Annotated in this window: 450 protein-coding genes, 1 tRNA gene, 2 pseudogenes, 1 riboswitch and 2 other annotated features (2 of these 456 cut by a window edge); of the genes and pseudogenes, 130 read left to right on the forward strand and 323 right to left on the reverse strand. The window is 51.3% G+C overall.

The genetic code is table 11. The features are described from left to right. The 5 genes from NSU14_RS16145 to NSU14_RS16165 form a co-directional block, all read right to left on the reverse strand. On the reverse strand, positions 1-599 hold the 5' portion of the coding sequence (locus NSU14_RS16145) for a DUF4179 domain-containing protein (RefSeq protein ID WP_340946202.1). 535 nt of this gene lie to the left of the window's left edge; 599 of the gene's 1,134 nt are visible here — the first part of the coding sequence; its start codon is at positions 597-599; the stop codon falls past the left edge of the window. Next, positions 589-1,125 carry a sigma-70 family RNA polymerase sigma factor gene (locus NSU14_RS16150; protein ID WP_340946204.1) on the reverse strand — a complete coding sequence of 179 codons (537 nt, stop codon included), beginning with the start codon at positions 1,123-1,125 and terminating at the stop codon, positions 589-591. Before NSU14_RS16150 ends, NSU14_RS16145 begins: the two co-directional genes overlap by 11 nt. Positions 1,126-1,297: 172 nt before the next feature. Beyond that, a complete protein-coding gene (locus NSU14_RS16155; RefSeq protein WP_039303534.1) occupies positions 1,298-2,530 on the reverse strand; it encodes an aminopeptidase in 1,233 nt (410 codons plus the stop codon). Positions 2,531-2,633: 103 nt separating this feature from the next. Beyond that, a complete protein-coding gene (locus NSU14_RS16160; RefSeq protein WP_340946206.1) occupies positions 2,634-3,182 on the reverse strand; it encodes a hypothetical protein in 549 nt (182 codons plus the stop codon). A 21-nt stretch (positions 3,183-3,203) separates the two neighbouring features. Next, positions 3,204-3,614, reverse strand: a complete 411-nt coding sequence (locus NSU14_RS16165) for a hypothetical protein (RefSeq protein ID WP_340946208.1) — start codon at positions 3,612-3,614, stop codon at positions 3,204-3,206. Positions 3,615-3,830: 216 nt separating this feature from the next. On the opposite strand from NSU14_RS16165, the gene NSU14_RS16170 reads away from it, so the two are divergent. Beyond that, positions 3,831-4,961: a VanZ family protein gene (locus NSU14_RS16170; RefSeq protein WP_076244780.1), complete on the forward strand. Its 1,131-nt coding sequence runs from the start codon at positions 3,831-3,833 to the stop codon at positions 4,959-4,961. Between the two features lie 30 nt (positions 4,962-4,991). Next, on the forward strand, positions 4,992-6,542 hold the full coding sequence (locus NSU14_RS16175; protein WP_340946211.1) for an amidase family protein: 1,551 nt from the start codon (positions 4,992-4,994) through the stop codon (positions 6,540-6,542). Between the two features lie 78 nt (positions 6,543-6,620). Here the strand turns inward: NSU14_RS16175 and NSU14_RS16180 are convergent, their stop codons facing one another. Further along, positions 6,621-7,388: an exodeoxyribonuclease III gene (locus NSU14_RS16180; RefSeq protein ID WP_336100829.1), complete on the reverse strand. Its 768-nt coding sequence runs from the start codon at positions 7,386-7,388 to the stop codon at positions 6,621-6,623. Positions 7,389-7,747: 359 nt separating this feature from the next. Between NSU14_RS16180 and NSU14_RS16185 the strand changes: the two genes are divergently transcribed. Next, positions 7,748-8,035: a hypothetical protein gene (locus NSU14_RS16185; RefSeq protein WP_039303550.1), complete on the forward strand. Its 288-nt coding sequence runs from the start codon at positions 7,748-7,750 to the stop codon at positions 8,033-8,035. Positions 8,036-8,130: 95 nt separating this feature from the next. Here the strand turns inward: NSU14_RS16185 and NSU14_RS16190 are convergent, their stop codons facing one another. Further along, positions 8,131-9,240, reverse strand: coding sequence for a citrate synthase/methylcitrate synthase (locus NSU14_RS16190; RefSeq protein WP_336100830.1), 1,110 nt, complete (start codon positions 9,238-9,240; stop codon positions 8,131-8,133). A 114-nt stretch (positions 9,241-9,354) separates the two neighbouring features. Beyond that, positions 9,355-10,206: a helix-turn-helix transcriptional regulator gene (locus tag NSU14_RS16195; RefSeq protein WP_336100831.1), complete on the reverse strand. Its 852-nt coding sequence runs from the start codon at positions 10,204-10,206 to the stop codon at positions 9,355-9,357. Between the two features lie 171 nt (positions 10,207-10,377). On the opposite strand from NSU14_RS16195, the gene fabF reads away from it, so the two are divergent. Next, positions 10,378-11,616, forward strand: a complete 1,239-nt coding sequence (fabF, locus tag NSU14_RS16200) for a beta-ketoacyl-ACP synthase II (RefSeq protein WP_340946214.1) — start codon at positions 10,378-10,380, stop codon at positions 11,614-11,616. Positions 11,617-12,022: 406 nt separating this feature from the next. On the opposite strand, the gene NSU14_RS16205 is transcribed toward fabF, so the two are convergent. Further along, on the reverse strand, positions 12,023-12,898 hold the full coding sequence (locus NSU14_RS16205) for a LysR family transcriptional regulator (protein ID WP_336103415.1): 876 nt from the start codon (positions 12,896-12,898) through the stop codon (positions 12,023-12,025). A gap of 166 nt (positions 12,899-13,064) precedes the next feature. On the opposite strand from NSU14_RS16205, the gene NSU14_RS16210 reads away from it, so the two are divergent. Continuing rightward, positions 13,065-14,228: an MFS transporter gene (locus NSU14_RS16210; RefSeq protein ID WP_336103416.1), complete on the forward strand. Its 1,164-nt coding sequence runs from the start codon at positions 13,065-13,067 to the stop codon at positions 14,226-14,228. An 83-nt stretch (positions 14,229-14,311) separates the two neighbouring features. Here NSU14_RS16210 and NSU14_RS16215 read toward each other — a convergent pair whose 3' ends face one another. The 3 genes from NSU14_RS16215 to NSU14_RS16225 all read right to left on the reverse strand — a co-directional run bounded on the left by NSU14_RS16215 (position 14,312) and on the right by NSU14_RS16225 (position 17,755). After that, the gene (locus NSU14_RS16215; protein ID WP_081969977.1) at positions 14,312-15,745 is read right to left on the reverse strand and encodes a glycoside hydrolase family 43 protein; all 1,434 of its coding nucleotides are present in this window, start codon (positions 15,743-15,745) and stop codon (positions 14,312-14,314) included. Between the two features lie 256 nt (positions 15,746-16,001). Next, a complete protein-coding gene (locus NSU14_RS16220) occupies positions 16,002-17,072 on the reverse strand; it encodes an ABC transporter ATP-binding protein (protein ID WP_042213143.1) in 1,071 nt (356 codons plus the stop codon). Positions 17,073-17,212: 140 nt separating this feature from the next. Next, positions 17,213-17,755 (reverse strand): HXXEE domain-containing protein, encoded by a 543-nt coding sequence (locus tag NSU14_RS16225; protein ID WP_042136773.1) that lies wholly within the window; start codon positions 17,753-17,755, stop codon positions 17,213-17,215. Between the two features lie 270 nt (positions 17,756-18,025). Here NSU14_RS16225 and fabV point away from each other — a divergent pair, with 270 nt between their 5' ends. Continuing rightward, positions 18,026-19,216, forward strand: a complete 1,191-nt coding sequence (gene fabV / locus NSU14_RS16230) for an enoyl-ACP reductase FabV (protein WP_336103417.1) — start codon at positions 18,026-18,028, stop codon at positions 19,214-19,216. A 95-nt stretch (positions 19,217-19,311) separates the two neighbouring features. Here fabV and NSU14_RS16235 read toward each other — a convergent pair whose 3' ends face one another. The 5 genes from NSU14_RS16235 to NSU14_RS16255 are packed head-to-tail and all read right to left on the reverse strand — an operon-like array spanning position 19,312 to position 24,268. Next, positions 19,312-20,280, reverse strand: coding sequence for a phosphotransferase family protein (locus NSU14_RS16235; RefSeq protein ID WP_336103418.1), 969 nt, complete (start codon positions 20,278-20,280; stop codon positions 19,312-19,314). A gap of 3 nt (positions 20,281-20,283) precedes the next feature. Beyond that, positions 20,284-21,252: a sugar phosphate isomerase/epimerase family protein gene (locus tag NSU14_RS16240; protein ID WP_042136766.1), complete on the reverse strand. Its 969-nt coding sequence runs from the start codon at positions 21,250-21,252 to the stop codon at positions 20,284-20,286. 39 nt (positions 21,253-21,291) lie between these two features. Next, positions 21,292-22,362 carry a Gfo/Idh/MocA family protein gene (locus NSU14_RS16245; RefSeq protein ID WP_042136765.1) on the reverse strand — a complete coding sequence of 357 codons (1,071 nt, stop codon included), beginning with the start codon at positions 22,360-22,362 and terminating at the stop codon, positions 21,292-21,294. 48 nt (positions 22,363-22,410) lie between these two features. Continuing rightward, positions 22,411-23,508, reverse strand: a complete 1,098-nt coding sequence (locus tag NSU14_RS16250) for a Gfo/Idh/MocA family protein (RefSeq protein ID WP_340946219.1) — start codon at positions 23,506-23,508, stop codon at positions 22,411-22,413. Continuing rightward, a complete protein-coding gene (locus NSU14_RS16255) occupies positions 23,501-24,268 on the reverse strand; it encodes a sugar phosphate isomerase/epimerase family protein (RefSeq protein WP_042136762.1) in 768 nt (255 codons plus the stop codon). Before NSU14_RS16255 ends, NSU14_RS16250 begins: the two co-directional genes overlap by 8 nt. A gap of 312 nt (positions 24,269-24,580) precedes the next feature. On the opposite strand from NSU14_RS16255, the gene NSU14_RS16260 reads away from it, so the two are divergent. Further along, positions 24,581-25,399 (forward strand): helix-turn-helix domain-containing protein, encoded by an 819-nt coding sequence (locus NSU14_RS16260; protein ID WP_039303582.1) that lies wholly within the window; start codon positions 24,581-24,583, stop codon positions 25,397-25,399. 2 nt (positions 25,400-25,401) lie between these two features. Here NSU14_RS16260 and NSU14_RS16265 read toward each other — a convergent pair whose 3' ends face one another. Continuing rightward, a complete protein-coding gene (locus tag NSU14_RS16265; protein WP_042136761.1) occupies positions 25,402-25,614 on the reverse strand; it encodes a hypothetical protein in 213 nt (70 codons plus the stop codon). A gap of 260 nt (positions 25,615-25,874) precedes the next feature. Here NSU14_RS16265 and NSU14_RS16270 point away from each other — a divergent pair, with 260 nt between their 5' ends. Next, the gene (locus NSU14_RS16270; protein WP_340946222.1) at positions 25,875-26,555 is read left to right on the forward strand and encodes a TIGR00266 family protein; all 681 of its coding nucleotides are present in this window, start codon (positions 25,875-25,877) and stop codon (positions 26,553-26,555) included. 105 nt (positions 26,556-26,660) lie between these two features. On the opposite strand, the gene NSU14_RS16275 is transcribed toward NSU14_RS16270, so the two are convergent. Together NSU14_RS16275 and fur are read right to left on the reverse strand one after the other, a co-directional pair. Continuing rightward, entirely contained in the window at positions 26,661-27,251 is a 591-nt protein-coding gene (locus NSU14_RS16275) for a TetR/AcrR family transcriptional regulator (protein ID WP_042136757.1), read from the reverse strand. Between the two features lie 138 nt (positions 27,252-27,389). Further along, positions 27,390-27,863: a ferric iron uptake transcriptional regulator gene (gene fur, locus NSU14_RS16280; RefSeq protein ID WP_042136755.1), complete on the reverse strand. Its 474-nt coding sequence runs from the start codon at positions 27,861-27,863 to the stop codon at positions 27,390-27,392. A 253-nt stretch (positions 27,864-28,116) separates the two neighbouring features. On the opposite strand from fur, the gene NSU14_RS16285 reads away from it, so the two are divergent. Both NSU14_RS16285 and NSU14_RS16290 read left to right on the forward strand, forming a co-directional pair. Beyond that, on the forward strand, positions 28,117-28,692 hold the full coding sequence (locus NSU14_RS16285) for a hypothetical protein (RefSeq protein WP_076244748.1): 576 nt from the start codon (positions 28,117-28,119) through the stop codon (positions 28,690-28,692). A 132-nt stretch (positions 28,693-28,824) separates the two neighbouring features. Beyond that, the gene (locus tag NSU14_RS16290; protein ID WP_042136751.1) at positions 28,825-29,499 is read left to right on the forward strand and encodes an S-layer homology domain-containing protein; all 675 of its coding nucleotides are present in this window, start codon (positions 28,825-28,827) and stop codon (positions 29,497-29,499) included. Between the two features lie 115 nt (positions 29,500-29,614). Here the strand turns inward: NSU14_RS16290 and NSU14_RS16295 are convergent, their stop codons facing one another. The 4 genes from NSU14_RS16295 to NSU14_RS16310 all read right to left on the reverse strand — a co-directional run bounded on the left by NSU14_RS16295 (position 29,615) and on the right by NSU14_RS16310 (position 33,776). Continuing rightward, complete coding sequence (locus tag NSU14_RS16295) at positions 29,615-30,364, reverse strand: amino acid ABC transporter ATP-binding protein (RefSeq protein ID WP_042136749.1); 750 nt, start codon at positions 30,362-30,364, stop codon at positions 29,615-29,617. Between the two features lie 12 nt (positions 30,365-30,376). Next, positions 30,377-31,045, reverse strand: a complete 669-nt coding sequence (locus NSU14_RS16300) for an amino acid ABC transporter permease (RefSeq protein WP_340946227.1) — start codon at positions 31,043-31,045, stop codon at positions 30,377-30,379. A 93-nt stretch (positions 31,046-31,138) separates the two neighbouring features. Beyond that, positions 31,139-31,993, reverse strand: coding sequence for an amino acid ABC transporter substrate-binding protein (locus NSU14_RS16305; RefSeq protein ID WP_340946229.1), 855 nt, complete (start codon positions 31,991-31,993; stop codon positions 31,139-31,141). A gap of 262 nt (positions 31,994-32,255) precedes the next feature. After that, positions 32,256-33,776, reverse strand: a complete 1,521-nt coding sequence (locus tag NSU14_RS16310; protein ID WP_340946230.1) for a DHA2 family efflux MFS transporter permease subunit — start codon at positions 33,774-33,776, stop codon at positions 32,256-32,258. A 407-nt stretch (positions 33,777-34,183) separates the two neighbouring features. Here NSU14_RS16310 and NSU14_RS16315 point away from each other — a divergent pair, with 407 nt between their 5' ends. From NSU14_RS16315 to NSU14_RS16355, 9 genes are all read left to right on the forward strand, one after another. Next, a complete protein-coding gene (locus NSU14_RS16315) occupies positions 34,184-34,876 on the forward strand; it encodes a TetR/AcrR family transcriptional regulator (protein WP_340946233.1) in 693 nt (230 codons plus the stop codon). Positions 34,877-34,944: 68 nt separating this feature from the next. Continuing rightward, a riboswitch (TPP riboswitch) is annotated at positions 34,945-35,047 on the forward strand. 112 nt (positions 35,048-35,159) lie between these two features. Further along, the gene (locus NSU14_RS16320; protein WP_340946234.1) at positions 35,160-35,942 is read left to right on the forward strand and encodes an ABC transporter ATP-binding protein; all 783 of its coding nucleotides are present in this window, start codon (positions 35,160-35,162) and stop codon (positions 35,940-35,942) included. Beyond that, positions 35,923-36,699, forward strand: coding sequence for an ABC transporter permease (locus NSU14_RS16325; protein WP_340946236.1), 777 nt, complete (start codon positions 35,923-35,925; stop codon positions 36,697-36,699). Before NSU14_RS16320 ends, NSU14_RS16325 begins: the two co-directional genes overlap by 20 nt. After that, positions 36,696-37,793, forward strand: a complete 1,098-nt coding sequence (locus NSU14_RS16330; protein ID WP_340946238.1) for an ABC transporter substrate-binding protein — start codon at positions 36,696-36,698, stop codon at positions 37,791-37,793. The genes NSU14_RS16325 and NSU14_RS16330 overlap by 4 nt, the downstream gene beginning before the upstream one ends. A 76-nt stretch (positions 37,794-37,869) precedes the next feature. Then, complete coding sequence (gene thiM / locus NSU14_RS16335) at positions 37,870-38,667, forward strand: hydroxyethylthiazole kinase (RefSeq protein ID WP_340946239.1); 798 nt, start codon at positions 37,870-37,872, stop codon at positions 38,665-38,667. A gap of 27 nt (positions 38,668-38,694) precedes the next feature. Further along, positions 38,695-39,522, forward strand: a complete 828-nt coding sequence (thiD, locus tag NSU14_RS16340; RefSeq protein ID WP_340946244.1) for a bifunctional hydroxymethylpyrimidine kinase/phosphomethylpyrimidine kinase — start codon at positions 38,695-38,697, stop codon at positions 39,520-39,522. Further along, complete coding sequence (thiE, locus tag NSU14_RS16345) at positions 39,519-40,190, forward strand: thiamine phosphate synthase (RefSeq protein ID WP_340946246.1); 672 nt, start codon at positions 39,519-39,521, stop codon at positions 40,188-40,190. Before thiD (NSU14_RS16340) ends, thiE begins: the two co-directional genes overlap by 4 nt. Positions 40,191-40,397: 207 nt before the next feature. Continuing rightward, entirely contained in the window at positions 40,398-40,868 is a 471-nt protein-coding gene (locus NSU14_RS16350) for a MarR family winged helix-turn-helix transcriptional regulator (RefSeq protein WP_047013909.1), read from the forward strand. Between the two features lie 27 nt (positions 40,869-40,895). After that, entirely contained in the window at positions 40,896-42,707 is a 1,812-nt protein-coding gene (locus NSU14_RS16355; RefSeq protein WP_340946248.1) for an ABC transporter ATP-binding protein, read from the forward strand. Positions 42,708-42,797: 90 nt separating this feature from the next. Here NSU14_RS16355 and NSU14_RS16360 read toward each other — a convergent pair whose 3' ends face one another. The 21 genes from NSU14_RS16360 to NSU14_RS16460 form a co-directional block, all read right to left on the reverse strand. Continuing rightward, positions 42,798-43,742 (reverse strand): hypothetical protein, encoded by a 945-nt coding sequence (locus NSU14_RS16360; RefSeq protein WP_340946250.1) that lies wholly within the window; start codon positions 43,740-43,742, stop codon positions 42,798-42,800. A 56-nt stretch (positions 43,743-43,798) separates the two neighbouring features. Next, on the reverse strand, positions 43,799-44,500 hold the full coding sequence (locus NSU14_RS16365) for a pseudouridine synthase (protein WP_340946252.1): 702 nt from the start codon (positions 44,498-44,500) through the stop codon (positions 43,799-43,801). An 85-nt stretch (positions 44,501-44,585) separates the two neighbouring features. Next, a complete protein-coding gene (locus tag NSU14_RS16370; RefSeq protein ID WP_340948955.1) occupies positions 44,586-44,783 on the reverse strand; it encodes a DUF3934 family protein in 198 nt (65 codons plus the stop codon). A 146-nt stretch (positions 44,784-44,929) separates the two neighbouring features. After that, entirely contained in the window at positions 44,930-46,015 is a 1,086-nt protein-coding gene (asd, locus tag NSU14_RS16375) for an aspartate-semialdehyde dehydrogenase (protein ID WP_340946254.1), read from the reverse strand. A 122-nt stretch (positions 46,016-46,137) separates the two neighbouring features. Next, positions 46,138-47,364, reverse strand: a complete 1,227-nt coding sequence (locus tag NSU14_RS16380) for a VWA domain-containing protein (protein ID WP_340946256.1) — start codon at positions 47,362-47,364, stop codon at positions 46,138-46,140. Then, positions 47,365-49,713 (reverse strand): DUF5682 family protein, encoded by a 2,349-nt coding sequence (locus NSU14_RS16385; protein WP_076244715.1) that lies wholly within the window; start codon positions 49,711-49,713, stop codon positions 47,365-47,367. After that, on the reverse strand, positions 49,710-50,813 hold the full coding sequence (locus NSU14_RS16390; RefSeq protein WP_042136712.1) for an AAA family ATPase: 1,104 nt from the start codon (positions 50,811-50,813) through the stop codon (positions 49,710-49,712). The genes NSU14_RS16385 and NSU14_RS16390 overlap by 4 nt, the downstream gene beginning before the upstream one ends. A 60-nt stretch (positions 50,814-50,873) precedes the next feature. Further along, positions 50,874-52,721, reverse strand: coding sequence for a HEAT repeat domain-containing protein (locus NSU14_RS16395; protein WP_042136710.1), 1,848 nt, complete (start codon positions 52,719-52,721; stop codon positions 50,874-50,876). Between the two features lie 74 nt (positions 52,722-52,795). Beyond that, positions 52,796-54,241: an SWIM zinc finger family protein gene (locus tag NSU14_RS16400; protein ID WP_076244709.1), complete on the reverse strand. Its 1,446-nt coding sequence runs from the start codon at positions 54,239-54,241 to the stop codon at positions 52,796-52,798. A gap of 565 nt (positions 54,242-54,806) precedes the next feature. Next, complete coding sequence (locus NSU14_RS16405; RefSeq protein WP_042136705.1) at positions 54,807-55,409, reverse strand: response regulator transcription factor; 603 nt, start codon at positions 55,407-55,409, stop codon at positions 54,807-54,809. Next, complete coding sequence (locus NSU14_RS16410) at positions 55,409-56,545, reverse strand: sensor histidine kinase (protein WP_042136703.1); 1,137 nt, start codon at positions 56,543-56,545, stop codon at positions 55,409-55,411. Before NSU14_RS16410 ends, NSU14_RS16405 begins: the two co-directional genes overlap by 1 nt. Positions 56,546-56,695: 150 nt before the next feature. Continuing rightward, positions 56,696-57,763: a fatty acid desaturase gene (locus NSU14_RS16415; RefSeq protein WP_340946262.1), complete on the reverse strand. Its 1,068-nt coding sequence runs from the start codon at positions 57,761-57,763 to the stop codon at positions 56,696-56,698. Between the two features lie 121 nt (positions 57,764-57,884). Continuing rightward, positions 57,885-59,090: an MFS transporter gene (locus NSU14_RS16420; RefSeq protein WP_179093534.1), complete on the reverse strand. Its 1,206-nt coding sequence runs from the start codon at positions 59,088-59,090 to the stop codon at positions 57,885-57,887. 902 nt (positions 59,091-59,992) lie between these two features. After that, positions 59,993-60,925 carry an IS3 family transposase gene (locus NSU14_RS16425; protein WP_340942717.1) on the reverse strand — a complete coding sequence of 311 codons (933 nt, stop codon included), beginning with the start codon at positions 60,923-60,925 and terminating at the stop codon, positions 59,993-59,995. A 5-nt stretch (positions 60,926-60,930) separates the two neighbouring features. Further along, on the reverse strand, positions 60,931-61,245 hold the full coding sequence (locus tag NSU14_RS16430; protein WP_052421685.1) for a helix-turn-helix domain-containing protein: 315 nt from the start codon (positions 61,243-61,245) through the stop codon (positions 60,931-60,933). A 447-nt stretch (positions 61,246-61,692) separates the two neighbouring features. Next, positions 61,693-63,288 carry a response regulator transcription factor gene (locus NSU14_RS16435; protein WP_340946265.1) on the reverse strand — a complete coding sequence of 532 codons (1,596 nt, stop codon included), beginning with the start codon at positions 63,286-63,288 and terminating at the stop codon, positions 61,693-61,695. A 21-nt stretch (positions 63,289-63,309) separates the two neighbouring features. Beyond that, the gene (locus tag NSU14_RS16440) at positions 63,310-64,677 is read right to left on the reverse strand and encodes an ABC transporter substrate-binding protein (RefSeq protein ID WP_340946267.1); all 1,368 of its coding nucleotides are present in this window, start codon (positions 64,675-64,677) and stop codon (positions 63,310-63,312) included. A gap of 14 nt (positions 64,678-64,691) precedes the next feature. Further along, complete coding sequence (locus NSU14_RS16445; protein WP_039298143.1) at positions 64,692-66,419, reverse strand: cache domain-containing sensor histidine kinase; 1,728 nt, start codon at positions 66,417-66,419, stop codon at positions 64,692-64,694. 84 nt (positions 66,420-66,503) lie between these two features. Then, positions 66,504-67,367 (reverse strand): carbohydrate ABC transporter permease, encoded by an 864-nt coding sequence (locus NSU14_RS16450; RefSeq protein ID WP_039298142.1) that lies wholly within the window; start codon positions 67,365-67,367, stop codon positions 66,504-66,506. Then, the gene (locus tag NSU14_RS16455; protein ID WP_039298140.1) at positions 67,364-68,317 is read right to left on the reverse strand and encodes a carbohydrate ABC transporter permease; all 954 of its coding nucleotides are present in this window, start codon (positions 68,315-68,317) and stop codon (positions 67,364-67,366) included. Before NSU14_RS16455 ends, NSU14_RS16450 begins: the two co-directional genes overlap by 4 nt. 121 nt (positions 68,318-68,438) lie before the next feature. Continuing rightward, entirely contained in the window at positions 68,439-69,800 is a 1,362-nt protein-coding gene (locus NSU14_RS16460; protein ID WP_042136697.1) for an ABC transporter substrate-binding protein, read from the reverse strand. Positions 69,801-70,129: 329 nt separating this feature from the next. Here NSU14_RS16460 and NSU14_RS16465 point away from each other — a divergent pair, with 329 nt between their 5' ends. The 3 genes from NSU14_RS16465 (at position 70,130) to NSU14_RS16475 (ending at position 71,657) form a co-directional block, all read left to right on the forward strand. Continuing rightward, positions 70,130-70,342, forward strand: coding sequence for a hypothetical protein (locus tag NSU14_RS16465; RefSeq protein ID WP_039298136.1), 213 nt, complete (start codon positions 70,130-70,132; stop codon positions 70,340-70,342). 3 nt (positions 70,343-70,345) lie between these two features. Further along, positions 70,346-70,651 carry an HNH endonuclease gene (locus NSU14_RS16470; protein ID WP_340946270.1) on the forward strand — a complete coding sequence of 102 codons (306 nt, stop codon included), beginning with the start codon at positions 70,346-70,348 and terminating at the stop codon, positions 70,649-70,651. Between the two features lie 103 nt (positions 70,652-70,754). Then, on the forward strand, positions 70,755-71,657 hold the full coding sequence (locus NSU14_RS16475) for a manganese catalase family protein (RefSeq protein ID WP_042136694.1): 903 nt from the start codon (positions 70,755-70,757) through the stop codon (positions 71,655-71,657). Positions 71,658-71,808: 151 nt separating this feature from the next. Here NSU14_RS16475 and NSU14_RS16480 read toward each other — a convergent pair whose 3' ends face one another. The 3 genes from NSU14_RS16480 to NSU14_RS16490 form a co-directional block, all read right to left on the reverse strand. Next, positions 71,809-71,967, reverse strand: coding sequence for a hypothetical protein (locus NSU14_RS16480; RefSeq protein WP_179093555.1), 159 nt, complete (start codon positions 71,965-71,967; stop codon positions 71,809-71,811). Positions 71,968-72,259: 292 nt separating this feature from the next. Next, positions 72,260-72,622: a hypothetical protein gene (locus tag NSU14_RS16485; protein ID WP_340946272.1), complete on the reverse strand. Its 363-nt coding sequence runs from the start codon at positions 72,620-72,622 to the stop codon at positions 72,260-72,262. 315 nt (positions 72,623-72,937) lie between these two features. After that, the gene (locus NSU14_RS16490) at positions 72,938-73,939 is read right to left on the reverse strand and encodes an aldo/keto reductase (RefSeq protein ID WP_340946273.1); all 1,002 of its coding nucleotides are present in this window, start codon (positions 73,937-73,939) and stop codon (positions 72,938-72,940) included. Between the two features lie 240 nt (positions 73,940-74,179). On the opposite strand from NSU14_RS16490, the gene NSU14_RS16495 reads away from it, so the two are divergent. Continuing rightward, positions 74,180-74,854, forward strand: coding sequence for a tetratricopeptide repeat protein (locus tag NSU14_RS16495; RefSeq protein ID WP_340946275.1), 675 nt, complete (start codon positions 74,180-74,182; stop codon positions 74,852-74,854). A gap of 86 nt (positions 74,855-74,940) precedes the next feature. Here the strand turns inward: NSU14_RS16495 and NSU14_RS16500 are convergent, their stop codons facing one another. The 9 genes from NSU14_RS16500 to rpiA form a co-directional block, all read right to left on the reverse strand. Continuing rightward, positions 74,941-76,074, reverse strand: coding sequence for a DUF4179 domain-containing protein (locus NSU14_RS16500; protein WP_340946276.1), 1,134 nt, complete (start codon positions 76,072-76,074; stop codon positions 74,941-74,943). Next, on the reverse strand, positions 76,071-76,199 hold the full coding sequence (locus NSU14_RS36005) for a sigma factor-like helix-turn-helix DNA-binding protein (RefSeq protein ID WP_144026122.1): 129 nt from the start codon (positions 76,197-76,199) through the stop codon (positions 76,071-76,073). Before NSU14_RS36005 ends, NSU14_RS16500 begins: the two co-directional genes overlap by 4 nt. Further along, entirely contained in the window at positions 76,196-76,324 is a 129-nt protein-coding gene (locus NSU14_RS16505; RefSeq protein ID WP_339303317.1) for a hypothetical protein, read from the reverse strand. Before NSU14_RS16505 ends, NSU14_RS36005 begins: the two co-directional genes overlap by 4 nt. Positions 76,325-76,360: 36 nt before the next feature. Beyond that, positions 76,361-76,534, reverse strand: a complete 174-nt coding sequence (locus NSU14_RS16510) for a sigma factor (protein WP_340946279.1) — start codon at positions 76,532-76,534, stop codon at positions 76,361-76,363. 266 nt (positions 76,535-76,800) lie between these two features. Next, complete coding sequence (locus tag NSU14_RS16515; RefSeq protein WP_340946280.1) at positions 76,801-79,959, reverse strand: MMPL family transporter; 3,159 nt, start codon at positions 79,957-79,959, stop codon at positions 76,801-76,803. Then, on the reverse strand, positions 79,956-80,408 hold the full coding sequence (locus NSU14_RS16520) for a MarR family winged helix-turn-helix transcriptional regulator (RefSeq protein ID WP_340946282.1): 453 nt from the start codon (positions 80,406-80,408) through the stop codon (positions 79,956-79,958). Before NSU14_RS16520 ends, NSU14_RS16515 begins: the two co-directional genes overlap by 4 nt. Before the next feature lie 211 nt (positions 80,409-80,619). Beyond that, a complete protein-coding gene (locus NSU14_RS16525) occupies positions 80,620-81,060 on the reverse strand; it encodes a GNAT family N-acetyltransferase (protein ID WP_039298121.1) in 441 nt (146 codons plus the stop codon). A gap of 136 nt (positions 81,061-81,196) precedes the next feature. Beyond that, on the reverse strand, positions 81,197-81,715 hold the full coding sequence (locus NSU14_RS16530; RefSeq protein WP_081969973.1) for a VanZ family protein: 519 nt from the start codon (positions 81,713-81,715) through the stop codon (positions 81,197-81,199). Then, positions 81,672-82,352: a ribose-5-phosphate isomerase RpiA gene (rpiA, locus tag NSU14_RS16535; RefSeq protein ID WP_179093556.1), complete on the reverse strand. Its 681-nt coding sequence runs from the start codon at positions 82,350-82,352 to the stop codon at positions 81,672-81,674. The genes NSU14_RS16530 and rpiA overlap by 44 nt, the downstream gene beginning before the upstream one ends. Before the next feature lie 72 nt (positions 82,353-82,424). Between rpiA and NSU14_RS16540 the strand changes: the two genes are divergently transcribed. Next, positions 82,425-82,622, forward strand: coding sequence for a hypothetical protein (locus tag NSU14_RS16540; RefSeq protein ID WP_042136681.1), 198 nt, complete (start codon positions 82,425-82,427; stop codon positions 82,620-82,622). 61 nt (positions 82,623-82,683) lie between these two features. On the opposite strand, the gene NSU14_RS16545 is transcribed toward NSU14_RS16540, so the two are convergent. Continuing rightward, positions 82,684-83,238, reverse strand: a complete 555-nt coding sequence (locus tag NSU14_RS16545) for a macro domain-containing protein (RefSeq protein WP_042136679.1) — start codon at positions 83,236-83,238, stop codon at positions 82,684-82,686. Beyond that, positions 83,222-83,695, reverse strand: coding sequence for a hypothetical protein (locus NSU14_RS16550; RefSeq protein ID WP_340946287.1), 474 nt, complete (start codon positions 83,693-83,695; stop codon positions 83,222-83,224). Before NSU14_RS16550 ends, NSU14_RS16545 begins: the two co-directional genes overlap by 17 nt. A 208-nt stretch (positions 83,696-83,903) precedes the next feature. On the opposite strand from NSU14_RS16550, the gene fsa reads away from it, so the two are divergent. The 3 genes from fsa (at position 83,904) to NSU14_RS16565 (ending at position 86,361) form a co-directional block, all read left to right on the forward strand. After that, positions 83,904-84,551, forward strand: coding sequence for a fructose-6-phosphate aldolase (gene fsa, locus NSU14_RS16555; protein WP_039298111.1), 648 nt, complete (start codon positions 83,904-83,906; stop codon positions 84,549-84,551). Between the two features lie 148 nt (positions 84,552-84,699). Then, positions 84,700-85,137: a MarR family winged helix-turn-helix transcriptional regulator gene (locus tag NSU14_RS16560; protein ID WP_042136675.1), complete on the forward strand. Its 438-nt coding sequence runs from the start codon at positions 84,700-84,702 to the stop codon at positions 85,135-85,137. Positions 85,138-85,149: 12 nt separating this feature from the next. Further along, a complete protein-coding gene (locus tag NSU14_RS16565) occupies positions 85,150-86,361 on the forward strand; it encodes an MFS transporter (RefSeq protein WP_042136673.1) in 1,212 nt (403 codons plus the stop codon). 227 nt (positions 86,362-86,588) lie between these two features. On the opposite strand, the gene helD (NSU14_RS16570) is transcribed toward NSU14_RS16565, so the two are convergent. Both helD (NSU14_RS16570) and NSU14_RS16575 read right to left on the reverse strand, forming a co-directional pair. Beyond that, a complete protein-coding gene (helD, locus tag NSU14_RS16570; protein WP_042136671.1) occupies positions 86,589-88,946 on the reverse strand; it encodes an RNA polymerase recycling motor HelD in 2,358 nt (785 codons plus the stop codon). A gap of 237 nt (positions 88,947-89,183) precedes the next feature. Next, complete coding sequence (locus NSU14_RS16575; protein ID WP_042136669.1) at positions 89,184-90,239, reverse strand: FUSC family protein; 1,056 nt, start codon at positions 90,237-90,239, stop codon at positions 89,184-89,186. Positions 90,240-90,467: 228 nt separating this feature from the next. On the opposite strand from NSU14_RS16575, the gene NSU14_RS16580 reads away from it, so the two are divergent. After that, positions 90,468-90,968 carry a hypothetical protein gene (locus NSU14_RS16580; RefSeq protein WP_340946290.1) on the forward strand — a complete coding sequence of 167 codons (501 nt, stop codon included), beginning with the start codon at positions 90,468-90,470 and terminating at the stop codon, positions 90,966-90,968. A gap of 32 nt (positions 90,969-91,000) precedes the next feature. Here the strand turns inward: NSU14_RS16580 and NSU14_RS16585 are convergent, their stop codons facing one another. Next, the gene (locus tag NSU14_RS16585; RefSeq protein WP_042136664.1) at positions 91,001-91,681 is read right to left on the reverse strand and encodes a phosphatase PAP2 family protein; all 681 of its coding nucleotides are present in this window, start codon (positions 91,679-91,681) and stop codon (positions 91,001-91,003) included. Positions 91,682-91,792: 111 nt separating this feature from the next. Here NSU14_RS16585 and hfq point away from each other — a divergent pair, with 111 nt between their 5' ends. After that, complete coding sequence (gene hfq, locus NSU14_RS16590) at positions 91,793-92,014, forward strand: RNA chaperone Hfq (RefSeq protein WP_039298097.1); 222 nt, start codon at positions 91,793-91,795, stop codon at positions 92,012-92,014. A 157-nt stretch (positions 92,015-92,171) separates the two neighbouring features. Here the strand turns inward: hfq and NSU14_RS16595 are convergent, their stop codons facing one another. Next, positions 92,172-93,278 (reverse strand): lactonase family protein, encoded by a 1,107-nt coding sequence (locus NSU14_RS16595; protein WP_042136662.1) that lies wholly within the window; start codon positions 93,276-93,278, stop codon positions 92,172-92,174. 199 nt (positions 93,279-93,477) lie between these two features. Here NSU14_RS16595 and NSU14_RS16600 point away from each other — a divergent pair, with 199 nt between their 5' ends. Both NSU14_RS16600 and NSU14_RS16605 read left to right on the forward strand, forming a co-directional pair. Further along, positions 93,478-93,813, forward strand: coding sequence for a LytTR family transcriptional regulator DNA-binding domain-containing protein (locus tag NSU14_RS16600; RefSeq protein ID WP_039298093.1), 336 nt, complete (start codon positions 93,478-93,480; stop codon positions 93,811-93,813). Between the two features lie 253 nt (positions 93,814-94,066). Next, complete coding sequence (locus NSU14_RS16605) at positions 94,067-95,311, forward strand: peptidylprolyl isomerase (RefSeq protein WP_340946293.1); 1,245 nt, start codon at positions 94,067-94,069, stop codon at positions 95,309-95,311. Between the two features lie 97 nt (positions 95,312-95,408). Here the strand turns inward: NSU14_RS16605 and NSU14_RS16610 are convergent, their stop codons facing one another. Then, the gene (locus tag NSU14_RS16610; protein WP_039298089.1) at positions 95,409-95,603 is read right to left on the reverse strand and encodes a hypothetical protein; all 195 of its coding nucleotides are present in this window, start codon (positions 95,601-95,603) and stop codon (positions 95,409-95,411) included. 79 nt (positions 95,604-95,682) lie between these two features. Then, positions 95,683-96,282, reverse strand: a complete 600-nt coding sequence (locus NSU14_RS16615; protein WP_336102824.1) for a nitroreductase family protein — start codon at positions 96,280-96,282, stop codon at positions 95,683-95,685. 313 nt (positions 96,283-96,595) lie between these two features. Between NSU14_RS16615 and NSU14_RS16620 the strand changes: the two genes are divergently transcribed. Both NSU14_RS16620 and NSU14_RS16625 read left to right on the forward strand, forming a co-directional pair. Then, complete coding sequence (locus tag NSU14_RS16620) at positions 96,596-97,972, forward strand: metallophosphoesterase (protein ID WP_340946297.1); 1,377 nt, start codon at positions 96,596-96,598, stop codon at positions 97,970-97,972. A 29-nt stretch (positions 97,973-98,001) separates the two neighbouring features. Then, positions 98,002-98,217, forward strand: coding sequence for a DNA-binding protein (locus tag NSU14_RS16625; protein WP_076245482.1), 216 nt, complete (start codon positions 98,002-98,004; stop codon positions 98,215-98,217). 338 nt (positions 98,218-98,555) lie between these two features. Here NSU14_RS16625 and NSU14_RS16630 read toward each other — a convergent pair whose 3' ends face one another. The 4 genes from NSU14_RS16630 to NSU14_RS16645 all read right to left on the reverse strand — a co-directional run bounded on the left by NSU14_RS16630 (position 98,556) and on the right by NSU14_RS16645 (position 101,877). Next, complete coding sequence (locus NSU14_RS16630; protein WP_042136654.1) at positions 98,556-98,930, reverse strand: hypothetical protein; 375 nt, start codon at positions 98,928-98,930, stop codon at positions 98,556-98,558. A 103-nt stretch (positions 98,931-99,033) separates the two neighbouring features. Continuing rightward, positions 99,034-99,963 (reverse strand): phosphotransferase, encoded by a 930-nt coding sequence (locus NSU14_RS16635; protein WP_340948956.1) that lies wholly within the window; start codon positions 99,961-99,963, stop codon positions 99,034-99,036. Positions 99,964-100,241: 278 nt separating this feature from the next. After that, complete coding sequence (locus NSU14_RS16640; RefSeq protein WP_042136652.1) at positions 100,242-101,456, reverse strand: chromate transporter; 1,215 nt, start codon at positions 101,454-101,456, stop codon at positions 100,242-100,244. 76 nt (positions 101,457-101,532) lie between these two features. After that, positions 101,533-101,877 (reverse strand): winged helix-turn-helix transcriptional regulator, encoded by a 345-nt coding sequence (locus tag NSU14_RS16645; RefSeq protein ID WP_042136651.1) that lies wholly within the window; start codon positions 101,875-101,877, stop codon positions 101,533-101,535. A gap of 136 nt (positions 101,878-102,013) precedes the next feature. Here NSU14_RS16645 and NSU14_RS16650 point away from each other — a divergent pair, with 136 nt between their 5' ends. After that, positions 102,014-102,367: a DoxX family protein gene (locus tag NSU14_RS16650; protein WP_042136649.1), complete on the forward strand. Its 354-nt coding sequence runs from the start codon at positions 102,014-102,016 to the stop codon at positions 102,365-102,367. A 29-nt stretch (positions 102,368-102,396) separates the two neighbouring features. Here NSU14_RS16650 and NSU14_RS16655 read toward each other — a convergent pair whose 3' ends face one another. The 10 genes from NSU14_RS16655 to NSU14_RS16700 all read right to left on the reverse strand — a co-directional run bounded on the left by NSU14_RS16655 (position 102,397) and on the right by NSU14_RS16700 (position 113,899). Continuing rightward, positions 102,397-102,723 (reverse strand): hypothetical protein, encoded by a 327-nt coding sequence (locus NSU14_RS16655; RefSeq protein ID WP_340946304.1) that lies wholly within the window; start codon positions 102,721-102,723, stop codon positions 102,397-102,399. 75 nt (positions 102,724-102,798) lie between these two features. Then, complete coding sequence (locus NSU14_RS16660) at positions 102,799-104,307, reverse strand: copper amine oxidase N-terminal domain-containing protein (protein ID WP_083705610.1); 1,509 nt, start codon at positions 104,305-104,307, stop codon at positions 102,799-102,801. Between the two features lie 93 nt (positions 104,308-104,400). Beyond that, entirely contained in the window at positions 104,401-105,069 is a 669-nt protein-coding gene (locus NSU14_RS16665) for a TraX family protein (RefSeq protein ID WP_340946306.1), read from the reverse strand. A 150-nt stretch (positions 105,070-105,219) separates the two neighbouring features. After that, on the reverse strand, positions 105,220-106,383 hold the full coding sequence (gene mmsB, locus NSU14_RS16670) for a multiple monosaccharide ABC transporter permease (protein WP_042136644.1): 1,164 nt from the start codon (positions 106,381-106,383) through the stop codon (positions 105,220-105,222). 6 nt (positions 106,384-106,389) lie between these two features. Beyond that, positions 106,390-107,919: a multiple monosaccharide ABC transporter ATP-binding protein gene (mmsA, locus tag NSU14_RS16675; protein WP_340946310.1), complete on the reverse strand. Its 1,530-nt coding sequence runs from the start codon at positions 107,917-107,919 to the stop codon at positions 106,390-106,392. 154 nt (positions 107,920-108,073) lie between these two features. Then, complete coding sequence (gene chvE / locus NSU14_RS16680; protein ID WP_340946312.1) at positions 108,074-109,162, reverse strand: multiple monosaccharide ABC transporter substrate-binding protein; 1,089 nt, start codon at positions 109,160-109,162, stop codon at positions 108,074-108,076. A 201-nt stretch (positions 109,163-109,363) separates the two neighbouring features. After that, a complete protein-coding gene (locus NSU14_RS16685; RefSeq protein ID WP_042136638.1) occupies positions 109,364-109,696 on the reverse strand; it encodes a hypothetical protein in 333 nt (110 codons plus the stop codon). A gap of 36 nt (positions 109,697-109,732) precedes the next feature. Further along, positions 109,733-110,968 (reverse strand): response regulator transcription factor, encoded by a 1,236-nt coding sequence (locus NSU14_RS16690; RefSeq protein WP_340946314.1) that lies wholly within the window; start codon positions 110,966-110,968, stop codon positions 109,733-109,735. A 21-nt stretch (positions 110,969-110,989) separates the two neighbouring features. Next, complete coding sequence (locus NSU14_RS16695) at positions 110,990-112,855, reverse strand: cache domain-containing sensor histidine kinase (protein ID WP_340946316.1); 1,866 nt, start codon at positions 112,853-112,855, stop codon at positions 110,990-110,992. Between the two features lie 30 nt (positions 112,856-112,885). Further along, on the reverse strand, positions 112,886-113,899 hold the full coding sequence (locus NSU14_RS16700) for a substrate-binding domain-containing protein (protein WP_042136634.1): 1,014 nt from the start codon (positions 113,897-113,899) through the stop codon (positions 112,886-112,888). Between the two features lie 268 nt (positions 113,900-114,167). Between NSU14_RS16700 and NSU14_RS16705 the strand changes: the two genes are divergently transcribed. The 4 genes from NSU14_RS16705 (at position 114,168) to NSU14_RS16720 (ending at position 117,367) form a co-directional block, all read left to right on the forward strand. Then, the gene (locus NSU14_RS16705; protein ID WP_042136633.1) at positions 114,168-114,356 is read left to right on the forward strand and encodes a hypothetical protein; all 189 of its coding nucleotides are present in this window, start codon (positions 114,168-114,170) and stop codon (positions 114,354-114,356) included. Positions 114,357-114,481: 125 nt separating this feature from the next. Continuing rightward, entirely contained in the window at positions 114,482-115,402 is a 921-nt protein-coding gene (locus NSU14_RS16710) for a helix-turn-helix transcriptional regulator (protein ID WP_076245471.1), read from the forward strand. Continuing rightward, positions 115,392-116,384 carry a hypothetical protein gene (locus NSU14_RS16715; protein WP_340946319.1) on the forward strand — a complete coding sequence of 331 codons (993 nt, stop codon included), beginning with the start codon at positions 115,392-115,394 and terminating at the stop codon, positions 116,382-116,384. Before NSU14_RS16710 ends, NSU14_RS16715 begins: the two co-directional genes overlap by 11 nt. Further along, positions 116,381-117,367, forward strand: a complete 987-nt coding sequence (locus NSU14_RS16720) for a hypothetical protein (protein ID WP_340946321.1) — start codon at positions 116,381-116,383, stop codon at positions 117,365-117,367. Before NSU14_RS16715 ends, NSU14_RS16720 begins: the two co-directional genes overlap by 4 nt. Before the next feature lie 15 nt (positions 117,368-117,382). Here the strand turns inward: NSU14_RS16720 and NSU14_RS16725 are convergent, their stop codons facing one another. The 4 genes from NSU14_RS16725 to NSU14_RS16740 all read right to left on the reverse strand — a co-directional run bounded on the left by NSU14_RS16725 (position 117,383) and on the right by NSU14_RS16740 (position 122,435). Beyond that, entirely contained in the window at positions 117,383-119,194 is a 1,812-nt protein-coding gene (locus NSU14_RS16725; protein ID WP_340946323.1) for an LTA synthase family protein, read from the reverse strand. A 423-nt stretch (positions 119,195-119,617) separates the two neighbouring features. Next, the gene (locus NSU14_RS16730) at positions 119,618-120,607 is read right to left on the reverse strand and encodes an aldose 1-epimerase (protein WP_340946325.1); all 990 of its coding nucleotides are present in this window, start codon (positions 120,605-120,607) and stop codon (positions 119,618-119,620) included. 86 nt (positions 120,608-120,693) lie between these two features. Then, positions 120,694-121,419, reverse strand: coding sequence for an MgtC/SapB family protein (locus tag NSU14_RS16735; RefSeq protein WP_042136622.1), 726 nt, complete (start codon positions 121,417-121,419; stop codon positions 120,694-120,696). Positions 121,420-121,643: 224 nt separating this feature from the next. Then, the gene (locus NSU14_RS16740; protein WP_042136621.1) at positions 121,644-122,435 is read right to left on the reverse strand and encodes an SDR family oxidoreductase; all 792 of its coding nucleotides are present in this window, start codon (positions 122,433-122,435) and stop codon (positions 121,644-121,646) included. A 194-nt stretch (positions 122,436-122,629) separates the two neighbouring features. Here NSU14_RS16740 and NSU14_RS16745 point away from each other — a divergent pair, with 194 nt between their 5' ends. Beyond that, positions 122,630-123,115, forward strand: a complete 486-nt coding sequence (locus tag NSU14_RS16745) for a DinB family protein (RefSeq protein WP_340946328.1) — start codon at positions 122,630-122,632, stop codon at positions 123,113-123,115. A 109-nt stretch (positions 123,116-123,224) separates the two neighbouring features. Here NSU14_RS16745 and NSU14_RS16750 read toward each other — a convergent pair whose 3' ends face one another. The 3 genes from NSU14_RS16750 to NSU14_RS16760 all read right to left on the reverse strand — a co-directional run bounded on the left by NSU14_RS16750 (position 123,225) and on the right by NSU14_RS16760 (position 126,073). Beyond that, on the reverse strand, positions 123,225-124,019 hold the full coding sequence (locus tag NSU14_RS16750; protein ID WP_042136620.1) for an ABC transporter ATP-binding protein: 795 nt from the start codon (positions 124,017-124,019) through the stop codon (positions 123,225-123,227). Next, positions 124,006-124,932, reverse strand: a complete 927-nt coding sequence (locus NSU14_RS16755; protein WP_042136618.1) for an ABC transporter permease — start codon at positions 124,930-124,932, stop codon at positions 124,006-124,008. The genes NSU14_RS16750 and NSU14_RS16755 overlap by 14 nt, the downstream gene beginning before the upstream one ends. A 67-nt stretch (positions 124,933-124,999) precedes the next feature. Further along, positions 125,000-126,073, reverse strand: coding sequence for an ABC transporter substrate-binding protein (locus NSU14_RS16760; protein WP_042136616.1), 1,074 nt, complete (start codon positions 126,071-126,073; stop codon positions 125,000-125,002). Positions 126,074-126,399: 326 nt separating this feature from the next. Between NSU14_RS16760 and NSU14_RS16765 the strand changes: the two genes are divergently transcribed. Continuing rightward, positions 126,400-127,329, forward strand: a complete 930-nt coding sequence (locus tag NSU14_RS16765; RefSeq protein ID WP_340946333.1) for a C40 family peptidase — start codon at positions 126,400-126,402, stop codon at positions 127,327-127,329. 99 nt (positions 127,330-127,428) lie between these two features. Here NSU14_RS16765 and NSU14_RS16770 read toward each other — a convergent pair whose 3' ends face one another. Both NSU14_RS16770 and NSU14_RS16775 read right to left on the reverse strand, forming a co-directional pair. Further along, complete coding sequence (locus NSU14_RS16770; RefSeq protein ID WP_445670092.1) at positions 127,429-130,137, reverse strand: calcium-translocating P-type ATPase, SERCA-type; 2,709 nt, start codon at positions 130,135-130,137, stop codon at positions 127,429-127,431. Between the two features lie 137 nt (positions 130,138-130,274). Next, positions 130,275-130,688, reverse strand: a complete 414-nt coding sequence (locus NSU14_RS16775) for a DUF2500 domain-containing protein (protein WP_231575361.1) — start codon at positions 130,686-130,688, stop codon at positions 130,275-130,277. 185 nt (positions 130,689-130,873) lie between these two features. Here NSU14_RS16775 and NSU14_RS16780 point away from each other — a divergent pair, with 185 nt between their 5' ends. Both NSU14_RS16780 and NSU14_RS16785 read left to right on the forward strand, forming a co-directional pair. Continuing rightward, complete coding sequence (locus NSU14_RS16780) at positions 130,874-131,230, forward strand: hypothetical protein (RefSeq protein ID WP_340946338.1); 357 nt, start codon at positions 130,874-130,876, stop codon at positions 131,228-131,230. Between the two features lie 92 nt (positions 131,231-131,322). Beyond that, on the forward strand, positions 131,323-132,195 hold the full coding sequence (locus tag NSU14_RS16785) for a YitT family protein (protein ID WP_042136610.1): 873 nt from the start codon (positions 131,323-131,325) through the stop codon (positions 132,193-132,195). Positions 132,196-132,306: 111 nt separating this feature from the next. On the opposite strand, the gene NSU14_RS16790 is transcribed toward NSU14_RS16785, so the two are convergent. The 4 genes from NSU14_RS16790 to NSU14_RS16805 all read right to left on the reverse strand — a co-directional run bounded on the left by NSU14_RS16790 (position 132,307) and on the right by NSU14_RS16805 (position 137,426). Continuing rightward, positions 132,307-132,594 (reverse strand): stage VI sporulation protein F, encoded by a 288-nt coding sequence (locus tag NSU14_RS16790; RefSeq protein WP_039298036.1) that lies wholly within the window; start codon positions 132,592-132,594, stop codon positions 132,307-132,309. A 66-nt stretch (positions 132,595-132,660) separates the two neighbouring features. Continuing rightward, complete coding sequence (gene recG / locus NSU14_RS16795; RefSeq protein ID WP_039298034.1) at positions 132,661-134,712, reverse strand: ATP-dependent DNA helicase RecG; 2,052 nt, start codon at positions 134,710-134,712, stop codon at positions 132,661-132,663. Positions 134,713-134,726: 14 nt separating this feature from the next. Beyond that, positions 134,727-135,587 carry a DegV family protein gene (locus NSU14_RS16800; protein WP_340946342.1) on the reverse strand — a complete coding sequence of 287 codons (861 nt, stop codon included), beginning with the start codon at positions 135,585-135,587 and terminating at the stop codon, positions 134,727-134,729. A gap of 60 nt (positions 135,588-135,647) precedes the next feature. Beyond that, a complete protein-coding gene (locus NSU14_RS16805) occupies positions 135,648-137,426 on the reverse strand; it encodes a DAK2 domain-containing protein (protein ID WP_340946344.1) in 1,779 nt (592 codons plus the stop codon). A gap of 191 nt (positions 137,427-137,617) precedes the next feature. On the opposite strand from NSU14_RS16805, the gene rpmB reads away from it, so the two are divergent. Continuing rightward, positions 137,618-137,806: a 50S ribosomal protein L28 gene (rpmB, locus tag NSU14_RS16810; RefSeq protein ID WP_019911441.1), complete on the forward strand. Its 189-nt coding sequence runs from the start codon at positions 137,618-137,620 to the stop codon at positions 137,804-137,806. 198 nt (positions 137,807-138,004) lie between these two features. On the opposite strand, the gene spoVM is transcribed toward rpmB, so the two are convergent. The 16 genes from spoVM to NSU14_RS16890 form a co-directional block, all read right to left on the reverse strand. Next, positions 138,005-138,085, reverse strand: coding sequence for a stage V sporulation protein SpoVM (gene spoVM, locus NSU14_RS16815; protein ID WP_020431362.1), 81 nt, complete (start codon positions 138,083-138,085; stop codon positions 138,005-138,007). A gap of 171 nt (positions 138,086-138,256) precedes the next feature. Beyond that, the gene (gene rpe / locus NSU14_RS16820) at positions 138,257-138,925 is read right to left on the reverse strand and encodes a ribulose-phosphate 3-epimerase (protein WP_039298023.1); all 669 of its coding nucleotides are present in this window, start codon (positions 138,923-138,925) and stop codon (positions 138,257-138,259) included. A 4-nt stretch (positions 138,926-138,929) separates the two neighbouring features. Continuing rightward, entirely contained in the window at positions 138,930-139,835 is a 906-nt protein-coding gene (gene rsgA, locus NSU14_RS16825) for a ribosome small subunit-dependent GTPase A (RefSeq protein ID WP_340946346.1), read from the reverse strand. Between the two features lie 117 nt (positions 139,836-139,952). After that, complete coding sequence (gene pknB, locus NSU14_RS16830; RefSeq protein ID WP_042136600.1) at positions 139,953-142,163, reverse strand: Stk1 family PASTA domain-containing Ser/Thr kinase; 2,211 nt, start codon at positions 142,161-142,163, stop codon at positions 139,953-139,955. Beyond that, positions 142,160-142,936 carry a Stp1/IreP family PP2C-type Ser/Thr phosphatase gene (locus NSU14_RS16835; RefSeq protein WP_340946350.1) on the reverse strand — a complete coding sequence of 259 codons (777 nt, stop codon included), beginning with the start codon at positions 142,934-142,936 and terminating at the stop codon, positions 142,160-142,162. Before NSU14_RS16835 ends, pknB begins: the two co-directional genes overlap by 4 nt. Before the next feature lie 6 nt (positions 142,937-142,942). Next, complete coding sequence (rlmN, locus tag NSU14_RS16840; protein WP_042136599.1) at positions 142,943-143,983, reverse strand: 23S rRNA (adenine(2503)-C(2))-methyltransferase RlmN; 1,041 nt, start codon at positions 143,981-143,983, stop codon at positions 142,943-142,945. A gap of 151 nt (positions 143,984-144,134) precedes the next feature. Continuing rightward, a complete protein-coding gene (gene rsmB, locus NSU14_RS16845; RefSeq protein WP_076245450.1) occupies positions 144,135-145,511 on the reverse strand; it encodes a 16S rRNA (cytosine(967)-C(5))-methyltransferase RsmB in 1,377 nt (458 codons plus the stop codon). A gap of 104 nt (positions 145,512-145,615) precedes the next feature. Beyond that, positions 145,616-146,557 carry a methionyl-tRNA formyltransferase gene (fmt, locus tag NSU14_RS16850; protein ID WP_340946353.1) on the reverse strand — a complete coding sequence of 314 codons (942 nt, stop codon included), beginning with the start codon at positions 146,555-146,557 and terminating at the stop codon, positions 145,616-145,618. Between the two features lie 5 nt (positions 146,558-146,562). Next, complete coding sequence (def, locus tag NSU14_RS16855; protein ID WP_340946355.1) at positions 146,563-147,048, reverse strand: peptide deformylase; 486 nt, start codon at positions 147,046-147,048, stop codon at positions 146,563-146,565. A 104-nt stretch (positions 147,049-147,152) separates the two neighbouring features. Beyond that, a complete protein-coding gene (gene priA / locus NSU14_RS16860) occupies positions 147,153-149,684 on the reverse strand; it encodes a primosomal protein N' (RefSeq protein ID WP_042136592.1) in 2,532 nt (843 codons plus the stop codon). After that, complete coding sequence (gene coaBC / locus NSU14_RS16865; RefSeq protein ID WP_336102793.1) at positions 149,684-150,916, reverse strand: bifunctional phosphopantothenoylcysteine decarboxylase/phosphopantothenate--cysteine ligase CoaBC; 1,233 nt, start codon at positions 150,914-150,916, stop codon at positions 149,684-149,686. Before coaBC ends, priA begins: the two co-directional genes overlap by 1 nt. A 312-nt stretch (positions 150,917-151,228) precedes the next feature. Then, complete coding sequence (rpoZ, locus tag NSU14_RS16870; RefSeq protein WP_042136588.1) at positions 151,229-151,432, reverse strand: DNA-directed RNA polymerase subunit omega; 204 nt, start codon at positions 151,430-151,432, stop codon at positions 151,229-151,231. A gap of 54 nt (positions 151,433-151,486) precedes the next feature. Beyond that, positions 151,487-152,056, reverse strand: a complete 570-nt coding sequence (gene gmk, locus NSU14_RS16875) for a guanylate kinase (RefSeq protein WP_039298007.1) — start codon at positions 152,054-152,056, stop codon at positions 151,487-151,489. An 18-nt stretch (positions 152,057-152,074) separates the two neighbouring features. Further along, positions 152,075-152,335 (reverse strand): extracellular matrix/biofilm regulator RemA, encoded by a 261-nt coding sequence (gene remA, locus NSU14_RS16880; RefSeq protein WP_006209218.1) that lies wholly within the window; start codon positions 152,333-152,335, stop codon positions 152,075-152,077. Between the two features lie 51 nt (positions 152,336-152,386). Further along, positions 152,387-153,283, reverse strand: coding sequence for a YicC/YloC family endoribonuclease (locus NSU14_RS16885; protein ID WP_336102790.1), 897 nt, complete (start codon positions 153,281-153,283; stop codon positions 152,387-152,389). 38 nt (positions 153,284-153,321) lie between these two features. Beyond that, positions 153,322-155,196 carry a bifunctional homocysteine S-methyltransferase/methylenetetrahydrofolate reductase gene (locus NSU14_RS16890; protein ID WP_340946361.1) on the reverse strand — a complete coding sequence of 625 codons (1,875 nt, stop codon included), beginning with the start codon at positions 155,194-155,196 and terminating at the stop codon, positions 153,322-153,324. Positions 155,197-155,352: 156 nt separating this feature from the next. Here NSU14_RS16890 and NSU14_RS16895 point away from each other — a divergent pair, with 156 nt between their 5' ends. Beyond that, positions 155,353-155,610, forward strand: a complete 258-nt coding sequence (locus NSU14_RS16895) for a hypothetical protein (protein ID WP_042136582.1) — start codon at positions 155,353-155,355, stop codon at positions 155,608-155,610. Here NSU14_RS16895 and NSU14_RS16900 read toward each other — a convergent pair. The 5 genes from NSU14_RS16900 to NSU14_RS16920 all read right to left on the reverse strand — a co-directional run bounded on the left by NSU14_RS16900 (position 155,583) and on the right by NSU14_RS16920 (position 164,007). Beyond that, positions 155,583-156,683: a GerAB/ArcD/ProY family transporter gene (locus NSU14_RS16900; protein WP_042136580.1), complete on the reverse strand. Its 1,101-nt coding sequence runs from the start codon at positions 156,681-156,683 to the stop codon at positions 155,583-155,585. The two genes, NSU14_RS16895 and NSU14_RS16900, sit on opposite strands and share 28 nt — an antisense overlap. An 18-nt stretch (positions 156,684-156,701) precedes the next feature. Beyond that, entirely contained in the window at positions 156,702-157,916 is a 1,215-nt protein-coding gene (locus tag NSU14_RS16905; protein WP_336102832.1) for a Ger(x)C family spore germination protein, read from the reverse strand. Further along, positions 157,900-159,720 (reverse strand): spore germination protein, encoded by a 1,821-nt coding sequence (locus NSU14_RS16910; RefSeq protein ID WP_336102787.1) that lies wholly within the window; start codon positions 159,718-159,720, stop codon positions 157,900-157,902. Before NSU14_RS16910 ends, NSU14_RS16905 begins: the two co-directional genes overlap by 17 nt. A 527-nt stretch (positions 159,721-160,247) precedes the next feature. Further along, positions 160,248-161,084, reverse strand: a complete 837-nt coding sequence (gene dapF, locus NSU14_RS16915; protein ID WP_042136578.1) for a diaminopimelate epimerase — start codon at positions 161,082-161,084, stop codon at positions 160,248-160,250. 112 nt (positions 161,085-161,196) lie between these two features. Next, entirely contained in the window at positions 161,197-164,007 is a 2,811-nt protein-coding gene (locus NSU14_RS16920) for a calcium-translocating P-type ATPase, SERCA-type (RefSeq protein WP_340946365.1), read from the reverse strand. Between the two features lie 190 nt (positions 164,008-164,197). On the opposite strand from NSU14_RS16920, the gene NSU14_RS16925 reads away from it, so the two are divergent. Further along, positions 164,198-166,084: an Rqc2 family fibronectin-binding protein gene (locus tag NSU14_RS16925; protein WP_042136574.1), complete on the forward strand. Its 1,887-nt coding sequence runs from the start codon at positions 164,198-164,200 to the stop codon at positions 166,082-166,084. A 154-nt stretch (positions 166,085-166,238) separates the two neighbouring features. On the opposite strand, the gene NSU14_RS16930 is transcribed toward NSU14_RS16925, so the two are convergent. The 14 genes from NSU14_RS16930 to NSU14_RS16995 all read right to left on the reverse strand — a co-directional run bounded on the left by NSU14_RS16930 (position 166,239) and on the right by NSU14_RS16995 (position 182,112). Further along, positions 166,239-167,099 carry a PHP domain-containing protein gene (locus tag NSU14_RS16930; RefSeq protein ID WP_445670093.1) on the reverse strand — a complete coding sequence of 287 codons (861 nt, stop codon included), beginning with the start codon at positions 167,097-167,099 and terminating at the stop codon, positions 166,239-166,241. Positions 167,100-167,192: 93 nt separating this feature from the next. Further along, positions 167,193-168,092: a selenium metabolism-associated LysR family transcriptional regulator gene (locus tag NSU14_RS16935; protein ID WP_340946367.1), complete on the reverse strand. Its 900-nt coding sequence runs from the start codon at positions 168,090-168,092 to the stop codon at positions 167,193-167,195. Positions 168,093-168,212: 120 nt separating this feature from the next. After that, a complete protein-coding gene (locus NSU14_RS16940) occupies positions 168,213-168,650 on the reverse strand; it encodes a hypothetical protein (RefSeq protein WP_076245426.1) in 438 nt (145 codons plus the stop codon). A 117-nt stretch (positions 168,651-168,767) separates the two neighbouring features. Then, a complete protein-coding gene (locus NSU14_RS16945; RefSeq protein ID WP_340946369.1) occupies positions 168,768-169,736 on the reverse strand; it encodes a GGDEF domain-containing protein in 969 nt (322 codons plus the stop codon). Continuing rightward, positions 169,717-170,625 (reverse strand): EAL domain-containing protein, encoded by a 909-nt coding sequence (locus NSU14_RS16950; protein WP_340946371.1) that lies wholly within the window; start codon positions 170,623-170,625, stop codon positions 169,717-169,719. The genes NSU14_RS16945 and NSU14_RS16950 overlap by 20 nt, the downstream gene beginning before the upstream one ends. Before the next feature lie 608 nt (positions 170,626-171,233). Then, complete coding sequence (gene eutC, locus NSU14_RS16955) at positions 171,234-171,944, reverse strand: ethanolamine ammonia-lyase subunit EutC (RefSeq protein ID WP_340946373.1); 711 nt, start codon at positions 171,942-171,944, stop codon at positions 171,234-171,236. 20 nt (positions 171,945-171,964) lie between these two features. Continuing rightward, the gene (locus tag NSU14_RS16960) at positions 171,965-173,320 is read right to left on the reverse strand and encodes an ethanolamine ammonia-lyase subunit EutB (protein WP_042136564.1); all 1,356 of its coding nucleotides are present in this window, start codon (positions 173,318-173,320) and stop codon (positions 171,965-171,967) included. A gap of 21 nt (positions 173,321-173,341) precedes the next feature. Then, positions 173,342-174,862 carry an ethanolamine ammonia-lyase reactivating factor EutA gene (locus NSU14_RS16965; protein ID WP_340946377.1) on the reverse strand — a complete coding sequence of 507 codons (1,521 nt, stop codon included), beginning with the start codon at positions 174,860-174,862 and terminating at the stop codon, positions 173,342-173,344. A gap of 739 nt (positions 174,863-175,601) precedes the next feature. Next, on the reverse strand, positions 175,602-175,865 hold the full coding sequence (locus NSU14_RS16970; protein WP_020432997.1) for a YlbG family protein: 264 nt from the start codon (positions 175,863-175,865) through the stop codon (positions 175,602-175,604). Positions 175,866-175,907: 42 nt separating this feature from the next. Continuing rightward, positions 175,908-176,345, reverse strand: coding sequence for a YlbF family regulator (locus NSU14_RS16975; RefSeq protein ID WP_042136559.1), 438 nt, complete (start codon positions 176,343-176,345; stop codon positions 175,908-175,910). Positions 176,346-176,391: 46 nt separating this feature from the next. Further along, the gene (locus NSU14_RS16980) at positions 176,392-178,545 is read right to left on the reverse strand and encodes a helicase-associated domain-containing protein (RefSeq protein WP_340946380.1); all 2,154 of its coding nucleotides are present in this window, start codon (positions 178,543-178,545) and stop codon (positions 176,392-176,394) included. Further along, complete coding sequence (locus NSU14_RS16985) at positions 178,542-180,254, reverse strand: DNA repair helicase XPB (RefSeq protein WP_340946383.1); 1,713 nt, start codon at positions 180,252-180,254, stop codon at positions 178,542-178,544. The genes NSU14_RS16980 and NSU14_RS16985 overlap by 4 nt, the downstream gene beginning before the upstream one ends. A 173-nt stretch (positions 180,255-180,427) precedes the next feature. Beyond that, complete coding sequence (locus tag NSU14_RS16990; RefSeq protein WP_042136553.1) at positions 180,428-180,859, reverse strand: CBS domain-containing protein; 432 nt, start codon at positions 180,857-180,859, stop codon at positions 180,428-180,430. 80 nt (positions 180,860-180,939) lie between these two features. Next, the gene (locus NSU14_RS16995; RefSeq protein WP_340946384.1) at positions 180,940-182,112 is read right to left on the reverse strand and encodes an amidohydrolase; all 1,173 of its coding nucleotides are present in this window, start codon (positions 182,110-182,112) and stop codon (positions 180,940-180,942) included. A 239-nt stretch (positions 182,113-182,351) separates the two neighbouring features. Between NSU14_RS16995 and NSU14_RS17000 the strand changes: the two genes are divergently transcribed. Both NSU14_RS17000 and ftsW read left to right on the forward strand, forming a co-directional pair. Continuing rightward, on the forward strand, positions 182,352-182,699 hold the full coding sequence (locus tag NSU14_RS17000; protein ID WP_042136549.1) for a YugN family protein: 348 nt from the start codon (positions 182,352-182,354) through the stop codon (positions 182,697-182,699). Further along, positions 182,696-183,964: a putative lipid II flippase FtsW gene (gene ftsW, locus NSU14_RS17005; protein WP_081969965.1), complete on the forward strand. Its 1,269-nt coding sequence runs from the start codon at positions 182,696-182,698 to the stop codon at positions 183,962-183,964. Before NSU14_RS17000 ends, ftsW begins: the two co-directional genes overlap by 4 nt. Positions 183,965-184,069: 105 nt before the next feature. Here ftsW and NSU14_RS17010 read toward each other — a convergent pair whose 3' ends face one another. Next, positions 184,070-184,435, reverse strand: coding sequence for an Asp23/Gls24 family envelope stress response protein (locus tag NSU14_RS17010; protein ID WP_019911482.1), 366 nt, complete (start codon positions 184,433-184,435; stop codon positions 184,070-184,072). Positions 184,436-184,589: 154 nt separating this feature from the next. Here NSU14_RS17010 and cax point away from each other — a divergent pair, with 154 nt between their 5' ends. Then, the gene (cax, locus tag NSU14_RS17015; RefSeq protein ID WP_042136546.1) at positions 184,590-185,660 is read left to right on the forward strand and encodes a calcium/proton exchanger; all 1,071 of its coding nucleotides are present in this window, start codon (positions 184,590-184,592) and stop codon (positions 185,658-185,660) included. A 72-nt stretch (positions 185,661-185,732) separates the two neighbouring features. Here cax and NSU14_RS17020 read toward each other — a convergent pair whose 3' ends face one another. From NSU14_RS17020 to NSU14_RS17040, 5 genes are all read right to left on the reverse strand, one after another. Next, entirely contained in the window at positions 185,733-186,035 is a 303-nt protein-coding gene (locus tag NSU14_RS17020) for a YlaN family protein (RefSeq protein WP_039297956.1), read from the reverse strand. Between the two features lie 178 nt (positions 186,036-186,213). Further along, the gene (locus NSU14_RS17025; protein ID WP_042136544.1) at positions 186,214-186,459 is read right to left on the reverse strand and encodes an HPr family phosphocarrier protein; all 246 of its coding nucleotides are present in this window, start codon (positions 186,457-186,459) and stop codon (positions 186,214-186,216) included. Positions 186,460-186,597: 138 nt separating this feature from the next. Beyond that, positions 186,598-187,713, reverse strand: coding sequence for an aminopeptidase (locus tag NSU14_RS17030; RefSeq protein WP_042136541.1), 1,116 nt, complete (start codon positions 187,711-187,713; stop codon positions 186,598-186,600). 95 nt (positions 187,714-187,808) lie between these two features. Further along, positions 187,809-188,675, reverse strand: a complete 867-nt coding sequence (locus NSU14_RS17035; protein ID WP_076245403.1) for a hypothetical protein — start codon at positions 188,673-188,675, stop codon at positions 187,809-187,811. Positions 188,676-188,848: 173 nt separating this feature from the next. Beyond that, positions 188,849-190,849, reverse strand: a complete 2,001-nt coding sequence (locus tag NSU14_RS17040) for a sensor domain-containing diguanylate cyclase (protein ID WP_076245401.1) — start codon at positions 190,847-190,849, stop codon at positions 188,849-188,851. A 391-nt stretch (positions 190,850-191,240) separates the two neighbouring features. Between NSU14_RS17040 and rpsD the strand changes: the two genes are divergently transcribed. Then, positions 191,241-191,840 (forward strand): 30S ribosomal protein S4, encoded by a 600-nt coding sequence (rpsD, locus tag NSU14_RS17045; RefSeq protein WP_039297946.1) that lies wholly within the window; start codon positions 191,241-191,243, stop codon positions 191,838-191,840. A gap of 244 nt (positions 191,841-192,084) precedes the next feature. Further along, positions 192,085-195,003 carry a transglycosylase domain-containing protein gene (locus NSU14_RS17050; RefSeq protein ID WP_340946390.1) on the forward strand — a complete coding sequence of 973 codons (2,919 nt, stop codon included), beginning with the start codon at positions 192,085-192,087 and terminating at the stop codon, positions 195,001-195,003. A gap of 97 nt (positions 195,004-195,100) precedes the next feature. Here NSU14_RS17050 and acsA read toward each other — a convergent pair whose 3' ends face one another. After that, positions 195,101-196,825 carry an acetate--CoA ligase gene (gene acsA, locus NSU14_RS17055; protein WP_076245398.1) on the reverse strand — a complete coding sequence of 575 codons (1,725 nt, stop codon included), beginning with the start codon at positions 196,823-196,825 and terminating at the stop codon, positions 195,101-195,103. Positions 196,826-196,985: 160 nt separating this feature from the next. Here acsA and NSU14_RS17060 point away from each other — a divergent pair, with 160 nt between their 5' ends. After that, entirely contained in the window at positions 196,986-197,618 is a 633-nt protein-coding gene (locus tag NSU14_RS17060) for a GNAT family N-acetyltransferase (protein ID WP_042136533.1), read from the forward strand. 25 nt (positions 197,619-197,643) lie between these two features. On the opposite strand, the gene NSU14_RS17065 is transcribed toward NSU14_RS17060, so the two are convergent. The 3 genes from NSU14_RS17065 to NSU14_RS17075 all read right to left on the reverse strand — a co-directional run bounded on the left by NSU14_RS17065 (position 197,644) and on the right by NSU14_RS17075 (position 200,257). Further along, on the reverse strand, positions 197,644-198,339 hold the full coding sequence (locus NSU14_RS17065) for a 5'-methylthioadenosine/adenosylhomocysteine nucleosidase (protein ID WP_042136531.1): 696 nt from the start codon (positions 198,337-198,339) through the stop codon (positions 197,644-197,646). 94 nt (positions 198,340-198,433) lie between these two features. Then, on the reverse strand, positions 198,434-199,444 hold the full coding sequence (gene ccpA / locus NSU14_RS17070; RefSeq protein ID WP_036695017.1) for a catabolite control protein A: 1,011 nt from the start codon (positions 199,442-199,444) through the stop codon (positions 198,434-198,436). A gap of 375 nt (positions 199,445-199,819) precedes the next feature. Further along, positions 199,820-200,257, reverse strand: a complete 438-nt coding sequence (locus NSU14_RS17075) for a hypothetical protein (protein ID WP_156118625.1) — start codon at positions 200,255-200,257, stop codon at positions 199,820-199,822. A gap of 301 nt (positions 200,258-200,558) precedes the next feature. Between NSU14_RS17075 and NSU14_RS17080 the strand changes: the two genes are divergently transcribed. Further along, entirely contained in the window at positions 200,559-201,083 is a 525-nt protein-coding gene (locus tag NSU14_RS17080) for a type 1 glutamine amidotransferase domain-containing protein (RefSeq protein ID WP_039297933.1), read from the forward strand. A gap of 103 nt (positions 201,084-201,186) precedes the next feature. On the opposite strand, the gene NSU14_RS17085 is transcribed toward NSU14_RS17080, so the two are convergent. The 4 genes from NSU14_RS17085 to NSU14_RS17100 form a co-directional block, all read right to left on the reverse strand. Next, complete coding sequence (locus NSU14_RS17085; RefSeq protein WP_340946394.1) at positions 201,187-202,596, reverse strand: hypothetical protein; 1,410 nt, start codon at positions 202,594-202,596, stop codon at positions 201,187-201,189. 1 nt (position 202,597) lies between these two features. Further along, the gene (locus NSU14_RS17090) at positions 202,598-203,122 is read right to left on the reverse strand and encodes a sigma-70 family RNA polymerase sigma factor (RefSeq protein WP_081969963.1); all 525 of its coding nucleotides are present in this window, start codon (positions 203,120-203,122) and stop codon (positions 202,598-202,600) included. 221 nt (positions 203,123-203,343) lie between these two features. Further along, positions 203,344-205,110, reverse strand: a complete 1,767-nt coding sequence (ptsP, locus tag NSU14_RS17095) for a phosphoenolpyruvate--protein phosphotransferase (protein ID WP_039297929.1) — start codon at positions 205,108-205,110, stop codon at positions 203,344-203,346. Further along, a complete protein-coding gene (locus NSU14_RS17100; protein ID WP_042136521.1) occupies positions 205,107-206,993 on the reverse strand; it encodes a glucose PTS transporter subunit IIA in 1,887 nt (628 codons plus the stop codon). The genes ptsP and NSU14_RS17100 overlap by 4 nt, the downstream gene beginning before the upstream one ends. A 147-nt stretch (positions 206,994-207,140) precedes the next feature. Between NSU14_RS17100 and NSU14_RS17105 the strand changes: the two genes are divergently transcribed. Continuing rightward, positions 207,141-207,590 (forward strand): hypothetical protein, encoded by a 450-nt coding sequence (locus NSU14_RS17105; RefSeq protein ID WP_340946400.1) that lies wholly within the window; start codon positions 207,141-207,143, stop codon positions 207,588-207,590. Positions 207,591-207,920: 330 nt separating this feature from the next. Here NSU14_RS17105 and NSU14_RS17110 read toward each other — a convergent pair whose 3' ends face one another. From NSU14_RS17110 to aroA, 4 genes are all read right to left on the reverse strand, one after another. Further along, on the reverse strand, positions 207,921-208,589 hold the full coding sequence (locus NSU14_RS17110; protein WP_042136519.1) for a hypothetical protein: 669 nt from the start codon (positions 208,587-208,589) through the stop codon (positions 207,921-207,923). A gap of 234 nt (positions 208,590-208,823) precedes the next feature. Further along, entirely contained in the window at positions 208,824-209,258 is a 435-nt protein-coding gene (locus NSU14_RS17115; RefSeq protein WP_042136517.1) for a CoA-binding protein, read from the reverse strand. A 167-nt stretch (positions 209,259-209,425) separates the two neighbouring features. Then, positions 209,426-209,977, reverse strand: coding sequence for a GNAT family N-acetyltransferase (locus NSU14_RS17120; RefSeq protein WP_340946404.1), 552 nt, complete (start codon positions 209,975-209,977; stop codon positions 209,426-209,428). Beyond that, complete coding sequence (aroA, locus tag NSU14_RS17125; RefSeq protein ID WP_076245392.1) at positions 209,965-211,257, reverse strand: 3-phosphoshikimate 1-carboxyvinyltransferase; 1,293 nt, start codon at positions 211,255-211,257, stop codon at positions 209,965-209,967. The genes NSU14_RS17120 and aroA overlap by 13 nt, the downstream gene beginning before the upstream one ends. 117 nt (positions 211,258-211,374) lie before the next feature. Between aroA and NSU14_RS17130 the strand changes: the two genes are divergently transcribed. Beyond that, positions 211,375-211,683: a rhodanese-like domain-containing protein gene (locus NSU14_RS17130; protein WP_042136512.1), complete on the forward strand. Its 309-nt coding sequence runs from the start codon at positions 211,375-211,377 to the stop codon at positions 211,681-211,683. A gap of 26 nt (positions 211,684-211,709) precedes the next feature. Here the strand turns inward: NSU14_RS17130 and NSU14_RS17135 are convergent, their stop codons facing one another. The 4 genes from NSU14_RS17135 to NSU14_RS17150 form a co-directional block, all read right to left on the reverse strand. Further along, positions 211,710-212,258, reverse strand: coding sequence for a shikimate kinase (locus NSU14_RS17135; protein ID WP_042136510.1), 549 nt, complete (start codon positions 212,256-212,258; stop codon positions 211,710-211,712). A 147-nt stretch (positions 212,259-212,405) separates the two neighbouring features. Next, positions 212,406-213,818 carry an NADP-dependent phosphogluconate dehydrogenase gene (gndA, locus tag NSU14_RS17140; protein WP_039297916.1) on the reverse strand — a complete coding sequence of 471 codons (1,413 nt, stop codon included), beginning with the start codon at positions 213,816-213,818 and terminating at the stop codon, positions 212,406-212,408. 267 nt (positions 213,819-214,085) lie between these two features. Continuing rightward, positions 214,086-214,682 (reverse strand): hypothetical protein, encoded by a 597-nt coding sequence (locus NSU14_RS17145; RefSeq protein ID WP_076245389.1) that lies wholly within the window; start codon positions 214,680-214,682, stop codon positions 214,086-214,088. A 321-nt stretch (positions 214,683-215,003) separates the two neighbouring features. Beyond that, positions 215,004-216,293 carry an MFS transporter gene (locus NSU14_RS17150; RefSeq protein ID WP_042136506.1) on the reverse strand — a complete coding sequence of 430 codons (1,290 nt, stop codon included), beginning with the start codon at positions 216,291-216,293 and terminating at the stop codon, positions 215,004-215,006. A gap of 189 nt (positions 216,294-216,482) precedes the next feature. Here NSU14_RS17150 and NSU14_RS17155 point away from each other — a divergent pair, with 189 nt between their 5' ends. Continuing rightward, positions 216,483-217,958, forward strand: coding sequence for an aminotransferase class I/II-fold pyridoxal phosphate-dependent enzyme (locus NSU14_RS17155; protein WP_039297911.1), 1,476 nt, complete (start codon positions 216,483-216,485; stop codon positions 217,956-217,958). A gap of 117 nt (positions 217,959-218,075) precedes the next feature. Here the strand turns inward: NSU14_RS17155 and NSU14_RS17160 are convergent, their stop codons facing one another. From NSU14_RS17160 to NSU14_RS17185, 6 genes are all read right to left on the reverse strand, one after another. After that, positions 218,076-218,399, reverse strand: a complete 324-nt coding sequence (locus NSU14_RS17160; RefSeq protein WP_019911532.1) for a DUF1292 domain-containing protein — start codon at positions 218,397-218,399, stop codon at positions 218,076-218,078. 84 nt (positions 218,400-218,483) lie between these two features. Then, positions 218,484-219,038, reverse strand: a complete 555-nt coding sequence (locus NSU14_RS17165) for a hypothetical protein (protein ID WP_042136504.1) — start codon at positions 219,036-219,038, stop codon at positions 218,484-218,486. Positions 219,039-219,284: 246 nt separating this feature from the next. Next, positions 219,285-219,521 (reverse strand): DUF3892 domain-containing protein, encoded by a 237-nt coding sequence (locus tag NSU14_RS17170; RefSeq protein WP_039297904.1) that lies wholly within the window; start codon positions 219,519-219,521, stop codon positions 219,285-219,287. Positions 219,522-219,613: 92 nt separating this feature from the next. Next, entirely contained in the window at positions 219,614-220,057 is a 444-nt protein-coding gene (locus NSU14_RS17175; RefSeq protein ID WP_340946410.1) for a GNAT family N-acetyltransferase, read from the reverse strand. A 122-nt stretch (positions 220,058-220,179) separates the two neighbouring features. Beyond that, on the reverse strand, positions 220,180-220,395 hold the full coding sequence (locus NSU14_RS17180; protein WP_144026120.1) for a hypothetical protein: 216 nt from the start codon (positions 220,393-220,395) through the stop codon (positions 220,180-220,182). 67 nt (positions 220,396-220,462) lie between these two features. Further along, entirely contained in the window at positions 220,463-221,500 is a 1,038-nt protein-coding gene (locus tag NSU14_RS17185) for a site-2 protease family protein (RefSeq protein WP_340946412.1), read from the reverse strand. Positions 221,501-221,622: 122 nt separating this feature from the next. Beyond that, positions 221,623-221,892: a binding site (T-box leader), on the forward strand. 116 nt (positions 221,893-222,008) lie between these two features. On the opposite strand from NSU14_RS17185, the gene metG reads away from it, so the two are divergent. After that, positions 222,009-223,670: a methionine--tRNA ligase gene (metG, locus tag NSU14_RS17190; RefSeq protein ID WP_340946415.1), complete on the forward strand. Its 1,662-nt coding sequence runs from the start codon at positions 222,009-222,011 to the stop codon at positions 223,668-223,670. Positions 223,671-224,197: 527 nt separating this feature from the next. On the opposite strand, the gene NSU14_RS17195 is transcribed toward metG, so the two are convergent. From NSU14_RS17195 to NSU14_RS17215, 5 genes are all read right to left on the reverse strand, one after another. Further along, complete coding sequence (locus tag NSU14_RS17195; RefSeq protein ID WP_076245382.1) at positions 224,198-225,148, reverse strand: aldo/keto reductase; 951 nt, start codon at positions 225,146-225,148, stop codon at positions 224,198-224,200. A gap of 174 nt (positions 225,149-225,322) precedes the next feature. Next, a complete protein-coding gene (locus tag NSU14_RS17200) occupies positions 225,323-226,138 on the reverse strand; it encodes a helix-turn-helix transcriptional regulator (RefSeq protein ID WP_042136499.1) in 816 nt (271 codons plus the stop codon). 259 nt (positions 226,139-226,397) lie between these two features. Next, on the reverse strand, positions 226,398-227,168 hold the full coding sequence (locus NSU14_RS17205) for a creatininase family protein (protein ID WP_042136498.1): 771 nt from the start codon (positions 227,166-227,168) through the stop codon (positions 226,398-226,400). Between the two features lie 26 nt (positions 227,169-227,194). Further along, positions 227,195-227,677, reverse strand: a complete 483-nt coding sequence (locus NSU14_RS17210) for an NUDIX hydrolase (RefSeq protein WP_042136497.1) — start codon at positions 227,675-227,677, stop codon at positions 227,195-227,197. Positions 227,678-227,703: 26 nt separating this feature from the next. Beyond that, positions 227,704-228,180: an NUDIX hydrolase gene (locus tag NSU14_RS17215; RefSeq protein WP_042136496.1), complete on the reverse strand. Its 477-nt coding sequence runs from the start codon at positions 228,178-228,180 to the stop codon at positions 227,704-227,706. Between the two features lie 363 nt (positions 228,181-228,543). Here NSU14_RS17215 and NSU14_RS17220 point away from each other — a divergent pair. Together NSU14_RS17220 and NSU14_RS17225 are read left to right on the forward strand one after the other, a co-directional pair. After that, a tRNA-Val gene (locus tag NSU14_RS17220) sits at positions 228,544-228,615 on the forward strand. 1,209 nt (positions 228,616-229,824) lie between these two features. Continuing rightward, on the forward strand, positions 229,825-229,980 hold the full coding sequence (locus NSU14_RS17225) for a DUF2642 domain-containing protein (protein ID WP_340948958.1): 156 nt from the start codon (positions 229,825-229,827) through the stop codon (positions 229,978-229,980). Between the two features lie 39 nt (positions 229,981-230,019). Here the strand turns inward: NSU14_RS17225 and NSU14_RS17230 are convergent, their stop codons facing one another. After that, positions 230,020-230,142 carry a hypothetical protein gene (locus tag NSU14_RS17230; protein WP_256703930.1) on the reverse strand — a complete coding sequence of 41 codons (123 nt, stop codon included), beginning with the start codon at positions 230,140-230,142 and terminating at the stop codon, positions 230,020-230,022. Positions 230,143-230,230: 88 nt separating this feature from the next. Here NSU14_RS17230 and NSU14_RS17235 point away from each other — a divergent pair, with 88 nt between their 5' ends. Both NSU14_RS17235 and NSU14_RS17240 read left to right on the forward strand, forming a co-directional pair. Further along, complete coding sequence (locus NSU14_RS17235) at positions 230,231-230,395, forward strand: hypothetical protein (protein ID WP_179093550.1); 165 nt, start codon at positions 230,231-230,233, stop codon at positions 230,393-230,395. Between the two features lie 41 nt (positions 230,396-230,436). Next, a complete protein-coding gene (locus tag NSU14_RS17240) occupies positions 230,437-230,631 on the forward strand; it encodes a DUF6199 family natural product biosynthesis protein (protein ID WP_076245371.1) in 195 nt (64 codons plus the stop codon). A gap of 548 nt (positions 230,632-231,179) precedes the next feature. Here the strand turns inward: NSU14_RS17240 and NSU14_RS17245 are convergent. Continuing rightward, positions 231,180-232,151, reverse strand: a complete 972-nt coding sequence (locus NSU14_RS17245; protein ID WP_042136312.1) for a helix-turn-helix transcriptional regulator — start codon at positions 232,149-232,151, stop codon at positions 231,180-231,182. A gap of 194 nt (positions 232,152-232,345) precedes the next feature. Between NSU14_RS17245 and NSU14_RS17250 the strand changes: the two genes are divergently transcribed. After that, positions 232,346-232,771: a hypothetical protein gene (locus NSU14_RS17250; protein ID WP_340946420.1), complete on the forward strand. Its 426-nt coding sequence runs from the start codon at positions 232,346-232,348 to the stop codon at positions 232,769-232,771. Between the two features lie 73 nt (positions 232,772-232,844). Here the strand turns inward: NSU14_RS17250 and NSU14_RS17255 are convergent, their stop codons facing one another. Next, positions 232,845-233,327 (reverse strand): cupin domain-containing protein, encoded by a 483-nt coding sequence (locus tag NSU14_RS17255; RefSeq protein WP_340946422.1) that lies wholly within the window; start codon positions 233,325-233,327, stop codon positions 232,845-232,847. A 448-nt stretch (positions 233,328-233,775) separates the two neighbouring features. On the opposite strand from NSU14_RS17255, the gene NSU14_RS17260 reads away from it, so the two are divergent. Next, entirely contained in the window at positions 233,776-234,369 is a 594-nt protein-coding gene (locus NSU14_RS17260; RefSeq protein WP_336102252.1) for a YdeI/OmpD-associated family protein, read from the forward strand. 36 nt (positions 234,370-234,405) lie between these two features. On the opposite strand, the gene NSU14_RS36010 is transcribed toward NSU14_RS17260, so the two are convergent. The 6 genes from NSU14_RS36010 to NSU14_RS17285 all read right to left on the reverse strand — a co-directional run bounded on the left by NSU14_RS36010 (position 234,406) and on the right by NSU14_RS17285 (position 237,338). Beyond that, a complete protein-coding gene (locus NSU14_RS36010) occupies positions 234,406-234,816 on the reverse strand; it encodes a LytTR family transcriptional regulator DNA-binding domain-containing protein (RefSeq protein WP_042136304.1) in 411 nt (136 codons plus the stop codon). Positions 234,817-234,818: 2 nt separating this feature from the next. Further along, positions 234,819-234,953: a cyclic lactone autoinducer peptide gene (locus NSU14_RS17265; RefSeq protein ID WP_081969953.1), complete on the reverse strand. Its 135-nt coding sequence runs from the start codon at positions 234,951-234,953 to the stop codon at positions 234,819-234,821. After that, the gene (locus tag NSU14_RS17270; protein ID WP_042136302.1) at positions 234,950-235,483 is read right to left on the reverse strand and encodes an accessory gene regulator ArgB-like protein; all 534 of its coding nucleotides are present in this window, start codon (positions 235,481-235,483) and stop codon (positions 234,950-234,952) included. Before NSU14_RS17270 ends, NSU14_RS17265 begins: the two co-directional genes overlap by 4 nt. Next, positions 235,476-236,102, reverse strand: a complete 627-nt coding sequence (locus tag NSU14_RS17275; protein WP_081969952.1) for a hypothetical protein — start codon at positions 236,100-236,102, stop codon at positions 235,476-235,478. Before NSU14_RS17275 ends, NSU14_RS17270 begins: the two co-directional genes overlap by 8 nt. A 277-nt stretch (positions 236,103-236,379) precedes the next feature. Next, on the reverse strand, positions 236,380-236,586 hold the full coding sequence (locus NSU14_RS17280; RefSeq protein WP_340946426.1) for a hypothetical protein: 207 nt from the start codon (positions 236,584-236,586) through the stop codon (positions 236,380-236,382). A gap of 260 nt (positions 236,587-236,846) precedes the next feature. After that, a complete protein-coding gene (locus NSU14_RS17285; RefSeq protein ID WP_336102251.1) occupies positions 236,847-237,338 on the reverse strand; it encodes a hypothetical protein in 492 nt (163 codons plus the stop codon). 131 nt (positions 237,339-237,469) lie between these two features. Between NSU14_RS17285 and NSU14_RS17290 the strand changes: the two genes are divergently transcribed. Together NSU14_RS17290 and NSU14_RS17295 are read left to right on the forward strand one after the other, a co-directional pair. Next, positions 237,470-237,646 carry a hypothetical protein gene (locus tag NSU14_RS17290; protein ID WP_171716491.1) on the forward strand — a complete coding sequence of 59 codons (177 nt, stop codon included), beginning with the start codon at positions 237,470-237,472 and terminating at the stop codon, positions 237,644-237,646. A 39-nt stretch (positions 237,647-237,685) separates the two neighbouring features. Further along, entirely contained in the window at positions 237,686-238,291 is a 606-nt protein-coding gene (locus NSU14_RS17295) for a thermonuclease family protein (RefSeq protein ID WP_340946428.1), read from the forward strand. 36 nt (positions 238,292-238,327) lie between these two features. Here NSU14_RS17295 and NSU14_RS17300 read toward each other — a convergent pair whose 3' ends face one another. The 13 genes from NSU14_RS17300 to NSU14_RS17360 all read right to left on the reverse strand — a co-directional run bounded on the left by NSU14_RS17300 (position 238,328) and on the right by NSU14_RS17360 (position 251,397). Next, positions 238,328-238,999 carry a stalk domain-containing protein gene (locus NSU14_RS17300; RefSeq protein WP_336102249.1) on the reverse strand — a complete coding sequence of 224 codons (672 nt, stop codon included), beginning with the start codon at positions 238,997-238,999 and terminating at the stop codon, positions 238,328-238,330. A gap of 166 nt (positions 239,000-239,165) precedes the next feature. Next, a complete protein-coding gene (locus tag NSU14_RS17305; protein WP_336102248.1) occupies positions 239,166-239,381 on the reverse strand; it encodes a hypothetical protein in 216 nt (71 codons plus the stop codon). A 132-nt stretch (positions 239,382-239,513) separates the two neighbouring features. Beyond that, positions 239,514-239,921 carry a hypothetical protein gene (locus tag NSU14_RS17310; RefSeq protein ID WP_076245352.1) on the reverse strand — a complete coding sequence of 136 codons (408 nt, stop codon included), beginning with the start codon at positions 239,919-239,921 and terminating at the stop codon, positions 239,514-239,516. 97 nt (positions 239,922-240,018) lie between these two features. Continuing rightward, a complete protein-coding gene (locus NSU14_RS17315) occupies positions 240,019-240,285 on the reverse strand; it encodes a hypothetical protein (protein WP_340946430.1) in 267 nt (88 codons plus the stop codon). A gap of 214 nt (positions 240,286-240,499) precedes the next feature. Then, positions 240,500-240,907, reverse strand: coding sequence for a hypothetical protein (locus NSU14_RS17320; RefSeq protein WP_340946432.1), 408 nt, complete (start codon positions 240,905-240,907; stop codon positions 240,500-240,502). A 215-nt stretch (positions 240,908-241,122) separates the two neighbouring features. Continuing rightward, positions 241,123-241,575 carry a VOC family protein gene (locus NSU14_RS17325; RefSeq protein ID WP_340948959.1) on the reverse strand — a complete coding sequence of 151 codons (453 nt, stop codon included), beginning with the start codon at positions 241,573-241,575 and terminating at the stop codon, positions 241,123-241,125. 378 nt (positions 241,576-241,953) lie between these two features. After that, positions 241,954-242,862 carry a glycoside hydrolase family 43 protein gene (locus NSU14_RS17330; protein WP_340946433.1) on the reverse strand — a complete coding sequence of 303 codons (909 nt, stop codon included), beginning with the start codon at positions 242,860-242,862 and terminating at the stop codon, positions 241,954-241,956. A 134-nt stretch (positions 242,863-242,996) separates the two neighbouring features. Further along, a complete protein-coding gene (locus NSU14_RS17335; protein WP_340946435.1) occupies positions 242,997-244,646 on the reverse strand; it encodes an MGH1-like glycoside hydrolase domain-containing protein in 1,650 nt (549 codons plus the stop codon). 79 nt (positions 244,647-244,725) lie between these two features. Further along, entirely contained in the window at positions 244,726-246,042 is a 1,317-nt protein-coding gene (locus tag NSU14_RS17340) for an ABC transporter substrate-binding protein (protein WP_336102243.1), read from the reverse strand. A gap of 130 nt (positions 246,043-246,172) precedes the next feature. Beyond that, a complete protein-coding gene (locus NSU14_RS17345; protein WP_076245337.1) occupies positions 246,173-247,012 on the reverse strand; it encodes a carbohydrate ABC transporter permease in 840 nt (279 codons plus the stop codon). A 3-nt stretch (positions 247,013-247,015) separates the two neighbouring features. Further along, the gene (locus NSU14_RS17350; protein ID WP_340946438.1) at positions 247,016-247,930 is read right to left on the reverse strand and encodes a carbohydrate ABC transporter permease; all 915 of its coding nucleotides are present in this window, start codon (positions 247,928-247,930) and stop codon (positions 247,016-247,018) included. A gap of 64 nt (positions 247,931-247,994) precedes the next feature. Continuing rightward, positions 247,995-249,602: a response regulator transcription factor gene (locus tag NSU14_RS17355; RefSeq protein WP_340946440.1), complete on the reverse strand. Its 1,608-nt coding sequence runs from the start codon at positions 249,600-249,602 to the stop codon at positions 247,995-247,997. Next, on the reverse strand, positions 249,577-251,397 hold the full coding sequence (locus NSU14_RS17360; protein WP_445670094.1) for a sensor histidine kinase: 1,821 nt from the start codon (positions 251,395-251,397) through the stop codon (positions 249,577-249,579). Before NSU14_RS17360 ends, NSU14_RS17355 begins: the two co-directional genes overlap by 26 nt. A 312-nt stretch (positions 251,398-251,709) precedes the next feature. On the opposite strand from NSU14_RS17360, the gene NSU14_RS17365 reads away from it, so the two are divergent. After that, positions 251,710-252,765: a LacI family DNA-binding transcriptional regulator gene (locus tag NSU14_RS17365; protein ID WP_042136273.1), complete on the forward strand. Its 1,056-nt coding sequence runs from the start codon at positions 251,710-251,712 to the stop codon at positions 252,763-252,765. A gap of 90 nt (positions 252,766-252,855) precedes the next feature. Beyond that, positions 252,856-255,291, forward strand: coding sequence for a GH36-type glycosyl hydrolase domain-containing protein (locus NSU14_RS17370; protein ID WP_171716501.1), 2,436 nt, complete (start codon positions 252,856-252,858; stop codon positions 255,289-255,291). Positions 255,292-255,401: 110 nt separating this feature from the next. On the opposite strand, the gene NSU14_RS17375 is transcribed toward NSU14_RS17370, so the two are convergent. Continuing rightward, a complete protein-coding gene (locus NSU14_RS17375) occupies positions 255,402-255,908 on the reverse strand; it encodes a hypothetical protein (RefSeq protein ID WP_340946447.1) in 507 nt (168 codons plus the stop codon). A gap of 74 nt (positions 255,909-255,982) precedes the next feature. Next, a complete protein-coding gene (locus NSU14_RS17380) occupies positions 255,983-257,947 on the reverse strand; it encodes a glycoside hydrolase family 127 protein (RefSeq protein WP_340946449.1) in 1,965 nt (654 codons plus the stop codon). 167 nt (positions 257,948-258,114) lie between these two features. On the opposite strand from NSU14_RS17380, the gene NSU14_RS17385 reads away from it, so the two are divergent. Further along, a complete protein-coding gene (locus NSU14_RS17385) occupies positions 258,115-258,987 on the forward strand; it encodes a helix-turn-helix transcriptional regulator (protein WP_340946451.1) in 873 nt (290 codons plus the stop codon). 39 nt (positions 258,988-259,026) lie between these two features. Here NSU14_RS17385 and NSU14_RS17390 read toward each other — a convergent pair whose 3' ends face one another. After that, positions 259,027-259,245, reverse strand: a complete 219-nt coding sequence (locus NSU14_RS17390; protein ID WP_042136267.1) for a hypothetical protein — start codon at positions 259,243-259,245, stop codon at positions 259,027-259,029. Between the two features lie 110 nt (positions 259,246-259,355). On the opposite strand from NSU14_RS17390, the gene NSU14_RS17395 reads away from it, so the two are divergent. The 4 genes from NSU14_RS17395 to NSU14_RS17410 all read left to right on the forward strand — a co-directional run bounded on the left by NSU14_RS17395 (position 259,356) and on the right by NSU14_RS17410 (position 261,982). Further along, positions 259,356-259,874, forward strand: coding sequence for a DUF3231 family protein (locus NSU14_RS17395; RefSeq protein ID WP_336102235.1), 519 nt, complete (start codon positions 259,356-259,358; stop codon positions 259,872-259,874). Between the two features lie 108 nt (positions 259,875-259,982). Beyond that, positions 259,983-260,564 carry a YitT family protein gene (locus NSU14_RS17400; protein ID WP_039297036.1) on the forward strand — a complete coding sequence of 194 codons (582 nt, stop codon included), beginning with the start codon at positions 259,983-259,985 and terminating at the stop codon, positions 260,562-260,564. A gap of 195 nt (positions 260,565-260,759) precedes the next feature. Next, positions 260,760-261,527: a threonine/serine exporter family protein gene (locus NSU14_RS17405; RefSeq protein ID WP_042136262.1), complete on the forward strand. Its 768-nt coding sequence runs from the start codon at positions 260,760-260,762 to the stop codon at positions 261,525-261,527. 26 nt (positions 261,528-261,553) lie between these two features. Further along, positions 261,554-261,982 (forward strand): threonine/serine exporter family protein, encoded by a 429-nt coding sequence (locus NSU14_RS17410; RefSeq protein ID WP_042136260.1) that lies wholly within the window; start codon positions 261,554-261,556, stop codon positions 261,980-261,982. Between the two features lie 516 nt (positions 261,983-262,498). Here the strand turns inward: NSU14_RS17410 and NSU14_RS17415 are convergent. From NSU14_RS17415 to NSU14_RS17505, 19 genes are all read right to left on the reverse strand, one after another. Continuing rightward, positions 262,499-263,011, reverse strand: coding sequence for a GNAT family N-acetyltransferase (locus NSU14_RS17415; RefSeq protein ID WP_076245325.1), 513 nt, complete (start codon positions 263,009-263,011; stop codon positions 262,499-262,501). A 6-nt stretch (positions 263,012-263,017) separates the two neighbouring features. Next, entirely contained in the window at positions 263,018-265,042 is a 2,025-nt protein-coding gene (locus NSU14_RS17420; protein WP_340946455.1) for a Na+/H+ antiporter, read from the reverse strand. 181 nt (positions 265,043-265,223) lie between these two features. Continuing rightward, the gene (locus tag NSU14_RS17425) at positions 265,224-265,859 is read right to left on the reverse strand and encodes an NAD(P)-dependent oxidoreductase (protein ID WP_042136253.1); all 636 of its coding nucleotides are present in this window, start codon (positions 265,857-265,859) and stop codon (positions 265,224-265,226) included. Between the two features lie 29 nt (positions 265,860-265,888). Then, positions 265,889-266,764, reverse strand: coding sequence for a beta-1,6-N-acetylglucosaminyltransferase (locus tag NSU14_RS17430; RefSeq protein ID WP_340946457.1), 876 nt, complete (start codon positions 266,762-266,764; stop codon positions 265,889-265,891). A 75-nt stretch (positions 266,765-266,839) separates the two neighbouring features. After that, positions 266,840-267,706, reverse strand: coding sequence for a VOC family protein (locus NSU14_RS17435; RefSeq protein ID WP_340946459.1), 867 nt, complete (start codon positions 267,704-267,706; stop codon positions 266,840-266,842). Positions 267,707-268,448: 742 nt separating this feature from the next. Then, positions 268,449-269,123, reverse strand: a complete 675-nt coding sequence (locus tag NSU14_RS17440; RefSeq protein WP_340946461.1) for a DUF4085 family protein — start codon at positions 269,121-269,123, stop codon at positions 268,449-268,451. Positions 269,124-269,148: 25 nt separating this feature from the next. Then, positions 269,149-269,577 carry a helix-turn-helix domain-containing protein gene (locus tag NSU14_RS17445; protein ID WP_042136245.1) on the reverse strand — a complete coding sequence of 143 codons (429 nt, stop codon included), beginning with the start codon at positions 269,575-269,577 and terminating at the stop codon, positions 269,149-269,151. 58 nt (positions 269,578-269,635) lie between these two features. Next, positions 269,636-269,815: a hypothetical protein gene (locus NSU14_RS17450; RefSeq protein ID WP_042136244.1), complete on the reverse strand. Its 180-nt coding sequence runs from the start codon at positions 269,813-269,815 to the stop codon at positions 269,636-269,638. Between the two features lie 461 nt (positions 269,816-270,276). Continuing rightward, the gene (locus tag NSU14_RS17455) at positions 270,277-270,561 is read right to left on the reverse strand and encodes a hypothetical protein (RefSeq protein WP_042136242.1); all 285 of its coding nucleotides are present in this window, start codon (positions 270,559-270,561) and stop codon (positions 270,277-270,279) included. Positions 270,562-270,592: 31 nt separating this feature from the next. Next, entirely contained in the window at positions 270,593-271,015 is a 423-nt protein-coding gene (locus NSU14_RS17460) for an Rrf2 family transcriptional regulator (protein ID WP_039297077.1), read from the reverse strand. 63 nt (positions 271,016-271,078) lie between these two features. Further along, on the reverse strand, positions 271,079-271,927 hold the full coding sequence (locus NSU14_RS17465) for a HEAT repeat domain-containing protein (RefSeq protein WP_340946465.1): 849 nt from the start codon (positions 271,925-271,927) through the stop codon (positions 271,079-271,081). Then, the gene (locus NSU14_RS17470) at positions 271,911-272,510 is read right to left on the reverse strand and encodes a DJ-1/PfpI family protein (protein WP_340946467.1); all 600 of its coding nucleotides are present in this window, start codon (positions 272,508-272,510) and stop codon (positions 271,911-271,913) included. Before NSU14_RS17470 ends, NSU14_RS17465 begins: the two co-directional genes overlap by 17 nt. A 36-nt stretch (positions 272,511-272,546) precedes the next feature. Next, on the reverse strand, positions 272,547-272,867 hold the full coding sequence (locus tag NSU14_RS17475; protein ID WP_042136236.1) for a carboxymuconolactone decarboxylase family protein: 321 nt from the start codon (positions 272,865-272,867) through the stop codon (positions 272,547-272,549). Positions 272,868-272,957: 90 nt separating this feature from the next. Beyond that, positions 272,958-273,704 (reverse strand): type I methionyl aminopeptidase, encoded by a 747-nt coding sequence (map, locus tag NSU14_RS17480; RefSeq protein WP_042136234.1) that lies wholly within the window; start codon positions 273,702-273,704, stop codon positions 272,958-272,960. A gap of 5 nt (positions 273,705-273,709) precedes the next feature. Next, the gene (locus NSU14_RS17485) at positions 273,710-274,750 is read right to left on the reverse strand and encodes a hypothetical protein (protein ID WP_340946469.1); all 1,041 of its coding nucleotides are present in this window, start codon (positions 274,748-274,750) and stop codon (positions 273,710-273,712) included. A gap of 189 nt (positions 274,751-274,939) precedes the next feature. Further along, positions 274,940-275,569, reverse strand: coding sequence for an SGNH/GDSL hydrolase family protein (locus tag NSU14_RS17490; protein ID WP_042136230.1), 630 nt, complete (start codon positions 275,567-275,569; stop codon positions 274,940-274,942). A gap of 221 nt (positions 275,570-275,790) precedes the next feature. Further along, entirely contained in the window at positions 275,791-276,552 is a 762-nt protein-coding gene (locus NSU14_RS17495) for an alpha/beta fold hydrolase (protein WP_340946470.1), read from the reverse strand. 245 nt (positions 276,553-276,797) lie between these two features. Next, positions 276,798-277,976: an NAD(P)/FAD-dependent oxidoreductase gene (locus NSU14_RS17500; protein WP_042136228.1), complete on the reverse strand. Its 1,179-nt coding sequence runs from the start codon at positions 277,974-277,976 to the stop codon at positions 276,798-276,800. Between the two features lie 40 nt (positions 277,977-278,016). Continuing rightward, a complete protein-coding gene (locus NSU14_RS17505) occupies positions 278,017-278,454 on the reverse strand; it encodes a DUF1641 domain-containing protein (RefSeq protein ID WP_042136226.1) in 438 nt (145 codons plus the stop codon). Between the two features lie 325 nt (positions 278,455-278,779). Between NSU14_RS17505 and NSU14_RS17510 the strand changes: the two genes are divergently transcribed. Then, positions 278,780-279,397 (forward strand): nitroreductase family protein, encoded by a 618-nt coding sequence (locus NSU14_RS17510; protein ID WP_076245312.1) that lies wholly within the window; start codon positions 278,780-278,782, stop codon positions 279,395-279,397. Positions 279,398-279,515: 118 nt separating this feature from the next. On the opposite strand, the gene NSU14_RS17515 is transcribed toward NSU14_RS17510, so the two are convergent. From NSU14_RS17515 to NSU14_RS17530, 4 genes are all read right to left on the reverse strand, one after another. Next, complete coding sequence (locus NSU14_RS17515; RefSeq protein WP_340946472.1) at positions 279,516-280,139, reverse strand: hypothetical protein; 624 nt, start codon at positions 280,137-280,139, stop codon at positions 279,516-279,518. A 1,173-nt stretch (positions 280,140-281,312) separates the two neighbouring features. Next, positions 281,313-282,290, reverse strand: coding sequence for a hypothetical protein (locus tag NSU14_RS17520; RefSeq protein ID WP_340946474.1), 978 nt, complete (start codon positions 282,288-282,290; stop codon positions 281,313-281,315). Continuing rightward, positions 282,269-282,862 carry a sigma-70 family RNA polymerase sigma factor gene (locus NSU14_RS17525; protein ID WP_340946476.1) on the reverse strand — a complete coding sequence of 198 codons (594 nt, stop codon included), beginning with the start codon at positions 282,860-282,862 and terminating at the stop codon, positions 282,269-282,271. Before NSU14_RS17525 ends, NSU14_RS17520 begins: the two co-directional genes overlap by 22 nt. A 184-nt stretch (positions 282,863-283,046) precedes the next feature. Further along, positions 283,047-283,943, reverse strand: a complete 897-nt coding sequence (locus NSU14_RS17530) for a LysR family transcriptional regulator (protein WP_340946478.1) — start codon at positions 283,941-283,943, stop codon at positions 283,047-283,049. A gap of 363 nt (positions 283,944-284,306) precedes the next feature. Here NSU14_RS17530 and NSU14_RS17535 point away from each other — a divergent pair, with 363 nt between their 5' ends. Continuing rightward, entirely contained in the window at positions 284,307-285,047 is a 741-nt protein-coding gene (locus NSU14_RS17535) for an SDR family NAD(P)-dependent oxidoreductase (RefSeq protein WP_340946480.1), read from the forward strand. A gap of 127 nt (positions 285,048-285,174) precedes the next feature. Here the strand turns inward: NSU14_RS17535 and NSU14_RS17540 are convergent, their stop codons facing one another. Continuing rightward, complete coding sequence (locus tag NSU14_RS17540; protein ID WP_445670095.1) at positions 285,175-288,840, reverse strand: X2-like carbohydrate binding domain-containing protein; 3,666 nt, start codon at positions 288,838-288,840, stop codon at positions 285,175-285,177. 192 nt (positions 288,841-289,032) lie between these two features. Then, positions 289,033-290,289, reverse strand: coding sequence for a purple acid phosphatase family protein (locus NSU14_RS17545; RefSeq protein WP_340946482.1), 1,257 nt, complete (start codon positions 290,287-290,289; stop codon positions 289,033-289,035). 270 nt (positions 290,290-290,559) lie between these two features. On the opposite strand from NSU14_RS17545, the gene NSU14_RS17550 reads away from it, so the two are divergent. From NSU14_RS17550 to NSU14_RS17565, 4 genes are all read left to right on the forward strand, one after another. Then, a complete protein-coding gene (locus tag NSU14_RS17550) occupies positions 290,560-291,273 on the forward strand; it encodes a polyphosphate polymerase domain-containing protein (RefSeq protein WP_076245296.1) in 714 nt (237 codons plus the stop codon). Between the two features lies 1 nt (position 291,274). Beyond that, on the forward strand, positions 291,275-291,427 hold the full coding sequence (locus tag NSU14_RS17555) for a hypothetical protein (RefSeq protein ID WP_179093548.1): 153 nt from the start codon (positions 291,275-291,277) through the stop codon (positions 291,425-291,427). 40 nt (positions 291,428-291,467) lie between these two features. Continuing rightward, positions 291,468-291,767 (forward strand): CotH kinase family protein, encoded by a 300-nt coding sequence (locus NSU14_RS17560; protein WP_339303266.1) that lies wholly within the window; start codon positions 291,468-291,470, stop codon positions 291,765-291,767. Between the two features lie 344 nt (positions 291,768-292,111). After that, positions 292,112-292,402, forward strand: coding sequence for a hypothetical protein (locus NSU14_RS17565; RefSeq protein ID WP_179093545.1), 291 nt, complete (start codon positions 292,112-292,114; stop codon positions 292,400-292,402). Between the two features lie 167 nt (positions 292,403-292,569). Here NSU14_RS17565 and tnpA read toward each other — a convergent pair whose 3' ends face one another. The 11 genes from tnpA to NSU14_RS17620 form a co-directional block, all read right to left on the reverse strand. Next, positions 292,570-293,043: an IS200/IS605 family transposase gene (tnpA, locus tag NSU14_RS17570; RefSeq protein ID WP_054940740.1), complete on the reverse strand. Its 474-nt coding sequence runs from the start codon at positions 293,041-293,043 to the stop codon at positions 292,570-292,572. A gap of 311 nt (positions 293,044-293,354) precedes the next feature. Next, entirely contained in the window at positions 293,355-293,843 is a 489-nt protein-coding gene (locus NSU14_RS17575) for a hypothetical protein (RefSeq protein WP_052421822.1), read from the reverse strand. Positions 293,844-293,946: 103 nt separating this feature from the next. After that, a complete protein-coding gene (locus NSU14_RS17580; protein WP_042136210.1) occupies positions 293,947-294,393 on the reverse strand; it encodes a hypothetical protein in 447 nt (148 codons plus the stop codon). A gap of 43 nt (positions 294,394-294,436) precedes the next feature. Next, positions 294,437-294,943 (reverse strand): hypothetical protein, encoded by a 507-nt coding sequence (locus NSU14_RS17585; RefSeq protein WP_052421821.1) that lies wholly within the window; start codon positions 294,941-294,943, stop codon positions 294,437-294,439. 93 nt (positions 294,944-295,036) lie between these two features. Next, on the reverse strand, positions 295,037-295,369 hold the full coding sequence (locus NSU14_RS17590) for a hypothetical protein (protein ID WP_042136209.1): 333 nt from the start codon (positions 295,367-295,369) through the stop codon (positions 295,037-295,039). Further along, a complete protein-coding gene (locus NSU14_RS17595) occupies positions 295,362-295,772 on the reverse strand; it encodes a DUF4279 domain-containing protein (RefSeq protein ID WP_231575417.1) in 411 nt (136 codons plus the stop codon). Before NSU14_RS17595 ends, NSU14_RS17590 begins: the two co-directional genes overlap by 8 nt. 196 nt (positions 295,773-295,968) lie before the next feature. Then, on the reverse strand, positions 295,969-296,346 hold the full coding sequence (locus tag NSU14_RS17600; RefSeq protein WP_076245278.1) for a hypothetical protein: 378 nt from the start codon (positions 296,344-296,346) through the stop codon (positions 295,969-295,971). A 144-nt stretch (positions 296,347-296,490) separates the two neighbouring features. Continuing rightward, entirely contained in the window at positions 296,491-296,841 is a 351-nt protein-coding gene (locus tag NSU14_RS17605; protein WP_076245275.1) for a hypothetical protein, read from the reverse strand. Positions 296,842-296,845: 4 nt separating this feature from the next. Beyond that, entirely contained in the window at positions 296,846-297,628 is a 783-nt protein-coding gene (locus NSU14_RS17610; protein ID WP_340946493.1) for a hypothetical protein, read from the reverse strand. 16 nt (positions 297,629-297,644) lie between these two features. Beyond that, the gene (locus NSU14_RS17615) at positions 297,645-297,926 is read right to left on the reverse strand and encodes a hypothetical protein (RefSeq protein ID WP_047013721.1); all 282 of its coding nucleotides are present in this window, start codon (positions 297,924-297,926) and stop codon (positions 297,645-297,647) included. Between the two features lie 83 nt (positions 297,927-298,009). Next, a complete protein-coding gene (locus tag NSU14_RS17620) occupies positions 298,010-298,588 on the reverse strand; it encodes a hypothetical protein (protein ID WP_076245269.1) in 579 nt (192 codons plus the stop codon). Between the two features lie 182 nt (positions 298,589-298,770). On the opposite strand from NSU14_RS17620, the gene NSU14_RS17625 reads away from it, so the two are divergent. Beyond that, a complete protein-coding gene (locus NSU14_RS17625) occupies positions 298,771-298,962 on the forward strand; it encodes a hypothetical protein (RefSeq protein ID WP_336103487.1) in 192 nt (63 codons plus the stop codon). A gap of 103 nt (positions 298,963-299,065) precedes the next feature. Beyond that, positions 299,066-299,632 (forward strand): serine hydrolase domain-containing protein, encoded by a 567-nt coding sequence (locus NSU14_RS17630; protein ID WP_336103488.1) that lies wholly within the window; start codon positions 299,066-299,068, stop codon positions 299,630-299,632. A gap of 747 nt (positions 299,633-300,379) precedes the next feature. Here NSU14_RS17630 and NSU14_RS17635 read toward each other — a convergent pair. The 3 genes from NSU14_RS17635 to NSU14_RS17645 are packed head-to-tail and all read right to left on the reverse strand — an operon-like array spanning position 300,380 to position 302,568. Continuing rightward, positions 300,380-301,033, reverse strand: coding sequence for a YcnI family protein (locus NSU14_RS17635; RefSeq protein ID WP_340946496.1), 654 nt, complete (start codon positions 301,031-301,033; stop codon positions 300,380-300,382). A 49-nt stretch (positions 301,034-301,082) separates the two neighbouring features. After that, complete coding sequence (locus tag NSU14_RS17640; RefSeq protein WP_039297122.1) at positions 301,083-301,748, reverse strand: response regulator; 666 nt, start codon at positions 301,746-301,748, stop codon at positions 301,083-301,085. Further along, positions 301,717-302,568, reverse strand: a complete 852-nt coding sequence (locus NSU14_RS17645) for a sensor histidine kinase (RefSeq protein ID WP_340946500.1) — start codon at positions 302,566-302,568, stop codon at positions 301,717-301,719. Before NSU14_RS17645 ends, NSU14_RS17640 begins: the two co-directional genes overlap by 32 nt. Positions 302,569-302,828: 260 nt before the next feature. Here NSU14_RS17645 and NSU14_RS17650 point away from each other — a divergent pair, with 260 nt between their 5' ends. The 4 genes from NSU14_RS17650 to NSU14_RS17665 all read left to right on the forward strand — a co-directional run bounded on the left by NSU14_RS17650 (position 302,829) and on the right by NSU14_RS17665 (position 306,261). Continuing rightward, positions 302,829-303,524 carry a response regulator transcription factor gene (locus NSU14_RS17650; protein ID WP_340946503.1) on the forward strand — a complete coding sequence of 232 codons (696 nt, stop codon included), beginning with the start codon at positions 302,829-302,831 and terminating at the stop codon, positions 303,522-303,524. Next, positions 303,517-304,614 carry a sensor histidine kinase gene (locus NSU14_RS17655; protein WP_042136201.1) on the forward strand — a complete coding sequence of 366 codons (1,098 nt, stop codon included), beginning with the start codon at positions 303,517-303,519 and terminating at the stop codon, positions 304,612-304,614. The genes NSU14_RS17650 and NSU14_RS17655 overlap by 8 nt, the downstream gene beginning before the upstream one ends. A gap of 133 nt (positions 304,615-304,747) precedes the next feature. Continuing rightward, positions 304,748-305,605 carry a D-Ala-D-Ala carboxypeptidase VanY gene (locus NSU14_RS17660; RefSeq protein ID WP_042136200.1) on the forward strand — a complete coding sequence of 286 codons (858 nt, stop codon included), beginning with the start codon at positions 304,748-304,750 and terminating at the stop codon, positions 305,603-305,605. A gap of 47 nt (positions 305,606-305,652) precedes the next feature. Then, complete coding sequence (locus NSU14_RS17665) at positions 305,653-306,261, forward strand: VanZ family protein (protein WP_340946506.1); 609 nt, start codon at positions 305,653-305,655, stop codon at positions 306,259-306,261. Positions 306,262-306,300: 39 nt separating this feature from the next. On the opposite strand, the gene NSU14_RS17670 is transcribed toward NSU14_RS17665, so the two are convergent. From NSU14_RS17670 to NSU14_RS17680, 3 genes are all read right to left on the reverse strand, one after another. Beyond that, positions 306,301-307,323 carry a hypothetical protein gene (locus NSU14_RS17670; protein WP_340946508.1) on the reverse strand — a complete coding sequence of 341 codons (1,023 nt, stop codon included), beginning with the start codon at positions 307,321-307,323 and terminating at the stop codon, positions 306,301-306,303. A 19-nt stretch (positions 307,324-307,342) separates the two neighbouring features. Then, on the reverse strand, positions 307,343-308,266 hold the full coding sequence (gene cysK / locus NSU14_RS17675; protein WP_042136199.1) for a cysteine synthase A: 924 nt from the start codon (positions 308,264-308,266) through the stop codon (positions 307,343-307,345). 965 nt (positions 308,267-309,231) lie between these two features. Next, the gene (locus NSU14_RS17680; protein ID WP_340946510.1) at positions 309,232-313,185 is read right to left on the reverse strand and encodes a galactose-binding domain-containing protein; all 3,954 of its coding nucleotides are present in this window, start codon (positions 313,183-313,185) and stop codon (positions 309,232-309,234) included. Positions 313,186-313,713: 528 nt separating this feature from the next. On the opposite strand from NSU14_RS17680, the gene NSU14_RS17685 reads away from it, so the two are divergent. Continuing rightward, entirely contained in the window at positions 313,714-314,796 is a 1,083-nt protein-coding gene (locus tag NSU14_RS17685) for a nucleotidyltransferase domain-containing protein (RefSeq protein ID WP_076248982.1), read from the forward strand. Positions 314,797-314,842: 46 nt separating this feature from the next. Further along, positions 314,843-315,598, forward strand: coding sequence for a creatininase family protein (locus tag NSU14_RS17690; protein ID WP_340946513.1), 756 nt, complete (start codon positions 314,843-314,845; stop codon positions 315,596-315,598). Between the two features lie 158 nt (positions 315,599-315,756). On the opposite strand, the gene NSU14_RS17695 is transcribed toward NSU14_RS17690, so the two are convergent. The 4 genes from NSU14_RS17695 to NSU14_RS17710 all read right to left on the reverse strand — a co-directional run bounded on the left by NSU14_RS17695 (position 315,757) and on the right by NSU14_RS17710 (position 320,984). Next, on the reverse strand, positions 315,757-317,463 hold the full coding sequence (locus NSU14_RS17695; protein ID WP_340946514.1) for a methyl-accepting chemotaxis protein: 1,707 nt from the start codon (positions 317,461-317,463) through the stop codon (positions 315,757-315,759). Positions 317,464-318,136: 673 nt separating this feature from the next. Next, a complete protein-coding gene (locus tag NSU14_RS17700) occupies positions 318,137-318,835 on the reverse strand; it encodes a Crp/Fnr family transcriptional regulator (RefSeq protein ID WP_340946516.1) in 699 nt (232 codons plus the stop codon). Positions 318,836-318,916: 81 nt separating this feature from the next. Continuing rightward, positions 318,917-319,450 (reverse strand): hypothetical protein, encoded by a 534-nt coding sequence (locus tag NSU14_RS17705; RefSeq protein WP_042136192.1) that lies wholly within the window; start codon positions 319,448-319,450, stop codon positions 318,917-318,919. 1 nt (position 319,451) lies between these two features. After that, positions 319,452-320,984, reverse strand: coding sequence for a DUF4153 domain-containing protein (locus NSU14_RS17710; protein WP_083705663.1), 1,533 nt, complete (start codon positions 320,982-320,984; stop codon positions 319,452-319,454). A gap of 114 nt (positions 320,985-321,098) precedes the next feature. On the opposite strand from NSU14_RS17710, the gene NSU14_RS17715 reads away from it, so the two are divergent. Continuing rightward, the gene (locus tag NSU14_RS17715) at positions 321,099-322,775 is read left to right on the forward strand and encodes an ABC transporter substrate-binding protein (RefSeq protein ID WP_340946520.1); all 1,677 of its coding nucleotides are present in this window, start codon (positions 321,099-321,101) and stop codon (positions 322,773-322,775) included. 115 nt (positions 322,776-322,890) lie between these two features. On the opposite strand, the gene NSU14_RS17720 is transcribed toward NSU14_RS17715, so the two are convergent. The 15 genes from NSU14_RS17720 to NSU14_RS17790 all read right to left on the reverse strand — a co-directional run bounded on the left by NSU14_RS17720 (position 322,891) and on the right by NSU14_RS17790 (position 339,065). Further along, positions 322,891-323,382 (reverse strand): DinB family protein, encoded by a 492-nt coding sequence (locus NSU14_RS17720; RefSeq protein WP_042136186.1) that lies wholly within the window; start codon positions 323,380-323,382, stop codon positions 322,891-322,893. A gap of 63 nt (positions 323,383-323,445) precedes the next feature. Then, positions 323,446-324,522 (reverse strand): DUF1835 domain-containing protein, encoded by a 1,077-nt coding sequence (locus NSU14_RS17725; protein WP_340946522.1) that lies wholly within the window; start codon positions 324,520-324,522, stop codon positions 323,446-323,448. Positions 324,523-324,546: 24 nt separating this feature from the next. After that, on the reverse strand, positions 324,547-325,377 hold the full coding sequence (locus tag NSU14_RS17730; protein WP_076246592.1) for a stalk domain-containing protein: 831 nt from the start codon (positions 325,375-325,377) through the stop codon (positions 324,547-324,549). A gap of 760 nt (positions 325,378-326,137) precedes the next feature. Then, positions 326,138-326,962, reverse strand: coding sequence for a carbohydrate ABC transporter permease (locus tag NSU14_RS17735; RefSeq protein WP_340946524.1), 825 nt, complete (start codon positions 326,960-326,962; stop codon positions 326,138-326,140). After that, complete coding sequence (locus NSU14_RS17740; RefSeq protein WP_042136182.1) at positions 326,955-327,851, reverse strand: carbohydrate ABC transporter permease; 897 nt, start codon at positions 327,849-327,851, stop codon at positions 326,955-326,957. Before NSU14_RS17740 ends, NSU14_RS17735 begins: the two co-directional genes overlap by 8 nt. 210 nt (positions 327,852-328,061) lie before the next feature. Next, a complete protein-coding gene (locus NSU14_RS17745; RefSeq protein ID WP_340946527.1) occupies positions 328,062-329,402 on the reverse strand; it encodes an ABC transporter substrate-binding protein in 1,341 nt (446 codons plus the stop codon). A 187-nt stretch (positions 329,403-329,589) separates the two neighbouring features. Then, positions 329,590-331,371, reverse strand: coding sequence for a sensor histidine kinase (locus NSU14_RS17750; RefSeq protein ID WP_340946529.1), 1,782 nt, complete (start codon positions 331,369-331,371; stop codon positions 329,590-329,592). A 5-nt stretch (positions 331,372-331,376) separates the two neighbouring features. Further along, entirely contained in the window at positions 331,377-333,008 is a 1,632-nt protein-coding gene (locus NSU14_RS17755; RefSeq protein ID WP_340946532.1) for a response regulator transcription factor, read from the reverse strand. A 426-nt stretch (positions 333,009-333,434) separates the two neighbouring features. Next, positions 333,435-334,310, reverse strand: a complete 876-nt coding sequence (locus NSU14_RS17760; protein WP_340946534.1) for an alpha/beta fold hydrolase — start codon at positions 334,308-334,310, stop codon at positions 333,435-333,437. A 54-nt stretch (positions 334,311-334,364) separates the two neighbouring features. Then, the gene (locus NSU14_RS17765) at positions 334,365-334,808 is read right to left on the reverse strand and encodes a GNAT family N-acetyltransferase (RefSeq protein ID WP_076246598.1); all 444 of its coding nucleotides are present in this window, start codon (positions 334,806-334,808) and stop codon (positions 334,365-334,367) included. A 37-nt stretch (positions 334,809-334,845) separates the two neighbouring features. Then, complete coding sequence (locus tag NSU14_RS17770) at positions 334,846-335,415, reverse strand: histidine phosphatase family protein (RefSeq protein WP_076246600.1); 570 nt, start codon at positions 335,413-335,415, stop codon at positions 334,846-334,848. Between the two features lie 68 nt (positions 335,416-335,483). After that, positions 335,484-335,933, reverse strand: a complete 450-nt coding sequence (locus NSU14_RS17775; RefSeq protein WP_340946537.1) for a hypothetical protein — start codon at positions 335,931-335,933, stop codon at positions 335,484-335,486. A 64-nt stretch (positions 335,934-335,997) separates the two neighbouring features. Then, positions 335,998-336,531, reverse strand: coding sequence for an AAA family ATPase (locus tag NSU14_RS17780; RefSeq protein WP_340946539.1), 534 nt, complete (start codon positions 336,529-336,531; stop codon positions 335,998-336,000). Next, positions 336,528-337,460: a hypothetical protein gene (locus tag NSU14_RS17785; RefSeq protein ID WP_144026158.1), complete on the reverse strand. Its 933-nt coding sequence runs from the start codon at positions 337,458-337,460 to the stop codon at positions 336,528-336,530. Before NSU14_RS17785 ends, NSU14_RS17780 begins: the two co-directional genes overlap by 4 nt. Before the next feature lie 198 nt (positions 337,461-337,658). Further along, positions 337,659-339,065 (reverse strand): NAD-dependent malic enzyme, encoded by a 1,407-nt coding sequence (locus NSU14_RS17790; protein ID WP_340946541.1) that lies wholly within the window; start codon positions 339,063-339,065, stop codon positions 337,659-337,661. Between the two features lie 308 nt (positions 339,066-339,373). On the opposite strand from NSU14_RS17790, the pseudogene NSU14_RS17795 reads away from it, so the two are divergent. From NSU14_RS17795 to NSU14_RS17805, 3 genes and pseudogenes are all read left to right on the forward strand, one after another. After that, positions 339,374-339,559 (forward strand): annotated as a pseudogene (locus NSU14_RS17795) (site-specific integrase); the annotation flags it as partial. A gap of 72 nt (positions 339,560-339,631) precedes the next feature. Beyond that, positions 339,632-340,240, forward strand: a complete 609-nt coding sequence (locus tag NSU14_RS17800) for a tyrosine-type recombinase/integrase (RefSeq protein ID WP_340948963.1) — start codon at positions 339,632-339,634, stop codon at positions 340,238-340,240. Between the two features lie 30 nt (positions 340,241-340,270). After that, positions 340,271-342,670 carry a hypothetical protein gene (locus tag NSU14_RS17805; RefSeq protein ID WP_042136159.1) on the forward strand — a complete coding sequence of 800 codons (2,400 nt, stop codon included), beginning with the start codon at positions 340,271-340,273 and terminating at the stop codon, positions 342,668-342,670. On the opposite strand, the gene NSU14_RS17810 is transcribed toward NSU14_RS17805, so the two are convergent. From NSU14_RS17810 to NSU14_RS17820, 3 genes are all read right to left on the reverse strand, one after another. Then, positions 342,667-343,677: an ATP-grasp domain-containing protein gene (locus NSU14_RS17810; protein ID WP_042136161.1), complete on the reverse strand. Its 1,011-nt coding sequence runs from the start codon at positions 343,675-343,677 to the stop codon at positions 342,667-342,669. The two genes, NSU14_RS17805 and NSU14_RS17810, sit on opposite strands and share 4 nt — an antisense overlap. A 285-nt stretch (positions 343,678-343,962) precedes the next feature. After that, a complete protein-coding gene (locus NSU14_RS17815) occupies positions 343,963-344,454 on the reverse strand; it encodes a hypothetical protein (protein ID WP_144026159.1) in 492 nt (163 codons plus the stop codon). 38 nt (positions 344,455-344,492) lie between these two features. Next, entirely contained in the window at positions 344,493-345,089 is a 597-nt protein-coding gene (locus tag NSU14_RS17820; RefSeq protein ID WP_042136155.1) for a TetR/AcrR family transcriptional regulator, read from the reverse strand. Between the two features lie 120 nt (positions 345,090-345,209). On the opposite strand from NSU14_RS17820, the gene NSU14_RS17825 reads away from it, so the two are divergent. Further along, positions 345,210-346,202 (forward strand): acrylyl-CoA reductase family protein, encoded by a 993-nt coding sequence (locus NSU14_RS17825; protein WP_042136153.1) that lies wholly within the window; start codon positions 345,210-345,212, stop codon positions 346,200-346,202. Between the two features lie 397 nt (positions 346,203-346,599). Here NSU14_RS17825 and NSU14_RS17830 read toward each other — a convergent pair. Then, positions 346,600-347,128, reverse strand: a pseudogene (locus NSU14_RS17830) (cupin domain-containing protein); the annotation flags it as partial. A 139-nt stretch (positions 347,129-347,267) separates the two neighbouring features. Then, on the reverse strand, positions 347,268-348,860 hold the full coding sequence (locus NSU14_RS17835) for a sensor domain-containing diguanylate cyclase (RefSeq protein ID WP_076246608.1): 1,593 nt from the start codon (positions 348,858-348,860) through the stop codon (positions 347,268-347,270). Positions 348,861-349,031: 171 nt separating this feature from the next. Between NSU14_RS17835 and NSU14_RS17840 the strand changes: the two genes are divergently transcribed. Next, on the forward strand, positions 349,032-349,889 hold the full coding sequence (locus NSU14_RS17840; protein WP_340946545.1) for an alpha/beta hydrolase: 858 nt from the start codon (positions 349,032-349,034) through the stop codon (positions 349,887-349,889). Positions 349,890-349,998: 109 nt separating this feature from the next. Here the strand turns inward: NSU14_RS17840 and NSU14_RS17845 are convergent, their stop codons facing one another. The 7 genes from NSU14_RS17845 to NSU14_RS17875 all read right to left on the reverse strand — a co-directional run bounded on the left by NSU14_RS17845 (position 349,999) and on the right by NSU14_RS17875 (position 356,381). Then, positions 349,999-350,550 carry a YfiT family bacillithiol transferase gene (locus NSU14_RS17845; protein ID WP_042136146.1) on the reverse strand — a complete coding sequence of 184 codons (552 nt, stop codon included), beginning with the start codon at positions 350,548-350,550 and terminating at the stop codon, positions 349,999-350,001. A gap of 21 nt (positions 350,551-350,571) precedes the next feature. Next, on the reverse strand, positions 350,572-351,276 hold the full coding sequence (locus NSU14_RS17850; RefSeq protein ID WP_052421814.1) for an HAD family hydrolase: 705 nt from the start codon (positions 351,274-351,276) through the stop codon (positions 350,572-350,574). Between the two features lie 20 nt (positions 351,277-351,296). Beyond that, positions 351,297-352,922: a glycoside hydrolase family 9 protein gene (locus NSU14_RS17855; RefSeq protein ID WP_042136144.1), complete on the reverse strand. Its 1,626-nt coding sequence runs from the start codon at positions 352,920-352,922 to the stop codon at positions 351,297-351,299. Continuing rightward, on the reverse strand, positions 352,915-353,772 hold the full coding sequence (locus NSU14_RS17860; protein WP_042136143.1) for a Cof-type HAD-IIB family hydrolase: 858 nt from the start codon (positions 353,770-353,772) through the stop codon (positions 352,915-352,917). Before NSU14_RS17860 ends, NSU14_RS17855 begins: the two co-directional genes overlap by 8 nt. 29 nt (positions 353,773-353,801) lie before the next feature. After that, complete coding sequence (locus tag NSU14_RS17865; protein ID WP_042136141.1) at positions 353,802-354,542, reverse strand: GTP pyrophosphokinase; 741 nt, start codon at positions 354,540-354,542, stop codon at positions 353,802-353,804. Between the two features lie 198 nt (positions 354,543-354,740). Then, positions 354,741-355,775: an HD-GYP domain-containing protein gene (locus NSU14_RS17870; RefSeq protein WP_042136140.1), complete on the reverse strand. Its 1,035-nt coding sequence runs from the start codon at positions 355,773-355,775 to the stop codon at positions 354,741-354,743. Positions 355,776-355,928: 153 nt separating this feature from the next. Next, positions 355,929-356,381 carry a hypothetical protein gene (locus NSU14_RS17875; protein WP_076246619.1) on the reverse strand — a complete coding sequence of 151 codons (453 nt, stop codon included), beginning with the start codon at positions 356,379-356,381 and terminating at the stop codon, positions 355,929-355,931. Positions 356,382-356,517: 136 nt separating this feature from the next. Here NSU14_RS17875 and NSU14_RS17880 point away from each other — a divergent pair, with 136 nt between their 5' ends. Next, the gene (locus NSU14_RS17880; RefSeq protein ID WP_042136136.1) at positions 356,518-356,823 is read left to right on the forward strand and encodes a Dabb family protein; all 306 of its coding nucleotides are present in this window, start codon (positions 356,518-356,520) and stop codon (positions 356,821-356,823) included. A 6-nt stretch (positions 356,824-356,829) separates the two neighbouring features. On the opposite strand, the gene lepB is transcribed toward NSU14_RS17880, so the two are convergent. The 11 genes from lepB to NSU14_RS17935 all read right to left on the reverse strand — a co-directional run bounded on the left by lepB (position 356,830) and on the right by NSU14_RS17935 (position 366,546). Continuing rightward, complete coding sequence (gene lepB, locus NSU14_RS17885; RefSeq protein ID WP_042136135.1) at positions 356,830-357,327, reverse strand: signal peptidase I; 498 nt, start codon at positions 357,325-357,327, stop codon at positions 356,830-356,832. A gap of 25 nt (positions 357,328-357,352) precedes the next feature. After that, positions 357,353-357,754 carry a DUF4265 domain-containing protein gene (locus NSU14_RS17890; RefSeq protein WP_179093582.1) on the reverse strand — a complete coding sequence of 134 codons (402 nt, stop codon included), beginning with the start codon at positions 357,752-357,754 and terminating at the stop codon, positions 357,353-357,355. A 43-nt stretch (positions 357,755-357,797) separates the two neighbouring features. After that, on the reverse strand, positions 357,798-358,382 hold the full coding sequence (locus tag NSU14_RS17895) for a hypothetical protein (protein ID WP_042136131.1): 585 nt from the start codon (positions 358,380-358,382) through the stop codon (positions 357,798-357,800). Between the two features lie 143 nt (positions 358,383-358,525). After that, entirely contained in the window at positions 358,526-359,398 is an 873-nt protein-coding gene (locus tag NSU14_RS17900) for an SDR family oxidoreductase (RefSeq protein WP_042136129.1), read from the reverse strand. A gap of 26 nt (positions 359,399-359,424) precedes the next feature. Continuing rightward, a complete protein-coding gene (pgsA, locus tag NSU14_RS17905) occupies positions 359,425-360,012 on the reverse strand; it encodes a CDP-diacylglycerol--glycerol-3-phosphate 3-phosphatidyltransferase (protein ID WP_076246621.1) in 588 nt (195 codons plus the stop codon). Between the two features lie 30 nt (positions 360,013-360,042). Beyond that, positions 360,043-361,194 carry a GNAT family N-acetyltransferase gene (locus tag NSU14_RS17910; protein ID WP_340946552.1) on the reverse strand — a complete coding sequence of 384 codons (1,152 nt, stop codon included), beginning with the start codon at positions 361,192-361,194 and terminating at the stop codon, positions 360,043-360,045. Beyond that, positions 361,191-362,498 carry a F390 synthetase-related protein gene (locus tag NSU14_RS17915; RefSeq protein WP_445670096.1) on the reverse strand — a complete coding sequence of 436 codons (1,308 nt, stop codon included), beginning with the start codon at positions 362,496-362,498 and terminating at the stop codon, positions 361,191-361,193. Before NSU14_RS17915 ends, NSU14_RS17910 begins: the two co-directional genes overlap by 4 nt. 5 nt (positions 362,499-362,503) lie before the next feature. Next, on the reverse strand, positions 362,504-363,358 hold the full coding sequence (locus tag NSU14_RS17920) for an MBL fold metallo-hydrolase (RefSeq protein ID WP_340946555.1): 855 nt from the start codon (positions 363,356-363,358) through the stop codon (positions 362,504-362,506). Next, positions 363,355-364,347 (reverse strand): NAD-dependent epimerase/dehydratase family protein, encoded by a 993-nt coding sequence (locus NSU14_RS17925; RefSeq protein ID WP_340946557.1) that lies wholly within the window; start codon positions 364,345-364,347, stop codon positions 363,355-363,357. The genes NSU14_RS17920 and NSU14_RS17925 overlap by 4 nt, the downstream gene beginning before the upstream one ends. Beyond that, complete coding sequence (locus NSU14_RS17930) at positions 364,344-365,555, reverse strand: ATP-grasp domain-containing protein (protein WP_340946559.1); 1,212 nt, start codon at positions 365,553-365,555, stop codon at positions 364,344-364,346. Before NSU14_RS17930 ends, NSU14_RS17925 begins: the two co-directional genes overlap by 4 nt. Further along, a complete protein-coding gene (locus tag NSU14_RS17935) occupies positions 365,545-366,546 on the reverse strand; it encodes a beta-ketoacyl-ACP synthase III (protein ID WP_340946561.1) in 1,002 nt (333 codons plus the stop codon). Before NSU14_RS17935 ends, NSU14_RS17930 begins: the two co-directional genes overlap by 11 nt. Positions 366,547-366,847: 301 nt before the next feature. On the opposite strand from NSU14_RS17935, the gene NSU14_RS17940 reads away from it, so the two are divergent. Next, the gene (locus NSU14_RS17940) at positions 366,848-367,636 is read left to right on the forward strand and encodes a hypothetical protein (protein WP_042136114.1); all 789 of its coding nucleotides are present in this window, start codon (positions 366,848-366,850) and stop codon (positions 367,634-367,636) included. Positions 367,637-367,650: 14 nt separating this feature from the next. On the opposite strand, the gene NSU14_RS17945 is transcribed toward NSU14_RS17940, so the two are convergent. From NSU14_RS17945 to NSU14_RS17960, 4 genes are all read right to left on the reverse strand, one after another. After that, entirely contained in the window at positions 367,651-368,442 is a 792-nt protein-coding gene (locus NSU14_RS17945) for a lipid II flippase Amj family protein (protein WP_039297192.1), read from the reverse strand. A 121-nt stretch (positions 368,443-368,563) separates the two neighbouring features. Beyond that, complete coding sequence (locus NSU14_RS17950) at positions 368,564-368,953, reverse strand: ribosomal maturation YjgA family protein (protein ID WP_340946563.1); 390 nt, start codon at positions 368,951-368,953, stop codon at positions 368,564-368,566. Positions 368,954-369,028: 75 nt separating this feature from the next. Then, positions 369,029-369,505 (reverse strand): NUDIX domain-containing protein, encoded by a 477-nt coding sequence (locus NSU14_RS17955; protein ID WP_076246633.1) that lies wholly within the window; start codon positions 369,503-369,505, stop codon positions 369,029-369,031. A gap of 53 nt (positions 369,506-369,558) precedes the next feature. After that, the gene (locus NSU14_RS17960) at positions 369,559-370,017 is read right to left on the reverse strand and encodes a hypothetical protein (protein WP_340946568.1); all 459 of its coding nucleotides are present in this window, start codon (positions 370,015-370,017) and stop codon (positions 369,559-369,561) included. Positions 370,018-370,221: 204 nt separating this feature from the next. On the opposite strand from NSU14_RS17960, the gene NSU14_RS17965 reads away from it, so the two are divergent. Together NSU14_RS17965 and NSU14_RS17970 are read left to right on the forward strand one after the other, a co-directional pair. Then, positions 370,222-370,485 carry an AbrB/MazE/SpoVT family DNA-binding domain-containing protein gene (locus NSU14_RS17965; protein WP_076246637.1) on the forward strand — a complete coding sequence of 88 codons (264 nt, stop codon included), beginning with the start codon at positions 370,222-370,224 and terminating at the stop codon, positions 370,483-370,485. Next, a complete protein-coding gene (locus NSU14_RS17970; RefSeq protein ID WP_076246639.1) occupies positions 370,482-370,877 on the forward strand; it encodes a type II toxin-antitoxin system death-on-curing family toxin in 396 nt (131 codons plus the stop codon). Before NSU14_RS17965 ends, NSU14_RS17970 begins: the two co-directional genes overlap by 4 nt. Positions 370,878-371,020: 143 nt before the next feature. Here the strand turns inward: NSU14_RS17970 and NSU14_RS17975 are convergent, their stop codons facing one another. The 5 genes from NSU14_RS17975 to NSU14_RS17995 form a co-directional block, all read right to left on the reverse strand. After that, positions 371,021-371,605 (reverse strand): putative ABC transporter permease, encoded by a 585-nt coding sequence (locus NSU14_RS17975; protein WP_042136108.1) that lies wholly within the window; start codon positions 371,603-371,605, stop codon positions 371,021-371,023. Positions 371,606-372,194: 589 nt separating this feature from the next. Next, on the reverse strand, positions 372,195-372,383 hold the full coding sequence (locus NSU14_RS17980; protein ID WP_039297241.1) for a hypothetical protein: 189 nt from the start codon (positions 372,381-372,383) through the stop codon (positions 372,195-372,197). A 252-nt stretch (positions 372,384-372,635) separates the two neighbouring features. After that, complete coding sequence (locus tag NSU14_RS17985; RefSeq protein ID WP_179093583.1) at positions 372,636-372,809, reverse strand: hypothetical protein; 174 nt, start codon at positions 372,807-372,809, stop codon at positions 372,636-372,638. A 90-nt stretch (positions 372,810-372,899) separates the two neighbouring features. Continuing rightward, a complete protein-coding gene (locus NSU14_RS17990) occupies positions 372,900-373,442 on the reverse strand; it encodes a hypothetical protein (RefSeq protein WP_340946572.1) in 543 nt (180 codons plus the stop codon). Positions 373,443-373,559: 117 nt separating this feature from the next. Further along, positions 373,560-374,462 carry an ArsR/SmtB family transcription factor gene (locus tag NSU14_RS17995; protein WP_340946574.1) on the reverse strand — a complete coding sequence of 301 codons (903 nt, stop codon included), beginning with the start codon at positions 374,460-374,462 and terminating at the stop codon, positions 373,560-373,562. 162 nt (positions 374,463-374,624) lie between these two features. On the opposite strand from NSU14_RS17995, the gene arfA reads away from it, so the two are divergent. Continuing rightward, positions 374,625-376,133: an arabinosylfuranosidase ArfA gene (gene arfA, locus NSU14_RS18000; RefSeq protein ID WP_336103026.1), complete on the forward strand. Its 1,509-nt coding sequence runs from the start codon at positions 374,625-374,627 to the stop codon at positions 376,131-376,133. A 9-nt stretch (positions 376,134-376,142) separates the two neighbouring features. Here the strand turns inward: arfA and NSU14_RS18005 are convergent, their stop codons facing one another. The 3 genes from NSU14_RS18005 to NSU14_RS18015 form a co-directional block, all read right to left on the reverse strand. Then, the gene (locus NSU14_RS18005) at positions 376,143-376,832 is read right to left on the reverse strand and encodes an LrgB family protein (protein WP_039297246.1); all 690 of its coding nucleotides are present in this window, start codon (positions 376,830-376,832) and stop codon (positions 376,143-376,145) included. Continuing rightward, positions 376,829-377,245, reverse strand: a complete 417-nt coding sequence (locus NSU14_RS18010; RefSeq protein WP_340946577.1) for a CidA/LrgA family protein — start codon at positions 377,243-377,245, stop codon at positions 376,829-376,831. Before NSU14_RS18010 ends, NSU14_RS18005 begins: the two co-directional genes overlap by 4 nt. A gap of 224 nt (positions 377,246-377,469) precedes the next feature. Next, entirely contained in the window at positions 377,470-378,156 is a 687-nt protein-coding gene (locus tag NSU14_RS18015) for an NAD(P)H-dependent oxidoreductase (protein WP_336103024.1), read from the reverse strand. 149 nt (positions 378,157-378,305) lie between these two features. Here NSU14_RS18015 and NSU14_RS18020 point away from each other — a divergent pair, with 149 nt between their 5' ends. Beyond that, positions 378,306-378,707 (forward strand): winged helix-turn-helix transcriptional regulator, encoded by a 402-nt coding sequence (locus tag NSU14_RS18020; protein ID WP_076246647.1) that lies wholly within the window; start codon positions 378,306-378,308, stop codon positions 378,705-378,707. Positions 378,708-378,752: 45 nt separating this feature from the next. Here NSU14_RS18020 and NSU14_RS18025 read toward each other — a convergent pair whose 3' ends face one another. Then, entirely contained in the window at positions 378,753-379,127 is a 375-nt protein-coding gene (locus tag NSU14_RS18025) for a YkvA family protein (protein ID WP_340946580.1), read from the reverse strand. 113 nt (positions 379,128-379,240) lie between these two features. Next, positions 379,241-380,200 (reverse strand): acetylxylan esterase, encoded by a 960-nt coding sequence (locus tag NSU14_RS18030; RefSeq protein WP_076246649.1) that lies wholly within the window; start codon positions 380,198-380,200, stop codon positions 379,241-379,243. 123 nt (positions 380,201-380,323) lie between these two features. Between NSU14_RS18030 and NSU14_RS18035 the strand changes: the two genes are divergently transcribed. Beyond that, positions 380,324-381,136: a sugar phosphate isomerase/epimerase family protein gene (locus NSU14_RS18035; protein WP_256703975.1), complete on the forward strand. Its 813-nt coding sequence runs from the start codon at positions 380,324-380,326 to the stop codon at positions 381,134-381,136. A 277-nt stretch (positions 381,137-381,413) separates the two neighbouring features. Beyond that, a complete protein-coding gene (locus NSU14_RS18040) occupies positions 381,414-382,517 on the forward strand; it encodes a glycosyltransferase family 4 protein (protein ID WP_063779794.1) in 1,104 nt (367 codons plus the stop codon). Between the two features lie 94 nt (positions 382,518-382,611). Here the strand turns inward: NSU14_RS18040 and NSU14_RS18045 are convergent, their stop codons facing one another. The 4 genes from NSU14_RS18045 to NSU14_RS18060 all read right to left on the reverse strand — a co-directional run bounded on the left by NSU14_RS18045 (position 382,612) and on the right by NSU14_RS18060 (position 385,399). After that, positions 382,612-383,844 (reverse strand): exo-alpha-sialidase, encoded by a 1,233-nt coding sequence (locus NSU14_RS18045; protein ID WP_340946583.1) that lies wholly within the window; start codon positions 383,842-383,844, stop codon positions 382,612-382,614. Positions 383,845-383,860: 16 nt separating this feature from the next. After that, complete coding sequence (locus NSU14_RS18050; RefSeq protein ID WP_042136087.1) at positions 383,861-384,232, reverse strand: hypothetical protein; 372 nt, start codon at positions 384,230-384,232, stop codon at positions 383,861-383,863. Between the two features lie 357 nt (positions 384,233-384,589). After that, the gene (locus NSU14_RS18055) at positions 384,590-384,988 is read right to left on the reverse strand and encodes a hypothetical protein (RefSeq protein WP_042136085.1); all 399 of its coding nucleotides are present in this window, start codon (positions 384,986-384,988) and stop codon (positions 384,590-384,592) included. Between the two features lie 6 nt (positions 384,989-384,994). After that, positions 384,995-385,399 carry a hypothetical protein gene (locus tag NSU14_RS18060; RefSeq protein ID WP_042136084.1) on the reverse strand — a complete coding sequence of 135 codons (405 nt, stop codon included), beginning with the start codon at positions 385,397-385,399 and terminating at the stop codon, positions 384,995-384,997. 184 nt (positions 385,400-385,583) lie between these two features. On the opposite strand from NSU14_RS18060, the gene NSU14_RS18065 reads away from it, so the two are divergent. Continuing rightward, positions 385,584-386,345: an SGNH/GDSL hydrolase family protein gene (locus NSU14_RS18065; protein WP_340946586.1), complete on the forward strand. Its 762-nt coding sequence runs from the start codon at positions 385,584-385,586 to the stop codon at positions 386,343-386,345. A gap of 138 nt (positions 386,346-386,483) precedes the next feature. Here the strand turns inward: NSU14_RS18065 and NSU14_RS18070 are convergent, their stop codons facing one another. Next, positions 386,484-387,278 carry an AraC family transcriptional regulator gene (locus tag NSU14_RS18070; protein WP_171719718.1) on the reverse strand — a complete coding sequence of 265 codons (795 nt, stop codon included), beginning with the start codon at positions 387,276-387,278 and terminating at the stop codon, positions 386,484-386,486. 137 nt (positions 387,279-387,415) lie between these two features. On the opposite strand from NSU14_RS18070, the gene NSU14_RS18075 reads away from it, so the two are divergent. Beyond that, a complete protein-coding gene (locus tag NSU14_RS18075) occupies positions 387,416-388,759 on the forward strand; it encodes a glycoside hydrolase family 30 protein (RefSeq protein ID WP_340946589.1) in 1,344 nt (447 codons plus the stop codon). Positions 388,760-388,863: 104 nt separating this feature from the next. On the opposite strand, the gene NSU14_RS18080 is transcribed toward NSU14_RS18075, so the two are convergent. Further along, the gene (locus NSU14_RS18080) at positions 388,864-389,985 is read right to left on the reverse strand and encodes a glycosyltransferase family 2 protein (protein ID WP_340946591.1); all 1,122 of its coding nucleotides are present in this window, start codon (positions 389,983-389,985) and stop codon (positions 388,864-388,866) included. Between the two features lie 174 nt (positions 389,986-390,159). Here NSU14_RS18080 and NSU14_RS18085 point away from each other — a divergent pair, with 174 nt between their 5' ends. The 3 genes from NSU14_RS18085 to thiD (NSU14_RS18095) all read left to right on the forward strand — a co-directional run bounded on the left by NSU14_RS18085 (position 390,160) and on the right by thiD (NSU14_RS18095) (position 393,267). Beyond that, entirely contained in the window at positions 390,160-390,702 is a 543-nt protein-coding gene (locus tag NSU14_RS18085) for an RNA polymerase sigma factor (RefSeq protein ID WP_171719715.1), read from the forward strand. Next, on the forward strand, positions 390,699-392,168 hold the full coding sequence (locus tag NSU14_RS18090) for a DUF4850 domain-containing protein (RefSeq protein WP_340946594.1): 1,470 nt from the start codon (positions 390,699-390,701) through the stop codon (positions 392,166-392,168). Before NSU14_RS18085 ends, NSU14_RS18090 begins: the two co-directional genes overlap by 4 nt. Before the next feature lie 286 nt (positions 392,169-392,454). Next, positions 392,455-393,267 carry a bifunctional hydroxymethylpyrimidine kinase/phosphomethylpyrimidine kinase gene (thiD, locus tag NSU14_RS18095; protein ID WP_336103764.1) on the forward strand — a complete coding sequence of 271 codons (813 nt, stop codon included), beginning with the start codon at positions 392,455-392,457 and terminating at the stop codon, positions 393,265-393,267. Between the two features lie 123 nt (positions 393,268-393,390). Here the strand turns inward: thiD (NSU14_RS18095) and NSU14_RS18100 are convergent, their stop codons facing one another. The 3 genes from NSU14_RS18100 to NSU14_RS18110 all read right to left on the reverse strand — a co-directional run bounded on the left by NSU14_RS18100 (position 393,391) and on the right by NSU14_RS18110 (position 395,735). Further along, positions 393,391-394,296 carry a hypothetical protein gene (locus tag NSU14_RS18100; RefSeq protein ID WP_042136074.1) on the reverse strand — a complete coding sequence of 302 codons (906 nt, stop codon included), beginning with the start codon at positions 394,294-394,296 and terminating at the stop codon, positions 393,391-393,393. A gap of 84 nt (positions 394,297-394,380) precedes the next feature. After that, positions 394,381-394,902 (reverse strand): GNAT family N-acetyltransferase, encoded by a 522-nt coding sequence (locus NSU14_RS18105; protein WP_340946597.1) that lies wholly within the window; start codon positions 394,900-394,902, stop codon positions 394,381-394,383. Then, entirely contained in the window at positions 394,899-395,735 is an 837-nt protein-coding gene (locus tag NSU14_RS18110) for an AraC family transcriptional regulator (protein WP_340946599.1), read from the reverse strand. The genes NSU14_RS18105 and NSU14_RS18110 overlap by 4 nt, the downstream gene beginning before the upstream one ends. A gap of 129 nt (positions 395,736-395,864) precedes the next feature. Between NSU14_RS18110 and NSU14_RS18115 the strand changes: the two genes are divergently transcribed. Together NSU14_RS18115 and NSU14_RS18120 are read left to right on the forward strand one after the other, a co-directional pair. Continuing rightward, positions 395,865-397,316: an alpha-L-fucosidase gene (locus tag NSU14_RS18115; RefSeq protein WP_340946601.1), complete on the forward strand. Its 1,452-nt coding sequence runs from the start codon at positions 395,865-395,867 to the stop codon at positions 397,314-397,316. A gap of 40 nt (positions 397,317-397,356) precedes the next feature. Next, a complete protein-coding gene (locus tag NSU14_RS18120; protein WP_340946603.1) occupies positions 397,357-398,250 on the forward strand; it encodes a phosphotransferase in 894 nt (297 codons plus the stop codon). A gap of 48 nt (positions 398,251-398,298) precedes the next feature. Here NSU14_RS18120 and NSU14_RS18125 read toward each other — a convergent pair whose 3' ends face one another. Continuing rightward, positions 398,299-399,120, reverse strand: a complete 822-nt coding sequence (locus tag NSU14_RS18125; protein ID WP_042136069.1) for an AraC family transcriptional regulator — start codon at positions 399,118-399,120, stop codon at positions 398,299-398,301. A 200-nt stretch (positions 399,121-399,320) separates the two neighbouring features. Here NSU14_RS18125 and NSU14_RS18130 point away from each other — a divergent pair, with 200 nt between their 5' ends. After that, on the forward strand, positions 399,321-402,434 hold the full coding sequence (locus tag NSU14_RS18130) for a glycoside hydrolase family 2 TIM barrel-domain containing protein (protein ID WP_340946606.1): 3,114 nt from the start codon (positions 399,321-399,323) through the stop codon (positions 402,432-402,434). A 670-nt stretch (positions 402,435-403,104) separates the two neighbouring features. Further along, a complete protein-coding gene (locus NSU14_RS18135; protein WP_336101585.1) occupies positions 403,105-404,079 on the forward strand; it encodes a phosphotransferase in 975 nt (324 codons plus the stop codon). 6 nt (positions 404,080-404,085) lie between these two features. Here NSU14_RS18135 and NSU14_RS18140 read toward each other — a convergent pair whose 3' ends face one another. Beyond that, entirely contained in the window at positions 404,086-404,832 is a 747-nt protein-coding gene (locus NSU14_RS18140) for a glycoside hydrolase family 16 protein (protein WP_076246678.1), read from the reverse strand. Positions 404,833-404,980: 148 nt separating this feature from the next. Between NSU14_RS18140 and NSU14_RS18145 the strand changes: the two genes are divergently transcribed. The 8 genes from NSU14_RS18145 to NSU14_RS18180 all read left to right on the forward strand — a co-directional run bounded on the left by NSU14_RS18145 (position 404,981) and on the right by NSU14_RS18180 (position 416,987). Further along, on the forward strand, positions 404,981-405,901 hold the full coding sequence (locus tag NSU14_RS18145) for an ABC transporter permease (RefSeq protein WP_340946608.1): 921 nt from the start codon (positions 404,981-404,983) through the stop codon (positions 405,899-405,901). A gap of 57 nt (positions 405,902-405,958) precedes the next feature. Further along, on the forward strand, positions 405,959-406,843 hold the full coding sequence (locus tag NSU14_RS18150; RefSeq protein WP_042136063.1) for a carbohydrate ABC transporter permease: 885 nt from the start codon (positions 405,959-405,961) through the stop codon (positions 406,841-406,843). Positions 406,844-406,888: 45 nt separating this feature from the next. After that, positions 406,889-408,559, forward strand: coding sequence for an extracellular solute-binding protein (locus NSU14_RS18155; RefSeq protein WP_340946610.1), 1,671 nt, complete (start codon positions 406,889-406,891; stop codon positions 408,557-408,559). Positions 408,560-408,699: 140 nt separating this feature from the next. Next, positions 408,700-410,538, forward strand: coding sequence for a sensor histidine kinase (locus tag NSU14_RS18160; RefSeq protein ID WP_042136062.1), 1,839 nt, complete (start codon positions 408,700-408,702; stop codon positions 410,536-410,538). A 1-nt stretch (position 410,539) separates the two neighbouring features. Continuing rightward, a complete protein-coding gene (locus NSU14_RS18165) occupies positions 410,540-412,135 on the forward strand; it encodes a response regulator (protein ID WP_340946612.1) in 1,596 nt (531 codons plus the stop codon). Positions 412,136-412,681: 546 nt separating this feature from the next. Then, positions 412,682-415,324, forward strand: a complete 2,643-nt coding sequence (locus tag NSU14_RS18170) for a family 16 glycosylhydrolase (protein ID WP_340946614.1) — start codon at positions 412,682-412,684, stop codon at positions 415,322-415,324. A 207-nt stretch (positions 415,325-415,531) separates the two neighbouring features. After that, positions 415,532-416,053 (forward strand): RNA polymerase sigma factor, encoded by a 522-nt coding sequence (locus NSU14_RS18175; RefSeq protein ID WP_042136056.1) that lies wholly within the window; start codon positions 415,532-415,534, stop codon positions 416,051-416,053. A gap of 34 nt (positions 416,054-416,087) precedes the next feature. After that, positions 416,088-416,987, forward strand: coding sequence for a hypothetical protein (locus tag NSU14_RS18180; protein ID WP_340946616.1), 900 nt, complete (start codon positions 416,088-416,090; stop codon positions 416,985-416,987). Between the two features lie 427 nt (positions 416,988-417,414). Here the strand turns inward: NSU14_RS18180 and NSU14_RS18185 are convergent, their stop codons facing one another. From NSU14_RS18185 to NSU14_RS18225, 9 genes are all read right to left on the reverse strand, one after another. Continuing rightward, entirely contained in the window at positions 417,415-417,972 is a 558-nt protein-coding gene (locus NSU14_RS18185; RefSeq protein ID WP_340946618.1) for an AAA family ATPase, read from the reverse strand. A 416-nt stretch (positions 417,973-418,388) separates the two neighbouring features. Further along, positions 418,389-419,114, reverse strand: a complete 726-nt coding sequence (locus NSU14_RS18190; RefSeq protein WP_340946620.1) for a hypothetical protein — start codon at positions 419,112-419,114, stop codon at positions 418,389-418,391. A 62-nt stretch (positions 419,115-419,176) separates the two neighbouring features. Continuing rightward, the gene (helD, locus tag NSU14_RS18195; RefSeq protein WP_340946621.1) at positions 419,177-421,594 is read right to left on the reverse strand and encodes an RNA polymerase recycling motor HelD; all 2,418 of its coding nucleotides are present in this window, start codon (positions 421,592-421,594) and stop codon (positions 419,177-419,179) included. A gap of 298 nt (positions 421,595-421,892) precedes the next feature. Then, complete coding sequence (locus NSU14_RS18200) at positions 421,893-422,486, reverse strand: flavin reductase family protein (protein ID WP_042136046.1); 594 nt, start codon at positions 422,484-422,486, stop codon at positions 421,893-421,895. A 29-nt stretch (positions 422,487-422,515) separates the two neighbouring features. Further along, a complete protein-coding gene (locus NSU14_RS18205; RefSeq protein ID WP_042136044.1) occupies positions 422,516-423,454 on the reverse strand; it encodes a ring-cleaving dioxygenase in 939 nt (312 codons plus the stop codon). Between the two features lie 363 nt (positions 423,455-423,817). Then, positions 423,818-424,291 carry a GNAT family N-acetyltransferase gene (locus NSU14_RS18210; protein WP_340946623.1) on the reverse strand — a complete coding sequence of 158 codons (474 nt, stop codon included), beginning with the start codon at positions 424,289-424,291 and terminating at the stop codon, positions 423,818-423,820. A gap of 18 nt (positions 424,292-424,309) precedes the next feature. Next, positions 424,310-424,795 carry a GNAT family N-acetyltransferase gene (locus NSU14_RS18215; RefSeq protein WP_042136040.1) on the reverse strand — a complete coding sequence of 162 codons (486 nt, stop codon included), beginning with the start codon at positions 424,793-424,795 and terminating at the stop codon, positions 424,310-424,312. Positions 424,796-424,934: 139 nt separating this feature from the next. Next, complete coding sequence (locus NSU14_RS18220; RefSeq protein WP_340946625.1) at positions 424,935-425,699, reverse strand: AraC family transcriptional regulator; 765 nt, start codon at positions 425,697-425,699, stop codon at positions 424,935-424,937. Positions 425,700-425,730: 31 nt separating this feature from the next. Then, complete coding sequence (locus tag NSU14_RS18225; protein ID WP_336101594.1) at positions 425,731-426,996, reverse strand: serine hydrolase domain-containing protein; 1,266 nt, start codon at positions 426,994-426,996, stop codon at positions 425,731-425,733. An 85-nt stretch (positions 426,997-427,081) separates the two neighbouring features. Continuing rightward, positions 427,082-427,340, forward strand: a binding site (T-box leader). A gap of 44 nt (positions 427,341-427,384) precedes the next feature. On the opposite strand from NSU14_RS18225, the gene NSU14_RS18230 reads away from it, so the two are divergent. Both NSU14_RS18230 and NSU14_RS18235 read left to right on the forward strand, forming a co-directional pair. After that, a complete protein-coding gene (locus NSU14_RS18230) occupies positions 427,385-428,383 on the forward strand; it encodes a tryptophan--tRNA ligase (protein ID WP_042136036.1) in 999 nt (332 codons plus the stop codon). A 95-nt stretch (positions 428,384-428,478) separates the two neighbouring features. Then, the gene (locus NSU14_RS18235) at positions 428,479-429,300 is read left to right on the forward strand and encodes a class I SAM-dependent methyltransferase (protein ID WP_340946628.1); all 822 of its coding nucleotides are present in this window, start codon (positions 428,479-428,481) and stop codon (positions 429,298-429,300) included. A gap of 342 nt (positions 429,301-429,642) precedes the next feature. On the opposite strand, the gene NSU14_RS18240 is transcribed toward NSU14_RS18235, so the two are convergent. The 7 genes from NSU14_RS18240 to NSU14_RS18270 all read right to left on the reverse strand — a co-directional run bounded on the left by NSU14_RS18240 (position 429,643) and on the right by NSU14_RS18270 (position 438,200). Beyond that, positions 429,643-431,241 (reverse strand): hypothetical protein, encoded by a 1,599-nt coding sequence (locus NSU14_RS18240; protein ID WP_340946630.1) that lies wholly within the window; start codon positions 431,239-431,241, stop codon positions 429,643-429,645. Further along, complete coding sequence (locus NSU14_RS18245; protein WP_039308926.1) at positions 431,234-431,947, reverse strand: ABC transporter ATP-binding protein; 714 nt, start codon at positions 431,945-431,947, stop codon at positions 431,234-431,236. Before NSU14_RS18245 ends, NSU14_RS18240 begins: the two co-directional genes overlap by 8 nt. 76 nt (positions 431,948-432,023) lie before the next feature. Beyond that, positions 432,024-432,782, reverse strand: a complete 759-nt coding sequence (locus NSU14_RS18250; RefSeq protein WP_336101609.1) for an ABC transporter ATP-binding protein — start codon at positions 432,780-432,782, stop codon at positions 432,024-432,026. A 9-nt stretch (positions 432,783-432,791) separates the two neighbouring features. Beyond that, positions 432,792-435,110, reverse strand: coding sequence for an ABC transporter permease (locus NSU14_RS18255; RefSeq protein WP_340946633.1), 2,319 nt, complete (start codon positions 435,108-435,110; stop codon positions 432,792-432,794). After that, entirely contained in the window at positions 435,095-436,402 is a 1,308-nt protein-coding gene (locus NSU14_RS18260; protein ID WP_042136026.1) for an MFS transporter, read from the reverse strand. The genes NSU14_RS18255 and NSU14_RS18260 overlap by 16 nt, the downstream gene beginning before the upstream one ends. Beyond that, positions 436,386-437,048, reverse strand: coding sequence for a TetR/AcrR family transcriptional regulator (locus NSU14_RS18265; RefSeq protein ID WP_042136024.1), 663 nt, complete (start codon positions 437,046-437,048; stop codon positions 436,386-436,388). The genes NSU14_RS18260 and NSU14_RS18265 overlap by 17 nt, the downstream gene beginning before the upstream one ends. 180 nt (positions 437,049-437,228) lie before the next feature. Continuing rightward, positions 437,229-438,200 carry an aldo/keto reductase gene (locus tag NSU14_RS18270; protein WP_042136022.1) on the reverse strand — a complete coding sequence of 324 codons (972 nt, stop codon included), beginning with the start codon at positions 438,198-438,200 and terminating at the stop codon, positions 437,229-437,231. 141 nt (positions 438,201-438,341) lie between these two features. On the opposite strand from NSU14_RS18270, the gene NSU14_RS18275 reads away from it, so the two are divergent. Continuing rightward, positions 438,342-438,752: a MarR family winged helix-turn-helix transcriptional regulator gene (locus NSU14_RS18275; RefSeq protein WP_340946636.1), complete on the forward strand. Its 411-nt coding sequence runs from the start codon at positions 438,342-438,344 to the stop codon at positions 438,750-438,752. Between the two features lie 112 nt (positions 438,753-438,864). On the opposite strand, the gene NSU14_RS18280 is transcribed toward NSU14_RS18275, so the two are convergent. From NSU14_RS18280 to NSU14_RS18290, 3 genes are all read right to left on the reverse strand, one after another. Next, the gene (locus NSU14_RS18280; protein WP_042136018.1) at positions 438,865-439,728 is read right to left on the reverse strand and encodes an aldo/keto reductase; all 864 of its coding nucleotides are present in this window, start codon (positions 439,726-439,728) and stop codon (positions 438,865-438,867) included. Positions 439,729-439,771: 43 nt separating this feature from the next. After that, positions 439,772-440,116 (reverse strand): ArsR/SmtB family transcription factor, encoded by a 345-nt coding sequence (locus NSU14_RS18285; protein ID WP_042136016.1) that lies wholly within the window; start codon positions 440,114-440,116, stop codon positions 439,772-439,774. A gap of 125 nt (positions 440,117-440,241) precedes the next feature. After that, on the reverse strand, positions 440,242-441,012 hold the full coding sequence (locus tag NSU14_RS18290) for a hypothetical protein (protein WP_042136014.1): 771 nt from the start codon (positions 441,010-441,012) through the stop codon (positions 440,242-440,244). Between the two features lie 205 nt (positions 441,013-441,217). Between NSU14_RS18290 and NSU14_RS18295 the strand changes: the two genes are divergently transcribed. The 5 genes from NSU14_RS18295 (at position 441,218) to NSU14_RS18315 (ending at position 445,775) form a co-directional block, all read left to right on the forward strand. Then, positions 441,218-442,246 (forward strand): ArsR/SmtB family transcription factor, encoded by a 1,029-nt coding sequence (locus NSU14_RS18295; RefSeq protein ID WP_052421809.1) that lies wholly within the window; start codon positions 441,218-441,220, stop codon positions 442,244-442,246. Between the two features lie 137 nt (positions 442,247-442,383). Next, the gene (locus NSU14_RS18300) at positions 442,384-443,370 is read left to right on the forward strand and encodes an ABC transporter ATP-binding protein (RefSeq protein WP_042136012.1); all 987 of its coding nucleotides are present in this window, start codon (positions 442,384-442,386) and stop codon (positions 443,368-443,370) included. Beyond that, on the forward strand, positions 443,367-444,164 hold the full coding sequence (locus NSU14_RS18305) for an ABC transporter permease (RefSeq protein WP_340946644.1): 798 nt from the start codon (positions 443,367-443,369) through the stop codon (positions 444,162-444,164). The genes NSU14_RS18300 and NSU14_RS18305 overlap by 4 nt, the downstream gene beginning before the upstream one ends. 1 nt (position 444,165) lies before the next feature. Then, the gene (locus tag NSU14_RS18310; RefSeq protein ID WP_042136007.1) at positions 444,166-444,960 is read left to right on the forward strand and encodes an ABC transporter permease; all 795 of its coding nucleotides are present in this window, start codon (positions 444,166-444,168) and stop codon (positions 444,958-444,960) included. 113 nt (positions 444,961-445,073) lie between these two features. Continuing rightward, on the forward strand, positions 445,074-445,775 hold the full coding sequence (locus NSU14_RS18315; protein ID WP_076246741.1) for a lysophospholipid acyltransferase family protein: 702 nt from the start codon (positions 445,074-445,076) through the stop codon (positions 445,773-445,775). Positions 445,776-445,832: 57 nt separating this feature from the next. Here the strand turns inward: NSU14_RS18315 and NSU14_RS18320 are convergent, their stop codons facing one another. Further along, entirely contained in the window at positions 445,833-446,288 is a 456-nt protein-coding gene (locus tag NSU14_RS18320) for a MarR family winged helix-turn-helix transcriptional regulator (protein WP_042141050.1), read from the reverse strand. Between the two features lie 114 nt (positions 446,289-446,402). On the opposite strand from NSU14_RS18320, the gene NSU14_RS18325 reads away from it, so the two are divergent. Both NSU14_RS18325 and NSU14_RS18330 read left to right on the forward strand, forming a co-directional pair. Continuing rightward, the gene (locus tag NSU14_RS18325; RefSeq protein WP_340946647.1) at positions 446,403-447,416 is read left to right on the forward strand and encodes a quinone oxidoreductase family protein; all 1,014 of its coding nucleotides are present in this window, start codon (positions 446,403-446,405) and stop codon (positions 447,414-447,416) included. 175 nt (positions 447,417-447,591) lie between these two features. Then, positions 447,592-448,197 (forward strand): histidine phosphatase family protein, encoded by a 606-nt coding sequence (locus tag NSU14_RS18330; RefSeq protein WP_336101603.1) that lies wholly within the window; start codon positions 447,592-447,594, stop codon positions 448,195-448,197. Between the two features lie 65 nt (positions 448,198-448,262). Here the strand turns inward: NSU14_RS18330 and NSU14_RS18335 are convergent, their stop codons facing one another. From NSU14_RS18335 to NSU14_RS18350, 4 genes are all read right to left on the reverse strand, one after another. Next, on the reverse strand, positions 448,263-450,137 hold the full coding sequence (locus NSU14_RS18335) for an LTA synthase family protein (RefSeq protein ID WP_340946649.1): 1,875 nt from the start codon (positions 450,135-450,137) through the stop codon (positions 448,263-448,265). Between the two features lie 239 nt (positions 450,138-450,376). Next, a complete protein-coding gene (locus NSU14_RS18340; RefSeq protein ID WP_042141049.1) occupies positions 450,377-451,381 on the reverse strand; it encodes a phosphotransferase enzyme family protein in 1,005 nt (334 codons plus the stop codon). Positions 451,382-451,623: 242 nt separating this feature from the next. Then, positions 451,624-452,154 (reverse strand): hypothetical protein, encoded by a 531-nt coding sequence (locus NSU14_RS18345; protein WP_076246748.1) that lies wholly within the window; start codon positions 452,152-452,154, stop codon positions 451,624-451,626. 183 nt (positions 452,155-452,337) lie between these two features. Continuing rightward, positions 452,338-453,384 carry an aromatic ring-hydroxylating dioxygenase subunit alpha gene (locus tag NSU14_RS18350; RefSeq protein ID WP_336101605.1) on the reverse strand — a complete coding sequence of 349 codons (1,047 nt, stop codon included), beginning with the start codon at positions 453,382-453,384 and terminating at the stop codon, positions 452,338-452,340. A gap of 456 nt (positions 453,385-453,840) precedes the next feature. Here NSU14_RS18350 and NSU14_RS18355 point away from each other — a divergent pair, with 456 nt between their 5' ends. Together NSU14_RS18355 and NSU14_RS18360 are read left to right on the forward strand one after the other, a co-directional pair. Next, positions 453,841-454,383: an NADPH-dependent FMN reductase gene (locus NSU14_RS18355; RefSeq protein WP_042135999.1), complete on the forward strand. Its 543-nt coding sequence runs from the start codon at positions 453,841-453,843 to the stop codon at positions 454,381-454,383. Positions 454,384-454,941: 558 nt separating this feature from the next. Then, positions 454,942-456,033 (forward strand): IS4 family transposase, encoded by a 1,092-nt coding sequence (locus tag NSU14_RS18360; protein ID WP_340942393.1) that lies wholly within the window; start codon positions 454,942-454,944, stop codon positions 456,031-456,033. Between the two features lie 143 nt (positions 456,034-456,176). Here the strand turns inward: NSU14_RS18360 and NSU14_RS18365 are convergent, their stop codons facing one another. Further along, positions 456,177-457,238 carry a helix-turn-helix transcriptional regulator gene (locus tag NSU14_RS18365; RefSeq protein ID WP_340946654.1) on the reverse strand — a complete coding sequence of 354 codons (1,062 nt, stop codon included), beginning with the start codon at positions 457,236-457,238 and terminating at the stop codon, positions 456,177-456,179. 128 nt (positions 457,239-457,366) lie between these two features. Between NSU14_RS18365 and NSU14_RS18370 the strand changes: the two genes are divergently transcribed. Together NSU14_RS18370 and NSU14_RS18375 are read left to right on the forward strand one after the other, a co-directional pair. Further along, positions 457,367-458,494 carry a saccharopine dehydrogenase family protein gene (locus NSU14_RS18370; protein ID WP_042135997.1) on the forward strand — a complete coding sequence of 376 codons (1,128 nt, stop codon included), beginning with the start codon at positions 457,367-457,369 and terminating at the stop codon, positions 458,492-458,494. 128 nt (positions 458,495-458,622) lie between these two features. Beyond that, positions 458,623-459,117: a MarR family winged helix-turn-helix transcriptional regulator gene (locus NSU14_RS18375; protein WP_076246756.1), complete on the forward strand. Its 495-nt coding sequence runs from the start codon at positions 458,623-458,625 to the stop codon at positions 459,115-459,117. A 59-nt stretch (positions 459,118-459,176) separates the two neighbouring features. Here NSU14_RS18375 and NSU14_RS18380 read toward each other — a convergent pair whose 3' ends face one another. The 4 genes from NSU14_RS18380 to NSU14_RS18395 form a co-directional block, all read right to left on the reverse strand. Further along, positions 459,177-459,998 carry a methyl-accepting chemotaxis protein gene (locus NSU14_RS18380; protein ID WP_042135993.1) on the reverse strand — a complete coding sequence of 274 codons (822 nt, stop codon included), beginning with the start codon at positions 459,996-459,998 and terminating at the stop codon, positions 459,177-459,179. A gap of 92 nt (positions 459,999-460,090) precedes the next feature. Further along, on the reverse strand, positions 460,091-460,855 hold the full coding sequence (locus NSU14_RS18385) for a DUF817 domain-containing protein (protein WP_076246759.1): 765 nt from the start codon (positions 460,853-460,855) through the stop codon (positions 460,091-460,093). 30 nt (positions 460,856-460,885) lie between these two features. Then, positions 460,886-461,101: a helix-turn-helix domain-containing protein gene (locus tag NSU14_RS18390; RefSeq protein ID WP_042135991.1), complete on the reverse strand. Its 216-nt coding sequence runs from the start codon at positions 461,099-461,101 to the stop codon at positions 460,886-460,888. A gap of 10 nt (positions 461,102-461,111) precedes the next feature. Then, positions 461,112-461,373, reverse strand: partial view of a DUF2975 domain-containing protein gene (locus NSU14_RS18395; RefSeq protein WP_039308893.1) — the 3' portion only. 227 nt of this gene lie beyond the right edge of the window; only the last 262 of its 489 coding nucleotides appear in the window; its start codon lies beyond the right edge, outside the window — the gene reads right to left on this strand; the stop codon is at positions 461,112-461,114.

Genomic DNA, 461,373 nt, shown 5'->3' on the forward strand with positions numbered 1-461,373 from the left:
CTTCGGCCGTAATAAATACGGTTATTGAGCAGGCCAGAAGCCGTCGCATTGCCCCCGATTCCGCCACCGTTCTCCAAATATTGTCCTGTCGATATATCCTTCATTCGTGCACTGCTGGTACCATAGACCTCTTGGCCTTCAGCCACTTCTGCTGTGTACAAAAAGATAATGCGGTTCTCATCCGCTGTAACGGCATTCAATGTAATCTTATAATCTCCGCTAGCGGCACTTTGATTAATCATCTGGATATAATCATGCCGTATAGCTGAATCCAGAGTCGCCGCTTCCATATCAAAAGAATAGAGCCGTTTAAACTTTTCCAGCTCTCCCCAATTCACTACTCCAGGAGGTGTGGCAGTATGCGATGCAGAATCGTGGATTACTGGAATGAAAAATAGGATCATTGCGGCAACCGCAGCGGCAGCCAGGCCGATAAAGGAACCTTTGGTGAATCTGCCCTGCCAGCTTCTCCTGCGTCCGCTCTCCATTCCCGCCTGAACTGCCATTCTGACCGCATTGCCTCCGGCGTCCGCTTCAGCTGCCTCGTGTATACGGACTGCATCAGACAACATCGCCTGTTCTTCCCTGCTACTGTTCATTCCATTCACCCCGGTTCTTCATAATCATCCTAAGCTGCTTCAGTCCTTTGTGCTGCCAGGTTTTGACTGTCCCTTCCGGCTTCTTAAGCAGGACGGCGATTTCAGCCAAGGTCATATCATTGTAATATTTGAGCAGCAGCACATGACGGTATTTCAGCTTCACCTGCGAGAGCGCCCACTGCATCTCCATAGTATGAGTGCTGTTATGAATGACCGGCTCCATCATGTTCTCCGCTGCGGTTGGGACCGCCCTCTTCCTTCTCCGCTGTTCGTCAATGCAGACATAGATTAATATCCGTATCAGCCAGGTTTTGAAGGCCTGGGGGGCCTTTAGGGTTCTTCGTTTCATCCAGGCCCGGCAGGTTGTTTCCTGCAGGGCTTCCAGCGCATCGTTGCGGTTGCCCAGATAACTGTATGCAATGTGATACAGCTGATCACTGTGCTCCATAACCGCTTTAACAAAATCCGTCTCTTCATGCGGCACAGCGGCAGTAACCCGCTTCATCTCAGCCCCGGACATCGTCATCTCTCCCTCTCCTCTCCATCACTTTTACATGAATTAGACGGAGAGGTATCACAAACAGTTTTATCCTGCGGCAATTATTATCACAAAAAAAACCGCATTCCCCGCTGACCGGGAAAAAATGCGGCCTTACTTGTGGAACGCAGCTAATTAGCCGCCGCCGGATATCCTCCGGCTACAGCACCCAGTTGCCTTGGCGGAACACCGGCTCAATGGTCCCATCGGCCAGCTCCCCGTCAATATCAAGCTCCGCCGAGCCAATCATGAAATCGACATGCGTAAGGCTGACGTTGGCTCCCCTGGCAATCAGTTCTTCGCTTGTCATGGAAGTCCCGCCTTCAATGTTAACCGGATACGCACTGCCCAGGGCGAAATGACAGGATGCATTCTCATCGATCCCGGTATTATAGAACACTCTGTTCAGCCGGGAGATCGGAGAGTCATGCGGCACCAGTGCCACCTCCCCAAGATAAGAGGCCCCTTCATCCGTGTCCAGCAGCGAGGTCAGATGCTCACGCCCGGATTCGGCATCATAGGCTGTAACCTTGCCGTCCGTAAAGGTAACCGTAATTCCGTCCACCAGCCGTCCGTTCAGATTAAGCGGAAGGGTGCTTTTGACAGTACCATTGACTCCGGTGCGATGCGGCATCGTGTATATCTCTTCCGTAGGCATATTCGCTACAAAATATACACCGCCGGCATTCTCGCCGCCGCCGCCGCGCCACAGATGGCCTTCAGGCAGTTCTACGCGCAGATCCGTGCCCGGTGCACGGTAATGAAGGCTTTTATACCGTTTGGCATTCATCCGCTCCTGGCTCTGCTTCAGGTCACCGATATGACTGCGCCAAGCAGCAACCGGGTCCTCGCTGCCCACACGGTTCATCTGGAATACCGCTTCCCACATTGCCTCAATCCGGCCCTCTTCAGGCAGATCAGCGAATACCTTGTCCGCCCAGGCACGCGTAGGTGCCTTGACCAGCGACCAGCTGATTCGGTTGTTGCGGGTATAGTTCTGATATTTCTTACGGGCTACAGCAGCAGCCTTAACCGCTGTGGAGACTTTGGCGGAATCAATTCCGCGGAACAGCTCAGGGTCCGGTACCTTAATATGTAATATAGCCCCGCCTTCTTCAGCGAACCCCTCCAGCATGTCCGCATGCCACTGCGGATAATATCCGAAGGAATCCTCAGAAGCCTTCTCATAACGGATGCGCGTAACCGCTTCATCATCCCAGTCCACAAGCACATATTTAGCCCCTGCCTCATAAGCTTTGCCTACGATCAGCCGGGTAAGCTCCACGGTCTCAAGCGGTGCATGCACCATCAGCACTTGCCCTGGCTGCACGTTCACGCCAACCTTTACCACAAGCTCTGCATATTTCTCCAGCATCAGATCAAAATCCTTCATGTCTTCTCTTCCTCCGTATCTATTCTGTCTGTGAATGATTCTTGCCTTACTTTGAACAAACCCACTTGTTATTTTAACGCAAAAAAGGGCATGTGGCGATCAGTTAATCCCCCTCAGCCCATTTTCCTGTATAGACGCCGCTCTCATCACTCCGGATCATAAACCGGGCTTCGCTGAACACCGAGTTATGCCGGTAAGCAGACATTGTCAGCTCACTCTCTGTAATTCTCTCCGGTGATTCTCCGGTTAGCGGAGTCCAATAGATCGTCTCACCCGGCGCTATCGTAATCTCCTTACCAGCCTGGTTCACCTTATAGTCTGGCGCATTCCAGCGTATGAAGCTGCCCGTACTTGCACTCAGCCTGATCTCATCCGCATCTTCAGCATTAACAATTAGCGTATAGCCGGGTGCCTTGCTGTCGGTGACACGGTAGCTTCCATAAGAAGCCTCACGATCCGGCTGCGCCAGCTCCGGTGTTCCGTCTGCAGCATGAACCGTTAGACTAAATACCTTCTGCCATGCCTGCAGCTTCTCCAGTCCGGAAGAAATCTCCCTGTAAAAAAAGGAAAGCAATCCTAGAGCGATAATGAGCAGCACTCCCGCAACGAGGCGAAACCGGGCCTTCTTCATTCCGGTCCTTGTCCTGTTCATTTCCATCCCCCTCCAATCATATTAATCTCCCTGCTGCGCCGGAAACGGAAAGTGCATTCCCCCTCCGCCTCCGGTACCGCAGAATCTACTGTTTATCCACCTGAGCAGCGTAATTGTCTTCACATCATACGTATGCGAAATCTTCTCTTCGTCAATCACTTTCAATTTCGTGAGACTCGCTACTTTGGCCGGGTCTGCCTTGGAGAGCAGCCTCCACAGTTCCGGATCTGACAATGTCTGGTAAAGCTTATCATCATCATATTCCTTCCGGTTCTGCGTGACAAGCTTCACTTTGTAGCTGCCGATAACCGACTCCGCCTTGCCTTGTTCAGCAAAATAGGCCAGAATATCCTGCCTCAGCCCGGCCAGCTCCTTTTCCAGCTCCTTCTGCCTGGTCTTCAATTTATAATACTGCTGTACCTTCTTCTCCATCCTGTCTCACGCTCCTCTCCTCATATGTATGCAGGAAAGAACGGATAGAATGATTAATTCCATGGATTAAGCCAGGTTTAATTCTATACTGAAGTCGGTTCAAGCAAGTTATAATAGGGGAAATAGTCTGCAACGTTAAGAACCGGGGTCTCATACATAATGCTTAGCATCCTATCGAGAAATCGTTCAGACAAAAACTAAGACAGCAGGTGAACCATGTTTCAATCCTATCTTTTTCCGATCTCTTATGCATTTATGGCTTTTCCGTTAGCGGCGCTGCTCTTCACTTTGCCGTTCCTGATCGTTCAATACCGCCGGCACGGTTATATCAACAAGATTCGGGCGCTCATCCTCTATTTGCTGCTCCTATACTTGCTGAACGCCTTTTTCCTGGTGCTGCTGCCCATGCCGGACTCACGCCATAACGCTGCGCCTACCGGGCATATGCTCCAGCCTGTGCCGCTGCAGTTCATTCAGGACATCTTGCGCAATACGCATCTCTCGCGTAATGATCCGTCAAGCTATCTTAACGTACTGCGCGAAACGGATTTCCTGCTGGCTGCCTTCAATGTTGTGCTGACCTTACCTTTCGGGCTGTTTCTGGGCTACTATTTCCGGACCCGCTGGGTCGTGTGCATCATGCTTTCTTTCGGGCTATCGCTATTGTTTGAGATAACACAGATTACCGGGATTTACGGTTTCTTCGACCATCCTTACCGGATCTTTGATGTCGATGACCTGATCACCAATACATTCGGCGGAATAGCCGGATTCCGGATTGCCTTATGGATCTCCGGACTGCTGCCGCGGATTGAACAGCTGGACAGCCAGGAGGATTTATCCGCCAAAAAGGTTACCTACACACGCCGAGGCCTCGCTTGCCTGCTGGATGCAGTCCTATGGATGGCAGCGGCACTTCTGCTCAATCTGCTATCTCTGAATATTTCATTCTGGTCAGTCAGTATGGTGTATTTCCTGATCGTTCCTCTCTTAACCGGAGGGCGGACGCTCGGCAAATGGGTGGTGCGTATCCGGCTGGGCAGTGCGGATGGTGGTCCGCTCAAACTCTGGATGGTGTGGATAAGGTATGGACTACTCTATGGATTGCTTGGAGGAATAAACTTCCTGTCCCTTGATTCTGCCTTAATGCTTAATTTCGGCACTGCAGGTTCTACGGTTATACGAATTACAGCCTCGCTTGCCGATCTGATCTTCTTCATTCATCTGCTGATGCGGATGTTTAAGCGTGACCGCCCGCTATTCTACGAAGAGTGGAGCCGGACACACAATGTGATTACCTGGCCGGACCCGCAGCCGGCAGCTGCCGCTGAGACGCTGGCCAACTAAAATACTATGTATAGAGGGAAGAAAACAGCCATGAAAAATAATGATGCAGACCTTAGCAGCAGCCCCCTCAGCAACATTCACTCCCCCGCCCGGGAGTGGCAGGAATGGATAATTGAAGCGGATATAACGGCCATGCAGCAGGAAATGGAGCAGGGGAATTTAACTTCCGAGCGGTTAACAGCGCTGTATTTAGAGCGGATTGACCGGTATGACAGCCTGCTGAACTCTGTACTGGAGATTAATCCGGATGCACTGGAGATTGCCCGGATGCTTGATCAGGAACGCCGGGACAAGGGAGTACGTAGTCCGCTGCACGGGATTCCTGTACTTGTTAAGGATAATATCGCTACTTCGGACAAGCTGCACACCAGTGCGGGAGCGCTGGCATTGGCAGATTACAGGGCTGCTGAAGATGCCGTAGTCATTAATAAGCTGCGGGCTGCAGGTGCAGTGATTCTGGGAAAAGCAAATATGACGGAGTGGGCCAACTTCATGTCGCCCACCATGTGGGCGGGATACAGCTCACGCGGCGGACTGGTACTGAATCCTTACGGGCCCGGTGAGCTGTTCATTGGCGGCTCCAGCTCGGGAAGTGCTGCGGCCGTTGCCGCTAACCTGGCAGCTGCCGCTCTCGGCACGGAAACTTCGGGTTCCATCATTTGTCCGGCTGCCCAGAACTCGCTTGCCGGCATCAAACCTACGTGGGGGCTGGTAAGCAATGCGGGGATTATACCGGGGATCGGCAGTCAGGATACCGCCGGTCCGATGGCCAGAACCGTATCGGATGCTGCACTGCTCCTCAGTGTCATTGCCGGTACCGGAGAGCATCCCCACAGCGCTTCATCCGATGGGACAGCAGGCAGACAGGATTATACTGCCGCTCTGGATATTGAATACGTGAAATCCAAACGGATTGGTATCCCGAGATTCTATTATAAGGATTTGGATGAGGAGGCACTGCTCCTGATGGAATCTGCCATAGCTGTTCTTAAAGAACTTGGAGCTGAAGTCATTGATCCTATTGAGCTTCCTTGCCAGAATGCCGAGTGGAATGCTGTTATACTACAATATGAATTCAAAAAAGGCTTAAACCGTTATTTAAGCGGCCTGCCTGCTTCTATCCCGGTGCATTCCCTGCAGGAGTTAATCGAATTCAACAACCAGCACAGCGCACAGGCGCTGAAATATGGTCAGGGAACGCTTGAATGGCTGGATACTTCCGGAGACGGGATTACGGAGCAGGAATATCTGGAGCAGCTGCAATTCTCCCGGTCCATGGCTGGCAGACAAGGCATCGATTATGCACTGGAGCATTACGGTCTGGATGCCATCATGTTTGCCGGATTTCACGGCACTGACCTGGCAGCCAGAGCCGGCTATCCGCTCATTACAGTACCTGCCGGATATACCACTACCGGGATAACTGCACCGGGAGGCTATATCACCAACGGTCCGCAGGGGGTCACCTTCTCCGCTTCAGCCTTCAGCGAAGCCGTGCTGACCGGCATTGCATACAGCTTCGAACAGGCCACGAAGCACCGGCGTCCGCCGCTTCTTGACACGGCCGGGGAATCCGATTGATATCACAAACAGAGGCGGTACCCCGCAACCCGGGATACCGCCTCTGTTCTTTTATGTTCTTTTGTACAACGAATAAATCTACACTTCCGCCGCATCAGCAAGATGAAGGACTACCGGACAATGATCACTGCCGAGAATATTGCACTCTATCCCTGCATCCAGAAGGCGCGGGGCCAGCCGCGAGGAAGCGAGGAAATAGTCGATCCGCCAGCCTACATTCTTCTCTCTTACCTTCGGCATATAGGACCACCAGCTGTAGGCACCCTCAAGCTCAGGATAGAAATACCGGAAAGTATCAACGAACCCGGCCTCCAGCAGCTCTGTCATCTTTCCGCGTTCTTCATCGGTGAAGCCTGAATTCCCGCGGTTCGATTTGGCATTCTTGAGATCAATATCCTGATGCGCCACATTCAAATCCCCGCAGACTAGAACCGGCTTATGCGCATCGAGCTTCAGCAGATAATTGCGGAACTCATCCTCCCATTCCATCCGGTAATCCAGTCTCGACAGATCCCGTTTGGCATTCGGAGTATATACATTCACCAGATAGAAGTCTGTGAATTCCAGGGTAATAATTCTTCCCTCGTCTTCGGTTTCCTTGTCGAGACCATATCTGACAGACAGCGGTTTAATCCGGGTGAAGACGGCCGTACCTGAATATCCTTTTTTGAGGGCATAATTCCAGTACTGCGAATACTCCTCACCGTGGTCCAGAACAATCTGACCCTCCTGAAGCTTCGTTTCCTGCACACAGAAGATGTCTGCGGCGCTTTCCCGGAAATATTCGTTAAACCCTTTGTTTACACAAGCTCTCAGACCATTTACATTCCAGGACACCAGCTTCATCGTTGTCATTCTCCTTACCATTCACTAGAATTACTTCCAGTGTACCATATTGTCCTCTATTTGAGCGTAGCAGCCATGTCTTTTGCCGGAATGCTCTTCGGGCTTATCCTATACCGATTCTACGGCAGACAGTCCAAAGATAAGGCATATATTAAACCAGCTTCATAGGTCATAGACCTAATCCATAGAGTAATCGAACCGCAAAGAGCCCCCGCCCGCCATGGGTAGAGGCTCTTCTTCTATTTAATTCTAACTCTCATCGCCCTATTAAAATGTGCTAATCTCCCAAGACATACGTTACAGCAATCATAGTTTCGGCGAATATGATATCCTATCAAACGAAAAAGGAGGTCATTACCATGGCAATCTTGTTACCGCAACAATTCTTCAACCTGGCTGCAGGCGTTGGTAAATCTTATTATGAGAATCTGGCTGGAGGCATCAACGCGGCTGTAACTGTAAATAACAACTCCGGTTTCCCTGTGGACCTTGTTCTTTACAGAGTCAATGCTCCAGTCGTCACTTATACTATTCCTGCGCTGAACAGTCTCACAGTTTCTGTAAACCTGCTGCTTGTTGCTGCTCTTCTCAGCACAGCTGCAGGCGCAGTCTTCGGCACCATCGAAGTTGCAACCTCTGATTTCTAAATCTAATGTCAGAGTATCCCCCCTCATACTCTCTCATTAACATTCCCTTGTTCAGCATCTCCGGCTGTTTGACGGCCGGGGATGTTTGTGTGCTGTTATGATACAACCTCTGATTCAGGCATCGGTCCGATATAAGTAGATTGCGGGCGGAAAATCCGGTTATTGGCCGCTTGCTCCAGTATATGGGCCGTCCAGCCGACAATTCTACCAGCCGTAAACGTTGGAGTAAATATCTCCGGTGAGAGCTGCAGCGCCTTCAGAATGGCTGCGGCATAAAACTCGACGTTAGTGAACAGCCGCCGGCCCGGTTTGTATTCCTCCAGCAGTGCAATTGCCGTGGCTTCTACATGCAGGGCAAGGTCAAAGGATGCATCCTTCCCGATCATCTCCAGCGTGGCAATCTGCAGTGCTTCTGCACGGGGGTCCTTGGTCTTATAGATGCGGTGTCCAAAGCCCATCAGCTTCGTCCCGTTATCCAGCGCATTGCGCAGCCAAGGCTCTGCCCGCTCTACCGTTCCGATATCCTCCAGCATTGAGATGACTTCATAAGGTGCACCGCCATGCAGCGGCCCTTTCATCGCTCCGATAGCTCCGCATACCGCTGCGCACATATCGGATTCAGTCGAGAGCACTACCCGCCCGGCAAAAGTCGAAGCATTCATGCCATGCTCCATGCAGAGAATCAGATAAGCGCTGAGCGCCTTGACATGGGCTTCCTCCGGCAGCTTTCCTGTAAGCAAATATAGATAATTCGCAGCATGGCCAAGCTCAGGAAGCGAATCCAGTGGTGCCAGGCCCTGCAGGCTGCGGGCTCTGTACGCGATGATTGCTGGTAGAACAGCCGTCAGACGTACCGCTTGCTTCAGCGTTGGCGGCCAGGTTGTATTCTCTTTATCGCCTAGTGCGGCAACTGCACTCTGCAGCACCAGCATAAGCGGTACCGAAGCCGGGAACAGATCCAGCATCCTGCAAAGATACTCAGGAATGACTCTCTCCTCTGCCATCTGTGCCTTCAGCAGCGCCAGCTCCTCTGCATCCGGCAGATGCCCGTTCCAGAGCAAATAAGCTACTTCCTCGTAACTTTTGCTTACCGCAAGCTCTTTGGCCCAATATCCGCGGTATACCAAATGTCCTTTCTCTCCATCGACCAATCCGATTTCAGTTTCTCCGGCAACTACGCCTTCCAATCCGGTTACTTTAGCCATTGACCTTTGCTCCTTTTACGATCCCGCAGGAATTGATTCATCATATAAGGAGTATAAACGTCAAATTCGATATTGCATATTTATAGTTTTTTATGAATCCATAAAAAATATCTATCAACCCTGCGGTTCAGGCGCCATCAGCTGCTTCAGCTTGGATTCTGTATTGGAATCTCCGGCGGGGGTGTAGATGCTGCAGCGCAGATCCGTGCTGCCCTGCACCTGAAGCGAGGTTAAATGGAACAGCATTTTGCCGGCTTTGGCATGCCGGAACTCCAGTACTACGTCCGGAGCGGAGCTTACCCGGCTCTCCTCCCATAGCTGATTGAACTCCGGATGCTGTTCCTTCATCTCCGCAATGAATTCATCATACCAGCGGTCCTCCAGATATTGTCCGTAATAGGCGCGAAAAATCGACAGGTACCCCCGGACAAACTGCTCCCAGTTCACGGCCAGCCGTCTAAATTCCTTCCGTACAAATAACAGGGAGATCATATTGCGCTGCTCCGGCGGCAGCTTGGCGAAATCAAGAAACACATGTGCGGCCGCCTCATTCCAGCCGACAATGCCGCAGTGCCGGTCCGAGATGATTGTCGGACAGCTCTTCAGCTCCTGCAGGATCTTCTGCAGGGACGGATGAATCACTGAGCTCTCCTCTTGAGGATAAATCATACTTCCCGGCCCGTTATCCAGGGCCAGGGCAAATAAGTAGCTCCGCTCATCCTTGGTCAGCCGCAGTGCTGCGGCAATACAATCCAGAACGGATGGAGATACTTTAATATCACGCCCCTGCTCAAGCCACGTGTACCAGGTATTGCTGACCCCGGCCAGCTGTGCCACCTCTTCGCGTCTTAGCCCCGGCGTCCTTCTGCGCGAGCCTTCCGGCAGTCCTGCCGCTGCCGGAGAGATGGCCGCTCGTCTGGATTTTAGGAAATCGGATAATGCTTGCAGCCTGTTCTGATTGGACATTGTATCTCCCTGCCTTCCGGTTGGTCTGCCTATTAGTGTAGTAGTAATTATACTAGTATAAACTACAACTTGTAATAGGATAAATTAAGTGGAACAATAGGTCTAGAACGCATCCGGTTATACTTACAACACTTAAGTTTATGCTCACATAACTTTTAGGAGGATTATCATATGGAACGCGTAGTGATCACAGGGATGGGAGTAATTTCGCCGCTTGGCAATACCGTAGAACAATTCTGGAGCCGCTTGGCTGCTGGTGAATCGGGAATTTCGCCGATCACTACTTTTGATACAACACATTTCAAGACCAAAATTGCCGGCTCTGTACAAGAGTTCGATCCTGACGCCAGATTCGGCCGCAAGGAAGCGCGGCGCATGGACCGGTTCAGCCAGTTCGCGCTTGCCGCTGCCGAGGAAGCCTGGGCGCATTCGGGCCTGCAACTGGACAAGATTGACCGCGAACGGCTCGGTGTCTATGTAGGCTCCGGAGTAGGCGGCATCCAGACCCTGATGGAGCAGGGTGATCTGCTGCGCTCGCGTGGCCCGGAACGGGTAAGTCCAACCCTGATCCCGATGCTGATCTCCAATATGGCAGCAGCAATGATCAGCATTAAGCTCGGAGCCTTAGGGCCGACCCTCTCGCCGGTCACTGCCTGCTCGATTGGTAATACTGCCATCGGCGAAGCCTTCCGCCTGATCCGTTACGGCGGAGCCGATGTGATCCTCGCCGGGGGTGCCGAAGCGGCGGTGACCGAAATTGCCCTGGCCAGCTTCGGCAATGCAACCGCCCTATCCACCCGCAATGAGGAGCCGCAGAAGGCCAGCCGGCCTTTTGACCAGCACCGGGACGGCTTTGTCATCGGGGAAGGCGGCGCCATTGTCATCCTGGAGTCCCTCTCCCATGCCTTGCAGCGGAATGCTGTCATCTATGGTGAAGTAACCGGCTATGGGGCCAGCTCCGATGCTTATCATATGGTAGCCACTCATCCCGAGGGCATAGGTGCCTATCAGGCGATGAAGCTGGCGCTGAGAGAGGCCGGAATCGCTCCGGCAGAGGTGGATGTAATTAGTGCCCACGCGACCAGTACGATCGTCGGAGACCGTTCGGAGACCATGGCAATCAAGAAGCTGTTCGGTGAGGACGCCTACCGGATTCCGGTCACTGCGAACAAGTCGATGACCGGACATGCTCTTGGTGCAGCCGGCGGCCTGGAAGCTATCGCCCTGCTCAAAAGCATGCAGGAGGGCCTGATTCCGCCGACAATCAATCTGGAGCAGCCTGACGAATTGTGCGACCTGGATTATGTTCCTAACCATGCCCGTCAGGCGGATCTGAAGATCGGGATCTCCAATTCCTTTGGCTTCGGCGGACATAATGCGGTCATTGTGCTGCGCAGGTATGAGGATTAAGTAAGGATGAAGTTGCGGCATTCAATGGCCTGAGAATAGAATGTTACCAATAACAGCGGATCTCCAGGCGGAGACCCGCTGTTTGTCATACAAGTTACCGGTCACACAACGGGACTGGAACACAGGAGACAATTCCTGCCATTGGATTCGTTACCGGCAGAATGGAGACTTTTAGGAAGCACTCTAGACCTAAATGTTGTACGTTCTGCAACTCTGACCGATAAATAGCCGGGCGTTCGGCAGGATTGTTGTAGAAAATACAAGAATAATCCGGCTAAGCCGCTTGAAAACGCTGAAATCCTGCATTCTATACAACAATCTTGAATTTCAGCCGCTAGGATCAGAGAAATGTTGTATTATGGGCATGATTTTATACAAAGTTACCCTATCAGGATCTGCATACAAATCATTTGAAATACGCAATAGTTTTCTCAATAAATGCCTTGGCCGATTGAGTCAGAAACCGGTCTGACCGGTGAATGATCTCAAAGTGACGGTATGGCGGATCGTCTGTAATTCGGATGCAGCGCAGTGTCGGTTCATTCATCGCTTGGATCAGAGGATACGGCAGCAGGGTTCCTCCGACATTGGCTTTTACCAGGCTAATAATGGAAGTGGCCGAACTGATCTCCATAATCGTATTTAAGCTGAAGCCATATTTACGGCAATAGTTATCCACCAGTTCTCGGCCTGTAAATCCTTCGGGGAACATCACCGTTTGGATATCACGCAGCTCCCGGATACCAATCGAGCTTCGCTTCGCCCAATCATGATTCTCGGAAACGACAAGCACATATTCTTCACTGCACAAAGAAATGCGTACAAGCCGGTCATCAGGAGCAGACGAGACGTCGATGCCGATGTCTACTTCATTCTCCAGCACTTGATTCAAGACGAAGACCGAAGAGACAACCTTCAGCTGCACCTTGGGGAACCGGGTATGAAAATCTGCCAGCAAAGGAGTAATCCGGTAGTCCAGATCGGAAGGGAGAACACCGATTACCAGTCGGCCCCGCTGATCATTGCGGAATTCAGCTAATGCATCCCGGGTATTCTGTAAATGACGGATCATCTGTACACAGTGCTCCAGAAACAGGTTTCCTGCCTGTGTCATCACAATCCTCTTGCCGACCCGGTCGAATAAGGGAACGCCGAGTTCATCCTCCAGCGCACGTATTTGTTGACTCAGCGTAGGTTGGGATATGCCAAGTTTCTCAGCTGCCCGTGTGAAATGAAGCGCCTCGCACACCGCAATGAAGTTTTCCATCTGACGAATCTCCATATCAGCCACCTCCAATCATTGGTTTTAGTAATCATTTTAATAGAAACAATAATATTGTTCAATCATTCTAATGATTCTATACTTAACCGTGCATCCCCCAATGCTCTGTCACGGGCTCATGCTCACGGGTGAAAGCCACAATACTACTACCACGAGGAGATTCAGAATGAAACTTTTTTACATCGTCTTGGCGCTTATCCTGGCTTCACTGAATTTACGGCCGCCTATTACATCCATTTCTCCTCTAATGAGCACCATACAAAATGATCTGGGTATAAGCGGGATTACCGCCAGTCTGTTAACCACACTTCCGGTATTATGCATGGGCCTATTTGCTCCGTTCTCCGTTAGATTAAGCAGAAGGTGGGGAAATGAAGGGGCCATTGTTCTGGCTCTAATCCTCATCGGGCTGGGTACGGGATTACGCTGGTTTGTGGACACAACTCCATTGATGATGTTCACTTCTTTTATGTCGGGTGTAGGGATCGCCTTGGCAGGACCGCTGTTGTCCAGCTTCATCAAACAGCATTTCCCTGACCGGGTGGCAGCCATGGTAGGGATCTACTCTACAGCGATGGTGGCAGGGGCGAGCATTAGTGTGGGACTATCGGTTCCGCTTCAGCATCTGCTGGGGGGATCATGGAGGAGCTCACTGGCTGTATGGGCATTCCCCGCAGCCATTGCATTGCCTGTCTGGTTGCGGTTAGCCTGGTCTGCGCACACAGACCGGCAATCCGGTATAACTAAGAGTGTACTTCATGCACCTCTTCCGGTGAAGAACAGGCGTGCCTGGGTGCTGACCCTATTCTTCGGGCTGATGGCAGCGATCTTCTATTCCTTAACCGCCTGGCTCGCGCCAGCCATCCAAAGCCAGGGGTACAGCCAGGAGACGGCCGGAAACATCCAAACCTTATTCACATTGATATCGCTGCCCTCTACGTTGTTCATACCCATGCTTGTACACCGCTACCAAAGACGTGTATTCTGGCTTGTCGGGTGTGCGTTAATGGAGTTGACCGGTGTCCTGATGCTGAACCTATCCGTTAGCCCTTGGCTCGCGGCGGTCCCGCTCGGTATTGGTGCGGGCGGAATGTTCCCTATTGCATTAATGTTGCCCATTGATGAAACAAGCAACGCCCAGGAAGCCAGTAGCTGGTCTGCAATGACCCAATCCGGCGGTTATATTCTCGGAGCGCTTGGGCCGCTGGCCATGGGCTGGTACTACGATGCTACGGGCAGCTTCGTACAAGCATTCTATGGTTTGGCTGGCATCATCGTACTTCAGATTATCGTTCAATTGGCAATAGGGAACAAAAAAAGTTCTCCATAATAAAAAACAGCGGCAGCCAGGGACTATAGTTCGTCCTTTGCTGCCGCTGTTTCATATGATCATAGCCACCGGGGAATGTAACGTTACTTGTTCTCCGGTGAAACCTGGCTTCCCCAGACTGAGATGCCTTCCGCCGACAATGCCGTGAATGTCATTACATTACTTCCAGTGGCTTCATTCCATTCGCGCAGGAACACTCCGCTGTACTCCGTCCCGTCTATAGTCAGCTTCGCACTATGCTCATCACCCAGGCTCCATGTACCTGTTACTGCGCCGCTTATCGTACCGTCTGTATTCAGCTTAAGGAGCTGCGACTCTACAATCTCTGCAGTAATATCTTTGCCGTGATTGATATATTTGTACTCGCCGGCCACATCCCTACCGGAGTACTTGCCGATCTTCTCCCCGCTGTAGCGGTGGGGCGCCACTACCGGCCAGCCCGCTTCGTTCAGGAACATCTGGTGTACCCGCACTTCATGCTGCTCGCCAAGATTCGGGAACCGGGTATGGAAGATCAGATAATACTGCCCGCTCTTCTCATCATAATATGCCGAGTTATGTCCGGGAGAGACATACCCTGCACCGCTGGCTGAAGGTTCCTGATCCGTGTTCAGGAACTCATAACTCCCCATCAGCTTCACTCCGTAAGGTGCATATGCCGGATCATCAAACAGAACACCAGCCGTCCCCCGCGCGTCAATCATAGCTTTGCCTTCAGAATCCTCAAACGGTCCGTCCGGGTTCTTGGAGCGTGCAACACGGATATTATAGCCGCCATTCGCATCGAGCCCGCCGTAAGACAGGAACAAGTAGTAGTAATCCGTCTCCGGACTGTACAGCATATAAGGCCCTTCTATCCGGGCATGATCCGCCCCCAGCAGCTTCTTGCCATACCCTTGGTCTGCCAGCGGAAAGCCCGTAGCCGGGTCCAGCTCCAGAATGAAGATGCCTCCGGAATACGAACCGTATACCATCCACAGCTTGCCGTTCTTATCAAAAAACACATCAGGATCTACTACATTAGGCTTCTCGGTAGCATCATAGACCTCACCGTCATCTCCGGTGCCGGCCATACCAGATTTAAGAATAATTCCTTTATTCTTATAAGGGCCTTCGACCTTGTCAGCGGCTGCGATGCCGAGTGCCGACAGCGGAGAATCTCCCCGGCATGCATCGTAGTACATGTAGAACTTCCCGTCCGCCAGCTGAATGACATCAGGCGCCCACAGGGTGTCCGATTGTGCCCAGCTGAGAGTCTCACTGAGTTCCTCCGTTACATTGGGGATAAGCACGTTGTCATCCGTTACCCCGGAGGAAATCTGAGTCCACGACATCAGATCCTTGGATTTGGCCGAAGCCAAATGCGAGCCAAACACATAAAAAGTATCGTCAGCCTTGATCACGGATGGATCGTGTACCGATACATTCTCAAACTCAGGTGTGCCTGCAGCATTCCCGCCACTGCAGGCAGACAGCAAAGCTAAGGATATCAAAGCGGTTAGCGTTCTTGTTCTCAACTTATAACCCCCTTATGTATACCCTTACATTTTGCTGCGCAATGACAAATTAGTCAATACTTTTATTTATATATATTTGTATTATTTTATATTTATATAAACTTAAAGTCAGGCAGATCGGCCGGGCATGTTCTTTGCGGTAACTTTAAGCTTCGTCCACCTTCGAAGAAACTCATTGCTTCCTGAATCGTCAAAAAAGCGCCAAGCCGCAATCGGCCTGACGCTAATCTTAATAGTATGTGCTATAGCCCGGTTCTTAATACTCGCTGCTGTTCTGCACGAGAACCGGCTCCGGATAGGCATTGCTCAAAACGCGGCGCTGCTTCTTCACGACATCCGGCGGTTCTACCGCAGGTGCCATCGGATGCATCAGCCAGGACTTCACAAGATGAGTATCGGAAACCTTGTACATTGGCGGTTCTTTCTCCATGTCAATCGCCATGGCATATGTGCTCCGCAGTGCGAAGGCATCACCCTTAGGCGGCTTGATCAGATCGGGAGGTGTTCCCGGAATCGCTGTAAGCAGGGAACCCTTGCTCTCAAGGCTAGGCATGGAAGCCAGCAAGCCCCAAGTATACGGATGTCTCGGATCATAGAAGATCTCTTCCGCTGTGCCCATTTCAACGATTTGACCAGCGTACATTACGGCAACACGGTCTGCCATTCTCGCCACAACCCCAAGGTCATGGGTGATGAAAATGATCGCTGTATCAATCTTCTTCTGCAGGTCCTTCATCAGATCCAGGATCTGTGCCTGAATGGTTACGTCAAGCGCGGTTGTCGGCTCATCGGCAATCAGGAGCTTAGGGTTAGCGGCAAGTGCCATAGCGATTACGACACGTTGGCGCATCCCGCCGCTGAACTCATGCGGGTACTGCTGGAAACGGCGTTCAGGTGAAGGAATTCCCACCAGATTAAGCAGCTCGATGCCGCGTTTGTAAGCAGCTTCTTTTGTAATTTTCTCGTGCTTGAACAGTACTTCGGTAATCTGTCTGCCGACTTTCATCATCGGATTCAGCGAGGTCATCGGATCCTGGAAAATCATACCGATCTCTTTACCGCGGATTTTTTGCATTTGCTTCTCATTCTTGCCGATCAGATCTTGTCCATCGAACAGAATCTGTCCACGCTTATATTCGCCCGCAGGCTGAGGAACCAGCTTCATGACTGCTTGCGAGGTTACGCTCTTACCGGAACCGGATTCGCCTACAATCGCCAGAGTCTCCCCTTTATTTACATGAAAGCTGACACCACGGATTGCTTGGACTTCTCCTCCGCGTGTTCTGAATGATATAGCTAGGTCTTTTACCTCTAAAAGGCGCTCCATCCTGTCACCCTCTCTGCTTCTTTTCAAATTATGATAATAATTCTCAGTAGCCAAAAAACACGCAATAATATTATTTTATCTATCATTAGGGGGTCACGTCAAGATTTTTCTGAAAACGTCACCGTAACAAATCATCATTCTCAGCTGCGGTTATGTCTTGTCCTGTTCTTCATCATGCCCCATACAAGCAGTGGTGTCAGGATCAGCATGAGCAGCACCGACCACCCTATGTCAGCTTCGCTGACAACATTCTCATACAGCAGGCGGTAAAAAGCATATATCGAGTACGGCAATGCTACGAGCACAGCAGTCACTACACCCGGGGTATACAGCCTCAGAACAATACTTTGTGCCAAATGTGTGAAGACATGCAGCAGAAACACAGCGAGCACGGCTAAGTAGAGCCAGTAGAACTCTAAAAACACCGCAACGAAGGTTACCCCCACTATCAGAATATACACGAAGAGCACATCCATAGCAAAATTCCTGGTGGTCATGCCCATCATAGGCGCCAGGCGCTTCTGCAATGACGGGGAAAGCGACGATGTTATAGCTGGACCGTGTTTGTTCCCCCATGCCTCAACTGTAAGAATTTCCTCAAAATCATGAAACATGAAGAATACAGGCAGCAGCCAGAGCAAGCTTGTTACGTCCATATGTATTTGCAGCCAGTTCAACATCATAACATCCGTCTCCTTTCGCGGGAAAGTTGTCATCCGGTATGTTCTCTGCTGCCCGTCGTCCCTGCCTTACTTGCGGGAATAACATTCAATGAAGTAAATTAGATCAATATAGCATTCATACAGCCTGATCTGGGAGCTCAGATGTTTCTTCACTTCATTATAAGGATCACCTGAGAGGTTCACCATGAGAAAATACTCACTCCGAATCAGGCAACTCCTCTCGATTCTACAATCCCTGCAACCATCGATGAAAGCGAGGTAAATATTATAATGATCATAAAACCCAGAACGCGCGGTTTCATCTGTACGACTGCCCACCCCGCAGGCTGTGCGCATCAGGTACAGCAGCAAGTGAACTATGTACAAAATCAGGGAAAATTTACAGGCCCCCGCAATGTACTCGTAATCGGGGCTTCAACCGGGTATGGACTTGCAGTCAGGATTGCTGCAGCCTTCGGTGCAGGAGCAGCAACTGTAGGTGTCTATAGACCCAGCACAGCCAGCGAGACGAGGACGGCCTCCGCAGGCTGGTATAATTCCGCAGCTTTTGAGGAAATGGCCTATACAGCCGGCCTGCGCTCCTACAGCGTATGCGGGGACGCTTTCACCGCTGAAACGAAAGAACGGACCATAGAGTTAATCCGCAGGGAGCTCGGACAGGTTGATCTTGTCATTTACAGCGTAGCCTCGGCACGCAGAACAGACCCAGAGACCGGAGAAGTTCATCAGTCAGTATTGAAGCCGATCGGCAGCACTTATACCAATACAACGGTCAATTTCCATACCGGAGAACTAAGCACGGTACAGATTGAACCGGCCACCGAAGCTGAAATCGATGAGACGGTTCATGTGATGGGCGGAGAAGACTGGCAGCTCTGGATTGAAGCGCTCCGGAATTCCGGTGCTCTGGCGGCAGATGCGGTCACTCTCGCCTTCTCCTATATAGGTTCGGAGCTAACACAGGCCGTCTACCGTGACGGCACCATCGGCCGGGCTAAAGATCATCTGGAAGCCACAGCCTTAGAGCTGAATGCCCAATTATCACCAACCGGAGGCCGCGCCTATGTAGCAGTCAGCAAGGGCCTGGTCACCCAGTCCAGCTCGGCGATCCCTGTAGTTCCGCTCTACATCTCCGTTCTCTACAAGGTTATGAAGGAACAGGGACTGCACGAAGGCTGCATCGAACAAGCATACCGGCTGTATACCGGTTTCCTGTACAACCCGGAAGGGACTCCGGTAGACGGACAAGGGCGCATCCGGATTGATGATCATGAGATGAGCCCCGCTGTGCAGACAGAAGTGGACCGCATCTGGCCCAAGCTAAGCACGGAGAATGTCTATCAATATTCCGATCTGGACGGCTACAGACGTGAGTTCTTCCAGCTGTTCGGCTTCGAGACTGGCGGCGTTGATTACGAAGCAGACATCAACCCGGTCGTAACCATCAGGAACAGGTACTGAGTACTAAGTGCAGACTGACATCCATCTGCTCTGATGTACCCAACAACAGCCAGGAGGCCGGATCTCCGAAGAGAACCGGCCTCCTGTTTGTCTAGTCAGATTACAGATGAGAACAGCTTCCAGGACTCCGCGAGGTTCTCGTGGGCCCAGTTTACATGATTCTCATCCTTATACTGGCGCGAATAACACTCAATAACCATAATAAGATCCAGATACAGGTCGTACAGCCGCTTCCGCAGTAGTTCGTCCGGACTGCTGAAAGCTGTCCCGTACCCCTCATAGAACGCTTCCGAGTTCTCGAAATGCCGGAAATAATACTCCAGCAGCACATCACCCCACATGGCCCGCTCCCAGTCAATAATGGATACGATCCTGCCATCCTGCACAAAAATATTACCGTTCCACAAATCCCAGTGTACAAGACGCGGCTGCGTCACTGCATCCAGCGCCGGCAGATAACGCCCCAGCGCCTGCTCAATTTCCGGCAGCGATGCAGGTAACGCGGCATCCAGTCTCACAGCATCCTGAAGCACATTCAGCAGCATCGCCTTGAAGGTCTCCCTCCAGGACATTCCGCCTCCGGCAGGATCTGCACCGAATAATCCAAAAACTGGCCCTTTAATCTCATTGATCAGACGCTGGTACCGCCCGAGTTCATACTCAATGGAAGAACGCTGCTCTGGAGACAGGCTCTCCTTCACATCACTGTACGGCTCACCTTCAATCTTCTCCATGAAGAAATAAGGGCATGGAATCAGCAGCAGGCTCTCATCATAACTGTAGACTTCAGGCACAGGAATCCCGCCTGCAGCACGGACCAGGCGGAGCGCTCCGACTTCAGCACGCATAATATCCTTCTCATAGCTAAGCACTGCTGTCCCCGGCCCAGGAGCAACCTTAAGGATGACCGACCGTCCATCGCTCAGCTCCAGATCATATCCTGTATTAAAAAAACCTCCGGTCAGCTCTCTGCTGCCGACAACCGCTGCATCTGCACCGAAGGCGCTTGCTGCTAATAGACTCAGCTCCCGGTCATTCAGCTTGACCTTGGTGAAGCTCTCCATCTGTTAGACCCACCACATCTCGGAAAGAGGCTCTTCAATAAGTACCTGGCGGAGATTGTCTACAGCCTTGGAGAAGCCTTCCTCAATAGACATCAGGCCGTCTTCGTGTTCAATGCTGACCACATAGTCGTATCCTACAAGGCGGAGCGCACTCATCATGTCCGCCCACACCTTGACATCATGTCCGTAGCCTACGGAACGGAACTGCCAGGCGCGGTCAAGCATATTCGTATAGGACTGCATATCGGTCAGGCCATGCTTGTTGACATTGACCGGATCAATTACCGTATCCTTCGCATGGAAGTGATGAATTGCGCCTTCACGGCCCAGAATATGAATCGCCTGTACCGGATCAATGCCCTGCCACCACATATGGCTCGGGTCCAGGTTCGCGCCAATGGCTTCCCCTGCAGCTTCTCTTAGTCTCAGCAGCGTAGCTGGCGTATGCACCGAGAATCCTCCGTGCAGTTCAAGGCCAATCTTCACATCATGCTCAGTTGCGAAAGCAGCCTGCTCCGTCCAATAAGGGATCACTTTGTTCTCCCACTGCCAGGTCAGAATCTCCTGGTAATCATTCGGCCATGGCGCAACCGGCCAGTTCGGATATTTCGCGCCTTCATGATCGCCGGGACAGCCGGAGAAGGTATTCACAACCTTAACACCCAGCTTCTGTGCCAGCTTAACCGTGTTCACGAAATCCTCATGGTCCTTGGCTGCCAGCTCCTTCTGCGGATGCAGCGGATTGCCGTGGCAGCTAAGTGCACTGATAATCAGACCGCGGGATTCTACTGCATGCTTGAATTCCTTTAGCGCTGCTTCATTCTCAAGCAGCAGCTTCGGATCGCAATGGCTGTTGCCGGGATAACCTCCGGTGCCGATCTCAACTGCCTTCAGCCCTTTGGATGCTACGTAATCCAGCGCTTCCTCCAGCTTGCGGCCGCCGAACAATACCATAAATACTCCAAGTTTCATTGATGTTGCCACCTCTCCCTGATCAGTTCTCGTATCTTGTTATGCACCGTAGATATCGAAATTCTTGATGGTCTCATTCTTCTCTGCCGCTTCAAAGATAGCTTCAATCAGAATAAGCACACGCAGCACTTCAGCGTTCTTGACAATCGGTTCAGCTGTACCTTCGATTACAGCAGCCAGATTATCATAGAAGCTGGAGGATAGCTCAGACGCCGCCGGCAGGTCTCCGGCAATTGTCGAGCCTTCCGATGGCGGAGCCATCGTCTTGGTTAACCCTACACCTGCACGGATCGGTGTCGGTTCTATTTTCTCGGATGCATTATTGCGGGTGACTATTCTTCCTCTCAGAGACCAGTCCTCAATAATAGCCGTTCCCTCAAGCCCCTTCACATACCATCTTGGCAGCGTGATAAAGTTGGTGGTTCCGACTTCAACGATGGCTTTGATCCCATTCTCAAACTGCAGGCTGGCCTCGAAACCGTCATCCACATCATTGCCGAGAATATAGCTCAGGCTGCTGCTTACGCTTGTGACTTTGCTGTCAATCATGAACAGCAGCTGATCCAGCAGATGAACGCCCCAGTCCAGCAGCATCCCTCCGCCCTGCGCCTTCACATGACGCCAGTCGCCGGGAATCCCGTTAGCACCATGCACCCGGGACTCAAGCTGGAAGAGTGATCCAATCGTCTCCTTCTCATACATCTCCTTGATTACGCGGAAATCCTCATCCCAGCGTCTGTTCTGGTGCACCATCAGCACACGTCCGGCCGTATCTGCCGCTGCCTGCATCTCGGTGAATTCGGCCGAAGACATGGCCACCGGCTTCTCACAGACCACATGCTTGCCCGCCTGAAATGCACGAACAGCAATATCCTTGTGCACATCATTCGGTGTTGCGATCAGAATAATGTCCACCTCCGGATCTGCCAGTACTTCCTCATAGCTGGAATAAGCGGTGTAACCTGCTTCGGCAGCCAGCGCGCGCCGCTCTTCCAGCAGATCGAAGGCTCCGCTCACTATCACGCGGTCGCTTTCTTTAATTAATTGCGTGTGATAGCTGCCCATTCCGCCGTAACCAACGATAACTACAGTATGTTTGATTGAACTCATGGATTCCACTCCTGTTTTCTCTAATAGTCGCGTGAACCGGAGATGCTCTTAGTTGTCAGAACTTCCGTCAAAATAAACGGCACGTCCGGTACGTGCTGATTCATACACTGCTTCAAGGATCTGGGTAACAACAAAAGCCTGCTCCGGCAATACAACCGGATCTTTATCTTCTCTTACCGCTTCCAGCCACAGACGCGCTTCACGGTCAGCTTCAGTCTCAGCAGCACCGGAGTAGAAGGCTACTCCGCCTGATCCAAGATCAACTTTGGTTTCGTACAGGCGTCCGGCACGTTCGCCGTTCAGACGCAGGCCATCCTTCATGTCTGCTCCGCCCTCCGTACCGGCGAGCATTGTCTTGGCTTCACCAAATTCTGACACATTCAGCGCCCAGCTGGCTTCAAGCACAATTGTAGCACCGTTCTCCATTGTAATGAAGCCGAATGCGGAATCTTCAACCTTGAACTGTTCCGGATCCCATGGACCGAAGGCATTCGCCGCATTCTTCTTCTGGCCCAGCTTGTGGAAGGTGGAGCCTACAACCATACGCGGTTTGTAGTTATCCATCAGCCAGAGCGTCAGATCCAGTGCATGTGTACCGATATCGATCAGCGGTCCGCCGCCCTGTTTCTCTTCATCCAGGAATACGCCCCAAGTCGGAACGGCACGGCGGCGAAGCGCAATAGCCTTACCGTAATAGATATCGCCGAGTTCTCCGCTCTCGCACAGCCCCTTCAGATAATCACTGTCTGCACGGAAACGGTTCTGATAAGCAATGGATAATTTCTTGCCAGTGCGCTTGGCGGCATCCAGCATTTCCTTCGCCTGGGCAGTGGTCTTCGCCATCGGCTTCTCGCACAGCACGTGATTGCCGGCTTCGAGGGCGGCCACAGTGATCTCGGAGTGGCTGTCGTTTGGTGTGCATACATGCACGATGTCGAATCCGCCGGCAGCCAGCAGCTCACGGAAATCGGTGAATACAGCAGCGCCTTCCGCTCCGTAAGTCTTGGCAGCCTCTTGAGCACGTTCTTCTACGATGTCACAGAATGCCACCATTTCGGCATCCCTCTGACGGGAAAGACTTGGCATATGTTTGCCGTTTGCGATACCACCGCAACCGATAATAGCAATTTTGAGTTTGTTAGACATGAATATTTCCTCCTTGATTACCATATGATTTGATCCAATTCAAACTGTCAGCTACACTGGCAAGCGGTGAACGGCTGCAATAATCCTGTTCAACCACTGCCCATTCCACACCAGCCGCCGCGGCTGCTTCAATAATTGCAGCCAGATTGACTTCGCCTTCACCCAAGACCACAGTCTCCGGAGAACCGTCTTCGCGTTTTTTCAGGTCCTTGAGGTGGATGATCGGCAGCCGTCCTGCGTATTTATTGATGTATTCTACCGGATCATATCCGCCATAATACACCCAGCATGTATCCATTTCCACTTGAAGCTGCTCAGCAGGCACCTCATCGAACAGGTAGTCAAAAGCTGTGCGGCCGCCCACCTTCTCCGTGAATTCGAAATCATGATTATGATAAGAAAGAACCGCCCCGCCTGCCCGGCATTTGTCGCCGATCAGCCGCAGGTTCTTAGCCACTTCAGGCCAATTACGCTGTTCTTCCGTCAGAAAAGGCACGATCAGATTGCGGTTGCCAATCTCCAGATTGAAGCTGATTTCCTGTTCCGTATCGTTCAGCATAACATCGTACGGGCGATGCGCTCCGAGAGCCACGAGTCCTGTTTCCTCAAGCAGTGCCTTCACCTGCCCGGCCGTCCGGCCGAAATAGTGGAAGAATTCCACACCGCTGTAGCCCAGTTCGGCAACCTTGCGTATTGTCCCTTCGAAATCCTGTTCCAGTTCGTCTCTCAGCGTATACAGCTGAAGTCCTACCTTCAACATTATTGCTCTCACTCCTAAGTTTGATCCGAGAGTCCGACTGATCTTGCCGCCACCGCCCTTTGCCCCGCACCTATGCCAGGCATTCCACCTGAACAAACGGGCTGTAAACATAGGATGTAATATAGCTGTCTATCTGTCATCCGCTGCCTCCAGTGTTTGCCTATGTAGCGATCAGAGCCGCAATACAGCCTCCCCCACATCATTTGTATGTTTTTTGCTTAGGTACATGGTAATATGAAAGCGTATATAATAAAATGAATAATATGATTAAAACATGAACAATCTGCTTATCATTTAACAACAGGAGGACTCATGACACCTAACGCAGCCTGCCACATCCTATCCGCCGGATTCTCCTTCCACCGCAAGCCGTTTCATATGTCCCGCAGCGAAGGCGTCCAGTATTATCTGCTGCGCCTCCAGACCGAAGGACGCAGCCGGACGATGGAAGGCGGAGTCATCACTACTGTCGAGAGCGGCAATCTGATGCTCTTCGCACCGACCGATCCCTACTACTTAAGTATCGACAAGGAAGTCTACCCTGTCGGCAAGCCGCGGATTGAGAGCGGCGACTATCATATTTTCTGCAGCGGCCCCTGGATTGAAGAATGGTGGGGACGCAAGCATCGCCCGGCTGTACTCCGGCTGCCGCTCAGCGACCATATTCTTGGCCTGTTCCGCCAGCTTGTACTGGAGCAGCGCCGTCTATCAGATTCTTCACCGGATATCTCCGCGTGTTATCTGCAGATTCTATGTATGGAGATTGACAGGCTGATGTCCGAGCAGCCGGCAATTTCACCCAAGGCCTATCTTGCTTACCGGATGAAGCAGTATGTCGAGGAGCATGCCGCGTACGCCTTCCGTCTGGAGGATGTGGCCGGCCATGTCGATATTTCCGTCTCCCGCGCGGTTCATCTGTTCAAAGAAGCGTTCGGCACTACGATTGTGAAATATGTAAATGACGTCAGGCTGGATATGGCCAGGGAGAAGATCACCTTCAGCCCGATGCCGCTGGAGCATGTATCTGAAACTTGCGGGTTTGCCAACTATACGTACTTCCACCGTGTCTTCCGCAGCCGGTTCGGAATGTCACCCAAGCAGTACCGTATCCATAGCAGGGCGCAGGCGTAAGGTCACGAGACCAGTAGGCATGCAAAAGGAGCGCCATCACTATAGATCCGCTCCTTGTGTTTGACTTTATTCAATTGCTGGCGCTTGCCGGGTGTCGTCCGTACATGCTGGGAGATGGCGCCGTAATCCTGATTCATCCTGCGGTTTCTTTCGGCACACCAGGTGCCGGAGCGTTCTGCCTTCAGCAGAGCTTTTTGTGTGCGTGTACGTGCCATAAGCGGCAACACTCCTTTGTTATAAGCATATTCAGTACATGCGGTACTGTTAGTTTAATTTTAACATAATCACTATACCGCTGCCCGGTATAATTAACTATAATAGTTTATTCCTTTGTGGTCAGTTACACTGCCTTGTCCTCAGCTTGCAGCGGTACAGCTTGTTACAGTATTCTTGATGGACAAGGTACATGTGTCTGGCAGAAGAAAGTCATCAGTTATACTTAGAATGGAATAGGCAGAATCAGGAGGAGATATTAATGAAATACGATGTGCTGTATGACGGCGCTTTTGCCATGCTGAAGGTAGTCCTGGAGTCAGGAGAAAGTGTGAAGGCGGAAATGGGGGCGATGGTCGCCATGTCGCCGAATGTGGAGCTGAGAGGAACGGTAGACGGCGGTATTATGCGCGGACTCGGCCGGATGCTGAGCGGGGAGAAATTCTTCTTCCAGGAGCTGACCGCCACCCGCGGACAGAGTGAAGTGCTGCTCTCACCAGGGGCAATCGGGGATATTCAGGCCATTGAGCTGGACGGCTCGTACAAGCTGATGGTGCAGAAGGATGGTTTCCTGGCTGGAACCCACGGTATTCAAGTGAACACCAAAATGCAGAATCTGACCCGCGGCTTATTCTCCGGCGAAGGCTTCTTCATTGTAGAAATCAGCGGCAGAGGTACGGTCTTCCTCTCTTCCTTCGGAGCCATTCACGCCATTAACCTCGGCCCTGGCGAGGAAATGATCATTGATAACGGCCACCTCGTGGCCTGGCCGGATTATATGGATTATAAGGTGGAAAAGGCAGCCTCCGGCTGGCTGAACAGCTTAACCAGCGGGGAGGCACTGGTCTGCCGGTTCCGCGGCGAAGGCGTCGTTCTGGTACAGACCCGCAATCCCGGAAGCTTCGGGACTTGGATCAAGTCCTTTGTGCCGAACCGGCCGTAGCAGCGGCGGGCTGCCGATTCCGAAATTTAAAAAAGATTGAACCTGTTAATAGAAGAATCACAGGTTCAATCTTTTTTGGAAATTCATCCGCGTTTGACCGGGTACTTAAGCCATCAGCTTGTCGAAATGACTGGAAATGAGCATAATCATATCTTCCGGTGTTACCATTTCGGGATAGATTACACTATGGACGACCAATCCGTCTACTAATGCATGCAGCGTCTTGATTTCCCGGTCCAGATCCAGGTCCTGTCTTAGCAGATTCACGGCATCCAGGTACTCCATCATCTGGCAGAAGCCGCTATACAGCCCGTTATGTACTTCCTGTTTCAGCGCCTGTATGGCGGGGTCCGCTGCTGCCCGTCCGACAAAAGCCAGCCAGACCTCCGCTTCCGCCCTCCTCTCTTCATCAATGGGCATTAATTCATGAATCAGCCTTTCCACGTCCTCACGGGGATTCCCCGAGTATTGAAAGACCTCAACTCTCTGATAACTTCGTTCACTCACCAGTCTCATGGAGAAGGCAAGCAGCTCGGATTGGCTGGCAAAATAATGCCGCAGCGATCCCAGCGACATGCCTGCCTCCTTGGCAACATTCCGCACGGATACAGCTTCCAGACCATCACGCCGGATGATCCGCCAAGCCGCCTCCGCCAGATGATTACGGCGTTCATCATGGTCCACTTTTTTTGGCATAACGTCATTATAGCATGTGCACCAGCGTCATATCCCTGCTCCATAAGTCGCAAATGCGCTGATTCTCCGCTGCAGTCAAACAAAAAGACGCCGGCTGTTAAATCAGCCATGCGTCTTTGAATGTGCCCCAGCTGCGGCTCAGGATACAGCCCGGCATTCTTTATCGCCCTTGCAGCCGTTTCCCTTGCAGGTATTATAGGTGCCTTTGAAATCAAGCCGGTGATCGGTCACACTGAAGCCGTACTCACGGGCCAGCCGCGCTTCAAGGTCCAGCAGCCAGTCATCCTTAATCTCCTCCAGCTTGCCGCATACACTGCAGATCAGGTGGTGGTGCATATGAACATGATCGTCACCGCGCAGGTCATAGCGGGCAACGCCATCGCCGAAATTCATCTTTTCTACAATATGAAGTTCACACAGCAGCTCTAAGGTACGGTATACGGTCGCAAGTCCCAAATGCGGATAACTGCGCTTGACCAGCATATAGACCTCTTCCACACTTAAGTGATCCTTCTCGTTGTCCAGTAATACTCTTACTATAGCTTCGCGCTGAGGCGTAAGCTTATAATTCTGCGCCGCAAACTGCTGGCTGATATTTGCTACTCGGTTCACCCGGGTTCCCACCTTTCCGGAAGTTGAACAATTCCCGACAATAATTAGTAATCTTTACGATATAAGCATAACAAACTTGTCCGTCAAAGAAAAGGCCTGACACCAGTATAACATCACTTTTCCCCAAAAACGTATAAATAGGTTCTGCGGATTATGATTATATTATTGCCGGCTAGTCTTACGCCCAATCCGAAGTGCGCCCTCCCTCCATACCTTATATAGACTAAATCTCTTATAAGTGAGGATGATCCGGATGGTGAAAATAAAACCTAAGCAGACCCAGCGGCTTGTAACAGCCCGTGTACTGCGCAGAGTAGCCACGGCCATGCTGCCGTTCTACCGGAAAATTGCCGGAAACAGCAGTTATGCCGCTGATTGGACAACCGCTGTTGTCTCCGCAGATCTTGATCTGATGGGCAGCCTGCTGGCCAGAATTCCCACCCTTGCCAGGGTAGAGAATTATGGGACGAACGGCATCGGCTATTTCATCTCGTTTCCTTTTCCGCTGCCGGTTGCGTTCTACACGAATGGAACAACGATTCCGCCGGGCACGGTCCAGTTCACCTTCAGTACAGCAGCCCACCGGAGCATCGCACGGGCCGTTATTCCGCTCTACCGGGAGCTCTCTGTAAATAACTGCTTCGCGGAGAGTCTGGCTGCAGCCATCCGGCGCAGAGACCGCGGTGCGGTAACAGCGATGGTACGCAGCCTCGTCACAGCAGATTCGCTGAAATCCGTAACCATTGAAGACAGCGGGATCGCGCTGCTGTTCAGAACCCGGTTCAGTAAATACCCTTACCGCAACCTGCTGTTCCAGGAAATGATGTAAAACGTCTGCAACCTTTTTTATTGTCATTGCGTCATTAGAGTCAAGTTGAAACGGTTACGCCGTGCTGTAACGGACAATCACCGGATCAGCGTGAAATCTAGTGGTACAACCTACAATAGAGGTGGAATTCAGATGAGTATCAAAAAAAACACGATCGCAGCTTTTACAGCCGTAACGCTTCTTACCTTCTCTTTCGGCGGACAAATTTTTGCAGCCGGCAGCAGCTTTAAGGATATTGACAGTGTAACCGGTAAGGACAAAATCAACTCTCTGAAGCAGCAGGGCCTGATCAAAGGGATATCGGATACCCAGTTTCTGCCCGCATCCACTGTAACTACAGCACAAGGCGTTCAGTTTATCACGGGCGGACTCCAGCTTAGCCTGGCCGCAATCAGTTTCAACAAGGCTCCCGTAGCCAGTGCGATCTTCTCCAAAGTAAAAGACAACGCCTGGTACGCAGAAGCCTTCATCAATGCACACTATAATGACGTGGATATTCCCGCTGATATTGATCCATCCAAACCGATTACCAAAGAGCTGTTCACCAGCCTGCTGATTCAGGGCGTTGAGAAGGCAGGCAACCTGCCGATGATCAACATCGTGCCGGTGGACATCGCCGATGCAGATGCGCTTGAGCCATCCTACCAGGGCACTATCCAGCGGTCCCTGAAATACAACATCAATACACTGGATGCTAACGGCAAGTTCAACCCGAAGAGCCAGCTCACCCGCGCCGAAGCGGCAATTATGCTCTACAACGCACTGGACTATTTGAACTCACGCAGTGATGGAGCAACACAGAACTAACTAATGGCTGAGTAATCCTTCGTGCACTCCCCCGCGCATGATGAATTCACAAGCAGAAAAGGCAGTCCGGGATTCCCCTCCCGGACTGCCTTTTTGCATTAATGCCCACATTCGTTTAGTCTTCTCCGCTGAGCCGGTTCAGGAACTGCAGGGCGCGCGGATTCTTCGTCTGCTCCAGCACCTGCTGCGGAGTTCCCTGCTCCAGAATGACCCCGTTATCCATTAAGATGATCCGGTCGGCCACATCGGCCGCGAATTTCATCTCATGGGTAACAATGACCATCGTCATTCCTTCCCGGGCCAGCTGCTTGATGACCTTCAGCACCTCACCGACCAGCTCCGGATCGAGCGCCGAGGTTGGCTCATCGAACAGCAGCACCTCCGGCTCGACCGCCATCGCCCGGGCAATCGCCACACGCTGCTGCTGGCCGCCGGACAGCTGATGCGGATAGGTATCCGCCTTGTCGGCCAGCCCTACCTTGTCCAGCAGGGCAAGCGCCTTCGTTCTGGCTTCCTCCCTGGAACGCTTCTGAACGGTCACCTGGCCCTCCATTACATTACCGAGCGCCGTCATATGCGGGAACAGATTGTAGGACTGGAAGACCATTCCCGTCTGCTGGCGAAGAGACAGCACGGTACGCTGTGGAATTTTGCCGCCGGGAGTGAAATCCAGCTTAATATTATTCAGAGCCAGGCTGCCCTTGTCGGGAGTCTCCAGCAGGTTGAAGCAGCGCAGCAGGGTGGTTTTGCCGGAGCCGGAAGGTCCGATAATGACCATCACCTGGCCATGCTCAACGGTAAGATCAACCCCCTTCAAGACCTGCAGCGGACCGAAGGATTTATGTAAATCACGTATTTCAATCATGGGTATGCCTCCTTAACTGGCCGAATACCGGTCCAGCCGCTTCTCCAGGTATTTCTGCAGCACCGATAATACTGAGCAAAATAACAGATAGAATAAACCCGCTTCGCAATACAACAGCAGCGGTTCATAGGTGGTGGCTGTAATTTGCTGAGCTTTTCTGAACATTTCTACATATGTGATGCTTGCTGCAAGTGATGTATCCTTCACCAGACTAATAAATGAATTGGATAATGGCGGAACCGATACCCGGGCAGCTTGAGGCAGAATCACCCGCCGCAAAGCCTGTCCACGGCTCATACCGACGGAGAAGGCAGCCTCCCATTGCCCTTTATGTATGGAGAGAATAGCTGCCCGGACAATTTCCGAGGAGTATGCCCCGACACTAAGGGTGAAGCCAATCACAGCTGCGATGAACGGATCAAGCACAATACCTACCGTAGGCAGCCCGTAGAAAATAATAAACAGCTGAAGCAGCAGCGGTGTTCCGCGGATGACCCAGACGTAGAAGCCGGCAATCAGCTTCGGAATTCTCCAGGAAGAGAGCCGCACAAGTGCAGTAACTATAGCAAGTGTAAGCCCAAGTGCAAAGGAGACCAGGGTCAGCGGAATGGTAAAAGCCACCCCGGCTTTGAACAGAGGCAGCAGTGAATCGAGAAATATTTGTATTTTGCGGTCATCCATCGTTCTGACATCCTTCTTGGAACGGCAAGGCGGAAGCAACCAGCTCCGCCCTGTGTCCATAAGTTATTTGAGACTGCCGTTACACAGGAAAGCTTATTTCGATACATCAGCACCGAAGTATTTCTCGGAAATCTTCAGATATGTGCCATCATCATGCATGGCAGTCAGCGCTTCATTCACTGCCTGCACAAGCTCATCGTTACCCTTCAGGAAGACCGCTGCACTATACGAGCCTTCTGCAATCTCATCCACCTGCTTGATCTTGATATCAGGCTTCTGCTTCTTCAGATCCAGGAAGGACAAGCCGTCATTAACGGTTGCATCAATTCGGCCGGAGGTCAGCAGATCAATTGCCTGATTGAAGCCTTCTGTGGATACAATCTCTGCACCGTTATCCGTTGCAATCTGTCCGAGGTTACTTGTCAGGGACTGGCCGGCTTTCTTGCCCTTGAGGTCCGCGAATGATTTGATATCTTCATTATCTTCACTGACGATCAGCACAGCCTTGGATACGATATACGGGTCGGAGAAATCATATTTCACTTTGCGCTCGTCCGTAATGGAAACTTCGTTGAAGATCGTATCGAACCGCTTGGCATCCATGCCGGCAAAAATACCGTCCCACTGAGTCTCGATAAACTCGGCTTCCACGCCCAGACGTTTAGTTACTTCTTCAGCAATTTCCACATCGAAACCAGTCAGCTTGCCGTCGGCATCATGATATGTGAACGGGGCATAGGTGCCTTCTGTTCCGATACGCAGCTTGCCGCTGGCTTTGACAGCTTCCAGACTATTCTGCTCAGCAGGTGCTGCACTATCCGTAGCCGCCGCAGTCGGTTCAGCCGCCGCATTGCCGCCTGTTGCTGAATTATTGTTATTGTTGTTGCCGCATGCCGCAACCACGGCCATGGTCAGGAGCAGCATAATTGTCAGACTAAGTTTTTTCATAAGATTAATCCCCTCTCATCTCTCTTTATGTTCCGGACTTGCCGGCAAAATGAATCGTAACACTGAGCTGTTACATCCGTCAATAACTTTTTCCGATAATAAACATCGGATTTATGTTATATAGGTTTTTGATAGTTTAGCTTGCCCCGAAATTGCATTTCTACATCAGTGGAAGACAAACTAAATGATCCACAACGCAAAACAGCGACCCTCCAGTAACGGAGAATCGCCGCCTTACTTCTTATGAAAGTGAATGCACCTATTAACCGTGCATGATTTCAGGCAACGCTTTCTCCCTGGAGCCTCCGCTTTCTGGTTTGCGGCCCCTGCGCAGCAGCAGTCCAAGGACGGCGCCGCCTAAAGCTACAAAAATCATAATGTGGAAGGTGTCGGCAAAGCCTTGGGCCAATACAGTCTGCTTGGCCAGCTGCAGGGCTTCCTTCGAGACTCCGTCCACCGTCTGCCCGGCAGCGGCTGCCGCCTCCTGCATTTCAAGACCACGCGCGGAGGTTCTGGCCGTCAGAATCGTAACCAGTGTTGACACTGCAAGTGAGTTAATGACCTGCTGCATGGAGTTGGTGAGTGAGGTTACCCGGTTGACCAGATTGCCTGGCGCCTTGTTCAGCAGATGCGTATTCATCGGCATCATCATCATCCCCATCCCTGCACCGCACATGATTAGCGGAAGAATGAGATCACGGCTCTGGGTGGTCAGATCGACATGGGAATACTGAAACAATGCGCCAGAGACCAGACTGAGTCCGCAAACCACCAGCCAGCGCACCCCGATCCGGTCGAACAGAATTCCGGCAATTGGCATCATCAGCCCGGAAGCAATGGCCTGCGGCAGCAGGGTCAATCCGGTATCAAATGCGCCGAAGCCGCGGGCCTGCTGCAGAAACTGCGGCAGTAGAAATAAAGCACCATATAAGCCGAACTGGGCGATCCACTGCACGATAATTCCGGTGGTGAAATCCACGGATTTCAGAATCCTCAGCTCCAGTAAAGGGGTCCTGGAACGCAGCTCGGCAATGACAAAGGCAATCAGTGCAACAGCTCCCAGAGATAACCCGATTAGCGTTTTGTCCGCGGTCCAGCTCTGCGCACCCTGACTTACACCGTAAGTGAGTGAAGCAAAAGCCAGTGGTCCGAGCACCATTCCGAATTTATCCATGCCGGGAACGGTGTTCTTCGCCGCATTCGGCAGCTTTCGCAGCCCGATCAGCACACAGATAATACCGATGGGGATATTAATCAGGAAGATCCAGCGCCAGGAGTGGTATTCCACCAGCCAGCCTGACAATACAGGACCAATCGCCGGAGCGAACAGCACGGGAATTCCCATAATCCCCATAACAACGCCGACTTTACTCTTCGGAGCCAGTCTGTACACATAAGCCATCCCGACCGGGAGCACACAGCCCCCTCCAAGACCCTGCAATACCCGGAAAACGACCAGCCATTCTGCACTGCTTGGCGTTGCACACAGAATGGAGCCGATCGTAAACACAATAACAGCTGTCAAAAAGACGTTCTTAGCCCCGAACCGGTCAGACAGCCAGCCTGACAGCGGAATGACCGAAGCCTGCGCCAGCATATACCCGGTTACGACCCACTGCAGCGTATGCAGGTCTGTATTGAAATCCACTACCAGTCTGGACAATGCCACATTCATTGCCGTACTATCCAGCACGACCATAAATACGCCGGCAATAATCGCCAGCAGCGGAACTAGAATGCCGGATAACCGGAAATCGGCATCCTGCTTCAAGGTCTGATCCATACTCCTTCTCCTCCTGAAGTGTCCGCTTCAACTACGTTGACCTGCGGGCAGGTTTGTCTATATAATTAGTGAACGGACAATTGTCCGCGTTCGCATTTCATAGTCTACGGACAATTGTCCGATGTGTCAAGCGGAATACGCCAATTCCCCACACTTGATTCGTTTACCGGCAGAATAGAGATTTCTTAGGACGCACTGTAGGCATAAATGTTGTATATTTTGCAGCTTTGATTCATGGATAGCCGGGTTTCCGGATGGATTGTTGTATGAAATACAAGAATAGTTCTGCTAAACTGCTTGAACAAGCTGAAATAATGCATTTTATACAACAATTTGGGATTTAGGCCGATCGAATGAGGGAAATGTTGTATTATGGGCAGGATTTACTTTATATGAAAGGGGATATCATGAAAAAAACAGAAACGGAAGTTGAACCTGTAACATCAGCAGCTCCGGACAATACAGAGAACACAGAGAACAAAGATAACACAGAGAACACAGACATCGCTGCAAAAGAACCCGCCGATCCTTATATGCAGCGGATTCTCGAGGCGGCCCGCCAGCTGTTCACCGAGAGCGGCCTCGAAGCTGTCAGTATGTACGGCATCGCCAAACGGGCCGGTATAGGGCAGGGATCGCTCTACCGCCGCTTCACTGATAAGGGCGAAATCTGTTCGGCCCTGCTGCTGGACAGCACCGAGCAGTTTCTGTCGGGGATGGAACAGCAGCTTGCTGCCAGCGCTGGTGAAACGGCTGCCCTCGCGCATCTGCAGAGCAGCATTGAGCAGGTCGTTGGTTTCATTGAGCAATATGCGGAGCTCTTGAACATGATCAAATCCGAATTCACCGGCAAGAAGCAGCTTACCCAGTTCGAACATCCTTTTTTCCAGCGGCTCGGAGTGATTATGGGTGAACTTCTGCACCGCGCATCCGCGAATGGAGAGATTATCGGGATCGATCCCCGCTTCGCTGCCACAGCGCTGATCTCTGTACTTAGTCCCGATCTTTACCTGTATGAACAGAAACGGAACGGCTCCTCCAAAGAGGAAATCTCGCGGGGAATTGTTGCGTTGTTCATCACCGGCCTCTCCAAGCGCTGAGCACAGGCTCTTTACAAGCGGGGAAATTATGGTATATTAAGTAGCAATTACGAATTCAATAGCACCTGTTATTTCACTAGGGGAGTCGGCCGACTGAGACGGAGCTTAAGCTCCGGACCCTTGGAACCTGATCTGGATCATACCAGCGGAGGGAAGTGGAGCAGAATGTATCAGCGGTTCCGCGTCTTTGCAAACTGACTGTACCTTCAGGCCCATTCATTTCCTCCGGAAATGGATGGGTCTTTCTTGTTTTCGTAGCGTAAACACTTTTCCCTAAGGAGGCTTGCTTCCCCATCCTATGATCAACATCGCTAACCTGTCCTATTCTTTCGGCGCAGCTTCAAGGGCTCCGGTCTTCTCCGGAATCTCCATGAAGGTCCGCCGCGGCGAGTTCATCTCCGTCGTGGGTGCCAGCGGCTGCGGCAAAAGTACGCTGTTCAAGATTATCGCGGGCCTGCTGGAACCCGGCAGCGGCGAGGTTGCCCTGCATGGGCAACCGCCTAATAACGCCTCGGAGCGGCTCGGCCAGGTCGGCTATATGCCGCAGCGGGATCTCCTGCTGCCCTGGAGAACCGTACTGGACAATTGCCTGCTGCCCTGGGAACTGAAGCGGAACGGCTCCAAAGAGGAAGCCGTTATTCAGATCCGCAGCATGCTGCAGCAGTTCGGTCTTGGTGATACGGGGGCTGCGTATCCGCATGAGCTGTCGGGCGGCATGCGCCAGCGGGTTGCGGTACTCCGCACCATTGCCGCCGGGAATGAGCTGCTCCTGCTGGACGAGCCGTTCGGGGCACTGGACGCCATAACCAAGCGGGAGCTTCACCGCTGGCTGCTGGAATTATGGTCGGGACTGGACAAGACTGTGCTGTTCATTACCCATGACCTTGAAGAAGCGCTTCTGCTTAGTGACCGCATCTATCTGATGACCGGCGGTGCCGGGGGCGGTATGCAGGAATTCATCACCGGTCTTCCCCGCCCCAGACATCATAGTCAGAATTACGAACCGCAGTTTGTTGCCCTGCGGCAGGATTTGGAGCTGAAGCTGTATGACAACCGTCTTCTATAGAAGATTGCTGCGGGAGTACAGCCCGGCTATTCTGCTTGTGCTGCTGATTCTTGCGGTCTGGGAAACGGTGTCCCGGCTGGGGCTGATTCCTCCGTTCATCCTGCCGGCTCCCACTGCCATCTGGATTGCTCTGATGGAAGACAGGCATTTACTCTTCGGCGTTCACCTGCCTGCAACGCTGCTTGAGGTACTAACAGGCTTCGCTCTGTCCGTCTTCTGCGGCAGTCTGCTGGGAACGGGCATGCATCTGTTCAGGCCGCTGGCCAAAGCGCTGTATCCGCTGCTGATTATCAGCCAGACGATTCCGCTGGTTGCCCTCTCTCCCCTGTTTATCATGTGGTTCGGCTATACCTTGTGGAGCAAGGTTGCCGTAGTGTTCCTGACCGCCTTCTTCCCGGTGGTTGTCGGCACCTACGATGGGCTGGGCAAGAATACGGAGCAGTACCGCGAGCTGTTGTTGACGCTTGGCGCGAACCGCTGGCAGATTCTCCGCAAGGCTGCTGTTCCGCTGGCCCTGCCGTCCTTTTTCTCCGGACTGAAGCTGTCGGTGGTGTACTGCGTCATTGGCGCTACCATCGGCGAATGGCTTGGAGGCAGCCGGGGGCTTGGTTATTTCAGCCGGAGAATGGCCGGCAATCTGCAAAGTGCCGAGATGTTTGCCGCTGTTGTGCTGCTGTCCGCCCTTGGGATCACTTTGTTTCTGTGTATTGCTACGCTCGAGAAGTTATTTCTGACGAAAAGAGGACGTTATTCATGACTCCAATCCGCTATAACCGTTATCTCTACCCCCGTAGTGCTCAACCTTATAAGTTGCTGCCTTATGTTTTGCTCCTGTCTGTTCTCTTGGTTCTGCCAGGCTGCGCCGGCAATAACGGGTCGGCTGGCAATAACGTGCCGGCTGGCTCCGGCTCATCATCGGCATCATCCGCTCCGGCGGCAGCCGCAGACGGTACAGCCCATAAGCTGACGATCATGCTCGACTGGTATCCGAACGCCGTTCATTCCTTTTTGTATGCGGCACAGAGTGAGGGGTATTTTGCCGAAGAGGGGCTTGATGTTGAGATACAGATGCCTGCCGACAGCAACGACGCGCTGAAACTGGTAGCTGCCGGACAAGTCGATCTGGCACTCAGCTACCAGCCGCAGGTGCTGATGGCCCGGGGAGAGCAGATTCCGGTCAAATCCGTTGCCGCTCTGGTACGGCATCCCCTGAACCATCTCATGGTTTCCGCAGACAGCGGAATAACCCGGCCCGGGGAGCTCTCAGGCAAGCAAGCCGGTTACTCCTCCATTCCGCTGTATGAAGCCATGCTGCACACTATGATCCAAACCGATGGCGGCGATCCCGCCTCCCTGAAGCTGATTGACGTCGGCTTTGAGCTTATCCCTGCCCTATCCACCGGGCGTGTGGATGGAATTATGGGCGGATTCATCAACCATGAGCAGCTGATATTAGAGCAGGAAGGCCATCCTGTGCGTTCGTTCAATCCTGTTGACTACGGGGTTCCTGATTATTATGAGCTGGTGCTGGTCGCAAGTGACCAGGGTCTGCAGAATTCCTCGGAATATTTCCAGAAGTTCATGAATGCTGCGCGCAAGGGTCAGCAGTTCGTCACTAAGCAGCCGGAGCAGGCGCTGAAGCTTCTGCTGGAGCATCAGGATGCCACCGCACCGCTTGATGAAGCCATCGAGAAGCGCAGCCTGGAAATTCTGCTGCCGCTGATGGATGCCGGTGCACAGCCCTTCGGTTATCAGGTTAGCGTTTCCTGGGAGAATGTGCGCAAATGGCTGAGCGAGGGCGGTCTGCTGGCTGAGGAAGTTGACAGTGCGGATGCTTTTATTAATTTATAGAACATGCTTTCGAAGTTAGTTTTGCGAAATGATCTCAAGGATGCGTATGCTATCAAAACTTTCAGGAGGAATAATCATGTCTTTTCTATCCAAGGTACGGCAGGCAAATCCGCTCGTACATAACATTACCAATATTGTAGTGGCTAATTTCACCGCTAACGGACTGCTGGCGCTGGGGGCTTCCCCGTTCATGGCCGACGCACTGGAAGAGGTGGCGGATGTTGCCGCGATGTCCGGGGCGGTCGTGCTGAACATCGGTACACTGAATGAAGCTATCATCACTTCAATGGTGAAGGCCGGGCAAGCCGCGAACCGGCATGGTGTCCCGCTCGTGCTTGATCCCGTTGGAGCAGGTGCTACACCGTACCGCACTGACGTTACCGCGAAGCTGCTGGGTGAGCTGCAGCTGACCGCTCTGCGCGGCAACGTGGCCGAAGTAGCCAATGTCGCCGGAGAGCGCTGGGCGAGCAAAGGCGTCGATGCCGGAGCAGGTGAAGGCGATGTGATCGCCTTGGCGAACAAGGCTGCGCGGAAGCTGAACTGCGTGGTGATCATCACCGGCAAGGAGGATATCATTAGCGACGGCACGCGCACCTACATCGCCAGCAACGGCCATTCCATCCTGACCCAAGTGACGGGAACCGGCTGTCTGCTCAGTGCCGTAGTAGGCGCATTTCTTGCAGTAAGCGGCGGGAATGCGCTTGAGGCAGCTGCCGAAGCACTCTCGTTCTACGGCGTGGCAGCCGAGATTGCCGCAGAAGCCGCGGAAGGACAAGGACCCGGCAGCTTCCAGATAGAGTTCCTGAATCAATTGTCCCTGGTGAAGCCAGATATCTACAGCAGCCGGTCACGCCTGCAACTGCTTGAACAATAAAACACACCTCTAAAAGGAGAATACCCGATGACCCGTATACGTAAAGCGTTAACGATTGCCGGCTCTGACAGCGGCGGCGGTGCCGGTATCCAGGCTGATCTGAAGACCTTCCAGGAGCTTGGAGTCTACGGAATGTCCGCGCTCACAGCGGTCACGGCACAGAATACCTTAGGTGTTCAAGGCGTATATCCGCTGGAGCCGGAAGCCGTTGCTGCGCAGCTGGATTCTATTGGCAGTGACTTGACACCAGATGCCATTAAGACCGGTATGCTGTTCAGCAGTGAGATTATCGGTGTTGTCGCGGATAAGGTGACATCTTACGGCTGGCAGCAGCGGCTTGTGATCGACCCGGTAATGATTGCCAAGGGCGGGTCCGCTCTGCTGCTGCAGGAAGCCGTGCAGGCACTGATTACCGGACTGCTGCCGTTGGCTCTTGTGGTTACCCCCAATCTTCCCGAAGCAGAGATGCTCACGGGGATGAAGATCAATGGAATGTCAGACAGAGAACAGGCTGCACGACTCCTTCATCAGATGGGTCCGCAGTACATTGTTCTTAAGGGCGGACATGATCCGGCAGGCGATCAGCTGGTGGACCTGCTCTATGACGGCCGGGAATTCCAATATCTGACCAGTCCGCGGATTGAGACCAGGCATACGCATGGGACCGGCTGTACTTTCTCGGCGGCGGTGGCGGCAGGACTTGCGCTCGGCCACTCTATAAATGAAGCGGTGCATACAGCCAAAGCCTTCATTCAGGCAGCCATTGAGGACAGTCTGAACATCGGGGCAGGACAAGGGCCGACCAATCATTTTGCTTACGGGAACCGTATCAGATCAGGGGGGCAGCAGCTATGAAACGGATTGACAGTGAGGATATGCGCAAGCTCCTTAAGGTATATTTCATTATGGGCAGCGTGAACTGCCGCCTCTCTCCAGCCGAGATTTTATCTGCCGCAGCAGACGGGGGAATCACCTTATTCCAGTTCCGTGAAAAGGGTCCCGGTGCTCTGACCGGCGCTGCTCTGCTAGAGCTTGGACAGCAGCTCCGGGCAATCTGCCGGGACAAGCGGATTCCGTTCATCGTCAATGACGACCTGGAGCTGGCGGTCGCACTTGATGCAGACGGGGTCCATGCCGGCCAGGATGATCTGCCGGCCCGGACGATCCGCCAGCGGCTCGGCGAGCACAAGATCATCGGCGTTTCCGCCCATAATCCCGCGGAAGCGCAGCAGGCAATTGCGGACGGAGCCGATTATCTCGGGATCGGTCCGGTCTACCCCACCTCCTCCAAAGACGATGCCGAAGCCGTTCAAGGGACGGCTGTCATTGAAACGCTCCGCCGCAGCGGACTTAATATTCCCCTGGTAGGGATCGGCGGTATAACCCTGGATAACGCCCTGCCGGTGATCCGGGCCGGTGCAGACGGAATCTCCGTAATCTCGGCCATAGCCGGAGCGGAGGATATCCGGGAGACCGCGAGGGCGTTCGGGCGGATTATACAAAGCGGAATGCTTCCGGAATGAGCTTATATAAATGAGTGTATTTCAATTCCAAAAACACCCGCAGCTGCCTTCACACAGGCGCTTCGGGTGTTTATTGTGCATTCCGGCATAACCTGTTTACCGCTATTTCAGCGTAACATTTACTTTTGGAATATTCAGGCGTATAATCAGTTTACATTGTTAACTGTTAACAAAAGAAACTATTATCAGGTCAGAGGAGGTTGCCCCATGACAGATCCGGCGCAAACGATAGAGGTGTATCATTCCTTGCTCGCCGTTGCCCGCCAGCTCCGTAAGCTGGCCCATCAGAGCGCTGCGGATCTCGGATTAACCGTGCATCAGATCGGTATACTGAATTCTCTCCTCAAGCATCCCGGTCAATCGCAGAAGGAAATAACGGAGCGTCTGGTATTTGCCAAGAGCCGCGTAAGCCTGCATATTGATGCATTGGCCGAGAAGGAACTGGTGACCCGGACCGCCTCCGAGGCAGACCGCAGGGAAACGAGGCTGAATCTCACACCGGCAGGTGAAGCGCTGTGCAGGCAATATAACGAAGACGCCTACTCATACCAAATGCTGGGAGCGGCACTGGATCATTTCTCCGGAGAAGAAGTCCAGTCGCTCATTCAAATGCACTCACAGCTGCTTGAACAGCTGACCCGGAATCAGGATAACTTAAATAACACACAAAGCTGGTGATGAATAATGTCCAGAGGTTTCGGTCCAATGGGATTCGGCGGACCCGGGCATGGCAAATTAAAGTTCGATGATGATGAGGCGAAGCCGGATATATCCAAGACGCTGCTGCTCCGCATCGTGAAATATTTCCTGCCTTACTGGAAGCAGACCCTGCTAGTGATGATTGTGCTGTGCATTTCTGCAGTGCTGGGGCTGCTTCCTCCAATCCTGATTCAGCATATTATCGACCGTGCGCTCCCGGATAAAAACCTGAGGCTGCTGGTTCTGCTCGTCCTTGCCTCACTCGGGACAACTATAGTGTCCGGTCTGCTGGGCGTGCTGCAGAATTACCTGAACTCTTTTATCTCGCAAAATATTGTCCATGATATGAAAAATCAGATGTACCGCCATCTGCAGGGCATGCCGCTGCAGTTCTTCTCAGGGGTCAAGCAAGGGGAAGTCATCACCCGGATGACCAGTGATATTGCCGGGATACAGGGCGTGTTCAACAGCACCATCGTTAATTTTGCCAGCAATCTGTTCATTCTGACTACGACAGCGGCAACTCTGTTTATTATGAACTGGAAGCTGGCGCTGCTGGGCATACTGGTCGTCCCCCTGTTCATTATGCCAACCCGCAAAATGGGCAATGTGCGCTGGAAGCTGGCCAAAGAAACCCAGGAGAAGATCTCCGAGCAAAACCAGATCATACAGGAAACGCTCAGTCTCAGCGGATATATGCTCATGAAGCTGTTCACCAAGGAAGACACCGAGCTGGCGAGCTTCAGAACCGTTAATGCCCAGGCGACACGCCTGCAAATCAGAGAATCGATGGCCGGCCGCTGGTTTATGCTGGTCCTCACCACCTTCACCAGTATCGGGCCCATGCTGATTTATCTGTACGGGGGTTATTTATTTATCCAGGGAGAGCTGACGATTGGTGCGATTATCACCTTTGTGGCGCTGCTGGGCAGATTATACGGGCCGGTCATGCAAATGACCAATCTGTATGTGGATGTGAACCGGTCGGTGGCGCTGTTTGAACGGATTTTTGACTATTTCGATATGGACCCGCTGATTGTGGATTCGCCGCTGGCCCTGCCAAGCAGTGCTGACGGCCAGGATATTGTCTTCGAAAAGGTGAATTTCGCCTATCAGCCGGGCAAACCGGCCCTGCTGGAAATTTCCTTCACGGCTGCCGCCGGATCACTGACTGCGCTGGTCGGCCCCAGCGGAGCGGGTAAAACAACCATTACCAACCTCATCCCCAGACTCTATGAACTGGATTCGGGTGTGATCCGCATCGGCGGCAAAGATATCCGTGAGTTCACGCTGCACTCCCTGCGTTCTCAGATCGGGCTGGTTACGCAGGATACGTATCTGTTCAACGGGACCATCCAAGAGAATCTGCTCTATGCAAGCGCCAGTGCCACTGAAGCTGAGATGATTGCCGCCTGTGAAGCCGCTTATATTCATGATTTCATTATGAAGCTGCCTGAAGGCTACAATACGGTAGTCGGTAACCGGGGAATCAAGCTGTCCGGCGGAGAGAAGCAGCGGATCTCGATCGCCCGAGTGCTGCTTAAGAATCCGCCCATTATCATCATGGATGAAGCCACCTCGTCACTGGATACAGTGTCGGAGTTCTATATCCAACAGGCGATGCATCAGCTGCTGCTGGGCAAGACCAGCATCGTTATCGCCCACAGGCTTTCCACCATTATGGCTGCCGATACGATTCTCGTCGTTCAGGACGGCGCTATTGTGGAGTCTGGACAACATGCTTCTCTGCTGGCGGACAACGGGGTCTACAGGGATTTGTATAACAAGCAGTTTCAGGCGACAGAGTCCGCCACTTGATGTTGTACGGAATTGAAAAAAGGGATTCCCGGAGGCCATTTACGGCTGCCTCCGGAATCCCTTTTTATAATTGAACAGACAAGTCCAGGTCTATCTCTCTATACGCAATGGCTCCAGCTTGTCCATCCATCCGCTGAAGTATTCCGGCGTCTCGTTCTTCTTCAAGCGGCCATAATATTCGTCCACAAAACCGCCGTCTCCGGCACGCTGTCCTGCCCACTCATAGAATTCTTCAAACCGCGTCAACGCAAAATTACGCTGCTCCAGAATCAGATAGGCACCGAGCAAGCTGTCCAATGTCAGGTCTGTGGGGTTATTTTTGTACTCCTGCTCACTTAGCCGCAGCTGGTCTTCCGCATATTGCTTGGTGAGGGTCTTATCCGGTACATACCGTGTTCCCTGAAGCTCATACACGCCTACCAGCGCTGGACCAAGCGGCAATTGCCCGGAAAAGGGACTTGCAAGCAAATCCTCATCTCCGTCCTGATCCGTATCCTCATAGTTCACCGATACATTATCGTTAACAGTTACCTGCATGACTCCGTCGATTTCCTCAACGACAATATAGGATGATTCAGGACGGTTATCCATCAGACTGAACAAAAAGGTGGCATGGTTATTCTGCACAAGCGCTTCCGCCCAGAGATCATCTTCCTCACTCCAGATATTGCCGCCTTCAATCTTAATTCCGGCTTGCTTGCTGTCAAAGACAATCTTCCCGTCCTTCACAACCGCAAACTGCGTATACGTAAACTCCCCTTTGTTCCAGTAATACACCTCGTAGATCTGCCCGTTCAGCTGAACGGCATCCATATGTAAGAAGCCTGAATATTTATCCGAAATCTCCGGGGAGACTTCCGGTACTTCCCCCGTAAAATCAGCGGTTGCATCCGCCGGAGAGGCTTGTGGTGCAGTTGACTGTGCTGCTGCTTCTGAAGTCACAGATGCTTCCGGCGGCTCCGCAGATTCATTACTGCCGGTTCCCGAGCAACCGGCTATAACCATTAGCGCTAATAGCAAACTTATTATTCTCATTTGATCCTCCTGATGGTTTGTCAGTATGTCAGCAAACGCTTAAATGCTGTGAATCCCTATTTCTCTGCGTCCAGTCTGGAGTAGAGTTCAGCCAGCTCTTCTGCGGTCAGATGCCTCCACTGCCCCCGCTCAAGGCCGCTGAGCGTAATGTGCATGATCCGGATGCGCTCCAGGCGGAGCACCCGGTATCCCAGCTCCTTGCACATCCGGCGGATCTGCAGATTCAGCCCCTGGGTTAAAACAATCGCGAACTCGTTGTCCGTGATCCTGCGGGTGAGGCAAGGCTTAGTCCGGGTCCCGAGAATATCCACACCGTCTGACATCTCCTGAAGGAATGCTTCAGTCACCGGCTTGTCCACCGTAACGTTATATTCCTTCTCATGCCCATGCTCGGAGCGCATCATCCGGTTAACCACGGCTCCGTCATTGGTCATGAGTATCAGTCCTTCGGACTGTTTGTCCAGCCTGCCGACGGCAAAGATCCGGGAAGGATAACCGACATAATCAATGATATTCCCTTCCACCTGCCGGGCAGCTGTACAGGTAATCCCAACTGGCTTGTTAAGAGCCAGATAGACCCGTTCTTCCCGGTCCGGGCTCAGCGTAACGCCGTCAACGGCCACCGTATCTCCAGGCTCAACACTAGCCCCCGCTGCACAGGCTATACCGTTAATGGTTATCCGTCCCGCCGCAATCAGCCGGTCCGTCTCTCTGCGCGGATATACGCCTGTCTCACTTATATATTTATTAATTCTCACTCCAGTACCCGCTTTCCTGCCCTACATATTAAAGAACACCTGATTCACTTACAAATCAGATGTTGCATATGGGCACATGGCCGCCTTATTTACTGCCTCCGGTTTTGTTGCCTCCGCCGCCGCCCTTGGCTGCGCCTGCTCCCTTAGTTCCCGGTTTGGTACCCGGGCTTCCGGGAGGTCCGCTTTTTGCCGGCTTCACGGGTTTCGCCGTCTTATTCCAGCGGGTCCAGCCCTTGCTCCCTGTCCCTCTGCCTGTGCCGCCGCCTTTACTTTTTGCCACAATATCACTCCGTCGGTATTCAGTTTTCGTCATGCATTCCTCTATCTTACCATTATTCCGGGGGTAATGTCAGGTAAAACCGCAAACAACCTGCGCGGAGAGGCTCCGGCAGGCTGCATTACGAACTGAAATGAAGCTGTTGCTGCTGCTTATTTCGGCTGAATATAACCTTCAGCTTTCAGAAGCTCAGCGATCAGGACAGCACCGCCGGCAGCACCTCTTACAGTGTTGTGGGACAGGCTGACAAATTTGTAGTCATAGAGTGAATCCTCACGGAGTCTGCCGGCCGAAATTCCCATTCCGTTCTCAATATCACGGTCCAGACGGGTCTGCGGACGGTTCTCTTCTTCGAAATAGGTAATGAACTGTTTAGGTGCGCTTGGCAGTCCCAGCTGCTGCGGACGTCCCTGGAAGCTGTTCCAGCGTTCCAGAATCTCTTCCCTGCTAGGCTTCTGCTCAAAGGAGGCGAATACCGCAGCCATATGGCCATCAGCAACCGGCACACGAATACACTGTGTGGTGATTACTGGCTGTTCGCTTTTGACAATCCCCTCTTCGGTTACCTTCCCCCAGATCCGCAAAGGCTCCTGCTCACTCTTCTCTTCTTCACCGCCGATGAATGGAATCACGTTGTCCACCATGTCCGGCCAGTCGGCAAAGGTTTTACCGGCTCCGGAAATCGCCTGATACGTTGTCACAACAACCTTCGAAGGCTTGAAATCATGAAGCGCATGCAGTGTAGGCATGTAGCTTTGAATGGAACAGTTTGGCTTCACAGCGATAAATCCGGTTTCGGTACCCAGACGTTTGCGCTGCTGGGCAATCACCTCAAGATGCTCAGGGTTGATCTCAGGAATCACCATCGGAACATCCGGCGTCCAGCGGTGCGCGGAATTGTTGGAAATAACCGGAGTACCAGTGCGTGCGTAGGCTTCTTCCAGTGCCTTGATTTCTTCTTTCTTCATATCTACAGCGCAGAAGATCAGATCCACATCCGCAGACACTTCCTCTACCTTGGAGGCGTCCTGAACCATGATACTCTTAACGGCCTCCGGCATTGGTGTAGACAGCTTCCATCTGCCTTTGACGGACTCTTCGTACGTCTTACCGGCCGAATTCGCGCTCGCGGCAATAGCCGTTACCTGAAACCAGGGATGATTCTCAAGAAGTGCAATGAAACGCTGGCCGACCATACCGGTACCGCCAACAATACCCGCTCTCAACTTACTTGACATAAGAAATTCATTTCCTTTCAAGCAGCGCCTAGCGATAGGTGCTTTTTAATAACCGATTATAAATGATATATGCATGTTACACAATATGTGATTATAAAGTAAGTGTTTCCTGTTCCTAAAAATTATCGCGCCATCCCCAGACGCTTGGACAATTCACCGAGATCCTGGCCCTTGAGCGCTCCCTCGACCAAAACAGGAAGTAACGCCGGAGTACAGGCAAAGCAAGGGGTTCCGTCACGGGTGAGCTGGGCGGCCAGACGCTCGTCGTAGGAAGGCTTCCCTTCATCCGACAGGGCCAGCAGTGTCATCGTCCGCACACCGGATTCGCGCAGCTCACGCATCCGCCGGACCAGTCCGGCCTGGTTGCCGTTCTCATACAGATCGGAAACAATGATGAACAGCGTCTTCTTCGGCTCCTCAATGAACTGCTCACAATACTTCACGGACTTATGGATATCCGTGCCGCCGCCAAGCTGAATGCCGAAGAGCATGTCTACAGGATCATTGGCACATTGCTCAGTCAAATCTACGACCTCAGTGTCAAAAGCGACCACACGCGTGTTAAGCGCCGGAATGCTGGCGAAGATCGAGCCGATGACCGAAGCCCAGATGACAGAGCTGGCCATCGATCCGCTCTGGTCAATGTCCACGATCACGGTCCATTCCTTGCTGCGGCGTGCCCGGTCGAAATAAAAGAACCGCTCGGGGATAATCATCCGCCGCCCTGCATCGTAATGCTTCAGATTGCGCTCAATGGTCCGCTTCCAGTCCAGCCCGCTCAGGGACGGCAGCGGAGAATGCTGCCGCTTGTTCAGCGCGCCGGTGACGGCACGGCGGATATCCGTCTCCAGCAGCTTGACCAGCTCATCAACCAGTGCCTGGACTAGCATTCTTGCGGTGTCCTTTGTTTTCTCGGGAATTTTGCCTTTGAGTGCCAGAAGCGTACCGACCAGCTGGATATCCGGCTTCACTGCCGCCAGCAGCTCCGGCTCGAACAGCAGCTGCTTCCAGCCTTTGCGCTCCATGGCATCACTCTGGATAATCGAGACAACATCCTCCGGGAAGAAGGTGCGCACGTCCCCAAGCCATTTGGACAGGTTAATAGCGGCATGCGCTGATCCCGCCCCTCTGCCCTTTGAACCCGCTTGAGAGGTCCCGTCAGCTCCGCCAGCACCTGCCTCATTATAGATGGCTGCCAGCGCCGCATCCATAATCCGCTCTTCCTCGGTCAGCGTAGGCCCGCCGCCTGCCCCGTAACCGGATAAGGCTTCCTCCGCTTCCTGGCCCAATATCAGCCTCCAGCGCGACACAGCCCCGTTCCGCCCGTTATCCTTAATATCCTCCGCCATCTATAGGTCACCGAAGTCAAAATCGTTCAGCTCATCCAGCATTTTGGCTTCCTCCTCCTTCAGCTCGCCTGTAAGAATCTCAGCAGCCTGTTCTGTGTTCACACCCCACAGCTCACCCAGAAGCTCGGAGATCATCGTCTTCTCCCGGGGAGAGAAGGTGCTGAATGCCCGGCGCAGAAAGACCAGGGCACGTTTGAATTCCTCATCGTCCAGAGCATTAATATAATCATTCAGCTGCTCCCACAGGCTCATCCGCGACAACAGCCCATAGCGGTTACGCATAGACAGCCCTTCGAACCAGCCCGCCCCCAGATCAGCGGGGATACCCGGAGACAGCCGGCGTGACACCTCTGCGGCCACATCTTCCGCAGAGACCGCAGCCCGCTCCATCAGGATCGCGCAGGCGAAGCCGGACAGCCGGGGGTTACGGTCATCCCGCTGTGACAGCTGCTGCAGCTCCTGCAGCCACAGGGCAGTATCCAGAGTCCCGCTATGTTCCAGCGAGATGCCGTTCAGCTCATTCATGGCGCTGATCATCAGCGCCGCAGCTTCATCGTTACAGCCGCTCGCATCCAGCAGGAACAGGCAGCCGCGCCGGAACAGCTCCTCCAGCAGCGGCACGAGCGGAGCGGTATCCACCTTGCGGATATCGCCGAAGCCGATAATTGTCGCCAGCTCCCGGGCAGCGGCGGCAATAGCAACTACATCGCGGCTGTCCACCGCCAGGCTCTGCAGTACCCGGCTGCTCTCCTCCATCTGCGAGGTCATCGCGCACTGGCAGGCGATGCGGATCAGCGCAGACGCATCAGTAATGGAGCGGCACTCCAGCAGCTTCTCCTTCAGCACATAAGCTGAAGCGACTTCAATGGTCTCGCCCAGGAGCGTCGATTCAACCACCTGAATCTCCACCTCCGGTGACCACTGGATAATCCAGTGCTCTGCCCAGGTTGCCCCGGACTGTCCGCTTGGCATATTCCGCACGAAGGATATGCCCAGCAGCTCCAGCCTGTGAAACAGCACGGAACGGTGCAGATCCAGGTAGGCCGCTTCAGCGCTGGACACCCGGCGGTTCTCACGCAGATCGAGCGCCAGGTCACTGGCTACAGTGGACTTATATTTCTCCAGCTTATACCGTTTCAGCAGCCGGTTCAGGTCATCCTGGATCGGTGTCTGGCTGACACCTTCGGCCAGGCTGCCAATCGCCGTACCGACATCTACCCGGGCCAGCGATTCGGCAACAACCGAGAGGTCGCCATGGCCGAGCAGTGTCTGGGCGGCATCGCGCAGATCACGCAGTGTAGGCGCGCTCCCGCCGTGCAGTGCTGCCAGCGACTCTGCCAGCCGGACCGCTTCAATGACTTCAGCCGTGGAGCGGTGCGTCCCGGATCTGCGTACCTGCCTAGCCACGGAGGACAGGTAGAGATGCGGCAGCTCCTCAGCCCTGCCGGACTCCATCAGCTCCCACATCAGCTCGAAGTAATGCGGAGCCCCGTTGCCTGCACCATAGCCGGACATTGTAGAGAGCTTGTAATACGAATACGGCATCAGTGTCAGCTTCGTGCTGCGTGCAGGCAGTGACGCCAGCTCGCTGTCGGTCATCCCGTCTGCAAGGTCTGCCAGTGCAGCAGCATGGTAAGCGCCGCAGATCACTACTATCTTCTCCGGCTGATGGCCGGCTTCAATCTTCTTCCGGATCTGGCGCCGCATATAAGCTTCGCGCAGCGCGTTATAAGCATATTCGCGGGGCTGCTCTACCAGCTCCCGGGACTCTGACAGCTCACGCATCCGGGCTGAGAACGCCAGTATCGCCGCACGGTACGCTCCGCTGCTGGCGTTATGCTCGTAATTGCGTTCCCAATACATATCATAATCAGATTCACCGGCGAGCCGGGCAATCCGGCTGTACACCGATTCCTGCTCCTGCAGCTCATCATCCGTAGGCTCACCTTGTTCATCCGCCGCAGGCTTAAGCACCGGCCTGCTCCCGGATTCAAGCCGCAGGGCATCCTGCAGACCCAGGGTTACGGATGAGGGAAGATCGATGAATTCCGCTTCTGCCCCATGCTCCTTCGCCCATCGCATCCCCTGGTATTCCGGGGAGTAGACAGCAAACGGCCACAGCACCGTCCGCACAGGCAAATCCTCAGTAAAGGCCAGAATTGCAACCGGAGGTTTCGTGACGGTGTGAGTCAAATGACGGATCTCGTCAGTCGCATCACCGGGTCCTTCGATCAGTACGGCGGTCGGCTGAAGCTCATTCAAGTATTCCAGCAGATGCTTCGCACCGCCCGGAGACAGATGGCGCACCCCGAAAATATTCACAACGGCAGCAACAGCCGCCCCACTCACTCGTTCATCTCCTTGCAGGCTTGATACAATCCGCGCCAGTCCGCTCCTTTTTTCTTCATTACATTATCGAGGTATTCCTTCCAGACCAGCTTATCCTTGTCATCATCCTTGACGATAGCCCCCTGCAGGCCGGCAGCCAGATCCCCGTCGGTCAATTCTCCGCTGCCGAAGCTGGCTGCCAGGGCCATGCTGTTCGTCAGCAGGGAGATGGCTTCCGCCGTGGAGATTACACCGGCCGGTGTCTTCACCTTCTCCTTCTTGTCGAGCGTCATGCCGCTGCGCAGCTCGCGGAAGATCGTCACTACCTTGAGCAGTGCTTCATCCGCCGGAACAGAAGCCTGAAGCTCATACGAAGAAGCAATCTCTGCAACCCGCTTCTTCACGATCGACAGCTCGGTCTCCAGATCAGACGGTGCCGGCAGCACGATGATGTTGAACCGGCGCTTGAGCGCCGCTGACATTTCGTTCACGCCGCGGTCGCGCGTGTTGGCGGTGGCAATAATGGAGAAGCCTTTGCGGGCACTGGTCTCCTTGCCCAGCTCCGGCACGGAGATCGTCTTCTCCGAGAGGATGGAGATCAGCGCATCCTGCACCTCGGAAGCGCAGCGGGAGATCTCCTCAAACCGGGCTAGCCCGCCGTCCTCCATTGCCCGCATAATCGGACTCTTGACCAGCGCCTCCGGCGTTGGCCCGTTCGCCAGGAGCATGGCATAGTTCCATGAATAACGTACATGCTCCTCACTGGTTCCGGCAGTCCCTTGCACAACCAGGCCCGAGTTGCCGTAGATCGCAGCCGCCAGATTCTCGGACAGCCAGGACTTTGCCGTTCCCGGCTCACCGATCAGAAGCAGCGCCCGGTCTGTTACCAGCGTGGCGACCGCCATCTCGATTAGCCGCGTGTTACCGATATATTTCGGGGTAATCACGGTCTTGCCCGCCTTGCCTCCGGCAATGAACGTTAACACCGAACGCGGCGACATCTGCCACCCGGCAGGGATACGGCCTGTATCTTCCCTGCGTAAGGCCTCCAGTTCCTCACGGTATAGAACCTCGGCTGGCAGACGCATGTAATCCTGAAGCTGACTTTGTTCCGTCGACATGAACACCTCTCCTTTATAAGAACTCTTCAATTAGATTTCTCAAGCTACATCCGCCCAGGATTATTGCGCACTCTTCAAGCTGTTCAGCACATACTCCAGCTGCTGCTTGCATTCATATCTATATTTAGGGACAATCGCTTCCAGACGTCCCACATAACTGACCGGGAAGCGCTCAATCAGTTTGAATAAGTAGAGCTCAAATGTGTAAGCTGTATGAACATTTTTATTCTCAAGGGCTGTCATCAGCAGCTCAAGACGCTCCGGCTCCGGCACCCCGGCCCTCTCCAGACCCTTGAAAATATTAGAAAGGAGATCATAAGTCGTGCGTTTAAATGGCTCCTGCAGCTTGCCAAGCAGGTAGTCCCGCACGCCCTTATGACCCGGCCGGGCAAAAGCGCTTGCCAGGTTCACCGCATCATGCTGAATGAACCAGTCCAGCCAGCGGGAATCCCAGGCTGCCGCAATTTCCTCGGCTGACAGCATCTCCCTGCTGTAAGGCTGCCTGATTCCTGCAGCATCCCACTCTACCTCATACGCCCTCCGGCGGATATCCACGACCTGCTCCTCTATCGTATTAATCAGCAGCTGGGCGCGCTGAGCCGCATCTTTGGCATCCTTGCCCACCAGCGCTTTCAATTTGTCCATAAAGGTTCCGCCGAACCGGCTATACAGCTCCTTGGGCGTCATCACCCGCTGGGCGGCGTGGAAGTAATTCGGCAGGAAACGCACACTCCGCTTCTCCAGCGCCTCCAGCTCTGCCAGTGCAGCTCCGCCCGGAGTATTCTCTTTATACCAGGCTGCCTGGTCAATGAGCGGAATCCAGCCGAGCGGGGAAAACCTGGCATATTCCTGAAGGATATAGCTGTAGATTTCATCCAGCTGCGGGCTACGCTCATGGCGAAGAGCGGTCAAGAATGGAAGAAGGCTATTCCATGCGGCCTCTGTGAGCTTCTTGTCTGCATTATTCTGCGGCGCCTTCTGCAGTTCTTCCATGAACAATGCCGCCAGCTTATCAGACACCTCTGCGGAAGCTCTGCCCGCCAGTACACCGGCAACCATCTCACGGTCCTTTTTCGCCGTGAAAGCCTCCACAAGCCGTTCACCGCCCTGCTGCGAACCGCCTGCAGCCAGCGCCGAGAAGGCAGCTTCACGGATGGCCTTCTTCTTATCTGTTGTCCACTCCAAGAGTGCATCCACATACTGCTCATGACCGGCGAGCCATTTCATAGCGGCTACCCGGATGTCTTCACTGCCGCTTCCGGCGATGCGGAACATCTCCTCCAGATACCGGTCTCCTCCCACCTTGCCGATCACCTCAAGCTTGCGGACCTCGCTCCTGCCGCCGGCTGGATCCAAGCTTTCGAACAGGAATCCGGCAATGTCCGGTCCATAGGACGGAAGAATATCGGTCATCGCAAAGTCTGCAAGTTCCGAATAAGGATCGTTCAGCGCCGAGACTGCCGGCGGCAGCAGCCGCAAATCCTGAAAAACACCTTCCTTGAAAGCATCAATTACAATTTCATATCTTCCGCTTCCCGTTGTGCTGAGCGCCTGCTGAACGGCACCAATCTTGCGGTAGGGCTGATTCGTCTTAAGTTCAAAGCTCAAGGCCGGCAAAGGTCCGGGGGTTCCGTCAACTGCTGTTGTCCCCTGGGTATACAGCACCGACTCCAGCAGCAGCGTAAGCTCCTGCAGTTGAACACCGGGAGCGGCCTCTTCAGCACCGTCAGGCTCCAGCAATGAAGCCACGCCCTCGCCCAGCTTCTTAAAGACCGGTGCGCGTTCCCCCAGCTGCTGAAACTGCGGAAGCAGTCGTTTCAGGCGGAAGTCTCCAGCCGCTAACCCGCTTCCGGCAATATACAGTCTTCTAATCTCCTGATGCAGCTCCTGTAATAACGCTGTGCTCATGGACTGTCCTCCTATATGAATGAACTTGAGTTTAATTAGAGTTCAGATGCTCGCCGCTGTCCTTCCTTGAACTTCTAATACAGCAACCGGATGATTTCTTCACCCTTAATGACTGTCAGCGGTTGGGCAGTCAGCCTTCCCTTGTCCAGGTTATGCTCGAACATCACCAGCAGGTAGCAATCCGTATGCGCGGCAGCCGGCACAAACGGCAGCATATGCACGGTTCCCTGCGGCAGGGACGGAATATCCTCCAGCGCCAGCCTGCTGCCGGATTCATCCGTTATGACATATTGGCCGCTCTCCGTAATGCCCAGACTGGCGGCATGCAGCAGCATCACCGGCAGCTTATCGCTGAGCGGATTCTTGATCTGGTTCTTCACCATCTTGACAGCTTCCGCGTAGGAGCGGTGAGCCTGGGCAGTAGCCCGTTCTATATCCGGGCCTTGCACTGTTCTTGGAGACATGGCTTCAAAACGGACCCGGGCATTCATATCTCCCGGATAAGTATATAGCTGAGGGACCACAGCAATCTCAAAGAAGCTGTCTTCCTCACGCATCAGCTTAGCGGCCTTATACGGCCGGTAATTGACCGTCCGGTGGATCTTCCCGCCTTCCGCAGTGAGGTCCACCCAATACCCGAGATCTACATATTCCAGCCGGGCCATATCATTGAAGCTGTAGAAGGCGAGCTGCAGCAGCTCTGCCCCTTCCTTCACCAGTCCGTATTCCTTCAGTTCACTCAGCTGCCAGGCATGCCCCAGCCACTCATCGATGGTCGATTCATGGTCGAGTGCATGCTCCGGGTCCTCGCTCCGGGCCAGCAGATACGCCCGGCCCTTCTTAATAAATGCATGAAGCCGTGACAGCTGCTCCATCGCATATGTATAGTTCTGTTCCTGGTCCTTGCCGCCGAACATGAGAATCGTGAACCGTCGCAGCTCAATCTGTGCTCCTGACAGATAATAGTTGCCAAGCTGCTTCACCTGCTCCTGAATCGTCTTCATGCTCGAACGGTCAATGGTGGACAGTCCGCCGCGGACGAACCCCAGCACCAGCTTCTCAAGCATATCGAGCCCTTCAAGCTGGGCGGTAATTTTTTTCTTAAGCGCGGATTTGTTAACCTTCTTTGGCTTAGGGTCTGCCCCTTCGGCCGCCTGCTTCACCTTATTCTCTTCCCGCTTCTCAGCCTTCTCACGTTTGGAGGCTATGTCCTCAGGGACGGGGGCGGGGCTGAACGTCTGACCTTCGGCCTTGGCATAGAGCAGCCCTAACGCATGCTTACAGGGAAACTGGCGGCTGGGGCAGCTGCAGCGGAATACCGGATTGTCCGGCACGATGAAATCCACAGAACACTCATAGGGAGTCTTGCCGCTCCCTGCACATTTTCCAAACAGCAGCTCTCCGTCCTCCGACTGATGGAGCTCTATGAAGCTTTTTTTGCGGACCAGACCTTGACCGTTCTTGATGGCTGCAGCATTGGGTGCAAGTGAATCAACGTATGATGAAGTAAGTTCAGGCAAATCAGATTCCTCCCGGCTGAAATAGGATGTACGCGGCATAAATAGGAGTGCGGTTATGACACATGCAAGTTATTACCCAACTTCAACGGATAAGATCACATGTTTGCATTTATCTTAGCAAAAATATTCCACCGATCCAATCCAGAAGACTGTCACAGGGTTAAAATAGTTATTATGACCTAGCTTACTTATCCAGTTAATGTAGGCAGGGAATAAGTGTATTTCGTACAGTTAAAAACAGGCTTTCCAGCGGATTTGTTCCGTTAATTGTATTCTGTACAACTAAAAATTACGAAAAGTGATCATTCAACGAAAGGCAGTCTATATAAGTGTATAAAATACAGTTATCCTGCTTAACTCGTACTTTCAGGCGATTTTAGTTGCACTAAATGCAGTTAGAGCCAGGCTGGTTTCTCTGCTTCAAGCAAAGTCCGGGTCTGCTCCACTCCTTACGTCTGCCCGTCTGCCCTACCACTAGAATAAGCCTTGTCTCTGTCTGCAAAAAAAAGAAACGGCCCGCTGTCACAGAAGACAGCTGCCGTTTCAATATTCCAAGCAAGTTATTTTATTTAAACCAGCCTTTTTCCTTAAAGCGCGTGATCGCTTCAATCCGGTTGCCGACATCCAGCTTGTCCAGGATCACAGAGATATAGTTGCGGACCGTTCCGGTCGTAATATACAGCTGGCTGGCGATCTCCTTCGTATTCTTGCCGTCTGCGATCAGCCCCAGCACTTCCTTCTCACGCTGCGTGAGCGGATTAGCTTCGCTGCTGTAAGCCTCATCCATCAGCTCCGGCGCATATATCCGTCTGCCGTCCATCACATTGCGGATCGACAAGGCCAACTCTTCGCTTGGACTGTCTTTGAGCAGATAGGCATCAACTCCGGCTTTGACCGCACGTTCGAAATAACCGGTCCGGGCAAACGTGGTCAGAATCATGATTTTGCAGCCCGATCCCTTCAGTGCTTCCGCCGCTTCGAGACCTGTCATGGCCGGCATTTCAATATCCATGATGCAAATATCCGGCTGATGCTGCTTCACCAGCTTCACGGCCTCTTCCCCGTTGCCTGCCCGGCCCACAACCTTCATATCCTCCTCCAGATCCAGGAGGGCAGCGAGCGCCCCCAGCAGCATGCGCTGATCTTCGGCAATCACTATCGTAATCATTACACGTTTACCTCCATTTCCGGCCGCTGTGCAACATTTGGCACCTTAATGACAATCGTTGTTCCTTCGTCACGCACCACTTCCATACTGCCGTTGACGAATTCAAGCCGTTCCCTCATCCCCTGCAGTCCATGACCTTTATGGTAGTGATTAGTCCCTTCAATTCCCGCGCCGTTATCCTTCACCTTGATGATCAGGTCGGTCCGGGAAGGTTCGATCTGAATCAGGCACAGCGAGGCACCGCTATGTTTGACCACATTGTTCACGGCCTCCTTCATACACATGCTCAGCACATTCTCGGTAATCAGGGAAGTGTTGGTCAGGTTAGGGTCACCCTCCAGCATGTAGCCAATCTCTGCCGCCTGGAGTAATTGCCGGATACGGATCAGCTCATCTTCAAGCCGGATGCCCCGCATCTGGGTAATCATTTCCCGGACTTCCTTGAGGGCGCTGCGGGCCGTCATCCGGACATCATTAATTTCGATCTGGGCCTGCGCCGGATTCTTGGTGATCAGCTTGCCTGCCAGGTCACTCTTAAGGCCAATCAGCGACAGCCGCTGCCCCAGCGTATCATGCAGATCACGGGAGATCCGCTGGCGCTCCTCCATAATGACCAGCTCGGAGATCCGTTTGTTGGCATCCTCCAGCTGTCCCTGCAGCTTATCCTGATTGTTGCGGTTATAGGTCGTGACCGGCAGCAGCACCACGGCAATGATACTGACCAGCACGAACGGCAGCTGCGAGAGGAACACGGGATTACGCGTAATCAGCTCATAGTTGATGGCCACGATCGTTGTCAGCAGATGAATCGAGTATAGGGTGAAGAAAGCGGCCCTTTTCTGGATATTTCCGATGAAAAAAGCCAGGAACAGCGCAAAGTACATATACCCGAAGAGCAGCGTCATCGTTATCGAGACAACAATCTGCACACTGGTCCAGAAATAGACTACCCACCCTTTCGACTTAAACGCCAGCACATAGCAGGCGAAGAAGACGATAATCATCAGAATTCCGTATACCCAGCGGCCTGCCGAGGCCGAGCGAAAGATCGAATAGAACGGAAGAATGTAAAAAACGACCCATACATAAGGGCTCAGTCCCGTGCTTTTATGAAAAATATGATGCCACTTCTGCATGTTAGCCATCCTTTTTGCCAGCAAGATTATACCCCCATTTTAGCATAAACCACCCTGCAACCGGCAATTCCGCGCAATGTTTCGGACAAAAAGAAAGAACAGGCCCGGCAACTGCGCTCCCGGTCCTGCCTTCCTCTTCTGTGGCGGCTACTATTTACTCTGGAATCCCGGTTTGATTACCTTCAGCACCTCTGCTGCCGCAGGCTTCTTCTGCTGCAGCCGCTGCTTCATTTCCTTGAAGCTGACGAACGTTTTGTGCTCCTCATCCCACAGACGGTACTTCAAGGCCTGCAGACTGGTGCTGAGCGTAATGGTTGTCGCTTTTTGCAGCGGCGGGGTGGCATTATGGGCCAATTCCAGGTTATAGTTAGGCACCTTCGGGCTCAAATGATGCACATGATGAAAACCGATATTGCCGGTAATCCACTGCAGCAGCTTCGGCAGCTTATAGTAGGAGCTTCCTTCTACTGCGGCGTTGACATAGCTCCATTCCTCATCATGCGCGAAGTAGGTATCTTCAAACTGATGCTGCACATAGAACAGCCAAATGCCGAGAAAACCGGAGACGAACACAACCGGCAGCTGCACCAGCAGGAATGCCTGCCAACCGACAAGCATAATCATCGTACCGTACAGGGCCACTATCGAGACATTCGTCAAATACGTATTCATGCGTTCCTTGCGTCTGGCACCTTTGGCGTTGAAACGGTACTGGATCACGAAGACGGCAATGGGTCCGAGTACAAACAAAACCAGAGGGTTACGATAGATCCGGTAGTATAGTCGCTGCAGCGGTTTCGCGGCTGCATATTCATCCACGGTCATAATCCAGATGTCGCCGGTGCCTCTTTTGTCGAGGTTGCTGCTTCCGGCATGATGTATCGAATGGCTATGCTTCCACTGGCGGTAAGGGACCAGAGTGAGCACACCGGTTATTGTTCCGAAAATATCGTTCGCTTTGCGGTTCTTGAAGAATGAGCCGTGACAGCAGTCATGACAAATAATAAAGGTGCGGATGACAAAACCTGCAGCCGGAACGGCGAACAGCAGCGTCAGCCAGTAGGAAACGGATAAGCTGAAATAAGCAGCAGTCCATAGGAGCACTAGTGGCCCAAGTGTATTAATGAGCTGGTAGATGCTCGCTTTACGGTCTGTTTTTTCGTAAGGGGCTACGCTTTTCTTCAAGCTGGAGAGCTGGGATGTCTGGTTTGTAGTCATCGGGATCGTTTCCTCCTCGGATGCATCCATTCAAGGATACTTATCTCTCTACATTATAGAGAAGAAAGTGTCACCCCTGTAAGTCATAAACATCAACCCTGGTGTATGACATATGTCATAGTCATCCCTGAAGAGATTGCCGCCCAGACTCCTTCGCCCTGACCATCGGCAGCAGAATCAGCATCGCGATGAGGAACAGTATGCCGCTTCCGGTGAATACCGTGAACAGCGAGAAGGCTTCCTTCAAATAACCTGCCGCAGACATTCCGATCACCATAAAGCCCATGAACATCGGCCCCATAATACCGCCAACCCTGCCCATAAAGCCGGCCTCGGTATTCCGCAGAATCAGTGTGTTGATGCCGATATGGATACACGGGTAAAAGAATCCGGTCAGCGTCTGCAGTGTGATCGTCAATGCTGTATGATGCGACCACCCCACGCCGACCGTTCCAGCCGCACTGACCAGGAGGCCGAAGGCCAGCATTGTCTGTGGTTTCACGGCTTTGCCTTTGCTCATAATAAGCATTCCGCCGAGCAGCATCGATGCCCCGTTCGCCATCATGATCCATTGCAGGAACCCTCTGTCCCTGCCCAGATTCTCAATGATTACGAATACCCCCAGCGGCTGAATCAGCCCTGCGGCAAGCCCCGCAAACGCAAACGCCGCGCCCAGATTCCTCAGCACCCGGCTCGAACGCACATAATCCAGTCCGGATTTCATTTCAGCCATGATCCCGTTCCGTGTCTTTCCGGCCTGCTGCGGCGCGTCTTTGGGCAGCAGGCCCAGTATGAGCGCAGAGCCAATGAACATACCGCCCATTACAGCCAGCGATACCTCAATCCCGTAATGATTATAGATGAAAGCGCCGATTACCGGACCAATTACCATAAAGAAAGCAGACAGCGACTGGAACATGGCCATCACACTCTGCAGCTGATTTTCAGGCACATGCTGTTTGAACAGCTTCATCGCAGAAGGCTGCGAGAACTGTGACAATATAGCTGATACCAGGGTGGCCAGCAGCAGTGCTCTCCACGATCCGGATATGACAACTACCAGCACTACAAAGACGGAACATGCCGATAACGCATCACTGATCATCATCGTCCGTTTGGGCAGCCACCTGTCCGCGAAGGTACCGCCTATAATGGCAAACAGAAAGATCGGAGCATATTCGGCCACCGAAATGAGCGAGACATAGAAGGGATCATTATGCGTAATATCCGTCACATACAGCAGAATCGCAAAGTTCCTCACCCATACTCCGAGCTGCAGCAATACCCTTGACATAATAATCGTTCTTACATATTTGTTCCTTAACACGATTCTATCCCCCATACATTAATATAGACTAAATAGATATATATCTAATCTGTTTATTAATATATAGATATTAAGTTATTTTGTCTAGTTATAAAATAGATTATTATTTCATTGATCTAATTCAAAACTGTGAATGTAGCTCGAATCCTATAACGTCACAGACGGACACTGTTCCATAAAAAAGCTCCGATCAAGTGAAAGATCCTGGAGCTTGTAGAGCTTGTGCGGCTTGTTCAGCTTATAAGATATTAAGAAGACCACCGCACATTACTTCATTTAGATTACTTTTGGGCTGCCTCCAGCAAACAAACTCCCCTTATCCTCCTCATTTTTCCGTGGAGGCACATTGTGTTCGATTTTTCGCATGTATTTGGCCCTAACACCCTCGCGGAGGCACATTGTATTCGGTTTTTCGCATACATTCGGCCTGATTACCCTCTCGGAAGCACATTGTATTCCGTTTTTCGCATACATTTGGCTCGTCTACCTTCGCGGATGCACATTGTATTCGGTTTTTCGCATACATTTGGCCTGATTCCCCTCGTGGTAGCAAATTGTATTCGGTTTTTCGCATATATTTGGCCCGATAACCTTCGCGGAAGCACATTGTATTCGGTTTTTCGCATACATTTGGCCCGATAACCTTCGCGGAAACACATTGTGTTCGGTTTTTCGCATACATTCGGCCTGATTATCCTAGCGGAAGCTCATTGTATTCGATTTTTCGCATACATTTGGTCTGATTACCTTCGCGGAAACACATTGTGTTCGGTTTTTCGCATACATTTGTTCCATCTACCCTCGCGGAAGCACATTGTATTCGGTTTTTCGTATACATTCGGTGCGACCCCCTTATCCCGGAGTCCTCCGTATAAAATCAGTACTTGTTGTAGATATGCTCTTTATTTCGCTTTTTCTCTCGGCCAGAAGAAGCGGGAGCGGTCTTCTAGGGTCAGCACCCACTCTGCAAAGGTAGCTGGCGGCAGGTTACGAAGGCTCGTATGCATTCTGCGATTGTTGTAAAAGTCCATGTACCGGTCCACCGCTTCATAGGCCTCTTCGAACGTTTCGAATGCCTCTTTGCGGAACAAATCCCGATCGATATTACTGTGGAATGATTCAATAAAAGCATTTAAATCCGGCGTTCGAGGCGGAATACGTTCATGGGTCATTTCCCAGCTTTCACACATGTCGCCAAACAGGTGGCTGACGAACTGTGGGCCGTTGTCGGTGCGGATCACAGGGCGAGCGCTGTCAGGGGCGCAGTGATGCTCCATGGCGCGCGCCAGCGTCTGGCAGGCGTGCTTGGCCTCACACGACGATCCCCGGTGGTAGCCGACGATGACACGGGTAAACACATCGATAATGCTCAGGACAAAGAAATGCCGGTCACGTCCCTCCACATACCCGTATTTAATGTCCATCTGCCAGAGCTGGCTCGCTCCTGTAATGACTCGGTTCTCCGGCAGCTTCCGGGGATGCTTAAAGCGCTTCTGACGCTGGGGCTGCAGGATATCCAGCTCCTGACACAGCCGGTAGCTTTTCTTGTGATTGAGCTTCAACCGGTGCTGGTTCCACAAGCACTTGGCCAGGAGTTTGTACCCGTACACGTGCTCTTCTCCAGCGATTAATTCCAGCAGCCATTCCTGGATCTCCTCGTCACTAATCTTTTCCCCAGACTCGTTAAAGGAGTAGCCTGGCTGGGGTCTTCCACGCCCCCCTTGATCGGCCTTTGGGGACAGTGACCTGCGTTTCTTACGGTCGTAGTACGTGGACTCTGCTAGCCCCATGAGACGCAGTACCAAAGCTGCGGTATTCCCCTGCTTAATGAACATGTCGGCTACCTCGATTTTTTCGGATAAGCAGGGGTTGGCTTTTTTAGCAGTTCACGCAGAATCTCAATCTCTAACTCCTTTTCGCCGAGTATCTTGACGGCCTTCTCGTATTTCTGCTCCACTTCCAGGAGGCGCTTCAGTTCCTCCACCTGCTCCTGGGGATACGGATGATCTTGTTCCCCATGGGCCCCTCGGTAATCTCTCACCCACTGATTCACCGTCGCTGGGGTCACCCCATATTTTCGGGCAACCACCGCTGCCTTAATGCCAGACAACACCTCTTGCGCTGCCTTCTCTCTTGTTCCCGTTAAGTGTCCCATTGTGTTCATCCTCCTCCTGTATTCAGTCTACATTTTTATGGGGGAGGACTCCAACTTCATTAGGGGGCTGTGGAGCATTTGACCTGATTACCCTCGCGGAGGCACATTGTATTCGGTTTTTCGCATACATTTGGCTCGTCTACCTTCGCGATAGCACATTGTATTCGATTTTTCGCATACATTGGCACTCCCTTGGATCGCGTCCGGTGAAACCAGAGGGGATACTGCAATTATCTTCAGTTATATACCCATAAAAAAAAGCACCCGAAGGTGCTCAATGTGCTTGTGCTCGTCCTTATGCTTATATTCTTATATTCTTATGCTTATATTCCTATGTTCCTATATTCCTATGTTCTTATGTTCCTATTCCCCTACGTTCCTACGTTCCAATGTTCCAACTTCCTATTTTCCTTATCTACTCTTTACAGTTAGAGCCGCCCCGCTGCATCATGCCTGCTTCACATGCTCCTCACGATACTCCGTCGGCGTCTTGCCCGTAGCCTTCTTGAACACTTGCGTGAAATACCGCGGGTCCTGATAACCGACCATTGGAGCCACCTGATAGACCTTCACCGTACTGTTCTGCAGAATGTACTTGGCGTTCTCCATCCGGCAGTGGGTGACGAATTCCAGGAAGGTATAGCCCGAGATTTGTTTGAACAGGGTGCAGAAATGGCTGATGCTGAGATCGGCCACCTCGGACACTTCCTCGATGCTGAGATCCTTGTGGTAATTGGATTCAATGTACCGTTTGACTTTCTCAATGATGCTGCGCCCGTCTTCGCGGGCTGCCGTACTGTGACTCTGCTGAAGCCATTCGCGGAATTCCGTCTTGAGCGCTTCAATCATATCCGACAGTGTTCCCAAGCCGTGAAGCTTACTTAAGAGACCCTCTACCGACCATTCATTATGCGTGTTCAGATGCTCGAACTGCCGGTACAGCACCACACTCATCTCAATAATCAGGCGTTCCGCCAGCTGCTGCGGCAGGGCCTGGGATTCTATGAAGACAGACATCTCATCAAAGAGGGCAAGCATACGCTCCAGGTTCAGTGTGCGGATACTCTCAATCAGCGAGAGCTCCAGCTCCTTGGGATATTTCACCTCACGGCTGCCGGCTGCCGCAGTCTCCTCTTCGATGAACACGCCCGCCTGCCCGGAATAGAATCGCTGATACAAGGCTTGTGCGGCCAAGGGATACACCGTGCTTAACTGATCTATCCCCCGGGTGGTGCGGCTGATGCCCACAGAGCAGTTCAGCTTAGAGTAACGCTTGATACCGTTGATCAGCTGTTCACCTAGCGCTCTTTTGCCGGTGCTGATGGCGGCAGGGAAGAGCAGAATCCACTCCCCGTTATAGAACGGGAAGATCGACAGCGCCCCGTTCTCCAGCGACCATTCCTCCAGGATATTGCGGACCGCGAACAGCCAGAGATGCTTTTCTTCTGCACTCCACTTGGCCGTGAGGCCGGCATAGTCGTCCAGACGGACAACGGCCATGAAATATTCTTCCTCAAGCTCACTGTTCTCCAGCCACTTCAGATGCTGCAGCGGGCGCGGATTGCCGAGCGTGAACTCGGCCAGCATCCGCTCGCGGGCAAGCAGCGACAAGGTCTGGACGGAGAGCATCAGCTGCTCATTCTCCTTCTGGCGGTCGAGCCGTTCTCTGGCCCGGGTGAGCATCACCGCCAGCTCCTCATGATCAATCGGCTTCAGCAGGTAATCAAACGCGCCAAGCCTTAAGGCTTCCCTGGCATACTCGAACTCACCGTAGCCGCTGATGAAGATGAAGATCAGCTTGGAGCTGCGCGGCAGCACCTCTTTCATCAGCGCAATCCCGTCTATGACCGGCATGCGGATATCACTGATGATGATCTGCGGTGAGGTCTCCTGAATCAGCTGCAGAGCGGCCTCCCCGTTCTTCGCTTCACCAGCAATAGTCAAACCCAGCTCTTCCCAAGGAATCGCAACCTTCAGGCTGCGCAGAATAATCGGCTCATCATCCACGAGCAATACTTTATATTCCTCCTGATGCTCACTCATTTTATTGCACCCCCCCAGGCTTTATTGAACGTCCGAGCTCCGGATCAGATTCCAGTATTGCTTGGACGCGTCTTGCAGCTCCTGCAGAGCCTGACCGGCCTGCATTCCTCCACCGATCATCTCTTCTATCACACTTAAGAATGTCTTCTTCACTTCAGGAGACAACAGATTATCGTAGGGTACGAAGCTCTGGTGGCTCTCTTCCATCAGCTCCATCACCTGGGCGAATACCGGTCCGGTCTTATCCGGATCGAAGGCAATCCGCATTGAAGGTATTCTTAGGCCTTCATACACAATACGCGTCTGGATTTCCTTGGTATAAAAGCCTTTCATCAGCTCCAGCGCAGCTTCCCGTTTCGCACCGGTGAGGCTCGATGACAGCCCGATCCCCATGGTGTAGCCGCCGGCAATCGACGGCTCCGCCCCTTTGACCATTGCCGGAAACGGAATCACACCCACCTGATTCTGGAATTCCGCCGGGGCTGTCTGGCCTGAGAAAAGGTTGATGTCCCAGTTTCCGTTAAGATACATCGCCGCCTTCCCGTCAGTGAACAGACGCACTGCATTCTCGGTTGACGTATCGTTGGATTCGCTGCTAAAAGCGCCCTCGCCGATCCACCGGTTCAGATGCTGGAAGGCCTTCATATAGCCGCTGTTCTGAAATCCGGCTTCACTCTCGCCTGTCACCAGCTCCTGAATCAGCTCCGGCCCGGCATAGCGGTCCATTAAGTAATGGGCGAAGATCCCGGCAGGCCAGCGGTCCTCATTCCCCAGGGCGAACGGGATATAGCCCGCCTGCTTCAGCTTCACAATCGTCTCGTCCAGTTCCGCCACTGTTTCCGGAATTTCCAGGCCAAGCTTATGAAAAATAGTTTTGTTGTAATAGAGCGGCTCTGCATTGCCTTCGATGGGCAGGCCATAAATATGTTTGTTAAAGGTCCACAGATGCAGGTCCTTAAACTGATTGCTTAGTCCGTTCTGGTCCGTGAACTCGGTCAGATCCATCAGCCGGTTCGAGCGGACATAGGGCTCAATCTCCGCCCCGCCGAACAAAACGAACATATCCGGCGGCGTACCCGTCACCATCTCGCTCTTAAGCTTCTGTTCCCGGTGAATGTTCTGGTCTAGTCCTTCGAAGTTCACCTTCACGTTCGGATGGCTCTCCTGGTAGCTCCGCACAACCTCCTCGAAGATGGCCAGCAGCGGCCGGTCATGCTCTTTGTTCCAGAAGTGCCGGAAGGTTAAGGTGATTTTCTCGGGAGAGTTATCTTCAATCGGCTCCCGGTCCTCCTGCATAATGAACCAGACCGCACCGGACATGAGCACGATGTAGAGCAGAATCCACCCCCAGTTGGTCAACCATCTCGCAACGTTCCGCTGGTCCTTCATTCCGTTTCTCCTTCTCATGATGGCTGAATCTTCGGAATGCGGATACAAACCGCTGATCCGAAGCCGGGGGATGAGCAGACCAGAATGCCATAAGGATTGCCGAACCGGATGTTCAGACGTTCATGTACATTCTTCAGCCCCACCCCGCTGTCGCTGTATTTTCTCAGATTGGCACGTTCCTTGTTCCACTGGCTCATCAGCACGGCAAGGTCAAAGCCCGGCCCGTTATCCTTGACGATTATAATGATATCCTTGCCGTTCTCCTGGGCTTTGACCGTAATGGTGCCATGCTCCTCCATCTGCTCAATGGCATGATATAAAGCGTTTTCTACGATTGGCTGGACAATCAGCTTCTGGGTCATCACCATCTTCAGGGAATCGGGCAGGTCCAGCTCATACGAGAATTTCTCTTCGAAACGGAACTTCTGAATATCAAGATAGTGGCGGACATGCTCGAACTCCATTTGCAGCGGAATCAGCTCCTGATTCTGGCTGATGCTGATGCGCAGCAGCCTGCCGAGCGAGATGACCATTTTGCTGATATCCCTGTTGCCGGCCAGCACCGCCATCGAGTTAATGGATTCCAGTGAATTATAGATGAAATGCGGGTTAATCTGCGCCATCAGCGCCTGCATCTCCGCTTCCTTCTTGCGCCCCTGCTCGGTCTGCACCTGCTCGATCAGCTCATTGATCTGCGAGCTCATCCGGTTGAAGCCGTCGATCAGCGAATCGCTCTCATCATTGGCACGGAGCGGCACCGTGATCGGCATGAATATCCCCTGCTTGACCCGCTTCATCCCGTTCACCGCACTGTTAATGCTTCGGACGAGCCTGCGGATGAAATAATGGTCGAACAGAAAAGCAGACAGCAGCGATACCATCCCAAGAATAATTGCGATATTGCGGATGGACACTGATTCCGATGAAATCAGATTCATCGGGGTAATCGCGGCCAGATACCAGTCCGTATTATGTGAAGGCAGGAAAGTGATCAGAGACCGCTCTCCTTGATAATTGTCAATGTAATAGTCCTGCTCCTGGGTATAATTCTCCTGCAAAAAAGGAAAATCCGTCCTTTGTCCAATATACTCTCCGGACTTGTTGAAGACGATATTGCCCTGCTTGTTCACCAGCAGAATATCCCCTTTTTTCAGGGTCGCCGCTTCCCAGAAGATCTGATCGAGCAAATCCGGCTTGACATACACAACCAGATAGCCGATATCCTCCAGTGAATAATAATCTTTAATGACTCTGGCCTGTACCAGCACCGGTTTGCCCGCGCTTGCTGAGCCGTTCTCTCCGGGACCGGACCAGACGGGACGCCCTTCAGCGCTCTCCATCGCTCCGAACCAGACCTGTTTGTGCATATCGGCAAAAGACATCGGCGCATTATATTGATACAGCAGCCGGTCTTTACCGTACAGACTGAAGGATGTGACCATCGGATGATTGATCAGCAGATTGTTAATCTCCTGCTTGCGGTCATAGGTAAGCACAAAGTTCTGCTGCTTGAGCGATTGCTGAATCGCCGGCTGCGTGATCGCAGAATTGGTAATCGATGAAATCTCGCTGAGCGCGAACTTGAGCTTGCGGTCCGTCTCCAGCAATGAAATCCAGTAGAAATTGCTTGATTTCTTCTCCATGGCATTGGAGAAATTGACATACGTAACAATCCCCATAACGATCACGGGAATGAATACGAGAAGAATAATAGCGAACAAGATCTTGCGGCGGAGCTTCATGTATGGTCCCTTCCTCCTGCTGACTCTGTCCATTATTATTCTTCACAGCATTCTATATTTCCTGTTACAGCCAATAACAGTTCATCAGCTCTTGATAGCGCCTGAGGTCAGACCGGCAATAACCCAGCGGCTGAACAGCAGGAATACGACCAGCAGCGGCAAGGTTGCCGTGAAGGTTGCGGACATAATCATTCCATAATCCAGACCGTCACGGGTAGTGAACAGCTGCTGCAGAGCAATCTGTATTGTATAATGCTCCTTGTTCTTCAGCACCACCAGCGGCCAGAAGAAATCATTCCATACGGTCATGAAGTTGAGAATACCCAGTGTAGCCATTGCAGGTGTAATTACCGGCACCGCAATCTTCCAGAAAATTCTGAAGTGCCCGCCTCCGTCGATCCGTCCGGCTTCAATCAGCTCGGTTGGAACCGCAGCGGATATGTACTGGCGCATCCAGAAAATCCCGAAGGCATTAACCATCGCCGGCACAATCAGCGCCTTGAAGCTGTCAATCCAGTGCAGCTTAGCCATAATAACATAGGTCGGCAATACCCCGAGCTGCTGCGGAACAATCAGTGTAGCGATTACGAATACAAACAGCATATTTTTACCCGGGAATTCATATTTGGCGAACGCATAACCGGCCAGTGTACAGAAGAACACGACTGAGATCGTCACCATGGACGATACGAACAGCGAGTTGCCGAGCGCCTGGAAGAAGTCCGATTTTTCCAGCACACGCTTGAAGTTGTCGAAGAACTGGTCTCCAACCGTCAATAGCGGCGGTACATGGAACACGGCTCCCTTGTCATTCGTACCGACGACGAACATCCAATAGAACGGGAAGATAGAGACCAGTGCCCCGAGGATCAGCAGACAATAGAAGCCCAGCTTGCCGAAAAAGCCGAGATCATCCGGTTTTTTTCTGAACATACGAAGTGTGCTCACGCTTTTTTCCCTCCAGTCTCTCTGCTGCCGCTTCTGGAAATCAGCATATTCAGGACAGAGAACAGTATCGTAACGAGGAACAGCAGAACTGCTGTAGCCGCCGCAGTACCGAAGAATCCGTTGCGGAATGCTTCGCTATACAAATAGGTAACCATTGTGATACCTTCCTGCCGGGTAGATCCGGTTCCGGATTGGCCGAGGAAAACATACGGCTCTGTGAAGAGCTGCAGGGCACCAATTGTCGATTGCAGGGTTACGAAAATAATAAACGGCTTAAGCAGCGGCAAGGTGATGGAGAACAGCTGCTGTCTGCGGTTAGCCCCGTCGATCCGGGCAGATTCATACAGATCCATCGGAATACTCTGCAGTCCGGAGAGGAACAGAATCGCGTTATAGCCCGTCCAGCGCCACATCACCATCGTTGAAATGGCGATTTTGACTCCCCACCAGCCGGAGTTGAACGCCATGCTCTCTACACCGATTCCGTTAAGCAGCCAGTTGATCATTCCGTTGTTACCGAACAAGGTGCTGAATACGAGCGTAACGGCAACGATGGAAGTGATATTCGGCATGAAATAGAGAATGCGGAAAGTCTTTTTGAACCGGGTCATGCCCGAGTGGAGCAGCACAGCCAGAAGCAGCGCCAGGAACACCTGCGGCACAGTACCCATCAGGCCCATGATCAGCGTGTTGCTGAATGAGATCCAGAAGGTCGGATCGCTGGTGATCAGATCGTAGTTTTTGAAGCCCACGTATTTCATGGGACCCAGTGCATCCCACTTGAAGAACGATAAATAGAATGTGAAGAAGATCGGATACAGTCCGAATATCGAGAACAGAATAAAGAACGGTGAAATAAATGTATACGCAGTGAAGCGGCTCCGTCTTTGTTCGGTCAAAAAAGGACGTTTGCTCTCGGCATGCGGACTCGCTAATACGGGCTCAGCCATGTCACACCTCCAGTGAATTCGTAAATATAAATCCGGACTCACAGAGGATGAAGCTCTCCGTGAATCCGGACATTTGAGGAATCGTCTTCCTCAATAGACTAAGATTAGCGTCACCAGGAATTTAGCCGCGCTCTGCCAGAGTTTTCGACTGCTTTACAGCATCTTCCCACTCTTTTGCCGGATCAGCTTTCTTCTCAAGTACGTTCTTGAGCGCATTCTTGAAGAAGGTATCCGTCTGGTCATGCAACGGTCCGTAGTATACCGGTTTAACGCGGTTAGCCGCTTTACCGAATTCAACAGCTGTCTGCTGACCGCCGAAGAACTCATCCTTGAAGTCTACGAATGCAGGATCTTCATACAGTGCAGGGATGGAAGGCATCAGACCTTTGGTCTTGAAGGATTCCAGCTGGTTGTCTTTGTTAACAAGCCATTGGATGAAATCATAAGCCTCTTTCGAATGCTTGCCTTCCTTAGGAAGGGTGATGAATGAACCGCCCCAGTTGCCGGCTCCTTCAGGAAGCTGGGCAATTTTCCATTTGCCGGAGGAATCAGGTGCGTTGCTCTTGATGTTACCAGCCATCCATGCCGGGCCCATTACCACTGCGAACGAACCGTCGTTCATGCCTTGGCCCCATTCAGGCGACCAGAGCATAACATTGCTGATCCAGCCTTCTTGAATGCCTTTTACAGTAAAATCATAGGCTTTCTTCACTTGCGGATTGGTGTCGCCGATGAAGGTTCCGTCCGCTTTGCTGAAGTAGATTTCGTCAGCAGACTGGTCACGCAACGCGTTGTACGTAAGATCCGTCAGATCGGAGAAGTATTTACCGGTTTTATCTTTGAAGGCTTTGGCTACAGTAGCGAATTTATCCCAGGTATCGATCGCTGCGCTGAATCCTTCAGGATCGCTTGGCAGGCCGGCTGCTTCAGCCAGATCGGTACGGTAATAGACTACAGTTGGTCCGATATCTGTCGGAAGTCCAAGCTGGAAGCTGCCGTCAATAGAAGATGCCTGTTTCCATTTCCAGTCCAGATAGTTGGCTTGGATGTCTTTGGCACCCAGATCGTTCAGGTTGTAGAATTTGTCCTGTGCGCCCAGGAAGCGTTCCATGAAACCGATTTCAAGCTGGAAAATATCAGGTGCGCCCGAACCGGCCGACAACGCTGTGGTCAGGTTGTTGTGGTGGGCCGTCTGGTCACCGGTGTTCTGTACCTTGATGGTTACATTCGGATGTTCCTTAGTGTATTCAGTAGCCAGCTCTTCATAGTTCACGTTACCCAGTGTCCAGAAGGACAGCTCTACCTTCTCTGCTGGCTCTGTATTAGCCCCTTCAGTTGCCGGTGCATTAGTGCTTGCTGCGTTGCCGCCTGTATTTCCTTCTGCAGCCTTGTTGCCGCCGTTGTTGTTTCCTCCGCATGCCGCGAGCGAACTCATGAGCATGATGGAAACCAGCGTCAGCGCCAGGTTTTTTACTTTTTTCATTCCTCTGTACCCCTCTCAAAGGTTTCTCTTACAAGATTTAGTGTACAGTAGGCAGATGTTTTTTTTGAGGAGGCAAACTCCCGGTTTATGGTGGAAATATTTATGATTCATATAAGACGCACTTAAGTTTGAACTTGAAGCTTCATCGTCACTGCGGTGAACCTTTGGACTTCCGGCCGCTGCCCGCCCCCAGATTTCTTCATCTCATCTGCTGTTCGCGGTGGAGATCCGGTGACTAAAGCTGCCGAAGTGGATTTGAAGCCTGGACCCAGTTATACTAATTGTATTTGCTGTACAGCAGTTATCCCGATATAAAGGAGAATTACCCCATGCCCATCAACCGTCCTTTGCTGACCGACAGCGATCTGCAGGAAGCGATTGACCGCAAGCTGCCCGTCCGTGTATTCCAGGATGACCATCTGGTGAATTCAGGTGCGACGGTGGTCCGTTTCACTGACTCGGATGTTGTTATCCAGTCCCGGGTCAGCGATTTAACCTATTATTCGCGCAGCCGCTGCGAATTCTTCGAAGTCCGGCCGTAGCCCATGAAAGAACAAGCCTTGGGCAAGTGTGAGCTATGCGGCCGTTCCCCTCTCGCAACCACCGTCCATCATCTGACTCCCCGGGAGAAAGGCGGAGCGCTGCTGCCTACCACACTTCTCTGCAAGGCTTGCCACCGGCAGATTCATGCCCTGTATACCAACAGCGATCTGGTTGTTCTTAACCTGACCATGCTGGACAACCTGAGGCGTGATTCACAGATTGCCGCTTATCTCAAATGGATTACCAGGCAGCCGCCAGGTTCCGAGCCCAGGCTCCGCAAATCCAAGCATGTGCGGGGCGGGCGTTAGGCCGCCTCGCATTAGGCATGAATAGATTGCCTGTTATAGAGACACTATAGAGCGGAGAATGGCCGACAGGCTAACCATAATCTATAGTTAGGCAGGTGCATTTATGTTCAAGCGCTTTGACGAAATTGCCATTGAGATTCCCGAAGTAGAGCGTCCAGACCCGAATGCCGCGGCTGCAGTTCAAGAGCTGATGGGCGGTAAATTCGGCGAGATGTCGACGCTGAACAACTATCTGTTCCAGTCCTTCAATTTCCGCGGCAAAAAAAAGCTCAAGCCCTTCTATGACCTCGTTACGAGCATCACTGCCGAAGAGCTGGGGCATGTAGAGCTGGTGTCACATGCGGTCAATAAATGCCTGTTCGGATCGACATCGTACAAGGACCCGGATCAGACTCCGCTTGAACCTTTCAAAGATGCGCGAAACACTTATTTTGCGCTCAGCGGTGCGCAGTCGTCTATGCCTTTTGACTCGATGGGCCGTCCCTGGAGCGGGGAATATGTGTTCAACAGCGGGAACCTGATTCTCGATCTGCTGCACAACTTCTTCCTGGAATGCGGAGCCCGTGCGCACAAAATGAAGGTGTACGAATTAACGGATCATCCGGCAGCACGTGAAGTAGTAGGCTATCTGCTCGTCCGCGGCGGAGTCCATGTCGTGGCTTATGCCAAAGCGCTGGAGATGGCTACGGGAGTTGATGTAAGCAAACTCGTCCCCATCCCTTCCCTCAGCAACAAAGCCTTCAACGAGACACGCAAATACGAATCACGCGGACTGCACACGAAGCTGTACACGAACAGTGAAGGTGATTTCACGGCGATTAAGCAGATCTGGAAGGGACCGCATCCGGAGGATGGCCAGCCGCTTGAAGTCATCGAAGGCTCGCCTAAGGGATTTCCGGTTCCCGATGCACCTGAAGTACCGGAAGAATTCGCACCGGGATTCTCCGAAGAGGAATTTCTGGCTATTGCAGCACGTCTGCAGTCAGCCGCCAATATAAGAGAATAGAAATTGAAGGTTTAACCAACACAAGCAAGAAGAGTTAACAGATAAATATTGCAAAAAAAGCAGGTGCCTTCCTATGATGGAAGGCACCTGCTTCTGCTGGTTCTATAGTTTGCTGCGATATATTCTGCATCTGGTGGTTCCTAGTAAAGATTCATTTCTTCCTATCGCCATAGGCACTGAGCTTCTCATTGAGAACTTCCTGGAAGCTCTGGACTTTGTCTTCTGATCTCTGCGGCTTAGGATTGAGAACGGGCTGAGGTCTAAAAAACTGATGATTAAAAGCCATAAGATTATGTACGCTCATACTCATTGAAGTTCAACCTCCTTCTGTAATCTTCACCTTAGTTTGCGTGAGTGCGAAATATCTTATCCCTTATATAACCTGCTCTTTCAATTCCTAAACAGTTTTATCTCAGAAAAATGGAAATAGCGGACCCAGACTTGAAAAATAAAGTCCGGGTCCGCCGCTGAGGCTTATCTTTGCATTAACATCATTAATGGAGGAGAGCAGCGAACAACCTGTAATGATCTTCACCTCATGAACCAATCTTATTCCATCACGTTACGTTGATACACAAGCCCTGAATGGTAGGATGAAAGCATTATAACGAAAAATCAGTCACGCCTTTCTTAGAGGCATATTTCAGCGTATAGGTTCCTCTGCCCTCAAAGGGCATCGTGGCCATTTTTATCCGGGTATAATCAAGCCTATGCTCTCTTAATACCTTTTTGATCAGAGCCATACCCCGTTGTTCATTTGTAACGACACAAAAGATGTTAAGCGCAAATTGATGCGGGTCTGACACCGTTTTGCCCAACTCATAACCATCCACATAGCCGAGTTCAGCATCAGCCAAGTATTTATTCAGATATTCCGTTACTTTATCCCTCAACCATTCATCGCGCTGGCTCCCTTTAATGCTTTTCAAGGGATATTGTACGACTACCCAGCATTTCTCATTCATTCCAGTTCACTCCCTCGGTCTGATTAGCCCTCAACATGTCCTACGCAGAAAAAGCCAGCACCCGCACCTGCCTGATTATGTATGTGAACTCTCAGAAGTCCCAAACGGCGGATAATTGTATTTCATACAATTAAAAGGTAGCAAAAAACGGAATGTGCCGGATTAGCTGTATTCTGTACAATTAAAAATGGCCGAAAGTCCATATTTAACGAAAGAAGGGGTTTTAGCTGTATGAAATACAGTTAACCCCCCAGTCATTCGATAATCAGTTGATTTTATTGTACGAAATGCAGCTAAAACGCCCCTAATTCCGCATTATTTCTTCACTGCTGCCCAGGACGCTTCATCCAGCAGTTCCAGCTCCTCCGGGTTTAGCCGGAAGGCCATGGCTCCGATATTCTCCCGGGCATGGCGGGCTTTGGATGCTCCCGGGATGGCAACTACGGTGTCGCCATGATAGTGAATCAGCCAGTTAAGGGCAACCTGGCCCGGTGTCACCTCATATTTCTCTGCCAGCTTACCCAGAGAATCAATCAACGGCTTACTGCGGGTCAGACTGGCATCGTCCAGACCCGATTGCATCCGCCGGATCCGGGAGACTGCAGCAATCTGCGACGGATCCTTATGGAAGCGTCCGGTCAGGATGCCCTGCTGCAATGGAGAGTAGGCGATAATGGAAATCCCCAGCTCCTTGGCAGCGGCCAGAGTCCCGTTCTGATCGATATTGCGGTGCAGCAGATTGTATTTGACCTGATTGGAAACAAGCGGAAGCCCGTAGGTTTTCAACAGCCGGTGTGCCTCAACCATCTGCTTGGCCGAATAGTTGCTTACGCCTACATAACGGATTTTGCCTGCCCGCACAAGTCCTGCCATGGCCTTCATCTCGCTGGCAATGGAGGATAAGGAGAACGGCTGGTGTATCTGATACAGATCAATTCCTCTTCCCCCCAGACAGGCGATACGCTGGTCAATCGTTGCGGTAATCGAGCCGGCTGTCCGCAGCAGCGGCCACCACTTGGTAGCGATCAGCGGTGCGGCATGCGGACTGCCCTCCTTCCGGAGCTGATCCAGCACATGAGCCAGCGCCTCTTCCGATTTGCCCCCTCCGTAGATTTCTGCCGTATCAACCCAGTTCATACCGCCTTCCAGGCTGATCTTCACGATCTCCAGAATATCCGTATCGGTAAGATTACTCCAATAGCGGCCTACAATGCCGCTTCCCCGGCTGAACTGCCAGCAGCCGAGTCCAAGCGGCGATACGGATAAATCTGACTGCCCCAGCGGGCGTACATTGACCTTGCTTGCGAGTGTCTCCATATTTCATCCTTCTCTCAGAGAATTAATTGAATACAATATGTAAGAGCTTATATAGCTATGAGACAATATAACTGTACACAAAGCTTAAGTCTTACCCTACGGGCTGTCAATTATCGTGCCATTAACACTGCATAATAAGGCCATGGCCTTAAAAAAGGAGGATATGGTATAATTGCCCTGCCATACTGCTCTAATTCTTGCAGGAAGCTTACATAAACACAACCATAACGGAGGGAATTCATGTTTAAACTTTTTTTCGGTTATCTGCTGCTGTCCCAGCTGGTAGGCAATCCATTTATGGCCCTGATTATCATGCTTGTCGTACTGTATTTCCTGGACCGCCGTTATGTCGGGATTTTTCCCAGCGTTACGAAGCCCCTTCGCCGCAGCCGCCAGATTTCCAAACTGCGCTTGACCATTGCACAGAACCCGAATGATGTAACCGCCAAATTCGACCTTGCCCGGCTGCTGACAGAGCGCAAACGCTACAGCGAGTCCAAGGAACTGCTGATGGCCATCGCCGACCGTTATGAGACCTCCGCTGAATACTGGGTAGAACTGGGGTACGCCAACCTCAAGCTTGGCCAGCTTCCCGAAGGAGAAGCCCAGATGCTCAAGGGACTGGAGATCAACCGCAGGGCGCAATACGGCCAGCCTTACCTTCGACTGGCCGAAACCTTCCGGCATGCAGACCATGACAAGGCGCTCCACTATGTGAGCCAATTCCAGGAGATCCAGTCCTCCTCCAGCGAAGCTTATTATCTGGCAGGCTCCATGTACAAGGCGCTGGGCCGGACGGAGGAGGCCAAGCTTGCTTTTAACGAATCGCTTTCCGTCTACCGGACATTACCCAAATACAAGAAACGACAGGAGCGCGGCTGGGCCCTGCGCAGCTATTTCGCCAAGCTGCGCTGAGCGGCTTATTATTAATGATACAGGGGACCTTTACCGCAAACAACCTCCGGCCGCTGCACGTTACCGTGCCCCGGAGGTTGTTTGGGTTATTTTACAGGAACCGTTATTTCAAGTTCAGGAATATATAGCTTATGCCCGTCTTTCCAGACGTAAGGTTTGATTATGATACTCTCCGGCCTCTTCTCAAAAGGTTCAAAGACACTGCTCTGTGATATCGTATGCCCGTTACCGCTACTGCTGCCATCTACCATAACGGCCTCTTGCCCTTGCCCATTCCACAGCTCGAACCAAAAAATGAAACTCCCCTGTTGCTTGTATTTATCTGGAATGGCTTCCTCTATAGCCTTGATATCCGCTCCGGGGTCTCCCGTAACTTCAGTTAGCAGCCGGGTCGATGTTTGGCTTAGTTCCAGCCGCGTGACCCGCAAATGAATATGGTCATGTACCTTGACCTCTCCGGGAACAATCACAAGATCGCCCAAAGTATTCTTGCTCACCGGAAACTCAAAGCGGAATGGCTGATCAATTCCATTAATAGAGACCAACATGGTGAGATCAAATTGCTCAGGGAGTTGCAGATTAACTCCACTCAGTGCTGTAACGATGACAGAGTCAGGTGCACCCGTCCCTCCCGAAGCCATGGCATTTCCCGTATTCACCGATTTTCCGTTCACCCGAAACTCAATATTATTGATTCCTCCCGCTTCCTCACCCATACGGGTCAAATCTAACCATTTCCCCTTGTCACCACCGTCTGCTTGAGCACGGGTAAGCACCACTGACAAGCGGCTTCCGTCATACATTTGTTCCGACACACTGATCGTCGTCCCGTCCTGAGTAACGCTCTGCTGAATATTTGTGGTTAGACCTGCTTTATTTGCTTTTTGAAGCCCGGCATCCCCTACAAGTCTGAATACACTTTCCATGAAGGGCAGCTGCTTCAGGGTCTCTGCCATTGCCGGAGAGATGAACCCCAGACTAACAATGATCACCAGCCCGGCGGCCGCAGATGCGGCACTAATCATCAGCCGGGACAGACAGCTACGTTTGCTCCTGTGTTTGGAGATGTCCTTGTCTGGAGTCTCCTCCAAGCTTGCCTCATCCCGTTCAACGATCATCCGGTAAGTTTTCTCCATACGTGTGTGCACAACTTCCGGCAGTTCAGGAAGACGCTCTTCCTTGAGGCCTTCCAGCCTGCTCTCCAATGGCTGCTGACTCATTCGTTCACCTTCCTTTCTACGGGTTGCGCGAGAGCTTGATATAAGGTTTTTCTGGACCTGTGCAGTCTGGTTTTGACTGCGCTCTCTGACAGCTCAAGCAGCTCTGCAATCTCCTGTAGCCTCAATCCCTATAATAATGCGGCTTAACAATCGTCCGCGATACCTCTTCCAGCCCGCTGATCGCCTGACGCAGATCTATATCTTCGGCGGATGAAGAAGAGGACTCTATGCTCTCCGGCGGATCGGACATAACTACCACCTTGTCCCGTCTGCGCAGGATCATGTTTCATTCATTAATCAGAATACGAAACAGCCAAGTGTTGAAATAGGCCGCCTCTTTCAATCCGGAGATTGTTCTAAATGCCTTCAGCACAGTCTCCTGCATGGCGTCCGCACAATCCTCGTCATTCCTGACCATGGACTTCGCCATACTGTACATCCGCCTATCCAGACTCTTCACCAGTTGGATGAAGACCTCACTGTCGCCTGCCTGTGCACGCCGGACCAGATCCTCTTGTACGGTATCCAGGGTAGATCTCCTCCCTTCCTTCGGGATGCTGCTGCTTCCCGCTTGTTAGTTTGTATATATCTGTTTAGTTGAAGCACAGGCGCATAAGGTTACCTCAGTACGAACATTATTTTCTTTTCTTATGTAAACAGCAAAGAACAGGCTCCATTAAACTGGAAGCCTGCTCTTTATTGTATCCTATCAGATAATACTGAACCTTAGAGATTCAGGGTTTTCGGCTTTTCCTCTGCAGCTGCCGTACTGAACGGCCACCAGTTGGCCCGCCCGAACAGCCGCACCATTACCGGCACGAAGAACGGAAGGAACAGCAATGCGTACAGGGCCAGACCCGAGAGCACCACGGTGGCAATCTGCATCATCGACAGCACCCCTGAAGGATACATCGAGGCGAATGTACCGCCCAGGATAACAACGGCTGACAGAATTACCGTTCCCATATTCCGCATGGCATGCAGAATGGCTTCACGCACATCCCATGTTTTATTCTCATTGAACCGGGCCATCAGGAAGATACTATAATCTACCCCGAGGGCAATCAGCATGACGAAGCTGAAGAACGGAGTCGTCCAGGTGATCCCGGAATAGTTCAGCAGATGGACGAAGATCGCCTCCGTTACGCCCAGTGCTGTAAAGTAGGTAATCAGCAGGGAGATAATCAGATACAGCGGCATAATGATTGACCGGAGCAGCAGCACCAATATGATGAAAATACCGCCCAGCATCAGAATCACCGTCCGCGTGTAATCCTCATTAGAGATTTTCTGCAAATCGCTGTAGGTGCTGGTCACGCCGCTCATGGCTGTCTCCGCATTCTCCAGCTTCGTACCGGCCACGGCGCGGTCCACCGCCGCCTGGATATCCCCGACACTGTCAATGGCTTCAGCACTGTATGGATTCTCAGCGAATACAACATCCAGTGTCATGACCTTCCGGTCTCCGGACAGATAGGTATCAAATACCTGCTGAATGCCGTCAGCTTCAAGCGCCTCTGCCGGTACGAAGAACCCGCTCAGCTCGTCATCCTTGGCATCCTGAATCTGCTTAAGGTAATCCTGTGCGGAACTCAGGCCGCCTGTGATTTGTCCCAGGCCATCCGCACTTTGTGTAAGACCATCTGTCAGCTGGCCGAGCTGGCCTGTAAGCTCACCGAAACCGTCCGCGAGCTGCTGCTGTCCGCCCTGCAGCTGATCCAGCCCGCTGGTGATGGACGGAAGCTTGCCGACAATCTGCCCCTGTCCGTCTGCCGCCTGATTCAGGCCGGATTGCAGCTGGCCGATACCGGCCACCAGCTGATCCAGCCCCTTCGCCAGCGCGGATTGGCCTGCTGCCGCTTTGGCATAACCGGCATTGGCTTCGCTCAGGCCCGCTGCCGCACCTTTGAGCTGGGCCGATATCTGGCCCAGCCCTCCGGCCAGCCCTGCAGCTCCAGCGCCGCTCTGCGTCACTGTACCTTTGATCGTCTGGTAATTGATATCCTGCAGCAGCTCCGGATGCGCGGACTCAAGTCCTGCGAAGGAGCCTTCCAGACCTGTCAGAGCATCTGCAACACCCTGAAGCTGTGTCTGCAGGCCGGCAAGCCCTCCATCCAGCGCCGTCAGGCCGCTGCCGATCTTCTTGTAGCCTTCGAGCAGCGCGGTATTGGCCGCTGCCAGCTGTTTCGCGCTTGCCGCCGCCTGCGAGAGGCCGGCCTTAATCTCTCCGGCTCCGGCTGATCCGCTGCGGATGCCGTTCTCAATACGCGACAGGCCGTCACCCAGCGCAACGATGCCTTCCTTGAGCTCAGCTGTACCTTCCGTCAGCTTGGCGCTCCCGGATGCGGCCTCTGTAAGTTTCGGCCCATTCTCTTTCAGCTGCTCGCTTGCTTCTGCAAGCCCGCTCTGAATTTTGGTTAAGCCTTCATTGCTCTGATCCAGCCCGTCGGCGAGCGTAGCGACCTGGGTAGGGATCAGGAAGTCATTAATTTGCTCCCCGGTCGGACGGGACATGCTGCGCACTGCCTTGACTCCGTCCACCTTTTCCAGCTCACGGCTGATTTTCTCGGCCAGGCCCATATATTCAGCCGTATCCATCCGGTCATCATTCTTAATGACAATCTTGCCCGGCATCGACTCACCCGGACCGAAGCTCTCCGAGATAATGTTGAAGCCTTTGACCGACGCGTAATCCGAGCCGATTTCATCCATGCTGTTGAAGCTCAGCTTCCCGCTGTATGTAAGCAGGAACGGCACAACGATGACTGCCACAATCAGCAGCGCAGCCCAGGGTCTCTTCAGGGAGAAGGAGCCTGCCGCCCCCCAAATCCGGCTCTCACTGTGCTCCAGCTTGCCGCGTGACGGCCAGAACAGCTTTTGGCCCAGCACCGCCATGAAGAACGGTACAATCGTCACGAGCGCCAGCAGCATCACGGCAATCCCGACAGCCACCGCGACCGCTGAACGGTACAGCATGAATTTGGACAGGCCGATCGCCAGGAATCCGACGAACACCGCCAGCCCTGAATAGAATACGGTACCGCCCGCTTTACGGTAAGTTGAGATAATAGCACTTTGTGTATCCTCGGAATGGGCAAGCTCTTCCTTGAACCGGCTGATCAGCAGGATGCAGTAATCCGTCCCGATCCCGAACATAACTGCGACCATGAATATCTGTGTGAACGTGGACAGGGGGAAATCAAACCGGTCCACCAGAAAAGCCACAACCGACTGTGACACAATATAACTCAGCCCCACGGTAAGCAGCGGCACAAACGGCGCTACGAATGAGCGGAACACAACGAACAGAATGAGCAGAATAAAGACAACTGTAATGTATTCCGACTTCTTCAGCCCGGCTTCCGAGCTGGCAATCGTATCTTCTGTAATCAGCCCTTCACTGGTCATATAATGATCAGCAGTGACGTCACCCAGCAATGCCCCGGCCTTGGCCGGCAGCTCTTTAACCTCTTCCTCTCCGCCCTGCACCGACAAAGCAACCATGATCGTATTGCCGTCTTTGGCAATAAGGGTATCCTTAAGTTCAGGCTGTGTAAAAGGATCGGTAATCGCACTGAGATTCAGGGAATCCTTATTCGCGGCCAGCTTCTCAACGCCTTGCTTAATACTCTCGGTGTCCGCAGCCTGCAGGCCCTCCGGCTTGTTGAACACAAGCGCAACCTGATGTACCGTTTCCCCGCCTTTGGCTTCTGCCACTTCCTTCATGATCTCGGCGGCCTTTGACGAAGTGTATCCTGCCGGGACCGAGATCTGCCCCTTCTCCCGTACCAGATCGGACATAGCCGGGGCGGTCAGGAATAACACTACTGCCACCGCCAGCCATATAGCGATAATTGCCCATCTTGATTTTAAAATGGTTCTCAATTGTTTCTACCTCCTGGTTCCTGCATCAGAAATGCCAGCTTCTCAAACATCGTAATGAACCGCTCGATTTCGTGATCCTCGAAGTGGAACAAGTAGGGGGAGATAACCTCCTGCATCTGCTTCTCGGAAGTGCTGTAGACACTTTTGCCATGCTCCGTCATCGTCAGATACACCTGCCGGCGGTCATTCTCATCACGGGTCCGCTCAATCATTCCCGCCTCGTCCAGCCGGTTGATAATAGCCGTAATTGAGCTCTTGCCCACCGCCACTGCCTCAGCCAAATAGGTGGAGGTACACTTCTCCTGTCCGGCAATCAGCCGGAGAATCAGGAACTGGTCATTCGTCAGCCCTTCGCCAAAAATATCCCTGAGTCTGGCATTAATCTGCCTGGTCACAACCATATAAGCGTCCACGTAACGGTTGATCCATTCCTCTGCATCCTTTTTCATGCGGGTTCCTCCTTTACGAAATAATAGTTCACGTGTAGAACAGTTTCACAATAAAACTATATTGTCCTATTCTTAAAAAGTCAACCGCTGATCATGAATTTTACATTCCAGCGTAAAAACAGCCACCCTGCACCGTAAAGTGCTGAATGGCTGATCTCTTCCCATATAATCTGTCAGTAATTTTCTGTTACGTTGAGGCCAGCCTTCCGGTTTACTCCTCGTCCTCGGTCTCTTCAACCTCGTACACACAGCGGAACATTTCGATTCCGGCTGCGTTCTCGCCCAGGCTGTATACCATAAATCCAAGGCTGCGGTAGAAATCCGCGGCAATCTCATCTTCGGTCTCCGCCACCAGATAACGCGGCTGACGGGTCGTCACCAGCTCCAGAATCATCCCCCGCGCATAGCCCTTGCCCCGGTTCTCCGGCAGCACTGCAATATGGCGGATATCCAGCGATCCGTCCTCAGTCTCTTCAAAGCCGGTGAGGCCGAGCAGCAGCCCTTCCTCCTCCCAGCCGCATAGCTGCAGTGCCGCTTGCTCCCGGTATTCTGCCGAAGTGCGCTCCAGCGCATCCGGATCATCTATAACCGCATAAGCCAGCAGTTCGTTCACCTCAGGGGTTCCGACAAGCGGCTTCAAATCAATCAACATTATTTGACCTCCTAAAAGTTTGTTTAGCACTTCCCACCATAAAGCGGCTTCCTGCAAGCCTGCTTCGAAAGCACATGCTTAAGTGGGGAATGTTCTCCTGTTGCCGGTGAGACCAAAGGTTCAGAGCAGCCTCCGCCTATCCCCGCACCAGCCGCAGCAGTGCATATCCCGCCCATACCCCCAGCAGGTTAAGCAGCAGATCATCAATATCCAGGCTGCCCGCCCGCAGCAGCATTTGCATCAGCTCAAGCACTATTATACATAGAACGGATACTAGCGTTAACCGCAGCAATGAGCGGTAAGCGGTGCTAACCAGAGGCAGCAGGATGCCAAAAGGCACAAACACGGCAACATTACCCAGCAGGTTAACCAGCCGCCCCGAGTAAGACACTCCGTTACTCATATCAAAATACAGACGCATGGTGCGCAGCGGCTCCAGATTGTAGCGCAGCGGCCCCTCTGTCTGAAGCGTCCGTCCAAAGCCGAGAAACATCCAGTAGATCAGCACTGCACTGTATATGAGTAGCAGCAGCCAGGCCAGTATCCGCCGCCCCGGGGGCAGCTTCTGTCTATTTGCCGCCGGTTTTCCTTTCCGGCGGTGTTTACGCGTGTTAGAGATTGCTCTCACCTTCAATGATTTCAATGGTGCCGTCATTCTTGCCGATCACTGCCATATCGGCAATGCCGATGAACAGCCCGTGCTCCACGACTCCCGGAATACGCTGGAGGGCAAGCGCCAGATCAGCAGCCGAGTCAATAGCCTCGAAGCGGCAGTCGGCAATATAGTTGCCGTTATCCGTCTTATACAGCTCACCGCCGCTGCGGCGCAGCTCCGGCTTACAGCCAAGCTTGGCCAGGTCAGCGACAGTCCACTCCCAGGCAAACGGCACGATCTCAACCGGCAAAGGGAATTTGCCAAGTGTGGTCACGGCCTTGCTCTCATCTGCGACCACAATCATACGGGTGCTGCCCATCGCAACAATCTTCTCGCGGAGAAGCGCGCCGCCGCCCCCTTTGATCAGCTGCAGTGCACCATCAAGCTCATCCGCACCGTCAATGGTCAGATCCAGAGAATCCACCTCGCCAAAGGCAACCAGCGGAATTCCCAGCTCACGGGCCTGATCCTCCGAAGCCTGCGAGGTAGCCACTGCCGTGATCTTCAACCCTTCACTAACACGTTCACCCAGCTTGCGGATGGCCCAGTAAGCCGTAGAACCTGTACCCAGTCCTACCTTCATTCCGTCCTGTACGTACTCGACGGCTTTCTCTGCTGCCAGCTGCTTAACATTGATACTCATTTTATTACCCCCATGTTATCCGTTATAATGAACCAAGTACAATAATGCACACCAGGAGGATTCCGGATGAGAACCGAAAATCAGATTCAATCCAAAATCAACGAATTGACGCTTCAGCGCAGATCTCTGGAGTCGCGTCTGGCACCCTTGTCTGCCGAAGATCCGCAGCGGGCAGCGCTGAATGCCCAGCTGACCCGGCTGGAAGATATGATGATGATGCTCGAATGGGTACTGAACGCACCCACGGGTAAATATCACGCCTAACGGGTAGTTAAGGACAATATGTAAGCCCGAACAGATCAGCAGGCAGGCCTACACTGTCAGCTCAGCTATAATCTTTGAGCATGGCCTCATATAGTATGGCATTGTCATGTTCAAAGCAGATAAATTCAATCCGCTGCAGCGGGAGCTCCGCTGATGTCCGTTCACGCACATAAGTCACGACTGAATCCAGCGCCGTCTTGCAGGCCAGCTCTTTGGGGAAGTTATAGATTCCTGTACTGATGTTCGGAAAGGCGACACTCCGTGCCCCGTAAGAGCATGCCAGACTGAGGCTGCTGCTGTAACATTGGGATAAAATAGCCGTCTCGCCTGCAGCGCCCCCTTTCCAAATCGGTCCTACGGTATGAATGACTCCCCGGAACGGGAGAAGACCTGCTGTGGTTACCGCGGCTTGTCCCGGGAGTATCCCGCCTTGCTTCTGCCGGATTACAACGCATTCTTCTGCAATCCGGGGGCCGCCTGCCCGGTGAATCGCACCGTCCACTCCCCCGCCCCCGTAGAGGCCTGAGTTGGATGCGTTCACAATCATCTCACCCTGCCAGGCGGTAATATCGCCTTCACTTACTGAAATCACTACATTGTTAACTGTGATTTGCATGTTCGGCCTCCTGTTTCGCCGCAGTCTCCAGCGCTTTAATCAATTCCTTCTCCCCCCTGCGGACAGCCTTGCCCGGAAAAGATAAATGTTCAAACCGGACTCCCTGCATCGCGGCCTGGCGGAGATTGCTGAGCATATAATTCTGCGCGTCGGACAACACCATCTCGCCCCGTCCGGCAGCAACCCTGCACAGCGCATGCGTGATGAAGGACTCTCTGTCCGCCCCGTCAAACAGCGTGAATTGAAACAAAGGGACTGCTTCCGGCAACTCCTCATTCGGAGAGAAAGTCTGATGATATACAGAATACATCAAATGGCCGGTATAGGCTCTGGATGAATCATTCTCCCGTTCAGCAAGCATTCTGCTGTTCTGAAAGGCAATAATTCCGGCGGCGAACAGCAGAAACAGCACCACACTTCCAATCAAAGTAAATATTCCCTTCACCGCCAATCGCATGAAATGGACAATACCGTTTCTATATTATCATGTAGAGAAGTCTGCCGTGAATGGCCCGGAGGCAAGAAATGTTTATTTAAGCGTTTCATCTATAAAGTTATTTTGAGATATTCAAATTAACAGTTGAAACTTCCCGTGGCATGTCTCATAATGAAGTGGAGCAAACTGATTTGTCAATCCATACGAAATCAAGGGAGGATACCTGGAAATGAAATTTTTCTTGGATACCGGAAATATTGAGGAAATCAAACGTATTACCCGCCTCGGATTAGTGGATGGCGTAACGACGAACCCGTCGCTGATCGCCAAGGAAGGCAGATTGTTTAAAGATGTTATCCAAGAGATCGTGGCGATTGTACCCGGTCCGGTCAGCGCCGAAGTTATCGGTCTCACAGCGGAAGAAATGCTTAAGGAAGCTTACGAAATCGCTGAATGGGCTCCGAACGTCGTAATCAAGCTGCCAATGACTGAAGATGGTCTTGAAGCTTGTTATGAACTGACCAAGAAAGGCATCAAAACTAACGTTACGCTCGTATTCTCCGCTGCTCAAGGCCTCATGGCAGCCAAAGCGGGAGCTACTTATATCAGCCCGTTCGTCGGACGTCTGGACGATATCGGTGTTGACGGCATGAAGCTGATCAAGGATCTGAAGACCATTCTCACTAACTATGGCCTGAAATCCGAAATCATTGCAGCCAGCATCCGCAATATCGCCCACGTAGAGCAAGCAGCTATTGCCGGCGCTCATATTGCTACCATCCCGGGTTCACTCTTGCCTTCCCTCTGGAAGCACCCGCTGACAGACAACGGTATTGAGCGTTTCCTGAAGGATTGGGAGAAAGTGCCGCAAGTTTAAAATCATAAAGGTTTATTAGTTTAAGCCCCCTTCCGCGAAACGCGGAGCGGGGCTTTTTGTTATTTGGCGTCCCGCAAATGCCTTGACCAATTTGCTTGTTGTAATTATAATTGTCATAACAACTAATTTTTCGAAGGAGCATTTTTTTATGCCGCATTCTTCTCCGCAGCAATTTCTCGGTTTCCTGCTGGGCTCCACCCACCGCAGGATTACCACCGGCTTTGCCAGGGCTCTGAAGCCTTATGATATTACTCCCGAGCAATGGTCGGTCCTGCTCATGATCTGTGACCGCAGCGGGATCAGCCAGAAGGAGGTAGCCGCTGCTGCCGCCAAGGACCAGCCGACCACTGCACGGATCGTTGAGCTCCTGCTCAAGAAAGGATTCATCAGCAAGTCCATGAATCCCGGTGACCGCAGGGCTTTTCAGCTCTACGCCACAGAAGAAGGGCAGTCGCTAATCGGAAATACGCTCGGGCTGGAGCAGCAGACCATTAATACTGCTGTGGCCGGGCTGAATCCGCAGCAGCTTGAAGAGCTCCGCAGCATGCTGGAGCTGATCTACCACAACACTAACCATCAAGAATAGGAGCACACACCTTTGAGCAATTCAACAGAACGTCTATGGACCAAGTCCTTCATTACTCTCACCCTATGCAATCTGCTGCTGTTCACCGGCCTGCAGATGACCTTATCCACCCTTCCGGCGTATGCGGAAGGCACACTGCATGCAACTTCCGTGCAGGTCAGCCTCGTAACCAGCCTGTTCGCACTCAGCGCTATCGCTTCCCGTCTATTCTCGGCCAAAGCCATGGAGAAGGGCGGCCGTAATCTGCTGATCTTCCTCGGACTGTCCGTTTCACTCGCGGCCGTAGCCGGCTATTACTTTGCAGGCAGTATCGCTGCCCTGCTGCTGCTCCGGATGTTATTCGGCGTTGGCTTCGGAATGGCCAGTACTGCCTTTCCGACTATGGCATCCGACGTAATTCCTGTCCGCCGGATGGGTGAAGGCATGGGCTATTTCGGGCTGTCCACCAGTCTGGCAATGTCCGCCGGTCCGCTGATCGGGCTCAGCCTGCTGCAGGGACCCGGCTTTGGCTCCCTGCTCCTCGGCGCAGGAGCTGCGCTGGCCATTATCTTCCCGCTGGGCTACCGCCTGGCCAAGACCTTGCCCCCGCAGCACAAAGAGCCCGCAGGAGTACCCGTTGCTGCCTCCGGGGGCGGGGCGTACCGCAGGCTGTTTCTTCCCTGCCTGCTTAACTTCCTGTTATCCATCTCCTATGGCGGACTGATTGGCTTCCTGGCGCTCTTCGGAGCTGAAAAGAGCCTGCCCCACGTAGCCTACTTCTTCCTGTTCAATGCCGTGTCGATTGTGATTATCCGTCCGCTGTCCGGCAAGATTTATGACCGCTTTGGCCCGGCAGCACTGCTTATCCCGGGAAGCCTGTTTATCGCCGGCGGTTTGCTGCTGCTCTCTTTTGCAACAACGACAGCTGCCCTGTTCCCAGCCGCCCTATGTTACGGCTTCGGCTTCGGGTCGATGCAGCCTGCACTCCAGACCTGGATGATCCAATCCGTAGAACCGCGCCAGCGCGGGCTGGCTAACGGCATGTTCTTTAACTCCCTTGATCTCGGAGTCGCCATCGGCACCTTGCTGCTTGGTGCAATTGCCTTATATACAAGCTATACGGTTATGTACAGATATTCTATAATCGCACCTGTCCTGCTGCTCGTAATCTACCTCTTCGTCTATGCATCACAGCGCAGCAGAAGACGCCACTCCCCTGCACAGGAAGTGATCAGCCACACGTAACCCACGCTATAGTTCAAATACCTTCCAATGCCCCCATGACATCAGCAGCAGCGAACCAGCGGCGGTCCAAGTGCCACTCCGGTGAATCCAATGCTGCTGTACAGGGCGGCACTCATCGTTCACAACACCTTTTATTGTGGTTTTTTCTGGAGTCTGATATTCGCCAGCGTCAAAAAAACCGCCCGGCGTTTACACGCGTAGACGGTTCTGCAGACAATCCATTGCTCTCAGTCCTGTAAAGCTCCTGCCGATACAGTCTCGCGCACCGCAGCCGGAAGGAACGGATTAGGCTGACCCAGGCTGTAGATATGAAGCAGATGCATCGCCCGGGTACAGGCGGTATAGAAAAGCTTGCGTTCATGCTCACGGCCATATTTCTCTGCGGAGCCATCGTAGATAATTACGGCATCGAACTCCACGCCTTTAGCCAGATAGGCGGGCAGCACCAGAGTGCCCTTTTGAAAATTAGGCGTTTCCTTGGTAACCAGCCTAACCGGCAGCCTGCTCTGCAGTTCATTATGCACCCGTGCACTTTCTTCCGCTGTTTTGCAGATAACAGCTACATAATGATAGCCCTGTGCATGCAGACTCAGCACATCCTGCTCCACCGAGGCCAGCAGGTCGTCTTCACTGTCCACGACTGTCAGCAAAGGCTCCTCGCCGCGCCGGTTAAACGGTACGATTTTCTCCCCTCCGGGAATCATCGCCCGTGTAAACTCGACAATCTCATAGGTAGAGCGGTAGCTGCGGGTCAATGAGATCACTTCCGTGTTCTCTTCGCCATAGATGCTGACCAGCCCGGCCAAATCCCCCAGCACCTCACCTTGCGCATAGATGGCCTGGTTGAGATCGCCCAGCACAGTCATTTTGGCCCGCGGAAAGAGCCGGCGCATGAATTCCAGCTGGAACGGCGAATAATCCTGCACTTCATCGACGATCACATGACGGATCAGTGTATTGGTGCGGAAGCCCTGACTGAGCTCCTTCAAATACAGAAATGGTGTCGCGTCTTCGTAGGCCAGTTCGTTCCCGGCAATGGTAGCCAGCGTGAAGCTGCAGATGTCATCCCATACATCAGGCAGAACCTGGCTGCTGTTCAGGCTGTCCATTAACTCCCGGTCGGTAAACAGCCGGCTGTACAGCCCCTTCACATCAACGAACCGTCCGCGTTTGGTCCAGCCGCGCAGCGGCTTGAGGCGCTGGCTGACGATATAACGGGCGAGCATGATTTTCTCCGTTTCAAAATCATCAAAGCTATCATTATGCCCTCCGCCCTTGCGGCGCATCATATTATAAGCACGCTGATAGTCGCTGTTGTCCATAAGCTCAATCTGGTCATCGACCCATGATGCACTGCGTTCCTCAATGCTAAATGCTGCTATTCTTTTGAGCAGCCAGCCGGTCATCAGTTCGATCCGGTTAGCCAGCTTGATACCCGGGTCATAGCTATAGAACTGGCGCTCCATCTCTTCCTTGCCGACAACCGCACGCCCCTGGAACATCAGCGGCTTGAACATCATGCCTTCGTGCTCCAGCAGGTTTACATAGCGCCTGATAACATCCAGGAACGATACGGAGGATTTATAGGTGATCCCTGCTCTGCGTATGGAGGCTTCCGGCCCATCCGGCGCGTTCAGCAGGCTCTCCGTCTGATTGAACACATCCTCCAGCTGAAACTCTTGTCCGAGCCGGTGCTCCAGATACATCTGGAAGGTGGTCTGCTGCATATTCTCTTCACCGAGTTCAGGCAGAACGGTGGATACATAGCTGTTAAACAGCGGGTTTGGTGAAAAGAGCAGCATCTGGTCTGCCTGCAATACCTCGCGGTATTTGTAGAGCAGGTAAGCTACCCGCTGCAGCGCCGCTGAGGTCTTGCCGCTTCCGGCCGCACCCTGCACAACCAGCATCCGGCTTCTGTCGTTGCGGATCACCGCATTCTGCTCCTTCTGGATGGTCGCAACAATGCTCTTCATCCGGTCATCGGCGCTGTGGCTCAGCACCTGCTGAAGCAGCTCATCGCCGATCGTTACGCCGGTATCGAACATCACTTCGATCTCTCCATTATCGATTACAAACTGGCGTTTGAGCTCCATGTTCCCCGTAATTAGTCCGCCCGGCGTGTCATAGGACGCCGGACCCGGCGCACCGTCATAATACAGGCTCGATATCGGGGCCCGCCAGTCGTAGATCAGGAAGGTTCCGTTATCCTCCATCAGTGAACCGATGCCCAGATAGATTTTATCTGCCGCAGCATCAGCTGATTCCGAGAAATCAATCCGGCCAAAGTAGGGGGATACGACCAGCTTTTTATATTTTTTGAGTGCTTTACTGGACTGCAGATGATGGCGTTCGCGTTCGTTCAGGATCTGCGCCTGCTGCCGCAGGCTTGTTGAGGTCTCGCCCAGATCGTCAGGACTGCTGAAGTTCACGGTAACTTCTTCCCAGAAGTCCTTACGCATATCCACGACATCCGTACGGTGGAGTCCAAGCTCCTCCGACAGCAGCCGGATGTGGGTAGATAACTGCCTGGTAATTCCGGTTACCCGCTCCTGCTCCTCTTGCCACTCGTGATCATGTTTATCCAATGCATTTCATCCCCTTCAGAAGGTTGACATTCATAATTCTACATGTTATAATTAAATTGAATAACTATGTTTTTTTGAATTAGGCTTTATTTGATATCTTTTTATATTACCAACTCTTTAGCGCTTTTACAAGTTTCCGGCACAATTTATTTCTAAGATAAGAATTGCTTCACGCAATACATAACCCTATGATGTATATATTCATCCGGTCCCTCTGGGACCGGATTTTTTTGTTCTTTATATTTTTCCCGTCATATCGGCAGTGTCCTTCTCGTCCGTGTTCATCCGGTTAATCTGATCAGCCACCCTATCCAGACGATCCAGCTGATAGCCGTAATCATATATTGCCGCTGCCACCACGGACAACCGCAGCTGCCCGGATTTCTCAGGATCATATCCGTGGATGGCCGCCTCCAGAAAACGGTCGTTGTCCTCTGCCAGAAGTTCAGAATCATTCGCACCCGGCTTCAGCTTATCCTCGAATTTCAGCAGGATGTACTCATGATATTTAATCAGCTGCTCCAGATGCCGGTCAAACAGCTCATCGGTACGTTCTGTCCGCTCGGCCTGGAAGTAATGCCGGTCTATAGCCTCCAGCACCTGAAACCCCTTCTGCAGAGAATTGAGCAGATTCTTATACACCACCATTTGTCTGGTCTGACTGTATTTCGCCCTTCTTAGCTGCTTCTGCTCCTCTTCGAACAATGCATACTTGTCAGCCAATGCCTTAATGGAACCTTCCAGAGCGTTCTTCTCATCCCGGAATACACTTTCCTTCATTTCATGCGATACCGCAGTCCTTAGCAGCAGTGACAGGCTGGTGAATACATTCTCAATCTGCTGGATGTACTGCTTGCGCGGCTTCGGCGGAAAGACAGCGATATTAATAATGAATGCCGACAGAATACCGGTCAGCGTCAGCAGAAAACGGGTGAGCGCAAATTGCCACTGCCCGGAAGCCTCCATTACGGAGATCACGGTAACCAGTGTCAGGCCGATCGTATCGGCGCGGTTCATTTTCATGCTGATCATAATCACCAGAATACATACCAGCCCGACCGCAATCGGTTCATTGGACAGCAGCATTCCGCCCAGCAGGGCTATCACAGCTCCCATGGTGCTGGTCTGAATCTGATCGAGGAAATACCTCCATGATCTGTATATGGATGGCTGCATGGCAAAAATAGCCGCTATAGCCGCACCGACAGGGGAGGCGAAATTAAATAGAACGGACAGATAAAGTGCGAGCGTGACTGCCATTCCTGTTTTGAGTATGCGGGCACCAAAAGCCAAATCCATCCCTCCTAAAGAGCTTGATCTATTTCAATATAGATGCTGTGAATAAAAATTTATGTATATCCTGAAGGTATTCGGTAAATCTCTAATAATTGCACACACATTATTACCCATGAAGCACGCTGGCGAATTTTAGTATGGCTTAAGCCGGGTTTAAGGATTCTTTCAGCTTTCGGGGAATAATGGGTACATGTCAGCCAACATACAACTCAGAAGAGGTGAATCATGAACAACCCTATCCAAAGAATTACTGCATTCACTGCAGCCGTAATGCTCACTATGGCACCGGCTGCCGCTTTTGCGGAGAATCCGTCTACCGGCACAGCCACTTCCGCACCGGATTCCATACACGCCGGCAGGGAGCATGGGCATCCTCACGGCGGGAACAAGAACTTCCGGGCCGGAGGCCATTTCATCATCAATGAAACGGCTAAGCTGCTTGAGATGGACCGTTCAGAGCTCATTGACAGCCTGAAGGCAGGCAAGACACTCTCTGCCCTCGCCCAGGAGAAAAAGGGCTGGAGCGAAGATCAGTACATCCAGAAGCTGAGTGAAGCCGCCAGCCTCAAGGTCGACGAGTCGGTCATGGACGGCCGGATTACGAAAGAGGACGCCGACAAGCTGAAGACCGGTCTGCCTGTAATGATCAAGCTGAGCCTTAGCCGTGCGGCTCAGTTTCATCAGGCCAAGCCTTCACAGCAGCCTGCTGCGCCGAAGACACGCTAAAGCACCAGTCAATGATGCGGATGCCCTGCAGATTATTTGCGGGCATCCTTTTTGCGTTGCGGGCCTCCCCCTTTGCGCTCCCTGGAGTTCCGGTAAGCCTCGAAGCAGGCGGCAGACAGCATGAGCCATGCGCCGCTGGCTGCGTAGCCGCCGATCACATCACTGGGATAATGCACGCCCAGATAAATCCGGCTCCAGCCGATCCCGCCGGTCATCAGCACGGTGAACAGAATCAGGATGAACCGCTCACGTCTGTTGTGCATATGCCTCCAGAGAAGATAGGCAATCACTCCGTATAAAGAGAAGGCAGCCATAGAATGTCCGCTCGGAAAGCTGTACCCGGCCTGTTCAATGAGTCTGTGTATACTGGGACGTTCGCGGTGGAACCACAGCTTCAGCAGTGTATTCAGCAATTGCGAGCCTAAGCCTACCCACAGAAACAAAGCCAGCTCCATCCGGTGCTTCAAGGCGAAGAATAATATAGTCATAGTCAGCAGCGAAATCCCGATAGCCAGCCTCGAGGAGCCGACGAGCGATAAGCTTTTGGCCAGCGCAGTGAGCGGCGGCGATTCCACAGATTGCACGATATGTATAACGGCACGGTCAAAGCCTGCAGCTCCGCCCTGCTTCACCAATACAGCGATCAGGATAAATCCCAGCAAAAACCATATAAAACGGCGAAATCCGCCGGACCAGTAATGATAATAAAGCATAACTACCCCCTTGTCTATTTCCGCGCCTGATGACAGATTTCCTGGAAGAGTCTCTCCCGTGTTATAATTGCCTAAGAAGTTAATTCATACTAAAGATGGAGTGCTGCCAAAGTGGAAAGTCTAAAATTACAGGAACGATTGTTGAACCAGTGTATCTCAACAAAAGTGCCCGTGACCATTTTTACAACTAACGGAGTCAAAATGCAGGGACTCGTAACCTCTTATGACGCTTATACTATCACCTTGCAGGGTCAAGGTGACGGCAGACAGAACGTACTCTTCAAATCGGCAGTCTCCACGGTAGTGCCGCTGAAGCCCGTCTCACTCAAATAAGCAGTCCCGCCCGGCGCATCTCTGGGCCTAACACCTACAAATTAACCGTCCCGAATTCAAAAGGAACACCGGAGCAAGCCATTCCGGTGTTCCTTTTGCCATTGTTGCCTGGCAGGACAAGCATTACACTTTGCAGTTAGTAACCGGTCCGAAATAATTATCCGGCAAATACTGCAGGCATTACACAGACCGGCTTGGACAATTCCGCCGTATTTCCTGTGAAGGTTAACCGCCCGCCGGCAGCATCCAGTGAGAAGACCACCAGATTATTGCCGTCCCGGTTGGCTACAATCAGATAGGCTCCGTCCGGCGTGACCGTGAAGTGGCGCGGATGCCCCCCTCTTGTGGATACATGCTCCACCAATGTAAGCTCAGCCGATGCCGGATTTACAGCGTAGACCACAATACTGTCGTGGCCGCGGTTAGAGCCGTACAGATATCTGCCATCCTTGGAAAATGCAATTTCGGCACAGCTGTTATTCTCTGACGGGTAACCTTCCGGAAGTGTCGATACCGTAAATGCCGTCTGCAGAGTCCCTGCATCAGCATCATATAGGAAGGAAGTTACGGTGGAATCCAGCTCATTGATCACATAAGCGGATTTGCCATCCGGATGGAACACGAAATGGCGTGGTCCCGCTCCTTCATGCAGTACAGTATCTCCAAGCGCTTCAAGCTTCTTCGCTTCTTTGTTAATCCGGTAGGTCCGGATCAGATCCAGCCCCAGATCAGATACAAACAGGAAGCGCTCATCCGGACTGAAGATGGCCGAATGCGGATGCGGCCGGTCGTGGCCCGGAAGATCACTATGTCCGGTATGTACTGCAATATCCGTCAGGGCTTCGGGTATCCCGTCTGCATCCAGGGTGAGCAGTCCTACCGTTCCCCCGTGATAGCTGCATACTACAATATGTTCGCTTTCAGCATCTCTATTGATATTACAGGTCGTGGTTTGACCCGTGCCTGCGGCAGGCATCGTCGGAGTCCGCTTCAATTCAGTCAGCTTGCCGGTCTTCGGCTCAATCGCGAAGGTTACAATCTCTCCCTCTTTGCCGCCCTCCCCACTTGGCTTCTCGCCAATCGCATACAGCTTCAGCCCGGAAGGGTCCACATTTACGAACGTCGGGTTCGTTATGCCATCAGCTGTATCCAGCCTCTCAAGTGTACCTCCGGCTTCACCGTCAAAAGCAAACACCTGAACTCCGCTCTCCTCAGCCGTTGCATAAGAGCCGGTAAACAACAGCAGCTTCGTATTCTCATTCATCTGGGTAATCCTCCTCCAACTTGTGGTTATGGATGCATATCAGGCATCTATATAATTTACAGTTTTTCGTGAGGTATGACAAATGCAACGGAAAAAATGACAAAAAACATTTCAAAAATAAGACTTCTCAAAGCAAAAAGAGTATGCTATAATGAAAGCGCTAACATCAATGTTAATTATGTATAAAGGGGGAACACGAATGAGCAGCCTGCTGGAAGCCAGAAATGTATATGAGGACTTCGAGGTGGAGACAGACATTCTGTTCTTTAAGGTCGGGGACCATGACCTTGTCATTTTTCACGGCAGAAACTACAACATTAAAAAGAGAATGACTGCCGAGCAACTGAACCGCTTATTGTCGAGTAACAGCTATTATCATGTGTACGGGGGCTGCTACGTTAACCTGAACAAGATCAGCTCCATCGAAGATGACTGTATCTATTTCGGTGAAATGGGCTTGTATGCGAAATCTGTACGCGTTCCCAGACGCAAACAGGAAAGCATCCGCCATCTGCTGAGAGGGCTTAGCTCCTGAGGCGGATACATATCCGCTGCCTGCTAATCCGTAGAATACAGCACAGAATTATTTTTACGCATTCAATGTCTCTCTCATCTGGCCGGAGCGCGCATGGGGAAACCTATTGCTGCTCCGGCTTTTTCCTGTTTCTTAATGGAATATTAAAAAGTTATTATGCTTTTTTATACTTTCTTAAGGTTTGGAATTCTGTTTTCTGGTAAAGTTGTAGAAAGACAGGCACCACCTATATTGAAGGGAGTCATTAATTATAATGGACAAAAAAGATTTCAACGAAAATGGACAGCTTGAAAACGGCGGAACGCCGCCGGAAGAGAACGACACTTCTGTAGTTACCCCGGAAGATGGAATTGAACGTGCGGAGGCCGTATCTGAACCTCAGGCTGAAGTAATTATTCCGGCAGAACCTGTACAAGCTGCAACAGAAAGCTCCAGCAGCGTGCACTCTCCGAAAATTGAAGAAAGCGTTCCCGTGATGAACAAGGTAGGCGACGGTACTCCTCCTTCGAAGCCGGCAGCACCTGCAGGCGGCAAAGGCTGGATGATCGCCTCCATCTTATTGGCAGCGGCATTAATTGTAGTCCTGATTGTGCAGCCTTTCAAGAAAGACGACAGCAAGATCGCTGTTGCTACCGTTAACGGAACGGATATCACGAAAGCACAGCTTTACGATAAATTGGTTGAAGCAGGCGGCGAATCCACGCTGCAGAACCTGATTACTACCACTCTCGTGGATCAGGAAGCGAAGAAAGCCAACATTACCGTAACCGATGAAGACATTAACCAGGAGATCGCAGATCTGACCACCCAGTTCGGCGGTGAGGAAGCCCTGAATTCTGCTCTGCAGCAGAGCTCCATGACTCTGGATGACCTGAAGAAGCAAATGCCTTTGCAGGTTGAGATCCGCAAGCTGGTTGAACCGAAGGTTACCATTACGGATGAGGACATCTCCAAATACTACGATGAGAACAAAGCTACCTTCAATCAGGAAGAAGAAGTTCGCGCTTCCCACATCCTCGTTGAAACCAAAGAAGAAGCTGATGCCATCGTCAAACAGCTGAAAGACGGAGCAGACTTCGCCACACTCGCTAAAGAGAAATCTGCAGATACCGGTTCCAAAGACAAAGGCGGAGACCTCGACTTCTTCAAACGTGCCGATATGGTTGCTGAATTCTCCGATGCGGCCTTCAACATGAAGGTTGGTGAAACCAGCGGTGCTGTGAAGACCGATTACGGTTACCACATTATCAAGGTTACTGACCGTAAAGAAGCACATGAATACACGCTTGCTGAGAAAAAAGAGGAAATCACCAAGACTCTGAAAGCGCAAAAAGTCTCGGAAATGTCTTCTACCTGGCTGGCTGATTTGACCAAGAATGCCACCATCACCAATACTTTGACCGATACTCCTGATGCATCCGCTACTCCGGCAGCATCTGCCGCACCAGATGCCAGTGCAGACCCTGCTGCTGCTGCAACAGAAGCTCCAGCCAAGTAATCTATTCATTCCTGCATAATACACACATACCTAAAGAGGACAGGCGGATTCCCGCCTGTCCTCTTTGCTTGTCCGGCCTTAGGCCCGGACGCAGCCGTCAATGATTTTTTTTACGGATCTGTTTGTCGTGATTCTCGCCCCACTCCTTGGCCTGTGCGGTTGCAATGGCAATCGCCCGCCCCTCCTCATAACCATCCTCAAGCAGCGCATTGGCAATTTCCACAGCCTTGTTGCGCACAGGTGCAGTGAAGTTCTTCAGAGAATCCGGATAGTCTCCTTTATTCCATGGCATAACAAAAACCTCCTTGATCTGACTATACTCATACTTAGCCGGATCAGGGAGGTTCTAAACCATTTATTGTAATGTTTCCTTATTTAATGACTTTCACACGCTCTTCAATCGGCTGGAATTCTTTCTCTCCCGGAGGGGTTACAATGGTACCGAACGGCAGCTGTGCAATCAGCTTCCACTCTGCCGGAATACCGAATGTTTCTTTGACTTCATCGTCAATCAGCGGATTGTAATGCTGAAGCGAAGCGCCCAGACCCTGTTCTGCGAATGCTGTCCACACTACGAACTGCAGAATTCCTGAGGACTGGTTGGCCCAGATCGGGAAATTCTCTGCATACAGCGCGAAGTTCTCCTGAAGATGCTTCACCACCGCCTGGTCTTCGAAGAAGAGCACGGAGCCGTAACCGGCTTTGAAAGAAGCTAATTTCTGGGCAGTGCCTTCGAATTGTTCAGTCGGAACGATTTTACGCAAGGTTTCTGCAGTGATATCCCACAGTTTATCATGTTGTTCACCCAGCAGGACCACGGCTCTGGAGCTCTGGGAGTTGAAGGAAGTCGGGCTATGTAATACTGCCTCTTCAACGATCTTCTGGATCTGTTCATCAGTGATTGGGGATTCTTTGCTGATTGCATATACGGAACGTCTGCCTTTTACCGCTTCGAAAAAGTTCTTAGACATAAAATAACTACCTCCATTTAATTAAGTAACTTACTTTTATAAATCTTAACACTTTTCCTACCGGAATACAACTCTTATTCACAACTTTTCCCTGTCAGCTTACTTATGCTTATACATCAGCTCTTAGTGTCGCAGTATTCACAGTAATTATGCGCCTTCCACTATTTTCTATAAGCTGATCTTCACGTTTAGAAACATGGCACTAACTTTTCGTATATACAACCTGTCAATAAATACGCTACAATGATTCAGCAAAAGTGCAGAAAGAAGGTCATTTATGAGCTCCCCTCTTAAGGATGGAACTAAACGAACAATGAAATTCACATTATTAATACTGCTAAGTTCTGCCTTGATTCTAAGCGGCTGCAAAGACACAGCTTCGACATCATTAAATGCAGCGGCCGCGGTTACAGAACCCGAGACAGCTATAGATTCCACTGCGCCTGTGTCCTTCTGGGTCGCTACCGATACACATTATCTGGATAAGGCGCTTGAGGATGGCGGCCAAGCCTTCCAGACCTATGTCACAGGCGGAGACGGTAAGATGCTTCCCTACAGTGATGAATTAACTGAGGCTCTTGTCTATGATGTGGAACAGAAGAAACCTGAATTCCTCATTCTCAGCGGCGATCTCACCAACAATGGTGAAGCAAGCAGCCATAAAGAGTTAGCCGCGAAGCTGCACCGGATTGAGGCAATGGGCACCAGCGTATATGTTATTCCCGGCAACCACGATATCAATAACCCTTGGGCCAGATCCTTTGACGGTGACAAGCAGGTGGTTGCAGATCATATTAATGTGGAGGATTTCCTCGCGACCTATGAGGATTTCGGTTACCATGAGGCGCTATCCCGGGATGCTGACAGCCTAAGCTATGTGGTTAAGGCCGCTCCAGGCCTCTGGCTTCTGATGATTGACAGCGCCCAGTATGCACATAATGAAGAATACAATTTCCCGCAAACAGACGGGCGGATCTTACCTTCAACCTTGTCCTGGATGGATGAGAATGTGAAGCTGGCCGCACAGGAGCATGCCTCGATCATTACTGTAATGCATCATAACCTGTTAAGCCACACCTCCATGGCGGTATCCGGCTTCAAGCTTAACAACAGCCAGGAAACCATGAAGACGCTCCGCAAGGATGGCCTCAATCTGGTCTTATCCGGGCATATCCATATGCAGGATATCCGCCGGGACCCTGCCGAGGATTCTATTGATCCGGCCATGCCTGTATACGATATTGCTACAAGCGCAATGGCGGTTAATCCCCATCAGTACGGCGCGATGACGTTTGATCCGGTCTCCCGTGCTTTTACCTATAATACGGCCGCAGTCGACGTGGAGGGCTGGGCTCAAGCGAAGGATATTACCGATCCTCATCTGCTGAACTTCAAATCGTATGCTGAAGATACCTTTGCAGGTGAATCTTATGAGAAGGCAATGACCAGACTGAAGGATAGCACCTTTACAGAAGCTCAGAAGCAGTCAATGGCCGAGGTCATGTCCAAGCTGAACGTGAAATATTTCGCCGGCACCGCCGCTGACTCACTGGACGAGATCCAAGCCATGCCGGGATACAAGCTGTGGGAGAGTATGGAGGGCGGATTCATGTCCGGGTATATCCGCAGTATGGCCGAGCATTCAGAACAGAGCAATGTATCGCTGGAGATGGTTCTGACTACACAGTAAGCGACATTATTTAGAGAGGAGCATGCTTAGTGACAGATACTCATGAATCCCCGCCAGGCAGCAGCCTGCCTGAGATCATCTCCAAGCCGGCGCACCGGGCGCTGGCCGGAGCCGGTATTGTAAACCTGGAGCAGCTAACCACAATTACAGAAGCAGAGCTGCTGAAGCTGCACGGTATGGGTCCTAAGGGCATCCGTATCCTCCGGCAGGCGCTTGCAGACAAAGGGCTTGATTTTGCCAAGTAAGCTGGTGTAGTGTGACGCTCAACGTGATACATCAAACAGCGGCAGCCATGGACGGGATGAAGTCCTGAGCTGCCGCTGTTATGTTGTACTGGCTTAGCTTGAGACATGAGCCAGCTTTAACTGTATTTTGTACAACTAAAGCTTGCCCACATGCCTCAGAAGGAGTTTTAATTGCACTCTGTACACTTATATAATTCTTTTTTTGCCGAAGAAGAATATTTTGCTCAATTTTAATTGTACAGAATACAGTTATTCCTGCACATCCGGGTTTTCGCCGTCTTTTAATTGTACAGAATACAGTTATCTGCCATGCGCTCCGTACCGCCTGCTTGAATTCTTCATTTACTTATAAGCGCTGCCACAGAGAAAACCGCCAGAGAGAAAATCAGGCAGAGCGCTTCAATTTCTTGTGTAATATAATAGATGGCTCCGACAACCCCAAGCCCCGTTGCATTGGAGATAACAAGCCGCTTTACCAGCGATTCCCCGGCAAATCTGATGACTGCAAATTGAAAAATACTAAGCAGGATATGCAGAGGGTATAGAATTAAAAAGAACAGCACAAACACGACGAATCCGCCGGGGCCACTGATATATGTGGTCTCAGACACTAATGAATTATCGATGCCCGTGACCATTATGCCGTATAACACACTTAACACTGGCGAGATGAGGCAGATATTCATTAAAAGTTCCCTTTTAGCTTTGTCCATGTTCTAAACTCCTAACAGAAGTCTCTCATCCACATCGTGGAGAGAGACTTTCTTTCTGAAGTCCGCAGTATTATTTATTTCGCGGTTACATCTTTGATTCCCCTCAAGATTCTATAAACTGCAAAGCACGTCTGGTATGATAATCAGAGATTCCCTTTGCAGTCTGCTGATCCGGATAACCTCTCTGGACCAGCTTTAAGCCAGCCGAGATCAACGAAAGATGATGATGATATTGATAGAACAGCTTCCTGTTTACATCGAGATTATCATTCTTCAGATACCGGTAGAAATCACCAAAACGGAATTCCATAAAACTGTGCTCGTGCTCAATATCGTAGAATCCGGCTCCTTCAATATCAATCAAACAGGGTTCAAGCTGATCCGTAACCAGCACATGGTTAGGACCGAGTTCTCCATGGATATATCCATAACGGCTTCTGCGTTCTACTCTTGATTCAAGTTTGTACAGCATATCGAGCAGCTTACCCTGATTCCTGCGGATAACATCAATATATTCAGAGGCATATGACAACTGAATTATAGCATTTTGCAATTGGATAAGATGACATTGTCCCGAACTTCGCTCTGTTTGATCCGGCTTCCCGTAGATATCGCTTTCCCCCGCATGCATGCCCGTAATCATGTCTCCCAGGCGTTGGAAGATAGTATCCTTAACCCTGGAATCAGAATGATTGAAATAGGCCTCGGCAGCTTGCCCGGTTACATACTCAACAAGCGCATAATCAAAATCATAAGGATTCCTGTCCTTATTCATATCATAGAGGGCAGGCGTCCGGATAGAATGTTCGAGTAAGTATAAGTTGTTTATCTCAAATTGTTCGCTGCCGTAGGATTGTACATTCGTATTCTGACCGGCAATTTCTTGCTGAAAATAATTCATGGTTATATCCCACACATACAGCACGCAAGAAAATCCATTAGTGCAGTCTATCTTATAGACCACCTTTTGCGCGCCTCCATGCATCTTTGTAACCATTGCAACACAATAACTTGTGCCAAAGACCTTCTCCACATACGCCTGTAAGGCAGCAGGATCGAGATGACAATAATTTTCCAAGGAACAACACTCCGCTTCTTCATTTATTGCCGGCTACCCCACTGTATTATATTTTCCGGAAAAAATATAGACTGTTTCTTTCGTTTCTGTTATTATGTTGAATTAGGTCTTGAATAAAATCGGCATACAAAACAGTCTCTGGAATCATTCCAGAGACTGTTTTGTATTTGCTGTATTTTCCCGGATATAGCCCCTGTTCGGTTTGAGTGCTCATGTGCTAATCTCCCCGCTGACTAATATACTCCAAGTAACATTCCGCCCGCTGAACCAGCTACAACGACTACCCAAGGCGGAAGCTTCCAGAAAACCAGCATAATAAATAGAATGGCGGCCAGCGCGAAATCCATCGGCTCCACAATAGCAGAAGTCCACAGGGGATCATACAAGGCAGCAAGTAATAACCCAACAACAGCTGCATTAATTCCGGCCAGGGCTCCCTGAATTTTCAGGTTTTTTCTTAAGCTGTTCCAAAAAGGAAGTGCGCCGACTACGAGAAGAAAGGCCGGCAGGAAGATGGCGGACGTGGCAACGATTGCCCCGGTAACACCTCCGGTCAGGGCCCCAAGGTAACTTGCAAAAGTGAACAACGGACCCGGAACTGCTTGCGTGGCTCCGTACCCCGCCAGGAAATCTGCTTGGCTAACCCAGCCTGAAGGAACTACTTCTCTTTCCAGAAGCGGAAGCACAACATGTCCGCCGCCGAATACCAAAGAACCGGAACGATAAAAGCTGTCAAATATCGCCAACCCTCCGGTCTCTGCAGTTCCTCTTAATAAAGGGAGAGCTACTAAGAGACCAAAAAATAATAGTAAACAGAGAATAGCAAAGGTTCGGCTGATTGAAACGTGAAGGTTTGCTGTGCCTTCCGCAGTTTTTTTGCGATAAAGCCAAACCCCAACTATGCCAGCTGCAGCAATTGTAAGTACCTGGCTGTAGGCTGTCTGCCAGGACAATGTAACAGCTGCTCCAATAACAGCGATGGTTACTCTTTCCCGGTCAGGTGTCAGCTTTTGCCCCATTCCAAGAATAGCATGGGCAACAACCGCCACAGCAACGATCTTCAGTCCATGAATCCAGCCTGCACTGCCTATATCATATCCTTGAAGCAAAAAGGCAAAGGCAACCAGCGCAATGACAGAAGGTAAAGTAAAGCCTAGCCACGCAACAACCCCTCCCAGCAAACCTGCTCTTACAACACCGATACCGATACCAACCTGGCTGCTCGCCGGACCAGGGAGAAACTGGCAAAGAGCTACCAGATCAGCGTAGCTCCGTTCATCCATCCATTTCCGGCGGCGTATATACTCATTGTGAAAGTAACCCAGGTGAGCGATCGGTCCTCCAAACGAAGTAAGACCCAGTTTAGCAGATACAAGCAGTACTTCAAGAAGAGCCCCCGCTCTCCCCTTCTGAATATCTTCCGGTACCCTCTGCTCATCCGTCTGCATTTACATTGCCCCCTTGATTTTGAACTGCACAGCTAAACTTTACTGATTAGAGTATCCAGCATTTCCTTGCGTCCGCTTAACTCCCTGAACGGTCCACACCATACAGCTTCTTCATATGCTCAATATGAGAAACTCCCCAATCATTCAATACCTGCAGCACAGAACTTAATCCTTTCCCATATTCCGAGATTGAATATTCAACCTTTGGCGGGATCTGATTGTACACTTCACGGTGAACGATATCGTTATACTCAAGTTCTCTTAATTGCTGGGTGAGCATCTTCTTGTTAATATCCGGAATGGATTTCTGCAGTTCTCCGAATCGCATGGTGCCTTTGTTCATTAGCTGCAGCAGAATAACAGGCTTCCATTTCCCGATCAGAATGTCCAGTGCCGATTCAAACTTACAATACGATTCCATAGCCTCCAGCTCCTTATCCTGCGTATGGTTACTTATTCTTAACTATGTTTATTAAAAGTGCCTACTTTCGCGTATCGCTTCATTGGGGCTATTATACCAGTAACAGACAGCAAAAACGTATCAGGAGGAGTCATTTATGAATACTGCATTATGGATTGTACAGGGAATTGCAGCAGCAGGTTTTGTATATTCGGGCTGGCTTAAGGCCTTTCGGTACGGGCAGGCGAAAAAATCCTGGGGATGGGTATCGGATGTTCCCAAGGCATTAGTGGTCTTTATAGGGGTAGCCGAACTATTGGGCGCACTTGGATTGATACTTCCTTATGCGCTGAATATTGTACCTGTGTTAACGCCGGCTGCCGCAGCAGCCCTTGCAGTGACTGTCCTGTGCGGCGCCCTTTTTCATATCAGACGCAAGGAATACCGGGAGATCGGCGTGAACATCTTCTTTATCGTGTTGGCTCTAATTGTCGCGGCTGGACGGTTCTGAACGAGAAAGTCAAGATAGTCCTACTCAGCTTACAGATGATCCATCCAGATATTCCAGGACAGAAAAACGCAAACCGCCGCCATTACAAAAAAAACAGCAGAAACCCGGGTGTTTGAACGGAAATTAACGCCATAGGCTGTAAAAAAGATTGCTGCTGCTAATTTAGAGGTAAGCTGATAATAACCATTTTGCGGAAAAGAGGAGCTGCTAAATATAACGGCCGCAAGCAATGTGGTAATAATAAGAATCTTAAACCACAGTGGTTCTGTTAAGAATTGTTTGTAGATTAGAATGATCCGCTGCATGCTAGCCGCCCTTTCATTTATCTGAAATTTTATCCTTTTCTTTAATTTCACTATACCTGAATATAAAAAAAACCGGAACCACCTAATTTCTTAGGTGTTCCGGCTTCATGCTTACCTCTTTAAACCTTACGGACGGTCAATCCAGATATATCCGTCTTCATCCACTTCAACGGTAGCATGTAGACCTTGTGCCAGAACACGCAGCGGCACATAAGCATCTCCGTATTCATCCACGAATACAGGCTGTGGAAGCTTAACGGTAGCGCCGGCAATCTGTGCCTGTGCGGAGCCGATTTTGAATACCAGCAGATCGCCGTAGACATCATCGGTTACATTAATCGCGCGATTAGCCGCATCCCACTCAACAGAAGCATCCAGGTCCTCTGCAATATAGCGCAGCGGAACATAAGTGGTGCCGTTGTCCACGATAGGATAATAATAATCATCATCCGGTGCCATCATCAGGCTCTTGGACGTAATCCCCATATCATCCTTGAGCAGGTTGTAGACCGCAGAACCCTGTTCAAAGCTTCTCAGCGTCTCACCCGGAGTAAGCTGCGCTGAGGAGAAATCAATGCCGCCGGTTGTGCTGATCGGATCAGCAGTTACAGGACCATTCACGTTCCAGGTCTCCGAAACCAGCTTCACATTGATACTCTGCAGCGGCAGATCTTCACTGGCCGGAAGAGCAACCTTAAGATCAATGTTCTGCTTACGGACATGGAAGCCGCTGTCCACGAACAGGTCCACGGTCAGCTTCGTATCTTTGCCGAGAACAGTCTTCAGTTCAGGAGTGCTCTCATAGAGATTCTCGAGCTGCTTGTCGTAGACCAGCAGTAGAGCATCCACTGCCAGCTTGGCAGCATCATGCGCTACAGTAACTACGCCTTCTTTGTCATCCAGCGGAATCTCTCCAAAGCCGAGACTGTTCAGATCTTCACCTGAAGCCTCAAGTAGCGGATACAGATAATCATAGAGGCCGCTGATCAGGGCAGTGAAGCCTTCAGTGTCTTTGGAGATCGATCTCAGGAAGCTCTTCAGCAGCACCGGAAGCTCTTCACCATTAATTTCGGTATGTAGCTTCGTCAAGCTCGTCTGCTGGCCATATACAGTTTCCGATACCGAGGCAACCGTAATTGCTCCAGGATTCGGCAGGTTCTTCACCACGAACTGGGAGATCAGCTTGGAGAGCTCCAGTGTCTTCGTCTGATCCAGACCTTCTATACCGAGTGTGTCTTCATATCCCTGAATCGGGAAGTAGAACGGTTGCTTGGCTCCTTCAGCGGTAAAGACAATATTCGCCTGATCCATGAAGAAGGAGAAAGGAATTTTGGATTGCTTATACCCTAGAATTCCCGATGCCGAGACATTGCCGTTGTCCTGCAGCTTCACATTTCCAAGCGTAAGGGATAATGAATTAATAAGATCGACAATCTCCTGATCCTCCGCACGGATGCCTACTGCAGGAACAGCGCTTAAGCTAAGCGTCGTACTTGATTCTGAGGACTTCACATCGAGATCCCCGAGCAATGCCTTGTTGACATCAAATCCGCCGACGGTTTGGCAGCCTGCCAGGATCAGCAGCAGTGCGAGAAACGGCACTATCCATTTGGTTCTTGCTTTCATTTTCTTCATAGCATGTCTCCTCTAGCTCATAATGTGGTAACGTATCCATCATCTCAAAGGAGGAAGGATTTGTAAATGTAGAGGTCGGATTCTATTCCCCCTTCATAGGGTAAATAAACTCCGCCACTCTATAGATACCCAATCTTGGAAAAAGAGAATCTTTACCAACGCAAGTACCGCTAAATGTGCGGGATAAAATGACCACCAGACCCAGCGCGGCAGCCGTTTCCGCTCCAGTAATATCCAGAAGCCCGGAGTCAGCGCAATGAGGATGGTAGGGACTATACTGGCCATCTGCACCAGCCAGTTATAATAGAACAAATAGAATACGTTCAGTGCAAAATGTGCCAGCACAAGCCAATACGAGCGGGTATAACGGAAAATCAGCACCAGAAGCAGCCCGTACGCATTATAATCCAGCGGCAGAATATCCATGAGCAGCACCGCAAGGATAACTACCGGAATCCCGTACCACAGCTTCGGCAGCTTATCGAGCAGCGTCAGCACGGCAGCAGACAGCAGGAGGGTGAACACCACATTCCATCCGCCGGGGTCCAGCGCCAAATTGTACGGAATCTGGGCAAGCAGGGCGATCACCAGCAGCCGCCGCAGATAGCGGGGTCTCGATGAAGTATGTATATGCCCTTGCACCAGCGCGTAGCAGTAAATCGGAAAAGCAATTCTCCCCACTACCCTCCAGGCAAGCTCGCCCGGGAAAAAAATATAGCCGATGTGGTCGATCAGCATGGTCAGCATGGCAATAATCTGCATCTGTGGCCTCCTGTCACAGTTATGTATTAGTTTACGCCTTAGATGCTATTATCCATGGCCGGGCGGGATGCTGCAAGTGTTGCATGGGATCTTTATGTCAAAAAACCAGAATGCTCCCTGCCTGGGAGCAATTCTGGCGGTAATTCAAGCCTAAGCTGTCTTCGACTTATTATAAATATCAAAACCTACTGCCAGCAGCAGCACCAGACCTTTAATGCCCTGCTGCCAGTCTACGCCGAGGCCGACGAGCGACATCCCGTTATTCATAACCCCCATGACCAGACCGCCGATGATTGCGCCGACCACGGTCCCGATCCCGCCGGAAGCGGATGCTCCGCCGATGAAGCAGGCGGCGATGGCATCCAGCTCGAAGTTGGTGCCGGCTTTGGGTGTAGCCGAGTTGAGCCGTGCAGCGAACACGAGCCCGGACAATGCGGCAAGCACCCCCATGTTAACGAATACCCAGAAGGTGACACGTTTGGTTTTGACCCCGGAGAGGCTTGCCGCCTTCTCGTTGCCGCCCAGTGCATAGATATGCCGGCCCATCGTCATGTGATTCATGACGAATGAATAAATCGCGATCAGCACCAGCAGAATGACGAGGATGTTCGGAATCCCGTTATATTGGGCAATGACATAAGTGAACAGGTTGATTACAATGACCAGTGCCGCCGCCTTGCCAACCGAAATCCACACCGGGGATTGTTCGAAGCCGTATTTAAGTGTGATTTGGCGGCTGCGGTATTCCTGATAGACAACCAGAACGGACAGGATGACTCCGATGACCAGGGTCAGCACATTCAGCGAACTGCCGCCGGCAATATCGGGGAGGAACCCCGAGCTGATCTTCTGAAAAGCCTTGGGAAACGGTGCAATGGATTGTCCATTAAGCACGATCATCGTTAGGCCCCGGAACAGCAGCATCCCTGCCAGGGTGACGATAAACGCGGGGATTTTGATATAAGCGACCCAGAAGCCCTGCCATGCACCGACCAGAGCGCCCATCAATAGCGAGAGAATCACAGCTAGCACAGGATTCATCTTCATATCGACCATCATAATGGCCGAGAGTGCGCCGATGAAGGCGGCCACCGAACCTACTGACAGATCAATGTGCCCGGTTATAATGACGAGTACCATCCCGATGGCGAGCACCAGAATGTAGCTGTTCTGCAGAATCAGATTGGTTACGTTCAGCGGCTTCAGCAGAATGCCGTCCGTCATAATTTGAAAGAAAATAGAAATAAAGATCAACGCAATAATCATGCCGTATTGGCGGATATTCTTTTTGAAAAGTTCAGTAATGGCTCCCATGCGGTGTTACCCCCTGCTTCGTGTCATAAATTTCATCAACAGCTCCTGCGATGCATCCTTCCGCTCCACTTCCCCGCTGATGCGCCCTTCGCACATCGTGTAGATCCGGTCACACATCCCGATAATTTCCGGCAGCTCGGACGAGATAACCAGCACGCCTTTACCTTCTGCCGCCAGACCGTTAATAATCGAGTAGATTTCGTATTTGGCGCCCACATCAATCCCGCGTGTAGGCTCATCCAGGATCAGAATATCCGGCTGGGCATAGATCCATTTGCTGAGCACCACCTTCTGCTGGTTGCCGCCGCTGAGATTGACGGTCCTTTGCAGAATGCTCGGCGTCTTTATGTTCAGCTTCTTCCGGTATTCCTCGGCGACCAGCACTTCCTCATTCTCATTGATCACCCCGCGGCGGGAGAGCTTCTTCAGATTGCTGAGTGAAATGTTACGTTTGATATCGTCAATCAGAATGAGGCCGTATTGCTTGCGGTCTTCAGTGACGTAGGCTAGCCCGCTTTCTATTGCCTGGGTAATATTGTTAAGGTGTACCTCTCTGCCGTGCATAAAGGTCTGTCCGCTGATCCGCTTGCCGTAAGACTTCCCGAACACGCTCATGGCCAGCTCCGTGCGTCCAGCGCCCATCAGCCCGGCAATGCCGACAACCTCGCCGCGCCGGATGTGCAGATTGATCTGATCCAGCATTTTGCGGTCCTTCTGGGTGGGATGATATACTTCCCAGTTACGGATCTCGAAGATGGTTTCCCCCAGCTCCGGCGTCCGCTCCGGATAACGGTTCGTCAGATCGCGCCCGACCATGCCCTTAATAATCACATCTTCAGTGACTGCATCGCGTTTCATATCCAGCGTCTTAATGGTCTGCCCATCCCGCAGAATCGTTACAGAATCCGCTATCTTCTCGATTTCGTTCAATTTGTGGGAAATGATAATCGAGGAAATCCCCCGCTTCTTCAGCTCCAGAATGAGCAGCAGCAGGTTCTCGCTATCATCCTCGTTCAGCGCCGCCGTCGGTTCGTCGAGAATGAGCAGCTTCACTTCCTTGGAGAGCGCCTTGGCGATCTCTACGAGCTGCTGCTTGCCGACGCCGATCGTTGATACTCCGGTAAACAGCGATTCCTTGAGGCCGACGGTTGTAAGCAGCTCCTTGGTCTTCACCGTCGTTTCGTTCCAGTTGATCACCCCGCGCCGCGCTTGCTCATTGCCGAGGAAGATGTTCTCCGAAATCGACAAATACGGAATCAGCGCCAGCTCCTGGTGGATAATGACGATGCCCAGGCCCTCACTGTCCTTAATATCCTTGAACTGGCATACCTGCCCCTGATACAAAATATCCCCTTCGTAGGTGCCATGCGGATACACTCCGCTAAGCACCTTCATCAGCGTGGACTTGCCGGCCCCGTTCTCCCCGCAGAGGGCGTGGATCTCGCCTGCCTTAACCTGCAGATTGACATTCGCGAGCGCTTTGACGCCGGGAAATGTCTTCGTAATGCCTTTCATCTCCAAGATATATTCACTCAAGTGTCTCTCACCCAGCTTTCCTTGTGACTGTGCAGCGGCTGACGGCGGCTGCCCTGAATCCTGGCTGCCGCCGGTTTACCGCTAAATAACTGCCATATAAGCTGAACTTAAGAAGGATCTCTTCCTGCTTCTTAAGTTCACTCTGTGCAGCCGGTTACTCTCCCAGCTGATCTTTGGTATAGTAGCCGCCGTCTAGCAGCACCTTGTCTACGTTGCTTGCATCCACAGACACTGGCTCCAGCAGGTAGGACGGAACGATTTTGACACCATTGTCGTAGGTTGTGGTATCGTTGACTTCGGCTTCCGTACCCTTCAGCACGCTTTCGGTCATCTCCACCGCCTTCTTGGCCAGCTCACGGGTATCCTTGAATACCGTCTGCGTCTGCTCTCCGGCCAGAATGGATTTCACGGAAGCCAGCTCGGCATCCTGTCCGGTAACTACCGGAAGCTTCTTGTCTCCCGACCCGTAGCCCACGCCCTTCAGGGAAGAGAGAATTCCGATGCTGATACCATCGTAAGGAGACAATACAGCGTCGAGATTATCGCTGGCATAGTTGGCGCTCAGCAGGTTATCCATCCGCGCCTGGGCAGCGGCACCGTCCCAGCGCAGCGTAGCGACCTGATCCATCGTAAGCTGCTTGCTGCGGACGACCAGCTTGCCGGAATCGATATACGGCTTCAGGATGGACATCGCCCCATCGAAGAAGAAGTATGCATTGTTGTCATCCGGCGATCCGCCGAACAGCTCGATATTGAACGGGCCTTTGCCGTCTTTCAGGCCCAGCTTCTCTTCAATGTAGGAGCCTTGCAGCACGCCCACCTTGAAATTATCGAAGGTTGCATAGTAGTCTACATATTCACTTTTTTTGATCAGACGGTCATAAGCGATGACTTTGACATCCGCATCATGCGCCTTCTGCAGCACATCCGTCAGGGCCTCTCCGTCAATTGAAGCGATTACAATCGCATTCACGCCTTTGGTGATCATATTCTCAATCTGGGATACCTGGTTCTCCACGACATCCTCGGCATACTGCAGATCGGTGCCGTAGCCCAGCTTTTCGAACTCCTTCACCATGTTGTTGCCGTCATTTACCCAGCGTTCCGAGGATTTCGTAGGCATGGCGATACCGACCTTGCCTTTGGAAGAGTCTCCGCCGCTTGCGGAATTCCCGCTGTTGCCGCATGCGGATAAGATAAGTACGAGTGTTAGTAGCAATGTGATCACTGAATATTTTTTCATTCCTGCACTACCCCCTGGACTATTCTGTTGTCTTCCACGGGTGCTCCCGTGTGACATGTTGAGTATAGCAACGGAGGCCATGGGGCGTATTTACACTCAGACTACTGTTTTTATAAAAATCCAACTTTTGTAATACGAGGGCACAACAAAAAACCGCATGCAGCCCGGAGGTGCACACGGTTAAGGGTTGAAGCAATGGAGTTATACGGGCTGATTCAAATCGCTTAATGCCTGCTTAATCTCTTCCAGCTCCTGCTTCAATTGGGTGAACAGAAGACGGTTACTCTCTGCAGTCTTGAGTTTGAAATTGGTCTTGCTCAAAAAGGCCATATAAACACCCGAAATTCTTCTGGTGATATTCTCCGCTTCCGCAGGTCCTGAGGATAGCCTGAAAAACTGATTCATCTGCTGTCTGGTCAGCTCGGTGAACGCAAATTTCTCCAGACACGACTCCAGAACTGCGATGCTGCCCAGTGCAGCTTGTCTATATTCTCCGGCTGTTCCGGCATTGCTCACAGCATTGACTTCTTCCAAGTTGCGCACCCCTTGCGGTATGTATATATGAATATCCTACTCTTTTCTGGGCCTGCCGTCACTCCCATTCTCAGGCTGCACCCCTTTGCGGAACTGCAGGGGCGACACGCCGGTCTGCCTCTTGAAAGCTGTGCTGAAATAATGCTGTGTCTCATACCCCGACTGCTCAGCCACCTCATGGATGCTCAGCTCTGTTGAATGCAGCAGCTGGGCGGCCCGGCGGATTCGTATTTGCGTCAAATACATGCCGAAGGATTCGCCCAGCTCCTGCTTGAACAGGCGGCTGAGATATACAGGTGACGCCAGAAGCTGGCCGGCCATCCCCTCCAGGGTAAGCCCGTATTCGCTGTAATGCTCCTGTATATACTGCTTCGCCCGGCGGACGAGCGGTGACAGCGGCTGCTCTTTGGCCAGCGCCACCCGGCAGCTCCGGTAGGCTGAAGCCAGCTCAGTAATCTCCCCCTGTACAAGCCGGGTGCCGACTTCAACAGCAATTTTGAGATTGCTTCGCACAGCACCTTCTACCCCGGCAAATACCTGCTCGCCTGCGTCATCCCACAGCAGTGCAACGACCAGTCCGGCGGTGTCCCGGAAGATCACCTTGGTATAAGACTCCAGCAGCTCCGTGATGATATTCTCGATCGCGAACAGGAACAGCTGGCGTTCGTTCTCCTTCAACCCCGGATGCTGGCCCTCCCATCTCCAGCGGATAATGCCGATCCGCTCCGGCCGCTGCGACGGCAGCTGCAGGAATTGCAGCTGCTCCCTGATCTCCGCCTGGCTCAGATTCCCGTCCAGCCATTCCTGGCAGAAGCGCTCGCGCAGCAGCGGGAAATTCTTCTGCAGCTGCCGGGAGGCCTGCTGCAGATGCTGGCTCTGCTGCTTCTCCGATTCCAGCTCATCCCTGACACCCCGGAGCACCTGCATCAGCTGCTTCGGCTCGGCTGGCTTCAGAATGTAGTCATTCACCTGCAAACGGATCGACTCCTGGGCATATGAGAATTCATCATGGCCGGTGATGACGATGATTTTGCAGCCGGGCAGCTGTTCCCTCAGCCGCTTCATTAGCTCCATGCCATGCATAATCGGCATATTAAGATCCACCAGCGCAATATGAATGGAATGCTGCACCGCCAGCTCCAGCGCCTCTTCCCCGTCCTCTGCCTCAGCAACCACAGTCATACCCAGACTGTCCCAGTCCACACATTGCCGGATGCCTTCGCGGATGATCCCCTCATCATCGGCAATCATTACTTTCCATTTGTCCAGCATGTTCGGATATCCTCCTCTTCCTTAATCCTTCGCAGGATAATTGTCACGGACCACCGGATGCCGGACAGTTACGACCGTGCCGCTTCCGGGTTCACTCTCAAGTGTAATTCCATACGGCTTCCCGTAGGTCAGTCTAATCCGTGCCTGCACGTTCAGAATTCCGTAGCCGCTTCCCGCGCTGTCCGGCAGCGGCGCTTCTGTCTCCATATGCCCGCTGTCCTGTGTTCCTACAGCCTCAAGCCGCTGCTTCAGCAGACTCAGCCGCTGCGGAGTGATCCCTGCACCGTCATCACGAACTGTAAGGTATAGCTCATTCTCCCTTTCCACGACTTCTATAGAGAGATGTCCGGGACCGCGGCGTTCCTTAATGCCGTGATAAATCGCATTCTCCACCATCGGCTGCAGCAGCAGCTTAAGCACACACAGCTCCTGAAGCTGCGGCTCCACTTCGATGGAATATGTCAGCTTGCTGCTGTAGCGGACATGCTGGATCTTCAGATAGCTGACGATATGCTCCAGCTCATCGGAGAGCGGGATCATATCGCTCCCTTTGCTTAAGCCCAGCCGGAACAGCTTGGACAGGGACTGCACCACCTCGGCAATATCCTCCGCCCCCTTGCTGCGGGCCATCCAGTGGATCGTATCCAGCGTATTGTAGAGAAAATGCGGCTTGATATGCGCCTGCAGACTGCGCAGCTCCGCTTCCCTCTTTTGCCGCGCCTGCAGTTCTGTCAGAGACAAGAGCCGGCCAATCTGGGCCAGCATGGTATTGAAGCTGCGCCCGAGCAGCCCGATCTCATCAGAACGGTTCCCCCAGTAGCGGATCGTCAGATCGCCCGACTGCGCCTTGCTCATGAAGGAAGCCAGCTGTCCGATCGGACGGGATATGGAATATGCGAGATAGAAGGAAGCCGTCATCCCCAGCATACAGACTACAAACACGAAGGTTACGACATTGAAGGTAATCTCGCGTACCCCAAAGGCTGACTCATCCATCGGAAACACACCCATCGTTGTCCAGCCTGTAAAAGGAGAGGTCCGGTAGATCAGCTGCAAATGGCGGCCGTCCACGATTTCCGAGGTGATACCCGAAGACTCGGTGAACAGGCCTGCCGGAATCTTTTGCATAAATGGGTGCTGCGGCGCGTAGATCATCTCCCCGTTGTCGTCCACCACCGTCAAGTAGCCTGTCTTGCCCAGTGTGACATCTCTGGCTGTCTCGGCAATGACCCGCAGCTTCAGGTCGACCAGCACCACTCCCTGCACAACCTGCGTTTCAGGATCAACAATTGCCCTTACGGCAGAGACCACCTCGCTCTCCTTATAATCCACATGGGACATTACAGCGCGGCCGTAAGGATGCCCGACAATCTTGAAGATCCCCTTGTTCTCCGCTGCCTGCTTGTACCAGGCCTCCTCCGTCAGCCGGGTACCGGAACGGGTATACATCTCATTGCTGATGAAATCGCCTTCACTATTGACCAGCATTATCCCGGCAATCTCGGAGCTGAGTGTAGTGAAGCCCTGCAGAAACTTGCGGATGTTATATTCCGCCGACTCCCCGTTGCCCTCAGTACTGCCTCGCTGCCCGTTACCCGTCACATTCCCCTTCAGAAATTTCTGCACACCGGGGTCAAACGAAATCAGATAGGTAATCTTCTGCAGATTCTCTACATCGCTCTCTATGGCCGTATTCACCTTGCCGATCAGCTGCACCGTGTTCTCGTTGCTCTGTTCCTCCACGATCCGGTCAACCGTCCAGCCAATCAGCAGCCCCAGCCCGATGGAGGGCAGAATGCTGATCAGCAAAAAATGAATAATCAGCTTGTAGCGGATCGGCATATTATTCAGCTTCAGCTTCTCCATGTTCAGGCTGCCCTTGCGCATCACATGCTCCCCCTCTGCCGCAGCAGCAGCCTACTTGGCATAATAGTTATCCACGTTCACCCGTGTGACCACGTCTATCCCTGTATCGACCGTATCCGGCACGGGCACGGGCTTATTGTTCGCATACGCTTCAGGGTCCGCTTCCAGATCACGATGCAGATGAAACAGCTCTGTCAGCGACCAGTAGCCCATATTCCAGGTCCCCTGCGCCATGGTTGCCGCAATCTTGCCTTCCTTCACCAGATCGAGCGTGCCCTTATCGGTATCGAAGCTGATAATCTGCGGTGCAAGGCCGCTGCCTAGAGCAGCATCCACCGCCTCTGCCACACCGATCCCGCCATTGGATTCCGTGGCAAAAATCCCGGCCAGCTGCGGGTACCCGGCCAGCAGCTGCTCGGCAGCTTCCCGCGAGGCCACCTGGTCTCCCCGGCCATCTTTGACGGCTACAAGCGTCATCTCCGGATACTCGTTTCGGATAGTATCCCGGAAGCCATCGGTCCGCTCTTGATGATTATGCTGATCCGGTGTGGTGATGATGGCCACTTCGCCTTTGCTGCCGGTCAGCTCAGCCATCTTATGTGCGGCCTGGGTCCCGGCATTGTAATTATCCGTTCCCAGGAAGGAATAAGCCTTGCTGTCCGGCGCTCCCGAATCAAATAATACCACCGGAATGCCGGCCTCCACCGCCTTGTTGATGGTCGCCGTGAGCAGCTTGGAATTCACCGCCGAAATCGCAATCCCTGCCGGCTTCTTGGCGATGGTCTGCTCCAGCACGGTCATCTGTTCATTGGCATTATGCTGGGTCGAGCCGTGGTATTCCACGGACACATTAAGCTCCTCTGCCGCATCCTCGAAGCCCTTCAGCACGCTTTTCCAGTAGTCGATGCCGATCTGGAACGTGACCATCACATATTTATCTTCAATATTCCCGCGCAGTCCGGCTGTCTCCCACGGGTCCGCCGAATCCCCCTGCTGCTTGTAATTCAGCACATAGATCAGGAAGATACCGATTAGCAGTACATAGACTAGCCAGAGCTTTTTCACATATGTAACCCCTTTCAAAAAAAGAAGTAAAGGACATCGTCCGCTTGCCCTGACCGATGTCCAGTCTAGTCTAAAGGCTTAGCAGGCTTTCCGTCAATTACGATCCGCTTGTTTGATCTGCTTCGGCTGGAGCATCAGTTTGAGCATCGGTTAGGCGGTCCGGAAGCCTTGCTCTTAGAATTATGAATCTGATGCGACATTATATGTCGTACCAGCTGTTTTATACTGGAACAGTAACATTCAAATTGCTGAAATGAGGACAACACAAATGGTAAAAACAAAGCGCGGACGGGTACTCTGGACCCTGCCCTCCCATGGCCGCGGCACCTGCCCGGTCTGCGGAACAACCAGAATTAAGCTGCTCTACACAAAAGTAAAGTCTGATGGGGGAACCCTGAAGGTCTGCAAGCGCTGTGACAAGGCGCCACAAGCCAAAGTAGATGCCGTAGCCAAGTAAACACAACCCGGATGTCCGCCCGGCTTCATGCTTCATGCATGGATGTCCGGGCGGCATCTTTGCCTTGTTGCGGTGGAAGTTCAGCAGACGCTATACTGAAATCTGACAGAAAGGAGCGGAGCCGCATGAGCCATATTCACCGTATTCAGTGGTTTGACCAGCAAATCAGAAATGCCTGTTATCCGAACAGCAATATTCTTGCGGAGCAATTCGAAATCTCCAGGCGCCAGGCGCAGCGGGATATTGAATATATGGCGGAATCTCTGCGGGCTCCGCTCCGGTACGTGGCCAGCCAGCGCGGGTATATGTATGAGGATAACAGCTTTGTCCTGCCTCATCTGTACATCACGGACGAAGAGCAGCAGGTACTGAAATATCTGGCTTACCGGTACAGCCATTATGATTATGAGAACGGCCAGACTATCCGGAGAGTCGGTGGCCTGCTGGAACGGTTCACAGACCAGCACTTGCAGGCGGGGGAATACAGGCTGCCTCTGTTTGAAGTAAATGCCCGGCGTCTGCAGGTTATCGGGCTCCTGGAACAAGCCATTCAGGCCCGTAATGTAATTCACATCCTCTGCCGGAAACAGCCTGACAAACCACAGGAGCTATATCTCTGTCCCCTGAAACTGAGCCGCCGTCTGGATGAAGATTATGTGCTTGCTGCCATAGAGGGGAATTCCCGGACAGAGTTTTTTAACTTGACTGAAATCCTGCAGCTGAAGCTGACGGACAGATATTTCGCAGCGGACGATGAATTCTCAGCCGCTCCGCCGGAACAGAATAGACAGCTGAAGCCGTTCACAGCCAGAATCCGGCTAAGCGGGATGCCTGCAGATTCCTCATGGGGAGGGTATACGATCCGGTCCGCTGATGGAGAAGTCTATGAAATCGAATTTTTTGACACGGAGGCCTTTGTGGGGCAGCTGTTCAGCTCGGAATGGTCCGAAATCCTGTCCCCCAAATGGCTGAAAGAGAAAGTAAGAATCAGATGCCAGAACGTACTGAATCTGCTGAATGAACAGGAGGGCCGGAGTGATCATTAACGGAATACAAATGAAGCGCGAATCCAAATCTTTTACCGATGCCCTCTATGCCGTTCTCACTGCCGCCGGGTTATTCCATGGACCCACATTCATGCTCTCCGGGCTCAGCGGTATGGCCTTCAAATTCTCTGTGCATGAGAAGCTCTTCCCCTTCTCCGTTACTGCTTATGGACAGTGGGGCAAAGAGCATGGACCGGCCATCGATAATCTCGGCATCCTTACCGGACATAGCGGAGGCAGAACAAGACATGATTCGTTCGCCGTATATCAGCAGGCCGCCATTGAAGATGTGAAGCATAGTCTGGACCGCGGACTCGCCTGTGTCTACTGGATACCGGAGTTCGGCGTTATTCACGGCTATGATGAGGACGACCGGGTGTTCTATGTGCAGGATGGATCGTCCATCGAGACCCGTTATGTGCTCTATGATAATTTCGGCCTCAACATTACCCCGTTCTGGTATTGCCAGTATATCGGAGATAAGGTGGATATTCCGCTGCGTGACGCAGTACTGGAATCACTGAGGCTCGCCCTTGAGGATTGGGAGACTCCGTACAAAACACTGCCCGATCAGAGCATTGCATCAGGCAGACTGGCTTACAGCTTCCTGATCCGGGCTCTTCAGCAGGGAGAGTTCGACAGCAGCGGGGCCGTCTATATTCTCGAATCTTACCTGACGGCGCGCTCAGAGATCACGAGTTATCTGCAGGAGGTTGAGTCCGTATTGCCGGGCCTGAATGAGGTACACAGTATTTATGCTGAGCTGGAAGAGATGGTGCGCGGGCAGTTGAAGGTTGCACTTCCGTTGACTAACAGCAACCGGGCGCTGGTACACCAGCAGCTTCCCTCACTCTGTACCACCCTGCAGCAGGCGCTTGAGCTGGAGGAACGCGCGATGCAGCAGCTTAGAATTATCTCCGGGCGGTATCCGGACCGGAAACGTTCAATTATTCCAAGATGGGGGGCGCATACGGCCAGATGATGAACAGAACAGAATTGGATTCAGCACCGGCGGCCGTGCATCCTCCGCAATTGTCTCATTCTTATGTAGATGCCATGTACCAGGTTCTGTCGGCTAACGGCTGGTTCACAATGCCCAAATATATGTTATCCGGAATGACTGCCTCCTGTTTCCGTCTGTCCGTACATAGGCAGCTTCACCGTGACTCACCTACGGCTTATAACTGGATGGCTGAGCACACGGTGGCAGCAGATTTAATCGGCATTGTTTCTGCACAAGCGGCAGGGTTTCATTTCACCCCTACGTTTCCGCTCTATCAGAGACAGGCTATCCTGGCAATCCGCAAATCGCTTGAGCAAGGCACAGGCGTTATCTGCTGGAAAGATAACTTTGTGGTGATAACCCGCTCCGATGATCACAAGCAGGTATTCTTCTATAACGAAATATCTTCAAGAGCAGAACTAGAGCTGCCTTATGAGCAGCTGGGAAGAAATGCGGGCCCTTATTGGCACTGTCAGATCTTCGAAGGACAGATCCAGAAGGACATACGGCAGGTGATCAGAGAATCCTTCATCCAGGCTGTATACAAGGCAGAGGTACATGATCCGATGCTGCCGGAATCGCAGTATGCCTGCGGTCTGCAGGCTTATGATGCCATGCTGGACGCCTTGTCAGGCAGATCATATGATGCTGCCGGTGCATATGAAACCTTGGTGTTCTATGCTGCCTCTAAGAAAGACGCGTCCAGCTACACCAGAGCAGCCTGCGAATATTGGCCTGAGCTCGAGTCCACCGCCAGCCATTATGAGCATCTCTCCGCTGTCTACGGTGAAATCACAGCTCTATTAAGCCCGAACGCGTCACTTGCTCCAACTCTACGGCAACAAAGTCTGCTTCCTCTCGTCCGAGAGGCTAAGCATACCGAGACCGAAGCGATCCAGTCTATCCGCCTGCTGCTGCGCGAGCCGATCGAGAACCGCTTCCATGATGTGGGGCTGCGCTGATTATAGCCAATCCGGTTAGAACATTAAGCCCTCGGCATACTTCTCCCCTTCCAGCAGGTCATACTCGATCAGGCGATAGTCATCCAACAGCTCCTGCTGCCCGGGTGTCAATTCACTCAGGACTCCGCTGCTGCCGGTCCCGACCAGCACATTCTTGCTGAGACCGGGGATTTCTTCCTGCACTTGCTCCAGCAGCTTGTAATAGGCAGGCAGCGGCTGGCCGGATAGTCTAAAGACGGTCGGGCCAAGGAAGGCCGGACTAAGTGTGCCCAGCGGCTCATTACCGATCTCATAGTTAGCCAGAATCAGCAGCTGTGTCTCGTGCTTCAGCCTAGGCTCCTGATCCCAGCCAGCCTCTGTATAGATCCCGGCGGTCAGCGCCGGCAGATGGTCACCCCAGAATACAGCAATGGTCGGACGTTCAATCGTCAGCAGCTCCTGCTGCAGATAAGCCAGTGCCTCATCAGTCAGCTTCGTATCCTGCACATAGGTTTCCATCTCGTCCTTCTGCGCCGGCTGTCCGCCTTCTACGGTAATCGTATTCGGTCCATTCAGACCTTTGGTGAACGGGAAATGATTCTGCATCGTCACCAGATGCAGGAAGGCCGGCCCGGACGCCGACTTAAGCTCGCGGACAGCCTCCTGTACAGCAGCCTTGTCGGAGATATAGCCATCCGGGGTGAGGCGGTTAGCATCCGGCAGATCCTTTTCACTGATGAAGCTGTCAAAACCAAGTACCGGATAGACACGGTTGCGGTTATAGAAGGTCTCATCGAACGGATGCAACGCCAGTGCCTGATAGCCACGTGATTTCAGAATACTGACGATCGACGGCAGTGAGGACATTTTGACAATCCGCTGTTGATAGGGAATGGTTCCGTCTCCAAGGAAATACATCGACAGCCCGGTCAGGGCCTCGAATTCAACATTGGCCGTATTGCCGCCGAATTCCGGTGACAGCAAATAACCAGACGGAGTCTCATCCGCCGCCGCATGAATGAATTTCAGCGGATCTTCGCTTAAGGTATACCCCGGCAGACGCGTAGGATCAAAGAAAGCTTCATCCATCATAAACAGAATATTCGGCTGTTCCTCAGGACTCGCTGCCGCCGTTTCATCCGGCAATGCCGAATACTTGGCTGCCACCGCTTCAACCGCTTCACGGCTGTACCCCTCCGGCTTCTCCAGCAGGCTCTGGCGCAAATTCCCGGCAAAGGCAAATATGAATCCGTTCTGCGTATAGTTCACCTTCTGGTTCCAGAAGATGTTCTGGTAGTTCATAGCCGTAACAATAGACGAATGGCCCGAGACAAGCACAAGAAAACCTGCGCTCAGAGCCACAGAGATCCCGCCCAGGCTTAAGCGCAAAGGCAGGTTGATTCTGTTCCTGGGCAGCTTGCGGATCATGTACGCCAGACCAACAGCCACTAATATTGCGGCTATTACCGCCTGTGGTGAGATCATACCTTTGGTAATCTTGCTCATTTCACCGGCATTTTTGACCAGCATGAGATCCCATGGAAAAAGAGGTTCGCCCCTCGTAACAAGCTTCTGATAATCGGCAATACCCAGCAGCAGACATAGTACACTGACAACCGCTGGCCCCGCATATGTATTAGGCAAGATCACTGAACTTAAGAGCAGGATGAAGAAAATGAACAGGCTTCCTGCACCATACAGCCATGGGTACCTGCCGATCCACTGCAGTGCCCCCGTCAAATTCATACTAAAGGAAGCCGCCTGCAGGAAATAATTCAGCACAAATCCCCCGGCCAGCAGGACTAACAGCAAATAAGAGAAACGTTTGGAAGGCAATAACCGCGACAAATGGATTCACTCCTAACTGGATTAAAGGAGTAGTATACGCCTTTTAGCTTAAAGCCGCCTTAAAATTCAGTATCCAAAAGAAGTACATCTTCGTATTATGCACCTCACAGCCTCTTCTATAATCCCCTGATGCGAGATTATCAGCATGGTATTTCACGCAAAAAAGAGCAGCGAACTTCGCTGCTCTTCATTCTGCTAACTCTACAACTATATAAACTGAAAAAAGAAATAACTATAAGCAAAAGGACCGGAGGGGAAATTTGGAACTGTAGGAGCGGTAGCGTCCGCCTTTGTCACCGGATTTCAACCGCGGGCAGCGGTATATATCAAGAAATCTGGGGACAACAGCGGCCGGAAGTCCAAATCTTCACCGCAGTGACGCCGAAGCTTTATGTTAACCTCTGAAATTCAGTTTATACCCCCCTACTTCACATATAGGCGGCTAGTCTCTTCCCAATACTCTCCCGGCTCCAGACCAAACAATCCGATGTCATCTGCAGGAAGATCTACCTTCGGTGCATTAACGAGGTTGATCTGCGGCTCCGGACAGAAGAACCCTTCAGTAGCTCCATTGTTCCAGATCATCCACTGCTTATAAGAGGTTCCCACATCATACACCAGCGTAACGCCGGCTTTGCTGTCGGTAAGCTCCATGCGGTTGCGGCCGTTCTGGGCTACAGCGGTATAGTGGTTGTCCATTGGCGCATAGAACGGGTACATGCCCTCATCACGCAGTGCCACTTCATCCGCAGTCAGCTCCTGGAATTTGCCGGTCGGCAGCATCCGGTCGCTAAGCTCCCAACGCTCGCCGATAGTCAGCTTCACGCGGTAATCCTGCGGCGTACTGCCTGGTGCGAACGGTGCATTAATGGCAGTATGGAACGCCAGCAGACAAGGCATCAGCTCTGCGCCGTCATTATGGACCAGCAACTGCTGGGACAGGCCGCCTTCTCCCAGAGTATAGCGCAGCTTGACGGTATATTTGAACGGCAGATATTGATAAGAAGGATGGTTCTCATCCACCTTAATCGCTACAGTGACGAAGCTTTCGCTTTTGCCGCTGCCGAATTCTTCAACCTCCCAGGCTGCTGTATGTAGGAATCCGTGCAAATGGTTTCCAGTCTTGGCTTCATTAACAGGAAAACGGTAGGTTTGTCCATTCCACGGGAATTCTCCATCCTCATAACGGTTCGGCGGGAACAGTACAGGGATGCCGTGAATCCCGGGGCTTGCCTTGAAGGCTTCCATCTCCTCTGCGCCTGGCTCATGCAGGAAACGGTAACCGCTCTCAGTATCACGGAAGCAGATCAGGTTGCCTCCGATGCCCGGCAGAATTGCAGCCTCGTAACGTCCGGCCTTGAGCCAGACTGCGGCTTCTCCCTCATATTGTCCTTCAAATGCAGTAATCGACATAATAATTATAATCTCCCTTCCATAAGCTCATAATGACTCTCTCATAGATAGAGTACCACATCTGCCGGATCGGCAACATGTCAATTTTACAGCTGTTCTACTTCGACGCTCATGACATGCTCAATTTTCTTCACATCATAATAGATTTCCGTAGCATAATCACGGTCCGGTGCGGAGATCACCATATCAATCATTTGTCTCCCGTCTTCGAGATCCTTGATCTTCATACGCCGGATCGTCCGGCCGGTTTTACGTGTTTTACGCTGCTCGGCAATGATATGGCGCTGCTCAATTTTCTGGATCACATCGGTTAGAATATAGTTCGGTTCCATGATGATTTTAATCGATATCTCATGTTTGTTCAGCACCTCCGGGCCGATGGCCTTAATTAGCAGGGGCACCGCATTTACCGCGAACATAAGCAGCACCACTGCATAACCCGCTTCTACATAGAATCCCGCGCCAACCGCAATCCCGATACCGGAAGCCGTCCAGATGAGCGCCGCTGATGTCAGTCCCGATATCGCATCTCCGCCTCTGCGCAGAATGACGCCTGCCCCGAGAAAACCGATCCCGCTGACAATCTGCGCCGCCAGCCGCATAGGGTCCATGTTGGGATGCTCCGGCCCGCCGAATTTATCATAAGCATGGATCGAGACCAGTGTCACCAGACAGCTGGCGATACTAATGACCATACTGGTCCGGATTCCCAGCGGTTTCTGTTTTAATTGCCGGTCAATCCCGATGAACAGCCCGAACAGCATGGCCACAAGCAGCTTCACAATCGATTCTGTGTGTAAATCAATGTTCATTGTTGTCCTCCTCTCCATGACAGATAGAATCAGTATACCTGAAAATCACTGCAATCCTTACTGTAATTTTTCGCAAGCTGATTTCAAAAGAATAAACGGACGTCAGCACCTCTGCAGCCGGTCATCAAACGGTTTCTGATGAGCTCCGGCAAAGGGACAACGTCCGCTTCAGTTAAAGGCTGCACTTCACACATTATATGAGTGTTAAAGTACGATTAGAAGAATCAGCCATGCAGCAGCGACTCTGCCCCATCGCAATAAATCTCGGTTCCTGTAATATGATCCGAATCCGCAGAAGCCAGGAACAGCGCCAGCTTGGCTACCTGATCAGGTCGCCCGGGCCCCTTCTCCAGCGGCTGTCCGCCATCCGGGAATTCAACCTCGATCTGCACTTCCTTGAGATCATCCGAAGGGTACGTATTGTCATCAATGTTGGTGGTGATCGCACCAGGACAGATGGCGTTTACGCGGATTTTGTACTGGGCCAGCTCCAGCGCCGCCATTTTCATAAAAGCGACCTGCCCGGCCTTCGTGGTGCTGTATGCCGAGAACCCGATGTTGGAGAATACCCGGTTCCCGTTGATGGAGCTGTTGATCAGGATACTGCCGCCCTGCTCCTTCAAATGGGGGATGGCATATTTAACCGTAGCGAACGTACCGCGCAGATTGATCTGAATGGTCTGGTCCCAGGACTCGATATCCATCGTCTCAATTGGTGTCATCGCACCGTTGATTCCGGCATTCGCGAACACGATGTCCAGCTGTCCCCACTTGGCAACCACCTGCTTCACGGCGTCCTCCACCTGCTGCGGCTCGGCGATGTCGCATTCGAACACAGCGGCTTCTCCGCCTTCCTGCACCACCTGATGTGCGACCTTCTCTGCGTTCTCCACAGTGCGGTCCAGAAGTGCCACCTTGGCTCCGTTTCTGGCGAACTCCAGCACCGACGCCCGGCCGATCCCCGATCCGCCTCCGGTTACGATTGCTACTTTGCCTTCCAGTTTCTTAGTGGTCATAAGTGTAGTCTCCTCCTAAGGTCGTTGTTATTGTTCAAGTCAAGTTCTCTCCTTAAACTTTACCTCTCATACCGCGTAGTGAATCGGCTGCCCTGCTGTTTTGCCAATCCTCATTTGGGGATATAATTTAAGAAGCAATAATGAAATTGACTTTAGACATGCCTTTATTTTCTACACAGAGGAGATTATTACTCATGATGAACCATAATGAAGAGATTCGTGATCAAATCTGCGCTGCAGTCTCCGGACTCTCTTCCGAGACTTTGAACCGGAAGCCAGCCGAAGGCAAATGGTCACCTGTGCAAGTACTGGAGCATCTGTATCTGATGGAAAAAGCGATCACCGCCGGGATCATGCAGGCGCTTGCTGCCACGGAAGAAGCTGTCACAGAGCCGAAGCCCTATCAGCTGACGCTGGACCGCAACCGGTTCATTGATGCCCCGCCCCATCTTGTGCCGTCCGAGGAATTCATCCCGCTTGGCGATGTACGGGCCCGGCTGGACCAGTCCCGTTCTGACCTGAAGACGGTGCTGGCCCAGAGTGAAGAGCGCCTGTGGAACCGCAAGCTGTATCCCCACCCGGTGTTCGGCCCGATGGATGTCGCCCAGTGGGTGGATTTCATCGGCATTCATGAAGAACGTCATCTGGCTCAGCTGAAGGAAGCCCTGGATGGAATTTGACCCCATTCTCTGCACCATTAAAAAGTAAAGACAAAGACACAACAATAAAGGCTTGAGCAGCTGTCCAGCTAACAGACAGCACTCAAGCCTTCTTCAGTTCAATCCCTGCTTATCCCAGCATCATCCGGTCATCCGCCAGCTTATGGCCGCTGATGGCTTCGAATTCACCAAGCAGCCGCTCTACCGTCAGATCCTTCTTGCGGGATTCATCAAAATCGAGAATGATCGATCCCTTGTCCATCATAATCAGCCGGTTGCCTAAACGGATGGCCTGATCCATGTTGTGGGTGACCATCAGTGTAGTCAGCTTCATCTCACGGACAATGGATTCCGTAAGCTTCGTGATCAGCTCAGCGCGCGAAGGGTCCAGCGCTGCTGTATGCTCATCCAGCAGCAGAATCTGCGGCTGGGTGAAGGTCGCCATCAGCAGGCTAAGCGCCTGCCGCTCGCCTCCGGAGAGCAGCCCTACCTTGGCGCGCAGCCGGTTCTCCAGGCCAATGCCCAGCTTGCTGAGCTGCTCCCGGAACAGCGTGCGTCTGGACGCATTCACCCCGAAGGACAGCCCGCGGCTCTGGCCCCGCTTATAAGCCATGGCCAGATTCTCCTCAATGGTCATATGAGGCGCCGTACCGGCCATCGGGTCCTGGAAGACCCGGCCGATCCAGCGTGCGCGCTGGTACTCGGCCAGATTGCTGATCGAGCTGCCTTCAATGCGCGCTTCACCGAGATCCGGCTTCATAACACCGGAGATAATATTCATCAGTGTCGATTTACCGGCCCCGTTGCTGCCGATAATGGTCACGAAATCTCCGGCGCTCAGTTCCAGATCGATGCCCAGCAGGGCAATCTTCTCGTCAGGTGAACCCGGGTTGAACAGCTTGGATACATTATCAAGCTTTAGCATCGGCTGCCCCTCCTTTCTTGCTGCTGCGCGTCAGCTCCGCAAGCTCTTCAGTCCGTCTGCGGGCCATCGTCTTCTGCTTCAGGAACCGCTGAACGGACGGGAAGACGAGGGCGATGATAACGATAATAGCCGTAATCAGCTTGAGATCCGAAGCCTTGAGCCATGGCACCCGCAGAGCCAGCGCCACAACGATCCGGTAGACGATGGAGCCGAGCACTACGGCCAATGTAGCGCGGAAGACGTTGCCCGCACCGAATATCGCTTCCCCGATAATTACCGAAGCCAGCCCGATAACAATCATGCCTATACCCATGGATGAATCGGCAAACGTAGAATATTGGGCGATCAGCGCACCCGAGAGGGCCACCATTCCGTTCGCAAGACTGATGCCGAGAATCGTAGTAGTATCCGTATTGACACCGAAGCTGCGGATCATCCGGGAATTATCTCCTGTAGCACGCAAGGCAAGTCCAAGGTCTGTACGCAGGAACAGATCCATCAGAATTTTGACCAGCAGAACCACAAAAGGCATAACCAGCAAAGGATTAATAGAGCTGAAGAGGGATACCTCACCCATTAAGGAAACATTCGGCCGCACGAGAATCCGCAGATTGATGGAATATAGCGCAATCATCATCAGAATCCCGGATAGCAGGCCGTTGATCTTCCCTTTAGTGTGCAGCAGACCTGTACACATGCCTGCAGCCATCCCTCCGAGCAGGGCACATACTGTTGCCAGCAGGGGAGAATATCCGTGGGTGATCATGACTGCGGCAATCGCGCCGCCGGTGGTGAAGCTCCCGTCTACAGTTAAATCCGGAAAATCAAGAATACGAAAGGTAATATACACCCCGAGTGCCATAAAAGCGTACAGCAGGCCCATTTCCAGGGCGCCGATTAATGAACTATACATAGATGACTTCCTCCCTCAAGCGGCAAAGGGCGCCCGCATGGAAACGCCCCGTTATGATATCTGTATGTTATTGAATAATGTTATTGTCAGGATCTGCAACTTCAGCCTTCATAGCATCCGTTACTTCAATGCCTTGTGCTGCTGCCGCTTTGAGGTTAAGAATGAGGTCCAGCTTCTCTTGCATCGTTATTTTCATGTCGCCTGGACTTGTGCCGTTCTTAAGCACTTCCACTGCCATTTCGCCAACCTGGTAGCCATGGTCATAGTATTTGAAGCCCACAGTGGCAAAAGCACCCTTCTCAACCGTATCACGGTCTGCCGAGAAGAACGGCAGCTTGTTGTCATTAGCTGTCTGAATAATCGTATCCACACCGCTTACGACGGAGTTATCAAGTGTAATGTAAAGGGCATCCACACGTCCTACAAGGGATTCAGCCGCCTGCTTCACTTCCGACGTATTCGTGATAGCCGCCTTCACCAGCTCAATCCCGTGCTTGTCCAATTCTTCCTTGGCGATATCCGCCATAACTACTGCGTTAGGTTCACCTTCATTAATGACAAGGCCCAGCTTCTTCACATCCGGGAACTGCGTTGCGATGAAATTCATCAGTCGTGTAATTGACTCAGGGTTCGTATCCGATGCGCCGGAGACATTGCCGCCGGGATGTTCCAGGTCGCTTACGAGCTTGGCATCCAGCGGGTCAGTGACTGCCGCGAACAGAATCGGCGTATCCTTCACTTTCTGGACAATGGATTGTGCGGACGGAGTGGCGATCGCCAGCACCAGATCATTCTTGTCACCCGCAATCTTCTGTGCAATGGACAGGTTGTTCGCCTGATCCGCCTGGGCATTCTCCAGATCCACCTTCAAGTTCTCACCTTCTACGATTCCGGCATCCTTCAGTGCCGCCAGGAAGCCTTCCCGAGTAGCATCCAGCGACGGATGTTCTACATATTGTGAGATGGCAATCGTGTAGGATTTGGTGTCCGCAGAACCGGTGTCTGCCGGAGCGCTGGTTGCGTTTGCCGGAGCATTTCCTGCATTGGATCCATTATTTACGGCTGCATTATTGTTACCGCAACCTGCTGCTACCAGCATCAAGGACATACTCAGGCCAAGCCAAATGTTCTTTCTCTTCATCAGATAACCCCTCTTCTTTTACGGATTCAGCGCGCGAACCTGGGTTAGCGGTTCAGCATTATCGCTTTCATCTTTGAAAGCATTAAAGCAAAAGCCCGCACCATTTCCGCATCCACTGCCGCAATCTATTAAACATATATTATATGTAGGTTGATTTTCCGTCAATCATTTATCACGGCTCCATATTTTACAAAAAACGCACAATGGGCTGATGTTTCGACAAGAACAAGCCTGTTGCTCTTGACATTGATTGCTAAACCCTTTTCCACATAAAAAAAGCCGCCCTGCACAAACTTTACTTAAAGTTTGAAGATGGAGCGTGCCAAATGCCAATAATCAATTCATCCAAAACTGCGGCCACAGCCGCACTGCTTACTGCCGTCATTCTTGGCTCAACCGCCTGCAGCTATTCCAGTAAGGACACTACCCCGAAGGTGAATTCGGTTACGCCAACCGGAACATTTGCCGGAAGCTACTATGAGAAGAATTCCATCACGGACAAAGAAGGCAAGTATTGGATTCCGCTGAAGCCAGCCGCTGCCTCCATAGGATACCGAATGAAAGACGACACTTCGAGCGGAGGATATACCAAGCTGGGCTACAGCGATGTAATGTACATGCTCCGTCCGGATTCCAGCCAGGTTTTCTCCCTGGGGGAGAAGATCACCCTGCCGGACGTTCCCATCCGCCGCGAAGGTCAGATCTACATCACGCCTAATGCATTGTCCAAGCTGCTGCAGACCGAGGTTGGCTGGAATCCAAGCACCGGAGAGATCAATATTGCTGCCCCCTCTGACAGGGATACTACCGCCAATGCAGGTGCAGGTGATGCAGCCAAACCGCTGCGGATCCAGAGCGTCTCCAATGTGGATACCGGTGAACTGATCGCCTATGCCAAGAAGTATCTCGGCGTACCCTACGATTTCGGTGCCGGACCTTATGAGGAGACCAAACGGTTTGACTGCTCATCCTTCACCCGTCATGTATTCAAGAAATTTGGCGTAGATCTCCCGCGGCTGGCCAAAGATCAGGATAATATCGGCAGACGCATATCAAGGAGCGAGCTGGAGCCCGGGGATTTAATTTTCTTCACGGTACCCGGCCGGTTCGAGAGCGACGCCATTCCCGGTCATGTAGGCATCTACATGGGGGGCGGCAGTTTCATTCATACTTGGGGCGATCCCGGAGTACAGATCAGTGACCTGGACAGCGGGTACTGGAGTAATGTTATTCTGCACATGCAGCGGGTGTTATAATCCCCTAAATACAACAAATGCAAGGAAGGTTACGGGCTTCTGCCGAAGCGCCGGACCTCCTTGCATTTTTTTATGCCACCGCCATTATCCGGCAGTATACTATTCCCAGTTCTTACTGCGCCCGCTTAAGCGGAGAACCAGCTTCACCAGCTCCACAATCACCACTATCGCCACTGCAGCCCCGCAGACAATTCCCCACTGCAGACCGCTAAGATGCTCCACTCCGAACCATTCATTCAGCCCGGGAATGATAATAACCAGCACCAGCAGAAGTCCCGAGATGACCGAAGCCCCCAGCATGTAGCGGTTGCTGAACAAGCCGATCTGGAACAATGACTTGGTATTGGATCTGACATTGAAAGCATGGGTAAGCTGCAGCAGTCCCAGCGTAGCAAAGGCCATCGTGACTGCAACGCCTTCGTCGTAATGGGTATGTGCCCAGTAATACACCAGCAGGGTCAGTGCCGCCTCAAGCAGCCCTTGATAGATGATTCCGATCCCCACGCCTCCGGCAAAAATACTGCTGCTTGATTTACGCGGTTTCTTCGACATCACATCATTATCCGCTTTTTCCAGTCCGAGCGCGAGCGCCGGCAGGGTATCTGTGACCAGATTAATCCACAGGATATGAATCGGTTCAAGAATCCGCCAGCCGATCAGCGTCGCAATGAACAGGGTCACCACTTCCCCCAAATTGGCCGACAGCAGGAACTGGATCGCTTTGCGGATGTTGCTGTATACCTTGCGTCCTTCTTCGACAGCAACGACAATCGTAGTGAAATTATCATCGGCCAGTACCATGTCGGATACGCCTTTGGCCACATCTGTTCCTGTGATGCCCATACCAACGCCGATATCCGCTGATTTGAGCGCAGGCGCATCATTGACTCCGTCTCCGGTCATAGCAACGATTTTGCCCATTTGTCTCCATGCCTTGACGATCCGCACCTTATGCTCAGGCGATACACGGGCGTACACGGAATAATCGGCCACTCTTGTGGCAAAATCCGCCTCGCTGATCTGATCCAGCTCGCGGCCGGTCAGCACTGCCTTGTCATCATCGATGATTCCAAGCCGCTTAGCAATCGCTGCAGCCGTGTCCCGGTGGTCCCCGGTGATCATCACCGGCCGGATGCCCGCCCGTCGGCATACGGCAACCGCATCCCGGACCTCCTCGCGCGGCGGATCGATCATCCCGGTCAGGCCGATGAACACCAGATCCTTCTCCGTCCCCTCCGGCGAAGGATCGGAGGGCTGCTCTGCATGGTCGCGGTAAGCAAACGCCAACACCCGCAGCGCCTCGTCTGCCAGACTTTTGTTGCTGGCTGTGATCCGGCTGATATGTGCCTCCGTCAAGGGCACCACAGTGCCATTCTCTTGGATATGGCTGCATTTGGACACCAGCACATCCGGCGCTCCCTTGGTCAGCACCCGGAACCCGCCGTTATCCAGTTTATGGATCGTCGTCATCAGCTTGCGGTCCGAATCAAAAGGCAGCTCATTCACCCGCGGATAACGCTGCTCCAGCTCCCGTTTGTCAGTCCCGATGCTGAGTGCGAAGTCAACCAGCGCCGTTTCGGTAGGGTCGCCGATAAGGGCTTTACCGCTCCGGGTCCCGCCTGCTGAACCAGGCTTCGCCTCTGCCCGGGCTCCATCCGTAGCTTTCCCTCCAGCACTTTTGCCTTCGTCTATGCTGGAATCATTGCACAGGGTCATCGCCTGCAGAAGCAAATCACCGCCCGGCGTTTCGTTAAGCTTCGAATCGGCCTCGATAGTCTCTCCGCCCACATACAGCTTTTCCACGGTCATCTTGTTAAGTGTTAATGTGCCCGTCTTGTCAGAACAGATAATCTCTGTACTGCCCAGTGTCTCCACCGCAGGCAGCTTGCGGATAATTGCCTTGCGCTTAGCCATCCGCTGCACGCCTAGCGCCAGAATGATGGTTACGATGGCCGGAAGACCCTCCGGAATCGCCGCTACCGCAAGTGAGATGGAGGTCAGCAGCATATCAAGCAGCTCTCTGCCCTCCAGCCAGCCGACCACGAAGATAACGACACAGACACCCAGAATAATGAAGGTGAAATATTTGCCAAGCTCATCCAGCTTTTTCTGCAATGGGGTAACTTCATTCTCCGCCTCCGAGATGTATCCGGCGATCCGGCCCACTTCGGTATGCATCCCCGTAGCCGTTACCACACCCACACCCCGGCCATAGGTTACGCTGCTGCTCATATAAGCCATATTCGTCCGGTCACCGATCACAAGATCATTGCCCGCAAGCACTCCCGACTGCTTATCCGAGGGCAGTGATTCACCCGTCAGCGCCGCCTCCTCGGTCTTCAGTGACGCCGCTTCGAGCAGCCGCAGATCAGCAGGCACCACGTTGCCGGCTTCCAGCAGCACAATATCGCCGGGCACCAGCTCCTCGCTTTTGATCTCTGTGACCTGCCCGCCCCGGCGGACTCTCGCCTGCGGAGAGGACATGCTTTTGAGAGCCTCCAGCGCCTGCTCCGCTTTGTTCTCCTGGATGACACCCAGCACCGCGTTCAGGATCACCACCAGCAAAATAATAACGGTATCCGTCCACTCTCCGAGGATTCCCGAGAGCACGGCAGCCGCCAGCAGGATGAAGATCATTACATTCTTGAACTGCTCAATGAATTTAGCCAGCAGCGATTTAGACTTGGCTTCCTGCAGCATGTTTTTTCCGTAACGTTCCAGTTGCCTTGCCGCTTCTTCTGCAGTCAGTCCGGCTTCCCTGCTCTCCAGCTGCTTCAGCACCTCAGCCGTATCCAGAGTATGGAACAATACACCTTCTTTACTTTTGCTTTTAGCAGAATCTGAGTTCAAGTCATCCGCTCCTTCTATAATTTATTTAGTTCAAACCCTTATATGGAGTTTTACCCAAAAATAGCAGGAGAATTCTAAAAACATATGTAGATTTATCAAAGGTTGTGCCTGCCCGAACGGGCAAATCCTTTGAACCGGGTCCCCTTGGTGGACAGCTCGCCCCTGTCTCCCTCAACGATCAGACCATACGCTTTGGCCTTCACCTCCAGCTCCCTCCGGCTCCCGTTCTGGAATTCAAAGGTTACATAGTAGCTGGTGTGTGTGCCCGCATGCCCTCTGCCGCCCCAGACCTCTGTGCGTTTCGTAACAGCTGTCGCCACCCTCGACTCGAGCGGACTGGCATTATTGGTCATCCAGATCTTCAGGGCTCTGGCAATAGTGTAAGCAACAAAAACTGCGATCAGCAGCAGCACAAGCTGTAATAAATAAGGCCCTTCGGAGAAGAAGCCGCGGGAGGAACTGGCTACAGCCGAATTCAGAAATCCGTTAAAAATGCCCTCTTTATGCAAATTAAACGCTCCTTTGGTAAAAACAATTATAAAATGTTCATTTTACTAGAGAATACGCGGTGTAACGGCTCCGGTTTCGTATTTTCATGACATTTACCCCAAAAAAACAGCTCCGGAAATTTGGTCCTGCCCAGAATCCTATGTTATGCTTTAACTACAATATACAGTAAGGAGGTGTTCTCTTGATGACATATCTAGCGCGCTTACCCATTTCTAAGCTGCTGAAGGCGGCCTTCATACCGGTGCTTCTCCTGACATTTCTGGCTGCTTCTTCCCAGCTGCTGAACGAACAGGAGGCTTCCGAAGTGCAGCATGCCAGACTGGAGCGTTATGAGCATAAAATGGCTCAGCCGGTACGGGTGCACAGCACAACGTTCCATTACATTCCTTCCGCGCGGGTGGCCCATCCTGAGAATCTGCTGGCGCTTCATCCGGAAGCGTCCCTGCCTCTGCTCTGTGTGTCGTTCTTCCCCATCATTTACATCATTCTGAAGCGGCTGCTGCTGTATCCGCTGAAATGCACATCACACTTTATAAGGTAAAGGCTCTCCAATAAATCCTTTGAGCGCACAACGCATTATCTATAGCAAACGAACCTACAAATTCAGGTTTCCTGCTGAAAGGAGGAAATCCATTGAAAATCAGATATAGAGGGGCTGCCCCCCTGCGCCATTCCAAAATCCTGCGCCTGCTCTCTGTTATAGGCGGGGGCTTGCTCGCTGCTGTAGGACTGGAACTGTTCCTGATGCCGCACAAGCTGCTGCCTGGCGGAATCGCCGGATTGTCTGCTCTGCTGTCACATTTAACCGAAATGCGTCTTGGCTTATTTCTGTTCCTGCTCAACCTTCCGTTCATTCTAATGTCGCGCAGGCAGATTAATCTCCGGTTTGCCCTCTATACGATGCTTGGATTAATCTGTCTGACGGCGGGCTCGCTGGCCCTTCACCACTTCCCTGCAGCCACCAGCGAACCGTTGCCTGCTGCAATAGCCGGCGGACTGTGCCTGGGCTTTGGGCTTGGCATCTCTGTCCGCTTCGGAGGCATTACCAGCGGAAGCGAGAAGCAGGGAGTCCGGCTGCTGAACGGCGGTCCGCCCAAATCTGCTGAAATGGGCATTATGCTGTTCAACTGTGCCATTCTGCTCTTCGGCGGTTCATTGTTCGGCTGGGATCAGGCTATGTACAGCATCATTGCTTACCTGCTGGCCTTTGAAGCATTGCGCTTCTCGTTAAGAGACCTATCCCTCTCCCAGGCTGTCTGGATTACGAGCAGCAACTGTGAAGAGATCCGCCGCAGGCTCCAGCAGTCACTTGACCGCGAAGTTAAACTCGTCAGGTCCACCGGTCCTGAGGGACAGCCCGGCACCGTCTTCTGCCTGGCAAGCAGGCTGGAGGAAGAGGAGCTGGCTTCCATCGTCCACGGATGCGACCAGGACAGTAAGATCGTCATCAATGCGGCCCGGAACAGCCGGATTTCCGCGCTCTTCCGTAATCACCCGCCTGGTTGACCGATGGTATTCAGCGGACAGCTTATAGCCCCTGATCAACCAAAAAGCGTTCCCGCATTTAGTTGCGGGAACGCTTTTTGGTTAGATCAGGCAAGGGCAGGCTCCGCTCTTTCAGCGGAACATTCCCCATAAGCGGATCAGGTGAAAGGTGTTGCCCGGATCAATCTTCTGGGCAATCACAAATTTAACAATTTGCTCTTCCTGCGAGGACGTCAGCTTCTCATTCATCACTGCAGAAGCGTTGCGCACCAGCCTGCGCACAACGGCAGTGTCCTGCAGCTCTTGCTTGGAAATTCCGTTGATCATATTCTTGATGCGTTCCTTAACCGCCGGATTCTTCATCTTCAGCTTAATGCGATCCACCAGCGCAGGACTGATTCCGAATTGCTGATAACCCAAGCATAGCACCTCCCGTCATATCCAATCATTCACAGTATATGAGGGCCGGTCTCCGCATGTGCCTAATCAGTCAATTAAATCTCCCTGGAATATTTGCTCCTGCTGCAAATACCCGCGCAGCGGAGCATAATCCGCCGATGTCCAGAACGCGGCATCCCGCAGCAGCTCTGCCGCGTCATCACGCGCCAGTTCCAGCGTCTCGAAATCAGCCGTCATATCCGCCAGCCGGAATTCCGGCAGCCCGCTCTGCTTCGTCCCGAAGAAATCCCCCGGTCCCCGCAGCTCCAGATCACGCCGGGACACCTCGAAGCCGTCATCCGTATCCGTCATCGCCGTCATCCGCTCTCTGCCAATTTCCGATTTGGGATCTGCCATCAGCACGCAGTAGGACGCATGTTCCCCTCTGCCGACCCGTCCGCGCAGCTGATGCAGCTGTGACAGGCCGAAGCGGTCGGCATCCATAATGATCATCAATGTGGCATTCGGTACATCCACACCTACCTCTACGACTGTAGTAGAGACTAACAGCTGCAGCTCATTGCTGTAGAAGGCGCGCATCACTTCATCCTTCTCTGCAGGCGTCATCCGCCCGTGAAGCAGCCCTACCTTATAGTTCGGGAACGCCTGCGACATCTGAACATGCAGATCAATCGCATTCTGCACGTCCAGCTTCTCCGACTCCTCAATAAGCGGGCAGATCAGATAGGCCTGCCGCCCCTGGTCAATCTCACGGCTGATCAGATTCAATACCCGCTCCATCAGATCAGGCTTCACCCAGTAGGTCGTAATCGGTACACGCCCTTTTGGCCGTTCGGACAGCGTAGACACATCCATATCGCCAAAAACAGTGATCGCCAGCGTACGCGGAATCGGGGTGGCCGTCATCGTCAGCACATCCGGGTTGTAGCCCTTGCGCCGCAGGACACTGCGCTGGTTCACCCCGAACCGGTGCTGCTCATCTGTGACAACAAGTCCCAGACTGCGGAAGAAGACATCATCCTGAATTAAGGCATGGGTTCCGACGACCACATCCAGCATTCCCAGCTGCAGAGAAGCCAGCAGATCCTTACGTTTGCGTCCGTTCACACTGCCGGTCAGCAGACCGACTGTAATGCCGAACGGTTCAAACATTCTGGTGAGCGAGCGTATATGCTGTTCGGCCAGAATCTCAGTCGGCACCATCAGTGCCCCCTGAAATCCCGATCTTACAGTCGCATACAGTGCAATAGCTGCCAGTACGGTTTTGCCGGAGCCTACATCCCCTTGCAGCAGCCGGTTCATACAGTACCCTGAGCGCATGTCATGCAGAATCTCCAGCTCCACATGCTTCTGGGCGTCCGTCAGTTCAAACGGCAGACTCCGCACAAACTGGCGGACTGTGGCATTATCCACTGTATGGACCACACCGTCCATTCTGCCGCGGTTCAGTACACGGAAGGCCTGTACCTTGAGCTGGAACAAGAATAGCTCTTCATAGACCATCCTGCGCCTTCCCTGCTGTCCTTCGCGTGTATCCTCCGGCTGGTGGATCGTAGCAATTGCCTTTTTACGCGACATGAAATCATACTTGCGCATAATACTGTGCGGGAGGATTTCCGGAATCAGCTCTCCATACTGCTGCAGGGCCTGGCCTATGACTTTGCGGATCCAGGATTGTGTGATCTTGCCGCCTACAGAGTACACCGGCTGCAAGGTTCCCGTCTTGCCTTCTCCCCGGTCCGGAAATTCATAATTGGTTACAGTAATCTGATTGCGTTTCTGGTCCCATTTCCCGGTTAATACTACTTCGCGGCCTACTGTCAGCTGCTCACGTGCATAATGCTGATTGAACCATGTTGCCGTGAACATCCACGGCTCGGCCACCATCTTGCAGCTCATACGTGATTTGCCCCCGAAGCGCTGCAGCACCGGAATGCCGATTACCTTAGCTACAATGGTTGCTTTATCGCCATGCTTAACTTCACTAAGAGACTTAGGCCGGAAATCCTCATAACGGAACGGGTAGTATTCCAGCAAATCCTTCACTGTAAAGACGCCAAAGGCGTGAAGCTCGCCTTGCTTTTGAGCGCTCACGCCAGTTATTTGTTTCACTTCAATTGATTCCAAAGCCAGCACCATGTTCATCCCCTATACTAGGCGGGCCAGATGAATACGGCTAAGGTCCCGTTGCCGACATGGCTGCCTACGACAGGTCCAATGTTGGTCAGTACCTTCTCTTCCAAGGTGAAATGCCCGGACAATTCCCTCAGGAATTCTTCGCCGGAAGCCGGTTCAGCCGTATGACCCACGGCCACATTGATTTTGTTCACACCCGGCAGATCCGCCTTGAACAGCTCGATCATGCGGGCAACTGCCTTCTTGCGGCCTCTAACCTTCTCTACCGCATAGATGATTCCTTCTGCATCGATCGACAGGATCGGCTTGATATTGAGCAGCGTACCCAGGATGGCGGACGCTTTGCCGATTCTGCCGCCCTTCTGGAGATATTCCAGCGTATCCACCAGGAAGTACAGCTTGCGCGACTTGCGCATACTCTCTACCTGCTCCAGAATTCCCTCCGGCGCCTTACCCTGCCCGGCCAATCTAGCGGCTTCCACTACCATGAACCCGAATCCGTAGGAAGCGGACAGGGAGTCAACCACGGTGACCGACTCCCCTTCCTCTTCCAGCATGGATTTGGCCAGGACAGCAGATTGATAGGTTCCGCTAAGTCCGGAGGAGATATGGAAGGACAGGACCTTGCTGCCCGGATAACGTTCCTGAATGCTGCGGTACACGTTCATATATTCGACCGGCGACGGCTGTGAGGTGGTCGGCAACTGCGGCGAGCGGGGAAGACGCTCATAGAACTGCTCCGGAGTCATATCCAGATTATCCCGGAAAGCCTCTTCGCCGAACATCAGTGTCAGCGGAACAACTTCAATGCCGTACTGATCCGCCAAGGCAGGCGGGATATCGGAAGTGCTGTCGGTAACGATTACGGTACGATTCATGGATTTCCTCCCCATACTATGATTTAGCTGATCCACTCTGCTTGCTTAGGTCTAAGATGTCTATGGCTCCACTGAGAAAAGATAGTAATACAGCGGCTGGCCTCCATCATGAACTTCTACTTCAACCTGCGGGTACGTTTCTTCCAGCCATGTGCTGAGGGAATCTGTAACGTCTGCTTCGGCATCTGCACCTGTCAGCACAGTTACAATCTCGTCACCGTTCACCAGCATGCTAGCCAGCAGTTGCTTGCTTACAGCAAGCAATTCATCGGCGGCAGCAACGATCTTGGAGTTCGAGATTCCGATATACTGCCCGGCTTTGATCTCCAGCTCTTCAATGACTGTATCCCGCACGGCATTGGTAACCTGTCCCGATTTGACCTGTGCAATTGCCTCCAGCATATTGCTCGTGTTGGCATCTACCGCTTCCTCTTCCTGGAAAGCAAAGGCGGCCGAGATTCCCTGGGGAATACTCTTGCTAGGGATAACCGTGATGTCACGTTCGCCCTCCAGCAGCTCCTTGGCCTGCTGCGCAGCCAGTACTATATTGGAGTTATTCGGCAAAATGTAGATATGCTTCGCTGAAATAGAAGATATCGCATTAACGAAATCCTCCGTGCTAGGATTCATCGTCTGGCCGCCGGCCAGGATGGCATCCACGCCAAGGCTGCGGAAGATATCAGAGATTCCATCTCCCGAAGAGACTGCGATGAAGCCGTATGGCGCCAGATCATCCGCAGGAGGAACTGCAGGCGACTGTACGCTGGCCTTCTCTTCCGGAATATCGGCGAATACATCCGGCATTGGAGCAATATCCATTCCGGCTGTCAACAGATCGCGGTGCTGCTCACGCATGTTAAGAATGTGAATCTGTGTGATCTCACCATGCAGCAGCGCCAGGTTAAGCACCTCGCCGGGAGTCTTCGAGTGCACATGCACCTTGATGGTCTCATCATCCGAAATTACGATAATGGAGTCACCGTTAACTGACAACGCTTTCCGAAAAACTTCCTCATCAAAATCTGATTTCACAGATGCGCCAAGCTGGCGGTTGATGAAAAATTCCATATCATATAAAAATTCGATGTCTTCCGTAGAAAGCTGGGATTGGGCGGAAGACTGTACGGAGGACAATACGTTCTCAGGTTTAGTCAGTACTGCTGCAGGAATTGGTGCAGGAACTGAGGCTTGTCCTTGTACAGGTGTCTGTACAGCGGCTGATCCGCTGGTCAGATACTGGTGGAAACCTTCATAGATGTAGACCAGACCCTGACCGCCGGAATCCACAACACCGACCTGCTTGAGCACAGGCAGAAGTTCAGGTGTATTAGCTAGCGCTTCCTTGGCTTTGGCCAATACTTCGGTCATAAGCTCAGTAACATCCGTTGTACGGCGCGCATAATACACTGCATGTCTCGCAGCTTCCTTGGCGACGGTAAGAATCGTGCCTTCAACCGGTTTAACCACTGCTTTGTAGGCTGTATCAACGCCAGTCTGCAGTGCTGCAGCGAACTGCTGCGTGTTCAATTCTTCATATTGGGCTGCATAACGTCCAAGACCTCTGAATAACTGCGACAAAATAACGCCGGAGTTCCCCCGCGCGCCCATCAAGAGTCCTTTGGAGAGTACTCCTGCACATTGGCCTACAGAGGCAGTATTATTTTTCTTCAATTCATTCGCGCCAGCGGTCATCGTCAAATTCATGTTGGTTCCCGTGTCTCCATCCGGAACCGGAAAAACATTTAAAGAATTGACATGCTCCGCATGCTGCTGCAGCTTTTCCGCACCGGCGAGTACCATTGCGGTAAAATCTGTCCCGTTTATAGAACGCTTACTCAATGAGAATTCCCCTTCCTAACTTCATGCCTAATCAATTCTATGATTAACTGGACATAATGCACTAATTTATATTGTACTATAAGAGTCTAAAGAAATAAATGTTTTTGAATCGGTTGACGTAGCAAATTTTGCTGTGATATTATATTTAAGTATTGTTTTACGCAGGTGTAAGTAACAAGGAGGTGTAATCTATGTCCCGCAAATGTACAGTAACAGGCAAGAAACCGGGCAGCGGCAACCACGTGTCTCACGCAAACAACCGCAACCGTCGCTCTTGGGGAGTTAACGTTCAGAAGGTCCGTATCCTAGTGAACGGCAAACCGAAACGCGTGTACGTCAGCACCCGTGCTTTGAAAGCCGGTAAAGTTGAACGCGTTTAGTCTTGGATTATTCTAGGGCCTAGCGATATCTCATATCAAGTAGAAACGGACATGCCGTCCTTAAATAGACGGTATCCGTTTCAGCGAGAAATAGAAGGACACTTTATAGTGCAAAGCATATAAAGTCTTATATTTGAAGCAAAAAGCACCCTTTACATTCGTAAGGTGCTTTTTTTCATGTTTTCTGTTCTGCCTCGCTCAGCTCTTCTGAAAAGTGTTCAAAATCGCTTTAACAAAACCTCCCAAAAATCTTGGCAGCTTGAACGTGTAAAATTTCATGATTAACCCTCCCATCAATTCATGCCATGCAGTAGGAGACTATCCTGTCATGATGTGTATGCCAACGAACTGCAGACCTCCCTTATTGTACAAAAAAAGGCTACATGAGATTTCTGCTCATGTAACCATATTTATGCGGGTATAACTTGGCCTATACCTAAGCACTCGCGATTAAAGGACAGCACCATCCGCCGCCTCGCGGATCGCCCGGATTGCACCTGCGCGGTCACTGCGTCCAAAGACCGCATTGCCCGCTACCAATACATCAGCCCCTGCTTGAGCCACGAGAGGTGCTGTAGCTTCGGCAATTCCTCCGTCCACCTCAATACGCAGCCCCTTGTGATTGATCTCACCGGCCCATTCTCTAAGCTGTGTAATCTTATGCAGCGTACGCGGAATGAAGGCTTGTCCGCCAAACCCCGGATTCACTGTCATGACCAGCACCAGATCAACATCCTCGAGAACCTCACGCACAGCAGCTGCCGGAGTACCCGGATTAATCGCCACACCGGCCATCAGGCCGAGCTCCTTGATCTGATGAACCACCCGGTGCAGGTGTACACAAGCTTCTGCATGGACGGTAATTACAGCCGCCCCTGCGGCGGCAAAATCAGCAATATACCGTTCCGGATTCTCGATCATCAAATGAACATCAAGCGGCAGGGAAGTATGGGCTTTGACCGCTGCCACAATGGCAGGACCCAGGGTAATATTCGGCACAAAATGACCGTCCATCACATCTACATGAATCCAGTCTGCACCGCTGGCTTCGGCTTCCGCGACTTCTGCGCCAAGTGCGGCAAAATCTGCTGACAATATGGAAGGAGCAATAATAACCATGTGTTTAGTACCTCCGCTTTTTATCTTTCATTTCGTTGTAGAACAGCTTGTAATGCTCATAGCGGCTGTCCGCAATCTCTCCAGCCTGCAATGCTTCTATCACCTTGCAGCCCGGTTCGTGAAGATGGCTGCAGCCGCGGAATTTGCAATTCTCCGCATAGGAAGCGAACTCACGGAAGCATTCGGACAATTCATCCACACTCAGCTCCAGGAAGTCCAGCTGGCTGAACCCCGGTGTATCGGCCACGAAACCGCCATTCCCGATATCCATCAATTCAACGTGACGTGTCGTATGACGCCCGCGGCCAAGCCGCATGCTGATTTCACCTGTCTCCAGCTCAAGGCCCGGTACGAGGCGGTTCAGCAGGGTTGACTTCCCTACGCCGGACTGGCCTGAGAATACACTGATGATTCCGCCCAATCGCTTCCGCAGCTCATCGGCGCCTGATCCGTTTAGTGAGCTCGTAACCATTACTTCATAGCCAATTTGTTCATAGAGAGCTTTGACTGCTTCTGTAGCCTGGCCCTCATCATCCGCCAGATCCTGCTTGGTCAGTACAATCAGCGTGTCCAGTCCGGAATGCTCGATATGAACGAGGAATTTGTCCAGCAGGTTGAGGTTCATATCCGGTTCCCGTACAGAGAACAGCAGTACGGCCAGCTTCACGTTCGCTACCTGCGGACGGATCAGTTCAGAATCACGGGGGAGCAGTTCATCCACCATCCCCTCCCCGTTCTCGGTCAGCATATAGATAATCCGGTCACCTACCAGAGGAGCTATTCCTCTTTTCTTAAGTATTCCGCGTCCCCGGCATTGTACAGCCTGTTCCTCCGTTGCGATGAGTCCATCCTTAAGCGGCTTCACATAATAATATCCGCTCAGCGCTTTGATAATGATTCCTTCAGGCATACATATTAAGCCTTCCTCTCCTGATTTTGCGCAAATGACCCAAGATTATATCCCCGGGTCATTTCGCCGCTCCAGCTGTAATGGTATTGCCACCGCCCCGCTGAAGCTTATCTCTTTTTATTTATTCTTGTCCTTGCCTTTGCCCTTGCCATTTCCAGGGGAAGCGGCAATCAGTTTATTATTGTTGTCTTTACCTGGTACGAAGCCCGTCTGATCACCTGCACCTGTCTCTTCGCCCTCTCCGGTGCCCGGCGGCAGAATCTCCGGTTCGATTGTCGGCTCAACAGGAGTCTCGGTCGGTGCAACGGTCGGCTCAGGTGTCTGTGTCTGAACCGGAGGCGGTTCAGGCGTCTGCACATTATTATTCTTGACATCCACGTAAGTTATAGGATAAGTCTCGAGGAAATCCCCGTCCCGGTATACGGATACCATCCCATCCTTGTTGGGAGCAAGCAACATGTTCACGGATAAGGTCTGACTTTTGCCAATTGTGCGTGTGCCCCACTCCTGGTTCTCGCCATTATTACGCGCATCTGCAAAGACAATGCGGATTTTGCTCTTCTGTCCGTCCACTGCTGGTGCAACCGGTACGTTAAAGGTATATTCCAGTGCTTCCGGAGGATAACCTGTACTGAGGTAAATGGTTATTTTCTCCCCGGGAGTAACCTGATCTCCTTCCTCATACGCCCATTGCTTCGTGACTTTGCCCTTCTCATACGTGAAGCTTGGCTCTTCCTTAATTTCATCCAGCACAAGGCCGGCTTTCTCAATCGCTGCCTTCGCTTCCTTCTCCGTCATTCCAAGGAGGCCCGGCATATTGGTGCTCTCTTTCCCTTTACTCACGATCAGCTTAACCGTTATAGTCTCAGGATCATACTCACTATTTGCCTCAGGCTCAGAGCTGATTACTTTGCCCTTCTCAAATTCCTCACTGAAACGTTCGTCCGGAGTGATTCTATCCTGTGCAATTCCCAGTGCAATTAGTTCCTTGACTGCATCATCATAGCTCATATTAGAAACATCCTTAAGCTTAGGCAGAACCTTGGCGGTACTTACCGTCAGAATAATATGCGTCCCTTCCTTGACCATCGTGTCAGTCTTGCTCTGTTTCCAGACGATATTTTCTGCAAAATTCGGGTTGTATGCCTGCACCGGCGGCTCTTCTGCGAACAAGCCCACCTCTTCAAGGGCAGCTTTGGCTTGCTCAAAAGAAATACCGGTAACAACCGGCACTGCCACTTCATCCACGGACAATTTGGAGTTGACATACCAGACGACCCCGCCCATGGCTATCAGCAGTATCAGGGTAAGACTGATCCACAGCGCCGCGCGGCCCGATTTGCGCTTGCCGGGTGGAGGAGGCGGAGCATCCTCCATACTGCGGACACGTTCCTCTCCCCCGCCGCCACGGCTGCCCAGCCCCCGCTGGAGCGGTTTGATTGCAGGAATTACCCGTGTTCTGTCCTCGTCCTCTTCGTCATCGAATAAGACCTTGGACTCGCTCCGCCGTTCTGGCAGCAGACAGGTCTCCAGATCCTGCAGCATTTGCTTGGCGGACTGATACCGTTCTTCCGGATTCTTGCGCATTGATCTCAGGATTACATTCTCCACGCTTTGCGGAATCAGCGGATTCAGCAGGCGCGGCTCCTCAAATTCCTCCTGCAGATGCTTCAGTGCTACACTAATCGGGCTTTCCCCCAGAAAAGGCAGCACCCCGGTAAGCATCTGATAGAGCACGATCCCCAGAGAATAGAGGTCGGACTTCTCTCCTGTGGTCACGCCTTTGGCATGCTCAGGCGAGAAATAATGTACGGAACCGACCACGGAACCCGTCTGGGTTATTGTAGTGGACGTAACCGCCCGGGCAATCCCGAAATCCGTTACTTTAACCCGGCCATTACGGCCGATCAGAATATTATGAGGTTTAATATCGCGGTGAATAATCTGGTTCAAATGCGCATGATCAAGTGCATCACAAATTTGTGATGCAATCCGCACGGACTCGTCAACCTGCAGCGGAGCCCGCTCTTTAATGATTTCGTTAAGATTCTTGCCTTCAATATATTCCATAACAATATAATGGACTTCATCTTCCTGGCCGACATCGTAAATGCTGACTACATTTGGATGAGATAACGATGCAGCTGATTGCGCCTCCCGCCGGAACCGGCGGATGAATTCCTCATCATGCACAAACTGGTTGCGCAATACTTTGATAGCAACATTCCGGTTGAGCAGAATGTCATGGGCTCTGTAGACAAGCGCCATGCCACCTCCACCGATCCGTTCGATGACTTGGTAGCGGCCGCCCAATTCGTGACCGATCATCTATCCCACTCCTTTGTCTCGGGCACTGCGGCCTCTCCTTGGTGTTCTAACATAGCAACGCTGATATTATCGTTGCCGCCGGCAAGCAAAGCCAGCTGAAGTAATCGATCCGCTCTTTCTTCCAGAGAAATCTCATGAATTCCGGCTACCTTGGCCATATGCTCGGGGCTGACGAAATTGCTGAGTCCGTCGCTGCACAGCAGCAGAAGCTCCCCAAGTGCAAGCGTAACAGAAGCCAGATCCGCAGACACCACGGCATCCGTCCCCAGAGCCCGGGTCAGCACATTTCGGCGCGGATGTCTGCCCAGCTCCTCCAGGCTGATCTGGCCGTTCTTGAACAGCTCATTGACCAGCGTATGGTCCTCGGTTAGTTGTATTGCAGCACCGTCCTGAATGAGATATGCCCTGCTGTCTCCGATATGGCCGATGTATCCCGCTGACCCTTTCAGTAGAGCAGCTACGATGGTAGTCCCCATGTTGTGGTATTTCTCATCGCTTTGAGCCTCTTTGTGGACCGTGTGATTGGCTTCCAATATGGCGGCTGACAGTGCCTCCTTCAGCTCTGCCTCCGGAAGATCAGGCTGCAGCTGGTCCAGAATGTTCCTGACCGTCTCCAGCGCAATCCTGCTCGCGGTATCGCCAGCCAAATGCCCCCCCATCCCGTCGGCTATAATGCCGAGGGTATAACCGTGGCGCGTAGCGCCGATCCAGACCGAATCCTCATTGACGGTACGTACCCGGCCAATGTCGCTGGCTTGAACTGTTCTGATCAAATATCCTCACCCCAACTCCATATGTTTGGCACGCAGCTGACCGCATGCGGCCGCAATATCATGGCCTTGCTCACGGCGGATCGTAACGTTCACGCCATGATCGGCCAGTATACGCTGAAATTCAAAGATATCATTGCGGGAAGTCCGTACATACTTGCGCTCAGGCACATGGTTAACCGGAATCAGGTTCACATGGCAGAGCATGGTCTTAAGCACACCCGCTAATTCCTCGGCATGCTCGGGCTGATCGTTCACGCCGCCGATCAAGGCATATTCGAAGCTGATCCGGCGGCCTGTCTTGGCCTGATAGTAGCGCAATGACTCGATTACATCATCAAACGGATAGCGGCGGTTAACCGGCATCAGCTTGGAACGGAGCGTATCATTAGGCGCATGAATCGAGATCGCCAGATTGATCTGCGTATCCTCATCAGCAAACTTGTAAATATTCGGCACAATCCCGCTGGTCGATACTGTAATATGGCGCTGGCCAATATTCAGACCCTTCTCATGGATCATGAGGCGCAGGAATCTCATGGTTGCGTCGTAGTTCTCGAAAGGTTCGCCGGTGCCCATGATAACAATGCTGCTGACGCGTTCGCCGCGGGCATCAAGAATCTGCTGGGAACGCACTACCTGGGCTACAATTTCCCCTGCGGTCAAATCGCGCTTTAGACCTCCAAGCGTAGACGCGCAGAAGGTACAGCCGATCCGGCAGCCAACCTGGGTAGTTACACATACGCTGTTGCCGTAATTGTGCTTCATAATAACTGTCTCAATCGCATGATCATCATGCAGACCGAACAGGAATTTCACAGTACCGTCTTTGGATTCCAGCTTCGTAATTTCAGTCAGAGCCGAAATACTGAATTGTTCCACCAGCTTGCCGCGCAGTGCCTTGGAGAGATTGCTCATGGATTCAAAATCATTGACCCGCTTCACATACAGCCAGTCAAAAATCTGTCCGCCGCGAAAAGCCGGCTCTCCGTTATCCTTGGCCCACTGCTGCAACTCTTCTAAAGAAAAATCATATATTAAAGGTTTCATTGTTATTAGCACCTGTTCTTTCGTAAATTATATGCGTATTATTTCTCATTCTTCCTATTTTAACACAAATTCCAGAGCCGGTAAAAGAAAAGCCCGCCGCGCAAAACCTCTGCGGGGCGGGAAGCTGTAATTCCATGCAGAAATCACTATATTACGAGAGTCGCTTCAGCCGGGCAATATAGAATCCGTCGCTTCCGAAATGATGGGGAAGCAGCTGTATTCCATCGCCTGCGGCAATTGCGGTTCCCTCAAGCCGTTCCCAGACGGCGGTCTTGAAGCTGACCGGAGCGAATCCGGGATTATGCTCCAGGAAATCCCTGACAATCCGGCTGTTCTCCGCCTGCTCGGTAGTGCAGGTGCTGTAGACCAGCACACCGCCAGGCTTCAGGAGCCCGGCGACCGACTGCAGCAGTTCATGCTGCAGCGCAGCTACGCTGTCCACATCTCCGGGCTGCTTCCGCCACTTCAGATCCGGCTTGCGCCGGATCACCCCAAGCCCCGAGCAAGGGGCATCCAGCAGAATCCGGTCGAAGGATTCCGGTTGAAGAGCAGCACCCAGCTGCAGTGCGTCGCCGCTTAAGGTAGCAATGCATTCCAGACCCAGACGGGCCGCCTGATCTGCGATAAGCTTCGCCTTATGCTCATGCAGATCATTGGCCAGTATAGATCCTTCGTCCTTCATCATCTCGCCCATATGCGCGCTTTTGCCTCCGGGAGCGGCGCAGCAGTCCAGCACCTTCATTCCTGCTACAGGGTCTACAACTTCAGCCACCAGCATGGAGCTTTCATCCTGCACTGAGAGATATCCGTCCCTGTACCAGGAAGTCAGAGCCATATTGCCGCCGCCCTTGACAATCAGCCCGAAGGGGCTAACCTTCGATTCAGAGGCCTCAAGACCCGCTTCGAGCATCTCGGCCAGCAGCGCCTCACGGCTGATCATAGTTGTATTGACGCGGACACTGACCGCAGGCGCTTCGTTATTCGCAGCACACATGGCCTCCGCCGTGTCTGTGCCATATTCCGCAGACCAGCGCTGTACCATCCAGAGCGGATGGGAATGAACAATAGAGATCCGCTCTTCCCTGCTGAGCCCCTCCGGCAACACCGGCAGTTCCCCGGCCCGCAGCACGCTGCGAAGCACGCCGTTAACCATGCCGGAGATACCCTGATGGCCGTGTTTCTTGGCTATATTCACAGCCTCATTAACGGCTGCATGCGAAGGAACCCGGTCCAGATACATAATCTGGTACAGGCTCAGACGCAGCAGATTACGCACCCAAGGCTGAAGCTTAGCTACTCCCTTGCTCACAAAACCCTCCAGAACATAATCCAGAGTAATCATCCGTGAGATCGTGCCATACACCAGCTCCGTAGCCAGTCCGGTATCTTCACGGCTGAGAGCGCCTTTCTGCAGGCTGCTGCCGAGCAGCAGATTGCTGTAGGCCCCCTGCTGCTCTACGCGGACAAGAACATCAAGCGCAACCTCGCGTGCAGAAGCTGCCGCCGGCGGTTTGCCGCCCGGCTTCATCTTGCCTGCTCCTCTGGCTTGACCACCCGGAGCTGAGCTCCCGGAAGCCGCTGACCTGTTGCCGCCAGTGGGATTACGCGGTCCGCCGCCTTTGCCGCCCGCGCTCACCCCAGCACCGTGCCGGGCTTAAGACTTGCGCCGCGGCTGAAATCTGCCGCACTCATCGCTTTTTTGCCGGCAGGCTGTACGGTTGTCAGCAGGAGAATCCCGTCGCCGGTCTTCACTTCAACCCCTCGTTCGCTTACAGACAGCACTGTACCCGGAGCAGCATTGCCGCCGGCGGAACTGCCGTTATCCGGCTTCGCCGCCGCCCATACCTTGAAGGTCTCGTCATTCCATAGGGTGAAGGCACCCGAGAATGGTACCAGCCCGCGGATACGGTTATAGGTTGCCAGTGACCCGGCTGTCCAGTCGATCCGTTCATCTTCGCGGCTGAGATTTGGCGCATAAGTTGCTTCGCTGTCATTCTGCACCGTCGCCTCTACACGTCCAGCCGCGAGGCGCGGCATTTCCGCCTTCAGTAAATCACGTCCGGCAATGCTCAGCTTCCCGAACATGGTGCCTGAGGTATCCTCGTCTTCAATCGGCACCTCTACCCGCGAGATCATATCTCCGGTATCCAGTCCTTCCGCCATATACATCAGCGTCACACCCGTTACCTTCTCACCGTTAATGATGCAGCGCTGGATCGGGGCGCCTCCGCGGTATTTCGGCAGCAGTGAGCCATGGACATTCACACATCCGTTCTTCGGCAGCTCCAGCACACTCTTCGGCAGAATCTGCCCGTAAGCCGCTGTAACAATCAGATCCGGCTCATAGGCAGCCAGTTCAGCTACCGCCTCCGGGCGCCGCATCCGTTCCGGCTGAAGAACCGGCAAGCCCAGTTCAAGTGCAGCCTCTTTCACAGGTGAAGGGGCAAGCGTCTTCTTGCGGCCTTGCGGACGGTCCGGCTGGGTAACCACAGCGACTACCTCATAGCCCTCCTCCAGCAGCATCCGCAGGGAGGGTACCGCAAAAGCCGGCGTTCCCATGAACACTATCTTCATTTCATTCACTCCTCAGTTTCACTGCGTTCAGCTGTATACTCATATACCTTCTCGGCGATATCCGTGAACAGCACACCGTTCAGGTGATCGATTTCATGCTGAAATGCCCGTGCAAGCAATCCGCTTCCGGTAATTGTAACTTCGTTGCCTTCACGGTCCAGACCGCGTACGGTTACTGTCTCTGCACGGCGTACATCGCCGTTCAGGCCGGGGATACTCAGGCAGCCTTCAGGTCCGAACTGCTCCCCGTCCATGCTGACAATCTCAGGGTTAATCAGCTTGATCAATCCATGCTCTTCATCGGCATCGATTACGATTAGACGCTTTAGAATTCCAACCTGCGGAGCTGCGAGACCAACACCTTCCGCGTCATACATCGTATCTGCCATATCGTCGAGCAGTTTTTGCACATTGGGGGTTAATGTTGTTACGGTCTTAGCTTTCTTGTGTAATACTTCATCCGGTTCTTTCACGATCAGCCTGATTGCCATTACAAAAACACCATCCTTGTTCTGAACATGTCTATAGTATATAAAATGAAATCATTCTTTCATTTCATAGTAAAACACCTTACCCATTGTAACACGCCGGGAGATTACATCAACATCTGCGGGTCCACATCAATGCTGATCTGCAGTCCTTTGTCACGGACAGAGTCCTCCAGCTCCTCGGCCACCTGACGGGCCAGTCCGATCGCATCAATCGCACCGCGCCATTTGATAATACACTGGAATCTGTAACGGCCTTTGAGCCGAGGCAAGGGTGACGCTACAGGACCCAGCAGATCCAGTGCATCCGAGGAGAGCTTGTCCAGACTGCCATACCAGCGCAGCTGCCTTGCTTTGCCCTGGATATTCAGGGCATAATTCTCCGCCAGCTTCAGCAGCAGCGGAAGCTGCTCATGCGACAGCGTAACCAGAATCAGCCGGCAATAGGGCGGATAATGCAGCTCCTTGCGGTGCTTAAGCTCATCACGCACGAACGATCTGTAATCATGTCCGCTGGCATGGATGATCGAATAATGCTCAGGTGTATAAGACTGCACAACCACTTCGCCGGGCAGCTGATGTCTGCCCGCTCTTCCGGCTACCTGTGTGAGCAGCTGGAACGTCTTCTCCGCCGCCCGGAAATCCGGCAGGTTCAGCGCCGAGTCCGCAGTGATGACACCGACCAGTGTAACATCGGGGAAGTCAAGTCCCTTAGCCACCATCTGCGTTCCCAGCAGTACATCGGCCTTCTTGTCTCTGAACTGATTCAGCAGCTTCTCATGTGAACCCTTCTCCGTGGTTGTATCCACATCCATACGGATGACGCGGATACCGGGAAACAGCTTGCCCAGCTCCTCTTCGACCCGCTGGGTCCCTGTCCCGAAGAAGCGGATATGCTCGCTGCCGCATTCGGGGCACAGCTTAGGTGCAGGCTCGGCATGGCCGCAGTAATGGCAGCGCAGATTGTCGCTGCGGCTATGATAGGTCAGCGAGATATCGCATTCGGGACAACCGGCAACATATCCGCAGCTCCGGCACATGACGAAGGTGGAGAACCCTCTGCGGTTCAAGAGAAGTACCGTCTGCTCTCCGCGTTCCAGCCTGCTCACCAGCGCAGCATGCAGCCTGCGGCTGAACATCGAGCGGTTGCCTTCCTTCAGCTCATCGCGCATATCAACCACTGCCACCTTGGGCAGCTCGTTACCGAGAGCGCGGCTAGGCATCTCCAGCAGAATAGGGGAGAAATGAATATCGCTCTGTGATCTGGCTGCGTGATAGCTCTCCAGCGAAGGCGTAGCCGAGCCCAGAATCACTACTGCCCCGCCCTGTTCAGCCCGGCGGACCGCGACATCACGGGCATGGTATTTCGGATTTTCTTCCTGCTTATAGGAGCCCTCATGCTCTTCATCCATAATAATGAGGCCCAGATTGGCGAAGGGAGCAAACACTGCCGAGCGTGCGCCGACAGCAACCATCGCTTTGCCCTCACGGATCTTGCGCCATTCGTCGTAGCGTTCACCGACAGACAGCCGGCTGTGCATTACTGCCACCCCGCTGCCGAACCGGCCTTTGAACCGTTCAACCATCTGTGGAGTCAGGGCAATTTCCGGCACCAGCACTACAGCCTGACGCCCTTGCTCCACACAGCGCTGAATGCACTGCAGATAAATCTCCGTCTTCCCGCTGCCCGTTACCCCGTGCAATAAAAAGACTTCATGCGTTTGCTGCTCTACAGTTCCCACAATCCGCTTATAGACAACCTCTTGCTCCGCTGTCAGCGGCAAGGGTGTACTCGGCTTGAAATCGCGTCCCTGATAGGGGTCGCGGTATACTTCAATTTCACTAATCTCAATATACCCTTTGTCCTCCAGAGCCTTAACCGTGCCGGCCGTAACCTGAAGAACCGACAGCACATCCTTGAGCGGCATGGGAAGTGTTGCCTCCATATCGATCAGGAAGGACAGCACTTCCTTCTGGCGCGCCGAACGCGCCGGGAAGCCGGACAGGGATTCGCGTGCTGCAGAGAGGCCTATGGCCAAATCAACGGCCTTCAGCTTCTTCTTGCCCATCTTGTCCTTGATCGACTGGCTCTCCGCCAGCACACCGCGCCGCACCATGAACTTTACAGTCTCAGCAGCCTCCGGGAAGGTGCGGGTCAGCAGCTTCATGGATACTTCCCCGTGGCGTCTGACGAAGTCAGTAATCTCCTGCTCTTCGTTGTCAGCCTCCAGGAAAAGCGGAAACAGCTCATCTCCGGGAGTATGGGCTGCTGCCTCTGCATCACCCAGCGAGATCAGCCGCTCGGCTTTGCCCTTCAGGGCAGTCGGAAGCATAGCCTGCAGTGCGGAGATCCGTCTGCAGGCATATCTTTGGCTCATCCAGTCGCCCAGCTCTACCAGCTCCGGCGACAGCGGAGGCAGCAGATCGAGCACTTCCACAATCGGCTTCATTCTTGATACACTGCCGGTCTCTCCCGACTCCAGGGATACAACAAAGCCCTGAACGGTCCGGGGTCCAAACGGAACCGCCACTCTGCTGCCTACTTCAATCCAAAGCTTCAGTGAATCGGGAATCAAATAATCAAACGGCCGGTCGGTGCTGCGCACAGGAACATCGACAATGACCTTAGCAATATCCATTATAACAAGGCTCCGGCAACACGCTCAGCGGCGAGCTGCAGCACCCGGCGCGCTACCTCATCCTTGGAAGCTAAGGGAAGATCCAGTACCAGGCCGTCTGCATCATAGACTGACACAATGTTGGTATCGGTGCCGAATCCGGCACCTTCCACTGCAACATCGTTGGCTACGATCAGGTCAAGATTCTTGCGCACCAGCTTGTCTTTGGCGTAATATTCCGCATTTCCGGTTTCCGCGGCAAACCCGATCAGGAACTGCTTATCCTTCATTTTGCCGAGACTCTCCAGAATATCGGTAGTCTTCACCAGTTCAAGGGTCATGGTGTCACCGCTCTTTTTGATTTTGGACTCCGCGCTGTGTCTCGGGCGGTAATCTGCGACAGCTGCCGCTTTAATGAGGATGTCGCAATCGGCCCAGCGCTCCGTGACCGCTTCATACATATCCTGCGCCGATTCCACGCGGACCAGTCGGATATCGGCATCGCGCGGCGGCGCTTCATCCGTACGCGCGGCGATCAAGGTAACCTCTGCCCCCATGGCGCGTGCTGCCCGTGCCAGCGCGAAGCCCATTTTTCCGGAGGAATCATTGGAAATGTAACGGACAGGATCGATACGTTCTACCGTACCGCCAGCGGTAACAACTACCTTTTTACCAGCGAGCGGCCCGGATTTCTTGTCGTTCTGCAGCGCAAAGAAGTTCTCCACAACCTTCACGATCGCTTCCGGCTCTTCCAGCCGCCCTTTGCCCACGTAACCGCAGGCCAGCAGTCCTTCGCCCGGTTCAATAAAGTGTACCCCCCGGTTGTAGAGTGTATCGATATTGCTCAATACCGCCGGATGCTGATACATATGAACATTCATCGCAGGGGCTACCATTACAGGAGCTGTAGCGGCAAGCAGTGTAGTAGACAGCATATCATCTGCCAGTCCATGCGCCATTTTGGCAATAATATTCGCGGTAGCCGGTGCGATCAGGACCAGATCGGCCGAATCCGCCAGATCAATATGTGAGATGGAGGACGGGTCGCGTTCCTGAAAAGTATCGCTGTATACCACTTGCTTCGACAATGACTGCAGTGTCAACTCCGTAATGAACTGCTTGGCCGACGCTGTCATGATGACATGAACCTCGGCGCCTTGCTGGGTAAGCTTGCTGGTCAGGGCCGCCGCCTTATAGGCAGCAATGCCTCCTGTAATTCCGAGTATAATCGACTTTCCTTGTAAACTCTTCAAACTGATCTCCCCCCTGTACCTCAATCTGTGCCCATTGTATATGCCGCTATGAAAAGAAGAAATGAAAATCTTCATATTTACGTCAAAAGGAAGCTGTATAGATTTCATTTAGTTTTTTGAATAAAGGAACTAAATTCCCTTATAAATAGAGAAAAAAATAACAACCTTCCGGTTGTCAGGAACAGCCCGGTGCGGGCTATTATCTATTTCATTGTGCAGCTTAACTGGCTTAACTCAAGAAGAAACGGCTGCGCCATCCCTAAGCGGGATGGTTTCCGTTTCTGCTGTGAGCCTTGAGCCGGAACCTTGAGACTATTCTTCGTCGCCGCGTGTTACGATAATGCGGTCTTCATAGATCTCTTCAAGCGCAACACCAACAAACTTGTGCGATCTCGGGTTCTTGATATCAGTCTTTCCGCCTTCACGGAGCGCTCTAGCCCGGCGGGCTGAAGCGACAACCAGGGAATACTTACTGTCGACCTTGGTCACCAGTTCGTCAATGGATGGATATAGCATGCAGAACACCTCTTCATCTTTTACTATAAATATGAACCAATCCTGTAGAACCTATCATCTCACCTTACAATGTTCGGCGATAATAATGCTTTCTATTCGCTTGCAGGCCAGATCGATCTCGTCATTCACTACTGCGTAATCATAATGCCGGATCAGGCCGATTTCATCCTCTGCAACAGACATGCGGTGATTAATCACATCAGGATGCTCCGTACCGCGTCCGCGGATACGGTCCTTCAACTCGTCCATCGACGGAGGAAGAAGGAAGACAAAGATACCTTCCGGGAATTTGTCTTTGACTTTGAGAGCTCCCTGAACCTCGATTTCCAGAATAATATCTCTTCCGCTCTCGAGTGTTCTCTCCACAAAGTCACGCGGAGTACCGTAATAATTGCCTACGTACTCCGCATATTCGAGCAGCTGGTCACCTTCAATCATGTCCGCGAACTGCTCTCTGGATTTGAAAAAATAATTGACGCCGTTCTCTTCACCTGCACGCGGTGAACGCGTGGTGGCGGAAACGGAATAGACGAGTTCAGGCATCTTCGGCCGCAGCGCAGTGCATACCGTACCTTTGCCGACGCCGGATGGGCCGGATAGTATGATCAGCAATCCTTTTGACATAGTACACTCCATTTGTTGTTATTCGTCGTTATCGTCATCTTTGCTGGATAGGCGGTGAGCAACGGTCTCCGGCTGAACGGCCGAGAGAATGACGTGGTCGCTGTCTGTAATAATGACGGCCCGCGTCCGTCTTCCGTAGGTGGCGTCGATCAGCATATGCCGGTCTCTGGCCTCCTGAATAATTCGTTTGATCGGTGCAGATTCCGGGCTGACAATGGAAATAATGCGGTTGGCCGACACGATATTCCCAAAGCCGATGTTGATTAATTTGATTGCCATGTTCCGGTTGTTCCCCCCATAAGTTACATCTTTGCTTGTTTCAGGTCCCTGTTATTCTAAATTCGCCGCTTGCTCGCGTATCTTCTCAAGCTCCGCCTTCATGTCAAGCGTGAGATTCACGATGTCCAGATGATTGCACTTGGACCCGATGGTGTTGGTCTCCCTGTTCATCTCCTGAATGAGAAAATCAAGTTTGCGCCCTGCAGGTTCACTGCCAAGCAGCAAAGCCCTGCATTGCCCGAAATGACTGTACAGCCGGGTAAGCTCCTCATCTATACTGCAGCGGTCGGCGAAAATAGCAATGTCCATGCCGAATTTATGCTCATCCCACGGGAAGTTCCCGTCATTCAGTCCGCTGAGCCGCTGCCGCAGCTTCTCGCGGTATTCATGCACAACCATAGGCGCAAGCCCGGTTATCCCGGCATGCAGCTCCTCCAGCCGGTCAAGCCGGCGTGACAGGTCAGCAGCCAGATACCCGCCCTCGCGGGCACGCATCTCCAGCAGGGCCTCCAGACTAAGGCGGAGCCCCTTCTCGAGGAGCTCTGCAACTTCTTCAGAGGGAGACGCAGAAGCAGTCGGAATCTCTTCCTTGAATTCCATAACACCGGGCATAGAAAGTATATCACGGAGAGTCAACTCTCCCTGGAATCCATACTCCCGTCTTAAGGCCTCTGCTGCGTCCAGATAGGACTTCACCAGCGTGCGGTTCAGCGCATGCGCGTCAGCCGCACCCTCGGTGAGTTCCCTATTAATGATAACATCTACCCGTCCCCGTTTGATATGGGCTTGAACCAGCCGCCGCACCATATCCTCATAACCCGTCCAATCCCGGGGCATCCGCAGCACAACTTCGCAGTAACGGTTATTCACCGATTTGACTTCGAAACTAATCTTGTGTCCACCGAATTGCAGGGATGACTGACCGTATCCGGTCATACTAAATGACAACGGAATCACATCCATTACACTATTGTAATTGATTCTTACTAGCGAAACAAGGGGGACAATCTGCGTCCCTGCTTCGCCCAGACATACTCCAGCAGCTGTACACTCATATCATAGAACATAAAGGGTGTAATCAGATAGATGCCGTTAAAATGCGCAGTCGCCGCATCCAGCAGCTCCTTGGCGATAAGAACGCCTTCCGCGCGCCCCGCTTCGCCTTCCAGTCCCTGCATGCGGCTGCGGACCTCGGGGGAGAGCTGAATTCCCGGAACCTCATTATGGAGATATTCAGCGTTCCGGCCGCTGGCCAGCGGCATGATTCCGATAAAGATCGGAATATCCAGATGCTCTGTGGCTTTGGCAATCCGGGCAATTAATTCAGGATCATAGACAGGCTGGGTCATAATGTAATCCGCACCGGATGCGATCTTCTTCTCCAGCCGCTCCACCGCCTTGTCCAAGTGCTTGACGTTGGGATTAAACGCAGCACCGATCACGAACTTCGCCTTCTGTTTGAGCGGCTTGCCCGAGAAGGCTACACCGTCATTCAGCTGCCTGATCATACGTATGATTTCAAAAGAAGTCAGATCATAAATCGAACTGGACCCGGGCAGATCACCGAAACGCGCAGGATCACCGGTTACCGCCAGGACATGGTCAATGCCAAGGGCATCAAAGCCCATTAAATGCGACTGGGTACCAATCAGATTGCGGTCCCGGCAGGCAATATGCACCAGCGGCCGCAAGCCCGTACGTGCCTGAACCAGATGTCCCAGTGCCATATTGCTCATCCGGGTAACAGCGAGCGAGTTGTCTGCCAGTGTCAGCGCATCCGCACCGGCTCTGCGCAGCGCTTCTGCTCCCCGCATGAACTTCGCGATGTCCAAATCACGCGGCGGGTCAAGCTCTACGATTACCGTATGCCGTTCCTTGACCAGATCCACAAGTGTCGGTTCAGCTCCGCCCTGTCCTTCATCCTCGCTCAAATGCTCATGTACAGAAATCCGTTCTGCCATTCTATGTTCATCAAGCTCCGGAAGCGGCGTAACCGTGTACTCCTTGAGTGCAGCGGAAATTTCCGCAATATGCCGGGGAGTGGTGCCGCAGCATCCTCCGATGATCCGGCTGCCCATATCCGCGAAGACCGGAGCCATCTGGCCGAAATATTCCGGTGATGCCCCATAGCGGTACTGGCCGTCCACATAATCTGCTACCCCCGCATTGGGATAGATCGATACCGGAAGCACAAGCCGCCCCTGAAGAGTGCCCAGCGCACGCTTGATGCCGTTCGGTCCGGTGTTGCAGTTGAAGCCGATGACATCTGCCCCGTCCTGTTCCAGAATGCGGAACGCCTCAGGCAGTGTCAGCCCGTCCAGTGTGCGCGCCGAGTCATCTACAGCCAGCTGGCAGATTACAGGAAGCCCGCTGAGCTTGCGGACGGTTCTGAGTGCCAGGTGAAGCTCTTCCACATCATAAAAGGTCTCCAGCATGATACCGTCCGGCTGCTCTTCCAGCAGCGCAGCAATCTGCTGCGAGAAAAACCGCTTAAGCTCAGCCGAGGACAAATTAGCCCGTTTGCCGGCGCGTATAGATCCCACAGCCCCGACTACATAGCCGGTCTCTCCGGCGGCAGTGCGGGCAATTCTTATCCCGGCACGGTTGATCTCGGCAACCTTCGATTCCAGCCCGAATTTGGAGAGCTTATCATAGTTTGCCGAATATGTGTTACTCTCCAGCAGGACAGAACCGGCCTCCATATAGCTCCGGTGCACATCCTCAATCACCTCCGGAGAGGTCAGATTTAATTCCTCATAGGAGATGCCTACAGGGAAACCCTTTTGATATAAAAAGGTTCCCATCGCTCCGTCTCCGACCAATACGTTATTCTCCCATGCAGAACGCAAATCCGGCTTCACCGCAAGAACCTCCCCTTTTTTGTCATTAGTTTCATACTAATGTAACATAAAACGGGATGGATGATAAGCTTTGATCAGCGGAAACAGACGCCCTTTGCATGGCATACCGGCAAATGATTCATACTACTCCTATTCTTTTACAGAGGAGCCTGTCCAATGAAAAAAAACACCCGTAAGTTGCTGCTGCGCAAATATGCTGTCATCCTGCTGCTGTCCGCCCTCTCGCTGCTGTATTTGTATCTGGGGGATTGGCTTTTCGGGTACGGGCTGGATAATATCGGCTACATTTTCGATTACCTGCTCTATACTGCTTCCGAGAAGCTGACCGCAACAGTGCTGATCCTCTGCATGATCGTGCCGGATGCCGTCTACTGGATACGCGGAACTCAGCCCGGACGCGGTGCAGAGAAATGAGCCCGGACTGCCGCCATCACCACCAGCACCGCCGGAACAACCAGCATGAAAAAAGGATACACCAAATATAAAAGACCTCCGCCCTCATCCAGATGCTCTGTAAAGCTGCGGGCATCCAGCATGGAGGTGAACAGAATAATCAGCGCACAAGGATACAGCATCCGGCGGAAAGGCATATGGAACAGCTCCGAAATACCGACCAGTGCAGCGGCAAAGAACACAGCCATTTTGAAAAACACCCCGATAATCAGCACCATCACTACAAATATATCCACACGCTGGATGAAATCCGAGATCGAAATCTTGCTGATCGTCGGCATCAGCGGCAGCGGCGAGCGCTCCACAATATCCTCACCCAGGACTGAAATATTCAAGGCCATAGTGAAGCTGAGCAGAATGGCGGAGAAGAGGATACCGGCGGCGATGACCCATGGTCCTTTTTTGACACTGGACAAATAGGGCATCAGCATGGTGAAGCAAACCATCTCACCGAACGGAAACATGTAATTCTGATGCGCCACCGAGACCAGCACAGGCTGGAGGCCATTCTCGAGCACGGGCAGCAGTCTGTGCAAATTGATAGACCCCGAGAGCACCAGCATAATTGTGCCGAACAAGCCGATCAGCATCACGACAAGCGCAAAAACCACCGAAGTCCTGCTCAGCACCTCCACGCCTTTATGCAGCACATACGCCCCCGAGAGCACCATCAGCGTGCTGAGAATAAACAGCGGAGTGTTGTGCATGGTTGCCATAGCGAGCATAGTGCTGCCATCGCGCAAATCCCGGGCGGCAAGGTTAATGTAGAGAATGATGTACAGTATGGCCACCGGGGTTCCGATATATTTGCCGAGCAATTGCCGCGTATAGGCGGTAAATGGCATGTCGGGGTGCTTGCGGTACAGATAGGCATAACCCGTGAACACGATCAGACCGGCCACACAGCCGACCAGAATCGAGAGCCAGGCATCCCTGCCGGACTCCATGCCCAGATTGACAACCAGTGCCGTTCCCAGCTCAAACAAAACGGTCAAGCAGAAGAACTGGCCCAGTCCGATTTTGATCGTCCCCATATGTAGACCTCCCCGGATTTATTTGTTGATCTGAAAAGAGTTGCTGCGCATATCCGTATGCCGGATGACGGCATCTGCGTCAAATTGGACTTCACAGGCTGCGAAAATATCCTCCCAATGATCCTTGACCTGCTTCCAGCCGCGCGGATGGCTCCGCTGCAGCACCTGGCCGAAGCCGAGATAATCGCTTTTGAACTCCCGGGCTGAAGCAATTGCTGCCTTAATCTGCTTGATCGTTTCCTCGGTCAGCTGTTCAGACAATCCCTCCAGTACCTCCGGTGAAGTAAGGTCCAGGGAATTGGCAGATTCCTTAATCGCAGCCTGTTGTCTGATTTTCACGATAATGACCGGATGCTCCGGATCTGTAACAGCCGCCTTCAAGGTTACCTGGGACTGATAGACATTGAAAGACAGATAGCCGTCTTCTTTGTCCTTGATTACAACGGGAAACTCTTTGATTTTGTTATGCAAAAGAACGGTGCCCAGTGCGGCGTCGCCGTCCAGCCAGCCTTTCATCTTATCGTCCTTGAACGCTGCCAGTCCTGAAATTCTCAGAATGGTCTTGGGTGAAATGCTTTTCAGGTTATCGTTGGTGTCTGCGCCCTCCCTGCTTCCGCTCGTAAACACCCCATTGATAATAGGTCCGCCTCCTGTGAGCTGAACCCCGCGGATCACATCATCCACCTCCATCCGGAAGTTGTAGCCGAACTGCTTCGAGGTTGTCTCCAGCTTCTCCACCAGATCATTCACAGGGATTTTGCTGAACACAGTCATCGTCGACATCAGTTCATGCGCCGGCTGTCCTTTGGCGATAAAGATCAGACTGGTTAGCCTGGTATCACTCTCCCGCTCCAGCACATCCAGGATATCCTTGATTCCGTCGCGGGCGAGCTCCTCGGACACCACCAGCACCCGTACATGCCCCAGGGATAAGAAACGCGCTGTTTGCCGGGAAGCATCGGCCAGTGCCTCGAACATCGTCCGGCCGGTACCTGTGTACATGGCAACCGGGGAAATGCCCCGGGCATTCTCCCCGGATATTTCCTCAGCAACGATGACCTGAAAAGACAGCCGGTATTTCTCGGCCTCGGTCGGCCCCCGGTCGATGGCTACCCCTGAGACAATGGCCCGTCGGTTAAGCTCCACATTGTCCCAGCAGCCGGTAAGCAGGAGCAGCGGCAGAAGAGCCAGCAGCAGTCCAGGGATGACGGTTATCTTATTCATCAGTTTCATGTTGTTCACCTTCGGCCTGCTGCCTGGCAACGGTATTATTCTTGAGAATGAGCGGAGACAGCTGCTCGTCATAGCCCGTTGTTAGCTGCATGTATTCAGGCAGTTCTGCGCGCATCTGCTGCGGTGATTTGCGGGGGCCCATCAGCCAGAGCGGCAGCCTGAGAATCGTATCCTTCTGCCCTTTGACCGAAAGAGGCACGAACGGGGACAGATAGGGAATGCCGAAGGAACGCAGGCTGTTCATATGTGCCACTAGTACAATCAGTGCCAGCGTAATCCCGTAGAAGCCGAACATGCTTGCCATGATCAGAAAAGCAAACCGGATAAGCCTACCGGCAATCGCCATGTTATACGCCGGAATGGCAAAGCTGGCAATCCCGGTCAACGCTACCACGATAACCATGATCGGTGTAATGATCCCCGCTTCCACCACAGCGGTTCCCAGGATAAGCGCACCGACAACGGATACCGTTTGCCCGATGACACGGGGCATCCGCACTCCGGCTTCCCGGAGAATCTCAAAAGCCGTTTCCATCAGCAGCACCTCCACAAAAGCCGGGAAAGGTACATTCTCCCGCTGCGAGAGCAGATTGATCAGCAGTGTTGTCGGTATCATCTCATAATGATAGGTAGTCAGTGCCAGATAAACGGAAGGGCCGAGAATCAGGACCAGAAAGCTGACATAACGGATGACCCGCATCAAAATGGCGATATCAAAACGCTGGGAATAATCCTCAGCAGACTGAAAAAACTGTGTGAACACTGCCGGAAGGATCAGGACAAACGGGGTGCCGTCGACAATAATGACCACTCTGCCTTCCAGCAGATTACCTGCCGCCACATCCGGCCGTTCCGAATTGTATATGGTAGGAAACGGTGTGAACGTCTTATCCTGAATTAATTCTTCAATGAAGCCCGACTCCAGCACTTCATCTAGGGCTATCTTATGCAGACGTTCCCTGACTTCCCGGATCAGATCTTCCCCGGCTATCCCCTTCATATACATCAGAGCCACATGGGTCTGTGTTTCTGTACCTATCTTCATGTATTCCAGACGCAGCTTGGGCGATTTGATCCGGCGGCGGATCAGTGAGATGTTCGTGGCCACTGACTCTACAAAACCATCCTTCGGCCCCCGGACCACAAGCTGTGAGGAAGGCTCGCTGACCGAGCGCTGCTCTCCGCCCCGGGTCTCGCAGATAATAGCTGTCCGGTATCCCTCCAGCAATATAACGGTGTCGCCTGAGAGAACGGCCAACATGATATCCTTCCATCCCTCCTGAAGTACCGCGTCGCCGATTTCCAGGGCGCGGTTTAGAATCAGCTGCGGAAGGGTGGAGCGTCCGGTGCCGGGCTCTGCGGTGAATATGGGGGCAGACTTAGCAGCGGAGTTAGCAGCAGACTCAGCTGTGGCGTTAATTGCAGCTTCCGCCCGAGCGGCGGTGCCGGAAGCTGCTGCACCGCCATGGCTGGTCTCCGGTGCGGCTTGATCGCTGGCTGTTACCATATCGTCCGAATCGTCCGGGAACAGGTCCTCCGTATTGCCCAGCAGCGAGCCAATCACAAATTCGTTAACGGCCACCGTATCGGCCAATCCGCTGAGGTGGATTGCCGCCGCTTCAATCCGGCGTTCTCCCCCGATCTGGATTCTGCGGACTTTGAGATCCGGACTGCCGCCAAGCTCAGACTGCATAATATCCAGATTCCGGGCAACGTTATCGGACAGATCAGGAGTTCCGCCTTCAGCTGGCCGGTTCGCCGGAGCTGCAGCTGTCTGTTTATGTTTATTGGACCATGACTTCATATCCGCCTCATCCCTCCCATGCTCATGCAGAGTTCTATTATTCGCGGATATCCTTGCCATTATTCGGCTGGGTTCCCGGCGGACTGGAGCTCCCGGGTATCAATGGGCTGAATTGAGATTCTTAAGTTCACGCCGCTTAAATTCACGTCACTTGAATCCACGCCACACCGGCAAAATGTTGTACGTATTACAGCTTTGGCTCATAGATAACCGGGCATTCTAGAGGATTGTTGTATGAAATACAGGAATTATCTCGCTAAGTGGCTTAGAGGAGGAAAAATGCTGTATTTCGTACAACAATTCCGGATTTGGAGCTGATTAAAGTAGGAAATGTTGTATTTCGGGCAGGATTTTTAAAAAATGGCGGGCTATGGTGCAATTGGCGGAGTTCATCAGGGAAATCGTGCTCCAGCCGCAGCGAAAAGTTCAAATTCCACCGGGTGAAGGCCCGGCGGATGCAGAAATCCCCCGTAAGCTCGCAGCTCGCGGGGGATTCCATATCTATTGCTATTGGTGTTTAATCCGGCTTAAATATCCACCGAACCGGTATACACCACCTGTGCAGGACCGGTCATATACACATGATTATCTTCCTCATTCCACTCGATGAACAGGTCGCCGCCCTTCAGGCTGATCCAGGCTGAACGGTCCGTTACCCCGTTCAGTACGGAGGAGACCAGAGTGGCACAGGCTCCGGTTCCGCAGGCCAGCGTAGGTCCGGCACCGCGCTCCCAGACACGCATATCCACATGTCCGCGGTCCACAACGGTAGCGAACTCCACATTTACTTTGCGCGGGAAGAGCGGATGTACTTCCAGCTTCGGTCCCCACGTGCCGAGGTCGAAGGATACAGCATCGTCTACATAAATAACCGCATGCGGATTGCCCATGGATACGGCGGTGAATTTGAATTCCGTTCCGTCCGCCTCGATCGGCTGATCCAGCACTGGCTCTGCATCGATCGCTACAGGAATCTGAAGTCCGGACAGAACCGGCTCGCCCATATCCACGGTAACAGTCTCCACCACACCATCTTTTACCTTCAGGGACACCTTCTGTTCACCGGCACCAATCGTTTCAATCACAATCTGCTCCGATTCCACCAGTCCGTGCTCATACACATATTTGGAGACACAGCGGATGGCATTGCCGCATTGCTCGGCTTCCGAGCCGTCAGAGTTCATGATACGCATCATATAATCACCGCGCTCTGAAGGCAGAATGTACACCAGCCCGTCAGCCCCTATGCCGAAGAACCGGTTGCACAGCGTAACTGCCAGCTCCGAAGCATTGCCCGGCAGCTCCTCTTCGCCGAATACAACTATAAAGTCATTGCCTAGTCCGTGCATCTTAGTAAATTCCATTGTATCGTCCACTCCTAAAAGTTTTGTTTGAAATATGCCAGCCGGTTCATCGTAAACCAAGCTTCCCAGTGTAACCAGCATACCTTAAAGGAGTGGAGTGATGCTATTGATTTTATGCCGAAAACTTTGTACTTTTTATCATCTGCCGTCCGCCGCTGCGGCTGCGGTTCTTCTTGCCGCCCCAGACGCTGCCCGCACCCATCAGGAAAGTCGGGACGCCGGCCATCACCAGCACCAGGCACCATTCGCGGAAGCTGAGCGGAACGGTTTTGAATACCGGCTGCAGGAACGGCAGGTACATAACGGCCAGCATCAGGATCACGGATGACAGAACGGCGAGCACCAGCGCTTTGTTCTGGAACGGATTCCGGTGGAATACCGACCGGGAGCTGCGGCAGTCGAAGACATGGATGAGCTGGGCCATAACCAGTGTGGCAAAAGCAACCGACTGCGCCCGCACCAGCTGCTGTGCATTATCCGGAGCAATACGCAGCGTCAGCCAGAATGCGGCCAGGGTGCAGAGGCCGATCAGCAGACCGCGGCTGACGATCTTCCAGCCCAGACGGCGGGCGAAGATATTTTCCTTGGCTCCGCGCGGCTTGTGCTCCATTAAATCCTTCTCCGGCTGGTCTACCCCCAGCGCCATCGCCGGCAGTCCATCCGTGACCAGGTTGACCCAGAGAATCTGGATCGGCACCAGCGGCAGCGGCAGCCCCAGCATCATGGCGAAGAACATCGTCAGAATCTCGCCGACATTCGAAGCCAGGAGATAGCGGATAAACTTGCGGATGTTCTCATAGATGTTCCGGCCTTCTTCAATGGCTGCAACTATCGTCGAGAAATTGTCATCCCCTAAGATAAGTGATGATGCTTCTTTGGTTACATCCGTGCCGGTGATACCCATGGAGATTCCGATATCGGCCGCCTTGATTGCCGGAGCATCGTTCACACCATCCCCGGTCATCGCTACCACATGGCCCTGGCGCTGCAGCGACTTGATAATCCGCAGCTTATGCTCAGGAGATACCCGGGCGTATACATAGACGTTATCGGATACTTTGTCGAGTGCATCATCGTCCATCCGGGTAAGCTGGCTGCCGGTCAGGACAGTTCCCCCACGCTGCAGAATGCCGAGCTGATGGGCAATTGCTTCCGCAGTCGTTCCATGGTCTCCGGTAATCATCACGGTTTTGATTCCGGCCCGGCGGGTAACTTGAATCGCATCGCGCACTTCACGGCGCGGCGGGTCAATCATTCCGGCAAGCCCTACGAAGACAAGCTGGCACTCCGCTTCTTTCTCGCTGCCGGCCACTTCTCCGGTACGCATCTCGCGGTATGCCATCCCCAGTACGCGCAGCGCACCTCCGGCCATTTCCTCATTGGCCTCCAGCACCTTCTGGCGCAAGGTTGGCGTACAAGGAACTACTCCGCCTTCCCACAGCATATAGGAGCAGCAATTCAGCAGCACATCAGGTGCGCCCTTGGTGCAGATCATCCGTCCGCCGGGATGGCTGACGATTACAGACATCAGCTTGCGTTCTGAATCAAACGGAAACTCCGTTTCCCGGGTATAGGTAACAGCAAGCGTTTGTGCAGTTAACCCCATTTTGGCAGACAGGGTTACCAGCGCACCCTCTGTCGGATCTCCCTTAAGCTCCCACACAGACTGGGTGTCCGCAACCTTTTCGGCTTCCGCGCCTTTGCCCTTCTTCTTGCCGCGTGTATCAGCAATAGTCTCAAAAATCTCAGCATTGCTGCATAAAGCGCCCACCTGCAGCATCCGCCGCAGACTCTGGTCATTCTTCAGATCTACAGGCTTGCCTTTATGGAGTACATGTCCCGCAGGCGAATAACCCTCTCCGGTCACTTCCAGACTCCGTCCGCCGTTCCACACCCGCGTTACCGTCATTTTATTCTGAGTGAGGGTCCCCGTCTTATCCGAGCAGATGACCGAGGCACAGCCCAGGGTCTCTACGGACGGCAGCTTCCGTACGATGGCCTTGCGCTTGATCATCCGCTGGACACCCAGGGCAAGAGCAATGGTTACAATCGCCGGAAGACCTTCCGGAATGGCTGCTACAGCCAGACTTACACCTGCCAGGAACATCGCCGGTGCGGGCTGTCCATGCAGAATCCCTGCAAGAACAACGACAATCGTGAGGCCCAGGGAGACATAGATCAGAATCTTGCCAAGCTGCTCCAGACGGTGCTGCAGCGGCGTTTCCTGGGTTTCTGTATTCTGGATCAGGTCAGCAATCTTGCCCATCTCGGTATTCATGCCGGTGCGGATGACGACTGCCCGGCCTGTTCCCCGGGTCACCATCGTGCCCATGAAGCCGATATTCTTCTGGTCGCCAAGGGGAATCTCTTCGGCATGAATCGCCTCCGCATGCTTGGAGACCGGTAAGGATTCCCCCGTCAGTGCCGATTCTTCGGCGTAGAGGGCGCTGCACTGCAGCCAGCGGACATCCGCAGGGATACGGTCACCGCTCTCCAGCAGGACGATATCACCGGGGACCAGCATTTTGGCTGCAATCACTTCCTGCTTCCCGCTGCGCAATACCTTGGCAGACGGGGCAGACAGCTGTTTCAGTGCCCGGAGCGAACGCTCTGCGCGGAACTCCTGTACGAAACCGAGTACCCCGTTAAGCAGAATAATGGCAATAATCGTAATCGCATCGAGATATTCGCCAAGCAGGCCGGATACCAGTGTCGCACCCATCAGCACCAGCACCATGAAATCCTTGAACTGATTGAGCATGAGCATAACAGGCGATACCTTTTTGCCCTCCGACAGCTCATTGTACCCGCTCTCTTTACGTCTCTCTGCAGCAGCCTCAGCACTCAGACCCTCTCCCGGATGAACGCTGAACATCTCCTGCAGCTCCTCTGCACCGAGGCGGTGCCAACTTTTTTGTTCCATGACTTATCTTTCCCCTCCCGGTCGTTTCTTGACTTCCGGCGGCGCACAGCTTTTCCACCTGTTCATGTCCAAGTGTATTCATGGTCGTCCCAAATTATCACCGCATCCGGTTTCTCCTTTTGCGCGAACGAGTGAAAGTATGGCATCATAGAGGGAGTACATTATTTTTAGGCGACAGGAGAACTTTATCATGGCATTAGACGGCATCGTTACCAAAGCGATCGTGCATGAGCTTCAATCCTTCATTGGTGCACGCGTCAGCAAAATATATCAACCCAGCACACATGACCTGATCTTCACCCTTCGCGGTGCGGGCGGCGGCGGTAAGCTGCTGCTGTCAGCGAATCCGACCTATCCCCGGCTGCATCTGACCGAGAGAAGCACTATCAATCCGGCGGAAGCGCCCATGTTCTGCATGCTGATGCGCAAGCATTGTGAAGGCGGCACCATTGAGAGCATCACGCAGGTGGGCATGGAGCGGATCATTCATATCACTATCAGGACCCGGGATGAGCTGGGAGATGTCTCCGCCAAAAAGATCATCATTGAGCTGATGGGACGGCATAGCAACATCATTCTGACCGAGCTGTCCACCGGCACGATTATTGACGGGATTCATCATGTCACCCCGTCGATCAGCAGCTACCGGGTCGTTATGCCGGGAGCAGCCTATACCGAGCCGCCGCAGCAGCATAAGCTGAATCCGCTCGGCATAAGCCAGGCCGCTTTCATCTCGTTGATGGCTTCGGCAGAAGAAGCTGCCCTGTATGCTGCGGAGCATCCGGAGGAGCCTGAGGAGGATATGATCGAGGGCGAGATTGCGGGGCTTCTAGCCTCACTGGAAGAACCGAAAGCCGACGGCTCCGGCGGCCCTTCCCCATCAGACGACCCTGCGGGCTGGCTGGTGCATGCTTTTAACGGCCTGAGTCCGCTCATTGCCGGTGAGATCGTCCACCGCTACAAGGTACTCGGGGGCGATGCTCAGGAGTTCAGCAGCGGGGTAAACCACCCGGACCAGCTGTGGGAAGCCTTCAATTCTGTAATGGAGCCGGTTAGGGAGCTCCGGTTCTCGCCGGTCTCCGGCTTGAATGCCAAAGGCAAACCGATCTTTTCCGCCATACCGCTGAAGCTGATGGGCGGGAATGTGAAGCAGTACAGCTCCATCAGCACATGCCTGGAGGATTATTACGGGGATAAAGCGGAGAAGGATACCGTGAAGCAGCGGGTAAGCGACCTGATCCGTTTCCTCGGCAATGAGCGCGGCAAAAACATCAAGAAGCTTGCCAATCTGCAGAAGGATCTGGACGAGGCCCAGGACGCCGACCAGTTCCGGATCTGGGGCGAGCTGCTGTTCGCTTCCCTGCACACTTTGAACAAAGGGGATAAGACGGCAAAGCTAGTAAACTATTACGATGAGAATCAGGCGGAAATCACTGTTCCGCTAGATCCGCTCTTAAGCCCTACGGACAATGCGCAGCGCTATTTCAAGAAATACAACAAATATAAGAACAGCCTGCGGGTCATCGGCGAACAGCTGCTCAAAACCCATGAGGAGATTGCCTACATGGAGACGCTGCAGCAGCAGCTCGCCCACGCCTCCCTGAATGATATCGAGGAAATCCGTGAGGAGCTGGTAAGCCAGGGCTACCTGCGTGACCGCAGCAAAAAGGGCAAAAAGAAGAAGAAGGCGACCCGCCCTACCCTGCAGGTGTTCACCTCTTCCGAAGGCATCGACATCTATGTAGGCAAAAACAATCTGCAGAACGAATATGTCACCAACCGTCTGGCTTCGGCGAACGATACCTGGCTGCACACCAAAGACATTCCGGGTTCGCATGTGGTTATCCGCAGCGAGGAATTCGGCGATGCCACCTTAGAAGAAGCTGCACAGCTCGCCGCTTACTTCAGCCAGGCGAAGCAGTCGAGCAGCGTTCCGGTAGACAGCACCCTGATCCGGTACGTCCGTAAACCAAGCGGGGCTAAACCGGGCTTCGTCATCTACGATCATCAGCGGACGCTATTCGTCACACCGGATGAAGAGCGTATCAAAGGTCTGGCAAGCGTTCTGCGAAGCTAGTCCAGGGAAACCAAACAACCTCCAGCCACTGGCATCATCGCCAATGGAATGGAGGTTGTTTTTGGTATTGCCGCCCTACAAGTTTCATAGGGCAGGTATTTTCACAGGCTACCGGCCTTTCCTAAGGCGGATCGCTTACCATTCAGGTTCAGGTTCAGCTTCGGGCTGCCTTCAATTGCTCCAGCACAGCTGTGGATACATGGACACTGCCGATATCCCCGTGGAAAATCACGCCTTGCCGCGCCCCATGGAAATCCGAGCCGCCGGTGACCAGCAGGCCGAATTCCTCAGCCAGCGCAAGATAACGCTCATGCTCCGCCGGACCATGATCGGAATGGTAGACCTCGATTCCGCGCAGAGCACCGGTCTCCAGGATCTTCCGCACCAGTTCATCATCCCCGTAAATGCCGGGATGGGCCAGCACCGCTGCACCGCCCGCTTCCTGTATCCAGCGGCAAGCGGTTTCCGGCGTGATGCGCGGAGGCGATACATACGCCGCTGCACCTTCAGCCAGATATTTATCAAACGCATCCCGCATGTCCGCAGCTGCTCCCAGGCGCACCAGCTCATCGGCAATATGCGGCCGGCCAACACTCTCATCCGGCTTCAGCTCACGGCCCATGCCCGATAACACCTGCTCCATGCTGATCTCAATCCCCAGCCCGCGAAGCTTGTCTATTATTGCCTCATTTCGCCCCAGGCGGGTATTCCGCTGCTGTTCCAGCCGGGACAGGAACAGCTCCTGCTCCGTATCGATATAATAGCCGAGCACGTGAATCTCTTTCCCTCCGGCCCGCGTACTGATCTCTACACCGGGAACTACCGTAATTCCCAGCCGCTTACCGGCTTCCAGCGCTTCTGCAATACCGCTTACGGTATCATGGTCGGTAATGGCTACTGCTGCCAGCCCTTTCTCATAAGCCAGACGCACATTCTCAGCCGGAGGCTGCATACCGTCCGAAGCCTGTGTGTGGCTATGCAGATCACATCTTCCCGGCGCGGGCCCCTCTTCGATTCCCTGCATATGTTCACTGTTATTATTCTTCTCATCCATATGAATGCCCCTCCATTCTCCAAGTTATATCTTGTCTGCGGCGTTCTTATTCAGCTATTGCCCGTCCGCATGCTGGCGCAGGAAGGTCAGGAACGTTACAGCCGAAATCGGCAGCAGCGTTGACTTCAGATGAATCGCGTAGAACTGCCGTTTGAACGAGGCATCTGTGAGATTGACAATCTTCAGCAGTCCGAGCGCCACCTCATGCTTAACCGACGATGTTGAAATAATCGTAATTCCAAGCCCGGCCTCCACTGCCGACTTCACAGCGCCTGTACTGCCCAGCTCCATCACAATCCGCATGGCGCCGGGATCAAGCCCCTTCGCCAGCAGCTGCTCTTCCATCACCCGCCGGGTCCCTGAGCCCTGCTCACGGAGCACGAACGGATAGCCGAGCGCATCACTTAGGCTAACTTCAGCCTGGTCAGCCAGCGGATGACCCTGCGGAACGATCAGCTTGAGCTCATCGCCCATGACCGGCTCGATGACCATATCCGGATGGGACACCGGCGCTTCGATCAGCCCGAAGTTCAGCTGGTGTTTGTTAATCTCCTCCATAATCTGCGTGGTGTTCATCACCTTCATCATGATTGAGATGTTCGGGTATTCCCTGCCGAAGGGACCGAGCAGGCGCGGAAGCACATATTCGCCGATCGTCAGGCTTGCGCCCAGCTGCAGCCGGCCCTCCAGCATATGGGTGAAGGCTGACATCGCCTGATCCGTCTCCCGCATCAGCTGCATACTGCGCAGCGCGAATGGCATCAGCGTGCGGCCGGCTTCGGAGAGCATTATTTTTTTAGTCGACCGGTCAAACAGCTTGGCTCCGAAATAATCCTCCAGCGCCTGAATCTGCATCGTCACTGCGGGCTGTGTCATATGCAGCGTCAGTGCCGCCGCCGAGAAGCTGCCCCGTTCGGATACGGTATAAAAAATATGTAGCTGGTGAAAGTTCATGCTTTTCTGACTCCTTTTCAAAATAACCACTCAAAGTGGCGATTTGCTTCGAATGAATGGCAATTCTTCAAAAAAGGGCACGCAGCCATAAGCCGCATGCCTTCGTTGCCATACTCTCTTCTACTTGCGTCTGCGGCGCTTCTTCATCAGCTTCATGCGGCGGGAGTGGCGCAGCCACGAATAGTATTTCTTGAGATCCCGCAGCTGGGGAGTCGCCGAAATCCGGCCGAGAAACGACACCACCACCATGACGTACAGCGGCTCACCGGAGAGCGTGGTTACGCCCTCAAGCTGCCTGAAATCGACCACAATCACCGTATCATCGTCGATCAGATAGGCATTATACTCACTGTGCGAATAGGGTCTAACCCTGTTCTGCTTCAAGCATTGCCAGATCCATGCCGTCACGTCGCCGTTCCCGTTATTCGCCTCAGCGACCCGGTCCGCATAGCGGCTCTTCGCATGCTGGGTAAGCACGATATCGGCAATCCCGTAGTTATTCAGCACGATATGGAAGGGCTCATACGCCCCCCACCATTCCATCCCCTTGCCATGCATTGTCATCACACTCCACGTAAAAGGGTCTTGGCATGCTCTTATTGTTGTCAATCTTACCGCATTGATGTCTGTTGTTCAAGCATTCCGCCCTCCCTGTGAAGTGTACAGGCGTGAGTCTTAGTGTCCGATCTTGTGCAGACTGATATCGCTATCATCGACATAGCTGCTGCCTTTGATCATTTTGCAGCTTTTTTTGAAGCGGGCCGCTTCTTCGGACAGATCCTCAACCGAAGCGAATCTGCGGCTGCGGTTGGTTACAACGGCGATGGAGATCGAGACCAGCGGAATCTCCTCCATCCGTCCTGAACGGCTCTCGGTCAGCACAAACTGCCGGGCCAGATGCCCGGCATGATAGAAATCTTGTACCACCCTATCGAACGCCCTGATGATGCTCCTGCAGCACTCCTCATATTGATAATGGCTGATGAAAATAATGAAGTCATCCCCGCCGATATGTCCCAAAAAACCGTCCAGACGCAGCGCCTCATGCTTCAGAAGCTCCGCCGTAGCCTGAATCATCCGGTCGCCTTCCTTAAACCCGTATGTATCGTTGTAGGCCTTAAAGTGATCCAGATCAATGTAAAGAACACTGAACTGCTCCTGCAGCAGCGATTTAACCATCCACTCTGTAATACTGACATTGCCCGGCAGTCCCGTTAACGGGTTCAGAAAGCTGGCTGCCACCGCCTGAATTTCCGCAAAATTAAGCAGCAGATCCCGCACGCTCACAGCTCCGAACAATGCGTTTCCGTGGGTGACGATCACATAGTCATACAGATTCTCTTCGTTCCTGGCCATAGCCAGCCTGCTCACATCAATGATCGGCGTCTTATAATCCACCACAAGCGGATTTTTATCCATCACCAGCTCCACGGATCTGCCCATATACAGCGTATAACCATACAGCGTACCGATCTGCTGATAAAAACGGATTCTCATGATCAGTGCTACCGTACAGCCATTCTCAGTTACTGCGACGCCTTGGAGCTGTGGATTCTTTTTGAAAATCTGATCTACGTACTCGCATTTGTGATGGATCGTAATTTCCGGAATCTGTTCGGCGATTTCACCAATTTGAAGAAACATGCCTATACCCTCCTCTTACTGGAAACGGCAGTGCCGAAGACGGGAAGCCTCCATCTACAGGCTGGTGAGCCGGTCTTCCAAGCGCATAACCTTGACCAAATTCCACTCCCGCCATCTGCAAAAAAAGCAGCTCCTGCGCCGTCTCAATGCCTTCGGCAATCACCCGGGTAGACGAGCGGTCCGCGTATTCCCTGACCAGCTCCAGCAGCTCCTGCTGTTCCCTGCTGCTGTGAATTCCGCGGATCAGCGACTTGTCCAGCTTAATGAACTCCGGCTTCAGGTAGACCAGCGTCTTGAGACTATTGTAACCGGAGCCGGCATCGTCAACGGCAATGCGGAAGCCCTGTTCACGATAATGGGACAACACTTTCTCGAATCCGATATAATCCTGCACGGCCTGACGTTCTGTCAGCTCAAACACCACACGCTCCGGCGCAAGTCCCAGCTCCTTCAGGAGGGTAAGGGTTTCACCGCTTTTGTGACGGGAATCATTCAGCACCCCCGGATGCACATTAACAAATACCAGCTTATCACCCGCAGCATCAGCCTCCGGCAGCCTCTCCATATAACGGGACAAGGACATTCTCCGGCAGTACTGCTCGAATCTGAACATCTGCTCTGTCCTTCCGGCAAAATCATAGAAATGCTCGGTGCTCGGGAACTGCGGAGAACTGGGCGGACGGTTCAGCACTTCATGTCCGATCGTTGTCCCGCTCCGCAGATGCAGAATCGGCTGAAAGTATGTATCCAGCATCTCCTTATCCATAATATCAAGCAGCATCGATAATCTGCCCAGCTCCCTGGCTTCTTCCCTGAATCTTCCGCTCAGATGCTGAAAGTATTGCGGCAGCGCCGCGAGCTTGCGGGACAGTGTCCCTGATTTATTCATTTTATCACCTGTATGTTTTCTTCGTGAATTTTGTCACCCTCTCTCCAGCATAGTCCGGAAGTATTAAGCAGGTATAAACTATGGGCGGCAGTCACCGGTTTCCGGCAGTAATTTAGGACAATCCCGGACTGGTATAGCGTCAGATTCACACTAGTACAAATCACTTAGGCAAAACGCCTGCTGAGGGTCTGCAGTGATCCGGTTATGGTATATGCCTAGGAGTATCCGGTATGCTTAATTGCACTTTGTACAACTAAATCCTCTGACTTTGAACCCCCTCAACGTTTAGTTGTATTTTGTGCAATTAAAGTGGCTGTTGCAGAAGGTTTCCACCCAATTTGGCAGATTTAGTTGTACAGAATACAGTTATACGGAGCAAACACATCTTTTCGCTGTTTTTAACTGCACAAACTACAACTATCACTGAATACCCAATTGATTCTGGATACACAAATTGTTGCATTAAATGAGCTGTTGTACTAACCGGAACATACTCAAGGTATTTCCGGGTACAGCAAATAACCTCAGGCCCGCATTGGCGGAATGAGGTTAGGTTAGAAACACAAAAGAGCATGTGACTTATAGGATACGTTAGAATTAAAGCTCAGTTACAGCTCCAGGCCCACTCCGCTCATTCTGAGCTCCAGCATCCTGGCGATCAGGCTGCCCAGATGGGCGCCGGCCTCTACCGGAGGAGTACCTCCCTGATGAATGTTGGATAGGACCATCCGCTGGGAATCTGTCATTCCGGAACGCGGCCTGTAGCCAAGATAAGCACTCATGGACCGGGAGGTGATCAGCCCCGGACGTTCCCCGATCAGCAGAACAATCACTTCGGGCTCCAGAATATCGCCAATAGCATTCATACAGCCGACCCTGGCCTTCCGCACAAAAAACGGCGTCCCCGCAGTAAGCCCGTGAACCGCCAGAGAGTCCAGCAGCGCCGGATAGATATCCCGCAGGTTGCTTTCAATGGCATCGGCACTTAGTCCGTCCGACACCACAATCTGCACCTGCGGAGCCTGGATACAGCGCTCCCGCAGAAGCCGGATACTGCTCTCCGGCAGCTGCCGGCCCAGATCCGGCCGTTTGAGGTACAGCTCCTTGTCCGTCACCTCTGAGTTAACCGCAAACAGCTCCAGATCATCCAGCAAGATGCTGCTGACGCTGCCGTATACTGAATCGACTGCAGCCGCATGATCCAGGCGCAGCTGCAGCTGCTCACGGGTCGTCGGCCGTGTTCCTGCCCGGCCTGTGCCGATCCGCGCCGGTGTAGCCTTACGCAATCTTTCCATTCCATCCGGATCGTGGAATACCATGCTTGCTCCTCCTTCATTGTTTAGATAAACCGCGTCGGATCACCGGCAAGTGCAGTCAGTCGGCCATTCTTCAGGATACCCATTTTTTCCGCCCAAGCTGAGAACTCTGCCCCCGGCTGCAGACGCAGCAGCTCACGTACAGTAGCAATATCATGAAAGCTGGTCGACTGGTAATTCAGCATGCAGTCATCCGCCATCGGAACCCCGATGAAGAAGTTTACTCCGGCGGCCGCCAGGAGGACAGCTAAGTTATCCATGTCATTCTGGTCTGCCTTCATGTGGTTCGTATAACAGACATCCACACCCATCGGGAGTCCCTGGATCTTGCCCATGAAATGATCCTCAAGTCCGGCCCGGATTACCTGCTTGCTGTCATAGAGGTACTCAGGTCCGATAAAACCGACGACGGTGTTCACCAGAAACGGCTTGAATGCTTTGGCCAGACCATAGCAGCGGGATTCCAGTGTAAGCTGGTCCACACCGTGATGACTGCCCGCTGACAGCTCAGACCCCTGGCCCGTCTCGAAATACCAGCGGTTCTCCCCGCTGGCCGTGCCGGACTCCCGGATCAGCTGATCCGCCTCCTGCAGCAGCCGCAGATCAATCCCGAAGGATTGGTTGCCGCTCTCTGTACCGGCAAGACTCTGGAAGATCAGATCCGCCGGAGCCCCCTTGGATATGGCTCTCATCTGGGTGGCCACATGGGCAAGCACACTGTTCTGCGTTGGTATGCCCCATCTGTGAATGACCTCTTTGGTTTCGTGGAGGAGGCGGATAATATTGTCTGTTGTATCAATGACAGGATTGATACCGATTACCGCATCCCCGATGCCGTAGCTCAATGCTTCATAGATGGAAGCCTTCATCCCCAGCGGATCATCCGTAGGATGATTGGGCTGGGCCCGGCTCCCGAGCCGCCCGCGTTCTCCCAGCGTAGTATTGCAGCGGGTAATCACTTCACACTTGGCCGCGGCCTGGATCAGATCCAGATTGGACATCAGCTTGGCCGCCGCAGCGGCCATCTCACTATTCAGGCCTCTGCCGATCCGGCGCACCTCAGTCTCAGATGCAGCGAGCAGCTGTTCTCTCAGCTCTCCAACCGTCCAGCTGCGGATCGTTTCGTAGACCGCTTCATCGACTCCCTCTTCGATCACTCTGGACACCTCGTCAGTCTCTGGAGGCAGCAGCGGGTGGCTGCGGATATCCGCAAGGGTCAAATCGGCCAGCACAAGCTTGGCTGCCATCCGTTCGCGGTCGTCCGCTGCAGCGATTCCGGCAAGCTGGTCCCCTGACTTTTCTTCATTTGCCTTGGCAAACAGCTCCTTCAGATCATGAAACCGGTAGCTCTCGCCAAGCAGGGAGACTGTCAGCTTCATCGGTTATCACTTCCTTTCCGCCTAATTTGTTGAATTGAAAACCAGGGTCTTAACGGCAACCGGTATATAATTCCCGTCCGCCGGGATTCCAATGTCAATATAATCGCCATGCGCCACTGTAATCTGGTCCAGACAGACGCAGGCTTGCCGGCCTTGGGATAGCAGATAGATACAATTGCCCAAAGCTTTGGCAATGTCATTCTCACAGATCAGGATGCAAAGCTTCAGCTTATACCTCCGGGAGCACCCGGTCACTGCTTCAGCAATCCGGCGTAACACAGCATAGGAACAGGGGGTGATTTCCGGGATGGCGATTGCAAACTGCATTGCTTCCGGTTCAATTGAACCGTGCCTTATGGCTCCCGCAGCAAAAGCGGCTTGTATAGAGGCTAAAAACGCATCCGGCTGCTCAACGTCCTGGATCTGTACGGGCCAGACCAGCTCTATTACGGGAATATTCCGCAACGGCAGCAGGTTGGGGTCTGCATAAACCGTTGAACCGCTGAGCTGCAGGGTATGAACACCGGCACCAATCACTGTAGCCCGCTGCGCGCCTGGAGCGGCCTGCAGCTTCACCGGGTAGTGTTCGGCCGCCTTTTTAATGGCATGAGCCAGCAGCGGCCCGATATCCCCATACCTTGCAGTCTCCGCGATATTGCGGGGAGCGGCCTGCTCCATTAATGCACCCACACCCCCGGAGATCCAAAGCTCCGTAACTGTAGCCTCTCTTGCAAATGCAGCCGGAAGGTCCGGGTGACCATAGATTAATGGACAGGCTTGCGGATCACTGCCCTTAAGCAGGACCTCCAGCAGCAGTTCACTCCATCTCCGGGTGACCTCCTGCAGCACAGGCCAGTCCGCCTGCTCCCCCTCTTGCAGCCACAGCCCTTCACGGTTCAGCCATTGCCGGGCTGCGGGATATATTTTCGCTACGGTTCCAGCCTTATCCAGCATGATCAGCCGGCCGCCGATATGAAAGTTCAAGGTTCCTTTGCAACTTCCGCTATTGAAATATGCCGCGTTTGCCGTACCGCCTCCGATATCCACATTGACTATTGTCCCCGCCGCTCTTTGCGAATGAGCTTCCGCTCCAGCGCCTTTACCTGCAAGGACAGCCTCCAGATCCCCGCCTGCCTGGGCAACCACGAACTCTCCCGACTCCCCCGCCAGCTGATTGAGGATGGAATCCGCGTTCGGTCTTACCGCCGTTTCTCCAGTAATAATGACAGCCCCTGTATCTACCTCCTCAGGCTTCAGTGCCGCGCTGTGGTACTCTGCCGACAGGATCTGCTGTAGCGCCGGAAGATCGATTTGCGATTCGCCTATTAGCGGTGTTAGATGCATCGGGCTCTCATATATAATATTCCGCTCCGTGATTTGATATTGCGGTAGCATGGACAGACCATATCTCCGTCCGACCGTAAGTCTGCTGAAGACTATTTTAGTCGTACTAGTTCCAATATCAATTCCGACACTGGTGATCTCGCGCTTCGGTTCTATGCCGTTCCCTCCCGCCTGCTGCAGTGCCAAAATAAATGCCAAAGTATAAAAAAGACGCCTTATCAGACTTGCACCGCTCTGCCATGCGTGGCTATTACGTCTGAGACCTCTGTTGAACTCATTGTGTTGTATTTATTGTATTGTATTGTATTTATTGTATAGATCTATTGCAGATAATCCCAGCGGGATCAGCTTGCTTTCCTTGAGGATATAGTAAGTCACCGGCGATTAGCTGTCAATTTAGTTAACATTCCCCCGGGAAAATGTCATCCGTCCCGCTTTTGGCAGATTCCAAGGTAATCATACCCCATTCGGTTCATTGCCCCATCGCTGGAGTATTGTACTCGGTTTTTCACATACATTTGGCTCGTCTTCCCTACCATTGGCACATTGTATTCGGTTTTCGCATACATTTGGCTCTTCTACCCCATCATTGGCAGATTGTATTCGGTTTTTCGCATACATTTGGCTCATCTACCCCATCATTGGCAGATTGTATTCGGTTTTTCGCATACATTTGGCTCATCTACCCTATCATTGGAGCATTGTACTCGGTTTTTCGCTTACATTCGGCTCATCTACCCTATCATTGGAGCATTGTACTCGGTTTTTCGCTTACATTCGGCTCATCTACCCTATCGTTGGCACATTGTATTCGGTTTTTCGCTTACATTCGGCTCGTCTGCCCTACCGCTGGCAAATTGTTTATGTGATCATAAAATATATTAAATACAAAAAAACAGACGCCAGCGGCGCCTGTCCAAAATGGCTATATTTAAATTTACAAACCGTAATAACGGGACTTGTCCGGTCCATTGCTGGTGTATTCAGTCTTGAGTTCATTGCGGTAGGAACGTTCAATCTTACGCACGTAGGAAAGTCTGCGGACATTCTTCATAACTTCCTCGGCGCGTTCCGCGTTCACATACATTACCGCATAGTGCATCTTTCGGGAAACATAGTGCAGTGTTCCGTATTTCTCCAGGTTACGCGCTGCCTTGACGTCGCTAACCCAAACGATATAACCTGTCCGTTCCGCAAACATAAGCTCATCCGCCTTTCTTTCTCTATTCTCTATACGGCCAGCTTATCCGCAAGAGCATTTGCCTCCGCTGCCGCATCCGCCTTTGGGGGACGGGTCATTGCTCGGAACCTTGATGCTGTCCGATACCGAGAAGGCGATTGCTTCAGACATGGAGTGAAGAATATCATCCAGCGTCTTCTCCGCATTCTTGAAGCGGACAACCTCTTCGAACTGTTCCAGCTCCCGCTCTACTAACTCAACCTCATCCTTGGCCGAATGATAGTTCGGGTGAAAATGTCCAAACCGCTGTGTCTCCTCAAACAGCTCCTTCTTGCTCTGCAGCCGTCTGACCATGGCCTGGATTTCGGGGCTCTGATCGACCCGCCCTTTCCAGTATAAGTAATCCGACACTTCGGCGGATTGATTAATCATATCGCCTAATTCATAGGCGTATGTCAGCACTTCGGCCATATCGACCGTATTTAATTCCGCTACGCTCATGAACTTCAACTCTTTTCTGCATTAATGTTCTACCGCAAACGGTAGACTACCTTATCATAACATATCCGGCTGCTCGAGAAGAAGAGGAATTTCTCTGTTTGACAGGATGCAGCAGCTTCATTTCCTGCCAGTCTTCGGCGGCAAGCTGAATCTGCTCTACACTCGCTGAACCTGAACGCAGCAGATTCCCCCGAACTCTCCACGGGCGCCCGCTTATTTGCTCCGGAATGAAGTCTGCAGTTTGGCCCTGCATAGAAATTCTAACCTTGATTCCCCAGCCCAGCGCCTGCTCCATCACCTTCTGCGCCGTAGTCACATGGTATTGCCTCCACTGGTTGAACCACATTTGCGGAACGGCATCTTCACCCGGAAGCAGCTCCTGATCCTGCGCTGTCCCCGCCAGCGGCAGGAGCTTCGGACACGCTGCAGCACCAAGCAGTCCCCGTTCCGCGGCAGTGGAAGGAAGCTCATAACGGAGTGATGCTGCGGGCCGTTCAAAAGGTCCGAACGGGTTGTAAGGCTGCAAGGCCTCCTCCCGGCCGCCGATGATTCTTGGCGGAGCCAGCCCGGCTGCAGCCAGCTCCTTGCGCAGCTGGCCGACAGATTCCGGGCGAACGATGAAGTGGAGCTGGCCAATCCGGGTCAGAATATCCTGCAGCCGGGGATGCGCAGCAATATCTCCGCTCTCCTGTTCACCTGCACAGGACAACAGAATAACCTCAGACAATGATGTCCGCCCGATTCCCTTAACCCACTGCCGAAGCGACAGCTCCACCTGCTCCGGCAGCCCCCCTTGAGCATTCGCGGTAAGCCAAGCAATGGCATTCCCTGGAGGACACCCCAGCTCCGCTGCGGACTCCAGCATTTCCCGGGTCAGCCGGAAGCTCCAGAGGTCCTGATTATGCAGCAGCTCGGCGTATCCTGCCAGGGTCCAGCGGAGGGTATACGGAACTTCAGGCGGGACCAGCACCTCGAAATCCGGCTGGACAACGAACCTGCCGGCCGCAGGTACAGCAGATTCTGCAGGCAAACCCCAGTCCGCGCCAGTCTCCCCTGGCTTCAATGAGCTGCCGGAGAGTATCTCCTCCTGCTCCTGCTCCTGCTCCTGCACCTGCTCATAATCATGCTCATGTTCTGGCCGGCCTTCTGGTACAGCAGTTCCGCCGCAGGCTTCATCTGGCTGCGATTCCTCCGCTTTCACTATACCTGTATCTTCTCCGCTTATCTCCGGTTCTATTGTACCTGCCGAAGCTCCGTCCAGTTGCGGCTTCACTGCCTTCCACCGGAAGCAGGGCTCTCCCTTGGCTGAATAACCCAGGTCACACCAGCCGAAGCCTGCCAGGCAGCGGAGCCAGGCCATGGCGGACGCATGCAGCTCCGGACCGTCCGGCCCAGCAACAGACTGCTCTTTGGCAAGGCCGCTCTGTATCATCCATTCCAGAAGAGGCGGCACGGCAAACCATTCTCCCGGGGGGAATTCCGCCGTGGAGATCAGATGTCTGAAATGCTGTCCGGCAGGCTCCGGTGAGCCGTATCGGCTAATTACAATGCGGTATAGCGTATCGGTCATCTCCTGCTCAGTCAGCGCCAGCCAGCACTGCAGCTTCGTTATGTCTATTAAATATCCGCTGCTGCTGCGGCTGATCAGACCCAGAACAGCCATCAAATCTACGATAACGGTTACCGGAAGCGGGTAAGGCTCAGAACTGGCCTGGTTGAGCTTAAGTCCAGCAAGATGCTCCTCCTGCATCGACAGCTGGCCTGCCAGCAGACCGAGCTGCTTCTTGTGTATAAGTCCCTTGGCCGTCAGCGGCAAGCCCTCCCGCGCTGTAAATAACAGTCCCCGGAACAGCTCGGCAGCCAGACCCGTGCAGGCAGCAAGCTGGGCCTGTACATCTGTTTCTCCAAGACTCTGCGGACGGGCAGGCCAGAAGCTCCGCACGATCCGGGGGAACCTCTGCTGCGGGATCTGGTACAGCTTCTCTCCCCACATTTTCTGGCGCAGCTCCAGCATCCCTGCCATGAGCAGCTCATTCAGCGCCAGCTCCTGCTCAGCACGGCACAGGAATGCCGGCCGCAGCCGTTCAATGGTATCCGCCGCCCAAGGACTGGCTGCGTGTTCCGCACAAATCGCCTGGAGCACTGCCTGCGCTTCCGGCGTCAGCTTCTGAATATCTGCATCAGGCTCCTGCCTCATCATAGAATAGCCTCCTCCGCGGATTCCAGCATTCTGACTGCGTAATCGTAGCCTTGCTCGGTTAAGAACATCCTGCGCCGCAAGGCAAATTCCTGCTCCCTGCTGTCCCCCGAGACCAGCGTATAGAAATACGCCTTGTTGTCGCCCGGCTTAGGCCGCAAAATACGCCCCAGCCGCTGAGCCTCCTCCTGCCGTGAGCCGAAGGCTCCGGATACCTCAATCGCCACCGAGGCATCCGGCAGATTGACGGCAAAATTAGCCACCTTCGAAACGACCAGCAGGGGCAACCGCCCTTCGTTGAAGGCGGCATACAATGCGCTCCGTTCCTTCTGTGTAGTTTTGCCGGTAATAAGCGGTGCGCCCAGAGTCTCCGCCAGCTGCTCCAGCTGGTCCAGGTACTGGCCGATTACCAAGATCGCCGCCCCGGCATGTGCCGCAGCAATCGATGCCGCGGCCGCAGCCTTAGCCTGATTGCCGGCCGCCAGGCGGAACTGTTCTTTCGCCCCGGCATAGATATATTGCTGCCGCAGCCGCTCATCCATCGGGACTATCACTTCTGTACAATCCACTGCCGCAATCCATCCCTGCCTCTCCAGCACCTTCCAGGGCAGATCGTAACATTTGGGCCCGATCAGGGAGAACACATCACCTTCCCTGCCGTCCTCCCGGACCAGCGTTGCTGTAAGACCCAGCCGGCGCGTAGCCTGAATGTCTGCCGTTGCCCTGAAGACAGGAGCCGGAAGCAGATGGACCTCATCATAAATTATGAGTCCCCAGTTCCGCTCATTGAACAGATTCATGTGGACAAACGGCCCTCCCTTGGCTGTACGGTGGGTCAGAATCTGATAGGTGGCGACCGTGACAGGCCGTACCTCCCGCTTCTCACCGGAATATTCCCCGACTTCATCCACGTTCAGGGTCGTCCGCTGCAGCAGCTCACCCCGCCACTGCTCGACCGAGGTCGTGCTGGAGGTAAGAATCAGCGTTTCACACTGAAGATGCTCCAGGACTGCAATCCCTACTACCGTTTTGCCCGCACCGCAAGGCAGAACAACAACACCGCTGCCGCCGATGCCCCCAATCCCCTGGAACTGCCGGATAGCATCCCTCTGATAATCCCGGAGCCCGAAAGCCGCCCCGCTAATTCCGGCCCCCTGCCCCGCTTCCTCTGTCCAGGCAAGCCTCAGCTCCTGCCCGTCCCGGAAACCGGCATAATCGAGTACCGGATAACCAAGTCCTGTTAATTCCTGCTTGAGCAGCCCCCTGTTGCTCTTCGGACAATAGCTCTGCAACGGGCCTGCCCTGTGCCAGCCCAGCTCTTTCAGAATCAGGCTGTCCTCCAGTTCATCCAGCAGCCCGGCCTGATCAGCTGAGAGCGTGATGAGCAGCGGATCAGTTTCATGCGTGCGCAGCTGCAATCTTCCGTACCGGGACATCAGCTGCCTGATTTCACCCTCAAGGCCGGAGGGAATTCCCCAGCGTGACAGCCTGCGCAGCTTAGCAATAACCGCTTCTGCCTCCTGGCCTCCAGCCGCTGCATTCCACAGGGACAACGGCGTTATCCGGTAGGTGTGATAGACCGGAGGGCTTTTGATAAGCTCGGCAAAATCAGCCAGGACCGCCCTGGCTTCCTCATATCCGGGATGGCCGCATTCCAGCAGAATGGTCCGGTCGTTTCTGGTAATGCACGCACCCTTTCCATCAGCATTCATAGTATTCCCTCCTTGTGATCTACAGTGTATAAGCTTTAATACAGCAGGAAATGGATTATCCCCATAAACAGGTAGCACAAAATAACCCCACAACGTGGGGCTTTCTGCATATTAATTTCAATTTTGAAAAAGCCCACCTCCGTTTAACGGACATGAGCTTCCCATAACCCTATTTAATGCAGCTGCCGCTGGGAGATTCCGCTTAACGCCTCTGCTGCCTCATCCGCATAAATCCTTTTCACCGCCAAGTCGCCAAGCGACACAATTCCGATCAGCTTCTTGTCACGGGTCACCGGAATACGGCGGATTTGCCTTGAAGCCATCAGTTCCGCTGCCTCATCAACAGAAGCCGTCTCCGAAATGGAGATAACCTCCCGGCTCATGACGGTTTCAACGGCTGTGGAGCCGGGATGCTTGTCCGCATAGCCTCGTAATACAAGATCACGGTCCGTGATTACACCCAGCAGCGTTGCCCCGTCGGCCGAATCTACTACAGGAATGAAGCCCGTCCCGTAATCTCTCATTTTGACGGCAACCTCATAGATATTATCGAGCAGCGTGACCGAAGCCGGATTGGCGGTCATTACTTCCTTGACTGTCTTCAAGAATGAACCCTCCTGTCTGCCATGTCCCCATGCCATTTGTGAGTAGTTTTTCCTCAAGCGTCAAATATTATACAAATACATTATTGTTCATTCAGACAGGAATCGGCCATGGCTACCAGAAGCTTCGCCCCATAGAGCATGGCATCCTCGTCAAAATCAAATTTGCTGTGATGATGCGGATAGACGGCATCCTTGGCAGGATTGCCAGCGCCCACAAAGATGAAGCAGCCGGGGATTTCCTTAACATAATAGGAGAAGTCCTCCGCAGGCATAATTTTCTCCATCAGCATAACAGTTGCGCCTTCTCCCAGCGCTTCCGGGGCGACACGGTAAAAGCGGTTAAATTCCGCTTCATCATTCACCAGCGGCGGGTAACCCATCAGATAATCGACACTCGCCTCTGCACCATACGCTGCTGCGATGGAAGCTGTCATCTCCTCGATTCTGCGGCGGATCAGATAGCGCGTCTCTTCATCGAACGCACGCACAGTCCCGGTAATCCGGCAGCGCTCGGCAATAATATTCTGGGCAGATCCGCCTTGAATCGTTCCTACGCTGACCACTGCAGGACGCAGCGGATCTACAGTCCGGCTGACAATGCTCTGCAGCTGGGTGACAAGGGCCGCCCCTGCCACAATGCTGTCCACCGTACGGTGCGGCATGCCGCCGTGGCCGCCCTTGCCGATAATATCGATGAAAAATTCATCGGCGGAGGCCATCAGCGGGCCTGGCGCGCTGCCTACGGTTCCTAGCGGAAACGGCGTCCACAGATGCAGTCCATAGACGGCATCTGCACCGTCCAGCACACCTTCTGCGATCATCCCCATTGCACCGCCCGGACAGACCTCTTCCGCCGGCTGGAACAGGAAACGGATCTCGCCGCGGATATCTTCACGGCGTGCACTGTAATAGGCAGCCGCAGCCAGCAGCATAGCCGTATGCCCGTCATGTCCGCAGGCATGCATAACCCCGGGATTCTGCGAAGCATATTCCCGTCCATTTTCTTCAGTTATCGCCAGGGCATCCATATCTGCACGCAGAACAACTGTTCTGCCGGGCAGTGCCCCTGTAAGTATACCTGTCAGTCCGTAGCCGGACCCGCTTCTTCTAACTTCAATCCCAAGTTCGGACAGTCTTGCCCCGACATAGGCGGATGTCTCCTTCTCCTGATAAGACAGCTCCGGATGGCGGTGTAAATGGCGGCGCCATTTCACCATCTCCGGCAGCAGCTCCTCTACCGCTAACCTCTCCATAATTCTCCATTCCCTTCTCCGGCAGCATACTTCGGACAAGCCTGCAGTCTGACTCTTCTATGTAAAGACCGGCCGCAGCATGCCATATATCTTTTATTGTAGCAGAAACACAAAAAAGTGGGTATCAATAGGCCCGCTCTACCTTGCACAACCCCGTGAAACATACTATCATGAGGAGGAACATCGCAAATTTTAATTACAAATGTATCATTATACTTCATACAGGGGAGTTGTGCGCTATGATATTTGAGAACACGGGCCTCGAAGGATTGAAGAGTGACCTTCTTTATCTGGACGAGAGCGCAACCAAAGCCGGGTTTATCCGCTGGCAGTGGGAATACTACCGCGCTACATACGACTGCAAGATAGAAGACCGCCAGAACGGCGGCGAGTACTTCCTGCGGATCAACACCCGCGCTGTGGAAGGGAAGCTGGAAAAGGCGGATGCCATACTGGCCATTGAAGCCGTCTACTTGGGCAAAGCCACTTTCCCCCACGGTCTGGAGTATGAATCTAAGGTGCCTCAGGCGGTACTGGATACCGCAACAGAGCATATTCATCAATTGAAAGAGCTGCTGGAAGCTTGAGTACCGCGAAGGGAAAAACAGCCTCCAAAGCCAGCCTGCCCAAAAGAGGAACGCCCGATTTCCAGTTGCTTATTCTTACCCTGCTGCTCGTCGGCTTCGGTCTGGTCATGGTCTTCAGCGCGAGCTCCAGCTTAACTTTGGCCAGTGAGAAATTCAGCTATGACGCTTTTTATTTCGTGAAACGCCAGTTAGTCTGGGCCGTGCTGGGAAGCTTCGTCATGTTCACTGTGATGAATATCCATTACAGCAAGTTCAAGAAATGGTACGCTCCGATCTTCGTCATCACGCTGGTGCTCCTGCTCTTCGTGGCTACCACCGAGAGAATTAACGGAGCCAAGAGCTGGATGAACATCGGAGGCCTTGGCATCCAGCCTACCGAGCTGGCCAAGATCTCTATCATTCTGTACCTGTCTGCACTCATCACCAAAAAAGGCGAACGTTTGCGGGATCTTCGCACCGGATACATTCCTGTGATGATCATCGTCGGTATTGTGGCCGGACTGATCATGATGCAGCCGGATCTGGGCTCTTGTCTGATTCTCGTGGCTACCAGCGGTCTTGTTATCTATGCCGGCGGCGCGAGCATGAAGCATATTCTTGGCTCAATCGGCTTGCTGGTCCTGGGTGTCGCTCTTGTCATGGGAGCCAAGACAGCCATCGACTCCTTGTCGCCGCCGACCGAGAAGGCAGCGGCCAATCAGGATTACAGACAAGGCCGGATCGAGGCCTTCCTGGACCCCGAGAATAACTCGGAAGGCAGCGGCTATAACATTATGCAGTCACTGATCGCTTTGGGAGAAGGCGGGACACAAGGCTCCGGTTTCGGCCAAAGCATCCAGAAGCTGCACTATCTGCCGTACCCTTATACGGATTTTATTTTTGCCATTATCGGTGAAGAGCTCGGATTTGTAGGAACCTCCATCTTCCTGTTGCTCTATCTGTATTTCATCTGGAGAGGCATTCTGATCGCGCTGCGGTGTACAGACCCCTTCGGCACACTGGTCGGCATAGGTGTGATGGGGCTGATTGCGATTCAGGCCTTTATCAATATCGGCGGTGTGACCAACACTATTCCGCTTACGGGAGTTACGTTACCCTTCATCAGCTACGGGGGCTCTTCCCTGCTGGTCACCATGCTCTGTATGGGGATTATGCTCAGCATCTCCAGGGAAACCAACCGTCCCTCCAAAGAGGAAGTCGTCAAGTCCGTCACTACCGTCAGACAGGTACGTGCGAATAGCCGTGCCAGCACGCGTGCCCGTTAAGAGGCTGCATCCTGACCGGTTGAATAAGGTATAACAAAAGGCAGTCCGGATAAATTCCCCGGACTGCCTTTTGTGTACCCGTCATGCGCTTTATGCAGTTAGCGCTTACGAGATCTCATCGTTCTTGAAGGCCACGCCTTCTACCTTAACATTTACCTCTACGATATGAAGCCCTGTCATGCTCTCCACAGCCTCGCGGACATTCTGCTGCAGCATCCGGCACACTTCATGAATCGGCGTTTCATAGAGAACAATAATGCGCAAATCCACTGCCGCTTCCAGCTGGCCCACTTCAACAGTAACGCCCTTCTGCACATTCTTACCGCTCAGGCGTTTCGCCCAGCCCTCAGACAAACCGCCAGACATGGCTGCAATTCCGGGAGTCTCCAAAGCTGCCAATCCGGCAATTTTCGAGACAACATCATTCGATATCCGTATATTTCCCATTTCTAGTTGAAGTTGTTCTGCCATGCCATATCCCCCCTACACTCATTATCAATTATTGTAATTCGAAAACAGGCTAAAAAGCAAATGACTTTCTCGCATTCCCGTTTACAGTCAGGAACAATTTGGGTATATTGATTATGAATTCAACCTACATACAGAGACTGGAGTGTGCTTTACCTTGAAAAAATGGATCTCGCCGGCGCTGCTGGTCATCACCTTCCTCCTCAGCGCCATCGGACATTATGCGGACTGGGACCATACCCTGCAGTTCGTATTATCCGCTATCTCGGTTATCTTCGTGGCCGGTTTCCTCGGCCGGGCGACAGAAAGCGTAGCCCACTATGCCGGTCAGCGGCTTGGAGGGTTCCTTAACGCCACATTCGGCAACGCTGCCGAACTGATCATTGCCTTCTTCCTGGTCAAAGAAGGACTTTTCGACATGGTCAAAGCCAGTCTCACCGGCTCGATCATCGGTAACCTCCTGCTGGTGCTGGGACTCAGTATTTTTGCCGGCGGTATGAAGTTCAAGGTTCAGAACTTCAATGTCACGCTCGCCGGGCTGAACGGATCGCTGATGATTGTTGCCGTCATCGCCCTGTTCGTGCCCGCCATGTTCTTCAACACCCACTCTATCACAGAGAAGGATACAGATGTACTCAGCCTTGTCGTCGCCGGCCTCCTGATTGCCGCTTACATGGCCTGGCTCGTCTTCTCTATGATTACGCACAAGAAATATCTCGCTGATGTAACGGATGACAGTGCAGAAGAGCTGCCTAATGAGCATGCTCCGGTCTGGTCCAGAAACCGTTCGATCCTCTACCTGGTGGTCGCTACGGTTATGGTCGCTTTCGTCAGCGAATGGCTAGTCGGCACCCTGGAGACCCTGACAGAACGCTTCGGCTTCAGTGAGCTGTTCGTCGGTGCATTCCTGGTGGCAATCATAGGTAATGCCGCCGAGCACAGTGCAGCCATTATGCTGGCCATGAAGAACAAGATCGGCGCTGCGGTAGAGATTGCCGTAGGAAGCAGTCTGCAGATTGCCCTGTTCGTTGCCCCGGTGCTGATCTTTGCCAGCTACTTCATGGGCAACACCATGTCCATCGTATTCACCACCATCGAGATTGTAGCTATTGCTGTATCGGTATTTATCGCCAAGTCGATTATTCAGGACGGCTCAACCAACTGGTACGAAGGTCTGCTGCTGCTCGCGGTATATCTGATTCTCGGTGTATCGTTCTATCTGGTATAACAACTCTGCACAAAAAAAACGCACATGAGCGGCCTCCCGGGTCCCCGTGTGCGTTTTTATGAATGACCGGAATTACATCTCCCGCTCCTCAGCCTTCTTATTGAGTGCTTCGTACAGTACAGCCAAGTTGCGTTCCAGCTTGCTCAGGACCTGCTTGCCTGTGAATTCAGGCACCAGCCCGGCTCTGACCGCAAAATCAACCTCTCTGGAGAAACCATACATCTGGGTATCCAGCACTTCCTCATAGAGAGGGCAGTAACGAGTCGCCAAATTCTCCATCTGCACTTCAATAAGCTTCTCAATTTTATTGGCATCTTCTTGTAGAAGATTGATTGCTTTGATATTAAGCTGTTCCTGCAAATCCGATGAAGTCATGCATTATCCCCCCTATGTCCAAAAGTTACAGCTTCTACTGCTTATTATACTTAATATTAGTCGAAATCAGGACCTAATACAAGAATTCAGTTTACGATTCGTGAAGAACGGACAAATATTACGGGTCACACAGCAAAAACGCCCTGCCGCAAGGCCGGACGTCTTCGGAAATAATGGATTACTCCGCTACAACTGTAAAGTTCAAATTGTGCTTAGCAAATACTTCGCTCATTGCTTTCTTGGCTTCCTCGGCATCTGTGCCATGTACATGAAGCTCGTAGCTTTGGCTCGATACCAGAGTAGTGAACAGACCAAGGATACTCTTAACATCAATGTACTTGTTGTCCGCTTGAAGAACGATAGAAGAATTAAACTGGCTGGCTGTTTGTGCAATATCCACGATTGCCGCATTGTTACTGGACATAGAAATCCCTCCGCAACTTGATAATAAACTTAAGTTCATTTGTAACCAATTCCATGATACATTGAATCCGCTTACTCACGCAAGGTGTTTCTTGAAAACAAGCTTACAGGCTTGCATTTCAGAGCTTTGTATTACATTTTATTTCAGATTCTCGGGATTCAGACCTTCAAGCTCCGGCAGCACAAAAATCCCGTCCTTGCGGATCAGCACATCGTCAAAGTAAATCTCTCCGCCGCCGTACTCCGGACGCTGAATGAGCACGAGATCCCAGTGAATGGACGAACGGTTGCCGTTGTCCGTAACATCATAAGCCTGGCCCGGTGTAAAGTGCAGGCTGCCTGCGATCTTCTCATCGAACAGAATGTCCTTCATCGGATGCAGAATATACGGGTTGAAGCCAATGGCGAATTCACCGATATGGCGCGCGCCGTCATCGGAATCGAGTATCTCGTTCAACCGCACCGTGTCATTACTGGAGGCTTCGATGATTTTGCCGTTCTCAAACGTAAACTTCACATTCTCAAAAGTCACGCCGTTATAGAGCGTCGCAGCATTGTAGCTGATCGTCCCGTTCACAGAGTCACGCACTGGTGCGCTGTAGACTTCACCGTCGGGAATGTTCTTCTGGCCGGAGCATTTCTCTGCGCCGATGCCTTTGATGGAGAAGGTAAGCTCCGTTCCGGGACCGGCAATCCGCACCTTGTCCGTTCTGCGCATAAGCTCAGCCAGCGAATCCTGGGCTTTGTCCATTTTGGCATAATCCAGATTGCAGACCGCAAAGTAAAAGTCTTCAAAAGCCTCGGTTGTTGTATTGGCAAGCTGCGCCATACTGGCATTAGGGTAACGCAATACTACCCATTTGGTATGCTTGACGCGTTGTTCGCTATGTACCGGGTGGGAATAGAGTGAATTGTAGAGCTTCATGTTCTCTTCAGGCACATCAGCCAGATCATTGACATTCTCACCGGCACGGATGCCGATATAGCAGTCCATCTGCTTCATCCGGTTCAGATCGATCTCTGCCCAGGTCTGGATGCCTTCAGGTGTAGCATATTTAAGCATGCTGCGCAGAACGGTACGATCCGTCAGCTGTACAAATGCACGGCCTCCGGCTTTGCCCACTTCTTCCACTACTGCTTTAATTAAATCTCTTTCACTGCCGATCATTTCGACGAGCACATTCTCGCCGGGTTGTACGTTTACGGAATACCCAACCAGGTTCGCCGCAAGCTTCTGAATTCTTGGATCATTCATGTTTCTCTCTCTTCCTTCCTCATGCTGAAAATAAATATACCGTTATATTGTAGCACGCCCGCTAAAGAGCGCAAGCTCTTACGGCATGTGAGCTTTCATTGATAGCCATAGAAATCAACCTGTGTAATGTAGGTTTCCTCAGTAACCACTCCCGCACTGCCGGGGGAGGTTGTCGTCCGGTTACAGGTCAGCCGCGCGGGCAGATTGCGCTTCGCATCTACCTTGAGATAATAAACCGTCCTGATACTGGCTTGCTTCAGTCTCTGCTGCAGTTCAGCCTGCTTCTGCTCCCATAATGCTGCGCGTGCCTCCAGCTCCTTAGCGGGCTCCCCAGCAGCCGTTCCAGCGGCAACCTGGCTAGCCGGCCTTATCGCCTGCATCTCCCGTTCCAGCTCCGCCGACAGCTGGCTGCGCGCTTCCTCCGGCGTCAGTTCAATGCGCAGCACGCGGGTTCCCCTGGCACTCCCCGCCTCCTCGGTTACCGTCTTCTCCAGCCCCTCCAGCTCTTCCAGCTGCCGGAGCGGGTTCAGCGCCTCCAGCGGATTGCTCTCCTGCAGAGCCGGCGCTGCCTGCTGCGTCTTCCATTCACCGTCTTCCTTCACCAGTCTGGTGTAGTAGACCGGAACATCCCCTGAGCCCTGCTCAAGAGGATGCGGAGCTGATCCGGCGGCGGCACCCGGCTGGCTCCCGTCCGGCAGCAGGGAATATAAGCTGACTTTGTTATGGTCCGCCACCTTTCCTCCATAATAGAGTGAGGATTCCGGAACCGCCTTGCCGCCGACCAGCAGCGCTGCCGCCCCTTCGAAGGAAACGCCGTCACTGCCGTCCATCCCGGCCAGCACGAGACTCAGATCCTCGTCAGCCGGCCTGTCATTCATGACGCGGCAGCCGCTTACAGGAATCAAGCAGATCAGCAGGACAAGGGAGAGGATTCCTGCACGGGACAGCAATAATTTCACCATGGCATTCAAGACCTCCGGTCGGATTATCATTCATTCTTCCTAGGGTCTCCCTGATTGCAGGGCTTATACGCAAATTAACCCCAAAAACAACCCCACAAAGTGGAGCTTAGGCTTCGATGATGACTCAAGTACTTTGCGGGGGCCCCAAAAATAAATAAAAGAACCCTTGAGGCTTAGGCCCAAGGATTCTTAGCGGTATTCTCAACGATTTTGTTATCAATCACTACCTGGTTCCGGCCGTTGTTCTTGGCTTCATACAGCGCCATGTCCGCCCGGTAGAACAGCGATTCTACACTCACCCGCTCATCTGTCCAGCTCCACTCTGCAATACCGCAGGACACGGTTACACGCGGCTCCGTCTCCCCCATCACCCGCTTGCGGATGCGCTCGGCCACAAATACTGCCTGCTGCACCCCAAGCTGGGGCAGATACACGGCAAGCTCTTCTCCGCCCCACCTGGCCGCGATATCCCCCTGGCGGATCGAGGACTTCACAATTTCACTTACCTGCTTCAGTATCTTGTCACCCTTCTGGTGGCCGTAAGTGTCATTGACCGCCTTGAACTGATCGATGTCAACAACAATCAGCGTTCCGCAGAAATCCGTAGACTGCCGCTGTTTGATCTCCTCATCCAGATAATGCCGGGCGAAGAGTCCGGTCAGGCTGTCGCGGTTCGCCAGGCGCCGCACTTCAGCATGCAGCCGCGCGTTGCCGACCGCAAGCCCGATATGCCCGGCCATAGCCTGCAGCAGCCTGTAGCTGTCGTAGGAGAAGAAGTGGGCGTCCTTATGGGCAAGCATAATAGCCCCCCGGACTTCTCCCCCTACATTTAGCGGAGTGGCGATCAGCGACTGCGAGCCGGTCGCATCCAAAAGCTTAGAGGTCATTCCGGCGGCGTACTTATAGTCGGATAGAAGAAGCGGCTCGCCTGAAGTATAGACCTTCCCGCCCAGTCCTTGCCCGGCTTCCACCAATTCCCCCAGCAGCGGGATATGATTACAGGCAATGACTTCGAGTCCGCCTCTTTCTTCATTCATATGGAGGATGCAGCAATAATCGGCCTCGAACATCCCCAGAAGCTCCTCAAAGGCAAATTGAAAAATATCCCCAAGACGCAGGCTCTGATTGAGGCGCTGCGTAAGCTCATTACTCATACGCAGCTCCCGGATAAGCTGGTTGGAGCGTTCATACAGCTTGGCGTTCTCGAATGCCGTGCCGGCCGTATCCGCAACCATGGTCAGAAAACGCAGATCCACTTCACGGAAGGAGGGCTTGTCCATTACCATATGAAAGACACCATAGACACCCTGCTTGCCTCCGAGCGGAAGACCTACCTCGACCGTACAGCTGTCCTCACGTCCGGCATGAAGCGCAACCCGTCCATCCTTGAAGGCTCTGGCACAGACGTCATTAATGGCCCAGTGGAGCGGCAGCGGTTTGACCTGGGGATGTGTACTGCGGTGGTCCTGCGACATGAACAGGTCCAGCCGCGCCCCGGGATACATCGCCGCAATACTGTCGATCACCTCGGTAAGCACGGCATCCACATCTATGTTGTCATGCATCCGCTGGACAATCTGAAAGAGCAGTGAACGGCGGCTGCTCTCCCGCTCAGCATGCAGGTGCACACCTGCAAGATCCGAAACAAATACATGCTCAAATTTATGATAAAAGCAGGTCTGGAAGTGCATCGACATCGCTTCTGCCGTATGTCTTCCACCCTCGGCATACTGCTCTGACGGCATCTCACAGCCAAGGACCGCGAATATTTCCCCGTGCCCGCGTGTAAAGATCGGCATAGCTAATAATGTCCGCGCCTGTCCATCCTCCTGAACCTCAATGGCATGCATCCCGCCAGAGCGCAGGCAGGCTCCCGCCGCCTCTTCCCATTCTGACTTCCAGCGCCCCTGCCGGAATTCGTATATGGGATCAATCCATTCTGCTTCATAGTTCAGTACACACCAGTTCCAGGACTTGGCGAAGGACGGTACGGCCTGTCCCAGCCATTCATTGAAACTCTCGGCAATCAGGTTGGCTGCATAAGGAAAATCATGGGACACTATGTCCGTCTCCCTCAGCCAAGCAGCGGGATCTTCATAATCTCCGCCTGATTGCTTGGTGTCCTGTAACAGCATACGACTGCCCTTGCGGTCGTATGCTTCCTGCTCCGACATAAAGAGGATCCCCTTTGCTATTTGATATCAAATTTTCCCGATAACATCTAATTAGCTATATTTTACTCCCTTTTCTTAGGTATTGCATTATATTTTCCTCAAAACCGGGATTTTTTTTAGGACCAAAGAACTAACGACAAAGATAGACAAAAACTCTTTTAAGTTGCGCTTGACTTTGACTGTCATTTTCATATAATATTTATTGTTGAACAAGACTGTAACAAGTCTTAATTGGGCGTAACGTTGTGTCACCCTCTACGCATTTCGTTACTGCCAGGGCAGCGGCTGAACTTCCCTCGGCAGTGTGAAACCATCTAACGCTTTCACGGATACGATTTGCGGCGCAAATAGGCCCTACAATACATTTGCAAATTAAAAGGAGTCTACTATAATGGCACGTTACACCGGACCTAAATTCAAACTCAGCCGCCGTCTGGGCATTTCCCTAAGCGGTACAGGCAAAGACCTGAAACGCCCTTTCCCACCAGGACAGCACGGCGCTAACCAACGCAGAAAAGTAAGTAACTACGGAATGCAGCTTTTGGAAAAACAAAAACTGCGTCACATGTACGGCTTGGGCGAAAAGCAGTTTAAAACTCTTTTCACCAAAGCACAAAAGCTCCAGGGTATCGCGGGCGAAAACTTCATGTTCCTGCTCGAAAGCCGCTTGGACAACCTGGTTTACCGTCTTGGATTTGCTAACTCCCGTGCAGGCGCACGTCAGCTGGTATCCCACGGCCACGTAACCGTTAACGGCAAAAAAGTCGACATCGCTTCTTACCGCGTAAGCGTGGGCGACGTTATCGGACTTCGTGAAAGAAGCCGCGCTATGGGTTCTATCAAAGAAGCTCTTGACAACCGCTCCCACCTTCCAGGCTACTTGGAATATGCTGATGGTTCATTCGAAGGCAAATACATTCGTTTGCCGGAACGTGCCGAGCTGTCCCAAGATATCGATGAGAAACAAATCGTCGAATTCTACAACCGTTAAGATTCTGCTTCCAGCGAATCTGATCAAAGCTCCCGGATACTTTATCCGGGAGCTTTTTTTGTTCTATACCCTCTCCCCGCTTGCCGTTACTCCTATAGTTTGCTCCCTGAAACAACGCTTAGGACTATTCCTTACTCAGAATCTTTGGCAAAAGCAGCATAAGAGTAAATCCCCTGCGGCAGAAGCGCATTCAAAATCGCCAAATTGTGCTATAATAGTTCCGTTAAAAGGAGGATAATCGTCGATGGTTGAGGAGAATAAGAAGAAGACCGCAAAACAGCGTCCACCGCGCAGATCCTGGCTCCGCAGGTTCGGTTCAGTCGTGAAGTGGATGTTTATACTCGGTATACTCGGCATTCTGTTTGCCGGTGGCGCTGTGGCAGGCTACGTGACTTCGATAGTGAAAGATGACCCTGTCCGCACCGAAGAATTAATTCAACAGGAAGTCAGCCAGAACGCCATTACCGGCTTTGCCTATTTCAGTGACGGGCAGCCGATCGGCCAGCTCCGGACGGAAGAAGACCGCAGACTTATTGAATTCAACGATATTCCACAGCTTGTGATTGATGCCGTTCTCGCTATAGAGGACAATAATTTCTACAATCATAAAGGGGTGGATTTCAACGGCACCCTGCGTGCAGTCAAGCAGAGGCTGCTGAACGAATCCGTTCAGACCGGGGGCAGTACGCTGACCCAACAGCTGGCACGCCGCGTGTTCCTGAATCTGGACCGTACAGAAGACCGCAAAGTGAAGGAGATCCTGCTGTCGCTGCGGCTGGAACGTTTTCTGTCCAAGCAGGAAATTTTAACGGCATACTTAAATAAGGTTCCTTTCGGGAACGGCTCGAACGGTTATAATGTATTCGGCATCAAGGCTGCCGCCAAAGGCATCTTCGGTCTTGATGATCTGGAAAAGCTGAACGTGGCACAAGCGGCTTATCTGGCCGGCCTGCCCCAGCTCCCCTCCAAATATTCCGCGTTTAACGGCGTAGGCGAATTCAATGAAACTGCCTTTGGCCGGGCCATGGACCGCCAGCGCCTGGTGCTGCGGCGGATGCTGGAAGAGAACAAGATTACTACGTCGCAATATGATGAAGCCCTGCTCTTTGATATCAAGGGCTCGCTTGCTCCGCATACGAAGAAGGCTTATGCTACCTTCCCTTATCTGATGCTGGAGACAGAGCGCAAAGCGGCTGAAATTATGCTGACGCTGAACGAAGACAACACAGGTGCTGCTTCGGATTCTGCCGCCGCCACCACCACCGACAACACGCTGCTTCTCGAGGAAGCCCGCCAGCAGCTGATGACCGGTGGCTACCGGGTATACACTACCATTGATAAGAAAGTGTACAGCGCGATGCACAGCATCTCGGAAGACAGTGATAACTTCACGAAGGACAGCAAGGCCAGAGGCAAGGAACAGACGGCCGGCATCATGATTAACAACAAGACCGGAGCGATTCTCGGGATGATTGAAGGGCGTGACTTCAACATCGAGCAAATGAATTATGCTACCCAGATGGTCCGCCAGCCCGGTTCCACCATGAAGCCGATTGCCGCGTATCTGCCTGCGCTGGATGCCGGATTAATCCAGCCTGCCGGCATCCTGGATGATGCCCCGATTGTAATGAAGGACGGCGGCAAGGGCTTCCACATTCCGAAGAATGCCAATAACCGCTATCAGGGGCTGGTTACCGCCCGTTATGCCCTGAATAAATCCCTCAACCTGCCGGCCTTGAAGCTGTTCAATGACAAGGTTGGCATTGAGAATGCCTGGACTTTTTCCAAAAAGCTCGGGATTACTACGATTCAGGACGATGATTATAACGCACAGACCGGAGTAATCGGGGGGCTGCGTTACGGGGTTTCCGTTGAAGAATTAACGAATGCCTATTCCTCAATCGGCAATCAGGGCGCATTCAATGATGCTTATATGATTGAGAAGATTGTAGACTCCCAAGGCAAGATCATCTATCAGCACAAAGTGAATCCGGAGCAGGTCTTCTCCGAGCAGACCGCTTACCTGATGACGGATATGCTGCGCACAGTAATAACAGACGGTACGGCAAGTACAGTCAAAAGCAAATATGAGCACTTCAAAGAAGTTCCGATTGTCGGCAAAACCGGTTCTACGCAGAACTACGGGGATGTCTGGTTCATGGGCTATACTCCGGATGTTACCCTGGGCATGTGGGTTGGGTACAAAGAACAGATTAACACCCTGCAGGGAGATACGCAGAAACGGCAGGCGCAGACTTTGTGGACCAAGGTTATGAATACCGTGATCGACAAACGTCCGGAGCTGTTCGTGACGAAGGAATTCCCGAAGCCGGAGGGCATCGTCAAAGCGACGGTCTCCGCTTACAGCGGCAAGAAGCCGTCGGAGCTGACGGATAAATTCACCACGGACCTGTTCAACGCCAAGTTCGTACCCACAGAAAGTGATGATGGAATCTCCAAAGCCAAATATATCACCTACAACGGGGTGAATTACCTTCCGCTGGAAGGAACGCCGGAGGATTTCCTGAAAGAGAAGATTGTCGTCAAGCGCGAGAAGCCGATTCAGAGCTTGGTCAAAGAACTGCTTGCGGCCTTCCCGGCCATGAAAGAACATGAATCTCTGTCGTACTACATGCCGGAAGATGCCAAGACTGACTTCCCGACTGAGGTAGACCCCCGGGTGGATGACGGCAACGCGCCTAGTGCTCCGGGTGAAGTGATGGTCTCCTACAGTACAGGTAAAGCTGTAGTTACCTTCACTCCTAGCGGATCATCCGATGTTGCGGGTTACCGGTTATACCGTTCACTGAACGGCGGCTCCTTCCAAAAGCAGGCTGTGCTCTCAGCCGGTGAGAGTACCGTCTTCAAGCCCGGCACGCCTGCCAGCGCCAACGCCACCTTCTATGTGGCTGCTGTAGACGTTGCAGGGCATGAGACAGCCTCCGGCAGTGTAGCCGGGACTCAGCCTACACCAGAGCCGACGCTGCCTCCGGAGGAAGTGCCGGGCTCTGACGGTACGGAGCCAACGCCGGATCCGGGAATCATCCCGGAAAGCAGCGATGATCCGGGAATGATCATTGTCCAGCCGCCGGGCGGCAATGAAGCAACGCCGTCTGGCAGCAGTAACGGAGCCGGCGGCAATACCGGTGCAACCACGCCATAAGCTAAAGTCTATGGATGGCACCCATTGAATGAACTGTAAAAGACCGTTCCCTGTATCTGAGGGAACGGTCTTTTCTATAAGCTGGCTGATATAGGCTTCAATCCTCAATCGTAGATAAATCGCCTGCCGGAAGATGCAGCTCCCAGGCCTTTAGGACACGGCGCATAATTTTGCCGGAGCGGGTCTTCGGAAGCTTCTCCTTGAATTCAATCTCACGCGGCGCAGCATGGGCAGACAGGCCCGCTTTGACAAAAGCAGCAATCTCGTCCTTCAGCTCTGCAGTCGGGGAGTAGCCATCCCGCAGTGAAATGAACGCTTTGATAATCTCTCCGCGCATCACATCCGGCTTGCCGATCACTCCTGCCTCAGCCACCGCCGGGTGTTCAACCAGTTTGCTCTCCACCTCGAACGGACCGATCCGCTCTCCGGAAGAATTGATTACATCATCAATCCTGCCCTGGAACCAGAAGTAACCGTCTTCGTCCATATAAGCCGAATCCCCGGAAATATACCATCCGGCAATCCGGAAGTATTCATCATATTTGGCCTGATTGTTCCAAACCTTACCCATCATCGACGGCCAGGGTGTCCGGATCGCCAGATTGCCCATGGAATACGGCGGCAGAATGTTGCCGTGATCATCCAGGATCGCAGCTTCAATTCCGGGCAGCGGCCGCCCCATGGAGCCGGGCTTGATATCCATCCCCGGATAATTACAGATTAGCTGCGCACCTGTCTCCGTCATCCACCAGGTGTCATGAATCCGCTGATGGTAGAATTTATCACCCCAGCGCACGACTTCCGGGTTCAGCGGTTCCCCTACTGACAGAACATGGCGCAGACTGCTCAGATCAATATCCTGAAGGCTTCCTTCCCCTGCGCCCATCAGCATACGGAAAGCCGTAGGCGCGCTGTACCACACCGTTACCCCATAGCGTTCAATGGTCTTATACCAGTCCTGCGGGCTGAAGCGGCCTCCCCGGATCACGTTGGCTACTCCGTTTAGCCAGGGAGCGAAGATCCCGTAGGAGGTTCCGGTCACCCAGCCGGGATCTGCTGTACACCAGTACACATCATCCGGACGCAAATCCAGTACAACCTTGCCTGTATAATAATGCTGAATCATTGCCCGCTGCACATGATAGATGCCCTTAGGCTTGCCGGTGGACCCGGAGGTATAATGCATGATCAGACCATCCTCAAGACTCAACCATTCCGGTTCCAGCTCTGCCGAAGCTGCTGCCATTTCCGCTTCATAACTCAGCAGCCCCGGATCTTCAGCTGCGGAACCTCCGACCAGAATAATGTGACGCAGCCCCGGAAGCTGGTCTCGCTTCACCCGCTGCAGCAGATCCGGCGTAGTCACCAGAGCCACCGCTCCGCTATCCTCCAGGCGGTCCTTCACTGCCGTTTCCATGAACGCCTCGAACAGCGGTCCTGCTACGGCTCCCACCTTCAGAATGCCCAGCAGGCTGAAGTACAGCTCCGGTGTGCGCGGCATGAAGATGAATACCCGGTCCCCTTTGCCAATCCCATATTTATGGAGCACATTACCGAACTTGTTCGACCGCTCACGCAAGTCGGCAAAGGTGTACCTCTCCTCGCGCACAGTATCACTATAGATCAAAGCAGTAGCTGCTCCCCGCCCTTCCTGCACATGACGGTCTACGGCTTCATGAGCCATATTCACCTTACCTGTCCCATGCCAGGAGAAGCTTCTCTCGACATCCTCCCACCGGAATTCGTCAACAGCCCTTGAATAATCCTTCATATTCGAGTGCTGCACACGGCCCGGCAAAATTTCGCTGTGGACTTGCCCCATTACTCTTGCCTCCCCTACTGGTTTGATTTAAGCTTTAAGGGTAAGAATCTCTTAACTGCAATGATGTCAACGCGCCAAATGTGAATTTTTCGTGTCGGAACCAGTATATCACAGGAAGCGGTTACATTCCATAATATAGTGAACCGGAGGGAGCCCAATCATGGAGCACTGCAAAATCCCCGTGTCCCATACCTTAGAGCATAAAGAAAGGCTTATATCCGTTGAAGGACCTTTATCTCCGGATACTCTCAAGCTCCTGGCTATGCACCGCGATCTGGATGCCTTCCGGAAGCCGCAGGAGCAGCTGGAAGCATTGATCGAGATATCAGGACTGCCGGAGGGCCGGGTCGTCGCTGCAGTGGTCTCAGGCGTTATAGTAGGGTATGTCACCTTTCATTATCCGGATGAGCTGGAGCTGTGGTCCCAGGGAGGGATGGAAGATCTCGTAGAGCTGGGGGCCATCGAAGTCGCGGATGAATACCGGGGATGCGGGCTTGCGAAGCTACTGGTCTCCAGTGCTTTTGAAGAAGGGCAATTGGAGAACTGCATCGTATTCACTACGGAATATTATTGGCATTGGGATCTGAAGGGCAGCGGCCTCACGGTCTGGGAATACAGGCAGATGATGGAGAAGCTGATGAAGACCGTAGATATGGTGTGGTATGCCACGGATGACCCGGAAATCTGCTCCCATCCGGCCAATTGCCTGATGGTCCGCATGGGCCAGGCTGTTCCGCTGTCCTCCCGCGAGACCTTCGACCGGGTCCGCTTCAGACAGCGGTTCATGTATTGAGGGCCGGGATTGCATTACACAGAGCTTACATTGCCTTCAGCATATACTCCAGTATGGCGTGTGAACGTTCCGAAGCAGTCACCGTGAACTCACGGTAATTGACATGGGCCGAACCATCCGCTTTGTCAGACATGGAACGGATGATCACAAACGGCGTTCCGTTCATATTGCAGACCTGGGCGACAGCGGCCCCCTCCATCTCAGCACAAGCTCCGTCCAGCTGCTCACGCAGCACGGTAACGGTCTCCTTACTTGCAATAAACTGATCTCCGGATAGTACTATCCCTGTCACAGACTTCTGCTTCAGCTCCCGGCACGCCTGCTCCGCCAGCTTCACCAGCTGCGGATCTGCCGGAAATGAAGAGGTCTCCTGGTAAGGAATCACCCCTCTGGCGTAACCGAGTGCTGTCACATCCATATCGTGCTGGATGCACTGCGATGAAATGACAATGTCCCCGATATTCAAATCGGGATGCACTGCACCTGCCACACCAGTGAACAATACCCGCGAAACGCCGAAGCTGTCCAGCAGAATCTGCGTTGTTACTGCAGCATTCACCTTGCCGACCCCCGATTTGCAGAGCACCGCTGTTTTGCCGAATACAGTTCCCGAATGGAAGGTAATCCCCGCCCTCACGGTTGTCTGTCTATTCTCCATTTCCTCAAGCAGCAGCATAATCTCTTCATCCATTGCGCCAATCAGACCCAGAACTTCACTCATCCTTAACCCTCCCATTTATAACTTCCCTGAAACATAAAAAGCTCCCGAAGGAGCTTTCTACGTACCTTATATTCACTTGTTGAACGGACAAATCTTATTTGTTCACATGGTTGACGGACAGGCGAAGAATGGTTTCATGCGGCAGAATAACCCGTGGGTTCTCCACCGTTTCCTTCTTCATCAGTTTCGTCAGCAGTCTCATCGCTACGGCTCCCAGATCGTACATTGGCTGTGCCACAGTAGTGAGCAAAGGACGAACCATAGATGCCATCCGGATATTATCGACACTGATGATCGAGAAATCGTCTGGAACCTTCAATCCTTCATCCTGAATACTGTGAATTGCCCCAATGGCCATCTCATCGGTTGCTGCAAAAATAGCGGTTGGTTTCTTCTTGAGACCGAGGAAATACTTCATGGCTTCGACACCGGATTCGTAACGATAGTTACCGATGCGGACCAGATCCTCCTGGTACTCAATGCCTGCCGCTTCCAGCGCTTTCTTGTAGCCGTGGAACCGGGCATAGCCGTTCGCGGGATCCTGCAGTGTTCCGCTGATCATTGCAATCTCACGGTGGCCGTGACGGATGAGCGTGTTCACTGCATCAAACGCAGCCGTCTCATGATCGATATCGACGGAAGGGTAGGTGCCCTTCTCATCACGAGTGGCGCAGAGCACAATTGGAACTGCTGAGGTCTGGAAGGCCTGAATATGCTCCTCCGTAACGGTTCCGCCCATGAAGAGCAGCCCGTCCACTTGTTTCTCAAGCAGCGTGTTAATAACACGAATTTCCTTCTCCTTGCGCTTGTCCGCATTACACAAAATGATATTGTAGTGATACATATTGGCAATATCTTCAATCCCGCGTGCAATTTCCGCAAAAATCGAGTTGGAGATATCAGGGATAACAACCCCAACGGTTGTCGTTTTCTTGCTGGCGAGACCTCTCGCCACGGCATTTGGACGATAGCCCAAACGCTCAATCGCTTCAAAAACCTTCTTCCGGGTCTGCGGTTTCACGTTCGGGTTATTATTCACAACCCGTGATACCGTAGCCATAGATACGCCTGCTTCTCGAGCTACATCGTAAATGGTTACCGTCAAATTACTCTCTCCATTGCGATAAATTTTATCGTTCGACTAATTAAAATTATGATACGACACTTTGTACAATTGTGCAATGATAACGCTTCATTTTCCTTTCAAAATTTCTTTCAAAGGTTGAAACGCCAGTCCTGGCGCGGCTTTAACGCCTTCCGCCAATTCCTGATACTCCAATAACTCCCAGCCGTAAAACGCTTTAAATTTCAGAAATGCAGCGGCGGATCAAAGCCGATATTGCGCTCCAACCACCGGACAGCTGCAGCAATCCTGTAATCTCTTTCTATCGTATCAAAAAGTGCGTGAAAAATCCAACATTTGCTGAAATATTTTCATTGATTTTGCAGAAAAATTTTTCAAAACGCCAAAAAACGCCATTTATTTGGCACTTTCTGCCGATTGAGCCGTTAATTGGGACAGTCTAAGTCCAGTTTCACCCATCCATGACCTGTCGGACATATCTGCAGCTAAGCGGTAAATGTCCAATAGCAGATCAATCCGCCCCTGAATCGCACTCCGGATGGACTCTTCCAGTTCAGGCAACCCGCCGGCAAATAAACCGGAAGCAAACGTTTCCTTCAGCACACTGGCCCACTCATTGCGCTCCGCAAACGAAAGCTGCTTCCGGCCAGGCGGAGTAGCAGCAAGCTCACCGATGAGCTTCCCCAGATCCCGTTTGATCACGGGCAAAGGTTCATAGCGGGCACACTGCCTGCAGGTATATACCGGTACATGAGTAATTTTGATCTTTGCACTATAAATCAGTGTATGCATATGTATGGTCATGATCCCGCCGCAGCCGCATGACTTCTTCATTAAATTATCTTTATACATCTCCCACACCTCAGAATGATCTTTTAATAAACCAAGCAATAACAGGTACACCGTCCTGGAACAATTATTGCGTGAAGCCTATCCATTATCTTTCAAAAAACGCGTAAGTTTACCTGTTCAGATGCTATATTCGACCTTACTCCTGCGAATCCCTGCCGTTTTGCATATAATGATTTAATTGGCAAAATGCTTAGACTTTACCATATGAAAAGTGACTTCAACTTTTTCTTTTGATAGAATGGCTTAGAACCGAGATGTTATTAACCGGAAGGAGCTGCATGGAATGAGACTGGCTGGCAAAAAGGTTATAGCGCTTGTAGATGATGAGTTTGAAGATTTGGAGCTCTGGTATCCTGTGTACCGCGTGCGGGAAGAGGGCGCCGAGGTTCATTTGGCCGGGCTGGAGAAAAATAAGACCTATGTGGGCAAATACGGCGTACCCGCCACTGCTGAATATTCATGGGATGAACTGAACGCAGCCGATTATGACGGCATCCTGGTACCCGGAGGCTGGGCTCCCGATAAAATCCGCCGTTACAGCGCAGTACTGAAGCTGGTGCAGGATTTCAACGAAGCCAAGAAGCCGATCGGGCAGATCTGCCATGCAGGCTGGGTCTTGATCTCTGCCAAAATACTGGAGGGTGTAACCGTCACCTCCACTCCCGGCATCCGTGATGATATGGAGAATGCCGGAGCCATCTGGAAGGACGAGCCTGTGGTAACCGACGGACATATCATTTCCGCCCGCCGTCCGCCGGATCTGCCGCCTTACGGCAAGGCTTTCTGCGATGCGCTGGCTGGGGAATAAGGCCGTAACATATTGAAATTAAATGAAACTAATACGTGAAGATACATGAAGAGCCCTGTTCACCGCTGTAGCGGCGAGCAGGGCTTTTTTAAATTACATTGTGTTATTTGCGAAGAGTAAGCTCTGCTGAACCTTTAATCAGATTCGGGTAACTGATGATCTTGAATGTCAAAGGCTGCGGCAGCTCGGCCGTGCCCAGCTTGTAAGCATGTTGAAAGGGAGGAACCTTGTCGTCAGCATGAGCAGGATCAATAACAGGCACCGCGGGATTATACGTAGCCGTATGCAATTTGCCTGCTCCGTCCTTGAATGTCTGATCCAGAATTACATTTGCAGTATAACCAGCGCTTTTATTGCTGGGTCTTTGGTATTCCATAATCAAGCTATGAGTATTAGACGCAGCGGTTATCCGCAGGCGGTCGTCAGGTCCTTTGATTATTTGCTTCTTATCCGTATCTACTATCAGCTCCTGGGCAGATTTCTCTAGTCCATTGATACCGTCTATTTGCAGCTTCATGGTTCCAGGTGACAATTCACTGCCAGGGAATACGAGGAACTGTTTGCCCTCAACATTAATCGATGCTTTTGAATACAATGCAGTGAAATCATTACCGCCTCCAAGCAGAATATGCGGGCTGTTCAGACCGAATATTTCCACGGAATTCTGCGGGCTGTATGCAGTTTCCACATAAATGCCAGTTGCAGCTATATATACGTCCCCGATCTCAACATCCTGGCCAGCGATTTCCATAGTCCGGTTAATGGATACGGTCTCTCCGGACTGTGCAACAGCATTCTGCTCAATGGTGATCGGGACATACACCTCAGTGGTTGTCGCAAAGTTCTGTATGCCATCGACCACCCCGCCTACCGGCCCCACCACACTCAGCTTTACCGCCATCCGCTCCGGCAGCTTCGTATAATTGCGGTTCCAAAGTGCTTTTTGGTATCCTCGTGTTACTCCAGATACAGCTTTCGGATTACTGCTGAAGTAAGCCCCTTGTCCTAGTTCTATATCTGCAACTGTAGTCACTGAGAGCGAATAAGCAGATGCACTTAAGTTCTTATTCTCCAGCTTATAGAAAAAGAGGATTCCCATCCGGTCTGCTGCAACGGCTTCCACTGTCAGAACATACCCATCCGTCTCTGCTGTTGCACCGCTTATCGGCTTAATGAGACCTGCCGCCAATGCTGAATTAACTGTAGAATCACTTCCGGCAACTTTGCTGTAAGCTTCGAACCACTTCATATCCTGCACCGTTACCTGCGAACTCAAAGCACCACTTCGCGGCTTCAAAGCCTCGCTCCCCCAAGGAAAAACGAACAGCAGCAGAATCGCCAGCATAGCCGCCGAACCTAAAACATAACGCGCTTTTAGAGACATATTGAATTTCTGCGACCGGGTTATCCCCTTGCGAATTGCAGCATTCAGCTTCAGCTCAGCAATTTCATCCGCTTCGACTGACAGACTGTGATAATACTCCTTCAGCAGTGTTTCTTCACTCGTAGCCATCCTATAGTCCCCCTCTAATTCTCATTTTGTCGCGCAGCTGCTTCAGTCCCTTGTTCAGCCAAGTTTTGACCGTCCCTTCAGGCTTGCCCAGCACCTCGGCGATTTCGGTCAGTGTCATATCCCGGTAATACTTCAGCACAAGCACCTGGCGGTATTTCGGCTTGACCCCATTCAGCGCCTGCTCCATATCCAGCTTGCGGTCACTGGTCATCTCCTGCAGGCCGCCGCTAATCTGAACCGGACCAGGAGACGCCAGACGTTTCCTCCGCTTCAATTCATCCTTACAGCAGTTGATCAGAATTCTTGTCAGCCATGGTGCAAATCGCTCTGTATCCTTCAGGCTCCCACGCTTGACCCAGGCTCTATATGTAGTTTCCTGCACAACTTCAAGTGCCTCCGCCTCGCTCCGCAAGTAGCTATAGGCTATGCTGTAGAGTATTTTCTTCTGCTCTAGAACCCGGCTGATGAACAGCTGTTCCTGCTCATTTAAGACCCGCATCCGCTCGCCTTCCCAAACATTCTCCATCCCGCATCCTCCCTCTGCTTTTTTTGATTTCTGTATATACTGACTGCACAGCGCCGCAAACGGTTTTACTTTTTTGGGACAAATAAGATAAACGGGTTAGAAATTCTCTCTTTGAGGAGTCTGTAACAGCTGTGATTCACAGCAAAAAGCCCGGCGTGTATGGGTTGACCACCACGCCGGACTTTATATTAGATAAGCTCATTATGTGTGCCCGTTAATGGTTATGACGTTTTTTCTTTGGAATCCCCGCCTGCACCCAGCGTAATTCCGCTGCGCCCGGCAAAGGCACTCAGCTGCTCCTCTGTCTCCGAGCTGGTCCGGTTACGGAAGCAGAGCTTGGCAACTTCTCTGGCTTCGGAAGCCAGCGTGTTCAGGGTGCGGTGCTTCACCTTAAGCAGCGCCTGCGGCGACATGCTCAGCACACTAATTCCGAGCTCCAGCCAGAGCGGTAGTGACCGTTCATCAGCGGCCATCTCACCGCACACACTGACATCGATGCCTACGCTGCGGGCCGCATCCACGGTCATCTTGATCATGCGCAGCACTGCCGGATGGTAAGGATGATACATATGGGCTATCTGCTCATTCATCCGGTCCACAGCGAGTACGTACTGCACCAGATCATTCGTGCCGATACTGAAGAAATCCACTTCCTCCGCCAGCAGATCGGCAATCATGACGGCGGCTGGAACCTCAATCATAATGCCTACAGGCAGCTTGCGGTCATATGGAATCCCCCGGCTGTCCAGCTCGCTTTTCACTTCCTCCAGCACCGCTTTGGCAGCCTGTACCTCTTCAACGGAGGAAATCATCGGGAACATCATCCGGACATTGCCGTAATGGCTGGCCCGCAGAATGGCCGTCATCTGCGTCTTGAACATGTCCTTGCGGTCCAGACTGATGCGGATCGCGCGGTAGCCGAGGAACGGATTCTGCTCCTCCGGCAGCTGGAAGTAATCCAGATGCTTGTCTCCTCCGATATCCAGGGTGCGGATGACTACAGACTCCTTGCCGACTTTTTCAGCTACAAGCTTATAGACTTCAAACTGTTCATCTTCCGTCGGGAACGTATTACGGTCCATATACAGAAACTCCGTACGGAATAACCCCACACCTTCGGCCCCATATTTCAGCGCCATATTAAGCTCCTTCACAGAGCTGATATTACCTGCCAGACGCAGAGATACGCCGTCTTTGGTGAAAGCTTCAACGGTTGCGAGCAGCTCCAGCTGTTCCCGCTTTTTGAGCTGCTTGGCACGTCTGGAGGTGAAATCCCGCACGGTGGACTCATCCGGATGGAGCATCACTGCTCCGGTCTCCCCGTCGAGCACCAGCATGTCCCCGGTCTGAATCGGGGTAAGGATTTTGTTCTCCAGGCCCGCGACGAGCGGAATGCCGAGCGCCCGGGCCATGATGGAGGAATGCGAAGTCTTGCCGCCCATCATCGTGACAATACCCAGCACATAGGCCGGGTTCAAATGCGCCAGCTGGGACGGAGAGAGCTCCTTCGCCACAAGAATATAAGGCTGTGTATCCGACGGAAGGGTAACTTCCGGCGCACCCAGCAGATGCTTCAGCAGACGGTTGCCGACATCCTTGATATCCACCGCCCGCTCCTTCATATACTCATCGTCCAGCAGATCGAACATGGCTACAAAATGGTCAATGGCTTCTTTAACGGCCACCTCGGCCGCTTTATACTGGCGTTCGATAATGCCGCGGATTTCACTCATGAACACAGGGTCGTCCAGGATCGCCAGATGGGCATCAAAAATACTCGATTCCTCCGGCCCGACGACCTCCCGGAATTCTCTTTTGATAAATTCGATCTCATCCTTGGAGGTGCGGATCCCTTCGTATAAACGTTCAAACTCCTTAGCCAGATCCACCGGATTCACCTGAGTGTCCGGCAGACTCCATTCCCAGTTCGGCAAGACAAAGGCCTTCCCGATGGCAACACCTGCTGCGGCGCCTATGCCTTGTATCATGCTTCGATCCCTCCAACATTACTTTCGTGTAGAACAACGGACATGACTGATGACTGCCCCTTTTTAACATTTTTAAATGGAGCATAGCTCCAGGATTTTACGCGGTCCGGATTGGTAATAACCATAGGTGTAGCGAGTGAAGCGGCATGCTCCTTCAAGAAAGCCAGATCAAATCTGACCAGCAGCTGCCCCGGCTCCACGCTGTCCCCCTCCTGTACAAGCGCCTCAAATGGCCCTTTAAGCTGCGAAGTATCAATCCCTATGTGCATAAGCACCTCAAGCCCTTCGGGTGTAGAAATGCCTACTGCGTGCATTGTAGGGTATACATGCATCACCTTGCCGAATACGGGCGAGACCAGCTCTCCTTTTTCCGGGAAAAAGGCTACTCCGTCCCCAACCAGCTTCGCGGCGAAAATATGATCCGGCACCTCTTCGATTGGCATCATCCGGCCCTGGATGGGCGAGCTGAACAGCACCTGCGGCAAATCGCGCAGCATCAGCTTGTCAATCTCTTCGCGGATCAGCTCCGAGTATGTGCCGAAGACGACCTGCACATTGCCGCCGCCCAGCTTGATAATGCCTGCAGAGCCAAGCCCCTTGAGTGCTCCTGTATCTATCAAACGGTCGTTATGCACAGTTAATCTTAGCCGGGTGATGCAGGCCTGTACCTGTACGATATTCTCTTTGCCGCCCAGCGCCTCCAGAATCAGCGGAGCCTGATACGGTATATTCCCCGCCCAGTCTCCCAGCTCGGACCCTTCTTCGCGGCCCGGCGTAGGAATCTGGAAGCGGCGGATCGCCCAGCGGAACACATTATAGTAGACAATGCCATAGCCGATCCCGATGGGAATGAGCAGCCAGGCCCGCTGGGACAGATGCAGATTGAGGAAGAAATCGATCGCCCCGGCCGAATACGAGAACCCGTGATGAATGCCGAGCGAGTAGGTCAGTACCATGGCAAGGCCGGACATGACCACATGCAGCGCGAACAAATATGGTGAAGCAAACAGGAACGCGAACTCAATTTGCTCTGACACCCCGGTCAGAAAGCAGACCAAAGCGGCACGCAAAAAAGTCTTCTTAATCTTCGGCTTGAGGTCCTCGCGCGCTTCCTGGATAATCGCGAAGGCAATCGCCGGCAGGGCAAACATCATAATCGGGAACAGCCCGGCCATGAAGATCCCCGCTGTAGGGTCACCGGCAAAAAAACGCGGCAAATCCCCTTGCACGACTGCACTTCCGTCAGGCGTCGTGAAGGAGCCCAGCTGAAACCAGAATACATTATTAAGAATATGATGCAGGCCAAAGGCCGTCAGCACCCTGTATAATACCCCGTAGACAAATACTCCATATCCGCCGGTAACCTGCACGACCCGGAAGAGATCATTCAGCAGCTGTTGGAGCAGCGGTGATACGCCGAGCATCACCCAGGCGAACAGCGCCGAGAACAAACCCATAAAGAGCAGTACAAAACGCGACCCTCCGAAAAACTGGATCGCCTCCGGCAGTTTGATATTCTTAAACCGGTTATGCGCTACGCCGGCTACAATCCCAAGGATAATACCAATTAATGTTGCAGGCTGTACAGCCCCGTCTCCCATGTTGGAAACAATCCGGTCATAAGTGAACATCCCTGCGAGCGCTGCCAGTCCGGCAGGTCCGGCCTGATTGGACAATCCCCACGCCACACCGACAGCAAACAAATAAGGCATGAAATAGAATATTCCTTGCCCAGCGTATGTCGTCACTTCGGATACCGAAGAAAGTCCCCATGCAGACCACGGTAAGCTGCCCAGACTCAGCAGGATGGCCGCCGCCGGAAGCACCATGGTAGGAAGCATAATGGCTCTGCCTAACTGCTGCAAAGATCCGAGCCAATTCAAGGTGACCCTCTCCTTTCTTTCTATATTGAATGGTAAGCGCTGCAGCAGTTTTTGTCAAAAGAATACGTGTAAACAAACACAGCAAGGATAGCCTGGCTCGGGGGCGATTACCAGGATACTTTTACCTGACACAAACTATCCTCTGCAATGCAGGTCAGTCGCAGGACTCCTGCGACTCCTGCGACTGCTGCGACTCCTGCGACTCCTGCGACTCCTGCGACTCCTGCGACTCCTGCGACTCCTGCGACTCCTGCGACTCCTGCGACTCCTGCGACTCCTGCGACTCCTGCGACTCCTGCGACTCCTGCGACTCCTGCGACTCCTGCGACTCCTGCGACTCCTGCGACTCCTGCGACTCCTGCGACTCCTGCGACTCCTGCGACTCCTGCGACTCCTGCGACTCCTGCGACTCCTGCGACTCCTGCGACTCCTGCGACTCCTGCGACTCCTGCGACTCCTGCGACTCCTGCGACTCCTGCGACTCCTGCGACTCCTGCGACTCCTGCGACTCCTGCGACTCCTGCGACTCCTGCGACTCCTGCGACTCCTGCGACTCCTGCGACTCCTGCGACTCCTGCGACTCCTGCGACTGAATAAGTGTAGTTTGTACAACTATAATTGACTAGGAGATCTTATATTTTATTTTAATTGCATTCTGTACAACTATTCAGGTTCAATTCCACTTAAATCGCAAAAATCGGTTTTTTAATTGTACGAAGTGCAGTTATTCCTGAAAAACCCCTTGTAGAGCACATTTTAGTTGTACTAAATACACTTATCTCCTACTACACCGGATGGCCTAAAAACTTTAGCAGTAAAAGTAGGAACTTCAGCATTGATCAGCTGTCATTGGCGCAACCTTAATCTGAAACATTACTAGTTGTCACGCAAAGGAAGGGTGTTCTGAGTGTTCTGAGTGTTCTGAAGTCACCATACGATATCGGACCGCATTGTGCTAACCTCGTAGTACCGCACCCGTTCCTTTGAAAATACAGGTTTAAGCAGTCCTTTATCGCTCAAGGCAATCAGCAGCTTGCGCGCCGTCCGGAAATTGATGTGTAAATATTCAGTCACATCCTTGGGACGAAGCGGCCGTGCAATCCGCCATGCCAGTCTTAACACATCCATCTCTTCAGAAATCAAATGCTGAGCGGCTGTACTCCGGGCTAAATAAGGTGCCAACGCCAGCTGCAGCAGCATCCGGCATACCTCCGGACGCTGCCGGATATCGTCGAATGAGAAATGCAGCATTTTCCAGCCCATTCCCGTTAAGAAGGTATCCCTGTTAAGTGCATAGCTGAATTTTTCGCGGTCCACGTCTTTAACATGACTCTGAAAACCATCGCATTCAATTCCGAAACGACGGCCGCTTGCAGGCAGAAAAGCAAAATCCAAAAATTGCGACTTGCGGTTCCAGTCATACACTTCGTATTCCGGATGCAGATGCTCCAGCGACTCAAACAACGGCCACCATACATTCTGTAAAAACAGTTTCTCCGCATAGTTGTGTCCACGCACCAGCCTCCCCCGCCGTTCACCAGCCCTTTCATTAGTATGCATCTCAATAAACGTGCAATGTGCCTGTTCAAAGTCCATATGAATGACCTCCTGTAAAATAAAAAAAACGCCCTTCCCCCATGAAATGGAGTAAAGGACGTTCTTCGTCTGTTTCAAGTATAGCAATCGCAATCAATAAAATCTATATTCTGCATGAGCAACATTCGGATTCCAAGGCTTCGCACCGTTCCAGCATTCCGGATTATGAAAACCAGAAGCCGGAGCTTACTCCGGCTCCCCTATGAGCTCTTTCATCCGGCTGCAACCGAGCACTTACCCCCGGCTCCGGCCCTTCATCGTAATCGCCTCTTCCACCTTGATGCAGCGGTCCATGATGGCGATCATGCCGTGTTCAGCTGCGATGTCAGCCGCCTCCTGGCTGATGATGCCCTGCTGCAGCCAGAGCACGCGCGCTCCGATATCTGCGGCTTCCTGCGCTACAGCCGCGCAGTATTCACTGCGGCGGAATACATTCACAATATCCACCGGCTCAGGAATTTCCGCCAGCGTGTGATAGCATTTCTCACCCAGAATCTCCCCGTCTACCGATGGATTGACCGGAATAATCCGGTACCCCCGGCTCTGCATGGCACCCGCGACCATATAAGAGGTGCGGTCGGTTTTGTCGGATAAGCCGACTACGGCAATATTGCCTGCTCCAGCCAGAATATCTCCGATTTCTTCCCTGCTTGGATTCTCAAAGCTCATGTGTATTTCCCCTTCCCGTGGTTAGATGTTCGTTATAAATACATCATACAGCGGAGCGTACCAAGTTCCAAATTCACATGACTCCCGCAACGGCCGAATCCATTCTTAAACAGGCCGGTTTGAAGCCGTGCGGCCGGAGATGCGGTGCCGTTAGTGCGGCAGAACCCTCAGCTTACCGTACACAGCCAGACCATATGGACAGAATCCGGACCCCAATAATCCTTAACTATCACATAGGGTTCTCCGAATTTCCGCAGCCACCTGGTTTGTGCACGTCTGTAGCCGCTGTCCAGGCAGAACCGATCAATACCCTGCTCCCGAAGAAATACCATGAGCATTGCAATCAAAGCCGACCCAATCCCTTGCCCCTGATATTCAGGCAAAACATACAGACTGCCCAGCTCGCCTACAGCATCCAGCTGATTTCCGGTACAAACCCTGATGTCCTCTCCGCATGGAGCATAAGAAATGGTGCCTGCGACAACCCCACCTATTCGGGCAACCCAGAACCAGATGTCTGAATTCAGCGGATTAAGAGACGCTGCTGCCATTCGTATCTTGGATTCAATCTCCTGCTGAATGTCACCCTGCAGGTGACCCAGTCCTTCGCTTTCAAAAGCATCCGTAATCGCAAGCTTATAAAGATCCGATACCGGAGAAATATCATCCTCCGTGAGCGGATTGATATTTAACGGACCCACCTTTGTTATTCTACCCATTCCACATTCGCACCCAGCGAACGCAGATGGTCAAAGTATTGCGGGTAAGATTTCGCCACATGATGGGCATCCTTGATCCGCAGCGGCTGACGGGCTCTGAGGCCCACTACAGTAAGCGCCATAATTACGCGGTGATCATAATGCGCGTTAATGGTTACGCCGCCTTCAACACCCTCGGGCGTGCCATGGACAATGATCTCGTCACGGCGCTCCTCCACCTTCGCACCAGCACGGGTCAGCTCGGCCAGGTAGTCGGTAATGCGGTCGCATTCCTTATATCGCAAATTCTCAACGTTGTAGAAGCGTGAGGTTCCTTCAGCAAATACGGCAGCGGCCACCATGGCCAGCACAGCGTCCGTAGCTGCATCACCATCGAATTCTACTGCCTTCAGAATACCGTTGCCCTGCACATGCACGGTACCATTCTCATGCGTGAGCGGCACTTCCATCATCCGCAGCACATCAACAATCGCCCGTTCCCCCTGCTTGCTCTTCTCAGCCAGACGGTGAATCGTCACATCCGACTTCGTCACCGCTGCGGCAGCAAGTACGGCTGCCGAACCCGGGTAATCCCCCTGAACCGTATATGACTTGGCCGCATAAGCCTGCCTACCCGGCACCTTGAAGGACATGTAATCGTCAGCAGCATGTACAGTAATGCCTGCCTGCTCCATGACTTCAAGTGTCTGGCCAATGACCACTTTGGATTTCAGATCATCCAGTACAATAATTTCACTGTCTTCCTCTAACAGCGGCGTGAGGAACAACAGCGCACTAAGATACTGTGAGCTTACAGCACCGGATACGGTAATCCGTCCGCCCTGCGGTTTACCGCCGCGAATAGTGATCGGCAGCCTTCCATTATTATGCTCCACCTCTACACCAAGCTGGCCCAGCGCCTGAATCAGGTCATCATGCGGGCGTTTGCCTAGTGAATCCGGATACGTATTCACGAAAGTGACCTCCGGGCTGAGCGCGGCAACCGCCATCAGGAAACGCAGCACGGCGCCGGCATTCCCGACATTCAGCTCTTTGACATCACGCGGGTGACGCCCGAACCCCTGAACTACAATCTTCTCCTCATCTTCGGTCAGTACAGCCCCGAGATCGGCGATACATCTGCGGATGGCATCGCTGTCCTCACTGTGCGCGGGATGATAAATCGTGCTGACTCCTTCCGACAGGGCAGCTACCAGCAGGTAGCGTGTTGTGTAATTTTTGGATGACAGAGCTCCGAATTCTCCTTGCAGCGTCGGCGTTGGCCTAACAATAACGTCCATAATCTAAGCGCTCCTTAAAGTAATATAGTTTCTGTATGTACGGCCCCGTTTGACAGGGTAATCCGCAGTTGTGTTATCATTGATACATTCTATTAGGACAGAAAAGAGGGTACAACCATGAATGAAATCCCACAGATTACACCACAGGAACTGCGTGAGCGGCTCGCTTCAGGCGAAGAGCTTGTTCTGATCGACGTCCGCGAAGATGATGAGGTTGCCTTCGGCATGATTCCCGGTGCGCAGCATATCCCAATGGGCCAGATCCCGCAGCAGACTGATGAGCTTCCGGCTGATACTGAGATCATCTTCATTTGCCGTTCCGGCAACCGCAGCCAGCGTGTCTGCGAATATCTGCAGCAATTCGGCATTAAGGGCTCGAATCTGAGCGGCGGCATGATTGAATGGAATGAAACCGGACAAGCCTAGTCCAAGCCACGAACACACTTAAAAGCTCAAGCGCGGTAATGCATTAAAATATATTGTGAGACTTCGGCCACATTCAGCTCCGTTGTATCGACCGTGCAGTGCGCGAAACGGTAAGCCTCCCTGCGCTGCTCCATAATAGCGCGGACCCGTTCTTCGGCATTGCCGGCGAGCAGCGGCCGGTTCTCATCCCCGCTGACACGGGCGATAATCGCTTCCTCAGTGGCCGTAAGCGCCACAACAAGCCCCTGCTCGAGCATAACCTCCGCATTACCGGGTGCCAGCACTGCGCCTCCGCCTGTAGAGATTATTCTGCGCTCACCCTGCAGCATCCGCTTCAGTACGGCCGATTCAATCTTCCGGAAAGCCTCTTCGCCGCCTGCGGCAAAAATCTCCGCAATACTCCGGCCTTCACTCTCCGTAATCACTGCATCCAGATCAACCAGTTCATATCCAAGCTCCTCAGCCAGCATAGCGCCTACCGTTGACTTCCCCGTAGCCATCATTCCGACGAGTATGATATTTCTGTTCTCTGTTATTTCCCGTATATTCTGCCGTTCTTCCTGATCCCCAGCCATAACTACCTCCAACCGCGACATTTGTCATATCATAACACAGGGTGAAAAGTTTGCACAATGCAGCAGAGGTGCAAAAAAGCCCGAAAGCTCTCCGCAGGAAGCGAAAAGCATTTCGGGCTCTCTATAGCCTAAGCTGGGCGGTTACAATTACTCAGCCAGCCAGTTGTGGTGGAACACGCCTTCTTTGTCCACGCGTTTGAAGGTGTGGGCGCCGAAATAATCGCGTTGTGCCTGCAGCAGGTTCGCCGGAAGGCGTTCAGTGCGGTAGCTGTCATAATAAGCAAGCGCACTGGAGAAGCCTGGAACCGGAATACCCAGGGTTACGGCCGAAGCAATAACTTTGCGCCATGCGGATTGGTAGTTATCCATAACATCCTTGAAGAACGGATCAAGCAGCAGGTTCTTCAGGTCTGCATTATTGGCATAGGCATCCGTGATGTTCTGCAGGAACCGGGAGCGGATAATGCAGCCGCCGCGCCAGATCTTGGCCAGTTCACCATATTTCAGATCCCAGCCGTATTCATCAGAAGCTACACGCAGCTGTGCGAAGCCTTGTGCATACGATACGATTTTGCTGGCGAACAATGCTTTACGCACGTTCTCGATGAATTCAGCCTTGTCACCATCGAAGGCTACAGCAGCAGGACCGCTCAGCACTTTGCTGGCTTCAACGCGTTCTTCCTTCATTGCAGACAGGAAGCGGGAGAATACGGATTCGGTGATCATGGACAGAGGCACGCCGAGATCCAGCGAGCTTTGGCTTGTCCATTTGCCGGTACCCTTTTGTCCGGCAGCATCAAGAATGACGTCTACCATGGGTTTGCCGGTTTCTTCGTCATACTGCGCGAAGATATCCTTAGTAATTTCGATCAGGTAGCTGTCCAGCTCGCCGCTGTTCCACTCTGCGAAGGTGTTGTGCAGTTCCTTGGCATCCAGGCCCAGCACATCTTTCAGCAAATGGTACGCTTCGCCGATCAGCTGCATGTCGCCGTACTCAATGCCGTTATGCACCATTTTTACATAGTGCCCGGCACCGTCCGGTCCGATATATGTACAGCAAGGCTCTCCGTCCACTTTGGCAGAAATAGCCGTAAGAATAGGTTCAACCAGCTTATACGCGCTTTCCTGACCTCCAGGCATAATGGAAGGACCTTTCAGTGCGCCTTCTTCGCCGCCGGATACGCCAGTACCTACGAAACGGAAGCCTTTGTCCTCAAGATATTTGCTGCGGCGAACAGTGTCAGGGAAATAAGCGTTACCGCCATCGATAATAATATCGCCCTGATCCAAGAACGGCAGCAGCTGCTCAATGGTAGCATCGGTTGCTTTGCCCGCCTGAACCATAATCAGGATTTTGCGCGGCACTTCCAGGGATTGTACAAACTCCTCAACTGAGAAAGTACCTACCAGGTTCTTGCCTGCTGCTTCTGCGACCAGATCATGTGTCTTCTCCGGGGAACGGTTAAACACGGATACGCTAAAGCCTTTGCTCTCGATGTTAAGAGCCAAATTTTTGCCCATTACCGCCAAGCCAATGACGCCGATTTGTTGTTTTGACATCTGGTTCTCCACCCTTTGCACCCTGTATTTTTTGTGAAATCCATTTCTCGCAGTATAAGAATACCACCCTTTGTCAGAGACAGCAAAGTTCCGCCTGCGAAAGAGAGATCAATTTCATTGACAAAGTCCTAAGAATCAGGGAAATTGCTCACAATGACTATTTTAACGGTTTTGAGCGCAGAAGTGAACCCCTGCACGCAACTTGCATTACAAAGTTCAAGACACCCCATAGCGGGATGCCTTGAACTGAAGATAATTCATTCAATTTCACCATTCAAGCGCGGCAAGCTCCCTGGTCAGAATGTTCAGCCTGGCCGTGCAAGCCTCCACCTCTGCAGAATCCTTATTGTGCATGGCTTCACTCAGCCGGTCCAGCTGCTCATCAACCTCCAGCCGGCGGTCACGGATCCGCTCCTCGCCTTCAATAGAGTAGAACAGCTTCGTCAGTTCCTGATCGGATAGCAGCGGACCTTTCTGATACAGCACACGCTGCTGATATCCGGAAATCTCCACCAGTCGGATCACTTCGCCGAAAAGAATATTCTCAATAATAATCTGGCGGTCGCGGAAACGTTTGACTACGGCATGGCCGCGCATATCACCAATCAGCTTCTCCATCCATTCAGCCAGGCGCGCATCACGGATCATATAATCTCCCACCAGCTTGAAGCCATCCTTAATCCGCTGGAAGCGCAGCTTCACAAGCTTGCGTCCGGTGCGCACCGAAATAAGAAAAACATTCTCATTCTCGCTCCAGTAAAGGGAATAGCCTTCCTTTATCAGATCCTTGATCAAGTCCTGGATATGTTGTCTGTCAAACCGGAGCTCCAGATTGCAGTACTCCACTTCGTCATTTTTGTTCACGGCACTCCCCCCTAACTGCTTGGTTACAGCATAGCCAGTTTCATGGCCTAACTTAAGAAGTAGAACTGACTGCCGGACCTCCACATACGCACCATCATTTTGCCTTCGTCTTACACTTATTTTATACTTCATTTTATGTAGCGGTAACTTGGTTTATTGACTATTTTTACCCGCTTTCCGCCTTTTCCAAACGCCAGACCCTACTTTTGAAGTCATTCCCCGGTCTATTGTGCAAAATAAATATATAAAAGCCACAGGCAGCCGGGTTTACCGGTCTGTCTGCGGCTTTAGTATTTCCTAATATTTTAATATAAGCAGCACTTAATGCGCGCTTCCTTGCTTCAGCTTCGTCCGGTGGACAATCAGCAAATGCAGGCCGAAGAGCAGGACCATTACACCTGCACTGGCCAGAAAAGGCGCACTATGGCTGACGGAATCCCACAGCTTGCCGGACAACACGGGACCTGCAACCATTCCTGAGCCCTGCAGCGTCAGGAACAGGCCCCAGACCGTCCCCCGCTCTCCCTTGGGAACCTGCTTGGCCAGGAAGGCATTCCATGCCGGCAGAATAAGCGCATAGCTTATTCCGACCAGCGCCACGGCAACGAAGGCCAGCGGCAGCCAGCGGACCTGCGAGAAGAACGCCAGGGAACAGGCTGCCAGCAGGAAGCCGATGTTGAGGAAGACCGATGTCCCGATTTTATCAACCAGCTTGCCCGCCGGAATCAGCGCCAGCACCGTGATGCCCCCGCCGGCAATCAGCAGCAGGCTGAACTGGTTAGGCGTCACATGCAGCTCGGAGCGGGCGAATAAAGTAACCACCGGGGTCATGAGCCCGATGGCAAAAGCCTGCAGGAACAGCGCCGGGAAGAGCAGCCGGCTTACCTTCAGGGAAGTTCTGACCTGATGCCAGGTCCGCTTCAGGCTCTGCAGCGGCCGCAGCGGCGTGCGCGGCACTGCAGTCCCTTCGGGATTCATCTCACGGACGACATGAGGCGCATGGCCGCCAATTCTAGAAGGCAGCAGCAGTGCTACAGCCACTACGGCAGCGGCGAAGCCCATCAGCACCAGGAATACTGTACGGTAGCTCTGTCCGCCATGGTCCATCATGAAATTGACGATAATCGGGCCAATCCCGGTACCGGCCAGCGACGCCATCTCCACAGCACCCATAGCCGCCCCGCTGCTGCCGCTTTCCGTAGAACCGGCAAGTTCGGTAATCCCGGTCATAGTACAAGGCCATAGCGGCGAAGTTCCGATGCCCAGGACTAGACAGGCAATAGACAATGTGGTTGCATCTTTGGCATAGATAATCATTCCGACAGCCACCAGAATCAGCAGCAGCGCACCTGTCATCGTCCAGCGGTAGCCAATCCGCTCCATCACCCAGCCGAACGGGCTGCGGAACAGATTATCTCCCAGATACTGCAGGGCAAAGGCGAAGCCGACCACCGTCACCGACAGGCCCAGAATATTCTCCATGTAGACTGGAAGCAGGGCTACCAGCAGCGATCCTTTGACGAATTCGACCAGAAAAATAATGACCCACATCTCCACAATGAACGGTGAGGCCAAATTGATATGCATACGCTGCGCTACTTTGCCAGACATTTCATCACATCCTAGTATTATGTTGATTGATTTGTTATACTGATGCTTGCTCAAGCAGAAATGGCTAGTCCGTCCTCAAATGGACGGTATCCGTTTCAGCGAGAAATATAAGGATGAAGTTTAGTGTAAACTAATACTTCCTTATATTTTGAAAAATCGACTCTTCGCGAAAGGTTGTGACAGCATTAAATGGATCAACATGTAACTCCCCTCTTCACAGCTCTTAAAAAGCATGCCGCCGGAAACCCAGTTCAATTTCATATTCCGGGACATAAGAAGGGGCTAGGGACCGATGCCGAATTCCGTGAGTTTATCGGCGATAACGCTCTATCCATAGATTTGATCAATATTGCACCGCTTGATGACCTTCATCAGCCCACCGGGGTTATTCTTGAAGCTCAGAAGCTGGCTGCAGAGGCCTTCGGCGCCGATTACACGTATTTCAGTGTACAAGGCACGAGCAATGCCATCATGACTATGATCCTCTCTGTCTGCTCAGAAGGAGATAAAATTATTGTGCCGCGCAATATTCACAAATCAGTGATGTCGGCCATTATTTTCTCCGGAGCCAAGCCTATTTTCGTCTCTCCTGTACAGGATGAGAATCTTGGGATAGACCACGGCATAACCACAAGCTCGCTCGAACGGGCTTTGAGGCGCCATCCGGATGCCAAAGGTGTCCTCGTTATCAATCCGACGTATTTTGGCGTGTGCGCCGACCTGCGTTCGATTGTCGACCTGGCCCACAGTTACGGGGTTCCCGTACTTGTGGACGAGGCACATGGAGTATTGATTCATTTTCATGAGGAATTACCGGTATCGGCCATGCAGGCCGGTGCGGATATGGCAGCAACCAGTGTGCATAAACTGGGCGGCTCCATGACGCAGAGCTCGGTACTGAATCTCAATGCCAAGACAGGTCTTGTTAACCCTCAGCGGGTACAAACCATTCTCAGCATGCTGACCACAACTTCAACATCATATATTCTGCTTGCTTCTCTGGATACCTCCAGACGCAACCTGGCGCTAAACGGCCATGAGATGGCCTCCAGAACCATCGCCTTATCCAACTATGCCCGGGACGCTATTAACAGCATTGAAGGCTTGTACAGCTTCGGCAAAGAAATTCTCGGTACAGAGGCAACCTTTAATCTCGACCCGACCAAGCTTAACATTCACGTCCGCCATCTGGGCATTACCGGATACGAAACCGAGAACTGGCTGCGTCAGAAGTATAACATCGAAGTAGAACTCAGCGACATGTATAATATTCTTTGCCTGATTACCCCTGGAGATACCCAGGAATCGGTAGATAAGTTGTTAGCCGCTCTGCGCGTGCTCTCAGCGATCCATTACAGCAAAGGTGAGATCTATGAGATGAAGGTGCAGGTGCCGAATATTCCGCAGCTGGCCCTGATTCCGAGAGATGCCTTCTACGCCGATACACAGCTGGTTCCCTTCCGGGAGTCTGCAGGCTACATTATTGCAGAATTCATCTATGTTTATCCGCCGGGCATCCCGATTCTTCTCCCTGGTGAAGTTATTACCCAAGATAACATTGACTATATCATCGACCATGTGGAAATCGGCCTGCCGGTCAAAGGCCCTGAGGACCGCAGCATCACCAACATCAAAGTAATTGTAGAGGCTGAGCCGATTTCTTAATCGGCTCTGGCCCTGCAGCAATACAAAACCCCGATACTGTTACAGTATCGGGGTTTTGGTATTAGGCGGTGCTGTCTTGTCCAAGACAGCAAGCCTAAGTACTTGATTCACTGAAATCTATTCTTGCTGGGCCAGCAGCTCGTTGTAAGCTTCTTCAACAGCTTTCCATTCAGCTTCATCTTCAATGTTGTAGAGAACCATTTCTTCGTCTTCTTCTTCCATACGCAGAATGATGCCGTCTGCTTCAGGGTTTTCGCGCTCGAGCAGCAGTGCGTATAACTTCTCGCCTACGTCAAACGTTTCTACCAGCACCATTTCTACATCTTCGCCCTGCTCGTTCGTCAAGGTCAGCACAAACTCCTCGTGCTCATGGTCGTGATCATGTCCGCAACCGCATGCTTCACCATGTTCATGGCCATGCTCATGTTTGTGATCGCTCATTGAAATACCTCACTTTAAATTGAATTATCCTACATTTGGTATCGTAACACGTAAGATAAGTTCAGGTCAATTTGCAGACCCCGGTTAATTCTTGGCCGAAGCCGTAACCACCTTTTCTGACACAAGAACGTAATCTCCGCTCTTGGATGACTTGATGAAGAACCCTACACTGTATTTGCCGGATTCTTTGAAATCATAGGTGAATTCCGGGGTGGAGAACCAGAAGTCCTCATTCTTCGAGCCGCCGGCATCCTCCAGAATATCCTTCACATTCCCTGACGGATCGGTGATTGACACCTTCACAGCTGAGACGCTGTCCTTCAGGCTGTCAACCTGGGTAAGGATCTTCATCTTCAGCTTGCCTGTATTTACATTGCCGAATACCGTATCGCCCTTGAACAGCACAATATGCACATTAGGCTTGAGGATCGTCACTTTGCCTGAACCGTCCCAGCTGACGACACCTCCCGCTTCTCTCGCAGGGATATAGGCCTTGCCGTCAATCAAATAGCCCCCATCGGCTATTTCCTTTCCATTGCTCCACACTTTGATTTTCTGGTTTACAGCGTCAGCGAACAAATATGAGCTTCCCATCATGGAAAACACAACCACGCATAGAGCAATTTTTTTCCATCTCATTGTAGAGCCCCTCCAAATAATTCATGCTGTTAATGTATACTACCAACCCTTCGACAAGTTGCGCAGAATTCAGGGAATTATTTCTTTTTGCAGTAGAAAAGAAACATGCATCATTATGCAACCGGTTTCGGTATGGAATCTATGGAATTTCAGGGAAATGTGCCCTCCCCACAAAACAAAAAAAGCCGGACATTAGCATCAAAATAGATGCTTGCCCGGCCGTTTCATCCTGTTATCTATGCCTGGTTAAAATTGCGGAAGCTGATCCAGATTGTTGGTAGGATCCCCATCTGCATCGCCGCGAATATACATTTCGCCGTCTTTCCCTTTGAATGCGTTGACTCCGGCAATACTCCCGGACTGAACCTCCTGAAGTGCCTGCTGATAATCCAGCACACGGCCGGAAGAGGTCTGGAACTTGGTCAGATCACCATCACCGTTTCTTTGGGCTGCAATAAAGCGTTCACGTTCGTTGTTCATCACTTAGGATCTTCTCCTTCGCGCCTGGGATTAGCCATCAATCTGGCTCACAGATAGCTTGTCCATAGAATCGAAAGAGTATGTACCCGGGCTGATTACAGCGTTTTCTGCATTCTCACGTGAAGAATACCGGCATCATAGAAGGGCTCCGGGGAAATTACTTCATAGCCCAGTTTGTTGTAAAAGGCTTCTGCATGACACTGGGCGTCGAGAATAGAGGCTACCAGGCCGAGTTCACGGGCATGCCCCTCCATAGCGAGCAGCAAAATCCGTCCGAAACCCTTGGACCGGTAATGCTCGTGAACAGCAATCCGCTGCATTTTAGCGGTCTCTGCCTTGTAATAAATCAGTCTTCCGGTAGCTGCCGGCTCCCCGTTGTCCTTAAGCAGGAAATGATGCGCGTTGTCACCGATCACATCATATTCATCAATCTCCTCTTCGGCCGGCACCTTCTGTTCCTCCACAAATACCTTATTGCGGATCGCAAGCGCCATCTGGAGCTGCTCCTCTGTAGTGACATGTACGATTTCCACTGCCATTCTCCTCTAGCCCCTCTCTATAGGTCCAATCAACATTGAGCCATTATACAGAATTTTTAATATCCTGTATAGAGCCTCTGGTCTTCAGGGATAGGGAAGACGGATAAGCCGCTTCCGCCGGACTACTGAATGGAATACACCTCTTCCGGAATCGAACGGTCGTACACATCCTGCATAACCGGTGATATAAGACTATCCGGTGTATCCAGTCTGCCATCCAGCCCGTTCATCTTATGAATCCCCGTATACCCGGGAGACTCACCGCCAGCCGCACATCCGGCCGTCCCCAGCATCACACATACTCCAATGACCCCGCTCCACACTATTGACCTGCGCATAATTGTACCCCCTGTTCTTCTTGGCTCTATACAGCTTTGACGAATCAGGGGCTTCATAAACGATTTCTTACAGATTTACATTGCCAACGATATGCACAAGGTACATCATGCCGCCGAGAAAGCCTGCGAGTACAAAATAAGCAATACCATATCTCCAGCGTAACGCGGCCGGCACATCATAATATTTATCATTATCAAACACTGTAAAACTGATCTCACACTGCATCTTCAGCTGCAGCTTAGCATCCACATACAGCTGGTCCAGCTGTACGATCCGGACTTTATCGATAATGGACTGCACAGGCATAGTCGTTGTACCGTAGTAGTCCAGATTGTCCCAGCGGACACCAAGATATTGCTGTCGGTTCAAATCACTGTAGGTGGTAAAAGGCAGTTCCCTTTTGTGCTCAGGTCCGGGAATCAGATACCCTTGATCCTGCAAATCTTCAATCGGTATCAGGAAGCTCTTCAATACGGCATGCATCTGATTCTTCGTGCGCCGGCTGATATATTTCTTGTACATGTCATAGGCAAATAACAGCCAGATAATACCGAACAGAATAGATTTCAGATAGATGATCACAGCCAGACCTCCAACCAGACCCACCAGCCATAACCACCGGGTAACCGCAGTTGCAATTCTTCCCCCATCCAGCGGATGAATCGGCAGCAGGTTGATCAGGTTTATAAAGAATCCGACATAAGCCAGTGAATACAGCAGCGGGCTGTGATAGTAATAAGCTGCTCCGAAGACGGCGGCCGCGCCAATGCTCCCCAGAATGGGACCTCCAAAAGCAACGTAGGCTTCCTCTCTGGCATCCAGCGGTTGTTTCTTCATCGTAATTAATGCGCCCATAAAAGGAACAAACAGCGGTGCGCTCACCGGCAGCCCGATCCGCTTGGCAGCGATAACATGGCCTATCTCATGAACGAATAATAAGGCAACGAAGCCCACTGCAAATTGCCATGGTGAGATCAGTGCATAGGCCCAGATAGACAGCATCATCGAAATCAGCGGTCCCGCAATCTTCCCCAGCTTAAGCAGAGACAGAATGGTTTTGCCCTTCAGCAGCAGCAGTACTCCCGCGCTACCAAGCCATCCCATTATGCCTGAGCTTTTCTTTCCCTGCTTTTTTTCCGGCAAAAGTCTCATTCTCCTTTATCTCTATATCTGGTGTTGACATAAGCCATCACCTGCATATATGATATCCAGTAATTAGGATAACCACAATAGCTATGAAGAGAAAGAGTACCTTGGCAATTCTTTCACAGAGAGCTCCGGCCGCTGAAAAGGAGCAAAGAAAACCCACGGGAATATGGTCTCAGAGCTGCGCATCGAAGCCCGCATAAACGGGACGTAGGCTGCGCCGGAACCCGCATCCGTTACCATGCTAGGGTATACCCGCAGGCTTATGCGGACGTACCTGAAGAGGTGGATGCCGCAAGGCATTGATGAATTTGGGTGGTAACACGTGAGCACAGGCTCTCGTCCCTTTTGGGGATGAGAGTCTTTTTTGTGCGCTTAGAAATCTAAACATGTTTTCCGAAACGGGTTTTGTCCGAATCCGTTTCAAGGAAACATCTGTCAACAAAACTTATAGGAGGACAATGACATGACAAACATTTTTATCGGAGGGGCTTGGCCGTATGCCAATGGCTCCCTGCATCTGGGCAGGCTTGCGAGTATTCTACCGGGAGATATCCTGGCCCGCTATCACCGTGCCAAAGGCGACGCTGTGCTGTATGTCTCCGGCAGTGACTGCCATGGTACTCCCGTCGCTGTGCAGGCGGCGCAGGAAGGTGTATCCCCTGGTGAATTCGCCAGCAGATATCATCAGGAATTCACAGATTGCTTCCGTTCGCTTGGATTCACCTATGACTTATACACCCGGACCGATCAGGAGCATCACCACAGTGTGGTGCAGGAGCTGTTCCTTAAGCTGCTGGATAACGGCCATCTGTACCAGAAGTCTACGCTCCAATGCTACTGTGAGCAGGATCAGCGCTACTTGCCGGACCGCTATGTAGAGGGAATCTGCCCGGTCTGCGGACAGCAGGCCCGGGGTGACCAATGTGATTACTGTTCTACGATACTCGACCCGGTTGACCTGCTGGAGCGTACCTGCAAAATCTGCGGAACCCCGCCGGTGCTGCGTTCCACCCTGCATTATTATTTGTCACTGTCCAGCTTCCAATGCGCACTCTCAGATTATGTGGATTCTGCGCAGGGCTGGAGAGACAATGCTGTGCGTTTAACCCGCAGATATCTGCAGGAAGGACTGCAGGACCGCGCCGCAACGCGGGATCTGGATTGGGGGGTAGATGTTCCTGTAGATGGCTTCACGGACAAAAAAATCTATGTGTGGATTGAAGCGGTCAGCGGCTATCTGTCCGCCAGCAAGCAGTGGGCTGCCGGGACCGGCAACCGCTGGGAGGATTTCTGGCTTGAATCCACTGAGAACAAGGACGCCGGGTACCCTCCCATTACAGCCTATTATGTGCATGGCAAGGATAATGTGCCTTTTCACAGCCTGATCTGGCCGGCTCTGCTGCTGGGTGCTGGAGACCTTCATCTGCCGGACCGTATCTTCTCCTGTGAATACATGACTCTCGAAGGGGAGAAATTCTCCACAAGCCGTAACTGGGCCGTCTGGGTACCAGATATTCTCTGCCGCTACGATCCGGACTCCATCCGGTATTTCCTGACGGCGAACGGTCCTGAGAAACGGGATGCCGACTTCTCGTGGAGAGAATTCATCTACAGCCATAACAGCGAGCTGCTGGGTGCCTTCGGTAATTTCGTCAACCGCAGTCTGGTATTCGTGAATAAGTTCTGGAATGGCGAGGTGCCTGAGGGCACACTGGATGCCGCATGGGCCGGCAGCATTAATACATTGTACAGTGAGACCGGGAGACTTATTGAGGGGGGCAGCTTCAAAGAAGCGCTCGAGCATGTCTTCACCCATATCCGCCAGGCCAACAAATATTTCGATCAGCAGCAGCCGTGGCTGCAGATTAAGAATGACCCCGCCGCCTGTGCCAGCACGCTGTATACCTGTGTACAGATCATTGCTAATCTATCCAACCTGTTGAACCCGTTCATTCCATTCTCCTGCGGCAAGATCAGGGGGTTTCTGGCCCTTGAACAGCCTGTCTGGCAGCCGGTAGACGTTCCGGCGCATCAGCGGGTGCAGGGGCTGGAATTATTGTTCGAACGGATTGATGTGGCGCGGATTGAGGAGGAGACCGAGCGGCTTAAGAGCTTGCAGCGCTGAGGCGGAAAACTTCATCATCCCCTCGTCAGCTGGCTGATGAGGCGGACTGAGATTCCTCTATTCCTGCAAATCAGGCAGATTCCCGGGTCAATCGGACTGAGAATCTCTTATATGCCCGGCCGCCCCTCATTTTGGGGCAGGATGAACAAAATAACGGAATCTCAGTCCGTTTCAGCCTCAAAAAGCGTCTTTTTCGGGAAATAGGGTCCTCTCAGTCCGCTTCACTTTTGCGATGAACACTTGTTCCAGTGCACCTGCTACCTGTTACTCGTCACCTATTACTTGTTACCTGTCACCTGTCACCTGTTACTGTCACCTGCTACCTACTACCTACTACCTACTACCTACTACCTTTTACATGTTACCTATTTTCGTTTTCACAAGATTCCGAACACTGGTGATATGCCGGCGCAACTCAAAAAAGCATCCTTATCCGCAGACCGCTTACAAAACAAGCGGTGCAGATAAGAACGCTTTTGGATTTCAATGCGTAGCTGATGCTGCTGCAACTCTCAACTATTCAGCCCTTAATGACCGGGAAAGCGCCCTCCGGCTGCAACACCCTGCGGGGAGATCCGCTCGATCCGGGCCAGATCATCCGCTGACAATACTACCTGCAACGCACCGAGATTCTCTTGCACCCGATCCAGCCGCTTTGTTCCCGGGATCGGCACAATTTGCTCACCCTGCGCAAGCAGCCAAGCCAGCGCAAGCTGCGAAGGAGCACAGTCCTTCTCGGCTGCCATCTGCCCGATCAGCGAGACCACTTCGAGATTCCTGGCGAAATTCGCTCCCTGGAACCGCGGGTAGCTACGGCGGTAATCGTCCGGCGGCAGGTCGTTGAAGCTTTTAATCTGACCGGTCAGAAATCCGCGGCCCAGCGGACTATAAGGAACGAATCCGATGCCCAGTTCTTTGACCAGCGGCAGTATTTCATCCTCCACCTCCCGGCTCCAGAGCGAATATTCTGTCTGCAGTGCCGTAAGGGGATGTACCGCATGTGCGCGGCGTATCAGCTCAGGTAAAGCTTCCGATAAGCCAATGTAGCGGATCTTCCCTTCCTTGACCAGTTCAGCCAGCGTGCCTATAGTCTCCTCGATAGGTGTGTTCGGATCAGGACGGTGCTGATAATACAGATCAATATAATCCATACCGAGATGGTATAGGCTGGAATCTACGGATTTTTTGATATAAGCCGGATCACCCTTGGGGCCCTGAGTATGCGTAATGCCAAATTTGGTCGCAATAACCGCTTTATCCCGTCTGCCCTTAAGTGCGCGGCCCACGAGCCTCTCATTGCTGCCAAAACGCTGCTGCGCGAAATCTCCATAGATATCTGCTGTGTCCAGCAGGGTTACTCCCAGGTCGAGTGCCCCATGGATCACTTTTACCGACTCTTCGTTCTCCGGCATCATCATCGTTCCTAGTCCCAGAGCCGATACTGTCAGCCCTTCGTTTCCGAGTGTTCTTGTCTGCATTTGGTTGTCTCCCTCTTTTCCCGGTGAAAGATTCTTCGGATATGTCCCTATTCTAACCTTCCTGCCATGGAGCAGCCACAGTACGTTTATGCTAGTAAGATCATTACCAGGTAACAGAACAGCACAGAACAGAAATAGAAACAGACCGGCCGTCCAGGTGACTCCTTTCGATTCTCAGCTCTCTGCCACCACAGGTGTATAAATACAGATATGCAGACCCGGATGATCGGCCAGACTCGCAACGGAGTTAATGTCATAGGTCACAGACTGATTTGTGCTTAGACTTTGTATGACTACGCGATTTACTTTTTTGCCTTGAATGTTGTGCAGCTTCCACATCTCTGCGAAATCCATACTGTCCTCACAGAGCTTCACTACCATGTCTTTGTACCAGGGATCGTGCAGATGCATGTCATAATAGGTTCTGAACACAGCTACTGAATAGAGCGCGAACTCCTCCCAATTCAGCATCCGGCGGCGCAGCCCCTGATCGAGAAACAATAGACGGAGCATAATGCGCTCGGAAGCGGGCAGCTTCCCGAAATTGCTAAGAACTTCACCCGCCTTATCATTCCAGGCCAGAACCTCGGACCGCTCATTCGTAATAAAAGACGGATAAGACAGCTGGCTGATAATATCCCGCCACTGCGGATTCAGCCCGGGACTCACCGTATTAATAGAAGGAACTGTATCTGGGTTCCCTGGATTCCACAGCTCGAACAGATGCGTCCGCTCATCAGGGGTCAAGCGCAGGGCCTGGCTGAGACTCTCCATAATCTCTCTGGAAGCAGTAACTTCTCTGCCTTGCTCCAGCCACGTATAATAGGTGCTGCTGACACCCGCCAGAATCGCCACTTCCTCCCGCCGTAGTCCGGGTGTTCTGCGCTGGCTGTTCGTTTCCTTAAGCCCGGCAGCTTCAGGCTGCAGCCGGTCCCGGCGTGATTTCAGATACTCTCCAAGCCGCTTAAACTTCGAATTCTCATCGCTCATAAACTAACCTCTTCTCACAGCAATTGGTGTCCCTATTCTACCTTATTCTCTGCCGTTCACAAACTCACACGGAATTCGGACCTGAGAAGCTATACCATAATCTCTCGCATAAAAAGCTGTAGAACACCCTTCGCTTCGCACCGCGATCAATAGAAATAACCCCGCTGGCTTCTCCAAGCCGCTGGTGCGGTAACATGGACGAGGCTTACGGGGCTTAACTATCTCGCATGTGTCTCTCTGCTGCTTGCCTATGTTTGCATTACAGCCTGGAAGCTTCAGCCGTAGTAATTTCAACAGCCTGCGCAGCAATCTTCTGCAGCTCGGCTGCGATAGCCTCCACAGAGCCCTTCCACAGCTTGCGGCCTAATTCTTCACTGGCATGAGTCGGATCACCTATGACACCCGTTGCCGAGTACCTGGTGAAGTCGAGTCCGGGATCATCCCAGTCCGGTTCACTGCTGCCGGGATTGGCAATCAGCTCCTCACGGATGCACTCAGGATGTTTATAGAGTCCCAGCGATGTGGTGAAGCTATCAGCATGACCACCCGGAATATGCGGATCGGCATGTGTGCACCAGACACCATGGAACGGATGATGCGGAAGATGAACCCTGGCTTTTCCTGCATACTCCTGATTAAATTTCACAGCCACCTGGTTCAGCATATGTCCGCCGCAGCCGCGCATAATCACCAGCTGCTTGAAGCCCTGGTCAGCCAGTGAAACCAGAACCGCATAGATCACATCCTCATATACCTTCTGCGGGATGTCGATGTAGCCATAGCCGTAATTGCGGTGCTCGGGAGTTGGACCAAATGGAATCGTCGGAATTACCAGCGACTTCACACCGTAGCTCAAATTTGCCATAGTTGCTGCTTCAATAGACAGCTCGGTAGCCAGCCAGATATCAAAATCCACCGTCGCATGCGGCCCCTGCTGCTCCGTGCAGCCAGTTGGAATAATAGCCATATAGCCTTCGGCTGCTTTTTGCTTAATCTCCAGAAAAGTTAATTTCCCATATTCTACGTTCATCTATAATCTCCTTATATGGTACTGCATCATATCTTCCTGCTCAGACTTACTGTAAATTCGGGCTTGGTCTGGTAGGCCATATAAGCGACTGTACCGTCAAATGCCAGATAAGCTTCATAACGGGTGCGGATAGCAGGGCTGGTAATCATCTCAAGCACTTTATCCCGGCTGACCCAACAGCTCTCCGATGTTTCATCCGATGTTGCTAATGCCCCGCCGATTGGCCTGCACACATAGTCCAGCATCACTTTGGTCGGGACATCGGTTACACCGTCATGCCATTTGTACATCCCCGTATTGGAATACACGCCGATCAGCTGGTCAACCACAGTGAGGATGCCACTTTCCTCCTGTATTTCACGGGTTAGCGCATCCATCAGATTCTCTCCCGCCTCCACTTGCCCTCCAGGAAACACCCAACCGCCATGAAACGTTCGGACCAGCAAAATTTCTCCTTGCCCATTCTCAACAATCCCGCCGACCGCCACAATATGAGTAGGCATAGACACGGCAATCACTCCGTTCAATGGTATGATTATTGCGCACCAAATTCCACTTGTTCAATAGATCTGCTTTCATTGGCATTTCCGCTCAGTTGCTTGATATATTCAGTTACTCTCGCGATTAGCGTCGGATATATCCCCGGATACGTAACCGTTTCCGGAATTTCTCTGAATCTGCGAATCTCCTCCATTTCATATGGGGGCAGGGGGCCGAACTTATCTACAGCTGCAAAGTATAGCATCCCGTAGTTCGCGGGTACTTCTTCACTTCTGACCGAATATACACATATAGGGTATAACTTGTACGCCTCAGCGCCTGTTTCCTCATACAACTCCCTGGCGGCAGCTTCATCAGAACTCTCTCCTGCTTCAATATGTCCTCCGGCAAATTCCCATGTGGACCGCTCGCGGTGCCGCACCAGAACCCAGTCCTCACCCTGCTTCATGACAATCACAACATACTTAAGACTAACCTCAGGCATTTCAGATTCATGCAAAGTTACGATCATTAGAAGAACTCCTTCGGCTTCATTATGTATAATGGAATGATTGAGAGATATTCCCAGACAATTGCCATCATTATATTATAAAATCTTTTCTGTGTCGCTCAACTTTTTCGCTGCAAAAAAGCCCCGCTCACATTCAGCGGGACCTGCACCTTAACTTATCATCTGCCGCCAGTAAAGGGATTAATCTAACCTGTCAAATCACGGCCGGCCTTCTTCTCTTCCGCCGTGATCCGCTTCCCCAGAGTAGCATAGCAATACCTCCTATTTATTTCCATTAAACCCCATATGACATCCAGTCTATTTCTTCGTTATAAAAAATTCTTGCCATTCCCTCACATCGTATGGTATTATAAATTTCGTTGCAGGACGGTAGCTCAGCGGGAGAGCACTATCTTGACAGGGTAGGGGTCATGGGTTCGAACCCCATCCGTCCTATATTGCATCACCTGACAAAACCTTTATTTTATAAGGGTTTTGTCTTTTTTTGATTATAGCATCTCTTCAACTTTTTGAGATTGGGGACGTTTTTTCCATCAAAAACGGCTACCCTCTTGCCTTGATCAGCTCAAGCAGCTGTAATTTTGCCAATGACTGTCCCTTTCTTCACAACTCCCTGACATTTTTTCAAAAGGATGCCACCGGCAAGTTTCGCTTGATTGTCAGTGGACAATAAAACTTCCGTAAACATCTGTGTGAATTCCGGTCCAGGACCTGGGAAACCGCCATAAGGATATCAGTCCATGTTTAGTTCACCTCCTTGATCTGATCACCGCGACCAACTCTTTTTAATGAAACAATTGCTGCTTCCTGCAGTTGTTCAGGTGTCTTCTGCCCGCCGTTTGCTTGTGGATTGGGAGGCGGTGGACACCATACCCCGGCTTACGCTGTATCCTAGATAGTTTGATTGGGTTTTGTCTCCATTAGGTAGCCTACATTTAAATGTGTATTTGATAGTTCTCTTCCAATCCTTTACAATCGAGTTGTGAGGGCTTGCCCAATCTTTCGCTTCGACCTCTCCCCTACACTAAAAATTGGGAGAGGTATTTTATTTAAGAGGTGCATTTATGAACGGAAATAAAGTTATCCTTATTCTTCTTGCCATCTCAATACTGGGTGTAATCCTTTTCTTCGGAATAACTTATATATTATTATGGTATATCATTAGTAATTAATAGCTAACACTAACCGGCCTCCCTGCGCTGAGATTATCTGGTCGCGTGTCGATGGCCTTCGGCCTGACCAACAACTTCTCCTGAAATAAACTCCTTCACCCAGTTCAGTTCACTTTTCTCTAAAATGACTCGGTCTTGCATATCCGCAGCATGGAAACTAATAATTCTATTGGTAAACTCTCTTGCCATTTCAGCAAGTTCATCGGGACATCTGATTACGATACAATTAGAATCTACATTGTCCGAAACGATTCCCTCCGTTGAATTATTATTTTAACGTATTTGTGTCATAACGCTTAGTACCTATCTTAAATGGGCTCTCGCCTAGCTCTTTAATTAGGCGTTTGCATAGCATGAGGTATAACCATTTGGGAGGTAACAAAGTGCTGAATAATCAAATGTATCCAATGCATCAACAGATGCCGCAAGCCATATGGTCTATCCAATTGATCCCTATGTCGTTGAAACCTTAATGTCTGTAAAAGGTAAGCAGGTGGTACTTGAAACCACTCGCGGCGGGATTAGCGGCTGTTTGATGGATGTAAAGCCAGACCACGTTGTATTGGATACCAGAGGCAGAAAATTCTTTGTACGCATCTGTGAGATCGTTTGGATCATGCCAGAGTAAATGGCAGTTCATGAGAGAGTTGCGAAAGCAGCTCTTTTTTTATGCCTTTTCCACCTGAGCCCCGAGAAGCTTTCTTGCTGCAGCCCAAAAGCTTACTGCCGGTGTCTTCTCGTCCGCCTGGGTTGATCCGGTGGTGCAGAGAGGATGAACTATGTGCTTCATGTCTGTTCCCTCCCTGGGGCTATCCCCCTCGAAACTAAAATCTCTGATCGGCGTACAAATGTTAAATAATTGAAAAGGGTGCTGCGTGTTGAAATATAATAGAAGATTGCTCTCTGCGCTTTTTATAGGCATCAGTTTTGGTATTGCATTCTCCATTGTTTTTGACAACATCGCCATTGGTGGCGGGTTAGGACTTATATTTGGAGTCTCCATGTATGAGGCAGAGAAACCAAAGCCCCCTAAAGATAAGTGAGGTTCCGCTCATGCCTAAATTTGATAAAGGAGTTGGTGAAGATGGTGGGCTTCGCTATTCTTTTCATAGCACTTTCACTGATCAATATTTTCTTTCCGTCATTGGGCTGGTACACGCGTTATGGTTGGATGGTAAAGGGCGACTCCGAACCAAGTAAGGCTTATCTCGTAATCAGTAGAGTAAGCAGTATTATTATGCTTCTTCTCTTTTTCATATTCTTTTTTCCGATGCTGTAGATTTAAATGGACTAGAAAAGGCAATAGCTCCTGCCTCCTTCATTGCGAAAATCCACCTATTATCGTATTGTTTATTCAAAGGAGTGATTGTTGTGCGTATAGCTTTTTGGATTGTATTTGCCTTTGTTGGTATTTTGATCTTTGGGATCGTTGGCGGCTTAATTGGCCGTAAGAAACGGAAGTAATCAATAGGGGGTATAACAGCCCCTATTAATCTATATAATGATTGCCACCATGCGGATGAATTGATTCGAGCAATTGCATAACATAACAGCCAGTTCCATTCCCGTACTCGCCTCGCCGCCCCCGCGAAGTTATCAACAATGATCTGTGATCATCTCCTCTATTAAACGTCTCTGTGTAGCCGCATGAGTGCAGAAACGGTCATTCTTCATGCCCTTTAAGTTCCATCCACACTTAGGGCGTAACCACCTCCCAGGACATAGAAAAAGGCCACCCTTTTAAAAGCAGTGACCTTTAAATTTCTGATATTATTTCATTTCATATAAATCAAAACGCGCATATTGCCAGCCGCGGGAGCGTGTTCTTTAAAGGTGGCTCCGCACAGGTCTGATGTACTTAAAATGCCGTTCCGGATTAAAATAAAAGTAAATCATCCTACCGGCGGAAGTATCAAATGAGTAACCCGTGCCTGCAAAATCAAAAGTTGCCATTACCCGTTCAATCTTTTCCTCCACACTACGATTCTCCTGCTCATAATCGAATGGCCCATGTTCAAATACAATATATTTATCTTCCGGAACATCAGCCATAAGCATTTGTGGTGGTACTTCGCCTTTATAATCCAAAGGAAGCCGTGCACCATAACACTCTGTACGCGGGATACCCCAATCACAGAGTCTGCCGTCCGGGTCATTCATATACGCCATAATCTGACCGCTGCCCCCATTAGGTTCACTCCCGCCATCGTCATCCAATTTGCCCTTGATACTATCGAGTAAGCCGCAGACGGTTTCGTAATCCTGTCCCTGGATAAGATTTTGCTTTTGCCAAAAATCCCAGTACCCATTACTCTCATAGTTTTTAATGTGCAAAAATTTGTGAGCGGGAATGGTTACAAAATAAATTTTCACATCATCTGTAGATTTCATCATCCCAATCTCTCCCAATCCAAAAAAGTAGCGGTCAAACGGGTTTAATTTTGTACGAAGAACGACTGGCTTAGGATTTTTCCGGAAATTACTTGGGGTTACAGCATAGGTTCCCTTAAAGGCTCTGGTAAACGCTTCATGTGATGAAAAGCCATAATTAAAGGCAATATCTAAAAGGCTTTTTTCACTATCCCGAACTTCTTTAAGCGCAAAGGCTAATTTTCTATGCCGCAGATAATCCCTAAATTGCATACCCGATATTTCCTTGAATTTTCTCGTAGTATGAAATTCGGAATAACCCAGCCTGCGGGAAAGATTGCGTAGTGTCAAGGCTTCATCATTATAATTTTTAATACATATGTCTATTTCATCAACGATGATTTGAATTTGTTTCTGCCACTCGTACATTCGTCATTTCACCCCGTTTCAATCACCCTACATTTATTTTAAAGATAATGGAAGATCCTTACTTGATTTTACTTGCTGTTATTTCATTTCTCTCTTTTTAAGTTAAATGTATATAATCATCAGGAACTACGTCCAATATATACTTGCGGATTTACAATATATTAACGTATACCGATGAAATGGAGTGATGATAAATGGCGACAATTATTAGTTATGGTTCAGAGGCAAAAATCCCGTTAGACCCGTTCAATTCTGCTGTAACGGTTGCGGGGATTCCTGGAGCAGGCGCGGCTCTAGCCACAGCGCAAGTAAATATTAGTCCTGCTAATCCTGCCTCTTTCTCCAGTAGAGTCGAGTTAAAAGGCAGCTTTAGTCTTACTGCACTTGCTAATAGTCAATTTTTAGTTATCATCCGGCGTGCCGGGGTCGATATTTATAGTTCCTTTTTTCGTTTTACTACAAACACTGATATCCAATTAAATGTTCTGTGGGTTGATGGTCCTTATCTTGGAATCCACAACTATGAATTGATCATCCAAAATGATAGTATCTTGCCTATACATCTTTTTGGGCCTATAGCATTCACAGCAACCGCTATTGGAGGAGAAGGCGTAATTTAAAAAATTAAAAAAAGCCCTGCGAACCATTACTGGCGGCAGGGCTTTTAACCCTGCTCCCGGACTGCACGCCAGCTCACTTCCATTTCTCCGCAACATTGTCCTCGCCTTCATAGTAGTCCACCCGCTCTTCCGCCATATAGATTTCCTCGTACGGCAGAATGTTGATCTTTCCGGAATCCGGATATTCACAAATATCGATCCCCAGGTTCGTACGTAAATCCAAGTACCTGCAAGGCTCTGCGGTATGATTAAATAATTGATGCGCCCCTTCCGGCCCCGTTTCAAAAAACACCGTATCACCTTCCTGCACTTCCTGAAACCCTGCTGGCGTTCTGAGCGTAGCCCGGCCTGAAATAATTACAAATACCTCTTCTACACTTCTATGGAAATGATATGGATACGAATACTTCCCTGGATCAAGCGACCTGATTTCAAAAAGCAATTGCTTCGCCCCTGCCATCTCCGCCAGCTTCCTGCTTGTATGCCAGGCGAACTCAGGAACCGGGGATTGTCTTTGTTCAAACGAAACGTTCTTGTCATTAAAAATAGTAGCCATCTGAACCTCTCCTCATTATCGGATATTCTCAACATAACCTGCTGGTATAATTCCACTATTACAAAAATCATAAAATCCGGATCTCTTGCTATTATTGGCCAGGTATAACCCACACGCTGTTATAAGAGTCACCACAAATACCATTAACATGATAATTGCTATCCTTGTACCCTCCTAGTCGAAAATGATATTGTTATACCAATCGCCGCCCGGGAAATAGGCACTAGTAAGAAAGCTTTCTACGCTGCCCTGGAAGAGATACATAAAGCAGACTGGGCTACAATTATTTTTTTAAACGGGGCGGTTTACTAAATCGCATAAAGTTGGCCGTTGTTACCGGCAGCAGGCTAACTCAATCCGGCCGTTACTTCATCACAGACTTCGAGCGTAAAGTTGCCAGTGAGGATAGCCATCACAATATATAAATCAAAAGAAGAGGTGTTCCTGAATGACAGGTAGTGAAATGAATCCTAAAGTGGATTTTTTCTTTAATAAAGCAAGCCAATGGAAGGAAGAATACGGGAAACTCCGGGCGATCCTGCATGGATGTCAGCTGACAGAGGAATTGAAGTGGGGGGTTCCTTGTTATACGTTTCAAGGCGGGAATATCGCTCTAATCCACGGATTCAAAGAATATTGTGCGATTATGTTCGTCAAAGGCTCCTTGCTGCCTGATCCCCAGGGCATTCTAATTCAGCAAACCAGGAATGTGCAGGCCGGGCGTCAGATCCGGTTCAATACGGTTCAAGAAATAGCCGATAGGGAAGCTACTATTAAAGACTATATCTATAATGCCATAGAGGTTGAAACCGCTGGTCTGGAAGTGGATTATAAGAAGGATACGGAGTATGAGATTCCTGAAGAGTTTCAAACAAAGCTCGATGAGAATCCGGATTTGCAAGCAGCCTTTGAAGCCCTAACCCCCGGACGAAAAAGACAATATATCACTTATTTCACAGACCCCAAACAATCCAAAACCCGTACAGCACGGGTTGAGAAGTATACGCCGCATATTTTGAACGGCAAGGGATTGAGTGATTAGGGGCTCCCTTTAACTTCACCGAATAAAAAAAATGAGCTACCACTCCGGTAGCTCGACAAATTTAATATTCGTTTCGGACGTTTTAACATTTTTGAGAACTTCTTTGTAACCCTTTTCTGAAAGAAAACACTTTTGTTCGACCCCTTTGTGGTCTTCCCCGAAATAAGCGATATGAAATGTCTTATCCATCTGGATAATATTGGTGACTTGTATTAACGTGTTTCTATCCGCAAGAACGAAATTATATCCTGAACTGGCTAGGGTGTTAAGCCAATATTTCAGCGTACCTACTGTATAAAAGGTTTGATCGTACGTATGGACGATTATCCTATAGATAGTTCGTTCAAATTCCATATAAGTTATTTTTGCAATATCGAGTGAGAATACACCAGTGTTTCCCTCTGTGTCTCTTGTGACAGATATACTACTCAAAGGGATCAGCTCCAATATTAATTGAGTAACTCTTCAGGGACTTCCGGTTGATTTACATATAATACGCTAGCGGTAACCAAAACTAGAAGAGCGGCCATTGCGGACAAACCAGAAGCAAGTTTGTAAACAGCTTTACGTTGCAGTGATTTCATCGTAAGGTTTTCACCTCCTTTCTAGCGACTATCAGACTAATGGATTGTGCCATAAAACTGGCAGCAATAGCTGGTGAAGCTATAAATATATTAGCTGTCACAAGTAGTGCAGCTACAATTCTCAACTTGGGCCATTGCGTTCTTGGAATCCGGGTCTGACGTTCGATTCCAATCGGGGCCAGCCATAGAACCACTATAAGACTGATACCGTTCATAAGCAGAATAAATGAGGGGCTAACTTCAATAAAGGACAAAAGCGTAAACAACGTTGTCGTAAACAAGACGCATGCTGTTCCGGATTTGAGATGTGCTCCTCCAGATACTTGACGTAATAATGCAAAGGAGATCAGTATCTGGATGGCTTCTCCTGTCCTACCGGTCAGAAGGGATACAGCCAACGTGAGACCCATAATAAATACCACATTAAGGACTACCTCAATAGCAAACTTTAAAACGGCATAGGACGCCGGGTGCTCCGGAACAATATTTTTTATCCCGGTAGCGAGCTTCGCGGACATGATATCAAGCATCTTCCTTCTCCTTTCTGGTTGAATAATATAGAAGGAATACAGACATGATCACAAAGATCACAGCATTTAACAGGATATCATTGTAGTAGAGCAGTACTGATATGCCTATCACAAAACCTAGTATCAATACAGACAGAAGAATATCTTCTAATTTCAGTCTTAGTTTATCCAGATCAAAAGTGAATCCTTTCCCTTTGCGGTAAGCATAACTGAAGATAAAGAACACAACGGCAGAAGTCAGGAGTTGCAGAAAATATCCATTCCCAACGCTAGCATAAATATCAGATATGGAGCCAAATACTAGAAGGACTATGATCGTTTGAATCACAGCAAAAATAACGTAACCTGATATTGTAGCAATGATTGATAGAATTAGAGGCATCCTGACCACAGCGGAGAAGAACAGGATGAAAATCAATATTAGAATGAGCGGCGAGATATTCGCCATCCCGAGCTCATTTCTTAACAAATAGCTTTGAAGATTATTTAGTAAAATAACGAATAATACTTGCCATAAGTACCATTTCCATTTAAATCTAAAGAGCGACATAATGAGATAATATAGAGCAAGAGTTTCTATTGTTGAGAAAAACATAAAGCCAACAGGTTCCCATGACAAACCATAACACCGCCTGACTGATTTTCGTTCATTGAATTAATTATATAACTGCTCACGCCACAGCGTATACTACTTATTTACATTATTCGACACTTTCTCCCCCATTCTGCGTATTTTTTTCAACAATTAGCTGTTAACCAAGTCTATTGCACAAAATTGCATTCGTACTCTATGGCTCTCCCCTGTTTCTCTCCGCCTTTGTCCAGCACAAAACTCTCTGCCCTGCATTCTATATAAAGAACCTTAATAGAAAGGGGTAGATTAGCATGGCGACTCGTCAGCCGGATTTGGTGTTGATCAATTGGAGCCGGAACCCGTTAGTGCCCGGATCTGCACGCAGAATTACCGCCAGCCGGGTTATCGGAAATGCCGAACCCTGCTTGCCCAGCTTAAGAACCAACGGATTGCTTAGAACGGCCTTAGCCTGTCTGCAGGACAACGACATCGGTTTCAGAATCGTGTTCCGCAAAAAAACCTCAAGCATCAGCGGATATTTGTTACTCCAGCGTAATTGATAGGATTTCAGGGGTCTGGCTAATTGCCAGGCTCTTTTATTTTGCAGCTTCTCTTAGGGGACAAGCGTAACAAGTGAAGGGAATTCAGGCTTATTGCTGCCATTCTCTGGTCCAAGCGGGATTAATATCGGGGGATTGTATGGTAAAATACACTAATACAAACAGAACATCCGCCGGTCTCTCCTGACCATACACCAACGGATGTTCATCACTAAACAGGATTGTTAATTTATAATTCCGCCCATGTTACATTTAGCTCTACAGTACCTTCCTGGGAAGCCAAAGAACCGCCGATGATCGACCAGCTCTGCTTATTGTCTTTGGTGGTACCCTGGATAATCAGGTTCTTATCATCAAGGGTTTGTGCAGAATCGCTTCCGAGTCTTGAAGAGAAATAATCCTGATAGAGCTTCGATACTGTATCCATGCTTTGTGTTGTGGTGAAGATCAGAAGAGCTGTCTTTTTGCCTTCGTTCTCTTCAGAATGGGATAGCTTGATTTGAACATCCTCCGGCAGCGGGAAATCCTCCGGCAGATTCTCCGGCAGCTCTTGGGAAACGGCAGAAGCATCCGGCTGAGCCGTAACTCCATTGTTCCCGGCGGACGGTACAGAGGTCTGCATAGAATCAGTTGCAGGCACATCCGGCTGATTACTGCAGGCATTCACTGCCAACATGGATAACATCATCGATAAGGTCAAGATTAGTTTTTTGGTATACACAGCTTCACTCCTTAAGCGTTCTAGGCCTAACATTGCCAGTAAGATATGCAGGCTTACCGGATAATACCCTTTATGCTATTCCGCCAATCAGCTGCTTGATTTTAATTACATCTATTCAAGGAGACATGGATATGGATAAGAAAAAAGACTCCTCCCAAGGCATCGCCCTGGGCTTATGTTTTGGTATAGTGTTTTGGATGGCTTTTGATAATTTGCCTTTGGGCATAGCCTTGGGTATTGCCTTTGGAGTTGTTTTCTCTAGGCCCGGCAAATCTAAGAATGATCCAAAAGATCCTCCGGCTGAGTGAACCGGAATGATATATTCACGGCAAAGGAGTCATTAGCACATGTTCCAATCTAATAACGGTAAGAAGCTTACCAGGTACGGCTTGATTGTATTAGCTCTTACGATTTCGTTGGTGACAGCTGTCCTGTCGAAAGATGAACCGGACAATACCTTTGAAACACTGGACACGATTGTTCTTACACATCCTTCTCAGGCTGAAGTTCTATCTGTGACCGACGGAGATACTTTCAAAGTTAAGTTCGAAGATGGTACGGTGGACAAAATCCGGCTCCTGCTCATTGATACTCCTGAAACCAAGCGCGCCAATACACCGGTTCAGCCCTTTGGCCCTGAGGCCAGTGAATACTTAACGGAGCTTCTGCACGGGCAAACGGTTAGGGTCGAAATGGATGTGACTGAACGTGATCAATACGGCCGGATTCTGGCTTATGTCTATCTCGGTGATGAGATGGTGAATGAAATGCTGATTGCAAAGGGTCTGGCCAGGGTTGCCGTGTATCCGCCGGATGTGAAATATGTGGATCAGCTCAGAGCCACTGAGAAACAGGCTAAGTCTGCGAGGCTGGGGATTTGGAGCATAGAGAATTATGTGACCGACCGGGGATACGACACTTCTGTCACAGCTACCCCCACCAACAAAAAATAGACCCGAGAGACAAAAGTCTCCCGGGTTCTTCTATAGTTATTTATAATAGGAAGTAGTCAATGGAACGAACATGGATGAGCCGTCTTGTACGTCTCCGGTTACATAGATAGAGCTTACTCCGGCAATGTCCACCTCTACGGTTACGAGCCCTTCTTCAGGGGTAATGTTCAGCTTCTTAAGCACCGTATCCGTATCGCTGTCTTGCACGGTAAAGTTTTTAATATCAGTGCCGATCGCCGCGACCTGAATATACAGCTTCTGATATTTCTTGTTCGGGTAGAGCATGAACGAGCTGCCGCGAGTGCCGCTGCCATTATCGAAATGGACATCTTTATAGTCCTTATCTTTATAGACGGTTTTGTCAGGATCTTTGGTATGGTACGACGAGTCAAAACCGGCTGCAATCGAGACTCCTTCCGTCTGCTCGCCTAATGAAATGGTATTGGAGGCGGCATCGAATTTAACGGTAACTCCGAGCAGATCCGACACAGAACGGACTGGCAGATACGTAGTATCCTTATAAGAAATCGGAGCGATCACTGCACCGCTGCTATTCTTCAGCTGCACAGGCTGGCCATCTACCTTGAATTTAATTCCCGGGTTCAGAAAAGCTTTGATCTCCTGCAGATTGGCTCCGGCGTATACCCCCGTCCCCATTCCTCCAAGTACAGCAAAAACAGTCAGCGCAGCGGTTAATTTCTTTTTCACCCGATCAAACTCCTCTCCATGTATTTCAAATTTAAAACTTACATACTGGGAGTATAATAAATCTTACCATAATATGCAAATGGCTGAGAATCCGCCGAAATACAAAAAAACACCCCGCCTTCAGGCAGGGCATCCATACTTCCAATTCCAATTGGCTATGTATCATTTAGAACTCATCTTTTTTGTGAACGGATTCGTAATGGTTGCGGATTTCCAGATTCTTGGCATGATTGTACAGATCCAATGCAACAATTCCTCTGCGCGCGAGCTTCACTACCAGAACGAATAAATAAATACCGAGCCCCAGACATGCCATCCAGACTAAAAAGAAAAATATACTAAAACTGCCGGCAAGCAATGACCCAAAACCTGTTGCCATCATTTCTCACAGCCCCTCTCCTCGTATAGAGTTCAGAATCTTTAAGTAAATCATAATTGCTTTGGAACAAATTGTATATACACTCAAAAAAAACCGCCGGACCGGAGTTCAGCGGGTTTGTTCTATGCATTTCTTTTATCCGATGGAGGTTCCTGAGAATGTCACGGGTCCCGTAACACTGGCTGCATTGAGCAGGATATTCAAGCTGTTATTGGCGACACCCAAGCTGTATGCATGATAGCCAGCGGGTACACTTCTATCCATATAAGCAATAGTAATAGGCTGAATGGCTAAAAGCGCAAGGCCGCTGGAGCCCATATTGAAGATGGGCTGCCCGTCCCGGTACAATGTGAAGACTACATTGGGTACGCCGAGCGTAGTTTGAAATCCGATGGAGGCACTCAGTAATACAACCCCCGAAGTTACAGTAGCAAGGCCAAACTCGGCCAAGATCAAATTGCCCGCAGGTGAAAGAATTGGAATAGATACGGTCTGACTGCCCGTTGTCGCAGTACTGGCCCCTGTGTCGATAATCGTTGCCATGGTGATTCCTCCTCTCTAATCTTCTACTCATAGAATATGCTAGAGGAGTTTATGAGGTTGGACAAATCAGATTAAATTTCAAACTGTGCACGCATGATCAGCGGCCGTTATCTTTGGGCGGTACCTGATATTGTCCGGTCAAAGGATCATACTGCGGACGTTCCCCGGCAATCTCCAGCTCGATTCGCTGCATGGAGTAGACAAGTTCACCAAAGCCAATAAAAAACATACCGGCTATGCAGGAAACGGCGAGGAAGATAGCAACACCAAGCACACCGCCCAAATGGAATCCCACTGGAATACAAGCAATTCCCCCCAGCACGATGATCGCCACGCCAAAATACTTCAGGTAAGCCCCTTTCATCAGTTGCCCTCCTTGTGATTACACAGTATTAAATAAGGATAGCATATTTCTTGTGGAACTATTTGTAAATGAGTCATGTGACAAAGCTGCCGGGGGAGATGGGGTGATTTAAAGTTTAATTAACATTGAATAATCTCTTATAACCCTAAAAAGATTGCTACTCCGCAATGGAGTAGCAATCTTTTCTTTTGACGGATTATCGCCTGTTCTTATATTAGTTGCTTAAATTATAAAAGGTCACTTTCACCTGAATAGGAACCGTAGTATCCGTCGCATTCAGATAGAGCAGCGCATTTCCGGTACTGCCGTCCCAATAGCTGAAATACAGATCCTGTACAGCACTGGCACCGCTCATTGTACCCATTTGGATTTGGCCGCGGTTGCTCATGTTGAAATAATAAGGTCCCGTCACTTTACCCGTATCCGATTGATTCTCTACAACGGCTTTAATCGTTTTGGCGGAGGCTGTACAGAGCAAATATGTGGTTTGTCCCGGCTGCAGAGTAAGAGTTACTGGCGAATTAAATCCCGGCGCCAGAGAAAGGGCATGCGCAGAAGGAGCGGAGACCCACAAGAAACTTGCTGCGAAGAGAAACACGATCAACGTTTTTAATTTTCGCATTTATTAATATCCTCCTTAATTCTTTGGGTATAGGGGAATCGGTCTGAACGAAACGCACAGCACTCGCTTGGCGTAGTCCGGCTCAACAGAGCAGCAGACTATTTGCACTTCACACTTACCCGGCAGATTGGAGTCTATAAGCAAGTCTCCTTCCCTCTCAAAACGGTCTATATGAGCATTTTTAATATATCAGGTATATTTTACCTTGTAAATATTTAGTATTTAATAGAATCTGCATGATAATCTCCTGTGATTTCGATTAGATTCCCATCCGGGTCTTCAATCATGAAGCAATGATAAGGCCGCACAACATTGATATAGAAAATCTCAGATACTACTCCGATATCCAGTGACTTCACCCGCTCATACTCTGCATTCAAATCAGTAACATTGAAGTTAAGGATCACATTATTCCCGTATCGAACCTCACTTTCTTGCTTATAATTCAAATACGCCTCATTAAAATGCTCCGACACATCGCTATTCGTGCGGATCAATTCCTTATCGAATTCCGGATTCCATAACGCGAGTGTGTTCCCGCAGTGGAATTGTGCCCAACGCTCCAGCTTGCGGGAATCTGCTTTCATATTCAGCAACGCTTCATAAAATGCAATGGAACTCTTCATATCACGGACGATTAGATACGTACAACCCAGCTGTATTGGAATACATCTCCTCTATAGTAAAATCATTAATCATGAGCCCACTATAGCAAAACGTACGTTCCCCTCGCAACGAGGTTTTATACTTACTACATAAGGAATAGTTGCATTTCGTGCAGCTAAAAGACGGCGAAAAACCGGATGAGCTAGGATAAGTGTACTCTGTACAACTAAAATTGAGAAAAGTGTTCGTTTGGGGCGTAGCTGTTATTTTTAGTTGTATGAAGTGCAGCTAAAACTCCCACGGGGCAAAAATCGCCCGTTTTAGTTGTACAAAATACAGTTAAACATGAAGCGAGTGTCTTTTAGCAGACAACCTGCCATTCGGGCACGGTGTCCGATGTAGAGCCGGTGGAATCAGATTGCTTAAAAGCGTTCCAACACCTATTCCTTCATTCTCATCACACCGCCGCTTTCTTCCAGCTCCAGAAATACCGGCCGTTCGTCGGGAGTCTGATTCGGTGTATGGATGGCCAGCATCAGCTTATCGCCAAAGGTCCGGAATACCATCGCGTGTCCGCCGTCCTTCTGATAGAGTGCCTCCTCCTGATGAATCCACGGTCCGGTTATCTCGCCGCTCCCGGAACGGGCAATGCCCAGCGCATAGGTGTTATTAATGAAGCTGGCCCACAGCAGGTACAGCGTATCATCGTCACTTGACCTGAACAGAAATGGCCCATCTGTTACATAATTGAGCTGATCCGCATACCGCTTGGATACAAACGGTGTTGACCATGGGGCTTCCGATGCCCGGAATAGAATAACCGGCTCTCCTTCCGCACTCCGCAGGTCCTCCGTTAACCGCATGGCGCAGACCTCCCCGTCTCCAGTCTGCTGCCACTCATGGCAGAAGACCATCCATGGCTGGTCCTGCTTATCTATATAGAGCGTTCCGTCCAGGGAGCTCCAGTCCTGCGGGGTCACCGGACCTTCGCTATGCGGGGTAAAAGGGCCAAGCGGATGTGGCGAAGCAAGCACTGCCGTCCCCAGCAGATCATTGTCTTTGCGCCGGAAGGTGGCGAACATGATGTATCTCCGGCCGTAGGCATAGACTTCCGGAGCCCAGAAATTATGCTCGGCGTAGAAATCCGCCTCTGGACGGAATACCGGAAACGGTCCTTCCCAATGCTCCAGATCCTTGCTTGTGTAGGCGTCGAACCCGGTGCCCTTACCCCAGATATTGCTGTCGGTGCTGCCATACAAATAGTAGAGTCCTTGTCCTTGTCCCTGTACTTGTCCGGCAAGCGGCAGCACAAACGGATCTCTGATCTGTAAGCTGTTGTTATCTATCATTTAAAACTCTCCTTTCTATCACACACGCTGCAAGCCAATATTTATATAAGGTGTACTTAGGAAAGTACACTAGGCCATAAGGAACAAAGGTTAATATTGAAACTGGAAGAGTGAATGCGTAAAGTTCAACTTAATTACCGGTATTCCGGCAGCACCACTCCAATATCGCTGATGCTGCTGAAGCCGCCATCCGCATACTCCAGCTGTTCATTGCCCTTAATCGTGAACGGGAGGCTCTGGCCCAGATAGCAGATGCAGCCCTCGATTTCACGGATACTCATCCCGATCAGCTTCAGCAGCTGCCCGTTCCGGTCCGTGATTACGCGGACTCCAAACGGAAAAGCCATGTACTCCTCCATGTCCCGGTAGATCACTGCCCCCTGGCGGGTAGTGATCAGCTCATAGACTGTTCCATCTACCGCCCGGCGGTATCCTGTCTCATGGGCTACCTCCTGGCCATGATCCATATCATAAGGAAGCAGTCCGGTGAACCATAGCTCTTCTCCGGCAACCGGCATAATTCCGCACAGCCGCTCCACATAGTCCAGCAGGCACAGAAGAGCCGGGGAATACGATTCTGTATATCCCTCTTCTCCTGTCCAAGGGCTTAACGTCTGGGCAAATCGTGTCATCCGGGACAGCGCAGCGAGAATAGGCAGCATCACCCAGGTCAGCTCGACATAACGCCCATGATGCTCAAAGGCATGCGCCGCGCGGATGATACTGAGGAAGTTGGATGAGCCGCCCCAGGTGTTGTAACTGGAGAACGGATCAAACCGGGGGTCGTCCATCGCTATGGAGGTGAAGGGATATTTGGCAAAGAACTTGCTGGTATTCAGCAAATAACGCCGGAGAGCAGCGTCAAAGAAATCGCGGTCTCCCACTTCGCAGGCCAACACACGCAGCAGCACATCCGACTGCACACGCACAAACCGGCCTCCGCGGTCACGATCATAGAAGAACTCATCCTCCTCGTCATAGCAATGGCTGAAGAGGCTCTGCCTGCTGGCCGCAGCTTTGGCCTTCCACTCAGCTCCATCCTCTCCAAGTTCCTCTGCTATTCTGGACAGATACTGCCGCTGGCAGTAGACATTGGCCGTTAAATCAGGGGCCAGAAAAGGCAGCAGCGGTGAATCCGGGTTACATTGCGCCGCATCGTCCAGATGGGGTGTATCCGGAATATGCCAGAAACGCGGGGACAGATCATGTCCGGTATCAAAGGTGCAGAAGGCCTCCACGCAGCCTGTTCCTCGTGTATCGCGCCGGCTGGCCAGCCAGTCGTCGAATCTGCTCATCGCCTGGTACATCGAGCGGAGGAACATCTTGTTGCGTCCATTCTGCACGTAATGATTCCAGACACTCCGGGCCAGCGGGGTCACCATTTGGATCTGCCGGTAAGCCGGTCCTGCAGGGGTTACTTTGTAAGGAATCAGCCCATCCTCACGCTGATAATCGGCGAACAGGCGAAAGGTCGCTTCCGCCACCGCCGGCATGAAGCGTGACAGCAGCTCAGCGCTCATGGTTCCCGTACTCTCCAGCCAGCTGCCGAGGTAGACACCTCCTTCGTGCAGAACATGGCCGTTGCCGTCCATCGGCACGATACAATCCATAAGCTTATGCAATCCGGAATAATAGACATTCTCCATCGCTTCCGATGAGGCGGCAAAAGCAACGCCCGACTGCCTCCATTGCTCCATAGCGCCACGGTCCGCCGCCTTCTTGAGCACTCCGATCCGGTCATCAGCCGTTACTTCGCGGAGCTGTTGTAATAAGTCCCTGGTCATGTACTTCCCTCCTGTATCTTCGCTCTCTTCCCCAAACAGAGAAGCAGACTGCCCGGGCAGTCTGCTTCCGGTAAACTCATTATTTGCTGCCAAAAATCTGCGTAGCGCCTTTATAGAAATCCTCCACTCCCTGTTTCACATCCTTCTGCTCGAAACCGATCTCCTGCACTGCGGTTTCAGCCAGCTTGGTGAACTCGGTGAAGCTTGGCGGATTGTAGCTGATGGCAAAAGGCTCTTTCTTCGTCGCCTCAGACACCCGGCTCGTGAAGTCGTATACGGTCTGCTCCAGCGGAGTGGCATCCTTCATCAGCAGGTCACGCATCTTGGAGGTAACAGGGACTCCGCGGTCACTGCCGAGAATCTGCGCGGCATCGGGGTCATTGATCCAGTAGTTCATCAGTGTAGCGACTTCCTTCGGATGCTCCGTCTTCGCATATCCGGACAAGCCTTGGCTGGATTCGAATACGACACCTGTGCCTTTAGGACCCCGCGGGACCTGAACCATCGTCAGCGTATCCTGGATCAGATTCTGATGGGCTGCGAACTGGTTGGACGGAATGAGGCTCATTGCCACTTTACCTGTGACCACCAGTGATTTACTTGTGTCTCCCGGAGGATTCGATACCTGCAGGGACGGTGTAACCATCCCGCCGTTTTTAGACATGTCGTTCCAGAAGTTGAACCAATCCTCGGCATCCTGCTGTTCGAAGCCAAGTGCGTCTTTCTCCATATCATAGACCTGCTTGCCGCGCTGCTTCATATAGATGTCCATGCCCTCAACTGTAAAGTTGTAGGTGCCGTAATAGCCCTTGCCCAGCTTCCCGGAGATCTCCTTGCTGATCCGGGCGTAATCTTCCCAGCTCCAGCCGTCCGCAGGAATGTCCATTCCGGCTTGTTTGAACAGCTCGGTGTTGATGACCATCCCTCTGGCATTCGCTCCGGCAGAGATATGAACCAGCTTGCCTCCCAGCGTTCCGTATTCCACCATCGTCTGATCCATATCCGTCAGATCAAGCTCTTTGCCGACATAGGGCTGTAGATCCAGCAGTACCCCTTTATCCGCGTAATCCGTTACGTTGCCTCCAAGGAAAAACACATCCGGCGCTGTCCCCGAAGCCAGCTGGGTGTTCAGCTTGTCAAAGTACCCGGAGTTTGGAGCGAACTCCCCGACCACTTTGATATTCGGATACTTCTCCTCAAATTTGCGCAGCGCCTCGTTTGTCTTGTCTGCCCGCTTCTGATCGCCCCACCACATAATCCGCAGCTCGACCTGATCCACAGACGGCTCTGCATTGTCCGGGCTGCCGGCTGCCGGTTTGCCATTGTTGCCACCCGAACAGGCGGTTGTTGCGGCCAGCAGCAATGCGGCCAGCGTAAGGCTAAACGTTTTTTTCATTGAAATGTCCCCCCAAGAATTTTTGTAATCGCTTGCATTCCCATCCTAATCATTTCTTGACCGGAGTTGAATTTCATTTCTTCGGGTCTCCGCTAGTGGTTTTTTCGGGTCTGCATTTCAGTTGAGCCCGTCATTTCAAACCGGTCGTAGCGATGCCCTCCAGGAAATGCTTTTGGAAGAGAAGAAAGATCGTCATGATCGGCACAAGGGAGAGCACGGACATCGCCAGGAGCGCGCCCCAGTCGGATGATCCGGAGGGATCATAGAGTGAACGTATGCCCAGCTGAACGGTAAACAGATTGATCCGGCTCAAATAGATCATCTGGCTGAAGAAATCATCCCAGGTCCAGATAAAAGTAAAGATTGCCGTTGTGATCAGCGCCGGAACCAGCAGCGGGATAATGATCCGGAAGTACAGCTGGCCTTGTCCGCAGCCGTCAATCGTTGCACTTTCATCCAGCTCCTTCGGAATGCCGCGGATAAACTGGATCATCAGCAGCACGAAGAACGAGTCATGCGCCAGCCATTTCGGTACGATCAGAGGCAAGTAGGTATTCACCCAGTCCAGCTTGCTGAAAATAATATATTGCGGAATCAGCAGCACATGGTAAGGAAGCATAATCGTCACCAGCATGCAGGCAAACAGCACACTCTTGAGACGGAACTCCAGCCGGGCGAACGCGTATGCCGCCAAAGAGCAGGTGAGAATATTGCCGATGACCGACAGCACGGAGATGGTAGCAGAGTTGAGGAAAAAGCGGCTGAACGAGATGCCCTGAAGCCCCTTCCAGCCATTCACATAGTTCTCCAGAGTAAACCTCGCCGGCCACAGACCGGGATCAGAGAAGATCAGCTCATTCGGTTTAAAGGAACTCGACAGCAGCCATAGCACCGGATAGAGCATCAGCAGCCCAAACAGAATGATGAGACCATGCTTGCCGAGCTTAAAAATCGTCTTTTGATCAGCCATGATTTATCGCCCGTCCTTTCCGTCGCCGTAGAACACCCAGAACCTGGAGGTCATGAACACAATCGAGGTAAACAGGCCGATGATGATCAGCATGATCCACGCCAGAGCGGCTGCATAGCCCATATCGAAGAATGAGAAGCCTTTTAGATACAGATAGAGCGTATAGAACAGTGTTGAATTTACCGGACCGCCGCGTCCGTCCCCAATGACATACCCCGGGGTAAACACCTGGAAGGAATTGATAATCCCCATGACCAGGTTGAAAAAGATTACCGGTGACAGCATGGGCAGCGTTATCTTGCCGAACTGCCGCAGCTTACCGGCCCCGTCCACCTGTGCCGCTTCGTACAGGTCCGCAGGAATCTGCTTGATTCCGGCCAGGAATATAACCATCGCAGAACCAAATTGCCAGACGGACAAGGTAACGATGGTGGAGAGAATGTAGCTCGGATGGGCAATCCAGGCCGGACCTTCAATCCCGAACCAGCTTAAGAAGTGGTTGATCAGGCCTTCCCCGTCAAAAATCTGCCGCCATACGATGGCGATCGCTACACTTCCTCCCAGCAGTGAAGGAATGTAGTATACCGTTCTGTAGATGCCCAGCGCCCGGATGCCTTTGTTCAAGACGACGGCGACCAGAAGGGCAAAGGCCATTTTGAGCGGAACCGAAAAAAGCACGTATTTGAAAGTCACCGTAAGAGATTTGTAGAAGTATTCGTCTGCCGTGAAGATGTGCCTGTAATTGTCAAAGCCCAGCCATACCGGGGCATTGAGCAGGTTGTACTTGGTCAGGGACAGATAAAAGGATCCCAGCATGGGGCCAAGTGTCAGTCCGAAAAAGCCGATCAGCCAGGGAAGCAGGAACAGGTAAGCGGTGCCGCTCCTTTTCCATAAAACCGATTTGTGTGCTGTCTTCATATGCGCCTTCTCCTTCTTAATGGATATAGGCTCATTATAGAAAGTAGCGCAGCCCGCTTGAATGCTATTTCTTCGGCTGCTCACTATTGAATTTTTCAGGTGGGTTCAGGCGGAAGTCCGAAGGGGCGATCCCGTACATCTTTTTGAATTTGGAGCTGAAATAGCTGGCATTCGAGAACCCGGTAAGCTCGGCAATGTCCCATAGACCAAGAGTTGTGCTTACCAGCAGATGCGTGGCCTGGGCCATCCGGATGTCGGTCAGATAGGCCATGAAGCTTCGGCCTACTTTGGCTTTGAACAGCTCCGAGAAATAGGACGAATTGTAATTGAACCGTTTGGCCAGCTGGGTCAAATTCAGATCATACATGTAATTGCTATCGATATACTGCGTCGCTGTGCGGATCACCGAATCATCGGGGTCGCCTGCTTCCTGCAGTTGACGGTGTGCACGTCCGGCCAGCTCCAGCAGGAAATGCTCCGCCTTGTCTACTGAGTCAAGCTTATGGACCATCTCCGGATGGAGCCACAGCTGCTGGGCATGACCGTTCCCATGTGCAGGCGCCCCATCCGCTCCGTCCACAAGCAGATAGAGCTGAAAGATCAGCTTCACGAAACGGGAACGTGACTGGGAGAAGGCCTGCTGAAGCTCCTGCCGGACCGTCTGGCCGAAGCAGCCCCACTCCCCCTGAATCAGCAGGCGGCGCAGAGTCCGTGTCAGCTCCTCTGTAAGCACTATTCCGGGCTCGGACTTTCCTTCAGCCGGAGGATAAGCGGCATTCTCCGAGAGATTCCAGGCCAGCAGAGACTCCATGTAGCCTTCCTTCCACTGGTGGAATCCGTGCTTGACGCCGCCGTAGCCGATGACCGGCTCAAAGCCCAGATGTGCAGAGATACAAGCAGTCAGATCCGCGCGGAACTGTGGCATATCCGTCAGACCCTCCTGCAGAATATAGTGAATCAGTCCGGGGTAATTCGGATCGCGGAACACCAGGCAGCCACTGCCGTACCTGCCCGCGAATTCCCTGCCCAGCAGCTCAAACGGCAGGCGCAGCTTGCCGGGAGTGCGCTCCGGCAGCTGCGGAGCCTCCCCCGTCCGTTCTCTGAGTCCAGCTGTCGCAACATGAATTCCCGTCAAATCCCATTCACCCAGCTCAAAGAGTGCGGCCCGCTCTTTCAGCGCATCCACCTGCTCTACGTCCTCCTTGACAAGCTGAACAAGGAAATGCTCTTTCATCTCCATGTAATACCGGGATAGCCGCCACTGGATTACGGCCTGCTGATCACGGTCATTACGCTCCCGGTCAAGCTCCTCCTTCACCTTCTGCAATACGGCCATCAGCTCATCGGCAGCTACCGGCTTCAGCAGATAATCACGCGCCTGATTACGGACAGCAGCTCTGGCGTAATGAAAATCCTCGTAGCCGGTAATTACAATCAGCTTCAGCTCCGGATAGAGCCTGCGGCAATCCTCAAGGAAAGACACGCCGTTCATCACAGGCATGTTCATATCTGTGATTACGATGTCAACCGCTTCACAGGCCAGACGTTCCATTGCCTCCATGCCATTCCCTGCCTCACCGATCACTGACAGATTCAGGCCAGCCCAGTCCGCCTTCAGCCGTAAGCCCTGGCGGATTTCCGGCTCATCATCCACGATCAATACACGATACATCTTCATTCCTCCTCTGTATGGGCAGACTCAGCTCGATGCTGGTGCCCTGCTGTTCGCTTGAATCTATCCTGAAGCTGAATAAATCGCCATAATACAGCCAGCATCTGGCCAGCACATTACGAAGTCCAATCTGATGGGTCTTGCTCTGCAGAAGCTGCTCCAGCTGCTGGCGCATGGCCTGATCATTCAGCTCACGGAGTAGCTCCGGGGCCATTCCGATGCCGTTATCAGCGACAGCAAGATACAGCCTGTCCTTATCCTGTCTTACCGTGATCAGTACCCTGGCATTCGCCTGGTGAATGAAGCTGTACTTCACCGCATTCTCGATCAGCGGCTGGAGCAGGAACTTGACGATTTCCAGATCGTCAAGCTCGCCCTGCTCTTCGATCCGCAGATCGAGACCCGGGCCAAAGCGGATGTCCAGAATGGACATATAATAGCGGACATACTTCAGCTCCTCGCGCAGCGGGATCAGATCCTCGCTAATGCGCAGTGAGAACCTGAGCATTTTGCCGAGTGACTCAATGACCGTAACCGTCTCCTTCGTCCGCTGCTGGATAGCCAGACTACTCATCAGCTCCAGGGTATTGAACAGGAAGTGGGGATTGATCTGCATCAGCAGCGCTTTATATTCTGCCTGCTGGCGCAGCAGCTTCTGTTCAAACTCGGTTCGTATCAGATACCTCAGCTGCTTGACCATACTCCGGAAGGTGTCGGTAGCGTAGTCAACCTCGTTCCGTATCCTGCGTTCCGGCGGAGTGAGCCGCTCGGCCTGGGCGAAATCCCCTTTCTGGACATGCCGCATGGCTGACACCAGACGGGACAGGGGCTTGGTAATACCGTAAGAAATCCAGTAAGCCAGCACAAAGGCGGCAATCAGCATCAGGGAAGCAAATACAATAATGCTGTTGCGGAGCTTGAACAGCTTGGCATACAGATCCTGTTCAGAGACAAAGCCGACCAGCAGCCAGTTGGTGATTGCCAGCTTTTTGTAGACCAGAATATGTGAGGCTCCCTTCTGATCCTTCAGGTAGACAACGCCTTGCGCGGCTTTGCCTGCACGGACCCGCTGGACTTCCGCCGCCGCTTCCGGATAAGCACTGTACTCCTGCTGGGACAGAATAGGATTACCCTGCTGGTTGAGCAGAAAGATGGTACCGCTTTCACCAAGATGTATACGATTGAGCGGCTCCAGCAGGAAGTCCGCCTTAATGTTGACCTTCATCACATTTTTGGCCAGTGACGGTTCAAAAATCCCGATCGGCAGCAGCAGGCTTACCACCTCATACGGCTTGGCCCCCTTAATCTCCACCTGATCCGTATGGGCCGGAACCCAGTGATTGCTGTGCTCAATGAAATTGCGGTACCACGTCTCCTGCTTGAACGAAGCATCCGTAACCACCTGGTTATCGGCACCGATCCGCATCCCTTCCTGACGGTAGATGGTCACTGAGGAGACAATCGAGTAATTGTTGGTAGTCTGGGTCAGGAACTTGCTCATGGTGATATTGGAGAGCATCTTCTGCCCTTCGGTTGAAGCCGGATTGGACAGCTGGGCATCCCACCTCTGGGTGATATCGCTGTTGTAGACCAGAGAGGACAAGTCATAGCTCTGCTGCAGGGCCATGTTAATAAATGAGCCGTACTCGTCCATTTTCTCCAGTGCCGAGGATTCGATATAAGAGCGGATGATGGAGCGTGACTGGTTGAACAGCAGCAGCGACATCGTGCCGAAGGATAGTACCAGCAGCACAACGAAGAACGCGATCAGGCGGTTTTTTAACGAGTAAAAGATAGTAATCCCTCCTTCTCCCTGCGTATCTGCGAATCTATTTCCTGTATAATCATTGATTTCGTCCTCTCCAGTCCCTCTTATTTACTGATGCATTTATTTGTAACGCAGATCGGAGAATCCGGCAAGTGGAAACGGTTATTACGTCCATAAGGGATGGGATTACTTTCAGCGAGCAATTGAAGGATAAAGTTTGGCGTAAAATAATCTTTCTTATATTTCAAGGCAAAATTATTTGGGCGGACGATTGATTTTCGCGCCGGTTTATTTTACAATGAGTTCATAAACGCGCGTTTACAATAGAGGGGGTACACCATGCGAAGCGAAGATATTGCCAAGCTAGCCGGGGTTTCGCGAAGCACAGTATCCCGTGTGATCAACAATTATTCCAATGTCCCTGAGGAGACCCGGGCCAAGGTGCTGAAGATCATTGAACAGCATCAGTACGAGCCTAACAGCTTCGCCCGGGCTCTGGCCGGCAAGAAGACCGATACGATCGGGCTTTTTGCAATCAGCATGAACGAGAAAGAGAACGCGACACGGATCTATCAGAATAACTACTTCGCACCGTTCGTTGATGCCGTTGTCGACACAGCGAATGCCCGCGGCTGTTATGTTCTGATTCATACCGTATATTCTCCCGACGACTTCCTGAAGGTGAAGCAGGCTTTCCTGCAGAAACGGATTGACGGCGGCATTATAGTCGGCACCCAGAAGGATATCGAGATTGTCCGGGAAATGGTCGGTCTCGACTCACCGCTTGTGCTGATTGATTATGACATTTCGGAGATTATGTCGGAGCATCTGGACCGCAATCATCTGGCTATAGTGAATTCCAAGGACTATGAGGGTACGGTTGAAGCCATTGAGTACCTGATCGGTCTCGGCCATGAAGAAATCGGCATGATCTGCGGACGGATGAACACGTACTCCGGACGGGAACGCTATATGGCATACGAGGATACGCTGAAGCGTCATGGGCTTGCGCTGAATGAGAATTTCATCCTACAGGGTGATTTCCTCAAGGAAACCGCCTATGAAGAGGTGAAGAAGCTGCTGAATTCCGGCGGCCCGCTGCCGACTGCATTCTTCTCTTCCAATGATGATATGGCTATTTCGGCCATGGAAGCGTTCTCTGAGCATGGCATTTCCGTGCCGGAGGATATGTCAATCGCGGGGTTTGATGATGTGCAGCTCGCTTCCCGGATTCATCCCAAGCTGACCTCCGTCCGTCTGCCGATTTACGAAATGTCCAAGGCTGCTGTCGAGAAGGTCATCGAGCTGTGCGATTCACAGCAGCCGACCTTCAGCACGATCAGTTTCCCGGCACGTCTGGTGGCAAGAGATTCCTGCCAGCCGCCGAAGCAGTAATGTTCTAGTACAGAAAAATCCCTTACCCCGAGGGAATTTTTTCTCAGCTTTGTAAACGCGCGTTCACAATTGAAAGGAGACTTGTCTCTAATGAAATTCGGAACTTTTGACGACACTCGCAAAGAGTATGTAATCAACACCCCAAAAACACCTTATCCATGGATTAACTACCTCGGCAACGAGCAATTTTTCGGCCTCATCTCTAATACTGCCGGTGGTTACACCTTCTACCGCGATGCGCGCATGAGAAGACTTACCCGTTACCGGTATAACAATATTCCGCTGGATACAGGCGGCCGCTACTACTATCTGTATGATGACGGTGATTTCTGGACCCCGGGCTGGATGCCGGTAAAACGCGATCTGGACTTCTACGAATGCCGCCATGGTCTTGGCTACACTTCCATCACTGGCGAACGCAATGGAATTTCCGTTAATCAGCTTGCTTTTGTACCGATGGGCCACAATGCTGAAGTACACCGCCTTGTCGTTAAGAACACAGGCGACGCGAAGAAAACTGTTAAGCTGTTCTCTTTTGCCGAATTCTGTCTGTGGAATGCCAATGATGATATGACAAACTTCCAGCGTAACCTCAGCACCGGTGAAGTTGAAGTGAAGGATTCCGTCATTTATCACAAAACCGAATACCGTGAGCGCAGAAACCACTACGCTTTCTATTCAGTAAACAAGGAAATCGCCGGCTTCGATACTGACCGCGAATCCTTCGTGGGTATGTACAATGGTCTGGACGCTCCGCAGGCAGTTGCTGCCGGTGAAGCTACCAACTCGGTGGCCAGCGGCTGGTCGCCAATCGGCTCCCACGCACTGGAAATCACCCTGGAACCAGGTGAAGAGCAAAGCTTCATCTTCGTACTCGGCTATATCGAGAACCCTGAAGATGAGAAATGGGAATCCCTGAACGTTATCAACAAAAAGCCTGCACAGGCTGTAATCGATCAGTTCGCTACAGATGCCCAGGTTGATGCTGCCCTGGCTACCCTGGCTGCACACTGGGATAACCTGCTGTCCAAATATCAGATCCAGAGCGGTGACGACAAGCTGAACCGGATGGTTAACATCTGGAATCCGTACCAGTGTATGGTTACCTTCAACATGTCCCGTTCCGCTTCGTACTTCGAATCCGGAATCGGCCGCGGTATGGGCTTCCGCGACTCCAACCAGGACTTGCTCGGCTTCGTCCACCAGATTCCGGAGCGTGCCAGAGAGCGTATTCTCGATATCGCTGCTACCCAGTTCCCTGACGGCAGCGCGTATCACCAGTACCAGCCGCTTACCAAGAAGGGCAACAACGAAGTCGGCTCGGGCTTCAACGATGATCCGCTTTGGCTGATCTCCGGTACGGCTGCTTATATTAAGGAAACCGGCGACTACTCGATCCTTGATGAGCAGGTTCCTTTTGACAGCAATCCGGATCACACGGCTACCCTGTTCGAGCACTTGAAGCTGAGCTTCGAGCATGTAACGAATAACCTCGGACCTCACGGCCTGCCGCTGATCGGACGCGCGGACTGGAATGACTGTCTGAACCTGAACTGCTTCTCCACAGAGCCGGGCGAATCATTCCAGACTACTGAGAATATCGCAGGCGGCGTTGCGGAATCCGTGTTCATCGCAGGTCTGTTCGTCTTCGTTGGACCGGACTATGCTGAAATCTGCCGCATGCGCGGACTGGATGATGTAGCTGCTGATGCGGTTGCGAAGATCGAGAACATGAGTGCCATTACGCTGTCCCACGGCTTCGACGGCGACTGGTTCCTGCGCGCTTATGACCACTACGGCGACAAGATCGGCAGCAAGGAGAACGAAGAAGGCCAGATCTTCATCGAGCCGCAGGGGATGTGCGTAATGGCGGGTATCGGTGTGGAGAACGGCGAAGCAGCCCGTGCGTTGACTTCCGTTCAGGAACGTCTGGATACGGATTACGGTATCGTATTGCAGCAGCCTCCTTACTCCAAGTACTATGTGAACCTGGGTGAAATTTCTACGTATCCTCCGGGCTATAAAGAAAATGCCGGTATTTTCTGCCACAACAACCCATGGATCATGATCGCTGAAACGGTGCTTGGACACGGCGACAGAGCCTTTGATATCTACAAAAAAATCGCTCCGGCTTACCTGGAGGACATCAGCGAAGTTCACCGTATGGAACCTTACGTGTACTCGCAGATGATCGCCGGTAAAGACGCTGTACGTCACGGTGAAGCGAAAAACTCCTGGCTGACAGGTACAGCGGCATGGAACTATGTAGCGATTACACAGTCCATCCTCGGTATCCAGGCTGACTTTGCCGGTCTGAAGGTTGATCCTTGTATTCCTACGGAGTGGGACAGCTTCGAGATTACCCGCGTCTTCCGCGGCGACACTTATGTCATCTCGATCCAGAACCCGAACCATGTCTCCAAAGGCGTGGCCAGCCTGACTCTCGACGGCGCTGCTGTTGAAGGCAACATCATTGCTCCTGTGGGCGACGGTGCGGTTCACCAGGTTGTAGTTGTATTGGGTTAGTTAGCATGTTTTAAACTTTGAGTATAAAAAAGGAACCCGGTTGTCCGCCTAGGCGGTGCGACCGGGTTCCTTTTTTGTGATGCAGGTAAAACGTCTAAACGGGCAGGTCCTCAGTCAATCGTGACCAGCTTCCAGTTGCCGTCCTTATCCGGCATGAACCAGTAATTCCAGCTGTGCTTCACTTCCCCATCCGCTGTTGTACGGACATCATGCACATTCATGACAACTCTGCTGCTGCTTTGCTCCGAAATCTCATCGACTCCGGTGAAAGTGATGCTGCCGGGAGTGAAGGCGAATTCATTCGCCTTTGCCAGACGTATACTGGCAAAAGCCCGGTTAAACTGTTCAAGGTCCTCATTCACAATTCCCTCAAGTGCATCTCTCAGGCTCGCCTTGATCTCTTCATTAACGAGCGGATCATGAATGCCATCGATGTCAAAAGCAATCCTGCTCGGATTATCCGGAGAGACTTCTCCAGACTTAAGAGTTGATTCCGGCCTGCTGGTAGTTTCGGCCTCCGCAGACCCGCTGTCTCTAGCCGGATTCACGAGCCCGCCGCAGGCGGCAAGCAGCAGCGGTACTGCCAGGACCGGCAGCCAAAACCATGTCCGCTTCATACGCATCCTCCCTGTATCAGATGCTTGTTAGACGCCGAACTCGCTCCAAAGTTGCTGTCTGTTACGCTTGCGGCTCACTCCCAAATCCATACCTTCATTTCGCCGCTGCCGCGGTTGCCCCACAGATAGTACGGGATAGCCGTTACTTCCACCGGCTGCACATCGGCTCTGGTCCGGCTGTAAAGACCGCCGTTCCAGCTCAGCCCGTCTACCCTGTAGCCCGCTTCCCTCACCACCACAGCTCCGCCAAGCAATTCCTTGTCGTAGACCTCCATGAGCTTACTGTCTCTACTCAAGGAAATCGAGCTTAGCGGTTCACTGTTATCAGCCGCTTCCAGGCAGTAGACCAGCGGTCCGCGCTGAATGGCAGTCTTCCCGGCATCGGCACGCAGATTCGGGTGGGCGTATACGCGGTGCGCTTCCATTGGAAGCTTCAGCTCAATCACGTCGCCAGCCTTCCATTCCCTGCGGATCACAGCATAGCCCTGCTGCAGGCTTGCAGCAGCATCGCCTAACGCCTCTCCGTTCACTCTGATCTCCGCGTTCCCGCTCCAGGAAGGAATACGCAGCGCCATACCGAACTCTCCGGCTTGCGCAGGATCAACCTTCAGGGTCACGGTTCCATCCCAAGGGAAACGGCTCTGCTGGCGGATTGCAACCTCTGTGCCGCCCAGTGTGGTCTTCAGCTCACTGCCGATATACAGGTTAGTATAAAGCGTGTCGCCATGCTCAGTGTAAATATACTGATTCAGCGAGGTCAGCAGGCGCGCCACGTTCGGTGGACAGCAGGCACAACCGAACCAGCCCTGGCGCTCCGCTTTGACATGATGTTTGCCGGGATTGCAGCTGCAGGCTTGCGGCCATACTTCAAGCGGATTCACGTAGAAATAGTGTTTGCCGTCCTGTGCCATGGAGCCGAGCACATTATTATAAAGCGCCCGCTCCATCACGTCGGCATACCGGGCGTCCGGGGTCAATTCCAGCATCCGCTTGGCAAAAAAGATCAGCCCGATCGAAGCGCAGGTCTCCGCATAGACCGTATCATTCGGCAGATCATAATCAAAGGTGAACGCTTCACCATGATGTGTTGACCCGATTCCGCCAGTGATATACATCTGTTTCTCCGTCATATTGTTCCACAGGCGCACGCAGGCTTCGCGCAGCGCTTCATCTCCGGTAAGCCGGGCCAGATCGGCCATGGCTGTATACATATAGACTGCACGGACGGAATGTCCCAGGGCCACGCTCTGCTCACGGACCGGGATATGGGCCTGATTATAACTGACATCCACACTGCTTGTAGCCGTACCTGTCCAGTGCGTAACCCGTCCTCTTTGTTCCCACTCCTGATGCAGGAAGTTCGGTTCCTGTCCACGCTGATCGATGAAAAAGCTGCTGAGCTTCAGATATTTCTCTTCACCGGTCAGCCGGTACAGCTTCACAAGGGCCAGCTCAATTTCCTGATGACCGTCGTAGCCCTTCAGCTTCCCCTCTTCCGGTCCGAAGACGGTTTCAATGTGGTCAACGAACCGCCGCACAATGACCAGCAGCTTGTCTTTGCCGGTCGCTTCATAATAGGCCACTGCCGCTTCAATGAAATGTCCCGCACAATACAGCTCATGGCAGTCCAGCAGGTTCGTCCACCGTTTGCCCGGCTCTTTGAGTGTAAAATAGGTATTCAGGTATCCGTCCTCATGCTGTGCTTCGCCGACCAGCTCTATCATCTCATCCGCCTGACGCTCCAGTTCAGGATCACGCTTGATGCTAAGCGAATATCCCACTGCCTCCAGCCATTTCGCTACATCACTATCCTGAAAGACCCAGCCGTTGAACTCGCCTTCCCTCCTGCCGGCAGCGATTTCAAAATTGGCAATGGCATGGCTGGGTTCTGCTCCGGCCACCCGGTCATGCAGCGCCTCATACTGGTACGGAATAACGGTATCCTGCACCAGCCGGATATAACGCCCCCAGAATTCATCCTGAATAGCTACCTGCCGGCTTGTGTCCGCAGCTTGCTGAATATCTGCAAATTTACTCAAGTGTTTTCTCCCCTTTTCATTTCATCCTCGCTATTTGCAATTATAGACGGTAAAATGAATAAAAAACAGAATCATAAGCAACCCTATTTTTGTACTATTTCACACTCGGATTACCAACCTTCCACGGAAGTCCGGCTAATAGAAAAGAGCTTGCGAAAGGAGCAGATATGCCACCCAGTCCTGCCTATATTCATCTGTCAGCACCGCCGTTCCCCTATTTCCTGGAATGCGGCCATACCGTATATTTGCCCGGCGAGCAGCATCCAAACCGCAGCCGTATGGGGAAATTCGATCTTATTATTGTAGAACAAGGCTGCCTGTTCATCGGTGAGGATGATAAGGAGTGGACGGTAACCTCCGGGCACACCCTCCTTCTGCTGCCGGACCGCTATCATTATTCAGTTAAACCCTGCGAGGAGATCACCTCCTTCACGTGGGTTCATTTTCACACGGTCGGTGAGTGGATGGAAGCGGAAGGTGATCCTGTATATGCTGAGCGGGAGAAGCATTTCCGGCAATTCCTGATTCATCCTTATACGATCCGCATACCCCAGTTCGGACCTCTCCCGGACCCCTTCGCACGGAGCGGACAGGCAGAGCAACTACTGCAGCTTAGTCAGGGACGGCGCTCCAGCTCCGTATGGCAGCAGCAGCGCATCTTTGAAGAGATGCTGCGGATGATGGATCTGGCCCAGCAGGATACTGCGGGCAGCCAGGCGGCAGAGATCGCTGAACAGACGGAAGCCTACCTGCGCAATCATTTTACGGAGGATCTCACGAATGCATCCCTGGCGGATGCGCTGCATTTTCACTACAATTATCTGGCCCGCTGCATGAAACGTGTCTATGGGCTGACCCCTATGGAATACTTGACGGATTACCGGCTGGAGCAGGCCAAGCTGCTGCTGCTCAAGACAGAAATCCCTATATCCGGGATTGCAGAACGCACCGGCTTCGAGAGCACAGCCTACTTCTCCCGGCGCTTCAGCCGGAAGGTTGGCATCTCTCCCCTGCGCTTCCGCAAGCGTTACTCCCGCTGAATTTGCTGCAGAAGCGCTTCTATCCACGGAGCGGGGAGTCTACATAGGCTCTGCCGGAAGAATTCGGAATTCATGTACCTCCCGGCAATACGATAATCCCCGGATCCGGACAGATTTCGCGGTGTATGCTCTGATCTGTCCCCCCGGTTCCAGCACCTCCTCTGTACCCTCCTTCAGCACAACCGTTACCTGAACCTCCGATAGTGCCGCAGCCAGCAGCTCCATGTCGCTCTCCAGCACTTTATAGATATAATCCATCGGGCTACACCTGCTTTACTGTGACTTTATTTAGTGCACTTGAATAACGCTGATTGCACTGGACAACCTAATTTACGTTCATAACCTATTTGTAGAGGAGTTCTGTAATTATGGGAGTTCTAAACGGCAACCCCAAAGATGAACCGCTTCACTATGGTGAAATCTTCAATCTGTGGCAGGTCTCGGCAACAGCCAAAATGTCCTTATCTACCTATCAGGCATTTCACTTTCATGCCGGGGACCAGGATTTGAAGAAGATTATCGATGATCTTATGGATCAGGCACAGCAGGAAATTAAGGACTGTGACAAAATCCTCAAGGTGAACGGCTTCGCGCCTCCGCCTGCACTGCCGGACCGTCCCTCCGTCAAGCTCGAGGATATCCCGGCAGGCGCAAGGTTCTCCGACCCTGAGATTGCTGCGGCCCTCTCCGGGGCAGTATCGCTAAGTCTAGTGGTCTGCAGCCAGATCATGGGCATGTCGGTCCGCGAGGATATCGGCGCAATGTTCATGAAGATCCACGCGCAAATGGCCGCCTTCGGCATGGCACTGCTCAAAATGAACAAGCAGAAAGGCTGGCTGATCCCGCCTCCGCTGCAGCTAAAGAAACCAGAGCCGGTTCACGCCTGAGCAATTCACCCCTAATCCTGCGCAAGCAGGATTTTTTGTTTTATAGCTATTTTTTTCCAGACCGGTGCATATTTATTAAGACATGCCTTAAGTCTGGAGATGCTGAAGATGCGCTCATATCCCAAGTATGTCATTATTCTGCTGGCCAGCCTGCTGATTGCAGCGGGAACCAACTTTTTTCTAGTGCCCTATAAAATACTCGATGGGGGAATTATCGGCATTGCCCTCATCATTAATTACATCTCCGGCATCAAAATCGGACTGGCCATCATTGTCTGCAGTCTTCCGATCTTCCTGCTGGCCTGGTTCCGGGAGCGGGATATCTTCTATAACAGCATCCTGGGGCTGATGACCTCATCCTTCCTGATCGAACTGCTCGGGCCGCTGCAATATTACTTTCTGTATTATATCGAACTCGGTTCCATATCCAGCGCTATTATCGGCGGCTTCCTGATGGGCAGCGGGCTCGGCCTGATGCTGCGGTTCAAAGCCAGTACGGGCGGAACAGATCTGCTGGCCAAGTTCATGAAACGTTACATTCCGCTCAATGTCGGAGTGATTATTTTCCTGACGGATTTCGTAATTATCGGCGCCGGCGGTGTACTGATCTCCAAAGAGACTTTTTTTCATTCCATACTGACTATTGTCTCCGGCGGTGTTGCCACCGGTCTATGTACGCTGGAAGACTAGACTGGACTGCAAAGAACGCGTCCTTAGGCTGTCCGGTTGCCAGAGCTTCTATGCTTCTGTGTTAAAAAATGTATATTCCTTTTATCTTCTTGATAAAATTTTATTATTCGTCAGAATATATGGAATAAAGGTTGAAATTTTCACACATTGCGGCGACAATCGAATAGATAACATTCCCGGGGAGGATCGACGAAGTTGGATAGCACAAGCAACAATAGCAATACTACCGCGCATGATATCATAGACCTGTGCCTGCTGGCCGGCAAAATCATGCTGCAAAGCGGCGCCGAAACCTACCGCGTGGAGGATACCATGAGCCGTATGGCCGCATCGCTCGGATTCCCTGGAGCGCATAGCTACGTTACGCCGACAGTCATTATGTTCACCACCAGCCGAACCGAACCGGTGAAGCTGTTCCGGATAGCTGAACGGACGACCGATCTGCAAAAAGTGTCAGAGGTCAATGACATCTCGCGGCGGCTGAGCGAACGCCAGCTTACCGCAGCCGAAGCCCGCGAGCGTCTGGGGATTGTCGACGACGCGGCGCATGCTTATCCGGTTTGGCTGCAGACTGTAGCTGCCGCCCTGACCGGCGCCTGCTTCACCGTAATGTTCAAGGGCAGCCTGTGGGATGCCCTGCCGTCGCTGCTGATCTCCGGGGTCGGCTTCGCCGCCGTCACCTATCTGCACCGCCTGGTCCAGATCCGTTTCTTCGCGGAGTTCATCGCCTCCTTTATCATCGGCCTGCTGGCTTTCTTCTCTGTCAGGCTTAGCATTGGACAAGAGATGGACAAGATCATCATCGGCTGCGTAATGCCGCTTGTACCGGGGCTGCTCATCACGAATGCCGTCCGTGACCTTATGGCCGGCCATCTGGTCTCCGGCCTGTCTAAGGGAGCCGATGCCTTCCTGACCGCCTTTGCCATTGGAACCGGCATCGGACTCGTGCTGTCCCTTTTCTAATTACCACTTGAAAGAGGTAGTCCTACATGATTTTGCAACTCATAACCAGTTTCATCGCTGCCTCAGCCTTCTGCGTTCTGTTTAATGCGCCGGTGCGCGCACTGCTTCAATGCGGTTTCGCCGGAATGATCGGCTGGATACTGTATCTGCAGCTGGATGACAGATGGGATACCGTTGTTGCCACCTTTGGAGCCACCGTGGTTGTCGGAGTGATCAGCCAATTTTTTGCGCGTTCCTTCAAAATGCCGGTGATTATATTCAGCGTCGGCGGAATTATCCCGCTGGTTCCGGGCGGCCTGGCTTATGATGCCATGCGCCAGTTCGTGGAGAGTGACAACAACCAGGGGATTCAGTTTGCGGTACAGGCGCTGCTGCTGTCCGGGGCCATCGCCGCCGGCCTTGTGCTGAGCGAGGTACTGGGACAGATGTTCCGGAGGAAGCACGTATCCGGATAGTTGTTCCCCCGGGGCTCCGCCCACCGGTGCGCCTTAACGTACAATAAGCCCGCTTGCCTGCAGGGACCTGGTCCTTGCAAGGCAAGCGGGCTTATTGCGTTGTACGGGGGCACACCGATGTCTGCTTCCCTATTAAGTTCACCAAACCGTCCGTATTAAATGCAATATTAACAGTAACTATACTGTGTCTATACATTTGGCAATCGGTACGTGGAATTCGCAGCACAGAACTCTCAACTCTCTAAGTCGACGCCCTGTAGCCAAGTGAGCTAATTATTGTTTGAACTGTATACATACACAAGCCTAATTGTTGTACGTATTGCAACTTGTACCTATAGATACTGGGTGATTTGTAAGAGTTGTTGTATGAAATACAATAATTTCTGTTCGTAACCGCTCAGATAAGGGGAAATGCTGCATTTCATACAACATTTACCAATTACTCTCGATATCATGGATGGAATGTTGTATTTCGTGCAGGATTCTGGTTAAGCGGCTCCAGGGTTCGGCTCACTATTAGCCGATAATTTTCTGATAGCTGACAATATCCAGCCACCGGCCGAACTTGCGGCCGATCTCCTTGAATAAAGCGCTCTGCTCGTAGCCGTGCTTCGCGAACAGGCGGCGGCTGGGCTCATTGTCTGCACATACGGTAGCTACCAGTACATGGAACCCAAGCTCATTAGCCCGCTCTTCAATGAACCGCAGCGATTGCCCGCCCAGACCTTGTCCTCCGCTACCGGGCTTCAGGTAAATGCTGACTTCACCGGAGGTATCGTAGGCTTCTTTGTTCTTGTGCCGGGTAATTAGCACGTAGCCCTGCAGCTCCCCGTCCTGCAGAAGGACGTATGACTTAAACCGCGGGTCCCCGTTCAGCACAGACTGGCGCATTTGCATCAAGGTCTGCGGATCGGTATGAAACGATACGGTAGTGTTAAGTACATAATAGTTATAGATATCCAGCACACCGGCCAGATGTTCCTCAGTAATTTCTGCAAAATGCAGCCCGCTAGCAAGCAATTCCCCCATAATTCATTAATCCTCCCATATAGATGTTTCCAGCTGATCTACGAACCGCCGCAGCTTACCCGCGATCTTGAGATTAATAGCCCCGTTCTGATACATCTCCTGCACGGTATTCCGCTGCTCCTGAATGGCCTGCAGCTTCAGCTCCAGCTTCTCGTCATCGACAACGCCGTCTTTACTCCAGCCTTCGCCCTGCACCAGCCGGGATTCCAGCCGCTCATACTTGTCGATGACCTTCTGCGAGGCAAGCCGGTTCTCGTCGCTTATCCCGGCGCTGACGGCTGACACGGCCGCCTGACACATCGCTATCTTCGCCGTCCGGGCACTTTCGGCATTCTGCACCGCCCGCCGGCCCTCTTCCCCATTGAAGCGGCCCGAGAACAGGCCGGAGAACAGACGCTGAATTTCAGTTACGGTGAACTTAATTTGCGTATCCAGCCGTCTGCAGAGCAGCGATTCCGTATGATCCAGCAGCTCCTCCATCTTAACGGCAACAGGGGCGGGCACCGCTCCGTTCTCCAGCATCCGCCGCAGTGCTGTGCGCTCTGCCTCCAGGCCGCTCAGCCGGGCTTCAACGCCCAGCCGCCGGAACTGCTCCGTTGCCGGATCACTGTCCGGCTTGGCGGTGCACAGCCGGTCGATCTTGTCTGTGAACTCCAGTAACACCGGCTGTTTCGTCTGCTCCGGGCTCTCCGTAACCAGGCTGCGCAGCATCGACATCCCGGCGTCGATCACTACATTCCTGGCTGCCAGTTCCGTATTTCCGTAGCCAATCGTCTGCACCACGGTCTCCTCTTTGTCGGCCAGCAGCGGCAGGAAGATACTGGCAATGACCAGCGACATCAGAATGACACCTGCGGCCAGCGCAATTATCAGATCCCGTTCAGGGAACGGCGTGATACCGTCCCCGAGCACGAGCGGAATGGAGAAGGCACCGGCAAGCGTAACCGCTCCGCGCACGCCGGAGATTGAAGTAATGACCTGTGACTTAAGCGGCGCCTTCTCTACCCGGCGGAACCGGCTCTCCCATAGGGAATAGGCATAGACCCATAGGAACCGCAGCACAATGAGCAGCGCGGTAATCGCCATCACATAACCTGCAACCATGAAGTTGTTAAGCGTCTGATCATGGTAGATGACCTCCACTACATCCGGTACGGACACTCCGAGGATCAGGAATACCAGTCCGTTCAACACCAGCAGCAGCACCGACCAGGTACTGGCTGATACAAGCTGCAGCTTATACTGCGGCGATACGGCCCGGTCCTTCTCAATGGCGTACATTACACCACCGGCCACAACAGCGAGGATGCCGGATACGCCAATCTCTTCACTGATCAGATAAATGATAAACGGCGTAAGAATCTGCAGCAGCACATGGATCGTCACATCCTCCATACCGAATCTGCGGATGAATACACTGAGGCGGATCAGCAGAAAGGAGAGCGCCGCACCCAGCAGCAGACCGCCTGCGGCAATCATTACAAAGCTGAGCGATGCCTTAGGAAGCGAGAAAACTCCCGTAACCATGGCCGCGATCGCAAATTTGAAGGCAACCAGACCGGAAGCGTCATTCATCAGCGATTCACCTTCAAGGATACGGTGTATACTTTTCGGCAGATGCACCCTTCCGGCCAGCGCACCGACCGCTACAGCATCCGTAGGGGACAGAATCGCCGCCAGTGCAAAAGATGCCGCCAGCGGAATTGAAGGAATCATCCAGTTAATGGCATACCCTGCGACAAAAACAGTTACAAATACAAGCCCCAGCGCCAGCAGCAAGATCGGTGCTCTAAGGTTCCACAGCTCATCACGCGGTGTCCGTCTCCCGTCATTGAACAGCAGGGGGGCAATGAACAACACAAAAAACAGTTCAGGCTCAAAGGACATATGTATTCCGGTCGGCACAAGTGCGGCGATGATCCCGAGTCCGATCTGAATCAGAGGAACCGGCACAAACGGAATGAAACGGTTCACGATATTCGATACCGCGATTAGCCCGAGCATCAGCAGCACAGCAAGAAAAGTCTCCAAGCCCCATCATCTCCCGAATATCTTTTTTCAAAATATTATATCCTATATTTGCAGCTATTTGCAGCAACTGCATAAACGCCAATAAACGGAAGACACACCGGAATTTCCGCTTGTGCCTCCCGCTATATTCTCTATCCAGCGTCCATCCTGCCGCCTCACTGCAGAAGCAGCAGCTTTAGGATCAGGATTCGGACACCACCGTGAACCGTTCGCCGATATGCTGCGGCTGTTCAAGCTCATCTACAATCGCAATCGCATAGTCGGCATAACTTACGTAGCTCTCGCCTTTGGAATTAACGAGCAGATGATCCTTGCCCTTCACATATGCACCTGTTCTCTCCCCGACGGCAAAATTGGCTGACGGACTGACAAACGTCCAGCGGAGTCCCTCCGTGGTTTGAAGAATCTCCAGATTCTTACCTTGGTTCAGGGCTGTCGGCTTCACAAAATCCGGGAACCCCGGTGTGTCCACAACCTTCACCGTCCGGGCTTCATCCACGTACAAGCTTCCCGCACCGCCGACGACAATCAACCGGGTATCCGGCACATTCTTAAGAGCCTCAATCAGAACATTTCCGGCCTCCACATGCAGATGCTCCTGTCCAAACGGCGCTCCGAACGCATTTATGACGGCATCATAAATCCGCAAATCTTCAGCCGTCAAGGACAGGATATCCTTTTCCAGCACCGATGCTCTACTGTCCGTTACCTTCGCAGGGTTCCGCACTATAGCGGTAACCTCATGTCCCCTGTCCAGCGCTTCCTTCACAATCTCACTGCCTGCTTTGCCGCCTGCTCCAATGACTGCTATTTTCATGATAAATGCCTCCTAAGATAGTTAGAGCCTCAAGCCAGCCGCAGAATATCGCTGATGATCTCCTTGTCGACATCCAGATCGAACTTCCGGCCCCAGAAGCAGCCTGCACCCTGTTCGCGAATCCGTTCATAATCCTCGGCCCGCAGTGTTCTGGGGAATTCCGGTCCGGTATTCCAATCCGTGTAACGTTTGATCTCATTGCTTACATTATCCTTATATTTACTGTTCAAAATAATTGAATGGAAGAAGATCTCATCGCCGCAGAACGAATTCCGGAACAACCGGACGTATCCGGGATGCTCCGCGATGAATTCGAGGATATACTGCATGCATCCCCCGGTAAGTGACATCCAGTTCGAGCCCTTATACAGCGCCTCCGGCAGATCCTTCAGGCTGCGCTTAAGCCAGGGTACAGACATCACCAGATTGATATAACGGTTGCGGATCTCTGAGACAGCTTTGGCCCGGGAGACCAGGAACCGCGGATAATACACAGACACCCGGTACAGGCAGCCCCACATTTCCGCCTCATTCGGAAGCTGCAGATGCTTGACGAACTCCTGCCCTTCATGCTCCTTGAAGAAATCAGCAATCACCTTATTGGAGGCAAGAGGCAAATCCTGTCCGCTGATGATATGAACATAGTTATAATTCCCGCTTGCCCGGATCAGTTCGAAACACTTCAGGATGCATTCAATCTGGCCGTAATGGCCCCACTGTACGTCTACCGGCTGCTCTACGAAATGAATATCTTCGCGATGGATAATTTGCTCTTCGATACCGCTTTTTTTATCCACATGAAGGAAAAACTCCACATGCTCATCCGTTAAACGATCGATCAGCAAATTAATCTGCTGAGGGCTCTTGTGACAGAGGACAACATAAGCCATTTTGAAATTGTGCAAAAGATTCATCCTTTCGCTCATTTATTTCCACATATTATAGGGGAATGAGCGAAGATGGACAAGTTTTCATTCCTCTCAGCCTTTGACAAGCAGCCGGATTCCAATATTCCACGGGTCTCTCAAGGTAGTGATGCCGCCTTCTACTTCTACACGGTACCCCGCTTGCTTCACACGTTCCGCCACTTCAGATACATCCCCGTTGCCCGGAAGCAGCAGAGTGAAATAATCGATGCCCGCCGCATTGGCCGGAGCCGCCTTAGCTCCTTGTCCCGCCCAGACATTAAGCCCCATATGGTGATGGTATCCGCCCGCCGAGATAAATAGTGCAGCGTCCCCGTAATGAGCCGTGATTGCAAAACCAAGCGCATCCACATAGAATTTCTTGGCCTCCGCCAGATCGCCTACATGAAAGTGCACATGCCCGATCACGGTGCCCGCAGGCAGTCCGGTCCAGTTCAGCCCTTCGGAAGCCGCCAGCAAGCCGTCCACATCAACCGGGTCTGTAGTCATCACCACATTGCCAGTAGGCTCATACTTCCAGGTGTCGCGCGGCCGGTCGCGGTATATCTCAATGCCGTTATTGTCCGGGTCCTGAAGATACAGCGCTTCGCTGACCAGATGATCACCCTGGCCGATCTCGATGCCCGCATCAATCAGATTACGCAGCACCAGTCCGAGACTCGGACGGTCGGGCACCAGAATCGCGAAATGATACAGTCCGGCTGCCGAATTACGGCGCAGAATCTGAGCCTGTTCAATCTCCCGCAGCACCAGCAGCACATGCACGCCGTCCGCCGTCAGTTCAACCTCACGCCCCTGCTGGCGCAGGATCTTCAGTCCGATTACATTCTGATAAAAGGTGAGCGAACGCTCCAAATTGCTTACTCTAATCTGTACAAGTCCAATTTCCAGTTCTTGCGGCAGTGCTGCAGTTGTCGTCATATAAACCCCTCCTGAATAAAAACATATGGATAATATAAAAGGCTAAACCCTCCGGTGCCGTTCGTGCTCAGTGCTGCTTAGTCTTGACTGTTTATAGAATCATCATTCAAGCTTGTAACTGTTTCCGTTACACATTAACTAACTTTAGTATAGTTGCACTCTATATGTTTGTCAATTACTTTTCAAAATCGTCCGGAGAGGCGAATCAGGCGGTAATCCAATAGTTATATCCGGTGAGATCAAAGGAATATATCCCTTAAATTCCCCATTCAGCTGACTTCCGCGGAAATAGAGGACTTCATACCTCATTTGGTTGGTCTACCTAATCAATCAATGGCACATTGTATTCGGTTTTTCGCATACATTCGGCTCATCTGTCCTATCAGTGGCACATTGCTCCGATTGTATTCGGTTTTTCGCATACATTCGGCTCATCTGTCATATCAGTGGCACATTATATTCGGTTTTTCGTATACATTGGCTCATCTGTCCTATCAATGGCACATTATATTCGGTTTTTCGCATACATTCGGCTCATCTACCCTATCAATGGCACATTGTATTCGGTTTTTCGTATACATTGGCTCATCTGTCCTATCAGTGGCACATTATATTCGGTTTTTCGCATACATTGGCTCATCTCTACGGATAAACTCCAAATTTCAATGAAATTTATCTACAACAGACGAATATCATAACTTCTTATAAAAAAGCCCGGCCAATTGGCCAGGCTGCGAAGCAGTCATCCGTTGTATTTGGGTTCACTAAGCATTTCAAATGATACATCCTGTGCAGTAATCCTAAGCTCACTCAGCGGCGGGTCCAGCAGAACCCGTAATTCAAACCCTTGTTCCACCGCATAGATCTCGGTATACAACCAGACCATTCTGTTCAGGCGTTCAGGCAGAACCAACCCGGTCACCCCGGTAAAGGTTAGTCTGATATCACACTGATAATGCATGGCTCCGCCGCAGTCCAGAATGATCTCCACAACCTCCTCCGACGTCACAGCATACGAAATCACCCTGGAATCATGGAGAGATTTCTCGACTAACTGAACAGCATTTAATGGGAGATTATCCTTAATCGAAAGATAACCGCTGTAGTATTCATCATCCAGCACCTTCATCCTGGCTTCGTATTCATTACGCCACTGCTGCGCCTGTTCTTTGAACTCAGGTTCTGGATAAGTAGAATTGATTGTTCCGTCATGAATGGATGGATGGAAGTATTCCGGAAGGTACTTCAGCAAATCCGCTTTGAGGTATTCCAGGAAATCCCTCGTCCTCTCCTTATAGCTGAGCCCCTCCGCAGCATGCCACGCAACATCCTCCAGCCAATCCTGCTCCATCTCAGGGAACACCATAAAGCCGCGCACCTGCATTTCTTCATACCATGAATATGTATAAAATTTCATTTGGCGCTCCTTTACTCCCCAAGTCTCATCTATTGGTAATCTTCGTGCCCATATATACCCTTTTTTCAAGCGTCGCCTGCTGAACCCAGTTCTGTAGTTCCGCCCGGTTAATCATGAACTGCTCATCGACTTTCATATAGGGAATTCCCGTAAGTGAACCATTATACTTTAGAACCTCGTGCTCTGCCTTGATAATATTCAGCACCTCATTCTCAGTTAAATGCAGAAATTCCGCTGCCTCCGACATTGTCATTAATGGGCTCTCAGCGGCAGTAGATACAGTCTGCTCTAACAGTTCCGCTTGCTCTTTGGCCTCCGTCTGCAACTGGGCAATCTGTGTTTCCATCGCCTTTTCATTGCTGGATGCACGTTCGTTGCTGATAATCAGACTGCTTGCGATTAAAGAAAGACCCAGAATCAGTGCTGCTCCCAGGATTGTAATTTGATTCTTCATGTACAATATCCCCTTACTCCTTTGTAAAATCAAGGTGCAGACAGTCCCCTATCTGCCGCTAAAGCCGCTTGTCTATAATATGCTTGTTCTCCTTGATCTCCTTGCGGAGCAGCCGGATTTCCTGAATCAATTCGTCCAGTTTGTAGGTAGCCCTAGATCCATCAATGGCCTTGCGGATAATCAGCATAAAGACCAGCAACGACAGGAACCATATAATCAGTGCCAAAAATACCATCATATCAATGCTCTTCCCCCTTATTCCAGTAAGCCACACATGGTGTCAGTCTAAACCATCTGGAATAATGTGTAAAGCATAGATCCGCTCATGAAATAGCCTCACAAAGTGGGGCTTTGGCTTCGATTATGACTCAGTTACATTGCGGGGACCCCAAAACATATAAATTCTTATCAATCAAAAAAGGGGCCCTGCCGGGATCCGGCAGGGCCAAAGTCTATTATAAGGGGGTCATGTGATTAATATACAGGCTGAAGCTTAATGCCTGATGAAAATCACATAAAGGTTTGATGAATTTATAAGTCCTAAACAAAGAGATAGACCCTGCCGAGGCACGGCGGGGTCTATCATAAATGTATCCACTGGGGGGTGGAGACCTTTAATATACTCCCCGAACCTTAAAAGTACATAAATCTCTGCTGAAAGTTTCCTTAAGTTTCTGTGGCAGTCTACAAAATCTTACATCACGGGCCGGTGCCGCTTGAGGTTACATTCCAGCCCAGTCTGCTTTTCTTCACATAGATGTAGCTTCGCTCTGTTTGTTCAGCAAAGTACAGATTACCGTACCTTGGATCATCCTTAATCCGTCCTTCTGTAACCCTGCCTGCCAATGCAGCCGCCGGATCACGAATCAGCAGGCTCTTGCGTACAGCGAGCTCAGGGGTAGGAGAAGGACAAATGAGCAGATACAATAACCCGAGCCCGAGCAATACCGTTATATAAAAAGCAGCGCCTTTTCGCTTGCGCATAGAGTTTCGAATACCATATTCCTCCTCTGCCTCACGAAACAGGAATTTGATGTACGATCTGATCCAGTGTAACCTCCTGCAGCACATTCTCCATCGCTTTCTGCGCAAGAGAGAACACGGGAATAATTGCCCCGGCAATGTTCTTGCCGACCGGGCACTCCGGGTTCGGATGCTCGTGGACAGAGAAGAGTGAATCCTCTTCCACTGCATTGACCGCCTTGTAAATCTGCAGAAGCGTGATATCCGCGCTACTCCGGGTAAGCTTCGCACCGGCTACCCCGGGGCGTACCTCCACCAGACCGGCCTTGTTCAGCATGCCTGTAAGGCGGCGGATGACAACCGGATTCGTATTGACGCTGCCGGCGATCCACTCCGAGGTGCTTTTACCGTCTTTGTTGCTGTCTATTAAAGTTAGAATATGAATAGCGACCGCAAACCGGGTGCTGATGTTCATGGGAATCTCTCCTTCATACTGACCAGAATGCTTCCCGGCAGATGTAACAATAATAGTTACATTCTAGATAATTGTCAATCCTGCAAGGAGCTCCGTGACCTCCTCGGGGTACTTCTGACTCAGACGTTTCTTCCCCAGATTACTCTTCACGATCCGGATCATCAGCTTATCGCCGCTCCCGGCCAGTCTGCGCAGCAAGGCAAAGCCCGCATCCGGCTGGCTGGCAACAAACAGGCTAAGCGCATACTCCATCCCTTTGGATAATACGCGGAGATGCTCAGGATCGGCTTGTCTGTATTTGCCCGACAGCAGCTCGTTCAGGATTTGCTCTGACAGCTCCAGACTGTAGTCGGCACAGGCTTGTTCCTTAAGCAAGGGAGGATGCGCCAGCGCGGCAATAAAAGCACGCAGTTCCAGCACGGTCGCTTCCATTCTCCAGCCTTCAAGCAGCCTGTGCAGCAGCCCGAAGCCGAACTCTCCAATCTGCTGCAATGCCATGGCCGCCGCCTCACGAACGCGCCATCTTGAATCATTCATTGCCCTGCGCAGCCTGACTTCTATCCCGGATCTTTCTCCCGGCTCCGCATATCCGTAATACGCACCGTAAGCCAGTAAAGCACAGAATGGAAGAAATTCCTCCGGGTCATTAGCCTCCGCCTCCGCTGCAGAAATATCCGTCCAGGAAGTGAGCAGCGACAACGACTGTGCTGAAAGCCCAGTACGGGCGTAATATCGGGAGAACTCCCCGGCAAGGCTCAGGTTCGCCCGCGGACCCGGCAGCCCGCTCCGGTTCATGTAATCCTCTGCGAGCAGCGGCCATTGTTCACTGTTCTCTATCTGCTGCTGAAACGGCAATGCGGCAAGCTTGCCACTATTCACCTTCATCCCTCCGGTTTCAATGGTTTCCTTCATTGGAGTACATTACAACGCCTTGCGCATCATACGGATAGTCGATCTGCTGCTTCACGGCAGCCATAGCCTCCCGGCCGGCAAATAAGGATACCAGATATAATCCCAGATCAATTGAGGTTGAGACCCCGCCTCCGGTAATAACATTCCCGTCCTGCACAATCCGGGCCTGAACCACTTCCCGGCAATACGGCTCAAGCAGCTCATATGCCGATGCATGCGTTGTGGCCCTTCGTCCCTCCAGTAATCCGGCAGCACCCAGCAGCAGGGCACCGGTGCATACGGATACCAGATATGGAACCCCGCTTGCTCCCTGAAGCCAGGAGATAAAGCTCCCGTCATGACGCAATGCCCTCGTTCCGGACCCGCCGGGCACAAATACCAGATCATACACTGATAAATCCGGCAGCACTTTACCGGTTTTGACCGTAAGCCCCATTTCATCTGTGATTTCCCCGGCCGGACCGCAGATATCCCACTCCAGCCCTCCCCCTGCTGGGAACTGGCGCAGCCTGTAGATTACATCATAAAAACCCGCGAAATCCAGAAACGTAATGCCGTCAAACAGAATAAAAGCAATTTTCACGCTACCCGCTCCTTCAATATCCGTCGTCCTGTAATTTTACTCGCTGTCGTAAGCCTGCAAAGCAACGGGCAAGGCCTGAATGACCACATTGCCTACAGCCGGAAGAGGCAGCAGGACTGCGCTTATAATCTCCTCACGGGTAGCGCCGAGTGATTTGGCATGCTTGACATGAAAGGCCAGCCCGCTTTCCAGCCTGACCGCCGCGAGTACGGAGATATAGGCAATTTCTTCTGTTTTGGCGTCAAGCGCACTTGCTGCATCCAGCTTCTGCACGACTTCCCCCCAGGCCTTCTGCTGCTCCGGTGCTTCCTTCATAAACGTCATGAATGCATTGCTGACTTGCGGTAGATTGTCCATTCTTTGTCCCTCCATTGGTAGAATACAATAATAAAGAAGTCCACCCTCTTCAGGGCAGACCGTATCTGTTCGTTCTTAGGTGCTAAGCTCTTAGGCGCTTGTCAGAATAATCGGTTTGCCTTTGGTGACCACAATCGTATGTTCGTACTGGGCAACACGGCTGTTGTCCGCCACACTGAGCGTCCATCCATCCGACTGCTGCTCTACAAAATCCGCACCCGTAGACAGGAATGGCTCTATCGTGATGACCTGTCCTTCCTTCAGCACCGTCGTTACCCGCGGATTATAGAACGGCAGGATTTCATAGGGCTTCTCATGCAACGATTTGCCGATACCGTGGCTGCACAGATTGCGCACAACCTTATAGCCGCGCTTGTGTGCCTCCGACTCCATAACCCTGCCGATCTCGTTCACCTTCATTCCCGCTCTGAGGTGATTAATCACGCTCATCATGGTTTCCTCCGTACTCCGGCAGAGATGGACCAGCTTCTCATTATAAGGAGGCAGTTGAAAAGATACTCCGGCGTCCCCGTAGTACCCGTTCAGCTCGGCCGAGACATCAATATTGATTAAATCGCCGGCCTGGATCACCCGTTGACCCGGGATTCCGTGTGCCACCTCTTCATTAACGCTGATGCAGGTGGTTCCGGGAAAGTTATAGGTTACCTTAGGGGCAGATTTCGCGCCAAAATGGTTCAGAATCCTCGCGCCCACTTCGTCCAGCTCTGCAGTCGTCATTCCGGGAACTACACTTTTCCTCATCTCGGCGATGGTGTGGCCTACCACTTTACCGGCTGCCTTCAGTCCTTGCAAATCCTGCAGTGTCTCGCTCGTCATCCTGTTCACATTCCTCTCGTATCTGTTGATTCTCCGGCAACTTCCTGAAAAGCGGCTCCGTCCCAGAGGTATGAAGTCTCAACCTGCCTGCCAACAGAGTTGTCATAATGATCCGCCCGGAAACCGCCTTCGACTGTCTCCAGCTTGACCGAATACCGGTCAGGACTACTGATAAACAGCCCGGATGCCGCCCCCTTAATCTGCAGCTCCTGGATCGAATGATCCGGCTTCACTATAAACAGCTTGAACAATGATCCGTTCGAAGAACCATATTGGCCAACCGTAAAATCGGGATTACCGTCTCCGTTGTAATCAGCGAACTGAATCTGGAACAAATCGCCGAAGCTCAATTCTTCGTTGAAATGCCGGCTCAGCGCGAACGTGCCCAGTGCTGCGCCCTGTTCATCCGTAATGGCCAGCCGGAATTGCCCGCTCCAGCTCCGTCCAGCCAGCGGGGAAGGGCTGGACCAATCCTCGCTGTACCTGCCTTTCAGCAGCTGCAGGTTCAGAAATTCCTTGTTTCCTGTGACCGGGAATAAATCATTGCGTGAGACCGTTACCGGACCTTGAGTTACCACCGATGCCTCATCCGCTTCGGACTTCGCCGCTGCTGGACTTCCGCCGCTGAAGATCAGCCTGCGCAGCTTATCGGCATTCTTGGCGGAGACTGTATAGCCTGTCCCGCTGCGCTCAGCGGACAGCAGCAGACCGGTGTTCCCCTCCTGCTCGCCCAGACCCAGAATAAATTCTTCTGTATAGCCGTCCCCGTACACCAGCTTCATGCGGAAATCCGCATCGTAATCCAGCTCTCCCGCAATACGCTTGCTTGTATTCATGGCAGAAGCCATCGTCTTCATGAACTCGCCGTCTTTGAAAATCCTGGACTCAAAGGGAGCCGTCTCCGCTTGGCTCTCTATAGAGTTATAGGTCAAATCAATTTCAGAAATCCATCTTGAATTAATGTAGCCGAAAGCATTCTGGCAGCCGCTTAATAGAACAACCAGAAGAACAGGCAGAATCAGCAGTAGCCGCCTTATGGGTTCCACCTCCACATCCTTATGTATGATACAAGTATAACAGCCTTCTTAAGCAGAGTGAAATTCACGGATCTCCCGCTTCCGTTCAGAAGGCAACCTATCCGCCCCGGCGTATGCCAAAAACCGGTCCGCTTGATACGCAGGAACCGGTCTGAGCAGCAAACTCAATATGTTGGGAGTAGTCTGCTATTTTCCGCTTTAGCTTATAGCCCCTACAGCCTTCATCCAGGCTTCTGCAATCAGCGCATGGCCGGCAGGTGAAGGATGTACGCCATCCCCGGCCCAGAAGGCAGGCTCGGCCTTAACCGATGCGGCGGCGAACAGTCCGTCCAGCGGGACCAATACAGCGCCATATTCACGGGCCAGCTCACGGACCACATGAATTTTCGGGTCCAGGTCCTTACGCCAGCCCTTACGGTCTTCCGGCACCGGCAGTACGAACGGCTCAACCAGCACCAGCTTGGCATCCAGGCTCTGCTTGGTGCGTTCAATCAGATCACGGTAGGAAGCCTCGAACTCAGCTGCAGTAGTCTCCTGCCCGGAATCGAACCAGCGCCAGGTATCATTAACACCGATATAAATCGACACCCAGGTCGGCTTAAGCTCCAGACAATCCCGGTCCCAGCGCTCCTGCAGATCCACGGCGCGGTTGCCGCTGATGCCGCGGTTGATGAAGGTAAGGTTCTTCTCCGGATACTGCAGCCCAAGACGAGCGCCCGCCATCAGCGCGTAACCTACACCAAGTGATGAAGCGTCTGCGTAATTGCGGCCGCAATCCGTGATACTATCACCCTGGAACAGGATGATATCGTTCTTTTGAAATGGCATGCCTGAAATCCTCCTATGAAAACATCTGTAATGGTATAAACATCAACATTATAACAAATAGATTTTCCTGCGAATACGTTTTCATTACATATTTACGGAGTAAATCTGTTCACGGCTCTAATCGCTTCATGCAGGGCAGTATTCAGGTTGCCTTCTGTGGGCTTCTCGGTTGATTGCTGATAATCTCCAGTACTGTGAAGGTTCTTGTGAAGACGCTGATATCAGTATTTAAGCCCGTTGGAATGAGCTTGTATCATCCCTATAATTTCATCAATGACGAGCCCGGGCTGGTCATGATGGATATAATGACCGCTACCCGGCGCAATCAGCTGTCTGCTGGCCGCAGATAATTCCAGGAACTCCGCCTGGCTCTTCTGCTCAATCTCCAGTATCGCGTGTGCCGGCCAGTCTGATCCATCCTCATCCGCAAGCCCCCTGGTTATCACCGACAGCGGAACCTGGCTTGGCATGGAACCCCGGGCAGCAGAGATCTGCTTATAGCTCTGCATCTTATCGATCTGCTCCCTATTGAGCGAAGGGTTCAGCAGGTACGCCCGGTTCGCAGCGATATGCTGCGGGGGCAGCACCTGCTCATAAGTAAGCTCCTTATATTCGCCTGCAGCATCTATCAGTACAATTCCCGCAGTCCGCTCAGGATAGCAGCAAGCGAAGAGTCTGGCTACCAGACCGCCAAAGGAATGACCGACCAGAATGTAAGGGGCTTTAATATCCAGCAGTGCAAGCAGCCGGTACAGCTCCTCCACCAGATCCTGGCAGGAGCGCGGCCCCGGCACTCCCGGGCTTGTCCCGGTACCGGGTCTGTCATAAGCGAGGGTTGAGGCATACTGCCCAATATTCTCCTGGACACCGCTCCAGGAATCGCAACCATCCCCTAATCCGGAAATAAAGATGACAGCAGGCGCACGGTATGCAGAATATTTATAATACAATCCGCGGCCCTGCCCGTCCGTTTGAACCTCCATCCAATTGCAGATAAACCCGTTCTGAATCATCTTCTCCTCCTAGTGCTGCGCAAAAAGTTCATATAAAGGATGTATGCCTCATTCAGGATAAAGGTCCTTCCAGTAATTTACTATGTAATTTCACACAGCTCTCCTTTCACCGTCCGAATTCATGAAAAATCCCCTTCAACTGCCTGCCGGCGGTTAAAGGGGATGATCTGCCGCATGGAAGCGGCCTGCAATAGGTATAGATGGTTAGGAGAGAATTAATAGGCCAGACTGAACAACCCGTGAATATGGGTCAAATACCGGATATTGCTTGCTTCCTTCATCAGCGTTGCCGGCAGACCCTTCAGCGGTGTGGAATTGCCGCCGACAATCGCTACTCCGTCTCTGCGTCCCAGACTGGCAAGTGTCCCGGAATTCACCGGACTGAAGGTCTCGGAGGCTTTATCATTCAGGTAAGCGTAAAGGTTATAACCGATCAGTTCACCCATCTGCCAGGCGATTTGTGCCGTTGGCGGATACGGACGGCCGTCCGGTGCGAACACAACCGCACTGTCACCGGCTACAAATACATTCTGGTGTGAAGTGGATTGCAGGAACTCATTCACGGTTGCGCGGCCGCGGTTCACTTCAAGCCCGGACTCACCGATCAGCGGGTTGCCCTGCACGCCGCCGGTCCAGACGAAGGTATTCGCCACAATCTGGCGGCCGTCCTTCAGATCAATGGTATTGCCTGCTACATTTGTAACAGGAAGACCTGTCAGGAACTGAACTCCCCGTTTCTCGAGGCTGGTTGTAGCGCGCTCAATCAGATGATCCGGCAGAACCGGAAGAATCTTCGGGCCGGCTTCTACGAGCAGCAGCTGGATCTCAGCCGGATTCACTCCATATTTCTTAGTCAGCTTGGGCAGTACATCGGCAATTTCACCTACAAGCTCAACACCTGTCAAGCCGCCCCCGCCGATCAGGATGGTTGCATCGGCCGCATTGCCGCTTTTGGCATATTCACGAATCCGGTCTTCAATATGTCCGTGAATCCGCAGTGCATCCGCCGCCGATTTCAGCACCATGCTGTACTGTTCAAGTCCCGGAATGCCGAAATAAGCCGTCGTGCTGCCCAGACCGACAACAAGAGCATCATAAGTCAGCATTACACCATCCGAGAGGATGATTTGCTTGTTCTCCACCGAGAACGAATTAACCTTGGCAATCTTGAGATCGATATCCTTACCGGCGAACAGCTTGGCAAGCGGCATGGCAACCGCCTGTTCAGAAGCACTTCCTGCTGCAAGGCGGTGTAGTTCGGTAATGATCTGGTGTGTCGGATACTGATTAACCACTGTAACTCTGGCTTCAGCTTTGCTCATATATTTGCGCACGGTTAGCGCACTCAATAAGCCGCCGTAACCTGCACCTAGAATAACTATGTGTTTTGACATCATATTTCCTCCATCCCTACGATTAAGAATTGAACAATAATTACTTACCGGATTGGCGTTCGCCGCTGACCTGCAGGTATGCATTCATGAAACGGAGCACGTTTTGTACCTGCGGGTCCTTGATCATTTTCATCATGCCAAACAGGCTGATGGTTTCACTGCTTGCATCCGCGCGGTCTTTCGCTTCAATAACCGTAGCCGCCAGATTCTTGACAGAGCCTACCACAGGACCCGCCATCTCTTTGATTGCGCCTACCGTATCATTTTTCAATACTTCATCCGTTGCAACCGACTGTACGAAATCGACCGATTTGGTTAATACATTCACCAGTTGGGTAATCTGCGGCAGCTGCTCCACCAGAAGAATCAGGGATTCCTGAACTTCCGGCTTCAGAAGCTGATTCAGCAAATCCTCTTGGGGAAGGCCTGCTGCGGGTATTTCTTGTTCCAAAGGGGTTTGGGTAATGGTTTCTGACATATTGAAGTCTCCTTTACAATGGCATTGCTGCTTAAAAGTATTCATCCACTGAAACTATGTGACTATTATAACATTCCGGTTGTAATAAATGTCACAATGTTTTTGGCTTTATAGCCTTATTTTGTGATTAAAATCACTTCTTTTCTCGCTTTTTCAAAATTTATCGACTATTTGAACTAAAATTCACAATTTACTGTTGTTTAATCATTGACGTACGCTTGTAGTTGTGATATTTTAAGCAAGTAACTTATTGTAACCTTATTTATTAATATCAGCTATTGATTTTTACTAACCAACATACATATTCCAATGGAGGTCATTATTTATGAGTACTTTTTCAGAATTGGTTCAGTCCCGCAGATCGGCTATGAATTTCGTTGAAGGGGTGCAAATCCCACAGAATGAGCTGGAGGAGATGTTCTCACTGGCCCGCCTGGCTCCATCGGCCTTCAACCTGCAGCACGCCCACTACAAAGTCATCAGCGATGACACTGTGAAGGAAGAAATCCGTAAAGGTGCTTACGGTCAATACAAAATCCACACCGCCTCGGCTGTCATCGTCGTGCTGGGTGACAAAAACGCCTACCAGCAGGCTCCAGAAATCTATAGCGGACTTAAAATGCTGGGAGCCATGAGCGAAGAGGATTATGACCGCACCATTCAGTCTATTAATGATTCTTACACCGGAAAAGACGCTTTCCAGCGGGATGAAGCAATCCGCAATGCTTCCTTGTCAGCTATGCAGTTCATGCTGATTGCCAAAGACAAGGGCTGGGATACCTGCCCGATGATCGGTTTTGATCCGGAGGCGGTGAAAGCTACTCTCGGGCTCAGCGACAACTTCGTTCCGGTAATGCTGATTACGATCGGCAAAGACAACAAGCACAAAATTAGACCGCGCGGCTACCGCAAGCCGGTTAATGAGTTCGTTGAATTTATCTGAGCCTACCCCCGGTCCAGCGAAGTCCCTGTTTAATAGTTGACAGCAAAAAGGTCTTCCGGCAGCTTAACCGGAAGACCTTTTTGCTGTGATTTTATAAGATAAAGCTTCAGTCTGATGTTCATTTGGCATAATGCAATATAGCCGCTGCCGCGCGTTCCCGCCGCTCCGCATCGGGACTGTGCAGGGCAGCCTTCAGAACAGCCAGCGCCTCAGCTATTGTGGCTTCATCCACACGGGCCGGGGAATGAGCAGTCTCCATATCGCCAGCCGAAGAATCTGCAAGCCACAAATCCATTCTTGCTGCAGGCAGCACCCCTGAATAGCGGGTAACCTCCTGATCCGAAGCAAGCAGTGCTTGTACTGCAGAATTCACAGCTGTACGGGGCAGACTCTTCAGCCAGGTTACTCCGCGCCGGTGCGCAGTTCCGCCCTCCACACTCTCCTGCCGGGCATCATAGAAATAATCACCCAGATCGCCAAGGTATACCCATTCCTCATCCGCAATCAGCACATAATCCCCGTCCTGCATCACGTTGACGAACGTGTCTAAACTGCTGAGAGCTTCTTCCAGCACCTGCTCCTGATAAGCTCCGGATGCAACCAGCGTGCTGCGGATATCCTCTCTCCCGCTGGACTCCAGATTTCCAATAACGGGATCTCCCGCACATACATAATTATCCTCCAGAAAAGACTTGATTAACCTGCTGCGGGTTCCGTCAAGCCTCACTCCAAACAAACTCATCCTTTTCTTCCTCCTTCAAATGCCCGGATAGCTGAACCGCAACATAACAATCAGTAAATTATACAGCAAACGGCAACGCTTTTGCCGTCCATTTTATAAGACAGCACTGTTCCAGGGCACCAAATTTGCCCTGCAGGTGAATCAAGCTAGAGATTGTGAAGCTACCTGCGGACAAATCATGCTGAGCTAAGAAGCTTGGCAATTGCACTGTTCCTCACCTGAGCTTGGCTGGAGATTAGCAGGAGATTGGCTGAAGCATCACGGGCTCATGAACTCATCAGCTGGTGAGGAGGACTGAGATTCCGTTATTGGCGAAGAAATGGCGAATTCGCAGGACATTCGGACTTAGATTCCGTTAATGTCCTGAAGCGCCTTGTTGTAGCGCTTAAAAGAACAGGATAAAGGATTCACTCAGTCCGCATCCTCCTGATCATGAGGCTTTTTGGAGAAATAAGGGCTTCTCAGTCCACTTCAGCAAGAAATCTGCTTCGATATACCAGCAGCCAGTCAGCGGATTGACACAGCCGATAGCCGTTCAGAGTATTTAGCCCTCCTCGCAGCGACTGGGTTACATTGGATCAAGTTTAGAGTGAATGACTATTGTTCGGAATCCTCCTAAAAAACTAAGGATAAGGAAGCATAATAGCGCTTACATGATCTTACAGTGAAAAATAACCGCAAATTTAAAGTATTCGCCTTTTTACGGCTACTGCATATCACGGTATAATACAGGTATCAACTCAAGGAACCATACACTGCGGTAAGAACGCATGCGGGGGCAGAATCTCCGGCAGTCCTCTTAAGCAGCTGTACTCCCTGAGCTTGAGACTATATCTTTGATCCTGGCGTTACAGCTTTCAATCCATCCCTACACGAAATGGTATGAGCTTCTTAAAGCTCAAAAGCCCACAATCAATCCTATCGTGATCAGCGGATGAATTAGAGAAGATTTAACGGGCAGGATAGGCAAATTGACTGCCGCCTCGGACGATTTCTACCCGGCTGAGTACAAAGGATAGGATAAGGAGTCTGAGAAGAACATGGGTATAGTGGTTATAATATAAACCTCTATTGTTGATGAAGTTATCAATAATAGAGGTTTATATGTGTTATAGGGGGATTTATTTTAGTTATAGCGGGACAAGCATGCAGCTGACCCTGGCATAGGCCGCTTTAGCGCAGGCCTTCGGCAACTTTAAGCAGAGTCTCTTTGGATACATCCGGTGATTCTGTGCTTACTTCATGCAGAATGTTCCATTCGTTATTCTCCCCTAGCTCGATCCACTGGATATAAGCATAATAGTTGTTTTGGTTCCCATAAGCTTCTTTATTCACAATATATAAAGCATCTAAAGCTCCAACCTTCATCTCCTCAACCGTAGTAGCCGCTGCAAAATTTGCTGTGAGCTGCGCTTCCGGTCCGCTAGGCGTATACTTAACCACAATTGCATCACTTTTCCCTCTTGGACCCTCATATATGAGCTGCGGGCTTACAGTCTTAGCTATTCTATTAGGAGTGTTGAAGCTCTTGATCCAGGCATAATCCTCACCGGGCTTGACCCTTTTCGAGAGGACATTGGTGTATTTCTTTACCCAGGACTCGTCTATAATCCCAATCTGACTGTCAGATCTCGCTTCGGCAAAATAATATCCTTCCGGCAGACTGCTTGGCACAGCCAGCTTTCCGGTAATTGGCTCGATGACCTCCTTCCAGCTCTCTATATCGGAGAACAGCTGCGGACAGTTCACCTTAAGCAGGTCATATCCCCCATTGGGCAGTGACACGTACAGGAAGGCGGATTCATTCACAGCCAGTTTAGTCTGAATGTCTTCAACAAGCAGCTTCACGTGCTCACCGTGTTCATCGGATTCAGTATAGTCCGAATGAACGATCACCTTTATTCCAGTAGAACCATATGTAACGGCCCATAACCTTTCCGCACCATAAACCACGCCTCCGAACAGCATCAGGCCGCAGAGAACAACCGCTATCCTTGCAGTGCCACGCATATGTCTTTTGGTTTTCCGTTCGTTTTGGAATTTGAAGTACTGATCAAAGCTTGCGGAAATCTGTGTCTCCAGCTGTTCCGGCATTACTGTATTCTGCTTAAAGCTGGCAAACTCCCGTTTCAATTGACTTTCGACAGGCATGTGTAGTCCCCCTTCATCTCATCTTCCTCTGTGAATACGGCATGCTGCCGCAGCTTGCGCATTGCCTTGTGATGCCTGGATTTAGCGGTACCCAGCGGTATCTCCAGGGCAGAGGCTATCTCCTCAAAGCTGCATTCCCCATAGTAGCGAAGGACAACAACACTGCGCAGTTTAGGGGGAAGCCCAGCCACCAGCTGAAGCAGCTCTCCCCGCTGTTCCTGCTCAAGGAGCGGTGTATCCGCTCCCGGCAGCAACAACTCTGTTGCATTCTCCCTGCTGCGGATCTGGATGCGCAGCCTGCGCCAGCTCCTCCGGCTCCAGTTGCTGCATTGCCGTACAATCATTCCGTTCAGCCATGCCCCAAAAGGCCGATTCCTGTCATACTGCGGCAGACTACGGAACAATTCGATGTAGATTTCATTCACTACATCAGCCACATCGCCCTGCCGGTCAACAAGCAGACAGACTGTCCCGTACACCTGGTGCCTGATGCTGTCATGCAGCGCAGTGAAAGCATCCTTGTCTCCTTCTTTCAGCCTTTGCAGACAGCCATGCAGCTCTTCCTCAGTCATCCGTCTCTCTCCTCTCTGTCTTGGTTTTCACTCTATATTGGTCCGCTGCGGGACAATGGTTCCCTTTGAGTACAATAAATTCAATCCTTACACAAAAAAAGCCGGCCGCCCATGAGTTTCGTCATGAATTGCCGGATGTGGAAGTAAAGTATAGTTGTCAAAAACGGTTCTTATCAGCTCTATTCTACATATGCACAGGTATCCCCAATTCCCGCTTCAGGAATTGATAGACTTGTAAGTTCGCCCCCCTCAGCGGGTAATCAGCTATTCTGCAGGCGATTCCGCAGCTCATATCAACTCCCGGCCCTGATAGTCTCCTGACCACTGTACCAGACGGAAGAGTCTGTAAGGTAATCTCAGGTACAAAAGCCATCCCAATACCGTTCTCCACATAGAATTTCAAGGCGGACATACTGCCGATTTCCATGGTGTTCAGCGGGGGACCGGCTGCTTCCTGCAAAATACTCTCCAGCTTCTTACGGTAAGGACAATCCGCAGCCGTAATGAGCAGACGGTGTCCGCGAAGCAGGTCCGCAGTAATCTCCTTCTCCGTCTCCAGAGGATGACCTTCGGGCAGCAGCAGCACGAACTCCTCGGTGAAAAGCGGCTCGAAATACAGCTCCGTCCCAAGCTGCGGGGCGGAGCACAGAATCATGTCGAGTTCTCCCCGGAGGAGCCGCCCGCTGAGAGCCGCTGTTCCGGCAATCTCTACTGAAAGTACGATCCGGGGAAACTGTTCCATGAATATGCGCAAAAGCTGCGGCAGCCGGTAACTCGCAGTCGGATCGGTTACACCGATCCGGACGCTCCCTGCTCCGCCCGACTGCAGATCAGCCAGACTGCTCTGCAGCCGCTCCATGTCTTTCACAATCTGCAGGCTCTGCTCATGGAACAGCCTCCCGGCTTCCGTCAGGATCACCTGCTGTTTGCCGCGCTCCAGCAGCTGAACGCCCAGTTGAGCCTCAAGCTTCTGGATCTGCATTGTAACCGTAGACTGGGCATAGCTAAGCTCTTCGGCTGCACGGTTAAAGCTTCCTGTGCTCACAATGGCCTGAAAGGTTTTTAAAGTTTTGAAATCCATTTGCGCTAACCTCTTTCCAGTAAGACTCCCGTTTTCCGCCGTCCTATCGTTCTTCATTGCATTTTCTACAAGTACTTCATACAATTGATTTCCTCATTTCTGCTCACATTCACCGATTTCACAGAATTCTACTGTACAGAGTGCAATAGGGAATGGCGAATAGCATTCAGCCTCCCTGAGCTTGAGGATGTTTCATTTCAGAGTCCATTGACCATCTTCTGTTGAAGTCCCTCTAGTTCGCTCGATATAGTTCAATATTATTGAACTAATCCTTCATTTCATTCAATTATACAAAACCAGGCAAACTGAATACAATTGTACTCAGGATATTCAATAACAATAAGAAGTCGGGAGCGGATAAGGATGGATCTGAAGGGTAAAGTAGCGATAGTGACAGGCGGAGGAACAGGTATCGGGCGGGCAACCAGCCTTCAGCTTGCCGGGCAAGGCGTAAAGGTTGCCGTGAATTATTCCCGTTCAGAAGCGGAAGCCCGGGAAACGGTTGACATGATCATAGCGCAGGGCGGGCAGGCCATTGCTGTACAAGCCGATGTGTCCGCAGATGCCGAGGTACGGGCAATGGTAGAACAAGTAGTACAGACCTACGGCACTGTAAATCTGCTGGTGAATAATGCCAGTATTACGCAGCATATTCCTATGAATGATCTGGAGGCAGTCACCTCCGAGGTGTGGGATGAATTATACGGCGTGAATGTCAAAGGCATGTTCTTCTGTGCCCGGGCAGCCGCCCCGTATATGAAAAGCAGCGGGCAAGGGGCCATCGTCAATCTCGGCAGTATTGCCGGAAATACGGGTGCCGGTTCGTCACTTCCTTACGCGGTGTCCAAAGCGGCTGTTCACGGTCTGACCCGGTCGCTGGCCAAGGCTCTCGCCCCTGACATCCGGGTCAACTGCGTTGCCCCTGGAGCCGTAGCGACACGCTGGTGGGCGGGCCGGGAAGCGCAGATGCACAAGCTCGCACCGAACCTGCTGCTGCAGAGCATTGCCGCGCCGGAAGATATCGCCCGTTTCATCTGCTCCGCGCTCGCTCAGGAAGCCATGACCGGGCAGATTATTACCGTCGACAGCGGGCAGACTTTATAGCCGCTAGAGCGCTGGCAGATTCATTCTACACGCAGCAAGCAGCCCCCTTCTCCGCAATAATGCGGAGAGGGGGCTGTCTGTTCAAAGCTGTTCAAGACTCTGCTACTCTACTCACTTGAAACCCTAATCAAGAAGGTTCATTCCCCCATACCAGGCTGCCGGAGATATAGGCCGGAATATTGGCCCAGTCGGCATAAGCCGTACCTGCTGCGTTAAAGGAATAATCTCCGGTCTGGGTATAATTGCTCCAATCCGACTTGGACGCCCGCAGCTGAATATCTATGCTCTCCCCGGCCGCAAGGGAGCCTGCAGCACTTGTAAATCCAAGCTCCAAGTAATAATCGGCTCCGGTCTTGGCAGCCGGAAGCTTCACAAACGTCCCGGTCACATTCGCGCTTCCCACCTGTGACCAGTCGCAGAAGAAGCTCTGGGTCTGCTCACCGTCAATAGTGTAGAAGTATCTGAGCTTCACATCGACCAGTGAAACTGCGGTGGTGCCGGTATTCATCAGCTTAATCTTCGGGCTCAGCGTATTGGCCGCAGCCGCTGTGCTGCTGTTGTACATCTGAACTTTAAAGCCGCCGGCGGACGGTGCCGTTGTATCCACTACTGCAACAGCCAAGGTCTGCGCCGCTCCGGCGCTGAAATTGAAGCTCAGCGTTGTCGTACCCACAGCCTGCGCTGCCAGATATGCTTTGCTGATCGTCACTGCCGAACCGCTCACAGTGTAATCCGTTCCGGCGGTCAACGTTGCCTCGCCGTTCTTAATGCTGCTTAACGTGTTCCCGTTCAGCGTCACCGTCACAGCGATATCCGCCTGATTCGCCGTCTTCTTATCGAAGCCGGCGCTGACCGGTATGATCGCAGAATTGCTGGCCGGTGCTGTTGTATCCACTACCGCAACAGCCAAGGTCTGCGCCGCTCCGGCGCTGAAATTGAAGCTCAGCGTTGTCGTACCCGCCGCCTGCGCGGCCAGATATGCCTTGCTGATCGTGACAACTGAGCCGCTTACACTATAATCCGTTCCCGCGGTCAACGTTGCCGCGCCGTTCTTAATCGTGCTTAACGTGTTCCCGTTCAGCGTCACCGTCACGGCGATGTCCGCCTGATTCGCCGTCTTCTTGTCGAAGCTGGCGCTGACCGGCGTGATCGCAGAATTGCTGGCCGGCGTTGTCGTGTCCACTACCGCAACAGCCAAGGTCTGCGCCGCTCCGGCGCTGAAATTGAAGCTCAGCGTTGTCGTGCCCACCGCCTGCACTGCCAGGTATGCTTTCTTGATCGTGACTGTCGATCCGCTCACACTATAATCCGTTCCGGCGGTCAACGTAGCCGAACCGTTCTTAATCGAGGTTAGTGTGTTCCCGTTCAGCGTCACCGTCACGTTGATATCCGCCTGATTCGCCGTCTTCTTATCGAAGCTGGCACTGACCGGTGTAATTGTTGAGCCTGCCGCCGGCGGGTTCACCGGATCAGCGTATAAAGTGCCCCGGCCATTGGTTCCCAGATATACGCGTCCGTAGATGCGCGGATCTCCAGTGATGGCCATGTTGATTTTGGCATACTGATGGGCATTGTCATTGATCCGTACCCAGCTGGCCCCGGCATTATCAGACCGGAAGACCCCTCTCACACCGTCGATCTGAGCTACTGTATAGAGTGCCATGTAGCTCTGGCCCGGCGCTGCCTTGCCGAACCCGATGAGGTCAGCTTCATCAACATTGGCCAGCTTGGTGAAGCTTGCGCCTGAATTGACAGAGTGCCATAAGCCATATTTGTTCTCAACCGTATTGCCGCCGGCAAACCAGATATCGCCTTCGATGCCCGGCATGGCTTTGATGCTGATCTGGGCCTGATTCGGCTGAAGATTACCGACATTATTGGTCGGGAAGCCTGTTGCTCCCGTAGCCGTGAACGTTGCTCCGCCATCCGTACTGACGTAGAAGGTTCCCGCATAGAAGGCATAGAACTTATTCGCATTCACCCGGTCCGAAGCAATCTTGGCCCCGGCAGGCACACCGCTGCTGGCTGTCCAGGAATTGCCGGTCGACTTGGAATAGTACACGCCAATATCCGAGGTGCTCCACAGAATAGAGTTGCCGCTCGCGGATACAGCTACCTGGCCTTGCCCGGCAGTCGTCTTAGTCCCGTTCGAGGGCTCTGCATTCGGCATATACCAGTTCGTGCCGCCGTCATTGGAGATCCCGACCGACATCATGCTTGGGGACTTCTCCTTGTCCGCACCGCCAACACGTACTACATAGGCTGGGCTTAACTCAGCATAATCGATGCCGGTTGTGGTTGCCCAGGAAGGACTTGTCTGGAACTTCACCGGTGCTGCAGTGACATCATCATACCGGAAGCCGGACACATCCCCGAGTGCAGTAATCAGGTGTGCTCCTGCTGGAGCGCTGATCAGCCCCAGCACTGCAGTCTCTTCCACTCCCTTCGCCATCACGGAAATATTGACTTTCCCGCCGGTATCCCAGGCGCCTAAATTATTTGAACCATAGATGGTCGCACCCGTACCGTACATCATCCGGTTGGAGTTGAACGGATCAATCTCCAGATCCCCCATCATCCAGCCCAGCTTGGGCGAGGGATCAAGGGAGGTGGAAGTTACTCCATGGTCAAGCCATGGGGCAGCTGTGATATCCATTGCGAACTTATAGGTACGTTCCGGATAATTACCCCAATCCCAAATCCGGCTCCAGGTTGCCCCGCCGTTGGTGCTGCGGAAGATGACTTCATCCGGCCACCAGGCATTCAGACTGGAGACCATCACGGTGTCAGGATGCTGCGCATCAACGGCAAGTCCGCCGAATCCGTACCAGTTATCGGTTCCCGTAGACGGACTGATATTCGTCCACACCCCGCTTGTTTTGTTCCATTTCCAGACCTCGCCTTTACTGCCGTCATACGGCCCAACGCCATTGCTGTAGGTAATATACAGATCACCTGTAGAAGACAGAACACCATGATGCGGCAGATAACCTACAGGCTGGCCGGGCAGTGCACTCCAGGTTGCTCCCCCGTCCGTGCTGCGGTAGACACTGCTTGCCGTATCCGCTACTCCCACATAAATCGTCTGGGTGGCATTCCCGGAGGTGCCTGTGCTTTTATCAAAAGTAATCCAGGATAATCCTACAAGATCATTGCCGTAATCAAGCGTCGGATTCTGAATGTACGTCCCCACATTAGGGAAGGAGCTGACCTTGGACCAAGTGACCCCGGAGTCGGTGCTCTTCCACAGACCGTTCCCGCTCCGCGCCCCGAAGAACAGGATGCTGTTCTTATTCGGGTCAATCACAAGCCGTTCGCCGGCCGAACGTCCGGGCATGTTACCGCCAACCTTGAACGGCAGCGGCGTTGTCTGCCACGTATTTCCCCGGTCGCTGGAGCGCATGATTTGTCCATTATCATCCCACGAGTTTGTGTAGGTGCCGGTAGCCATATACACCTTGTCCGGATTCACCGGATCGGTTGCCAGCGCATCTACGCCATTCTTGTTCCAGTCCACCCAGCCGACAGCATCGCTGATCGATGTCCAGCTGCCGGATGTCTGATTCCAGCGGTAGGCACCGCCGATATCCGTCCGCGCATAGATCAGATTCGGCTCAGTCTGGTTAAAAATAATACCCGGAACAAACCCTCCGCCTGCACCGGTAACCACACTGTTCCAGTTGTAGGCTTCACTTGCTGCGGCATGAGTTACTGCGGGAGAAACGGTAAACAATGAGCAGGGCATTGCAGCCAGCAGGACAACCATTCCCATTCTTCGGATACGTTTTCGAATCACGGTTCTAACCTCCCAGGTTCTTTCTTTGATAACGCTTTCATTATAGAGCGCTGACAACCTGTACAGTGAGGGAAAACGGTCGAATCCATAAGAAAACTGTCAGCAATCATCGTACCATTTTCACACTTTTTATTACTATTTTAACAATAAAAGGCTCTAATGGAATGTCATCCAAAAGAACCCCTATTTCTAATGCTTCAGAACAAACTCATCCAGCTTGTTGCCAGAGGTATCATATGCCTGATAGATCAGGGTATCCCCGCTAACCGTGATTCCGGCGAACATCGGCTTATTATTCTGGAAATGAACCTTATGGTAGAACTGGTCTTCCTTCTTCTCGTTGAATTTGGCCCCGGAGGCGTTAGTCACCACATAGACCGTTCCGCCTGTTGTAACATTGCCACCATCACTCTCAGGCACGATTTCACCGGCGCGCAGCGGATAAGAACGGGAATACTCATGATTATGTCCCTGCAGCACAAGATCCACCTTGTATTTGTCAAAAATCCCCGTCCAGTCCTCCACCTTACTGTACATGTTCCCGCCATACGCCGGACGGTGCATCGCTACAATTGTCCACGGCTTATCCGTACCTGCAAGGTCCTTCTTCAGCCATTCAGCCTGCTTCTTCAGATTACTCTCTGTATTCAGCACAGTCACATGAACCGGGCCGTAATCGAAGGAATAGGAAGTGCCGGCGATCGAACCCTTGGCCCCGTTATCCGGCAGATTGAAATGTGAGGTAAACAGCTCCGCCTCTTCAGCAATCTCGTCATGGTTACCGGTCACAGGCATGAGGGGCACACTGGCCACCCTGTTCTGAACATAGCCAAAAAAGCTGTTCCATGCCGCACTATCCTCCGGATCTTCAGTAAAATCACCATTATGCACAATAAACTCTGCTGCCGGGAAGGTCTTGAATGCCTGTTCCAGGGTGTTGCCCCAGATTGCGAAATCCGCATCTGTTACTCCCTGGGAGTCCGTAACGTTGATAAAGGTCACCTGACCGCTGTCCGCTTCCGCAGTGCTGAACTCATACGCAAGGCTCCACTCCTGTTCCTCCCCGCTGCCAACCCGGTAAGTGTAGCGTGTTCCCGGCTCCAGTCCGGTAATCTCGGCTTTGTGCACGCCTGCTGTACCCTGATCCGTCTTGATCACAGTATTGGCTGCCTGAACCCTAATGACCCCATCTCCGGTAAAATCAGCCGCCCCGCCTTTCACTGCCTCAAGCCAACCGTCTGCTCCGGGGTCCCCGGTGTACCAGGTAAAGGCGCGGCTGGTGGCCGCATCACCCTTAAACGTACTGACCAAATCGTAGAGTACACCCGAGAATTCAGATCCTCCCCCTGCGGCCCGCTCCGATTTGAGCCGCTCCACGCCAAGCGCCAGTATGATCAACACAACGACTATAATTCCGATGATAATGAATGTTTTCAAGTCTTTCATGTGCTCCCTCCGCCCGCAGCTTCAAGCTTGCAATCTCTCTGAACCCGCCGGTCGATCTGTTCTGTTTATGTATTCTAGGGTAGCCCCAGTGGCAGCAGGAAGTCAAATTCCCGGCCCGGAATAACCTTACATTTCGTGACATTTGTAAACGCAGTGTAAAAATATTCAGCTGACGTTCAGTTCAATTTAAGAAAATCATAAGGTCGGTCCCTTAGAATTGGGTCAGCGGCCAGATCACGCAAGAACTTAGAGAGAGAAATGAGGTGTGAGATGAACAAGAAGCTGCAATTCCGGCACGAGCTGAAATTCTTCATTTGCTATCATCAATATCTTATCATCCGGCTGCGGCTCCAGAGCCTAATGGATACAGACCAGAATGCTGACGAGAGCGGGGAATACCATATCCGCAGCCTGTATTTTGATGATGTGAACAATACGGCGTTGTCCGACAAGCTCGGAGGCCTGCGTGAACGTGCCAAATACCGCATACGTATCTACAATGTGCAGGACGATGTCATTCATTTTGAGAAAAAAATCAAGATGGACGATTATATCGCCAAAATCAAAGAACCGCTGACGCGGGACATGTACGATGAGATTATGGCCGGCAACTATGAGGTGCTGAATGTACCGGATAAACCGCTGTTTATGGAGCTCTACCATCAGATGCGGCACAACCTGCTGCGCCCGAAGGTGATCGTCGATTATGTCCGCGAGCCTTATGTATGCCATAACGGCAACGTGCGGATTACTTTTGACAAGGAATTGCGCACGGGACTGCATGCGGTGGATATATTCAGCAAGGAGCTACAGCCGATCCGGGCGCTTGACGGGAGCTTTATTATTTTCGAGGTCAAATTCGATGAATACCTGCCCGATTATATCCGGATTGCCCTGCAGCTTGAGGGTCTGAACCGGCAGTCCGCTTCTAAATACATCATTTGCCGGAAGTTTCTAAAAACCAACACTTGGGAGGATTATTGATATGAGCATCACAGCAAGTCTGGCTGCAGCCGCAGCACAGGGCGCGAACGACACGGCAACTACCTTTTCCGATATGATCAAAAGCTCGGTGACCGACAACTTCGTTTCCGACATCCGCATTTCCAAAATACTGATTACGCCTCGATGTCGATGACGCTCTTGGCTATATTGCCCTGAACGCAGTGACCGGCAATATGGACAGTTATCTCGGCAGCAACAAGCAGAATTACTACCTGTATGAAGATGACGGCATCTTCTCCATCCTGCCGTGGGACTACAACATGGCCTTCGGCGGCATGGGCGGCTCGGATGTGCTGATTGACGAGCCTACCCAGGGCACACTCGCCGAGCGGCCGTTGGTTGCGAAGCTGCTGGCAAATGAGACCTACTTAGCGAAGTATCACGAGATCGTCCGCAGCATGCTGAGCGGCTACCTGAAGGATGAAACCTTCCAGACCCGGATCAACGAGCTGGACGCCATGATCGCAAGTTAAGTGAAGGCCGATCCTTCTGCCTTCTATACGTTCGAGCAGTATGAGAGCGGCATCGAGTCCGTGAAGACGTTCATGTCGACCATGGCGAGCACCGTCACGCAGCAGCTCGACGGCACTATTCCCGCTACCAATGACGGCAACGGCAGTGGTGGCGGGATTGGCGGCGGCGCTGGCGGCGGGCGCGGCGGTGGATTTGGCGCGGCGGCTGGCGGCGCGGCGCAGGGGCGCGGCGCAGGGGCGCGGCGCAGGGGCAGGCCGGCGCAGCGGCTGGCGGCGCGGCGCAAGGGCAGGCTGGTGCGGCGGCCGGTGAAGCCGCGCAGGGCGGTGCGCCGCAGGGCCAAGCGGTGCAAGGTGGGCAGACCGGCCAAGGCGTTCCCGGCGGTGAGCCGGGCGCTATGGGCGGTCCAGCCATGCCCGGGGGCGGCTACGGCCCCGGTGGCGGTGGTATGGGCTTCGCCGGCGGCATAGGCGGCGGAGGTTTCGGCGGTGGCGGCATGGGCGGCGACTTCGGCGGCCAGGGCAATACACCGCAGCAGCAAGGTAGTACCAGCGAAGCTGTTACTACCGGCGTAGCTATTGTTTTGCTTTTACTGGCCGCGGTATTTGTTAGCTTATATAAGCGGAAGCGGCTATAGACTCTAATCTCTCATAATTCTGCTTAATCAGGACCACCCGTCCAACGGGTGGTTTGCTCTAGGGGTATAACCCCTTGTTGCCAAACTGCGCCTAAAGACGCTAGCCTGACCACACATTTGTTCAGGCTCAGTGTAATTTGTCATCTTCACTCACCCGTTAAACGGGCTTATTTCTTTTTGTTCCTTTTGTCACTGAATGGATCTTCGTATTCTTTTACGCTCAATTTATCTATGGCTTGGTCATGTGCTTCTTGTTCACGGATGTATTTGGCTACCGTGGCTTCATTTAAACCCACCGTGCTCACATAGTACCCTTCCGCCCAAAATTTTCGATTCCCATACTTATACTTTAACCCCGCATGCTTTTCAAAGATCATGAGCGAACTTTTTCCCTTCAGATATCCCATGAACGTGGACACGGCGATCTTCGGCGGTATCGCTACTAACATGTGCACGTGATCTGGCATCATGTGTCCCTCTATGATCTCGACCCCTTTGTATTTACATAAACGCTTGAAGATTTCGATTAAATCTTTCCTCACTTGATTATATATTTCTTTCCGTCTATACTTCGGGGTGAACACGATATGGTATTTGCACATCCACTTCGTGTGAGCTAGACTATAGCTCTTGTTTGCCATCTTTGACCATTCCTTTCCTTTGAGCCTGAACATCTCAATTCTATCGGAATGGTCTTGGTGGTCAAACCCTCGTCCCCTCCACCCGCATAGCGGGTGGTTTTTTGTTTCGCGCGTTTCACGCACTCAACTGGCTAAAGCCATAAAATTAAACTGGCCCGGACGTTAACCGTCCAGGCTAGTTTCTTTTTCTGCATTTATTTTATTAATACTCTCTCGAATGAAACTACCGTTTCCCGTTAACAAAATATATATCACCATTATGATAAAATTCAATAACGTAATAGGATGGTGCATAAATAAAAGTATCAGGGCTAACTGCAAGTACGTGAAAATTTCTTATGTATCCCTTCACACAACACAGCGCTTAAATGCCAAAAATCACTATAAATCTTTTCGAATATTTTGGAAACTACGGCCTTTTCCATAACCATTGAACTTGGATGAGGTTCCCATTTAGTACGACTAATGCAAGTGACCTTAACAAGATTTGTATCCTCCTTGAATAGGAGCCGTCTTTCAATTCCCTGTTCGTAGAAATCTAATTCAAAGGAGTATATACCCGCTCTTGTTTTCCCTAATATATCAGGAACTTGTTCAATAACAGTACATAGATCCGTTCTACAATCAACAGGCCAATTATCTTGCCCAAAACCACCAACAACGAAAGCTACAGATTGTGAAATTTCAAATGCTTTGCATATACACATTAGAATAGCCACTTCATCATCAAGTTCTAAATCAGATATTAAGTATTCTGTTTCAGGTATACTTTCCAACGGCTTCTCAAATGTTAACTCCATCTTAAAGATATTATATCAGCCCTTCATATTGAATTAATTTATATGAAATCGTATAATTATCGCCTCTAAGCACCTCAATCAGAACCATAATAAAAACACCTTACTAAAATTGTTCACAGCTTATTTGTTCCACTTGTAAATTCTTTAAAACCGGCAAAATACGTTCCAAATACCAACTAAAATCAGTAATATCTATATCATCTTTTGCATTAATTTTCTTTCTTGCTATTGATAAACTAAACATCATTTGATTTGTATTAAAGATAAGTAACTCACATCCAACATCAGAATCTACCCGCATTAACTCAATTCCAACAATCTCTTTTTGATCCTGCTTTTTTTTCAAGATATCGAAGAAGCTGTCTCTATTAAGTACACTAGATGTCCAATTATAATCGTCATCATCACCCAAAGGCAGTATAGTAATCTCCCCATTACTTTTTACATATGTCCAACCTTCATTTTCAAAATTCTGAAACAAATCCGGTAGCGATAAGCATTCACAACTATGATTGCTCAAACTTATATTTATAGAGGCTGAGATTGACATGAATCCCCTGTCCTTTCCCGTATCTTACGCGTATTTTTTATTCTTAATATAAACTTCTTCTAATTTCAGCTATTTTCGAATGATAAAACGCATTATTATGACTATTGAAATACTCTTTGTATCTTCTATAAAAATGTTCTGCCCCATTTAATAGAGCATGAATAAATTCTTCACTGGGAAGTTTGAAGTGTCCGTATTTCCCATCTCCAACTTTCAATTCCATATAATAAGAATTCACTTTTATCATTTCAAATTTTATGGGCTGATCAGGAAAAAGAAAGTCCCCTTTTCCCATTTGCAAATATTCTTCTAACGCATTCATTAAATAGTCCCACAAACAATTTACCGAGTCCCACAAGTTATAATCCAGAACGATTTTGTAGTTCCATTCGATCACAATAGCACCATCCAGATATCTAAGATCAAATTTGTGGATGTACTTTTCAATTTCAATTTCATTGTCCATATGAATAAAATATTTGTTGGGTTCATCCATAAAGTTGCCGGGCAATATTAAATCGGGTTTCTTTAAATACGTTTCAACTTTCATAACTTCCTCCCACGAACTATTAATAGGGGTAACTTAGATATATAAAAAAGAAACCATAAGCAGCAATTACCACCTGTAGTTCTGAGTGTTTCATTATTGAAAATATTCTATAAGCTTATCATCATCAACAGTCTTAATAGACTCCAAATACTTCTGCTCATATAACTTCTTCACAACAAATTCTATAGCTTCTTTAGTTACTTCCTTTACTATAATCAAATTAGGTTCGACTGAGTAATACCCGTAACTCTCTGACTCCAATTCAAAATCCTGTTTAAGACGCACGATATCATAAACCTTTATATTAAATAAATCGTTCAATATCATAACATAAACATCATTTCGATAACCTTTGTTAGAAGCCTCAAATTCTGCAAGTTCCGTATCCTCTAAATAAAACACACTAATACTATTCGCACTAGTCATCCTCTTCAACCCCACCAAAGGAAAGAATATGTATATTAAGCCCTAATCCTAAAATCGATATTTTCTTCATCATTTCCGTCGTAAGCTGCAAGCCCATTTGGCCATAATCCGATCTCAAGTAACAATCAATTCCAACATCTTTATATAGACCTGTTAACTCATTAATTTCTTTAAAGTTTGAAGTTAAATCATTCAGTAAAAGCTCAAATGCTTCTTCCGGTTCAACATGTTCAGAGATTATCACTTCATATCGCCAAATATCAAAGGGAGCCTGACTCACTGCTCCTTTTCTGATGGCCTGCCCCTTCTTCTGGATTGAAGTTGGTCTAATTGCTAACCTTCTAGTAATGTCATCAAAATCTATAGTTTCATTACGTATTATGAAAGAACAACTACCATTCATCTTCAAAATAAGGAACTCCTTTTAAAATCCGATAATTTCCCATAATCTCTATAGAGATCATTTTATTGGTTCTTAAAGACCCATTGATTCCGGATAAACTGTGCTAAAAACTTACTCTAACAAATTGTCCATATCATCACTACTACCCTGAAAAATGTTTTCTAAAAAATAAACAGACAATTCATTTCACCTCGCCTTATTCAGCATTTAAAATCTCATCATTTATTCCCTTAATTTCTGCTAACATCTTATTCATTCTATCCATGTCAAAAGCACCTGTTCTTTTACCTGATAGAAAATAAAGTTTCATCCAATAAGCATCATCCTCTGCAAAGGCCTCAATAGCTTTCCGGATATTATCTTCCGTTAGGCTTCTTACAATAATATCTGGGGGAGACGGTGGCACATAATCAAGCCCTTCCTTGTCCATATACCAATAATAATTTTGGGGTGTAGCCACAACCATAGTGTATGTAACATCATCCTCTAGCTCTACGAAGACATCAATATTGTCGTTTTCTATATTTTCTATACTTGAAAGATAAGTTGGAAATGTTATGTTAACTATTTTCATAATGAACCTCCTACTTAAATATTCAACAGATGCTTGCATTATCTTTCAATTCGGTATTATCATTAGACTTTTCTTCTCATTTTCACAGTACGGAGCATAGTAATCTTATGTATGTAATGTAATTAATTAGCGGTTGCTTCATCATTAATAAGTTATATTTTTATCTTTACTGTCCAAAGTCATTTCTATATACTCCTCGTACCAATCTATACGCTGCGCTTTAATTAGTGAGAGTGCTTCATTTAAAGCACTCCCTTTAAGCCAGAATAGCTTTTCAAAGTTGATTCTCCTTTTCCTCAGCCAGATTTGCCCAAGTGATTCTCCGCAACTTGCAGCAATCATTCCATCGAACTCCATATTATTTGACACTTGTATTAGAAGATCAATCGTTCTTTCATCCTCGAAATTATTTCCAAGATGAATCACTGCATCGTCTTTTTCTGAATCACTTGAATTAGGGTCCAGCAGTATTTCAATTAACAAAGTTTTATTCACCTTTTCACCCCCTGATGGAATCCCACAGTCTATTCTCCTTAATATTTCCGCCCAATTTCTCATAACCGATCTCCATTTCAAGATGGTCTCCCAACGCATGAGGAATTGAAAGACTTATCCCCAGTGAATCTTGAGTGAGATAACTAAATATACCTGAATTATTTGCCCCGTCCGCTTCATCTGCATATTTCAAATCATTAAGTAAATCCTGGTCTTTAGTCCCGCTCCAAAAATCCCTCATAACTCCTTCCTCTCGCAAATTCAAATTGTCATCATAGCTTTTGTAGATTCCATTTTTCAATTCTTGTACGAATGCCTCATCGATCTCCAGAAAGTCTGTTAATTTCACTTTAATTTCTTTATCCATATCTATATTTGTTGTATAAAAAACATTTAACGGATATGCTCCTCCCTTATTAAAAGCTGAACCAATATATTGAATGCTTAGGAACTTATCACTTTTATATGTAATCTGATAGTCTAACTCCAAACTATTTTGACTATCTAAACCTACCGAATAATATTCAAGAATACTTATCGCCTCTGCCTGAATCAGTGCATTTATAACTTCTTCCTTTGTATCATTCGGTAAATCAACCAGCTTTGGATATGTAATGTTAATATTGTTTTGAGCATAAATGTCACTTTCAACTTTGTAGCTTAATGCTGGAACGATCTCCTTGCTGACCTCTTTTTCATCAGAATGAACCTTAGTTTCGGCACTACATGATATTAATAAAATGACAATCGGTACAATAGTTAATAGCCTGAACTTCACTTCGCTCATCTCCGCTTGAAGCATTTTAGTCATCACTTGTATTCAACCTAAATGTATTGTCCCTTTTGATATCTTCACCTATCAGAACATATTCCTCTGGTTTTTCTCCAAAACCATTCCAAAAAATCCATAGCCTATTGCATTCAGGGCACTTAAGAAAACTTTTCATGTCCAAATATAATTCCTCTGCATCAATCTGATCTTGATATTTGTCGTACTCAACATCGGATATGAAGTTATACTCAATACTACACGGAATATCTCCATATCTTAAAATTTCACCACAACTGCATTGTATCTTTGGCATCTTACATCCTCCGATCTTATTGGACAAAATAATTACTTCCACTACACGTAATTAGCTATACTCATATCTCGTATCTGTAGAACTTAAGTCTCTCTATCCCAAATACCAGCAGCTACCCGCGTGTAACCCATAAGATCACGCTCACCTGCACCCTCTTCGGTTCCAATAACCCATCTCACCACATTATGGCTATCAAGATTCATCTTATTAAAATCCTCATCGTAGTCCACAACCACCTCGACACCTAAAGCAGAAACAAGTAAATTATTCACCATTTCAGAAGATAACAATAGGTTCGAAATTTCATCATAGATAGGACGAGTAACATCATTAAGCGTATCGCTGTCTAAGTAATCTATGTATTTTGTATCTAGAGACACTCCTGTTTGATAGATGGTACCGGCCTTACTTAACATCATCACAAACTTATTGGACTGGACTTCACCAAATATTAATATAATTCGGCCTTTCTCAAGAAGCGCGAGGACTTCCGCTATCTCAACATCATGCGGGTGGTTTATTAAGTCGTTGAACTCCCAATTTCCGATAGATTCAATCTGATTAATATTAGCGTTATACCCTCTTTCTTGAGCGGCTTCGAATAGCCAGGTTAAATCAATTATTCTTTTGGTAAAAGTGATTACATTGAAGTTCGCAGCCATATATCTACCTCCTAAGCACGGTCTACGAGATTTATTTCTAAATTGAGATAAACACTCCTCCAATTGATTTCGATATTAGAAACTTCATACCAATATCACTTACAGTATAATACATATCCAGCTATAGTAAGACTAGGCTAATTCCAAATACTCTTAACTTTGTGGCTTACGGAGGCAAAACAATGAACACTGTACTATTAGACGAATTGGTATCATCGGTGGGCAAGCAAAATCTGCGTGTTTTGAACGTGGTGATCAGGCAGAACGACGAGCTAACAGCCAGACATGATTTTGAGGCGGACCAGCCGCACTTATTATATTCTGCAAGCAAAACCTTTACTTCCATGGCTGTCGGGATTGCCGTTCAATACTAAATTTCTGATGAGGGTCACGATCCATGATCTGCTCTGTATGGGGGCTGGGCATGCGGAATGTCGGTGAATAAAGCGGATTGGAGAAGCGGGCAGAAGTGGGATATTGCTGAGCTGTTTTTTTGAGGAGCCGGTTGTCTTTGAGCCTGGGACTCATTTTACCTATGATAATTCCGCCACTTACATGCTCTCCAGAATCATTAGCAGCACTACCGGAACTAGCCTGGACGACTATCTGTATGAGAAAATATTCCAACCGCTTGATATCCCCAGGCCGGAGTGGGACAGATGTCCACTGGGATTACCCCAAGGGTTCTCGGGATTACACTTAACCGCAGAGCATTTATCCAGATTCGGACAGCTGCTCCTGAATAAAGGTGCGTGGAACGGACAACAGCTCATTCCATCCGGTTATGTGAAACAAGCAACTTCCGTCCAGATAAAGACAGATGATTTCACTCCAGACTTCGCAACCGCAGATTATCACCAGGGTTACGGATATCAGCTGTGGATGAACTCCTATCCTAACTCATACCGGCTCGACGGATTGTACGGGCAATATGTTATCGTCATTCCGGATATGAACGCAGTAGTTACCTATGTTTCCGATGAACGGGATAATATGACTGCGATCATTGAGCTGACCTGGGATACGTTAGTGGATAAGCTGTAAGGCTGCATGTGGAAATTCGTGGAACACACTCGGAATAGGTTTCAGTAACTTATCCGTAAAGATTATTCTCACGTGACCTGTCATTTAGCAGCCGCTTCGCTCGTAGAACCGCCGCACCCGGATAACAGATGGATTTATAACACTTATTGCTCCCGGCTCTGGAGCTTCAGCAAGAACAGTTGGATTTATGTCACTTAATTCTGCCCCTACACCGGGTAATTGCCTGATCCCGCAAAATTAAGTGTTGTTTTTCCAACTACGCCCGGTATGTTAGGGAATTTCCCGGAATTAAGTGTTGTTTTTCCAACTGTTGTTCCCAACCGGCGTGCGTGAGCATCCATAGATAAAGTTAGTTTACAAAAGCGCTGGGCACCAGTCAGCGGGAATGCAACCGATCATCGCATAAGCACATCAGCACATCCTGCACCCTCATCCCTAGCGTTCCAGCATTCCAGCATCCTAGCATCCTAGCATTCGAGCATCCCAGCATCCCAGCATCCCAACATTCCAGCATACTACGCATTCCCACATCCCAGCATTCCCACATCTGAGCATCCCCACATCCCAGCATTCCCTCAAACCACAAAGAACCCCGCGCCAGATGGTGATACTCACCTCAAGCACGGGGTTTCCTTTCCGCCAGAACAACCAATGGGGCCAGTATAGCAGATATGCTTACTATATTCCTCGTACAAATCCCGATTTCATCCTCTTACCTGAACGCCAAGCAGTACCCCGGCTCCAGCCCTACTCCTTCTTCCCGCGCAGCAAAGCAATAGCTGCCAGCAGGAAGGACAGCAGCGAGATGCCGAGCGCAATGTACAGCATCGGTGACACGCTGGAGCTGTTCCCTTCTTCCTCCATAATGGCCTCATGCTCGTCCATGGTCATGGTGCCGTTATCCGCCATGTCCATGGAGCCGTGGGAATGGCTGCCTCCGCCCGAGGCTTCTGCGATCGCTGTGATGGAATGCGGGGATTCCGAGCCTTCTTCGCCCGACCATTGCACCACGCTGCCGTCGGCATAATGCTGGTAGGCATTCCAGGCGATATCGCCTGCGGCGGCCGGGTTCTGGACGGTGAAGTAGAAGCGCTGGAACTGTCCGGCCTGAACGCCGTCTCCGTTCGCGATCCAGCTGACCTTGTCGCCATCCACCGTTACGTCCCAGCCGGGAGCAGCCTCATATTGCTTGAATGCAGCTCCTGCCGGAATGCGCAGATCGACCTGCACCGTAGCTATATCTTTCTCAGATGGTACTTTGAGCGTGTAAGTCTCCCAGGCACCTGCACTCGATTGTGCAGGGCTGACGGTTACATGCGCACTAGCTACGGCTGCGAATACCATTAGTGCTGCGGCCGCTGGTACGGCCAGGGCTGCTATTTTACGGAAAAGTCTGTTCAATTCGATCTCCCCTTCTCTCTTATGTAGTCTAATCATCCTTCTGCAAGCTCTATCTTTTCCCCGGAAAATCCCGCTCCCGCGAAGCCAGTCCCTGCTCCATGGCATACCGGGTGAGCTGCGTGCGGTTCTGAAGCTGGAGCTTCTGGAGAATGTTTTTGAGGTGGTTTTTGACGGTGTGCTCAGAGATCCCGAGGGTGGCCGCAATCTCCTTATTCGTTGACCCGGAAGATACACAGCCCAGTATTTCCTTCTCCCGCGCCGTTAATGCCTCCCGCTCCTCCTTGACGGAGGTCACGGCGAACTCTTTCAGAATCTGAAAAGCCAGCTCCCGGCTCAGCGGAACCTCCTCACTTACAATCGCCAGCAAATATTCAATCCAGGTCGATGGAGCCAGGTTCTTCAGGAGATACCCCTGCGCCCCCTGCTTGAGCGCTTCGAACAGATAGGAGATCTCATCCGATACGGTGACGATGACGATCTTGACATACGGGTACTCCAGCTTAATGCGCCGCGTAGTCTCCAGCCCGTCCATTCCCGGCATCTCGATGTCAATCAGAATCAGGTCCGGCATCCATTGTCCGGTCCAGACGATCGCCTCCGCCCCGCTCGCAACAGCGCCGATCACTTCGAACCGTTCATCCAGCGCCACGATTTCACTCATGGCTTCACGCGCATGCGCATGGTCATCTACGATCAGCACCCGGCAGCGTTCCATCCGGCGTCCCCCCTTTCGCAATCTCTACCACTGTTCCGGCAGAACCGGATTGTAAGTTAAGCTTCCAGCCCATGCTGCGTGCCCGTTCTCTCATAATCTGCAGACCATAGCTCCCGCTCACCGCAAAAGGATCGGCATGCACAAATCCGGCACCGTTATCGGTAACAGCCACGTTCCAATTCAGCCTATCGCCTTGTCCGGAGACGGACACCTTACCTGCGCGCGTATGCTTGCGCACGTTAATAATGGCTTCGCGGATGCAGGACAACAGCTCAGCCTGTTCGGCTGACGTTAGCGCCTGCTCGTCCAGATGCCAGTCCAGCGACACCTCAATCATCACTTCCCCGGCTATTCCGGCAAGCTGCTCTTGAATGGACCTCTCCAGGGAGAAGCTTTCTTTGCCGCTGACCGGCACCTTCAGATTGGCAATGGCCTGACGCACATAACGGTTGACTTCGTGAACTGTTTTCTTGATCTGGTCTACGCTCTCTGCGCTGATCTCACCGTCTTTGCGGTTCTGTTCCAGGCGGTCAATCCGCACGGAGAGCAGAAACAGCGACTGTGCCATCCCGTCATGCAGCTCCTTGGCCAGCAGCTCACGTGCTTCCATCGCCGTAGTTGCCGCCCGCTCCCGTTCCAGCTCCCGCTGGCTCCGTTCAAGCATCCGGAAGAGCGGCAGCAGCAGAATAATACTGAACAGAAAGACAAGCACCGGCGTTAAATAGTTTCCCATGTCCATGGAGATGTACTGCATCAGGAACTGATGCCGCACAAACTCCCAGATGCCGACCATAAGTGTTGGAATGAGCAGGATGAGCACTTTAATTCGGGTATACGTCGCTGTCGCCTCCCTAATACTGAAGATAACTTTATCATTACCGCGACTTCCCCGGCATGACTCTTTCGGGCTATGCCCGGCAATAAATGTTACAAATATAAGTATTTTAAAAATAATCTTATCTCGTCCGGACTCCATACTTACAATAATAGCAGGTCGCGAAACCATATCCGATAGGGTACACTAGGAACAAAGCACAATCAAGTATGAATTCATGCTGACTATACAGGAGAGACATTGAAATGAAACGTATTACGATTCTTATCGCCGATGATGATGCGGAAATTGCCGAGCTGATCGGACTGCATCTGGAAAAAGAGGGCTATCACCCCATCAAGGTCACAAGCGGCACAGCGGCTGTGCAGGCGGTCCAATCCCAGCATATTGATCTGGCGGTATTGGATATAATGATGCCCGGCATGGACGGGTATGAGGTGACCCGGCAGATCCGGGAGAAGCACGGGCTGCCGATTATTTTTTTGAGCGCGAAGACTTCGGATCTGGATAAAATCACCGGACTTGTCATCGGCGCCGACGATTATATGACCAAGCCCTTCAACCCTATGGAGCTGGTCGCCAGAGTGAATGCGCAGCTTCGCCGGTCCACGCAGCTGAATCAGCCGGTTACGGAGCACAAGGCAGTGCTGGAAACGGGAGGTCTGATCATTGATCCGGACCGCCGGTCAGTCACGCTATACGGACAATCGGTTGAGCTGACGCCGAAGGAGTTCGATATCCTCTATCTGCTGGCCAGCTATCCCAAGAAGGTATTCAGTGCAGAGCATCTCTTCCGGCAGGTCTGGGGCGAAGCTTATTATGAAGGCGGGAACACAGTCATGGTTCATATCCGCACCCTGCGGAAGAAGCTTGGCGAAGAACAGACCAAAAATATGTGGATCAAAACGATCTGGGGGGTAGGGTACACATTCAATGGCTAATCTGTTCCGCAGCTTCCGCTTCAAAATGATCTCCCTGCTCGTTCTGAGCATGATCTGCTCCGGCGCCATTACTTTTGCCCTCTATAAAGGTCTGCAGATGTACTATACCTCACAGGTTAAGCTGGAGGACCCGCTGGCCCGCTTCCGCTGGATGATCGCCAATTTCGGCGACCTCAACTTCTTCCTGATCTTCTTCATCCCGCTGGCGCTGCTGTTCTTCTTCCTGTTCACCAAGCCGTATGCCCGTTATTTCAAAGAGATCTCCCACCATATCCGCCTTCTGGCGAACGGGGATTTCAAAAGCCGCATCAGCATAACTTCCAGCGATGAGTTCGAGGATATTGCCGCCGATTTGAATCTGGCCAAGGATAAGCTGCAGCAGGCGGTAGAACGCGGGGATTTCGCCGAGAACAGCAAGGACAAGCTAGTGCTCAATCTGGCCCATGATCTGCGGACACCGCTGACCTCCGTGCTGGGTTATCTGGATCTGGTGCTGAAGGACGGGCAGTTAAGCGCTGATCAGGTTAAGCATTACACAACGATTGCCTACACCAAATCGCAGCGGCTTGAGAAGCTGATTGATGAGCTGTTTGAGATTACCCGGATGAATTACGGCATGCTGACCGTCCAGAAGCTTCCGCTTGATCTAAGCGAGCTGCTCGTCCAGCTGAACGAAGAGCTATATCCTGTGCTGGAGAACAACGGGCTGACAGCCCGCCTTGCGCTGGCTCCGCAGATGAGAATATCCGGGGACGGCGAGCTGCTGGCCCGGGTGTTCGAGAACCTGCTGACCAATGCCGTGCGTTATGGCAAAGACGGCCAGTATGTCGATATCCGCTGCAACCCGGAGGGGGAGAATGCGCTTGTCCAGGTGATCAACTATGGGGATAGCATCCCCGAAGATGAGCTGCCTTTTCTCTTCGATATGTTCTATACCGGCGACCGGGCACGGACACATCAGGAAGGCAGTACCGGACTGGGCCTGTTCATTGCCAAAAATATCGTCGAGCAGCACCACGGCACGATCTCTGTCCAGAGTGACACGATCCGCACTCTCTTTGAGGTGCGGCTGCCGGGTCTGCTCAAGTAGAGATTAAATTCTATTATTTTACGCAGAAATGCCTTTGCGCTTTTATATTTAAGAAAAACTTTATCTTTACCCCACTTCTTTTTAAATTCACTCCCCTATTCTTATGGACATAGAGTCCAAGGAGGAAGATGAAATGAAGAAGTGGGTTTTTTGGGTTGTTCTTGCCGGTCTGCTTGGGTATGAAGGGCTGTACCAAGGCAGAGAAGCTGTTGTCCCCGGACAGGACATCCCAATCGTTCAAGTCCTTACGGACCACGGCTCCAAGAATCTGACGGTTATCCCTAAAAGCAGGGTTCATCAGGGCAATCTGCTGCTCGTCAACAAAGAATACCCTGTACATAAAGCGGGAGTCAGTAAAGATATTGTGAATCTGTCTGAGCATCAGGAGCTGACCGAGGGCTATGGTCTGTTGGACAACAAGACGATGCTCTCCGAGCAGGTAGCGGAGCAATTCTCGATTATGATAGGAGCTGCTGCCGGGCAGGGTGTCCAGAATTTCCTGATCAGCAGCGGATACCGGAACAACTCAGAGCAGAAGCAGCTCTATGAGGAGAAGGGAGCCGAATATGCCCTTCCACCCGGCCATAGCGAGCATAATCTGGGCTTGTCACTTGATATCGGCTCCTCGCAGATGGCGATGAGCCAGGCTCCGGAAGGGCAATGGCTTCGTGACAACGCCTGGGATTACGGATTTATCCTGCGCTATCCTGAAGATAAGACGGATATTACCGGCATCCAGTATGAGCCTTGGCATTTCCGCTATGTCGGCCTGCCGCACAGCATCATTATGAGGGATAAGCATTTCACCCTGGAAGAATACCTGGATTATCTGAAGCAGCAGGAGACGATTACCGCTACCGTTAACGATACAGAATATCAGATTTCCTATATAGCGGTCTCTGGAAATACTCCGGTTCCTACCCCTGAAGGCCGGCATGTGGAGTTCTCGGGCAATAATATCGACGGCGTTATTATGACGGTATATCCATAACAGCCAGGCCATATAACAATATAACCTAGAGAAGGCGGTGATGCGGAATGAATCCGGCATACAAACTGAGAATATACGGGTTGCAGGCACTTTTCGCCGTATACATCTATGTACTATTCAAAATCATCTTATTCAAGTTTGGTTCGATTAACTTCAGCTTTCTCTGGCAGCAGCTGCAGAAGAGCCCGGATAACATTGCCGGCAGCCTGCATACAGGAAACTTCGTTCCGCTGGCCACCCTGTCCAATACGTATCATCATCTGACAGCTACTACCCTGGTTAATTTCGCGGGAAATATCGCCTTGTTTATCCCTTATGGCGTATTCCTTGTGCTACTGTCCCCGAACGGGAAAGGCGGCGGCTCTTTCACTGGTGTCCTGCTGCGTTCTTTGGCGTTAAGTGCAGTGCTTGAATGTTCGCAGGCGGTATTCTACATCGGAACCTTTGATGTGGACGATCTCATTCTGAATACCTTCGGCGGGCTGCTGGGGTATATCCTGTTCCGGCCTGTGATCAAGGCATTTAATCCAAGCGGAAAAAGCGGTGCCGCCAATAAGGACGACCCCGCACCAGCGGATAATAGAAGGATCATCTATGATACGAAGTCTAATCCTCCTGTTATAACCGTCAAAGGCTCCTCTGTCACCAAAAGGTGACGGGGAGCCTTTGTCATCGCTAAGGATTTATATCCCGCCTTATATCGGAGAAGTGTACCGGCCGTACTGGATCTCCAGTTCTTTGAAGGCATTGCCTTGCTGCAGCAGGAAGAAGGAGTTCACACCCTCCGCTCCCCACCAGTTCAGGCCAAGCAGTAATCCGTCTGCCGACTGTGCAGCAAACAGTAACGAGAACATCTCCGGCCGCATCTCCCCGCCGTCATCGACACGCCAGACCGAGTATTCATCGTTCTCAATAACCGCAGGATAATCCATGAAGCTGAGCTTACCGTCTTCGTTCAGGACAAGACTGAACAGCATATCCTTACCCTGCCTTGTGAATTGGATCAGATACAGCTCCCTATTCCGGGCCAGATCAGCCAGCCTCCAGGCGGAATGAATCTCCCGGTGCTTAACGGCAGCTATGCTCTTGCGCACGGGATCTCCGGCGGCAAGCTGCGGAGCTGCCTGGTCGGCGGGTTGCAGATCTACTAATGCAGCCGGCGGGAAGCTGGAGGAATCAGCCAGATAATAGGTTTCATCCGGTTTCGCAGCGCCGCCCTCTACCGTGTAGACAAATCCGGCCAGGTTAGCGAAATTATTCGCCAGCTCCCGGCCATTGCTGTTCTCACTCCCCGCTTGCCGCTTCCCGAACTTCACGGCCAGTACCTGGCCTCCGTTGCCGATAGCGGTATTCAGGGATTCCATCTGCTCCCCGCTTCCCTCCTCCTGCGAGGTCACAAGAATATGACTCCCGGTTTCGTCGGCGAAGCCGAAGACAGGCTGCAGCTTGGCGGGATCGAGGAATGCCGCCAGGGCAGGCGATTCGGTAGCCGCAGCGGCTGCAGTAGGGTCCGCCGTTTGCGGAACAGCGGTCTGCTGCGGGACAGGCGACGGACTCTGCGCCACAGGTGATGGCATGGCCGGAGATTCTGCACCGCCTGCATTGTCATTGCCATCTGTCCTTGAACAGCCGGACAAGGCGAAGACTACTGCCGCCATAAGAATAATCAGTCCGGCTGCTTTCAGCCGGTGCCGGGAACTTCTCTTCACGCGATTCATAGGGTCCCCTCCAGTGGAGTTATTCGAATATACCCATACTAAGGTAGCGTTCACCAGTATCGGGAGCAATGCACAGCACCCGCTTGCCGCGGCCAAGGCGCCGGGCTTCCTGCAAGGCTGTCCATACTGCTGCTCCGCCGGAAGGACCAATCAGGATCCCTTCGGTACTGGCCAACCTCCTTACCATATCCAGTGCATCTTCATCGGATACCTGCACAATCTCATTATAGATGCCGGTATTTAGAATCGCCGGCACGAATCCGGGGCTGGTGCCCACCAGCTTATGCGGTCCGGGTTTGCCGCCGGAGAGCACCGGTGACCCTTGCGGCTCCACGACAACCACGCGGAGCTCCGGCAGCTGCTCACGCAGCGCCTCTCCTGTGCCGGTAATCGTGCCGCCTGTTCCGGACGTAGCTACGAATACGTCCAGCCGGCCTTCCATCTGCTCCAGAATTTCCGGAGCTGTGGTGATGCGGTGAATGTCCGGATTCGCCTGATTCTCGAACTGCTGCGGAATGAAGCTCCCGGCAATCTCTTTACCCAGCTCTACTGCCTTGGCAATTGCGCCCGGCATCCGCTCCGCCGCCGGTGTTAGCACAACCTCCGCTCCGTAGGCCTTCAGGATATTGATCCGTTCCTTCGTCATATTATCCGGCATGATCAGGATTGCCTTATACCCTTTCGCTGCCGCATTCATCGCCAGGCCGATGCCGGTATTGCCGCTCGTCGGCTCGATGATCGTCCCGCCGGGCTGCAGGCGCCCGTCCAGCTCCGCCTGCAGGATCAGATTATATGCAGCCCGGTCCTTAACGCTGCCGCTGGGATTGAACATCTCCAGCTTCACGTACAGCTCCGCATCCTCCGGCCCGGTAATGCGGTTCAAGCGTACAACCGGCGTACCGCCGATCAGCTCTGTAATATTATTGACTACCAGCTTAGTCATATATATACCTCCCCTATTCCTGTCTTAATCTTCATGCACGATGTAACATCCATTGTATCGCTACCGGGTGGCACTTGTCGATTTGGCGGCTTCAGAGGGGCTACTCTTAAGCCAGAAACCCTGCTAATATCCACGGACAGAATACTGAACCGCCTATGCCCGCTTGAATAGTGGAGTCAGAGGGCTTGTATAAGTGTACTTAGTGCTGAACGGCGATCTGTGGGGGGATGTGTGGTACGTGGCGGCAGGGGGATGGACTGCGGAAAGTGTGGCAACGGGGGTGCGTGGCGGTGGGGGTGGATTGCGGAGTGTGTGGCGGCGGGGGTGTGGATTGTGGAGGGTGTGGCGGCGTAGCGTGGGTTGCGGGGTGCGTGGATTGCGGAATGTGTGGCGGCGGGGGTGCGTGGCGGCGGGGGTGCGTGGCGGCGGGGTGCAAGGGCTGCGAGAATAGTAAGGATTAGCCGCGGACACAGGCTAACTAGCAGGGATAACACCGGTAATGTGGGACACAACCGGAATTGTTGTACTTTATGCGGGATTTTCAGCAGATGAGCGAGCCAAATTACGGATTGTTGTACAAAATACAATAATTTTCCTCAGATAAGCAAGATAACTCCTTAATTGTTGTAAAACATACAATATTTCCGTCTTTTTAGACTGGACAGAGCCTGAAATGTTGTAAAATATGCAGGATTTCCGCAGTTAGGCGAGCTTGAGCCTGAAATGTTGTATAACCTGCAGGATTTCCGCAGTTTGGTGGCTGTTTGTACAAACAGTCCTAGACCCGGTTCCAAGATGAACAGGTTCTGCTGTCCAAAGGAGGACAGTTATCCGGTTCAACGGGAAAAACCGCCCCCCGGACACACGGGAGGCGGTTTTTTGCAGCATGCTGAATATCATGCAACTTAGCATAATGCAGCTGAGCAATATTCAGCCATACAATAATCAGCTATACAATTTCAGCCCTACGGATTCACCGTAATCGTAAACGTCGACGTGGTATTTTTAATAGGCGTTACAGTGTTCAGGATCTTCAAGTTATTGAAAACTACGTTACCTACCGCCGGGCCTTGACCTGCTTCAGCCGATTCGTTGGCCCAGATGCCGACTCCGGATTTGGCGTCGAAGGCATCGCCGCTCTTCTGCGCGCCGGAAATCGTAACATTTGTAAAAATCGTGTCCGCTACAGGGAATTGCGGTGAATTGCCGACATAGTTGGTCTGGAACATAATCCCGTGATAGGTCGGATCAATGATATCCACATCACTGACGCGGATGCCCTGGAACACCTTGGAGGCGGAGAATACCCAGATGGCCGGGAAGGTCTGTGAGCCCCAGAAATGTCCGCCGGCCCGGACGACCGAAATGTTCTGGAAATTCGTAGTCGGCGATGCGCCGAAGCCGTTCATGGCATACCCGAAGTCCAGTGAGCTGATCGTAATCCCCGAATAGCAGAGTGTATCCGCAATATAGATGTTGCGGAAGGTGTTGGCATAACCGCCGTAGACGGCTACACCGGCTGCACGCCAGGTCAGGATCGAAGTCAGGTTCTCGTATACATTGTCCTTCATGTCCGAGCCGCCGGAATCGATTGCCGAGAACAGCGCGAAGCTGTCATCTCCGGTCGCCCGTGCTTCATTGTTGGACACGAGGTTGTTCGTGCTGCCGTTGGTCATATTGATGCCGTCGGCGAAGGTGTTGCGGATACGGGAGTTTCGGATCACCATGTAGTCGGTATTCGCCCCCCAGTACATACATACCTGATGTTCGGTCCAGATGTTGTCGATTGTAATGTTCGCTACATTGGAGAAGTCGAACACTTTGCCGGGACCGTCAATGCGTGAGGTATAGTTGCCGAAATAGGCAAATCCCGAGAAGGTGGAGCCGTTCGCTGAATCGGTAGCCCTGAAGCCAACATCCGTATTGGACTGGTTGACCGGTGCATAGAACCGGGTATACCAGGGGCCGGCTCCGACAATTTTAATCGCTTTGCCGTAGACCTGGAACTTGTTCGAGGTTTCATACGATCCGGCTGGAAGATATACACCGGTAAGGTTGCCGGTTGTATCCATACGGACCTTATCAATCGCATTCTGCACGTCCTGGTGCGTGAAGCCGAGCGGAACCGTATATTTGGCCGGGTCCGGATTAGCGATCGGCGCTACCTGCTCCAGGCTGACGAAGTCAATCGCATACTGTGAAGTGTTGGCTGCGTCCTTCTGAAGTCTGATTGTGCTGCCCGCCGGAATGGTGCTGTCGAACATAATATTCGCTTCATCATAGATGTGGCGCGGCGAACCGGCGCTTGGCATATTGCCCGGGCTGATCTCTGAGCCATACAGCCAGGCGTATTTGGAGTTCAGCGTTATGGCTTTGTTGAATACGCCGTTCACATAGATATTAAGTGTAGCGGTTGTTCCGTCACCGCTTGCCGAGTCCGGAATTGAGAACCGGGTAACGAGCGTATTAGTGCTGGCTTTGGTGGTGAACTCAACATAGCTGCCTGTAGTATTCAGCGTGACTGCTCTTCTGCCCGAGGCTTCACCGGCAAGATCACCGATATTGCGGTTCGGATTCAGCTTGACTGCTCCGCCCCCGACAACCCCGTCCTCCGCTTCATACATATCGTAAGGCATATTGGCCCCGCGTCCAATGTACAGCGACTGATTCTGGATGTTGTTGGCCCGTTTCACTGCCAGTTCATTAGCGTCTGCGGCAATTTCAGTTTTTACATTATATTTCCCGTTCACAGCGGTCCAGGTTCCAAGGGCAACCGGAGCCGTTGTGCTTCCGCTGGCAATGACACCGTTATAAGCACCGGTCAGCGTTTTGATTACCGCACCGGTGGTCGCATCAGTCAAGGTCAGTGTGATGTTATGTGCACCACTTGCCGAGGCTGCCGTTCCCTGATTCTTAATAGCGACTGAGAAGCTCACGGGATTCCCGCCAGCCGGATTCCCCGGCGACCAGCTGACCGGAGAAGCAATCAGATCCGAGCTGGATACCGGATTTACGGTAAGCGATGCGGGATTCGAAAAGCTGTTATTCCCTTCATTCAGCTCAATGACGGTGTTGCTCTCGTCGACCTTTGCACTTAAGGCATAGGTTACGGCATCTTTGGCGCCGATGTTCAGCGATACTGTAGCCGAAGCACCTGCGGCCAGTGCACCGACTGGTGCTGTCCCGGCAAGCGTGGTACCCAGATAGAAGCTGACGTTTGTTGCTGCCGCTGAAGCAGACCCGGTATTCTTGACGGTAGCATTCAGCGAGATGACATCGGTCTCTACCGGAGCGGAAGGGCTCCAGGACATTGCCGTTACTGTCAGATCCGGATTCGCAGCCGGTGTGCCGATGATCTGAAATTCAGCTACCTGTCCGGCGCTTGAACCGGAGTTCGTGGTGAATTTCAGCTGCAGCTCGCTGGCCGTTGCTGTGACAGGAATGGTCACGGAGTTGCCGCTGGCCGGGTTAAAGGTGTACACCGTGGCCGGAACTAGACTCGTGAAGGTGCCGGTAGACTGGTTATGACCCAGTACCTGAATGGTTTGGGTACGGGTAGCCCAGGCCGCTGCAGGATTCAGCTTCACAACTACCGAGGTCACATTGGCGTTCGCGCCAAGGTTCACAGTCAGTGTGTTCGGGTAGCTTCCGCCCGCTCCTTCCCAGTACGTAGTCACATCTCCGTCATTGGCATTCGCGGGGACAAACGTAAAGACTGAAGATGAGGCATTAACCGCTTTGCCGATTGCCAGGTTCGAGCCAGGACCCGCGCTTGGGGAGGCCGTCGGCGAGGCAGTTGGCGAAGGTGATGGTGTGACAGTTGGCGAAGGTGATGGTGTGACAGTTGGGGTTGGAGCAGGCGTTGGGGTTGGTGTGGCCGTCGGGGCTACAGTAGGAGAAGCCGTTGGTGCTACTGTTGCCGTTGGCACTGGTGTGGCTGTCGGCGCTACCGTTGGTGCCACCGTCGGAACGGGGGTTGCTGTAGCCGTCGGGGCCGTTGAGACGGTCAGGACCAGCTGATCCAGATTCACGTTGCCGGAGTCGGACGCATCGTATTTGTAGGCAATCGTGTTATTTCCGGCATTTAACGCCAGGATTTCTGCCTGTGTAGACCAGGTATCCCAGTTGGCCAGGTTAGCAAGTGAGGTCTGCTTGATCTTGGTACCGTTCACGTAGACACTCAGCGTCCTGGTGCTGCCGGAGGCATTGGCATACCGCAGCGCTGCGCTGTAATTGCCAGCAGATGCAGCCGAAACGGTGAACGTTGTCGCTGCTCCTTGGGCAAGATAACCATCAACAAACGCCGACCCGGTATAGCCGGTGTGATCTGTGTTGGTTTTGGCCCCGCCGGACAAGGCGGCAGCTTCCGCTTCATAAGTTCCCGGTGCCGAAACCGCAGTTCCGTACACCTCGAGTTCGGATAACTGCGCAGCAGGCCAGCCGGTGTTGGCCGTGAAGGTTATTTTAATATAACGGGCTGTTGCAGCAGTGAAATTAACAGTGACTGTGTTAGAGCCGCTGGAAGGATTGAAGCTGTAGGCAGCAGATGCAGCCAGGTTGCTGTAAGAAGCATCATCCGTACTGCCTTGAACGGACAATGTCTGTGTTCTTGCTTCCCAGGCTGACGGCAGCTTGAGTACAACCTGATTGACGCTGCTGCTGGAGCCTAGATCGACCTTGATCCATTGCGGAAAAGCATTGCTGGCACTCTCCCAATACGTCCCCTGGTTGCTGTCATTGGCGTTCGCTGCCACATACACATCACCGACCGAGCTAGCGGTAATCGTCTTGCCTTGAGCCAGATTGCCTGCCGCTGCCCCCACTGCCGGGAATAACGCCAACTGGCCCACACATAGCGCAAGAATCAGACTGTACAACAGGAATGTCCTTTTCACAGAAGCCTTGTGTCTGGTAATCATCTGCCAACCACCTCCTATAATTTTATGATGCAGCCTTAAAGTATGCGCTTTCAAAAATGCCCCTTCCCCTTATCCTTATCCTTATACTCCTCGCCTCCTTGATTCCCTTGCCTTCTTGATTCCCTTGCCTTCTTGCAGTCCTGAAGATAATTTTGCAATCAGCCAGTTCACTCCTCCCCCCACTGCTTCCCTTACACATTCAAAAGACCGGTCCGCTCCTTGCGTCAATATGCAGAACAGCAAACCGCAAGCGCAAGAGAAACGGACCGGACCCGGAGTGAGCCTATGAACTAACTAATTATGGTAATAATATAAGATATCACTAGGTTGAGGTCGATGGCGTATTCTATGATTAGTGTGTGCATAAATACGGATTTCATATTTTTATGCAGCACTCCTGAGCGGAGCAGCACTCGATTCCACTGAACAACACCGGGAGAGTTTAAACTTAACTAAAGTCGGCATACCCCCGAAGGCAGGATGCCTATACAATGGATACACAAGGCACGGGCCAAGGGGGAACTACACATGAATGAAGCTGACCAACAGGAACTATTCCTTAAAAACGAGAAACTCATTAACATGGTTATTGAGCGGGCCAAGCGGGATTATCCGGAGGAGATTGCAATGATCGGGCTTACGGGCTCTTTTCGTACCGGAGATTTCCATGACAAAAGCGATCTGGATCTAATTATCATCAATAACAACCATCAGGGCTGGGGCATCTCTTCCTGCTTCATACTGGGGGATGTCGGATACGATATCTATTGCACTCCATGGGAGACCCGGATTGAAGAGCAGGCTGCGCTTGAGAGTCCGATGACCTCCAGTCTGATAGATTTGCAGGTGCTCTATTGTGCCAAACCGGAATATATGGAGAAATTCAATGCGTACAGACAGAGGGCGCTGGACACTTTAGCTAAGCCTATCGGGAGCGAATGCATCGGCAGAGCGAAGAAGTGGATCGACAGTGCCAAGCAGGAGTATGCGAATACCATGCTTGCTGAGGATCTCGGAACCGTCAGGCTGGCTTCATGCGAGGTGGTCTACAATCTGGTCTATGCACTGACAAATTTGAATAATACGTATTTTAAAAGAGGGCTTAAGCGATATCTGGAGGAAATTGCCGCCTACCGGTATATTCCTGAGGATTTTGAAACGATATATATGGATGTGATTCATGCCAAGACTATGGATGACATACGAAGCACCACCTATACCCTTCTAAGAAGCATCCATGATCTGTACAATACCTTGTATCAAAAATATGTAATCCAGCCTGTACCGGCCTACGATAATCTGGCGGGCACCTATGAAGAGCTATGGTGTAATTACCGCCATAAGGTTATTGCAAGCAGCGAAATGAAAGACAAATCCTATGCTTTCTATACCGCAATGGGGGCACAGCAGTTCCTGGATGAAATGACAGAGTCGCGGGGAACCCGGAGGTTTGATCTGCTGCAACACTTCGATGCGGATCAGCTTGATGGATTTAAGGAGCAGTTCCTGCTGGCGATGGATGAATATCTGGAAGAATATAACCGCACCGGCCGGCCGGTCGAACGCTATAGTACCTTTGAGGAGCTGTATAGACAATATATGAAGGTTTAGGTAATTCTACGGGATAATTAAATGGCCATATGATCAGGAGGTTATTATGCTTAGTTATAAAAATACAACGACCGAAGTTGCAGCCAGCGGAATTGATACCGTTATTATATCCGTTGGTGCAACCGAGCAATTCGGACCCTTTCTTCCCATGCATTTGGATACATTAATTGCAGAGTTGTATGCTGAATCCTATGGAAAAGCATTAAATGCCTACGTTCTGCCTACCCTCCCGTTTAACACTTCAGAAGAGCATGCCAACTGTAAGGGAACGGTAACGGTCAGCCCGAATATTTTAACTGCAATGTTAGAAGATATTATTATGAATTTAGCAAGACAGGGATTTACCAAGTTTGTAGTATGCAATGGACATGGTGGAGCGTACTGGGAAGCGGCCTTTGTTAAGCATATCAATTACAAGTACCCCGAGCTTCTTTTGATTGCCCCAAATCACAACACTCCTCATGCCTGGACAGAAGCAGCGACGCAAGCCGGTCTGGAAGGTTTAGATGAGATGCATGCCGGGTTATTGTCGGTGTGCACCGCCATGTGGTTATGCCCTGAACGGGTTCAGACGAAGTCTATGGGCTCCAGCATCCCTGCTGACAACCGGTTGTATGCAGATTATATGGGATGGGACAAGCTTACCGAAGATGGCTGCTGGGGGAAATTTGAAGAAGGCAGCTACACCGATCAAGAATTAAGTGAGAAAGGCAGGCTGTTCTGGGAGACGTTCATTCATAAACGGAGTGAAGGGTTACTTCAGATTCTTGAGGAAGCCTACCGGAGAAAGATGGCGAAATAGTATATTCGTCCATCGGGCATGAATGATTATGAATGCTTCTACCCGCTGAATACAAAGACCCCCGCCGTTTCCGGCGAGGGTCTTTGTTATATTCTCTGGGAGAGAATTCTTAATTATTCTGCATGATCAAGCTGAAAATAAGCTGAAGGCCTGTTAATCTACACGTTGAAACGTGCCACGAGACCCTGCAAACCTTGCGCCAGCATACTCAGCGCGCTGGCAGATGAAGCAATTTGTTCTACCGAAGCCATCTGCTCCTGCGAGGCAGCGGATACCTGCTGCGTATTAGCCGCAGTAGTCTCCGAAATCTGCGTAACCGTGCGGATGGAGTCTACGATTTCCTCCGTAGCCGCCGTGATTTCTTCCACGGCCCCGGATACCTCCTGAACCTGTCCGGCCAGCGAATCAATCGAGCTGCGGATTTCATGGAAGGAATGTCCGGCCTCTTCAATGATATTAGTTCCGCTTTGCACTTCGTTCATGCTGTTCTTCATCACCTTCACTGCATGGTCGGCATCGGACTGGATTCCGGCCGCCATCTCGGCAATCAGATTGGCGGATTCAGCTGACTGTTCGGCTAGTCTGCGCACCTGATCGGCCACTACCGCAAATCCTCTGCCCTGCTCTCCGGCCCGCGCCGCTTCGATCGTTGCATTCAGCGCCAGCATATTCGTCTCCGATGCAATCCCCTTGATCACTCCGACAATGCTGCCAATTTCCTGTGACCGCTTCACGAAGCCCATGACCTGGTGCGAGAGGGACTGAATGGATTCGTTGATGGAATCCATCTGACGGCCGGCGGACTGCAGGGAGTGATCTCCGGCAACCGCATATTCGGCAGAGCGCAGAGAGGCTTCCGAAATATCCTGTACACTGGCAGCAATCTGCTGAATCCCGGCTGACATTTCAATAATCGTATTCATGTTGGTCTGCAGATCATTCATCTGCCGGCCTGTGCCAGTAGCAACTTCGCCCATAATCCCGGCAATCTTCTCAGTCGCTTCAGCAGTCATCCCGCTATCAGCGGTCAGCTTGACCGAAGAAGCGGCGAGGCCGCTGGCAGAAGCATTAACCTGGCCGATCATCGCCGCCAGATTATCGGTCATTTTATTGAAATTCAGGGCCAGATCACCGATCTCATCCTTCGTCCGCACACTCAGCTTGCGGGTCAGATCGGCATCGCCGTCTGCAATCTCTTTGAGCTGCTTGTTCACATCACTCAGCGGCTTCAGAATCCGTGCCGACATCACGAACGCGATCAGCACAGCCAGCAGGACAGATAATCCCGTGACTCCCATACTCGTAACCATAGACGAGCTGCGATGGGTAGCCGCCTGACTCTGCTCCTTCGCAATTTCTTCATGCAGCATATTCTCAAATACAAGCTGTGAATCGATAATGGTATCCAGAGAGAGCGTCGTAAACGACTTTTGTGCTTCCGGGAAATTGCCGTCTTTGGCTAATGCAAAAGCTTCCTCCAGCACGGCCAGATAATTGCCCCATTCACTCTCCAGATTCGTAATTCCCGCAAGCTCAGCTTCGTTCAGGCCCGCATCCTTCAGTTCTTCCGCCGCCGCCGTAATCTGCGGGATCATCGCTTCATAAGCAGTCAGGTTGGCCGTTCTTTCCTCATCCGTATTGCTCATGACATACCTCGCCGCCAGCCCATCTGTCGTACGGATATCATCGGTTAACCCCTGCACCAGTGACAGCTTGCTGTAATTACGGTTGATCTGCTCCGTAAGCATGGTTACCTTACCCTGAAATAATGTGCTGCCCGCGATTGCGATAATGAACACGATAATAACGGCGGCGAACCCCGACATGATTTTGGCACGTATCCCTCTAAGTCTGTTGAACATCATGAATTTCTCCACTCCATATGTAAGCTATACTGCATAACCCCTGCCCTTAGGGGCTTGTACACTATGTATCCTGCGTGTATCCACCTGCATGCACGCTCCATGCGTCTGGTGCTGGCCCGTCCCTCCTTAAGCATGTTGCTAATCTTTTCCTCATGCCTGTATCTTACGTTCCAATCCTTAAACCAATCTGAAATGGAGCTGAGCATTCGCTGAAACAATGCAGAAGCAGCTGATCCGGCTCTAAGGCAATGTATGTTTCAGCAGGAGATTGCGGCAAATATAAGAATCGTGAATTACAGTAACATACCTCCATAGCAGCACATTGTGTTCGGTTTTTCGCATACATTTGGCCCGGTTACCTCCAGGGAAGCCCATTGTGTTCGGTTTTTCGCATACATTGGCCCGATTACCTCCATGGCAGCACATTGTATTCGGTTTTTCGCATACATTGGCTCTCCTTTGGCCCGGCTTCCGGGGGATTCAGCGGGATTCCTGATGCAAGAGCAAAATCACCCTTTTTGCATAAACAACACAAAAAAACCGCCCCCCCGGCCAAAGGCAGGAGATGACGGTTTTCTGGAAGAGTACTCTATGCGTTAAACTTCTATAGCTATGTAAGTAGGTTGCTGTCATTCACCCAGGTTTGCTCAGTCTCGCTAGAGTTCACTTAGATTCATTCGTACAAATTCCCGTTCGCAAGCATGGCGAGCCTCTCTTCATCCAGCACAATTAGCCGGCCACGCCTGCGTTCAATGATCCCTTCTTCGATTAGGCGCCGCACCACCCGGTTCAGATGCCGGTAGCTTGTACCCAGCAGATCGGCAGTCTCTGTCAGGCTGGAGGTACGGATCTCTTCTACCCGCTGAGCGCCGGTGTTGTCCGAGAAGAGTGACATCAGGTAGCTGGCGAAGCGGTTCTCCACCGGATACAGCACATTCATGGCCGAGGTCTGGCCCAGCGTATACAGCTTATGGCTCAGCTCCCCGACGAGGAAGCGCAGCAGCGCCGTATTGTCTTCGAACTCTTTTAGCAGCAGCTTTCTTCCGGCCACCAGCAGCAGGCTGTCCCCCACCGATACCACCTCATTCTTGACCGGATACTGGCGCAGCAGCTCCACATCCCCGATCACCGACATCGGCCTGGCGAACCGGACCAGCATTGATTTGCCGTTAGGCAGCAGCGTATGAATCTTCAGCTTGCCCTGCACCAGAATGAACATGCTCTCCAGCCGGTCGCCCACCGTACACACTGCTTCCCCGTCGCTGTAGCGCCGAAGCTCCATCTGGGCAATTGCGCCGCTGCTGAACATTGCCGTAAGATTATTCTGCTCCGCAAGACTGCGTACCGCCTCCGGATTTACTATCGAATTCATGCCGTTCTTCCTCTCCCGCCGTGTAAAGTCAAGCTTATGTTCAAACTGTACCACAGCTTCAGGGCAAAGGGCTAACCGGCCTTACTTCATATCGGCGTCGTCCAGGCGGATTTCAGCTACAGTTGCATCCGGAGAACACCAGAATTCCAAAGTTACCCCTTGTTTGTGATCAATGTATCCGATAATATCTGCGGTCTGCTCATTGCTTTTGTAATATTTGCTTCCATACAGGTCAAGCACACTTTGTTTGCTGTCTCCCAGTCCGATGCCTAAGGCTGTATGGAGCGGATCATCCGAACGGTTATTATCCGTGGCGGTGATCATGATCCGCTTGATCATTCCTTCATCCGGGCCGGAATGGACAGAGGCAGTGACAAGACCGTCCTCCCAATGATAGTAATCATACAGCTCATTATCCTCTTTACTTAACGGGCTGCCTAACTGCTTAAGCAGATGACTGTCATTAATATTGTCATGCAGGTTCACACCGCCGATCGCTTCGCGGGCAAGGTCTGTGGAAGACGTCAGCTTTTCGGAATATGCCGAGAATTGATAGACACCGAAACCCGCAATGATCACAGCAATCAGAATAAATACTATCCGTTTTATCCCCATATTAGTGTGCAACGCCCTTCTCAAAATATTGTTCCAGTTCCCTACGCTCCTGGAATTTGGCTAGATTGAAGGATGGCCAGCTCTTCAGCGGCTCTGACCGGTCAGACAAACGGCTGTGCAGCGCTTCGTCAAGAATACCTTTCTCCTGCCTGCTGAACTCAATCAGCTCCGGAACCACATCCGCGGACAGTCCGGCCAGATAATTGGCATCCAGGGTGCCGCTTGCGGCGTACCGCTGAATATTCTGCCGGGCGATAATATGATCCATCCCGATATAGTTCATCAGCACATAAGACAACAAACCGAGCACGATGTAACACTTAAGCAATGGGAATTCTGCCCGGCTGATCCGCACCGCAGCCAGAACAAGCAGCAGCCCGAGGAAGATCATGAAGGCATGCACCAGGAAGCGGATATAGGTATAACCATACGCTTCTTCATACAATGTCAGCCGGGAGTATGCAGAGTAGAGCATGACCATGGAGCACAGAACCAGAATATAGAGCAGAATCTGAATTACCCGCTTCAGCCCGCCGCCTGCTTTGCGCACCGCCAGCAAGGAGAGCAGCAGAATCGCGAAATTGATCGCTGTCACCAGAATCAGCTCAAAGAATCCGCTCCGCGCATAATCCGCATACGTCTTGCCATCCGGCAGAATGCCTTCCCAGGCCCCGAACAAATACGAGAATTGCACGCTCACAAACAGCATGTATACGGCATTAATTACCGCAAGAACCGTAGTAATGATGATCGGATCATCAACGCCGATGCTTTCCTCTTCCGGTTCGGTCACATCCTGCTCTGTCAGAGCATCCAGCCCGCTCGGCGGATAGGTCCGGATATAGGACTTACTGTCAATAAATCCCCACACAAAGCCGAACATCCCGAGTCCAAGCAGAATAATCCACAACGCCCTGGAGACCCACTCACCAAAAGAGATATTATCAAAGTAACCCGGGAGCTCTGACAGCAGCCGGTTGAATACCCCATCCGCCGTGGAGAGAAGCGAGGTGACGATGAGCAGCAGCGGAAGGGAAATCAGCAGCCCGATCACCACACGGATCAGAACCTGCTTGCGTTCATTAGACACTCCGCCCTGTCTGCGGCGTAACAGCTTCACTGCAGTATTCCAGTGGCGCAGGCTCTGGGGGAAGAAATGCTCCAAAGCCGCTCCGATCAGCCCGAAGCCGCTCCAGGCGGGCAGGCGGTAACTGAACATATAAGTCATATGTAATAGAATCAGCGCCGGAATGACAAGAAAATTAAGCCCGAAGAAAAACCAGTTGCCAAACAGTGCGTACGTCAGCGACAAGAGTAAGACCGAACCCATCCACATATAGCTGAACCAGTTGTGCTTACGCAGCTTCTCCTTGCCGAAATAGAGCATAAAGGCATAGAACAGCACTACAAAAATCGGGTAAGAGATTCCGGGCATCTTGCCGTAGAACAGGTACTGATGCACAAGCGCAAGCAGAAACGCGGCCAACAAAACAACGCGCGCAAACCCCGGTTTGGATACGGTTTGATTGTCCATGGTAAATTCCTCCATCTTTTTACTTTCCTACCCTGATTCTAGCTGATAAAATAAGAAGAAAAAGAGAAATATATTATTATTAATTTCCTATTTTGTGAAAGGAGAACCCTATAAATGAAGCTACACAGTCAATTTCTGAAGCTGCATTCGCATCATGGAGGCCCGGCAGAGGTCCTTGTTACTCTCGATGAGCTGGCCTTGACCCTCGGCTGTACCCACCGCAATGCACTGCATGTGATCCGCAAAATGGTAGAAATGAACTGGATCACCTGGACGCCCAGCCGGGGACGGGGGCGGCGCTCCAAGCTGGTGTTCCTCGCAGCCTCCGAGGATATTGCCCTGGAATCCATGATGCAGGCCATCAGCAGCAAGGATATCAGCAGCGCTCTGGAGGGAATCCGCGGACATGCGCGCACCTCCGCCCTGCAGGATACACTCCAGGGCTGGCTGCTGGCTTACTTCGGGCATCATGCCGAGATGCAGAGCGACAAGCGGATTGATACGCTGCGGCTGCCGGTCACGCAGCAGCTGCATACCTTCGATCCGCTGTATATGAATCTGCTGGCAGAGTCTTTTGTTTCCAGCCATGTCTTTGACGGTCTGGTCGGCCGCAGCGGCGAACGCGGCAAAGTGATCCCCGGTCTGGCCCATGCCTGGGAGACCGACGAAGCCCGTACCGCGTGGACCTTCCATCTGCGCAAAGAAGTCTTGTTCCATCACGGCAAGGTACTGACCGCCGAGGATGTGGTCTACTCGTTTGAACGGATGATGTCTACCTCACAGCGGACGCTGTACAGCTATATTTTCAAGGAAATCCAGGAAGTTAGAGCACTGAATGCCTCCACCGTCCGCATTCTGCTGAAGAAGCCGAACGAGCTCTTCCTCCCGTTCCTCTGCACCAGCCGGGCGGCGATCGTCCCCCGTGACCTGCAGTCCATCGGTGAGAATGTATTTGGACGAAGACCTGCGGGAACCGGGCCTTTCAAGGTGGTGGAGATGAGCGAGGATACTTGCGTGCTGGAGGTGTTCCCTTATTATTTTCAGGGGCGGGCTCATCTGGACCGTGTGGAAATCATCTATGTACCCTGGGGGCTTGCGCCGGGACCCTCCGAGACAGGTTCGGGCTTCCATGTCATTCCGAATCCGCAGGCAGCGGGTACCGGCTCTCTGAGCAAGATTCATTCCGAATCCTCGGTACGCAAATTCGTCACCTGCAACACCAAAAAAAAGGGACCGCTAAGCGATCCCCTTCTCCGTGCCGATATTCTGTCCTGTCTGCATGAAGCTCCCCGTGAACCTTTCACGCATTCAGCCAGTCTTCCGGCGGCAGCACTGCAGATTGCCACCATTCCGCAGTATGCCGGGGACGCTGAATACATTGCAGCAAGGCTGAAGCAGCACGGATATGCCTGTAAGGTGGTCTCCGTATCCCCGGAGGAATTCAAGGGACCGATCCGCCTGCAATCGGATCTGATTGTCTTCTCTCTGCTCCGTGATCAGGATGAACAGCTGCGGCTGTACGATCTGTATCTGACACTATCGCAGCATATTGAGCCGCGCACCCGCGCCGACATTGAAGGCAGACTGCATATGATCTCCCGGGAGCCTGACGCCGCTGCCCGGACAGAGGGCTTCAGGATTATCGAGGACAGCCTGACCCGGGATCATCAGCTGCACATCCTGTACGAGAAGCCTGCCGAGACGGCTTATCTGCCCTCTGTCCGTGGCGTTACCTTCAACAGCCAGGGCTGGGTGGATCTGCGTCACCTTTGGTTTCCGCCGGAGCTGTAAAGCTAATCTAAGCTTCGCCCGCCTTGGATGCGGCCTTTTCAACACTCAGATTTGTATCTTGTTCATGCCTGCTGGCAGTGTAAAATCAAGTCTGAAAGAGGACTAAACGCACCCTTTATTCTCTGCCGGGCAAACTGCCCGCAAGCCCTCTGCCCACCAGATTGGCGGATACCGGCTTCCTGCCCAGCTCCCTGGACCATACAGAGAGCTGGCCGGAATGATGAATCTCATGAGCGATAATATGGCGCATAATCTCACCCCAGGCATCCTCAATTACCCGTCCATCCGCCCGCTCATCCTTCAGTATGTTCTGCTCCAGCCCCTCATGCCACGCCAGCACGAACTGCTCTACCTCCGGCCGGAACCTTGCATCCAGCTCCCTGATCTTCTGCAGCGTGTTATATTCCGGGAAATCTGCCCGAAAATCAGGCTTCCCCTCCATATCCCGGATCCAGCTCAATTCCACATCGATAATATGAACCAGCGTCTTCAGGATTCCGCCCATTCCGCCGGTCCGTTCCTTCAGCAGTTCTTCCTCCGGCAGCTCCTCACACCATTTGTACCATTCCTCGCGGACCATCCAGTTATAACGGAATAATGTTTGCATAGGCTGCCTCCTGAATTGTAATGTAATTTTGAATTTCCGGCATTCAACGTACTGTTTCCATGTTCAGTTTGCTCTCCGTCTGACACTGTAGAATCTCAGCGCTGTCGGAACGCCCTTAATCTCCAGGATACCGCTATAGATCAGTTCTCTTACCCTATATTCGAAAAAAGAGTCCCCGATACACTGGTCGCAATATCCCAGCGCCTCTCCAACTAACCGGGCTGATTTCAGGAATCCGTCATCTCCGGAAGGCGGCTTCAGGTAGTCCAGCTTCTCCAGCAGGTAGCTGTCATAATAATCAGCCGGCGCCTCAAGCACAGCATCCTCTTGCCATATCCGCAATACCTGGGACTGTTCTGAGATGTTCTGCCACTCCAGGTCCAGCCGCGTGATATCCGCAGCAGTAAGCCTGTTGCCGTCCTGAATGCGCAGCAGCGCCTCCCGAAGCTTATCGGCCGGAATCTCACCGGAACTACGGTATTTGATGGAGGCATCCGGAGTGTTGTACAGCTCTTCACAAGTTGCACAGGCATCACATACCACAATCCCGCTCTGTCTGCTCCCCAGCAGATGAACAGCAAGACGCAGCCCGGTCTGCTCATTAGCATTACCGCTGGTCCAGATCACGACCTGAGCCTGTTCAGGAATCTGCTCCAGCTTATCCATAAGCTCCGAATACATTTCTTCGCACTCATCAGTGGCGGTAGTGTATCCCACGATATTCTGGAAGAACCATTCACTCCGGGCCTTCCTTCCCTCCGGCGAATCCAGCTGGCCCAGCGGACCTATGGCATAATTCTCCCGCAGTGTAACAAGCTTGTGCGAGTCTGTCCAGCCTAGCCCTGTCAACGCTTGCTTCATGCCTCCGGCGAAGGAATCACCGCACACGATATGCACATGGGTACAATCCGGTGAGGGGTCCCAGAATTCCCGCTTTTTGGGAGTATCCATCAGACTGGTGTAGTATCCCAGCAGGCTGGCAACCGGTCCGGCGATATGTTCATCAAGCGGTGCTTCAAGCCGCTCACTCTGTTCCTTTAACCGCTTGATCTGCGCCAGAATCCGCATGAAATACAAGTGTACTTCATCTTCCTTCAAGCCGCTAACAGCGTTTACGATTTCCTGCATATCTTTCATCATCTGATTCCACCTTTGTTCAGGTAATTATATGGGGGAGCGGTCAAGCAGCCTCCCTTTGACAAGCAAATAAAGCGGGGGATAGGGCGATTGCTTCTGAGCGGTAACCAAGGTGAACCCGTCCTTCCCGACAGCCGGTCTTTCCCGTTTCTGCACCGGGAACTGGACTGAATCTTTGAACACCACATATGCTGCCACATCCGCTGCTCCTGCCGGAATATCATTTCCGGTTATATTCTGCGACTTGACAGTAAAGCTGCCCTTTACCTCGTCATACGTGTACGAGACAGGACGGAAAGCATCGTTGCTGATAATCGCCCCCGGCGGTGCTCCAAAGGCGCTTCTCTCCAAATCCTCTATCGCTAATTTAATAATATCCGTCTGCATCAGAGTGTCCCCTGTCAATGTATAGAGATGATTACTCTGATCCCATTTACTCACGATGCCCAAACTGCCCGCCAGTACACTAACCGGGATGAACATCGAATTCTGCTCCAATACCGGAATCGTATCCATGGAGCGAGCAGCCCCGTTAACCGAAACGGACTTCGACCTTATCGTAAACATAACCGTTACATCATCCATCCCGATTGTAGCCGTTTTACTTTTGGCATCGTAGCTGACCTTCGCCCCGAGCAGCTCGCTGATCGAGCGCAATGGAATCATCATTCGTCCCTGTGAATCCACATAAGGCGCCTTCGGTGCCGTATAGACCACATAATAATCGTTGATCTTGAGCAGCACCGGATATTCCTTGGCTGCGGCCTGCACCTTCCCCGCACTACCCCCTATTAATAACGCCAAGCTCATTCCCGCTGCCAGCAGCAACACCACCAGAAGTTTCTTTGTCTGCTTCATAGTATATATCATCCCCACTCCCTACTTTGTTTGGAATGTATCGCTCCAGCTACTGCATTTCTTGTTAAGTTAACGCATGCAACTATTAAACTAGTACCCGTATCAGGTTAAACCTAGTGACAAAACCTTGGTAAATCGCCTGCTGAGGTTTGACATGACCCGATTACGGTATATCCTCCGTTACGCTTAACTGCACTTTGTACAACTAAAACGTCTGATTTACAAACGATTCTCCGTTTAGTTGTATTTCGTACAACTAATGAGTCCATGTATATGGGTTCTCACCCATTCAAGCAAATTTAGTTGTACAAACTACAGTTAAAAGAGGCGAGTCTACCTTTTCACTGTTTTTAATTGTACAGAATACAACTATTGCTGAATTCCGCTTGAGCGAACACCGCTCCAGCCGCCAAATTCGGGTTGAATGTCCGCATTTAAGCAACTCATCTTATCCCTCCCCCCCTAATTTAACCCTCGTCTAGTAAAATAAGCAAGTGAAAGAGGCAAGCAGCATCCTTCCTGCTGCTTGCCTCTTTCGCGATTCTCCCCTGCCACACCCCACATAAATGAACTTAAGAATTTCACAACAGGGCTTGAGTACGGAGGGGGATTTTTGGAACTGTAGGAGCGGTAGCGTCCGCCTTTGTCTCCGGATTTCATCCGCTATAAGCGGCTAGAATCAAGAAATCTGGAGACAACAGCGGCCGGAAGTCCAAAATATCCACCGTAGCTACGCCCCGCCCCAAGTGAACTCTTCTGTTCATTTCACCGACCCGATCATCCCAGCCACAAACTGCTTCTGCATCACAAAGAACACCAGCGCCGTCGGGATCGTGCCGATCACAATCGCGATCATAATCATTCCGTAGTCCGGGGCGTAGCCCGAACCGAGAGTTGAGATCAGGAGCGGCATCGTCTTCGTCTGCGGCGTCTGCAGCACGATCAGCGGCCAGAGATAATTGTTCCAGCTCGACATGAATGTGATGATTGCCCCGGCGGCGTATGTCGTTTTCATGGTGGGCAGATAGATACGCAGGAAGATGCCCAGCTCGCTGAGCCCATCCATCCGTCCGGCCTCCAGCAGCTCCTTCGGGAACATCTTCGTGCTCTGCCGGAAGAAGAAGATCAGGAATGCCGTCGTGACCGTAGGCAGGATGACCGAAGTCATCGTATCAATGCCCATCCACGGGAACACATTGGAGATTTTGCCGAACATCCGGTACAGCGGAATCATCAGCGCGGCGAACGGAATCATCATCGACAGCAGCAGGATGTTGAACACAATATCCTTCGAGCGGCTGCGGAAGACTTCGAAGCCGTAACCGGCCAGCGAGGCAATCAGCAGCGCCAGCAGGGTGGTGGTTAACGAGATTTTAGCAGAATTGATCAGGGATAACTGCAGGTCTGTGGTGTCCAGCAGCTTCTGGAAATTATCCAGCAGATGTGTTCCGGGCAGCAGCCGTCCGCGGGTGACGTCAACCGACTTGTTCGTGGAGCTGACCACCATCCATAAGAACGGGAAAATCGAGACAATGGCCGCGATGCTTAGGAACAGATACATGAAGAAACGTTTGCTCTTAGCCATTTTTATCACCTGCCACTTTGAACTGGATGACCGACAGCAGCGCAATCATAATCACGATGGAATACGATACAGTGGCTGCATAGCCGAAGTCCGCTGAATATTTGAACGACAAATTATAAATGTACTGGGAGATCGTCTGTGTTGCATTTCCCGGACCGCCCTTCGTAATATTCATGACCTCATCGAACAGCTGCAGGGTACCGATGGTGGATGTGATCGAGGTAAACAGGATGATCGGCTTCAGCAGCGGGACAGTAATTCCGAAGAACTGCCGTGACGCCGAAGCCCCATCAATTCTGGCGGCCTCGTAGATGGAGCTATCAATATTTTGCAGGGCGGACAGATAAAAAATCATATTGTAGCCCGTCCAGCGCCAGGTGATTGCGATAATAATCGTAATTTTGGCCCAGAACGGATCGGTGATCCATTCAATCGGGACACTGACCAGATGCAGCTTCAGCAGCATGGTATTCACCAGCCCGTTGCCGGCGAACAAATACTTGAACACTACCGAATAGGCAACCAGCGAAGTTACACAAGGCAGGAAGATTGCCGTCCGGAAAAACCCTTTGAATTTCAGCTTGCTGTCATTCAGCAGCACTGAGATAAACAGCGCCAGTACAATCATCAGCGGCACTTGAACCAGCAGATAGATGAAGGTGTTCTTCACGGAAGTAAGGAATGTTTTGTCTGAGAGCAGCCGTGTATAGTTATCGAATCCGGTGAAGGTAAGATTGCTGCCGGTGCCTGTCTGGAACGACAGAATCAGCGCCTGGAGCATCGGGTAGAAATAGAAGACGAAGATCAGAATGACCGCAAGCAGGACGAAGGACCATCCGGTCAATACGCTTTTGGTACGGATACTCACGCTCGCATTTGTTTTTTTCACATCGGCCCAGCCCCTTCATGGTATTCAAGTAGAAACGGCTTTGCCGTCCTTTTTTTGGACGGTACCGTTTCAGCGAGAAAGATAAGGATAATTTATGCGCGGAGCATATAAATTCTTATCTTTTAAAATAAACCCCGGACGCTGCCCCGCCCTCCTGAAAGCCCGGAAGCCGCAGGCCACGCCCAAGGTTTACCTGTGTGCAAGACTCAGCTATTTAATCTGTGATTCAGCCTGGGCCTGGGCATCGCTCAGCACACTGTCAATGTCCTTGCCGTTCAGATAGTTCTGCATTTCTACAATGAGGATGTCTTCAATTGCGTAAGTATTGATACCGTAATTGACACTTGGAATCTGCTCTGTCCAGGCGGCGAAATCCGATACAATCTTCTGGCCGCTGAAGAATTCATTGGCCTGGCTGTAAGCTTCTCCGCCCGCTGCCGCTTTGAAGGTACCGATAACACCGATGTCTGTGAGCAGCTTCTGATACATTTCCACATTGGAGCCGAAGGTCTTTGCCATGAAGTCGGCTGCAGTTTCCTTGCCGTCCACATTCATCACATACCATGAGCTTCCGCCGAGATTCGAGGCATGAACCGATTCATTCGCAGTCAGCTTGGGAAGCGGTGCGATCCCCCATTTGCCGGATTGTGTAGCTTCAGCTGTGATCGATGGAGTGATCCAGTTGCCTGTCGGTACCGAAGCGACGTCCCCGCTGTTCAGAGCAGCTACGAACTGGCTCCAGTCCGCATGCACCTTAGCCACATTGGATTCCATAATTTGTTTATAGATTTCAAACGCTTCCTTCAGCGGCGCATTGCTGGCAATATTCGGCGTCTTGCCGTCTTCCTTCAGATACCATTCACCGGCGGATTGAATCATCACACGGATCAGTCCAAGGTCGTTCGGGTCCAGTGTAATCAGCGCCTTGCCGGTCTTCTCTTTCACGGCTTTGCCGATTTCAATATATTTGTTCCAGTCAATATCCTGCAGATCGGCCAGCTTGTAGCCTGCCTGCTCCAGATAATCGGTTCTGACATAGAGTCCGGTTACGCCGGAGTCAAAAGGAATTCCGTACTGCTTGCCGTCCAGGCTGGTCGGACCGCTTTTGTAATCCGCGAAGTCAGAGCCTTTGATCGAGCCGCTCAGGTCGTAGAAGGAATCCTTATACGATTGCAGGAAGCTCTGGGAACGGTAGTCCTCAATCAGCACGATATTCGGCAGGCCTTTGGTTGTTCCAGAGTTCAGCCCAGTGTTCAGCTTCTGGATAATATCAGCCTGTGCATATTCTACAATGTTGATTTTTACATCAGGGTTGGTTTTGGCATATTCCGCTTTGGCCACTTCCAGTGCGGCAATATTGAATGCAGGGTCCCAGGCCCAAATTGTAATTTCTTTTGCCTGAGCAGGTTCTGTGGTTGCTGTGTTTCCGGCTGTTCCGGTGTCCGCAGCTGCATTCCCTGTGTTCTTGGAGCCGGAGTTAGAGTTCGAATTGGAGCTGCAGGCAGTAAGCATAAGCAGGCAAATCAGCAATAACGCAATGCCTTTTTTCATTTGTAATCCTCCCCTTTGATGCGCTTTTATGAGTTCCGCTTCCATGTAAGCGCTTATTTATTACATAAGTAATTTTATCATCCGCGTAAGAGGACCCGTTAGAACTTACTTTATAGGGATTTGTCATTTTATCGCCTTATTGTAAGCGCTACCTATCTGCAATTTGTTCTTTTTTTAGATATTGGTATTATTTTTGTCCCGGGATCAGCGGCAGGCGGATTCTAATGGCTGTCCCCTCACCAGGTACGCTTTTAATAGTAATCCCGTACTCTTCGCCGTACATCAGCACCAGCCGGTCATGCACATTCTTGATTCCAATCCCGGTGAATAGCTGGCGCTTGCTCGCAGGCCCGGACATGGAGAGATCGGCTTCTCCGGTATCCATACCGTCTCCATTGTCAACAACCTCACAGAGCAGGGAACCGGCATCCTGGGAGATGAGGATATGAATATACCCGCCGCTTTTCTTCGTAAACGCATGGAAAAAAGCATTCTCAATAAACGGCTGAATGATCAGCTTCGGCAGATGGAAGTCCATACAGTCCGGGGAGATGAAGAAATTCACTCTGATCCGTTCCCCGTAGCGTACATGGTTGATAAACACATAGGACTTCAGGTTCTCCAGCTCCTGCGCCACCGTGATGCTCTCACTGACGTTACTCAGCGCATTCTGCAGCATCGAGATCAGGGCATGAATCGTGTGAACCGCCTTCTCTTGGCTGCCCTGCTGCACCAGGAAGTTGACCGAGGCCAGCGTATTATACAGAAAATGCGGGTTAATCTGATGCTGCAGGGCAGCCAGTTCTGCATTGCGCTGCTCCTTCTGGGTCTCGACCAGCTTCTCTACATAATCATTCAGCTCATCAAGCATATAGTTATAGGCATGTCCCAGCTCCTGAAATTCAAAGCTGCCGGTTACCGTAATGTAATTATGGAAGCCCCGCTGGGTAATCTTGGACATCTGCCGGGTAAGCAGGGTTAGCGACCGGGTCAGCCTTCTGAAGATCAGGAACACGACGATCAGCGCTACGATGACGATGGCTGAGCAGATCAGCACCACCATTTTACCGTTGACCATCTGGCCGAGGGCCGTCTTTTTATCAATCAGATTCACAATATAGAAGTCATAAGAGGACAGGTAGTCCGCAATCAGAATGGAATCTGTGCCGCGGAAATCAACATTTTTGTAATCCAGCTGCTTCTCTTCGATCTCCTTGGCAAACCGCAGTAAATCCTCCGCCTGCTGGCCCATCAGATCACTGCGGTTGCTTGAGACAATGACTCCATCCCTGTTCAGGATCGCCACATCATTCCCGGTACTGACAAAGCTTGCATAGAAGGGGCGGAAATCCTGCTCATGAATGGTAAAATACAAGGTTCCATAAATATCGCCTGTTGTGCGTTCCATGAGTGCTTTGCTGGCTACGATCACAGCCTCTTTCTGCGGGGAATCCTTGCTGCTCTCCTCATAGAACTGGTACATCAGCCGTTTCGGCTCTGCCAAGGTATTCTTGGTCAGCTCATGCTGCTGCAGCTCCTGGTCACTCATCAGCAGATTGTTCGTATTGGTGGAATAGCTGCGTCCATTTTTGCCCATGATTTTGATCCCGACCTGGTAGGAGTCCAGAGTAGACTGGATCTTCTTCATCTGCGTGGTCATATTGTAATAGGTCCGCAGCACCCGCAGGGAATTCGAGTCCTCTTCCGTCAGGAAGCTCTTAATGGTGCCGCTCAGCTGTGTGTTGTTGGTGGCAGTAACGATGGAATAATGAAACGATTCGAAGCTCGCCTTAATCTGGCTGATCACCTTGGTATTCGTAATGCTGAAGGTGTTCATGAACAGCTTCTCCGACATGCGGACGGTGGTCCATGATGAAGCGATGGCTACAGCAATAATGCTGATCAGCATCACGATGAATATTTTGATAAACAGGCTGTGGAATTTGAAGCGGTCCCAATATCTGCGCATAGGCTCTACTCCTGTCCGTAATGCTGACGTCTGTAGCCGCTCGGGGACAGGCCGGTGTATTTCTTGAACACTTTGCAAAAATAGCTGTGATCGCCATATCCGACCATGCTGCTAATCTCGGAAATTGGCGCCTCGCCTGCCCGTAGCAATTCTGCCGCCTTGCCCGTACGGATCGTATTGAGATGCTCCTTGAAGCCCTCCTGGTTATAGGTCGTGAACAGACTGGACAGGTAGGAAGGGTTGAAATGAAAATGACGGGCCAGCTCCGTAAGACTCAGCGGCTCGGCGTAGTGCTCCTCCATATACTGGAGCAGCTTGGCCATATTGGCATTGCTCCCTGGTGTCAGTGCTGCCGATGAGGTCAACTCCATGACCCGGGCAAGACAATGATCCAGAATCCGCACGGCTCCATCCGCAGAGCCCGCCTCATCTATGGCCCGGAACAGCCCGTATTTCCCTTCCTCCAGCTCTCCCAGGTGGCTGAACTGATTCGTCACATTGAAGATAATATTGCCGAGGAAGGACTTGAACTGAAACACATCCCCGTCATATTGCCGGCTTAGCACATCGACATGCTGATGCAGATCGCCGAACGCCTCCTCCAGCTGCTGGCGCTTCAACTGCTCCGTGAACTGGGTCAGGTTAAATTTGGGCAGCTGCGCTTCCCGCTGCGGCAGCTCATCGTGTACCAGCAGTACCTGATCCGGCAAAAAGAAGCGGTACTGCCTCAGCTTCAGAACACTCTCCTGATAGACCGCTGCCATCCCGCTAAGCGAACCAAAGGCCCGGCTGAGGGTCAGGCGCAGCTCAGGTTCTTGTCCCGCCAAGGCGTGGGCCAGCCTATTCACAGCCCGCAAGAGCGCCGGCCACTGCTCTTCTTGCAGGTTGACCAGCAGCAGTGCCGCGTTCGGCTCGCCGCCAGGAATGATGCACTGCACCAATCCTGGAACAGTCCGTCCCAGCTCCCCGGTTACAGCTGCGGTGATGGCTGTTAATGCGTCTGCGTCTGCGGCAACGTTAGCGTTAGTGGCACCAGCTGCGAGTGCAGCGCCATCAGCATCAACAGCACCGGCAGGTCCGGTCCGCCCGGTCTCCCAGCCGAGGAAGCTGAAGCAGTCCTGCGGAAGCTGCTGCTTCACGAACTCCTCGCCTTCGGGCTGCAGCCGGTAGCCTGAGATCATACGGCTGAGCAGGGCATCCAGCCGCTGGGGTGCCGCTTCCGGCTGAACTCCAGATGCTGCGGCTCCCAGACCCGGGATACGTTCCCGGGTCTTCCGCAGCACCTGCAGCAGCGACCCGGCTTCCAGCTTCGGCTTCAGAATATAATCGGCCACCCCATTCTGGAAGGTGGAGCGCACATAATGGAACTCGCTGAAGCTGCTAAGCACGATTACCTCCGTAGCCGGATAATCCCGCTTCACTAGGCGTGTTAATTCCTCGCCGTCCATCACCGGCATCACAATATCGGTAATGATGATATGCGGCTGCAGGGTCTGCAGCGAATTCAGCGCTTCCTGCCCGTTGGCCGCTTCCCCTACAATCTGAAATCCTTCGCGTTCCCAGTCCAGCACATATTTAATCCCCTGCCGGACCAGAATTTCATCGTCCACAATCAGCACTTTGCATATTTGATTCACAGTTGTCCCCCGCCTTCTGTAGTCATGACCACTGGTCCGCCACTCATGAAGGGATTATAAAGCGCTGTCATCGGGATGGTCAAACGGTAATTTTGGGGGGAGAGGTGATAATGCGCTCTGGAGAAGAATATTAAGGCTACTACGGGGGATGAAATCTAATACAAAGTATAGCTTAGCGGGATAATTGTATTTCATACAGTTAAAAACGAGGCAAAGCCGGATTTTCCAAGTTTAACTGTATTCAGTACAACTAAAAATAAGAAAAGTGCTCCCTAAGAGAATAAGCAGGTTTTTAGTTGTAGAGAATGCAACTAAATTACATTTGGAACCCCAATCCTTCTTTTTAGTTGTATCAAATACAATTAAAGCTGGAACGTGGACGTCCCAGCTTTACAGAATAATCCATTTATGACTGATTCGAAAGCTTCATCGAACCTTAATCAGAGATGTATTTCCGAGGATCTCAACAATTGAATCAACAACAATCTGCGGGTTCTCAATATGTATGTTATGTCCGCTGCCCGACGCTTCAACCAGCCTCCCGTTGACTGACCAGTTCTTCAGATCATTTGCCGCTTCCAGGAGCTTCGCTCTGATTATTCTCTTCGTATCTTCTGAAGTCCCCGGATAGAATTCATTGACTACACCTGATTTGATGACAATCAAGGGAATATCTGTTGCGGGCAACTCCCTGACTTTCCGGTAACCATCCTGCACATTGGAGAATTCACTATGCATGGCCGCAATAGTCTTTTTTTGAAACGATGTCTTCCATAAAAGCGTCCGGGTCTGCTTTGAAAACGGGCTAATGGTTGCAGAGAACCCGGGGAACTTTTTTAAGCTCGAAAGAATCTTCAATACTCCGATCTTAGACAGTACTTTTAATACAGAATAGAACTTAACAGCCATAAGCTGTCCCTTAACATGTTCTTCCGGAAAACGGTCTGTTATTTCATCTTCATGCATGGAATCAACCAGCACAACCCCTGCCACGAGCTGCGGATATTTCCCGGTAAACAGCCTTACATTTAATCCTCCGAAGGAATGACCCACAAAAATATAAGGCCCCTCAACTCCAGCCTGCAGCAGCAGCTCATAAAGCTCTGATATACACTGCTCATTGGTACGCGGGAACGGCCCTGGTTCACTCCATCCGTAACCTGCGCGATCATATACGATGACTTGTGTAACCTTGGCAACTTCGGGGGCTACAAGCGACCATAACAAGGCAGATGAACCACAGCCATGCTCAAATACCACGGGGGGCAGACCCTTATTGTTACCTTCGATAATGTTATACAATTTATGATTTCCTACGCTTGTGAGCTTCCCTCTACTCGTTTGCACCTTATCCACCTAATGCGAGCTCAAATGCTTACGGTAGCCCTCCACCCGCTCTTCCTTGTAGCCCATCTTCTCATAAAAAACATGCGCTTCCTTCCGCTTCTCTCCCGACACGAAGATAATATAGTAGCAGTCCCGCTCGTGGGCGATGTCTTCGAGGGCGGTCATCAGTTTTTTGCCAATGCCCTGACGGCGTGCTCGCGAAGAGACCACTACATTCTCAATCACCATGAACGGGCGGCAATCCCCAACGAGGTCCTGGCAGACGATCCCCATCATAGAGCCCAGCAATTCCCCGTCTACAAAAGCACCCATTAACACATACCGGCTATCCTCCCGGATGGACCGGAATGCCGTCTCCAGCTTCACCGGATCTGTCGGTCCGCCAATCAGTTCTTCGTACAGCGTGTTTAGCGCCTTAAGCGATTCAATGCCGATTTCTTCGATTGTTACCATAGTCTGTGTGCCCCGCTTTCATATATTTGTGAATCCTTTAGTTCTTCTCATACAGAAATAACTGCCCATTGCGCGGAAAAAACATCCGTTCTGCCTTATATCCCCTGCGCCGGAGTTCCCTGTCCAGTACCTTCATGAACGCTCCATGGCTGACGATCAGCACACGTCCTTCCGGTGCAGCTGCTTCAGCTTCTGCCGCTAGAGAATCTATTACCATATGGGCACGCTGCAGAACAGCCGCTTTGCTCTCCGGTTGAGAGGGATGACCGGCAGTCCAGGACAAACGTGCAAGTACGAGCCAGCAGGAGAGAGGCAGGCGCAGTCCGCTTAGCTTAAGTTCACCTAACTGCAGGGCTGCTATACCAATTTCTCTTAGCTGCTCTGTATATACGAACTCTTGAGCATCAAAATAACTTGCCGTATGTACCGCTCTCGCCTGATCACTGCACAGACAAATATCCCACTTCTGCATATTGCTCTTATGTCCCGGTTGCTGAATTGGGGCTGTCTCATATCCCTGTATCCATAGATTGAACTGCTCTCCAGTCAGCCAGGTCCGCTCCGGCTTGTGCTGCACTCTGAAATGCCTTACCAGCCCTAAGCTCATTCCACCGCAACCCTCTCTTTTTTCATCATGGGCAGCCTCTCCTAATCAGTTCCCCGTGGAATTAGCTCTTAATTGCCCTGCTTATCATTTTTGAGTTCAAACTCCTCACTGTGACCGTCCCATTCCACATTTACTTTAATGACGGAATCCTCCCGCTCAAATGCACCGGTTCCATCCCCTCCTGAATGCAGCATGTCGAGCCTAACGGGTCCTTCCTGAGTCCGGCTGCCACCGCCACTTGTCCCTTTATAGCTGTATTTGAACTGTTTGATCTCTCCGAGGTCTGACTGTTCTCCTTTGTAATGAAGATCAAATGTAAACCGTTTGCTGGTTTCGGAATCCTTCACGCGGTCATTTTTGATGATCAGCTTCTGGCTTGCTGTCTGCTCATATACAGCCGACCAGGTTTCACTCTCGCCTTTGAACGTATAATTGAAATGAGTAGTTTCCGTATTACAGGACGTAAGCAGCATAAGCATGACTCCGGGAAGCAGCAGCGCACGCACGATCTTCTTCATGTTTAGCCCTCTTTTCCATTGCTTATATTGTGAAAAAACAAGCCTGATCCGGTCATGCCGGGATTTACCGGAACATATGGTGCAGTACAGCCGCCACCCGTTCTTCCACTTGCATATCTCCTTCTAAACGTACAACATCACAATTCAGCCCCGCCATCCATTCCTCATGCAGCGCCAGGCTCCGGACCTCCGGTCCAGCCGTATCATAGAGCGCCGCCCACTCCATGAAGGTCTTCACATCCTCATATTTGCTTCCCCCAGGCAGCCCCTCATCGCCATATCGCTCATATTCCCTCGCCCGCAAACGTTCCAGCCGGAGCTGTTCAGGTATCCACAGGAAAATCACCAGATCAAAAGTATCGCGCAGCCCGTCTCCCCATCCGCAGACCGCACCGGATAGAATCCACGGCTCCTGCCGCTCCAAATCGGTACGCAATCTGCTTAGCCGCGCTGCAACCGGAGTTTGCTTACTATATTTCTGCTCCCAGAAATAATCGTCACTGTCCAGATGAACATGCGGAAGCCTTGCCGCAAGCGCCTTGCCAAGTGTGGTAGTCCCCGCTCCGGAAGCTCCCATAATATGAATTCTGCGGTTCATAGCGCCTCCTGAATAATTGAATAGATGTTTTCAATTGTATATTTTACCATGTTGATGTTGGTCCGAACATAAGAACAGTTATCCAGTATATATTTTTCAAGATCATTTTTGCTATTAATATATGTAATTGGAATATCACAGCTTTCGTATTCAACTACTTCTGAATTCTTCACTTTCATATGTTTTTGCTCTTTTCTCAAATATTCTACAAGCCGATCGAATTCCCCCTTATCTCCACTAGTATTTCTAAAATCGTAATTTAATAAAATGTTAGAATCATTTAATGAATATTTTTTCAGCGCCTGAAAGAAGCTGTTCATGTCTGCAAACTTTGCTGTATTGACAACCGGATCTGAGCTCCAATAGGTGTATAATGAAACGTTGAATTCTTTGTCTCTAAACATTTCAAGATATCCTGTCCATTCGTCAACATACTTTTTCGGTTCTTGCGCTAACGTTGAACTCCCCAAATTGTCTTCATTAAATGAACTGACTGTATAGAAGAACTCATCTCTATTAAAATAATGGGAGATAATCCGGTCGAATCCTCTTTGGACAGGGAGATCATCCCAGTAAAATCGCTCACTTCCCCCTATATAGGCTTTAGTTGAAAATATGATGTCCGGCTCAGCCTCCGACGAGGCCTTCAGCGTTATCATTTGAAGAGGAGTGTTATAATTCACGGTTCCGCGCACTACCTTAAACGCTTCGCCATATTTGCTTTGGAGATACTGAATGGCAAGTTTACTTTCATGTCGATTGCTTACTTTGATCGTATCAATCAGCTGACTCAATCCCAAAATGAGGAATGGCCCAATCATAATAAGCAGTATAATGCTTGCGCAGCCGTATTTTCCGAATCCCGCTTGTTTACCATCTTTAGAAACTCTTCTTTCTCTTACCCGATAGTTATTGTCATCGTGCATCATAGACCTCCATATGCAACAGCCAGCTGATTATTGATTATCAGACGAATGGTACCACAGTAATACCGAGATATTTGTCGAAATTTGTTAATTTAACATAAATATCTCCGCAACCAACACAAAAAAGCCGCAAGCCATAGTGGCCGCAGCTTCATTTGCCTTGCCAGTATTCAAGTCGCTGTCCGGGTAAGCAATCTCCGCTCAGCTAATATCCGGCGGAATACGCCGCGCTATGCCGGTAGCGATGGCTGCCTGGATAACAGCAAGACGTACCTGCTCCACTACCTTTTCGTTAAAAATACTCGGAATAATGTACTGCTCATTCCACTCATCCGGATGGACAACTGCAGCGATGGCCTGTGCCGCCGCCAGCTTCATCTCCAGATTCACGGTCTTCGCCCGGCAGTCCAGCGCTCCGCGGAAGATCCCCGGGAAACAGAGAACGTTATTAATCTGGTTCGGATAATCGCTTCTTCCGGTAGCCAGCACGCGGACAAAAGGCTCAGCCAGCTCCGGTTCAATCTCCGGGATGGGATTAGCCATAGCAAACACAATGCTGTCCGGCGCCATGGTCTGCAGATGCTTCACTTGAAGAATCCCTCCGCCGGATACGCCGATGAATACATCTGCCCCGCGCATCGCTTCGTCAAGACCTCCGCTCATATTCTCCGGATTCGTAGCCTCAGCCAGCCAGCTCCATTCGGAGTTGGTGTAGGTTACGTCCCGGTTCAGAATCCCTGCCCGGTCCACAGCATATATCTGCTTCGCCCCTGCTGCCAGCAGCAGACGGCAGATCGACACACCAGCCGCGCCGATGCCGACGACAACAATTCTGCAATCGGCTATAGCCTTGTCCACTACCTGGAGTGCATTCAGCAGACCGGCCAGCGCTACCACTGCGGTGCCGTGCTGATCATCATGGAAGACCGGAATGTCCAGCTCGGCTGACAGCCGCCGCTCAATCTCGAAGCAGCGCGGAGAGCTGATATCCTCCAGATTGATTCCGCCGAAGCCGGGAGCAACCGCTTTCACAATCCGGATGATTTCATCCGGGTCCTTCGTGTCCAGACACAGCGGAAAAGCATCAATATCCGCCAGCTGCTTAAACAGCATGGCCTTCCCTTCCATCACCGGCATCGCCGCCTCCGGTCCGATATCGCCAAGCCCGAGCACTGCGGTGCCGTCGGTAACGACAGCTACCGTATTTCTTTTCATCGTCAGCGAATAGGCCTTTGCGGGATCTTCGGCAATCGCCATACAGACACGGGCCACACCAGGTGTGTAGACCAGGGACAGATCCTCCCGGTTCTTGATCGGCATCTTCGGAGTAATCTCAATTTTGCCGCCGAGATGGGCCAGGAAGGTCCGGTCGGAGACGTTAATGACTTTTATACCCGGCATATTCCTAAGCACACTTATTATCTCTTCATTGGCCGCATCCTGCACATTTACTGTAAGATCCCGGGTTGTCACATCTTTACCACCACGGATGACGTCTATCGCCACGATATCGCCGCCCGCAGACGCGAGCCTTGCTGCCACATCCCCGAAAGACGCTTCAGACTTGCGGATCTCCAGCCGGATAATCATCGTTGTTGCAATTGACATAGAATATGCCTCCCTCATCAGACGAATCTAAGTCCAATATACTACAGTTCACAGATTGTACATAATAAAATCCAATCATACATAAGGGATAGGTGACTTATATGCTGTAACATTCACATTCGTCTATTTGATTATATAAATATATATTTCTTATTTCCCCCTTTACCGAAAGGCTTTGTTATACTTTGAACATCCATTTTAAAGATACTTAAACATCAGGAGGAATATCATTGGCAATTTCCGTTTCAGCATTAGATGAATACATTGAAAAATACATATCTTTTCTAATTATCTAAAAAAACCTTTCACCTAAATCTATCAAGGCTTATGTATCAGACTTAAACCGACTTCATAACTGGCTGAAAGAAAATAAAGTAGAGGCAATTACAAGCGATATCCTGCATAGCTACTTTCACAGCTTCAACAGCGCAGGAATCCTTAAGGATTCCACAATTAAGAGAAAATACATAACGTTTAAAGCTTTCTTTTTATTCTTAGTCCAGAAAAGCTGGATTGACCAATCCCCGCTCAACAACTTCGGAAGAAAATTCAAAACTGCAAAACGAATTCCGAAAACACTAGCCGTTGAAGAAATAGAACGATTGTTGCAATCACCTCTGAAGGACAGAGAACATTTTGCATCCCCTTTCCGTACCCGCTTATCTATTCGTAATGATGCCATTATCGATTTGTTATTTTCAACTGGAATCCGGATTGGCGAACTTGCACAAATTCAACTGGAAGATATTGATTTAAAAAATCAAGTAGTTATTATATTCGGAAAGGGACGCAAAGAGAGGTTGTTATATTTATCCAGCACTGAACTCATTGACAAACTCAACAATTGGTTAGCTGTAAGGGAGTTATTCCGTCCACAAAGCGATACTCTTTTTCTTAACAAATATGGTCAAGCTCTATCCATTTATGGTGTTGAAGATATATTTGCTAAGTACAGAAAGCTGGCCTGTATTAATGAAAAATCAACCCCACACTATCTTCGTCATTCATTTGCTACCCAGCTACTGGAGAATGGAGCTGACCTACGAGCTGTCCAGGAAATCTTAGGTCATTCTAGCGTGAGCACCACAGAAATATACACCGAAGTATCAGTAAAACGAAAGAAAGATGTACTTTCTCAATTTAATCCGCGCAACCGGCTTGAGACCTCCAAATAACTACGAATTATTTGGAGGTTATTATAGTCTATGACAACCGAATTATATAAATTTCAAATAAAGGTAATAGATATTTTAAAGCGAAAATTTCAAATTGAAGGCATTGTGAATTTAGTAGGTACCTCATTAAGCGGAAGAACAACTATTATAGAGAATTTTCAATTGAATGGATATGAAAAACATGTAATTACAGGAAGAATTGATAATAAATTCGAGGATTTAGAACTTTTCAGGAAATCGTCCTTGTACTCCAAATTGCGAAAGATAAAAGGGCCTTTAAAAGAAGTAGCTTCAATTGTTACTTCTTTTTTGGGGCAGGAATCTTTCATAGAAGGAATTGATGGATTAGTTGGCCTCATTCAAACACCAGATATTACTTACTTGTTAGAACGACTAAACAAAGGGAGAATTTTGCTCGTTATAGATAATATTGAATTAGTTGATCAAATGTCCATTACCTTTATCGAATATATTATGAGCTCTGTGATTAATAAAAAAATGCCTAATTTAAAAATATTACTAGTGATGAATTCGTTAGAACACAAGACTGCTTTTAGAGAAAGCAGTTATCATTCTGTTCTTATTGAAGACCTTACTGATGAGGATTACTACACATTAAATCTAACTGAACCTGCTAATTTTAAAGGCGTTCCGATTGGAATCATAAGAGAATTTGTAGCTAACCAAGAGGAACGGTCAATTAATGATTTTCGAAAAAATGATTTTGAAAAAAAGTATAGTCTAATTGTTAATGATACAGATAAGAAACTGATTCTAAAAACTATTTTGTTATATGGGGAAATCGCAGAAAATAGATGGATCAAATTGGATAATGTTCAAGGGTATTTATTACAAAATCATACTTATGATGTTCAATTCAATCTAGATTCATTAATTAAAGTTGATTTTATTGAGATGTCTAATAACAAACAGTACGTCTCTTTACACAATAAGTATTTGGAGTACATAACTAAAGAATTAAGAAATATAAGTGATAACGACCGTACATTTATATATTTGGATTTTCTCGAAAGAAATGCTCCTTTTATGTATTATGAGAAATATTTAAGTTATGTACATATAGGGAATATTGACCTTGCACTGAAAAACGCAATGCTTGCATATTCACAATTAATGAGAGAACAAGGGATTACATCTACTACAAATCAATTATTACGTTTTATTGAAAGTACCGGGAGTTTTGAAATTAAGGAGATACTGGAACAAGTCTTTACTCAGTTTGTACACCATAACTATCAAAATGCTTTTCACATTGTGGATTCTTTTATAGAAAATTTACAGGGTAATTATTACGCTTTTTCTGTAGAATTTATAGCGGAGCTTTCCTATATTCGAGCTTTATCACTGGCAAGATCTATAAATCGAAAAACTACAGGTGACCGTCATATTTTCGAAGCGGATATTACCCATCTGGAGAAAATATTAGGTTCCTTAAATGATATTAATATAGATTTATCAACTAGACTACAAGAGGCTATATTAGTACTTTCTAATGATATCTTAGATTCTAATAAAGTTAATGAACGAGAGAGCCCAACCAAGATCTTTGATCAACTATATAAAATATATCAGAAAAAAATATCTGAAACATCTCCGAAATACGTTGAGTTTTGGCAAATCAGATTAGCTGTACTTCTTTCAAAGATTGAAATGGTCCAAAGTGAACATACCCAAGATTTAATACCTGTACTCCAAAGATCATATTTAATATTAGAACAGTATAAACATAAGTATCCAAAAAATTACCTTGGAATTGCGTGTAATTATTCAGGAGCTAATTATTGGAAGGATCCCTTTAATAATGCTTTACAAGTGTTAGAAAAAGCTATTGCCTTTATAGAAGAAAAAGATTTAACCCCGAATTGGGGTGTTATCTATCAAATGGATACCATGCTAAGAATCATCAGAAACAAAGGTGATGAATCTGCTGTTAATTTCTATACTTCAGAAGTATGGGAAGTGGAGTGGATAAGGAATAAAATGCACGAACAGTATATATGCATTTCTAATTATTCGATTTTCTTATTATCAACTAGCACTATAGAGAACATTAACAAAGCCATAGAATATCTTGAACTTTCTTTACAGAATAGCCCGGATGATCCTTATGATATGTATCTGTTAAAAACGAATTTAGGGGTTGCAAAATATTTGAACGGTGAGAGAACCATCGCACTGGAAATTGAAAATGAATGTCTAACTCTAATTGATGGAGGTGAAATAAAATATTTTGACAACAGATTATTGAAAGTGAGAAATAGATTATTACAAAATCTCTATCAGAATCAAAGTGAACAACTACATGTTTTGGATGTTTTAAATCTTAACGAAATCATAGATTGCAAGCAATGCGTGGATAATTATTTAAGATTAGGTTTATTTTCTGATATATCCTACTGGGCAGATTAGATTAATTGAATCAATTTTGCTCCTATTAAAGCTTTGTATAAAGCATGCTTATTATTAGGAAATGAATGAGCAAATGAAGTGTAGCAAGAACTATGTTCAGTTATAAGAGGAATTGCAGCAATATCAAACAACCATGGTTCTCCAAATTCATCAATAATAAAGTCCACACGGCAAAGTCCTTGGCTCTGCAGAGTAGTAATCACTTTCTCAGCAGATCTTTGAATGTTTTGGATATTATATTCATTTGATAATATTTCGAAAGAATATTTTTCATAATCCACTTCTTCCTGAGATAAAATTTCATGTTTTTTATTTATCCTTATTGGATGCAAGGCTAAGGCTTTTCCGTTTTTTACAATAACAGGGACTTCTACTTCTATCCCTGCCTTAAATTCTTGAATTAGAATAGGTTGTACAAATTCTAAATACAGGTCAATTACTGTACTCTTGGAACCATTACTATAAATGATATCTTTTACCCCTCTAGCCGAACATTCGATATTAGGTTTAAGAATGTATCTACGATTGGTAAGTTGTTCAAACACACTATGATCCTTTCCATTAAATAGAAAGGTTTTTGGAACATTGACATAATTTTTTGCCAACTCATAATAATGTGCTTTATTCTGCAGTAAAGATAAACTGTAACTATCACAAGTTAAGTTGAAAATATTATGTAATTGCGCGAAGTTAGGGATAAAAGAACGACGATTAACATCTACTCCTATTTGAGCAGCCGAATAAAGAAAAATGAATTTGTTTTTATAATGTAAGAATTTATTTAATACAATATCGCCTACAAAAGTGGAAGGGTTATTATAAAAGTAGAAACATTCGGAGGTCATTTCAAAGCTTTTAATAATTTCTTCGGCTTCTTTTTTTTCTAAATATCCAGAATTAGCTTCAGTGTATTTTTTATCCCCATTAATAAATATTATAACAAATTTTTCTTGATGCTTTTCTGTAAGAGAGATTAATTCTTGAATTTCCAATATGTTGTCTGTCATAATAACCTCCAAATAATTCGTAGTTATTTGGTCATAAGTGAGCTGTTTAGGAAGACGTTCTTCAAATCCTTTCTGAACAGCGGATTTATAAGAAACACATAGTCCAAACCAACTTCAAACATGAACCAGACTCATTTTCAAAACTACATATTCGCCACCTCATTCCCACCATCCTCCTCAATTCTTAAAATAATCCATGGAAATACAACAATTACCGACAAAAAATTAACTAATTTGACTTATCTTCACCAATCAGATATTTCAAAACGAGACAACGTATACTGCTCAATCCGGAACCTCCCAGTTCTCCGCAAGCTTCAGCAGCTTATTTTCCGCAGCATCTTCATCTCCACCAAGTAATTTGGCTTCAATATAGTAGGTTACAAGGTTATCCTCCGCATGTTTGCCGGGTCGCTGAATACATAGCCAATAATAAATAACCTCAGGAGCAGGAAATACAGCACTCCCTCCCTGTGTGAACTTGATCAGCTGCCCTTCTCCTGCCGGAATCGTGACCGGTTTCTTCCACAATATCTCCGAATGATTATAGATACTGATGTAGCCGTCGGGTTGGCTCTGATGGCCAAGTGACAGCTCCATTTGATCGATAACCACTACCCCGTTTCCCTGCAGATATTGTACAGGTTCACCTTCACTAATCCGCAGTCTGCTGTGACCAGGAGCGAATCCGGTGCCGTATAGCCAATACAACACTCCCCCGCCAAGAACAAGACAGACCACAGCTATTAGTACGATTTTTCGCCATTTCCTCCCCAAATGCTATCAACCTTCCCCTGTTTTCTGAATACTCTCATCTACACACTCAGCACCTTCATAATTGCCGTGTAACAGGAATCCTTGAATACCTCATGCAGCTCGTCCCTATCGGCCATCAGCCACTGGATCAGGCAGCCGTCAATAATCGCCCGGATCACCGGGGCAGTCTTGTCTGGCGACAGCTCTTTGGAGAAAATACCTTCCTGCTGCCCGAGTGTCAGCACCTCCGTACTAATTCCCGCACAGCTGTCATAGAAACGCTGATTAATCTCCCGGTACACCGGAATGCGGCTGGCCCGCGCCAGGAAATCCAGGTAGACACGGTAAAAGGCACGGTTCTGCGCCGGACCCGGAAATGCAGACTCAATGTAAGCCGTCAGCTTCCCCGTTGCGGTATGCTGTTCCCCCACAGCGGCCTGCTCCTTGGCAGAGATTCTGCCGGTCAGCCATTCCAGGAGTTCAACCAGCACGGCTTCCTTGCTCTCGAAATAATAATGGACGACACCCTTGCTGACCTCCGCATGATCGGCGATCGTCTGCAGGGTTACAGCATCGTAGCCCCGCTCGGACAATGCCCGAAACGCAGCGTGCAGGATCTGCTTGCGCTTCTCTTCAGATTTCTTGTAACGTACCATAGGACCTCCGCGAAGTAAGAATAATGTGTATTATATCATAGTCAATAAAAAGTTGACCGGTCAGAATAAATATTATATAACAGATGTACAAATAGAGTTCGGTTAAGGAGAATATAAGATATGACTAATCTTTTTCAAGCTTTGGTGGTAGATAAGACTGACACTTTCTCTGTAGAGGTCAAGCCGCTGTCACTCGAAGACCTGCCGGCCGGTGAAGTCCTAATTAAGGTAGCCTATTCCAGTGTAAACTATAAAGATGGACTAGCGGGTATCCCGGATGGCAACATTGTGCGAAATTATCCGTTTGTTCCCGGCATAGATCTGTCTGGGACCGTGGTCTCTTCTGCCGACAGCCGTTTCCAGAAAGGCCAGTCCGTTATTGCCACCAGCTATGGCATCGGCGTATCGCACTTCGGCGGCTTCAGTGAATATGCACGTATTCCTGCAGACTGGGTTGTTCCCATGCCTGAGGGCTTAACTTTGCGGGAAGCGATGATCTACGGAACGGCCGGTTTCACGGCTGCAATGTCTATTGAAGCGCTGGAAGCTCACGGACTAACTCCGGATAACGGAAAAGTGCTCGTCACCGGTGCAACCGGAGGTGTCGGAGGTGCTGCTGTGGCCATTCTGGCGAAGCAAGGCTACCAGGTAACCGCCAGCACCGGCAGAACAGACGAAGCTGGTTATCTGCAAGCCTTGGGCGCAGCTGAAGTAATCTCGCGCGAGGATGTAGCCGGCAGCACGGTTAAGCCGCTCGACAAGCAGCTGTGGCAGGCTGCTGTAGATTCTGTAGGGGGCACACCGCTAGCGGCTGTGCTGAGCAAAATCGCATACGGCGGCGCAGTTGCCGCAAGCGGCTTAACTGCAGGAACTGCCATTCCAACAACGGTATTGCCGTTCATCCTGCGCGGAGTCAGCCTGCTTGGCATTGATTCCGTCTCCTGCCCTGCGGAGAAACGGGCGAAGCTGTGGCAGCGTATGGCCGGCGACATGAAGCCTGCCGTACTGGAGGAGCTGGTGGACCGCGAGATTACCCTGAAGGAGCTGCCTGCTGCACTCGAGGATATTCTGAAGTCGAATACACGGGGCCGCGTGCTTGTCCGCCTGTCCTAGGTTCCATAATTTCCCGGCGCTGTTCCCTCGTTAATTTTTCAGTTTAATATATATAACAAGACGGCAGTGTATTCTGAATCCTCAGAATTCGCTGCCGTCTTCTTTCATTCCCTTTTCTGCTATTCGATTCCGGTCTCATTCACGGCATTACCCGCATTCGGATTGAACTGGACATATGGATGCTGGCGGTAAGGCTGGGCATACGGCTGGGTATAGTAGCCGTGGACCGGCATAGGCTGGTATCCGAAAGACTGCGGAGCCTGCTGATAACTATAAGGCGCCATATTCGCATTTGCCATCATCGGAGGCATATTGGCATTGTCCATCATAGGCGCCATATTGACGGGAGCCAGCTTCGTACCCTTCATATTCGCAGCAGCCGCCTGCGAGGGATCGCAGCAATCTGCCGGCGGACCAATGAAGGTCTGGGGCTTAACGGGAGCCAGCGCTTCCTTAACCAGTGCTTCATTCAGACAGTACGTATGAGCCAGGACATTGGCAGGTGTCTTGCTCAGAATATCCGAGCCCAGAATGACCTCCGGCGTCGGCGCATTGAATATAGCCAGCAGATGGGTACAATCCACCGTTGCCACTTCATAATGCCACCAGCCCTGCGGCACATTGGCTACCTGGCCCGGTGATATGGGGAAATGCAGCAGCTCATTCGTGAACGGGTTGATCAGCGATACCACCGCACAGCCGGATATACAATACACCAGCTCTGCAGCATTCTGATGATAATGCGGTTCTACCACATTGGATTTACTGAGATAGATATCAAGCAGCGAGGTGTTCTCCAGGGTGTTCAAATTCTTGATACCCAGTACATTGATATAATTGCAGTCATCCTTCTTAAACAATGTGTTGCAATTCATGTCAAACGTAAACTGTGTATTAGGTGACGTGTAATCCATATAAGAGGTCACGCGAATCCTTCCTTTCATCGGGGCCGTTTTTTATCGTTCTGAGGTAGGATATGTATCCGCCCAGGCCCAGGTGACGATTAATTTCAGCTGCAGGAGTGGAACCTAAAAAGCACCTCCATGATGGAGATGCTCCTTTTCCCTATTCGCGGGCAATCACGGTCCGGTTCCGGCCGGTATGCTTCGCAGTATATAAAGCTTCATCCGCCTTCCCCAGCAGCTCTTCGCGCGTACGGCCATTCGTAGGATAATGGGCAATCCCCTGGGAAGAGGTCACTTGCATCGGCAAGGGGACCTTGCTTTTCTCAAGCGTCTGGCGGATCCGTTCGGCCACATTGTAGGCATCCTCGGGTCTGGTCCGCGGAAGCAGCAGCACAAATTCCTCTCCCCCGTAACGGGCACACACATCACCCGGGCGGATATTTGCGGTCAGAACTTCAGCGACCTGCCGCAGTACCTCATCCCCGGCCAGATGGCCGTAAGTATCGTTAACGAATTTGAATTTGTCCACATCCAGAACAATGACGGAAAAAGGTACCCGGGCGGCAATCCATTGGCTCATACTCAGGTCCAGGGATCTGCGGTTCGTAAGTCCTGTCAGCAGGTCCGTCATCGCTTCCTGGGTTAGCTGGTTCGTCTGCTTCTGGATGTCCGTCCAGGCAATGACCACCGCTTTGGTCAGCAGGTCCACCTCCCGGTTCCAATGGGGCTTCAGATCGGGGAGCTCAACATTCTCTTTGCCTATACGGTTCACCAGATCTGCAAGCACCACAAAAGGCTTCGCCAGCCGGTGAGCCAGCACAAATACGCATAGCAGCAGGATAATAAACGGAATCACGGTATACGTTACGATTTTGCGCAAATGGGCCAGCAGCTGATCCTTGATGACTTTGACCGGTGACACCACAACAACACCCCAGCCGTTAGCCGGAACTGCCGAATAACCAGCGAGCATCAACACGCCCTTGGTATTACGCCCCATCATTTCCCCGCTCTTCCCTTGCATCATCAGCTGCACAACCTCGTTGTCACTTACATCCTCGTTCATTCGTGTTTTGTCGGGATGGAAGAGCAGATGCCCTTCCGAGCTGACAATATAGTAATAGGAACCCGATTCATCGACGGTATTGTTCCCGAATATCATGTTCAGGATATTGTAATCCTGGAGATAGACTGTACCCCCGAGCTGACCCAGATATTGTTTGTCCTGGTTATACAGCGGTTCACTCATGAAAAAAAGAATTCTGCCGGTCGTGGACGAAGTATAGGACGGTGACAGGTACTCATTCTTCAACCGCAGCGCTTCCAGCACCGGAGGTGACATAATCTGCTTGCCTATCATTCCAAGGGCAGACGGTGAATTATTCAGCACCTTCCCTCCGGCATCTACCCGGATGATTGAATTAAAGTAATTGCTGCTGTTGCGCATTAAATCAAGATATTCATCTATAGCTTCCGGCCCTGCTGACTCCATGCCGGAGATTTTGTCTGCACCATAAATCAAGCTGCTGCGCATTGAAAGGATAAGCGAATCCACCGTTTTGCTCATTCTGTCTGCATTGGAGTAATTCAGACTAAGCGTGGTAGCCATCAGGGATTTCTTCTTGGATTGGTAAGAGCCAACAAACAGAATCGTTGTTGTGAGCAGAAACACCATGGTCACCAGGGCCATGAGCAGCAATGTTAGACTGAGTTTCCTTTTAGGTTTATGTTCTGCTCCTTTTGGTGTAGGCATTCCTCAACCTCCTTGTCTGCCTGAGCCCATATGGTTTAATTATATACGATTGGGAAATGGAGTACACAACCAGTTTGAGTTCCATTTTCTTCCCTGAAATTACATCTTTACGCTAGGATCCGGGCATCCTGTCTATTAGGTTCGATCACATTGCAGGAGGCCAGAGTCGATATGAATAATCAACGAATCAGAAAAGCGCTAACCGGGAAGGTTGCCCTGCTCTTCCTTCTCGCATTACTGCCGTTCCACCCTTCACCCGCAGGAGCAGCGGCAAAAGGTACGCCGGGAGATCAGCAAAACTTAACCTTCGTGCTTGTCCACGGTGCATGGGTGGATGCCAGCTTCTGGGATGAAACGGCGGCAGAACTCCGCAAAATGGGCCATACCGTCTATACTCCGGAATATGCGGGTCACGGCGGGGACAAGAATACTATGGTCACGCACGAACAGGTAACGAAGTCCGTAGCGGATTTCATTAAGCAGAAGGATCTGCATGATATTATTTTACTCGGGCACAGCTTTGGCGGTTCTGTTGTTCAGAAGACCGCTGAGCTGGTTCCGGAACGGGTTAAACGGCTTGTGTTCTTTGATGCTTTTGTACCGCTGGACGGGCAGAGTGTGGCCGACCAGTTCCCTGCTCCGGTACAGCTGCTGTTCGAGGGGTTGCGGAAAGCCTCCGGTAACAATACGATCATGCTCCCTTACCCCTTATTCCGTGATGTGTTTGTGAATACAGCTACTACTGAAGAAGCACAGGCTTTGTATAAAAAAGTCATTCCCGAACCTGCCGGTCCGGCTTTTCAGAAGCTGGATCTGAAGAAGTTCTACAGTCTCGATCTTCCCAAAAGCTATCTGTTCCTGACCGAGGATATGGTCCTGCCGCAGGGAGCTGCAGGAGGCTGGCATCCGGGTCAATCCGGCCACCTGGGTATGTTCCGCTATATAGAGGGAACCGGAGATCATCTGACTACTGTGCATACCAAGCCTGCGGCCATTGCCGGCAAAATCGTTCAAGCCAGCCGGGAGTAGATTTCATTAGGATACCGTATGATGCAGAGATAACGAACAACTGAAAAAGAGCAGATGGAAGGGGCTACCCCATTCCGTCTGCTCTTTTTTTGATGAATATGAATATGTTTTACCAGCCGTTCCGCCGGATTAGTGAAGTAATCTGGGCCAGATGATGGCGGCTATGCCAGATGTATCTTTGAATTGCGGCATCCAGCGTCAACGTGCCCAGACCGGCACTTACGAAGCTTCGATCATAATCACCCGGCTTCAGTGAAGTAAGCAGGGTTGCGAATCTCCGGTTAAGCAGCTCCACCAGCTGAAGTGAGGACTCCGCCGGTTCATCCGTATAATCGCTCTGCTCCGCCCAGAGATCCTGTCTGTAGCTTGGTACCTGCGGTGCTTCTTCTGTCAGCCCCCGTTTGAAGCGCAGATAGGCATACATGCCGGTATCCGCCAGATGATGCACGACCTGACACACTGTCCAGCCGCCCGGACGGTAAGGCGTGTCTAACTGCTCCGCCGTTAGCGGCCCTACAGCCTCCCTAAGTTCAGCCGCCAGCTGCTTCATGATCCGTATGGATTCTTGCCGCGCTTCTTCCGTGCGGCTCTCCACAGCTGTAAATTTCCCGATCGGATACTTCAGTAACTCCAGTTCCTGCTCTGTCGGTTTGTGGTTCATTTCCCTCACGGCTCCTCATTATTAATCAATGGATATCGGACTACTCGCTATCGATATCAATTCATAGACCTCTTCCAGGGTTCCCACTGTATAATCCGGCTTCACCCCATGCTTCCAGGCGAGCTGCTCCCGGTTGATCCAGCAGGATTTGATTCCCGCCCGGGCTGCTCCCAGCACATCTGATGCCGAGTCTCCGATATGGAGAATCTGCTCCGGCTCCACACCATAATGGGCGATAACCTCAGTGAACATCCGGTTATGACTGTCATTCTTATAAGACTGGTACCTTTCGGAAGTGAATAAAGCGATAGGATAACTCCGGTAGAAGTCCGGAAGCATAAGCTCATCGGTATCACTGACAATGCAGACCTGATACTCCCCGCAGATCCGCTGTAGGAAGGCTTCGGTGTCCGCATACATTGCGGACAGCCGGTGCTGGGCAAACAGGTTATCAACAGCCTGAGAGCAATCATAGTCCAAGCCATACTGCATGAATACTTGCTGAAATCCTCTGCTGTATATTTCCTTGCTGCTGATGAAGCTGCCCGCCTCCCGTGCTTCGGTTGATACAGCGAAATAGTGGCTGAGCAGCTTGCTGCCCAGCTCCCGGGACTTATTTTCGCTGAATTCCTGCTTAAGAATCGGCTTCCAGACTTCTGCCCGCCTCCCCTGAATATTCACCAGAGTCTGGAACATATCCAGACTAATAACCTTGAATGTCTGCATGGACCCGTCTCCTCTTCTGATCAGGAATTGAACCTTGCCGTCACGAACACCGCCGGTGAATTCCAATAAATGGTGACCTCATTCGTCGAGTAGCTGTCTTCATGATCAACGAAACACTGGGCTGCCGGTTTGCCTTGCAAGTGCTCCTGCACATATTCATCATGCAGCCCGCGGTCAGGTCCCCCTGAGACCAGACCCGGAACGGGTTCTGCTATGTTGTCTCCCACGGATGGGCGGTGATGCGGATGCATGACCGCATGTTCACCGAAGCCGGTCACGTAACTGATGCCCAGCACATTGCGGCCGAGCAGATAATGCAGATGATCCAGTGCACAGGCCGCATATTCAGTCTCCCCGCTGAAATGCTCCGCCGCCAGCAGCAGCATGGCATTATTCATGACCAGCATGTTGCTGCCCCAGATATAATCCTCTTCCCGCAGCGAGATTCTGTAACCATCCTCCCGGCTCTGCCGGAGGAGGCGCGCGGCTTCAGCCACCAGCCCCTCCTTCAGCTCCGCATACAGAGAAGCCTCAGCTTGCTCTTCCCCGTTCAACAGGTATGCCAGTGTGCCATAGCCGCCCATATCCGCCCAGCCGAGGCTGTATTTCGGGAATGGAAGCTTCGCCAATTCTCTGGCTGCGCTATGGTATTGCTCACCGCCTGTAGTCCGGAACAGCTCCGCCGCTGCCCAGAAGCGCTCGTCGTGATCTTCCTCATCACCGTATTCCCCGGTCGTAATACCCGGCGGATTAGTGAAGCCCGGCTCCGCCGGATGTGCCTCCATCCAGCTCCAGGCAGCCACCGCAGCTTCCAGGCACCGGGCAGCATAGACTTCATCGAACGGCTTATAGACCCGCGCCGCCAACGCCATTACACCGGCGAAGTCACCTGTAGCCGTAGCGGACACCGGGGAGAAATACAACTCCGCCGTATCCTCTTCCGGCATCACATCAAGCCCAGGGAAGTTCTGTGTGGTCAGCTTGTGGTACACAGCACCGCTGCCGCTCTCCTGCATTTTGAACAACCAGTCCAGCTCCACTTTACATTCCAGCAGTACATCCGGCATCACGCCGTCACTCTCCGGCAGTGTACATACACCGGCAAATGCCGCAGGATACAGCTCCCAGGCCAGCAGCAGATCGGCAACGGCCTTGGCTCCGGGCCCTGAATATTTCCCGTAATCACCGGCATCATGCCAGCCTCCGCAGCTGTCCAGCTTCAGCTCCGGCTGGCCGATTACCGTTCCTGCTGCCAGATGACAGGACTCATGTCCCCAGGGTCCGGCGTACTCTCCGCTTAGCTCCACTCCGCAGCGGTAATAATAGAAGGCCTTCAATAAACCCTGCTGCAGCTCCCCGTAAGGCTTGTCTGCAATCATAAACGCAGCCGAAGCCTGTCCATCCTCACCTTCAATCCGGTACTTGCCCGGAGCCGTCACGGCGGAGAATACACCGGTATGTACACGGCTCCCGCTTGCCTTATCCTCCACTCCTTCCCCTGTCTGTCCGCTAAATACAACGCTTCCAGTCTGCAGATCAACTACCCGGAAACGGAACACCTCTCCGGTAAATAGGGCAAGCTTCTCCCCTGCACTGGAATAACCCGCCTGGTTCACTGTAATGGTACGAAGACGCTGTTCACTCACCTGTCATCTCTCCCTTGTTCATAGTTTCTGCCAGAAACACTGCAACACCATTCTCATTGTTGGATGCGGTAATCCGATGTGCGACAGCTTTGAGATCCTCATGGGCATTCTCCACCGCGACACCTGTTCCCGCTGCAGCAAACAGCCCCAGATCATTCAAATGGTCGCCGAAGACAACAACATCCGCTGTATCCAGCCCCATATGCTGTGCCCATAGCTTCAGCCCCTGGCTCTTATTCGCATCCGGATGGCTGAATTCCAGGAAATAATGATCTTTTATGTATATATCCTTCATGAAATGAATATGTACCTCTGAACCGAACCGGTCAAGCACTTTCTGATGCAGCGGGGCCAATTCCTCCTGCCGTCCGATGTAAGTTATCACCACCGTCCGGTGATCTGCCGGACAATCAAGCCGCTTCACCTCACGGAAACGTACATCATTCATACGGGACTTGTAGAACTCCACATCTCCTGTGCGGATAGGCGCTTCATACAGCACCCGCTCGCCGTCCGCTGCATCCAGCAGGAAATGAAACGGTGTAAGTTCAAATTCCCGTCCGATGTTGATGATTTCCCCGGAAATAACGGGGTCCAGCCAGTAACCGGCAATCACTTTGTGCGTCATGCTGTCATAGATAAGTGCCCCATTATAAAGAATAAGCGGATATTTCCAGGAAATATCCGCAGCTACGATGTCTGCACTGATGAACCCTCTAGCTGTAGCGAAGCTGATTATCATTCCTTGTTCCATCGCTTCCGTTATTACCCGCACTGTGTAAGCAGAGAGTTTTTGTTCCGAGTTCAGCAGGGTTCCATCCAGATCTGTAACATAGGCCATTCTGTGCATGAGCCTTCCACCCTTCGACTTCGGAATGGCTATTCCCCTAACAGCTTAATAAAGTTTGCCGGCAGGTTAAACTGCTGATTATTGAGGATAATCTCCCGCAGTCCGGAGAAGGAATCCTCGTCCTCCTGGGCATCCTTGATTTCCTGAATCTCACGGTGCAGCCGTTCCATCTGCAAATCGAGTGCGTTCGCTTTGTCTGCCGCATTCTTGAGTTCACGTGTCAGATGCTCGGGAACCGCCTGGCTGTATTTATAGAAAATTTTATGTTCCAGACTGGCCCAGAAGTCCATGGCAATCGTACGGATCTGCACCTCTACACAGACATGCTCCTGGCAGTCAGACATAAATACCGGAACCTCTACGAGCAGGTGCAGGCTCTGGTAACCATTCGGCTTCGGGTTCTTGATATAATCTTTGACCGCCAGCACCTTGAGATCGTCCTGCTTCTGCAGCATGGCACTGACCTGATAAATATCCGAAATGAACGAGCAGGTGATGCGCAGTCCGGCAATATCCTTGATGCTGGATCTGATCTGTGCGAGTGACAGCTCATTGTTCTTGCGCAGCATTTTATTCATAATGCTCTCCGGGGATTTAATCCGCGACTTGGTATGCTCGATCGGACTGTAGTCGTGGAGCAGCTGAAATTCCTCTTTGAGAATCTCAATCTTGGTCTCCATTTCGGCGAGGGCGAATTTGTAAATCATCATAAACCGGGTAAGCTCATATTTAATCTGCTTGAATTTCTCTAATTGATTGTCGGCATTCATTGTAATTTCTCCTTTATGCTGCTGCACAGAATTGCTATAGTAATCTCTCATTAATCATAGCCAATCTATTCCCGGAATACAAACCGGCAAGCTATACCTTCTTCTAGTTGCGCAAAAAACGGATACACCATCCCGGGGGGACGGTATATCCGTTCATAAGAACCGGGCGCTCTCCAGAGAGGCCGCTTATCCGGCGTATCAATTAAAGACTTCAACTACAGACAGGCTGCGCTCACGGGACAAATCTCTGAAGCCCTCGTCTACCTTTACCAGCGGCTTGAACAGATCCAGCGGGTTATTCATTACAATCATACCCATTTCGCCGTTGCTGAGCTGAACATTCTTACCTACGAAGCTTGGCAGCAAATGTCCGGTAAGTGCCTGTACAACCGTTCCGTTCAACTGGCCGAAGCCCATCTCATGTACCTTGCGCAGTACTGTAACCAGTCCTTGCTTCGGACGGTTCAAGGTTGAAGTGGTCAAGGACATATATATGTTGGCTACGGTAACAATTTGGGTGTAAGGGTGAATATTATTTTTGAGCAGCTGCTTCGGATATCCAGAGCCATCCTCATATTCATGATGCTGCAGCGCCACGAGTGCTGTAACCTCATCCAGCTTGGAGCCGCGGATTAGATCATAACCATAGGAGGTGTGGCGTGCCAGTTCCTCTATTTCAGAACCGGTTAGAATACCCGGTTTGTTCAGGATAGACAGGGGAACCTGGCTTTTGCCGATATCATGAAGGTAGCCCGCGCGGCTGATCAGATAACGCTCCTCCTTGGAGTAGCCCATCCATAATGCAATATAATATGATAGTAAGCCAACCTGTAAAGAATGATGGTATGTATCAATGTCATCCCGGTCCAGCAGAAGCAGCAGGGAGACTACGTCCTTTTGCCCCTCCAATGTTTCCAGAAGCGGTTTCAATGTATCATCGACCATGGACTGTGAGAAGCTCCCCTGGGTCAACGCTTCCAGAAAAATAGATTCATAATTCAGGATAGCGTGATCGAAATCATCATGCAATCCGTGACTTTGCTCTTCTTCACTGCCCGTTTGCTGCATACTGCGCGGCTCAATATCCACATAATGAATTTTGTGCCGGATGAGGATACTAATCTCCTCCCGTTCAACATGCGTCCCCTTGGGGAGAACATGCAGACCTACACCGTTGAAAGTGTCTGTCATAAGACAATCGCCGTGTTTGAGATCCGTGACATGTACTTTCAAGTTTCAGCACTCCTTTAGTTTATAGGAATATTCCGTTATGCTCCACTTGATCATAGTCAATAGACCCCAAAGTAACAATCCGGTGAAAGTCACAATCTGCCCTTAATATAGTTCAAATGAATCCCTGTCTTAAGCCGCCTTTCCATTAAATATTCACATCCACTTCACAAATCTCTTATATTTCAGCTTGATTCCGTTGGCTTCCGTCCAGTTCATCAGTCTTTTCATGTCCTCCTCCCGGTCTTCGATGAACCTGAAGCACAGATTAACCGGGACAATCCTTTTACCTTCGGGCAATATTCCTACTAACGGACCATCTATGTATATTGCCTTAATCTCCTTGCCGGAGTAACTCCGGTTGCGAACTATAAGTGCATCTGTCTCCCATTGGAGACTACTGGCCTTCCGCAAAGCGTTGAATAGAATGAACAGAAAAGCCAGGAGGCTGGCACTCAACCAGAACACCCGGATATAGTAGATATACGGATGCCTATCTGCGTTGGTTATGGGAGTCAGAGCCACGAGCAGCCCCGGGAGAAGGATGCCTATCAATGTCCGAAGGGACATGGGGGCCTTGATTCTGCTGCCGGCGGAGTATTCAGGCATTGTGTTCTCCTTCCATTGAACAAATTTATAGTATAATTCCGTTATGCTTACAAAACGATGCTTATGCTTCCGTAGTCAGTTTTGACGAAGTGATCACAGGGAGCTTATGCTTACAAAACTTTTAGGAGGATCAATTATGTACGAGCATCTGGTAGCTTTCCAATTCAATGAGCATTTCGAACCGGGCAGTGAAGAAGGCCTGATTGCAGCCTTGCTGGGGCTGAAGGATCAGATTCCGGGAATTGTGGAGATTACGGCAGGAGTGAACATGACGGAGGAAACAGAGAATATCCACGGCTATACGCTGGGGCTTCGCGTGACCTTTACAGATCAGGAAGCCCTGCGTCAATACGGGCCGCATCCGGCGCACCGTGCTTTTGTGGCAAGGCTGGAGGGGATTCTGGAGAATGTCGTCGTGGTAGATTACCCGGTTCGCCCGTAGCTTATATCAGAAAAGATTATTCACATCAAACAGCACTTTACCAATCAGTTTGTCTTTGGCTACAAACGGAGTACTCCATAAATGCGCGTCATAGCTGACATTCCGGTTATCGCCAAGGAAGAAATAGTGGTCTGCAGGAACGGTGACTGGTCCGAAGGTGTAGGTCATCGCTTCCTGGAGATACGGCTCGTCAACCGCCTCATTATTACGGTACAGGGTACCGTCCTTAATCTCAATTTCATCTCCCGGCAGCCCAATCAGCCGTTTCACATATCTTTTATGCTCATCTCCGGCTACCGGGGGATAGAACACAACAATGTCGCCATGCTTCAGCGAGGAGTTCCAGAGCATTTTGTCCACAACCAGGCGGTCGTTAATCTCAATGGTCGGAATCATGGAGCCGGTCGGTACTCTCATCGCTTCGGCCACGTAAGTCCGGATAAATAAGGATAGAATAATGCCGATTGCAATACTGGGCACCCATTGTCTCAAGAATTTCTTCATAATATGCCACCTCGAATTAGTATAATTAGGCTTCAAAACGTCCGATAATCCGTGACATTTCCAGCTCTGCATCCACAGCAGAATGTTTAGGCAGATGAATCACAAGCAAACCGCCGAAGATCTGCTCCCATCTCCCCTCGTGCTCCGTAACCCGTTCAGTGAAGCTGCGGATCTCCTGCGAAGCAGCCGCTTCTTTGCTAAGCAGCCAGGCATACCTGACGAACCCGGATTTCTGCACCGTTTCTACATAATAGGCAATGCCCTCTTGTTCTCTCACTCTGATAATGTCTCCAAGAGCAATCCCCGGGTTAAAAATCGGCGTTTCTTCAATCCGGTATTTGTCCGGGGCAACTGGAGTCACATCCAGAACCTCAATCTCACGGCCACGCTCATCAAAGCAAATATGTAATCCTACTGTTCCCGGCAATGCATACACCCCAGTTCTGCTTCTGCAAAGATAAGAAATACAGCTAACAATACTCCTCCAAAAGCGTTATCCACCACTGCTTGTTCACCAGATACTTATAACCGGGCGGCAGCAGAAGATAACCATGGACCGGCTTCACGGGTTCCGTAATACCATAGACCAGATCAATCCTCAGTGTGAAGGTACTGATGTTTCTGCCTGTCTGCACCTCAAACTCGTTAATATAATTGTAGATGTCCGGTGCAGCCTCCCAGAAGCGCATAGCAGTCTGCCCCCCCACCTCCATCTCCCACCATTCTATAAAAGCCGGCCACAGTCCGGCACAGGTCTGCCGCAGTGCCGGATCGGCCACAGTCTCAAACCCCGGAGGCTGATGCAGCAGCGGATGTCTCCCCGCCAGGATGCAATCCGTTTTATAACGCACCAGCTCCAGCCACCACTGTTCATAAGCCAACTTCAGCGAATCGGAGTCCGGAAGACCCGGGTCAGAGCCGGAAGCAGGCCACACATGCTGCCCTCCAGGTCCGCGCAATGCCCCGACTGAACAGCCTACATATGATGCGAAGTTCAACCCGTAATCTCCGCCAATGCTGATATGCCATTGATTAGCTCCATTCAGCTCATGCATGACCATTCTCCTCTGTTCAAGTTCAAAATGTGATCTTCCAGACAATTCCCGGCGTCAGCGCCATAGCTAAACTGTAAGGGAAATTCCGGCAGAACGCAATCCTCATCCTTGGGCTGCGGCTCCCAGCTATTTCAGGTTGTCATTCATTTCATCGCGCGCAATGACCTTGCAATGATGCCCTCCAGTACCTTCCAGGGAAGCAGCATTTTGCCCAGCATGAGGACCCGTGAGCCTTTGCCGACAGGATAGCGCAGTTTGGGTGCACGCTTCTCTGTAATCCGCCCGATCAGCTCAGCAACCTCCTGCGGATCCGGCGCTGTCTCAGCGGTCCGCCGGGAGTAGCGCAGCACCTCCTCCAGCCTGGCCTGGTAAGGAGAGCCTTCGCTGCTATGGATTCCGGCAATGCCTTTTCCCCAGATCGGCGTGCGGAATGAGCCGGGTTCCACCAGTACTACGCGGACGCCAAAAGAAAGCATCTCCTGCCGCAGGCTCTCGCTGAAGCCTTCCACTGCAAACTTGGAGGCGGCATACGGTGCATATCCGGGAAAACCGGTCAGCCCGCTGACACTGCTTACGTTGATAATCAGCCCCGCGCGCTGCATGCGCATGATGGGAAGTACCGCCTTGGTTACTGCTATCAGGCCGAAGAAGTTCGTCTCCATCTGCCGCCGCCACGCCTCCATGCTTACTTCCTCCACATAGCCGCCTACAGCATATCCGGCATTGTTCACCAGCACATCCATTCTTCCGAACAGCTCAGTAACCGCGTGGATTGCTGAAGCAACGGAAGATTCATCCGTCACATCCAGCGTCATCAGATGAATACGCTCCAGAACACCTGCCTGTTCAGCCTGCTGAACAAGCTCATCTTTGCGGCTGAGATCCCGCATGGTTGCGATTACCTTATAGCCTCTGCGCGCCAGTGTAAGTGCAGTCAGCAGCCCGAAACCGCTGGAAGTGCCGGTAATGAGTGCGATTGGATCATGACCATGGGGCAAATTGGAAATAGGTTCCATAAGCAACTCCTTTAGTTAGGTGATTATTAGCGGCCTAGCTGCAATGCCAGATAGTTGTTCTTAATATAGTTATATCCCGAGTATACAGTCATGCCCAAAGCGCCATACATCAGTGTCTGGCCGACCGGAAACGAAGTGAACAGGCTGAACGGAGCATCATTCAACAGGATTGCCGAGATGGCCGCAACCTGCAGCACCATTTTCCACTTGCCATATCTGTCAGCTGATAGAGCCAGTCTTTGCGCTGAAGCAGCGATCCGGATGCCCATCATTACAATTTCCCTGGCCAAGATTATAAAAGCAATCCAAGAAGCGATCAAATGCAGGCTTACCATCAGGATTAACGCAGCGGCAATGAGCAGTTTGTCTGCCAGAGGATCAAGCAATTTCCCGAAATTTGTGATCTGATTATATTTTCTCGCGATATATCCATCCAGCTTGTCTGTGGCAGAAGCCACAATAAAGACCAATGCCGCATAGAAAACCCCATGTATTTCAAGATGCTGCAGGATCACCGATTTGCTGATTAACGCATCAGGATAAATGGGAAAAAGTGCAATGAACACGGGAATCAGTAATATCCGGAATAAGGTGATACGGTTAGCGAGATTCATTTTTTGCCTCCTACGATTTGTTGATCCAGACTACAGCTTCAGCTTCTGAATCAGCGGCATGCCGATCCGCCGGAGCAGCTGCTCCAGAAATGACCAGCCGCAGCGGTTCAGCCAGGAAGTGTCCTGGTCGTACACGGCAGAATATTCTATGGCCCCCACCGCTCCCCGATTGCGTTTGAACTGGCCTACACCAGAGCTCTCATGCAGCAGTAGACCGCGGCTTCCGGCAAGCCCGATCAGAACGGCAGACAGCATACGGTAGAGTCCGACAGACTGGGGCAGAGCTGTGTCATAGCCGAAGAGCGGCGCTGTCATTGCGCCATCCCGCTCATAGAAGCCAAGTACCGCATCCAGCCTTCCTTCCTGTTCATGCCGCAGCCCGTAGATCTGCAGCGTCCCCCGCTCCAGTGCCAAGGCAATGAAAGCTTCTGTAAACTGCGGGTTATACGCCGAATACTTGTCAATGTACAGCAGCCTATACAGCTCCACAATCCGGTTAATATCCTCTGGTTTAATTTCAGCCGGGGATACTTCGGTGTACCCGTGTTTGGCCAGCAGACTATGGTCGCGTTTAACGAGCCATCTGGCTTTGGAGCCGGTGCTGTTCTGCTGCAGCAGGTAAATCTGCCGGCTTGGCACCAGCTTGCAGCCGTACCCGCGCAGACTGCCGATGAGGTCTCCTGAAGTTTCTATACTGAGCGAGCGGTACATAATCGTATAGCCGGGATAGGCGTGACGGAGATACTCCAGCAATTCCGTCAGCTGACTGGCGCTGAGCGCAGGATACAGATTGGTGGACAGCAGCCAGTTATTAACCTGAATCACCCGGTTGAACCGTCCTTGTCTCAGCAGCCAGCCCATTCCCCCCAGCATGATGGATAATGCGCCTTCAAGCATCCGGTTGTTCAGCAGAGCAAGCTCCTCGCGCGCATAACTGACATAATGCGTATAGGGGGAACACACATATGAATTATCATAATTGCCATCGTTGACCGTAACCGGAACCGGGATCCCGTCCACTGTCAGCACCTTAACGATGGTATGGACGTTGGAGATATAATATTCCGTATCCCGTTCCAGCAGCGGAGTAATATACTCGCGGGCATACCGCCCATATTCTGTATCCGGCCATTCCAGCTGATCCACCGAATGGCGGTCATATTGAATTACTCTGCTGTTCACAGCTTCCAGCCCCTCTCCACCCGGCGCAGCTTCTGCCTGCCGGGAGTGAAGCTGTACGCTCTGAATTTCAGCTGCGGAGGAATACAGGACAGCCGAGCGAACAGACGTGACAGCTCGCCGGCAATCAGCGGCTCCGTATCTTCCGTGCTGCCCGGCCGTGTGCGGTACGAGATCTCCAGCTCAAGCAAGCTATGCTGGATAACGCGGTAATGCTCAATATCTGCAGAGGCTGCCAGTACTGCCCGGGTGATGAAATCCGGAAACACCGTGACCATTTGGCCGTCTGAAACATGCGGCAGATACAGGATATCATCACAACGGCCTTCAATCCGCTCGATCGCTGTAAACAGTGAACCGCAGGGACAAGGCTCAGCCGCTTCGGTCAGAATATCATTCAGCCGGTAGCGGACTATAGGCTGGACGGATCTGGAGAAATCGGTCACGACCGGTATGAACCGCCGGGATGCCTCATCAAGTACTTCCTTTTCAATATGTACGATGTCCTCATTGAGATGCAGTGTCCCATGACTGCAGGTAGCGCCAAGAAAGCCCTCGGTGCATTGATAAGCCTGATGCACCTTCTGTCCGAAAGTACGCTCAATATGCTCCCGGTCCAGCGGGTCCAGCACTTCCGCGACAGCGATGATTCTGCGCGGCTGCAGATTCAGGCTGCCTGACTGCCGTGCTTCGGCCAGCAGTCTCAGCATGGAAGGCGGTGCGATCCAGATATCCGGCCGGTATTGCTCCATCCGTGCGAGGAGCTGCGGAAGCGGCTCCAGCAGATCGAAGTACTGGAACTGCAGCCGGCCCTGCTCCACGGATTCGTACAAATTGCTGTTCGCCCGCAGGAAAAAAGCAATCCGCGCACGTCTCCACAGTCCTCCAGGCAAAAGCTTAGCCAGCACGGTACCGGTCCAGGCTGCCTGTTCGTCTTCTCCGACTAGAAAGATTCCCCGGCTGCCCGAGGTTCCTGAGGACAAACCAACAGTGACGCCTTGAAGGGTAGGCTTGAAATCCCTGCTGTTCTCCGCTTCATAGGCTTCGGCAAACGCCTGTTCCTTCGTGATACCCGCTGTATTCAGGTCATCGAAATTCCCCATCATCAGTGACTTCTCGATCACAGGAAACTTCCGCCATTCAGCCGCCGGAATGCCTCCCCACAGCTCCCTGTAGAACCGTGAGCTCTCCCTTACCTTGTCCACATGGCGCCGGATGCGCAGCTCCTGCCATTGCTCCAGCTCTGCGCGGTTCTTCCAGCGCCGGCCCCATTTAGTGAGAATATAATGTGTAATGACTAGCCTCATCCGCTTCATTTCACACTTCCCGTTCCCCAGAGCGCAAGCGCCTCGCGGCAATGGCTCGGTACGATCCGGATGTCCGGAAACCGCTCATGGATCTGGCGCAGCCGTTCAAAATTCTGTTTGTACTCCGCGCGGCTGGACATGATCAGGCCGGCTGCCGGATGCGGTTTGCGGTTCTCCCGGAACGCCCGGCTGGACCAGACCGTATCCGCGCAGAGCAGATAATCATGTTCCCCGGTGGAGACGAACAAGCCAATCATGCCGGCGGCATGGCCTGACATCTCCACCGCCAGCAGGCTTCCGTCTCCAAGCAGATCATACGCCTCCGTGAACGGAAGCCCTTCCGGCAGCTGGCGCATAGCCGAATACTCATCTACGGGCAACGAACGGACGTTGAAGTCCTCCGGCAGCAGTCCCGGCAGAAATCCTGCCTTCGTTGCCCGGACCGGACCCAGTCTGCTTACGGCATCGTAGGATTTACGCAAATAGATAAACTTCGCCTGCGGGAAATCCTGCACCCCGCCGATATGATCGGCATGGAAATGAGACAGCACAACATAACGAACATCCTCCGGAGCAAACCCGCCTTCCTGGAGCCGCCGCGCAGCGCTCTCTTCATCTGTATACACTACTGGTGTGATCCGGCGGTAGAGCGAAGCCGGCATACGCGCTGTTTCCTGAAAGAACCGGGCACTATAGCCCGTATCGAACAGGATTGGGCCATGCTGCGGATGCCGGATCAAGGCATAGCCTGCCGGAAAACGGGCGGGCTTAAGCGAACCTCCCCGCAGTGTCAGCAATTCAGGATGCAGGCAATATCCCGCAGACAATATAGATAATCCAACCGGTATCTCTGTAATCATTGCTGTTCCCTCCACCATTCTGCGAAGTTACGAAGACCTTCGTCTAAGGTCACGCGCGGGTGATAGCCAAGCTGCTTCCGGGCCTCCGAAATATCCAGCGTCTGGGAGATTCCCAGCGCGGCTGCCGAATAACGGGTGAGCAGCGGTTCTCCCAGGAAAGGCAGCAGCCTGTGGACACCCTCCATCATCCCTGCTGCGGCATAAGCGGCAGCATACGGCAGCCGCCTGGTATGCAGAGGAATATCAAGCAGGGAGAACAAGCTGGCCACCAGGTCCCTGAACATGACCGGCTCACCGTTGGTAATGTTATAGGCCCGCCCGGAGGCAGAGTGCGGGGCTTCACAGCAGAGCAGCATGGCATCGATTACGTTCTCCACACAGGTAAGATCAATTCTTGCCGTTCCGTCGTTCATCAGCGGAACACCCTTGGTCTCATTAGCCGCAAGCAGCCGCGGGAAGAGGGCATTGTCCATCGGGCCGAAGATCGCTCTCGGCCGGAGCATAAATGCTGTAAGCCCGTGCCCTGCTGCCTGCTCCACTACCTGCTCGGCCATAAGCTTCGTCGCGGCATAAGCATTGGCCGGCTTCCCGGGCAGCGGGTCACTCTCCCGGATTCCGAAGCGGTGACGCTGGCTGGAATACACGCTTGGTGTAGAGATATGAATCAGCCGCCCTACACCCTGCCGCTTGCATCCTTCGGCAATATGGCCTGTCGCTTCCACATTGCATGCATAGAAGTCCCGGTATTTCCCCCAAGGCGAAGACAACGCCGCACAGTGGAATACGAAATCCATCCCCTGACAGGCACGGTCTGCCGTTTCAGCATTCCGCAGGTCCCCTGGAAGGAATACCGCTCCTTCCTTCTCAAGCCGTCTCCCAAGCTCAGGATTCCGACCCTGCCCGTAGACCTCCCAGCCCAGCTTAACCAGTCTGCGTACGGTATGCTGCCCCAGAAAGCCGGTCGCCCCTGTCACCAGTGCTTTTGTCATCCTTCACCATTCCATTCTATATCTTCTGTCAGCGCTTCTGTAATTGATATCCGGTACCGCCAGGCAGTCTTCTGCGCGGCATAGACCACACGGAACTGCTCGCGGAAAGGACGCTGGTCATCCTTCCGGCAGATTACATCTTTTGCCCCGCGCAATGCCCGTCGCCAATTGCTCCAGCCTCCGCGCCCCGGCTTCAGTCCGCAGCCGAGCATGGGCAGAGTCAGCATAGCTCTTCGGCCTGAGCGCGGAATCAATACCTCTCCCGTCTGCACAAGCATACCGGGGTTCAGCAGAGCCTCCGTTAGCCCCTCCTCCGGGGTGAACAGATGAATCCCGCTGGTCGCACGCGGATTGCATTCAATCGGATACAGAATTCCATCCTCCGACTCTATAAAATCAAACCCGATCTGGCCGCTGAAGCCAATAACTCCGGCAAACCGCTGCACCCATTCCTGTGCCGCTGGGTGGTCAAGATGCTCGAAATATACACTCGCACCGCTCCGGCCCGTCCGGTACCTGCTGTCATACGCTGCATGCGCTACTACCGAGCCTTCATGCACGATACTGTAAGTACAGACTGCCTTGCCCTTGATATACTGCTGTGCCACCCAGGGTGCAGCAGCGGAAATACCGGACGGAGGGGGGATTTGTCGCTGCTTCTGGCTCCGGGACCCTGCGGCATCACCGCTACCAGGCAGGATCACTTTAGAGGCAAACCGGGAAAAGGCCGGTTTATAGACCTGCTGTTTACCGTCCGCCGCAGCAATCTCTTGGGTCCGGTGCCACTCGGCAGCGCTGATGATTAGAGTAGTCTCCGGGACGGCAAATCCAAGAGAGCGGACCCAGTCAATGAACTCCCCCTTGTGATGCAGCCGCGCCAGGATCTCACGGCAGGGAGCAAGCACCCGGCAGCCGGTTATATGCTCAAGTCCAGCAGCGATATAGAATATCTCTTCGCAGGTGGGAATCAGACAGTTAATATTCAGTTCCTCCGTTAATCCGGCGAGCCGCTGAATATAAGCCTGTGGCTGATGCCGGGGAGAAGGCACAAGGAAGCTGGCCTCGACAGCGGAGGACACCCGGCACAGATGATACTCTGCGCTTTCCGCAACGAAGACCCGGTGGCCTGCTGCCTTGAACAGCCTGGCCAGCTCCAGGGCTACCGGGGCGCGTCCGCCGGTAATCAGAATATTCTGATCAATAATCAATAATCATGCCTCCCAAAGACAACCCTGCCGCTGTACCAATCAGCATAATCCGGTCTCCGCGTGTAATCCGGCCCTGCCCTATCGCTTCATGCAGTCCCATCGGTATGGATGCCGCAATGGTATTGCCATGTCCTGCTGTATTGTCGAGGAACCGGTCCTCGGCAATTCCCAGCTTCTTGCGCAGCAGCCGCATAGCCATGGCACTGCCCTGATGAGGAATGACCAGACGGAAGTCACTCATCTGATTACCCGTAGCTGTAAGCATTTCACTGATGAAATCCGGAAGCAGCTTCGAAGCCTTGCGGAAGATGGCCTGCCCGTCCATATGGAATAAATAAGGCACTGCATTCTCCGCAGTGTATTTCTGGGCATGAAGCCTTGTGCCGCCCCCGGCGATTTCCGAATAACGCGCGCCGCTGCTGTAGGTTTTGAGTGAAGCATGAAGAATCCCTGAGGCATCACCGGCTTCTGCAGGACCAATAACGACTGCCGCCGCCCCGTCACCAAACAGTGCCGAGCTCTCCTTATCCTCCCAGTTGAGCCCTGCCGATGCTATTTCTGTAGCAACCAGCAGTACATTCCTGTATCTTCCCGCTTCAACCATATATGACATAACATCAAGACCTACCAGAAAACTCAGGCAGGTCGCATCGATATCAAAAGCCGGAACGCCGGAATCTGCCTGTCCCATCGCCTGCTGAATGAATACTGCCGTACTCGGAAGCGGCTGCTCCTTGGTCCCGCTTGTACAGACCAGACAATCGATGTCCTCGAAGCTTAAGCCTGCATCGGCCAATGCCGCTTCCGCAGCTTTTGCCCCCATCATAGAAGCAGTTTCACCTTCACCGGCATAGTGACGGACGCCTACTCCGGTAATTTTATTAACCCAGCCCGCAGGTGTGCCAAGGACAAGATCAAGCTCCGCGTCACTAATCTGGCGTTCCGGCAGATATTTGCCTGTACCTTTTATTTTTACATGTCTAAGTTGCATCCTGCATCCCCTATCCTATGAGTACCTAGATGTCGAACTTTATATATTATTGTAAACTATAGATATATTCTACTAGATTTCCTGGCCAAGTCATATAAAAAGAAGCATATCACAAATAAGAACTAATGTTCTTCGTTTGCCTTGACTATCCATTCCTTCAGGGTTATAGTAAATAAACAATAACATACGCTAAGCGGGAGAAGCACCTCGCAGGATCGGCAGTTCATGCCTTTCTTGGAGGTGCTTCTTTGTGTCCTATGGTGTTGTATTGGCAAATTAATGATGACAGGAGCGGAATGGAATGTTGAAATTGAACCGTTTTACCAGCGAGTTTGTAAAGAGAATCACGGTTATGCTGATCCTGCTGACACTTTGGCCTGGTGTTGCCCCTCAGGTTTCTGCTGCTTCAGACTGGGATTCAGCACTTGAAGAGATTCACAATCTTTATTCGGCTTATACGGAACTGCAAGTAGTGTTAAAGTCGGAAATTCAGCGGAATCAGGAGCTGCGCAAGCAGAATAATACGGCGCTCACAGCGGTTAATGCCAAGCTGCAATCCACAGATGCCGCCCAGCTTGCCAAGCTGCGTGCTGCAGCCGAAGCCATGCAGAAGAAGCATGCCCCAGTGCTGGAGCAATACACTTCACTTGGTAAACAGGCGGCAGCTGCGCGCAAGGCCAATAACCTGAAGAGCGCCACGCTCCTTGAGATCAAGCGCAATAAGCTTAAGCCGGCCGCAATTGCAGCGCGGGCTGAGGTAAAGGTCACAACCTCTGCACTAGCAGAAGCCAAGTCGCTTGCTGCTGCAAGAAATAAGCCTGCTAAGGATGCCCTTGCACCCATTGCAAATCTCAAGAAACAGATCACCGCCCAGAACAAGTTGTACTCAGCCATGCAAGCCGAAAGAAGCGAAGCTGACAAACGCTACAAAGCCGCCGTCAAGGCGGGAGATGCCACCAATGCCGCGGCTGCGATGAAGCTGTCTTACAGCAAAATGGGTGAGATCCGGACAATGACCGGACGTATGTACAGCTGGGAACAGCAGATCAGTACAGCACTCCGTTCCGCAGAATTGAAGCTGCCGAAGTAACTTGTCCCGCAGAATCAGAGCAGCTTCACCAGCCAGCAAATGATGTAGGCTCCCGGAACAAGCAGTGCTTGACCCAGCAGTGATCCCAGAAAGCGTGAGCCCATCAGCAGAACATAGATTTTGCCCAGCTGATCACGGTATTCCACATTTTCAGTCGCCTTATGGGTAATGATTCCGAGCTGCGGGTCGATGAACACTGTCAGCAGGATCGTCGCTAACCCGTTTATCAGACCCGAAGCCTGGGATGCAGTTGTGCTTAAGTCAGGCATTAGTTTGGCTGCATACATGGAGGATAACACCCCAACGGTATAGAAGGCCGTAACGAATATATTCATTACAATGAACCGTTTGGGAATACCCAGATAACGGAAGCTGCGCAGCCTTACCTTCGGCCTGCGGATATATTTCCGCGTATTCTTGAGCTGGCCGACGGTTACGCTGGTCAGGAGCTTCGGAATGGAGCCTTCAATCTCAAGCTTGGAGATGATTCTTCCGAACAGCCCTACGAAGGTAGGAAACAAGGCGATGGCTATTAATGTGCCCAGTGAAGAAGCCAGCATAATAATCCGCAGATAGTTGAGCAGCGGAAAGCTGTCATCTATTTTGCCATAGTCTACGAATTTGGCGGTTAAAGGAGCCTGTACCATATTAGCCGTTCTGGAGACCAGCACAATGATACCGGTCAGGGATAAGGCGATGGCAATCTTATTCAGCTTCACTCCGGCAAACCGTACCGAATACGATAACGTCTCAGCAGTGTGAATGATCAAGGTCAGCAGGCATACCACGATTAAACTGTTCGTCATTTGCAGTTACTCATCTCCAAATCAGGCAGCGTTCGGCGGATTACCGGCAGTCTCATTCCAAATTATTACATACCGGCATCGCCTCACTTAATATATATTCTTCCTCCTGTATATTCCAGAATCAATTTTGTAAGATTTGGTCAATTACATAGCAGAACAGAATTCCGGCCGTATACCGGACCAGATCAATCCGGAGGAAGCCCTGGCCCAGAATCAGTCCGCCTGCTGTTGTCGAGCGTACATGTATAATCCATTCTGCCTGATAGAGCTGGCTGAACTCAATCCCGAAGCTGAAGCACAGGCTGAGTATAAGCGACACCTTTAGCGGATACCGGGTCAACAGCACCCGGAAGGCAAGATATATCATCCCTGCCCAGATCGCATCCCCAAAATGTCCGCTGACAAAGCGCGGCAGCTGGTCAGCGTATGCTCTGGTCCCAAGGCCCAGCATAACAGCGAGCATTACTGCGCCGCAGTAGATCAGTTTGGATCTTATTACCGGATTATGCAATGGAATTACTCCTTTGTATTGAAACTGCTGAATCCTATGGGAACAATATCTTCATTTTGCTTAAATGGCAGTGCTCTACTCAAAAATAACTTTCCGTGTATCAGAGGCATCGCTCACAAACAGCTTCGGGGGATACGGGATGGCTAACTCAGGCAGTTCATCTTCCTTGAAGAATTCCAGTTCTTCCGCCTCCCCGTCCACACTTCTCAGATGTCCTTTGACGATGACGCATTCAAACACAATCACCGTGTACTCCACCTGATCACCATTGGAATATTCATACCTGAATTTCTCTCCGCCGAATACTCCGAGGATCTGTTCAGGGGTGACCATCAGGCCGGTCTCTTCGAACACCTCTCTGCGGAGCGCTCTGGATGGTGTTTCTCCAGGCTCGACCGCCCCTGCGGGCAGCCCCCACAGCGTCTCATCTTTCTTGCGGATCAGCAGAATTCTGCCTTGTTCATCCCGCACTACCGCCGCTACTGACGGCATCAGCAGCAGTCCATTGCCGGCCTTCCCGCGCAGCTCCCGGTAATATTCTGACATTGGCATGAAATTCCCTCCTAAGATTGATTTAGCATTTTATTATAACCCTTCATTCCGGCCTAAAGCTCATCCTTGCGAAAAGAAACCGGATTAACCTTGAAGTCTTCCGGCTGATTCTCACAATCAGACAATTCTACCTTGTAGAATTCTTCGACCTCCGTAAGCTGGATCTCCCGGCAGACATATTCGATTTTCCCGTTGTATCCGGCCCAGTCCCGGGTGCTGTCCACCGTCCAGTGCAGCTCTCTGCCGTCATCATAGAAATCATGAATATACGGTCCGCTGTCGGTGCCCCACTCAAGCATGGTAAGATTGTCTCCTTTGCCTTCCTTAAATCTATGTATCATTTCTCTAATTCTGTCCAAATCCAGCTGATCAAAATGCGTAATCAAGTTACGCTGATCCCTGGCCAGAGGGACTGGCTTATTGATTTCCCGTATCCAAAACCCTGCGAGTAAAACTATAATCAGCGCTTCCAGTACGATAATAGCCGGATAGTATTTCTTGAATCTCTTCATATTCCCTCCCGCTCCGGGGTATATTGGGCAACCCGTATACCTCTATATTTGACACTGTTGTAAGATATTCCTTGTCTGTACGTAATCCGAACATACCCGTAACGCAGTCCACTTCCTATATTTTTGGATATAAATATTTCTTAAGTAGAAAGCCTAATGTATAATTGTTATAACAGTTGAATAGTATGATAAGGAGGAATAGAAATGAATAGGGTGATTGAAATGGAACGGAAAGTTACTAAATTCGGTAATAGTCTGGGAATAACCATGACCGAAGCTTTAAAACAAATCGGCCTGGATTTGGGTGATACTGTTCAAATTGATGTACACCCCTCCAGCGGTGAGATTATTATCAGAAAATCAACTAAAGTCACATTGCCTGCCGGAATTAGTGAGGATTTCATGGATTGCCTATCGGATGTTATAAATGAATATGATGAAACTTTAAAAGGACTAAAGGATAGATGAAAGAAATCCGTTATTTGACCATACAGGAAGTTATAGCTATTAATGTTGCAATGATACAGAGATATAGTACTGGAGAGCAGATAGGAGTAAAGAATCCCGGCTTGTTGGAATCTGCAGTTTTTCGTTCTCAATCATCCGCATTCGGTGACGATGCTTATCCTACTATTTTTGAGAAAGCAGCCGCCCTGTTCGAATCGCTTGGTCAAAACCATCCGTTTCATAATGCGAATAAACGCACGGCGTTTACTGCTCTTGTCATTTTTTTACGCTACAATGGCTTGAGCTTCAAGATGGAGCAGAAATTATCTGAAGACTTTACAGTTGATATGGTGAACCATCAATATAGTTTTGATGACCTGGTGTTAATGATTCAAAGGCATTGTGTAAATTAACGCTTAAGCAATCGCAACCAGCTCAATTAACTGAAGGCGGCCTCATAAATGCAGAAAGCAGCGATTCTCCTGTTATAGGAGAATCGCTGCTCTATGTTATTGCTCGTATACGCCAGCTTCAGTTTTTTACTGCTGTGGGACATTCATCCCTCACCAAGCTCCAGCTGCTCCGTAGGATCCAGCTCCCTCAGCCCGCGCCGACGGGTACGGAAAGTCCACAGCAGATCTGCCGAGAATAGCAGCATAGCCAGCGGAATCACCGGTGTCCATACCTGCTCAACATGCAGATACAGGAAATGAACCAGCGGCTGCAAACCATAGATACAGGCAATAGACAACCCCCACCAGTACAGCGAGAATTTCAGGCAGATATGTCCCTGCAGCTGATATGGCATTCCCGAATAATCCCACCACTGCTTACGAAAAATACCCTTGAGCAGCCAGCCGCTGACAAACTCAACAGCCGACGGAACAATCAGAGCAAGCATCAGGAATACAGGAAGCGGAAGCCCAATACCCTGTCCCGTCAGCAGCAGCAGCGGCGCACAGCCGTACATGGGTTTGAACGGACCCTTCAAGAAGCCTTCTTTGCGGAAGGTGCCTGCGCTGTAGAGGTTATAACTGCCTTCAAGCACCCAGCCGAGGAAAGAATATACGGTGAAATAGAACAAATACGGACTTATAGCTGCCAGTGCATTATAACTATCTTGCAAGAGTACCGTTGTCATCGTGTTCGCTCCCGCCTCCAGCCCCAGTATTTCACTAATGGAAGCTAGTATGCCTCCGGGAAACGGAGGTTATGACGGTAATTTCTGGCGGTCCTCACAAGAAGAACAAAATCACCCTAACGGGTGAATCAGCCCGAGCTATGCAGCCTTACAGCTAATGTAGATTTTAAGCCATCTCACATTGCTCTATTCTGAATGCTTTGTTTGGGGCAGCCTCCGGTAAAATCAGGGGCACTTTTGCCCCTCATTCCCGCCTGCTGCCCACTTTTGGCGGATTCAGAGGGATTTATCCCTTTAATTTCCTCACACCGCCCGCTTTCAGCGGAATCAGAGGGATTTATCCCTTTAATTTCCTCCTACCGCCCACTTTCAGCGGATTCAGAGGGATTTATCCCTTTGATTTTCCAAGCCTCCGACTGCCGGGGATTCTGTGGAATTCCGGATACAAGAACTCATTCATCCTTCAGACGGACCTGCTCCAATTTCCAGAGAAGCTTATCCACAACAGACGAATATCGTAATTTCCTATACAAAGAAAAAGCTGCAGGGTTCCGGTTAGGAACTGCAGCCATGTATTGGTGGTATTGGTTCATTCCTTGTGCTGCTGTTCTCTCTGCATCTGCATTAAGGGCGGACCTTCCTCACGCTGGCTTCTCAGTGTTTCCAGCTTCATGTCGCTTCGCACACCGAAGCTCGATCCGTACTTCTTCTCGAGGTTGCCTGTCAGGGCATCACCGCGCTTTTGCCGATACCGGCCGTTCTCGTTCCGACTACGCATACTAGGTTTCCTCCCTGCAATTTGAATTGCCTGAGACCTGTAAACCTGCGATGATCTGGAGAATCAAGACGTGATGAGGTTGTACTTCCCTATAGTATACAGTATTTACTAAACCAAGCTCAATATGCCCATGTACACAAGCGCAAACAAACTTAAACCGGATACCCTCGTAAGGAGAGCGTCCTACCAATGTGAAAAAAGACTGTCCCTTAGGAACAGTCTGCTGCATCCATGCGCAATGTATTTGACGCTCTAATTCTTCGGAAGCGGGTCGGGATGAGCGGATTCTGCCGGTTTGGCAACCCAGTCATCGGCTTCCGGTTCAATGTCCACACCATTTTCCATCTTTTTGCGTTCCGCGAGTGAATCACCGTCTTTATTCTCTTTGTTGCGGATGTCTGCTTCATTCTCGATATGATCTGGCATCTGAACTCCTCCTTATGCAAGCTGTGCAGGTTTTGAACTACTTAGTTATAGTTACCCGTTGACCTGTTTTGCAAACATTTTGGCTGGAGGTTATTTCACACGGCGCTCCCACTGATCCTGCCAGACTGATTGCAGGGACTCATACTGCTGAATCGCTGAGTTCCTGTCTTCTGCCGGATAGCTGAGAATGATGCTGTCATCACCAGGATCATCTTCCCCGTAAATTGCATAGTAGAAGCTGTTACTAGCATAACCGGGTGCCTTCTCCCCCTTCTGCAGGGCAAGACTCCATGCCATACTGCCGGAATCTGCAAATACCTGACCCAATACTTTAATTTCACCCCGCGCGGCCTCCACGGCACAGATCATGAACCCCAGCTCCGAATTCAACTCACAGTATTCATACTGAACCCCGTTAACAGCAAGCTTGCCGGTGTAGGACCGGGTTTTTTCGGCATAAGCACCTTTCAGTGTTACAGTTACTGTCTTCTCATAACCCGCATCCTGCAGCTTATAGGCGGTTACCTGCATTTCCCGGTCCAGCCGGACCACCTTGGGTGCACTCAGGAAGCCGTAAGCAATAATTCCTGCCAGAATAAATACAGCAATACAGCCGTAGAGCAATTGTCTCAAACCGGCACACATCCCCTGTAAAAAGCTTCGCAGAGACCATTATTTAACAATAAATAAGCTCTTTGCGGCGGGCAAGATATTTTATCACTCAGCATACTCTTCATCCATACAGTTTCACTATTCGTAATACACGCGAAAAACAATATCCTGCTCGTAATTCCCGAACCCGCGTCCGAACAAGGTTAAACCGCCCCGCCTTCGGGTGGTGTCTTCTGCAGTTAACCTGAAGCTCCACTGGTCCTGCTGCCAGCCTACTTCATCAATGGTGACTGCAGAAATCTGCTGGCCGTCTATGTAAGTTCCCCCTGCATTAATCCTCAGCACCTTCAGCAACCCATACTGGTTCACATCGGAATTCCACCAGGCCGGAGTCAGCCTTCCGCGCTGCACACCGAAATCACCGGGACTGGTCCATTTGCCAAGCGGAATTCCGTTCATCGTAAACGCAATGTCTGAAGGCCATTTCTCATTGACGTGCGGCGCTTCCGAGCCGACCTCCATCGAAATCTCAATCTCCTGTACCGTCTGGTCCATGAACAGATAGTTCGGCACCTTATATTCGGCGTAGCCTTTGGCGAACCAGAGAATTCCGGCATCGACCCGCTCCGGGTCCAGGAAATAACGCGGATCATCATAATATCCGATTAGCTTCTCGGTGGTGGCAATGCCGCAGGTCGGTGAAGCCTGAAGATCGGTATAATGCCCCACCGGCACGGAGACCTCAACCACCTTCCGGGCAATGCCTTTGGCTCCGGACAATTTAATCTGCAGAAAATTAGCGGAAAGCGAGCAGTATTTATACGTGCCGCCATCAATCCGCTTCATTTGGGAGCTGACGATGCCTGCCTTTTGGAGCTTGGACACATGGGAGCTGACAATGGCGCTGCTTAGATACAGCCGGGCAGCGATTTCCTTGATATGCATCTCCCGCACGCTGAGCAGATCAATGATCCGCAGCCGCACTTCACTGGCTAATGCTTCATATACCTTCAGCGATTCGGAATCCGTTGTTAAATACATCCTCTAACCTCCGCACTCTTTGAATTAGCATTTTTATTAATCCTAAATATTTTCATTGCTTAGTAGACGCTGTAATTCGTATGATGGAATCATAATTCAGGATACTAGATTAATATTTTCATTAATCGTAATATGACTTCACTACAAAAGGAGCTTAACACAATGAGCATTCAATCCAAGATGATTGTCGACAAGGACTTCAAGCTGGCCGAGGTAGACCCGAGACTGTACGGATCGTTCATCGAGCATCTGGGCCGGGCCGTTTATGGCGGGATTTATGAGCCGGGACATCCTACCGCAGACGCTAACGGTTTTCGGGGTGATGCCCTGCAGGCCATCCGGGCTCTCCGCGTGCCGATCATCCGTTATCCCGGAGGTAACTTTGTCTCGGGTTATAACTGGGAAGACGGCGTAGGTCCCAAGGAGAGTCGTAAGCGCTCTCTTGAATTAGCCTGGTGGACTACAGAGACGAACCAGATGGGTACCAATGAATTTGCCGATTGGGCCAAGCAGGCCGGTTCAGAGGTCATGATGGCGGTCAATCTGGGCACCCGCGGGATCGATGCCGCAAGAAACCTCGTGGAATACTGCAACCACCCTTCCGGTTCCTACTGGAGCGATTTGCGGATCTCCCACGGGTATCAGGCTCCCCACAATTTCCGCACCTGGTGCCTGGGCAACGAAATGGACGGCCCGTGGCAGATCGGAGCCAAAACAGCCGTCGAATACGGCAGACTCGCGAATGAAACCGCCAAAGCCATGCGCTGGGTTGACCCTACCCTGGAGCTTGTCGCCTGCGGCAGCTCGGGCAGCTCCATGAATACTTTTGCCGAATGGGAAGCAACCGTGCTGGATCTCACTTACGATAACGTAGATTTCCTCTCCCTGCATACCTATTACAACAATAATGATGGAGACACGGCCAATTTCCTGGCACGCTCACTCGATATGGACCAGTTCATCGACAGCGTAGCAGCAGTATGTGATTATATCAAGGCTAAGAAGAAAAGCAAGAAAAAGATTTATCTGTCTCTGGACGAATGGAATGTGTGGAAAACGCAGGGGACCAGCCGCGCGCAGCAGCATTGGGAAATTGCCCCGCCGGAGTTCGAGGATGTCTATAATCTTGAGGATGCACTTGTGGTAGGCTGCTGCCTGATCAGCCTGCTGAAGCATGCGGACCGGGTGAAGATGGCCTGCATTGCCCAGCTGATCAATGTCATTGCCCCTATTATGACTGAGAACGGGGGGCCCCTCTGGCTGCAGACCACGTATTATCCTTACATGCACGCTTCAATCTATGGCCGGGGAACGGTGCTGCACCCGCTGATTACCAGTCCGAAATATGATTCCCGGGATTTCACCGACGTCCCTTATCTGGAAGCGGTCAGTGTATTTAACGAAGAGGTGAACGAGGTTACCGTCTTTGCTGTCAATCGTCATCTGGGCGAAGGCATGGAGCTGACAGTCGATCTGCGCAGCTTCGGTGCCGTTGAGGTGATTCAGCATACCATCCTTGAGCATGAGGATCTCCAAGCGGCGAACACCCGCTCGAACCCGGCGAATGTGCTCCCGCACAACCGCGGAACAGCGACCGCAGACGGCGGACGTGTAAGCGCCCTGCTTCCGGCAGCTTCGTGGAATGTTATCCGGCTGCGTGTCAACGGGTAATACCTTGCATTAATGGTACATGATCCAGGCAACGAACGGTCCGGCAATGGAGCCGACAATGGCGCATACCGTCATGGCCACAGAGCTCATGGACACCGACTGCTCACCGTACTCCAGGGCTTTGGCTGTGCCAAGGGCGTGGGAAGCTGTTCCCAGGCCGATGCCGATGCCGGACTCGCCGCGGATTCTGAACAGCTTAATAATATACGGCCCGCCGATGGCCCCTGTGAATCCGGCGATCATTACGAATACGGAGGTAAGCGAGGAATCCCCGCCGAGATTGCTGGAGATCTGGATGGCTACAGCGGTTGTGATTGACTTGGGCAGGATGGAGAGCACATACAGCTTGGAGAAGCCGAGTCCGGCTGCCAGCAGCAGACCGCTGAACATTCCGACGAGCAGTCCGGTCACCGTTCCGCCAAGGACGGCCGGGAGATTCTTCCACAGTACGTGACGCTGTTTGTACAGCGGATAGGCCAGAGATACAACCGCCGGTCCAAGCAGGCGGTTAATCCAGTCGCCGCCGATCATATAAGTCTCATAAGAGATATGGAAGCCCATGAGCAGCACGACAACAGTGAACGTTGCGGTCAGTGCCGGCAGCAGGACAGGAAGACGGTAGCGTTTGTATAACATGGACATGAAGAGATAGATCAGAACATTCATCAGGACAAACCCAACGGCCAGCAGAATTCTCATGCTTCCTTCCCCTTCCCTTGCAGGCTGTGCGCACGATACGTCCGGCGTGTCAGCCTTTTGGCGCTGCGGCTGGCAATCCACTGGCTGGAATGTGCCGTGACGACCATGGTCAGTACACTGCTGACCACCAGAATGCCAATCAGGAGAAGCCCTCTTCCGCTGAAGATATCCAGATGGTTCATAATGCCTGCGGTTGCCGGGATGAAGAACATGGGAAGATAAGCCAGAATAAAGGATGAGCCGTTCTCGATCAGCTTCACCGGAACAATCTTGAGCAGCAGCAGGACGAATAGCAGCAGCAGCCCTACGATACTGCCCGGAACCGGCAGATGCAGCAGTTTTTGCAAGTAATCTCCGGCCAGGAAGAACATATACAGCAAGCAGACTTCAGCGATAACGCGGATGATTTTCATATTGCAGGAATCCCTTCAATCTTGAAATGGCGGTCACAAGCAGCCTGTTGTTAGTAACAAGCTGACTTATTAAGAGTATCAGAATTTTCAGCAAGTTTTCAAACTTTTTTCGAAGCTTCTATGTATTTTCATAAATCGTCAAAAAAAACAGATGCCGCCCTTATAAGGATGGCATCTGTTTTTAATTGGCTCACACTTCGCCTAAATTGCTGAAGCGGCTGCGTTTAGACCCACTGAATCACCTGCCCGGCCGTTTGACGGGTTTTGCCGCGCGGCTCATTAACCCGGTAACCAAAGGCCGCCATGCAGGCAATTCCGAAATGTGCCGGGTCCATTATCCCTTCCTCTGTAAGCACCTGCTCGATCTTTGCCTTGTCGAAGCCTTCAATCGGACAGGAGTCGATGCCAATCTGCGCCGCAGCAGTCATCATATTCCCCAGAGCCAGATAGGTCTGCCGTGCACCCCATTCAAATATCGCCCGCTCATTGCCTTCCAGTCCGAAATCGGATTTCAGGAACACATCATAGACCTTCCGCTTACCCTCGGCAACCTCCGGCGGCAGACTCTGCACATCCCGCATTATGCCCTGAATATACTCCGAATCTGCAGCCATATCACGCGGCAGTCTTGCGAGAATCAGCATGAAATGGCTTGCTGTCGGCAGCTGCTTCTGTGCACCCCAGGCATAAGGAAGCAGCTTCTCACGGATGTCCATACTCTGGACAATAACGAATTTCCAGGGCTCGAAGCCGAAGGAGCTCGGTGACAGGCGGCCTGTTTCCAGGATGAACCCGAAATCCTCATCGCTGATCTTTCTGCTGCTGTCGAATACCTTGGTAGCGTGTCTGTATGCATAGGCGGCCAGAATTTCCTGCTTGGTTGTTGCGGTTTCTTTTACTGTAGTATCCATTTCACATACTCCCTTTCAGTGTATCCTTCAGGTTGGAATTGACGTTATCCTGCTCACATGCTTATAGTAGTGGATAGATAACCATTCGTGAAGTACGCACATTTTTGTTATGTAGTATACAAAATGATACTTAAGGAGCGTGTTCGGTTATGCGTGACCGTAAAGGCGGTTTCGGAGCTTGTCCGGACGGCCAGGGCGCCGCTTGTCCTGTTGAATTCACCCTCGACGTCATCGGAGGCAAGTGGAAGGGTGTGCTTTTATACCATATGATGGATTCAACGAAACGCTTCAACGAGTTCCGCCGGATCTGTCCCGGCATCACGCAGCGTATGCTGACACTTCAGCTCCGTGAGCTGGAGGAGGATGGCGTGGTTCACCGCGAGGTGTATCATCAGGTTCCGCCGAAGGTTGAATATTCGCTGACCGAATTTGGCCGGACGCTGATTCCGATCATTAAGCTGATGAGGGATTGGGGCACAGAATACCAGGCGAAGCAGCAATCCGCAGACCGCTGCCCTCCTGGAAATGGACATTTAGAGGAAGAAGCATAATGAATCCGGTGCAGCAACCCGCTGCACTTTTTTTGTACCGTTACCTCACGGTTGTTCAAAAAAATTCTCGGCTTTCTGCTTATGCTCCTCCTTCACCTGTCCGGCAATCGCCCGGATGCCTGCGGCAATGACCGCTGCATCATCCGTGAAACCGAGTCCGATCAGCACATCGGGAATCGCGTCAATGGGTGAAATGAAATAGGCCAGCGCGCCGAAGGCTATGCCTTTGGCCCATAACGGGGTTTTGGCATCAATGGCGCAGTAATACATGGCAACCGCATCTTTGGTGAACGGGATTTTGCCCGCCGCTTTCCTCGTTTTGCTCCAGAAGCTCTTCTTCACCAGCTGCTCATTCTTCTGGCTGTATTCGAAATTCTCCACGACCAGTTCCGCGGGAAGCTTGTCTCCATCCTTATTCATCTGCCATTCCCTCCCTTTCCTTAGGCTGCCTTCGCATTCTGACAGCTTAGCACCTTCATTATAACCTTTACACCAATCACCCGCCGCTAATCAGCCTTCCGGTAACTAATCTTTTAACCCAGATGCTCCCGGAAAAAGAGTACCGTCTGCCTGCGCTGGTATTCGCTGACCTCATGCCCGGAGAACGGATAATCCATCATCTGCTTGGGTGACCCGATACGGTTATAGGCAGCATAGATGGTCTCCGGCATGCACACAGTATCCTTCCAGCCTGCGGACATCAGAACTGGTACGGTGAACCGGTGCGCCAGATTAACAATATCGAAATAAGCCAGGTTCTGCAGCACCCGCTCCAGATGCTCCGGATAGCGCTTCAGGTAATCGGCAATCTCTGTGAGAGAGCTGGTTGAATTCAGCACTCCGAAGTCCAGGCGGCAGAGATTCGGAATGTCTGCAGCCACTGCAGCAACCCGGCGGCTCAGTGCCCCGGCCAACAGCGCAATCCCGCCTCCCTGGCTTCCCCCGGTAATGGCAATACGCTCGGGATCAACACCCGGCAGCTGCGCTGCGGTCTCAATGGCACGAACCGTATCTATCGCTACAGCCACATAATAGGAACGTTCCTTCTCCAGCAGCCCCTGGGTGATCCAGCCTCTGACTATACCTTCTTCCTGCGGCAGCAGATTGCCGGTCTCTCCCAGTTGTCCACGCACATCCACCGCGAGTACAGCATAGCCAAGCATTAGAAAGTGAGCATACCGTTCCGGATACCCCCGGTCGCCGGTGTAACCGGGAAACGTAACAATACACGGCAGATCTCCCCGCTCACTTGTGTCAGCAGCAGGCCGGATGTACCAGGCATGGATGGTCGTTTCCCCATAACCTGTATAGCTTACTTTGCTAACCTCCATGCCCGGATATGGAGTTTCTTCAGGGATTATTGTAACATCCAGCGGCAGTTCCTCATCTTCGGCGAGCAGATCATTCCAGAATTCGTCAATCGTTTCCGGGTCCAGCGTAGGCTCTGGACGGCAATTCTCAAGCTCCTGTTTGCGTTGCTCAATAGCATTCATTCATCGGTTCCTCCTGTTTCTCATAAACTTCTTTATCATTGCAAGACACTGTAAGCGCATTTAATATTATAAATATAAATCCATAGAATTCCAAAGGAGATGTTATTCATTCGTTACGGAACCTTGGCACATACAGCGGGCTGCCTGCCGCTCAAAGAATTGACCGCCACTCTACAGACCTACGATATTGACTTCGTACAGCTCGCCCTGGCCAAAGCCATTCAGGATATCGATCTGTCTCCCGGCAAGCTGAGCCCCGGCCTGGCCTCCTATATCGGTGAGCAGTTCGACAAAGCCGGCATCCGCATTGGCGTACTTGGCTGCTATATCAACCCCATTCATCCCGATCCTGCCATCCGGCGGGTAGAGATTGACCGTTTCAAGGAGCATTTGCGTTATGCCCGCCAGTTCGGTGCACCTATGGTCGCTACAGAGACCGGCGCATTGACGACTTTTCAGGAATTCGATCCTTACCGGTATGAAGAAATCGGCTGGGACGCCCTCAAGGCAACGGTCGAGGAGCTGGCAGAGGAAGCCGAGAAATGGGGTGTATTCCTGGCGCTTGAAGGAGTCTGCACCCATACGCTGTCCTCTCCGGCCAAAATGCGCCGTATCCTCGACGAGGTTCCTTCCAGCTCCATCGGTGTGGTACTGGACCCTTGCAACCTGATTGGCGAAGAGGTGCATCTGCAGGATGAGATCGTAGACAGTGCATTCAGCCTGTTCGGCGACCGGATCATTCTGGCCCATCTCAAGGATATCTATAAGGACGGAACCCGGATCCGCCATGGCGCTTCAGGGCAAGGGCTGTTCCACACCACAGAGTTCCTGAACAAGCTGGAGGCACACAAGCCGATGATCGACGTTTCGCTGGAAGAAGTAACTGGCATAGATATTAAGGACACTGTTACCCTGCTGCGCAATCTGCGCCACTAATCATAAGCTGCCAGTTCAGGAGACGTGCTTCATCCTCCTGCAGTGACTTTGGCAGCGCTACAATCCGGCCGGTATGTCAGGGGTGATCCCTCTGCTGTACCGGCCAGTATTTTTTATATACTCCAGCTGTAGCCCTCCATTCCTGAGCCTCACTCCATAACCCCCATTTGCTGCAAATACGCCGTATATCCGGTACTTTTCGCTAACTGCTGAATAAAATAGTATACATACCGCAGGTTCGCAAGCGATTCTCGAGCCAGAAAGGAAGGGATCATACATGAGATTCACTTTCCCCATTCTTACCTTATGCCATGGCGGGGCACAACGCATGCTCGTGGAGCTCACGAATGGTCTTACTGCCAGAGGGCATCAGGTGGTGATCCTCATGCCGCTTGGAGGCGATGTTTCTTATGAAGTCCATTCCACTCTGCTGATTACCGATTATACGCTGCTCCGTGAATCCGATTTCCCGGTCAGCGATATTATCGTTTCGAATTTTTATACAACGGTTCCGGTATCACAGGCTGCAAGCCAGAATGGCAAGGGCATCCATATCCGCCTGTCCCTGTGTTACGAACCGCTGTTTCTGCCGCAGAATGAGGTATCCTTTCCCTCCTATCATACCACCGATAAGCTGATTGTTCTGTCCCAGTGGCAGCAGGAGTTAATTGAGCTTGGTCACGGCATTAGCGGAAGCATTGTGCCTGTAGGGATCAGCTCCTCTTTTCAAAATATGCATATCCGCCACAAGCTTCAGGAGCCGCTGAACATTACCGCCATCCTGCGCAAAGTGGAGAACGGCTTCTCCTGGCACCGTGAACAGGATTATCTGGTGAAGCAGCTTGATATCGTGAAGCATAATGTTCCGGGGGTAAATATCAATTTCATCAGTCCGCCGGATGAGTTCTACAGTTCGGATTCACTGCAAAAAATGAAGGCCAGCGGCAAATACCGCTTTTTCACGCCCCTGAATGATGATGAACTCTGCTATCACTATAACGGGGCCGATATTTTTGTCAGCTCCAGTATTTTCGATACCGGATCTTTGCCGGGCCTTGAGGCCATGCGCTGCGGTGCTGCGCTTGTGTCCGTATACTCGGGAGGGAATCTGGAATATGCCCGCCACGAAGAGAACTGCCTGCTGTCCTACCGGTACGAGAACCGGATTGCGGAGGATGTCATCCGGCTGATTCAGGACCCTGCGCTCCGTGTCCGCCTTGCCTCCCGGGGGGAAGCCGATTCCCGGGCCTGGACCTGGGAGAACAGTGTCAGGATTATGGAGCAGACCGCGCTTGGCTTCCTGACTGGAAATCCAGTAAACACTCCGCCCAAATCAGCGCTTCTGCAAAGACTAGGCGGCTTCAGATTGCGCAGGAAGTAATCCTGCTCCGGACACGGAAATACAGAAACAGGCCCAACTTGGAAGCACATGAGTTGGACCTCTTCTGTATGTCTGCACCCGCTTAAAGTATGCTTCAATTTCCGAAGATAACATCCTGTTTGTCCAGCCGCGTGTCATTCCACACCGCCGCCAGTGTGTCGGGAAAGATCGTTGCCGCAGTAATGTAGTCACCAATCAGCACTGAAGGTATCGGTGAGCTTCCATTCGGATTGGTGGATACATCGGACACTCTCCGGTTCGCGAAGGACAAGCCGCTGTTGATGGATTCAGCCACAAACACATCCAGCAGGAAGCCGTTCAGCCGGTTCGTATAATAGATCACCCGCACCGTTCCATTGGACGGCGAAACGGTGATTGCAGGCGAGAAGTTCTGCGACCCCGGCGGTGCGCCGGTGATACTGACCGGCTGGGACCATAGCAGGCCGTCCGGTGAGCGGGAGAAGAATATATCCGCATAGCCCAGCCGGAAATCATTCCACACCGCATATACGAAACCTCCGAAAGGTCCGGGTGAAATATCTGCTCCAAGGGCCAGATTCGTCTGTACACGGAAGGCATAGTTCGGGACCGGAAGCGGACTAGGTACCGGGACCGTATTCGCCAGAAAGGTAGCTCCCCGGGTTACAGGAGGACTAAACGTGACGCCTCCATCCTGGGAGACCCGGATATAGGCGTATTTCGGGCCTGGCCCGAGCTGGATATATCCCACATATACCTGGCCCGCAAGCCCGACAATCAGAGCCGCCCGTTCCAGGTCGCCTCTTGGATCGGATATGCGCTGCGGCGGCTCCCAGCTCAACCCCTGATCCAGCGAACGCTGGAAGAAGATGGCGGCATTGGTCGCCAAATAATACAGCGGCGTATAGCCCACATAAGCATGACCCCGGTACGGGCTGGAGGGAGAACGGTCGACCGCAAGAAAGGGTTCATCATTATGAACGTATAAGCCATACCCCCGCTGGACGATCACCGGCGGATTGAAGGTCAGCCCATTGTCAAAGGTGGTATACGTTGCGATTGTCCCGTCATTGAACTCATTAAAGAAGTGGACAGCGACGATAAACGTATTCGGAAACGTATAATCAATTGTCGGTGCCTCCGCGCTCATAAATCCCGGAGCCTGCGGCAGAATTGTCGCTGACCAGGTCGCTCCGCCGTCTATGGAACGGTAGAAGCCGGTCAAAGCTGTACCGGTACTGGAATCTACCGCTACCGCACACATAATATTAGGGTCCAGTTCATTAACCGCGATTGAAGGCTCAATATGATTGCCTGGCAGTCCTGCGGTAATATTGACATTCGCCAATAAATATCACCTCACTTCAAGTAGGAATAATGGACAACCGGTCAATGTATGTAAGCTCAGGCTGAAGGATTTGCTCGATGATATTTCCGGCAGCATCTAGTGCAAATACATTCACGATTGTGTTGACTGCACTATAAAAGTTGATCTGTGCTTCGTAATAGTTAGCAGCATTCACCGAATACGTCTGCACAACCAGCTGCTGGGGATCCACTTGAAACAAAGCCTCACCCACTGGTACCCGCGTGAAGCTGCTGCCGATGAAATGAAAGATCTGCAGATTAATATTAATGGCTACGATAATGGAATCATTCAGGCAGGAAATTTGAATCCGGTCGATATGTGACGTTCCGGCGGGCGGATTGTATACCGCTCCCGTTGTATAGGGCATAATTCCCGTACTCCTTCCCGGCTTCTGTCAAGCAGAGCATTCATGATTAGCCTTTCTCTTCTCCTCTCTTAACAACAGGCTGCATATCTCTCCATTTCTATGTATATGTAGACCGTTATTTGTCCAATGAGCAAATATATGTAAGAAGGTTGTGATTGGCTAATGAGGAGGACTGAGAAACCCCTATTTGAGCAGATCAGGCGGTTTCACTGCCCAATCGGACCGAGAATCCTTTATAGGTCCCGTTACGCCGCATTTCGGGCTCCAATGAACAATATAAGCGATTCTCAGTCCGCTTCGACGGCAAGGTTGAGTGATCAGCTAATAAAGCCGGGGAACTCCATCCCCGGCTTTATGCTAAGAAACCGACAGCCCCGAGAACACAAGCGGGCCTATAATGGTCGGCGGATTCATGCTGCTAATCGAGGAGGCAATGAGAGCATATCCATAGTAACCGGCGGGAATACCACTATCAGTGAATTCTAGATGAATGGCTCCATAATTACTCCCGGCCCAGGAGCTGGACCTTGCAGTGAATATCTGTACCGCATTACGAACAATTGTAATGATCAGATCCGAAGTATTGGGACTACTGTTCTGCAGACCAAACGTTGCTTCCAGCAGTACTAAACCGTTAGCGCCGACGGATACCCCGAATTGTCCCAGGACAGTACTGTTTGGCAGACTCATTACGGGAAGAGTGGCGGATTGACTGAAGCTCGACGGGACACTTTTGCCGAAATCAATAATGTTCATTCTCGCTCACACCATGGAAAGGCCCGAGAAATCCACGGGACCAATCAGATTAACAGCATTTTGAACAGAGGAGTTCACAAGTGAGACCGTTAAAGTGTAAGCGAAATACCCTGCCGGAAGACTGGCATCCACATAAGAAAGACTGACCAGATCATATTGCCCGGTGCTAAGCGCCGTGGTCCGGAGTGTGAATACGGGCGCCCCTGCACGCAAAATAGTAAATAACAGGTTGGGACTGCCTAACACGGTTTGCACACCTATAGAAGCATTAAGCAGTACGCTCCCGCCTTGAGCAGTCGCAAGCCCGAACTGGGTGAGCGTATTGCTGGCCGGAGCAGCGAGAACCGGTATAGCAATCGTTTGGCTGAAGCTGGTAAGTGAACTTTTGCTGAAATCAATAATTTGGGTCATCCCCTAACCTCCCAGTTACAAATTCAATCTCGTATATAATATGGTGAATTTAACTTACTGATTGGACTAACACCATTCCGGCACATCATCGGCCCGCATGAAACCATGACATCTATGCATAGTCACTGCTCCATGTATGGTTTACACTAAAGCTATATACACTAGGGTTATCGGAGGTGGGACAATGAACTCGCACGAAGAGCAGAAGGAAGCCACGGGGCTTGAATTTAAATACATGGTCAGCGGAGATTCGATCTCCAAGGGTGTTGTCTATGATGAAGCAAGAAGCAGGTATGTTATTCTGGAGGATAACTACGTGTCCCTGCTGCAGGGCAAGCTTAAGGGAGCTATGCGTAATACCGCCAGATTCGGCAATACGCTGATGAAGGGCTTCGGCAATCTGAAACGCGATGTGCTAAAAGACAAGCCGGATGTGGTACTGATTGAATACGGAGGCAATGACTGCGACTATCACTGGGAAGAAATTGCAAGCAATCCCGAAGCAGAGCATAACCCCAAAACTGATTTCCCGGCGTTCGAGCGGATGCTGCTGGATATGATTGATTACCTGAAGAATCAGGGGATTACGCCTATTCTGATGAGTCTGCCCCCGCTGAATGCGGACAACTATTTCAAATGGGTCAGCGGCAATAATCCGGACACCGAGCTGAACATTATGAAATTCCTCGGCAGCGTCACCAAGATTTACTGGTGGCAGGAGCGGTACAACTCCGCAATCATCAAGGTCGCCGAGAGCACCAAGACCAAGATCATTGATGTCCGGGGCGCATTCCTGCAGCAGCCGGATTACACCAAGTTTATCTGCCGGGACGGAATTCACCCTAACCGGGAGGGGCACCGGATTATCTATGACAAAGTCATGGATTTCATCCGCACAAGCGAGCCCCATCTTCTGCTGGACAACTCAGCGTTGCCGGGACACTGATTACCGGACAAGCGGAATATAGGTTAAGCAAACAACTGAAATTTCAGGGCAGCCCCTGCGGGCTACATACATAGGTGTGTCCCAATCCGCCATAGCCACGTAATGGCGGATTGGGACACACCTTTTCATCTTCACAGGCTATGAACGCCTCCGGTACACTCCCGGTGCAACGCCGTACCGCTCCCGGAATACCCGGTGGAAGTAGGTATAGCTGCCGAAGCCGGTCTCCTCCGCAATACGCTCCAGTGTATAGTTGCTGTTGTCCATCAGCCGAAGCGCCATCGCCAGACGGACCTGCACCGCATACTGCATCACCGAATACCCGAATTGTTCCTTGAACAGGTGAACCGCCCGGGTGACGCTGATTCCTGCGTGGCGGGCCACATCCTCCAGCCGGATGGAGGATGTCGCATGCTCTTCCACATAATTCTTGATCTTCAGTCCCTGCAGGAGTGAAGAGGAGGATGAGGCCGGCGCTTCGGCGATAGCCCGGTCCAGCAGCAGGCACAGTGCCTTGAACAGCGCCTCAAGAATCTCCGGGCTGCCTCCGTCGATCCGCCGCTTTTCCAGAATTAATTGCTGCCAGATGCTATGCAGCTTGCTGTCCTCGGCAATCCTGGACTTCTTAGCCCTCACCTGCTTGTTCCACCACTCATCCACCCATTCACCTGTACACATGACATAGTAGTCTGCGCTGAAGCCCAGCGGACTTTCTTTCTCGCCAATCCGCAGATCGTAGAGCTCGCCGGGACGGAACAGCAGCAGATCACCCGGCATCACCGTGACCATCTCCCCGTCTATCAGAGCTTCACATTCCCCTTCTGCCTGGAGCCTGATGATATAGGTATCCAGCCCTTCCCGGAACAAATGCCAGAACGGCTGGATATGCCGGGAAAATGAGCTGAGATGAATGTCTACACCGGTTGTACCCATCCTGGATCACCCTTCCTTACTCTTGCCTCATGACCAGATCGTTGAGGTTCTTAACCATATTGTTTCTTCAAAGTGCAGCGGAATACCTTCTATAATGAGACTATTCCTACAAACTTTCAGGAGGTAACATAAGTCCTATGAGCACTACAGTCCGCGTGATCCAGACAGCCAAAGAAACCGGTGACCGGTTAACAGAATTACAGCCTCTGTCCTTCCGGCCCGATTCCGAAGAGAAGGAAATGGAGTTAATTAACATTTATGAGGATTTGGAATATCAGGAAATTGAAGGCTTCGGCGGTGCGCTGACGGAAGCCTCTGCAGTCACGCTGGCCAAGCTTAGTCCGGAGAAGCAGCAGGAAATAATCGATGCCTACTTCCATCCGGAGCACGGAATCGGCTACACCCTGTGCAGATCACATATCCAGAGCTGTGACTTCTCAACAGGCAACTATGCTTATGTAGATGGCGTTGACCCGGAGCTGGCTACTTTCAATATCTCCAGAGATCAGGAGTCGATACTTCCGTTAATCAAACGCGCGGCTGACGCTGTGGGCGGGAGCTTCCGGCTGTTCTCCTCCCCATGGAGCCCTCCGGCCTTCATGAAGACGAACGGCGAGATGAATAACGGCGGCAAGCTGAAGCCGGAATACCGGGAAGCCTGGGCTAATCTGTTCGTGAAATACATTCAGGCTTACGCTGAAGCCGGCATCGATATCTGGGCGGTCAGTGTGCAGAATGAAGCCAAAGCCAAGCAGATCTGGGATTCCTGCATTTATACCGCTGAAGAAGAGAAGGATTTCGTACGCGATTATCTCGGTCCTGCCCTGGAAGCAGCCGGCCTCAGCCATGTCAAAATCATGATCTGGGATCATAATAAAGAACGGGTCTATGACCGGGCGAAGACCGCTTTCAATGATCAGGAGGCGGCAAAATATATCTGGGGCATCTGCTTCCACTGGTATTCCGGTGATCATTTCGAAGCCTTGAGCGCTGTACATGAGCGTTTTCCTGACAAAAAGCTGTTCTTCAGCGAAGGCTGCCAGGAGGGCGGCGTACACCTCGGCTCCTGGAACACCGGTGAACGTTACGGCCATGATATCATCGGCAACCTGAACAACTGGATGTCCAGCTGGACGGACTGGAATATCGTCCTTGATGAGCAGGGCGGCCCGAATCATGTAGGCAACTTCTGCGATGCACCGATTATCGGCGATACCCTGAAGGATGAAGTAATCTATGAGAGCTCGTTCTATTACATCGGGCATTTCAGCAAGTATATCCGTCCGGGCGCCGTCCGTGTAGGCACCTCCAGATATACCGACAAATTCGAAACTACGGCGTTCCGCAATACAGACGGCACTTATGCCGTAGTCGTACTTAACCGCACGGACAGCGGGCTTCCATACACCCTGCATTTCCGGGATCAGCTGGCGGAGGGTTCAATTCCGGCCCATGCGATTCAAACCCTGCTGTTCCAATAAAAAACACATAAAGGCGCTCCCAAGCTACGGCTTGAGGAGCGCCTTTATTCATTTGGCCGGTCTGCATTTATTCGCCGCTTCTGTACCGCTGTCAAGTAACCCTGCTATTCCTTCTTCTCCCCGGCGGTCTCCTGCGGCTGAAGCGAAACATATTTGTCCCCCAGGAGCTTCTGGAAGTAGGTCCGGTTATACAGCATACTGGGATGACTGGGAAGGTGACGCAGTGCCGTTTCATTGAACATATTAGCCCGTTCATGCTGGCCCAGCCGGTCGTAGCAGAGCGCAAGCTGCAGATTCGGAATCCAGGTGGCGAAGGCTTCATTCTTCACGCCCATAGACTCTGTCTGCCGCGGCAGCATAACAGCGAGCTCATACCAGTAGATAGCCGGGTGAAGCTGTCCCTGCTCCACGTGCCAGGCACCGAGCCGGCAGCAGAACTCGGCACGCGGGGAATCGTACTGCAGCGTCCGGGTGATCGCAGCGAATGCCGCTTCCTTGTCACCCATCCGCTCCCGGCATTCGCCAAGCCGCAGGCAGGCCTGAATGTTATCTTCAATCCAGCCTTGCCCTCCGTTCAGGAACAGCTCGTAATATTGGCAGGCTTCTCCGTGATTTCCATGATCGCGCAGCTCATTGGCATAATAATATTGATCGCGCGGAGAGAAGGCTTCCCCCTCAGCCACCCGCTTGCGATAGATCCGCAAGTTGCGGTCGGTATACGCTTTGTCTTTCTCATGGGTAATACAGACGTCACTGCTGTAAGAAGGGCCGTATACCTCGAGGTATTCATGCACCGGGCCGATCCATTTGAACCCGCAGGACCGGCGGACCAGCCGATTGCGCCGCAGGGACGTAACGACCTTCCCCTCCCCGTCAAAAGCAAGATTATACTGCATGTTCACACTGTCCACATTCTCCGGCAGGGCGTGCTTCAGCTCCCTGAGCCGCGCATGATCCTCATCCTTCAGATAATCATCCGCATCCAACCAGAAGATGTATTCCTTGGTCGCCTTACTGAAGGCGAAATTGCGGGCAGCAGAGAAATCTTCGATCCAGGTAAAATCATATATCACCGCTCCGAAGGTTTCCGCAATCTCCTTGGTTCTGTCCGTCGAGCCTGTATCCACAATGATAATCTCATCCGCAATCGCTCCAATGGAAGTAAGGCAGCGTGGCAGGCTCTTCTCTTCATTGCGGACAATCATGCATAAGCTGATTTCTATCATGGCAGCCTCCTAATCGTTATCCTCTTATATAAATATGCAGCCCCCTCCAATTGGAACTCCCGTTCCTACCCAATCTGCCGCCCTTAATGCCCCCTATATAATTTTATTCAGCACAAAAGAAACTTTCCGGAGGATGCAGAGGTCAATACAGTAGAGAGAAAAGGGAGGGACCGTATGTACGGTGCAACGAAGGATTCCAATACTATGAACGCCGCCGCGTTAAAGACACTTATGGAAGACTATGGCGAGGATGTATGGAACTATGCCTACTACCTGGCCCGCAGCAGAAGCGCTGCTGATGATATCTCCCAGGAGACCTTCATCCGGGCTTATAAATACAGGGATACTTTTCGCGGTGAAGCTTCAGTCAGAACCTGGCTACTGCGGATTACCCGCAACCGCTGGCTGTCCTACCGCAGCAGCAGCTTCATCCGGCGGGTAACCTTACAAGCTCACGCTGGCAGATCCGGCTCAAGCCCATCCGCTGAAGAGGTGTTTTTGCAGCAATCCTTGAGCAGTGAGGTGTGGAAGGTAGTCCTGCAGCTGCCTCGTAACGCCAGGGAGGTTCTTATGCTCTATGCCCACTACGGACTCAGCATGGAGGAATTGGCCGGAATGCTGGGGATATCCTTATCTGCAGCCAAATCCAGACTGCACCGCGCAAGGCAGCAAGCCAATGAATACTGGGAAAAGGAAAAGGAGTTGAACAGATCATGAGCAAATTACCGGAGGAATGGGAACAGCAGTTGAAGGAGAAGCCTTTTGAGGGCATGAATTTCACTCCGCAAATGCAGAAGAAGGTAGAGCAGCGTCTGGGAGGGTATCAGCCCAAGCGCAAGCGTTATAAGATTCTTGCTTACGCAGCGGTACTGCTGCCGGTCATGGCCATGCTGCTATGGTTCGGTTACAGCGGCCTGGAACCCGGCAAGCTTGCCGGCCGGATAACTCCCCTGGTATCGGAAGCTCCCCCGCCCCGGGAAACCGGAGCTGCGGATTTCTCCCCCGCTCCCACCGGCAATAGCCAAAGCGTTCCAAGCAATGATTATGCGGTTGGCATCCGCAGCATTTATAATGCTGAAGTCCCTTTCCCTTCTGTTGAAGACAAAAGGGCTGAAGTATCGATCCCGCTGACTGCCATCCTTTCAGTTCCCGTTCTGGATGACGGTAACAGTCCTGCACATGTCACTCCGCCCCCGTTGCCCAGAATGACCTTCCCGCTGCCGGCCGGCATGGAAGACAAGCTGCAGGCGGCCCTCATCTTCCAGGGCGATACCGGCAGTGCTTATATCCTGCTGGCCCCTGCCGGCTGGAAAGCTTCGGCCGTTACCGGAGCCAACGGCTCCCTTGGGGCGACATTTGAGGACCCGGAAAATCCGGGGCAAACTTTGCAATATACCGATAATGCCTGGGGCTGTCAGGGCTGTGCAGTCGGCAGCATCGGGACCTATTTCCCCGGCAAGACAGAATGGGCGGATGAGTATGGATTGACCATTATTCCTCCTGCGTTCACCGAACAGTATATGGCGGGAACCAGAGGAGCGGATGCACGCACTGTGCGGTATTCTCTGCCCGCGGAAGCCAGGGGGTATGAAACAGCCGGAACGGCCTACTATGATGAAGGCGAATGGGGGTATCTGTTCCGCAAGCTGGAGATGACCACCTCTTCAGCCTTTGACGGGCAGGATGTGATTGACAGCATCCAGGGATTTTTTGCAGCCAATCATGGCCCGTTCCTCCTTCCTGCAGTGCAGAATCCGGAATCTGCCGCAGGCAGTGCAGAGTATACTACGCAGTCTCTCTACCTGGCGCTGGAACAGCGGGGCATGCAGCTCAGTCTCGTCCCGGATACCACAGAGCTCATGTTCAACAAGCAGCTGGCCGGCGTCTGGCCTGAAGAGCTGCTGATTGATAAGACCGATACACCGGCCCGGCCGGACCGGTTGTCCGTCTATACCTATGCTGACAGCCTGGAATGTGCCGAAGGTCTGGCTGCGTTGAAGCTGGAAATTAACCGTACGACAAATGATGGAGGAGCTCGGATATACCCTCATGTCTTCAGGGGAGGGAAATTCCTTGTGGTGTATTGGATGGGCGGGGACAGTGCGGAGCCCTACGTTTATGACAAGGCCATCAAGCTGGCGCTGCGCAGCCTCGAAGGCAGCTCCGCCTCTGAAACGGACTGAGATTCCGTTTATTTGCTCCCGCATCACTTATCCCGGCTGCACACATAGGTTATTCTCAATTCTTATCTTTGAAAATAGTACTGTCATGCGGACAGCTAGAGTGTTTTTTGTTATAATGTCGTAGAGCAAGTGGAAACGGCGTTGCCGTCCTTTTAAAGGACGGTACCGTTTCAGCGAGAAATAGAAGGATAAGTTATCGTGTGAAACATATAAACGCTTATATTTTTAAAAAGTTGCACCCAAAACAGGCTCCATACCATTCATATACAAAAAGGGGACGTTACCTTTGTCAAAAATCATCAAAACCTTAACCATTGCCGGCAGTGACTCCAGCGGAGGCGCAGGCATTCAGGCTGACCTCAAAACCTTTGAGGAATACGGCACCTATGGCTTCAGCGCACTGACTACAATCGTTACCATGGACCCCGACCGGGGCTGGCACCATAATGTATATCCGATCGATGCCGGAATCGTTGCAGAGCAGCTCAAAACGATCTTCGCCGGCGGTCCCGTAGACGCGATGAAGACCGGTATGCTGGGCAGCGTGGAGATTGTGCAAGTTACCGAGCAGGCAATCAAGAACAATCTGCAGACCAATGTAGTTATCGACCCGGTGATGGTCTGCAAAGGCGAAGATGAAGTGCTGAATCCGGAGAGCGCCAATGCGATCCGCGATCTGCTGCTGCCTCTGGCTACTGTAGCGACACCGAACCTGTTCGAAGCAGGTGTCCTCTCCGGACTGGGCAGGCTGACTACTCTTGAAGAGATGAAAGAAGCGGCCCGCCTGATTCATCAGCTCGGCACCAAGAATGTTGTCGTCAAAGGCGGCAAGGCACTGGGCGGAGATATGGCGATCGATATCTTCTTCGACGGCAGCGAATATGTCGTTCTGGAGACGGCCAAGATCGAACCCGCCCACAATCACGGAGCCGGCTGCACCTTCGCTGCCGCTATTACCGGCGGCCTGGCTAACGGTTTGTCGGTGAAGGAAGCCGTAGTGAAAGCGAAGGACTTCGTGTCCGCAGCCATCCGCAACGGTTATGCCTTCAACCAGTATGTCGGCCCAGTATTCCACGGCGGCTACCGTCTGGAGAACTAGGAACAGCCAGTCTGCCGGATAACGGCGCAGCAGCAAAAAACCTCTCTTCAGGAATGGGTGTGAACATCCATTGGAAGAGAGGTTTTTTTGTTATTTTCAGAGATGCTGATCTTTGTATTCTATTTACTTCGCGGCTTGTTCCTCCGCAATATGCTTCACAAACTCAATCGTCTTATCCTTATTGTCTTCGCCAAGCACACCAATAATGATCGATTTCACATTGTAGTCAATGGGCAGCGCAGAGATAAACGGAGAATCCATAATATTCACACCATACAGCTCTCGCTTGCCGGTATCTTCATTCGTTCCCCATCTCATACGTGTATCGTCAGCAGCCAGCTTGCCGTCCGCCGTAATGGGTTCGAGATTCTGGAATCCGGCCTGTCCGCCGATCCACTCGATGGTCGCATCATCCATAATGACGATATCCGGCCGGTTGGCCGCCAGCTCGACCACAGCCTTCTGCATATGGTTCATATCCAGCGTATCAGCACCTTCTCCGGTCTTGGGCAGATACACAATGGTCGCCTCTACCCGCTTCCACTGCGGATAAGCGTCAATGACCGCTTGTTCCAATGCCGCTGTATCCCCGCTGCTGTCCTTGGCCCCGAAATTACCCACGAACATAATGGTCGCATCCACCGGCGGCAGCGAAGCAAGATACTGTCTGTGCTGATAGTTATCGTACAGTGCCTTCCCGCCAAAAATGAGCACAAGCACTGCGACGATGGACAGGATAACATGCGTTTTGTAGAGCCGCATAAAGCGTTCCCATTTGCTTGCAGTCCCGGAGAACCGCCCGTATTTGGCTAGACGCTGGTCTTCAGCTTCCTGAATCTCCTGCTCGTCCCAAGTATCCAGAATAAGCTTGTACGCCTGGAAATCCGCTTCATAGTCCGCTATTTCTTCATCCGTAGAAAGGGTCCGTCTGCGCTTCAGGAGCAAATCGAACCGTTTGTTCAATTCCTCTCTGGTTACGGTTTCAGTTAATCCTAGCCGCGCGTACGCTTGCTTCAAGTTATCGTTCACATTCAGTTCTCCTTTGATATGTATGATGCCATAATTCTATTTTAACAGACTTCGCCCTGTATTCTCCACTCTGGCTATAGATGCTCAGAACAGGCCCGGCGTCTCCATCAGCAGGAACTCCGTTTCGCTGTCCCCATAACGGTTGATGAAGCTCTGCCCGGGCAGGAAACCCGCCTTCTTATACAAGGCAATAGCCCGGAGATTAAAGGCCGCAACCGACAACCGGAACCGCTTCGCGTCATAGGTCCCCTGTGCAAACTTCATACCCGCCTGCAGAAAAACAAGCCCTTTTCCAGCACCGGTCAGGTCCGGCCTTAATCCCAGTCCGATATCAAGCGCTGTACCATCCAGATAATATCCCAGCTCTACCCCTCTTCCCACCTGGGCATTCCTCCCGTAACAGAAGAATCCGGCCAATTCCCCTTCCGCAGTGCGTACGCCGAAGTAGGAGCCGTCCATCAGCTCTTCGACATCCTCCGTTCCAGCAGAATCATCCAGCATATTGTACAGAGAATATGGCGGTTCGTATTTCCAGTTCAGAATCTCTCTGGCTGCCGGCTCATCCATTAACCGGATCTGATAACCGCTGTATAGGTCGCTGCTCATAGTTTAACGCCTCCTGTTTCCTGTTTCCTGAATTCTGTGGGCGCAAGCCCGGCATGCTTCTTGAATTGCCTGGAGAAATAGAACAGATCGCCGAAGCCGAGCTGGTCGGCAATCTCGCTGACTGAACCGGAGGTGGCTGCCAGCAGGTCTTTCGCTTTTTCAATCTTTTGCCGGGTGATGTACTGGATGGGGGGCACGCCGATCTGCTGCTTGAACAGGCGTATGAAATAGTTAGGGTGCATATGCACAATTTCGGCAAGGTCATGAATGGTAATATTGTGTTCGATATTCGCGGCGATGTAATCCAGAACGGCTGTCAGCTTCCGGGCGGAGCCCAGATTCTTATAAGAGATTTCATCCAGCCTGAGGTTCATGATGTAATAGGAGATCAGCTCCAGCAGCTTGCTCTTGGCCAGCAGCGGGGCATATACAGCGTCCGATTGGGCACTCCCGGTAATCCCTTTGAACGCCGCCTCGACAGCAGCAGGATTCTCCGGAATGCATACATGGCTCATCTCCAGGATACGGAACAGATTAATCTCTCCGACCTTGGCGCTAAAATGACACCAGTATTTGAGAAAAGGGCGTTCGCTGATGCATGAGTAGGACTGCTTCACACCCTCAGGCATCAGGATCAGCTCCCCCGGCTGCGGATAATATTCCTTATCCCCGATCTTCAGCCAACCTTCACCGCCGCAGATGTAATAGAACTTGCTGTAGTCCGGAGTGTAGTCCAGATCCCTCCACTGTGTGGTGCACTGGTTATAGTCCGCCATGAGCAGGTCGACCTTCAGATTGGATAAGTAGCTGGTGAGCAATGCGTGATGATCCATCGTTCAGACCGCCTTAAAGGTTATTTTTGTACATCCGAAAGTTAATCCCGTACATTCTTAATCCCCCTGCGGCCCGGTACAATGAAAGCGTTATATTAATCGCGGGAGGATGAGAAACTGACTATGAACATGACTGATTATTTGCACCTTATCGACGAGACCATTAAGAACGGCCCCTATAAGGATGATTGGGATTCGCTAAGTATGTATGAGGTGCCGCAGTGGTACCGCCAGGCCAAATTCGGCATTTTCATTCACTGGGGGCTGTATTCTGTTCCGGCCTTCAGTAATGAGTGGTATTCCCGCAATATGTATATCCAAGGCACGAAGGAATATGAGCATCATCTGACTGTCTACGGGAACCACAAGGATTTCGGTTATAAGGATTTCATTCCCTTGTTCACGGCGCAGCAGTTCAACCCAGACGAGTGGGCTACCTTATTCCAAGCCTCCGGCGCCAAGTATGTCATTCCCGTTGCAGAGCATCATGACGGCTTCCAGATGTATAAAAGCGCTGTCTCCCATTATAACACGTACGAGATGGGGCCCGGGCGGGATATTCTCGGCGAGCTGAAGGCCGCCTTCGGGAAGCATGATCTGGAGCTGGGCGTCTCCTCCCACCGTGCAGAGCACTGGTTCTTCATGTCCCACGGCAAAGAGTTCGACTCCGATATCCATGAGCCGCTGGAACGCGGCGATTTCTACTGGCCGTCCATGCCGGAACCTGATCATCACGATCTCTACGGCTCTCCCCCGTCTGAAGAGTATCTGGAAGACTGGCTGATCCGCTGCTGCGAGCTGGTCGACCAGTATCAGCCTAAGGTCTTCTATTTCGACTGGTGGATTGAGAATGCTGTATTCAAGCCGTATCTGAAGAAATTCGCCGCCTACTATTACAACCGGGCAGTTCAGCGCGGAACTACGGCTGCTATTAATTATAAACATGATGCTTTCATGTTCGGCACAGCCATTCCCGATGTAGAGCGGGGGCAATTCGCGGAGCTGAAGCCGTTCTTCTGGCAGACGGATACAGCAGCCGCACGAAACTCCTGGTGTTATACGGAGAATAATGACTTCAAATCTGCCGGAGAAATCATCCGCGATCTGGTGGATATCGTCAGCAAAAACGGCAATCTCCTGCTGAATGTGGGTCCGCGGGCTGACGGCAGCTTTGCCGATGAAGATAAGGAGATACTGGCTGCTATAGGCGGCTGGCTGGGCACAAATGGTGAAGCCATCTATGAGAGCTCCTTCTGGCGCACATTCGGTGAAGGGCCGACACGCATTGAAGAGGGACAGTTCACCGACGGCAGCGCCAAGGTGTTCACCTCTGAGGACATCCGCTTCACCGTGAAGGGGAGCTGCCTGTATGCAACCGTCCTGGTATTCCCTGAGTATGGCGCTGTGCGCATTACATCACTTAGGGAGAAATCCCCCTATTTCGAGGGAATCATCCAGAAAATTTCCGTGTTCGGTTTCGATGAACAGCCTGCCTGGGAGCGGAATGCAGAAGCGTTAACGATCCGCACCACAGCGGTGGCCAGCGCCCTGCCGGTTGTGTTCAAGCTAGAGCTTGCCTGATCTTTACCTATTACTCTTCACAACGGAAGGAATAACCAGCATGAGCGGATGGACTGAAGCCATGAAGCAGATTATTGAGGAAAAATTGAAGTGGGATATTGCGGATACAACCATTGAATACCAGCAGGATGGCTTGACGAATCAGAATTATATTATTACGAACGGTATCCGTAAGCTGGCGCTGCGCATTAGCGGCGGGAATGCGGACAGGCTTGGCATTAAGCGGGAAGCAGAGTTTGCCGCTATGCAGGCGGCGGCAGACATAGGGATAGGCGCAGAGGTAGTGTATTTCTCCACGGAGACGGGTCATATGGTCACTGAGTTTATTGATGGCGTGAAATGGAACGACGCAGATGCCGGCACCGATGTGAATATGAAGCGGATCGCCGATACTTTGAGGAAAGTGCATGCCCTGCCGCCGGTTTCCTATACATTCTCTCCTTATCAGGATATTACGGACCGGATACAATTTGCCGCCCGGCATCAGCTCGAACTCCCCGGAGATCTGGACGAGTTCCTGGAGAAGCTTGCGGCCATTCAGCAGGACAGGGCGTCAAACGGACAACAGCAGCTGGGGCTGTGCCATAATGATCCTTTTACAAACAACTTTCTGGATGACGGAACGGTGCGGCTGATTGACTGGGAATATGCCGGAATGGGCGATATCATGTTTGATTTGGCATGTGTATGCTCGGCTTATTCCCTGCCACAGAAGGAAACCTTCCTTGCCTGCTACTTCGGACATTATGATGCGGATACCCTGCGTAGCCTTGAACAGATGTCTTACGTGGTCAACTTCTGGAATGCGATGTGGGCGGTGCTGCAGACAGATGACCCTAAGCCGGTTGTTGAATCCGCAGCGTCTGCCGGGCCGGCTGCAGATTACCGCCAAATCGCGAATTGGATGTTCGCCCGGCTGAGGGAGAGTCTATGATACAGATTCGAATTCGAATCCGAATCCGAATCCGGAGCCTGGCGGCCCCTAATCCAGACCATGCAGGCGCCTCCACTCTTCGGGCTGCATACCGGTCATCCGTTTGAACACAGCACAGAAGTAACTGACATTCTCGAACCCTGCCCGCTGGGCGATTTCATAGACTCTCTGCCCTCTGCTGCTGAACATGAGCTGTTTGCTCCGGTTCACCCGCTGTTTGTTAATGTAGGCGACCGGCCGCTCGCGGACGGTGCGCTGGAACAGCCGGCACAGATACTGCGGCGACACTTCAGCCACCTCGGCCAGCTCCTTCAGCAGCAGCGGACGGTGCAGGTGGAGCTCTATATATTGCAGCACCGGCTTCATCCGCTCCAGCTCATTATCCTCATTCGAGGCGGGAAGCAGGCTGCGTTTCAGATCCAGAAGCAGCGAGTACAATAACTTCGAACGTTCCAGATTATCCTGAAGCTCATTGCCGTATGAAAGGGTAAGCATCTCCTCCAGCGGTTTTAGGATGGGCTGCTCTCTTAAGCTCCCCATTCCTGACTCGCGTATACCGGCATAGAGCAGCATCTGGGCCGCTTCCCTCCCGTTAAAGGAAATCCAGGCCAGCTCCCATTCCCGGCTCAGCGGCGCATACGAATGGGGAACATCCGGATAGAGAAACATGATATCACCGGGACCTGCAGTATAACGTTTATCCCCGATAGTCAATTCGCCTTTTCCGCCAAGTACCTGGTGCAGCTGGTAATCCGGAAAGCCCGTAGGCCGGAGAGTCTCTTCCTGATGCTCCCAATACCCGATGGTTGTGGCATAGAGCGGCAGCGGAAGCGTTTCTTCCATTTCGCTGAAGATCATTGTACTTCTCACAGGCGTCCCCCTTTCTGTAAAAGCCCAGCGGGTTCTAACCGCCGGTATTCCTGTCCCGCCTCTCCATCATAACGGCCCGCAGTTTCAAATTCCAGTCTATTCTTGTTTCATATTTTGATATATTTGATGAATATCATTATATATACCCCAGACATTCTCCATTCTATAATATGAATATAACAATATAAGGAGATGTTAACTTGCGCCATAAGCTCTCATACCAGCAGCCTGCAAACGGATATCCGGAATGGAATAATAATCCTGAGCTATTTCAATTGAACCGGATAGACGCGCATGCCTCCATGATGTCTTTCCCGGCAGTGGCTGAAGCCCTGCAGGGAACTAAAGAAGCCTCCTCCCGTTATCAGTCCTTGAACGGAACCTGGAAATTCGCTTTCGCCGAGACCCCGGAAGCACGGATCAAGGATTTCTATACCGCCGGTTATGACTCCGGTGACTGGGCGGATATTACCGTACCCTCCCACTGGCAGTTCCAGGGATATGATTATCCGCAATATACCAATGTCCGTTATCCATGGGCCGTGTCTGAGCCGGAGCTGAAGCCGCCTTTTGCCCCGACCGTGTACAATCCGGTAGGCTCTTATATCCGCACCTTCACCGTACCCGAGACTTGGGGTGGGCAGCCGGTGTACCTCAGCTTCCAGGGGGTTGAATCCGCTTTCTATGTCTGGGTGAACGGTGAGCTGGCCGGATACTGTGAGGATACCTTCACGCCATCCGAATTCGATATTACCGCTTATCTGGTACCGGGTGTCAACAATCTGGCCGTAGAAGTCTACCGCTGGTGCGATGCCAGCTGGCTGGAGGATCAGGACTTCTGGCGGCTGAGCGGAATATTCCGCGACGTTTATCTGTATACTGCACCGCCTGTGCGGGTTGCCGATTTCTTCGTCCGGACAGAGCTGGACGAGAAGTATACCGATGCGCAGCTGAACGTAAACCTGACGGTCGAGAATTATTTTGATAAGGTGATTGAGTCTCATTCAGTACAGGTGCAGCTCTATGACGGTAAGGAACAGCCCATATGGGCTAAACCTGTCTCCGCCTCTGTCGCTTTCGGTCAGGACGGAGTTCAGCAGCTAGAGCTGTCCGCAGCAGTGACGAACCCGAAGAAGTGGAGCGCCGAGAAGCCTTATCTGTACACACTGGTTATTGCTGTATCGGATGATCAGGGACAAGTGCTGGAAGCGGTCAGCTGCAAAGTAGGCTTCCGTACCTTTGAGATCTGGGATGGTCTGATGAAGATCAACGGCAAACGGATTGTGCTTAAGGGTACCAACCGTCATGAATTCTCCTGCGACACCGGCCGTGCGCTCTCCAGAGAAGATATGATCACCGACATCAAGCTCATGAAATCACATAATATCAATGCTGTGCGGACTTCCCATTATCCGAATCAGTCCGTATGGTATGAGCTGTGTGACGAATACGGGCTCTATGTCATCGACGAGACGAATCTGGAGACCCATGGCTCCTGGCAATACGGGCAGCAGGAGCTGCATGAGCACAATGTCCCTGCCAGCCGGCCGGAATGGCGTGCCAATGTCATTGACCGCTGCAACTCCATGATGCAAAGAGACAAGAATCATCCGTCGGTCATCATCTGGTCACTCGGCAACGAGTCCTTCGGCGGCGACAACTTCCTGGCCATGCACGACTATCTGCGGGAAGCCGATCCGACCCGTCTGGTGCATTACGAAGGGATTTTCCATTACAGAGCATCGGAAGCCGCAAGTGATATCGAATCCACCATGTACATCAAACCGGATGATGTTGAGAGATATGCGCTGAACCATCCCAAGAAGCCATACATTCTCTGTGAATACAGCCATGCTATGGGCAACTCCTGCGGCGGTCTGCATCTGTACACCGAGCTGTTTGACAAGTATGACATCATTCAGGGCGCTTTTATCTGGGACTGGGTAGATCAGGCGATCCGCACTACTACAGCTGACGGCACAAGCTATCTGGCCTACGGCGGCGATTTCGGGGAAAATCCGCATGACGGCAACTTCAGCGGCAACGGCCTGCTGTTTGCTGACCGTACGGTTACTCCCAAGCTGCTGGAGGTCAAAAAATGCTATCAGAGCATTGTCCTCACCGCGCTGGACCTGAACACCGGACGTCTGCAGGTTCGCAATAACTTCCTGTTTACGGATCTGGAAGACTATCAGCTGCAATGGAAGCTGGCGCTGGATGGAGAAGCCGTCCAGGAGGGAACGCTGCCTCTGTCCGCAGCACCCGGTGAAACCGCTGAAATTGCCGTTCCTTACGATCACAGCCTGCTTGAAACCGGCAAAGAAGCTGTACTTACGGTCTCGTTCGTCCTGCAGGCCGAAACAGCCTGGGCAGGTGCAGGCCACGAAGTCGCCTGGGAACAGTTCATTCTGTCCCCATATATTCCGGCCGCCACTCCTGTTATTCCAGGGAGTAAGCTGCAGGTCAATGAGCAAGACGGGCTAGTGACATTTGCAGGCAGCAGCTTCGGAATATCGTTCGACACGGCATCCGGCGCCCTGGTTTCTTACCAGTCTTCCGGCAAAGAGCATCTGCTTGCACCGGCAAGACCTAACTTCTGGAGAGCGGTAACCGACAATGACCTCGGCAACAAGCATCCCGAGCGATGCGCAGTCTGGAAGGAAGTCTCTTACAGCCGTCAGCTCACCGGGTTCAGCTGCCGTGTAGAGGGCAGTCTCGGTTTCGTGACTGCTGAGTATCTGCTGGATACCCAGCCGAAATCCCTGCTGCGTGTTCAATTCGAGATCCACACAGACGGCTCGGTAGAGATTGTTCAGGAGCTTCAGCCGGGCAGCAGCAAGCTGCCGGAGATTCCGGAATTCGGCATGGCCTTCGAGCTGGACAGCAGCCTCGACACCATCTCCTGGTACGGCCGCGGCCCGCATGAGAACTACTGGGACCGGCAGTCCGGAGCTCCGCTGGGACGTTACAGCGGCACGGTCAGCGGGCAATACACACCGTATCTCCGTCCGCAGGAATGCGGCAACAAGACGGATGTAAGATATGCCTCTGTCACTGCAGGCAGTGATGGACACGGCTTGCATGTAGAAGGCGCGTTGCCTATCGAAGTCAACGCCCTGCCTTGGAGTGCAGCTGAGCTGGAAGCCAGCGATCATGGCTACAAGCTACCTGTATCCAACAAAACGGTGCTGCGCGTGAACTACAAGCAGATGGGCGTCGGCGGTGACGACAGCTGGGGCGCCCCGACCCATGAGCAGTTCACCCTGCCTGCTAACCGTCCGTATTCGTTCCGCTTCACGCTTTCACTCGTTTAAGTTGCCTCACAAACTGAACAGCGAGGCATAGAAGGATAAGTTAGCATGTGAAACATGTTATATTTTCAATAAAGAGGTGTCCCGGCAGCCGGTTCTGCGGCTTGGGACACCTCTTTTCGCTTGCTTATTACCTGCTCGTTACCTGCTTGTTACCTGCTCATCATCTGCTTACTTGCTTATTATCTGCTCATCAACTGCTGAAGCCAACCTCACCGCACATTAAGAATCATTTCTCCTTGTACGCACTAGCGAGCAAACAAATCATGCCCATAATACAACATTTCCCTTATAATTCCGGGCATAATCCACTTTTGTTGTATGAAATACAACATTTCCCCTTCTCCAAGCGGATTAGCAGCCCAATTGTTGTATTTCATACAACAATCTATCCCCACACCCAGGTTTCTGCGAAACCAAGTTGCAATACGTACAACATTTAAGCTTTTACAGTGTAAATTTAAGCACCCGTATTCAGCATTCACTGGTCTATGAAGTTGAACTATCCGGGCAGTAAATGGCTGCGTCCCCCTTCAGTTTCTCAGCAAATATTTATTTTGAATAATCCCTTCACTCCGGTGAAAATAAAGTCATATAGCAGCATTACAGAGATTAAACTAGTGTTAACCCTGAATACATTCATCATTTATATTTCCAGGTGAGGAGATATTATATGTCCGACACAGCCGCAACCATCCGGGATGAAATCTTAGGCTCCATTTCAGAGATTTTCGGGGTACACGTTACTAAGGCTACGCAGATTGATCAGGGTTTCCTGAATCTGAAATGGAAGCTTGAAAGTGATCACGGACGTTTATTCGTGAAGCAATACAGCAAGATACGTTACCCGGAGCACCTCACCCACGGACTTGAAATTTCATTGACTCATCAGGATCAGCTGCATTTGCAGGGCATCCCGGTTCCGAAGTTATTTTCACATCAGGGGAAATATGTCTTACGAACGCCTTCGCAGGAACGGTATGTGCTGATGAACCTGTGTGACGGAAGCAGTATTGAGCCGGGCTCAGCAAGTGAGCCCCAAATGTATGCGCTGGGGAGCGTAGTCGGCCGGATGCATAAGCTGCTGAACACGGACCTGACTCCATTGCCCCTGCACTGGAATATACGGACCCAAGAAGCTATGGTGAAGCACTGGGACAAAAGATACCTTCAGGCCACCACCCTTCATAATGGCGAAACGGTTGCAGCGCTTGAGATTCAGCGGAGAATTATTGATGGAATGGATACCGGTATCTTTGCAGACTGCGAGCGGGGCTGGGGGCACTGGGATTTGTTCGTCGATAATATTCTGTTCAGCGCCGATGAAGTGGCCGCTATCCTTGACTTCGACAGACTGCATTTCGTGTACCCGGAGTTCGATATATCACGCCCCATCCTGTCCTGTACCTTGTCAGGCAGCCAGCTCCGGCTGGACCGGGTTCATGCCTTTGTGACCGGCTACCGCGAGCATATCCCATTATCCGTGGACAAATTGATCCGTTCCATTAAATTAACATGGTGGAGGGAAGCCGAATGGATTGCGGTTCCCCAAAAGGATGAATTCACACCGCTCATCCGGTTCCGCCACGAAAATAATTGGGTCGCCGCCAACTGGGACCAACTGGAGGATATTTTCGCCGGAATTTGAGCTGATTCAGTGCTGATACAGCCGGATGCTTGACACCGTCATCACCGCCGGCAGGCTAGCTTCGTCCACCGCCACATTGTCATACCAGCCGCCCACTGCAAGATTAAGCAGCAGATAAAAAGGCTGATCAAAGGGCATCACCCCCGGCTCCAGACTCCGCTTAGCGAAGCACTGCCCGTCGACCAGCCAGCGCATGGAACCGGCTTCCCATTCCAGCGCATACTCCCGGAACTCATTAATCGTTCCGTTCTCCAGCTCATAGGTGAACTCTTCGACGACTTTATGCGCAAGATCAGGTCCATAATGCAGCGTTCCCGCAATCTGCCGGGGCAGGCGTCCCTTCGCCTCCAGCATATCGATCTCCCCGGAGGCGGGCCAGGGCCCGTAAGCCTGATCCTGCGGAAGCAGCCAGATGGCGGGCCAGATTCCCTGCCCCACCGGCAGCTTGGCCCGCACGACCAGCCTGCCGTAGCAGAAAGAGAACTGGTCCCGGGTATCCAGGCGGGCTGAAGTATACGCGAAGCTGCGTCCATCCTGCTCCAAAGTTTCGCGGCGCGCACACAGCTGCAGGCCTTCTTCTCCAATAGACAGATTCCCCGGATTCCCCGTATAAAACTGCTGCTCCCCGTTCCCCCAGCCCGGATACACCGGCTTCCCGTCATTGTCTAATAAGTCGTTGCCCAGGCGGATATTCCAGCTCTGCAAATCCGCATTTCCGCTTAGGAAATCCTGCTCCCATATAAGCTTGTTCATCCTTCGCACACTCCCTTCAGTTAATCACAGCATACTTAATTTCCAGGCCCGGTGGGTGGAATCCAAAAAATTGGGATAGGGTCAATAATCATGGCCTTTTTTCCTCTGCCCTTTTCTCATACGATGAAAGAGGAAGGGGGCACAGCACATGTTCCAATACAGAACGGAACAAATGAAAGCGCTTGTCAGGCAGTGGCAGCTGCAAAGCATGGTAATACCGGGCATTATCTGGATGTTCATCTTTTGTTATATCCCTATGTTTTGGCTGATCATTGCCTTCATGGACTTCAGCATCGCGAAGCCCATGCTGGAGTCGCCGTTTGTCGGGCTGAAGCATTTTCAGGATTTTATGACGGATGACCGGTTTTGGCGCTCGATCCGCAATACCCTCGGGATGAGTACAATTAAGCTCGTACTAGGTTTTCCAATCCCCATTCTATTCGCCCTGCTGCTTAATGAAATCCGGGGTCTGCGGTTTAAGCGCACGGTGCAGACAATCTCGTACCTGCCCCATTTCATCGCCTGGACGATCTTTGGCGGAATCGCACTCAACTGGCTGGGGGAGGGCGGTGTCATTAACCAGCTGATGATGGCGATAGGGTTCCAGGACCGGGAAATCCTGTTTAACAGCGACCCTATGTACTTCTGGTGGATTACCTTTTTCACCGATACGCTCAAGGAAACCGGCTGGAGCGCCATTATCTACATAGCAGCCATAGCGGGCATTGATCCGGGGCTGTATGAAGCAGCCGAGCTGGACGGCGCGAACCGCTGGCAGCGGATGTGGCATATCACCGTGCAGAGCATCCGTCCCACGATCGCTATTCTGTTCATTCTCGCGGTCAGCGGGATCCTCGGCAGTAACTTTGAGCAGATCTTCATGCTTAAGAACAACATGAATATGAAGATGGCGGAAAGTCTCGATCTCTACATTTACAACATGGGGCTTGTCTCCGGGCGTCACTCCTTCTCCACCGCCGTCCTGTTTGCCCGCTCAATCGTAGCGCTGGGGCTGCTGCTGTTGGCCAATCAGACCTCCAAGAAGCTGACCGGCGACAGTATTTTTTAGAAAAAACGGATTATGAGCGGCGAAGCCGACTCCACCTGGAAAGGAGATAACAGATTCATGGCAAGACGCGGAAGATTCCGGCGGATTGGCGCTTTCGAGGTCGGCAATACCCTGCTGATGCTGGCGGTCTGCTTTCTGACGCTGTACCCGATGTGGTTTGTACTCGTCAACTCGCTGAATTCACCGGCGCAGGCCTCGCTGGGTACCGTCAACTGGTTTCCCAAAGAGCTCTCGCTGGCCAGCTACAGTGTAGCCTTTAATGATAAGACGCTGATGAACGGCTTCTACATCACAACCATGCGTACGGTGATAGGGACTGTGGTGCATGTGCTGTTCACCGCTATCGTAGCTTACGGAATGAGCAAGTCCAATCTGATGGGCCGCAAGCTGTATCTCAAAATCTCTTTGATTACGATGCTGTTCTCAGGCGGGCTGATCCCCTCCTTCATTCTCATGACGAAGCTGGGCCTGTATGATAGTTTCTGGGTATTCATTATCCCTTCCATGTATACTTTTTTTAATATGGTTATATTTATGAGCTTCTTCCGCACCATTCCAGACAGCCTGGAGGAATCAGCCAAGGTGGACGGGGCTTCGGATTATGGCGTCCTGTTCCGGATTGTCCTGCCCAACAGCATGGCTGTTATTGCCACCATCTCCCTCTTCTCTGCAGTCTATCACTGGAACGACTATTATCAGGGAGTCATCTATATCCATTCCCAGGAGCTCCTGCCGCTGCAGACCATGCTGTACAAAATCATTGCCGAGAACTCCATGTCCTTCATGCAGCAGCAGGCGATGGCGCAATTCGGTGCAAGATTACCCGGCAACTCGATCAAATTCGCCTCCATGATGGTGGCTACGCTGCCTATCCTCATCTTCTACCCTTTCATCCAGCGCTATCTGGTCAAAGGTGTGATGATAGGTGCTATTAAAGGCTAGCCGTAATGAACCATTCTACACACATACAGAAAGGATGATTATGCCGTGAAAAGCAAATCTGTTAAACCAGTCTTAGCCATTATTCTGGCTGTAATCCTGACGTTAACTATGGCCGCTTGCAGCAGCAATTCCGCCAATAAGGAAAGCGCACCCACAACTGCGCCGCAGACCGATGCTACGCCGGAGCCGTCGGCAGAAGCCACTCTGAATCCCGATGAACCCGCCTGGAAGCTCGATACCAGCCCTATCGATTTAACCTGGTTTGTTGGAGCGAACTGGTATGCACACACCTGGGGCGAGAGCCTGGCTTCCAAATATGTGACGGAGAAAACGGGTGTCAATGTCAAGCTGGAGGTCCCTTCCGGTGAAGCTAACGAGCAAATTACTCTAATGATGACCTCGGGCAAGCTGCCGGATCTCATTTCTATGGGTTCCTGGGAAACCGCTGTCAAAAAGCTGTGGGAAGGCGATCATGTCTATGCCCTCAATGAATTGGCCGATCAGTACGACCCTTACTTCTACAAGGTAGCAGGTGACGGTACGCTGAAGTGGTACCGCCAGGAGAACGGCAACACGTATGGGGTTCCGAATGACTCCTACAGCCCCAACCTGATGCATGAGACCGGCATGACGGCCGCCAATCAGACCTTCCTGGTCCGCAAAGATCTGTACGAGGAAATGGGCAGTCCGGACCTCAGTACCCCGGAGGGCTTCCTTGGTGCGCTGCAGCTGCTGAAGGATAAGTATTCCGAGTATAAGGGTCAGCCTATGAGCCCCTTTTTCGCCCAGGGAAATGTCCCTTACGGGATGACGGAATATCTGCAGAATCTGCTGGCCGTTCCGCATGAGAAAGACGGCAGCGTATATGACCGTGTGACCGACCCGGATTATATCGCCTGGCTCAAAACCTTCCGTACCGCTTACGAGCGCGGACTGATTAACGTGGATTTCCTGGTGGATTCCGATACCCAGGTGGAAGAGAAAACGAACAACGCCCGCTACTTCATGATGATCCGCGAATGGACCGGCATGACCGCTGTCAATCCGATGCTGGCTGCGGGTGCTAATCCGGACTCCAACTACATCGCAGTTGACGGGCCGCAGAACAGCAAAGGCGGCAGCGCCAAGCTGTTCCCCGGCAACATGGACGGCTGGATGGTAACCATGATCAGCAAATCCACAGAGAATCCGGAGCGTGCGATCCGCTTCCTGACCTACCTCGCCAGTGAAGAGGGCCAGCGAGACCTGTTCCTCGGCAAGGAAGGCGAAACCTGGGATACGGTGGACGGCAAACCGCAGCTGAAGACTGAATTCGTTGACATGCTGGGCAGCAATATTGAGAAGCTGGAGAAGGAATACGGCATACTGGATACCTACTGGATGATGCGCAACCCTGTTATCGTCAACCAGTGGAGACCGGAGAAAGCGCCTGTTATAAAGCAGATGGAAGACTTCGCGAACGCACAGGCCGATATCGACAGCGGTATCTATAAAGGACTGGACCCGCTTGGCGATTCGGATGTAGCGGTGGCCTGGGCGCGCATCTCCCAGAACTGGGAAGAAGTACTCCCTGAGCTGATTACGGCCAAGGACGAAGCTGCTTTTGACAAAATCTTCGACAGCTTCCTGTCCCGCCGCGACAGCTACGGCTTCGAGCAGGTGAAGGAATACCGCCAGACGGTGCTGGATGCACGCAAAGCCAAAATGGCGGAATAATGTCTTGAACTATGCCGGCGGCCGGAATGGCGGCCGGTATTCCCTGCTTAGAGGGGTTTCTCCCCTTAAGCCGCAGCGCCTTATTACCTACCAGCCGGTTTGTAATATATGGTATATTACAGGGATGGGAGGTTAACCAGATGAAGTATTTGCTGACTACGATGAGGAAGCTTTACCGGAATTCCCGCATCTCAACCAAGCTGTTTCTGGCCTTCAGCCTCATGATTGCCATACCTGCGATCGTGGTCTCCTTTTTATTCATCCGTACGCAGGAAAGCCAGCTCTACAAGGAAGCTATGGCGGAGGGCAGCAATCATGTCGCACGCCTGAATGAACGGCTGCGCAGCCGGATGGATATTCTTGAGAACGCTTCCTCCACCGCTCTGACCCAGAAGGCATTTGTGGATTTCATTCATACCAATATGCGCGGGGACGGCCTGCGGCTCGTGAAATTCAAGCAAAACCAGTATGAGCAGATGCATAATATCATTCAAAGCCATGAGCTGATAAGTGAGCTAAGCTTCTATGTCGATAACCCGGATGTATACGAAATCTGGCCTGAAATCTATCATTACAGCAAGTTTTGGCCGCAGGATTACTGGATGACGCTCCGGGATGAAGGCGGGGCCGCCTTCCGCTTATCCGCCTTTAAGGATGGCGAGGATACATTATCCTACTACAGGCTGGTGCGGCCTCAGGGCCAGCAGCAGAAGCTCCCCACCATTATGGAAATCCGCGCCAGGCACAGTGTTTTTTTCAGCGATCTGCTTGAAGACACGGGTGGTGATTTCTTCAGTGTTGTAATGGACGGAACAAGTGCTTTCCGGAATGTATACAATCCGGGGCATGAATTCCCGCAGAATGCCGGGGAGAAGCTGGACGGAATCCTTAGCCGGGTTCATGAACAGCTGGATGTGCTGCAGCAGAATAACCCGGTTAAGATTCATTCCGGGGATCAAACCTACTACGCGATGTACCGCTACATCGCTCCTCTGAACGCCTATGTGGTCGATATCGCCTCCCGTCAGGCGCTGATGCAGGGCCCGCGGAACTGGTACCTGATTGTGATCGCCGTCACCTCCTGTGTGCTGCTGCTTATGCTGCTGCTCGTTTCACAGATGACCCGGCGTATATTCCGGCGGCTGGAGAAGGTGCTCGTCTCCATGCGCAAGGTACGCAGGGGGCAACTGGATGCGAAGATTGAAACAGGACTCCGGCATAACGAAACCGGTGACGAAATCGACTACGTGGCCGTCAGCTACAATAATATGCTGGACGAAATCCGGCATCTGATGACACAGGTGGTGGATAAACAACTTATCGCCAAGAACGCGCAGCTCCACTCCCTGCACTCACAGATTAATTCCCATTTCCTGTACAACGCCCTGGAGTCGATCCGGATGCATGCGGAGGTCCAGCAGCAGCCAGCTATTGCTGGTGCACTGGTCTCTTTAGGCTCACTGCTGCGTTATAGCATGCAGTGGCGCAGCGATACGGTTGCCCTCAGTGAAGAGCTTGCCAACATCCACAGCTATATCCGGTTCATCAACTTCATGGAAGGCGGAAGCATTGAATTGTCGGCCGCTCTTCCCCCGGAGGTGCAGCACTATACGATTCCCAAAATGTGCATGCAGCCTATCGTCGAGAATGCCGTGCATCACGCAGCCCCTGCAGGCGGCAGTGTACATATCCAAATTACTGTTAGGGTAGAGAATGACAGCCTGCTGCTGATCGAGGTCCGCGATGACGGCGCAGGCATTGATCCGCAGATGCTGGAGAAGCTGCAGTCTGTGCTGCGGGGCGACTCGGATACGCCGATTATTACCAGCAAGAACGGGCTGGGTCTGGAGAATGTGCATAAGCGCCTGCAGCTGCATTACGGCAAGGGCTGCGGACTTTGGATTGACAGCGTGCAGAGCGCCTATACCTGCGTAACCATACGGCTCCCTTGGGAAAATGTGAATCTTGGAGGATGGTAGCATGATCAATATTCTGGTTGTGGATGATCAAAAGCAGATCCGTGACGGCCTGCAGGCCATGCTGCGCCAATTCCCTCTGCAGCTTGACCATATATACAGCGCTGTAAGCGGGATTGAGGCACTGGAGCTATTGCGTCAGCACAGCATCCAGCTGGTGATTACCGATATCCGGATGCCTGATATGGATGGCCTGGAGCTGATGGCTCAGACCAAAGAGGAACGTATTAAGGTTGATTATCTGATTATTAGCGGCTACAGCGATTTCGCCTATGCCCAGAAGGCCATTGAGCTTGGGGCTAAGGGTTATCTGCTCAAACCTGTGAAACGGGAGGATTTGCAGTCCTCGGTGGAGCATGTCTGGCAGGAAATTCAGACGCGAATGTCGCTCTCGCGTAATCTTGAGCAATTGTCCCGCCGCGCCATGGAGACCGACCGTAAGGAGCTGCGCATGTATATGCAAGGCGCGGCGGGTGATGAAACGTGGATTGACGCGACTGAGCAGCAGAGCGCAGAGCTATGGAGCAGCTACCGGCTCTGCCTGCTGCGCGAGGAGCTGTGGATTAACCAGCCGGGTGCCAGCAGCAGCCATAGCATAGAATCTATTGCTTACCGCGTATATGGCAGACACGGCTGTATCTGTCTTCAGCACCGCCCCCACCTGATCCTGGCGGTTGATGCAGCCGTAGATCCGGGAATCTTCCCTGCTGCACTCCAAACCGAGCAGATGGAGGCCATTACTGCATTGACCAGCCCGCAGCATGGATTAAGGGAGCTTCCGGGCAGCTATACGCTGGTATTGGAGCTGTACCGCCACAGCTTCCTGTTTCCGGATAAGCGCTGTCTCCTGCCTGCGCATATAGAGCGGCTGGAGCAGCAGTGGGAGCTCCCCTATGAGGAGCTGTATGCCCTGTTCCAGTTAACCGGCACCAAGAACAGCGGCAGAATCACCCAAGGGATCTCCAGCCTATTCCACAAGGATGTGCTGCAGCGGTATCACATTCGATATACACAGCAGCTATGCCGGGCCGTAGTCCAGATGATGGAGGAATATGAGCGTGTAATCCGCCCGTATATGGGAGAAGAAGCGCTGGACTTAGACTCTCTGCGCAACCTGTTCGACTATCCGGGCATCCGCGATTATATTCAGGCGCTGCAGCAGCAGCTGCTCCGGCTGAACCAATTTTATTATGAATACAAGTGCAGCTACCGTAACTCTCAGGACTTGAACGAAGCCATCCGTTTCATCCACGAGAATTACCACAAGCCGCTGGATCTCGCGATGGTGTCCAACCATGTGTCGCTGAATTACGCTTATTTCTCCAACCAGTTCAAGAAGAATATCGGCAAAGGCTTCGCCGAATACCTGCGTGATGTGCGTCTGGATAAAGCCCGGCGTCTGCTTGCAGAAACTGACCATAAGATCGTCGAGATTACCTCCATGGTCGGATATGAAAGCTACAAAAGCTTCACACGGGCCTTCCGGGATGTGATGCATATGCAGCCCACGGAATACCGGCAGCTGATCCGCCGCAGGCATGGCAAGGAGGGCGATTACCGGGACAGCGGGCTGCAAATCGAGCAAGACTCCACTAAATAAGTCCACCAATACAGTGTCAGATTTAGACCATCGACAACCACGCTGCCAAAATACTTGCAGAGGGTTTGCCGTGCCACGATTATCGTTATGGTACATGAGCATAGACGGTAGGCGGTAGGCGGCTTAATTGTACTTCGTACAACTAAAATGTCTGATTTTCTACTAGTTATCCGTTTAGCTGTATTTTGTACAATTAAAACCTCCACTTGTCTTGGTTCTCACCTATCCGGGCAGATTTAGTTGTATAGACTACAGTTATAAGAGTCACGCATTCCTTTTCACTGTTTTTAATTGCACGTTATACAGCTATCACTGAATGTTCACTTAGAACAGAACTCCATCAATTGCTGCAATGTTGAATACACTCACTTCTTGAGTTCTGAACTGTAGGCGCAATAGCGTCTGCCTATAAAGCAAAAGCCAAAAAATTGGGTCATAACAAAAAGGATTGTCCCTTTAAGCGCGATATTAGATTCGATAGAATAAAGATGTTCTCTCATATGTAAGCGGTTACCTTCACTACTATTTAATTAAAGGAGGGCAAGTATGAAGCGACTTCACCTTAGGGATATCGGATTTAAACAGAAGGTATTATGTTTGTTCCTGAGCTTAGTGATGCTGGCCGGCATCGGCCTGCTGCCTGCTTCGAGAATTCAGACGGCGGAAGCAGCAGGTATCACTGTTAGCTCCATGACCTATTTTTCAGCAGCAGACGGTCCAGTTATCTCCAAATCAGGGGTTGGACAAGCGAGCTTTGGCTTCGTCATGCCAGTGTTCAACGGAGGCTCTGCCACCTGGAATGATGTGTCGGATGATGTAGGCGTCAAAGTCAAAGTAAGCGGCAACTGGACAGACATCGACAGCGCAGGCGGCTATGTCTACAACCAGAACTGGGGGCACTGGAGCGACGGCGGGATGAACGGCTACTGGTTCACGCTCTCCGCTACAACCGAAATTCAGCTCTACTCCAAGGCTAATAGCGCGGTCACTCTTAATTACACACTGGCCTTTCAGAACCTGAACACAACAACCATCTCGGCTATGGCGCCTACACAAGGGCCGCAGATTACAGCAGGCTTTACAGGCAGCGCAGGCTTTACCTACCCTACCTTCAATAATGATCCGGCCTTAACTTATGAAGCCGTGGCGGATGATCTGAAAGTGTACGTGAAGCCTGTAAACAGCAGCACCTGGATTGATATTGATAATAACGCAGCCAGCGGCTGGATCTATGACAGCAACTTCGGCCAGTTCACCGATGGCGGCGGCGGGTACTGGTTCACCGTTACCGAATCCATCAACGTCAAGCTGGCCTCCAAGACCTCTTCGGCCAGTCTCATCTATACGATTACCTTCAATCAGCCGGTCCGGAATTCATATGCCCTGACGGCCTACGACGGGACAGCTTACACTGCAGATAACAACGGTTCCATCGGCTTCCCTCTTCCCAAGATTGACGGAGGCGCACCGGTTGGCAGTGAGCTTGGCAAATTCATCTATCAGATCAAAGCGGGCGGCCAGTGGGTGGATCTCAGCGATTCCAGCCAGAGCGGATTCGTCTATGCCGGCAATGGCTATAATAATATGTCCGCTGCCAACCAGTGGGGCTACTGGGCCGATTACATCTATGGCCTGTGGTTCCAGCCGGTCCAGGTGAATATGGAAATCCGCATCGGGTATCCGCTGAACGGGCAGCAAGGCGGAAATGTCGGCAGCAATTATGTCTATTACACCTTCACCGGTAATCCCAATGCCCCGCGTCCCGATGAAAGCGACCAGGAAGATATTACGCTGGGAACACCAACAGACCCGGCTGTGGCCGGGATGAACCTCCTCTGGCAGGATGAGTTCAGCGGGACAGCGCTCGACACCGGCAAGTGGAATTATGAACAGGGGTACTATATCACTAATGACCCCAATAGCTGGGGTTGGGGCAATGCGGAGCTGCAGCATTATACGAACAGCACAGAAAATGTATTCGTCCAGAATGGACAACTGAACATTAGAGCCAAGAACGATCCGAAGTCCTTCCCGCAGGACCCGAGCCGGTATGCGCAATATTCCTCCGGTAAAATCAACACCAAGGATCATCTGTCCTTCCAGTACGGACGGGTGGACATCCGCGCCAAGCTGCCTACAGGCAATGGGATCTGGCCTGCACTATGGATGCTTCCGGAAGACGCTGCTTATGGGGCATGGGCCGCATCCGGTGAAATCGATATTATGGAAGCCAAGGGACGGCTTCCCGGCACGACCAGCGGCGCCGTACATTTCGGCGGACAATGGCCTGTGAACCGGTATATCGCCGGTGAGTATCACTTCCCTTCGGGGCAGACCTTCGCGAACGATTATCACGTCTATTCCATGGTCTGGGAAGAAGACAATGTGAAATGGTATGTGGACGGCAAATTCTTCTTCAAGGTCAACAGAGAGCAATGGTATTCTGTAGCAGCACCGAACAATCCGAATGCTCCCTTCGACCAGCCCTTCTATCTGATTATGAATCTGGCGGTCGGCGGACATTTTGACGGCGGGCTCTCCCCCGCTCCGTCTGATATCCCGGCAACGATGCAGGTAGATTATGTACGGGTCTACAAGGAAGGCAGCGGCGGCGGAAACCCCGGCAACCCGGGCAGCGTTCCGGTTAGCGGTGTCTCCGTAACTCCTTCCACCGCCCAGGTGCAGGCCGGACAGAGCGTCCAGTTAACTGCCAATGTGGCGCCGTCTGGTGCAACTAATAATCAGGTTGTCTGGAGCGTATCGAACAGCAGTACTGCCTCCGTGAACCAGAATGGTCTCGTAACCGGTCTTGCCCCGGGTACAGCAACCGTTACGGCCACAACGGCAGATGGCAACAAAACAGCCACCAGCACGATCACCGTGGTGCCCCCGCCTGCAACTGTAATTGTAATCGGCGATCAGGTGCGCGGCCTGAAGAAAACAGGCAATAACCTGCTGTTCTATGTGAACGGTGCAACCTTCGCCGATCTGCATTACAAAATCAATAACGGCGGACAACAGAACGTGGCCATGACCTCCACAGGCAACGGCAACTACACCTACGCGGTAAATAACCTTCAGCAGGGTGATACCGTGGAATACTTCTTCACCTATAACCCGGGTCAGGGAGCGCTGGATTCCCCATGGCAGACTTATGTGCATGGGGTGACCCAAGGAACCCCGGAGTAGGAAGAGCATCCTGGAACAGATAAGCGGCTGAACGTATTGCCGCTTCATATGACCGCTAACACAGGGGATGGGGAAGTCTTAGACTTCCCCATCCCCTGTTCTATTTCACTCAAGGGACAGGAATGCAACCCAAATGAATTTTGCGGAAACAATATGTGACCAAATGCCGTCCTTAAGGGTGTTATAGGTAAAGGAGGGCATAACCTCATGCAGCAACCCATGACCCGGCCGGGCAATCATGTGATACAAAGTTACGAGGTCTACTCAGATATGCTGTTCCGGATTGCCCTGATCCATCTGGGCAGCCGCCAGGATGCCGAAGAAGCCACGCAGGACACCTTCATCAAGCTGATGGAGAAAGCTCCCGCATTTAAGGATGACGAACATCAGAAGGCATGGCTGATCCGGGTAATCACCAATCATTGTAAAAATCTGCTGGGCAGAGGCTGGCGCAAGCGCGAAGTCAAGCTGGAGGGTATTGAGCCGGTTGCGGCCGACACCCCCGAGGATATGGCGATCCTGCAGCTTGTGCTGGCGATGCCGGTAAAGTATAAAACGGTGATCCATCTGTATTATTACGAGGATTACCCCATCCAGGAAATCAGCAGGATTCTGCAAATCAGCGAGTCTGCCGTGAAGATGAGACTTCAGCGGGGACGTCAGCTGTTAAAACTGGAGCTGGAAGGAGCGGACCCGAGTGAAGGAAGAAGATTTTCGCACAAACTATAAGAAAGCGGTGAATTCAATGAAATCCAGTGAAACCATGAAACAAGGATTAACCGATAAAATGGAGCAGAAACGCCGTCCGCGTAAAATGGTCTATGTGGCAGCAAGCGTACTGCTCGCCGCCGGAATCGGCTTAGCCGGACCAAGCATTATGCAGCAGCTGAATGGAACGGCCTCCCCGGGTCAAGTGGCTCAGGTAGACCCGGGCACACCTGCTGCGGGTACTTCCGCCAGCATCGTCATTCCCAAGATAGAGCTGCCGGATAAAAGCTCCGGTGTTTCAGCAGATATGATCGCCCTTGTCGTATATAAGGGCAACATCTATACTCAAGCGGCGACCCGTATCGATGCGGCTGATGCTGCAGCACTGCGCGGCGAGAAGCTGGGCCGGACGTCCGGCGGCATTGATGAATGGAGCGGCAAGGATGACTATATCGAGCTGGCCTCCAATATTGGCGAAGCGGATATCTATGCCGTAAAGGGATACGATTCCGGATTCCTGCTGATGTCCTATACGGAGATTGACGGCCAGGTATATGCGGAGCTGTATGAACACACGAATGGTATTACTGTAAGCAGCGGCGCTGATTTGTTCGGCAAGCTGAATCTGGAAGGCCGCATTGCCTCCGCCCAGTGGGAGAGCTTCAGCAGCTGGAATAATGGCCAGCAGCAGTATCTGCCGCTGCCGGAGGGTGTCGCGCTGGATGGCTTCCTGAGCGCACTTAATGCCGCCAAACCACTGGCAGCAGAGCCGCTGACGGAGCAAGGCATCTATGACAGCGAAGACCGCAAGATCATCTACCTTCAGCTGGATGACAAGGCCCGGGTGGAGCTGACCCTGTTCGGCCAGGGACTGGTACGCTACGGCAATGCTCCGGTATTCTTCGAGGTCGAATCCGGCGCTTTCCAGGCGCTGTGGAACAGCATGAATCCTTAAGCTGCTGCTTACGGGCATCAGCCCACTTCCACCAGAATCAGGTGCACTTTTACCCCTGCATTACCTCTTCAGCGGCAAACAAGTGGATAAAGGTATCTTAATTAGCCCAGTTCCGCGGGATATACGGAAGCAAGTGGAAAAACAGCATCTAATCTAGTTAGTTTTCGCTACTGTGGATAAAATGGGCAGCTTTAAGTGTTGTTTTTACAACTGTTGGTTTAGATGCTGCCATTCGTTCATCAGCAAGTGGAGGAAATCCAACTAATTCCGCTTCCCCTCCCCTCTGAGCTTATCCAGTTCACTCCATTCACCTTATCGGGTGCAAAAACTTTTAGAGCCAACGGCAATTTGTCCGTTGGCTCCTTTCTATCTTCCCGTTGCATTATAAACCGGACAGATGAACTCCTGGGATTCTCCAGTTTCACGTTCATACACCCGTCCCCTTCTTCTCCTCACCAACGCTCTCATGCCATTTTAACCCAATGTATTCCTTGATCTGCTCCGCCAGCAGGGCTGGCGGCGTAGAAGTCGAGTCAAACGTAGGCATCGGCGGATCATAATCTGTATCCGCATGCTCAAGCAGCCACCGGGCGAACTCTTCATGCCGCTTCAGCATATCGTCATTCCACATCGCTGCATCCTCACGGGTACGCAGGCGGCTGTTCCGGGTAGAATCATCACAGTGCAGATTAATAAAGTGCAGTTCACTAAATGTACTGTAGACATCACATTTCCTGGCATCCCAGGGCATGAACGTTCCACATATAATGGTCCCTCTTCCCGACATGGCGACCGCATGGGCACAGTGCAGCAGCACGTTATACCGGTCCTGATATTCCAGCTTCCCAGCCGTTGTCCCGAAATTATCGTTATCCGTGCTGAACAGCACAAATTCAGGCATCCGCCCTCTCAGTTCGTGCATAACCGTAGTCTTTCCCACGCCGCTGGCTCCAGTGATAATGAATAATGGCAATTTCGCTTTCATAATCCCGCTCCCTTTAGGTATTCCGAAACAGCTTAATCATACCGGTGTTTGAGGACCGTTCATATGCCGGGAATGATTTAAGGTATTCCCGCCATAAACAATCCTGCACATAATACAACATTTCCCTCGAGATCCCGGCTTAAATCCAAAATTGTTGTACAAAAGGCAAGATTTCTCCTCCTGCAAGCGGTTTAAAGGAATAAATCTTGTATTTCATACAACAATCTGTCCAAACACCTAGGTTTCTGGCAAGCCAAGTTGCATTACGTACAACATTTAAGCCACATTGTCTGAAGAATCTCAGGTCTCCCAGCAACCAATGAGGCGCGGAAACACATATAATAAAAAACCAGCTGCAGCGCAGCCGGTCGGTTACTGTTCATATTTTCTCTAGGATATGGCATTCAGAGCGTTCTTCATTTACCGCTAAGTGCACGTATCTTATTTCGCATGGACTCCTGATGGCTGGCAAACTGCTTATGTCGATGTCCGTTGGCGCCGGAAGGATGAGGGAATCCCCATAGACAGTCTCGTGCATCCAGCATCCCGTCCGCTACCAGCCGCTGAAGCACCTGCTCTACATTTTTGCCCAGAGGTATGATTAACGGCTGATTCATGAGACTGAGTTCATCTTGCAATGAGCGTAAGACAGTCTGGTTCAGAAAAGGGTTGGTCAGCAGAGGGGGATGGGTTCCGTTATAATTATTCCCCGCCACAAAAACCGGAAACCGCAGCAGAGAAGTGGTGTGCAGCAGCTCATGCTGATCCTGAAACAAATCTCCGCAAGATCCGGCACCCAGATATCGGTGCAGTTCAAGCGCGTCCAGCATGTCAATTAGATGGGTTCTCATGGTTCCGGCAAAGCCGGCCGCTTCCTTCGCCAGCCTGCACACTGCCTCATCGGAGAGTCCGGCCTTAAGGCCGGCTTTGGCTGCCTGCAGCGCTATTCTCATTTGTGTCCATCCGGGCGTAATTCCAATAATCACTACTTTGGCAGCAGGATTGACATACTCGTTGTGCGGAGCATAATACATTTCAAGCAGGCCGCTGCGCTTCATGAGCAAGTCACTGGCCAGCAATTCCGCTTTGGACAGCATTTTATCTTCCGGGAGCTCAAGAATCGTCTGTTTATACTTGTTCAAATGACTGGAAATAAGCATGCATCCACTCCTTTCAAGAAATCTCAGGGTATAACCTGCGCTTATCACTCCGCCAGTTCATACAATGCCGGGTCTTCCTCCCGGATGAAAGGCGTCCATTCCCCCGTCGTGTACAGCTGAAGCACATGCATCGCCCGTGTACATGCGGTATAAAAAAGCTTCCGCTCGTTCTCCCTCCGGTACGTCTGCGGGGAAGCATCATAGATCAGCACAGCGTCGAACTCCACGCCTTTGGCCAGATAAGCAGGAATCACCTGTACCCCTTTCTCAAAAGTAGGCGTGTTCTTCGTGATTAGCCGCAGCTCAGCGGCGCCTCCAGCGGTCAACTTCTTATAAGCTTCTATACTCTCAGCCGCAGTCTTCGTAATCACGGCAATTGAAGTGTACCCTTCCGCCTGAAGCGTGGCAAGATCTTTCACTATGCGTTCCGCCTTCATCTCATGGCTCTCCAGCTTAGTTAGAACAGGCTTTCTGCCTCTCCGCTCAAAAGGGACTATCGCCTCACCGCCGGGCAACAGCGGCTTCGTGAACTCCACGATCTCATAAGTTGACCGGTAGCTCCGGACCAGCTGATACTGCGTAGTCTCCGCCTCTCCATACAGCTGAACCAGCGGTGAACCCGCACCTGACAAATTCGTCGCCTGGGTGAAGATCGCCTGGCCGAAATCACCAAGAACCGTCATACGGGCGCGGGGAAACAGCTTTTTGAGAAACTCATACTGGAACATGGAGTAGTCCTGGCCCTCATCAACGAAAATATGCCGCACCTGCGTGTTCGTCCGGACGCCTTCGATCAGCTCTTTTAAATACAGATAGGGTGTCGCATCTTCATAAAAGAGTTCCTGCCCGCTCAGCTTCTCCTTCGTCTGCGCACAGATTTCCGGCCAAAGCTCCGGCACCTCCGCTTCACCTGTCATTTCCCTGTAGGCCCGTTCATCAGTGAACAGCTGGCGGTATAACCCGCTCATGTCGATAAATGTGAACCGCTTGATTCCCCGTCTCAGAGGTCTGAACTGCTCCTTCACGATCATCTGGCCCAGCAGCTCTTCCTCACGTTCGGCGTAATCAAAATCACTCTCATCCAGCTCGCGCTTGTGCACCAGCATTTCCTGAAGCCGGAGGTATTTCTCGGCAAAGTCAAACACCCCTTTCTCTCTGTGCAGCATGCCGTATACCTTAGCGTATTGCTCATTATCGAGGTAATTCATCTCCTCCTGTACCCAGGACGCTCCCTGCTCTTCCTTTTGCAGTCTGGCCAGCTCTTCCAGCAGCCATTTCTGCACCAGGGTGACGCGGTTCGGCAGACGAATCGAAGGATCATAGCTATACAGCCTGGTCTTGATCTGCTCTCCTGAGATCAGCACGCGGTCCCGGAAACAGATGTCGTTAAACAGCATGCCCTCTTGCTTGATCCACTGCGAATAGCCCTGAAGTGCCCGGAGGAAGGCTTCCGATGCCTTATATTCAATAGCCTGAAGGCGGGAGCCATAACTCCTGTCCTGCTCCCCGGTCAATACATATTCAATCTGATCAAACGGATCTTCGAGCCGGAATTCCGGACTTAGCCAAGTTTCCAGATATTCCTGAAAGGTCGTCTGCTGCATATTCTCTTCACCCAGTTCGGGAAGAACAGTAGACACATAGCTGTTGAACATCGGGTTAGGGGAGAACAGCACGATCTGATCCGCCGATAGCCGCTCGCGGTGTTTATACAGCAGGTAAGCTACACGCTGCAGCGCTGCTGATGTTTTGCCGCTGCCGGCGGCTCCCTGCACAATGAGCATCTGGCTGTTATCGTTGCGGATGATCGCATTCTGCTCCGCCTGGATGGTTGCCACGATACTTTTCATTTGGGCATCCGCACCCTTGCCGAGCACCTGCTGCAGCAATTCGTCGCCGATCGTTACATTCGCATCGAACAGATGCTGAAGCTGGCCGTTACGGATCTGGTACTGCCGCTTCAGACTCATTGTTCCGCTGATCCGTCCTCCCGGTGTGTCGAAGGCTGCTTTTCCCGGCGGATAGTCATAGTACAGGCTCGCAATTGGAGTGCGCCAGTCATAGACCACAAAGCTCAGTCCGTCTGTATCGACGAAGGAGGAGACCCCGATATAGACCTGTTCTTCAGCACTCTGCCCATCCTCATGAAAATCAATCCGCCCGAAATAAGGGGACGGCAGCAGCCGCTTCATATTCTTCCACTGCTGCAGCTTCCGCGCGTGGCTGCGTTCCCGCTCAGATAAGACGGCATCCTGCTGAGTTATGGTAAAGAAGCTCTCTTCAAAGTCTTCCTGGGTGCTGGTATTCACCGTTACCTCTTCCCAGAATCTTTTGCGGATATCTGTTGCCTGCTCCTTTAACCGGCCAACCTCCGGCTCCAGGTTAGCAATCCCCGATTTCAGCTTTTCTTTTACCTGCTCCAGCCACTCCTGTTCCTGCTCCCAGCTGCTTATCTTCTCCATCACCCGACCACTCCCTTTTCTTGAATGATATTCCTTATCTTCCCCGCTGCAATAATCCCAAACTGGCGGGTTGACAAACCGGATGTCCATTTGCTATAATTAAAATATAAGTAAGATGCATTACCTCCGTTCTTTTTTTAAAAAAGTCAACAGTTCTTTAACATTAACATATTACTTCTTTGTATGCAATACTTCCCGATACATAATTAACCCTGGCGCTTGCGCCAGGGTTTTGTTGTTCAGATATAAGAAACTGAGATAACAGACTTCCTACGGCTGCCTGTTTACGAGCACAGCCTTAAACCGGGCGCTCTATGGTAAATACCTCACCAATCCCCGCATAATTATTCCCTGCCAGGCGGCTTACCGCCCCTAATTTCACCGGATCAATTCTTCCCTGTTCGTAAATATCCTCATCGATATGAAACTGTACAATCCTGCCGATAATCAGGTCATTATTAGGCAGCTCCAGACAATGCTCAAGTGTACATTCCATCCGCACCTTCGCTTCCTTAACCCCCGGAACAGTAATCTGCAGGCTATCTACAGGCGTCAGTTCGGCTAAAGCAACTTCACTCTGGTCCGGTGGCAGGGGCGCTGCGGTGATATTCACCTGCCCGACATTCTGCTGATCCACAATATGAACGACAAACTCCTTCGTCTGCATAATATTCCGCGCCGTATCCTTGGACTGGCCCGCAGCATGCTGAATCGAAATGGAGATCATCGGCGGATTGGAGGAAACAATGTTGAAATAGCTGAACGGCGCACCATTCAAGATTCCCTCTCCCGACATCGTCGTCACAAAAGCAATCGGCCGCGGGATAATGCTCCCGGTCAGAAGCTTATAATTATCCCGCTCGCTATTCTGCAGTGGATCAATTGAAATCATCTTAGCATCCCCTCTTCTCTGAAAGTCGGTTAATCTACTGCTCTTACGGTAAAAGGCAGCAATACCTGCTCAAGCTGTTCTCTGTGCGGCTCATATTGTGCCGGCAGCATCAGGTGGCTGCCCATCGTTTCCGGCGTTTCATCATGGGCGAAGCCAGGAGGATCAGTAGCGATCTCAAACAGGATCTCCCCATGCTCTCTGAAGTAAATAGCATTGAAGTAATTCCGGTCCTGAACAGGCGTTACTCCATATCCATTATCATGCACATATTCCTGCCATTCAAGTTGATCCTGGTCATCCTTCGCTCTCCAGGCAATATGATGCACGGTGCCGACACCCATTTCGCCGCGCTGTACCGCTGTTACCTTCAGTTCAACCACATTTCCGAGGTCCGCAGTGGAATGGTAACGGGCGATATCGCCTTCTTGTCCTGCGAATGTAAGTCCCATCACCTTCTCCAGCAGCTCAGCAGTCTGCTCCGGATGCGTGGACAGCAGTGTCGCACCACCAAAGCCTTTGATCGCAACCTCCGGAGTTACCCCGCCGAAGGTCCATTCGTTACGCTCTCCAGCCTCCCGTTCCACCAGTTCGAGATGAAGACCGTGGGGATCATCGAATTCCAGATACTGCTCGCCAAACCGCTCCATTTCGGTAAAAGCAACCTTGAACTTCGTCAGTCTTTCTCTCCAGAAAGCCATCGCCCCTACCGGAATCACATATGAAGTAACGCCGACCTGCCCCCCGCCGATTTTACCCTGATATGCATCTGCCCACGGGAAGAAAGTAATAATCGTCCCCGGCTTGCCGCCATTGTTGCCGAAGTAGAAGTGATATGTTCCCGGATCGTCGAAATTGACCGTTTGCTTAACCAGCCGGAGTCCCAGCACACCTGCATAAAAATCCATATTTTCCTGCGGATGGCCGACAATTGCGGTGATATGATGAATGCCCATAGTTTGTTTGTTCATTTAAATTCACTCCTAATTAAATTTGGTTAGCTTAGATTAACATTTTATCTTTACTTTAATATATTAGGTTAAACATTATCTTTAAGTTAAGATAATTTATATTCTCACTTTACTTTTTATTATTCCGCTTGTCAAGCACTTGTCTATCTCTCTTACTATTTACAATCCTGCACAAAATACAACATTCTCCTCCCAAAAACGTCCATAATCGAAAATTGTTGTACGGAATGCAGCATTCCGCCTCCTCCAAGCCGCTGAAAGAGATAATTCCTGCATTTCATACAACAATCCCCTCGAATACTTAGGTATTTATGAATCAAAGTTGCAATATATACAGCATTTTATACTTTTACAACGTGAGCCTTAAATAAGCGTTTTTTCATAGAAGCACAACGTCAGCTTGTCATTGATCTCTTTGGTCTCACCTGTTCTTCTGTAACCTAGCTTCTCATACAAGTAGCAGTTTCTTTCCTCTTGCATTACGGTATCCAGCTCCCAGACTTTAGCTTCGGAATAGATCTGCTCGATCAAGGCAAACACCCGCTGGGCTATGCCCAGACCCTGGTATTCCGGCTGGATAAATATCCGTCCGACACGAAATACGGCATTCTCTTTTCGGACCACTCTAATCGCACCAACTGCCTCCCCGGAATACCGGATGATGTAATTGTCTGCATGAGCCTGGTTGATCCGTTCTACCGTACTGTCTACAGTCTCATTAGCAGGGTTCGTACCATAATCCTGATATTTCTCGAGCAAGGGCAGGAATGCCCGGGTTTGCATTTCATGAATCACTGCCGCATCTTCCGCTACCGCTTTACTTAAAGTAACTTCCATCCTATGTACCTCCAGATTTCATACAAAATATACATAATCCAAGTGTTCGCCGACCATCCCTGCAATATGTTGATTCGGCCTTGTCTGATACATGGTGAATCCGATACTCTCATACATCCGCCGGGCAGGAACCAGATCATCATTTGTTGTTACAATAATTTTCCGGACTTCATTTTGGAGGATTCTATTCACTGCTTCTTGCAGCTGCATTTTACTGTAACCTTTACCTTTGTGGGCTGAAGCAATGCAGTTATGGCCTATTTCCGCAACCTCAGGCAGGTTCCTCGGGTCCCAGGAAACGAAGCCGACAGCTTCATCGTGCAGCGTTGTGATGAACCCGTATTTATCTGCAATCGGCGGATTGTCAAAGAAAAAGTTATCAAATTCCCGCCATTCAGCAAGGCAGCTTTGCTCATACCGGCAATCAAAGGCATAGGCATCTTTCAATAATTCAAACAATATTCCCCGTTGAAAACTGCTCACCTTCTTAAATTCAATACCCATGCCTCGCCTCCTCGCCAGCTCCTCTTTAATTCACTTCCAAACATTACATTGAATTACATCATTCTACCATGACATATTGCATGTAAGTGATTGGACGCGAACAGGCAGAACTTCACTAAGGAAGCCCGCCTGTTTACACTTATTTCGCCTTTACCGGCTCCAGAAGGTTCAGATCATACAGGTTGCCGCTGCCCTCCGGATGATCGTTACGGATATGCTCTTCGAGGCAGAGCCTTCCGCGATCTGAACGGTACTTCTTGCTTTGCGATAATTGATTCATCAGACTTTTCCAGGAACCGCCGATGTCGTCACTGCTACCAAGCATGGCATACAATCCTCCCGGCAGCTGCATTTCCTTGAAAGGCTCTGGAACAACGACGGCCGCTGGAATTGTCGCACACATCCCGTAACCATAGGGTTTGCCCGCACTGCTTGGCATGGGCTTCATATTACCACCGAAGAGCCGCGCCGTACCCAGCAGGTTCGCTGACTTCAGCCAGTCCATTAAAGGGCCCATCGCTTTGTCTTCGGGAGCTGCGTCCACAACAATATGAAAAGCCACTCTCATGGGAGGTAAATCAATAATTTTGAATACATGCGGTTCCGTTAAACTGCTCATAAATACAGCCTCCGTCTCGGTAAGAATATTATCCAAGTCCAGCTTGCCTTCGTTCTGCCGCTCAAGGTATTCCAGGACCCGGTTTAACTGCCGTTCAACAACCCCTATCACTTCCCTTTGCTTCCTGATAGAATTCAGTTTATTCACTATGACTTTGCTAAGCCCGGCTACTGAATTCGCAATAATCACTGACTTTATTTCTTTGATCGGTATGTCCATCTTCCGCAGCACTGCCGTGATCCGAATATAGATCTGTTCATTTCGCTCTCCTCTCTGAGATCTCATAACTATCGTATCACTTGACGCCGCGGCAATATCAAGAGGTAATCCTGGTGTGCCCGAAAAAAGTCATCTCACCCAGGTCGTTCTCTGCGATCCTGTAGGGATGGTTCTGGTCATAATATCTTTGGACAAATTCTCCCTCACTTACTGGATAGAGCTCAATATGAAAATTGCCGGAGAATCTCGTGAAATATAATTTTCCGTTAATGAATTCAATCTGGATTTTGTCTTCCAGGTACGTTCCGCAATACATGCGAAGGCTACGCTCACTGAGGTGAAGCTCAGTATGCCGAACCGGAGCCTCCACCTCAACATTATGCACAATATCTGAGATTGTATTGCCCAGCCGGTACTGATTGATAGCTTCGTTGTTCGATAGAATAATAATACAAATGTCTTCAGCAAAAAAATTCTGCATATAGGTGCTGACCCCGAGGTGATCGCCGCCATGGGCATATCTGTCTTGGCCGTACAGATGGTGATGCTCCAGTCCATAGCAGTAGTTGTTATCATTCTCGCTCAAAAACCGGGTATATGCCTCCGGCGTCAGAAGCTTCCGGTCCCGCAGACAGGTATACCATTTATGCAGATCTTCGCAGTTCGAAACAATCCCGCCTGCACCTATGCTGAACTTCTCGTTGTAATATGGACTTTTGACCGTTTCGGCGAAATCCTTTGCATAATTATTGGATCTGTTCGCAATCGTTACAGAGTCGTCATCGACAGTAGTATTAAGCATATTTAAGGGCAGAAAGAGATGCTTTCGAATGAAATCCCCGTACCTCTCTCCAGTAACATGCTCAATAATCCAGGCCAACAAATTATAGTTGGAGTTATTATAATCATATTCTGTACCCGCCGGCTTTGTGGGATTCTTGTTGATATACTGCTGGAAGTACTCCGTCTGTGAGTAATTCATTCTGTTATATCCGCCGAAAAAATCATTCTCAAAATTATAAAAATTATATAAACCGGATGTGTGTGACAATAAATGATGTACGGTAATAGACTCATCAATTCTCAGATCCGCAGGGAGATATAGCTGTGCGGATGCATCAACATCCAACATCTTCCTGTCATGCAGCAGCATAACCGCAAAGGCCGTAAACTGCTTGGACATGGAGGCGAGGGAGAATCGGGAGTGTATATCATTTTTAATTCCAAACTCAATACTCGCATAGCCGCAGGCCTTCTCAAAGAGTACTTCGCCCTTCCGGGTAACTTGAATAACGCCGTAGAAATCCCACAGCTCCAGGTACTTGTTAATATAATTCTCCAGCTTTACACTTATTGACTGCACTGACTCACTCACTCCCTAACCTGTTTAACTACCAATTGACATTCACCCTAAGATATTGTAAAAATACAGTAATACAATAGTATACAACTTTGCAATGACGAAGAGAGTACGCATAACGAATACTCCAGAGAGCTGATGATTGCTGCGAATCAGTGTAGGGATTATGCCGAAGTGGGCTTCTGAGCATCCAAACCGAACCTTCAGGAAGTAGGCTTTGGCGAAGGTCTCATCGTTACAAGAGACGCGTATTCAGGGCATATAGCGATGTCGCGATACGTTTAAGCGGGTCCGGATCATAATCCGGGCTAATTAAGGTGGTACCACGGGGTTCTCTCGTCCTTTTCAGGATGAGAGGACCCCTTTTTGATTACATAAACGGAGGGATAACATGAGTAAGGAAATTGTATTAACCGGAATTAAGCCTACGGGCAAAGTCCATCTGGGAAACTACATCGGAGCAATCAAGCCTGCCCTGCAACTCGCCGGGGCCGGTGATTGTACTGCACTTTATTTTATCGCTGACTATCATGGATTAACTTTCATTCAGGACAGAGACGAGTTTCGTGATCTGTCTTACGGTATCGCAGCTACATGGCTGGCACTGGGACTGGACCCGGAGCGGGTAGTCTTTTATCGGCAATCTGATGTGCCGGAGATCTTCGAGCTTCACTGGATTCTATCTTGTCTGACGTCCAAAGGTCTAATGAACCGTGCCCATGCGTACAAAGCCATTCATGAACAAAATATTCAATTAGGCGTGGATGCAGATGCAGGAGTCAATATGGGCCTGTTCACTTATCCGGTGCTGATGGCTGCGGACATTCTGCTGTTCCAGTCTGACAAGGTCCCTGTCGGTAAGGACCAGATTCAGCATGTGGAGATCGCCAGAGATATTGCCGAGGGCTTCAACCGGATTTATGGAGATACCTTCAAGCTCCCTGATTATAGGGTCGATGAGAACACATCCGTGATTCCAGGGCTGGACGGGCGGAAGATGAGCAAAAGCTATAATAATACAATTCCGCTGTTCGAAACACCAGAAAACCTGAAGAAGCTGATCAGCAAAATCAAAACGGACTCTACGCCTCCCCAGGAGCCGAAAGACCCGGATACGTCAAATATTTTCTTGCTGTACAAAGAGTTTGCGGCTCCCTCTCAAGTACAGGATTTCAGAGAGCAATATCTAAGCGGCATTAGCTGGGGTGAGGCCAAACAGGAGCTGTTCCAGGTGATTAATGCTGCTCTGGAGGAACCCCGGAAGAAATACAATGAGTTCATGGCAGCGCCAGAACAGATCGACGCGATCTTGAGTGAAGGTGCCCGGAAGGCAAGAGCCCTAGCTGCACCTCTGCTTGCGCAGGTCAAAGCGAAGATCGGGCGTTTTTAAATAAGCTCCCTGGAGCGGAGTTTAACTCAAACGGACGGTATGGTAAAATTATCAAATTCAAACTTTTACAAATAGCCGGTTGGGAGGCAATAGCTATGAACGTACGTAACTCCACGTATAATTTCCAGAATGTCAGTAACGGGGCAGAATCAGAACTGCTGCGCCTGCAGGAACAGGCTTCGATGGGCTGGAACAAAGAGTACCGCACCTTGCAGCAATTCGGATTGGCAGACGGGATGAAGGTTCTGGAGGCCGGTGCAGGTCCGGGATTCGTTACCGCCCAATTGCTGGAGCATTTCCCGCACAGTGAAATCACAGCCCTTGATATCGATGATGCTTTACTAGAAGAGGCTAAGCTCAGGTTAAGCCACATCCCCGAATCACGGCTTACCTTCGCCCATGCTTCGGTGTATGAGACTGGACTGCCCGACAATCAATACGATTTTGTTATTGCCCGTTTAATCTTTCTTCATCTACATAACCCGCAGCAGGCAGCAGCAGAGCTTAGACGTGTCCTCAAACCAGGCGGCAAATTGGTCATTATTGATGTGGACGACGGGGTCTTCGGGGCAATCGAGCCTGAAATCGGGATTATGCCTGCTATTATCCAAAAGCTGGTCCAGCAGCAGGCTTCAAGAGGCGGTAACCGCAATATCGGCCGAAGCCTGCCGCGCCTGTTATCCGGCTCCGGCTATACAGATGTAGATATGGATGCCATCCTCCAGCATAGCGATCTGCATGGTATAGAAGGCTTCAAACGTCAATTTGATATTAACCGGTTCACCGGGTTCTATAAGAAAGGGATCATTACGGAATATGAGTATGAGGAATTGAACAGAGCCTATGAACAATTCGACCATTCCCCGGATGCGCATGCGATGATGCTATTTTTTATGGCCTGCGGCACCAAACCTTAATAGAGTACTATAGCATTCCGTTTAGTCTTGGTGAGCTATTGTCATAGACAGCACAAAGAAACCACTTCTTTAAAAGGTTTAATCCTACTTTAAGAGTGGTTTCTTTTGTATAAAATCGTTTCCCGCTTAAACAGCGGAGAGGACGGAATGATTGTGGAAAAGCGGCAGCGGTCGCCTGAAAGCTTTCCGTAGGAAAGCTCGCTTCGGAAGCATCAGCAGTCCCCGGATTTTCACCGCTAAGGAGAATCAATAAAATCTGGGGACAACAGCGATTGGAACAACAGTCCGTTCGCGCAGCGTCCACCCAAGTGCTCACGTTGATCCTGCTCAAGACAACAATGGCTACAACCTCAGAAACAACCGTTCCCCGCTAACCTGTATATATCTGTACATTCCGGCGCAGACCGCTGCCATAATAACACCGTAGCCCAGCAAGATGAGATTTCCATTCACCGAACGAAGCAGCATGAACAGCGCGGCCGGAACAACCAGACTGATGAACCCCAGAATCATCGATACCAGCACCGCAGCGCTCTGCTTGATCGCCGTAACCTCACTTGTCCAGTCCAGCTTAGGCAGCTTCAGGTTCACAATAACGCCCAGCATGGCAGAATAACAAGCGTAGATCACCGGGATCACAAGCATTAATATACTTTCCATCCATCCGGTCCGCAGTGTATAGATAAGCAGCACCCAGCTCACGGCAATGACCGGTAGCGTAATGGTGAGATTCACAGCTACTTTGCTGAGTATAATGGCGGGTTTAGAGACGGGCGAGCTTTGTAAAATCCACAAATGATTCCCTTCAAGCGAAATCGAACTCGCCGTAGTGCAGCTCAGAACCACAAATAAAGAAACCACAAGCGGACTCAGCGTGCTCAAATACTCCGATAGTTGCGGAATGTCGAGCACGACCCCAAGCTTCTCTGAGCTGACGAACAATAAGGAAACCGACATAACCAGCAATAGAACCATACCGATGCCTGTGTTCAGCACATAATTGGCTGAGCTGAAATAGCGGCGCAGCTCTTTGAGATACAACGCCTTAAAAGCAGAATTCGCCTGCAGCGGCTTCATGGTATATTTGCTGCCTGAGCGGCTGGTCATAAGGCCTGTATGAATGGCTTTGTACCGGGTTGCCAGCACGGCGGAGAAGAGTACAAATGCAAGGACAGACAGGGCAATGAAGAAGATCAGTGAACTTACTTGGTACGAGCAGACCGCATCGACATACACGGACGCCAGGGGATACAGCCTAAAGATCGCATCACCCAGCCCTGCCCCCATATCAGCAAGCTCCTGCTGGTCTCCATCCAGATTAAATGAACCCAGCATGAAGAGAATAAGGACGGCGAAAGTGAACACTACACTAATCATCTTGCTTGCTCTAAATCTCGAAGACACCCAGCTGATGAGTGCGCCAATGATCGTTGCCGCTATAATCGGCAGCAAGGTGATGAACAAGAGCGTTATTAGAAAGAACAGATAAAACAGCACTCCCGGATTCACTTGTATCGCATACACCGCACCCGCAGGCAGCATAACCAGCAGTGTAAAAAACAGATTCATCACATACAGCTGAAGCACACGGCTCGCCACCACATGACTCGTCTTCACTGGCAGCGACATGATCATATCATAATCCTTATAGCTGAATAATACCCCGCTTGCCTTATAGACCGTGGTGAAGAACCCGACAATCGAGGTAACGGCCATCATAATCGCCAGCAGCAGATCCATCCGCCCCAGCTCTTCAAATGCCATCGCCATCATGAAGCTGTAGCTGAAGGAAAACGCCCCAATCATAAGCACACCGGCCATAATCGTTATGCTGAGCAGCAGCGCCTTGCGTCTCTCTGCAGGGTCTTTCGTATGCAGCGCTTTATTCAGGCCGAAGGTGGACATCAGCTGCAGCTTCGTCAATCTCCAGATATTAATCATTGTCGATCAGCTCCATGAATACTTCCTCAAGGCTGTTCTTGCCCTTCACCTCTTCAGTGCTGCCATGAGCAATGAGCTGGCCTGCCTTAATGATCGCGATCTTATTACAAATCTTCTCTGCCGTATCCAGCACATGCGTCGAGAAGAAGATCGCCCCGCCGCTGCTGCATAGCTCAGCCATGATGGTTTTCAGCGTATGCGCAGCTTTGGGATCCAGGCCTACAAAAGGTTCATCCAGCACCAGCAGCTTCGGCTCATGAATAAGCGCAGAGATAATCGCAAGCTTCTGCTTCATCCCGTGAGAATACGAGGAGATCATATCGCCCAGATTAGCCGTAAGCTGAAAGGCATCGCTGTATTTTTGAATAAGCCGCTCACGGTTGGCCTTGGATACTCGAAATAGATCGCCGATGAAATTCAAATACTGAATGCCGGTAAGATGATCGTACAGATCGGGGTTATCCGGAATATAGGCAATATTCGCCTTGCAGGCTACCGGATCTTTTTTAATGGAGATTCCATCAATTTCTATTTCCCCTTCTTCAAAATCAAGAACACCGACTACAGCGCGGATGGTCGTTGTTTTGCCCGCCCCGTTGTGTCCGATGAAGCCATAGATATCGCCCCGCTCGACCACTAAGCTTAAGTCATCTACCGCCTTCTTCCCGCCCTTATAGCTCTTCGTAAAATGTTTAATCGTCAGCATGTTCTCTCACCTCTTCATTGGTGTCTGCAAATAAATATAATACGTCCAGCCCTCCCTAATCGTTCATTTGCAATCGTTAAATCCCGATCTCCCGCATCTTAGCCGTAATCATCTCCACCCGGCCCTCTATGTCCTTGCCGCTATCTTTCGGCAGACGCATCTCGCTGACGATTCTGCCGTCACACATGAACATAATCCGCTCCGTCCTCGCAGCAATGGTTGCATCATGAGTGACCAGCATGACCGCAGTACCTTCCGCGTTAATTTCAGACAGCAGGTTCATTATGCCCTGAGCCGCTGCCTGGTTAAGCGCACCGGTCGGCTCGTCAGCAAAAATAATGCCCGGGCTGCTCATCAATGCGCGGCATATCCCTGCACGCTGAAGCTGCCCTCCAGAGGCCTGCGTAATATCCCGCTGCGCCAGCTCCGCGATTCCCACCTTCTGCATAAGCTGTCTTGCTTTCTCTGTAATCCCTGCTGCGTTGCGCCTGTTGTCACGCATGGACGGAAGGATAATATTATCCAGGATGTTCAAGTTCTTCATTAGTGTCGGCTGCTGAAACACAAAGCCCATTCCCGTTCTGCGCAGGTCAGCAAGCTCATTCTCCGCAAGTGTCCCCAGATCCCTGCCGTCAAAGGTAACCCGTCCGCCGTCAATCCGCTCCATTCCGCTCAGCGCAAACATCAGCGTCGACTTGCCAGAGCCCGAAGGTCCCATAACCGACACGAACTCCCCTTCTTTAATTTCGATAGACACTCCGTCCAGAACATTACGCTTGTCATCACCGGTGCCGTAATGTTTGGTTATATTTATACCGGTAATCATCTTCTTCATCTCCATAACCTACTCCTTAATATTCCCGGATATTTGAATTCGCCCTGTTCCTGCTGTACCAATAATTGTGGCGATCAGCACTGAGCCTGCCATCATCAGCGGGCATAACACATACGCCGATAGCGGATTGATTACGAACTTGAACGATGAAGCTCCAAACGAGGAAATCAGCACCCCCGCAAGTACCTGCCCGAGCGTGTTTGCCAGCAGTGTGCCGAGAACCATCCCGATAAGCAGCACGAATACCGAACGTGAGAAATACTGTACAGTCAGATCCGAATTTGTAAACCCGAGTGACTTCATGACGGCAATGGAATGCCGGTCCTTGGCCACAAGCATCCGCATAAACAACAGCGTTATCAGTACATTGATGAACAGCATCACGGTAATGGCTACCCGGGAGGCCTTACCGACTGAGCTGATGGTAGAGCCGAAGGTCTGTGTAACATATTCATCAATGCCCGACACCTTCGCATAATTGAAGCGGTCCGCATATTCGGTTACCTTGCTGCCGGTTAGCGACGGATCTGCAAGCTCCGCATAAATAACGGACCACATAACCTCAGCCGATCTCGTAGTGAACACCGCTTTGGCTGTTTTCCCGCCATTGGTCACATCCGAATAAATGCCGCTTACCGTGAGCTCCCTGGCCTCCCCGTCGATCATCAGGCTAAGAGCATCCCCGGTCTTTTTACCCAGTTCATCCGCATTCACACCGGAGAGGGCAATTTCATGCTCCGCAGCCGGTCTGTTTCCCTGGGAATAAGCCACCGGGAAGATCGAATGATCGCCAAGCTCAACCTTTAACCGTTCCTCCGATCCATCCTCCAGCTTTACCTTGAGAGCCTGCGTTGTCAGCACTGCATAGCGGGAGATGGCTGCATCCTGCTCCATAGCCTGTGCAATCTCTGCCGCCTTCCCGGCAATATTACCGGTCTGCTGAATATCCAGGCGCAGATCACTGTCCCCGATTCCCATGTAGGTGATGAAGCTTTTGGAGGCAATCGTGTTGTAGAGGTTCTGGGGAACAATCATAATAAATGCAGAGATCACGAGTACAGCGAGCATTGTGCCGTATAGACTTTTCCTCGACAGGACATCCTTGACGCCTAGAAAAACATTCGTATTCAGCAGCCGGTTCCCGCTCAGATTGAAACGCTTCGAGCCCGCCGGTTGTTCCTGGGAAGTACCGAAGCGGATGGCTTCTGCGGGGGAAATCTTCCGGAAGCGTGTAAGCACCCTATTCACATAAGCGGTAACCGCAAGGAATACAAGCAGAACACCAATGCCCCCGCAGCCTAAGGCAAGCGCAGAGTTCTCACTCTCCCCCATGTATAACCTGATATTCTCAAGCAGCAGACCTCTGAATACGAACGAAAGCGCGAATCCGAGAATACTGCCCAGCGCCGCCACACCTGCGTATTTCGCAAGATAGATTTTCTTCAGGTCAGATACACGTAATCCGATGGCTTTCATCACACCGATCTCGCGGTAATCACTTTCTATGGTTGCTAGGAGCGTAAAGCGTATACACATAAATGCAATAACAACCACCAGCACGCTTGCCAGGAGGATGACCGCAATCATGAGTCCGTCGGATATGGCATTAAGCATTTTGAATAGCGGATAGGTTAGGGTCGGTCCGTTGGCTTCAAGACCAGCTGCAGTGTAATCTGATTCAAATGCGCCAAGCATGGACAAGTCCTTGAGTCTGAACTCAATCAGATATTCTGTGCTTCCTGAATCCTTAATTTCTGCATAATCATGCTCGCTGACGAGGAATCTCTTGGACGAGGCAAGCAGCGAATTCATCTGTGAATCACGCAAAAAACCTGCTACAGTGAGAGTCTTGCCGGCCACTGCGAGCGAACTCCCAACCTTTGCTGAGCCGTCCTTCATATAGGTAACCGGAACATAGACCTCACCGTCGGCTGCCGTTATCACGTTCCCGTCCAGGTCCAGCAGATAATCAAATTTCCCGCTTTGCGTGCTGAAGCCGTTATCCTGAACGCTGTCCGCAAGCGATTGGCCGTCAATCACAATCCTCGTACCTTCAACATTGAGGAAATCGAGCACCTGAAATTCGTCAACCTTGCTGTTCTGCTCGGCAAAGGCGGTAAACCGCGGCTTATCCAGTTCACCGGAATGCATCTGCATGAAATGCGGTGTACCGGCCTGCTTCATGAGCGTATCAATGGCCCCGGACAGATTAACGACCAGTATCGCAGACAGAGAAACCAGCATCGCTGCGGCAGCCACAAATATCATCGTGGTCAGGGTAATCCCCTTGCTTTTGAGAATATCATTCCGGATTATTCGGTAGTACATATGTCACCTCTGTTCTCAAGGCTTCTAATTGATTTCAAATGATAAATGATGAGCGAGGCTAAGCTTAACAGCAGCCCTGCGATAATAATAAGCAGTCCCATGCCCCGTCCGCTGCCTGTGCCGATGACCTTCCCCACACTGCCTGCAAGCACTCCGCCTGTAACCAGCAATGGAGTGAACACATAATCAGCCAGCACACCGGATAGCGTATAAGCGGCGACAAACCCCAGTTGTGACACCAGTCCAATCAGTGACCAGGCTCTTCCCTGAACGGAATTATCGATGTTGGTGCGAACCAGATAATCCAGGGCTGTGTTCGTGAATGGCAGCATGGCAAAAAAGAGAAATCCTGAAATGCCAAGCAGCACAATATTCTCACGGAGTCCGAAAGCCGCCATACTTATTCCCGAGCAAAAGAGCGACACTGACAGGATTTTGACAAAACCCTTCTTCATCGGCAGCATTCCTATGATCACACTCGACACAAGCATCCCCGAAGCAATAATAGTCTCAAGCGTCCCTAATACCGCACTGTCCGAAAAAGTCAGGATCATCGGCATGGACAGGGTCTCAATGAAACCAATAAAAAATGTCATTACAGAGGTCATAACCACAAGCACGAGCACGCCCCGGTTACCGGAAACAGCTCTCCAGCCGTCTTTGAATTCACGGATAAAGGGTTGTGCCTGCCCGGAGCTCTTCGGGGAAAGACCGCTGCGTACAGCAAGTGTTACAGCAACAGTTACGAAAAATGTGCAGATGTCGATGACCAGCAGCAGCTTCACATCTGAAACAACGAGCAGAAATCCGGCGATGACAGGCGAAATCAGATATTTGGCCGAACCGGCCACCTGAACAAAACCGCTAGCCTTCGTGTATTGCTCCTCGCTGAGCAGATCCGTAACCGTAGCCTTGTAAGCCGGATCAAGCAGCGAGGAGAACGCCGAGCTAATAGTCACTCCTATACAAATCTGCCACAGCTGCGCTTCTCCGTTCAGTAAACAGATTAGAATGAAAATAAGTCCTGTTGCGGAAAGACTGTCGCCCAGTACCATCAGCAGCCTGCGGTCATAGCGGTCCGCCAGCACCCCCGCTAGCGGACTCAACAGCAGCGAAGGCATAAACGCCAGCAAAGTTACCAGTGCCATGGCGGATGCCTGACCGGTCTGCTGAAAAATATAAATCCCCAGCCCGAACGAGGTAAGACCGCTTCCTATTGCTGAAATCAGCTGCCCTGACCAGAGCAGCAGAAATTTACTGAACCCTTTGCCGGATCTATTCGCCGTCTTCATCTCTGGCTTCCTCTCCGTTACCGAACATCTGCATTACGCTCATCAGACTTCCGCTTTCGGCCCCGAGCAGCCTTTCTACATTCGAAATAAACGCCAGTACCCGTGACATGCGTACCTCATCCGTCATTTCAACCATGTCATCATCAAAAATCGTGTTCGCATAGATCACAACCATTTCCATACATTCATAGGGGTACTGGGTGTTGAATATTCCCTGCTCAATGCCTTCGCAGATAATCGGTGTCAGGATCGGCGGAACACCGCTGATGATCGCTTTTTGAATCTTCTGATGCATAAGCGCGTTCTGCGGCTTGTGAATATGCTCCATGATTTCCGTGCTGCTTCCGTTTCCGCCGCTAATGTTCAATGCCATAACCACGCGGAGAATCCGGTCAATGACAGGTATGCTCTTGTCAGCGGCAATGTGCTGCGCAGCCCCCAGAATATTGGCATTCGTCCGTTCAATCAGCGCATCCATAATATCCTCCTTGGACTTGAAGTGATAATATAGCGTCCCCCGTGCAATCCCGACCTTGCCCAGAATATCGCCCGTGCTGGTTCCGTCAAAGCCCTTCTGGCCGAAAAGCTCTTCCGCTGCGTCAAGAATTTCATTTCTGCGTATTTCGGCTTCTTTTACAATTCTCATAGTTTAGTTCTCCTTAAGTTGTACCGACCGACTGTCTGTCGGTAATTGATTATAGAATAACATGCTTTTGCAGAGCTGTCGCGTTAAAAATGTTACAAACAGGAAAAAAGGGCGCAGCTCCGGCGCCCTTCTTCTTGCAAATATAGCGGGAATCACATTTTAATTAAAACTTCAGGCTGTTTAGATGAATGGATGAGGGATATAAAGTTCTTCCAGGCTTGTGATTTCTTCAGGTGTCAATTGAACAGACAATGCCGAAACCGAATCTTCAAGCTGGCCGATCCTGGTAGACCCGATGACCGGAGCTGTAACCTCCTCCTTATGCAGCAGCCAGGCAAGCGCAATCTGTGCGCGCGGAAGCCCACGGTTCGCAGCAACCTCAGCAACTCTCTGGGCAACCTTGCGGTCCGCTTCCTCCGTTCCGGTGAACATCGCCTTGGCTATCTGGTCTTTCTCTGATCGTTCAGTGAGCTGATCCCAATCCCGGGTTAACCGGCCCGCAGCCAGAGGCAGATAAGGTGTGATCCCTACCCCCTGATCTTTACATAGCGGGAGCATTTCCCTTTCTTCTTCCCGGTAGAGCAGGTTAAGTCTGTTCTCCATAGCAATAAACCTTGTCCAGCCGTTTCGCTCTGCGGTGGACTGCGCCTTCGCAAACTGCCATGCCAGCATGGAGGATGCTCCAAGGTACCTAACCTTGCCAGCCTTTACTAAGTCATGGAGAGCCTCCATCGTCTCCTCAATCGGCGTATTCGGATCATAGCGGTGAATCTGATACAGGTCAATGTAGTCTGTTCCAAGCCGTCGTAGACTGTTATCAATTTCGGTCATTATGGTTTTACGGGAAAGCCCCATTGCATTGGGACCCTTACGCATCGGTACGAACACCTTCGTGGCAATCACCGCTTCGTCCCGGCGGACAAAATCCTTTATGGCCCTTCCGAGAATCTCTTCACTGGTACCATCGGAATACATATTAGCAGTACTGAAAAAATTAATGCCTAATTCGATTGCTCTTTTAATAATCGGTCTGCTGTTCTCTTCATTCAACGACCACGGGGTATTGCCGCGTTCAGGTACCCCGAAGCTCATGGTTCCAAGACTTAACTTCGATACATCCAAGCCGCTTCGTCCAAGCTTCACATATTCCATTGAATAGTCACACTCCTATATGTTTATGAATCTTTAGGTTGACGTATCAACCAACAAACATACAATAGCATCTTGTGGTTGATACGTCAACCGTGCTATGATCCTTCTATGGACAATATGAGCGAATTAAACGAAGATGAAATGCAATTATGGAATATGTGGAAAGGCTCCTTCAAACGTATCTTCGGCCGGGTTGTGAAAGAGATGTCTGAGCATACCGGGCTATCCGAGGGCGATTTCGGAGTATTAGACCGGTTAGTACAATTCGGGGAGGGCAAGCTTCGCCAACAGGAGCTGGCTGACTCTATGGACTGGGATAAAAGCCGGTTATCCCATCATCTGACGCGGATGGAGAAACGGGGTCTCGTACTAAGAAAACCGCTGGACACAGACCGGGGTGTACAAATCATCATTACTTCTGCCGGCCGATCCGCCCTGGAGGCAGCCCTTCCTGTAGTCTCCAAGGCAATACGCAGGCATTTCCTGAGTCAGTTAACCGATCAGGACATGGAGTCGATTGCTTCACTGGCGGAGAGAACGAAAGCACCTTGACTGCTTAAGATACGGCTGCCGCAATACATCATTACGGGTAATTCACGGGAAATTCCAGGCCCACCCCCTCGCGGGCTGGCCTCTTCTCTATGCGCATTGTCTATATGCGGAGTCACCTTGGAATGAATAGCTTCATGAATGTCACGTACACCGGATTAACCATAAGACCTGCCGGGTTTACGGAATATCTCTTCCCCGTGTCCAACCTCCGGATTCGTTCCATTTCCTCCCGATTCAGTGCAAAGTCATAAATTTCGCTATTCTCTTGGATCCTCTGCGGATTGGACGACTTAGGGATAACAATACTCCCCCGCTCCAGATGCCAGCGCAAAATGACCTGCGCAACCGACTTGCGGTGAGCATGAGCGATGGCTGTCAGCTCCGGATGCTCCAGCAGCACCTTGCTTCCCTGCCCGAGCGGCCCCCACGCCTCATGAAGAATCCGGTTCTGAACCATATAGTCATACAATTCGTTCTGTTGGAACTCCGGATGAGTTTCGATCTGATTCACCATCGGCAGGATCCGGGCGTTCTTCTTGAGCTGCTCCAGATGCCGGATACCGAAATTGGCAACACCTATGACTTTGATCCTGCCTTCATCGTACAGCTCCTCCATCGCCTTCCAGGCCTCAACATAATGAGGGCCTGCGAAATGTATCAGATACATATCGAGATACGTTACGTTCAGCTTCCGGCAAGTCTGCTCGAACGCCTTTCTCGTCGCATGATACCCAAGATCCGTCGTCCAGGCTTTGGAGGTAATGAAGAACTCCTCACGGTCAATGCCGCTGTGCAGGATGACCCGGCCCAGTGCCGCTTCATTACCGTATATTTTCGCTGTATCGAAATGGCGGTACCCGCTCCGGATAGCATTCTCTACCGTCTGCTCAAAGGCTTCCCCATTCTTGATCTTATACAGGCCAAACCCCAGTTGGGGAATGTTTACTCCGTTCACCGCTTGAACTGTCTGATTCATTGACGGTCCCCTCCCTTCCTCTTCCGGATTACGGCTCCGATGATTACCTGTCACATTGTGCAAGGGCCTTCTCCAATTCGCTTACTAAGCTTTTCAACAACATCAGCTTGCTTCCGGTGTCCAGACGATAATAGTTACGTGTTCCTACTTTCCGGACGCTAATAATCTGTGCCTCTTTCAGGATTTTCAGATGATGCGAAACGGCCGGACGGGATAAGTGGGTTTCCACCCTTATCTCACCTACACGCATACCGGGATTCTGCGGCCCTTGAAGCAAGGCCATCAGGATGGCCTGCCGGGTCTCATCTCCGACCGCGTTAAGCACCTTGAGCGAGTTCCTAAATTCGGTGGCAAGAGCCGCCACAAGTTCCTGGTCTACGGAAATCATCCCTTTTCATTTAATCGTTTATTTCTTTGGACGGAAATAAGATACCACAAATTCCACCCCGGCTGCATTTCGGGAAAGAAATTCAAGAACCTTTCTTTCCCATAACAGGAAGCAAGTCCGTTACTTTACATTAGCTTGGCCAACCGCCTGATCTCATCACTTAACCTTGGATTGACCGGATACACCTCTTCCAAGAAATCCAGAATGCATAGTGCCGATTCGGGCACATGATCGTATCCCTGAATCATCCCGCCGATAATCTCTGCAAAACGGGGGTATCTCTTCTCCAGCCGTCTTTCATTTCCAAACGGGTCGGGATAATAATCAACCTCGTCCTCCAGCAGATGGAGTACAGACAGAATCCTGTCAATAGCATATCCCTGAATAAACCGCGTAGCGGATAGACGCTCACCTCTTGCATAACGTCCGAGGCCTACGTATAGATTGGTTAAGGCTTCGTTCAAAGGAAAGTCCAGGGAATCCTCCTTCGGAGAAGGGAGGGGTCTTAAAGGTCTGGCGATTGCCGTATTGGCATACAGGGGGTTCTTCCATATCACCCGGCCCTCCGTGTAAGCGGCGTCCGCCAGCTCCGATTCCTCGAATACAGCATATTCCGCGAAAATCCCATCCTCGAACAACACCTTATATCCAAGGTCCGAATTCTTGAAAGCATAGGCAAGAGGCTGTATGGCTTCGAGCCAATCCAACCGGTCGATATATCTCCGGGTCACTCCCGGCTTCACAATAACGAAGAAATCCAAATCTGAGTACTCATCCATCCGTGCCGTCTCGACCCCAACGGAACCAACACCTAATAATAATAGAGCATCGCCCGTACGCTCCAGTGACTTGCCGATTTCGTCCAGCCGCTGCAGCAGCAATTCTGTTCTCCGCATATGAATCCTCCTCTGGTCCGCCAATGCAAAAAGGGCCCAACCCCACTTCTCAGCGAGGTTGAACCCTTAGGTTACATTGCCTTTATTAATCTACCGTAAAGTTATCATGTTTGAATTGTTGCTGTCAAGATATAAGCGCGCACCAGCAATTTGACAAAAGAAGTTTCATCTCTTATGTTGAAATGAGAGTAAAGGGGGATGTCCATTGGCGCTCGAACAGAGTGAGAACAGCATTACTAAGACAGTTATACATACAATCTCTTCTGTAGCGGAAGCTATTGCATTATTATCAAGTTATACCGAGGCTGACCAGCATTCCTATGCACAGCATGAGCATGAGCTGTTGCATCAAGCGTTATCTGCTGAGGCCATTGCCTTTATTACTAACTGGAGAATAAGCAGCCGTTGGGATTTCATGTACCTGTATGAGTTTTTTATTCCGTTTCCCCATTTCAATGATATGGCTTTATTCCTGGATGAAATTTCCGGGCTGTCTGACGAGTCTTATCTATTCTATATTTTTGGCGGGGAAGTGCCACAGCAGCAGATTGCTGAAGCTTTGCTCCATCCGGATACAACTGCTGATTTTGGCCTTAATCCGGCCTCCATGTTTGGCGATAAGCCGGAATTTATAAAGGTCATGTTCACTGACATAAAGCCGATTCGTGTATCCATCAATCTCTTGCTGCAGGAGATAACAACCTCGGCTGTCTTTCAGGAGCACCTGAACACTAAGCAAGGTTTATATGAAGCTGCCATCCAAGAAGCCCAGGCTTTCGGGCTGGAGCCGCTTCACTTGGCGCAAAAGCTGATGGAAAAATCGTTTCGCAGAGTCAGTAACTATCAGACGTTCTACTTCATCCCTTCCTATTTCCTGACTCCCCGTCATATCCGGATATTCGATAATCATACCTGCATCGTTATTTATGGCTGTTATAACACTCCATTGAATACCCTGGAGCGGAGCCTGGAGCTGGAGAAGCAGCTGAAGGCATTATCCGACCGTAACCGCATTATGATTCTGCGAATTCTGCATCAGCACAAGGAGTACGGGGCAAGGCTTGCGAACACACTCGATTTAACGACTGCGACAATCTCGCATCATTTGGAAATATTGAAGCAAGCCGGTCTGATCGTTGAGGAGAAGGTTGGCAACATTAAATATTTCGAGCTTGATCATTCCAGGTTCAACAGGCTGCTGCAAGAGCTGAGTTCATTTGTGCAAATGGAATAGCTGTAAATTAGACGATCACCCGTTAACCGGGTGGTCGTTTTTCATTTCATCATAAAAAATGTACTTGCCTAAAATAGAAATGGGATGGTATTTTAATATTAGACGTTTATCTTATATTATAAAGGTGGTTATCTTACATGAGCATAGAGATCATCCAGGTTCATAATTTGAAGCGGACCTATCAAACCGAGGAAGGCATTTTCAGAAGAAAGCGAAAGGTTGTCGAGGCTCTTCAGGGTATCAGCTTTTCTGTGCGTGAAGGGGAGATTCTCGGGTTATTAGGTCCGAACGGCGCTGGTAAAACAACAACGATAAAAATATTGACCACGCTGCTTACGCCGACATCCGGCGAGGTCCGTATTCTCGGGCTTGACCCTGTGAAGGAATTCAAGAAGCTGCGCTCACAGATCAACTTTATTCTCGGTGGAGAGCGCAATCTGTATTGGCGGTTATCGGCCTATGATAATCTCGCTTATTTTGCAGATTTATATAAAGTCCCCCGCCAGGTGCAGAAGAGCCGGATTCCACAATTGCTGGAGCTGGTAGGTTTGACCGGAGTTGCCCACCGCAGAGTCGAAACCTTCTCCAAGGGCATGAAGCAAAAGCTGCAGATTGCCCGCGGTCTGGTGAATGAGCCGAGAATTCTGTTCCTGGATGAACCGACGATCGGGCTTGACCCGGTGAGCGCAAGGCAGCTGCGTGATATTCTGCATCATTTAAAGCGGCAAGGTACGACGATTCTGCTCACTACGCATTACATGCCTGAAGCGGATGAGCTCTGCGACCGGATAGCTTTTATAGATAAAGGGCTGATTTCTGTACTGGACACTCCAGAGGAGCTTAAGAAGCGAATCGATCAAATTTCCGTTGTAACCTGCAGCATCACTGAATTTACGGAGGAGGAACAGGCGATAATCACGGCGCATCCGGCAACCCTCCATCTGCAAATTGATCAGCCGGAGCAGCTGCAGCGATTGCGATTGCGAATTCAAACCCGACTTCCCCAAGAGCTCATCATGGAGCTGTATCATATTGCAGGCCCGGTAAGAATGGCGAATTTGTCGATTACAACGCCTACTTTAGAGGATGTCTATATTCAAATATTAGGCGGGGATGCCTCATGAGTTACACCCTTACACCGGATCTGAGATCCTTACTCCATACGATTAAAGTACATATGAAGCTCTCGCTCGCCCGTCCAATGTTCCAGTTTATTATCTTCCTGATGCCATTCCTGTTCTCGACCATAGCGATATTGGTATATGGAAATTCCTCTGCGGAGCAAATTTTTAAGTATGTTGTGCTGGGCTCCGGGTTCATTACCCTTTGGTCCTCCATCGTATTCTCTTCCGCCAGTGATGTTAACCGTGAGAAGTACTATGGAACTTTAGAGCTGTTGTTCACAGCCCCTACCCCATTCGGGCTTACGCTGGCCGGCAAAATTATTGCCAACACTCTATGGGGAATATTATCCATACTGATTTCTTATTTTTATTTAATCGTCATTTACCGCGTTCCAGTGATTATCGGGCATCCGTTGCAATTCATACTTGCTTACCTATTTGTCCTATGCGCACTGTCGGTCTTCTCCTTCTTTCTGGCCATGTCTTTTACGCTGTCCCGTCAGGCTTATGCCCTGATGAACATGCTGGAATATCCGGTGTATCTCATATGCGGTTTTATGTTTCCGGTCTCCGTACTTCCAGACTGGGTCAAGCCTTTATCCTGGGTGCTGCCCCCTACTTGGGCCATTGAATTACTAAGAATCATTAGCAGGAAGGATATGAAACAGGATGAGCTTGTTGTTGCTTGGGGAGTACTGCTGCTGTTAACCGTCTTTTATCTCGTTATTTCTCTTGCCTACTACCGGCTTGTAGAGAAACGAGCCAGAATAAATGGAAATTTAGGGGTGTTCTAAAATGGAATCTGTTGCCCGGTTTTACCGGCATGCGCACCTGTCGTTCAAAGCACTGTTCGGCTGGCTTAATCCCGGTGTCTACCTGATGGTTATGGTCATTAACCCGTTAAGCCAATTGCTCTTCTTCGCAATGCTGGCCAAATACGCTTTCCAGGGAAGCAATCTTGCCGGTTATGTGGTTTCGAATGCGCTTCTGTTATGCGTGATGAACGCTGTCTTCGGCATGATGACCGTTATTAACTCTGACCGCCAGATGGGTACACTGCAATTGGTAGTGGCAAGCCCTGCCAGCAAAATAGCCGTCTTCTTTGCCCGGGCTATCTTTCATATTGTCAGCGGCCTGTTCACGGCAGCACTTGGACTCGCTTTCGGAATGCTGATCTTTGGGCTTACCTTCTCGGGAGAGCAGCTTGCATGGCTTGGCCTCGTGTGGACCGTATCCATTTCCGCCGCCTGCGGACTTGGGTTTGTGATCTCAAGCTTTGCGCTCTGGTCGCCTTCGATGCATATCTGGTCCAATTTGCTTGCAAGCGTGTTGCTCCTGTTCAGCGGAGCCAGCTTCCCGCGTTCTTATATGCCGGACTGGATGTACACATTATCTGAATTCTTCCCGCTGACAAGAGGTGTAGAAGCGACAAAACTGCTTATTCGTACCGGGGATAATGAATTTACAACCATCCTTACCCGGATGGCCGAAGAGGGTTTGCTTGGATGCGGATTTTTTCTCCTGGGTATACTGCTGTTCTATTATGCTGAATATTTAGCAAGGGTTAAAGGCACTATGGAGATGGAGTAGGATACATAGAGGCTTCCAGTGATGGCGGCCTTTATTCGTTCTTCCAATAGACATTAATCTTCATGTCAGGATATGGTATCCTTGATGCAGGTGAATATTGGGGGGATACGTATATGATTACCGCTACAGCGGCAAGAATCATAAATTTTTTGCCGGATAAATGGGTCACATCCATATCGAGAAATATTATTAATAATTACCTGAACAAATATGCAAATATACATATAACCGGCAGTGAAAACTTAAAAGAAATACAAACACCGACTATTTTTGTATGTAATCATCTAAGCAATTCGGATGGATTAGTGCTGGACAAAGCTCTAAAAGCGATTGATCCGACTTTTGTAGCAGGTGAAAAGCTGTCAAATAATGCAGTGACCAGCATCGGTGTTAATGTAATTAAGACTACAACTATTAAGCCCAATACCGCTGACAAAGAGGGTCTCGAAAAGATAATCAAGCTTGTTAAACAAGGGGAAAGCTTACTGATCTTCCCGGAAGGAACCCGAAGCAGAGCCAGCAGTTTGATTGAAGCGAAGAAAGGTATCCTTCTTATAGCAAGATTAACCGGAGCTCCCATTGTACCTGTCGGGTTATATGGGACAGAGAAGCTTTTACCTATTCATCAAGATGGCGATATGAAGGCGGAAACGTTCAATAAGGCAGATGTGCATATCCAGATCGGACAACAATTCGAATTGCTTCAGCGGGCGAAGGAGCAGGATAAAAAAGAATATGAAGAGTCCACCCTCTCATACATAATGAAAAAAATAGCAGAATTATTACCCGAAGGCTATCGGGGAGTCTATAAATAATCTGAGCTATCCTTTGAAATTTCTAAGGCCATCCTTTGCGGATGGCCTTCTTTCTGTTCAGCGACTCGCCCCAGGCGCAGTAATCAGAATCTTACTGGCAAGAGCAATAGTCTGTGCACGTTCCGCTTCAGTAAGACCTGCGGTTACCTCCGTAATCTGACGTTCAATCTGCTCTCCGACTTCATGAATGATCTGCCACCCTGCCGCAGTTGCCCTCACGTTGAATCCCCGCTTGTCGGCCGGTGACACGGTCCGCTCCACCAGTCCGCGGCGCTGGGCACGGTCCACGAGTCCGGTAATACTGGATTTATCAAGTCCCAGATGCTTGGCCAGCTGCAGCATACCCGGTTCCCGGTCCCTCAGGATACCCAGCAGACGGATCTGAATGATCGAGAGATCATGCTCCGCCCCTATTCTGGCGAGAATGTTCTGGATCAGGAAGGATAGCTGCACCAGACTGTCCACAATCGACAGATCATCCAGTTTATCAAAAGAATCATCGTAACTGCTCATATTCGCCCCTCCGGAATTCATCATTTATCTAACCTGCTGTCCACATTGTATCATAATCGCCGTTGACTTTGTACGTGAAACAAACTATATTGTTTGTATTACAAACTTATTAGTTTGCGTCACAAACAAAATTCGCCCATGGGGCAAATGGAGGCCAATATTATGTATGCTGCTGTTGTACGATCCTTCGATTCAGGTCCGAAATATGAAATTCACGATACTCCGGTTCCCTCTGGAGAACATGAAGCTCTGGTTGATGTGCTTGCAGCCGGGTTGCATCTCCGGGTACGGGCACAAGCCAATGGTTCTCACTACACCAGTACGGATGAATTACCCCTGATCCCTGGTGTTGACGGGGTAGGCAGGCTGCCGGACGGTCAGTTGGTCTATTTCGTTACAACAGATACTGCTCTAGGCTCTTTTGCCGACAAAACTGTAATTGACCTGCGGCGCAGTGTGCCAATTCCCGCTCATGCCGATCCTGTGCTCATCGCTGCCGCTATGAATCCGGCCATGTCAGCCTGGGTGACCCTGCGCCGCAGGGTTCAGGCACAGCCGGGGTTCAAGGTTCTCATTCTGGGAGCAACCGGCAATTCCGGACAGATGGCGGTCCAGATCGCCAAGCTTATGGGGGCCAGTCAGATTATCGCTGCCGGGCGGGACCCGGAGCGTCTCCGTTCGCTTACGCCGCTTGGCGCGGATGTAACGGTGTCACTTGCGGGTGATCCGCAAGCAGCTGCCCGGCGCCTCGGCGAGGCGGCTTCCGAAGTGGATATCGTTCTTGACTATCTGTGGGGCGAGCCTGCCGGACTGGCTATGATTCCGCTGCTGACCCGCCGGTCTGACCGCAGCCGGCTGCTGACCTGGATCCAGATTGGTTCCGTTGCCGGAGCAGATGCCGCTATCCCTTCTGCCGCACTCCGCTCGGCCAACTTCCAGATCATCGGCAGCGGTCAAGGGTCTGTGACTCCAGCCGGATACTTGGCCGAATTCCCGGCGCTCATCGATGCGATTGCTGGAGGCAAGCTCATTGCGAACCCTATTGCTTTTCCGCTGTCCAAGATTGAAGAAGTGTGGAATACTCCGGCAGGCAGTCAGCAGCGGGTAGTATTCACGCCGGCGAATTAAGTAATTCCCTGACCTGAATTGTATAAGCAGGCCCGTGTCCGGCTTTTGTCAAGCTTTGTTATCCCGGTTGTAACTTCTCCTCTTGATAAATCTGGAAAGTGAGTGATAAACTTAGCAGGGCATCCCGCATAAGGAAGCATGCTTACTCTCTACAGAACAGGAGGCCGAAGGAAAATTGGCGATTTATTTGGTAAGACACGGCAAAGATGATGAAGGATTCCGTGGCGGATGGAGCCAGCGGGGACTTATCACGCAAGGTTACCGACAATCCGAGAAGCTCGGCCGCTATCTTCAAGATAACCAGTCTTCATTTAACATAAAGCGTATTGTCAGCAGCGATCTGCAGCGGGCTCTGGATACGGCTGGTGAGCTGGCAAGAGAGCTCGGATTGCCGCTCGAGCGCAGTATGGACTGGAGGGAAATGAATAATGGCGTGATCGCCGGCATGCCGAACGAAATCGTAAATGAACGGTTTCCAGGTTTGTATTTCTCCGGTTTACGGATGGACGAGCGCTATCCCGGCGGCGAAAGCCCGCTGGAGTTCTTCACACGTATCAAGGAAGCGTTCGGCCGCTTATGCGAAGAACAGGCCAACCGCCATCCGGAAGGTAACCTCATGATTGTTACTCACGGCGGAGTCATTAATATTATCTATCATATTATAAAAGAATTAGACTGGAACAACCGCGGCAGTAAATTCCCGGCTTCCTATACCGGCTTGCACACCATCGAGCATCAGGACGGCAAATGGATCGTTTCCCTGGAGAATTATACTGTGTAGCTTACAAAAAAGGCAGACCCGCCAGCCATTACGGCTTTTGGGTCTGCCTTTTTTCAAACCTAAACCTATTCTTCTGACTGAACATCCGGACGGTCCGGCAGCTGCTCAAGGTAACTGTTAGACATATTCAGCAGCTTCTGCACGTTATTGAACTGCGCTTCAGTCGATCCGCCAGCAATCACAGAATTATCCTTCTGGCTGAAGTTGGTTCCGTCTGCGTAGGCTTCTCCGGTTACATAAATACTTGAATTATTGATAAAAGAGCCCGTCGGCAGGAAGTGCCGGACCGGTAACAGATTGGTCTCCTGATTCAGCAGATCCTCCCCGAAGTGAAGCTGATTCTGCACGGAGACGCCCAGCAGATTGGCTACAGTCGGCAGAATATCAATCTGTCCTCCGGTATGCTCAATTACAGCGGGCAGCGTTCCGGACGGAGAGTGCACAATGAACGGGATATTGAACATATCCGTATAACCGTACTCATACCCGATCAGCTCTTTCAGCCAATCCTTCTCGTTATCGCCAAGCGCATAGAGCGGTACACCCTGGTGATCCCCGTAAAATACAATCAGGCTGTCGTCCCACACTCCGCTGGCCTTAAGTTCATCCAGGAACTGCCCCATCGCATAATCCGCATAATTCTGGGACTGGATATAGTCGCCAAGCAAGGTCCCCTGATACTGCTCAGGCAGAGTCATCTTAAGCTTATCCTCCGGCAGACGGAAAGGATGATGAGCACTCATGGAGATTACCATGGCATAGAACGGCTCTTCCTTCGCATCCAGAGCGGCCAGCTCGGGTACGGTTTTGGCGAACAGCACTTCGTCTGAAGAACCAAAAGCAATATGGTCATCGTCCCCATAGAAGCTTTGATCATAATACTTATCGAATCCGATGGCTGCATAGAGTTCTTTGCGGTTCCAGAAATCCACGCTGTTGGTATGGAAGGTATACGTATGATAGCCGTTTGATTTCAGCAGACCCGGCAGACTCGGCAGTGCTTTGTTCATATAATTGGAAGAAGTCGCCGGCTCATTCTTGGGCACATAAAAAGAAGTATTCACCACGAACTCCGCGTCCGAGGTTGTACCTTGACCCGCATCCGTATAAAAATTATTAAAATAAGTATTGTCTTTCACCAGCTTGTTAATGTTCGGCGTAACTTCCTGTCCGTCAATGGTCAGGCCGACCAGGAAGTTCTGGAAGGATTCCATCTGGACCACGATCAGATTCTTGCCTTGGTCGGCAGCGAAATACTGGGGGGACTCTGGCACGGTAATGCCTTTCAATTCATTCACAGCCGTCTGCGTAATCTCTTTGCTGTCGATGATTTCTTCCTTCTCCGTAGTATCGGCGAACAGGGTATATACCTCGTAGTTGAGGATGCCCATACTCTCGGCTTTCTTGATCTCATTCATGCTCGCATGGTTCGGCCAGATATTGAAGATACACAGTCCGATGGAGACAGCAGTGATCACTGTCAGCACCGGCCGGCTCATCCGCACGGTACCTCTTTCTTTCCAGCGCGAAATATATTTCGGCTGGAACATCAGGAACAGGAAGAACACGACGTCCACGAAGATAAACAGATAATAAGGAGTGATGAGGGAATAGGTGCTCTCCCCTACCTTCGTAACTTTGTCGGCCTGCTGCAGAGCATGATATGTCGCAATGACGCCATAATACTTGTAGTACATCAGCACAGCGAAATAAATGACCGTTATAAAAAGATTGGCCACCATATAATAGAGAATCTTCCGCTTGCGTGCCAGCCACTCGATGAGACTGAATACAATGAGGAAAAATGGAATTTCCGTAAACATGGTGCCCCAGTTAGGCCCGTCATTAAAAACAACATACCACGCCACCCCACTCTTGAGCAGCAAGAGAAAAGTGAACAGCAATATAGGCTTGTTGCGGATATCAAATGATTTTTTCATAAGTGGTCTCTAGCTCCTTGTATTTCAGAAAGAATTACATCACGTTTCAATAATATGCATAACAAGAGGTCTTTGCTCCAGCTGTTGCCATAAAAGGACTAACGATTGGTCACTTCCTCACATTTGTTGTAGGCATAAATTGTACTACTGAATTAAAGCACAAATTACGTAGGTTATCAACCTATTTTAATTAGACGGGTAAAAACGGCAATGCCGTCCTCCGGGGGACGGCATCTGTTTCATCCTTCATACTCGAACGGATCGTCGCACGAGTAAATCTCATCGAAAAATCCGTTATATAGAATATCGTCTTCCAGGCATTTAATGAGAAAAGACAGCCGCCCGCCACATTCCGGTTCCCCGCCGTTATTCCGCATGACCTCGAAGGCATCCACAACACTTTCCATCAGGGTAACTTGGATGAATAAAGGCAGCTGATCCAGCACCGCTGGTTCAATCCGGGTCTCTGACCTGTACCCTGCGAGAACGGTTGCAAAGTAATCTGCCATGAATTCCTTGCGTTTACCGGGATCGGGTTCAAATTGTATCCAGCCCACTCCATGTGTCCAGAGAGCTGCCAGCTCAAACATATACCAGCCGAAACAGCAATTGTCGAAATCGTATACGGTAATTTGTCCGGTATCATAATCTATTGAATAATTCCCGTCATTGTAATCGAAATGAAGCATTCCGAAAGTCTCCCCGTTCGCTTCCACTTCTCGCAGGGTGCTAAGCAGCTCAATCAGCTTCCCCTTAAGCAAGGCCAGGGATTCAGGAATCAGCTCATCCAGATATGCGGGATTGTATTTGTCAAAAAAGCTATACCGGCGATGGACCGGCGTGTACTCTTTGGATAACTGATGCAGTTTCCCCAGTACTTTACCGCAGTTATAATAATATTCGGTAATGGGCACACCTTCCCTGTACCGGTAATGATGCTCCACCAGCATTTTTCCTGCGGCCTTAGTGAACAGGCTGACAAAATACCTGTGATTATCATGAGTAATCTCTTCCAGCAGATTCCCGTTCCGGGAGCTGATCACATTCGCGACGCTGCCTCCATGCTCATACAGGTAGCGGACATACTCCAGTTCACCCAGGAAATCGTCGCGGCTCCGGTCAGGCAGGAAAGCGAACCTGAGTATTTTGGGGCTGGCGCCTGCTTTTTCACAGGTGTATACAATATTACGCCCACCCTCATGCGCCTCAATCTGCCCGAACTCATAGCCGTATAACCCGTACAACTCTGATACCAGGGGAAGTAAGTGTGCAGTACTTTTTTGGGCAACCTCAATATAGTTTATAATATCTCCTCCAAATCTAATTTGCGCGGCGATTTCCTGTACCGGAATCCCAACCACCATATTTTACCTAAAGCAACCACTCAAGCTCCATGGATAGTTTTTATATATTCAAACTTTACTGTTATTTATTTCATTCCGCTTCTATACAGTCATCCGCCAGCTTATTGAAGCTTTTTTGAGATTCACTTCCCCCTTTGGCCGGCAACATAGTTACGGAAATAATCAACAAATGGGCTATACAGCCTTTTCGCCTCAGCAATAGCACTCTGAAACTCTCTTTCCACACTCTCCGCCTGTTCAAGCTCTAACGGGCTCCAGTATTCATGATCCTCATAATCATTAAGCATATAATAAAAAAATTCACAGGGTTGCTTCACTGCCTGGTAACTGTCAGCGAATCTACCGGAGTCCGCCAAAAAGGAGGCCCATGAGATTTCCTTACGTTCATACCGCAAATAGAGACAGCCAATATGCAGATCGTATACAGTATCCGGAAAAGCCTCAAAGGGTTCTGAGAATGCGTACGTATTCACTATTCTTATAGCGTCCCCAATGTACTTTTGGGTTGCCAGGTCCATAATCCAATATGGCGGTTTATCCATCTGTTCAATTATTTCATCACAAAAGAAGTAATAATGCTTGTACCAGATAAGCCTGGCTTCAAGCATAACCCCCATTTTTCTTGCGAATAGTCTATTCAATTCGATTTCCATAGATCTGCTCACCTCAAACCTAATTTATTCCTTCAATATAGCACACTTCCAATTTCCAGAATGCTGCGACATCAGTGAATTAGAATATAATAACTAAACACAAAAAACAGCCCCGGTCATTCGCTGACCATCGGGCTGCTTTCTATTCGTATAAACAACGGTTCGAAGGAATTACACCTGCGGTTAAGACGTATAATTCTTGCCCAGTCCCAGGCTGGTCAGCAGCTGTCTGTAGGCAATTGATGTCCGGTCTGCCGGGATATGGGCTTCCGCCTGCAGATCGAGCGGCAGATCCTCCGGAGTCTGCGACTCCACCATCTCCGCATCCTCCTGGAACACCTGCAGATTGAACTTGATCGTATCCTCTACAGGGGCGCTCTTGTCAAAGTTACGGGAGATCGGGCAGAACAGCCGGGTATAGCGGGCGGATACCGGGGATGCACAGTTCAGAATCTTCAACCTGCCCTCATCCGGGAAATAGACAGTCAGCGAAGCGGCAAACGGTGCAAAGACGCGGAACTCGCGCAGCCACATGAACCCTTCGGGTGCAGGGTTCTCCTGACCTTTGCCGTAGTTGCTGACTGTGCTCCAATACTCCGCTACCAGCTCCGTATCCCCTTCACGCCATACCTTATACTGGGGGACCTCTGTGTTGTTGCGGTCACCGAAGGTTGCCGTATGCACGTAAGCGAAATGCGATACATCCAGGAAGCCTTCCATCTGCCGCCCGGAGGAACCGGCAATATCAAAGCTCGGAATTAGAATATTAATGTAGTCGGGATCATCCCAGGCCGGAAAAGATGGGATTTGCTCCGGCGTGCCACCAAGGCAGGTCCAGATCAGGCCATAACGCTCCACGGCGGGATAGACAATCAATTTCAATTTGGGTGAGATCTTGCTGCTTGGATGCGCCGGCACCGCCGTACACTTTCCTTCACAGTTATACCGGAAGCCGTGATACGGGCAGACAATCTCACCGTTCTCAACCCAGCCCTTGCTTAAGGGCGCTCCACGGTGGAAGCAGAGGTCCCGGGCAATGACCACCTTGCCTTCGCTGCGGTACAATACCAGCTTCATATCCAGCAGCTTCACTGGAACAGGTTTATCCTGAACCTCATCTGCCCTCGCCACCGGATACCAGTACTGGGCCAGAATATGCCAGTCTTCTGGCGAGAAGGTGCAATCACGCGGGAGCTCCAGTTGTTCCTGCCGTTTCTTTTCCTCTATCATGACCGCTCCACCTCTCAATTCGCTATGAATGCATAAGATGATTTAATTATATGTTAGAATAACTAACTTGTTGTGTATATTTTAAACTGATTTCGCTACTAAAATCAATTACAAATCCATTCCTTTTGTAATTTCGCCTAAAATACACCTGTCAATGTTATGCATCATGACATAATGGGGGCAAAACCTTAATAGATGTATATTCAGGCCATCCTCCGCAAAAGTTAACAGGTGCGCTACCTTAAGCTGCAATACATACAGCATTGTGAATGGTACCGCTTTGCACACTGATGAACGGGTGCTTTCAATTATATCTGTCTTTTCAAGTATATCGGTCTAGTAAGATTCGCCTAATAATAGTTTCTAAAAATAACTTGCTTTATTTAAGTTATAAGCTATAATAAAAACATAAGAGCTACTTCAAAAAACTTACAACACATTCGAGGAGGAATTACAATGACAACATTAAACATCGGAATTATTCTGGGAAGTACCCGCCAAGGCCGCGTTAGCCCACAGGTAGGCGAATGGGTGAAAGGTATTGCTGACGCACGCGGAGATGCCAATTACGAAATCGTGGATATTGCCGACTTCAAACTGCCGCTTCTCGGTGAAACCGACAGCTATGCGGAAGCCCAAGCGTGGGCAGCCAAGCTGGCAACACTGGACGGCTTCGTGTTTATCGTACAGGAATATAACCACAGTCTTACCGGAGCACTCAAGAATGCCCTGGACTCCGCCCGTGAAGAATGGAACAACAAGGCAGCCGGTATCGTAAGCTATGGTTCAGCCGGAGGCGTCCGCGCCGCTGAGCATTTACGCGGAATTCTCGGCGAGCTGTCCGTAGCAGATGTTCGCGTACACCCACTGCTCTCCTTGTTCACTGACTTCGAGAACGGCTCCGTCTTCAAACCGGCCGATCTGCATACCGCCAACGTTAACGCCATGCTCGATCAGGTTCTGGCCTGGAGCGGCGCCTTGAAGACTTTGCGTCAGTAAATAAAGGGTAATGGCAACGCATCATTATCATTAATAAAGGAATAAAGGGGTCTCAACCGCCAGAAATGGCTATTGAGACCCCTTTTTACATTGAGATGGATGGATGGATTGATTGATTGATTGATAGCGGAACTATGTGAGAATGCTGCGCGAACAGACTGTTGCTCCAAGCACTGCGGGAATGGCGCCGGCAGAATGGAGACTACTTGGTAGACATAAAAAGCTTTGTAGACATAAAAAGCTTTGTAGAAATAAATGTTGCACGTTTTGCAACTTGTATTGGTATATACCCGGGTGTTCAGGCCGATTGTTGTATGAAATACAACAATTGCCTCGCTAAACCGCATGCTGGAGGAGAATTGCTGCATTTTGTACAACATTATTGGATTTGAGCCGAAATCATGAGGAAAATGTTGTATTTTATATAGGCGTGTTGATTTCCCAAAAAAAGGGACAAAAAAGGCCGCCATTTCGGGTAATGGTAAGTACGACCAAACCAAACCGAAATGAGGCGACCTCATGAATAAATATACCCCATTCTTAGCTGTTTTCAAACAAGTGTTAACATCGGATGAAGTCGAAATGGTGACCGGACAAACCAAGGACTACGTGGATAGAGGAACCAAAATGACCGTCGGGTTGCTACTCGATTACTTTGTCCAAGCCTGCTACCACAAATGGGACGGCTTCCGGCAAAGTGCCCGCTTAGGCCCAAACTTTGACTTGCCTGAGATTCATTACTCCACCCTTTCCGGCAAGGCCGGTGAAGTCCCTTACGAAATCTTCAAACGTATCTTTCAAATGCTCGTCACGAAATGTAACCGTCAAACCCGGCGGCATCTGAATCTGCCTAAAGATCTTCTGCTGATTGACTCGACTACGGTCACGGCGGCGAACTCCCGAATGCCTTGGGCCTCGTACAAAAAATTCAGAGGGGGCATTAAGCTGCATGTTGCTCTTTCGCAGGGTCAGCGTTCACCCGTGAACGTGGAGGAATCGATCGCGAAGCGCAATGACGCTCCGTTTGGAGAAGTCTTGGCAGATACGGACTACATTTTGGTACAGGATCGGGCGTACGGAAAAATCAGCAGATTGGATCAATATGTGCTTCAGGGCCAGTCGTTTGTGATTCGACTCAAAGACAATCTCCATTTGGTGAAGCCGAGAAACCTCCAGCGACCCGCAGAGGGAGAAACGAACATTGTTCGTGATATTACTTGTTATATCGGTCAAGGGAAGTGCCAATCCGCTAAGCGCCACCGGGTCGTAGAATTTGAGAATGACCGGGGGGAAGTCGTACGGGTCGTGACCGATTTGAGAAAAGAGTCTGCTTATGTGATCGCTGAAATCTATAAGGCACGCTGGGAAATTGAAGTCTTTTTCCGCTGGATTAAACAGCATCTGAACGTGCCATGTCTATTTGGAACCACTGAAAATGCAGTATACAGCCAATTGTTTGTGGCCCTTGCGGTCTATGTACTTCTGAGACGTGTTTATGATGAAATCCACCCCAACGTGCCTGCCTTTGCTCAACTGACCCTTTGGGAATTTATGCAGCATTGGCGTATATTTAGTCTTCCGCTGGAGTGGCAGGTTCAACTTAGTCTGCTCAGGAACAAGGTTGTTTTGGGAATTATATCCATACCATAATATGGGGAATCAACAGGCTTGTATTTTATACAACAATTTTGTATTCGGGCCGAAGTTATAGGTTCAGCCGATACCTCCATCCATACGCATACGCACAAGTCTAATCCTATCTTTAAGATGATTCATCAGGACCCCCGCTCTTCTTATCGTGACAGCAGCCTGCTGATCAGCTCCCGGCGGCTGGACACGCCTGCTTTGGCAAAGATTGACTTCAGGTGATCCTGAACGGTATAAGCAGAGATATGGAGCGACTCCGCCAGTTCCTTGGTGGATAACCCCAGCAGCAGCATCTCTGCAAGCTGTTTCTCGCGTGAGGTTAAGGTAAAGGCATCGGCCAGCAAGCGGAATACATCGGAGGATCTGGCATTTACAAAAGAAACGGCCAGCATGCCTTCCGGACCGTCCAGCCTGCTGGCCGTAATGGTCAGATAAGCCCCATCCCCGGTTTGAAGGCATATTTTAGCGTTTGAAGGGGCAGCACCGGAAGCTCTCTCCTCCGCTACGACCCGTAAGCACACGGCCCGGACCGGCCCCGGCAATACTCCCGCATCCAGACGTTCGAACTGCCGCATCTGCTCCAGCCAATAATTCGCCGCTGCATTCGCACTCAGCGGAACAAGCTGCTCATTCAGCATCATAATTCCGTTATCTTCCGGCGCCCCGCTGTCCGAATCCTTGCCGGGCTGCGATGTGGCGTAACTGCGCAGTCCGGCAGCAATCAGCGGAGCAACGGAAGCGATCCGGGCACATTCCTGCGCTTGAAACGGAAGGCTATCCAGCGGACGGAATAACGTCAGGAAGCCCCAGCAGACCCCGCCTGCCATGAGCGCTGCGCGCAGCTCATCTCCGAACCCGGCGGGCTGCAGTACTTTGCGGTAACGCTGACTCTTCTCAAGGCTTCCGCCGGTAACTCCGCTTAAGCAGGCTACCGGAAGCTCCGCCTCAGCCAAGTGCTCATACTTCATATAATCCTCATGCAGATATTCATATTCGAACAATACAGAGTGCACAGCTGCGAGCCCCTGCTCCGTGACCGCCCCGGTGGTTAGAAGCGTATGGGGATCTACTGTTGTGCAGCAGGCCGCGGCAAACGGGATAATAGAACGGAGTTTAGCAATAACCGCTTCCCTGTATTGCTGTGAATTCATAGCTCTCCCGCCCCGGGCCGGGTTCAGCTGTAGAATGCTTTTCATCGCCTCGTTCATCTTGGTGTCCTCTCTAAATCCCACATATGTGGGATGGTCTCCCGTCCTTGAAATCCCGATAATGAAACATAATTCCTATTATATCGCGGGTAAGCTTACATTCAATATTCAAGGACGGAGAAGATACAATGAAAACAGATATTATAGTCATCGGCGGTTATGGTCATGTCGGGTCACAGATTTGCCGGCTTCTTGGCGGGAAGCATCCCGGGAAGGTCTATGCGGCGGGAAGAAACCTGAAACGTGCCGAAGAATTCTCCCGGAGTACCGGCGGTTATGTGAAGCCGCTGCGTCTGGCGGCAGAGGAGCCGCTGGACCAGAGGCTGCTTGAACGGGTGAAGCTGGTTGTGATGTGCCTGGACCAGCAGGATACCCGGCTGGCAGAAGCCTGCTTACAGAGCGGCACGCATTATGTAGATGTCTCGGCGAGCGGCGAGTTCCTCAGCAAGCTGCAGAAGCTGGACCCGGTGAAGAATGGCCTCCAGGCTGCAGCCCTGCTGAGTGTCGGCCTGGCTCCAGGGCTGACCAACCTGCTCGCGGCACGGGCCATGCAGGAACTGGAGCATACCGAGTCCGTTGACATCTCCATAATGCTCGGGCTTGGAGACAGTCACGGACAAGCTGCACTGGAGTGGACAGTGGATAATCTGGGTGCAGCCTTTGAGATTACTGAACACGGCAAAGCGCGCACGGCTTCAAGCTTCACCGGGAGCAAGTCCACCGACTTCGGCTTTGATCTGCGGACCCGGACAGCCTACCGCTTTCCCTTCTCTGATCAGCAGACTCTGCCTGTAACTTTAGGCGTTCCATCTGTTTCCACCCGGCTCTGCTTCGATTCCCGCATCTCTACCTCCGCTGTTGCTGTGCTGCGCAGATTAGGTCTGCCTGCGCTGCTGCGGAACAGAACCTGCCGTAACTTTGCTGTCCGGGCTTTCGGCAAATTCAGGTTCGGCTCGGCACGCTTCGCGGTTAAAGTGGATGCCTATGGGTTGAAGAACGGCAAGCCCATGCAAATAGAATATGGAGTAGAAGGTGTACATGAAGCAGACATTACTGCAATAACTGCCGCTGGTGTAATCCTTAACCTCTACGAATCTGCACCTCCGCCAGGTGTCTATCATATTGAGCAGTTATTCACACTTCAGCCGGACGGGAACCGTCTGTCACTGGTATCCGCAGGGAAGGCCGGAACCGGCGTAAGTATGTCCTCCCCTCTGAACGGCGTCACTTTCTGGACGCGGAGTACTGTCCGATAGATTCTCTTTTTGCAAATAATGATGCGATTCGCTACAATAAAATGAATCATTAACCCGTCCGCCAAACATCTTAAATATGCAATTTTGGCGCGTCCAAGCTATCTATCTCTCCCTAAGGAGGACTACTCATGTCCAGCCAAGAACCCGTTCAGCCGACAGAGCTCCAGGAACAATTCACCCTGCTGATGCGCGGACTGGGAACCCGGACAGTACAATACCAGCAGAATGTGGCCTCCGCCCTCGGACTATACAATAATGACTTCATATCCGTAGATATCCTGCGTGAAAAAGGTCCGATTACCGCCGGAGAACTGTCGAAGCTAACCGGACTGACTACTGGCAGCGTCACCGCATTAATCGACCGGCTGGAGAAAACCGGCTATGTCCGCAGAGAAAATGACCCGGGTGACCGCCGCAAGGTGATTATCGTTCCGCTGTATGAGCATAAAGCGGATGTCATAGAGACATATTCCACACTTCATTCGGCTATGATTGCCTTGGCTGCTTCATATACGGAAGAAGAGCTCCTGCTGATTACTCAGTTTCTGGGCAAAGCTGGCGCAGTGTTGGAGCAGCAGATCGATCACCTGAATGCCAATCCTCCGGGCAGTTCTAATTCCTGACGCCCTCCTGAATACAACAAGGCGGCCGTTAACCTAACGGCCGCCTTGTTTATGATATTTTATTGGATTACGGATGAAATGAATCTGGCCATCTCACCGCTGGTCTCATTCAGCTTCTCAATGACATCGCTGAACTGGGTAACGAGCTCAGCCTGCGCCGAGGAAGACTTGGCGATTGCCTCAATCTCCTGTTCCATCTCCCGGATCGAGCGCTGTACCGTGCTAAGAGAATCCTCAATCGACTTCGTAGCTTCCTTCGTATGCACCGACAGCTTGCGGACCTCTGTCGCCACCACACCGAAGCCTGCCCCCTGCTCTCCGACCCGCGCAGCCTCAATCGCCGCATTCAGGCCCAGCAGATTCGTCTGCTCGGAGATCTCCCGGATGAATCCGGCAACCTTATTCACCTGCTTGGACTCTTCCACCGTCTTGCGGGAATTGTCCAGAATCTGCGCGGTTGTCGCCGACAGCTCCTGAGACTGGGCCGCCACATTCTGAACCATATCCACAAGCTGGCCGCTGATCTGATTAATGCTTTCCGTCAGCTGTTCCATTTTATCTTCATTTTCCAGCGTATAGGCAATTGCGAAAGCCCCGATCACTTCTCCCTCCGTACCGTAAATCGGGACTGCCGAAGAAATTACAGTTGCTCCATACAGCTCAGGTGACAGACGGTTTGTCGTGGCGCGTCCGGCCAGGGCATTGCCGAGGGACGGATCATCCGGCGAAACTGGACTTCCTTTGGTTAAGCCGAAATCCAGCACTTTACTGGGTGCATAATAATGGAATATTTCCCGGTCCGTAATGCCGATCATAATATCCTGTGCGTGAATCTGTTTGAAGAAAGGTGCTGCTGCGACCAATGCTGCCAAGTTATCCATAAGCATCTCCTAAATGTGAATGTTTAGAATTATTATCGACACATTTAGCCGATTAGTGAAGAGTGCTGATTATGAATTATGAACGTCCTGAATTATGAACGCCCTGCCTTAACATGCTTAAGCTGAGCCACAATAATGACGCTGATGATAATTAGCAGAAACCATGAGCTGATCTTGCTGAAGCCCACCAGATGCCAGGCTTCATGCTGGTCCGGATATTTCCAGGCACCCAAGAAGGTAGCGATATTCTCAGCGATCCAGATGAAGAAGCCTACAATGAAAAAAGCCAGCGTCAGCGGCATCCGGTACGTCCGCTCCTGCACCCGGTAGATGATCCATGTCCTCCAAAAAACAATTACCACGAGCGCCGTCAGCCACCAGCGGAAATCCGGAATAAAGTGGTGCGTGAAAAAGTTCAGGTAGATCGCTCCGCCCAGCAATCCCGCAGAGGCCAGCCCCGGCCAGCCGGTCATGTCCATCTTCAGCCTGCGCCAGATCTGGCACATATAGCTTGCCACGCTGGCATACATAAATCCGCTGTACAGCGGTACCCCGAGCAGCTTCGTGTATCCCGGATCAGGGTATGCCCATGAGCCCATTCTTATTTTATAAATCTCCAGCACCAGACCAATCACATGAAATACGCAGATTACCTTGATCTCATCGAGGGTCTCCAGCCCGCTGCGGTACATAAGGTACTGCACGGTCAGCAGGATCAGCAGAATGGCATCATACCGGTGGATGAAGGGCACTTCTACTTTACTGGTAAGTATCAGGGTTCCAAAGATCGCAACGGGAAAAATGCAGCTCATCGCGTGATGATAGCCGAAATGCAGCAGCCGTACCAATGATTTCAATATCGTCCTCTCCTCGTTCCCCGCTCCCTTTTATTCTGTAGCTTCCGGAGTGTATTCTAATATATCTCCCGGCTGACAATCCAATGCCTTGCAGATTGCCTCGAGCGTTGAGAACCGGATCGCCTTCGCCTTGCCGTTCTTGAGTATAGACAGGTTAGCCATCGTTATGCCCACCTTCTCCGTAAGCTCAGTTACACTCATTTTCCGTTTCGCCAGCATCACGTCAATATTGATTATAATCCCCATGGTCATCACCTCAGACTGTCAAATCATTTTCAGATTTTAGTTCAATAGCTTCGTTCAACAGCTTCTGGAGCACTGCAGCGAATACAGCGATCACCATGGAAGCCAGGATAATGATCATTCCGATGACGATAATCCCCGGGGCATCATCCCTCTCCGCCATCAGATAGAACAGGGGCATGCCTATAACAAACATACCGCTGATGGCGACTGCACAGTTCTTGATATTCTTCAGCACCTGTACAGAGGTATCCGAGAATGCCTTGTTCTGGTCG

The organism is Paenibacillus sp. FSL R10-2771 (assembly GCF_038000205.1).
Classification (GTDB): Bacteria; Bacillota; Bacilli; order Paenibacillales; family Paenibacillaceae; genus Paenibacillus_AQ; species Paenibacillus_AQ phytohabitans.

What these genes read in the sequence shown, in the direction of transcription:
- NSU14_RS16150 (WP_340946204.1), bottom strand. Translation starts at nt 1,125, where the DNA reads ATGACGATGTCCGGGGCTGAGATGAAGCGGGTTACTGCCGCTGTGCCG.
- NSU14_RS16155 (WP_039303534.1), bottom strand. Translation starts at nt 2,530, where the DNA reads ATGAAGGATTTTGATCTGATGCTGGAGAAATATGCAGAGCTTGTGGTA.
- NSU14_RS16160 (WP_340946206.1), bottom strand. Translation starts at nt 3,182, where the DNA reads ATGAACAGGACAAGGACCGGAATGAAGAAGGCCCGGTTTCGCCTCGTT.
- NSU14_RS16165 (WP_340946208.1), bottom strand. Translation starts at nt 3,614, where the DNA reads ATGGAGAAGAAGGTACAGCAGTATTATAAATTGAAGACCAGGCAGAAG.
- NSU14_RS16170 (WP_076244780.1), top strand. Translation starts at nt 3,831, where the DNA reads ATGTTTCAATCCTATCTTTTTCCGATCTCTTATGCATTTATGGCTTTT.
- NSU14_RS16175 (WP_340946211.1), top strand. Translation starts at nt 4,992, where the DNA reads ATGAAAAATAATGATGCAGACCTTAGCAGCAGCCCCCTCAGCAACATT.
- NSU14_RS16180 (WP_336100829.1), bottom strand. Translation starts at nt 7,388, where the DNA reads ATGAAGCTGGTGTCCTGGAATGTAAATGGTCTGAGAGCTTGTGTAAAC.
- NSU14_RS16185 (WP_039303550.1), top strand. Translation starts at nt 7,748, where the DNA reads ATGGCAATCTTGTTACCGCAACAATTCTTCAACCTGGCTGCAGGCGTT.
- NSU14_RS16190 (WP_336100830.1), bottom strand. Translation starts at nt 9,240, where the DNA reads ATGGCTAAAGTAACCGGATTGGAAGGCGTAGTTGCCGGAGAAACTGAA.
- NSU14_RS16195 (WP_336100831.1), bottom strand. Translation starts at nt 10,206, where the DNA reads ATGTCCAATCAGAACAGGCTGCAAGCATTATCCGATTTCCTAAAATCC.
- fabF (WP_340946214.1), top strand. Translation starts at nt 10,378, where the DNA reads ATGGAACGCGTAGTGATCACAGGGATGGGAGTAATTTCGCCGCTTGGC.
- NSU14_RS16205 (WP_336103415.1), bottom strand. Translation starts at nt 12,898, where the DNA reads ATGGAGATTCGTCAGATGGAAAACTTCATTGCGGTGTGCGAGGCGCTT.
- NSU14_RS16210 (WP_336103416.1), top strand. Translation starts at nt 13,065, where the DNA reads ATGAAACTTTTTTACATCGTCTTGGCGCTTATCCTGGCTTCACTGAAT.
- NSU14_RS16220 (WP_042213143.1), bottom strand. Translation starts at nt 17,072, where the DNA reads ATGGAGCGCCTTTTAGAGGTAAAAGACCTAGCTATATCATTCAGAACA.
- NSU14_RS16225 (WP_042136773.1), bottom strand. Translation starts at nt 17,755, where the DNA reads ATGATGTTGAACTGGCTGCAAATACATATGGACGTAACAAGCTTGCTC.
- fabV (WP_336103417.1), top strand. Translation starts at nt 18,026, where the DNA reads ATGATCATAAAACCCAGAACGCGCGGTTTCATCTGTACGACTGCCCAC.
- NSU14_RS16235 (WP_336103418.1), bottom strand. Translation starts at nt 20,280, where the DNA reads ATGGAGAGCTTCACCAAGGTCAAGCTGAATGACCGGGAGCTGAGTCTA.
- NSU14_RS16240 (WP_042136766.1), bottom strand. Translation starts at nt 21,252, where the DNA reads ATGAAACTTGGAGTATTTATGGTATTGTTCGGCGGCCGCAAGCTGGAG.
- NSU14_RS16245 (WP_042136765.1), bottom strand. Translation starts at nt 22,362, where the DNA reads ATGAGTTCAATCAAACATACTGTAGTTATCGTTGGTTACGGCGGAATG.
- NSU14_RS16250 (WP_340946219.1), bottom strand. Translation starts at nt 23,508, where the DNA reads ATGTCTAACAAACTCAAAATTGCTATTATCGGTTGCGGTGGTATCGCA.
- NSU14_RS16255 (WP_042136762.1), bottom strand. Translation starts at nt 24,268, where the DNA reads ATGTTGAAGGTAGGACTTCAGCTGTATACGCTGAGAGACGAACTGGAA.
- NSU14_RS16260 (WP_039303582.1), top strand. Translation starts at nt 24,581, where the DNA reads ATGACACCTAACGCAGCCTGCCACATCCTATCCGCCGGATTCTCCTTC.
- NSU14_RS16265 (WP_042136761.1), bottom strand. Translation starts at nt 25,614, where the DNA reads ATGGCACGTACACGCACACAAAAAGCTCTGCTGAAGGCAGAACGCTCC.
- NSU14_RS16270 (WP_340946222.1), top strand. Translation starts at nt 25,875, where the DNA reads ATGAAATACGATGTGCTGTATGACGGCGCTTTTGCCATGCTGAAGGTA.
- NSU14_RS16275 (WP_042136757.1), bottom strand. Translation starts at nt 27,251, where the DNA reads ATGCCAAAAAAAGTGGACCATGATGAACGCCGTAATCATCTGGCGGAG.
- NSU14_RS16285 (WP_076244748.1), top strand. Translation starts at nt 28,117, where the DNA reads ATGGTGAAAATAAAACCTAAGCAGACCCAGCGGCTTGTAACAGCCCGT.
- NSU14_RS16290 (WP_042136751.1), top strand. Translation starts at nt 28,825, where the DNA reads ATGAGTATCAAAAAAAACACGATCGCAGCTTTTACAGCCGTAACGCTT.
- NSU14_RS16295 (WP_042136749.1), bottom strand. Translation starts at nt 30,364, where the DNA reads ATGATTGAAATACGTGATTTACATAAATCCTTCGGTCCGCTGCAGGTC.
- NSU14_RS16300 (WP_340946227.1), bottom strand. Translation starts at nt 31,045, where the DNA reads ATGGATGACCGCAAAATACAAATATTTCTCGATTCACTGCTGCCTCTG.
- NSU14_RS16305 (WP_340946229.1), bottom strand. Translation starts at nt 31,993, where the DNA reads ATGAAAAAACTTAGTCTGACAATTATGCTGCTCCTGACCATGGCCGTG.
- NSU14_RS16310 (WP_340946230.1), bottom strand. Translation starts at nt 33,776, where the DNA reads ATGGATCAGACCTTGAAGCAGGATGCCGATTTCCGGTTATCCGGCATT.
- NSU14_RS16315 (WP_340946233.1), top strand. Translation starts at nt 34,184, where the DNA reads ATGAAAAAAACAGAAACGGAAGTTGAACCTGTAACATCAGCAGCTCCG.
- NSU14_RS16325 (WP_340946236.1), top strand. Translation starts at nt 35,923, where the DNA reads ATGACAACCGTCTTCTATAGAAGATTGCTGCGGGAGTACAGCCCGGCT.
- NSU14_RS16330 (WP_340946238.1), top strand. Translation starts at nt 36,696, where the DNA reads ATGACTCCAATCCGCTATAACCGTTATCTCTACCCCCGTAGTGCTCAA.
- thiM (WP_340946239.1), top strand. Translation starts at nt 37,870, where the DNA reads ATGTCTTTTCTATCCAAGGTACGGCAGGCAAATCCGCTCGTACATAAC.
- thiD (WP_340946244.1), top strand. Translation starts at nt 38,695, where the DNA reads ATGACCCGTATACGTAAAGCGTTAACGATTGCCGGCTCTGACAGCGGC.
- thiE (WP_340946246.1), top strand. Translation starts at nt 39,519, where the DNA reads ATGAAACGGATTGACAGTGAGGATATGCGCAAGCTCCTTAAGGTATAT.
- NSU14_RS16350 (WP_047013909.1), top strand. Translation starts at nt 40,398, where the DNA reads ATGACAGATCCGGCGCAAACGATAGAGGTGTATCATTCCTTGCTCGCC.
- NSU14_RS16355 (WP_340946248.1), top strand. Translation starts at nt 40,896, where the DNA reads ATGGGATTCGGCGGACCCGGGCATGGCAAATTAAAGTTCGATGATGAT.
- NSU14_RS16360 (WP_340946250.1), bottom strand. Translation starts at nt 43,742, where the DNA reads ATGAGAATAATAAGTTTGCTATTAGCGCTAATGGTTATAGCCGGTTGC.
- asd (WP_340946254.1), bottom strand. Translation starts at nt 46,015, where the DNA reads ATGTCAAGTAAGTTGAGAGCGGGTATTGTTGGCGGTACCGGTATGGTC.
- NSU14_RS16380 (WP_340946256.1), bottom strand. Translation starts at nt 47,364, where the DNA reads ATGGCGGAGGATATTAAGGATAACGGGCGGAACGGGGCTGTGTCGCGC.
- NSU14_RS16390 (WP_042136712.1), bottom strand. Translation starts at nt 50,813, where the DNA reads ATGTCGACGGAACAAAGTCAGCTTCAGGATTACATGCGTCTGCCAGCC.
- NSU14_RS16395 (WP_042136710.1), bottom strand. Translation starts at nt 52,721, where the DNA reads ATGAGCACAGCGTTATTACAGGAGCTGCATCAGGAGATTAGAAGACTG.
- NSU14_RS16405 (WP_042136705.1), bottom strand. Translation starts at nt 55,409, where the DNA reads ATGATTACGATAGTGATTGCCGAAGATCAGCGCATGCTGCTGGGGGCG.
- NSU14_RS16410 (WP_042136703.1), bottom strand. Translation starts at nt 56,545, where the DNA reads ATGCAGAAGTGGCATCATATTTTTCATAAAAGCACGGGACTGAGCCCT.
- NSU14_RS16415 (WP_340946262.1), bottom strand. Translation starts at nt 57,763, where the DNA reads ATGACTACAAACCAGACATCCCAGCTCTCCAGCTTGAAGAAAAGCGTA.
- NSU14_RS16425 (WP_340942717.1), bottom strand. Translation starts at nt 60,925, where the DNA reads ATGTTCATTAAGCAGGGGAATACCGCAGCTTTGGTACTGCGTCTCATG.
- NSU14_RS16430 (WP_052421685.1), bottom strand. Translation starts at nt 61,245, where the DNA reads ATGGGACACTTAACGGGAACAAGAGAGAAGGCAGCGCAAGAGGTGTTG.
- NSU14_RS16435 (WP_340946265.1), bottom strand. Translation starts at nt 63,288, where the DNA reads ATGAGTGAGCATCAGGAGGAATATAAAGTATTGCTCGTGGATGATGAG.
- NSU14_RS16440 (WP_340946267.1), bottom strand. Translation starts at nt 64,677, where the DNA reads ATGAAGGACCAGCGGAACGTTGCGAGATGGTTGACCAACTGGGGGTGG.
- NSU14_RS16445 (WP_039298143.1), bottom strand. Translation starts at nt 66,419, where the DNA reads ATGAAGCTCCGCCGCAAGATCTTGTTCGCTATTATTCTTCTCGTATTC.
- NSU14_RS16455 (WP_039298140.1), bottom strand. Translation starts at nt 68,317, where the DNA reads ATGGCTGAGCCCGTATTAGCGAGTCCGCATGCCGAGAGCAAACGTCCT.
- NSU14_RS16460 (WP_042136697.1), bottom strand. Translation starts at nt 69,800, where the DNA reads ATGAAAAAAGTAAAAAACCTGGCGCTGACGCTGGTTTCCATCATGCTC.
- NSU14_RS16465 (WP_039298136.1), top strand. Translation starts at nt 70,130, where the DNA reads ATGCCCATCAACCGTCCTTTGCTGACCGACAGCGATCTGCAGGAAGCG.
- NSU14_RS16470 (WP_340946270.1), top strand. Translation starts at nt 70,346, where the DNA reads ATGAAAGAACAAGCCTTGGGCAAGTGTGAGCTATGCGGCCGTTCCCCT.
- NSU14_RS16475 (WP_042136694.1), top strand. Translation starts at nt 70,755, where the DNA reads ATGTTCAAGCGCTTTGACGAAATTGCCATTGAGATTCCCGAAGTAGAG.
- NSU14_RS16480 (WP_179093555.1), bottom strand. Translation starts at nt 71,967, where the DNA reads ATGAGTATGAGCGTACATAATCTTATGGCTTTTAATCATCAGTTTTTT.
- NSU14_RS16485 (WP_340946272.1), bottom strand. Translation starts at nt 72,622, where the DNA reads ATGAATGAGAAATGCTGGGTAGTCGTACAATATCCCTTGAAAAGCATT.
- NSU14_RS16490 (WP_340946273.1), bottom strand. Translation starts at nt 73,939, where the DNA reads ATGGAGACACTCGCAAGCAAGGTCAATGTACGCCCGCTGGGGCAGTCA.
- NSU14_RS16495 (WP_340946275.1), top strand. Translation starts at nt 74,180, where the DNA reads ATGTTTAAACTTTTTTTCGGTTATCTGCTGCTGTCCCAGCTGGTAGGC.
- NSU14_RS16500 (WP_340946276.1), bottom strand. Translation starts at nt 76,074, where the DNA reads ATGAGTCAGCAGCCATTGGAGAGCAGGCTGGAAGGCCTCAAGGAAGAG.
- NSU14_RS16505 (WP_339303317.1), bottom strand. Translation starts at nt 76,324, where the DNA reads ATGTCCGATCCGCCGGAGAGCATAGAGTCCTCTTCTTCATCCGCCGAA.
- NSU14_RS16520 (WP_340946282.1), bottom strand. Translation starts at nt 80,408, where the DNA reads ATGAAAAAGGATGCAGAGGAATGGATCAACCGTTACGTGGACGCTTAT.
- NSU14_RS16525 (WP_039298121.1), bottom strand. Translation starts at nt 81,060, where the DNA reads ATGTTGATTGATTTGAAGCCGCTTGTCGGAACCCCTGAGGTGAACGAA.
- NSU14_RS16530 (WP_081969973.1), bottom strand. Translation starts at nt 81,715, where the DNA reads ATGACGGCACCATTGAAATCATTGAAGGTGAGAGCAATCTCTAACACG.
- NSU14_RS16540 (WP_042136681.1), top strand. Translation starts at nt 82,425, where the DNA reads ATGAGAACCGAAAATCAGATTCAATCCAAAATCAACGAATTGACGCTT.
- NSU14_RS16545 (WP_042136679.1), bottom strand. Translation starts at nt 83,238, where the DNA reads ATGCAAATCACAGTTAACAATGTAGTGATTTCAGTAAGTGAAGGCGAT.
- NSU14_RS16550 (WP_340946287.1), bottom strand. Translation starts at nt 83,695, where the DNA reads ATGCGATTGGCGGTGAAGGGAATATTTACTTTGATTGGAAGTGTGGTG.
- fsa (WP_039298111.1), top strand. Translation starts at nt 83,904, where the DNA reads ATGAAATTTTTCTTGGATACCGGAAATATTGAGGAAATCAAACGTATT.
- NSU14_RS16560 (WP_042136675.1), top strand. Translation starts at nt 84,700, where the DNA reads ATGCCGCATTCTTCTCCGCAGCAATTTCTCGGTTTCCTGCTGGGCTCC.
- NSU14_RS16580 (WP_340946290.1), top strand. Translation starts at nt 90,468, where the DNA reads ATGAACAACCCTATCCAAAGAATTACTGCATTCACTGCAGCCGTAATG.
- NSU14_RS16585 (WP_042136664.1), bottom strand. Translation starts at nt 91,681, where the DNA reads ATGCTTTATTATCATTACTGGTCCGGCGGATTTCGCCGTTTTATATGG.
- NSU14_RS16595 (WP_042136662.1), bottom strand. Translation starts at nt 93,278, where the DNA reads ATGAATGAGAATACGAAGCTGCTGTTGTTTACCGGCTCTTATGCAACG.
- NSU14_RS16600 (WP_039298093.1), top strand. Translation starts at nt 93,478, where the DNA reads ATGAGCAGCCTGCTGGAAGCCAGAAATGTATATGAGGACTTCGAGGTG.
- NSU14_RS16605 (WP_340946293.1), top strand. Translation starts at nt 94,067, where the DNA reads ATGGACAAAAAAGATTTCAACGAAAATGGACAGCTTGAAAACGGCGGA.
- NSU14_RS16610 (WP_039298089.1), bottom strand. Translation starts at nt 95,603, where the DNA reads ATGCCATGGAATAAAGGAGACTATCCGGATTCTCTGAAGAACTTCACT.
- NSU14_RS16615 (WP_336102824.1), bottom strand. Translation starts at nt 96,282, where the DNA reads ATGTCTAAGAACTTTTTCGAAGCGGTAAAAGGCAGACGTTCCGTATAT.
- NSU14_RS16620 (WP_340946297.1), top strand. Translation starts at nt 96,596, where the DNA reads ATGAAATTCACATTATTAATACTGCTAAGTTCTGCCTTGATTCTAAGC.
- NSU14_RS16630 (WP_042136654.1), bottom strand. Translation starts at nt 98,930, where the DNA reads ATGGACAAAGCTAAAAGGGAACTTTTAATGAATATCTGCCTCATCTCG.
- NSU14_RS16640 (WP_042136652.1), bottom strand. Translation starts at nt 101,456, where the DNA reads ATGCAGACGGATGAGCAGAGGGTACCGGAAGATATTCAGAAGGGGAGA.
- NSU14_RS16645 (WP_042136651.1), bottom strand. Translation starts at nt 101,877, where the DNA reads ATGGAATCGTATTGTAAGTTTGAATCGGCACTGGACATTCTGATCGGG.
- NSU14_RS16650 (WP_042136649.1), top strand. Translation starts at nt 102,014, where the DNA reads ATGAATACTGCATTATGGATTGTACAGGGAATTGCAGCAGCAGGTTTT.
- NSU14_RS16660 (WP_083705610.1), bottom strand. Translation starts at nt 104,307, where the DNA reads ATGAAGAAAATGAAAGCAAGAACCAAATGGATAGTGCCGTTTCTCGCA.
- NSU14_RS16665 (WP_340946306.1), bottom strand. Translation starts at nt 105,069, where the DNA reads ATGCAGATTATTGCCATGCTGACCATGCTGATCGACCACATCGGCTAT.
- mmsB (WP_042136644.1), bottom strand. Translation starts at nt 106,383, where the DNA reads ATGGGAGCCATTACTGAACTTTTCAAAAAGAATATCCGCCAATACGGC.
- chvE (WP_340946312.1), bottom strand. Translation starts at nt 109,162, where the DNA reads ATGAAAAAATATTCAGTGATCACATTGCTACTAACACTCGTACTTATC.
- NSU14_RS16690 (WP_340946314.1), bottom strand. Translation starts at nt 110,968, where the DNA reads ATGCTGGACAAATGGAAAGTAATGATTGCCGATGATGAGGGGATCATC.
- NSU14_RS16695 (WP_340946316.1), bottom strand. Translation starts at nt 112,855, where the DNA reads ATGCGCAAGGGCAGCCTGAACATGGAGAAGCTGAAGCTGAATAATATG.
- NSU14_RS16705 (WP_042136633.1), top strand. Translation starts at nt 114,168, where the DNA reads ATGGTAAAAACAAAGCGCGGACGGGTACTCTGGACCCTGCCCTCCCAT.
- NSU14_RS16710 (WP_076245471.1), top strand. Translation starts at nt 114,482, where the DNA reads ATGAGCCATATTCACCGTATTCAGTGGTTTGACCAGCAAATCAGAAAT.
- NSU14_RS16720 (WP_340946321.1), top strand. Translation starts at nt 116,381, where the DNA reads ATGATGAACAGAACAGAATTGGATTCAGCACCGGCGGCCGTGCATCCT.
- NSU14_RS16730 (WP_340946325.1), bottom strand. Translation starts at nt 120,607, where the DNA reads ATGTCGATTACTGCATTTGAAGGACAATATGAGGGAGAAGCCGCAGTC.
- NSU14_RS16735 (WP_042136622.1), bottom strand. Translation starts at nt 121,419, where the DNA reads ATGAACATTGATTTACACACAGAATCGATTGTGAAGCTGCTTGTGGCC.
- NSU14_RS16740 (WP_042136621.1), bottom strand. Translation starts at nt 122,435, where the DNA reads ATGACCACTAAGAAACTGGAAGGCAAAGTAGCAATCGTAACCGGAGGC.
- NSU14_RS16745 (WP_340946328.1), top strand. Translation starts at nt 122,630, where the DNA reads ATGATGAACCATAATGAAGAGATTCGTGATCAAATCTGCGCTGCAGTC.
- NSU14_RS16750 (WP_042136620.1), bottom strand. Translation starts at nt 124,019, where the DNA reads ATGCTAAAGCTTGATAATGTATCCAAGCTGTTCAACCCGGGTTCACCT.
- NSU14_RS16755 (WP_042136618.1), bottom strand. Translation starts at nt 124,932, where the DNA reads ATGTATAGTTCATTAATCGGCGCCCTGGAAATGGGCCTGCTGTACGCT.
- NSU14_RS16760 (WP_042136616.1), bottom strand. Translation starts at nt 126,073, where the DNA reads ATGAAGAGAAAGAACATTTGGCTTGGCCTGAGTATGTCCTTGATGCTG.
- NSU14_RS16765 (WP_340946333.1), top strand. Translation starts at nt 126,400, where the DNA reads ATGCCAATAATCAATTCATCCAAAACTGCGGCCACAGCCGCACTGCTT.
- NSU14_RS16780 (WP_340946338.1), top strand. Translation starts at nt 130,874, where the DNA reads ATGACATATCTAGCGCGCTTACCCATTTCTAAGCTGCTGAAGGCGGCC.
- recG (WP_039298034.1), bottom strand. Translation starts at nt 134,712, where the DNA reads ATGGTGCTGGCTTTGGAATCAATTGAAGTGAAACAAATAACTGGCGTG.
- NSU14_RS16800 (WP_340946342.1), bottom strand. Translation starts at nt 135,587, where the DNA reads ATGAATCGTACCGTAATCGTTACCGACAGCACTTCCGATATCCCGCCT.
- rpmB (WP_019911441.1), top strand. Translation starts at nt 137,618, where the DNA reads ATGTCCCGCAAATGTACAGTAACAGGCAAGAAACCGGGCAGCGGCAAC.
- spoVM (WP_020431362.1), bottom strand. Translation starts at nt 138,085, where the DNA reads ATGAAATTTTACACGTTCAAGCTGCCAAGATTTTTGGGAGGTTTTGTT.
- rpe (WP_039298023.1), bottom strand. Translation starts at nt 138,925, where the DNA reads ATGGTTATTATTGCTCCTTCCATATTGTCAGCAGATTTTGCCGCACTT.
- rsgA (WP_340946346.1), bottom strand. Translation starts at nt 139,835, where the DNA reads ATGCCTGAAGGAATCATTATCAAAGCGCTGAGCGGATATTATTATGTG.
- pknB (WP_042136600.1), bottom strand. Translation starts at nt 142,163, where the DNA reads ATGATCGGTCACGAATTGGGCGGCCGCTACCAAGTCATCGAACGGATC.
- rlmN (WP_042136599.1), bottom strand. Translation starts at nt 143,983, where the DNA reads ATGAAACCTTTAATATATGATTTTTCTTTAGAAGAGTTGCAGCAGTGG.
- rsmB (WP_076245450.1), bottom strand. Translation starts at nt 145,511, where the DNA reads ATGAAGCCGGGCGGCAAACCGCCGGCGGCAGCTTCTGCACGCGAGGTT.
- fmt (WP_340946353.1), bottom strand. Translation starts at nt 146,557, where the DNA reads ATGAAGATAGTGTTCATGGGAACGCCGGCTTTTGCGGTACCCTCCCTG.
- def (WP_340946355.1), bottom strand. Translation starts at nt 147,048, where the DNA reads ATGGCAATCAGGCTGATCGTGAAAGAACCGGATGAAGTATTACACAAG.
- priA (WP_042136592.1), bottom strand. Translation starts at nt 149,684, where the DNA reads ATGGATATTGCTAAGGTCATTGTCGATGTTCCTGTGCGCAGCACCGAC.
- rpoZ (WP_042136588.1), bottom strand. Translation starts at nt 151,432, where the DNA reads ATGCTATATCCATCCATTGACGAACTGGTGACCAAGGTCGACAGTAAG.
- gmk (WP_039298007.1), bottom strand. Translation starts at nt 152,056, where the DNA reads ATGTCAAAAGGATTGCTGATCATACTATCCGGCCCATCCGGCGTCGGC.
- remA (WP_006209218.1), bottom strand. Translation starts at nt 152,335, where the DNA reads ATGGCAATCAAATTAATCAACATCGGCTTTGGGAATATCGTGTCGGCC.
- NSU14_RS16895 (WP_042136582.1), top strand. Translation starts at nt 155,353, where the DNA reads ATGAAAAAAAACACCCGTAAGTTGCTGCTGCGCAAATATGCTGTCATC.
- NSU14_RS16900 (WP_042136580.1), bottom strand. Translation starts at nt 156,683, where the DNA reads ATGGGGACGATCAAAATCGGACTGGGCCAGTTCTTCTGCTTGACCGTT.
- NSU14_RS16905 (WP_336102832.1), bottom strand. Translation starts at nt 157,916, where the DNA reads ATGAAACTGATGAATAAGATAACCGTCATCCCTGGACTGCTGCTGGCT.
- NSU14_RS16910 (WP_336102787.1), bottom strand. Translation starts at nt 159,720, where the DNA reads ATGAAGTCATGGTCCAATAAACATAAACAGACAGCTGCAGCTCCGGCG.
- dapF (WP_042136578.1), bottom strand. Translation starts at nt 161,084, where the DNA reads ATGGAATTTACTAAGATGCACGGACTAGGCAATGACTTTATAGTTGTA.
- NSU14_RS16920 (WP_340946365.1), bottom strand. Translation starts at nt 164,007, where the DNA reads ATGGAACAAAAAAGTTGGCACCGCCTCGGTGCAGAGGAGCTGCAGGAG.
- NSU14_RS16925 (WP_042136574.1), top strand. Translation starts at nt 164,198, where the DNA reads ATGGCATTAGACGGCATCGTTACCAAAGCGATCGTGCATGAGCTTCAA.
- NSU14_RS16935 (WP_340946367.1), bottom strand. Translation starts at nt 168,092, where the DNA reads ATGAACTTTCACCAGCTACATATTTTTTATACCGTATCCGAACGGGGC.
- NSU14_RS16940 (WP_076245426.1), bottom strand. Translation starts at nt 168,650, where the DNA reads ATGCATGGCAAGGGGATGGAATGGTGGGGGGCGTATGAGCCCTTCCAT.
- NSU14_RS16945 (WP_340946369.1), bottom strand. Translation starts at nt 169,736, where the DNA reads ATGTTTCTTCAAATTGGTGAAATCGCCGAACAGATTCCGGAAATTACG.
- NSU14_RS16950 (WP_340946371.1), bottom strand. Translation starts at nt 170,625, where the DNA reads ATGAATAAATCAGGGACACTGTCCCGCAAGCTCGCGGCGCTGCCGCAA.
- eutC (WP_340946373.1), bottom strand. Translation starts at nt 171,944, where the DNA reads ATGGTATTCCACGATCCGGATGGAATGGAAAGATTGCGTAAGGCTACA.
- NSU14_RS16960 (WP_042136564.1), bottom strand. Translation starts at nt 173,320, where the DNA reads ATGAAGCTGACAGTCTCCCTGCTTGGCGAGAGCTACCGGTTTCATGAT.
- NSU14_RS16970 (WP_020432997.1), bottom strand. Translation starts at nt 175,865, where the DNA reads ATGTTTGCGGAACGGACAGGTTATATCGTTTGGGTTAGCGACGTCAAG.
- NSU14_RS16975 (WP_042136559.1), bottom strand. Translation starts at nt 176,345, where the DNA reads ATGAGCGTAGCGGAATTAAATACGGTCGATATGGCCGAAGTGCTGACA.
- NSU14_RS16980 (WP_340946380.1), bottom strand. Translation starts at nt 178,545, where the DNA reads ATGATGAGGCAGGAGCCTGATGCAGATATTCAGAAGCTGACGCCGGAA.
- NSU14_RS16985 (WP_340946383.1), bottom strand. Translation starts at nt 180,254, where the DNA reads ATGAATGCTGATGGAAAGGGTGCGTGCATTACCAGAAACGACCGGACC.
- NSU14_RS16995 (WP_340946384.1), bottom strand. Translation starts at nt 182,112, where the DNA reads ATGGAGAGGTTAGCGGTAGAGGAGCTGCTGCCGGAGATGGTGAAATGG.
- NSU14_RS17000 (WP_042136549.1), top strand. Translation starts at nt 182,352, where the DNA reads ATGATATTTGAGAACACGGGCCTCGAAGGATTGAAGAGTGACCTTCTT.
- NSU14_RS17010 (WP_019911482.1), bottom strand. Translation starts at nt 184,435, where the DNA reads ATGGCAGAACAACTTCAACTAGAAATGGGAAATATACGGATATCGAAT.
- NSU14_RS17020 (WP_039297956.1), bottom strand. Translation starts at nt 186,035, where the DNA reads ATGACTTCATCGGATTTGCAGGAACAGCTTAATATCAAAGCAATCAAT.
- NSU14_RS17025 (WP_042136544.1), bottom strand. Translation starts at nt 186,459, where the DNA reads ATGTCCAGTAACAATGCGGCAATCGTGGATATTGCACAAACAGCCAGC.
- NSU14_RS17030 (WP_042136541.1), bottom strand. Translation starts at nt 187,713, where the DNA reads ATGAATGATCCAAGAATTCAGAAGCTTGCGGCGAACCTGGTTGGGTAT.
- NSU14_RS17035 (WP_076245403.1), bottom strand. Translation starts at nt 188,675, where the DNA reads ATGGTGAAATTATTGCTGTCCCGTGCAGGAATCCTCTCCCTTGTCCTG.
- NSU14_RS17040 (WP_076245401.1), bottom strand. Translation starts at nt 190,849, where the DNA reads ATGTCGGAGCAGGAAGCATACGACCGCAAGGGCAGTCGTATGCTGTTA.
- rpsD (WP_039297946.1), top strand. Translation starts at nt 191,241, where the DNA reads ATGGCACGTTACACCGGACCTAAATTCAAACTCAGCCGCCGTCTGGGC.
- NSU14_RS17050 (WP_340946390.1), top strand. Translation starts at nt 192,085, where the DNA reads ATGGTTGAGGAGAATAAGAAGAAGACCGCAAAACAGCGTCCACCGCGC.
- acsA (WP_076245398.1), bottom strand. Translation starts at nt 196,825, where the DNA reads ATGGGGCAAGTCCACAGCGAAATTTTGCCGGGCCGTGTGCAGCACTCG.
- NSU14_RS17060 (WP_042136533.1), top strand. Translation starts at nt 196,986, where the DNA reads ATGGAGCACTGCAAAATCCCCGTGTCCCATACCTTAGAGCATAAAGAA.
- NSU14_RS17065 (WP_042136531.1), bottom strand. Translation starts at nt 198,339, where the DNA reads ATGAGTGAAGTTCTGGGTCTGATTGGCGCAATGGATGAAGAGATTATG.
- NSU14_RS17075 (WP_156118625.1), bottom strand. Translation starts at nt 200,257, where the DNA reads ATGAAGAAGTCATGCGGCTGCGGCGGGATCATGACCATACATATGCAT.
- NSU14_RS17080 (WP_039297933.1), top strand. Translation starts at nt 200,559, where the DNA reads ATGAGACTGGCTGGCAAAAAGGTTATAGCGCTTGTAGATGATGAGTTT.
- NSU14_RS17085 (WP_340946394.1), bottom strand. Translation starts at nt 202,596, where the DNA reads ATGGCTACGAGTGAAGAAACACTGCTGAAGGAGTATTATCACAGTCTG.
- NSU14_RS17090 (WP_081969963.1), bottom strand. Translation starts at nt 203,122, where the DNA reads ATGGAGAATGTTTGGGAAGGCGAGCGGATGCGGGTCTTAAATGAGCAG.
- ptsP (WP_039297929.1), bottom strand. Translation starts at nt 205,110, where the DNA reads ATGATACAAGGCATAGGCGCCGCAGCAGGTGTTGCCATCGGGAAGGCC.
- NSU14_RS17105 (WP_340946400.1), top strand. Translation starts at nt 207,141, where the DNA reads ATGCAGGTCAGTCGCAGGACTCCTGCGACTCCTGCGACTGCTGCGACT.
- NSU14_RS17110 (WP_042136519.1), bottom strand. Translation starts at nt 208,589, where the DNA reads ATGGACTTTGAACAGGCACATTGCACGTTTATTGAGATGCATACTAAT.
- NSU14_RS17115 (WP_042136517.1), bottom strand. Translation starts at nt 209,258, where the DNA reads ATGAGCTTTGAGAATCCAAGCAGGGAAGAAATCGGAGATATTCTGGCT.
- NSU14_RS17120 (WP_340946404.1), bottom strand. Translation starts at nt 209,977, where the DNA reads ATGGGTAGAATAACAAAGGTGGGTCCGTTAAATATCAATCCGCTCACG.
- aroA (WP_076245392.1), bottom strand. Translation starts at nt 211,257, where the DNA reads ATGGACGTTATTGTTAGGCCAACGCCGACGCTGCAAGGAGAATTCGGA.
- NSU14_RS17130 (WP_042136512.1), top strand. Translation starts at nt 211,375, where the DNA reads ATGAATGAAATCCCACAGATTACACCACAGGAACTGCGTGAGCGGCTC.
- NSU14_RS17135 (WP_042136510.1), bottom strand. Translation starts at nt 212,258, where the DNA reads ATGGCTGGGGATCAGGAAGAACGGCAGAATATACGGGAAATAACAGAG.
- gndA (WP_039297916.1), bottom strand. Translation starts at nt 213,818, where the DNA reads ATGTCAAAACAACAAATCGGCGTCATTGGCTTGGCGGTAATGGGCAAA.
- NSU14_RS17150 (WP_042136506.1), bottom strand. Translation starts at nt 216,293, where the DNA reads ATGTCTGGCAAAGTAGCGCAGCGTATGCATATCAATTTGGCCTCACCG.
- NSU14_RS17155 (WP_039297911.1), top strand. Translation starts at nt 216,483, where the DNA reads ATGGATCAACATGTAACTCCCCTCTTCACAGCTCTTAAAAAGCATGCC.
- NSU14_RS17160 (WP_019911532.1), bottom strand. Translation starts at nt 218,399, where the DNA reads ATGAGCGATCACAAACATGAGCATGGCCATGAACATGGTGAAGCATGC.
- NSU14_RS17165 (WP_042136504.1), bottom strand. Translation starts at nt 219,038, where the DNA reads ATGAGATGGAAAAAAATTGCTCTATGCGTGGTTGTGTTTTCCATGATG.
- NSU14_RS17175 (WP_340946410.1), bottom strand. Translation starts at nt 220,057, where the DNA reads ATGGCAGTGGAAATCGTACATGTCACTACAGAGGAGCAGCTCCAGATG.
- NSU14_RS17180 (WP_144026120.1), bottom strand. Translation starts at nt 220,395, where the DNA reads ATGCGCAGGTCAATAGTGTGGAGCGGGGTCATTGGAGTATGTGTGATG.
- NSU14_RS17185 (WP_340946412.1), bottom strand. Translation starts at nt 221,500, where the DNA reads ATGGGATGGCTTGGTAGCGCGGGAGTACTGCTGCTGCTGAAGGGCAAA.
- metG (WP_340946415.1), top strand. Translation starts at nt 222,009, where the DNA reads ATGACAAACATTTTTATCGGAGGGGCTTGGCCGTATGCCAATGGCTCC.
- NSU14_RS17195 (WP_076245382.1), bottom strand. Translation starts at nt 225,148, where the DNA reads ATGCAGACAAGAACACTCGGAAACGAAGGGCTGACAGTATCGGCTCTG.
- NSU14_RS17200 (WP_042136499.1), bottom strand. Translation starts at nt 226,138, where the DNA reads ATGAGCGATGAGAATTCGAAGTTTAAGCGGCTTGGAGAGTATCTGAAA.
- NSU14_RS17205 (WP_042136498.1), bottom strand. Translation starts at nt 227,168, where the DNA reads ATGAACGTAGAATATGGGAAATTAACTTTTCTGGAGATTAAGCAAAAA.
- NSU14_RS17215 (WP_042136496.1), bottom strand. Translation starts at nt 228,180, where the DNA reads ATGATCGTAACTTTGCATGAATCTGAAATGCCTGAGGTTAGTCTTAAG.
- NSU14_RS17225 (WP_340948958.1), top strand. Translation starts at nt 229,825, where the DNA reads ATGTCTGTAAAAGGTAAGCAGGTGGTACTTGAAACCACTCGCGGCGGG.
- NSU14_RS17230 (WP_256703930.1), bottom strand. Translation starts at nt 230,142, where the DNA reads ATGAAGCACATAGTTCATCCTCTCTGCACCACCGGATCAACCCAGGCG.
- NSU14_RS17240 (WP_076245371.1), top strand. Translation starts at nt 230,437, where the DNA reads ATGGTGGGCTTCGCTATTCTTTTCATAGCACTTTCACTGATCAATATT.
- NSU14_RS17245 (WP_042136312.1), bottom strand. Translation starts at nt 232,151, where the DNA reads ATGTACGAGTGGCAGAAACAAATTCAAATCATCGTTGATGAAATAGAC.
- NSU14_RS17250 (WP_340946420.1), top strand. Translation starts at nt 232,346, where the DNA reads ATGGCGACAATTATTAGTTATGGTTCAGAGGCAAAAATCCCGTTAGAC.
- NSU14_RS17255 (WP_340946422.1), bottom strand. Translation starts at nt 233,327, where the DNA reads ATGGCTACTATTTTTAATGACAAGAACGTTTCGTTTGAACAAAGACAA.
- NSU14_RS17260 (WP_336102252.1), top strand. Translation starts at nt 233,776, where the DNA reads ATGACAGGTAGTGAAATGAATCCTAAAGTGGATTTTTTCTTTAATAAA.
- NSU14_RS17265 (WP_081969953.1), bottom strand. Translation starts at nt 234,953, where the DNA reads ATGAAATCACTGCAACGTAAAGCTGTTTACAAACTTGCTTCTGGTTTG.
- NSU14_RS17270 (WP_042136302.1), bottom strand. Translation starts at nt 235,483, where the DNA reads ATGCTTGATATCATGTCCGCGAAGCTCGCTACCGGGATAAAAAATATT.
- NSU14_RS17280 (WP_340946426.1), bottom strand. Translation starts at nt 236,586, where the DNA reads ATGCTTGAGGTTTTTTTGCGGAACACGATTCTGAAACCGATGTCGTTG.
- NSU14_RS17290 (WP_171716491.1), top strand. Translation starts at nt 237,470, where the DNA reads ATGGATAAGAAAAAAGACTCCTCCCAAGGCATCGCCCTGGGCTTATGT.
- NSU14_RS17295 (WP_340946428.1), top strand. Translation starts at nt 237,686, where the DNA reads ATGTTCCAATCTAATAACGGTAAGAAGCTTACCAGGTACGGCTTGATT.
- NSU14_RS17305 (WP_336102248.1), bottom strand. Translation starts at nt 239,381, where the DNA reads ATGATGGCAACAGGTTTTGGGTCATTGCTTGCCGGCAGTTTTAGTATA.
- NSU14_RS17310 (WP_076245352.1), bottom strand. Translation starts at nt 239,921, where the DNA reads ATGGCAACGATTATCGACACAGGGGCCAGTACTGCGACAACGGGCAGT.
- NSU14_RS17315 (WP_340946430.1), bottom strand. Translation starts at nt 240,285, where the DNA reads ATGAAAGGGGCTTACCTGAAGTATTTTGGCGTGGCGATCATCGTGCTG.
- NSU14_RS17320 (WP_340946432.1), bottom strand. Translation starts at nt 240,907, where the DNA reads ATGCGAAAATTAAAAACGTTGATCGTGTTTCTCTTCGCAGCAAGTTTC.
- NSU14_RS17330 (WP_340946433.1), bottom strand. Translation starts at nt 242,862, where the DNA reads ATGATAGATAACAACAGCTTACAGATCAGAGATCCGTTTGTGCTGCCG.
- NSU14_RS17335 (WP_340946435.1), bottom strand. Translation starts at nt 244,646, where the DNA reads ATGACCAGGGACTTATTACAACAGCTCCGCGAAGTAACGGCTGATGAC.
- NSU14_RS17340 (WP_336102243.1), bottom strand. Translation starts at nt 246,042, where the DNA reads ATGAAAAAAACGTTTAGCCTTACGCTGGCCGCATTGCTGCTGGCCGCA.
- NSU14_RS17345 (WP_076245337.1), bottom strand. Translation starts at nt 247,012, where the DNA reads ATGGCTGATCAAAAGACGATTTTTAAGCTCGGCAAGCATGGTCTCATC.
- NSU14_RS17350 (WP_340946438.1), bottom strand. Translation starts at nt 247,930, where the DNA reads ATGAAGACAGCACACAAATCGGTTTTATGGAAAAGGAGCGGCACCGCT.
- NSU14_RS17355 (WP_340946440.1), bottom strand. Translation starts at nt 249,602, where the DNA reads ATGTATCGTGTATTGATCGTGGATGATGAGCCGGAAATCCGCCAGGGC.
- NSU14_RS17365 (WP_042136273.1), top strand. Translation starts at nt 251,710, where the DNA reads ATGCGAAGCGAAGATATTGCCAAGCTAGCCGGGGTTTCGCGAAGCACA.
- NSU14_RS17370 (WP_171716501.1), top strand. Translation starts at nt 252,856, where the DNA reads ATGAAATTCGGAACTTTTGACGACACTCGCAAAGAGTATGTAATCAAC.
- NSU14_RS17375 (WP_340946447.1), bottom strand. Translation starts at nt 255,908, where the DNA reads ATGAAGCGGACATGGTTTTGGCTGCCGGTCCTGGCAGTACCGCTGCTG.
- NSU14_RS17385 (WP_340946451.1), top strand. Translation starts at nt 258,115, where the DNA reads ATGCCACCCAGTCCTGCCTATATTCATCTGTCAGCACCGCCGTTCCCC.
- NSU14_RS17390 (WP_042136267.1), bottom strand. Translation starts at nt 259,245, where the DNA reads ATGGATTATATCTATAAAGTGCTGGAGAGCGACATGGAGCTGCTGGCT.
- NSU14_RS17395 (WP_336102235.1), top strand. Translation starts at nt 259,356, where the DNA reads ATGGGAGTTCTAAACGGCAACCCCAAAGATGAACCGCTTCACTATGGT.
- NSU14_RS17400 (WP_039297036.1), top strand. Translation starts at nt 259,983, where the DNA reads ATGCGCTCATATCCCAAGTATGTCATTATTCTGCTGGCCAGCCTGCTG.
- NSU14_RS17410 (WP_042136260.1), top strand. Translation starts at nt 261,554, where the DNA reads ATGATTTTGCAACTCATAACCAGTTTCATCGCTGCCTCAGCCTTCTGC.
- NSU14_RS17415 (WP_076245325.1), bottom strand. Translation starts at nt 263,011, where the DNA reads ATGGGGGAATTGCTTGCTAGCGGGCTGCATTTTGCAGAAATTACTGAG.
- NSU14_RS17425 (WP_042136253.1), bottom strand. Translation starts at nt 265,859, where the DNA reads ATGAAAATAGCAGTCATTGGAGCAGGCGGCAAAGCAGGCAGTGAGATT.
- NSU14_RS17435 (WP_340946459.1), bottom strand. Translation starts at nt 267,706, where the DNA reads ATGACGACAACTGCAGCACTGCCGCAAGAACTGGAAATTGGACTTGTA.
- NSU14_RS17440 (WP_340946461.1), bottom strand. Translation starts at nt 269,123, where the DNA reads ATGAAATTTTATACATATTCATGGTATGAAGAAATGCAGGTGCGCGGC.
- NSU14_RS17445 (WP_042136245.1), bottom strand. Translation starts at nt 269,577, where the DNA reads ATGAAGAATCAAATTACAATCCTGGGAGCAGCACTGATTCTGGGTCTT.
- NSU14_RS17450 (WP_042136244.1), bottom strand. Translation starts at nt 269,815, where the DNA reads ATGATGGTATTTTTGGCACTGATTATATGGTTCCTGTCGTTGCTGGTC.
- NSU14_RS17455 (WP_042136242.1), bottom strand. Translation starts at nt 270,561, where the DNA reads ATGCGCAAGCGAAAAGGCGCTGCTTTTTATATAACGGTATTGCTCGGG.
- NSU14_RS17460 (WP_039297077.1), bottom strand. Translation starts at nt 271,015, where the DNA reads ATGAACATCAGCACCCGGTTTGCGGTCGCTATTCATATTCTAACTTTA.
- NSU14_RS17465 (WP_340946465.1), bottom strand. Translation starts at nt 271,927, where the DNA reads ATGAAGGAAACCATTGAAACCGGAGGGATGAAGGTGAATAGTGGCAAG.
- NSU14_RS17475 (WP_042136236.1), bottom strand. Translation starts at nt 272,867, where the DNA reads ATGGACAATCTACCGCAAGTCAGCAATGCATTCATGACGTTTATGAAG.
- map (WP_042136234.1), bottom strand. Translation starts at nt 273,704, where the DNA reads ATGACGAGCGAGACACTGCAGGATTTGCAAGGACTGAAGGCAGCCGGT.
- NSU14_RS17490 (WP_042136230.1), bottom strand. Translation starts at nt 275,569, where the DNA reads ATGCCATTTCAAAAGAACGATATCATCCTGTTCCAGGGTGATAGTATC.
- NSU14_RS17495 (WP_340946470.1), bottom strand. Translation starts at nt 276,552, where the DNA reads ATGGAGGTTCAAACGGACGGGCAGGGCCGCGGATTGTATTATAAATAT.
- NSU14_RS17500 (WP_042136228.1), bottom strand. Translation starts at nt 277,976, where the DNA reads ATGTCAAAACACATAGTTATTCTAGGTGCAGGTTACGGCGGCTTATTG.
- NSU14_RS17505 (WP_042136226.1), bottom strand. Translation starts at nt 278,454, where the DNA reads ATGTCAGAAACCATTACCCAAACCCCTTTGGAACAAGAAATACCCGCA.
- NSU14_RS17510 (WP_076245312.1), top strand. Translation starts at nt 278,780, where the DNA reads ATGAGTACTTTTTCAGAATTGGTTCAGTCCCGCAGATCGGCTATGAAT.
- NSU14_RS17515 (WP_340946472.1), bottom strand. Translation starts at nt 280,139, where the DNA reads ATGAGTTTGTTTGGAGTGAGGCTTGACGGAACCCGCAGCAGGTTAATC.
- NSU14_RS17520 (WP_340946474.1), bottom strand. Translation starts at nt 282,290, where the DNA reads ATGCCTGTCGAAAGTCAATTGAAACGGGAGTTTGCCAGCTTTAAGCAG.
- NSU14_RS17525 (WP_340946476.1), bottom strand. Translation starts at nt 282,862, where the DNA reads ATGACTGAGGAAGAGCTGCATGGCTGTCTGCAAAGGCTGAAAGAAGGA.
- NSU14_RS17530 (WP_340946478.1), bottom strand. Translation starts at nt 283,943, where the DNA reads ATGGATTTCAAAACTTTAAAAACCTTTCAGGCCATTGTGAGCACAGGA.
- NSU14_RS17535 (WP_340946480.1), top strand. Translation starts at nt 284,307, where the DNA reads ATGGATCTGAAGGGTAAAGTAGCGATAGTGACAGGCGGAGGAACAGGT.
- NSU14_RS17545 (WP_340946482.1), bottom strand. Translation starts at nt 290,289, where the DNA reads ATGAAAGACTTGAAAACATTCATTATCATCGGAATTATAGTCGTTGTG.
- NSU14_RS17550 (WP_076245296.1), top strand. Translation starts at nt 290,560, where the DNA reads ATGAACAAGAAGCTGCAATTCCGGCACGAGCTGAAATTCTTCATTTGC.
- NSU14_RS17555 (WP_179093548.1), top strand. Translation starts at nt 291,275, where the DNA reads ATGAGCATCACAGCAAGTCTGGCTGCAGCCGCAGCACAGGGCGCGAAC.
- NSU14_RS17560 (WP_339303266.1), top strand. Translation starts at nt 291,468, where the DNA reads ATGGACAGTTATCTCGGCAGCAACAAGCAGAATTACTACCTGTATGAA.
- tnpA (WP_054940740.1), bottom strand. Translation starts at nt 293,043, where the DNA reads ATGGCAAACAAGAGCTATAGTCTAGCTCACACGAAGTGGATGTGCAAA.
- NSU14_RS17575 (WP_052421822.1), bottom strand. Translation starts at nt 293,843, where the DNA reads ATGGAGTTAACATTTGAGAAGCCGTTGGAAAGTATACCTGAAACAGAA.
- NSU14_RS17580 (WP_042136210.1), bottom strand. Translation starts at nt 294,393, where the DNA reads ATGTCAATCTCAGCCTCTATAAATATAAGTTTGAGCAATCATAGTTGT.
- NSU14_RS17585 (WP_052421821.1), bottom strand. Translation starts at nt 294,943, where the DNA reads ATGAAAGTTGAAACGTATTTAAAGAAACCCGATTTAATATTGCCCGGC.
- NSU14_RS17590 (WP_042136209.1), bottom strand. Translation starts at nt 295,369, where the DNA reads ATGACTAGTGCGAATAGTATTAGTGTGTTTTATTTAGAGGATACGGAA.
- NSU14_RS17595 (WP_231575417.1), bottom strand. Translation starts at nt 295,772, where the DNA reads ATGAATGGTAGTTGTTCTTTCATAATACGTAATGAAACTATAGATTTT.
- NSU14_RS17600 (WP_076245278.1), bottom strand. Translation starts at nt 296,346, where the DNA reads ATGAAAATAGTTAACATAACATTTCCAACTTATCTTTCAAGTATAGAA.
- NSU14_RS17610 (WP_340946493.1), bottom strand. Translation starts at nt 297,628, where the DNA reads ATGAGCGAAGTGAAGTTCAGGCTATTAACTATTGTACCGATTGTCATT.
- NSU14_RS17615 (WP_047013721.1), bottom strand. Translation starts at nt 297,926, where the DNA reads ATGCCAAAGATACAATGCAGTTGTGGTGAAATTTTAAGATATGGAGAT.
- NSU14_RS17620 (WP_076245269.1), bottom strand. Translation starts at nt 298,588, where the DNA reads ATGGCTGCGAACTTCAATGTAATCACTTTTACCAAAAGAATAATTGAT.
- NSU14_RS17625 (WP_336103487.1), top strand. Translation starts at nt 298,771, where the DNA reads ATGAACACTGTACTATTAGACGAATTGGTATCATCGGTGGGCAAGCAA.
- NSU14_RS17640 (WP_039297122.1), bottom strand. Translation starts at nt 301,748, where the DNA reads ATGGAACGCTGCCGGGTGCTGATCGTAGATGACCATGCGCATGCGCGT.
- NSU14_RS17650 (WP_340946503.1), top strand. Translation starts at nt 302,829, where the DNA reads ATGAAACGTATTACGATTCTTATCGCCGATGATGATGCGGAAATTGCC.
- NSU14_RS17655 (WP_042136201.1), top strand. Translation starts at nt 303,517, where the DNA reads ATGGCTAATCTGTTCCGCAGCTTCCGCTTCAAAATGATCTCCCTGCTC.
- NSU14_RS17660 (WP_042136200.1), top strand. Translation starts at nt 304,748, where the DNA reads ATGAAGAAGTGGGTTTTTTGGGTTGTTCTTGCCGGTCTGCTTGGGTAT.
- NSU14_RS17665 (WP_340946506.1), top strand. Translation starts at nt 305,653, where the DNA reads ATGAATCCGGCATACAAACTGAGAATATACGGGTTGCAGGCACTTTTC.
- NSU14_RS17670 (WP_340946508.1), bottom strand. Translation starts at nt 307,323, where the DNA reads ATGAATCGCGTGAAGAGAAGTTCCCGGCACCGGCTGAAAGCAGCCGGA.
- cysK (WP_042136199.1), bottom strand. Translation starts at nt 308,266, where the DNA reads ATGACTAAGCTGGTAGTCAATAATATTACAGAGCTGATCGGCGGTACG.
- NSU14_RS17680 (WP_340946510.1), bottom strand. Translation starts at nt 313,185, where the DNA reads ATGATTACCAGACACAAGGCTTCTGTGAAAAGGACATTCCTGTTGTAC.
- NSU14_RS17685 (WP_076248982.1), top strand. Translation starts at nt 313,714, where the DNA reads ATGAATGAAGCTGACCAACAGGAACTATTCCTTAAAAACGAGAAACTC.
- NSU14_RS17690 (WP_340946513.1), top strand. Translation starts at nt 314,843, where the DNA reads ATGCTTAGTTATAAAAATACAACGACCGAAGTTGCAGCCAGCGGAATT.
- NSU14_RS17695 (WP_340946514.1), bottom strand. Translation starts at nt 317,463, where the DNA reads ATGATGTTCAACAGACTTAGAGGGATACGTGCCAAAATCATGTCGGGG.
- NSU14_RS17700 (WP_340946516.1), bottom strand. Translation starts at nt 318,835, where the DNA reads ATGAATTCGATAGTAAATCCGGAGGCGGTACGCAGTCTTGCGGAGCAG.
- NSU14_RS17705 (WP_042136192.1), bottom strand. Translation starts at nt 319,450, where the DNA reads ATGGGGATAAAACGGATAGTATTTATTCTGATTGCTGTGATCATTGCG.
- NSU14_RS17710 (WP_083705663.1), bottom strand. Translation starts at nt 320,984, where the DNA reads ATGGACAATCAAACCGTATCCAAACCGGGGTTTGCGCGCGTTGTTTTG.
- NSU14_RS17715 (WP_340946520.1), top strand. Translation starts at nt 321,099, where the DNA reads ATGAAGCTACACAGTCAATTTCTGAAGCTGCATTCGCATCATGGAGGC.
- NSU14_RS17720 (WP_042136186.1), bottom strand. Translation starts at nt 323,382, where the DNA reads ATGCAAACATTATTCCGTTATAACTGGATGGTCCGCGAGGAATGGTAC.
- NSU14_RS17725 (WP_340946522.1), bottom strand. Translation starts at nt 324,522, where the DNA reads ATGATGAAAGATATGCAGGAAATCGTAAACGCTGTTAGCGGCTTGAAG.
- NSU14_RS17730 (WP_076246592.1), bottom strand. Translation starts at nt 325,377, where the DNA reads ATGAAGCAGACAAAGAAACTTCTGGTGGTGTTGCTGCTGGCAGCGGGA.
- NSU14_RS17735 (WP_340946524.1), bottom strand. Translation starts at nt 326,962, where the DNA reads ATGGCTAAGAGCAAACGTTTCTTCATGTATCTGTTCCTAAGCATCGCG.
- NSU14_RS17745 (WP_340946527.1), bottom strand. Translation starts at nt 329,402, where the DNA reads ATGAAAAAAGGCATTGCGTTATTGCTGATTTGCCTGCTTATGCTTACT.
- NSU14_RS17750 (WP_340946529.1), bottom strand. Translation starts at nt 331,371, where the DNA reads ATGCGCAGATATTGGGACCGCTTCAAATTCCACAGCCTGTTTATCAAA.
- NSU14_RS17765 (WP_076246598.1), bottom strand. Translation starts at nt 334,808, where the DNA reads ATGGTAACAATCGAAGAAATCGGCATTGAATCGCTTAAGGCGCTAAAC.
- NSU14_RS17770 (WP_076246600.1), bottom strand. Translation starts at nt 335,415, where the DNA reads ATGAGCTTAGGGCTGGTAAGGCATTTCAGAGTGCAGCACAAGCCGGAG.
- NSU14_RS17775 (WP_340946537.1), bottom strand. Translation starts at nt 335,933, where the DNA reads ATGAAGAAGATCGTGCGTGCGCTGCTGCTTCCCGGAGTCATGCTTATG.
- NSU14_RS17780 (WP_340946539.1), bottom strand. Translation starts at nt 336,531, where the DNA reads ATGAACCGCAGAATTCATATTATGGGAGCTTCCGGAGCGGGGACTACC.
- NSU14_RS17785 (WP_144026158.1), bottom strand. Translation starts at nt 337,460, where the DNA reads ATGATGCACGATGACAATAACTATCGGGTAAGAGAAAGAAGAGTTTCT.
- NSU14_RS17790 (WP_340946541.1), bottom strand. Translation starts at nt 339,065, where the DNA reads ATGTCAATTGCAACAACGATGATTATCCGGCTGGAGATCCGCAAGTCT.
- NSU14_RS17805 (WP_042136159.1), top strand. Translation starts at nt 340,271, where the DNA reads ATGACAACCGAATTATATAAATTTCAAATAAAGGTAATAGATATTTTA.
- NSU14_RS17810 (WP_042136161.1), bottom strand. Translation starts at nt 343,677, where the DNA reads ATGACAGACAACATATTGGAAATTCAAGAATTAATCTCTCTTACAGAA.
- NSU14_RS17820 (WP_042136155.1), bottom strand. Translation starts at nt 345,089, where the DNA reads ATGGTACGTTACAAGAAATCTGAAGAGAAGCGCAAGCAGATCCTGCAC.
- NSU14_RS17825 (WP_042136153.1), top strand. Translation starts at nt 345,210, where the DNA reads ATGACTAATCTTTTTCAAGCTTTGGTGGTAGATAAGACTGACACTTTC.
- NSU14_RS17835 (WP_076246608.1), bottom strand. Translation starts at nt 348,860, where the DNA reads ATGCCTACACCAAAAGGAGCAGAACATAAACCTAAAAGGAAACTCAGT.
- NSU14_RS17840 (WP_340946545.1), top strand. Translation starts at nt 349,032, where the DNA reads ATGAATAATCAACGAATCAGAAAAGCGCTAACCGGGAAGGTTGCCCTG.
- NSU14_RS17845 (WP_042136146.1), bottom strand. Translation starts at nt 350,550, where the DNA reads ATGAACCACAAACCGACAGAGCAGGAACTGGAGTTACTGAAGTATCCG.
- NSU14_RS17850 (WP_052421814.1), bottom strand. Translation starts at nt 351,276, where the DNA reads ATGCAGACATTCAAGGTTATTAGTCTGGATATGTTCCAGACTCTGGTG.
- NSU14_RS17860 (WP_042136143.1), bottom strand. Translation starts at nt 353,772, where the DNA reads ATGCACAGAATGGCCTATGTTACAGATCTGGATGGAACCCTGCTGAAC.
- NSU14_RS17865 (WP_042136141.1), bottom strand. Translation starts at nt 354,542, where the DNA reads ATGAATGCCGACAATCAATTAGAGAAATTCAAGCAGATTAAATATGAG.
- NSU14_RS17875 (WP_076246619.1), bottom strand. Translation starts at nt 356,381, where the DNA reads ATGCCTGAATACTCCGCCGGCAGCAGAATCAAGGCCCCCATGTCCCTT.
- NSU14_RS17880 (WP_042136136.1), top strand. Translation starts at nt 356,518, where the DNA reads ATGTACGAGCATCTGGTAGCTTTCCAATTCAATGAGCATTTCGAACCG.
- lepB (WP_042136135.1), bottom strand. Translation starts at nt 357,327, where the DNA reads ATGAAGAAATTCTTGAGACAATGGGTGCCCAGTATTGCAATCGGCATT.
- NSU14_RS17895 (WP_042136131.1), bottom strand. Translation starts at nt 358,382, where the DNA reads ATGCATGAGCTGAATGGAGCTAATCAATGGCATATCAGCATTGGCGGA.
- NSU14_RS17900 (WP_042136129.1), bottom strand. Translation starts at nt 359,398, where the DNA reads ATGGAACCTATTTCCAATTTGCCCCATGGTCATGATCCAATCGCACTC.
- pgsA (WP_076246621.1), bottom strand. Translation starts at nt 360,012, where the DNA reads ATGAATCTCGCTAACCGTATCACCTTATTCCGGATATTACTGATTCCC.
- NSU14_RS17915 (WP_445670096.1), bottom strand. Translation starts at nt 362,498, where the DNA reads ATGAGGCTAGTCATTACACATTATATTCTCACTAAATGGGGCCGGCGC.
- NSU14_RS17920 (WP_340946555.1), bottom strand. Translation starts at nt 363,358, where the DNA reads ATGATTACAGAGATACCGGTTGGATTATCTATATTGTCTGCGGGATAT.
- NSU14_RS17925 (WP_340946557.1), bottom strand. Translation starts at nt 364,347, where the DNA reads ATGACAAAAGCACTGGTGACAGGGGCGACCGGCTTTCTGGGGCAGCAT.
- NSU14_RS17935 (WP_340946561.1), bottom strand. Translation starts at nt 366,546, where the DNA reads ATGCAACTTAGACATGTAAAAATAAAAGGTACAGGCAAATATCTGCCG.
- NSU14_RS17940 (WP_042136114.1), top strand. Translation starts at nt 366,848, where the DNA reads ATGTTGAAATTGAACCGTTTTACCAGCGAGTTTGTAAAGAGAATCACG.
- NSU14_RS17945 (WP_039297192.1), bottom strand. Translation starts at nt 368,442, where the DNA reads ATGACGAACAGTTTAATCGTGGTATGCCTGCTGACCTTGATCATTCAC.
- NSU14_RS17955 (WP_076246633.1), bottom strand. Translation starts at nt 369,505, where the DNA reads ATGCCAATGTCAGAATATTACCGGGAGCTGCGCGGGAAGGCCGGCAAT.
- NSU14_RS17960 (WP_340946568.1), bottom strand. Translation starts at nt 370,017, where the DNA reads ATGAAGAGATTCAAGAAATACTATCCGGCTATTATCGTACTGGAAGCG.
- NSU14_RS17965 (WP_076246637.1), top strand. Translation starts at nt 370,222, where the DNA reads ATGAATAGGGTGATTGAAATGGAACGGAAAGTTACTAAATTCGGTAAT.
- NSU14_RS17970 (WP_076246639.1), top strand. Translation starts at nt 370,482, where the DNA reads ATGAAAGAAATCCGTTATTTGACCATACAGGAAGTTATAGCTATTAAT.
- NSU14_RS17975 (WP_042136108.1), bottom strand. Translation starts at nt 371,605, where the DNA reads ATGACAACGGTACTCTTGCAAGATAGTTATAATGCACTGGCAGCTATA.
- NSU14_RS17980 (WP_039297241.1), bottom strand. Translation starts at nt 372,383, where the DNA reads ATGCGTAGTCGGAACGAGAACGGCCGGTATCGGCAAAAGCGCGGTGAT.
- NSU14_RS17985 (WP_179093583.1), bottom strand. Translation starts at nt 372,809, where the DNA reads ATGCCAGATCATATCGAGAATGAAGCAGACATCCGCAACAAAGAGAAT.
- NSU14_RS17995 (WP_340946574.1), bottom strand. Translation starts at nt 374,462, where the DNA reads ATGTATTTAACAACGGATTCCGAATCGCTGAAGGTATATGAAGCATTA.
- arfA (WP_336103026.1), top strand. Translation starts at nt 374,625, where the DNA reads ATGAGCATTCAATCCAAGATGATTGTCGACAAGGACTTCAAGCTGGCC.
- NSU14_RS18005 (WP_039297246.1), bottom strand. Translation starts at nt 376,832, where the DNA reads ATGAGAATTCTGCTGGCCGTTGGGTTTGTCCTGATGAATGTTCTGATC.
- NSU14_RS18010 (WP_340946577.1), bottom strand. Translation starts at nt 377,245, where the DNA reads ATGAAAATCATCCGCGTTATCGCTGAAGTCTGCTTGCTGTATATGTTC.
- NSU14_RS18015 (WP_336103024.1), bottom strand. Translation starts at nt 378,156, where the DNA reads ATGGATACTACAGTAAAAGAAACCGCAACAACCAAGCAGGAAATTCTG.
- NSU14_RS18020 (WP_076246647.1), top strand. Translation starts at nt 378,306, where the DNA reads ATGCGTGACCGTAAAGGCGGTTTCGGAGCTTGTCCGGACGGCCAGGGC.
- NSU14_RS18025 (WP_340946580.1), bottom strand. Translation starts at nt 379,127, where the DNA reads ATGAATAAGGATGGAGACAAGCTTCCCGCGGAACTGGTCGTGGAGAAT.
- NSU14_RS18030 (WP_076246649.1), bottom strand. Translation starts at nt 380,200, where the DNA reads ATGAATGCTATTGAGCAACGCAAACAGGAGCTTGAGAATTGCCGTCCA.
- NSU14_RS18040 (WP_063779794.1), top strand. Translation starts at nt 381,414, where the DNA reads ATGAGATTCACTTTCCCCATTCTTACCTTATGCCATGGCGGGGCACAA.
- NSU14_RS18050 (WP_042136087.1), bottom strand. Translation starts at nt 384,232, where the DNA reads ATGCCCTATACAACGGGAGCGGTATACAATCCGCCCGCCGGAACGTCA.
- NSU14_RS18055 (WP_042136085.1), bottom strand. Translation starts at nt 384,988, where the DNA reads ATGAACATTATTGATTTCGGCAAAAGTGTCCCGTCGAGCTTCAGTCAA.
- NSU14_RS18060 (WP_042136084.1), bottom strand. Translation starts at nt 385,399, where the DNA reads ATGACCCAAATTATTGATTTCAGCAAAAGTTCACTTACCAGCTTCAGC.
- NSU14_RS18065 (WP_340946586.1), top strand. Translation starts at nt 385,584, where the DNA reads ATGAACTCGCACGAAGAGCAGAAGGAAGCCACGGGGCTTGAATTTAAA.
- NSU14_RS18070 (WP_171719718.1), bottom strand. Translation starts at nt 387,278, where the DNA reads ATGGGTACAACCGGTGTAGACATTCATCTCAGCTCATTTTCCCGGCAT.
- NSU14_RS18075 (WP_340946589.1), top strand. Translation starts at nt 387,416, where the DNA reads ATGAGCACTACAGTCCGCGTGATCCAGACAGCCAAAGAAACCGGTGAC.
- NSU14_RS18080 (WP_340946591.1), bottom strand. Translation starts at nt 389,985, where the DNA reads ATGATAGAAATCAGCTTATGCATGATTGTCCGCAATGAAGAGAAGAGC.
- NSU14_RS18085 (WP_171719715.1), top strand. Translation starts at nt 390,160, where the DNA reads ATGTACGGTGCAACGAAGGATTCCAATACTATGAACGCCGCCGCGTTA.
- NSU14_RS18090 (WP_340946594.1), top strand. Translation starts at nt 390,699, where the DNA reads ATGAGCAAATTACCGGAGGAATGGGAACAGCAGTTGAAGGAGAAGCCT.
- NSU14_RS18105 (WP_340946597.1), bottom strand. Translation starts at nt 394,902, where the DNA reads ATGAGCAGCGACCTATACAGCGGTTATCAGATCCGGTTAATGGATGAG.
- NSU14_RS18110 (WP_340946599.1), bottom strand. Translation starts at nt 395,735, where the DNA reads ATGGATCATCACGCATTGCTCACCAGCTACTTATCCAATCTGAAGGTC.
- NSU14_RS18115 (WP_340946601.1), top strand. Translation starts at nt 395,865, where the DNA reads ATGACTGATTATTTGCACCTTATCGACGAGACCATTAAGAACGGCCCC.
- NSU14_RS18120 (WP_340946603.1), top strand. Translation starts at nt 397,357, where the DNA reads ATGAGCGGATGGACTGAAGCCATGAAGCAGATTATTGAGGAAAAATTG.
- NSU14_RS18135 (WP_336101585.1), top strand. Translation starts at nt 403,105, where the DNA reads ATGTCCGACACAGCCGCAACCATCCGGGATGAAATCTTAGGCTCCATT.
- NSU14_RS18140 (WP_076246678.1), bottom strand. Translation starts at nt 404,832, where the DNA reads ATGAACAAGCTTATATGGGAGCAGGATTTCCTAAGCGGAAATGCGGAT.
- NSU14_RS18145 (WP_340946608.1), top strand. Translation starts at nt 404,981, where the DNA reads ATGTTCCAATACAGAACGGAACAAATGAAAGCGCTTGTCAGGCAGTGG.
- NSU14_RS18150 (WP_042136063.1), top strand. Translation starts at nt 405,959, where the DNA reads ATGGCAAGACGCGGAAGATTCCGGCGGATTGGCGCTTTCGAGGTCGGC.
- NSU14_RS18160 (WP_042136062.1), top strand. Translation starts at nt 408,700, where the DNA reads ATGAAGTATTTGCTGACTACGATGAGGAAGCTTTACCGGAATTCCCGC.
- NSU14_RS18165 (WP_340946612.1), top strand. Translation starts at nt 410,540, where the DNA reads ATGATCAATATTCTGGTTGTGGATGATCAAAAGCAGATCCGTGACGGC.
- NSU14_RS18170 (WP_340946614.1), top strand. Translation starts at nt 412,682, where the DNA reads ATGAAGCGACTTCACCTTAGGGATATCGGATTTAAACAGAAGGTATTA.
- NSU14_RS18175 (WP_042136056.1), top strand. Translation starts at nt 415,532, where the DNA reads ATGCAGCAACCCATGACCCGGCCGGGCAATCATGTGATACAAAGTTAC.
- NSU14_RS18180 (WP_340946616.1), top strand. Translation starts at nt 416,088, where the DNA reads ATGAAACAAGGATTAACCGATAAAATGGAGCAGAAACGCCGTCCGCGT.
- NSU14_RS18185 (WP_340946618.1), bottom strand. Translation starts at nt 417,972, where the DNA reads ATGAAAGCGAAATTGCCATTATTCATTATCACTGGAGCCAGCGGCGTG.
- helD (WP_340946621.1), bottom strand. Translation starts at nt 421,594, where the DNA reads ATGGAGAAGATAAGCAGCTGGGAGCAGGAACAGGAGTGGCTGGAGCAG.
- NSU14_RS18200 (WP_042136046.1), bottom strand. Translation starts at nt 422,486, where the DNA reads ATGATTTCAATTGATCCACTGCAGAATAGCGAGCGGGATAATTATAAG.
- NSU14_RS18205 (WP_042136044.1), bottom strand. Translation starts at nt 423,454, where the DNA reads ATGAACAAACAAACTATGGGCATTCATCATATCACCGCAATTGTCGGC.
- NSU14_RS18210 (WP_340946623.1), bottom strand. Translation starts at nt 424,291, where the DNA reads ATGGAAGTTACTTTAAGTAAAGCGGTAGCGGAAGATGCGGCAGTGATT.
- NSU14_RS18215 (WP_042136040.1), bottom strand. Translation starts at nt 424,795, where the DNA reads ATGGGTATTGAATTTAAGAAGGTGAGCAGTTTTCAACGGGGAATATTG.
- NSU14_RS18220 (WP_340946625.1), bottom strand. Translation starts at nt 425,699, where the DNA reads ATGAGATCTCAGAGAGGAGAGCGAAATGAACAGATCTATATTCGGATC.
- NSU14_RS18230 (WP_042136036.1), top strand. Translation starts at nt 427,385, where the DNA reads ATGAGTAAGGAAATTGTATTAACCGGAATTAAGCCTACGGGCAAAGTC.
- NSU14_RS18235 (WP_340946628.1), top strand. Translation starts at nt 428,479, where the DNA reads ATGAACGTACGTAACTCCACGTATAATTTCCAGAATGTCAGTAACGGG.
- NSU14_RS18240 (WP_340946630.1), bottom strand. Translation starts at nt 431,241, where the DNA reads ATGATTAATATCTGGAGATTGACGAAGCTGCAGCTGATGTCCACCTTC.
- NSU14_RS18245 (WP_039308926.1), bottom strand. Translation starts at nt 431,947, where the DNA reads ATGCTGACGATTAAACATTTTACGAAGAGCTATAAGGGCGGGAAGAAG.
- NSU14_RS18250 (WP_336101609.1), bottom strand. Translation starts at nt 432,782, where the DNA reads ATGAAGAAGATGATTACCGGTATAAATATAACCAAACATTACGGCACC.
- NSU14_RS18255 (WP_340946633.1), bottom strand. Translation starts at nt 435,110, where the DNA reads ATGTACTACCGAATAATCCGGAATGATATTCTCAAAAGCAAGGGGATT.
- NSU14_RS18260 (WP_042136026.1), bottom strand. Translation starts at nt 436,402, where the DNA reads ATGAAGACGGCGAATAGATCCGGCAAAGGGTTCAGTAAATTTCTGCTG.
- NSU14_RS18265 (WP_042136024.1), bottom strand. Translation starts at nt 437,048, where the DNA reads ATGAGAATTGTAAAAGAAGCCGAAATACGCAGAAATGAAATTCTTGAC.
- NSU14_RS18270 (WP_042136022.1), bottom strand. Translation starts at nt 438,200, where the DNA reads ATGGAATATGTGAAGCTTGGACGAAGCGGCTTGGATGTATCGAAGTTA.
- NSU14_RS18275 (WP_340946636.1), top strand. Translation starts at nt 438,342, where the DNA reads ATGCAATTATGGAATATGTGGAAAGGCTCCTTCAAACGTATCTTCGGC.
- NSU14_RS18280 (WP_042136018.1), bottom strand. Translation starts at nt 439,728, where the DNA reads ATGAATCAGACAGTTCAAGCGGTGAACGGAGTAAACATTCCCCAACTG.
- NSU14_RS18285 (WP_042136016.1), bottom strand. Translation starts at nt 440,116, where the DNA reads ATGATTTCCGTAGACCAGGAACTTGTGGCGGCTCTTGCCACCGAATTT.
- NSU14_RS18290 (WP_042136014.1), bottom strand. Translation starts at nt 441,012, where the DNA reads ATGCGGAGAACAGAATTGCTGCTGCAGCGGCTGGACGAAATCGGCAAG.
- NSU14_RS18300 (WP_042136012.1), top strand. Translation starts at nt 442,384, where the DNA reads ATGAGCATAGAGATCATCCAGGTTCATAATTTGAAGCGGACCTATCAA.
- NSU14_RS18305 (WP_340946644.1), top strand. Translation starts at nt 443,367, where the DNA reads ATGAGTTACACCCTTACACCGGATCTGAGATCCTTACTCCATACGATT.
- NSU14_RS18310 (WP_042136007.1), top strand. Translation starts at nt 444,166, where the DNA reads ATGGAATCTGTTGCCCGGTTTTACCGGCATGCGCACCTGTCGTTCAAA.
- NSU14_RS18315 (WP_076246741.1), top strand. Translation starts at nt 445,074, where the DNA reads ATGATTACCGCTACAGCGGCAAGAATCATAAATTTTTTGCCGGATAAA.
- NSU14_RS18320 (WP_042141050.1), bottom strand. Translation starts at nt 446,288, where the DNA reads ATGAGCAGTTACGATGATTCTTTTGATAAACTGGATGATCTGTCGATT.
- NSU14_RS18335 (WP_340946649.1), bottom strand. Translation starts at nt 450,137, where the DNA reads ATGAAAAAATCATTTGATATCCGCAACAAGCCTATATTGCTGTTCACT.
- NSU14_RS18345 (WP_076246748.1), bottom strand. Translation starts at nt 452,154, where the DNA reads ATGGAAATCGAATTGAATAGACTATTCGCAAGAAAAATGGGGGTTATG.
- NSU14_RS18350 (WP_336101605.1), bottom strand. Translation starts at nt 453,384, where the DNA reads ATGATAGAGGAAAAGAAACGGCAGGAACAACTGGAGCTCCCGCGTGAT.
- NSU14_RS18355 (WP_042135999.1), top strand. Translation starts at nt 453,841, where the DNA reads ATGACAACATTAAACATCGGAATTATTCTGGGAAGTACCCGCCAAGGC.
- NSU14_RS18365 (WP_340946654.1), bottom strand. Translation starts at nt 457,238, where the DNA reads ATGAACGAGGCGATGAAAAGCATTCTACAGCTGAACCCGGCCCGGGGC.
- NSU14_RS18370 (WP_042135997.1), top strand. Translation starts at nt 457,367, where the DNA reads ATGAAAACAGATATTATAGTCATCGGCGGTTATGGTCATGTCGGGTCA.
- NSU14_RS18375 (WP_076246756.1), top strand. Translation starts at nt 458,623, where the DNA reads ATGTCCAGCCAAGAACCCGTTCAGCCGACAGAGCTCCAGGAACAATTC.
- NSU14_RS18380 (WP_042135993.1), bottom strand. Translation starts at nt 459,998, where the DNA reads ATGGATAACTTGGCAGCATTGGTCGCAGCAGCACCTTTCTTCAAACAG.
- NSU14_RS18390 (WP_042135991.1), bottom strand. Translation starts at nt 461,101, where the DNA reads ATGGGGATTATAATCAATATTGACGTGATGCTGGCGAAACGGAAAATG.